Source organism: Geobacillus sp. YF-1 (assembly GCF_052692335.1).
The window spans coordinates 3,140,183-3,483,433 of record NZ_CP199850.1; the positions used below are offsets into that span (position 1 = coordinate 3,140,183).

Below are 343,251 nucleotides of genomic sequence, written 5' to 3' on the forward strand. Positions count from 1 at the left end.
ATCGACGCGGCTTTGTTGGATGTCAAAGCCGATGACATGAAACCCTGCTTTTGCTTTTTCGACTGCCAGCGGCAGCCCGACGTAGCCAAGCCCAACCACGCCGATCACCGCGTCGCGTTTCTCAAACTTTTGCAACAGCCGTTCCGCGTAGTTCATTCTTCTCATTCCTTTCTTACTGAGATAATTGCACTCTTGTCCCGGTTTCCGCCGAACGCAAAATGGCTTCGATCAGCCGAACAGGAGCCAGTCCGTCCCAACCATTGACGATCGGCTCGCGGTTTTCGCGAATCGCTTGCACCATATCTTCAATGATCCATTGGTGTCCCGGCTTGCCAAACGGGTCGGCGTTGATCTCATCGATGAGCTTGGCTCGCTCTTCCTCACTGACGCCTTCCGCTTCCCACGTTTCGATAAAGTTCGCCGTCCGGCCGCCGATTTTCACTGATGCCGTTTCGCCGAAAATGGCGATCGATTCCTCTAAGTTTTGCGGGTAAATCGTCGTCGCTGCTTCGATAACGCCAAGCGCTCCGCTTTCAAACTCCACGACCGCCGCCGCGACGTCTTCCGTCTCAATCTTGCGCAGACGAGTCGCCGCCATCGCTTGCACCGCCTTGACCGGTCCCATCAACCAAAGCAGCAAATCCAAATTGTGAATCGCTTGGTTCATCAAAACGCCGCCATCGAACGCTTTCGTCCCTCGCCACGCCGCCTGATCGTAATAGGCTTGATTTCGATTCCAGCGCACCGTGGCGTTCGCGTGGCTCAGTTTTCCGAACATCCCGCGCTCCATCGCCTCTTTCAGCTTCCGAATGGCCGGACGGAAGCGGTTCGGATGAACGACCGCGAGCTTCACGCCGTATTCTTTCGCCGCCTCGATCATCTCTTCAGCATCGTTCGTGCAGAGCGCCATCGGCTTTTCCACAATGATATGACGGCGATAACGGGCCGCTAACCTCGTCAACGGCGCATGCAATCCGGACGGAACACAAATGTTGACGACATCGATCTGTTCGTTTTCCTTCAACATCGTCTCCATATCAGTGTAAACCGGAACCCCCGATACATCGCTCAGCCGCTCCGGGTTCGTGTCGCACACGGCCGCCAGCTCAGCGCCGTCCGCCTTTTCAATGGCATCGATATGTTTTTTCGCGATATGTCCCATGCCGACAATAGCAAAACGGATCATGAAGAATAGTACCTCCTCGCGTCCAATACATACTTCCAAAGCGTCAGCCAAACAACCGTCAAAAACAGGCCGAGGACAAGGCCGATCGCCGCAAGCTGCCCGGTATACGTGTTCGATTTCCCCACCGTTTCCGACAATACGGACGGTTTTTCGTAAAAGACAAGATTGCCGCGGATGCGATTGACGCGCTCCATCACTTCGGTCAAATTGTTTTCCGACTCAACCAACAAGTCACTGATGTCATCAAGCTGTTCCGGATTCAAGCGGCCCGACTGGACTTGTTTGCTATAATAATCAACTTTTTGCTGCAATGCGCGCTCACGTTCTTCCAGCGCATGCAAGTATTTCGTAGTGACATCAATCCGCTCTTGTGAATGGCGCTCGAGCTCCTGGCTGTATTCCGACACCACATGCTTCAATTCCCGGCTCACGTCTTGTTCATCGTCGCCTTTGACTGTGATTTGCACGTACTGTTCTTCAGGAACGACGACGTCCAAGTTTTTCACCTCAGGAAACTTCGCTTCTATATTTTTCGGATCCGTCAACTCTTTTACGTCAATTGATCCCGTAAACACGACTGCTTTCCCCGTATACTTCTCCCCCAGCAACAAAAGCCTCCCTGCGATGACGGTCAACACGATCGTCGCAAGCGGAATGAGAAGAAACCACCATTTTCGCTGCCAAAAAAAGCGCAAATATTCGTATAGCACAAACGGTCGTTTTTCCGCCGTCAATCCGGCCACCATCCCTTATCATAAAATAACAAAGTGTTGTGAACAAAACAAACGATCCAACGCCAAAGAAAACGCCATCGCTGTATGCAAGTGACGTTTCCTTTGACAGGTTGGACGATCAAACGAAATGACGGTAAAATTCTGCGATTTTCTCCACGACGTATCGTTGCTGCTCCTCTTTCAGCTCTGGGAACATCGGGAGCGACAGCGCTTCTTTCGCTGCTTTTTCCGCCTCCGGCAACTGCCCTTCCTTATACCCGAGCGAAGCAAACACCGGCTGCAGATGCAACGGCAGCGGATAGTACACCATCGTCGCGATCCCCTGTTCTTTCAAAAACGCCTGCAGCTCGTCGCGCTTCGGCACGCGAATCGTGTATTGATGGAACACATGATAGCACCCCTCGACCTCTTTCGGCGTCACGACAAGGTCGCCGACCGCCTCCTGCAGCAGGCGCGTATACGTCGCCGCATGCTGGCGCCGCTGTTCCGTCCAACGATCCAGATGCGGGAATTTAACGCTTAAAATCGCCGCTTGCATCTCATCGAGACGGCTGTTGTAGCCAAGCACATGATGGTAATATTTCGGCTTGCTGCCATGAACGCGGATCACCCTGCATTTTTCCGCCAATTCATCATCGTTCGTAATGATCATGCCGCCATCCCCGTAGGCGCCCAAGTTTTTCGTCGGGAAGAAGCTGTACGTCGCCGCTGTCCCCAGCTCGCCAACGCACTTCCCGTGGTATTTGGCGCCGATGGCCTGGGCGGCGTCCTCAATGACAACCAACCCATGACGTTTGGCAATCGCAGCGATCGCCTCCATATCCGCCATTTGCCCGTATAAATGCACCGGGATGATGGCTTTCGTTTTCTCTGTTACCGCAGCTTCGATTTGTCTAGGGTCGATGTTGAACGTCACCGGATCGATATCGACAAACACCGGTTTGGCGCCAAGCCGCGCGATGGCTCCAGCCGTCGCAAAAAACGTGAACGATGTGGTAATGACTTCATCCCCTGGCCCGACGTCAGCCGCTTGCAAAGCAATATGTATCGCATCGCTTCCGTTGCCGCAGCCGATTCCGTGTTTCGCCCGGCTGTAGGCGGCAATTTCCGCTTCCATTTTCTTTACATAGTCCCCTAAAATAAAGCGGGAAGAACGCATCACCTCGTCCAATACACGCATGATCTCCGGCTTCAATTGTTCATACTGTTCGCTCAAATCCAACATAGGCACGTTCATCGCAAGTTCCTCCAAATCCAAAAAATATATCGAATAAACATGTTTAGTTTATCACATTTGTGACAATATATAATGACAGTTTTGTGGCAATCTTGGCCTTGTCGTAAAAAATCAGCGATAGAATTGTATAAACTGCATAAACAACGAAAAAGAAGGGTATAATTTTCCAAAGACGGGCAATTCCTGAAAAAAGCCGTTTGTCCTTTTATATGACACAAACGGCCCCTTTGCTATTTATTTATCGGTCATTTCCGTATACTTTTCGGCTCCCCCGAAGCAACTTGCGAATAAAAGTCATAAACGGCTTGTACTGATCATTGACCAAGCCGATCAGCTCAGCCAGCAGCTCCCCGAAGACGATCAAGGCAAAAACGATGAGAATGGACTGCCATAACGTCGAGGCGGAGAACAAAATAGCGCTGACTGCGAACATCAAACCGAACGCATAAATCAACAAGACCGTGTTGCGGTGCGAAAACCCGAGAGCGAGCAACCGATGATGGAGATGCGACTTATCGGGCGCCGAGATCGGCCGCTTGTTCACGATGCGGCGGATAATGGCAAACGTCGTATCGAAAATCGGCACACCCAAAATGATCACCGGAACGACGAAGCTGAAGAGCGTCACGCTTTTGTAAAGGCCTAGCACCGACAGAACGGAAATGGCATAACCTAAAAACAACGCACCGGTATCCCCCATAAAAATTTTCGCTGGGTGGAAGTTGTAAAACAAGAAAGCGATGACGCTGCCTAGGATGATCAAACAAAGGGTGAAAATGAGCGTTTTGCCCGCCATGCCCGCCATGACGGCAATGGCCGCAATCCCAATGGCGGAAATGCCCGCGGACAATCCATCCAACCCATCGATCAAGTTGATGGCGTTCGTGATCGCCACAATCCAAAATATCGTAATCGGGTAGCTCCACAGCCCCAATTCAAACGTGCCGACAAACGGGATGGTCAAAAGATCGACCTTGAGTCCCGAAGCGACAACAACGAACGCCGCCAACAACTGTCCGGCCAGCTTCACCTTGGGAGACAGCTCGTACAAATCGTCAAGCACCCCAATGAGGACAATGATGATGGCCCCAATTGTTATCCCCGTTACTTGTTCTTTGTACACCCCACCGACAAAATAGCCGACGGCCACACCAATAAAAATAGCCAATCCGCCAAGCCTTGGCATGACTTTTGTGTGCACTTTCCTCCCGTTTGGCCGATCAACCGCACCCATTTTGATGGCGAGCTTGATCACAAACGGGGTGATGACCAATACTGCGATAAACGAAGCCAAACATGCGAAAAATGCTTCCGTATTCATGTGCAATCACCTTGGCCTTATAAAAAATCGGGGAAACACACATCATCTTTATGTTACCATATACGATGAGTAAATCAATCTTTTTTTACACCGCTTTTTGTCCCCAAGGATGGAAAATTTCTTTTCCCCTTCCTTTTGTGAAACTCCGAACACCAACTCGACGAATCATTCCACATTTTACATTTTGCCTCAAAAAGGAACGCATTGTGTTATAATTAGGTTTTAGAGTACTTGGTGTGAATCATGCCTGTCTAGGAGAGGAATGGACAATATGTTGACAAAAGTAAAGCAACTATTTGACGAAAGCGCTCGAGAAGTACAGCGTCTTGCTAAACTGGTGGCGCAAGTCAATGAATGGGAGCCCACCATTTCTTCGCTCAGCGACGAACAACTGCGTCAAAAAACGGTCGCCTTCAAAGAACGGCTCGAAAGCGGCGAGACGCTCGACGACATAAAAACCGAGGCGTTTGCCGTCGTCCGGGAAGCGGCCCGGCGCGTGCTCGGGCTGCGTCATTACGACGTGCAACTGATGGGCGGATTGGCGATGCATGAAGGAAACATCGCCGAAATGCAGACCGGGGAAGGAAAGACGCTGGCAGCCACTTTGCCAAGCTACTTGCACGCCCTCCTTGGGAAAGGCGTCCACATTATTACAGCCAACGAATATTTAGCGCGCCGCGACTGCGAACAAATGGGCCGTGTGTTCCGCTTCCTCGGCTTAACCGTCGGCCTGAATGTGTCGCAAATGACGGCGAGCGAAAAAAAAGAAGCGTATGCGGCTGATATCACGTACGGCACCGGCACCGAGTTTGGCTTTGATTATTTGCGCGACAACATGGTGTACCGCCTCGAAGATAAAGTGCAGCGCCCGCTGTATTACGCCATTATCGATGAAATTGACAGCATTTTAATCGACGAAGCGCGCACTCCGCTCATCATCGCTAACAAATCGGGCATCGGGGCCGAACTGTTCCCGATTATGGCGCGGATCGTCTGCACCTTTCAAGAAGGAAACGACTATGAGCGCTCACTCGAGACAAAGCAAATTTTTCTCACGGAAGAAGGAGCGCAAAAACTTGAGCGGGCGTTTGGCATCGACAACCTATACGACTGGGAGCATCACGTGCTGCTTCACCATGCGATGCAATCGCTGCGCGCTTGGTTTATCATGCGGCGAGATGTCGATTACATCGTCAAAAACGGCAAAGTCATGATCGTTGACCCGTTCACCGGTCGGGTGATGGAAGGACGCTCATTCAGCGATGGTCTGCATCAAGCGATCGAGGCGAAAGAAGGCGTGGACATCACCGAAGAAAACGACATCCAAGCAACGATTACGATCCAAAACTATTTTCGGATGTATGAAAAGCTAGCCGGGATGACGGGCAGCGCTACGCCGTCGAAAGAAGAATTTTGGCAAACGTACCGGCTGCGCGTAATCGCAATTCCGACAAACCGTCCATCCCGCCGCACCGACCGGGACGACCTCGTCTACCAGACACATGAGGCAAAAGTGCGGAAAATTGTTGACGAAGTAAAGAAAATGAATGCCATCGGCCGCCCCGTTCTCATCGGCACGACGTCAGTCGCTCAGTCGGAACGGTTATCAGCGGAGTTTTCCAAAGCAGGCATCCCTCACCACCTGCTCAATGCCAAAACGGAGGAGGAAGAGGCGCGCATCATCGCGACCGCCGGGCAGAAAGGGCAAGTGATGATCGCCACCAATATGGCCGGGCGCGGAACGGATATTTTGCTTGGGGAAGGCGTCAAGGAACTGGGCGGGCTGCACATCATCGGCACAGAGCGACATGAAAGCCATCGCATTGATATGCAGCTGCGCGGCCGCGCAGGACGCCAAGGGGATCCGGGGTCTTCCCAGTTTATCATTTCGCTGGAGGATGATTTATTTCGGTTGTACGATCAAGAGGAACTGGAAAAATGGCGAAGCAAAGTCAAGACGGATGACACCGGGCTCATTGTGTCGCCTGACCCGATCAAGTTCGTCCAAAAAGTGCAAACAACGATCGAAAACGCCCATTATTCGGCGCGATTGCATTTATTGAAATTGGACACCGTGATCGACCAACAAAGCAAAGTCATCTACCATATGCGTGATCGCGCCTTGGCGCTGAAACAGTCAGAGGTGTTGTCCGAGCTCCTTCAGCACATCCATCGCTATATCACGCAAACGATCGACCGTTACTGTCCGGAAAACGTCTTTTTTGAAGAGTGGAACATCGAAGGATTGCACAACGAGCTGCGCCTTGCCTTTTTCCGGTTTGCTTATCTGATTGATGATCTGCGCCATAAGCAAAAAGAAGAAATCGCCCGGCTCGTTTGGGACGAATACCAATCACTTGAAGCAGCACTCACCGATGTTCCGTGCGACGAAGAACAAACCATGCGGCTTAAGCATTTGATGGTTGAAACCATCGATGCCCACTGGATTCGCCACTTAAATCAACTGAATGTATTAAAAGAGGGCATTCATTTGCGCAGCTATGGCCAAGAGGATCCGTACCGCGCCTTTGAAATGGACGCTTATCGCGAATTCGTCGCGCTGCAGCAAGCGATCGACGCTGGCGTCTCCATCGCCGCCATGAACTATTTGAAAAGCCAGTTTGTCATTGATGACGAAGCGGCCGCCGCCGCGAACCAGCTATAACCGCGGCGCAGCACGCCGCCCCGTAAAGGAGGGGGTTCGATGATTTTTCGAAAAAAACAACGCACGCAACCGCAGGCCGAGCTGCCGGCACAACATGTCGAACAGCCGGAGGTCGGAACGAAAACAACGCTGTCGTTTCATCCGGACTGGCAGCTGTCTCCAGAAGAAACGTACGTCTATCGCTTTTACCACGAACAGCTGCCGCCGCTTCAGCCAAACCAAATTTCCATTTCGGGCGTCAAGCTGGTCGAATACAATGATGGATTTGTCGCTGTCGCCATGTTGCGCAATACGCTGCCGAAACCGGTCCGCTTTGAACGAATTCGCCTGTTGCTGCTTGGCGAGGATGGCACAGCGATCGCCCGCAAAGAGTTTGACATGAGCGCTTTCGGCGAACTGCCGCCGATGACAGCCCGTCCATGGCGGTTCTTGTTCGCCGCCGAGGACAAGCTCGTCGACCAGTTGCCTAAAGGCGGATGGAAGGTCGCCTTTGAACTGCCCCCACAGCACCGGCTCGAGCTGGAGGAAAGCTGGGAGCAGTCGCTGTCGGTCGAACAGCGCCAACAGCTGCAAGCCCTTGTCGACTCGGTTCCGCCTCCTGCTCGCGGGGAAGTGAACTTCATGGGCATTACAGCGAAACAGCTGCCTTCCGGCGAGCTAGCCGTCACGCTGCTCATTCGCAACGGCAGCGACCAACAGATTCACTTTGAACAAATCCCGCTTGAAGTGCGGGATCATGCTGGCGACATCGTCGCCCGTGGATTGTTTGCCTGCCATCTGGAAGTGAAAGCCCACACCAGCAAACCATGGACGTTCCTCTTCCCGCCGGAATTGCTGCGCAAAGCAGAACCGGATTGGACGTCTTGGAAGGTGACGATCCCATCCCCCCCGGCACAGAGCGAAAGGCAAGAAACGCAATCAAGCAAGGAGTAACCGGCAAAAAGCTGGCCCCCATGGTCGCCAAACGACCGATGGAGGCCAGCTTTCTTTGCACCGTTCCATTCAAAACGACTGTGCTCCCGTTGTCCGCTGAGCCTTAGATGCAACAGCCCAACGTTGCATCATCAAGAACGACGGCTATCCAACCCATCTCGACGGGAGGGCCTTATTTCGTAGTTTGAATCTCCATGTAAGCACCTTTTTTCATTACCACGCCGTCTTTGCTTTTCAACACCGGCGGAATGACCAATAAATAGCTCTGCCCTTTGGCCAACCTCGCTGCCGGTTTGATCACCAACTCCGTCCCCCGACGGATTTGCGCCGTCACCGCTGCTTCCTGTCCGCCTAATTGATACAATTTCACTCCGCTTACCGCGGTATTGGCGAGCGGACGAGAGAAGCGGACGACAAACGTCTTATCGACCGGCGCATTGCGCAGCTTGCCGAGCGACTGATACCCTTTCAGCTGACCAATCAGCAAATCGCGGTGAGCGGCGTACAGCTCTTTCCCAACGACCGTCGGCACATCCGGCTTCACCCCAACATGGTGAATCGGCGTCCCTTTTGGCGAGAAAAAGTGGGCGACGGTCAACTTCAACATGCTGCCGTCCGACAGCTCAAACATTTCTTGCATCGATCCTTTGCCAAACGTCCGCTGACCGTACAAAACGGCCGCCTTTTGCTCCTTCACCGCCGCCGCCAACATTTCCGACGCGCTCGCGCTCGACGCATTGACAAGCAACCGGATCGGACCCGTCATTTGCACCGGCTGTTTGACAGCAGCATACACTTCCGGGCGATTCGAACGGTCGCGCAACTGAAACGCTTGCTTCACATTTGGGAAAAAGCCGGCGATTTGCTGCGCTGTTTCGACATATCCCCCCGGATTGTCCCGAAGGTCCAAAATCCACCCTTTCACTCCGCTTAAAGAGCGGATGGCGCGTTCGATTTCACTGGGCGCTGTCTCATCAAAACTATATAGCTGAATATAGCCGATATTCCCTGCCAGCCGTTTGAACTCAACGTTCGGCCAGTCGATTTTTTCCCGCTTGATGGTGACACTGACGGTTTCCTCGGTCGACGGCCGCCAAACGGTTACGGCCACCGTCGTTCCTTCTTCCCCTGCGATCAAGCTCAATACTTTTTCCATAGTCTCATTTGTTACCGGCTGACCATCAACTGTCCGAATGACATCGCCCGGCTGCAGCCCGGCACGGGCGGCTGGTCCATTGTCCAAGACAGACAGGATGTGAACGCCGTCATCATCTTCCTCAATCATCACGCCGATGCCAACAGACTCCATGTCAATCCACTTCAAAAATTCCTCGTATTCTTGTTTTGTCATATAGGAAGAATACGGGTCAAGCTGTTTGACAATCTCTTGCGGGGTGCTGGCTTTCAACACTCGATCGCTTACGGGTTCAACATAATACTGACGAACCAACTCCCGCACTTCTTCGAGCACTTTCGTTGACGCCGGCGCCGTTGCCGCCTCCGCCGGTGGACTCCAAGCCAAAAATGGAGCCGCAAACAACAGAAGAGCCGCCACCCATCGTTGCATCACCGTCATATTCGTCTCTCCTCTCCCGAGATGCGCCCGTTTACTCGATATCGACATCTAAGACAACCGGCGCTTTAAAATCATCGATATACACCGCCAGCTGCTTGCGCGTCGCCGCATCCACCACGTTTGGCAGCCATCGGTCGCAAAGCGACAGCAGCCGCTCCGCCCGCGCGATATCCCCTTCATCATACGCATCAAGCAACTTGTCCATGGCTTTCATAATATTGATGGGATCATACGCACGCTGCTGAACAGCCAAAGCCGGGCGTTGAAACCATCCTTCCATCTTTTCGCGCAACGCCGCTCCCGGAACACGGCCGATGAGAATCGCCGTTTTGCGAATTTGGTATTGCAACAGGGCATAGGAATCATACACGACATCCACATCCCCCGTCCGCAGCGCCCGGTCGACGTTGGCCGTCAAGGCGCGCAATCGCTCCCCGCTTTCGACAGCGCTGATATAGGCAGAAGCCTTTTTGATTGTCTGTTCTCCGGCAGCGATCCGTTTTTCCAACTGCGCCCTTGCCGTTTGCGGACGCACGCGCGCCACTTCTGTTTTTGCCGCCTGATAATCGCTTTTGACTTGATTGAAGAGACGGTACGGCTTGGACCATTGATTGGCTTTCATCGCCCGCTCAAGCTGGGCGGCATGCTGCTCAAGCCGCTCCACATTCGGGAATGGAGCCGCTTCCGTCTGAACGGCCAACAGTGAAAAAGATAGCCAAAACACCGCCAGCCATCCGATGATGAAAAATGCTTTTCTCCGTTTTCTCCTCACGCTTTCACCTGCTATCTACCAAAATATAAAACATGTATTTCAATTTTACTGGAAAAGAGGCAAAATGAAAATAGGCCCTGAAAAAAATTCATCGTAACCCCTTCCAAGCAAAAATAAGGCTGACTCTTCAGTCCCCTTTCCATTGACTGTCAGAGTCAGCCTTGGTCAACGAAAGTGCGGCCAGTTCGTTTGCTGCTGATCCCCGTCGATTTTGCTTAGCGTCCGGTAGCGAAACGGAATGATGGCCTGCTCTGGCTTTCCCAGAAACTCTTTCGCCCATTCGAACGGAATCAAATCGAACTGTTCCTTGTTTTCGGCGATGAAATAGACACCAACAACTCTCCCTTGTTGATGGAGATCAATCGTTAAAAAAGCCGGATAATACGTGCCGTCTTGCGCTTGCAACACGGCTTTGGCTGTCACCCGTCCGCCTTCTTCCTCTTCCACATCCGGATTGGCGATTCTCTCCAACACCTTGATCGCCCATCCTTGTTTTTTATATCCTCCGACCAGCTTTGGCGGGTTTTGCCGCAACTGCTCCAACAACGTTTGTTCGTCCATCGTCAAGCTTTTGCCTCCCTTGCGGTTTGCCTATCCACATATATACAATACTTTTCAGAGAAATGCAAATGCCCCGCAGAACAGCGTGCAAGGGGTCTCGATTCATGATGATGCGATTGGAAGTTTTTTGTTTGCATAATATATATACATGCTCATTGAAAAATGAACATTTGGCTTCTCCTGCAACAAGCTTCCTCTCCCATGGCTCAGCTTGCGGGTTGAGCCACAGGATCTTTGGAGGAAATGTGCAGCGCTTAGGGTGTGCAGGATAACAGAGAGGTGAACTCTTCATGTTGCATGTATAATACATGAGCTAGCGAACGAACCGCGCCGCTCCCAGACTCATAAAGCAGAAGGCGGTTCAGTCTTCCGCCACACCTTGGTGTGGCGAAGCAAACCACAGGCTTGCTTCGCCGCCAAATATCGACAACCTCCATCAAAGATCGGTTCCTCGACTTCATCGCGCCCTAAAAATACACGAATTCGGAAATGCGCAAAATTATACAGGGACCGTTTCTTTCTTCTTATTGGTGACGAATTTTCCTTCATGAAATTCTGTCTATATAGCAATTCTTACGAGCGCCCAACATCCCTTATTCGTTCGCCGTCTTTCCAGACTGCGCATCAACGGAAAATGGCGCGAAGACCGTCGATGTAAATCACCCCGGCGCTTTTCCGCCCTGCGTCTGTTTCCATATAGCGCACCGGCGTCTCCAACATGAGCGGAAGCGCAACATCGCTAGGCACGGCGGCCTGCACGTATTTCCACCCCACCCAATCAACATGACGGGCAAAATCGATCCAAAAACGCCGTCCTCTTCCGTCCCGGAGCTGGGCGCGCAGCCAATGGCCGCTTCCGTCTCCATACACCCACATACCAATCGCTTGCGGCCGTTTCGAAATCCAAATCGCTTCCTCCCGACTAGCATAGACGCCGGATGTTCCCAGCATCCCGCGGAAATCGTATGAAATTTTCAACGCCTTCGTTCCGTCTTTCGCCTTCTCCATCGTCCGCTCAACCGCCGCCCCTACAGCGTTAACGCCTGCTGCCTTCCACTTCGACTCCGTTTCAAAATCGTCAAGCACTTCTTCGCTGTCCCCGTTCTCCTGCGTCTCTTTGTACACCACAAGAAGCGCATTGGCCACCGGCCGCGGGAACCCATCAGATGGTTTGTTTTCGACCTTGAGCTGCCCGTTTGGCTGACGGACGACCAATGTCGACGATCCACCGCCATCCAGCGTCATCGCATCGACTGCGCCAAGCTCACCCATCAGCTTGGCCATCTCGTTCAACGTCATGCCTTGACTATGGGCAGGCTGACGACCATCGACAACAACGAGCATGACATTTCCATCCCGATCAATGCCGACAGCGGTGCGAGGATGAGCACCGGCGATCGCAAACGACTGCACTTGTCCTCCTGCCACCAATCGATATCGACCGCCAAGCGCTTCTTTCACCCCGCTCCATTCGGGTTGGTCATACTGAAGGGAAATTTGCACCGTATCCCCCGCTTTCGCTTGCCGCAAATAGTCGCTTGCCCGTCCGTGGCCCGACAACACCAATTCCCCAGGCTGAAGCGGCTCATCTCCTTGACTCACAGCCACCTTCTTCACCGTTGCAGTGACCGTTCCATTCCCGTTCAACACCCCTTGGACGTTCGTCAACACGACTTCCGTCCCAAGAGCGTTCGTTTTCGTGGAGGCAGCGAAATACGGGGTATACAAAATCAACTGATGAGCACGCCGCGGTTTATTGATGCCGTCAATGGGATAAGGGCTTCCTTGTCCCATTTGAACTCGAATCTGGACATCCGGATTGCCGATCATCGGCTTCCCATCAGCGCCGATGCCAAAAATCGTCCGTTCCGCCGCCGGCGTCGTATTCGTCATCACGATTTCCCCACGGTGCACCATCAAATCGGTCGGTGACCCGTCCTCTTTGAAATAATCCCCATTCACTGCCGCTAACACGATTCCGTCGCGGCCATCATAGCGCTTGGCCTGCTGAAGCACCGGTTCAATGCCAAGCACTTGATCATTGGACAGCGCCGTCTCGATGGCCAACTTCTCATTCGCCGCATCGATGTCAAGCTTGTATACGTGTTGCTTGCCGCGCACGCTGACAATTTCCATTTCTTCTTTTTCTACCCCTGGCGCCACGCGCGCCAACGCTTCCTTCACCACTGTGCCCACAGCCAACTGTTTCGCTCCGTACCGCCCTGGATTGACAAGTTTAAGCTTCTCCCTCGACGGCGTTTTATACAAGACATGCCCTTTGATGTTGGTGACGTAATATCCACCGCCAACCCCGTATTGGCCGCCAAACGCTTCATCGTACGAATACACCCGGTACTGTTCTCCAGGCTCTAGAACGCGAACAAACGTCATTGTCCCATTTTCCCGTTTCCATAGATTAATCGGTTTCACGATCTCTAATTTTCCAATTTGCCCCGGCACAAGGCGCATGCCTTCCCAGTAGACGATGTTCGCCCCAGCATCCGCTTCTGTCGCTTGCAGCGCCGTCCATGCCGCCAACACCGCCCCGACCCCGATGCGGATAATGCTCTTCGCTGTTCCCACTGTTCCTCTTTTCCTCTCTTTCTATCATTTTGTTGCAATCGATTCTATTATACGACAAACTTCTACAAAAAGGAGGATTATTTTCCATTTGTTCAAAAAAACGTCCGGCAGCGCCGGAACGTCCTCTAAGAGATGGCAAACCGCGCCATTACGGGGCGTAAAATTCTTGAGAATAGTAGGGTTGATGGAATGAAGTGAACGCCACCCCGACGCCGAGGCGGGTAAAGTTCGGATATAAAAGATTTTGCCGATGTCCGAGTGAGTGCATCCACGCTTCATGGACAAAAATCGCATCGTACTGGCCGTAGGCAATGTTTTCCCCTGCGACATGATAAACGATACCGTGGCGCTTTAAACGATCATACGGCGACAATCCTTGCAAATTTGTATGAGAAAAGTAGCGGTGAACGGCCATATCTTCACTATGCTCACGAGCAGCCGCCGCCGCTTTCGCATCCCACACGAGCGCCGGAAGCCCGTGCAAGCGGCGCGCGGCATTCGCCAAATCAAAAATTTGATATTCATAGGCCGCACGCAGTTCTTCTGTCGTCGTTCCATAAAACCCGGGCTTTTCATCCTCGAGCGCCCGATTGACGACAAGCACGCCATCCACCCGGTTGTTGTTGTACCGGTCATAAAAGAAGGTAAGGTAGCGACCGTTGACAAGATACGTGTCGTATTCCTCGCTTTGAATGTTGTAGTAAACATTCTCTTTTTGGATAAAAGAGAGCGGGCGACCATAACGAACTTTCACCGCTGTTTTCGCAGTGCCGATCCCCACTCCGTTTTTCGTTTGTACAATCGGCTGATTCGTGTACATCGCCGCCACCCGATCACGTTCATAGCTCACCATCAAAAAGTTTTTGTAACCGCCCTGATCATACGTCTCCCAATATAGGCCGTAGGCGTTTTTCGTCTTCCGCTTCGCCTTACCGTACATCGCTTCGACCTTGGCGCGCGAGTCGCCGATCGTCACCCCGTTCATCGTGACATCGGCCATGCTTGTTTTCGCCTGCTGCACGCATAAAGCAGCGACCAACTTCTCTTTTGCCGGCGTTTCATAGCGGACGCGGGCATCGTTCTTAATCGCATATCCTTGGCCGACATCGAAATAGCCGTTGCCCAACGCGTACACCCGATACACCGCTCCGCTTGGCAGCATCTCTACAGCTTTGTTCGACAACCATAGCTCTGTCGGCGCCGCCACCGTCACCCGGCCGATTTGCCCGGGCTTCAGTTCAGCACCGTCCCACCACACTTTTTCCGTGCCGACACGTTCTCCGCATCCCCCCGCCTTGACCATGGATGAACTCGGCATCCAAAGCCATCCGACCGCCGCCAACAGCATTCCAATTGCCACAGCCTGCACCCATTTCCTCACTTCCGCCCGCTCCTTCCTTTCTCTTTTTCTTTCATCATAGATGTCTGTCCGTCAAAAGAAAAGAGAAAAAAGAATGATTTCGAAGAAAAAGAGGGGGGGGTTGGTGGCGCAAAGGTCAACATTTCGTCAAACAAGCTTCTCATGGGACTTGGCTAAGGGGAAAAAGATAGGTTAAAATAAATCATCATTATTCTTCCATTTTCATGAGAGAGGAGCACATTTTATGAACATTACAAAAAAATTTCTAGCCGTCTCAGCGCTAAGCGCTGGAATCCTTCTGTCACCGTTTCATGCCCACGATGCGCAAGCAAAAGTTTGGTGGAATGGCATGGAATTAGTACAGGGACAAATCGGCAAATTAACCATTGTAAAAGACACAGAGCTTTATAAGTTGCAAGGCGAGAAGAAAGTCTACGTCAAAACGTTAAAAGCCGGCGGAACCTACCGCATTTACACGTTTAAACCGGGCATGTTAGGTTTAGGCGGCGGATATTATGTCGACCGCGATGATCGGGTAAAATACGAAACTCCGTCCAAAGCAAAACTCAATCAAGTCAAAATAGAACAGCTGTTCCGTGGAGTAAAACTGGGCATGTCCACTTCTCAAGTCAAGAAGTTGGAAACAGCAAAATTTATCCTACAAGAAAATATAGACGGCGGCCAAGCTTGGGTCTATTCGACTTCTCTTTTCGGATATCATACGCTGCTCATCTATGGATTTGAGAACGGAAAGCTTGCCTTCTACGGCTACTCGTTTGATGCCGGCCAGGAGTATACAAAAGATCAGCTCACAGCGATTTATAACAATCTGAAACAACAGCTCATCACGCTATTCGGAAACCAGTATGAACAGTCCGATTCTGGCCAAGGCTACCCGCCTGCACTCGCATTTCACAAAAACGGCCTTGTGATTGCCCTTTCCTATGATGCGGACGGGTTGGCGATTACGGTCACGAGTGAACAATAACATGCAAAAAGCGAGGCTGCCCTTTGATTTGGACTGCCTCGCTTTCTGTTTTTACTCCCCATTCACCAACTTCAACTTCTCCTTTGACGGTGTTTCGTAGCGGATGTGCGTATCGATGTCGGTCACGTAATACCCGCCGCCGACTGCGTACTGCCCGCCAAAGCGCGCGTCATACCCGTAGACGCGGTATACTTCCCCAGGCTGTAAGATGCGGACGAACACAAGGCGCCCATCCTTCGTCCGTTTCCATAGATTGATCGGCTTTTGCACCGTCAAGCGGCCGATTTGCCCTTTTTTCAGCTCCACGCCGTCCCAGTAGACTTTTTTCACGTGACCCCGAGGAGGGGTTGGCTTTCTCGGTTTCTCTTTTGGTTTCGATGGAGACTGTTCTTGCGGCGGTGCTGATGGAGGTGCTCCGTTTCCCGGCGGAGCTGTACCACCCGGCGGAACCCCTCCTCCAGGGGATGTGCCATCCGGTGGGCCGCCGCTGCCCGGAGAGGTGTCGTTGCCTGACGAGCCTCCGCCTTGGGAAGGCCCTCCACCGTCTGAAGGCGGGGACGTCGTCAACTGGCCTTCACGCAACTGCTTCGTCTCCAAATTTAGCACGTAATCTTTCGTATTTTTCGCAATGGCTCCACCATCATTTTTGAACACGGCTGCTTTGCTTTCCGCTGACGGTTCGATATGGATCGCCACTTCTTTTTGCTGCGGAGCCGGCGTAAAGGTGTAGACAAATGCCATCTGATCATTGATCGGCACCCGCTCGCCATTGATCGTCAAAACACCGTTTTTAATGGCATTGCCCTTGATCGTCACTTGACTCCCTTGTTTTTGTACCTCTTCGATGACCAACGGCATATCGATCCAGCGCAAAATGCGGTCTTCCACAATCATCGTATTGTTTCCTTCATTGTGAACGGTCACTTTCAAATCCGTGCCGATCGAGCCGTATCCATAATAACTGACATCATCATCCCCAATGTCTGCAGGCGTATGATCAGCCAGTCCTTCCTGATCCCACGACCCGCCTTTCACATACTTATACGTGATCGTTTCCCCTTCTTGCACTTCAGTTGTAAATTGCCAATCAGGCGTCACCGCTCCGTTGCGCGACATTTCCCACGCCCCTGTGTTCCAGCCATTCAAACTGTTCGGAATCGTAATTCGGGCATCTAGCGGCGTATAGTCTGGGGCTTTGACTTTAAAAATGACTTTCACCATCACAATGTCCGGCTTCACTTTGACCGTGTTGGACGCGGTGACATTTCCAGCGCGGTCATACAGCTTGACAACGTACGTATACTCGGTGCCGTTTTCGACCCCGTAATCAACGAACGATGTGCTGATGGATGTCGTCATATGAATGACTGTTCCATTGCGTTCGATGACTAGCAAGTATGCATCCGCATCATCTTTTCCGACAAACTGCCATGACAAATGAACTTGCCCTGACTCAACAGGCGGCGGTGTCAGCTCAATCGCCTCGGCCGGCACTTTTTGGTCGCTGGAGTCGGCCGCAAACGTCACTTGTTTGGCTTCCGTATACACCCAATCCTCGCCAAGGTTGGTCGTCAGCGCGTAGCGATACGTATACGCCCCTGCCACAAGCGGGGTGAAGGCGGCACGGAACACATTAGCGTCGCCATCTTGCCCCTGGTAAGCCGCTCTATATTCTTTCCATGCTTCGTCATGCGGCCCTTTCACTTGCAACACCGCTTGCAATCCATCGGCTGCTCCTTTGCTTGTCACACCGTCGATGTTCACTTTGACATCGATCGGTTGCGGCTGGGACAAATCGAGTGTAGCATCGCTTAACGTAGTCACGAACTGGACATTGTCGCTCGTCAGCGGATAATGAGGAACGACGCGATTCGTTTCCACCTTTGGCGACTCATTCCCGTTCTCATCGACGGCGGTAACGGCAAAGTAATACGCGGTCCCGTTCGCCAACGAATCGATCGTCACGGAAGTCTCGTTCGTTTCCGCCGCTAACGTATAACCAGCCCCTTGAATGGTTGATTGGTACACCCGATACTTCGACGCTTGCCCTTCCCAAGTAAGCGTCACGCGGCCAATCGCGGCACTTGCCTGCAAATTTCTGACCGCCGCAGGCATTTCTGCCGTCACCGTCCCAAACATCATCCGTCCGTCCAAGGCCGGAATTGTGACCGTCAACGTTCCGCTGGCGACCACAGCTTTTCCGCCATCATGCAACTCATCCGTCAGCACGGTGCCATTCGGAAGCAACGAAGCGACGTCAAGCGCCACCGTTTTGTCCTCATTGCCACGGTTGACGGCAATGAGCGCCACGTCACGCCCGTATTGGCGGGCAAAAACGTATACATCCCCTTGCGCATACACGGTCTTGATGTCGCCATGGGCCAGCAATGTCGAATGATGTTGACGAATTTGGCCGACTTTCCGATAGTGCGCCAACAAGTTTTCGTCTTCGCTGCCCCACGGATAGGTGCGGCGGTTGTCCGGATCTTTTGAGCCTGTTACTCCCGCTTCATCGCCGTAATAAATCGTCGGCGCTCCCGGATATCCCATCTGCAAAATCGCCGCTAGCTTGAGCCGCTTTTTCCCAAGTTCTTCATTATAATTCGGATCAAACTCCGCCCGCTCGGATGAATCCGTTCCGTTCCCAAGCAGAAAGACCGCCCGCGCTGTGTCGTGCGAGCCGATCAAATTCATCAGTGCATAAAACGCTTCGCTCGGATAGTCTTCCCTTATGGCCGTCAGTCGCCGATCGGCCTCTTCTGCATTCCCATTTCGCAAAAAGTCAAGCACCGCCCCGCGGAACCGGTAGTTCATCACGGAATCGTACTGGTCGCCTAGAAAATATTTCGATGCGTCATCCCAAATTTCCCCTAAAATGAGCGGCTGTTCCCCTTCTTTTAACGTCGGGCCGCGGTCGTACGATCCGTGAAGCAGCTCTTGACGAAACTCGCGCCAAAACGCCGCATCCACTTCGTTGGCCACATCGAGCCGCCAGCCGGAGGCGCCGCGAGTCACCCAGCTTTTCGCCACCGAATCCGGTTCGCGGAAAATGTAGTTCGCGAGCGCATCGTTGTTTAATTCACTCGGATACGGTACCTTTTCCCCCGTCACCGACTTAAACTCCGGCAGGCTGTCATACCCCCACCACGACTGATACTGATAATGCCCATCGACTTTTTTGTTTTCAATATGGAACCAAAGGTGAAACCCATACGGGCTGAACGTTTGTCCTTGTTGTTTGAACGTCTCCTCCGCCTGTTTCCGCGCTTCCTCCTCGCTCAATCCTTTCTCATTCATCAAATCGTACACCGCTTCCCAATATTCATAGGCGCCGACGGTCGGATAGCGGTGGTAACGGTCGAAGTAAATCGAATCATCAGAGACGTGGTTAAACACCCCGTCTAAGATAAGATGCATCCCTCGTTGCGCCAGTTCCTGAACAAATGCCTGAAACTCTTCCGGCGACCCGAACATCGGATCGAGTTCTTTGTAATTGCTTGCGTCGTATTTATGGTTCGAGGGCGCCGTGGCGATCGGGTTTAAGTAAATCGTGTTCACCCCAAGCGACTGCAAATAGTCCAACTTCTGTCTAATTCCGGCGATGTCGCCGCCGAAAAAGTCGTTCGACCATTCGCCGTCGCCATCGTAGCCGCTCGTTCCTTTCAAGCGCGGATTATCGGGCAACTCCGACCAAGCGCGATGTTCAATCGGCTGTGTCCCGCGCGCCTGCTGCTTGCTGTTGTCATTGGAAGGATTGCCGTTGAAGAACCGATCCGGGAAAATTTGATACACCACCGCTTCTTTCATCCAGTCGGGCGTCCTGTAATCCGGATCATACACCGTCAGTTGGAACAGCTCCGCGCGGCTGTCCACTGCTTTCCCCCATTGCCCTTCTTGCGTATCTTCGCCGTATTCCACTTTCGTTCCAGCGTCTTGCGCTATAAATTTATACCCGTACACCCCTGACGCAGAAGGGGTGAACGCCACCTCCCAATATTCATCGTCCCCGAGTACGCCGACTTTTTCCATCGTGTAGACTTTGGCCGTGCCGGTCGTCGTATTTTTCACATATACATCCGCTTTCGTCAAATCGCCTTTTTTCGCCGCTAAGCGAAGCGTCACCTTCGTTCCCGCTTTCACCGCCCCAAACGGCTGGCGGTACAGCGCATCCCATGTGTTATGCTTGAGCCGCTCTTTTTGAACGATTCCATCAGAACCTTGCGGGCGGTAATCGGTATAGACCTCTTTCGTCTTCGCATTGAAAAAGAACGTGATAGTGGAAGGCTCCAACACGTTTAACCGTGCATTGTCTTGCGGATAGTTTTCATCCCAATTGGTTCCAAGCACGATTTTGTATTCATAAGATCCTTTCGGCACCTGCGCCGTCAACGCATAAACGGAGTCAAAATCGTCATCCTTGAGGAAGGCCGTCGATGTGGCCGGAGTCCAACCATTATTGTCTGTCTCATAACCGATGGCCGGCAATACGGTTCCGACCAGACGCGGCTGTTTTTCCTTTGGAATCGGCGCATACCAAGTCGAGTCAGCGATGGCATGAGTGCGGTCATGGTAGTAAAACGTTACCTTTGTCGGCTCGTTCAATGTCAATGTAAGATTTCCACCGTTGCGCCCACCAGCACCGTAGTTTTCATCCCAGCTGCCGTTGATGGCGATTTTGTACTCATACGTCCCCGCCGGCAACGTTCCCGTTAATGTATAAAGCCCGTCGCCTTCATCATGCATCACGGTCGCTGCAGCCGACGGATCCCATTCTTTTGTATGACCCAATTCATCCTGCAGCGTCCCGACAAGCGTGACTGTTCGCTCAGGAGAACCGGCCGCGCTGACAACTGGCTGCCCCTCCCCATTCCCGTAAGCAACCGCCGAGCAGAACGGGGAAAGAACCAGCCACACACCTGCCAAAATCCATCCTATCCTCCTTCGTCTCCGCGCTTTCAAAACCGGGACACCTCGCTTTTCCCCCATTCTCTTCCCAATTCTCTTCTCCCCTTTCTGTTTTCATGCTAACGTTTGCACAAATAGATTAAGGAAAACGTTTTCCTCAACTTCATATTATAAGAATCGACTAAATATTTCAACATGTTTTTGAAAAAGAAAAATACCGATCTATTTGTTGAAAATTCGCTGTTGAAACCGCTATCAAAATCCACTATAATGTAGACATACTTGGATGCATCGCCACCTTCCTTGTCTTTTCTGTGCAATCGTTTCCCCAATGATTATGCCATAGATGCTCCAAGCCAGCGTAATAAAGAAAGGGAGGAGAATATGTCATGAAAACGTTTCAAAAATTAGGCCGAAAAGCGATGGTATGGCTCATCACCTGCTGGCTCGCCCTTTCGTTCTTCGGCGGCCCAACGCCATCGGCTGATGCCGCTCCTTTGAACGGCACGATGATGCAGTATTTTGAATGGTACTTGCCAGATGATGGAACGTTATGGACAAAAGTAGCCAATGAAGCCAAAAACTTATCCAGCCTTGGCATCACCGCCCTTTGGCTGCCGCCCGCTTACAAAGGAACAAGCCGAAGCGACGTAGGATACGGAGTATACGATTTGTATGATCTCGGTGAATTCAACCAAAAAGGGACCATCCGCACCAAATACGGAACAAAAGCTCAATACCTTCAAGCCATTCAAGCCGCGCACGCCGCAGGAATGCAAGTGTACGCCGATGTCGTGTTCAACCATAAGGCCGGCGCCGACGGCACGGAATGGGTCGATGCCGTCGAAGTCAATCCATCCAACCGCAACCAAGAGATCTCCGGCACCTATCAAATCCAAGCATGGGCGAAATTTGACTTTCCCGGTCGAGGCAATACCTACTCCAGCTTTAAGTGGCGCTGGTATCATTTTGACGGCGTCGATTGGGACGAAAGCCGAAAGCTCAACCGCATTTATAAATTCCGTGGCATAGGAAAAGCCTGGGATTGGGAAGTGGACACAGAAAACGGGAACTATGACTATCTTATGTATGCTGATCTTGACATGGATCATCCTGAGGTCGTAACCGAGTTAAAAAACTGGGGAAAATGGTATGTCACCACCACCAACGTTGACGGCTTCCGGCTTGATGCCGTCAAACATATCAAATTCAGCTTTTTCCCGGATTGGCTGTCATACGTGCGTTCTCAAACCGGAAAACCATTATTTACCGTCGGTGAATATTGGAGTTATGACATTAACAAATTGCACAATTACATTACAAAAACAAACGGAACCATGTCTTTGTTCGATGCCCCATTGCACAACAAATTTTATACCGCTTCCAAATCGGGGGGCGCATTTGACATGCGCACATTACTGACCGATACTCTCATGAAAGACCAGCCGACCTTGGCCGTCACCTTCGTCGACAACCATGACACGGAACCCGGCCAAGCGTTGCAATCATGGGTGGATCCTTGGTTCAAACCGTTAGCTTACGCCTTTATTTTAACGCGCCAAGAAGGGTATCCATGCGTGTTTTATGGCGACTATTATGGCATTCCGCAATATAACATCCCTTCGTTGAAAAGCAAACTAGACCCGCTCCTTCTCGCGCGTCGTGATTACGCTTACGGAACGCAGCATGATTATCTGGATCATGAGGATATCATCGGCTGGACAAGGGAAGGCATCGCCGACAAACCCGGCTCCGGACTCGCCGCGCTGATTACCGATGGACCTGGAGGAAGCAAGTGGATGTACGTGGGCAAACAGCATGCCGGAAAAGTGTTCTATGACCTTACCGGCAACCGGAGTGACACCGTCACCATCAACAGTGATGGATGGGGAGAATTCAAAGTCAATGGCGGTTCGGTTTCCGTTTGGGTTCCGAGAAAAACAACTGTTTCCGCAGCCGTTCGCCCGCTTGCCGTCCAGCCATAACTAGGAGAAGCGATCCGCTCGAGCGAAGGGCGATGACTGAATAAGCGACTCGTCGCAGCCATGGCATGATCATTCCTCTGTCATGGAGACAAAACACACTGCCTTGTCCGCTGCTGAGAAAGCGCAAGGCAGTGTGCTTGATTCTCATCTTTCGACCCTTCCGACGAACATCGGGAGGATTTTTTGTATCCATTTTTTCTCTATATCGAATAATGTCGCAAATCGTTTTTTCGCGATGATAAATGCTTATTTTATGGCCGCCTATTTCCACTTCTTCAATTCCATAATTATTATATGCCGACAATAAGTAAAATTCCTACCGTTATTTGCGAGGCTGCCCCATCATTCGGACAGCCCCACTTTCTTGCTTACTCCCCATTCACCAACTTCAACTTCTCCTTTGACGGCGTTTCGTAGCGGATGTGCGTATCGATGTCGGTCACGTAATACCCGCCGCCGACCGCATACTGTCCGCCGAAGCGCGCGCCTGCTCGATCAATCCCGCCGTTTTTGACAGCCCGAATTCATTCGTCGGGCTGTCTTTGAAATAATCATAAAAAACGCTGGTGTTTGAAAATCGCTGAAATTTCTTCGGAGCTTAATTTCGTATTCTGAATGGATAATTGTAGAATACGGTCATAAGACAGCAGGATGTATTGCTGTTTAAATCCGAAAAAATCATCGATACCTAATATTCCAAATAAACTTTCGTTATTTACAAAAGTATTATACATCGTATATACACCTTTGCCGTCATCACTACATATATAGGCAGGACCGTAGTACTGATGAACAAGCAATAATGAGAAAAAACAAATAAAGCGCTCTCCTGCATTATTTCCGTTATGTAAAATGATTTGTCTCAATTTTGGAAGATCCGAAATGGAGGATAATTCACATCGTTCCAGGTTATGAATAATATCTCTATTTACCCTGAAAGCTTGCAAAGCCAGTTGTTTCATCACATCCAATATGCGTTGCTTTTTCGTCATTCCTTTCTCTAATAAGTGATAAATGGTTTGCATCGATAGAATATGCAGCTGTTTCTTCGCCGATAATTGTTTGAAAAGCTCAAAGTAATACTCATCATACCGTTCCTTTGTGCGTATATTCCTACAAGACTCTTCTAACACTGCATCAGGAATAAGAAAAATCGGAGACTGATGAAACGCTTGAAGCAAAAGTGGCAAATTTGATATTTGTTTTCTGAATTTCGTTAAAATCATATTATCGAACATATAAAACGCTCGGTGTTCGTTTAGTGACTGGTACAATTGCTCCGTATGATCTGAAATAAACGGGCGAACGGATTCTAAAACTGGGGAATCGAGGACCTTCATCCTTTCGTCCCCCTTTGATCATGCACTGACGCCAACACTTGTTCATATAGCCGATCATAAGATTTTTTAATTGATTGAAGATCCTCCTCATACATCAATCCTTTTGCCTTTTCATATAATTCATCAAACCCGCTGATGTTTATCGTATAACTAGGCTCGAACAATGATTTGTCTATATCATGGGGAATACGATTTCTATAATCATAGTCCAATGCATCTTTTGCTTCGTTCATCGTGATCAATTCGTTTTGAGCAAGTTTCACAACTAACGCTTTGTACGGGATCTGGAAAACACTGATTAATCGCATAATTTTTTGGGGGAGAGATTGTTTCATGTGAGCGGTCTCCAAAAATCGAAAACTTCTTTCCAACACAAAATCATTAATTAAAAATTCGGCAGCAAAAAGATTAGGAAGCTGCTCTTTTTCATCATAAATATGATCAATCATGATAAAATTTTGGTCAGGGTTCTTAATTTGATCTCTATCAAAAAAGAAATGATAAAACTCGTGCGCCCACATGAAATTTTCATATATTCTCGGCTGGGCGGTATTAATATGGACATAATAATCACCGTTATAGTAATACACAAGCCCACCATAGTCAGCATGTTGAATCGGAAACTGCAACACATTGGCATGCTCGTAAAGATACGTTTTTATAAAATCAAGCGGCTTTACATGAGCAAGAGGATCTCCGAGGGAGTAAATACGATCCATTGCCCTTTTCATTTTCGGCAAATGTGTTTTGTTCTGCTCTAGAATCATTTCAAGATTATCTTTTGTAATCAATGGACTACCCCCTTGGATGTTCGGAATTTGTCACTGATTTTAACACATCGATCAGTCCAACAAATTCGCTGAAAAGATGCATGCCCTTTTTGAATTCTTCGTCCTCTGCACCGTGAAACGAAAGGGCCACATAATTCATAAATGAATCAGATCGGCTACGTTCAAATGTTTTTTCATTTAATTCCATATCCGCTTTGTAAAAAAAGAACGGATCGGTAATGCGGAACAGCTTATTGATCTTTGCAACATACTCCTCCACATTTCCTTCGCCTTTCAAGAAATTATAATAAGCTGTCTTCTTAATACCCGTGCGTTCCATCACCCATGAATGTTTAATGCCTTTCCCTTCTATATATTTTTTGACATTCTGGCCTACAATTTTGTTTGTATTTACCATACACTTCACCTCCCATATATCTACTATCTACAATGACGAATCCAACCTTGAACATCCCTGTGATGCTCAATGGGATGATCCGCGTGAAGTTTTCATGAAACGTTTAACCTTGCTTCTACAATAAATTATAAATGAAGAACGGTTGATTTTCCATGTATGTTTCCTCAAAAAGCGGAATATATGATTAGTTTATGTCAAAAATCATGCAAAAATTCTTGATTACATTCATTTTTTCCTTAAAAACAGGAATAGGGACGTCCTTCCGTTAATGCAAAAAGGCGCCCCAACGTTTGGGACGCCTTCTCCCTTGATTTCTACAGCAACTGAAGCAACGCCTTTTTGTTCGCTTGCACTTGGTCGTTCAACGCCTTCACTTTTTCTTTGACCTTCTGAATATCGGCGTTGTTGGCGCCGACTTTCTTTTCAAGAGCGCGAATTTCATTCGTCACCGCCCGCAGCTGGTTGGACAGGGCAATGAGCTGGCCGATGAGACCATCGATTTGCGCTTGTTTTTCTTCATCGAGTTCTGCTTGGTCTTCATCAACGGGTGATGGAGAAGTCGGAGACGATGCCTCCGTTACCGTTTGCCCGCTGGAAGCGGGAGCGGCAGCGTCATTAACCGCTACGGCTTGTCCGCTCGAAGAGTCAGTTGCCGCTGTGGCCTCTGTCGGTTGAGAAGTGGACGGCTCGCCCGTTGACGCCGGATCCGCAGGCGTCGTTTGCGTATCCGTTGACGATTCCGCTTCGCTCAATGCTTGAATGCGAGCAGTCACTTTGTTGAGCCGCTCTTCAATTTGGCTTACTTTTTTATTGAACTGCGCCAACTTTTGCGCAAGCAGTTTTTGCTGCTTGGACGATTCTTGTTTTTTCTTCGCCTCTCCTTCCTTTTGTTCCGTCTTCTTCTTGACGACGATTTCTACTTTCTTCACCATCGTTTCGCGCTCATGCGCTTTGCCTGCTGGCTTGGCGGCCGCCCACGCCGGAGAGGCGACGAGCATCGACGCCACCAACATCGGCCATCCTTTCTTTAACATTACCAATTCCTCCTTTATTTTTTGGTAATGGCAGCTGGCTGGCATAGGTTTCCCCTTAGCCCCTATAGCTTTGTGACGCTAAGTTTCCTTAGCTGTACCTTTCATCATGATGGTACCATGATTTTCTTCGCGAGGAAGTGAGACGAAATGGCTATTTTTGGCCTTTGGCTCAGTTCATAGGCATCTCCCGTTAAATTCCTAGCTGAAGTTCGTGTACCGCATATTTGCTTTTTGTTACAACTCTTGGATTTCGCAATGTTTCATGCACTTTCTCATTATACAAGCGAACGTTTTCATTGATGACTTTCCACTCGACCGATCGTTGGTGGCAAAACCCATCGATATCATTGTCGAGATGTTTCACATAGCGATAGGGGCCAACGATCCCGATGCTAAGCCATGCCCCATTGCGCACCAACACGATATCCCCTTGTTCCATTGTATTGACAAACGCCCAGATCGCGCCAAGGGCGTTGCCAAGCTTCGCTCCTGAATAATGATACACACGGCGCAATCGCTCTCTCAGTTCATCCTTATTGATGCCATCTAAATTGCCAATCAACGGCCAGCCAATCCCGATCACTTGGTCACGAATGAATTCCTCGTACCGCTGAAACCCATGGGGTTTGGATTTCAGTTGAAATACGTTCATCGTTCCTCATCCTCCGTTTCCTTTTCTCGCTCCACCTTCACCATCAGTGAGCACCTGAATGCTACCAAAATGGTTCACGCATGTTCTATTTGATTGGCAAATTTCACTCGACAAGCGACTCCATATACGCAGCATGTCCCACCAACGGCAATATCGCCGTTTTATTCACCCAGTCCCTTCAGCATCGAGCCCGGCCAACGCCACGCGACTTCCTTGGGATCATCGCAAGCGGAAAAGCAAAACCATCATGGATCAAATCACTCGTCGCACCGATCGAAAAACGCCCCAAAGCGCGACCGTGTTCACGCGTACCGCTGAAGAACAGCCGCAATCCTCTCTATCGTCTCTTTGGCAGCGTCTGTCAACGCTTCAAACTTAAAAGCAATGGATTGCGCACGCGGATTGACGGGCGGCCCGTCGTTTCGATCCCTGCGAAACGCCGAGATCGCTTCCAATTCTTGTTTGAGCCCATCGGGAAGCAACGCTCGTTCAAACCGCCAACTAACCATACTCGGCTCTTTCGCTGTGTAATCGTTCGATCCTTCATATTGGATCGCTCCAATCCGCCTCTTCTCGTTTTCAACAGCCGGATCTTTCATCCATAACTGTACGGTTTGCTTGGCATAACCATCGCATAAATACAAGCCTGCTTCCATCGATTTCGCGGCAATGAAATGAAAAACGGGGGTAAGGGCAAATTGGTACTCGAGCACGTTCACCTTTTCTCTCTCCCTTTCTTTCGACGCTATTGCCCTACGATTCATTACAACCATTCGCCCCTCGTGATTCTTCTTATGCATTGGTGCATAAAAGCACATTTTTTCACCTAACCGGCGACCATATCATTCATCGCCTCCATCATCCTTATTTCTCCATTCTTCATCATATCCCTTCTTTTTCACACCTATTTCGTGCTCTCACGACGAAAATCGGCAACCTAAATGAGCCAGATCAAACCAAGTTGCGAAGATATTGATCAAATAAGAAAATGAGTCAAACGAGTTTGTCACAACTGAAAGAAAACGATTTGTCCTTTCATCCCGATCAAAACTCCGCGAGCTTCGCAATCATCGGCAGCTTTCATTGATCGTGAAAAATAAAGGTTACGGTGTGAAATATGAACAATAGAAAAAGGTTAAATCCCCGTCCATACAGGGATTTAACCTTCTTTCCAGCAATATTATTTAACAGTAATGGTTGTTCCAACTTGAATAGGATTATGAAGCGTACTTTGGTCGGTTACAGTAGCATTGTTCACAACTTTCACTTTTAAAGCAGATAGCAGATTAATGTCAAGAGTTGCATTACCGACCGCTGTAGTTGTTCCGGTTTGGACAAGAATATCCGTGCCGGAATCAAATTGGTTATTCCCGTTTACATCTAAATACAAACGGTTGTCTGCAGTAGTTGCTGCATTATTATCAGCGCCCGTATCCACTTTTGCCCTAAAGGTGACAACATACTTGCCATTATCAGTTCCTGTTCCATCGGCAAACTGAACAATGCTACCATTGGATGCAACCGGAACTTCCACACCGTTGATTACAAATTGGAAATCCGCCGGCGTGTTTTGTGCAACAGCATTTACAGCTTCGGAGAAGCCAAGCACAAGCAACCCGTTGCTAGAAATAGTTGCTGTTTTCAATTCTGGTGAAACATCGTCATTCAAATTCACATTTGCTACTTTTGGATCTGCGATGTTTCCAGCTTTGTCCTTGATATTGTTGATGTTTAAGGCATAGGTTCCATCTTTGACAATAGATTTGGCTGGAATATTCAAGGTAACTGTAACGTTCGTCGCTGCACTGCTAGTGCTACCGCTATTATGAGTAATCGTGACATAGCTTCCCGATGGCAGCGGTTTACCATTCAACAAATAATTGTTGACGTCTTGAACTGTAGCCAAATCCAAACCGACATTATCCGTCATCGTGAGCGAGATTGTTGTGCCGGACGTTTGATTTGCAGCTGGTGTAGCTGAAACACTTGACGCATCCACTACTGGTTTGGTGCTATCCGACGAAGCTCCAACTGTAAATGTTGTAACAGACGCTACATTTCGATTTTCTTGTGTGGACAAATCTTTTACTACATCATTGCCAACACGCAATGTATACGTCCCCGCACTCAAAGCACTGTTAAACGGAATAATGAGCTCTCTAGCATCATCGGCATTTGGTACAGCACCGCTCAAATTCAGACGTGTTGTGACGTCCTCGCCGCCAGCTGTGATCAATTTGAAGTCCGAAGCCGAAGCAATTTTCGCCACTTCTTCACTGAATTTCAAGACAACAGCACCATTAGCATACGTATTTCCAGCATATTGACCATTAGCAGCAACATAAGAGGCGCCAGCTACTGTTGGACGCACTGTATCTTTCGTCAACGTAATGCTGTGGGTTGTAGGCGATTTTGCATTGCCGTTCACATCTTTAATACCATTGCCAAGTACAAGCGTGCCTGAAAACACACCGCTGTCGTTAAATGGCACCGATGTCCCCAATGCCAAACGAACTGTTTTTCCAGCTGTTCCAGGTTTAATGCTTGGTGTAATTGCGCCGCCTTGTGGGTTTCCATTCAAATCAAGAAGACGCGTATAACCAACAAAAGTCGATGCATCCATAGCTTTGTCAAAGGTCACTTCGATGAGATTATCGCGGACAACTTTGACATCTTGTACAGTTGGAGCCACAGCATCACTAGTTACAGTAAACGACTTCGACGTAGGATTCGGCTGCAAGAAATTATCTGCATAATCTTTAAAGTTGAGCAATGTTAAATCGTATGTTTTTCCAGCTTCAAGCGCTTGGGCGGTCGTCAAAATCACTTCATTCACATTTGCCCCTGGTTGAACAGAAGCCGCTTGACCGCCGACATATGCAATGGCACCACTTGTTTGAACAGGCTCGCTAAATACAAGTGTTACCTTCGTTGTCGTAGATTTGGCAGTAGCTTTAACATCTTTCAAGGTTGGTGCTACTGTATCTTTGACAACTAAGTTCGTTGAATATGATTCTACTGTTTTGCCATACTTGTCTTTTAAGTCTTGAACAATAAACTTAAATGGAGCGTCATTAGCGACACCAAACTGCGAAATAATTCCGTTGGTCGTTGTGATAACCACGGTTTTGCCGTCGTCAGATACAGAAATATCCGCGGAGGCATCCAACGACGCAAGTGTTGCAGCAGTAGAATCAGAGCTTTTTTGGACTTTATAATTGTTTTTGTTGCTAGCCGTTGAACTATCAACTGCTTTATTAAATTTAATCTCAATTTGTTTAGCGTTCACTACAGCAACATTTTCAACTTTGAAAGGCAACGCCGCTTCATACGCCGCATTGGCGTCTTGAGCTGCTTTTTGCAGTTCGGCTTTGAACGCATCGGTTACTTTCGATACGTATTGGTTGACTTGGTCAAGAGCGGCTTTGGCTTTGTCCAAGTTGCCGGCTTTGACGGCGTCTTGCGCTTCACGGGCTTTCATCGAAACCGTGATGTCATAGACTAAGCTGTCGCGCAGTTTTTGTGCTTCGGCTTTGAATTGCGAGCGAAGCAGGTCGCGCGTCGATTGACCGTAGACGCGGTCAAGGATGACCGTGCGCGTTTTGAGCTCATAGGAGATTTTGTGGTAGAGCTCTTCTGCTTTTTGCAGGTCTTTCGCTTTGATCGCACCATCTAAGTCTTGGCGCATTTTGTCGAGCTTGACGGCATAGTTGTAAGCGTCAATGTACGTAGCGACACGCGCTTCGCCCGATTTCGGGTTGGCTTTGAATACATACGTTTCGTATGTAGCTTGCAAGTCAGCCAAATACGCGTCTTTTTTCGCGCCGCCGGCTTTGTTGACGACAGCGACAGCGTCCGCATACGCTTGCTTCGCTTTGTTGTAAGCAGCATAAACGTCGCTGATGTTCGGGAGTTTACCCGTTTCCGTTACCGTGTGGCTGTACGTATAGTACGCTTGCTTCATTTGCGCTTTCGCTTGGCTTACGACCGTCGCAACGTCCGTTGCTGCTTGGGAAGCATGCGGGTTGGCTGCGACGAAAGCGCTCGCTGCGACAGCGCTGGCTGTAGCGAGTTTGACTGCTTTCTTTTTGTCCATAAAGCTGAAAATCCCCCTTCATTGTTTATAAAACTTCAGACAATGACTACTAAACTTAGTAGTAGTTTAGTAGATTCACTGTCTAAAAGGTGCTAACACAATCCACATTTCTCCTCACTGACTAAATCCCAGCGAGCCTAGTGATAGTTTCATCGGTTGCTAACACCTGAGCACAATTCCTCAATGCTCCACGTATCCTATATTAATACATTTTTCTTCTAATTTCTAGCCCTAAATACAAATTTTTTAGAGAATAGGTTATTGAAATTATTGCCATCGACGGCGACATTGATATGAATATGCCGGCAATGGAAATTTAGAACGATATTTTTGCTGTTTTGGTGGTTTTGGTTGGCAAATATGTTGTACAAAAACATCAATCATTTTTCTTCACCGTGACATCCATCGGTTGACCCAGCGTCATTTTGACGACGTCATAGCGATCATTCAAGTACAGATCGAGAAAGCGGAACTGTCCTGAAAACTGTTCCGGGCTGTTGGTGATGGAAAATTGCAGCTGCATGGCGTAATCCCCGCTATTGGCAAGCTGTTCGGCAATTTTCTCGATCTCTTCCTTCGGCACGTTGTATGCTTTTAAGTAGGAGATCGAGTCGGCAATCGCTTCGACGTTGTCGTTGAAGAAAATGGAGAGCGTCACCGTCGCACCGTCGATTCGCCCTTCAACCGGCAAGGACATACGTTGGCCGTATAAGTACCAACCGAACAGACGGCTGCCTTTTTTCTGCTCAATAACGAACGGCGCGGATTCATTCCCGGCCTGAAGAATGTACTGCCCTTTCAATGAGCGGGCGACAAGAGAGAGAAGCTCGTCTTTAGTGAACGGCACGTATTGGATGGCGTCCCCTTGTTTGGCATACAGCCCCCCTCCTAAGCTGTAATAGACGGCGGTGCCTGCCCGTTTTTGGCTGTAGACGCGATACTCGCGCCCTTGTTTCGCCGTCATGGCGGATTGCCATGCCATGCCGTTCAAGCGATATAGGGGCGTGTCGCGCAAAATGACGACTTTGCCGATCATGCCTTGTTTCCATTGAACGTGCCCCCATTGGACAGCGGCGTCAACCGCTTGCCCGTTCCCCCCTAAGGCGACAGCGGCTGCAAGGCAGATGGCGGCTGCCGTTTTGGATGCATGTTTCATCTTCGTTTTCCTCCTCATTTTGGTCATCGTTATCGTTATGCTAAAACAACCGCTTCGCCCCCAAGTACCGCTGCTTCCAATACGATTGGTCGAGGCGGCTGATCGTGACACCGGTCGAAGCGCCGCTATGGATGAACTGGCCGTTACCGATATAGATGCCGGCGTGCGATGGGCCGCTCGCTGTCGTGGCGAAAAAGACGATGTCCCCGACTTCGGGGGCGGAAACCGGTGCGCCTGCCTTCCACATCAAAGCGACGGTGCGCGGCAAGGTAACGCCTTGTTGCTGGAACAGGTAGAAAATGAATCCGCTGCAGTCAAATCCCTCTTCCGGGGTATCGCCGCCCCAAACATAGGGAGCCCCGAGCAGTTCAGCCGCATCGGCGACGAGCTCAATGACGTCCAGTTTCGCCGCAGGGGCTTGTCCGAGCAGGAGTTCGTAGGTTTGGCTGTCAACGATCCCGGTCACGGGGAGTTTGGCCGCTTGCTGGAAACGGCGGACAGCATCGGCGGTGACGGTGCCATAGTAGCCGGTGATGTCCGAATTGGTGAAGTAGCCAAGCTCTTTGAGCTTCTGTTGCACTCGCTTGACTTCTTCACCCCGCGAGCCAATCGAAAGAAGAAGCGACGGCCGCTCACTGGTCGGCGGTGGGGAAATTTTGGCCTTGACAGCATTCGCCAAGCGGGCAGCCGTTCGACTGTCGACCACACCGGTCGTCGGCAGGTCGTTGGCTCGTTGAAAGCGGCGGACCGCCTCCGCCGTTATTTCCCCGTAGTAACCAGTGATGTTCGGATATGTAAAGTAACCAAGTTGTTTGAGGTGCTGCTGCAACTCGCGGACTTGGCTGCCGCGCGAACCGACTGACAATCCAACGGATGACGAAACGCTCCCTTCGGTTTGCTTCAGCCGCTCAAGCGTCGCCTGATCGGCGCGTCCTGTTACCGCAAGCCCGTTGTCTCTCTGGAACTGCTTAACCGCCTCGGCGGTCACAGCGCCATAGTAGCCGGTAATTTGCGGGTAGCGAAAATAACCGAGCCGCTTAAGACGCTGTTGCAGCTCACGCACCTCGTCTCCGCGCGAACCGATCGCCAAGGTACGGCTTGATGCTGACACGGTTAATTTCGCGTAGGTGGCCGGATCAACGATGCCGGTGACCGGCAAGTTCATCGCCCGTTGGAACGCTTTGACCGCTTCTTCGGTCACGGCGCCAAAGTAGCCTGTCGCTTGCGGATACGTGAAAAAGCCTTGCGCTTGCAAACGAAGTTGAAGTTGTTTAATTTCAGGGGAGCTCATGCCTTTTTTCCATTCCGCCGCTTGGCTGTCGTCGGGGGCAAGAAAAAAGGCGGAGGCCATCGCGGCTGTAAAGACGACATGACTTGGTTTCACGGGTTGACCCTCTCCCTTCGCCCTTCCATTTCTGTCTGTTCCGCCCGTTGACCGTGACGGGCAGCTTGGCCAGTCCACGACAAAAAAAACGGCAATATTCTTTCTTTTTAGTATAACCGACAAAAAGGGCCAAAGGAAATGATTTTTTCATTTGGAAAAGGGAGGGCAATGGTGCTTGTCTCATTTCGAGCGTGATGGACAAGTCAGCCAATACGATACCCGGCGATCTTCGACAAGGTGGATCGACTGTAAGATTTCATAAATGAGCTGTTTTTCCATCGCCAACCATTCATCGACGCGAAGAGGGATGTATTTCTGTTGCAGACTATTCCACTCATAGAGGGCGACAGTGAACTTTTTCTGGCGGAGATCGAGCTTGACGATAAACATATACAACTGGCTTATGCATTTTAAGACAAAATAGAGCTGAGCATCAGGCGAGCAGGTGATGGTCCGAAACGTCGTCTCCTCCTCAAAGGGCGCGCACTCCCGGCTGTTTGCGCTTTTTAAGGAGCGAAGCGAATCCGTAAAGCTGGACGGGGCGATCGTTTTCAGCTGCACGGAAAACGGGTTTTTCATTTCTTTAATATAGACGCGATATACGTGTTTCGCCCGCTTCTGATTGTTCCGTTCACATACGACAATATCAGCAAGATAAATATGCACCTTAACCCCCTCTTTTAGTTTTTGATTTCCCATTTTTACCTATTGTACTATGCCCTTCCTAAAAAGAGAAAGATGTCGAGGCGTGAAAGAATATGAAAAGACGTTCTAATTTAGAAACTTTGAAAACATTGATCAAAAAAGGAACAGAAATCGTCCGCGCGCTTTTCTATCTTTAAAGAGTAACGAACGAAAAGCGTGGTGACCAACGATGACAACTCTCGGAGAAACGCTCAAGCAATTGCGAAAGCAACGGCACTGGACGCAAGAACAACTCGCAGAGCAATTGAACGTGTCGCGTTCACAAATCAGCAAATGGGAAAATGGCAGCTTGCTTCCGGATGTGCAATCGCTGGAGAAACTTTGCCGGTTGTTTGGCGTCAGCGCTGATTTTTTGCTCGGCAGCGAAGCGCGCCGGCGGGAACTATTGCGCGAAGTGGCCGACCAATACGGGGCGGCGGGCGTAAGCGACACAGCGCTTACAGCGTTCAGTTATCTGCTGCAAAACGAAGAGATGAGCGCGGCCATTTACGCCCTAGCCAAACTGCCGGATAAAAAACGCAAACATATCGAAACGATGATTGCCACCATCATTAAAGAGTGCTCAGAACTCCTCTAACTGGGAAAAAGGATGTATTCCTTGAACAGAACCTAGGCTGATATTCCCTCTGCCTTCACTCGCCTTCTTATTGTCTGGGTTAAAAAAAGCGCTAACAACTAGTGCTAGCGCCATTCATTGGGGAGTCTGTGAGGATCCGTTGTCTCTCTTGGGGATTCGCTTGGAAAGGCATGATGTGGAAACCATCAGACGTGCTCCGGCCATTCAGGTTGTTTGCCGGAGTGCAGAAATTGAACGGACTGCGCCACCACCTCGGTGACATAGACGCGCTGGCCGTCTTTATTGTCGTAGCGGCGCGTCTGAATTCGCCCGGTCACCGCCACCATTGAGCCTTTTCGGCAGTAATTGGCGGTATGCTCGGCTGTTTTCCGCCATAAAACACAAGGAACGAAGTCGGCATCAATCCCTCCCTCCGCATTGCGGAAATTTCTTGCCACTGCCAGCGTAACCGTTGCTACAGCGGCGCCGTCGGCCGTATAGCGAAGTTCCGGATCCTTCGTCAATCGACCGACCAACACGACTTGATTGATCATGCCTCGACACATCCCCCCTTTCCGCCCATCGCATTTTTATCATAAATGATCCCGTTTTCTGCCGTAAAATCGCGATTTTTGCATTTTTTCGCGCATTCTATGCGTAGAAGGCCGCGAAACATGCCGATTTTTCGTTCAAAAAAGCAGGCAAAAATGCTGTTTTTGTCACTAAACGACAAAAATGCTAATCGATTTGCGGTTTTTCCTCTCCCGATCGCCTATGCTATAATCGATGTAAGACAACGGGTAATGAGGTGGACGACATGAAAACGTTCAAGCTCGTCGGGCTCTCGGTCATCGACGGCGAAAGGCAGCGCCAAGACATCCCGTTTATCGACGGGTTGATTATCAACAAAGAGGATGGGCAAAACCGCTGGCTCGTGGAAGCGTATTTGGATGATGACTATGAACCGGTGTTTGCGAGCCTGCAGCAGCAACCGGAGTTTCAGCTGCAAGTGACGATCACCAATCCAAGCAATGATCCCGCCAACATGCTGGTCGCTGTCCGCTCGATCACGAAAATGAACGGCCATATCAGCGTCTTGATGGAAGGGCTGATGATTCCGAGACGAACCCGCCTAGCAGAAATCGTATTGGAAGGGCTCGTAGAAAAAGGGCTGCAAGGCGAGGCACTGCTGCAAGCGTTTCGTCAGCAGTTTCGTCAGCAAATGGAAAGCCAACAAAACGCCAAAGCGCCACGCGAAGCGAAACGGTGACACCCCACGGCTCCTTGGACGGGAGGCGGTCGCCGTTCTCCATAAATTTTGGCGGGGGTGTCCGAAACGAAGCGGAACACCCTCGTTTTGTTTTCAATTCGGTGAAAGCCCGAAAAAAGCGGAACACCCTCGTTTTTTGTGAAAATGCCGAACTGACGCAGATTTTCATCCTCAGGTGGAGGTGGGGCGCGCTGCCCATGGATCTTTTTCTGAATGAAAATGCCGCCGATTGGTGTGTGACAGCGGTTTTTCACCGCCTTCTAGAAGGCTGGTGAAAAACATTGATTTCCTTTGGTCGATGAAAAAAAGTGTGCACTGTTGTAGGGCTTTTCTATTTGAAAAACGATGCTGGAAAGCGGTTGCGCGAGTAAATCACCGCCCCTCTAGAGACGGGGAGACAAGCTCAAAGTTTCAAACGGTCGACGCGGACCGGGCGGGCGATGACGACATAGCGTTTTGGAGCGCGGCCGATGAAATGAAACGGATAGCACGTTGTCACCGTCAAGGTGGGACGCGCTTTGTCGACAAGAACGGTCCGATCCTCGTCATCGACAATGCGTACGTTGACAACGCGATAATGAACGGCAGCACCTTCCGCTCGGAGGATAATGGCATCGCCAATTCCCAGTTCACCGAGGCGGCGTAGCACCGTATCGCGATGCCCCGATAACACCACATGTCCCTCGCCTCCTGGCCACGCGCTGTTTGGATAATGGCCAACGCCACGGCGCAGCTCCTGTTCACGAACGCCTTCATACACCGGAATGACCACTCCGAGTCTCGGAATCGTCATTTCACCGAGATAAGCGCCAAGCGCCGAGGAAGGAGAAGACTTCGCGCGCTTGCCGGCCCAGTCAGCTGAAACGGGCGTGTTGGCGTTCGAACCGGACTCTTCCTTTAGCGAAGAAAGGACTCGATCCGGCTTAGCGGCCTTCCAGCCCACCATGTACCAATACCCGTTCCAGCCGACCAGCCAAATCCCGATGACGAGCAAAACGAGCGCCGCGCAACGAGATATCGGGCGAAGCGAAGAAAGGAAAGCAGCCGCTAGTTTGCGCTTCATCCGCTCTCACCCCCGCCACCGCGCGGTCCGCCGATAAAGGTAGAGGCCAGCACAGGCAAGCAGCGCCCCAGCCAACGTGCGCGCCAAGTACGGTGAAGCAGTTTCCGGCAGTTTCTCGCCGTACATCGCCCCTTTCATCTCCAACGCCAGCAGACCGGCCTCAATTCCTTTTTCCCCAGCCCGGACGATATAGCCCGATGAGAGCATCTCCCTTGTCAGGGCGACATCAGCGACTTGTTCCCCTTGGCGGTTGTATAGCCGCACGTGGAGCGGTTCGGCCCCCGCTGCCTTGATGCCGGGCCAGTCAGCGGAGCGATGGGCGTTTAGCTCCAGAAGGGCGAGCGCTTCTTGCCAAATCGCCTTCAGTTCGCGACGCTGTTCACTCGTCCACGGCCCTTCGGTTTCCTCAAATGGGCGCAACCGCGCACGGAGCGCCCGCAATTTGCCCGGCAATTGCGGATCGGAAAGCGAAGCGACATGGCGGGAAAATTGCCGTACCTCCTGCTCGTTCATGCCGAGCGCTCCAAGCAAGTCATTGATTTGTTGCATGGCGGCGTTATGTTGCGAGTAAAAGCGAATGGCCCGATCCAAGTCCTCGACGAAAGGGTAATCTTGCACCGTTTCACCAAACTGGCCAAGCAGCGCTTCCAGCTCCTCCACAGTCAGCCGATGGCGGCGCAGCACGTCATGAAAAAGCGGTTCGGTCAGCGGCGTGCCCACCCACTGCTTCAGCTCATCGATCGTGCGAAAGTCAGCGGCCGTCAACCCGTATCGGTCCAAGTAAGCCAACAAGTCGCTCACCGTCCAGCCGACGCTTGCGGCATACTGCTCCAATTCGCTCCGACTGATGGCGTCCGCTTTCAAAGGAAAGGCGGAGAGCGCCACCACCAACGCAATGATGATCAGCCTTTTCGACACCGTTGTTTCCTCCTTTCACCTGCTTTCTTTTCTACTGGTAGTATTTTCCGCGTTTTGTCTTCTTATGTACAGCAGCGCGAGAAAATCGCACCGATCCAAACGACCGCGATTTCCTCACTACCTACGACACCCGTTGGCTAAGCCGGTTTTCCGCGCCGGCGCTTTCCCCGCTCTACCCTCAAACAAAAAAAGAGGTCCGCTGACATCGAGCAGAACCTCTTCGCGATTTTCGCTATGTTTTCCTTGAAAATGCCACGCTGACGCGGGATTTTCATCCCCGGGCGGAGGGCAGAGCACACTGCCCATGGGTCTTTTCCTTCAAAATGCCGAACTGGCGCGGAATTTTCATGCCTAGGCGAACGACAGATCACACTGCCCATGGATCTTTTCCGTCTCGCGCCTCCCGGCTTTTTGGGCGCATCAAGCGCGGGCGAAAGAAGGCGGTGAACACGGCAGCCATAAGCAAACGAGCGGCATGTCGCCATAAAGAAGACTGATTCCGTCAGGCTGTTCGAACTGAGAAACCGATTGTACGAAATCACCGCTCCTAAAGGGCAAGAACCAAAAAAGTCGGTGCACCTATGAAGGTTGAGTGACGGTCAGCTCCTGAAAGTACGCATGATACAAGGCTCGCACCGCCTCGTTGACGACTTCTTCCTTGACGCCGAACATCATGCTGACCTCGGACGATCCTTGGTTGATCATCTCTAAGTTGATGTTCGCCTTCGCAAGCGCCGTCGTCGCTTTCGCCGCCATCCCGATCGTTTTTTCCATCCCTTCGCCAACGACCATAATAAGCGCCAAGCCGTGCTCGACCGTCACTTCGTCGACGGCCAGCTCCTCGCGGATGCGGGCGAGAATACGCTCTTCTTTTCCTTCAGCCAGCTGATCGGCGCGCAAAATGATCGACATGTTGTCAATACCTGACGGCGTATGCTCATAGGAGATGCCTTCGTCTTCCAAAATTTGCAGCACGCGCCGGCCAAAACCGATTTCGCGGTTCATTAAATATTTGCTGATGTTGATGCTGCAAAAACCGGTATCGCTCGCGATCCCGGCGACCGGTTCATCGATATGGTTGCGCTTGGCGACGATCCATGTGCCCGGGGCGGCGGGGTTGTTCGTGTTTTTCACACAAACGGGGATGCCGGCGCGGTAGACCGGTTCAAGCGCCTCATCATGGAAGACGGAAAAGCCGGAATACGACAGCTCGCGCATTTCGCGGTACGTAATTTCTTTCAACTTGCGCGCGTCCGCCACAATCGATGGATTGACACAGTAAATCGAATCAACGTCTGTAAAGTTTTCGTACACGTCTGCTTGGACACCAGCCGCTACGATCGAACCGGTGATGTCTGACCCGCCGCGCGGAAACGTGACAATATGACCGGATAGCGAATAGCCGAAGAACCCAGGGATCACCAATACCCCACGCCGGTCGCGCAATTGGTTGAGTTTGTCGTACGACTCCGGAAGCACTTGGGCATTGCCTGGCTCATCCGTGACGATGATGCCCGCCTCGAGCGGGCTAACATAGCTCGCCTCCAGTCCGCGATCTTGCAAGTAAAGGGCCATGAGGCGGGCATTGTGATCTTCGCCGCTCGCCTTCATGGCATCGAGCAAACGAGGCGGTTCATGGCGATAGGCGCTGATTTTCGATTGCAAATCATCGTTGAGCTCGCCCAAAAAATGGCCGGCCTCAAGCCCAAGCTCGTTGACGATGTCCGCATACCGCTTTACGATGGCCTCGACCGTCTGCCCGTATGGTTCGCCGGCCATCACTTGTTCCGCTAGACGGATGAGCAGATCGGTGACCTTTACATCGTCCTTATACCGTTTCCCGGGCGCCGACACGACGACGATCCGCCGTTCAATATCCGAGCTGACAATATCGGCCACTTTGCGGAATTGGGCGGCGCTCGCCACCGAACTTCCACCGAATTTGGCTACCTTCATCGTGCATGACCCTTTCTGTCGAAAGTCTTTATAATTGTTTATCATATCACATTTTTCCGCCCATGGAACTATTCATTTTTTAGAAATTTCCGCGAACGCCTCCTCGCCACCATGATCCTCCTTCCAACCGCTGGGGCGATGGCGGAAAACCGGCGATGAAACAGGCCGCCTTGATTCAACAGGCGATGGCTCAGCGTCTTTTCATCGGCCTTCCTGTTTTTCGAAAACCTCTAGAAGGCTGGTGAAAAACCGCTGATTCCCTTACTCAATGGGGGAATGGGCGAAAAGCAAGATCGATGCAACAAGGTTTTTCTAATTGAGAAATGACATGGTAAAGCTGTATACGCCATTAAATCACCAGCCCCCTAGAAGGCTGGTGAAAAACATTAGTTTCCTTTGGTCGATGAATAAAAGTACGCAGTGTTGCAAGACTTTTCGATTTGAGAAATGATGGCAACAATCGGTATACACGATTCAATCACCGGCCACCTAGAGCCTCACGTTTGCGCCACATTGCCGCGGCGGACGTTAGCGATCCCTTCTTTACAGACGCCGTATGGCAGCCACGAGCAGCCGCGGCATAATTCATCCAAATCATCCGGCTTGACCCGCTCCGCCGTCCGCTCAATCAGTTCGGACTTCCAGTACACGCTGCCCGGTTGTAAACCTAAGTGGCGAATGACATTGCCATCGAGCGAACGGACATGAGCGTCAGAATCAGGACCTGCTTCGCATGTCGTTTCCCCATGATGCGGGCAGACGAGGCACGCCTCGTCGAGCGCCGCAACGACTTCAATCGGAAAATCGTCGGTTTCATCCCGAATACGGGCGACGATCTCCGACATTTTTTCAACAAACGATGGGCTGTAGCCCATGCCGCGAAACCCGTGCACACAAAGCAAATGGTGACCGCGCAAGCGCAACGGTTTCATCGTCTCTCCCCTCTCCTGTAATAAACGTTGGACCGAACCCGCTCTTTTAATCTCCAGGTTCATCGGTAAGGAACTATCGTTTTCCATTGACCTTCCAGACGCAGCCCTTATCCGTTTGTTCCTAATCTTATCATACGTCAACGTTCCTCACTCGGCAATGGAACATCGTAACGCTCTGCCGCTATGTTTCCCAACTCCATCGCCCGTATGGCCCGTCTCATGCATCTGTCGCCAGCAGTAGACTTTTACAGTCGCAAGTTTGTAAAATGAAAAAGGAGACGAACTTTGTCACGAAAGGACTGGCGGACGATGACAAAAGAGGAAGCGGCCCGCTTACTTTCCATCTTGCTTCATGATCTGACGAAAGAATGGCGGAAGGAAAAAATTCATTCTGATGTGCTCGAAGTGATTATGCAGCTCCGCATTCAGGCTGCCGACAACGAGCGCTACAGCGCGAATTTGCTTGACCAAATCGCGTTTGCCGGCGAGTCCGCCCACGCGTTGAAGCAAATTTGGGGTTACATGCTGCGAGAACGGACATTTTTATCACCAACCACGATGGAAGCCATGCTGACCGACGCCCAGCGTGTGATCCACCGCCGATTGCCAGAACTGGTCCCCCGCTATGGACGGGCGTTTGCCGAAATCGCCGATGAAACAGAGCGAAAACGCCAACTGGAGCGCTCTTACAGCGCGCTCTTGTTGTTCAACCGCATCGCCACCGATTTTTTATTTCAATTCGTCCGCAAAGAAAACGAACGAGAAGCGAGCGCCTTTTTCGCCGCTGATCCGAACGAGCTGCTCGAAGTGTTTCATCACCTTTGCAGCGTCTACGCCAGCCGCTTGCTTGAAGGGCTCGAGGTCGATTAACCGCTGCTGGCGAACAATTGTCTCCCGGTGGCGGGAAGCGCGACATGAGAAGACCTATAGAGCTGGTAATTGAATCGAGAACACGGCTTTACAACGTCATTTTTCAATTCGAAACACCTTGTGGCACGGTTCTGCTTTTTACGCGTTCTCCCATTGATAAAGGGCAGCAGCGGTTTTTCATCAGCTTCCTCGATGGCTTGGTGGAAAACGGCTGTCACGAGCAAATCAGCGGCATTTCACCAAAAAAGAAGGCTGATTTCGCAAGGCTTCTCTAACTGAGAAACAGATGGAATAGCCGTATTTTGTACGAAATCACCGCCCTTCTAGAAGGCCGGTGATTTACTTGCTCAACCGCTTTTCCCAATCGTTTCTCAAGTAGAAAAAACTTGTTCCATCAGCCCTGATGTTTACACGTTCAATCATTGATCAAGAAAAACAGTGGTTTTTCACCAACCTTCTAGAGGGCTGGTGAAAAACGGTTGTTTCTCTTGAGCAATGGGGGGCGTTTGAAAGGCGATCCTAATGCGACAAGGCTTTTCGCTTTGAGAAATAGGCTTGATCAGCGGTTGCCCCTTCAATCACGGCCTCCTAGGAAAACGCGCCAAGCGCCCTATCTCTCCCTTATCGTCCTCGACGACACGTCCGTTTTTCTGTTTGACAATATTGTCCAGCCATGCTAATCTAATCATCGGAAGGAATTTTTAAAATATTCCTACCATTGAAAGCGGGTACAAAAAACAAAGGAGGAGTCGGGGGATGATCTACGCACAACCCGGTCAGCCAGGCGCGCTTGTCACATTTAAAAAGCGCTACGAAAACTTTATTGGCGGCAAATGGGTGCCGCCGGTGGACGGCGAGTATTTTGAAAACATTACGCCGATCACCGGGCAGCCGTATTGCGAAGTGCCGCGCTCAAAAGCGGCGGACATCGAACTGGCGCTTGATGCCGCCCATGCGGCAAAAGAGGCGTGGGGGCGCACTTCACCTGCCGAGCGCGCCCGTTTGCTGAACAAAATCGCCGATCGGATGGAAGAAAACTTGGAAATGCTCGCGGTCGCGGAAACGTGGGAAAACGGCAAGCCGATCCGCGAGACGCTCGCAGCTGACATTCCGCTCGCCATTGACCATTTCCGCTATTTCGCCAGCTGCATTCGCACCCAAGAAGGAACGATTTCGGAAATCGACCACGATACGGTCGCCTATCATTTCAAAGAGCCGCTCGGCGTTGTCGGACAAATCATCCCGTGGAACTTCCCGATTTTAATGGCGGCTTGGAAACTCGCGCCAGCGCTCGCTGCCGGCAACTGCGTCGTGTTGAAACCGGCGGAGCAAACGCCGACGTCGATTCTCGTCCTCATCGAACTCATCGAAGATTTGCTTCCACCTGGCGTCGTCAACGTTGTGAACGGCTTTGGCTTAGAAGCCGGCAAGCCGCTCGCCTCGAATCCGCGCGTGGCGAAAGTGGCGTTCACCGGCGAAACGACGACCGGACGGCTCATCATGCAATACGCCTCGCAAAACATCGTACCGGTCACGCTTGAACTTGGCGGCAAGTCACCAAACATTTTCTTCCCCGATGTGATGGACAAAGATGACGAGTTTCTCGATAAAGCGCTCGAAGGGTTGACGATGTTCGCCTTAAACCAAGGCGAAGTGTGCACATGCCCGTCGCGCGCCCTCATCCACGAATCGATTTACGATGCGTTTATGGAACGGGCGCTTGAACGCGTTAAACAAATTAAACAAGGCAATCCGCTTGATACGGAAACGATGATCGGCGCGCAAGCCTCCTCTGAACAGCTTGAGAAAATTTTGTCGTACATCGACATCGGCAAACAAGAAGGCGCTGAACTTTTGATCGGCGGCGAACGGAACATGCTCGAAGGGGAACTCGCCGGCGGATATTATGTGAAGCCGACGATTTTCAAAGGACATAACAAAATGCGCATTTTCCAAGAAGAAATTTTCGGGCCGGTGTTGGCCGTCACGACATTCAAAGACAACGACGAAGCGCTTGCCATCGCCAATGAGACGCTGTACGGCCTCGGCGCCGGCGTCTGGACGCGCGACATCAACACCGCGTACCGGTTCGGCCGCGGCATCCAAGCCGGTCGCGTGTGGACGAACTGCTACCACCTCTACCCGGCTCACGCGGCGTTCGGCGGCTACAAAATGTCCGGCATCGGGCGCGAAACGCACAAAATGATGCTCGACCATTATCAACAGACGAAAAACTTGCTCGTCAGCTATTCGCCGAAAAAGCTCGGCTTGTTCTAACAGCCAGCGCTCCAGTTTCCCTGTTTCCAGTGGGGCAAGCGCCCAAACCACTCTTCCTCGCCTTTGTCGCAATCGAGGCGAAGCAACCACCCGTTTTGATGAGAGGGTGTCCCAAAAGGATCGGGATCCCCTCTTTCGTTGCTATATACACGCGTGCCGCACGATATGTTGTGCTTATCTTGAAGGCAGATAACCTTTTGGGTCAACAACCCTCTTTTCATAGGAGACTGAAAGGGGAGATGGAGCGGATGAAAAAAAGCTTCGTTTGCTTTCTTTTCGTCATATTTTCCTTTTTGTGTAATGGATGTGAACTTCGGGCGTATCACGCCGATGAGAACGAACATCATGACAACAATCCACTTACGGTGATGAAGTGGAATGTTTCGGCGCCCAATTGGACGCATGCTTCCTTGGTTGGAAACGAACTGTTTATTGCTGTCAATGCCGATCAAACGAACCGGGCATCGGTGAATGAATTGCTGGCTGTCAATGTGAAAACCAAAAAGCAACGAATGTTGTTTCAATCGGCTCATGAGGAAGCGATGGTGCAGTGGGTTCAAGCGAATAATCGTTGGGTTGTTTGGGAGGATTCTACATCGTTTGGGGCCGAATCGACCATCTAGGTCATGGATCGCAAGACAGGTTCTACATTTTTAGCGGCTCGGTCCAACTCCTCCCCACCAACAGTGTTTAACCCTGTGTTAGACGGAGATTATGTAGCATGGGCGGAAAAAGGTTCTCAGTTTGGGCAAGTGAAGCTATTCCATTTACCAACAAAACAAGGAAAAACCATTGGCCGCCTTGTTTCCCAAGGGTTATATAATGAATTTGTTTCGCTCCGGAACGGAAAAGTAATATGGACCGATTCGCACGATGGCAAAGGATATTATTATGTTTACGACATTCGCACCGGTAGGAGCGCTTCATATGAATCGCCTGCTCCGTTCCCCGCTTATGCAGAATACGATAATGGTTTGATTTATGCTATCCATTTAGAAGATTTGGAATACCCGGATCAGCAGACATTTGGATATTTTGATCTTAAAACGAAACGTTTTTCTCGTTTCCCTGTTTCTCATGGAATCATTCAATATTTTGATGTTTCTAACGGGAAGCTTGCCTTTTTGGATGATCGCGGAGCTGTATCGGTGTATGAGCAGCGAAACGGGAAATGGAAGGCGGTAAAGGTTTCTCTTGATCGTTATCCTAGACTGCTTTATTTTGATCAACAGGATCATTTAATCGTGGATCAGGAAGATACAAAGCAGGACCGGCGCTGGTTGAATATTGTGAAATGGCCATGAGAATGGAAAAGACAGTCTCCCGGCCAAGCGCCAGGCGAAGGATCCGGCTCAAGAACGCGACGCCAAGCGAACGTCCGGGACGTCATCCGCTGCGAATGAGGGGCGTGCTTGTTTCCCTTTCTTTTGTTTGTTGAGGGCATCGACCTCAGGCAAACAGCGGGGGCATTCCATTCGGAAAGAACTTACTGGGCAAAGGAGGAGAGCGATGGATGATGGAAGAGCCGAAAGTGATCGCAACGGAAGCGGCGTTGGCATTAATCGACAAGCTAAAAGCGAAATACGGACCGCTCATGTTCCATCAGTCGGGCGGGTGCTGCGACGGCAGTTCGCCGATGTGCTACCCGCTCGGCGAGTTGATCGTCGGTGATTCCGACGTATTGCTTGGCGAAATCGGCGGCTGCCCGTTTTACATCGCCAAAGCGCAATACGAATATTGGAAGCATACTCAACTGATTATCGATGTTGTTCCCGGGCGCGGCGGCATGTTTTCGCTTGAAGGTCCGGAAGGTGTTCGCTTTCTCACCCGCTCGCGCGTCTTCGGACAGGGCGCGGATGCAGGCGCGCCGTAGCCGCCATGCGGGATGCTGCTGTGAGGCCGCCATGTGCACCGCATGAATCGCTTAACCAATAAAAAACACGGAAGCTGCCATTCGTCCCCGTTCCCAGATGCTTTATCCGCTTCGGAGCGGTTTGTTCGTCGCAGCAAAAAAATGGCGGTCCGCCACCTGACCAAATGAGGCGCGGTCCGCCATTTCCTTTTCTTTACTCCGTCTCTCTTGCCTGCTTCATCGCCTCTGCCCGATCAGACAAGACAATCCGTTTCAAGCCGAACACTAACAGCAAGCCGACCGCGATAAACGCGAGCCCGAACCAAAAGACGGCTTGCAGGGAATCGACAAGCGATTGCTTCAGCACCGGCACGAACATGTCGCGCAGCGGCGCTGGAATTTTGGCCATCGTCTCCGGGCTGAAGAGAACGGAATACAGCCCTTGCGGATCGCTGTGAATCATGTCCGCAAAGCGGTCGACAAGCCCTTTCGCCTGTGCTGGCAACGCTTCAAGTTTCGGCATCAACCGCTCATCGAGCAACGCGCTTGACCGCTCGTTCATCACGGCGCCGAGCACGGTCATGCCAAACGTTCCGCCAATGGAACGGAAAAACTGGCTCGAAGAGGTGACAACGCCAAGTTCCGATTTCGAGAAGCTTTCTTGCAAAGCAAGCGTCAAAATCGGCATGACCAAACCGGTGCCAAGGCCGAGAATCATCATATATAGCGTTGCCGTCCATTTCGACGTGTCGATTCCCATCGTGCCAAGCAGCCCAAACGCGGCAACCATCACGGCCATGCCTATGATCAACTGCGGTTTGACGCCAATCCGATAAACGAGCCGGCCGCCGATGACACTGCTGATGATCATCGTGATCATCATCGGCGTCATGATCGTTCCCGACTGGGTGGCGCTCACCCCGATGATGCCTTGCATAAAAAACGGCACGAACATAATGGCGCCAAACATGCCGATGCTCATGAAAAAGCCGATGCCATTGAGAAGCGTAAACGCCCGATTGCGGAACAACCAAAGCGGGATGATCGGCTCCGCGGCCCGCTTTTCCGCCAAGGCAAACAAGACAAAACCAGCCGCCGCCAAAGCAAACAAGGAAATGATTTGCCAAGACCCCCACGGATAGCGGTCGCCGCCAAACGTTAATCCGAGCAATAGACTGACAACTCCGACTGTCAAGGTCGTCATCCCTGCGATGTCAAATTTGACCGGCCCTTCGGCTTTGTGTTTGCTTAATCCCATGGCGATCAGCACGGTGGCGACAATGCCGACGGGCAAATTGATATAAAACACCCAACGCCAGCTCAAGTGATCGACGATAAAGCCGCCGACTTGTGGACCGAGCACGGAAGCGAGGCCGTACAGGCCGCCGAACACCCCTTGCCATTTGGCGCGCTCTTTGCCCGTAAACACGTCGCCGATGACCACCATCGCCATCGGCATCATAATGCCGCCGCCGATGCCTTGAAGGCCGCGATAAAGAATAAGCTGGGTCATATCGTTTGCCATGCCGCAAAGGGCTGAACTGATCATAAAGATGACGAGCCCGCTCACGTACACGAGCCGCCGCCCCAACAAATCAGCGAGTTTCCCAGCGATCGGCACGACTGTCGTTGATGTTAACATATACGCCGTCGTCAGCCACGTCATGATCCCCAACCCGTGAAGCTCGCCGACAATGCGCGGCATCGCGGTTCCGACAATCGTCCCATCCAAAGCCGCAAACAACATCGCGATCACCAGTCCGGTAATCAACAGCGAACGATGCCGGATCGTACCGACCGGCGCCGTCAATGCTTTCTCCATGTTTCCCTCTCCCATCGCTCCGATTGTTGATACGCTTGAATTTCGTCGTTGAGCGCCGCCAAAGCGTCGGCGAGCGGAGGAGCCGCGTGTTGCCGCAAATACAACCGCAACGCCTCCACCAAATACGCTCTTGGCGACCCATCGCGGCCAAGCAGCTCCTCCTCCAACGCCGCGATCGCCTCAAGCACCTCCCGCGCCTGTTTCGAGCGAAGCTCCCGCGCCGCCGCGCGGGCAGCGGAAAACGCTGAAGCGAGCCGCTCGCGCTGCCGTTGTCGCTCCCGTTCTTCGAGCTCCACCCACGGTGCGAGCGATTCTTTCGTGAGCAGCGGCGGCTCATCAGCCGCAAAGCTGGCGACAATCGCATCGAAGCGGCGCGCGAGGAAGCGAGCGATCTCGTCCGCGTTCAACGCCTCCTCGTGAAAAAAACAATAAAACAAATATTGCCGGACAATGCCGTTGATCATCATGGCCACATCATACACGTACGGACGAACCGCCTCGCCGTAGACGTCTTCTAAGCGGGTGCAATACCACCAAAAAAGACGACCGTGCTGGCGGAACATATAACGCTCGACTTCCGGATTCACTTTCGGCAGCTGTTCCGACATGATCATGCGCAAAAAATCTTTATACTCATGAATATGGGAAAAGTGGGCCGACAGCTGGCGAATCCATCGCTCTTTTTCCGTCCCTTCCCCGTCGTCCGCTGTCAGCTCAGCCACCATTTTTTCGCTGTAGTGGCGAAGCACCGCCAAGAGCAAGTCTTCCTTCGAGGCAAAATGGTGGTAAAACGCCCCTTTGGAAATGCCCCAAGCATCCACCAAGTCCTGAATCGATGTCGCATGGTAACCTTTTTCGGCAAACAATTTCATCGCCATTTCAATAAATTGCGTGCGCCGTTCATCCATGGCAGCGGCTCATCCCCTGCTTGCCTGCCGTCAGCCAGGAACGATCCGACCGCAAGGCGATCCTCGGTTTCACCAAGCTAGCGCGCACGCCGCGCCGCCGCAGCCACTCCACCAACTTTCGCACATCCGTCATCGTTCTCGCCTCCACTTTTTGACCGAATAGTCAATGTTATTATAAACGATCGTTATCGATTTATGCAAACATTTTACCAAACTTCTTTGACCGAGTGGTCAAAGATCCACAGATATTGTTTGAATGGGTAGTCATATGATGAATAGCGGCAAAATGACAGCGGTCGAGCGTCTCACGGACGCCGACCGCCCCTCATTGCTTGCTCCGCGGCGAGCGCCAACGCCCCGGCCACACCGGCGTTGTCACCTAACCCCGGAGATACGATATATTCCCCTATGTTCTCCATCACCGCCTCATGCTGCACATAACCGTTCAATAGTTCCTGTACACGCTGGCGCACCAACGGCAAGATGGACGTCTGTTTCATCACCCCGCCGCCAACAATGACCTTCTTAGGAGATAGGATAAGCACATAGTTGGCGATGGCTTGGGCGAGATAAAACGCCTCGAGCTCCCAGACCTCCTTCCGGTCGGCCAGCTCCGCCCCCTTTTTCCCCCAACGCCACTCAAGCGCCGGGCCGGACGCCATGCCTTCCAAACAGTCGCCATGATACGGACAGATGCCGGCAAACGCGTCATCCGGATGGCGGCGAACGAACATATGGCCCATTTCCGGATGAAGCAGGCCGTGAAGCAGGCGACCTTCCACGACGGCGCCGACACCAATACCCGTCCCGACCGTCATATACAGGCAACTGTCAAGCCCTTGCGCCGCCCCCCAGCGCTGCTCGCCAAGCGCCGCGGCGTTGACATCCGTGTCAAAACCGATCGGCACCGGGAACGCTTGTTTTAGCGTGCCGACAACGTCGAAATTCGCCCACGCCTGTTTTGGCGTACTCGTTATGTGCCCGTACGTTGGACTGTCCGGACGCAAATCGACCGGGCCGAACGATCCGATGCCGATCGCCTCAACGTTGTGCGGACGGAAAAAGTCGATGACGCGCCCCATCGTCTCGTCCGGCGTCGTCGTCGGAAACACCGCCCGTTCACGGATGTTCCCTTGTTCATCGCCGAGGGCACAGACAAATTTCGTGCCCCCGGCTTCAATGGCTCCTAGAATCATACCGATTTCCCTTTCCTTCTCGTAGTGTTGATGTTCGATTTTGACGGCAGCCACCCTCTTTTTCTATGTTCGTTCTACCACCTTCGTCGGTTCCACTCGCCCACGGAAGGATCACCGACGGTGCCTTTCTTTATCGTATCAACGGTTCGCCCGAATTGTAAAGCGTGCGGCCGCGAACCTAGAGGAGCGGTGATGTAAGGCAACAGGCTGCTTACCAACCTCGTTTCTCAAATCGAAAAGCCCTGTGCCTTTCAAACTCTCCCCCATTGTTCAAGAGAAGCAACCGTTTTTCATAACCTTCTAGAAGGCCGGTGATTTAAGGGGGCAATCCGCTTATCAAAGGTTTCTTAAATAGATAAGTCTTGTCGCATCAGGAGCGCCTTTCACACGCTCCCCCATTGCTCAAGAGAAACAATCGTTTTTCACCAGCCTCCTAGTAATTTGAAGAAAACAATCGTTTTACAACTTGTCCCGTTAACGTTTTTAGGCGCACCGATGTCACAACGATATCGTTTTACACGGCGCTGGTAGAAAAAATCTACATATCATGATTGACATGGCATTTATCATCATGATACGATGATCAAAACAAAGTATTCCTATATGAATTAACAAATATAGAAGGGGGAGGTGAAGCCGTGTCCACGATCGTTATTGTTAATGGAAATCCATCGCCGACATCGCGACTTAATGGACTCATTGACTATGCGGAACATGCTTTGCATCAAGCGGGATTCACGACTGAACAGATTCGTGTGGCCGATTTGCCGGCTGAGGATTTATTGCGGGCTCGATTTGACGGCCCCGCCATTGTCGCGGCCAATCAAAAAGTGGAGAAGGCTCAAGGCGTGATCATTGCCAGTCCGGTTTACAAAGCGGCCTACACGGGAGTATTGAAAGCGTATTTGGATTTGCTCCCGCAAAAAGGGCTAGAACACAAAGTCGTTCTTCCGTTGTTTATTGGCGGCTCTCTCGCTCACCTGTTAGCCATTGACTACGGATTGAAACCCGTTCTGTCCGCCTTGGGTGCACGCTATATTTTGAGCGGCGTATACGCTGTCGATCAATGGGTAAAACGCCTCCATGAAGGCGAATACTCGTTGCCCGAAGAACTGACGCGTCGGCTCGATGAAAGCATATCAGAGTTGGAGTCTGCCATTCGGCGCCTTGCGATTCCAAGTTTCACAAACTAGCTCCATTCCACCTACTCTTCCTGTCATGATGAAAGCAGATTGACTTCAGCTGAAGGACAATCTGCTTTTTTGTGATCGAAAAAAGATGGGACAAGAAGGGAAAGAAACCCTATGGACTTACGCACCATTAAAACGTTCCAAACGGTTGTCAAACATAAAAGCTTCCAGCGAGCTGCTGAAGAGTTGAACTACGCGCAATCGACTGTGACGACTCATATCAAAAACTTAGAAGCAGAGCTCGGCATCACGCTCATTAAGCGAGGAAAACCGTTCCAATTGACCGAGGCAGGCAAATTGTTAAGTGAGAAAGGGGAATTTTTGCTCAAAAGCTTCGACCATTTACAAAAAACATTGAAAGAATGCATTGATGGCGAAAGAGGACTCGTCCGCATCGGGGTGATGGAGCCGACAGCCAGTCACCGTCTTCCTGCATGGCTCAGCGCCTTTCGGGACAAGCATCCGAACATTCTGTTTACAATCCAAATTCATAGCAACCAAATGCTTGTGGACATGGTAGAGCGGGGAGACATCGATGCAGCCATTTGCGCAACACCCGAAACCATGGCAGGAGCGAGCTTTGAACCGTTGTTTTCCGAAGAAGTGGTGCTGCTTTCTCCGGCCTCTCACCCATTAGCGAAACGATCTGTCGTTTATCTTCGCGATTTGGCCGATGAGCCGCTGCTTGTAACGAGCGCCGCCTGCCCATTTCGACGCAATTTGGAAAAACGCCTAGTGGAGTTAGGCATTCAACCTTTATACAAAACCGAGATTAGCAACATGTTGGCGCTGAAATATTATGTCCATGCTTCGCTTGGCATCGCTGTCGTGCCGAAGATTGCTGTCACTCCTCCTCCAGCAGGAACGGTGGCACAACCGATCGCCGATTTTCGCGATGGACTGACCGTTGGCATCTTACGGATGTTTACGAGTGAAGCGAGCCACCCCGCAACGGAAAAATGGATTCGCTTTTTGCTTGATCAATGTGCTGGCAGATGCTCTACGGATCTTCACATTTTTTGAACGATCACTTCTATTTTTTCAATTTTACAAATGGAAGCAGCTCCTTTATATTTTTTATTAAACCTATAAAGTTACTAGGAAATGATATGGAGGGGAACATTGATGATCATTGCCCTTGTTCTCGATGAGCAGGAAAACGTTGTCCCCATCATTGAAGGAGCGACCATTCGCCTTTATCACACGAGTTCGCAAACGTACGAAGACTATCCGAATATCGCCAAGCAGTTGCAAGGGGGGCGCCGAAGCGCGGTTCTCCGTTTCGCCAAAGAAAAAGGAGCCGACGCCTTCGCTTCCCCGCCGAATATGTTTTGTGAACGCTCTTACGCTCAAGCAGTCGAACAACAAGTCAAATTTTATTTGTTGGAACAGCCGATTCCGTTCCGAGAATTCGAAAAGCGGTGGCAAAAAGGCCTGCTTTCATCAAGTGATCGGTTGCCTTCGGAAATGATTGTCGCCAGCTGACAAGCACCGCTCACGAACAACGATCAAAACGAAAAGCGCTCTGTTCTCTTTGACGGTCCCGCGATGATCCATCCCGATCACAAGGAGGCGGAAACATGATTGAATTTATTACGATGGCCCCGACATCTGGAGACAGCACATTCGTCGGTCTTGGCAGCAATTCGACGAACTTGAACAGTTGGACCGGAACGGACGAAAATCCAGAGCGTCCACCGACAGTCGAGTACATTGAGGCGATTGCGAAAGCAGCGGAAGCCCATGGCTTTTCCACGCTGCTGTTGCCGACAGGCGCAGGTTGCCTCGATTCGTTGGCCGTCGCTGCTTATCTGGCAGCGCGGACGACTAAATTGCACCTCCTGTTCGCCGCCCGTCCTGGCGCCACTTCACCTGCTATTTTTGCCAAACAAGTGGCGACGATCAATTGTTGGACACATGGGCGGGCATTGCCCAATATCGTGACAGGCGGTTCACCAGAAGAATTAGCGGCTGAGGGGGACTTTCTTGACCATGATACGCGATATGAACGAACGAGGGAATACATCCATCTGTTGAAGCAACTGTTTACTCTCCCTTCCGTCACGTATGAAGGACGGTTTTATCGTCTCGAAAACGCCTCGCTGTTTCCGAAACCCGCACAGCGCCCACCCATTTATTTCGGAGGCGCCTCGGACATTGCCAAAGAAGTAGCGGCGAAAGAAGCGGACGTGTACATGATGTGGGGCGAGACGTTCGAACGGATGAAAGAACGAATCGAGGAAATGAAGCAAAAAGCAGCGCATTATGGCCGGACGCTGCGTTACAGCATCTCGTTTCAAGTCGTGTTGGGCGAAACGGAAAAAGAAGCATGGGAGCAGGCCGATGCGTTGGTCAGCCATCTGTCGGAGTCAGCGAAACGAAAAAAGGACGAGCTGATTCAAAAGGGAGATTCGGTTGGTGCGAAACGATTGCACGAATTGATGAAAACGAGCGCCGAGCGGCGTTTCCAAATCGGTCCGAACTTATGGGCCGGGCTCACTCAAGTTCTGTCGGGCAACTCGATTGCGCTCGTCGGTACTCCCGAGCAGGTGGCTGATCGGCTGATTGAATTCATCGGCCTCGGCTTTGATTACGTATTGTTGCGCGGCTTTCCTCACTTAGAGACGATCGAGCAAGTAGGAACTTCCGTGATCCCTCTTGTTCGCGAGCGCCTTCGACAAACGGAAGTATGGATCTAATCGCGATTTGCAACAACAAGCCGGTGATTTGCGCGCTATCGGCTTGATCAACAAAGAGGTTCCTATTGCAAACCACATCTGGACACCGTCATCTACGAAAGGAGAGTCCATGGCATGAGTGTGCGGCAAATGAAATTCGGGCTGTTTCTCATGGGCGTCGGCCATCATATCGCCGCATGGCGACACCCGGATGTGCGGCCGGAATGGTGCGAAGATTTCACATTTTTTCGCCGCATTGCTGAAATAGCGGAACAAGGGAAGTTGGACATGCTGTTTGTCAGCGACGGGCTCGCTATTGAGCCGTTGTCTCACCCTGCCGAGATCGTCCGGCTCGAGCCGTTCACACTGCTCGCGGCTTTAGCAGCTGTGACCCATCGCATCGGGTTGGCTGGCACTGCTTCCACCACATACAATGAACCGTTTCACATCGCGCGAAAATTTTCCTCGCTCGATCATATTAGCCGCGGGCGAGCAGCTTGGAACATCGTAACGTCTTACTATGAGGAAGAAGCGTACAACTTCAGCCAAACGGCCCATTTGGAACATCGGCTGCGCTACGAGCGTGCGCGTGAATTTGTCGATGTCGTCAACGGGCTGTGGGAAAGTTGGGACGAAGAGGCACTGATTCGCGATCAATCATCCGGAATCTACTTTCATGCCGAAAAGTGGCGGCCACTAAATCATCATGGAACACATTTTTCTGTGCGCGGACCGCTGAACTCTTCGCGTCCGCCGCAAGGAAAACCGGTCTTGATTCAAGCCGGCTCATCACAAGACGGCATCCGTTTCGCCGCCCATGTTGCAGAAGTCGTGTTTACCACCCAATCGACGTTGACTGACGCCCAGCGGTTTTACCAAACTGTGAAACAGGAAGCCGCACGCGCCGGACGCAACCCTGACCATATGTTGATCATGCCTGGCGTAGCCCCTTACATTGGCCGAACCGCACAGGAAGCAAGGGAGCAATATGAACAATTGCAGGAGCTGATCGTACCAGAGGTCGGGCTGGCGTTTTTATCCGACTACTTAGGCGGCATCGACTTTTCGGGTTATTCACTGGATGATCCGCTTCCCGACGACATTCCAGAAACAAATGGAAACCAAAGCCGGCGTCAACTCATCATTGATCTAGCGCGCCGCGAACGATTGACGATTCGCCAATTGTACCAACGAATCGCCGGGGCGCGAGGGCACTTTACGATCATTGGCACTCCCGAACAAGTCGCGGACCAACTCGAACACTGGTTTCTCCAAGGGGCAGCGGACGGGTTTAATCTCATGTTCCCATATTATCCAAATGGACTGCAGTCATTCGTTGAGCATGTGATCCCAATTTTGCAAAAACGCGGGTTATTCCGTCGCAACTATGAAGGAACAACATTGAGAGACCACTTAGGATTGCCGGTGCCAAAGTCGATCCGCGTGTGAGGAATCGAAAAAATCAAGACCAATCGTCGAACATCGATCGAAAAGGAGAGATTCCATTGTCGTTTCCCGATGTCATCCCACAATTAGCCAATGATTTATCACAACTGTTTGTGAAAACGGAACGTCACGAACAACTGTTGCACCAGGCGGCCATGCTTGCAGAACAATTTCGCCAGAACATGCGGCAAATCGATGAAGAAGCGATGTTTCCGTTTGAGCATTTCAACCGTTTGAAAGAAACGAACTATTTGTCGTTGACCGTGCCCAACCAATTCGGCGGGCAAGAGTTGTCCTTATATGAATTGATTCTCATTCAAGAACGGCTTAGCCAAGGAGATGCTTCCACCGGGTTGTGCGCCGGTTGGCATTTGGGACTTGTCTACGACATTCGCGAACGCAACACATGGAATCGGCGCACCTTTGAATGGCTTTGCCGCGAAATTGTCGAACGAAAAGCGGTCATCAACCGGCTCGCCACCGAAGAAGCAACCGGAAGCCCGACACGCGGAGGAAAGCCGGTCACGACGGCAGTGAAACGCGATGGAAAATGGATTCTCACCGGAAGAAAATCATTTGCTTCAATGGCAGAAGCCTTGGACTACTCATTGGTGACCGCAACGATCGCCGATACGGGAAAAGTCGGATTTTTCCTCGTCGATCATCGACTCGACGGCATTCGCATTGAACAAACGTGGAACATGATCGCCATGCGCGGGACAAGAAGCGATGACGTCATTTTCGACCATGTCGAACTGCCTCAAGATGCTTTAGTCGAACTCGATCAATTGGAATTCGTCAAAGGAGGAGGAAGCCGAGCGTGGCTTTTGCATATTCCAGCCTGCTATTTAGGGACGGCCATCGCGGCGAGAAATTACGCCATTTCGTTTGCCTTACATTATCAACCGAACAGCGTATCCGAACCGATCATCCATCTATCGCACGTTCGGCAAAAAATCGCGCAAATGGACATGGAATTGTTTCAAGCTCGACATTTTCTTTATTTTGTGGCCGAACGATGGGATACGCTTCCAGAAAAACGCCCATTCATGGATCGGGAATTGGCAGCCGCCAAATATATTGCCTTAAACAGCGCCAACCGAGTCGTCGATTTGGCCATGCGCATCGTCGGCGCCAAAAGCTTGCAGCTTTCCAACCCGTTGCAACAATATTACCGCGACGTTCGGGCGGGATTGCATAATCCGCCGATGGAAGACGCTGTCTTGGAATTGTTTGCGTCCCAAGCCATTTCCAATGGAACGACAACCGCCAAAAAAGCAAACACAAATCCACATCCTTCTCCGACCATTTGAAAGGAGGAACGACATGATTGACATTGAACAGTTGACGAAAATCTACAACGTCCATCGGAAAGAAGTGGTCGGCGTCGACCATGTTTCCCTTTCCATCCAAAGCGGAGAAATCTTTGGCATCATTGGACATAGCGGCGCTGGAAAAAGCACCTTGCTCCGATGCATCAATTTATTGGAGCGACCGACATCCGGCCGCATCATCGTCGATGACACCGACATCACCGCCTTGTCTGGAGCCGCATTGCGCGAAGCGCGATTGAAGATCGGTATGATTTTTCAACAATTTTGCTTAATTCGTTCCAAAACGGTGTTTGAAAACATCGCCTTTGCCTTGCGGGCGGCAGGCAAGACAAAAACCGAAATCGAAACTCGCGTCCACGAGCTGCTAGAAATGGTTGGACTTTTGGATAAACGTGACGCTTATCCGTCTCAATTAAGCGGAGGGCAAAAACAGCGCGTCGGCATCGCCCGCGCCTTAGCCAACAATCCGACCGTCCTGTTGTGCGACGAGGCGACATCCGCCCTCGATCCAGCGACAACGTCTTCTATTTTGCAGTTGCTCAAGCAAATTAATCGCGAACTCGGCATTACCATTGTCGTCATTACGCATGAAATGGAAGTCATTAAAGAAATTTGCGACCGTGTCGCTGTGATGCAAAACGGCCGCATTGTCGAAATCGGCCACGTATACGATCTGTTTACCCAACCGCAGCAGCCGTTGACCCGCTCGTTCGTTGAGCATGTGCTGCGCCTAGATGTTCCAGAACGTCTGCTTCAAGCGCGAACCGGAACGTTAGTGCGAATTTTGTTCCAAGGGCCTGCCGCTGAACAAGCCATCCTATCCGACACGCTGCAAACATTCCGTGTGCGCGGGAACATTTTGCACGGAAAAATTGAGTACATCAACGACACACCGCTTGGGGTGCTACTGTTAGAATTGAGCGGAGATGAAGAGGAAGTCGAGCGCGCCATTCGCTACATGGCCGAACGGACAAAAGGAGTCGAGGTGATCGATCGTGCCGCTTGAAGCGCTGGCTCCAGAGCTATTAAAAGCGTTCTGGGATACGTTGTACATGGTGGGCATTTCTCTGTTAGCCGCCGTCATCGCCGGGCTTCCGCTTGGGGTGCTCTTATTTGTGACAGATCGCGGTTTGTTTTGGGAAAACAAACCACTGCAAACCATTCTCGGTTTTCTCATCAACATCGTCCGTTCGATCCCATTTATCATTTTGCTAGTCGCCTTGCTGCCGTTGACGAAACTGCTCGTTGGCACCACCATTGGTCCAACAGCAGCGGCCGTCTCGCTGTCCGTGGCCGCCACGCCATTTTTCGCCCGCATTGTGGAAACCGCTTTGCGGGAAGTCGATAAAGGCGTGATTGAAGCTGCTACCGCCGTAGGAGCCACTCCGTGGATGATTATCAAAGATGTTCTGCTGTCCGATGCTCTTCCCGGCATCATCCATGGACTCACCATTACGGCGATCAGCTTGATCGGCTACTCAGCGATGGCCGGCATTGTCGGAGGTGGCGGTGTGGGGGATCTAGCCATTCGTTTTGGTTATTATCGATACGACAACACGGTGATGATTACAACGATTATCATTCTTCTCTGCTTAGTGCAGGTCGTCCAGTTTGTCGGCGACTCAATCGCCCGCTGGATCGATAAGCGATAAACGTTTCGCATGAGCGAAGCGCCTGTTCCGTCAAGCAACACTAGCCTCGCTTTCAACCGATAATGGCTGCCTTTTTTGCGGCATTGACCAACCTTTTTATGAGGAGGAATCGTTCATGAAGCGTTTTTCTTTTCTATTCGCCCTTATTGTATTGATCTTCGGAGCAACAGGCTGCTCATCATCCTCTTCCTCGGCACAAGAGGAAAAGAAAACGATCACGATCGGCGCCACCGCCGGTCCATACAGCGATCAAATCCGCGAAGCCATTCAGCCTTATCTAGAAAAGAAAGGATACAAAGTGAAATTAATTGAATTCAATGATTACGTGCAGCCCAATATCGCACTAGATCAGAAAGAAATTGACGCCAACGTGTTTCAAAACCAGATGTATCTTGAAAACTTCGCCAAAACACATCAAATGAAATTGCAGCCCTTGATCTCGATTCCGACCGTTCCAATCGGTTTATATTCAAAAAAACATACGTCCCTCGATGACATTCGGGACGGAACGACCATCGCCTTGCCGAACGAACCGGTCAATCAAGCGCGGGCGCTGACGATGCTGCAGCAGCTCGGCCTCTTAGAACTAAAGAAAGATGTCGAACCAACAAAAGCATCGGAAAAAGATATTGCCAAATTTCACAAAAACATCATTCTCAAACCATTGGATCCCGCTCAACTGCCGCGGGCGTTGGGCGATGTGGACTACGCCTTGATCAACGGCAACTTCGCCTTATCGTCTGGGTTAAAATTAACCGAAGCCGTCGCCTTAGAAAAAACGCCTGATTACTACTTGATTGTCGTCACCATCCGTCCGGAGGACAAAGACAAACCTTTTGTCAAAGATTTGATCGCCGCTTACAAATCGAAAGAATTCGCTAAATTGATCAAAGAAGATCCGAAGTACAAAGGATACGTATGGCCCGATTGGTTCCAAAAACAATGACCCATAGCAGCCGGCGGCTCGTCATCACGAGAGCCGCCAGTCTTGAAAGGAGGACAAATTGATGGATCAACCCCTATTATTCAACGCCTTTGAGATGGCAAGCGCGATGCATAATGCCCACGGTTTATGGAAGCATCCCGACAGCGAGCGCCACCGCCGCTATAAAGAGCTCCACTACTGGATCGAAATGGCTAAGCGCCTCGAAGCCGGGCTGTTTGACGCTGTTTTCTTTGCTGATGTGCTCGGGGTGTACGACACGTATCGACAAAGCAAAGATCCATCGATTCGCGACGGGATGCAATTTCCAATAAACGACGCTTCCTTAATCATTCCAGTCATGGCGAGCGTCACGACCCATCTTTCATTCGTGTTAACGGCAAGCACCACTTATGAGCACCCGTTCCATATCGCAAGGCGATTTTCCACGCTGGACCATCTGACAAACGGCCGCATCGCGTGGAATATTGTCACCTCTTATTTGCCCAATGCGGCCAAAAACTTTGGATTGGAGAGAATGATCGCCCATGATCAGAGATATGAGATCGCGGATGAGTGTTTGGAAGTGACTTATAAGTTGTGGGAGGGAAGCTGGGAAGAAGGTGCCTTCCTCGAAGATCGCGAGACAGGCGTGTTGATTGATCCTGGCAAAATTCATCCGATCAACCATCACGGCGCCTTTTTCTCTGTCGAAGGTCCGCATTTATGCGAGCCTTCCCCGCAACGCACGCCAGTGTTGTACCAAGCTGGTTCATCCGAACGCGGGAGGGCGTTCGCGGCCAAACATGCGGAGTGTGTTTTCGTCGGCGCTCCGTCCCCCGAACGGCTGTCATTCTACATTCAAGACATTCGCCAACGAGCCGAGCGATACGGAAGAGATCCGCAACAACTGAAATTTTTCACCTTTTTGACGGTCATTGTCGCCAAAACGACGGAGCAAGCGGAAGCAAAATATGAACAATTGCGCCGCCTATGGAGCATGGACGCCGCCAAAGCCCAATTCAGCGGGGCGAGCGGCTATGACTTGGCTGAATATGAAGCCAAACCAGCCGATGAACCGTTCTTGTTCCGCGCCACGGATCATGGACACTACAAAGCTGCTTCATTAACAAAAGACGCCACAAAACCGCTAACGATCGGTGAGGCGCTTCAAAAAGCCGGAACGCTCACACGGGAATCCGTCATAATCGGCAACCCGATACAGGTCGCCGACGCCATCGAAGAGCGAGCTCGGCGCTCGGGGGTGGATGGATTCAATTTAACCCATCTGATCACGCCCAAAGATTTGGACGATTTCATTGAATATGTCGTTCCCATCCTGCAACGACGCGGTCTATACAAAACCGCCTACACCCCTGGAACCATGCGGGAGAAGCTATTCGGGAACGGCCCGCGCCTGGCGCATGATCATCCCGCTGCCGCGTTCCGCCCGATCGGCTCACGAACAGACGGCTAGCCCTAGGACAGCCGTCTTCTTTCGCGACCAAGTCCGCCGCTTCAACGAGAAGATCAGAATAACGACAGCACAGACATTCGAAATGATAAGGTGCCCGCTCCTTCGTGGGCACCTTCCCTTGCTAGACGACCACCGCACGTTGGAAAAGCCAAGCCGTCGTGATCTGCAGCAACTGTTCTCGCGCGGAGACGGAAGAAAACGTGTGATCCGCTTCTGGGATGACTTGTTTGGCAAATCGTGAATCGGCTCGTTGCCCGAATGCTTCCCCATAGACATCTGCATACGTGACAGGAATTTCTTGATCGGCTATTCCATGGACAAGGAGGACATCACCCGGAAACTGTTTGGCCGCCTGCAACGGGTCGATATCAACGAGCGAAGTGAAAAAGGAAGGGGGCAATCGATATCCGCGGTACTCAATCGTTTCACCATCCGAGCGGCCATACCCATCTGTGGCAATGCGGACAATATCTACATGTGGATACGCAACAGGCGCCCAAAGCACCAATCGTGCGACTCGCCGATCCAATGCAGCTGTGACCGTCGCCACCGCCCCTCCCAAACTATGGCCGAGAAGCACAAGCGGCCGACGCTGAAACGACGGAAATTGTTCCACTGTACGAATGACATCTCTCGTTTGTCGAATGAAATCATCAAATCTGTTTTTTCCATATTCTCCACTGCTCTCCCCACAACCAGCATAATCAAAACGGACGACTCCGACTCCGGCCGAAGCAAATCGTTCCGCTGCTTGGACAAACAACCGATCCACACCAATCCTCGTACCGATAAACCCATGACAAATGACAACAACAGGCACATCATCACGATCAACCGACACAGCTGGATCATGAATCGAAACCGCCAAGCGTTCTCCTCCGCTCTCAATATACTGGAATCGCATCAACTGCTCTCTCCCCTTTCACCATCTTTTAATTCATAGTAAATAAATATGAATAGTATGTTTTGTGTTATCTTACCACGTTTTTGCATGACCGTCAACGTTCCCTATCGCTGCCCTACTCCACCAATCAGCTGGCAAGCAGGAGGCATGGAAGAGAAAAGATCACACCCCCGACTGCAATACCAAGCATTCCCAATGCAATACGCGCAAGGGCCGGAACAAAGACACCGCGGCCACTCTTTCACTTTCATCATCCCCCATTTTGCTTACCAGAGCGGCCGCGACCGGGTTGTCGCGGCGAATGTACTCACGCCATGGCAACTTGCGCAGTTCAACGGTAAGAAAATGGAAACCAACAACGGTTAGGAACGAAAACTGGATGGTGAACGAGGACGGTTCATTGCGGATGGTGTCATAGCTGAAGATGGCAATGGGCAGAATGCGGCGGCGGTATTTTTGAAACAATCGGCTGACATAAAGGAACATGCGCTCGGGAAACGCCGGCTGCGTGTAGCGCTGCGAAGCGATCGCCTCCCTCACCCTCAAGGCTCAACTATTCTACAAGACAAAAGAGAAAAGCCGCCATGATGGCGGCTTGACGGAGACGTTTTCCGTTTTTCGCCCGTTCACCCCTTCACCGAACCAGCCAACAACCCACGGACAAAATATTTGCCAAGGAAGATGTACACAAGCAAGGTCGGCAGCGCTGCCAACAGGGCTCCCGCCATTTGCACGTTCCATTGCACGATTTGGCTGCCGGATAAGTTTTGCAAGGCGACCATGATCGGCTGTTTGTCCGATGTCGTGATCGTCACGGCGAACAAAAACTCGTTCCAAATGTTTGTAAACTGCCAGATCGCCACGACGACAAATCCAGTGATGGACAAGGGGAGCATAATATAACGAAAAATGCGGACAAACCCAGCGCCGTCGATTTTCGCCGACTCAATCATTTCATCGGGAATCGCGGCGTAGAAATTCCGAAACATCAGCGTGGTGATCGGAATGCCGTAGACGACATGAACGAACACAAGTCCCGGAATCGTGTTGTACAGCCCGATTTCGCGCAAAAATTGGATCAGCGGAATGAGAATGCTTTGATACGGAATGAACATTCCGAACAAAATGAGCGTAAAAAGCGTATCCGCTCCTTTAAACTTCCATTTCGAAAGCACGTAGCCGTTGAGCGCCCCCAGCAGTGCGGATAACAACGTCGCCGGTACGACGAGCAGCAGCGAATTCCAAAAGTTTGGGGCGAGTTTGTCAAACGCTGTGGCGTAGCTGCTCCAATCGATGGTCGACGGGAGCTTCCACATATCGGCCAATGTCACTTCATCAAGCGGCTTCAAGCTCGTGATGACCATGACATACACCGGCATGAGGAAAAACACGCTCATGGCAACGGCCAGCGCATACAAAAACGGCCGGGCCCATACGGATCTCGCCATCACGATCCCCCCTTGCGGCTCGAGATAAGGTACGGAACAATAAAGATGGCCACCGATAGCAGCATCACCATGGCGATCGCCGCTCCGTTCGCATAATAGTTGCCGCGGAACGTCGTTTCAAACATGTACACGCCCGGCACATCGGTGACAAAGTTCGCCCCCGGCCCGGTCATGGCGTAAATCAAATCGAAAATTTTCAGCGAAATATGAGCCATAATGATGATGACGCTGACCGTGATCGGCCGGAGGAGCGGCAAGATGATTTTCCAATACAATTGAAACTCGGTCGCCCCGTCCATCCGCGCCGCTTCCCGCACCTCATCCGGAATGGCGCGCAGGCCGGCGAGATACATCGCGACGGCAAAGCCAGTCATTTGCCAAACAGCCGCCACGACCACCGCAATGATGGCGACCGGGATGCCAAATTCAATCTTGCCCCAATGAAATCCGAACAAGATGTTTGTATCCGTATACCATTTTCCATCCAAGCCAAGTGGTTTTAAAAACAAGTTGACGCCCGTTGACGGATTGAACAGCCATTGCCATACGACCCCGGTGACGACAAAGGACAAGGCCATCGGGAAAAAGAAAATGTTGCGAAACAACGACTCGCCGCGCAGCTTTTGGTCAAGCAAAATGGCAAGGAGTTGGCCGAGCACAATGACGGCGGCGATAAACAGCACCGTAAACACAAGCGTATTGCGCAAGTCGGCTTGAAAGCGGAAATCATGAAACAAATACAAATAGTTTTTCACCCCGGCAAACGACCAATCCGGCACAAGGGAGTTCCAGTTGCTTAACGACACATACCCGGTCCAGCCGATAAACCCGTACACAAATAAGAAAATCAATACGACCGACGGCGCTAAAAACGCCGCTGCCAGCCAATGATCGGCCGTCCATTTCCGCTTTTTCCGCACCGAGGGGACATATGCTGTCTTCTCGGCTGGCGTGATGTTGACCGTTTCCACTACGATCCCTCCTCATGATGACGAAAAGGGGAAGAGAATGGCTCCCGTCCCCTTTTCCCTATTACTTCTTCAGTTCTGCGGCGGCCGATGCCAACGTGTCGATGAACGTCTTCACATCTTTTTGCGTCACGAAAATGTTGACGGCCTGATTCACCTTCGTGACAAACCCTTCCGGCGCTGCCGAACCGTGCGCTAAGCTCGGCGCCAGCTCCGCTGTCTTGAAGTCTTGCATCGTTTGCTTGCCGTATTCATCGTACTTGGACGGATCGGCGTCAATGCGGGCCGGGATGGAGCCTTTCAGCGGATTAAACGCATCTTGCCCTTCGACCGAACCAAGCACCGCTAAAAACTTCTTCACATCGTCCGGATTTTTCACGCCTTTCGGCAGGCCGAACGTATCGGTGATGACCATAAACTTGCCTTCCGTATTCGGCACCGGCACATAACCGAAGTCTTGATTCACTTTCAATTTCAAATCGTTGACAAAGTAGCCCTTCACCCAGTCGCCCATCACGTACATGGCCGCCTTTCCTTCAGCGACGAGCTGGGCGGCGTCTTGCCAGTTGCGCGAACTATGGTCTTCGTTAATATAGCCAAGCATTTTCTTAAACGTCTCAACGGCTTGTTTCACTTGCGGATCGTTAAACGACAATTCTCCCGTCCAAAGTTTCTTGTAGTTTTCCGTTCCGAGCGTGCCAAGCAGCACGTTTTCAAACAGGTGCGTCGCTGCCCACGGCTCTTTGTCGCCCAAGGCGAGCGGCGTAATGCCTTTTGCTTTCAGCTTGTCGGCCACTTGGAAAAACTCGTCGAACGTTTTCGGCGGCTGAAGCCCGTTGTCGGCAAAGATTTTCTTGTTGTACCACAGCACGTTGCCGCGGTGAATGTTGACCGGCACCGAGTAAATGTTGCCGTCTTTGCTCACCATGTCAATCAACGCTTTCGGGAATTTGTCCATCCAGCCTTCTTTTTCATATAAATCGTTGAGCGGCTCCATTTTGCCGGCGGCCACCCAGCCTTCATTGAGTTCTGCCCCGCCGTGCACTTGGAACGTCGATGGCGGATCGTTTCCTTGCATGCGGCTCGCTAGAACCGCTTTGGCGTTCGTTCCCGCCCCGCCGGCCACCGCGGCGTTTTCGACTTGAATATCCGGATATTTTTCTTGGAACAGTTTGATGAGCGCTTTTAGACCGTCTTCCTCACCGGCTCCGGTCCACCAGCTGAAAATCTCGAGTTTCTCTCCCGCTTTTTGGCTGCCTTGCTTGGCGTCATCGGACGAAGAAGAGTTCGAGCTGCAGCCGGACAGCGCCACTCCGACGCCAAGCGCCAACGCCAGCCATGCGGATGCTTTCTTTCTCATGTTCCTCCCCCTTTGCATCTGTTTTTTGAAACCCCTTTCAATACTGAGTGTACTATGCACCGCTCATCAATCGGCGGCTTGATTTCTTCACTTTTTTGCGTTTTTCTTCACTTTTTTGTTTTCCGTTCTGCTGTTGGGCAAACGAAAGGCTCTCGGGTGGCCGTTTCGCCCTAATCGCGCGAAAAAAGCCCGTCTCCCCATCAGGGGGGGCGGGTTTCGGTTCGGACGCCGGAAGAAGGGCGGGGCAGTCATTCGGTTGTGGGCTGCCAGCTGGTTCATAGTTCAGACATCGAAAAAATGGTGGGGCAGCCCGCTTCGTTTGCGGGACTTGCCCGTGTCGCTGCCTTCCTTGTTGTGAAGACCGCACTCCCGTTGTCAGCGCGCCTGTACTTTTTTTCGGTATTCGCTCGGCGATAAGCCGGTTTGCTTTTTAAAGACGCGGCTGAAATAGTTCGGGTCGTTGTAGCCGATCGAAAAACAAATTTCTTTTAGGCTGAGGTCCGTGCGAGCGAGCGCTCCTTTCGCCCGTTCGATGCGCACGTTTGTCACGTAGTCGATAAACGTGATGCCAAACTGCTCTTTGAACAGTTTGCTGAAGTAGTACGGGCTCATCCCGGCTTGTTCCGCCACTTCTTCGAGTGTGAGCGGCTCGGCATAACGGCGGTCAATGTACTCTTTCGCCTTCCCCAGTTTGCCGTGGGCATGCTGCTGGCGCCAAACCTCGAGATCAGCGGCGATGCGATCCAGTTCATCAAGCGCCGCTCGCTTCAATTGTGCCGCCGATCGACAAGAAGCAAACGAAACGATCCGCCCATAGCGAATCCCGAGTTCAGCCAACAGGCGCCCCATCCATATGAACGTCTCCTCCGCCTTGCGCGCGGCGGACGGCAGTGGGCAGGAGGAAGTCAGTTCATCGATATAGGTCCGACACACGAACCGCGCCTGCTCGATGTCGCCAAGACGCAATGCCTCAAACAGCTGCTGATCCCGTTCCGCCGCCCGGCCGACACGCATCGCCTCGGCGGGCGGAAACCCGACTTGCGCTTTTTGCTGTTCCGCGTAATAGCGGGCGGCCGACAGCGCCTCATAGTATGACAAACGAAGTTGATCCAAACGCGAAACCGGGGAGCCGAGCCCGATATAGAGCGCGGCGCCGTACCGGGAGGAAAACCGCCGTGTCAAATCAAGGGCGAAGCCTTGAACGGCCGACTTCCACGCCAACTCCGCATCGTCCGGACTTTGGAAAAACAAGACCGGCAGACGCCCGCTTGCCATCCGTCCGATCAAATAACGCGCTGGCGCCTGTTCCTCCAGCTGTTCGCTCACCCATGATTTCCATTCGTCACTTTTCGCTGGATCGGGAAACTGAAGGACGATAAACATGCCGACAGCCAGCGAAAACGGCAGCAGCTCCTTCCACCGCTCCCATTCTTCCGCTGAGACGTCTTCCGTCATGAGGACGGACAGCCATTCATTTTCCACAAATGTCTGAAGCCGGCGAATTTGCTCGTGCAATTGGCGGTTTCGTTCCTCGTGCTGCCGCTTGACGGCGATTTCTTGGCTGACCCGTTCCAACGCGGAAAGAATCTCTTCCTTCCGGCTCGGTTTCAATACATACTCCTTGACGCCAAAGCGCATCGCTTGTTTGGCATAGTCAAACAAATCAAACGCCGACACAATGATGAACTCAAGATCGAGACCTTCCCGGCGAATGGCCTCGATCGCTTGCAGTCCATCAAGACCGGGCATTTTGATGTCGATGAGCATCACATCTGGACAATATTGCTTGGCAATGTCAATGGCCTCGCGCCCGTTGGCGCCCTCGGCGACCACCTCGACGTCCGGAAGGTGGTCGTTGATCATTTTGCAAAGCGCTCTTCGCTCCAACGCCTCGTCATCGACGATCGCCACTTTCACCGTTCATCCCCCCTTGCCATCTTGGCAGCCATAACCGCACCATCGTTCCTTTTCTTGGCGCAGATTCGATTTCGGCTACATCCATCACTCCGTAAAACAGCTGCAGCCGGCGAATGACATTGCGCAAGCCGATGCCGGTCGAATGGCCGCGCCCTTGCTCACGGCGCGCCGGCGGTTCTTCTCCGCGGATCAACGCATCAAGCTCCGCTTTCACCTGCTCATCCATGCCAACGCCATTGTCGCGCACTTCCACAACGACCCGCCCGTTTTCGGCGAAAACGGACACGGATAGCTCGGCTCCCTGCTCGTACGTCTCAATGCCATGGATGAACGCATTTTCAATCAGCGGCTGCAACGTGAGCGGCGGAATCGGTTGATCGAGGCAAGAGGGTTCCGCCTCTAACGAAAACTTGATCCGATCAAAAAACCGCGTCTGCTGGATGAAGAAATATTCCCGGGCGATGCGCACCTCATCGGCAAGCGTCACCGTCCGCTGCAAATCGCCCAAGTTGTAGCGCAAAATGGCCGCCACCGCCTCAATCAGCCGCGACGTTTGCTGGGCGTCCTCCAAGTACGCCATTTTCGCCACCGTGTTCAGCGTATTGAATAAAAAATGCGGATTGATTTGGCTTTGCAAGCTTTTGAGTTCCAGCTCCTTCACGAGCCGGTCGAGCTCCGCCTTTTGTTTCATCTCCGCTATCAGCCGCTTTAAATTGCGGCGCATGTCATTAAACGTGATCGTCAACAGCCGCAGCTCATCGTTGGTCATCGGCTCAATATCCGGTCCGTCCAGCCGCCCGTCAGCGATGGATCGGGCAGCGCGCGAGAGAAGAATAATCGGCTTCGTTAAGTGGCCGGAAAAGAACACCGCCAGCAAGGCACCAAGCAACAACGTCGTGACAAACAATCCCATTCCCATATAGCGGAAATAGCGGTTGCGCTGCTCCACTTCATCGTACCGCCGTTGGTAGGCCGTCAGCTCATCGTCAATCAAGTTTAACGTTTCCTCTTGCAAAAAGGACGCAATGTTCATCGTTTCATGCAAGTGGGACGAGTACAAGCCAATATTTCCGGCTTGAAAATGATAGACGGTCAGCGCCGCCTCCTCCAGCAAACTTTCAATCATATGTTCATAGTTTTCCGCCGCCAGCCGGTCGGACAGCACCGGCAAGATGGCGCCGAGCTGCCGGCGGCGTTGCTGCAGCCAGCGGAACTCCCGCTCATAAGCGCGTGCATACCGTCCTTCTTTTTCCGAGACGTACACATTGAGCTGTTCCATCATTCGGTTTGCCCGCTGCGATACCTCATTGAGCAACAACAATCGGCGCATCCGTTGATCATAATCGCTCATCATCTCTTCGCTCGTCTCATACAAAAGAAACACCGCTCCGTTCAGCAAAAGCAAAAAAACGGTAAAGCAAAGCAGCATCTTCGTCCGAATGTTCATCTGAATTCCACCCCGCTGTCACCGGCGCTTTGTCGCCTGCATCGTCCTGCCGCTTCCAGCCGAACGTGGCGAATGTCAAGTAGATCATCCAACGTTCTGAGACTGAGACGCTGGAAACTTCCAGCCGAACGTGGTCGAACATCAAGGCCGACCATCTCTCATGCTTTGGCGGCGTTCGCCAACCTTTCTCCGCTTTCCGCCTTCTCCCGATGGAGGCTTGGCAGGCACCTTCATGGCGTGTTGACCTCATAATTGCGCGCCGGGCGCAGCGGCAAGTCTTTTTTCCGAATGACTTTCGTCTCCGTATTCGTCACCGCCGGCACGTCTTTCCCGGCGACGATCTCGGCCATCAGTTGGACAGCCTTGTATCCCATTTCATACGGCTCCTGCACCACGGTCGCCGCAATCGTTCCTTTTTGCAAATAGCGGATCGTCTCAGGAAGCGTATCAAAACCGATAATATACGTCTTTTGCTCCCGATGAAACTGCTCAACCACCTTGGCAACGCCAATCGCATCGAGCGCGCTCGTGCCGTAAAACGCATTCACATCCGGGTGCTTCTTCAAAATCGTATACGCCTTTTCCGCGGCTTGCACACGCGTAATGTGCGACTCTTCGATGGCAACGATGCGGATGCCTTTTTCCTGTCTCACCGCATCCTCAAATCCGCGCACTCGCAGCTGTTGGTGCGCCGCCGTCAAACTGCCGGTAATAATCGCAACCGTCGCCTTGCCCTTCGTATCCTCAGCTAACGCTCGTCCCGCAAGAAAACCGGCATAATAATTATCCGTTCCCACATAGGCGACACGTCGGCTCGTCGGGGCATCCGTATCGATCGTCACCACAGGAATATTTTTGTCCGTGATTTCGTTAATCACTGGGACAAATTCCGCTTCCGTCAACCCTTGGGTGATGATCCCATCGACTTTCGCCGCCGCGGCTTTTTTCAAAATGCGCAAATGCTCATCAATATTCGCCTGCCGCGGGCCGATATACTCAAGGTCAATCCCCAGTTCTTTCGCCGCCGCTTTCGCTCCTTTTTCCACGAGCCGCCAGTAATCATTATCGAGTTCCTCCGGCACAAGCACGAAATGATAGGCCTCTTTCGTTGTTTCCGGAACCCGTTCCTTCTCTGATTTTGGATACGCATACACGTTCCAAGCGCAATAGGCGGTGAAGGAAGCGCTTGCAAACAGCGCGGCGATGCCGCCCCCGTAAAACAGCCGTTTCCACCAATGGCGCATCTTGATCCCTCCTACCGCCATTGTACACGAACGTCGGGGCGCTAGCCTAGAAGGCCCGTGAAAAACCGCTGTCACACACGAATCGGCGGTATTTTCATTCAGAAAAGAAAGTTGATTCTACGAGGTTTCTCTAATTGAGAAATGGGTGGAATCAGCAGTATTTTGCATTAAATCACCGGCCTCCTAGAAGGCCCGTGAAAAACCACTGATTCCCTTCATCAATGGGAGAATGAGTGAAAAAACAGATTGGCTGCATCGGAACAGCGTCCCCTCCGCTTTTTACTCTTTCAACTTTTCCACCGCCTCCACTGGCAGTCCGGTCAACTCACAAATCGTTGGCACGTCATATCCTTTCTCTAGCATCCGTTTCGCAACGTCCATCCTGCCTTTTTCGATTCCTTTTTCCATCCCTTTTTCCATTCCTTTTTCAATCCCCTTTTCCATCCCCCGTTGCTCGTACGACACGATGAGATCCATCACTTTTTTCGCTTCCTTCGTTTCCATTTCGTTCACCTCGTTTCGCAATTCGAGTTCCTCTTGTTCGGACAACCGCAAATACGTCTCAAAAAAGCCAAACAACAGCCGCTGTTTCGCTTCGTCAAGCTCCAAGCGGACGAGCATGCGCAAAAATTCTTTTTTCACAACCACTCTTTCACTTTCATTATACCCCATTTTGCTTAACAGAGCGGCGGCGACCGGGTTGTCGCGGCGAATGTACTCGCGCCATGGCAACTTGCGCAGTTCAACGGTCAGAAAACGGAAATCAACAACGGTTAGGAACGGAAACTGGATGGTGAACGAGGACGGTTCATCGCGGATGGCGTCATAGCTGAAGATGGCAATGGGCAGAATGCGGCGGCGGTATTTTTGAAACAAACGACTGACATAAAGGAACATGCGCTCGGGAAACGCCGGCTGCGTGTAGCTTTGGTGCTCAATATGGACGATGATCAGCCCGTCTTCCCCCTTCAACTTCGTTTCCACCAATAGATCCACACGGTGCTTTTCGCCGGCTGCCACATCCGTAAACACCTCTTCGGACAAAAAGGTGACGTGGCGGAAGTCGACTTGTTCATACACGTGCGGGAAAAACAGAAGCAAAAACTCTTCAAAAAACGTCGACAACAGCTCCTTGAACAGCCGGTCATGGTCGATTCGCGTTTCGGACACGGTCTCCCTCCTTGTGATATTTGAACTTCTTTTATTTTCTTCGCCGCGCCTTGGGCAAAATCCTGCCGAAAAGGCTGGTGAAAAGCATTGATTTTGGTCTAAAATAAGGGGAACGTGAATGGGAAGAAAGCCCTTGTGTTGTGCGGCTTTTCACGATGAAATGACAAAGCCGCCAACGGCGGGCGGCTTTGTCCATCGTTTTCGAAGCGGCCGTTTAGCGCCCGGCCGCTGCTTTGGTCTGTTTGAAAAACTGCGGCAAGTATTCTTTATGCGCTTCCAGCATTTCGTCCAACATTTGTTTGGCGATGGTGTCAGACGGGACAAGCGGGTTGATCGTCATGGCGACGAGCGCGGTTTGGTAGTCGCCAGTGACCGCGGCCTCGGCAGCGACGCGCTCGAACGACTTGATTTGCTGGACGAGGCCGCGCACGGCGACCGGCAAGTCGCCGACAGCGATCGGCTTTGGTCCGTCTTTCGTGATGACGCAGTTGACCTCAACGGCCGATTCCGGCGGAATGCTGGCAATGGCGCCATTGTTTCTCGTGTTGACCGGCTGAATGTCGCGCTTGTCGTTGTAAATGGAGCTGATCAAGCTGCAGGCAGCGTCGCTGTAGTACGCCCCGCCCCGTTTCTCGAGCTGCGGCGGCTTGATGGCCAAGTTTGGATCTTTGTACAGCTCGAACAGCTCTTTTTCGAGCTGCTGCACAACCTCGGCGCGCGTCCCTTTCGTTTTCGCCGCCTCCAGCTCCTCGGCGAACATTCTGTCTGTTTGGTAGTAATACCGGTGGTACGGGCACGGCAATACGTTTAACCCTTTCAAAAAGTCCGGCTCCCAGCCAAGGTCAACGATGTTTTTCATCGTCACACCGGAGCGGTCTGGATGGGCGACGAAATCAATCACCTTGTCGGTCACCTCGACGCCGTCGAGATAAACATGCAAGCCAAACACCATATGGTTCAGTCCGGCGAAATCGATGTGCACGCGGTCGGCATCAACGCCAAGCAGCTTGGCAACGCCCATGCGCATGCCGATCGGCACGTTGCACAAGCCGACGACTTTTTCCTGCTTCGTGTAGCGCAAGACGGCTTCCGTCACCATCCCAGCCGGGTTTGTGAAGTTGATCAGCCACGCATCGGGGCAAAGCTCTTCCATATCGCGAATGATGTCCAAAATGACCGGAATCGTCCGCAATCCCTTAAACAATCCGCCCGGCCCGTTTGTCTCCTGGCCGATCACCCCGTATTTGAGCGGGATACGCTCGTCTTTCGCCCGCGCCTCTAGGCCGCCGACGCGAAACTGCGTCGTAACAAAGTCTGCACCTTCCAAAGCCCGGCGACGGTCGAGCGTCAAATGAATCTCGATCGGCACGCCAGCTTTTTCGACCATCCGTTTGGCCAGTGCGCCGACGATTTCGAGTTTTTCTTTGCCTTCCGGAATATCGACAAGCCACAATTCCCCGACTGGCAATTCATGATAACGCTTGATCAACCCTTCGACCAATTCCGGCGTGTAGCTCGACCCGCCGCCAATCGTCGCAATTTTCAATCGTTTATCCATGCTCGTCTTCCCCCTTCACCGTGTTAGACGTGATATAATGAATAGATGACGCAACCGTTGACCATCGCCCGGTCTCACGCGTCCTGTTCTGAAAAGCGAGGTGTAGTCATGTTTACCCCCGAACAAATCGCCCGGTTTTCCGAGTTGGATTATGCCATTTACGATTACGTGATGAAACATCCGCATGAAGTCGCGTACATGCGCATTCGCGAGCTCGCTGAGGCCGTCCATGTCTCGCCGCCGACCGTGCTCCGCTTTTGCAAAAAGGTCGGATGCGAAGGGTTCAGTGAATTTAAAACGAAATGGAAGCTGTATTTGCGCGAGACAAAGCGAACCGCGATCATCAGCAGTCAAGAGGCGCTTAAGGAATTTTTCGAACGGACGCTGACCGCCGACTACGAGCGGGCGATTTTCGCCGCTGCCGCCGCGATCGCCCGGGCGGATCACGTCATTTTCGTCGGATCGGGCAGCTCCGGCATTTTGGCTGAATACGGCTCGCGCTACTTTTCCGCCTTTCAAAAGTTTTCCGTCTACATCAAGGACCCGTTTTTTCCGATTTACGGCCATTATTTCCACAACTGCGCCGTGATCGCCTTGTCGGTGTCTGGAGAGACGTCATATACGCTCGCCCAAGTGCACCGGTTCAAGGAAAACGGCAGCACGATCATCAGCATCACCAACCGGAAACATTGCACACTCGCGAACATCTCGGACTACAACTTGACATACTACACCACACCGGAGCGGATCGGACAGACGGATGTCACAACCCAGCTCCCGGTCATCTACTTGCTCGAACGGTTAGCGAAAGAAATGTATCGACTGCTAGGACGAGAGACGGAAACGATCGGAAAGGACAGCAACCCAACCGTTTGAGCCCAACTCTGCTGATTGCGGCAACGCCATCGCCTTGTTGTTGGCTCCATCTACTATTACTAAACCGCGCCTGAGGGCAAAAGTAAAGGGCATGGCGACCTGTTGTAACAAAAGGAAAACGAAAAACAACTGTTTCTATGTTGTAACACTATGTTACAAGGACGAAAATGGGCTGTGCATACAAGGTTTAGCGGACAATGCGTTTGTTTTTTCAACTCAGCCTTGACACTGTTGTGTTGTTTGAGGCACGCTTAGCGGATTTCTCCTTTGCACCGCCCGCCGATCAAAAGAAAAATCCCCGCCAACAGGCAGGGATGCAGAGCGTCCACTATGGCAAAAAGATTTTTCCCGGATTAAGAATGCCATTTGGGTCAAACAATTGTTTCAGCCGCTTCATCCATCCTACGGCATCGCCCTTTTCCTCGCGCAAAAACGTCCGTTTGCCGATGCCGATGCCGTGCTCGCCTGTGCACGTGCCGCCGCGCGATAAGGCGTAGCGGACGATATGAGCATGCACTTGCTCGATTCGCGCCATCTCCTCGGCATCGTTCGGGTCAAAAGCAAGCACGGTATGGTAGTTGCCATCGCCGACATGGCCGAAAATGGCGGCGGTCATGTTCTGCTCGTTGACAAGCCGACGCGTATCGGCGATCGCCCCCGGCAGCTCGGACAACGGCACGCACACATCGGTCGAGAGCATCGCCTTGCCCGGATAGGCGGCTTGAATGGCGAACGCCGCATGGTGGCGCGCTTCCCACAGCTTGGCGCGAGCGAGCGAGTCGGTCTCGACCACAAAGGAAACCGCGCCTTCGGACTCGCACAATTCTTTGACGAGTTCCGTCCCATCGTCCACGCTTGCCCGGCTGCCGCTCAATTCGAGAAACAGCGTCGGCTTTACCGGATAATCCGTCTGTTTGTATGCGTTAACCGCGGCGATCGTCGCCTCATCCACGAGCTCAATTTTTCCGGGCTCAACGCCCGCTTTCAACACGGCAAACGCCGCCTGCGCCGCGGCCTCAAGCGTCGGAAAGCACGCTTTGATGGCCGTTGTCGTCTCCGGAATGCCGTGCAGGCGGACGATGAGACGGGTAAAAATCCCTAGCGTCCCTTCCGATCCAACGAACAAGCCGGTAAGATGATAGCCGGCGGACGATTTCACCGCCAAGCTGCCCGTTTGGATGACCGACCCGTCGGCAAGCACCACGTCAAGGCCGAGCACGTGATCGCGCATGAAGCCGTATTTGACGCTGTTCGTGCCACTGGCATTCGTTGCCGCCATGCCGCCGATCGTCGCGTCCGCCCCCGGGTCGACGGGGAAAAACAGCCCGTACGGCTTGAGCGCCTGGTTGAGTTGCAGCCGCGTCACCCCCGGCTCAACGATGGCAAGGAAATCGTCGGGTCGGATGTCAACAATGTGATTCATTCGCGTCATATCGAGGCTGATGCCGCCTTCAACCGGAATGACATGCCCTTCCAAACTCGTGCCGGCGCCAAACGGCGTCACAGGGATGCGGTGCTCGTTGGCAAACGCCAACACTCGGCTCACTTCCTCCGCCGTTTTTGGAAACACGACGACATCCGGTTGGCGCGGCGTATGGTAGGCGATGCCTTTACTATGGTGCTCAAGCACCGTTTCGTTTTGGCTCACCCTCTCTCGGTCGCCGATCAGTTCCAGCAGCGATTCATATACGCCCATCGCTCTCCCCCTTTTGTCTATCGAATGGCCCGGCCGCACCAGCCCCCTTCCATCACCGGGCGCTGGGCAGCCCATCCGTCAGTAGCGCAGCAACGTTTCGATTCCTTCCGTGATACGGGCTGGATTCGGCAGCCAATCATCTTCCACCGACGGCACCGGGTATGGCGTGTCATACCCAGCGACGCGCACGATGGGGGCCGAAAGGGCGAATAGCGCCCGCTCGCTGATCAAGGCAGCCACTTCGGCGCCGAATCCGCTCGTTTTCACCGCTTCATGGACGATCATCACCCGCCCCGTTTTTTCGACCGAGGCGAGGATGGCATCGATATCGAGCGGCTGAAGGCAGCGCAGATCGATCACTTCCGCGTCAATCCCTTTCGTCCGCATCTCATCGGCCAGTTTGGTGACAAGCGGCACGGTTGCCCCCCACGTAATGATCGTCAAATCTTCTCCTTCTTTCACGACCCGCGCTTGGCCGAGCGGAATCGTGTACGGTTCTTCCGGCACCTCCATCCGAAACGCCCGATACAGCTTCATCGGCTCCAAAAACAGCACCGGATCATCGTCGCGAATGGCGGAAATGAGCAATCCTTTTGCATCGTACGGATTGGATGGCATCACGACTTTCAAGCCCGGAGAATGAGTAAACAGCGCCTCCAGCGCATCGGAGTGCAGCTCCGGCGTCCGCACCCCGCCGCCGTATGGGCTGCGCACGACGATCGGGCACGAAAACCGCCCGCCGGAGCGGAAGCGAATGCGCGCCGCCTGCGCGGCAAGCTGGTCCATCGCTTGATACACAAACCCAAGAAATTGGATTTCGGCAATCGGCCGCATGCCATTGATCGCCAACCCGATCGACGTGCCGATGATGCCGGATTCAGCGAGCGGCGTATCAAACACACGGTCAGGACCAAACTGCTCAAGCAACCCGTCCGTCGCCCGGAAGACGCCGCCGTTTTCGCCGACATCCTCGCCAAGCACGATGACGCGCGAGTCGCGCTCCATCTCTTGGCGCATCGCTTCATTGATCGCTTCGATCATCGTCAATTCAGCCATTTATTTCACCCCTTTTGCCTGCTTGCGCCGCATCACTTCCGCTTTTTGCTCGGCAAGCAATTTCGGCGCCTCGCTGTACACATAATCGAATACATCGGCAATGGAACCGGATGGGCTGGCAATGGCGGCCTCATACGCCGCTGTCACTTCCGCGTTCACTTCGGCAACGAATGCTTCTTCCTGCGCCTCCGTCCACAACCCGCGCCGCGCAAGCAGCACACGCACGCGGTGGAGCGGATCTTTCCGCCGCCACGCTTCGACTTCTTCCGACCGCCGATACTTCGTCGGGTCGTCCGCCGTTGTATGCGGCCCAAGCCGATACGTGAGCGCCTCGATCAACATCGGCCCTTCCCCGCGGCGCGCCGCATCGACCGCCTGTTTCATCGTTTCATACACCGCCAACACGTCGTTGCCGTCAACCAGCACTCCTTTCATCCCGTAGGCAAGCGCCTTTTGCGCGATCGTTCGGCTCGCCGTCTGCTTGGCGTACGGGACACTAATCGCATACTGGTTGTTTTGACAGAAAAAGATGACCGGCACGTTGTATACCGCGGCAAAGTTCATCGCTTCATGAAAATCGCCTTCCGATGTCGCTCCGTCGCCGAAATAAGCCACCGATACGTGCGGCTCGCCTTTCAATTTCGATGCCCACGCGCAGCCGACGGCATGCAGCGTCTGAGCGGCAATGATGATTTGCGTCGGAAAAATGTTCACCCCATCCGGCATCCGTTTTCCCGACAGGCGGCCCTGTACGTAATGGAAAAACTGTTCAAGCGGCATGCCCTGCAACAAACAGACCACCACTTCACGGTAGCTCGGGAAAATCCAGTCGTCGTTTCGGAGCGCAAGGGCGCTGCCGACTTGCGCCGCCTCTTGGCCGCTGAACGGCGCATACGTCCCGATCCGTCCTTGCCGCTGCATGCGCAACAACCGCTCATCGATGACGCGCGCCCGCCGCATCGCCCGATAAGCATCAAGCAGCCACCCATCAGAAAACGCCGCCAGCTTCTGTTCATCGCCATTCCCATGTTCATCGAGAATTTGCACCATCTCGATGGACAGCTCATTTGGATCGAACATCGAATCCCCTCCCCCATTGTTTTCCCCATCACCATCGCGGCCTCTTGATGCCGCTCAACAAATGAGACTACCGAACATCCAGCAGCAGCACTTCCGGATGGCTCAAATAGTGCGCCACCGTCCGCATAAACCGTCCGGCCGGCTCACCGTCAATGACACGGTGATCAAACGTGAGCGAGATCCCCATCATGTCGCGAATGACAATCTCATCGTCGATCACGACCGGTTTCCGCTTGATGGCATGCGCCCCGAAAATCGCCACTTCCGGGTAATTGATGATCGGCGTCGCAAACCATCCCCCGCCCGCGCCGGTGCTCGTGATCGTGAACGTGCTTCCTTGCAGCTCCTCAAGGCGAAGCGCCTGGCGGTGCGCTTTCTCGGAAAGTTCGGCGATTTCAACGGCCAACTCGCGAATCGATTTTTGATCGGCGTCGCGGATGACAGGCACCAACAGTCCCGCCTTCGTCGCCGTCGCGATGCCGATGTGATACCGTTTCTTCAACACGATTTCATTCGTCTCTTCATCAAGCGAAGCGTTAAACATCGGATATTCCTTCAGCGCCCTTGTCACCGCCTTAATGATAAACGGCAAATACGTCAGCTTGATCTGCTCCTTCGCCAGCTCGCTGGCAAGGCTTTTTCGAATCTCGACGAGCTTCGTCACGTCGATCTCGTCCATCCCGGTCGCATGCGACGCCGTATACACCGATTTCACCATTTTTTCGGCGATTTTTTTGCGCAACCCGCGGAGTGGAATGCGCTCTTCTTCCTCAAACAAGGCATCCAAGCCCGCGATGGATGTCCATGTGGCTATACTCGCCTGCCGTCCTCCAGCCGCGCCGCCGGTCGGCAGGGCATCTTTCTTCGCTTCGTCCCTTGCCGCCACCGTCGCGGCCGCCTCCCGCTCCCTGACATACCGCTCCAAATCGGCGAGCGTCACCCGGCCGCCTTCGCCCGTTCCTTCCACTTCATCGATCGGAACGCCCATCTCCCGCGCCCTCTTGCGCACCGATGGCGCCGCAATCGCCCGTTTGCGGGCCGGACGCGGCGCTTCTCCACAGGCAGCAGGCACAGGCTCCCGAACCGAATCTTCAGTCGGCGCCGCTTCCCCCGCGACCGCCGCCTCGGTTTCCACGACAATCAACGGCTCTCCAACCTTGACCGTCGCCCCTTCCGGCCCAGCAAGCGCCACCACTTTCCCCGCCACCGGCGTCGTCATTTCGACCATGGCTTTATCGGTCTGTATTTCCGCAATCGGCTGATCGGCGTTGACGACATCCCCTTCACGGACAAGCCAGCGGATGATCTCGGCTTCATGCAGCCCTTCGCCAATATCAGGCAGCTTAAATTCATAGATCATGGCGATATCCCCTTCCCCTTCTTCTCGTGTTGCGATTGGAAACAAACACAATGGTGCAGCATCGATGGTGTTGCAATCATGAGGCAGCTTAGTGGTGAAGCGCTTACAAAACTCGTGGTGAGGATTCTTTTTTCTACGAAAATAGCAAACGAATATTCCAAATTTTCCAACCTACAAGATTTATGATAGTATTAGATTGTCAACCTGTCAATATAAGGAGGACCGACATTTTTCGGGCTCTTCACCACAAAATGTACTTGACAATCAAGTTGTTTTCTGATCAAGGGTACAAAGAAATGCGAATTTTCCTGCATGATAAAGGTAACCAAACCATCAACCATGGAGGAAATTTCGCATGCCATCTCCGTTTATCAAAGATTTGATCACTTTACCAGACTTTCTTATTCAAGGAGAACGAAAAGAGGGAAGACGATGGACTTTTGAACGTTCCCTCCCTCCTCATTGCCCGATCTGCCCGACTTGCTTCGGACGAACCATCAACATGTCATCGAAACGGAAACAATGAAATGAACAGAAGAAGAGAGACAAGAAGTTCGACAATGGTGCCAAGAAAGTGCTTATTTACGTGATGTTGATCAAGCCCTTCAGCATTTCCGTTACGTATCCAAAAGCCAAACAAGAAAGCAAGCCGAAACTCGTTTGACCCAATGGTTTGACCGGTATCTTTTTAGCGACTGTGCCGCCGTACGCCGTATTGCATTGTTGAAGAGGGGAGGTTATGTCGAAAGTATTAGGAAGACTTCGCTGACTATACTGTTCCGAAAGTGTTATTTTAAACATTCGTTAGATTATGAGGTAGTGGATAAAGGAACACTTAATGATATCATCTTAAGATATTGTTTTTTTTTTCAATGAAATTTAAAGAATTCCCTCTCATTCGAGAGGGGGGCTGGGCTGATCCCAAAACGCATTCCCGTTTTGGGTCAGCCCCTTCTATGATATTTTGTTGTATTACACCCTTTCTTCATATTTTGAAATTAGATATTCATCGTTTCCAACCAGTCCCAGCTTAAACGCTTTATTGACAATTTCAGCTACCTCTGTTGAGAAAAAGACATTTGTACCGTACTTCAATTTGTCTTCAAGTATTTGTTTATGGTATTTTGAAGTTTCTCTAGATAAATTTTTGTTAACAACTTTATCCTCTTCAAGCGCTTTTTGAAACTCTATGAAATCCATAGATTTATTTTGGCCTTCTCTTCCTCCAAAGGGCTCACCGTTTCGAATATGATTTCTAAACTTAGCTCCTAAAGTTAATTGTGTATAAGCGGCAAATGCAGCTTTATTGATATTCATAATTCTCCTCCTCTGCTTTTACTCTACATTTATATAAAGATTATCATAAAAAGTATTGTTAGGTGGATAATAGTCCCTTGCAGATACAGTGAATTGCCCACTTTCTACTTTATCTAGTGGTATTTCATAATATTTAATCCATCCAATAACCATTCCGCTTGAATCTGTTACTGGTTCTCTCATATCAATAATTTCTTTTGCAATATTTGTTATGTCTCGTCCCTTATTATATATTCGACTCTTTACCAAAAAATGTACTTGACAAAAAACGTTTTTTACAACAATAATAAAATCAAAAAGATTAATTTCCATTTTTTGTTATTTTTGCAACCAGGAGGGATAGTATCATGTTTGTTCCTAAAAGTCAAGTGCATCTTTCGGTGATGAACCATTTTTCGCTAGCTTCGACAACTCTCGATAAACGTTGTCATTATCGCAACATAACAACTTCTGGCCTGTGCGCCAAAGGCCAAACGCATCATCGAAAAAGCGACGATGATCCCCATCGACCGCTGCCAAAGAAAACAGTCGCATTCGGAAGCCTTTTAGAGGAATAGGAAAAACCAACCATCCCCTCCTCGCTAGTCATCCAACGTGGTAGGGGACACGGCTTCTCGACAGAAGAACCTTATTGTTGGAGGGCATGGCTGTTGACTATTGACCTTCCCGCTCCGTTGACCGAAGGGAAAAGACGTCATACACAAAGGAGGAGTGAACATGCGCCTTGCGACCATCCATCATATCGCTGTCATTTGCTCCGACTATGAGCGGTCCAAACGGTTTTACACCGACATTCTTGGTTTTCGCCCTATCCGCGAGCAATACCGCGCCGCCCGCTGCTCATATAAACTTGATTTAGAAGCGGACGGCGGCATTCAACTTGAGCTGTTCTCATTTAAAAACCCGCCCAAACGCCCAAGCTATCCGGAAGCGTGCGGCTTGCGCCATCTCGCGTTGGCCGTCGATGACATTGATGAAGCCATTGCCTACTTGCGCCGCCATGGCATCAATCCCGAACCAGTTCGCATCGATGAAGCGACCGGCAAACGGTTCACCTTCTTCCAAGATCCGGACGGGCTGCCGATCGAGCTGTATGAAAACTAGAGAGAAAAGCGCACCTGCTCAATAACGATGACAAAACGAAGCCTCTCCATTGGTTTATGGTACAATGAGGATCGATACAAATGAAGGAGGCCAAACAACATGGTTCGATTCGCAACAATCGGCACAAACTGGATCACCGAAGCGTTTATTGGCGCCGCGCGGCTCGTCGATTCCTTTGAACTCGCCGCCGTCTGCTCGCGGACGGACGAGACAGCGAAGCGGTTTGCCGAGAAGGTTGGCGCGCCGCGCACGTTCACCGATTTACACGAACTGGCGAGCAGCCCTGACATTGATGCCGTCTACATCGCGAGCCCCAATGCGTTCCACGCTGAACAAGCGATTTTGTTGATGAACCACGGCAAACACGTCCTATGCGAAAAACCGCTCGCCTCGAATGCGAAAGAAGTCGAGGCGATGATCGCAGCGGCCGAACGAAACGGCGTTGTTCTGATGGAAGCGATGAAGTCAACGCTCATGCCCAACTTCGCAGCCATCCGCGGGCACCTGCCGAAACTCGGCCGCATCCGCCGCTATGTGGCGAACTACTGCCAATATTCATCGCGCTATGACGCCTACAAACAAGGGACGGTGCTGAACGCCTTCAACCCCGCTTTCTCGAACGGAGCGCTCATGGACCTTGGCGTCTACTGCCTGTACCCGATGGTCGTTTTGTTCGGCAAGCCCCGCAGCGTGAAGGCGCAAAGCGTAAAGCTCGCATCCGGCGTTGATGGCGAGGGGTCCATCGTGTTGGATTACGGGGACATGGATGCAGTCGTCTTTTATTCCAAAATCACAAACTCGCACTTGCCTTCAGAAATCCAAGGCGAAGACGGAAACATGATCATCGACGCCATCCATACGCCAGCGAAAATCGACATTCGCTACCGCGACGGGCGCGTCGAGGACATCACCGTCCCGCAAGACAAACCGCCGATGTATTACGAGGCGGAAGAGTTTATCCGTCTCATCGAAAGCGGGGAACGGGAGTCTGCCATCAACTCGCACCGCCATTCGCTTTGGACGATGGAAATCATGGACGAAGCGCGAAGACAAACCGACATCGTCTTTCCCGCTGACGAGCGATAAACGAAAAGTTCCAACCAGGTCTGTATAAGGACCGGTTGGAACTCTTTTTTCAGGCGGTTCTTCTGCCTCATCGGATTCCGTTGATAAGCAAAACGAGTAGCGTGTATGTGCAACTAACCAAGGACTGAGGACCGAGCTCCTTACTGGAAACCACGGTGTCACCTTCGGCTAAAATACGGGCCAAGCCATCGGTTTTTGTGAGCAGCTGCCGCGCACCCTATGCGCGACAGTTTCTGCGCCTTGCCGCCCCGTTCCTATTCACCCGTCTCGGCAAAACGGCGGAGGCGCGCGCCAATTTCATCGCGCACGCGGCGGAACACCGCGAGTTTCTCCTCTTCTGTCCCTTCCGCTTTCGCCGGATCGTCAAAGCCCCAATGGACGCGCTTCACGTGCGGCGGAGTGACCGGACAATGGTCGGCCGCATGGCCGCACAGCGTCACGACCAAATCGGCGCGATTCAGCAAGTCCGGGTCGATGACATCAGACGTTTGCTTCGAAATATCAATGCCGACTTCCTCCATCACCTTGACGGCATTCGGATTGAGCCCGTGCGCTTCAATGCCAGCGCTGTACACGTCCCATTCATCGCCTAACAGTTGCTTGGCCCAGCCTTCCGCCATTTGGCTGCGGCATGAGTTTCCCGTGCATAAGAAATAAATGATTTTTTTCTTCATCGTTTCATTCCACCTTTCGTTTCGGTTCACAACCATCCACCATCATTCACCTCGCTGTCAAAGATCAGCACCCGCAGCGGGCCGCGGGATTCGCTGTCTCGATTTTGCGAATGGGTTCGCCTTGGTCCGGAACGTACGACAACACCGCTTGCCACAGCGAGTAGTATTCGCTTTGCGGGCGGAGCGAATCATATACCCATTGCCCTCTCCGCTTGGAGCAGCCAACTTACGCGAATGCCAGCTGGTCAAAAATACCACCAGCCGCTCGCACACACAGCACTCCCGCTTATGCAAAATCGCCAAAATCGTCAGCCGCGTCGGATCGCCGAGCAGCTTCAATACCCGGGCTGTCACTTCCATCTCCATCGCGAGTTGCGATGTATAAACGATTGACTTATTGAAAAACGAACACACCTCATTGAAACAGTCACGCCAACCAACGATTGCTTCTGTCAATGAACATATAATTACGTGCTTATATAAGTCAATAGCCATATACCGACAAAAGCAAGAAAAACGGGCGTGCCGCTCCCAGCACGCCCGCAAATGTTCCCTGCCCTCTGCCGCCAGCAGGCGTTAGTCCATCCGCTTTTTCGCCGCCGACAGAAGGTCGATCGCCTTCGTTCCGACCCCGACAAACGTCTCCAAAATCGCCTGCGCCCCGGCGATCGAAAAGATAAAAATCAACGGCATGGCGATCTTTGGGATGAATAAATACCCAAGCGCGAGAAAAACCGCGCTCCACACCCCCGCGCACCAGTAACAGTTCAACAAATAGCCGAATTTCGATTTCGGCACCTTCTTGATTTCCGTACTCCCGTCTTCGTGTTGGATTGTCTCTTTTTTCATAAACGGATTGCGAATAAACTCCGTGATCTTATCAAAGACGATCAAGTGGGTGAACCGATAGCTGGCCAAAATGATCATGATGTACGTCATCCAGTCGAGTTCACGAAGCATGGCGAGTCCCTTTCTTTTGCGAGCTTTTCCTTTAGTATGAACCAAGAAGCGCTTCGTTATGAACCTATATATAGATGCAACGAAGAAGTCTAACACATCCTTGACGGAAAAGCGGTTTGTCCATTTTCGACTGTCGAAGGCAAGCCACAGGCTTGCCTCCGTCACACCAAGGCGTGACGGAAGACCGAACAACCGCCTGTTTCACAGACCTATATATGGGTCTGGAAGCGGCGTTGTTCGGTCGCCCGACAGTCGATCAAATACTCGGTAAAAGCTGCAAATGGTAAAGCTTCAAATTGCATCTATATAGCACCATGGGTTCTAAAAATAAAAAATCTTTTTTTTGACCCTGTTAAGGTGCGAAATGTGAAGTATAATATTGACAGGATGCTCATCGAACGATGCATCTAATTTTACAAATGTCCTCTAGCACATCATCAATTGATTGAATATTAAAATCTCTTTCTATAAGTATGTACTTTGGATTCGTGCGTTGCAATATCCATTCTGTTGATGTCAAAATCTCGTTATTGATAGAATTAGAATGTGTATCTCTTAGCACTCCTCCACGATCCCTCTCAAATCCAGAAACATGAATACATTCAATTCTTTCAAAAGGATATTCTGATGTATATTCTTCAAAAGAATAGTTATTATTTAAAGCTGTTACATACGCATTTGTTACATCAAACAAAATTTTTATACGAGGATTCACATCCTTCAGTAACTCTTTAAAGAACCTTCCTTCACTTAAGACATTCTTATTAGACAACTTATTTTGTGTAATATTCTCTATTAAGATCGGATTAGAAAAAAAGCTTGATGTAATTTCCAGATTCCTTCTCATTATCTGTACATTTTCCACAGTATACTCTATCGGAAAAACCTTCGATAAATAAATGCCATGTATATGGGAATAGGCGACATGATCTGAATAATATTTTGCATTTACATAATCACTGTAGAAAGCATACTGTTCAATTGCCGGTCTGTATATTCCTTCTTTTGAACCCAAGGAGGATCGTAAACAATGTATACCTATATCAACATTATTTTCCTCACATAGTTTCAATAACCTTTTAGTCTCCTTATATCCAGTTATATCGGGCATGAGTTCGAGAAAATCTACGTATTTAATTAATTCATCAATAAATTCCTCGTGAATAGAATCTCTGTAACATAATCCTATTTTCATTCATCTTCTCCCCTTATTCGCGCAAAAAATACAAAAATAAACAAACTTAACGTAGCGTTTATTAATAACATCAGATGAACAGTAAGGGAAATGTACATGGCGAAAAAACTAAATAATAAAGTAGAGACGGATGTAACAACATTAATTAATTGCATTAGCTCCCTCTTGTCCCTTGTTTTATTTTTCTGAAGAAAAATCGTATTTATATAAACATTTATGCTCACACCTAGAGTGATAATAGTACTCAGTACTATAACTTGAAAAATAAGGGAGACATCAACATAATATATCACCATGAAAAACACAGTTAATATAAAGTAAAAGAGAGGAACACGAGTGTTGATTATCCAAAATTATACATACGCCTTCCATAAATTTGGGCATACTCAAACAAAGCAGCGGCCATCCCGGATTTCCAATCGAGAGGAAGCTGCCCAGAGAAAAAACGGCGAACGAACGAAATGAAGGAAAGAGAGACGTTCGTCTGTTTTTTGGTTTGATCATACAGCCATCGCAGCAACACATACGCGATGAACGCCGCAAACAGTTGGTTGTATACCGCATTTTCCGTCGTGCCAAACAAGGTCGGGACATTCAGATATTGCTTCACCCAACGGAAAAAGACCTCAACAGTCCAACGTTGTTGGTACATGTCGGCAATGGTTTCCGCAGACGCATGGAAGAGGTTCGTCACGACCCGAATGTCGCGGCCATTCGCATCTCGAAAGATCACCACCCGGTGACGCTTGGTGGAGCGGCATTGTTTCGTCCCCAACTGGCACGTGAAGTCGGCTTGAACCGATGAGGATGTGCTGGAAAGGCGTTTCAAGCTTTTTTTCTGATGGAGTTCGATGTTGTCCTTCATCCGAATGACAAAGAGCTGATGTTGCTCCACAAATCGATCGAGGCGTTCGATTTTGAAATACGCCCGGTCTTCCACCAGCACTTGTTGAGCGTTCGTCAACTGTTCTCCCACCGGGCCATCATGACGCAGTCCGATGGTTTCCACCACGTCTGCCGGCAACGAGGATTCCGGCGAATACGCGACGTGCAGCTTCACCCCGGCGCGTTCGCCGTGATACGGCGCCCATGGCAGGCGGTTTTTCCCGACCGTGACGGTCGTCGAATCCACCACCCGAAGCGGTTTGGGAAACCGAAGCGAACGGCGGGTTTGGCGGTTGCACTTGGAAATGATCAACGCCAACAAGCGTTTCATGATGTCATAGGGAACTTCTTTCGCTTTCTTGGATACAGTTGAATAATGGAATCGCGGCAATCCATACAGAGGCCCCACATCGGCTCCGTGGCGAAAGCTTTTCCATTGATGCATGGCGGCCAGCAGGAAGAAGTGAATCAACTCGCGCAACGTAAAGGTTCGAGACGAATCACGATACCCAACCGCTTCGGCAATCAGTTGAATCTCTTCATCCGAAACAAGTTTTTGCATCAAATTCGGGAGTGTGGTATGCTTGTTCATAGAGAGCACCTCCTGGGTTTGTTTGTGTCGCTACTCACATTCTACAGGAAAGGTGCTCTTTTTTCTATACCCTTTGGATTTTATTGGATAATCAACACGCCTGAGAGAGGAATATACTTACTCCAAATCCTATCCTTCAGATATCTCAGAAATAAAATGTTCATTGCTCCCGGTAATACAAATGGAATAAAAGATAACTTGATCATGCCTGCCTCATTAAATCTTTCTACTAAAGATGGTATCCATAGAATGGGAATGGATGATATAAGCCCAACAAATAGTAACAAAAATAAACTATTTACTTTCTTTTTACCGGCAATAGAAGTCTTGCTATATGAAAAACCGTGTTCAACATTTACACTTGCCATGACTAAAAACAAAATGAATGATAAGAAAATGTATATACTTAAAGGAATACTGAAAATGACAGCCCCTACTCCAAATCCTATAAGTTTCGCTAAATTCCCAACTATACTAATTTTCACCATACCGCCAAATAAGCGTTTCTCCTCTTCGAATATTTTTCTTTCCAAACTTCTTCCGACATACGAAGAAGAGAAAACTGAAATGGCGTATACAGCTAATAAGATCATTCCTTGATCTTTTAGAATAAATGACAAAAAAAATAGTATCAATAAAAGAAAGCTTGTCACTGCACTAATAAGCCGAGAATGTAAAGTTGAAATTTTCTTTATATAAGAAAAGTCAATAAAAATGAACATGCTAATAATTGAGTTTGTAATTATAACCCAAAAAGGGGATATATGGGAAATAGATACAATTCTAGTTATCGTGTAGGAATAAAGAATACCAGATAACAAAATTAAAAATAAGTATAGTAAAGCAATAAATTGAATTTCCTTAACATATCTCATAATACACTCTTTCCACTTCTTGTGTTTTTTTGAATTCTTCGTACTCTAGTATGTGACTGAAAAAAAAGACAGATGCGTCCTCCCCATCTTCCGAAACATATAGCTCATAACCATCCTTGAATTTTACTAATATTCCATAATTAAAATCTCTAAAGTAACTAACCATTGTTTCTAAAGTAGCCATGGAGGTTTAACGTCATAACAAGTTGCTTTAGCTGGTTTTTTCCTAGACTTCTTGATCACTTTTACTCGCATGTTCCCCCCTTTTCTACTAAAAATCGTATACATTACCAATTATATATATATATATATTATATATTGTCAATATAAAATTTTTTAAAAATAATACTATACATACAACACATCCTGCACACCCTAGGCGTTGCGGCACTTCCGGCAAAGATCCTGTGGGCTCAATCTGCAAGCCGAGCTATGGGAAAAAAATTAGCTGCGGAAGGCTTCACGTGAAAAGAATCAACCCTATGCACAGCCCCTGAACACGCTCGAAATGGCTTTTTTCATGGCTAGAGCCAAATCGCCCACAACATAGTACATGCGAATGTTTCTCTATTGTAAATTAGCACATTATTTCAGAATCCCTTTTTCAAATTATTTCAGGCGGATTCGGAAATAATGTGCAAAATTTTTGCGGATTGTTCCGGATTTTGCACATTCTTTCGGAACGTTTGCACGCTCTTTCAGATGAAGATTTCCAGCGCGCCTGGTGGACCGATGGAAAAGAGAAAGCACAAAAGAGGCCGATTCGGCCCCTTTCGTGCTAATACCCCCATAGCCATCAAGTGAAGCCTTGGAGCGAGTAGCTCCAAGGCTTCACTCTATCTATATCTTTGGAGGCTGTGACCGTGGGAATATGGAAAGATAGGCATGCCAAATACACCTTCCCTATAGAAGGTTTTTTTATGGTATAAGATGGGAATTCCTTACGACAACGGCATGATGACCAAACTCTCGATCATGTCTAAAGCGCTCTTTTTTGTATAACGCCTTGATTTTTTTCCGTGTTGAGCGATTATGTTACAGAGTTTAGAAGAATCTTAGCTCGATCTGCAGGAAAATGAAAGTGCTCTTGCACGGGGATTCTCCTTTCGAATGGTAGGTTGCACTTTCATTCTACAGGAGATCCGCCAGGCAAGGGCTATTTTTTGCTTGATCAAGTTCATCTAGCACCACGGGTTGATATATTTAAATCTCAGAAAAGTCTCGAGTTCACTATGTAGTAAACTTTAAAACTAAAGAAACTGGACCTCTAGTATATAATCCTTTTTCTCCATACGAAAAAGACTCGTCCAGCTCAATGTTTTTAAAACTGTCTAAAATAATATTTGCTACAAGTTCTAATTGCATAAGCGCTAAGGAAGCCCCTACACAAGTATGTGTTCCATACCCAAATGCTAGATTTTGTGAGTGACTAGTGAAAGCTTTATTATCTTCAAAGCTTCTATAAATATCAAATTTATCTGGATTTGAAAAGGCTTTAGGATCCCTATTAGCAGCACCAATCATATTTATAATTACTGCATTTTTAGGAATCAAAACTCCTTTGATAGTCACTTCTCTAGAAACTTGTCTAGGAATAAATTGAACTGGAGGTTCAAAACGCAATGTTTCATTAATAGCATTCTTCAAAAGCTTGCGATTATTTTTTACATCCTCGAATTGTTTTGGATTTTGAAGTAGATTGTAAAATAGCAAAGCTAAAGTTTTATCGACAGGTTCAGTTGCAGCCAATAAAATATTCAATGTTAAGGCAAGAAGCTCCTGAGAAGTCATTTTTATGCCATTAAATTCTGAACTTTTTAGTATAGATATTAAATCGTTTCCAGAAGAGTCTTTTTTACTTTCTATGATTGGAAGTAAATATTTTTCTAACTGTTCACTGCACCAAAAGCAATACTCAATTTCTTCATCAGAGAGATTGAAAGAAGTAATAAATTTTGCTATGCCTTTGTGCCATTCGGCAATTTGCTCTTGATCCTTTTTATCTAAGCCCAACATATCCATTGTTGATTGAACAGCAAATATCTTGCCAAAATCATTTACTAAGTCTATTTTTCCACGATTAAGATAAGGGGTTAAGACTTCAATAGCATTTTGTTTGAATAAAGAAAGTAATCGTTTGAGATTTTCACCTGTTAGCCCTTTCATTATCATTTTCTTTTTTTCTTTATGCTCTTTTCCAGTCATTTGGGCTAAAACTCTATCACGCATAACTGGTTGAGCTCGTTTCGCTAACATTTTAGTAGTAAATATTTCTTCATTTTCTAAAACATATTTTACATCTTCATAATTACTAACAAAATAACAGTCAATAGATTCTTCATAAAAAACAGGCTCTTGTGTTCTAAAATAAGGAAAAAACTTGTAAGGATCTTTTGAGTAAGCTTCTGAAAAAATACTTATTTTACTTTGTTGCAGCATATATAAAACTCCTTTCAAATATTAATTAATTTGTTTCAAGATGATATAGCCTTGGTTGTCACTCATTTTAACATAAAATTCTGAATTTTTAATTTCCTCTCCTAATTTCCACGGTCTATGATATGCAAGCACGGACTCTTTATAGCCTAGAATTGAAGCACCTGATAGAAAGAAAGGTAGTTCTGCTAATACGTATTTTACAGCGTGAAATAACATATTGTCTGTAATTTCTATATCTTCCATATTTAAAGACTTCGCTCGACTAGAAAGTGCATCATGAGACATTGCCAAACAAGATTTCCTAAATTTTTCATATTTTTCAAAGTGATAAATTACGTTTTGATAAACTTCATTATAAATTTTGTTGTTTTTAAAATCTGAAAAAGTATATATATCAATCTCTCTACCATTTTTCCTTAATGCTTCTTCGCTAAAACGGAAATGACGTCTGATTTCCTTTCTGACTTTTCTTTCCGCTTTTGTTGTAGGAGTTCCGAGGGCTTCAAGTAAGTTCTTAGCTTCATCTCCAGCTAATAAAACGGTCACATTTTTGAAATTTTTTGATGACCAATCAATAAGTTGATGAATATAGTTTTGTGAAAACTTACTGTTAAAGGGACTGATACCTAAAAGTATGTGAGTCTTATTCTTATAAATTTTCTCGCAATTTCTGGATAGTGGAACAACATAGAACAAATCTTTAATAATTTGTTGCATTTAAAAACCCCTTTCCTCAATTATAATTAACTAGTTAATATTAACAGACTAATATTAACTGGTTAACGATAATATAGCACACCCAAAAAATATTGTCAAACATTATCGAATTGAACAAATTATTATCCGCTCCCCTTGACAACACATAAAAATTCCCTTACCATTATTGTTAACCAGTTAACTATAGTGAGGAGGATGAGAATGGAAATCACTAAAAAGAAAGTTCTAAAAGCATTACAAGAATTCATCACAACTAGGGAATCGCTCAGAAGAACCGAATCGAGCAATAATAAGAACGTATTGTTCGGTGTTTCATGGACATTGACACAATTTCACATTGTTGCGCTTCTGAAAGAAAATGAATTAATGAATAATACGACTTTAGCTAAAGAACTTAACATATCGAAACCAGCGGTAACGAAAGCAACCAAAAAGTTACTGGAGAAAGGGATTATTCGAGAAAAACAAAATGAAGGAAATAAAAAAGAAATTTTCTATGTTTTAACTGAAAAAGGGGAAACAATGGCCGCAATTCATGAGAAGCTGCATAAGGAGGCTGAAGAAAAATATTTATCACTTTTAGATAACTTCAATAAGGAACAACTTGAAACAATCATATTATTTTTAAATACGCTTACTAATCATTTGAAAAATGAAAATATGAAGTAGGAGGGAAAAGCTTTGGATAAAGCCTTTCAACCAAAAAGCAAAGTTCTGGTTCTTCTCTTAAGTATTTCAGCTTTTTTTGCGTCATTAAATCAAAATATTTATTCCCCTTTGATTCCTCTTATTCGAGATACTTTTGACACAACAATTTTTTGGGTGGATTTAACAGTTAGTGGTTTTATCTTTATTATTTCTATCATGCAAGTAATATTAGGAACATTTATTGATTCTGCGAATCAAAAAAAGTTAATGATCACTAGTCTTTTCATTACAAGTATCTCAACTTTATTTTGTGCATTTACAACAAATTTTATGGTATTTTTTGTTGCACGAATGTTTCAAGCCATTGGTACAGGAATGATTCCGTTGATTGCGGTGAATGTCATTGCATATTTATTTGAAGGGGCAGAACGGGGCGATGCTATGGGAACATATCAAATCTTATTGACATTAGCCCCCGCACTTGCGCCGATCTTGGGAGGATTCATTGGACAATACTACAATTATTCAGGTGTATTTTTATTTCTATTTGTCATTTCAATGACATTGTTGATTTTTTTAGGATACAAACTTCCGACATTAAATAGTAAACAATTATCAGATAATAAAAATAAATATCAAACACTTCAAAAATATCAAATTTTATGGGCAAATAAAAAAGGCATGAGTGTTATCGGAATTAGTTTTTTCGTCTTCCTAGTATATTTTTCAATATTGACATACTTACCTGTTTTATTGCACGATCACTATCAAATATCTTTACAGATTATCGGATTATTATATTTGCCTTTGACAATTAGTATGATTATAGGTAGTACTTTATTTAAAAAGTTACAAAGAAGATTTGATTTAGAAAAGTTATATCGTACAATTTTATACTTAATGCCATTTTTCATTATATTATTTGGTTTAATGATGGAAAAGAACATGATCATATTAAGTATTATTTTATTCATTTATGGTGTTTTACTAGGATTTTCTCCACCATTATTTTCAACAATCATTAGTAGTCAATATACAAATGAAAAAGGATTGGCATTAGGAATATTTAATTTTGTACGATATTGTGGAATGGCAATAGGAGCAGGAATTGTCGGAATTAGCTTTCTGAGTTCCTCTTCCTTATTTCTTATTCTAGGAATCGTGTTTTTAGTGGTTTCGTTCATGATTAATCAAATTTTAAAATAAAAAGTGGATTCGTCACCCTTTATTTTCAATAAACATCAAAGGCGGATTAATCCGCCTTTTTCTTGTAGAAAAGAATCAGAGGATGTCTAAGATTCACTCTTCGTTTATATACATTTCGTAAAACCGGCTTGGTAAAAAACAAAATAGCTCCTTCCACATTTTTATCTACGAGCAACGGATGCAATCGGCACGAAAACTCCACACAGTCCCCTTTCACATTCCTCATGCAGACAGCCAGACTAGCTACAGGCCTTCCCTGCTTAATATGCTGAGAAAGTGATGTAGATTGGACAAATTCTGTGATGTGTTTACCGATCACAACGATTTGGGGACGTTCCAGTATTTGCTCTGCGGCAGAATTTGTATGAGCGATATATCCTTGTGCATCGACAACGAAGACCGGGTCCCTGATAAATGACAAAAGTCCCTCAACCTCCCTAAGCAGTTTCAAGCGTTCTTTTCTTGCTTCCTCCCAAACCCTCCCGTCCATGTTGATTCCTTCCCTCCTAATCAAGTTTTACGATACCCTATTACAGGCTTGTTATAGTTGACGGTAAATCATGAATATATTCAAACTGTCATGTTTTTATGGAAGAGAGTGTAACGTTATTTGTTCCTAGCATAAAAAAGCCAACAAGCATTCATCGGTAAAGTCCCTCCATATACACCACCGTGATCGTCCAAGCAATTTCCTCTATTGAACATTTACGATGATGACCACGCACAATGTCCCATAAGTACATTTCATTCGTAAAAAACCAACCACGCGCCACTACCTCAGGATTTAATTCTGTCCTAGCGAGTCCTTTACGTTGGGAATAAGAAATATCTTGAGAAATTCGTTGGATAAATCGCTCGCGGATTTCTGCCCATTTCGAAGACGCGGCTTGGGAAACACCGATCGCTTGCTCGAATACCTGTAACATGTCGCGTTCCGCTTCCGCCATTTTTAAAAAGGAATACGCTTGACTTTGAATCATTCGTTGTGCTTCCTCCTTTGATGTAGGAAAAAAGGGAAGCTCAGCGATTTGATAAAATTGCCCCATCACATCTTCCATCAGCGTGATCAGAATATCATCTTTCCCTTTAAAGTAAACATAGGCTGTACCATACCCTACACCCGCTTTCTTGATAATTTGGGTAACAGTAGTATCATGGAACCCTTCACGGATAAACACTTCCCGTGCTGCTTGCAATATTTTTTGGCGCGTGGCCACAGAACGCATATGGCGGCGATCGATCGTTTTTTTGCGATCCACTGTATCCCTCCTTAACGATACTCCTTTGCTTCTTAGCATAAGGGGTATAAGACCAAAATAAAAGAAGATGACAAAGCTGAAACATAAAAACAAATATTTAGAACATTTAGTAATTGACATCATGTCAAATTCTTTTGTAAAATCTTTTTAGCATGCATCGAATGAAATAGGAGGTAGATTCATGAACGTCACAAACCTGGAACCTACATTAGAATTTGCCCAAAAGCTTGATCAAGAAGACCCATTACGTCATTTCCGCGATGAATTTTACTTACCGCCAAATTCCATTTATATGGATGGCAACTCACTAGGACTTCTTTCCAAAAGAGCGGAAAAAACACTGTTCACCGTATTACAAGATTGGAGAATATTAGGAATAGACGGTTGGACAAAAGGAACTTATCCATGGTTTGACCTATCAGAGAAGGTGGGCGCCATGTTGGCGCCATTAGTCGGCGCTTCACCGGAAGAAGTGATTGCTACAGGCTCTACCACTGTTAATTTGCATCAGTTAGTTTCTACCTTTTATCATCCAGAAGGAAAGAGGACAAAGATCTTAGCTGATGAATTAACCTTTCCATCAGACATTTATGCGTTGCAGAGTCAGCTTCGTATTCACGGTTATGACCCCAGCACCCATCTGATTCGAGTAAAAAGTCGTGATGGGCGTTTTTTGGAAGAAGAAGATATTATTTCAGCCATGTCTGAAGACGTTGCCTTAGTTATTTTGCCTACTGTTTTGTACCGCAGTGGTCAAATTTTGGACATCAAGCTGCTGACTCATGAAGCACATAAACGTGGCATCTTGATCGGATTCGATGCTTGCCACTCCATTGGAGCCATTCCGCACTCATTTAGTGAGTGGGGGGTTGATTTCGCTTTTTGGTGCAACTACAAGTATATAAACGGAGGGCCTGGCTGTGTCGCAGGACTCTATGTCCATCGTAAACATTTCGGTTCCGCACCTGGCCTAGCTGGATGGTTTGGATCGAAAAAAGACAAACAATTTGATATGGAACATACATTCAGTCCTTCTTTGACAGCTGGAGCTTATCAAATTGGAACACCGCATCTTTTGAGTCTAGCTCCTTTGATTGGATCCTTAGAAATCTTCATGGAAGCAGGAATCGAACGGATTCGTCAAAAGTCTTTGCAACTGACGAGTTACTTGATGTACTTAATTGAACATGAACTTTCTTCTTTCGGCTTTATCATCGGCAATCCAAAGGACAATGCACGCCGTGGGGGACATATTAGCTTAGAACATGAGGAAGCGGCCCGCATTTGCAAATCATTAAAAGAAAATGGCGTCATTCCAGACTTCCGAGCACCAAATATTATTCGCTTAGCCCCGATTGCTTTGTACACATCTTATGAAGAGGTATGGAACGTTGTACAAATTCTTAAGAAAATCATGCAAGAGAAACAGTATAAGAAGTTTTCAAACGAGCGTGAAGTAGTCGCCTAAATAGTAAGGAGGGAGACACAATGACCAAGCCAAATCACTATACGCATGAATCGCAAGAAAAAGACACTGGATTACATCGTAAATTAAAAACGAACCAATTAACTATGATCGCTATGGGATGTGCCATTGGCACTGGGTTGTTTCTCGGAAGTGGCCTTGCCATTCAAACAGCCGGGCCTAGTGTTTTGCTTAGTTATGCCATTGGTGCTTTTATCGTATTGTTGTTGATGGGTTGTTTAGCTGAAATGACTGTCGCTCATCCAACATCAGGTTCTTTTGGAACCATTGCTGATCGGTACATCCACCCCTATGCAGGTTTTATCGTCCGCTATTCGTATTGGATCGCTAATGTCCTCGCTGTAGGGGTGGAAGTGAGTGCCATTGCCGTTTATATGAGATACTGGTTCCCTCATACACCAGGGATCCTATGGATCCTACTATTTGGAGGCATTCTTATTTACGTTAATGCCACTAACGTTCATACGTTTGCTACTTTTGAGTACTGGTTCTCGATGATCAAAGTGAGTGCAGTAGTCCTTTTTATTCTCCTTGGAACCTATGTTATATTCGGGGGATCGGAACAATCTGGAATTGGACCCTCCAATTTCGTTAATGATGGCGGATTTCTCCCATTTGGCTGGTGGGGGATGTGGGTGGCTATCTTTATTTCTCTATTTAGCTTCTTAGGAACAGAAATGATAGCGGTTACATCAGGTGAAGCAAAAGAACCCGAAATTGCCGTTCCCAAAGCATTAAAAGCAACCGTTTTTCGTTTATCGACTTTTTATGTACTCACGATCGCCATCATGTTGATGATCGTCCCATGGAAAGCAGCGGGAATTGACAAAAGTCCTTTTGTGAAAGTAATGGAAATCCTAAACATCCCTGGTGCTTCCGGGGTGGTGAACTTCATTGTTCTCACTGCGGCACTATCGGCGATGAATAGCCAATTATATGCGTCAACGAGAATGATGTTTGCATTGGCACAAGAAAGCTATGCTCCCTCTTTCTTTGCTGGGGTGAGCAAAAAAGGGGTTCCGATCAAGGCATTACTCGTTTCTACCGCCGGAATTGCCATTTCAGCCATCGTTTCAGCCCTTCTTCCTGAGACATCGTATACGGTCATGATGGGCATTTCCATGTTTGGAGCCATTTTTACTTGGTGGATGATTTTTGTTTCTCATCTTTTTTTCCGAAACAAGTGGAATCAAACGAATGGTCGCCCATTGCCGATCAAAATGATTGGATTTCCTTACTTAACCATCCTAGGCGGCGTATTATTACTCTGTTTAATGATTACAACTTGGTTTACACCATTTAAACCGATGTTACAGTTTGGGATTCCTTGGCTATTATTGCTAACCATTGCGTATGTTCTTTGGAAAAGGCGCAATGCCACATACCATAACGCAACTTCTTCTACATCATCCGATGAAACGGTCGCGAGCACAAATCAATAATCGTATCCAGCCGATCATTCTACGAAAAGGGTGGGAACATATGCAAAAGAAACAAAATCCATTCGAACTGGAGAAAGGCATTCATACAGATTTCCAAGAAGAAATGTCGTACACAAGCTATCTTCAGCTTGATAAAATTTTATCGAGTCAACGGCGGTTATCTAACCATCATGATGAGATGCTATTTATCATTATTCACCAAACAAGTGAACTTTGGATGAAACTCATTTTACATGAAATGGAAGCTGCTATTCAATGTATTTTAGATGACGATTTAGAACCATCCTTTAAAATGTTTGCCCGCATCTCAAGAATCCAACAACAACTCATTCAATCATGGGGTGTTCTTTCAACACTGACTCCATCAGAGTACATGGAATTTCGTGAATGTTTAGGCCATGCTTCCGGATTCCAGTCTTATCAAAACCGTTTAATTGAATTTGCCCTTGGACAAAAAAATATACACGTTTTGCCTGTCTTCCAACACGATCAGCATATTTACGAACAGTTGATGAGGGCACTACACGCTCCAAGTGTCTATGACGCAGCGATCAAAGCATTGGCCGTTCGCGGGTTATCTATTGATCAGGAGGTCCTTCAGCGCGATTACTCGCAAAACTACCAGCCCAATGCTAGCGTGGAGAAAGCATGGTTGACGGTATATCGAAATGTCGATCGATATTGGGATTTATATGAGCTCGCGGAAAAGCTAGTAGATATAGGTAGCCAACAGCAAATATGGCGTTATATGCACATGACTACGGTTGAACGAATTATTGGCTACAAAAAAGGAACCGGAGGATCATCAGGTGTCTCCTACTTAAAAAAAGCACTCGATCGGCCGTTCTTCCCTGAACTATGGACATTAAGAACCAAATTATAAAAGACAACAGCAGGAGGCGGAATGATGAGTACATGGATCGACATCTCCCAACGACTTGATGAACATACTCCGGTATGGCCGGGCGATACTCCTTTTTCCTATCGCATTCGCTGGCACAAAGAGGACAGTGGGTCAGTAAATGTCGGCCAAATCACCATGAGCACACATACAGGCACACACATTGATGCTCCCTTTCACTTTGATAACAAAGGAAAAAAGGTCATCGATCTTGATGTAAATATCTATATCGGACCGGCCCGAGTTATCCATCTTTCAAATCCAAAAAAAATTGGAATCGACGAATTACAACAGATTGACTTAAACGGAGTGACACGCTTATTAATCTACACGGGGGCATGGACAAATCGGAATACATTTCCGGAAACCATCCCCTATATTGATGCGCCATTGGCGCCATACTTAAGAAAATACGGAATTCGTTTGATCGGGGTGGATTTGCCTTCGGTTGACCCGTTGACAAGCAAACGATTGCCTGCCCATCACGAATTGCACCGCTGTGGAATTCATATTTTGGAGGGGCTCGTATTAGACCATGTTCCTCCTGGGGACTATGAGCTAGCAGCCCTTCCTCTTCCCTTAGTAAATGGCGATGGGAGTCCTGTACGGGCAGTATTACGGAAAATGGAATAAAACCATTCAGAGGCATTGGTTTCGTTTGCTTTGGCGGCAATCAAACATCAATGAGGCTTGTTCACCCAAAAACCATCCGTCTTCAAAAATGGCAGGGCGTACTCAATGTTCAAAACAGAGAGATCGCATCAAAGGATGCTACCCTCTAGGAGGCCGGTGGTTTAAGGGGAAATACCAACATTGTTTATCAAATTGAAAAACCTTGCAACGTCATCATCTTATTTCTTGTAATTTCCGACAAGTCGAGCGAAACTGGTGATTTAATCCTAGATACGGCTTTGCAATGTCATTTCTCAACTAGAAAAACCTTGTTGCATCGGTCCTGCTTTTCACGCGTTCTCCCATTGATGAAGGGAATCAGCGGTTTTTCACCAGCCTTCTAGAAAAGAGATGGATCCAGAATATACAGGTAGGCCGAACAACTAGTCCTAAGCCTCAAAGGAACCCGTTTTTTGGTTAATAAATTATGGGATCTTTCCATCATTTTTTTGCATAAATTAAAATTTTTGGTTCATCACCAAAAGATGTACTTGCATCTATCATTGAAGTGTGGCAGCCGTTTCTAGCCGAACTCGCAATGCAAATCTTTGGATATTTCTGTATCCATACCCTCGGCGTTTGATCAGCTTGATCTTGTTATTCGTCCCTTCCATTTTCCCATTCGAATAAGGCAACAAAATGCACGAAATGATTTCTTCTGTTCGTTTTACGAGTGCTTTTGCGATGGCACGCACAACAGAACAAGTACAAAACAAATACCGATGAATCCAAGCTTCCAAGCGACGTTTCGCCTGTCGTTCGCCTTGGCTTTTGGATACATAGCGAAAATGTTGGAGGGATTGATAAACAACCTGTAGGTAATCGCTTTCTTTACACCACTCCCGTACCGTTTGACGTTCCTCCTCGGTTAATTTCTCTGGGCATTGGCTCAATAAACAACAAACGTACCGAACATTTCTGTGTTTCTTGCCCCCTTTGGCTAAATATTTGCGACACCGATTTAAGGCTTCCGTAAACAGCTGAATGACATGAAAATAATCGACCACATGTACCGCTTCTGGACACGCCCCTTGAATGGCTTTTTTCATGGCCGGAGCCAAATCGCTCACGACACACTGGACAGAAGAAGACACACACGCCAATGCACTTCGAATGGCTGCCTCATTCTTTCCTGCTTCGATGGAATACACTTCTCCCGTCTCTGCATCCATGACCGCCACTCCATAGTCATGCCCTTTTCGAAAAGCAAACTCATCGACACAAACCGCCTTTGGCTGAATGGTATTCGACAAAAAGGAAGGGGCATGGGTATAAAACCAACGTTCAACAGTCGTGTAAGGGAGTTTTAGCATACGAGCCACCGCCTGAATGGATGTTCCAATGCAAGATTGCGCCACCCATTGTTGAAAGGCGTCCGTTGCCACACTTCGAGGGGAGATCCCTAGATAAGAGGTGCTGAATGTCATGCCACAAGTGCAACAACGTCTCCGTTCCACTGGGAGTTCAATCCAAAAAACCCCGATCCGTTGGGCATAGCCATGCATCCATTGCTTCTTTTTTCGGGTCATTTTTGTTGTGCGTTGCAAGCAGACAGGACATAACGGACATTGTTCGGGAAGAGAAAGTTCGAAAATCCAGCGTTCTCCTTCTTTTCGTTCCTTTTCAATCAAAACATCTGGCAAATCGATAAGTTCTTTGATAAACTGAGAGTACATGCGAATTTTCCTCCAATGGTTTGGTTTGGTCACCTTTACCATACAGGAAAATTCGCATTTTTTGTACCCTCTATTTTCTTTATTTTCCTACTGCGTTCCATGTCAATATATCAAGTACAACTTGTGGTGAAGAGCCAAATTTTTGGGCTCTTCACCACAAGTTGTACTTGATTTTTTCATCACGTACCTTACTTATGCAACCAAGAAAGAACAGGAAACCAATCATGTTTTGCATACACTTGTTCAGAGAAGTGAACCGTCTGTCAAGTACATGTTGTGGTGATGAGCCAATTTTCGAGGATAAAGGCTCGACAACTGCTTATATTTCTTTATTTTCTTAATTTGCTTAATAATCATTCTTGAAAAATGAGGCAACAATAAATATACTTGTAATTATATTACACAATTACAAAAGGACAATGGGAAGGCGGAAAACAAGTATACGCAATGCAGAGTGATATCGATTCGTTTCGATGCGGTCTCATTGGGTGCCGTAGATTTGCTTGTGCAAGCGGGATTGGCGCAAAGCCGTTCTGAGGCAGCCGGGAAGTTGATTGCAATGCGGCAAACTGCGATCGATGATGCGGAAGAGAAAGGTAATGATGAAATAGCAAAGCTGATGTTGGAAGAACTAGAAAAAAGGAGAGGAAATCATGGCTGAATCTATAAAACCTGAACTGGTAAAGGAATTTGTTTATCATGCTCATGGCGATTTTGAGAAAGTCAAGGAGTTATTAGAGCAAGAGCCAGGCTTACTCCATGCAAGTTGGGATTGGGGCGGTGGCGATTGGGAAACAGCGCTGGGAGCGGCCGCACATATGGGGAGAAGAGATATTGCAACATACCTGTTGGATAGAGGGGCCAGAATTGACATTTTTGCCGCAGCCATGTTAGGTGAATTGGCGATCGTAAAAGCAATTCTGGAGGCTCATCCAGACATGATAAACGCTAAGGGCCCACATACCATACCGCTCATTGATCATGCAAAGGCTGGCGGCGATTCCGCTTTGGCTGTTGTCAAATATCTCGAGTCGCTTAAATAACTATATACATGCTCATTGAAAAACGATCATTTGGCTTCTCCTGCAACGAGCTTCCTCCCCCATGGTTCAGCTTGCAGGTTGAGCCTACAGGTCTTTGGAGGAAATGATGCAGCGCTTAGAGTGTGCAGGATAACGGAGAGGTTAACTCTTCATGTTGCATGTATAAAATTTTGTTTACATCCAGCCGATTACCTATCATGTTCCATATCAGTTCGTATTGAGATGAAAGAAGAAACGAAATTCTTTATTGCAACTTATAAAGCAGATTAGACACTACGTTTGTCGAACCACTTCTCAACTGTGAGAAAAAAACGATAAAATAATTCTAAAGCTCCATAAAGTAGCTTTTGACTCCCAACTATAAAGCGGCTTTGGCCGCCGTCTTTCTCACTCTTTTTGTTTTTGGATGGGGCGGATGCAATCTTTTAATTCGCGGCAAAGGTGCTGAATGCAATCATTTCCCCGGAACTTGGCGTCTTCGGCAAGGTATACCGTGAAATCTTCCGCCTCTTTATTGGTCATCGTTAGTTCATACCCGTTCAAATTAAGGAAAGTGACGAATACGGCTAAAGCCGTCCGTTTATTGCCATTGTGAAAAATATGCCCCGTCGCGATGGAATGGTAATAGCAGCACGCTTTTTCAATAATCGAAGGAAACTGCTCCTCCCCGAACAATTTCGTTTTCGGCCTTTCCAACATCCAGGCAAATTTATCAGAGAATTTGACCCCCGCTTGTTCGGCATCACCGTGCATTTCCATAATCGTATAATGCAAGAAGATGATTTCTTCGGCTGTTAAATAATAAACCATGTTTTCCTCTGTCTGCTCCTTTATCTGTCTTTCAAGTTCCGCAGCGCTTCATCATATTTGGCAATCGCGCGGTTCATCGCCATCACTACTTCGGGACGGACCCCTTTTGGAATCCGGTTTGCGCGCTTCATCACGATTTCCCCCCGTTCTTTATCGTAATATATTTCCATTTCATCCCCTTTATTTATGTTTAACATCATCGCTAAATCCTTCGGGATATTCACGGACAAACTATTCCCTACTTGGTTAATCCGCCGTGTGTATATTTTTTCATAGTTGTCACCCAACATTTCCACGCCCATTTCTTTTCTGCCGTTACAGAAAACTTATAAGGCTTTATAAGATAGTTAAAAATCTTATAAAGACCTATGTTTCTTTCCTTGTTCATCGCACCCGATTTCGCCAAGGCTACTCTCGTTGGATGTGGTGCTCCGAAGGCTTCAATTCCCCACTAACGAATGGGTACATGTCAATAGCCGCTTTACGTGCTAGGCTATTGACTCACCATATTTTTTTAAGTTTCTACTTGCGTTCACATCCCTGTCTATTTGATTTCCACATTCATCACATACAAACGTTCTTTCTGACAAAGAAAGTTTCTCTTTTACAGCCCCACAATGGCTGCACGTTTTAGACGAAGGGAAGAATCGATCGGCAAGTATAAACTTAATTCCATTCCAGGCACACTTATATTCCATTTGCCTTTTCAACTCGTGGAATGTTTGTTCTTGGATGGCTTTCGATAGCTTTCTGTTCTTTAACATTCCATGAGTATGTAAGCTCTCCATGACTACATACTCTGGCTTGGTTTTCACCAAAGATGCAGTGATTTGATGAATATAATTGTGCCTAATGTGTTTCAGCCTTCGGTACGTCTTTCGAACAAGGAATTCCAACTTCTTTATATTGTTTGTTTTTCTGTAACGGAATTCACCTCCTTCTGTTTTTATTTTGTTTTTCTCATATTTCCTTAATAGCTTACGTTGTAACCTTTTCAGCCTTTTCTCCAGCTTCTTCACTTTGTTTGATTTGTTTATATTGCGAAACTTCTGCCCGTTGCTAACGACAGCTAAATCCTTCACCCCTAAATCAATGCCTATGCCATCGGTATAATTTTGGTTTTTGTTTTCAACTTCTTCAACTCCAATAGTAAGCCACCAATTTATTCCGTCAAACGTGATTCTTGGGTTGAGATAGTTTATATTACTCCCTGTTGGGATTCTGTCTTTTTCAGCTAACTTAACATCATTCAATTTTTGCTTGTTCTTTTTCTTCGAAGTAGTCAGCTTTTCCAATTTCACATGCGTTTTTGTGATTTTTATTTTTGCCGTATCTTGATAAAAACTTGGTTTGCTTCTCTTTTTTGACTTAAATTTTGGAAACTTTGCCCTGCCTTCAAAGAAGTTTTTATACGCTTGACAGGCATCTTTAATCGCTTGTTTTGTTATATTGTTTGAATAATGATTAAGCCAATCATATTGTTTCTGCTTTTTTAATTGCGTCAATATTTTTCTCAATTCACGATCGTTTAAAAACGTTCCACCATTTTTGTCGTTTTCTTGTTGTGTAGCCAAAGCCCAATTGTATGCCCATCGGGATACACCTGCACACTCAAATAACTTTGTTCTTTGCTTATGGTTTGGCAAAAGCATGACTTTATAAGTCTTGATCATCTTTTACCAACTCCTGAATCATTTTCTTGGCTTTCCCTATGTCAGTTATCATTTCAAACCGATTTATCACCTATATACATAGTTTTTATAAATTGTATATAGAGTTTTACGAAATTTTATAAATTTATTTCAACTGTGTGTCACCTCCTTTCCATAATATGGGCCAAAAGCGATGCTTTTATCCATAATAATTATTACTGTATAAACAATTATAACAGCAATTTGCTGAAACGCAATCCGCCATCCGCAAAAAAGGCTTGTTTGCTGGAAAAAGCAAATATCATGAAGTTGCCAACGTTACGTTAAGACATTTCTTCTATATACATGCTCATTAAAAGATTCACCTTCGTATAGCTGGTGCCCACTCCGGTAATACTGCTCCTAAGGAAAAGCATGGGAAAGGAGCGGAATTCGGCATGAAATGTCTCAAAATCACCGACCATCACGGATGGACGCCCCGGAAACTCCGCAAGCAGGAACGGAAGATCAAAAACGCCTAGCTCCGCCAACGCGTGATGGCCGTCCGCCTGGTCATGGAAAGATCGTTGGGCAAAGAGGCTGCCTCCATGGTCCATGTGTGCCTCCAAACCGTTTCCCATTATGTGTCGCTGTTTAATGAAGGCGGTCTTGAACTCCTGCTTCATCGGGATGTTGCCCCTTTGCGGGAGCCGTTTCTCACTGAAAAACAGCAGGAACAGATCAAACACCTCGTGTTGACCACCACATCTGCGGAGCTGGGCTGATTGCATGAAAGACAGCGTCTCGGTAATCGTTTTTGCTTTTTCATTCAATAGCTCCATCAAGAACAAAAACAAGCAGCGGTGCTAGCCGAGCCTTGATGCTCAACCAACACCGCAGATCCAATGGTATGTTATTGCCGGTGAACCAATTCAAGCGGAACCGGGATGAATGATTCCACTTTCTCCCCTTTGTGAACGCGAATGGCGGCTTCCACAGCTTTTTCGCCAATTAATGCCGGTTTTTGCGCGACCGTGGCTGCCATTTTGCCTTCTTTCACCGCTTTGACCGCATCATCCGTGGCGTCGAATCCAACCACCATCACGTTGTTCATTCCATGGGCTTGCAACGCCTCCAATGCCCCTAAGGCCATCTCGTCGTTATGGGCAAAGACCGCTTGAATGTCTTTATGGCTTTGCAAAATGTTTTCCATGACCGACAGTCCTTTCGCCCGGTCAAAATCTGCCGCCTGTTTGGCGACGACCTTCATATTGGCCGCTTTGTCAATGACTTGGTGAAATCCTTCTCCACGTTCACGAGCCGCCGAAGAACCAGGAATTCCTTCTAATTCCACAATGTTTCCACCGTTTTTCAAGTGATCGACAAGAAATTGGGCTGCCATTTTCCCTCCAGCCACATTGTCGGAGGCGATATGGGTGACCACTTTCCCGCCGTCCGCGCTGCGGTCAACGGTAATCACTGGAATGTTGGCGCTGTTCGCCGATTCAATCGCAGAAACCACGGCGCTAGCGTCCGTCGGATTGACCAAAAGCACATCGACCTTCTGCTGGATCAAGTCTTCAATATCGTTGATTTGTTTCGCCGAATCATTTTGGGCATCAACCACAATCAGTTCTGCCCCTTTGTCCTTGGCGGCTTTTTCAGCCCCTTCTTTTAATGTGACAAAGAACGGGTTATTCAAGGTGGAAATGGACAAACCGATTTTGACTTCTCCGTCTTGTTTCGTTTTCCCCTGGCCGCTCGATGCGTTGTTCTGTTCGAGCGAACATCCACCCAACACGCCTCCCGCAAGCAACAATGCTGCCAATAACCCCACTGCTTTTCTCATTTTGATTCCCCCTTGTTTTTTGATCAAATCTATCATGCTTCTTTACGGCGATCGAGCAAGACCGCAAGAAGAATGACCGCTCCTTTAATGACCTGTTGATAAAAGGAAGATACATTGAGCAAGTTTAACCCATTGTTTAACACACCGATCATGAGTGCTCCCACCAATGTACCAAAAATCCATCCTTTTCCTCCCGATAAGCTGGTACCGCCTAAGACAACCGCGGCAATGGCATCCAACTCGTACGCTGTTCCTGCCGTCGGCTGCGCTGAATTCAAACGGGAAGTTAAAATGAGCCCCGCCAAAGCAGATAACGCCCCTGTTAGCGCATACACATACATTTTCAGCCGGTCCACGCGAAGTCCTGATAGACGGCTCGCTTCTTCGTTCCCGCCAATCGCGTACGTATGGCGGCCAAACGTTGTCTTTTTCAATGCGATATACAAAACGAGATAGACGACGAGCATCAAGATGATCGGCACGGGGATGCCAAAGAAATAACCGCGGCCCATCATCTGAAACAGGATGTCACTAGACGCAAACCCTGTAATGGGACGTCCGTCCGTGTAAACGAGAGTCAAGCCGCGAAACGCCGTCATGGTCGCCAACGTAGCGATAAACGGAGCGACCTTACCTTTGGTGATCAGCACTCCATTCAAGACGCCCATGGCCGTGCCAGCTAACAAGCCGACGAATATGGCGACAAATCCATTGATCCCTTGCGCCATCATTCCCGCTGTTATGGCGCTTGATAGCGCTAACACAGAGCCGACCGATAAATCGATGCCTCCCGTTAAAATGACAAACGTCATGCCAAAGGCAATGAGCGCGTTAATCGATACTTGCCGCAACAGATTGAGCCAGTTGTCCATCGTCAAAAAGTCATCACTCAATACGGAAAGCACCATGCATAGCAGAACCAATCCGATCAAAGGCCCTAGTTTTTTCACATCCCATTTCCGCTTTGCTTCCATCATCGATTCCCCCCTGTCGCCGCCCGCATGATCGTTTCTTGATCCAGCCCATCGTTCTCCAAGACCGCCTGAACGTTTCCTTCATGAATCACCATAACACGGTCACTCATGCCTAATACTTCTGGCAATTCGGAAGAGACCATCACGATCGCGACACCTTGAGCAGCCAGTTCATTGATGATTTCGTAAATCTCTTTCTTTGCCCCCACATCCACGCCGCGAGTAGGTTCATCCAAAATGAGGATGCGGGGGTTCATCGCCAGCCACTTTCCGAAGACAACTTTTTGTTGATTTCCACCGCTCAATGCTTTTACCGCTAAATCAGGCGAAGAAGTTTTAATATTCAGCAGATGGATGAATGACAACACCACGTCCCGCTCTTTCGATGACTGGATGAATCCTGCTGTCGCCAATTGTTCCAATTTCGGCAACGTCAAATTCTCATGAACACTCATCTCGAGAACGAGCCCTTTTTGCTTTCGGTCTTCGGTAATCATGGCGATGCCATGTTCTACAGCTTGACGCGGAGAGCGGATGCGCACAGGGCGTCCGTCGATATAAATATCTCCTTCATCGAATGGTCTGGCGCCGAAAATAGCTTCCATGATCTCTGTTCGCCCTGATCCCATCAATCCTGCAACACCAAGCACTTCACCAGCCCGCACGGAAAACGATACGTTTTCAAACACTCCGATTTTCGTGAGTCGTTCCACACGCAATCGCTCTTCTCCGATGGTGACACGCCGCTTTGGAAAGCGCTCCCCAATTTGCCGACCGACCATCATTTGCACAATTTCATCAACGTTCGTTTCCTTGACTCGTTTTGTGCCGATGAACTGGCCATCACGCAAAACGGAAATCCGATCGCAAATCGTAAAAATTTCTTCCATCCGATGAGAAATGTACACAATCGCGATCCCTTGCTCCTTCAAGGTTTGAATGACGGAAAACAAGGCCTGAATTTCCCGTTCCGTAAGCGCCGCTGTCGGTTCGTCCATAATGAGGCACTTGGCGTTCGTCGAAATCGCCCTAGCAATCTCGATCATCTGCTGTTTCCCGACCGATAACCGTCCGGCGAGCTCTCTCGGGTTCAGGTCCATTCCTAATCTCCGTAAATAGGCAGCGGCCTGTTGTTCCATTTCTTTATAACGAATGACACCCGTTCGCCCGATTGTCGGCTCGCGCCCAAGGAAAATATTTTCCGCCACCGTCAACGTTGGAATGATGTTCAACTCTTGATGAATCACGACAATCCCGTCGCGTTCCGCCTCTTTCGGATGGCGGTAATGCACGTCCCGCCCGTTGACAACAATCGTTCCCCCATCCCGATCATAAATGCCGGTCAGCACTTTAATCAGCGTCGATTTCCCCGCGCCATTCTCCCCCATCAACGCATGCACTTCTCCAGGGAGCACTTCAAAATCAACGCCATTCAAAACGATATTGGTGCCAAACGACTTTTGGATCGATCGCATGTCAATTAAGGGCCTCATGGTTTCTGCCCTCCTTTTCTTTCAGACATTTTCCTATGAAAAGTTCACACCAGAACGAAGAATGATATTGGCATAAGGAGTGGCTTCCCCTGTACGAATGACTGCCTTCGCTTCCTTCGTCATGACCTTGAATTCTTCATGAGGGACAAATTGAATCGGCACATCTCTCATTCTGGCTTTAATGCTTTCGTACATGTCTGGATTTTGGGTTTTGATTTCCTCCGCTAATACGATTCTTTCCACGACCAACTCATCGATGACCGCATCCAAGACGGACAAAAAAGGTGGGACCCCTTTGACAACAGCTAAGTCAATGCGCGCCTCTTCGTTTGGAATCGGCAGCCCGCAATCAGCAATCACGATCGTATCGGTGTGTCCTAGCGAGGCAAGCAATGTGCTCAACTCTTTATTTAAAATCCCTTGTTTTTTCATGACTGACTCCCTTCCTGTTTGGCCAACAATGATTCGACATCCTCCCGTGTCGGCATCCCGGCCTGCGCACCGAGCTTGGTGACCGATAGCGCTGCGGCCGCATTGGCAAACCGGCACGCTTCCGCAAGCGGCTTTCCTTCCGCCAGCGCAACGGCGAGCGCGCCGTTAAACGTATCTCCTGCCCCGGTCGTATCGACAACCGGCACGCGGAAACCCGGGATGAGCTGTTCCTGCCTGTCTTGCCAAATGCGCACTCCTTTCGCCCCTTCAGTGACGATCAGTTTATTGACCAACGTGCGCTCATCCATGCCGGCAAACAACAACGTGCGCTCATGTTCGTTTGGCGTTAGGAAATCCGCCTGCTCAAGCACGGACGGCGGCAGCGGCTGCGCCGGAGCGGGGTTGACAATGACCCGCACGCCACGGCGATGGGCGAGCGAAACCGCCCGCTCGACGACCGGAATCGGGATTTCCAGCTGCAACAGGCAAACATCGCTTTGCGCGATGACCGATTCGTACTTGTCGAGATCCTCTGGAGGTAAGGCGTGATTCGCTCCGGGCACAACGATAATGCGGTTGTCTTGTTCGGAAATGGTAATCGACGCAATGCCGGTATGTTGATGTGTAACCGGTTTCACACCGTCGACAGAAATCCCTTCGCTTTGCAGAGAGCGAAGGAGCTCCCTGCCGAATGCGTCCTCGCCGACCGCACCAATCATTCGCACGTCGGCGCCAAGACGGGCGGCCGCCACCGCCTGGTTCGCTCCCTTGCCGCCGGGAGTGGTGAGAAACCGCTCGCCCAAGATGGTCTCCCCTTGGTTTGGAAAGCGTGCCGCCACGGTGACTAAGTCCATGTTGATACTACCAATCACAGTAATGACAGGCTTGTTCACGTTTGTTCCCTCCTTGACGTCGATTGCCGCACCATTAATTGAACCGGAAGCTGATAATGAATTTTTTCCAGTGGCTTTCCTTCGATTTGTTTGATTAAAATTCTGGCCGCGATGGCCCCCATTTCATAAATGGGCTGAGACACCGTCGACAGCTCAGGGGTGGTCATTTCCGTCAACGGGATGCCGTCGTAACCGATAATCGCAATATCATCAGGAACTCTCAATCCGCACTGCTGAACCGCTTTCAACGCACCGACCGCCATCGCGTCATTGCCGGCAAAAATGCCATCGATCTCATGATCGGTCAAAGCCGCCATCACCGCTTCTTTGGCCTGCTTGAGCTGGTAGTTCCCCTGAATCACTAACCGCTGCTCCCAAATCCCCAGTTCCATCATTTCATCCTGGTAACCACGAAAGCGCTCAACCGCGTTGACCACATGCATCGGACCTTGAATATGAGCGATGCGCCGACATCCCATTTCATACAAATGTCTAGTCGCCAACCGCGCACCCCCATAGTTATCAGCGACCACAGACGGATACCGCTCATGGAACGGACGGTCCAGCACAACAATCGGAACATCCCATTCATCCACTTCATCCGGCGTCAATTGGTTCGTTGTCAAAATGACACCGTCCACATATTTTTGTTTTAACACTTCGATGTATTCTCGTTCTTTTTCAGCTTTTTCATCGGAATTGCATAGAATAACCGTATAGTCATAAATGTTCATCACATCTTCCACCGCGCGCACGAGTTCCGGAAAGAATGGGTTGGTAATATCGGGGACAATCAAGCCAACCGTTTTCGATGTTTTTTTAAACAGCGCCCTCGCCACTTCACTCGGCTTGTAATTCAGCTCCTTCATCGCCTGTCTGACGCGCTTCTCCGTTTCTTCATTCACGTACCCGTTTTGATTCAACACCCGCGACACGGTGGCGACGGACACACCTGCACGCTTTGCGACATCACGAATCGTTGCCATTGTCAATTCCTTCTCTTTCGTTGATGTAACCGGTTACAGATAGTATACATGATTTCGGAGAAGCCATCAAGTATTTTCCTATCCCTTCTCACCCCGAGGCTCCTTTTAAACATGGAGGTCAGTCATATTGTGATTTTCCCCGCCTACGGTTATAATAAGAGTGAAAAAACCATACGATAAAAGCAGGACATTGGCAGCCACCAATGTCCTGATCAACACGCACGGCTGCTGCAAGAAGTGCAGTGGCCCGGAAACGAGCAGGAGCAACCCACCCTCACCTAGGCCGAGCAGGGTGGGTTACTTCTCTTTTGACACCGCAATGACTGCCACGACAAGCGACGCAAAAGAAATCATTAAGGACAACGCCTCCGCAACAGTCATCAATCCAGCAGCACCCCCTTTCATCAAGGGAGTCGCCACTGCCCACCCTGCGTAAACCGTGCATTTGTATTATACCATGCTCGATGCAACCCACAAATAGATCTTGGCAAATTGGGGATGTTTTTCCATCACACAAAAAACTCCTTGCCCGCCGCAAGGAGTGTTGTTCGCTATTCTTTTTTCCACCGCTCGCTCGCTTCATCCGCCTGTTTGGCCGCCGCCATTATACTCATGATGACAAGCATCACAGACGAACCGACAAACATTCCGGCGATAAACGCGACCATGGCCATCTCTCCCTTTTCTTTGAAACTAGTTATTTGCCATTCTTCCCCTTTTCGCCCCGGCCTATACGTTGGGAGAGTCTACAGCCATATCATACGCCGCGCTCGAGCGAACGATGCCCCGCTTTCCGCCAACGGCGACAAAAAAACACGATGACTAAAGCGATCAGCGCCCCGCACGAGTCGATCGCCACATCTTTCGGCGTCGCCGTCCGCCCCGGCTCAAACGATTGATGCCATTCATCGGTCGCGGCATAAGCGGTCGCAAACAGCCAAGCGCCGATATACGACGCCCGCCTCGGGAACAGCGCCCGCCAGACCAACACAGCCAAAATGCCGAATTCGGTCAAATGCGCCGCTTTGCGAATGAGGAAGTTCAAGAACGAAGGACCTTCCTCCTCCCCGCCGCCAAACGGCCAATACGCGAGAATCACTTGCAAGACGTGAGCGGTATTCGCTCCGGTGAACCACGAAGACTCGCTAAACGTGTAAATGACGAGACACCAAAGCATGACGGGGAGCCAGCGGGAGAGAAAATCTCTCATTGTTTTCACCTGCCAACCACCTTGTTGCCGACAAAGCGAACCAACGAAAGCAGGCGCCTTGTCCGTGAAATCCTTTACCATCATAACAAGGATGGCGATAGTTTTCCATTTTCTTTTTTCAAAGCCGGGGAAAACGACAGTTGATTTCAAAGCGGATTGGTGATGTGCAGGAAACATAAAGAAAACTTGTAAACCTTCGTTTTTTCCCCTGCAAAACTGTTGGACAAACGAGGATGGTTCACTAGCCTTTTCGATTTGGGGAAAGACTCGCCTCCATTCAGAAAAACTTCTCTGTTCAGTCCAAACTTTAGGAAGCAGTTGCTCTTGCTCATATTCAAACCAAAAGGAAGGCAATGGAATCCGAGGCCTTCCTTCGTCTCTTACGCATATCATCCCTATTCAAGCGATAACGCTTTACATCATTTGTTTTCTTTCGTTCGTACTCACCGTATGAAATGGAATCCAACTAACAACAACGGTAACAACCATATTAATGATCAACGCGACAATGCCAACGTTTAAGGCCAGCACACCGATCCAGATCGCAGCAGTCGGGGAAATCGTGCCGTAAGAAGCTTGGGACACGATAATACCGAGTCCTTTCAATTGCAGCACCAAGTACGGAATGAGCGCCACAACCCCCACAAGCGCCACGAGAACGCCGAGCATCGGGCTATCATACTTACGAGCGAAGAAATCGGATTGGGACATCAATCGATGTTCTTTCGCATACTTCCATACGTTCGGAAGCATCCAATACGATAGTACATAGGCTAGGCAGCCGTAAGCGATGATGTAGAACGTCGGACCGCCCTTGCCGTAGGCCCAACCGCTCCCACCAAGGAAGGTAAACGTTGTGTAAATCTCGCCGGCCATCAAGAGAAACACAAACATCGTACCAAACCCGCGGCCGCCGACGGTCCATTGTTCCAAATTCATATCTTTCCCTTTGCGCGCCTGTAGACCTAAATAAAGGGAAAGCAACAAGAACGCAAAAATAATGACTAATGCTGCATTCATGTTTGCTCATCCTCCTTCACCGCGGGATCAAAGCGATACACAATCGCCATAATGACCGACGTAGCGATCACCCAGGCAACTAACCAAAAGAGAAGTAACGGCATTCCGAACACGTAAGGTTCGACCTTGTTCACAAATGGGATGCCGCCAAGCATGCCAACAAACGGCAGCACCATCAACCAACGGATGGACTTCATCTTCTCTCCCCTTCCTTGATTTGATAAACAGAAGCGGAACCAGTTATTCCGCTTCCGCCAACAATTTCAACGTTGCGCCGACAAACAGCTGCACGCCGATCTCGAGCGCGTCTTCGTCGATCGTAAAGCGCGGGTGGTGATGCGGGTACACGATCCCCTTTTCCTCGTTTCGGGCGCCGACGTAAAAGAAGCTGCCCGGCGCTTTTTGCAAGAAGGCGGAGAAATCTTCGCCGCCCATGTTCGGTTTCAAGCGGGCGACGGCTTCGTCACCCAACAGTTCGCGCGCTGTTTCCTCAATGACGCGGGTCACTTCGTCATGGTTGATCACCGGGCGATAGCCGTAGTCAAATTGGAACTCGTACGAGGCGCCGTGCGCTTCGGTAATGCCTTTGACAATGCGCTCCATCCATTGCGGCACCGTGCGCCGCAACGTGTCGTCAAACGTGCGCACCGTCCCTTGGATTTCGACCTCTCCGGGCAGGACGTTGTGCGCCGTGCCGGCGACAAATTGCGTCACGGACACAACGAGCGGCTCGATTGGGTCGACGTAGCGCGAGACGATGTGCTGCAAGTTCGTCACGACTTGCGCCCCGATGGCGATGGCATCGATCGTTTGATGCGGCATGGCCCCGTGGCCGCCTTTGCCGATAATGCGAATGAAAAAGCGGTCCGGTGCCGCCATCATCGGCCCGTACACAATGCCGACTTTTCCGCGCTCCAGCGGCGACCAAAGATGCGTGCCGATGACGACATCGACCCCGTCCATGACGCCCGCTTGCACCATCTCTTCCGCCCCGCCCGGGAACAGTTCTTCCGCATGTTGGAACAAAAAGCGAATCTCGCCGCGGATGGCATCGCGCAGCTGGGAAAAAATTTTCGCCGTTCCAAGCAGCATCGCCGTATGGCCGTCATGGCCGCACGCATGCATGACGCCGGGATGTTTTGACGCAAATTCAAACGTGTTTTCCTCTTGAATCGGCAGCGCGTCCATATCGGCGCGAATGGCGACGACCCGCCCCGGCTGCTTGCCGACAAGCCGTGCCATCACGCTCGTTTTCGTCGGCCGTGAAAGCTCAAGGTGGCCGAACGATTGCAGCGTCTCGAAAACAAACTGCGCCGTTTTCTCCTCTTGGAATGACAATTCAGGATGGGCGTGCAGATGGCGGCGCCAGGCGATGACGTCCGCTTTCACTTCATCAACGAGTCGTTTGATTTCTTCCCTTGTCATCTGAGTTCTCCTCCTGTTCTTTGTTCTTCCCTTTGGTCAGGCGTCGATCAAAGACGAATTCGGCTCTGGAAATGCCCCATGATCCTCAATCAGACAGGTCGCGTGAATTTTTTTCAACATTTGCCACAACCATTGTTCGTCTTTTTCGTTACTCCGCTTGCGCCAGCTGCCATACGGTATGATAAAGGACCGCCGCTCCCGCTGCACAATCCTCTTTCGTGCTCCATTCCGCCGGGTTATGGCTCACCCCGTCTTGGGAGCGGACAAAGATCATTCCGATCGGACAAAGAGGAGCCAGCTGCACCCCATCGTGGGCCGCACCGCTCGGCAGCCAAAACGGCGGATACCCAAGTTGCTTGCACGCCCTTTCCGCGGCCTGTTTTACCACCTCAGAACATAGCACCGGCGGCATGTCTTGCAGCCGCTCCATCATGAGACGAACGTTCCGACTAGCGGCGATCTTCTCTGCCTGCGTAGCGATCATGTTCCAGACTCGGTCGCGCACCTCTGCGTTCAAATCACGCAAATCTAGCACAAATTCGACTCGTTCGGGAATGATATTAATGCCGCCTGGAAACACATGAAGCTGTCCGACCGTTCCGACCGTTGTCCCGGTCCGACGCGCCTCCTCTTCTATCACGGCCATGATGTGGGCAGCTGCCACCAACGGATCACGGCGCAATGACATCGGCGTCGCTCCGGCGTGTTCCGCCTTTCCTTCGATCGTAAATTTCACCCAAATCAGCCCAGCGATGCCGGTGACGATGCCAACAGGAAGCCCTGCTTCCTCAAGCACCCGCCCTTGTTCGATGTGCAATTCAACATAGGCTTTCACCGTTCCACGTTTTCGCGCCGCCTCGTGCAAGCGGTTCGGGTCACCCCCCGCCCGCCTCATCGCTTCGGCAACAGAAATTCCGTTCGCATCGCGGTAGTCGAGCGCTTCCGGCGGCAGCGTCCCAGCCATGGCACGGCTGCCGATCATACCGAAACGAAAGCGCGCTCCTTCCTCGTCCGTAAACGCTACGACTTCGATCGGGTGATGTGTCTTCACTCCTTGCTCGTTCATCGCTTGAACGACTTCGATGCCCGAAAGCACTCCAAGCGGACCGTCAAAGCGCCCACCGTTGTAAACCGAATCCAAATGCGATCCGATGAGAACAACAGAGGCTTCTCGATTCGTCCCTTCTTTCCGTCCGATTACGTTGCCTGCCGCATCTTCATGCACAGCCAGCCCTGCTTCACGCATGTAAGAAACGACCAAGTCTTTCGCCCGCCGTTCCTCAGCCGTGAACGAGAGCCGCGTCACCCCGCCACTCGGCTGTTTCCCTATCTCCCCCAACTCCATCAGCCGTCGCCAAAGACGTTCCCCTTGGACCAACCCACTTCCCCTCTTTCCGGCGATTTACGGATGAATTTCGGTTATGTCCTTAATGATAACAAATTATGCTAAATTTTTAAATAGTAAATCACCGAATAGTTTGAATATTATTCTACCAAACGTTCTCGTTTTACCTAGCCAAGCAGGGGTTTTCCTGTTTCTCCAAGGCGATGCTCCCCGCCTTTGTTTTTCGTTTACACATGGTTTTTTTTCAACTAAAAATCGGCTTCGACAAACGACCGAAGCCGATTCACTTTATAAAAAAAGGCGATACACTTTCCGCGGCCGACCGCGGGGATAGGGGTTCGTCTCCCCAATGGCTTCCGCGAGACCAGCAGCTTCCAGTTCTTTTAAAATCCGACGAGCACTGCGCGGCAAAATTTGCATATACGCCGCCAGCTCATGGGCTTCAATTTCATTGTTGCCGCGCTTGCGCAAAACCGCTTGCAGTTTGCCGATCGTTGCGACGCTTAACCTTGTGCGTTCTGCCAGCTCCCGCAGCTCCTCGCCGCCGAGCGAATAGCGGATTTGTTCTCTTGCCCCCAACGGACCGGCGATCGTCCCATCATCAAAAGCCGCCATCCAGGCGCCCCTTCCGTGCTGTTTCGCATGCAAAAACGCTTTTCCCGCCTGAATTTCCGCCTCGTACGCTGTTCGCCCGATGCCGATGCCACACGCTGCAATCTCCTCATAAAGATGGGCCATCTCTTCGGCCGGTGGAATCGTTTTATAGCCAGCGGTCATCTCTTTCAATGCGCCTCTCGTTGTAAAAATGACGTAGCGGCCTGGCCCTGCGCTCTTCAGTGATCCTTGCACTTTTCTTGCATACCGCAACAATTTTTCCGTTGTTTTCATCTCTAGACGATACATGTCATCCGTCGAAAAGGTCTCGGGGGAGACGGCCTGCATCGCATCGACTTCAATCATTTGCACAGCGATTTGCGCATCTTGCGCCTGCAGCATCTGTCCCGTGCGAATGATGGTTTGGATGACCGCTTCCACCGCTGAGCGGGCGGGCAATACACGGTACACCGGCATCCCGAGTTTCTCCAGTTCGAGATGAGCGGTCCGCAAACAGGTGACCGCCGCTTCCGTTTTCCCTTGTTTCCAAAGGAGGTAATGATAGTCGGACAGTTCCTGAGCCGAAATTCCTCCCTCGTAATGCTTGACGTATGGAATCGATTCCTCGATGCCCGCTTCTTCCAGCAGCCGTTCGATTTCGCGGCGTTGGTACGTGTCAAAACTAAGCCGGCTGACCGGAATCCGTTTCGTATAGTGCACCTGTAGCAGTGTCCGGTACAAACTGGCACCAATATGCGGCACATAAAACAGCGGCGCCTCGATCTCTCCGGACTGCTTGACGATCGAATACGGCACTTGTCCGGAAAACAACCACATATCCGCTTCTGAAGCAAGCGGTCGAATTAAATCGAGAATTTCGCTTTCATCCCAATAAACAACGGGAAGACAAACGAATTCCTTATACGCCTCTACCACTGCTTGAATGATCGGCAATGAATCGTCTGCCCCGAATATCCCTAATCGAAGGCGAATGGCACACACCTCCCTCCTCTGCTCCCTTCTCGAGGGCGAACAACGCCGCGCCTGATTCGCTTGTTCCTTGATATTTCTTGCCGGTCCCAAGGAGAGTCTGGAGGCTGGTGATTTAACCATTTATACGGCTTTACCATGTCATTTCTCAATTAGAAAAACATTGTTGCATCGGTCCTGATTTTCACGCGTTCCCCCATTGATGAACGGAATCAGTGGTTTTTCATCGGCCTTCTAGGAGACCGATGATTTAAGGGGACAAGTCGCTTATCAAGCCCGTTTCTCAAATAGATAAACCTTGTCGCATCAGGATCGCCTTTCAAGTGTTCCCCCATTGCTCAAGAGAAACAACCGTTTTTCACCAGCCTTCTAGACTACCTTATGCTATGGCTGCAGGCGTTCGCACGGACCTTTCACAGCACCGCCATGCCGCCCGCTCCTTTCTCGATGAACATGGCCTTTGACCATCCTTATTGTGAACAAATCATGGCGAGAGAACGGGCGGGCCAACTTTTCCTTTCTTATCCTTCTGTTTCTCCTTGAGTTGTGACCGGAGCGTGCAACGAAACGCCTAGTGCCCCACCCACCGGCGGCCGTCCGATCGACTCATAGATCAAGCCGGCGGCCGCTGCTTGTTTGACGTCATAGCAATTGCGTCCGTCCACCACCAGCGGCGTGTTCATGAGCGCTTTGTAGCGGCCAAGGTCAAACTGCAGGACGGCCGGCCATTCGGTGAAAATCAAGCAAACGTCCGCGTTGCGGATGGCGTCCTCGATCGTCTGGCAACAGACGACCGCATCGCCGAACCGGCGGGAGACATGCCCTAGGGCAGCCGGATCCCAGACGCGCACGTTTGCCCCTTCGGCAATGAGCCATTCGATGTTTGCCAAGGCGGGAGACTCGCGCACATCATCGGTGCCGGGCTTGAACGCCGCGCCGAGCACCGCCACCGTTTGGTTGCGAAAGTCGCCGATATACGAACGCGCCTTATCGATCAGCTTCCACTTTTGCTTTTCGTTGACATCGATCGCCGCCCAAACCGTTTTGAGCGAATAGCCGTAGGAAGCAGCTAGGGCATACAAGGCGTTCGTATCTTTCGGCAGGCAAGAGCCTCCGTAGCCAACGCCAGCGCGCAAAAAGCGGCGGCCGATGCGCGGATCCATGCCAATTCCTTCCGCCACCGCCTCAATGTTGGCGCCGGTTAGTTCGCACACGTTCGCGATTTCGTTGATATAAGAAATTTTCAACGCTAAAAACACATTGGCGGCGTATTTGATCATCTCCGCGCTTTTCCGGTCAGTGACCACATACGGAAGCGCAAACGGGGCGTACAGCTCCTTCATCACCCGTTCAGCGCGGTCCGAATCCACTCCCAATACGATGCGCGGCGCCTGCAGCGTATCGCGCACCGCCGTTCCTTGTGAGAGAAACTCCGGGTTGGAAACGACGTCAAACCGCACGCGATAGCGTGCATGCTCGGCCAAAAAGCGGGCGGCTTCATCCCCGGTGCCGACCGGCACGGTTGATTTGATGGCGACCAAGCAGTCGCGCTCCGCCGTCAACGCAATGCGGCGCAACACCTCCCAGACGTCGTCGAGCCGCACCGATCCGTCCGGCAATGGGGGCGTGCCGACGGCGATCATGATCACTTCCGCCTCCCGATACGCTTCCTTGTCATCGGTTGTAAAGCGAAGGCGGGCGCGGTTCCGCTCAATGAGCGGCTCCAGTCCCGGCTCGTAAATCGGGATGGCGCCTTCGTTTAACAAGCGGATTTTTTCCGCATTCACGTCCACACATGTGACGCTATGCCCTTTATCCGCCAAACAGGCGGCGGTCACGAGCCCCACATATCCTGTTCCTGCGATCGCGATGTTCATCGTTTTCCACACCTTTATTGATCGTTTGCGGCCGTAGTCGCTTGTACTCATTATAGCGAATCGCCTGTCGATTTTCACGATTTCCGTCCGACCGCCAACATGTTCCAAACAAAAAAACCGAGGTGCAGTGCAGCCCCGGTTATGCGGCGTGTTTTCGGTTCACAACGGTCGGCCAATCGATGAGAAAACCAAGCACAGCACCGATCAGCGCGGGCACCACCCAACCAAGCCCAACGGAAAACAGCGGCGCCCAAGACAGAAACGGCTCAAGCCATGCCGTTTCCACCCCCATTGCCTTGAACCCGTCGTACAGACTGAACACGCCGGTAAACAGCAGCGCCATACCGTACACTTTCGCCGAGCCGCGGAAAAAGTGGTGGAAAAACGACAGGACGACGAGCACAATCGCCAACGGATACAACATCGTCAACACCGGAACGGATACAGCGATCAGCGCGTTTAACCCGAGATTGGACATGACAAAGCTAAAGAGGGTCAGCGCGGTGACATAAGCCCGATACGATACAGCCGGGGTCAGCTCGTGAAAATATTGCGCACAAGCGGCCACCAAGCCAATCGCGGTCGTCAGGCAAGCCAGCGCGACAATCACCCCGAGCAGCACCTTTCCGCCGCTACCAAACAGAAGCGAGGACACATGCGAAAGCAGCTCAGCCCCGTTCGCAAACGAACCGGCCCCAGCCATTCTCGCGCCCACGCCGGCAATGCCGGCATACACAAGCGCAAGCCCCGCCGCCGCGATCACGCCCGATTGAATCGTCGCTTTCGCCTGCAGCGCCGGCCGATCGATTCCACGGTCGCGAAGCGCTTGAATGACGACGATGCCAAAGGCAAGAGCCGCGATCGTATCCATCGTTAAATACCCTTCGAGCATCCCTTTGGCCAACGGAGCCGAAGCATATTTTTCCACCGGCTCGGCCTGCGGGTCATCCAACCGGATCAAGCCGGCGAGGCAAAGCACGGCAATCGACAGCAGCAACATCGGCGTCAGCCATTGACCGATCCGATCGACCAACTTGGACGGGTTTAAACTGAGCCAGTAGACAAGAGCGAAAAAGACGCCGGTAAACAGCCACATCACGAGCGATCCGCTCGCAGGGAAAAACGGCTTCGCCCCGATTTCGTAAGCGACGCTCGCCGCCCGCGGAATACCAAAAAACGGGCCGATCGCCAAATACACGGCCAACGAAAAACAGAAACGAAACAGCGGATGGACACCTTGGCCGAGCGAACGGATGCCATCCTGGGCGAGCGCCACCGCCGCGACCGACAGCAGCGGCAGCCCCACGCCCGTGATGATGAAGCCGGCGATCGCCGGCCACACCGCCGTCCCAGCTTCCATTCCTAAATACGGGGGAAAAATTAAGTTTCCAGCCCCGAAAAAGAGCGAAAAGAGCATCAATCCCGTCAATACCACATCCCGTGCCTTCATAATCTCCCTCATTTCCATTTTCGAGAAAATAAATTGAGTATTCTGATATATATCATTTCAGTGATTTAAACGGTTATCATCTTTAAAAATCCATTATACCATTGATTTTCATCCCTAGGCGGAGGGCAGATCGCACTGCCTAAGAGCTTTTCCATGAAAACATTATACTTTTTTAACTATTTTGTCAACCACTTCACTTTTCGTGGGCATCCCGCGCCAGCTGGGGATGTTTCGCTAGCTGACCATGAACCTTTTCCAACATCACTATCAGCCAATGATGGCGCTCATTTCACCTAGAAGGTTGGTGATTGAAGAAAACAGACTGCTTTTCTCGACTTCTTGTTGTGCAAGGAGACCCCAACGGGAACAAGTGTGCACCATGAGCCAGAGAACTATCTGCGGCCAAAAGAAAACCGGGAGAATCCCCGGTTGCGCAGCGTGTTTCCGTTTGCTTGATGGCGGCCGATTGATCACAAGCAACGAACAGACCGCCAAGCCTCGATGTCTTTCATTTATACCGCACCTCGTACTCTACAAGCCCACGATCTCGATGTCCATCGTTGTTTATTCAAAATACTGCTTTACCGCAGCCGCAATCGCCGTTGTCACCGCTTCCTGATAGCCGTCGGTCGCCGCTGTCGCCGCATCCGAGCGGTTGCTTAAATAGCCGAGCTCAAGCAGCACGGACGGCTGTTCATTTTCCCGCAGCACGTAATAGTCGCCAAACGCAACGCCCCGGAACGGCAGCGCGGAAAGCTGCGAGAACGGGCCTTGGAACGACTGCGCTAAACCGTAGTCGGCAAATCGGTCATAATAGTAGACAGTGATGCCAGAGGCCGCCGGATCCTCTGCACTGTCGTAATGCAAGCTGATAAAGGCATCGGCTTGATACAGGCGGGCCGCGGCGACGCGCGCCGACAGCGGCACGTAATCATCCCCCGTGCGCGTCAACACGACTCGGGCGCCGAGTTTTTCCAGTTTTTGTTTGAGCCGCTCCACCGTTTTGATCGTCAGCGCTTTTTCCATGATGCCATCCGCGCTCTGCGCCCCGCCGTCCTTGCCACCGTGGCCGGCGTCAAGGACGATCGTTTTTCCGGCAAGCACTTGAATCGGTGCGCGCGTCCATGAATACATATACGAGCCCGGCGCCTGTTTGGACAAAGAAGCGAAGCGAGCCTCCACAGCCATGGCGGAGGCGGTGTCTTCGTTGTCAGCGCCCGGCGCTTGCTCGCCATCCGTTTTGATATACTCCGCCGCTGCCCAACCTTCCAGCCCCGAACGCGTTTTGATTTGATACCAGCCTCGCTTCGCCGCGACAATCTCGACGCCATCTCCCTGACCGAGCCGGCCGATCCGCTCCGCCTCCAATGCCGGCGCCGTTCGCACGTTCAATGAATCTACGGTCACAACGCCCGTTTGCGCCGCACCCGCTGCTTCAACAGCGGTCAAATACGACGCCGCCACCCAGCCAACGGCATCGTCACTAACCACTTTTTTCCATTCACCCTCTTCTTGAATGACAGCCACTTGGTCTCCCTGCCACAAATAGCCGATTACGCGCCCGTCAAAACGCGGTTGTTGGCGAAGACGAAGCTTGTCCACTGTCACTTTCTCCATTCGTTCGACGGGAGCGGCGTACGTGGCTGCGAGCCAACCGATTTGTCCTGATTTCCAACGGATTTTCATCCAACCGCCTTCCTCCGCGACCGATGCATACGTCTCACCGCGGTGAACGATCGCCACGGAGCGGTACGGCACGCCCGGCCCTTGGCGAATGTTGACCTCATCCGCGGTCACAACGACAAACCGTTCTGTTTTTTCCTTCTCCCCTTCCGCTCCTGTCGGCCAAGCCAAAGCCGCAATCCAACATAAACAAAACCATGCGGCGAGCCATCCTCCCCGCTTCATCTACCTTCCCTCCCGGCTGTCTCTCATTCTACTATATGGTTCGTGCATCGAAGCGGATTTCCTGTCTGTCAGCGAGAAAAACCGCTCGACAGAACAAGCGGCCGCACAGGCGTTCCAACGACAACGGACGCCCCATTTCCGCACAATGCCCGTCAGTGCGACAGCCGTCAACAAAAAAACGCGAGCGCTGTCATATAGCGGGGAACACTTTCTTGGTGTTCTTCCAGAATCCCCCATGAAGCCGGTGATTGACTCCCACAACCGCCTTAGAAGGCTGGTGAAAAACAGTAATTTCCTTATGGTTGATGAATAAAAGTGTGCATTGTTGCAAGTTTTTTCTATTTGAGAAGCGATTCTAGGAAGCCATATCCACGATTCCATCACCAGCCTCTTAGAAAAACCCGCGCTCAGCAAACATTTCAAAGACGCAGTGCTCGAGTTCTTCACGCAACTCCTCTTCATCAACCCCTTGAAGCAATCCGTCCTTTTTCCACTTGTTGATCGCCTCGTCGATCAGCCGGTTCACTTGATCCGCATCCCAACCGTCGCGGCGAAGCAATTGTTCCATCTTGTCCAGCCATTCGTCGATGGCTACATCGAGCCAATCGGCGTCATCGTCCCACCAGATGTCATCAGACCATTCCTCATCCTCATCGTCATCCTCATCGAGCGTTTCAAGGCCGAACAAAAGAAACTCCATCGCAGTCGATTCGATGTCCTCGACCGACACCCCATACCGTCTCGCGACCTCTTCCTCGCTGATGCGATCTTCTTCGATCATCTGTCCGGCAAAAAAGCGGAGCGCCGCCGCATATACGGCAGGATTCTCGATATCGACCGCTTCGCGCGCGCAATACATGTGCCAAAACATCGTCGCCTGGCTAAGAAGCAACGCAGGTGCATCCGCTTCGTGCCGTTTCAGCTCAAGAATGACCGCCTCTTCATCCGGGTCGTCCCACTCCATCTGATCGAGCAGCTGCCATAAAAACTCGCTGATCGCCGCATCCAACGCGAGCGGGAAAGAGTGGCGCAAAAACTCTTCTCCCGTTTTCCCGCTTCGCTCCTGCTCAACTTGCAGCGCCCGAACGAGCCGCTCCTTGCTTTGTTTCAACAACGGAAACACTGCGGAAAAATATGTAAACGCCTCGTTGTACGGCACAAGACATCCGAGCAGCACATCGCCTTCTTCCATTTCCGGCCATTCCTGCGCCGCCAACAGGTAGACGCGCTTTTCTTTCCCGCTTAACAGATCGCGGACAAGCAACTGTCGCCGTTCCTCATCGAAATGAATGATCTCATCAAATGACGGCACCGTCCCTGCCCATCGTGCCACATGCGCCTGTACAGCCGGCCGCCAGCGGGCATAGCGCCGATCTCGCATATAAGCGGAAAAAATGGTCGTTCCTTTTTCATCGACCGGACGACAGAAAATGACCCAATTGGTCACAAATAAACTCACTGCCGAATCGAGCACTTCCGGTCGATCTTCCAACGGGCGTTCGGCAATCACTTCGACAATCTCATCCTCATACCGTTCTGACGCAAACAACAGCACATCTTGCATGCATTCGACTAACTCCCGCTCAATCAACGAATCGATCGACACCACTTCATCCTTTCCGCAGCAACGCTTGTACTTTTTCCCGCTTCCGCACGGGCAAAGGGCGTTCCTCGACACTGCCGCCATATCGTCACCTACTTTTTTTAAATTCGGCCTCACCGTTGTCTATATTGTACCATAGTTAGCACAAAAAAAGAAAAAAGTCCTTGTTCCTAGGGGGGCGGTGATTGACTCACGCAACCGCTTCTCAGAATCGTTTCTCCAATAGAAAAACTGGTTGCATCATCTTCTTCACGCGTTCCATCATCAATCAAGGCAAACAGCGGTTTTTCACCAACCTTCTAGAAGGCTGGGGATTTAAGGAAGCAGACTGCTTACCAACCTTGTTTCTCAAATAGAAAAGCCTTGTCGCATCGGTATCGCATTTCACACGTTCCCCCATCGATCAAGAGAAACAACCGTTTTTCACCAACCTTCTAGAGTCAGTCAAGAGAGCCGCTTTTTTCTACCGCGCTTCGCTTAGTGGCTCCGACGAGGGTTGCGAACAAAGGCGCGCAACCCTTGTCACTTCCTGAACGTTACCCACAACTCTTTTACTCACACCACGATCGCCTTACTGATTTTGATTTTTGAAAAAATAGTTTAAACTATAAGTATACAAAAACAAGCCGACAAGGAGATCGATATTCATGGAAGAAAAAAAACTCATGGATTTGATTGACGAACTGATGACGAAGCTCCGTTCAACGGAATCTGCCCGCCCGCGCGGTCGTTGGGTGGAAGCGCCAAAAAGCCAAAGCTCACCGCCGAAGAAACCGCGCCGCTCCAAAACCGCCTACCAGCTGAAAATTTCATTAAGCGGCTTCCGTCCGCCCATCTGGCGCCGTGTCCTTGTGCCTGGGCACGCCACGTTTGACCAGCTTCATTTGGTCATCCAAGAAGCGATGGGATGGGAGCAAGCACATTTATATGAATTCCAATTCGGCGAGATCGTCATCGGCATTCCCGACGATTGGGGCTTGCACGGGTTCGCGAAAACGCTCGAGGACGCTCGCCGCACCACGCTTGAGCAATGGTTGACGGAAGAAAAACAAAAATTTGTGTACATTTACGATTTTGGTGATTACTGGCGCCACAACATCACCGTCGAAAAGATTGAAACGCTCTCCAAACCGCTAGAACGCGCCACTTGCCTGAAAGGAAAACGGGCGTGTCCTCCCGAGGATTGCGGTGGCGTCTATGGTTATCTCGAGCTGCTCGAATCAGCAGCAAACAAAGACTCCCTTACCGATCCGGAACTGCTTGAACAGCTCGAGTGGCTGTCTGATATGAAAGGCGACGATTTTGACCCGGACGCCTTTGACGTCGAGGAGGCTAATAAACGGCTCGCCTACATCCAATTTTGATCCTCCACGCGACTGAAACTGTAGGATGAGAGACGACGGCAACACTCGAAAGCGACCCTTGACCGCTTACGAGACAGGGGTCGCTTTCGCATTGACCGGGAATGCCTACAGCCGGCGGCTTAAACGATCCACCGATGCGCGCACACGCTCTTGAGACGCGGGCACTTCTTTTTTCACCCTGTCCAACCACTCTTTCAACTTTTGAAGCCACGGTTCCAAGTACGGAGAGAAAGCCGGCGGGTAAACGAGAACTGGATCTCCCATCTCATCATGGCAACCTGCCGTGGCTATGATATACATCCCGGGCAAAAGATGCGGCTGTGCCCGTTCCGGAACATCCCATGTCACCGTACGATTATGGCCGATCCAATCAACCACCGCTTTCCCTTGTTCTATACCCTTAACATAGTACATAGAAAAATGAGCGGAAGAAGGAGTGGGGAAACCAAACAACCCGACGAGTTGCCAAACCAACCGTTTTTCCTTCTCTTCTTTTCTCTCCGTTCCCCATTCATCCAACAACGCGAAACAATGCTCTAATTCGCTTCTAACCTCTTCCAAAATGGCACAAACAGCCTTTTGGTGTTTCGTTCCATAACGGCTGTCGAGCCAGCCGGCCAACTCAGGAAGCATATCAAGCGCTTGACTCACAGTTTGCTTCGGAAGCGAACTCCATCTTGTTGGAATTTGCTCAACGAGGAATTGTTTCCAATCCCTTTCTCCTACGTCTTCCCACGATGAAATCGACCGGCTCGCTAGAAGGCCGGTGAAAAACCGTTGTTGCCCTTCATCAATGGGAGAACGCGCGAAAAGCAGGACCGATGCAACAAGGTTTCTCTAGTCGAGAAATGAGATGGTAAAGTCGTATCTAGGATTCAATCACCAACCCTCGTAGCCCCCCATCAAAACGCCAGTTGCTTCCACCGTGAATCGCATAGCACTCTTTATCTCGACATGCTATAATTGAGTGATAGGGAAATGAACGGAAAGGACGAACCGACATGCTGCAAACCACCGTTTCCAAACCGCTCTTGCAACAGGCGGCGAGCGAATTGATGAAGGAATTCCCATTTTCCATCTTCCATCATCTGATTCAAAAAGGGCGCGATCTAGCCAGAAGCGGCCTTGTTTATAATGTCATGATCGTCAACAGCCATGAAGTGGAAGGGGTCGTTTCCGATATCACCCCTCATGAAGTTATGCTTGATTTGACCAATGCCGCCCGCCGCCATCGCTGCCCTTGTCCGACGGAAGGGTTATGTCCGCATATTTTAGCGTTATTTTTCTATGTCTACGGCAATGTCTTTGACAACGGAGAACTGTTTCGCCTTTGGAAAAAAGGGCAAATCAGCGCCACGCCGAAAGAACCGGCCGCCCATGAACCAAACACGCCGGCGGTGAAACGAACAGGGAAAACGGCAAGCCTTCCGGTCGTTGCCCATGAAACCGTTGAAGACTGGTGGGACCAATTTGAGCGACAGTACGAAGACTTTTTCGCGCGCCAGCAAAGTGGAGCCAACTGGCCGTATCGCTTGGCTTTCCAGCTCCTCCCAAAGCTAGGCAAAAACAACGGAAGGCAAGCCGGCGCCCGTCCGTTGCGGGAGCTGCACGCCGCTCTGTTTTTGCTGGAAAAACTTCGCGAGTACGGAGAGGAGCAAGGGTGGAGCGACGGCGGATTCGGTTCTTACCGGCAATTTTCGTGGCATCAGGACGTCAACTATGTCGCTGGCCGCGCCTTGGCCGCCTTGGAAGCATTCTCCACCCAGTCGCCGCCGCGATCGCTCAACGCCTTGGTTGAACAGACGATTTTATACGTTCGCGATGGACTGTTTTGGGAAGGGGAGCTGGCGTCGTTCGGTTATGACCTTTACACCACCGCCTGGGAAACGCTGTTTACCAAGCCGGCCTGGCGCCAAGAAGAACGGGCCGAACTCCTTCAGCTCGCCAAAAGCCAAGACAACATCCGCGCCGCCATGGCGGCTGCTCATCTTTCCTTCCTGCTTGGCGAAGACGACGAAGCGATCGCGCTTTACCGCGCGTTCCCCGATCAGGCAGGCGTGTTTTTGGCGGAATGGTTCGGACGATTCATCCAAAACGGCCTCCTAAAGCGGTTTGAAGCCGTCTGGGAAAAAATAAAGCACGACTGGCCGCTTTACCTTTCGCATATCCCGGCTTTCGTCCGAAGCAGTTTTTTAGAGGAAACCGCGCACTGGTTCGAAATGTACGCCCGCCACCGAAACCGCCCGGGCGCATGGGAAGAGTTTTTGCAGCGCAGCCTCCCATACAGCGTCAACGAGTACACTCATTTTTTGTATAAACAAAGACGCGATCAGGAACTGGTGGATCTATTCTTATGGGCGAACATCACCGCCGATGAGCTGCCTCCGCCGATGCTCAAAACATTGCAAGCGCGCGGGACAGAGCTCGTCATGCCGTTATATCATCGCACAGTGGTGAAGCTGCTCAACGAGAAAAACCGCTCGAGCTACCAAAAGGCTGTCCGTTATTTGAAAACGTTGCGCGCTCAGTACCGCTCCACCAAGCGGCTCGATCAATGGGAGGCCTATCTGGAGCAACTGCTCGCCCAGACGGCGCGCCTGCGCGCGTTTCAGGAAGAATTGAAGAAAGGAAAATTGCTTCCATGAAAGCATTGGAGACGATTCAAATTTCCTGCCGGTGGAATGAAGAGCTTCGATGCTTCGAGCTCTCCGGTTCCACCCATCCCTTTTCATGGGTTTCACCGTTATTGGCCTGGCATGAAGAAACGTTTTACGGCACGATGATCGAAATCGAAAACGACATCGTGCGGTTATCGCCTTGGCAAGCGCTCACTTGGTTCGCGTTGCGTCCGCATTCACGCTTTTCAGCCGTTGAATGGGCAGACGAATTCACCGCCCGCTTGGAAGCGTGGGCGAAGCACATCTGGAACGATGTGCGCGAGCGCCGCTTCCTTCCTGATGCTTCCTTATGGAAAAACACAGGCGGCGCATGGAACGAGGCGGGACGCACCCGTTGGCGCGGCGCGGACGATGACCCCGATCCGTTCGTCGCCACATGGCGGTCGCTGGCGATCGCCGACTGGCTCTCCCGCGACCCGGAACTCCGCCGCCTCTGGGGCGAAATCGTTCGGGCGTATCCATTGATCGCCGCTCAGAGCGACCAATGGACCGGAACAGAGGAGGACTGGCTCGAACAAATCGGCTGGCTCGGCGACCGACCGCCGTTTACCGTCGGCCTGCGCCTTACCGAACCTGAGAAGGACGGGGAATTATGGACGCTCGAGCCGGTAGCCCTCGCCCTCGATGACAGCGTCATCGCTCCCCTTGATCGTCTGCCGCGCGCTTGGCGTCCATATGAATCATCGGTCGCCCGGGCCATTCACCGCATTCGGGCGATCGTGCCGTGGCTTGGCGATGAAAACGAGTCTTTGCTTCGTGAATTGTCCGATGACCAAGCGTGGCGCTTTTTATCGGAAGAAAGCGTAAAGCTGACGGAAGCGGGCGTGAGGCTGCTGCTCCCTGACTGGTGGCATGACATCCGCCAGGCGCAGCTGTCGATTAAAGCGAAGCTGTCCCCTTCCGTCCGCACGGAATCGCTCTTTGGACTCGAACGGCTCTCCGAGTTTGACTGGCGAGTGGCCACCAACGGCATCGAATGGACGGAAGAAGAGTTTGCCGCGCTGGCCGAACAACAACGGCGCCTCATCCGTCTGCGCGGCCAATGGCTCATTCTCGATCCCGCCTTAGTCCGTCGCGCCCAAGCGCTCATGGAGAAGGCGAAAAAAGAAGGGGTGCCGATTCATGACGTCGTCGCGCAAACGTTATTGGCGGAAGCCAACGAACGCGAGGAGGCAATGGATGAAGAGATCCCCATCGAGATCGACGTTCATGACCAATTCCGGGCGCTGATCCGCCAGCTGCAAACGATCGATGAGCTCCCTCGCGCGAACGTGCCGCCATCGTTTCGCGGCGTGCTCCGTCCGTACCAGCAGCGCGGCGTCGACTGGCTCGTCTTTTTGCGGCGATTTGGCTTCGGCGCCTGCTTGGCCGATGACATGGGGCTCGGCAAAACGGTGCAGCTGCTCGCCTATTTGGCTTACGTCAACGACACCGAGCGCCCGAACGCGCCAGCGCTTCTCATTTGCCCGACAAGTGTCATCGGCAACTGGCAGAAGGAATGCGCCCGCTTCGTCCCCACTTTGCGCGTCTACGTGCATCATGGGCCGAACCGGGCGAGAAACGATGCCTTTTTGCAGACGGCAAGGGAGGCTGATCTCGTCATTACGTCCTACCCCCTTGCCCATTTGGATCATGACGATATAAAACAGATCCATTGGCATGCCATTTGCCTTGATGAAGCGCAAAACATCAAAAACGCCCAGACGAAGCAGGCGCGCGCCATCCGTCGCTTGAACGGCAACCATAAAATCGCCCTATCCGGCACGCCGGTGGAAAACCGTTTGAGCGAGCTTTGGAGCATTTTCCACTTCTTAAATCCGGGCTACCTCGGCAGCGCCGCCGAATTCGAACGCCGGTTTGCCGGTCCGATTGAAAAAGAGGGGGATGCCCATAAAAAAGCGGCGCTCCAAGCGCTCATCCGTCCGTTTCTGTTGCGGCGGACGAAAACCGATGAAGCGGTCGCCCTCAATTTGCCGGACAAAATCGAGCAAAAAGAATACTGTCCGCTCACTGCGGAGCAGGCGGCTTTGTACGAGCAGCTCGTCAACGACACGCTCGAACGGGCGAAAGCGGCGAGCCCGTTTGCGCGGCGCGGGTTGATTTTGCAGATGGTAAACGGCGTCAAGCAAATTTGTGACCACCCAGCGCTCTATTTAAAAGAACGCCAACCGCGCCAACTGGTCGAACGGTCGCACAAGCTGGAAAAACTCGTTGAACTCGTCGAGCAAATTCGGGCGAACAACGAATCTTGCCTGATTTTCACCCAATATGTCCGGATGGGGGAAATGATTCAAGAGCTGCTGTCCGATCTGTTGGATGAGCGGGTGCTGTTTTTGCACGGCGGCGTCCCGAAACCAACGCGCGACCGAATGGTGGAGGAGTTTCAAGCTCAACACGCGTCGATTTTCCTCCTGTCGCTCAAGGCGGGCGGCACCGGGCTCAACTTGACCGCCGCCAACCACGTCATCCATTTCGACCGCTGGTGGAACCCGGCCGTCGAAAACCAAGCGACCGACCGCGCCTACCGCATCGGGCAGACGAAATTCGTCCACGTTCATAAGCTGATCACGACCGGGACGATTGAAGAAAAAATTGACGAGATGCTCGAACAAAAACAAGCGCTCGCTGATGTGATCACCGAAGGCGAAGCGTGGATCACCGAGCTGTCCGACGATGAACTGCGCGACTTGCTCGCCTTATCCGCCGCAGCGAAAGGAGGCGCCTGATCATGACGGAAGAAAAGCCAAAGCGCAAGAAAAAAACAGTGGAAAACCCGTGGGAGAAATTGCTGAAGCGGATGGAAGAAAAAGTGAAAGAGCGGGAAAAGCGGCAAAAGCAGCCGTAAAGGGACATCACGCGGGCGATGAGCGCCGCCTCGATTCCATTCCATAGGCAATGGGTTGCTCTTCACCCAAGCATGAAAACCATGGCTTGTCAGCTTCGGATTTTCATAGAAAAGTGCCATGGGCAACGTTTTGCCCTCCACCCGGGGATGAAAATCTCGCGCCCGTGCGGCAGTTTCACGGAAACGTTCCATGGGCAGCGCGGTCTGCTGCCCTCTACCCAGAGATGAAAATCACCGCTTGCCGGCGTGGGATTTTTCACGGACAAAATCCATGGTCAATCGTTTACCCTTAGGGATGAAAATGACTGATCAAGGTGCGCGCCTTTTCCAAGAAACAGCGTGGGAGCGATCCCACGCTGCTTGTTTTCAAGCCATCCTCTCGGCATCTTATCAATGAAACAACTCGGCCATATCGATTGCGAGCCCGGGGAAATACATAGAGCGAACCGTTCCTGTTTTCACTTGAACATCCGCCTGCTCATAGAGCCGTTCTTTATTGAGCACATACACCGTCACAGCCTGTTTCATCGGATTGACTATCCAATATTCATGGACACCGCACGCCATGTACAAATTGAACTTTGTGACAAGATCATGCGCCTGGTTCGACGGACTGAGAATCTCGACGATCAACGGCGGAATCCCGATGTACTTCGCTCCATCCAGCCCTTTTTCGCCGCAAATGACCGTCAAGTCGGGAACCACCACATGTCGTTCCCCTGTTTGCTCATCGACCAGTTCCACATCAAGCGGCGCTGCCAACACATCGCACGGCTTTCCTCGAAAAAACAAACTGAACGGAAAATGAAGGCGGCTCGAGATGAGCTGATGCCGAACGCTTGGCGACGGGGGCATATACACGGCCCCATCAATTACTCTAAACGATCATCGCTTTGTTCACGCAGGACCCAATAGCGCTCATACGACACACCAGAAGCAAGCGGCAAAGACAACGAAGGCCCCTCCCCATTCCCCTTTTTTCTCAGTATACCGGATGGCTTCAGACGGGGCAATGGGAGGCCTTTTTACTTAACCGATTGTTTGCAAGAGGTTGTAGGCCTCTTCCTTCGTTTGCACGGTCAGTAGCTGTTCCCGGAACGTTTCATCCATCAGCTTGCGCGCCAGCATTTGTAAAATTTTAAGATGCTCATCGCCCGTGCTTTCTTCGGGAACAGCGATCATAAAGATAAGTTTAGCCGGTGTACCGTCCAAACCGTCCCAATCCACACCATTTTTCTGCAATCCGAAAGCAACAGCCGGCTTGATCACCGCTTTTGATTTTCCATGCGGAATCGCAATCGAAAAACCGATCGCTGTCGAACTTTCTTTTTCCCGCTTGATGATCGCTTTTTTGAATTTCCGAGCGGATTCAATTACTCCTGCGCGATCTAACTTTCCGACTAGTTCATCAATCACTTGCTCTTTTGTGATTCCTTGTAGCTCAATGTCAATCAACTCTAGGCTTGTTAAATCGGATAATGTCATCGTAACCAATCCCCTTTCCTTCTGCACTACTTGTCTACCGCTATTGAACATCTTTTTTCAACATGTTCACCATCAAGGCAGTGACCATCACACCGATAACAATAGAAATGAAAAACATGATCCAGTTGTCCACCGCTCCTAGCACAGCCACGACAGGACCTCCATGCGGCACATGATCACCAACCTTACTTACCATAGCAATGGCCGCTCCAACCATCGAACCAACCATAATGGACGGGATCACCCGCAGCGGATCTTTCGCCGCAAATGGAATTGCACCTTCAGTGATACCGACAAGTCCCATCGCCAAAGCTGCTTTCCCTGCTTCTTGCTCTTCTTTCTCATATTTTTTCTTGTTTAATAGCGTCGCCACTCCCATGCCCAGAGGCGGAATGCAAATGGCAGCTGCAATGGCTCCCATAATATAGACGTTGCCTTCCCCAATCATCGTCGCGCCAAAAAGGAAAGCGACCTTATTCACCGGACCACCCATATCAAAGGCGATCATCGCGCCCAAAATCAGCGCCAAAGCGATGCTGCTGGTCCCTTGCATATTATTTAACAAGTGAGTAAGCCCGCCCATCATGCTTGAGATCGGTTGGCCAATCACATAGATAAACAGCGCTGCGACCACAAATGTTGACAAAATCGGGATCACTAAAATGGGCATAATTGGTTGAATCATTTTGGGTACACTCCACGATTTCAACCATTTCGCTACATATCCAGCAATAAATCCAGCAACAATTCCACCTAAAAATCCAGCCCCTGCCTCACTATGATAAAAACTGCCGTTAGCGGCGATATAACCGCCAATCATTCCAGGCGCCAATCCCGGACGATCCGCGATACTCATCGCGATAAATCCCGCTAAAATCGGAACCATGAAGGTAAATCCAACACTACCGACACTTAACACCGTATTCCAAAATTCACTTTTCACTTGCAAGCCTTCTCCTGTCGGATCACCGCCAATGGCTAACGACAAAGCAATCAGCAACCCGCCGACCACAACAAACGGAATCATGTACGATACTCCATTCATTAAATGACGATAAATAGGGTTTTGCTTCGACTTCATTTCTTTCTTATACTCTTCGACTGATTTCAGATTGGGCTTGTATACCGGTACAGTTCCGTCTATAAACTGCTGGATTAATTTTTCCGGATGGCGGATTCCTTCTTGAACACCGACTTCGATCAATCTTTTTCCGACAAAACGGGACTTGTCCACCGTCTTATCAGCGGCGATAATAATGCCGTCCGCCTCACGAATCTCTTGCTCCGTCAGCTCATTTTCCACACCGATGGAGCCTTGTGTCTCTACTTTCATTTCGACCCCAAGTTTCTGCGCCGCCTTTTGCAAATTTTCGGCGGCCATATACGTATGAGCAATGCCATTTGGGCACGAAGTGATGGCTAACACCTTCATGCGAATTCCCCTTTCTCCGCTTAAGTAACCGTTTTCATCTTTACTATACAAGGAAATTCGCTTGTAAAAAGGTCAAATTTTTACCGAAATATGCGGTAAAACGTTGTTTTTTGTCAAAATAACGACTTCTGTTCACTCAGTCCATGGCTTTCAAACACGAATGAAGCACCTTGAGCCATTGCTCACGGGTTGTCTCTTTCACTAGTTTTTGCACCATGTCCGGATGCTCACTCAACCATGATAATTCCCGAAACAACTGTTTCGTCGACCCACGTTTTTCTTTTACAGCGAGCAAAAAAACGAGCTGAACGCTCTCTCCTCCCCAATCGAGCGGTTGTTTTAGCGTGGCGACAGCGATGGCTGATTGCCGAATAAACCGTGGGTCGCCATGCGGAATGGCCATACCCGAACCGATGGCAGTAGCTGCTGTTTTTTCTCGAATGATCGCGCTATGAATATACTGCTCCTCTACGTAACCGAATTGATTCAGGGCGCTTGCCAATTCCTCAATCACCTCATATCGGTGTTCCTTTTCTAACTGAAGAACGATAACCCCTGACTGTAAAAAAGAAAAAAGCGCTAGTTGATCCATCTTAGGGTCTTGATCGTAGCAGTATTTCAAAAAACGTTCAATCTTCTTAAGGTCGCTTTTCGGCAGGAGAGGAGAAACGACGATAACCGGCACACCACTGGTTGTTAAAGGCGCCGTAGATATAATAAGGTCAATACGCTGCTGCTGCACATAACGATCCACTTCCTCTTTCCTGACACTCCCAACAATATGCAAATCGCGAAAATGGCTCTCCAATTTCGTTTGAATCAGCTGCGACATGCCAATCCCGAGTTGGCAAACGATTAGGACATGTTGATGTTGTGCATTAACTTTTTTCAATCGTTCATAAGAAGCCTGGAAGTGTAAAGCAAGATAAGCAGCCTCTTCTTCAGGAATCTTGTACGGAAACTGGGAGTTCAGCTCAGTCACCGCAGCAATCACTCGATCAAACATATAAGGGTACGCTTTTTTAATCTCACTGACCATCGGATTCGAAATCGGCAACCCGTGAATCAAACGATGGAAAGCTGCCGCTGAATGGAGAAATAGTCCCTCTTTCAGTTCGTTGTCAAGCGCAAACTCAATTCCTGTTAAACGGGACATGCAATCAATCAAAGACTGGACAATAAAATGGATAGACTGCTCGTTCTCGAACAATATCCCCACTTCTTTGGACGGCGAGTATCGCAATTTAGCACTTAACAAGTGGATCGTTAACAAGGTAATTTCCTCTTCTGGAAAACGAAGAGCAAAATAGGGCTCTAATCGTTTTACAAACCCCACCATCCATGCATACTCATCTGTTTTTTGAATCCCGTCCTTGTTCGATACAGGGCCAATCGGCTTGTTCATTTTGATTCGTTTCAAGGCAATCAACGTATGAACTAACAGGCTTTCCCTCGTTTCATCTATCCATGTCATATGGTGCGGCACTTCGATCTCACTGAGCACGTTTTCAATCACCGATACTTCATGGGCAGGAAATTGCTTTTTCACAAAAGAGCGATTGGTGAAGGAACCGGCAAGTTCGCAAAGATTGGCGGCAGCGGCCCGTTTATTCCGTTCACTTCCATCGATGATCAGCCCTAATTTTTTCCTTAAAACGAGCCGCAACCCGTACTTTTCGAGCCATTGCTCCAGTTGATGCAGCTCTTTTTTTAGCACGCTCTTAGGCATGTAGTATCGATTGGCCAACGATTGCAAAGTGACATGACTCGTTCCAAGCAACAGCTCATAAGCCATTTCCATTAAACGATCTTCTTGGCTATCGATCGAGCGAGTTGTACTATATAACCGTTGGTATAATTTTTCCCGCTCCCCCTCATGAATGTGCAAGGTGACCCCAGTCCCAGGTTTTTTTTCTAAATACGCATTCGTATGCTGCAACAGATCAGACTCAATCACCTTCAAGTCATTCCGAATGGTTTTCTCCGAGCAGCCAATCACGTCAGCTAGGTGCTGGGTAGAAACATATTGGTTCGAATCCGATAATAAGATCCGTAAAATTTCTTTCTGGCGTTCGTTCATCCGATGTATTTCACCTCGTTGAGCTGTCGTAATGGTTGCTGAATAGATCACACCCGTTTCGGTCATTCCCATTCTACTATATTCCGAATCATTGGACGAATTACAGATTCAACAAATCGAAGAAGAAATCCGCTGGACAATATAGAAAAGGATCGGCTGGAAACAGCTCTCATGAAAGGTCTGCCCACTAATGCCGATCCTTTTTTCTTCATCTTCCGTTTAGACAGAAGCATACATCCGATCAAGTTCTTGCGCCTCGTACTTGACAAACGGGTCGATCAAGGAAATTTTTTGCGCCTCGGCATCGCCGACGCCGGCGTACAGCTCGGCGGTCCCGTCGCCTTTGCGGATCAAGCCGCCGCTAAAGACGACGTTCGTCAAATCCGGCCGCTTCGCCGGTCCATCCAAAAAGTGAGAGCGAAGCGCCAACAATTCCAGCTCGGAGCGCTCCATCGTCTCCGGATTCAATACGAACACCATCGGATAGTAATGGCGGTTGCCGTGCTCGTCAAAGCAGGCGATATGGCCGAGCGCCCCAACGAGCCCGTTGGCCAACAAATGCGCTTCATTCACACCGCCCCATTCCTCATCGGTGAATTGGGCGTCAAGCAGCGGAGCGGCTTCAATGACGTCCGGCGTCAAGTCATCAAGTGAAACAATGCGAGTAAAGCCGATCTTTCCTCGTCCGCCCTTTTCCCCTTGCGGCCGGGTGAAAACGCCGATCGAGCCGTCTTTCAGCTCGACAAGACGAATATCTTTCATCCCATCCGGTCCCTGCGCGAACGGTTTCAGCCCCCGGATGTTCGGGCCGCGATAAAAGACCGTCCGCCAACAATACTCGCCGCGAAACACCGGATGCAGAAACGTTTCCACCCCACCAAACACAAGCTGGCCGTGAATGCGCGCCACAAACGGATCTTGCAAGGCAAACACCGGCGCTCCTTCGCGCGGAATCCAAACCCCATCGCGCTCCACGAAAAAGTACACTTCCGACTGTTCGCTGTCCCGCGATTCGACGCGGCCAGCGATGACCAACTCGCCGTCATCTGCAAACGGCGCGGAAATATTATAAACGTCTCGATCCCCAACACCCGCAAAGCGCAATTTTTGCGGCTCAAACGGCTGTGGGGCCAGGCGGAATTCATCGACTAACACTTGACATGTCTTCAATGTCGGTGATTGGAACAGCATCATTATCCCTCCAGGCGTTGCCAAAAACGCCGTGCGCCTTGTTTTTGGCTGTTGTCCCTGAACAGGCTTGCACAGGAAACGCTCGTTGACTTCCTTTTCCCCAAGTCCCATTCATCGGACAGGAATGGCAGCGCCACCTCCTAGGCTAGACAAGGAAGTCCATGAAACTCGTTTGTGTGTTATATTATAATATGATATGGAGAATTGTGAAACCCGTTATTGTTTGCCAAAAAAAGAAGGGCCAAGCGTTGTCAAGGCCCTTTTTCTTCCTTATTGATTGGACTGAACGTGACGGATCAACGACTCATCGATGTCCACGACCACAAACTCCACATCCGTTACCGGCGCGAGCACCTCGACAAACAACCGCGCCACTTTTTCTTTGTCAAGACCCCCGACACCTGTCCCGAGCGCCGGAAGCGCCACCTTCTTGATCCCGTGCTCCCGGCAGTGCGCGACCAGCCGCTCGAGGCATTGGTGAACGATCACATACGACGTCTCTCCTGCCGGCTGCTTCATCGTCACAAGATGAATCACGCCGCGAAACGGCAACGCTCCCGCTCCGGTCACATACAGATCGCCCGGCTGTGGATTTTGCGCTTGGCAGATGCGGATCGCCTCTTCCTCAATCAAGCGTCCGCCCGCCCGGCGAATCGCCGCCGCCACCCCGCCGCCCATCGGCCCGATGCCGTTGGCGGCATTGCAAATGTACTCGACCCCTTCCACTTTCGTCAAATCGCCGACCATGGCGCGAATCACCGTTCATCCCTCCCGCCAAGGTTGATCGTTATCGTCATTCCATCTGTTCGCACCGCTTCCCATATGCTCCGTTATGGCCGTACCGATGCAAAAATTCCCGCAGCACAACAGCATGGTTATATCGCTCATCTTTCGCCGCATAAAGCAGCGTCACCGTTCCCGAAAGCGAAAGCAGCTCCTTCACCAACGCCTGCTTCGTCCCGTCTGTCGTAAGCTCCCACTCGTACCGCCTGGCAAACTCGGCAAACCGCTCCGGCCGATGGCCGAACCATTGCCGCAATTCCGAGCTTGGGGCGATCTCCTTCATCCATCGGTCAAGGTGCGCCTCACTTTTCGCCATGCCCCGCGGCCAAAGGCGGTCAACGAGAATGCGGACGCCATCATCCCGTTCGGCCGGGGTATAAATCCGTTTTAGCCGGTAATCATCCATATCGTTTGCCTCTTTCCTGCCTTATACGTTTACCTCGTCCCAATTGGCCTTTACCACTAATGTCCCGCCCGTTCTCCTCAACATTTTTTCCAGCTTAATTAAATAAGTCGATTTCAAAGCGGGTGTCCTCACACGGGTAGTCACGATTCTCCCTTCGAATATATATCCAGGCAACCATTTCCCTAACTGTTCAATTGTTCGGGTGATCTGGTGTACGGCTTTCTCAAGGTCAGACCCTTTTAGTTCGATGAAAAATGCCCGATCTCCTTCTATCACTAAAAATAAAAAATCGCATTTTACCCCCTCTTTAAGCAGACAACCGTCTACACGGTACAGGGCCACCCTCTTTTCCTTCTTATTGACGAAACAAACCCCTCTTCCGTTTTCCTCAACAACTGCTAATTTTCGACGGTCGCAATATTGCAAACAACTTTCCCATTCTACAACCGACATGTTTACTCCCCCGCTTCCTCCGCCTCCATGAGCTCATCAAGTACACAGTTGATCGCAGATGATGCTTCATCGATCGCTTCGGCCTGAATGAACCGTAATTCATCATCGATAATGCTTCGGTAGCGGAATCTCCCTCCCTCGCTCTCCAGCATGTAGGCCTTTAACCGCTCCGGAGAAAGGCGCAGCTTTCGGTCCACAATCGGATCGGCGCGTCGATCCAGCTTTTCTCCAATCTTGGCCGCGTACAAATAAATATTGAAAGCGGATAAAATATATGGGCTATGAGTCGTAATCACTAGCGTATTATCCGTCGCATTTAGCAATAATGCAAACAAGGCGACCATTTCTTTTTGCGCACTCGGGTACAAGTGAGCCTCAGGCTCCTCAATAACCATAAACACTCGTCGCCGTTCCAAAATAACCGTGAATATAAGCAACAAAATCCACACTACTTCTTGTTGCCCTGAGGATGAAAATTTTAGCTTTGTATACTCTCTTTCATTAAAAAAGATTTTTTCTCCATGGTCAGAGAACATGTACTTTCCTTTCATCACCCGCTCAATAATATCAATGGCAAACCGAATCGCCTCAAAGTCAATTTTCTCTGTCGAAAATTTTTTCCGATCCTCGACAATTTCCTCAAACGATTGCGAAAACATCTTCTTCAGCAAGTTAATTCGTTCGATAAACTGTTCTGTCAAGACATCGAGTTGCCGTGGGTTAATATCTTGCAGCTGATCGGACAACGTCGCGACTAAACTTCTACCTGCCGGAATGAAGATCGATGTTTTCGAATCGCCAAATACTTCATCAATAGACGTTTTAATTGTTTCCACAACACTTTGTTGCCGCGCTTTCCAAGATGAGACATTCCAAAAATCAGTCAACAGCCGCTCTTGATATTGCGTCTCTTTTTTTAGCTGAATAACGTGCTTGAACGTCTCTAAAATCCCCTTTTTCAAGGAATCGCTAAAGTGGATTTGCACATAACCATCTTTCAAGTCAAGACGCACAAATTTTCCGTCACTATATTCATAACGAATGTGAAACGGTTTCATATGTTTTGTCGTTCCAAAGTAACCGACAAATTTTCTCCTAAGATATTTATTGAACTCAAAAAACGGGCTGTGCTCATCCGTTTGTCGGGACGAAAGCAAATAATTTACCCATTCATCCGGAATAGAGCGGAAGAAAAAAATCAGTTTGCTAATCGTACTTTTTCCGCTCGCTTGAGGACCAATCAAAATCGTTACATCGGTAATCTCCTCATCAAACAGCCCCACTGGCCCAAAATGCTCAATGCGAATGCGAGCCATACCTACCCTCCTCTTGCGGCCATTTTCGGTCTATATGATCGCCCCGCGTGTTAATGATCTTGAGAAAAAATACACCCGGAACTTGAAATCGTCGTTTTCCGAACATTGTTTTTCCCACTAAACAAATTGATGCTCTTTAGCTCGTCCAATTGAATGCGCCAAATGGTTTTGCAATGTTCACCTCAAACGCTTGAATCATACCGAGTTCACCTATCCTCTCCTTTTATATGGCAACGAATTCGACAAAGAACATTTGTTCTAATTCCATTGTAACCGTCCCATTTTCGCGGAACAACACGAACATTTCGACAAAAATTTCACGAAGCGAACACACACCGGGCAATTGGTTTTTCCGTGCTGCTCCGACTTGTAAGGCCGCCATGCGTCAGAGCACACGGTTCACCGTACAAGCGGATGTTGCAATCCAGCCTAGAAGGGTGGTGATTTCGTGGAAAATACTGCTATTCCATCTATTTATCAGTTAGAAAAGCCTAACGAAATCAGCCTTCTTTTTTGGCGATATGTCGCTGATTTGCTCGTGGCAGCCGTTTTTCATCGCCCTCCTAGGAAGCCGGTGATTTCGTGCAAAATACTACTGATTTCACTCATTTCTCAATTAGAGAAGCATTGCAGAATCAGTTTTCTTTTCTGAATGAAAGTGCGCTGATTGGTGTGTGCCAGCGGTTTTTCGCCCGCCATCTAGAAGGCCGGTGATTGAAGGGGGCAAGCCGCTGATCAAACCCGTTTCTCAAATGGATAAGCCTTGTCGCATCAGGAGCGCCTTTCAAACATCCCCATTGCTCAAGAGAAACAACCGTTTTTCACCAGCCTCCTAGAGGAGAGCGGCCAACGGACAATGAATAACGGTTTTTTTACTGTAGGCACCATATCGTCACTGGCCCCTATTTCCTGCCCGTAATAGTCGTAATTCCATGCACTAGCACCGATATTGAATTAGCTGACTGATCCCTTCGCCTCCGCTACCATCCGCTCCAAAAACGCAAGCAAATCGGCGCGCAACTCTTCATTTTGCAAGGCAAACTCGATCGTCGTTTCAATAAAGCCGAGCTTCTCTCCGACATCGTACCGTTTTCCTTCAAACTCGTAGGCAAAGACACGTTGAATTTCGTTGAGCTGCCCGATCGCATCCGTGAGCTGAATCTCCCCACCTGCGCCAACTTCCTGTTTCTCTAAAAACAAGAAAATTTCCGGTGTCAACACGTATCGTCCGACGATCGCCAAATTCGACGGCGCCGTACCCGGCGCTGGTTTTTCGACGAAGCGACGAACCTGGTAGCGGCGTCCTTGCTGCTCAAGCGGGTCGATGATCCCGTAGCGATGCGTTTCTTCCTCCGGCACGCGCTTGACGCCGATCACCGAACTGAACGTCTGTTCATACTGCTCAATGAGCTGTTTTAAACAAGGCGTTTCCGCTTGGACGATATCGTCACCTAACAGCACCGCAAACGGCTCGTCCCCGATGAAATTGCGCGCGCACCAAACCGCATGCCCCAGCCCTTTCGGCTCCTTTTGGCGAATGTAGTGGATGTCGACCTTCGACGGCTCTTTCACTTTCTCCAGCAGATCTAGCTTCCCTTTTTGCTTGAGAATCTGTTCCAACTCAAACGCGTAGTCAAAATGGTCCTCAATCGCCCGCTTCCCTTTCCCGGTGACGATGATAATGTCCTCAATGCCGGATGCCATCGCCTCTTCCACAATATATTGAATCGTCGGTTTATCGACGATCGGAAGCATCTCCTTTGGCATCGCCTTTGTCGCGGGCAAAAACCGCGTTCCAAGTCCTGCTGCCGGAATGATGGCTTTGCGCACCTTTTTCATTTCTGCTGTTCCTCCTCTATTCCACGATGATCAATCATTGGCACCCTATCTAGGCGGCCGGTGATTGAAGGGAGCAAGCCGCTGATCAAACCCGTTTTTCAAATATAGAAAAGACTTGTCGCATCAGGATCGTCTTTCAAACGCTCCCCCATTGCTCAAAAGAAACAACCGTTTTTCACCAGCCATCTAGAAGCGCGGTGATGGTAAGAGAGTGCAGCTTACCAGCCCCGTTTCTCAAATAGAAAAACCCTGTAGCATCGGTACTCCTTTTCACACCTTCCCATCGATCAAGGGAAACAGCCGTTTTTCACCACCTCTCTAAGAGGCTGATGATTTCATCGTGTATACGGCTGTACAATATCATTTCTCCATGAGAAAAACTTTGTTGCATCAATCCTGTTTTTCACTCATTCTCCCATTGATGAAGGGAATCAGCGCCTTTTCACTGACCTTCTAGAACTATATCCTTCGATGTTCACATCGATGTACCATTGTATGGTCAACAATTGCGTTGTTTTTATTATACCAAATCCTGTGGAATGGAAAAGAAACGAAACTGTTGCGCCAACCCAAAAAGAAACGCCCGGCCGTTCGGGCGTTTCCATTCTGGCATCGCCACCGGCGGGCAACTTTACGATTATACTTTCACAAGCGAATCCAAAATCTCACCGAGCTTCAGCTCGACGCACGCCATCGACGTATCGGCGGCGCCGTAATACATTTTCACGACATCGCCCTCAACGAGCGCTCCGCACGAGAACACGACGCGCCCGAAAAAGCCGTTCACTTCGTAATCGGCCTCCGGCTCGACGAGCGGCCGCTCCGAGCGGGCGAGAACGTTCGATGGATCGTTCAAATCGAGGAGCACCGCGCCCATGCAGTAGCGGTGGTCTTCCGACGCCCCGTGGTACAGCTCAAGCCAGCCGTGCTCCGTCTTGATCGGCACCGCCCCGCCGCCGATGCGGGCGCTGTCCCATTTTCCTTCCCGCAAACCGAACAAAAAGCGGTGGTTCCCCCAGTAGCGCAAATTGTCCGACTCCGCGATCCACACCTCAGGGCGGCCGTTGCTTCTTGGCACCGGCCGATGAAGGGCGTAATACTTGCCGTTGATCTTCTCCGGAAAAATGAGCACATCTTTGTTTTCCGGCGCGAAGATCATGCCGTGATGCACAACCGTCCGGAAATCCGTCGTTGACACCATCGCTTCGCCGACTCCTTTGGGTGAGACGGCACTGAAATAAATGTAATACGTTCCATCCATACATGTGATGCGTGGATCTTCAATGCCAAACGTCTCCAGCTCATTGGACGGATAGACGAACGGCCGCTCGTCAATCGTAAACCGCCGCCCGTCTTGACTGCGGGCGAGGCGCAAATAGGAAAGCGACGTCAAATACAAAAACCGCTCCGCCCCTGCCTCTTTAATGACCCTCGGGTCGGAAAAATCATAGCGCGGGTCGTCCTTGCAGAACTCGTACACATCGACCTTCCCCGTCCGTGGATTCCACACCGGCGCCTTCACCACGTTCGGGTCATCCGCAACCGGCCGCTCGGCCACGCGCAGCAGCAGCAACACTTCCCCTTGAAATTTCGCCACCCCAGCGTTAAACGCCCCGATCACTTCAAATCCGTCATGGTACGGCGGCACATCGTTCGGTGTAATCAGCGGGTTTTCTTCGTAGCGGTAAAGGTGCATCGTCACCCCTGCCTTTCGTATTTCGAAAATGGATCAACAATTTCGAAACTGATCAAACGGGAATCCACAGCAGCGAAACCAAAGCGCTAGGGCGGGGCTGGCCTTTCGCCCCGCCTGTTTGCCAAGCAGCGTGCGGCGATTCCTTTCCATTCACTTGGAGCCGCCTTGTTTCATTTCCTCAATTTCCGCCACAGACAATCCGGTCAGCTCGTGAATCGTTTGCGCATCAAACCCCTTCCGCAGCATCCGTTTCGCAATGTGCCGTTTTTCTTGTTCTGCTCCCTCTTTGCGTCCTTCCTCCCGACCTCGAATTTTTCCCTTTTGCTCATATGAGATGATCAATTCCAGCACGCGTTCTTTTTCTTTCGTCTCCATTTGTTCCACCTCGCTTCGGAGCCGTTGTTCTTCTTCATCGGACAGCTTCACATACGTTTCGAAAAAGCCCATCAACAGACGCTGTTTGGCCTCGTCTAGCTCGAGACGCACCAACATGCGCAAAAATTGCTTTTTCAGTTCCACTCGTTCACTTTCAGTATACCCCATTTTACTAAGCAGCGCAGCCGCCACCGGGTTGTCGGTGCGGATGAATTGGCGCCAGTTTTGCTTAGGCAACTCCACATGGAAAAAGCGAAAGTCAAGCACATCACCAAACGGAAAGGAGAGCGTGAACGAAGAGGGTTCGTCTCGGATGGCATCATAGCTGAAGACGGCAATCGGAATGATCGGAGCGCGGTATTTTTCAAACAAGCGGCTGAAATAAAGAAACATTCGCTCGGGAAACGACGATTGGATGTACGCTTGGTTTTCCACATGAACAATGATCCATCCGTCTTCCCCTTTGAACTTCGTTTTCGCCAGCAAGTCTACCCGGTACTTCTCCCCAGCCGTTACATCCGTAAACAGCTCTTCGGACAAAAACGACAAATGGTTGAAATCAATATGCTCGTGCATATCCGGGAAGAAGAGAAGCACAAATTCCTCAAAAAACGTCTGCAACAGCTCTTTGAACAGCCGGTCGTGATCGATCGCCATACATTCACCTCACAAGAATACGTTTCGTATTCTCTTTTTCGGCATCGTCCGGCAAAATCCTGCCCATGGTAAAAAAATGGCCGTCTTTTTTCGAGAAGAGACAGCCAAACACCAAACCCCTATCTGCCAGCACAAACGTTTCCTCCTTGCGCGCATGGCGTCAACGCGGGGAGCGCGCTACCCCAGCCCCGCCTTTCTTCCCCCAGCCGCAACTTTTGCCCGGCGGAAACGGGCGACGACGTCATCCATCCCCCCGCTGCCGAGAACGACACCCGCCACAATGAACAAAAATCCAAGCCATTGCGTCCACGAAACGGGCTCGCCAAGCAGCCAATGCGCCCCCAGCAGCGAAAAGAGCGGATTGAGGTTGATGAACACGCCGACTCAGCGGGGCCAAGGTGTTGCACAGCCTGGTTATAAAACATATGCCCCAGCGCCGTCGCCACGACCGCTGAAGCGAGGAAAATGAGCCAAAGCGGCAGCGTGCCTGTTTTCAAACTCGACAAGCCATGCGGTTCAAGCGCGAAACTTAGGACAAACAGCCAAAGCGACCCAAAGACAAGCATCCACCCTGTCATCACCCGCGCCTCAACCGTCGCCTTTTTGATCAGAATGAAGCTGATTCCTTGCGCCAAGACAGCCAAAAAGACGTACACATCGCCGATTGACAAATGGCCGAGGCCGCCGTTGCCGTTCGCGACGACAAACACGACCCCAAAAAACCCAAGCGCGATGCCGAGCAACCGAAACGGCGTCGGCCGCTGGCCTAAACACACGATCGCCAACAGCGCCGTCACCAGCGGCACGAGCCCTAAAACAAGGCCCGCATTCACCGCCGTCGTGCTCGTCAGACCCAACGCAAGAAAAAAGTGGTGAGCGACGACACTAAACATGGCGGCTAAACCGATCTGTTTTGCTTCGTTCCAACCGATTTTTTCAAGCCGCCCGATCCCCCATAAAAACAAAAGCACAACCAACCCCGCCGTGAAAATTCTAAACGCCGTCAAGGTCACCGGGGAAAAATGCTCCACAAGAATTTTCAACGCCGTCACGTTCAATCCCCAAGCAACCATGATCCCAACCAGCAGCGCATAAATGAATGATTTCCTCATCACTCTCTACCTCTCCTGCCTGTTCGATGTTCCGCGGAACGCCAAAGGAAAAACGGAGCTCTAACCGCTCCGCCTTTCCGCCTGCTTCCCAATCAGACCAACCGCCGTTTCTCACGCCCGTGCATCATTTCCAACCACTCCTGCCATCCATTTTACTACAGTCTGATGAATGTTTTAACTAAAACATGCGGCCGTATGTCTATCCTGCGGCACAGGTTATGGCGCTTCCCCTTTTCCCCGCCCATATCCGCCGCCCATCGTGCATATTGTATAACAGAGAGGGGAGGAGACTCGATGTTCTCACGCTACCGCCAAAAAACGATCCGAGCCAAGACGGGGGTGGCGGTTCTCGCTGCCGTCGCCGTGTTGGTGGCGATTTTGTCTCTGTTTCTTTCAAGCGAACGGAACGAGGCAAAAGAAATCGTTGACACGTTTTACCGCTACGAACAAGCAGGAGACTTCGGCAGCTCTTGGGAGCTGTTTCACCCGCTCATGAAAACGAAATTCCCAAAAGACGTCTACATCCAGCGCCGCGCCCACGTCTTTATGCAAGACTTCGGCGCCGAAACGTTCGAATACCGCCTTGACGAAGTGGAACACTTGTCTTCTTGGTCGATGTCAGACAAACAAAAACCGTTCCAAGACGTCTACCGCATCCGCGTCATCCAGACGTTTCATAGCGTTTTTGGTGTGTTTGAACTCCATCAAGACGTGTTTGTCGCGAAGAAGAATGGGAAATGGGGGATCGTATTTTCTTACAATTCATAAACCACCGTAGTTCTTCATTAAATGCTATCATGGCACTTCTCCAGCGAGCGAGAAAGGAGTGAAATGGAAATGTATCAACATATCGTCAAACGCGGGGAAACAATCGCATCCATCGCCAGCGACTACCGCACGTCCGTCGCGGCGCTGCTTCGCGCCAACGGCCTTACCGCCTCGTCCGTCATCGTTCCCGGCCAAGCGATCCTCATCCCCCACCTTCCGGCCAAAGGCTCGATTCCGTATACGATCCATGTATCGATCAGCCGCCGCCAACTCACCTTAAAGTATCGGGGAAGAACGATCCGCACCTACCCAATCGGCGTCGGCAAAATGATCACCGCCACCCCCGTCGGCGACTTTGTCATCGTCAACCGCCAGCCAAACCCAGGCGGACCGTTCGGCGCGATGTGGCTCAGCTTATCGAAAATCCATTACGGCATCCACGGCACGAACAACCCGTCCTCAATCGGCAAATACGTATCCAAAGGCTGCATCCGCATGCACAACAAAGACGTGCTCGAACTCGCCTCGATCGTCCCGAACGGAACGGAAGTGTTCATTCGGACGTGAGGATTAAAACCAATCGTCATTCGTTATGACAGCTTGGTTGACCAAGCATCCGCTGAAGAGAAACCATTCGATCTGCGAAAGAAATCCTTTTTGGACCATCTTCGATTTTCAGGACGACGGCCGTTGATCCCGAACGGACAACGCGGTTCCGTTCGGGCGGAAGATCACAACCAATCGAACAGACGGTAAACAAGTGAAGTTGAGACGATGGGGGGCGGGATTTCCCTTCACACCAAGGACATTTTGTTTAAGCGGTGAAGAACCAAGAAAAAGAACTAGCGGTAAAACAAAAGGCCTTTGCAATCGCCAAAAACCTCCTCAATGTCTTGACCATTCACGAAGTGACGAAACGAACCGGGCTGACCGCCGCCGAAGTTGCCGACATCTCTAGGAGGCCGGTGATGTAATGCAAAATACTGCTGATTCCACCCATTTCTCAATTAGAGAAACCTCGTAGAATCAACTTTCTTTTCTGAATGAAAATACCGCCGATTCGTGTGTGACAGCGGTTTTTCACGGGCCTTCTAGGGCAATGGACAACGATCCGTCGCCGATCCAATAGCGCCAAAGAGTCACAACCGTTTGTCCCTTTTCCTCACAGGCAATCCGCACGGTTCTTGCGTGTAGAACAAGCAGCAACCGGACTTGGTCTTCAGTTCGTGTCCGCAAAAACGGGCGCACTTCAAAGTGTGTCAACTTCTCTCTCCACTTGCCTATTACCGATGGGCTTCCTCCCCCAACCACCAATAAGGGCGACGTTTCGTCTCTTCGTGACGCTCCACTTTCTCCGTCCACGGGTGAATCAAAAACAATCTTAATTTCATTACGCCCAAAAGGCCGGTGAAAAACAGTTGTTTCCCTTGATCAATGGGTGAACGTGTGAAAGCAATACCGATGCCACAGGATTTTTCTACTTAAGAAATCACGCTGAAAATCGGCATACTCTCTGAAATCACCGGCCTTCTAAACACAAAGGGTATTCCCAAGGAACTTGATGAAAACTGATGACTCCTATCGGTGAGACAACCTACACCCACTAGCACCTCCCAAACGAGGTGACCTAAAATGGCAAAAAATTTTTACACTTATCTATTGACAAAAACGAACAAAAATAAATAAAATATTGTTACAAAGTAACAAAAACTTGTTAAATTAGAACAAAGCGATCAAAGGATGAATGTACATGTTGCCCAAAGAACGACGTGAATGGATTGAAAAGCAATTAATCACTCAAGGCAAAGTCGACATTGAAGAGCTATCACAGCAATTAAACGTATCAACCATGACCATTCGAAGAGATTTAGCTCTTCTAGAAAGGCAAGGAAAGATCGTCCGGACACACGGTGGAGCCATTCATCCACGGGCACTGATTCAAGAAACACCTTACTCAACAAAAAAGGAAAAGAATATGAAGTGGAAACAAGCCATTGCCCGTAAGGCCGTTGAGTTCATCCCTGAAAATGCCAATATCATCTTGGACTCCGGGACAACCACTTTTGAAGTCGCTAAGCTGATCAAAGACCGAGAAGACTTAACAGTAGTCACCAATGATATTAAAATTGCCGCTGAACTCATGGAAAGTCGATTAAAGGTGATCGTAACGGGTGGAGAGCTTCAAAACCAAGTTGGCACATTGTACGGATGGCCAACCCAAGAACTACTTAAAAATATTCAGGCAGATCTCTTCTTTCTGGGAGCCCACGCGGTTGATATCATCTCCGGCGTCACAGCACCTACATTCGAAAAATCGTTAATCAAAAAACTGATGATACAGGCGGCTGAAACAACTTGGTTGCTTGCTGACTCAAGCAAATTTAATCAAAAAGCGTTTTCTCTTGTTTGTCCACTCTCAGAGTTGGAAGGAATTATTACTGACGATGGATTGAATGAAGAAGACCAACATCAATATAGCGAGCATACCAACATAATCATTGTTCACCCATAAGTAAGTTTCAATAACAAGTATTTGCCTACCGGCATCCCATACCGCTCCAGAGTAACAGGAAGTGCTTAAGGAGGTGATTCAACCAGTTGTAATGTCAACGATTTCCGTAGACGGGAGGGGAGACAGCCATCATGAAAATCGGGGTTATTGCCGATGATCTGACCGGTGCTAATGCAACAGGCGTAAGATTGGCCAAACAAGGATTCAAAACGGCAACCTTTGTCAGAAATGCCTCATTAACCGACATCGAAAAGTACGATGCCGTCTGCATTGACACCGATAGCCGCTACTCTCCGCGGGAAATTGCCGAAGATCGTGTGCGTCAAGCGGTCAACTACTTCAAACAATGGAATGTTGAGATCGTTTGTAAACGGATCGACAGTACTGTCCGCGGCAACATCGGAATCGAAATTGACACCGTTTTGCGCGAACTCGGTGATCATTCTGTAGCCATTGTCGTCCCTTCTTTTCCTGACTCGGGAAGGATGACAACCGGTGGGTATTTGCTCGTTGACGGTGTACCTGTTCAAGAAACAGACGTAGCTAAAGATCCGTTGATGCCTGTTTATCAGTCGTTCATTCCTGCCCTCATTCAGCAACAAAGTATGCACTCCGTCGCACTGATAGGGCTCGACACAGTTCTCTACGGCGCAGAATCCATCGCACAGCAACTCAGAGAGAAAATCGAACACGGAAACCGAATTATCGTGATCGATGCCGTCAATGACGAACATATTGAAACGATTGCCTTTGCGATGACGAAAATCAAAGAAAAAATTATCGTCCCAGTTGATCCTGGCCCTTTAACAGCATATTATGCAAGATTATACTTTCACCAGCAACTTCATGCAGATAAAATACTAATGGTCATTGGAAGCGTGACTCCCTTGACCGGTCGTCAACTTCATTATCTGTTAGCTAAAACAAATGCTAACCCCGTATACGTCAATCCAGAAAAACTGGCAAGCTTCTCAAACAGCTGGAACGAGGAAGTAGAACGCGCAACAGCCGTTAGCCTAGAGCGACTCGAAACGGAAAGTATTTTGATCGTTACAACTCATCACCCCGCCAACAGTCTAATCGATTTGAAAGCGCTGTCTGCTGTTGAGCAAGTATCCGAAGATGCTCTGGCCAAACGAATCACAGACGGCCTTGCTGTCATCGGCCGAAAAATCATTGAAAATTCCAAATACCCAATTTGCGGATGCTTCACAAGCGGTGGGGATGTTACGGCATCTCTTTGCGCCGTAGGAAGGGCTAACGGTATTGAAATTGAAGACGAAGTTCTTCCGCTGACCTCATTCGGATACTTTTCGGGGGGATACTTGGATGGGCTCCCTGTAGTCACAAAAGGAGGAATGGTCGGCGATCAACGTTCCATCTACAAAAGTCTTCGCTTTTTGCAAATGAAGATTAGCAGCCAAAGGAGTGGAAAACATGTCAATGCAAATTAAACCTATTATTGCAATTCCAATGGGAGATCCGGCAGGAATCGGCCCAGAGATTGTCGTAAAAGCCCTGAACAATCAAAAAATCTATGAGGTTTGTCAGCCTCTTGTTATCGGTCACAGTGAAGTATTGAAAAGAGCAATGGGCATTGCTCATATCTCATTGAACATAAATGAGATCAAAGACCCTTCGGAGGGTAAATACGAACACGGCACGATCGATGTCATTTCGTTAAACAATGTAAACATAGACACTCTTGAAATAGGAAAAGTCCAAGCACAATGCGGCAAGGCAGCCTATGAGTATATTGAAACAGCTGTTCATTTGGCATTAGACAGAAAAGTATCGGCCTTGGCAACAACGCCGATCAACAAAGAGTCATTGAAGGCCGCCAATATTCCATTTATCGGACATACGGAAATCTTAGCTGCTTTGACCAATACCAACGATCCGTTGACAATGTTTGAGGTAAAAAATATGCGTATTTTCTTCTTAACAAGACATTTGTCCTTAAAAGATGCCATCGCCGCAATGACGAAAGAAAGAGTTTGTGACTATTTAATTCGTTGCGACCAAGCCCTGCAGCGTCTTGGGGTGGAAAGTCGTAAAATCGCTGTTGCTGCATTAAATCCACATGGTGGAGAAAACGGGTTGTTTGGAAGGGAAGAAATTGACGAGATTCTTCCAGGCATCCAAATGGCACAAGAAAAAGGAATTCACGCATTTGGCCCTGTTCCTGCTGATTCGGTGTTTCATCATGCTTTAAATGGCCGTTACGACGCTGTATTGTCCCTTTACCATGATCAAGGGCATATCGCAGCAAAGATGGCGGATTTTGAAAGAACCATTTCAATTACAAATGGACTACCATTTTTGCGTACATCTGTCGACCATGGCACGGCCTTTGACATCGCTGGAAAAGGAATAGCAAGCAGTGTTAGCATGGAAGAGTGCATCAAAGTGGCCGCAAAGTATGCTGGAAAGTTCCATTCTTTGCAAACCGTATAAATTTCTCAAAGACCTCGAAGCCGTCGAACAGTGATTCTGTTCGATGCTTCCATATATAAATTTGGAAACGATTACTTGAAAACCTATCGCTTTATAGAACGGGGGGAACTGCTATGAAATCAAAATGGTTGCGAATCATTCCTGTCGCTTTTGTTATGTACATGCTTGCTTACATGGACCGCATTAATATAGGAGTTTTAATGCCCTACATCCAAAAGGATTTGAACATTTCGGCTTCAGCTGCTGGAGACATCGCCGGCATCTTCTTTATTGGCTATTTATTGTTGCAAATCCCTGGCGGAATCTTAGCCACCAAGTGGTCAGCCAAAAAGTTTATCTTTATTCTAATGATCCTTTGGGGATTGGCAGCTATGGCCTCTGGTTTTGTCCAGACAGAAGGACAGTTAAAATTAGTGAGATTCTTGCTAGGCGTTGCCGAGGGAGGGGTTTGGCCGGCTGTTCTTGTCTTACTTGCCAACTGGTTCACTCTTCAAGAACGAGCAAGAGCTAACGCATTTTGGATGGCTTGTCTTCCCGTTTCGGCCATCCTCATGGCGCCCATAACAGGTATGTTGTTGCATCATTTCAGCTGGAAAACAGTGCTCATTCTGGAAGGCATCCCGCCTATTGCTTGGGCGTTTGTATGGTATGCCATGATTAAAGATAAGCCGGTCGAAGCTGAATGGATGGTTGAAAAGGAAAAGCATCAGTTGCTGCAATTGCTAGCTGCCGAACAAAGCCAATCTTCAAAATCGGAAGGATATGCAGCAGCATTTAAAAACAAATCCGTTTGGGGTCTCGTCATGATGTATTTCTTATGGATGACTGGATTTTACGGTTATACAATGTGGGTCCCCAGTGTGGTGAGCGAATTTACCAATGATCCTTCTGTCATGGGGGGGTTGACGGCCATTCCGTTTACATGTGCTCTCATCGGAATGATAGTTAACTCCTCTTGGTCAGACCGTCGTATGAACCGTATCCAACACGTCGTCATTCCTCTATTTATAGCAGCTTGTACCATGGTCATTGGGCAGTTTGTAGAAACACCTGTATTAAAAATGATTCTCTTATCAATCACAGCGATCGGTGTGTATGCACCATATGGGCCACTTTGGGCAATCCCAACGGCCATCATCCCTGCTGAAGTAGCTGGTGCAGCCATGGGCTTGCAGAATGCCATAGGCAACCTTGGCGGCTACAACGGACCAAAATTTTTTGGCGTACTTAAAGACTTAACAGGAAACTACCATGCCGGCTTTTATTTCTTAGCCCTGTCACTTGCCTTGGCAGGAGTTTCCACTCTACTTTTAGGAAAAGCAATACCCAAAAAAGAAATATCTACTGTCCCCACTAGCAATCCAAAAACAGTAAATTCAAACTGATAGACACCTGACTACGAGTTTAGAAAGAGGATAAAGGAAAGGTCATACGCAACTCCCATCCGCTTTATAGCCTCCATCCCTTATGCAACAGGGGTAGGAGGCCGCCTGTTTTCTCACTGAAATTCTCTGGAAAGCCGTTGATTTAACGAAAAATGTGCCTCAACAACGTTTTCCTCCATTCGAGAAGCTCCACGGACTCAGCTCTTTACTCCGGTGAAGAACAATGGGGTGAAGAGAGTGCTGTTTTTCACCGTTCTTCTAGGAGGGCGGTGAAAAACGGTCGTTTCTCTTGAGCAATGGGGGAACGTTTGAAAGGCGCTCTTGACAAGGCTTATCTGTTTGAGAAACGGACTTGATAAGCGGCTTGCTTCCTTAAAATCACCGGCCTTCTAGAAGTTCTCGAAGAAGGGCAAAAAGGCAAATCTCACCGACATCCATTCTCTTATTTTCTCTACTTTCTGTCGCTCTATGCTTGTCTGCTTATGCTTTAGTCAACCGAGAACTATCTGACTCAAAGACGGTTTCCCCGAGCAGCAACTCTGAAAAACGAAACAACGGGAACAGTCAACAGCCGCAAGCAAACAAACCGACAGAACCAGACGGCCAACAGACGCAACCAAACGAAAACGGCTCATCCCACCAAACAACCATCACCTTTTTTGAGCCGTCGTCCGATCAAAACGAAAAAATTGATCGTATCATGAAGACAATGAGCCTTCGAGAGAAAATCGGCCAACTGGTCATGATCGGATTTCCATCGACCGAGCCTGATGAAAACGTGAAACGAATGATTCGTCACTATCATGTGGGCGGGGCCATTTTATACGATCGCAATATGAAAACACCGGAACAAGTCGCCACCTTGACGAATGATTTGCAGCGGGTGGCCTTGGAAAACCGATTCAAAATCCCGCTCGTCTTTAGCGTTGACCAGGAAGGCGGAAAGATTGTCCGAATGCGGCAATACATTTCCCCGATTCCTTCCCAACAACAGCTAGGGCAAAGCAAAGACGATGCCAAAGTGTATCAAATCGCCCACCGAACGGGAACCGAACTGGCCGCGATGGGCATTCAAATCAACTTCGCGCCAGTGCTTGATCTCTCTGCGACTGACAGCCGTTCGTTTGGGGAAGACCCTGTGTTGGCAGGACGGTTGGGGAAACAAGCGGTGACGGGGCTGACGGATGCGGGTGTGACAGCTGTCTTGAAACACTTTCCGGGAAACGGGCGCAGCCAAGTTGATCCGCACCATGACAGTTCTTCCGTTGAGGCCGGGATGGAGGATCTTGAAAACAAAGACATTCTTCCATTTCGACAAATCATCAAAAACATCAACCATGACCGTTTCTTGGTAATGGTCACACATATTAAATACCCGGTATACGACAAAGAACATCCAGCCAGCCTTTCCTCTGCGATTATTCAACAATTGCTGCGGGAGAAATTGGGCTATGAAGGCATTGTCGTAACAGACGATTTGGAGATGGGAGCAGTAAGCAAGTATTTTACCTATCGGGAACTCGGTTATCGCGCCATAGCGGCTGGCGCTGACTTATTGCTTGTCTGCCACACGTTTGACCACCAAAAAGAAGTGATCGACGGCATATGGGACGCCGTCCAAAACGGAAAACTGTCAGAAGAACGAATCAACAAATCCGTGAGAAAGATTTTAACCTATAAACTGTCCCAGTTCCCTTCCATCGAAAACGTTTATGTCGATCCCGCGAAAGCGAAGCAAGTGGTAGGAAACTAATTGCTCCCTCTGATCCATCACGCAAACGTGAATCATCCCCCCACCTGCACAACGCGAAGGGGTGGGGGATTCTTTTTCTACAAATTGCCACAAAATGGTCTAATTAAGAAAATGGACAAAGAAACACATAGCGCGATCAAAAGGGCGGTGGAAAGATATCCAAAAAGAAGAGGGGGCAGCGAAAAAGAGGATGAAAACCGCATGCTCGCTTAAGCCAAAAGACCAAACGCAGCGATTCCCCTTCGGACTCGCTCGTGAGACATCGGGCACAAACCAAGGTGTCTCGGCCGAAAAATTAACAATTGCATATAAAAACAAAATATCGTATATTTATAAAAAGGAATCTATGATCATACGATAGTGAGGGAGCCCGATGCACATTAGTCATGCCGTCACGAGCGATGTAAAAGAAATCCATGCGTTAATTCAACACTTTGCGGAAAAAGGATTGGTGTTGCCCCGCTCGTTATTATCGATCTATCAGCACTTGCAATGCATGTATGTGGCAAAGGAGAATGATCAAATCGTCGGCACAGCGGGGCTGCATATCTTGGGGCACGATCTCGGGGAAGTCCGTTCGTTAGTCGTATCCCCTGATCATATGGGAAAAGGAATCGGCCGCATGCTCGTTGACCATATTACGAACGAAGCCATCCGACTCGGAGTGAAGCGATTAATCTCCTTCACATACCAAATCGAGTTTTTTCAAAAATGCGGATTTGAAATTGCGGAAAAAGCAACGCTGCCTGAAAAAGTATGGATCGACTGTGTCAATTGCCCGAAACTCGACTGTTGCGATGAAACGGCCATGATTAAATACCTTTGATCCTTCTCCCGCCTGCGCAAACGCGGAGAAGTGGGAGATTCTTTTTTCGCCCCCCCACCCTGCGGCAGGCGGTGAATGGGGTCATCCCCTTCCAAACAATCCCACCTGCAGGCGGCGCGGGGAGAACATCGATGATGAGGACGCCGATTCCCCGTTTCCCTCCCACTCATGTTGAGAAGCAAAGCCCTTCTCGCTTGAGAGGATGAAACAACCGCCCCTCGATGAAGTCAGCTTGTCTTGCATATCCCCCTTTCAATGAACCCTCTAAATATTTATCCGCTCTCCATGCCCCCCCACTAAACCACTAAACTTTGGGATAACTCCAAACCTACAACTCAGGAATTAGATCGAATCCGCTCACTGTTTCCAGTTGTATTCTTATGACAAACACTCTATAATCGAGTTGATACAATTGAAAACTCTATAAAGGAAGAGTGTCGATGAGGACAAAGCGGCGAAAAAAGAAAACATGGCTTCGATGGTTGCTCGGAATATGCGTCGTGTTACTCATAGGAGGAGGAATATTCGCCTATTCAATTTATCACCATATGAAACAAACGGCAAATCAAATGCACGAAGACGTCAACTGGAAATCGGAAAAACGGCAAGAGGATGTATCATTCGAGCGGAAGACACCGATTTCGATCTTGTTGATTGGTGTTGACGAGCGGAAAGGAGACCGTGGTCGTGCGGATACGCTCATCGTCATGACGGTCAATCCGAACAAACAGTCGATTGAGATGGTCAGCGTCCCGCGCGATACGAGAACAGAGATTATCGGAAAAGGGACGAAAGATAAAATCAACCATTCGTACGCCTTTGGCGGAGTGGAGATGACGATGGCGACGGTCGAGCATTTCTTGGACATCCCGATCGACTATTACATTAAAGTCAATATGGAAAGCTTCCGCGATATCGTTAACGCGGTCGGGGGAGTGACAGTGAACAACCCGTTTGCCTTTACGTACGAAGGAACGTACTTTTCCAAAGGGAAGATTACACTCAATGGGGACGAAGCGCTGAAATATTCGCGCATGCGGTACGACGACCCGCGCGGCGATTTTGGACGCCAAGACCGCCAGAAACAAATCATTCAAGCCATTATTGAGAAAGGGGCAAGCTTCTCGTCGCTCACGAACTATAGCGATGTGCTCACGGCGATCGGGAAGAACATCAAAACGAACTTAACGTTTGAGGAAATGAAAGAAATTCAGGCGAACTACAAAGATGCCCGTAAACAGATCAAGCAGCTGCACATCACCGGTCAAGGGACGAAAATTAACGGAATCTATTATTTAATCGTGCCGGAAAGCGAGCGGTTGGCCGTTTCTAATGAGTTAAAAGAACATCTTGAATTGAAGACGACAGCAGTAAAATAAATACACAAAACAGGGATGCCCAAAAAGAGACCATTCTCTTTGGGCACCCTTATTTTTCTCACTCGTCTTTATTGTCTTTGTCATTCGCATCCCGCCGATCCTCGACCGGGTCTTCGCGGTCCGGCACGGTATCGTGTTCGTCATCGCCCGGTCCGTTGTTCGTGTCGTCTCCCGGCGGGAGTTGATTGTTTTGATTGTCATTCAAATCGGTATCGCGGTTGTCCGGGATGCCGTCGTTGTCTTTGTCGTTGTCCACGTTGTCGTTTTGGTTGATGTCATCGGCCGGGTTCATGTCTCGGTCGTTGACATCGTTTTGGTTGTTTGGCGGCGGCGGGTTGTTGTTATCGCGGTTCATATTGCATCCAGCCGCCAAAAAGAGGGCGACAAGGGCGCTGAACAGCCGGATCAGCAACGCTTTTTTCTTCATCCTCTCTGCTCCTTTCCATCGGTTGTAGTGACCTTATGTAAGACCGGTCCTTGCTTATCTTTCCCCGAACGGATGATTTCATGCATGAAATGCGGAGGGATCCGTTTCTGCGTTGCTTTTCGATGATCTCTCGGAGGCTGGTGATTTCATCCTAGATACGGGTTTCCATGTCATTTCTCAATTAGAAAAACCTTGTTGCATCGGCCCCGAGCGTTCTCCCATTGATGAAGGGAGTCACTGGTTTTTCACCACAGCCTTCTCGGCCAAAAACGAAGAGGATGTCCCGAACGGAACGGGACATCCTCTTTTCCCACTATATACGTAACATATTCTTCCTATTTTGCCTATCTTGAAGACGGGCCATCTTTTCGGCCCGCGCGGGTTCCATTTAACGAGACGGTTTGTCCCCCAAAGCGAACATGAGCTCTGTTTCGCAAACGAGCTCGCCGTCGACAGTGGCGACGCCTTTGCCTTTGCCGATGGCGCCGCGGGCGCGGAGAATTTCCACTTCGAGGCGGAGCTGGTCGCCTGGTTTCACTTGCTTTTTAAACCGGCAGTTGTCGATACCGGCGAAAAAGGCGAGGCGGCCGCGGTTTTCCTCGCTTTGCAAGAGGACGACCGCACCGACTTGGGCGAGCGCTTCGACGATCAACACGCCAGGCATAACCGGGTATTCGGGGAAATGACCGGCGAAAAACGCTTCGTTGGCGCTGACGTTTTTGAGGCCGACGGCTCGTTTGCCTTCTTCCATTTCAACAATGCGGTCCACAAGCAAAAACGGGTAACGGTGTGGGATGATGGCTTGAATTTGTTGGACATCAAGCATCGGAAACGCTCCTTTCTGCTGGAATCAAGAAGGCTGATGATGGAAGGGAGCCGTCCGCTTCCTAGCATCATTTCTCCAATTGAACATGTAGCACCGATCCTGCTTTGCCCAGTTCACTCATCGCTCACGGTTTACCAGCCTTCAAGGAGGGGGTCTTGTCTCTACGCCCCTTTTTGGACAAAGTCAAAAATGTGCTGCCATGTCGACGGACGAAACACGTCAAGCCAGTGCCCGTCGCCGATGACGCTGTAGCCGACAGCCACTCCCACCGCTAGGCAGATGACCATCAGTGCGATGACCATGATCAGCCGCAGCAGCACTGAAACGAACCGGGCGCGCGCAAAATGGCGCGTTTCCGATGTTGTTTCCACCTCAGACGGCGGGGAGGTTTTCGTCACCGGCGGCCGTTCTTGCAAGGCCGCGGCGCTCCCGTCGGTCGAAAACGCGGCCAAGCGCGCTTTCCTTCGCTGTTTTCGCCGTTCGCTGCGAGAAAGCGGCTCGTTTTTCGTTTCGTTGCCCATGTTCATCTCTCCTTAAGAGGAGCGCACGTTGTTAATGAGCCCGAGCATTTGTTCGGAAATGGAAATGGCGCGGGCGTTGAGCTGATAGGCACGGCTCGTTGTCATCAAGCCGACGAGTTCCTCGCCAAGATCGACGTTCGCTTGTTCGAGCGCGCCTTGCTTGATGCGGATTTGGTTGCGCAAACCGCCGTTCAACTCTTCACTGGCGCCTGGAACGGCGGGCAGAGTGAAGACGTTGTCGCCTTGGGCCTCAAGGAGCTGCGGGCGGCGAATCGCCGTGACACCCAAGTTGACGCGGGCGACGACCGCTCCATTGGCGTTGATGGCGGTCAACGTTCCCGTCGGTGACAGTTGCACGTCATGCGTATTCGCTGGCAGCACGATCGGTGCGTTCGTTTCATCAAGCACGAACAGGCCGTCACTTGTCGTTAACGCGAGCTGGCCGTTCATCGGCGTCAGCGAAAAGTTGCCGGCGCGCGTGTAGCCGATCGCAGCGGCGCCGCTGCCGTCGACGGTGCGGACGCGAAACCATTGGTTGGTCGCGGTGAAAGCGAAATCGAGGGCGCGGCCCGTCTCAACAAGCGGCCCTTGCGCAGTGACGAGCATCGTCGAAGCGAGTCCGGCCCCGTTTCCGTAGCGCACCCCCGCCGGCGTTTGCCGGGGCGCTTCGTCGTTTGGCAGGCGGTCGACTTGCTGGGCCAGCAGCTCAGCGAAGCTCGCTTCGCGCCGTTGAAAGCCGACGGTGTTGCTGTTGGCGATGTTATGGCTGATCGTATCAAGCCGCTGCTGCAACGCGTTCATCGTATTGGCAGCGGTGAACATCGAGCGGAGCACAGGCTTGTCCCCCTTTCATCATTTTAGGCGGCCGACTTCGTTGACGGCCTTGTCCAAACTGCGGTCGTACGCTTGCACGATTTTTTGGTTCGCTTCAAAGGCGCGGTAGGCGGCGAGCAAGTCGGTCATCGTCCGCTCGACGTCGACGTTCGACCGCTCAATGAAGCGCTGCTTTATGGTATACGTCACATTGCCCGGCGCCGGCGGCAGCGGACCTCCGGTGCTGCGGAAGAACCCGTTTCCTTCCTTCACTAAGGTGTTCGGATTGGCGGCAAACGCGACACCAAGACGAGCGGTTGCCCCTGTTTCGTCGATGATCGTTCCATCGTCACGGACGGAAAACTGTTCGCTTGACAGAGGGATGCGCTCACCGCTCGCATCAAGCACATACCAGCCGTTTTGAGTCGTCAAATAGCCGTCTGGGCTCAACGTGAAATGCCCGTTTCTTGTGTAACGGATCTCGCCTTGACCGTTTTCAACGGCAAAAAACAGCGCGCCGCGCTCACCGCTCGTTGGATCGACCGGAACTTGTCCATCTATTAAGGCGACATCGGTCGAAAGCCCGGTTTCTTTGATATCCCCTTGGCGAAAGTTCGGAATCAGTTCTTGCATATAAACACCGGTATTGAGCGGGCCGATCACGGTTTGGGTCGGAATGGCGCGCGGAGGGTTGGCTGGAACGGAACGATCGGCAAGCCGGCTCATCAATAGCTCCGGAAACGCTCTCATCGCTCCAACGTCCGCTTTATACCCCGGCGTTTCGGCGTTCGCCAAATTGTTCGTCAGCCAATCGACGCGGCGCTGTTGCGCGAGCATGCCGCTCGCGGCTGTATACAATCCTCTCAACATGGCTATCACCTCGCTTGTCCTCATTTTTGGCCTTCGTTCGTCGCAACGTTCGGACGCCGTAGCCTTATTTTGTCGCTTTTCATCATTCGCTGGCCCTTCGCGCTCGTTGGGCGACCTAAGAGACCGGTGATGCAATCGTGCATACCACTTCCTGTCATCGTTTCTCAAATAGAAAAGCTTTGTCGCATCAGGATCGTCTTTCAAACGATCCCCCATTGCTCAACAGAAACAACCGTTTTTCACCAACCTTCTAGGAGGTTGGTGATTTAGTGAAAAATACCGCTGAGTTCCACCCTTTTCTCAATTAGAGAAACATCGCAGAATCAGCTTTCTTTTCTGAATGAAAGTGCCGTCAATTGATGTGTGACAGCAGTGTTTCACCAGCCTTCTAGGAGGCTGGTGATTTCATCCTAGATACGGGTTTTCCATTTCATTTCTCAATTAGAAAAACATTGTTGCATCGGCCCCACGCGTTCCCCCATTGATGAAGAGACTCAGCCTTTTTTCACCGGTTTTCTAAGCCATCTCGGTTCGCGGCCTCAACCGAAAAGGCCGACAACCTTCCGCAAGGCAAAAGAAGCTGCGCGGTCTTGGCGACACAACCAACGGCCCTTTTTCTTTATTATAGATGGGCAAAAGCGGCCGCCGCATCCCCCGCCTTTCCTTTTTTCGCGCATCTTCTGTCCGCCCGTGGGGCGCTGGCGATGAATCAGCCGTTAAAGAAGCTGCGTTTTCGGCGCGCGGTCGATGTTCTCGAGCATCAATCCGGTGCCAAGAGCGACGCAGTCCATCGGATTCTCGGCGACAAACACCGGGAGCTTCAGTTCTTCCGCCAGCAACAAATCAATGCCATGAAGCAAGGCGCCGCCCCCCGTCAAGATGACGCCGCGGTCAATAATGTCCGCCGACAGCTCCGGCGGCGTGCGCTCAAGCACGCTTTTGGCCGCTTGGACAATCAATGACACCGGTTCGCGGAGCGCGCGTTCGATTTCATCGGAACGGATCGTAATCGTGCGCGGCAGCCCGGTGACGAGATCGCGGCCGCGGACGTCGATTTCCTCGGTCCGTGCGCCTGGGAATACCGTTGCCACTTTGATTTTGATTTCTTCGGCCGTTCGCTCTCCAATGAGCAGTTTATATTCACGCTTGATATAGTTTAAAATTTCCATATCAAACTTGTCCCCGGCCATTTTAATGGAAGAGGCGGTGACAATGTCTCCCATCGAGAGAACTGCGACATCGGTCGTGCCACCGCCAATATCAACGACCATGTTTCCGCACGGCTGAAAAATGTCCATTCCGGCGCCAATGGCAGCGACTTTCGGCTCTTCCTCCAAGTACACTTTTTTGCCGCCGCTTTTTTCCGCCGCTTCTTTGATCGCTTTCCGCTCGACGGATGTCGTGTTCGTCGGGCAACAAATCAAAATGCGCGGTTTGGCGAAAAAGCCTTTGAGGTCGAGCTTGCTTAAAAAGTGCTTCAGCATCGCTTCCGTAATGTCAAAATCGGCAATGACGCCGTCTTTCAGCGGCCGAATGGCAACAATATTCCCAGGAGTACGTCCGACCATTCGTCGTGCTTCTTCGCCGACTGCCAGCACCTTGTTTGTATTTTTGTCGATCGCCACGACGGACGGCTCATTGAGCACGATGCCTTTGCCTTTGACGAAAATGAGGACGTTCGCCGTGCCTAGGTCAATACCGATATCTCGTGAAAACATACCTTGCCCTCCTTGCCTCTGCCCTAAAAAATCATTCCTAATAGGTTATTTTACCATATGGCGACCGCAAACGGCAGATGGCAAGGAAAAAAGTCAGTTATTTTTTACCGCCTGTTTTTTATACTTTTTCTTTGTCGCTTCACCGCCGCGCAAATGGCGGATCGATTTATGGTAATCGAGAATTTGTTTGACTTCTTGGGCCAGCTCCGGGTTGATTTCCGGCAGCCGCTCGGTCAAGTCTTTATGAACGGTGCTTTTGGACACGCCAAATTCCTTCGCGATGACGCGAACGGTTTTCCTCGTCTCCACGATATACTTGCCAATCTTGATCGTACGCTCTTTGATGTAATCGTGCACACCACTCGCCCTCCCTAAGTTGGATGTGAGAAGTGAGAAGTGTGAAATGAGACTCGTCTTGCCTATGATGAGCGCCGCTTTCGTTGGATGTCTCGGAAGCGTCTTCGCCGCGTCGCTTGCCGGTTGTGAACGATCCCCACCTCAACCACTCTCATTGCTGTTCAATTTGTAACATTTTATTAGACAAATCGGGCATATATACCAGAAACATCAAGGCGGACAACGGTTTTTTCACAATTTTTTACGGTTTGTAACGAACGGAAAATGGGAAACGACTATAATAGAAAGAGGCAGAAGGAGGAATCGATGATGGGCAAAGGAAAAGCGTTCGGCATTGCGGCGGCATTGGTCGGGGCGGCGGCGGCCAGCGCGCTGTTTATGTATACAAACGGCGGTGAGCGCTCGCAAGCAAAAGATGACTTGCTTGGCCCCGCCCCAGCCGGTAAAGCGGAACAGGCCGGCAGGAAGGGAATCATCGCCGGGACGCTCGAACCGTCGTTGACGTACGAAAAAGAGAACGGGGCCTACGTATTTACGTTTACCGTCAAAAACCAAACCGAGCGCGTGCAGACGGTGACGTTCACCAGCTCACAAAAGTATGACTACATTTTGTACCGCGAGGGCAAAAAGGTGAAGCAGTTCAGCGAGGGAAAAATGTTTGCGCAAATTTACGAAGAACGGACGTTAAAACAAGGGGAAGAGCTGTCCTTTCAGGAGACGTTCCGCGATTTAGCGCCCGGAACGTACACGCTTGAGTGGTGGCTCGCCGACAAAAACTGGCCGAACGCCCGGGCGAAGGTGACGTTTACGGTCGAATAAAAAGCGAGCGAAAGAGGGGGCCAAGGAGCAGAATCCCCTCTTTCGCCGCTACACATGCGTGCTTTCTGATACGTTGCGCCGATCTTCGAGTCAGACGGCCTTTTAGGTCAGCCCCGCCGTGTGGCGCGTCCGGCTTCACGCTCTATGATAAAAACACCGCCCCATAGACGAGCGCCAAGGCGATAACGTACGCCGGGTGCAAGCGCCATTGGCCCAACAGCAAAAAAGCGCTCGCGGCGGCTAGTTTCACCAAGCGGCGACCGCTCCATCTGTGCGCGGCTCCGTCCCGGCGGCGAGCACGCCAGTGTCAGGATCGCGCCAAATGATTTGCCCGCGCCCGAACGGGCCGCCGTCAAGCGCCATGCGGATGTCATGCCCTTTGCGAGCGAGCGCTTCGGCGATATGACGCGGGAAGTGCGGCTCGACGAGCACGGTTTTCCCTTCTAGCCACTGCCAACGCGGCGCATCGAGCGCCGCTTGCGGATTCAGCGCGAAATCGACCGTGTTCATGATCACTTGCATATGCCCTTGCGGCTGCATGAATCCGCCCATGACGCCAAACGGGCCGATCGGTGTGCCGCCTTTCGTCAAAAAGCCCGGGATGATCGTATGGTACGGCTTTTTCCTTGGCGCGAGCCCGTTCGGATGGCCGTCATCAAAGACGAAGTTATGGCCGCGGTTGTGCAGAGCGATCCCTGTGCCCGGCACAACGAGGCCGGATCCGAAGCCCATATAGTTGCTTTGGATGAACGACACCATATTGCCTTCACCGTCAGCGGCAGCCAAATAGACCGTTCCGCCTTTTGGCGGCGTTCCCGGCTCCGGCGTGAGCGCCTCCTTGCCGATTTGCGCCCGGCGCATGGCGGCAAACGATTCGGATAACAGCTCATCGACGCGATAGTCCATATAGCGGCGGTCGGCGATATACGCTTTTCCGTCGGCAAAGGCCAACTTCATCGCCTCGATTTGCCGGTGATGCGTCTCGACATCCGGCATGCTTGGGACGTCAAAACCGTTCATGATGTTGAGCGCCATCAACGCGACAAGCCCTTGGCCGTTCGGCGGAATTTCCCATACGTCATAGCCGCGGTAGGAAATGGAAATCGGCTCAACCCATTCCGGTTCATACTCGGCGAGATCCTCGAGCGTCAAAAAGCCGTCGTATTGCTTCGAGAAGGCGGCGATTTTTTCCGCCAGCTCGCCGCGGTAAAAGCTTTCCGCCTCCGTTTCGGCGATGGAGCGCAGCGTCGCCGCATGATCAGGCGACGCCCACACTTCCCCGATCTTCGGCGCGCGGCCGCCCGGCGCAAACGTCGCAAACCACGAAGCGAACTCCGGCCCGCGAAGCGCCTCTTTGTATGTACGAAACGCCGCGGCCCAGTACTTTCCGAGCACCGGCGACACCGGGTAGCCGTTTTCCGCATAAGCGATCGCCGGCGCGAGCGTCTCCACAAGCGGCAAGCGGCCGAAACGCTTTGACAGCGCCGCCCACGCCGCCGGCGCCCCCGGCACCGTCACCGGGGCGAAACCGTATGTCGGCATCTCCGTATAGCCGCGCTCTTTTAGCGCGTCAAGCGAAATGGCAGCCGGCGCATAGCCGCTCGCATTCAGTCCGTACAGTTTCCCGTTCGTCCACACAAGGGCGAACGCATCGCCGCCGATGCCGTTCGAGGTCGGCTCGACGACCGTTAAGCAAGCGGCCGCAGCCACCGCTGCATCGATGGCGTTGCCGCCTTTTTTCAGCACCTCAAGCCCCGCTTGCGCTGCGAGCGGCTGTGATGTCGCCACAACACCGTTTTTGGCGAACACCGTCATCCGCTGCGAGGGGTGTGGGTGGTATAAGTAGTCCATGGCCGCGCTCCCCTTTCTTTTGTTCAGGAAATAGAGTCAATAGTATGAATTTTCCTTTTGTTTTATTTTAAAAGAAAGAGGGTGGTGATTTCTAGTCATATTATGTAAAAAAAGGAATATTGAAAAAAATAATTCTTGCAGCTTTAACCCCACCCCGGAAAGCGATGCACGGCTCGAGACGGAAAAGTTCCATGGACAGCGCGGCCTGCCGCCCACCCGAGGATGGTCCCGCCTTTTCACGCAAAAGATCCATGGGCAACGTTTTGCCCTCCACTTGGGGATGAAAATCCGCGCCAGCTCGGCATGTTCACGAAAAAGACCTGTCCGCTTGCTGGGCAAACGGACAGGTCTTTTCGCTCTCGCTGTCAGACGCCGTGGCCGGTTACGCTCTGGCCATGCCAATGGAGGCGTCTGGCGTTTTGTAAGGGGAAGCGTCCTCATTTTGTTGGGAATGATCGTCGCTTGGCGCCGTGGTGTTGTCATCAGCCGGTGTTTGTTCGGTTTCGGTCGGCGCTGTTTCATCGCTTGGCATCAATTGCTTTTCTTTGTTGGTGGCGGCGCGGTCATCACCGGCGCGATCTTTCGCTTGATCAGTCAAAGCGGTCAACGGTTTGTCAATGTAGTCGATCGGATTGACCGGTTTGCCGTCTTTGCGGATTTCAAAATGAACGTGAATGCCGGCTTCCTTGTTGAACTCGCTTTGCCCTGCCTTGCCGATCACTTCGCCTTGTTTCACCGTATCGCCGGCTTCCACTTTCACATCAGCGAGCGATTGATAGACGGTCGTGACCCCTTGTTCATGATTGATTTCGACAACATAGCCTAAAATCGGGTCTTTTTCCGCTTTCGTCACCGTGCCGCTCAGCGCAGCGGTCACGTCAAACGTTTTGCCGTCTTGGCGCGCCAAGTCGATGCCTTGGTTCGGGTGGTACGTATGATCATAAAAGACAAGGGCTGCTTCCTGTTCTTGTTCCGATGCGTCGTCATCATAGAACGGCGTTTTTACTTGCACCGCGTTCGGATCGAGCACAGGCATGGCGATGTTCTCTACCGTCTCATTGACCGGGACCGCCGGGTTTTCTTGCTGAGCGGCGCCGTTTTCGGCGACGTTGTCTTTGCCTGTATTCTCATCTTTGCCCAGTTGGAACCAAAGCGCGCCAGCGATAATCAATGCGGCCGATGATAAATAAATCGCCGGAAATACCCAACGTTTGCGGAACAGACGCTTCAGCGACGATTGTTTTTGTTCCTCTCTCATGTTCATCACCTCAGCAACCATTTTGAACAGAAAGAGGAAAAGATATACACGCCGAAAGCAATTTTTTGCTTATTTTTTGACATTCCTGCTGGTTTTATGCAAAAAAAACAGGGCGTTCGCCCCGTTTTCATTTTTTCGCAGTCAGTTTGTTCAAAAACGCCGTGGCTGATGAAATATGAACGCCGCGGTAATAATGTTTGACGATGTCGGCGTACGTTTTCCCTTCTTTCGCCATAAAATTGGCCCCGTATTGGCTCATGCCGACGCCATGGCCATAGCCTTTGGTCGTAATGACAATGTCATCGCCTTGGCGCACCCAAGTAAAATCGGCTGACGCTAAGCCGAGCCGTTCCCGCACTTCACGGCCGGTGAACGTTTTGCCGCCGATGTTCACCTCACCGACGCGGCGGCCAGGGGTGCGGGAGAGGATGACGCCGACCGATCCGTTCTCGGAAAGCGTGACGCCAAGCCGGCGTTCAAATTCGGCCACCGACATCCATTTGCGCTGGTAAAACTTTGGGGATTGCCGATCCCATGGGCTGGCCACGCTTTTTAAATACGGAAACTCATTTTTCCAGTAGGCTTCGGAGTTTTCCGTATAGCCGTTGCTTGTCGAAAAGAAAAGCGCTTCAATCGGCTCATTGTTGTACGTTATAATTTGTCCGCGCGTTTCCAACACCGCTTTCGTCACTTTTTTGATTTTCCAGTCATAATCGCTTCCCCATAACTTGCGCAGCTCGTCATCGCTGTAATACACTTGGTGGGCCACCGTATCGGTCACATTCGCCCCTTCCGGCAGGCGAAACGGTTGGTTGGCAAGCAATTGCTTGACGATGTATGTTCTTGCTGTCAACGCTTGCGCTTTTAACGCTTCCAATTCAAATTCCGCCGGCATTTCTGCCGCAACGACGCCGATGACATATTGTTCAAGAGGAATTTTTTCGACGCGTTGTTCCTTGCTTCGGTAGACCGCCACTTCGACGGACGGTCCTTCGGCTGCCTGTGATCGCTGCGTTTGATTTTGCTTGTGCAGTTGTTCGGCCAACTTTGCCACCTTCCCATCGTAAAATGGCAAAACGAGCGCCGCTGGAATAACAAGGATGGCGACAAACAGGCATAGTGCGAGTGCGAATACTGGTTTTAATCGTTTGACCATAGCCGAGCCCCCAATATGCATTTTTCAAGCACCAGCGGACATCTTCCATCAATGCCTGCTTTGGCTTCAGTTCGTTACTATAGTTATGGGCTCGGACAAGTATATATGACTGTTTTCTTTATGATAAAGGCCGGTGATTTCGCCGCTCGTTCCGCTTCCCGGCATCATTTCCTAAATCGGGAAATCTTGCAGCACCGATGGTTCTTTTGACACGCTCACCCACCGTTTCGTGAAAATCGCCGTTTTTCCCCCTCGGTCACAAAAAACGGCCGCTCCCTGCCTTGAGGCAGTTCACCGCCGTTTTTCGCTCTTTATCCGTTCCATTCCACCGCTTGGATTTCACTAGGCGATTCGGTTTCTTCATGGACGCGTTCAATGTCAGCCCCGAGCGCGGCCAACTTTTCATGGAAACGAACATAGCCGCGGTCAAGATGACGAAGCTCCGTCACGCGCGTATAGCCGTCCGCCGCCAGACCTGCCAAAATCAGCGCCGCAGCCGCGCGCAAATCGGTCGCCGCCACCTCGGCGCCTTGGAGCTGACACGGGCCATTAATAATGACGGAACGCCCTTCGATTTTAATATCGGCGTTCATGCGGCGGAATTCTTCGACATGCATAAAGCGATTTTCAAACACCGTCTCGGTGATCATGCTTGTGCCTTCCGCTTTCAACAAGAGAGCCATCATTTGCGACTGCATGTCAGTCGGAAATCCAGGATACGGCATCGTTTTCATATCGACGGCTTTCAACTTTTCCGGGCCGATGACGCGCACCCCATTTTCCTCTTCGATGACCGTCACACCCATCTCTTCCAGCTTGGCGATCAGCGAACCTAAATGTTCCGGCACCGCCCCTTGCACGAGAACGTTGCCGCCGGTGATCGCCGCCGCCACCATGAAGGTGCCCGCTTCGATGCGATCGGGAATCACGGTATGCGTCGTGCCGACAAGCTCATCGACCCCTTCGATGCGGATCGTGCCGGTGCCGGCGCCGCGAACTTTGGCGCCCATGGCGTTCAAAAAGTTGGCCAAATCGACGATTTCCGGCTCTTTGGCGCAGTTTTCGATCACCGTTGTCCCTTCCGCCAGCACGGCGGCCATCATAATATTTTCCGTGGCCCCGACGCTTGGGAAGTCCAAATAAATTTTGGCGCCGCGAAGACGGCCGTTCACTTCGGCATCGATAAAGCCGTTGCCCACTTTCACGGATGCACCCATCGCTTCAAACCCTTTCAAATGCTGGTCGATCGGGCGCGACCCGATGGCGCAGCCGCCCGGCAGCGCGACGCGGGCGCGGCCGTTGCGCGCCAGCAGCGGCCCCATCACCAGCACCGAAGCCCGCATTTTTCGGACATATTCAAACGGCGCTTCCACCGTCAATGGGCCGGTGGCATCCACCGTGACGACATCGCCGGCGATGTGAACGTCGGCGCCTAAATAGCGAAGCACTTCACTGATTGTATATACATCGGAAAGAGCAGGCACGTCATGGATCGTACTTGTTCCTTTCGTGGCCAATAAGGTGGCAGCGATGACAGGCAAAACGGCATTTTTTGCGCCTTCGACTTTGACGGTGCCGCTCAACCGGTTTCCGCCACGGACGATGATCTTTTCCAAGGTATTCCCCTCCGCGTCCAATTTCTCTATATTAGTATTCAATGGTAATGATTGGGGTTCCAACAACGACGCGCGTCTTGCCACCCAATCTTTCTCTCATGGCGAGTTGCAGGTTGATGCTTTGATGATTGGCGGCCGGGAGAACGTTCTTCCACTGCCCAGTATATGCAGACAGGGAAACGAGTGACTCTTCCTTCAACCACTCGACCGGCGTCGCTTGCAAATCATGAAGCAGTTGAGAGGCTTGATCAAACAAACCACCTTTCATATTACCACTGAACTCGCCTTCCATACAAGCAAAAAATGTAGGATTGTTCACAAATAGTTCACTCGTCTTTGTTTGAATGCGCTGCGCTGCTTCTTTCCACCTAGCTTCGCTCCACGCGGAGCCGGCCGCTTCATAGAGGAGATACGTTTGCGGTCCTCTGTTTGTGACGGTCATCACGAGCTGAATTTGTTCGCGAAAGAAAGGACGTTCATTGATGCCGATCGCTTTTGGTCCATGGCTTGTCCTCACCAATGACCAGCGAAACGAACGGTTTTGCCGTTTCAGCTCCGCCATTTTTTTGAAAAAGTCCGCATCATTTTCAATATCGTGGGCATACTCTCTTGTGTACACGACCCAGCGATCAAGCGAAGCGCCATGCCGCTTCAGCGTCTGAGCGATTGTTTCGAGCGGCTTCGACCACTCGTCCCCTCGTGCGCCTTCTGTCCGATTTTGCCATCCGGCCCAAACCAAGCCCGTCAGTACAAGCGCGGCCAGCCATGCCGTCCAGCTTTTTCCCATCTTTCTCATCTCCGTTTCCTTCCTCTCCTTAGTTGTTATTGTTGCCACCAGACAAGGGAACATACGTCAAAAAAATCGACAAAAGCAGTTTTTGAAATCGTTTTCATAAACAAACCAACGAGCAGGACGAGCTGCTCGCTGAAGTGGAAACACACCCGCGGTCGAACGCACGGCGAGACGCGGGCGGAAAGCTGAACCAACACGGTACGGGCGTCAATGGTAGCGGCCGCGTTCGAAACGGCGGATCGGCGCCGGGCGGACGGAGGTCGCCTCCCTCCTTTAATCGCGGAACAAATACGGCAAATCCGTTGACCATGTCCAATAATCAAGGAAAAAGTTCGCCACGGTCGAGCCGATGGCGATCGTCAACAAAATGTACAGCAGCCGTCCTTGGACGACGCGGTTCGGCTTCAGCAACACCTCGATGCGCACCGCCTGCAGCGTCCACCATGTCACGGCGATCAACGCCAAATGGACGATAATGGAAATGAGCGCTTGTTGGCCCATGATCGGCATCATCTCATTCACCTCTTTCCTGCACACATCGTTCGTTTCGTCTGTAGGCCGGCACAACTCTCATTCTTTTCAAATTGGCGGCAGTGGGACTACGTTTATTACTTGGGGGTCTCCAACAACATCCTCTTTCACCAGCCGTCTAGTGGTCATACTGGCGGCAGGAAACAGCGAGAACAGGTGGAACCACGCCAAACCTCTTCCGCTTTGCTGTTAAGTTCGGTCCCCTCTCACCCGCCGTCCAACAAAAAAGAGGAGAGGCGTTCCTCTCCCCTTATTGTAACGCTACGGCAAAAAATCGCCAAAGTGGTCAAACTGGGCGAGCACATTGTATGCAAGCCCCGGTGCCCAGCCGAGCGCCAGCGTCCCGAGCGCGCAAAGAACGACGGCCGCCGACAACCCGGCCGACATGCGGCCAAGCGGTGCCGAAGAGAACAGCGGACGGAAAAAAAGCTGGACGATCAAGTTGAAATAATACACATAAGAGATGACGGTCGTAATGGCCATCACCGCAGCGAGCACGTAATGGCCCGGCTCGGTGACGACAAGGCCGATGAACAAATGGAGCTTGGCGATAAATCCTGCCGTGCCCGGAATGCCAGCGAGCGATAGCAAAAACAGGCCGAGCGCCGCAGCCAACAGCGGGCGATGGCGGTACAGCCCCGTGAGCCCGTCCCAGTCGTCCGAACCCGTTTCATCGACGATATGCGACACGATGGCGAATGCCCCCATGTTCATCAACAGATACGCAAGCAAGTAAATCCAAAGCGAGTCGATCATCGCCCACGACATCGCGGCAAACCCAGCGAGCAAATAGCCAGCGTGGGCGATGCTGGAGTAAGCGAGCAGCCGCTTCAAGCTCCGCTGCCGGAGCGCCACAACGCTTCCGATGATCATCGTCAGCCCAGCGAGCACAGCGATCGCCGGCTGCATCGACAGCAGCAGTGATGACGGATCCCGCCCTTCCGCCGGCGCCGCAGCAAACATCGTCACCAGCAGGCGGAGGAGAAGAACAAATCCGGCTGTTTTTGAGACAACGGCAAAAAACGCCGTCGCCGGGACGGGCGCCCCTTCGTATACGTCCGGGGCCCACATATGAAACGGAACGGCCGCCAGCTTAAACGAAACCCCAATCAGCAAAAGAAGAAAGGCCAAGGCCAGCATGTACGGCTCATTCGTCTCTTGCAGCCGGCGGGCGATTTCATCAAGGTTCGTTGTCCCGGTCAAACCGAACACGTAGCTCATGCCAAACAGCATGACGGCGGTGGCGATGCCGCCGTTGATCACATATTTCAGCGCCGCTTCATTGGATGCCGCAACGGTTTTGCGCAAACCGGCCAAAATGTAGGACGACACTGTCAGCAGTTCCACGCTGACAAACAAGGTAAGCAAATCGCCGCTCGATGCCGTCATCATCGCGCCAAGCAACGCAAACAGCAACAGATAGGCAAACTCGCCGCCATAACGGCTACCCTCTTTTGGATTCCATCCCGCCACGATCAGCAAGGCCAGCGCCCCGCCGGCAAGCAGCAAAAGCTTGAACGCTTTCGCAAAGCTATCGAGCCGAAACGTCCCATGCAAAATCGAAGCCGGTTCAGCCGGAATGAGCGCCGCCGTCGCCCCGAGCGCAAGCACCGCCCCGAGCGCCGCTCCCCAAGCAAGCGGACGACGGCTTCGCTCGTCTGGCATGGCCACATCGATGAGCAACAAAACCACAGCAACGGCGAGCACAATCCATTCGGGCGTCATGAGACTCCAATCCGATTGCCATACGTCATTCATATGATCACCCTCCTAACCCGTTCATCATCGTCTCGAGCGCGGCGGCAAGCTGTCCCGCCAACAGCTGCGGATACACGCCAACCGCCACAATCAACGCGACGAGAATGAACGCCGGAACGGCTTCGTTCATCCGCAAATCGGCGATCGCCTCCCGCGGTTCACTTTGCCCCTCCGGAGGCTGCGACCCGCGGGCGCCGCCGAACGTCACGTTCAACACCGCCTTCAGCGAGTAGGCGGCGGCGAAAATCAAACCGAGCGCCCCTACCGCTGCCAAGATCGGCTTCTTTGCAAACAAGCCGAGAAACGCAGTGAATTCGCCGACAAATCCCGCCAAGCCCGGCAAGCCGAGCAAAGCGAGGGCAGCGGTGAGCAAATATCCGGAAAAGACGGGCATGGACGCCGCGAGTCCACCTAGGCGGCGAATGTCGGTCGTTCCCCATCGGTTGGCGAGAACGCCGACGAGTAAAAATGACAAGGCGGCGATGAGCCCGTGGGCGATGGATTGGAAAATCGCCCCTTGAATGCCGGCCTCATTGAGCGCGCCAAGGCCGACGAGCACAACTCCCATGTGCGACACGCTCGAATAGGCGAGCACATGTTTTAACTCGTGCTGTCGAAGCGCCAACAGCGCGCCGTACAGGATGTTGACGACCCCGAGCGCGGCGATGACCCCGGCAAAGGCGCGAAACTCATCGGGAAACAAACCGATCCCAAAGCGGATCATCCCATACGCCGCGATTTTCAACAATACGCCGGCGTGAAGCATGACGACCGGCGGCGGCGCTTCGACATGGACGCGGATGAGCCAGCGATGAAGCGGAACGGCTGGCAGCTTGAAGGCCAACGCCAGCAGCAACCCGCCAAGCAGCCAGTGCCGCGCCTCCGACGTCAACGGGGCGATCAGCTGTCCTTCGGCGACCGGGTGATGCAACATGTCGCCAAGCAAAGCGAAATTCGCCGTTCCGGTGCGGGCGACAAGCACGGCGATCACGACCAGCAGCAGCGCCGACCCGAACCCGTTGTACAGCAAATAACTGTATGCTGCCCTCTCGCGCTCAAAGCCGCCCCATTTGCCGACAAGCAAGAACATGGCGACAAGCGTCACCTCTAAGAAGAAGAAAAACCAAATGAAGTTCGCCGCGGCAAACACGCCCAACATGCCGACCTCTAGCGCGAGCAACCACATAAAATACCCTTTTTTCTCCTCGTTGACAAGCAAGGAGGCCACCGCTGCCAACGTCCCGAGCACGGCGGTCAAGACGATAAAGAGAAGCGACAGCCCGTCGATGCCAAGTTCATAGCGGATGACATACGCCGCATCGGTCAAAAATGGGAAATCGGCAAGACGAACCCAATGATGCGCTTCATCCAACCGCTCAAGAGGAAATCCGCGCACCGACTGGATGAACGCAAACAGCGAGAGCAGCAGCGGCGGCACGGTGGCAGCCGTTCCGATCCATTGGATCATGTTCGTCTCCGTTTTGCGAACCCATGCCAACAGCCCGATGCCTAACAACGGCGAAAAGACGAGCAGCGACAAAAAGGTCATAACCAGTCCCCTCCTGTCAAGGCGAAGATGACGACCAACATCGCTAAGCCGGCCGCCGCCACCAACCCATACGTCTGGGCTTGCCCGTTTTGCCCGCGCGATCCGGCCGCGGCGATCGCGTTCACCGTGCCGGTGACAAACTGAACGAGCCCTTCCACCAAGTAACGGTCGACATACCCCAACAGGCGGCTAATGGATGACACAAGCGCCACAACGGTCGACCGGTAAAGATCGTCCATGTAATAGTGGCGGCGCAACAATTCGTATCCGTACGGCGCGCGCGCGGACAACCAGTCGCGCGGCACGGTCCGCTTTCCGTACATGAGCCAAGCGAGGAGAATCCCGGCCAGCGACACGCTCGCCGCCACAACCGCGATCCATCCTGGCGCCGCTTCATGATGGTACGCCCCATCGGTCAACCACTCGCCGAGAAACGAGCCGAACCAAGGGGTTTGAATGTACCCGGCAGCGACCGATAAAACGCCGAGCACGACCATCGGCGCCGTCATTGACATCGGCGCTTCATGGACGGCGCCGTCATGGCGATGTCGCGCCTCGCCGGCAAAGACGAGGAAAAAGAGCCGGAACATGTAAAACGACGTCAACAGCGCCGCGGCGACTGCCAGCCAAAAGAGCCCGACCGACCCGTTCGTCCAAGCGGCGGCTAAAATTTCATCCTTGCTGAAAAAGCCGGCAAACAGCGGAACCCCGCTGATCGACAGCGCCCCGACAAGAAAGAGCGGCGCGGTCCACGGCAACCGTCGCCAAAGCCCGCCCATTTCCTCGATGTTTTGCGTATGGACGGCATGAATGACGCTGCCGGCAGCCAAAAAGAGCAACGCTTTAAAAAAGGCGTGCGTCGTTAAATGGAAAATGGCGGCGACATAACTCCCCGAGCCAAGCGCGAGCATCATATAGCCGAGCTGGCTGATCGTCGAGTAAGCGAGGACGCGCTTAATGTCCGTCTGCACCAAGCCGATCGTCGCGGCAAACACCGCCGTCCCCCCGCCGATCACCGCCACGGTCATCATAGCGGCCGCGCTTGCCTCGTAGAGCGGAAACAAGGCCGCCACAAGGTACACCCCAGCCGCTACCATCGTCGCGGCATGGATGAGCGCCGACACCGGCGTCGGGCCTTCCATCGCATCCGGAAGCCACGTATGGAGCGGGAACTGCCCGGACTTGCCGATGGCGCCGATGAAAATGAGGATGGCCGTCAGTGTCGTCATGCCGGGCGACAGCGTGCCGTTGCCAACGGCGCGGAAAATGTCGTCGTAATCAAAGCTTTTCGTCTGCCAAAACAAGAGCAGCACGCCGATCAAAAAGCCGACATCGCCGATGCGGGTCATGATAAACGCCTTTTTCGCCGCCGCTTTCGCTTCTTCTTTGTAGAAATAAAACCCGATCAGCAAAAACGACCCAAGCCCGACGAGCTCCCAAAACATGTACGCCTGCAGCAAATTCGGCGACAGCACAAGCCCAAGCATCGCAAACGTAAATAACCCTAAATACGCATAAAACGTCGAAAACCGCTCATCCCCAGCCATATAGCCTTGCGAATAAATATGGACAAGCCAGCTGACCAAGGCGACGACAACGAGCATCCAAGCGTTTAACGCCGTAACGGAAACCCCGACCGTCAACGTAGCGTCACCGATTTTCATCCACGTCCAATTCGCTTCATACGTCGCTCCGCCGAGACGGCTAACCAGCACGCCGAACGCCGCGAGCAGCGACAGAAGCGTGGCAGCGATGCCAACATAGGCGCTCGCTTGTTTCCATTTCCGCCCGAACCACAGCAACAAAACAAACGAACAAAGCGGGAACAGCGGCACGACCCAAGCTAGGTTCATCATCTTTCCCCCATCCCCTTTTCTAATGTTTCAGCGAATTGGCTTCATCGACCCGAACCGTTTTCCGATTCCGATAAAAGGCGATGAGCGCTGCCAAACCGACCGCCGCCTCCGCCGCCGCCACGGCGATCGCAAACAGCGCAAACACGTGCCCATGAACGCTGGGATGGGGGCCGTATTTGGCAAAGGCAACGAAGTTGATGTTCACCGCGTTCAACATCAGTTCAATACAGATGAGAACAATGACCGTATTCCGTTTCGTGAGCGCCCCGTATAGCCCGATGCAAAACAAGATGAGCGAAAGCGCTAAATACGCCGATAATGTCATTCGTCTTCCGCCCCCTTGCCGTCTTTTTTCGCCAGCACGATCGCCCCAATCAAGGCGACGAGCAAAAGGACAGACACAATTTCAAACGGAATCGTATAATACGAGTACAGCCATTGGCCGATGGCCTTGGCGTTATCGGCTGGAAGCGCGCTGCCGTCAGCGCCGAAATCAAGCGTACGGATGCCGGCGTACACGGCAAGGCCAAAAGCGAGAACCGCGAAGGCGGCGGCCGCTTTATGCCCAACGCCGCCAGTCGTCTGCCGCTCCTTGTCATCGGCGTGATGGCGCGTCAACATGATGGCAAACAGCATGATGATCGTAATGGCCCCGGAATAAATGAGCACTTGCACGACAGCGACAAATTCAGCGGAAAGCAAAACGTACAGCCCAGCGATGCCCAAAAACGTCATGACAAGGGAAAGGACCATATGGACGACATTCGTCAACTGGAGCATCATCACCGCACCGGCGATCGCCGCGAGGGCGAGCAAGAAAAAGGCGATGTCCGTTCCGCTCACGGTTTATTCTCCCTTCTTATGTTCGTGTCGTTTTCATCGAGCCAGGCCAAGTCCTTATACAAGGCATCGCGGCTATACTCGGCGAGCTCAAAATTGTTCGTCATAACGATCGCTTCCGTCGGACAGACTTCAGTGCACAAATCGCATAAAATGCAAATTTCAAAGTTGATGTTGTATGTTTCGATCACTTTCCCTTTTTTCGTCGGGTCCGGATGCTTTTTCCCGGTCAGCTGGATGCATTCGGTCGGACAGATGTTCACACACTGGTTGCACACGATGCATTTTTCCGGATAAAACTTTTGAATGCCGCGGAACCGGTCAGGAAGCGGGAGCGGCTCGTGCGGGTAACCGTACGTCACTTTTTCGCGCGTCAGTTCTTTTAATGTATACGCCAATCCTTTCATCAAGCCGATCATCAGTCCAACCCCCTCTCCAATAAAAACGCTTTGGCATCGGTGCCGCTTTTCACACGTCTCCCGGTCGCTCAAAGGAAACCGATGTTTTTCACCAGCCTTCTAGAAAAACCATGCCTTCACCACCGCCGTCAGCACAATGTTGGCGAGCGAAAGCGGAAGCAACACTTTCCAGGCGAACTCCATCAGCTGGTCGGCGCGCACGCGAGGGAACGTGGCGCGAAACCAAATGAAGACGAACACGACCGCACAAAACTTCAAAGCAAACCAAACCGCTCCGGGAATCCAGCCGAGAAAGGCGACCGGATGCCAGCCGCCGAGGAACAAAACTGTGATCAAGGCGGCCATCGCAAACATGTACACATACTCAGCAAGCATAAAAAACGCCCAGCGAAATCCGGAATATTCCACATGAAAGCCGGCGACCAGCTCGGACTCCGCCTCCGGCAAGTCAAACGGCGTCCGGTTCAACTCAGCCACCGCGGCGATGAGGAAAATCAAAAACGCCAACGGCTGGGCGAAAAGGAACCAGACGTCTTGTTGCGCGTTGACGATGTCGACCAAATTCATGCTTCCGGCCAAAAGCACCACGCCAAGCGCCGACATGACGAGCGGAATTTCATAGGAAATCATTTGCGCCGCTGCCCGCATCCCGCCAAGCAGCGCATATTTGTTGTTGGATGCCCAGCCCCCGGTGATGACGCCGACGATCGTTAATCCGGAAACGGCAATGTAATACAAAAGGCCAACGCCGAGATCGGCGAACCGGAACGCATCGGTAAACGGCACGACCGCCAACACCATAAACGACGGCGCAAACGCAATCACCGGGGCCAGCACATACAGCGGGCGGTCGGCCGCTTTCGGGATCGTATCCTCTTTCAAAAGCAGCTTCAACACATCGGCGACAGTTTGTAAAAGCCCGAAACGGCCGCCGACTTGGTTCGGGCCGATACGCCCTTGCATAAACCCCATCACTTTCCGCTCCGCCAAAATGCTGTAGGTGACAAAGGCGAGCACGACCGCCAACAGCAGCGCTCCAAGCCCGAAAAAGAGGGCGATGTTCGACCAGCTTGGGGCGGATTCAAGCCATTGCTCCATCATCCGTCGACCTCCCCGAGCACAATGTCAATCGAGCCGAGAATGGCGATGACATTGGCCAAGTTTTCCCCTTTGAGCAGCTTCGGGAGTATTTGCAAGTTATAAAACGATGGGCGCCGAAATTTCAGGCGGTACGGCTCTTTTTTGCCGTCGCTCGCAATATAGCAGCCGATTTCACCGCGCGGCGCTTCGATGCGGACGAACGTCTCGCCGGGCGGCGCTTTAATGATGCGGGGCACTTTTCCCATGATCGGCCCCTCAGGTGGAAATTGCTCGCACGCCTGCTCGATGATGCGAAGCGACTGTTCGATTTCCGCCATTCGGCATTCATAGCGGGCTAGACAGTCGCCGCCTTCGCGCACCGGAACATCGAAGTCAAACCGGTCATACACGGAATACGGCTCATCTTTGCGCAAATCCCATTTCACGCCCGTCGACCGCAAGTTGACGCCGCTTAACGAATAGCTGATCGCTTCTTCTTTCGTATACCGCCCGACACCGGTGACGCGTTCACGGAAAATCTCGTTGCCGGTAACAAGCTCATGGTAGCCGGCGAGTTTCTCGCGCATGTACGGAACGAACTGTTTCACCTTGTCGATCCAGCCGTCCGGCGCGTCCCACTTGACGCCGCCAATGCGCATATAGTTGAACGTCAGCCGCGCCCCGGACAGCTCATTTAAAAGATTAATAATCATTTCGCGCTCGCGGAATGCGTACAAAAACGGGCTTGTCGCACCGAGGTCAAGCAAATACGTCCCCCACCAGACGAGGTGGCTGGCAACCCGACCGAGCTCCATCGCAAGAACGCGCAAATACTCGGCCCGTTCCGGCACTTCAATCCCCATCATCGTTTCGACCGCATGGCAAAGCACATAGTTGTTCGTCATCGCCGACAAGTAGTCCATCCGGTCGGTATACGGGATGATTTGCGTGTATTGCAGCCCTTCGGCGATCTTCTCCGTCCCGCGGTGCAAGTAACCGATGACCGGCGTCGCCTCTTGAATGATCTCGCCGTCAATTTTTAAAATGAGGCGGAACACGCCATGGGTGCTGGGATGTTGGGGGCCGACGTTTAAAATCATTTCTTCTGTGCGCAGCATCGCTCACACCTCCGCATCGTACGGCTCGTAATCTTTGCGCAGCGGATGACCGACCCATTGCTCGCCTAGGAAGATGCGGATCAAGTTCGGGTGGCCGCGGAATCGGATGCCAAGCAAATCATACGCCTCGCACTCCGGCCAGTTCGCCCCCGGCCAAAGCGGGACGAGCGAATCAATTTCCGGGTTGTCGCGCTCGATTTTCACTTTCAGCGCCACCGGCTGCCGGTTTGGGTACGAGTACAAGTGGACGTACACTTCCATATGCGTCTTGTAATCGGTGCCGTGCAGCTCGGATAAATAGTCAAAGCGGAGCTGTTCATGGCTTTTCAACAACTCAGCGACTTTGTAGTACGCCTCTTTTTTTACGACAAGCGTCGGCACATCTTTCGCCAGCCGGTTGATATACGCGTCTTCAAGCACATCGGGACCAAGATGCTCACGAATGAGACGAACGTAGTGTTCAAGCAGCGGATCGTTCGGCGACGAGGTGGTCGGCTGTTCCGTCCCGCCGTCAGCGCCAGTGGCTTTCGCCTTCGCCCGGGCGGCGGCCGGCGCCTTTTGTTTCGCTGCGTCATCGGCGACGTCACCTTGTTGCTTCGCCATGGCGGCAGCCCGCGCTTTCGCCGCCGCGGCCGCTTTTTTCTTCGCGAGTTCCAAGTCCTCGTCCGCCGCACCATCATTCGCCGCCTCACGTTGTCGCCGCAGCTCGGCCGCCTTCGCCCGCGCTTCTTCGGCTGCCTTCCGCTTCGCCGCCTCAAGGTCGTCACCGGTCACCGCACCAGTCGCCGCCTCACGCTGTCGCCGCAGCTCGGCCGCCTTCGCCCGCGCTTCTTCGGCTGCCTTCCGCTTCGCCGCCTCAAGGTCGTCACCGGTCACCGCACCAGTCGCCGCCTCACGCTGTCGCCGCAGCTCGGCCGCCTTCGCCCGTGCTTCTTCCGCTGCCTTCCGTTTCACCGCCTCAAGGTCGTCACCACTCGGCGCTCCAGTGGCTGCCTCACGCTGTCGCCGCAGCTCGGCCGCCTTCGCCCGCGCTTCTTCGGCTACCTTCCGCTTCGCCGCCTCAAGGTCGTCACCGGTCGCCGCACCATCGTTCGCTGCCTCACGTTGTCGCCGCAGTTCTGCCGCCCTCGCCCGCGCTTCTTCGGCTGCCTTCCGTTTCGCCGCCTCAAGGTCGTCACCACTCGGCGCTCCAGTGGCTGCCTCACGCTGTCGCCGCAGCTCGGCCGCCTTCGCCCGCGCTTCTTCAGCGGCTCGTTTTTTTGCGGAAGCGAGATCTTCTGCGGAAGCCGGCGGTTCCGTTCTCGGCGCTTCTTTTATGGGGCCGGGGGGCGGAACGGCGTCCGCATTCGTCTCATTCGTTGGCCGCCGGCCTTGTTCAGCGGCTGGCTGGGCCTGTTCGGCGGCCCGCTTGGCGGCGAGCCGTTCACGCGCCAATTGTTTCGCCCGCTCGGCCGCTTCCTTTTTTCGCTGGGCCAAATCTTTTTCCTCGTCCATTGGTTACAGCACCTTCTTCCCTGTTTTGGCTTCCAAGCGAATTTTTTCTTTCAATTTATGAATGCCGTAAATGAGCGCCGCGGGGTTGGGTGGACAGCCTGGTATGTACACGTCGACGGGAACGATCTGGTCGACCCCTTTGACAACGCTGTACGACTTGACATACGGTCCGCCGGCTGTCGCGCATGACCCCATGGCGATCACCCATTTCGGCTCGGGCATTTGATCATACAGCCGCCGCAAAAGGGGGGCCATTTTTTTCGTCACCGTGCCCGAGACGATCATGACGTCCGACTGTCGCGGAGAGGCCCGAAAAAACGAGCCGAACCGATCAAGATCGTAGTGAGCTCCACCCACCGCCATCATCTCAATGGCACAACAGGCCAGTCCGAACGTGAGAGGCCAAAGCGAGTTGCTCCGCGCCCACCCTTTTAGCTGCTCGAGCGTCGTCAAAAACACGCTCCGCTTGATCTCCTCCATCTCCGCCAACGAAAAACCATCCCATTTCACATCCATCGTAACACCTTCTTTTTCCAAGCATAAATAAGACCAAGGGCAAGCAACGTGATGAACAGAACCATTTCCACCAAAGCAAATAAGCCGAGTTGATCGTAGACGACCGCCCATGGATAGAAAAACACCGTCTCAACATCGAAAATGACAAACAACAAGGCAAACAAGTAATAGCGGACTTGAAACTGGATGCGGGAATCGTGGAACGGATTGTTACCGCTTTCATAAATGGTCTCCTTTGCCTCACTCGGCACGTGCGGCCGCAGCCAGCGTCCAAGCGTAAGCGCTCCAACCGGAAGCAACACCCCAAGACAAAGGAAGACGAAAACGATGGCATAACTATTGGCATAGATGTTGCTCAACGAGCTCGCCCCCTTCCTGGTTTACTACATACGTATGATAATAATGATGAAATTTTTCAATAATTCCCTCGATTCCATTATAACATTTATATCCAGACGTGTCAGCAAAACTTCAGAGGATCGCCGCAACAACATTACAAGCCGCGGGATGCGCTGCCGCTAGCCAATTTCCGCCGCTGGTGGCGAAGAAAAGCAAAAAAAAAGCAGGGGAATCCTCATTCCCCTGCTCTTACTTCATTTCCGCGACATTCAAACGGTTCAAGGCGCGTTTTAACGCCAGTTCAGCCCGCTTGAAGTCGATGTCATCCTGCTGGCTTTGCAGGCGGCGCTCCGCCCGCTCTTTCGCCGCTTGGGCGCGCAGAACGTCAATGTCTTCGGCCCGTTCAGCCGCTTGGGCCAAAATCGTCACTTTGTCCGGCCGAACTTCCAAAAAGCCGCCGCTCACGGCGATATATTGCGTTTTGCCGCCTTTTTTCAGCCGCGCCGCGCTGATCTCCAGCGGGGCGACAAGCGGAATGTGGCCGGGCAGAATGCCGAGCTCGCCGCTTTTCGCCTTGACGCTGACCATCTCGACATCGTCCTCGTATACCGGGCCATCAGGAGTGACGACGCTCACATGGATCGTTTTCATTGTCCAACCCCCCTATCCCGGGTCACACTTCGACACCCATCGCTTTCGCTTTTTCCACCACTTCTTCAATGCGGCCGACTAAGCGGAACGCCTCTTCCGGAAGGTGGTCATATTTGCCCTCTAAAATTTCTTTAAAGCCGCGCACCGTTTCCTTCACCGGCACGTACGAACCCGGTTGGCCCGTGAATTGTTCCGCCACGTGGAAGTTTTGCGACAAGAAAAACTGAATGCGGCGGGCGCGATGGACGACAAGTTTGTCCTCATCGGACAGCTCATCCATCCCTAGGATCGCAATGATGTCTTGCAGCTCTTTATACCGTTGCAGTGTTTGCTGCACTTGGCGAGCGACTTGGTAGTGCTCCTCGCCGACGATTTCCGGCGCCAATGCCCGCGAGGTCGACGCAAGCGGGTCAACGGCCGGATAAATCCCCATCTCAGTGAGCTTCCGCTCAAGGTTCGTCGTCGCATCCAAGTGCGCGAACGTCGTCGCCGGGGCCGGGTCCGTATAGTCGTCGGCCGGAACGTAAATCGCCTGAATCGAGGTGATCGAGCCTTTCGCCGTCGAGGTGATCCGCTCCTGCAATTGGCCCATCTCCGTCGCCAATGTCGGTTGGTAACCAACGGCTGACGGCATGCGACCCAACAGCGCCGACACTTCGGAACCGGCCTGCGTGAAACGGAAGATGTTGTCGATAAACAGCAATACGTCCTGGCCTTGCTCATCGCGGAAGTATTCGGCCATCGTCAAGCCCGTCAACGCCACGCGCATCCGCGCGCCCGGCGGCTCGTTCATCTGCCCAAACACCATGGCCGTTTTGCTGATGACGCCGGAATCTTTCATTTCATGGTACAAGTCGTTTCCTTCGCGCGTCCGTTCGCCGACGCCAGCGAAAACGGAAATCCCGCCGTGCTCTTGAGCGATGTTGTGGATCAGCTCTTGGATCAAGACTGTTTTTCCGACGCCAGCACCGCCGAACAAACCGATTTTTCCACCTTTAATATACGGGGCCAACAAGTCAACGACTTTAATGCCCGTTTCCAAAATTTCGACTTCGGTCGCCAGCTCTTCGAATTTGGGCGCCGGACGGTGAATCGGGTCGCGGCGGGCGTCAGCCGGAATGTCGCCTTCCAAATCAATCGGTTCACCTAACACGTTGAACACGCGGCCAAGCGTCACTTCGCCGACCGGCACCGAAATCGGCGCGCCGGTGTCGATGACTTCCATGCCGCGGATGAGGCCGTCTGTGGACGCCATCGCGATCGTCCGTACGGTATCATCGCCAAGGTGCAAGGCGACTTCCAATGTCAAGTCGATGTCGACTTCGTTTTCATTGCGCGCTTGATGTTGAATTTTCAGGGCGTTGTAGATCGCCGGCAAGTGGCCGTTTTCGAACTTGACGTCTACAACCGGACCCATGACTTGGATAACGCGTCCTCTTGTCATCGTTTTCCCTCCTAACTTGCTAGTCCGCTATTGCAAGGCGTTTGCTCCGGCGACAATTTCCGTAATTTCTTGCGTGATCGCTGCTTGGCGAGCACGGTTGTAGGAAAGCGTCAGCGTGCGAATGAGCTCGTTCGCGTTGTCAGTCGCGTTCTTCATCGCCGTCATCCGGGCGGCATGCTCGCTCGCTTTCGCATCAAGCAACGCGCCGTAAATCAAGCTCTCCGCATACTGCGGCAGCAACACGTCCAAAATTTCCTCTTGCGACGGCTCGAATTCATACACCGTGCGCTGTTTGTTTTCCGCCAAATCGGTGAGCGGGAGCAGCTTTCGTTCCGTCACCTCTTGCTGGATCGCACTGACGTAATGGTTGTAGTACATATACAGTTCGTCAAAGGTGCCATCGGCGAACAAGCCGACCGTTTTGCTGGCAATCTCTTTGATGTCGGCAAACGAAGGTTGATCCGGCAGGCGGGTGATATCGAGAATGACCGGCATATTCCGTTTGCGGAAAAAGCTCAACCCGACGCGGCCGATGACAATGATCGCATATTCATCGGGAGAAGCGTGGCGCTGTTGAATCGTTTGATAGACGAGACGCAACACGTTGCTGTTGTACGCCCCCGCGAGACCGCGATCGGATGTAATGACGAGATAGCCCGTTTTTTTCACCGGGCGCGAAACGAGCATCGGGTGCGAAGCGCCGCCGGCCCCGAGCGCCACATTGGCTACGACCTCCTGCATTTTCTCCATATAAGGAACGAACGATTTCGCATTTTGCTCCGCGCGGTTCAATTTCGACGTCGAGACCATTTCCATCGCTTTCGTAATTTGGCTCGTTTTTCTCGTCGCATTGATGCGCGTTTTAATATCGCGTAACGACGCCAAAGGTTTCACCACCTTTTTGCTGCACGGGATCTACAGGCGCAAGGGGGCAAAGCAGCCCCCATCGCCTTATTGGGAAACGACAAACGTTTTCTTGAACGCTTCGATCGCTTTGTTGATATCTTCCTCGTTCGGAAGGTCTTTCGTCGTGCGGATGTGTTCAAGCAAGTGCTGGCCGTTTTGATCGAGCCACAAGTAAAACTCTTTTTCAAAACGGCGCACATCTTCAACCGGAATGTCATCCAAAAAGCCGCGCGTCAATGCATAGATGATCAACACTTGTTTCTCAACCGGAATTGGTTGGTGCAAGTCTTGTTTCAGCACTTCCACCGTGCGCGCCCCGCGGGCGAGTTTCGCCTGCGTCGCTTTATCGAGGTCGGAGCCGAATTGGGCGAACGCCTCTAATTCGCGGTACGCCGCCAAGTCGAGACGGAGCGTCCCCGATACTTTTTTCATCGCTTTGATTTGCGCGGCCCCACCGACGCGCGAGACGGACAGCCCTGCGTTGATCGCCGGGCGGACACCGGAGAAGAACAAGTCCGATTGCAAGAAAATTTGCCCGTCCGTAATCGAGATAACGTTCGTCGGAATGTACGCGGAAATATCGCCCGCCTGCGTTTCAACGAACGGAAGCGCAGTCAACGAACCGCCGCCTTTCGCATCGCTCAATTTCGCTGCGCGCTCAAGCAGACGGGAGTGCAAGTAGAAAATATCCCCCGGATACGCTTCACGGCCCGGCGGACGGCGAAGCAGGAGCGACAATTCACGGTACGCCGCCGCTTGTTTCGACAAATCGTCATAGACCACGAGCACGTGTTGGCCTTTGTACATGAAATACTCGCCCATCGATACGCCGGCATACGGCGCCAAGAACAAAAGCGGAGCCGGCTGCGATGCCGAAGCGGTGACGACGATCGTATAGTCGAGCGCGCCGTGTTTGCGGAGCGTTTCGACAACCGTCCGGACCGTCGATTCCTTTTGCCCGATGGCGACATAAATACAAATCATGTTTTGATCTTTTTGGTTGATGATCGTATCAATCGCGACAGACGTTTTCCCCGTTTGCCGGTCGCCGATGATGAGCTCGCGCTGACCGCGGCCGATCGGCACGAGCGCGTCGATCGCTTTGATCCCGGTTTGTAGCGGCTCATGCACCGATCTCCGGTCCATAACGCCCGGCGCCGGGCTTTCGATCGGGCGCGTTTCGGTCGTTTCCACCGGACCCAAACCGTCAACCGGCTGGCCGAGCGGGTTGACCACGCGGCCGATGAGCGCCTCTCCGACCGGCACTTCCATGATCCGTCCGGTACGGCGCACTTCGTCCCCTTCTTTAATGCCCGTGTACGGTCCTAAAATAACGATACCGACGTTGTTTTCTTCCAAGTTGAGCGCCATGCCCATGACGCCGTTGGCAAACTCAACGAGCTCGCCGGACATGACATTATCGAGCCCATGAGCGCGGGCGATCCCGTCACCGATTTGGATGACGGTGCCGACGTCGCTCACCTGAATTTGCGATTCGTAGTTTTCAATCTGCTGCTTAATGAGCGCGCTGATTTCCTCCGCTCGAATGCTCATGCCTTTCACCCCTATCTCCAAATGTTAGCCGATCAACTGCCGCCGGATCCGTTCAAGCTGTCCGCTGACACTGCCGTCGTAAATGCGGTTGCCGATGCGCAGCTTGACGCCGCCGATCAATTCCGGGTCAACGATATTTTCAATGTGAAGCGTCTGTTTTCCGACTTTTTTCGCAAAAACGTCAGAGAGCGCCCGCAGTTCCTCATCCGTCAATGGCCGTGCCGAATAGGCGACCGCCTTGGCGATGCCGCGCGCATCGTCGACGAGGGCGAGAAACTGTTTCGCCAGCTCAGGCACAAGGCCGAAGCGATGGCGCTCTAGAAGAAGGAGAAGCGTGTTTTGCACCGGAGTGGACACGCCGGCGAACGCTTCGCGGACAAACGCTTTTTTCTTCTCTAGCGAAAGCTTCGGATGCGAAAGAAGCGATAAAAACTCGCCGTTTTCCGCCAACGCTTGGCGCACGGCGCTGATATCCTCCTCGATTCGGTCAAGCTGCCCTTGTTCGAGCGCGATTTGAAACAGGGCGGCTGCGTACCGTTTGGCGATCGTTTCGTTGTTCATCGCGCTTCTCCTGCCTCTTGAACGTCTTTGAGATACGCTTCGATCAGCTTGCGTTGATCTTGCTCCGTCAGCTCTTTTTCAATCACTTTCGAGGCGATGAAGACAGACAAGGAAGCCACTTGTTCGCGAAGCGCAGCCATCGCCTGTTCTTTTTCGCGCTCGATCTCTTGCTTCGCCTCTTCTTTTACCCGTTCCGCTTCGGCGCGAGCCGAGGCGACGATTTGTTCCTTCTGCTCTTCAGCGAGCTTGCGTGCGTTTTCAATGAGCGCTTGCGCCTCTTGGCGCGATTGCTTCATCAGTTCACGCTGTTCTTCAAGCAGTTTTTCCGCCTCTTGGCGATGTTTTTCCGCTTGATCGATTTCGTTGGCAATATGCTCCTCGCGCTGTTTCATGATATTCATTAACGGCTGCCAAGCGAATTTGCGCAATAAAGCAAGCAAAATAATAAACATCAGCAATTGGTAAATGATCGTGCCGCCGCTGATGCCATGCGCCGCTTCGCCGAGCACCCATGCATTCGCGTTCCACAACACCGCGTTTCACTCCTTTCGACAGCTGCCGCACTGGCGCGATCGTACAACATCGCACATAAAGGAATGGCGAAGGTGGTCGTTGACACGAACTTCGCCATCACTTTCCATCATCCAATTTCTTATCGACCTAAGTAAATGAACGAGAAGACGACACCGATGATCGGAAGCGCCTCAACCAAGGCCACCCCGATGAACATCGTCGTTTGCAAAACCGGACGCAGTTCCGGTTGACGCGCGATTCCTTCGATGGTACGGCTAACGATCAAACCGTTGCCGATACCGGCACCCAACGCTCCCAAACCTACCGCAATTGCAGCTGCAAGCACACCTAAACTCATGTCTACATATCCTCCTTATAATTTCAGTAGTAAAATGATTCTGGAGATTAATGGTCATGGCTGACTTTATGCGCCATATAAACCATTGTTAACATCGTAAAAATAAACGCTTGAATACAGCCGACAAAGATGCTGAACGCTTGCCATACCATCATCGGAATGGCCGCGCCCACCGCCCCAAGCACCCCATAGTTCGTGCCGAGGCTTGCCAGCAAGCCAAGCAAAATTTCCCCGGCGTAAATGTTCCCGAAAAGACGCAAACCGAGCGTCAGCGTGTTGGCAAACTCTTCGATGATTTTCAGCGGGAACAACCAGCCGACCGGACGGGTAAAATCGCGAACGTACTCGGCCGCTCCCTTCATTTTGACACCGTAATAGTGGGTCAGGGCAACGACCATGACGGCTAGCGTCAACGTAACGGTCGCATCAGCGGTCGGTGATTTCCACCAAAGCTCGCCGTTCACATGGACGGAGAACGGCAATCCGAGCATGTTGGCCACAAAGACGTACATGATGAGCGTCACGCCCAACGTCAAAAAGCGGCCGCCGGTTTGCCAGTCCATCGTGCTGTTGATGATGCCCCTGACAAAGTCAAACACCCACTCAATAAAGTTTTGCATTCCGGTCGGGCGCAATTGGAGCGAGCGAGTAGCCGCCACAGCAATGATGAAGACGATCAAGCTGGTGATCGTGATCATCAACATATCGGATAAATTAAAGGTAAGGCCTAAAAATTTGACAAGCGGCGCTTTATGCTCCATCATCATTCACCTCGCTTTCATGCGGCTTGTCATGTTTCCATTTGTGAAAGAGGAAATCTATTACAATGACAAGATAGGATGTCATTAATCCCACGATCGTCGGCACGGGGGCGAAATAGCGTGGATAGGCCCATGCGATGACGGCGGCCAACGCAGCGAGCGAAAACCGCGTCAACGTGCCCAATGTGCGCACTTTCTTGCGCGCTGTCACCGCTTGCCCAAATTTTTCGATTTTCCAGCTTAAATTCCAGATGATCAGAAGTCCGATTGACGTGCCGAGAATCAAGCTCAGAAAGGCGGTTTTGTACGGCGTCCATCCAAATCCAAGCGTATAGATCGCGAGCAAATACAATATGTACTTGACATGCCGCAAGCGCATTGCTCGAAAATGATCCATTCCTTTACTCCTCAGAGAAATATTGGTTGATAAACCGCAGCATGGCATAAACACCAGCTGCAAGGCCAAGCAAGAGACCGGCGATCAGAAAGATCGGCTCCGTGCCTAACTTGCCATCGAGCCATCGGCCACCAAACACACCGATGACGACGCAACCAACCAATTGGGACACAATCGCCGACATCAACGCCATCGCTTGAAGGGGGTGACGCCGCTTTGGGGACATAAGTCTGCACACCCTTTAACTGCAACATGAAAACCTTCTCAATCTACCCCTTGTAAAGAATACAATACCGCTTGGTCAATGTCAATGTGTTCCCACATAAAACCTTGTTTCCACAGGGCAAATATTAATAATTTGTGACAATTTCTCATCTTTTTCTCACAATTGTCTTGTATAATGGTATATTTTATTTTTGGCCTCTTTGCGATGGTCGGATGGTCGGGGAAAACGCTTACGGTTTCCATCGCGAACAAAACCCCGCTCCGCGGCGGGGCGCTTAAGAGCCTTATTTCGTCCCGAACAACCGGTCGCCGGCATCGCCGAGGCCGGGAACGATATAACCGTGGTCGTTCAGCCGCTCGTCGAGGGCAGCAATGTAAATGTCGACGTCCGGATGCGCCGTTTCCACCGCGTTTACTCCTTCCGGCGCCGCGATTAGGCACATGAATTTAATGCTTTTCGCCCCCCGCTTCTTGAGCGCGTCGATCGCCGCCACTGCCGAACCGCCGGTTGCAAGCATTGGATCGACGATGATAAAATCGCGTTCTTCCACATCGCTTGGCAGCTTGACGTAATATTCCACCGGCTTGAGCGTTTCCGGATCGCGGTACAGACCGATATGGCCGACCTTCGCTGCGGGGATGAGCTTCAAGATGCCGTCCACCATGCCGATGCCGGCGCGCAAAATCGGGATGACGCCGAGTTTTTTGCCAGCGATCACCTTCGCTTTCGCCTTGCTGACGGGAGTTTCAATCTCCACTTCCTCAAGCGGAAGGTCGCGGGTAATTTCAAACGCCATCAACGTCGCCACTTCATCCACCAATTCGCGAAACTCTTTCGTCCCTGTATGTTTGTCGCGAATGTACGTGAGCTTGTGCTGAATGAGCGGATGGTCAAATACGTACACTTTTCCCATGGGTCATCTCCTCTTCCGTATGTATGCGGTACACTTCTATACATTCTACTGAAAAATCGGCGCCTGTTCAACTGGCGAAAGCGCTCGCCATCCGCGGCGCGGCAACGGTCGCGGAGCGCCGGCTTGCCTCGGTCGTTCACCGCTATCCGCACAAGAAAACGCCCGCGTCCCAACAGAGGGACACGGGTTGTGCACCGTCGTGCCCGCGGCCGGTCTTCGGAAACCGAGGGACCCGTCCGCGGCCTTCGCCGCTAGTCTTGGTAAAGCGGGAATTTTTCCGTCAGCGCCGCCACGCGTTGGCGCGCTTCCTCAAGCGCCTGTTCGCTGTCGCTGTTTTTCAGGGCGAGCCCGATAATGGCGGCGATTTCATCCATCTCTTCCAAGCCGAAGCCGCGTGTGGTGACGGCGGCCGTGCCGATGCGGATGCCGCTCGTGACAAACGGGCTTTCCGGATCGTAAGGAATCGTGTTTTTGTTGACGGTAATCCCGACTTCATCGAGCACTTTTTCCGCCGTTTTCCCGGTCAGCTGCTGCGGGCGCAAGTCAACAAGCAACAAATGGTTGTCCGTGCCTCCGGAAATGAGAGTAAACCCTTCCTTCTGCAAAGCGGAAGCGAGCCGCTTGGCGTTTTCTACCACGCGTTTCGCATACACCTTAAAGTCATCCTGCAGCGCTTCACCAAGCGCGACGGCTTTGGCGGCAATCACATGCATGAGCGGGCCGCCTTGGATGCCGGGGAAAATCGCTTTGTCGATCTGTTTGGCGAACTGCTCTTGGCATAAAATCATTCCTCCGCGCGGGCCGCGCAGCGTTTTGTGGGTCGTCGTCGTCACAAAATGGGCGTACGGCACCGGATTCGGGTGAACACCTGCCGCAACAAGACCGGCAATATGAGCCATATCCACCATTAAATACGCACCGACTTCATCGGCAATCTCGCGGAACTTGGCGAAGTCGATGACGCGCGGGTAAGCGCTGGCGCCGGCGACAATCAACTTCGGCCGATGAAGACGCGCTTTCTCGCGCACATCGTCATAGTCGATGACATGCGTTTCCGGATCGACACCGTATTCGACAAAGTTGTACTGGATGCCGCTGAAATTGACCGGACTGCCATGGGTCAGATGGCCGCCGTGCGACAAGTTCATGCCAAGCACGGTGTCGCCGGGCTCGAGGACGGTGAAATAGACGGCCATGTTCGCCTGCGCTCCGGAGTGCGGCTGAACGTTCGCGTGCTCCGCCCCGAACAGCTGCTTCGCCCGCTCGCGCGCTAGCTCTTCAACGATGTCCACGTATTCACAACCGCCATAATAACGGCGGCCCGGATAGCCTTCGGCGTATTTGTTCGTCAGCACCGACCCTTGCGCTTCCATCACCGCGCGGCTGACGAAATTTTCGGACGCGATCAATTCGATTTTGGCGTGCTGCCGCTTCCGCTCCTGTTCGATGGCGGCGAATACTTGCGGATCTTGCTGTGGCAAGTGATTCATCACTAGCTCCCCCTTATGCGCAATGAATATTCGTTTTTATTTTATCAGCTTTCGCTCGGCAAATCCAAAGGAAAAGTGAATAAAAGATCTAAAAAGAACATGAATCGTTCGGATTTTCCAACGAGTAGACAGCCCGCGCGCCGCCGATCAGCTTCGGCCGTGTTTTCGCCAACGTCACGCACGCCGAACCGACATGCTTGATTGGCACCCGAACGGGGACCGCTACCGGCTTCAAATGCATGCCAATCAGCGTATGGCCGATGTCGATGCCGGCATCGGCGCGAATGGTCTCAACGACAACGGGATCGGCGAACTGCCGATAAGCGTAAGCCGCCATCGCGCCGCCCGCCTTAGGGACCGGAACGACCGAGACGATCTCCAAGCCGTGCGTTTGGGCCGTTTCGCGCTCGACGACAAGGGCGCGGTTTAAATGTTCACAACATTGGAAAGCGAGGGCAATGCCGGTGTCGCGCCGCCATGCCTCCAGTTCGGCAAACAGCATAGCGGCGACGTCCATCGATCCCGCCGTTCCGATTCGTTCCCCCAACACCTCGCTTGTGCTGCAGCCAATGACTACGAGATCGCCGCGCCCAAGCGGCACCTGCTCGCGAAACGCCCGCAAAACCGCTTGCCATTGCCGCTGCCATTTGGCAAGCTGTGCCTCCACGCTATTTCCCTCCTTGACGGTCTTCATACTCAGCGATTTTACCGATCCGCCGCGCATGGCGCCCACCTTCAAATTCAGTCTCCAGCCACGCCTTGGCGATTTCGCGCGCCAAGCCGGGGCCGATGACGCGCTCACCCATCGCGAGGATGTTGCTGTCGTTATGCATGCGCGTCAATTTGGCGCTGTATACATCATGACAAAGGGCGCAGCGCACGCCTTTCACTTTGTTCGCGGCGATCGTCATGCCGATACCTGTGCCACAAATTAAAATGCCCCGGTCAAACTCGCCGCGCGCTACCTTTTCAGCGACCGGAAGCGCGTAATCCGGGTAGTCGACAGACGTCTCACAGTCGCAGCCAAAATCTGTATACTCAATTCCCATTTCATCCAACAGCGTTTTAATTTCCTCACGGATGCGGATTCCGCCGTGATCGGAAGCAATGGCAACTTTCATCGTCGTTCTCCTTTCTGTTCATGGGATCGGCCGTCGCCGCGGGAATGGAAATGGCCGCCGTTTCCCGGACAGGCTTTTAGCGAAACCCTCCATTGCCAGCGATTAGGCGGCCAAAGACATCGGTTGTTTTCGTTCACGCACGTTGCTGCCAAGCATGCCTAACGAGCGCGGAACCGGGTGATCGCTTCGTGCAGCTGTTCCGCCTGTTCCACGAGCTCGCCTGCCAGTTGATGCACATCGCTGACCGCTGCGGTCTGCGCCTCAGTGGCCGCCGTCACTTCAAGCGCTCCGGCGGACGTCTCCTCGGCGATCGCCGCCACCTCTTGCGTCTGCGCCGCCACTCGCTCCATGTGGCTCATTTGGTTTTTCGCCAGCTCGGCGATGTCATGAACGGCGCGGATCACTTCGCCGGCCGATGATGCCATAGCGGCGATCGCCTCATTCGTCTGTTTCCCTTTCGCCGCTTCGGCCGACGCCGCGGCGGCTTGCTCGTCCATTTGCACGACGACCCGGGCAACCTCGGTTTGGATCGTATTCACCAATTCGGCAATTTGTTTCACCGCCGCCGCGCTTTCATCAGCCAACTTGCGCACTTCCTCGGCGACAACGGCGAATCCCCGCCCGTGTTCGCCGGCGCGGGCCGCCTCGATGGACGCGTTGAGCGCCAGCAAGTTCGTCTGTTCGGCCATATCGGCGACAAGCAACGTAATGTGGCTGATTTGTTTCGCGTGTTTTTCAAGCTGCTTGACCGCTGCCCGCGACAGCTCTTGATCGTTGGCCAGCTGCTCAATGCCGCTGATGAGGGAATGAGTCAGCTCACGGCTCGCCTTGAGCGTCTCCGCCATCCCTTGCACGGATCGTTCTGCCCGTTCAGCGGTGTCTTTCACTTTCAAGGCAATGGCAAGCACGTCTTCAGCCGCCCCCGCTGCTTCTTGAACCGCCTCAGCCGATGCGGAAGCCCCTTTGGCAATCTCATCCATCGTCGCCGCAATCTCCCGGGCGCGGCCGGCCGCCGCTTCAGACGCCTGCTTCATTTCCGCCGTCTTTTCATTCGTCCGCGCCGCATGGGTTTCAATGTTGACGATGACGGCGCGCAAGTGATCAAGCATGCGGTTGAAGGCGACAGCGAGCGAGCGGATTTCATCGTTGGCCGAAGGCAGTGGCACGTCTTCTTCGATGCGCCCGCTGGCCGCTTTCACCGCGGCTTCCTCAAGCTGCTGCAGCGGTTTGGTGATCCAGCCGGCGGCAAAATAGGCGAGCGCTCCGGACCAAGCAATGCCGAGCGCTAAAATGACGATGGTGAACGCCCCTTTGTTGAAGGCGGAAAACCACCAGTCATACAACACATACAAATACAGAGCACTTGTCGAATAAGTGATAAGCGCCAACAGCGTCACAAATATGACGAGCTTCAAGCGCAAACTAAACCGGCGCTGCGTCTTCCCCATCGTTCTCCCCCTTATCCGTCGTCCTTTCACAGCTCTGTCCGCCATTTTTCCGCCAAGCGGTCAATGAGCGCCTCCAGCTCATCGCGCGCTGCCCGATACGCTTCGAGCGGCCCGCCGAACGGATCGGCGATGTCTCCGTCCGTTCCCGCCGCGAATTGCTTCAATGTAAACGTTTTGTCTTTCGCTTCCGGAAAACGTTGAATGATCATCTCCTTATGGCCGGATGTCATCGTCAGCACATGGGTCGCCCAATCAATGTGCTCTTTTTTCAGCAATGAAGAGCGGTGCTTCGCTTCAATGCCTTTTTCCCTCAACGCCATCTTCGCATGATCGGACGCTTCGCTCCCTTCGGCGGCAAATACACCGGCTGACTTGACCTCGACGCCGGGCAGCCGCTTGTTGGCCAAAAGCGCCGCGGCCATCGGGCTCCGGCACGTGTTCCCTGTACAGACAAATAAAATGCGATACGACATGCCATCACCTCTTCCCCTTCCATCACTTATCATCAATATATCATAGGCAAAAGGGCAAAAAAAAGCAGGCAGTCCGTTTTTTCCCCGCCTGAGGTGAAAAACGCCTGCCCGAAAACCGGTGGGCAACGCTCCGTCGGGACGGCAAAATCGCGGTTGACAAGCGTCCCTCCTAGAAAGCTGGTGATTTAAGGGGGCAAGCCGCTGATCAAACCTGTTTCTCAAATGGATAAGCCTCGTCGCATCAGGAGCGCCTCTCAAACATTCCCCCACTGCTCAAGAGAAACAACCGTTTTTCACCAGCCTCCTAGGCCGGTCACCAGAACAACAGCTTGAACCCAAACGCCAGCAGAATGCTGCCGCCCAGCGCCTCGCTGTATGCGCCAAGCCATTGCTGAACGCGGCGACCGACAATCAGGCCCATCCACGTCAATCCCATGCTAAACAAGCCGAACAGGAAAATTGTTGCCATCGTCCGCGCCCCGAAAATGCCGAGGCTCAACCCGACCGAAAAACTGTCCAAACTGACGGTAAAAGCAAAAAAAAGCAGCCCTGCCCCGCGCGGAAACAGCGGTGAGCCGCCCTCGTGCCGAAACGAGGTGACAATCATTTGTCCGCCGAGCCATAACAGCAGCGCGCCTCCCGTATACGTCGCAAAGCTTCCTAATTCGCGTGACAACAGGCGGCCGACGGCCATGCCGACAAGCGGCATGACAATGTGAAACAAGCCGACCGTCAGGCCGATGTAAAAGATTTGCCGAAGCCGAAGACGCAGCATCCCCATCCCCAAGGCGACCGAAAATGCGTCCATTCCCAGTGCGAACGCCATCATCGACAGCGCCATCATTTCTCCGACTAGCGCGCCCATGTTTCTCCCCTCCCGGACTGGCCTTACTGCTAGCATATGCGCGCGCAAAACGGTTTAGACATAGGGCGGGAGCTAAAAGGGACCTCCCCCAATGCCAGGAAGCTTTCATGCGGGCGTCATTCCGGTGCAGCAATCGCACTAACACTAAAAAACAAGGGCGCCTCACCAATGCGATGAAACCCCCACGACCGTTTTCCTATATAGCGCCTCCCACCAGCAGCCTGTTTCTCATTCCGACTGCGTTGCTGCCGGACGCGCGGCTTCCCCGCATCGTTGTCGCCGGGGCGGAACGCGAAACGGGAACCCCGCGCCTCATGTCATGATTTAAAAAATCGTTTTAGTCGTTCGAGTTTCGCCTTGATCTCCTCAAAAGCCGCGCCTCGCTCGTCCCCCCCAAACTCGGCCGGTTGGAGAGGCGGAGCGCCAAGACGAACCGGCTTCCGCTTCACTCCGGTTGCTCATGGATGACACCTCTGTTCGAACGATCGATGTTCGCATGCACCCGTTGAACTTCACTCCTGTTGTTCATGGATGACCGGAAAATCCCGATGACTTTTTTGAAAAGAAGGAAATGAACTTCACTCGTGTTGTTCATGGATGACACGCCCCCCGGCAGCTTTGCGCAACCGGTTCATCAAGGCGACGCCGATTCCTTCTTCTGGAAACGCCTCGCTGTAAATCAGGTCCACATTCGCGTCATCAAACCGACGCAGCGCATCATATAATTGACGGGCGACCGTCTCAAGCGCCCGGCGCGTCCCGCACGAAATGACGATATCGGCCGCATACTGTCCGCGGTGTTCTTCGGTCGTCAACACCCCGACCGCTTTTCCTTCCGCCCGGCTTTCCTCAACGAGCCGCTGCAAAAACGCTGGCGAACCGGCAACGATCCAAAGCGGCGCTTTCGGTGCATAGTGCGTGTATTTCATCCCCGGCGCTTTCGGTGCCCCCGGCTCATGTTCTTGACCAGCCGCTTCAGCCACATGACCGATCACCTTCATGAGCGCTTCTTTCGTCACTCCGCCGGGGCGCAAAATCGTCGGCACTGTCTGGCTGCAGTCAAGCACCGTCGATTCGACGCCGATGCCGGTAGGTCCGCCGTCCATCACCCCGGCAATGCGCCCGTTTAAATCGGCGAGCACATGGGCCGCCGTCGTCGGGCTCGGCCGGCCGGAACGGTTAGCGCTCGGAGCGGCGAGCGCCAACCCACTTTCCTCGATCAAGGCGAGCGCCAACGGATGCGCGGGCATGCGCACCGCCACAGTCGGAAGCCCGGCAGTCACGCGCTCGGACACGGCTCCTTTCCGTTTCGGCAACACGAGCGTGAGCGGGCCCGGCCAAAACCGCTCCATCAATGTCCTGGCCAGCGGCGGAATCGCCGCCACTACGGACTCCGCCTGCGCCATCGTCGCGACGTGAACGATGAGCGGATTGTCACTCGGCCGGCCTTTGGCGGCAAAAATTTTTTCCACCGCCTCCGTATTCGCTGCATCGGCCCCTAGTCCGTACACCGTTTCAGTCGGAAACGCGACAACCTCTCCTGCTCGCAGCCACTCGGCCGCTTCCCGTATTTGTGGATAAGGCCGTTGTTTATCAACAATATTATCCACAACCCAAACACGCGTTTTCAATCGTTTTCACCTTCTTCATCGCCGTCGTTCGTTTTGAAATCAAGCCGATTTTCGTTCCTTGCCAGATCCCCTTCCCGGCTTTTCTTGAAAGTTATACACAAAATGTGAATAAGTTTGTTGTTTTTGTGGATAACTATGTGGACAACTGCCGTCAGCGTGCCCAACCTAACGCCGGCTAGGGTGGAGGCCACGGCCGCCGCAACGCTTTTCAAACGCTCTTCCCCTCTTCGCTCACCGGCCGTGACCGCTTTTACGGAACGAGGTGGTCGAGCCATTCTTTGAAGAAAAATCTCACTTCGACCGGTTGCTCCGCCTCGGTTACAGCCAAGGAAGACTTTCGCTCCTCGCCATCATCGGTTTGAACGGAACCTGCGTCGCCGTTTAACCCGGCTTGACTCGCTCCTCCGGCCGTCTCCTTGGCCGAACTAACCGTTTCCCGTCCGCGCGGCTCCACCTTTTCTCCCCGAACCGTCCCATCCTCGCCGTTCGGCTGGCCCGGCCCGTGATTCGGCGTCTGGCTCGCCATCATCATAACGGCATCACCGTTGGAAAAATCAAGGAAGCAAAGCGGCGGAAACAGGACGCACCACCAGTTCGCCCCTTTTCCCTCCCCAAGGGTAATCAAGACCGCCTCGTACGTGCCGGCTGGGTATACGTAATCGCCATACACTTTCGTCGGAAAACGAACCGGCCGAAACTCCACTTTGTACGGCTGGTGGCTTCGCTCATCACGAAGGACGCGAGCGACGGTTTGTTCAATGTCCGGCAAATGGGAGCGAATGACGCGCTTCGCTTCGGCCAGCGATGTCAATTCGGCCACCCACCCGTTGATTTGCGCGTTGACCGCATCGCGCACTTTCCGTTTCAGCTCCTGGTCTTGCGCGGCATCGCTGTTCGCCAAAATGCGCAGGCGGATCGCGTCATTGGGAATGACGACCGCCGCGTTCGCCCCGGCGTTCGTCTGCTGGCCATACAGATGAACGAGCACACCTGTCGCTAATAGAATCATATATAAACATACGGCTATCGCATTTCCTTTTATCCGCATGATTGGCACCGTCCTTTCATCATTCATTGTGGACGGTGCCGCTTTGTTTTAAACCTATGAATCTAATTTTTTCTTGTCATATAAACCATTCGATCCTTGCCGTTCAAATCAAAGGCCACTTCGACCCGCGCCTCGGGAAACGCTGCCGCTAAAAGCGCAGCGACCGCTTCTCCTTGTCCGGCGCCGACTTCAAACGCGACAAGCGCCGGGACGCCGAGCACAAGCGGCAAATCGCGGGCAAAGCGGCGGTAAAAATCCAAGCCGTCGCGGCCGCCGAAAAGGGCCGTGTGCGGTTCGTAGTCTCTCACCACCGGGGAAAGCATAGCGGCGTCCGTCTCGGCAATGTACGGCGGATTCGAAACGACCACATCGACGGTTCGCCCTTGTTCGATGAGCGGTTGCAACAAGTCGCCGCGCAAAAACGAAACGTTCGCCCCGAGCCGCCGGGCATTTTCCCCGGCAATGGCGAGCGCCGCTTCGGAAATATCGGTGGCGGTCACCGACAACGCCTTGTTCTCGAGCGCCAACGTCACCGCGATCGCTCCGCTTCCGGTACCAACATCGACGACATCGATCCGCTCGCGGCCGGCAAATAGGCACGGCACGCGCTCAAGGACGCCAAGCACCAACTCTTCCGTTTCCGGGCGCGGGATGAGCACATGGCGGTTCACAAGGAACGGCCGTCCGTAAAACCGTTCGTGGCCGATCAAATATTGAACCGGTACATGGTCTACGGCATGGCGGCGCACATCGGCCGCGAACCGCTCGTACACCGCTTCCGCGACCGGCTCGCGCCAACGGGCGAACAGCCCGGCCCGATCGGTGCGCAAATGGTGGCACAACAGCCACTCCGCCGCCCGCTCCTCTTTTCCGTAGGCGCGCAAAAAAGAAGAAGCCCAAGCGAGGACTTCATGCACGTTACGACGCATCGTTCGCTTGCTCCAATTTTTTCGCCTGGTCATCCAAAATAAGAGCCTCAATGATTTCATCCAAATGCCCATCGAGCACTTGGTCGAGCTTTTGGATCGTCAGCCCGATGCGATGGTCGGTGACGCGGTTTTGCGGAAAGTTGTACGTGCGGATGCGCTCGGAACGGTCGCCGGTGCCGACCGCTTGCTTGCGCGTTTGGTCGTATTCAGCGCGCGCTTCTTGCTGGTATTTGTCATAAATGCGGGCGCGCAACACTTTCATCGCTTTTTCTTTGTTTTTGATTTGCGATTTTTCGTCTTGGCACGTGACGACAATGCCGGTCGGAATATGGGTGAGGCGCACGGCCGACATCGTCGTGTTGACGCTTTGCCCGCCGGGTCCGCTGGAGGCAAACGTGTCGACGCGAATGTCTTTTTCGTTGATTTCGACTTCAATGTCTTCCATCTCCGGCAGGCAGGCGACCGTTGCCGTTGACGTATGGATGCGCCCGCCTGATTCCGTTTCCGGGACGCGCTGGACACGATGGGCGCCGTTTTCAAACTTCAGCTTGGAATACGCCCCTTTGCCGTTGATCATAAAAATGATTTCTTTATAGCCGCCGAGGCCGGTCGGGCTCGCTTCGATCACTTCCGTCTTCCACCCTTGCGATTCCGCATAGCGCGTATACATCCGGTACAAGTCGCCGGCAAACAGCGCCGCCTCTTCGCCACCGGCGGCGGCGCGAATTTCCATGATGACGTTTTTCTCATCGTTCGGGTCTTTCGGCAAAAGCAGCACTTTCAGCTTGTCAACGAGCGCCTCTTCTCGTTCTTCGAGCTCAGCAATTTCCTCTTTCACCATCTCGCGCAGCTCGGGTTCCAGCTTTTCTTCGAGCATCGCTTTCGCTTCCAAGAGCTGCTCGCGAACCGACTTGTATTCCCGGTATGTTTGCACCGTTTCCTCCAAATCGGCTTGTTCTTTCGAATAATCGCGCAACTTTTTCGGATCGTTGATGACGTCGGGGTCCATCAGCAGCTCATTCAATTTTTCGTACCGTTGTTCGACAGCTTCCAACCGGTCAAACACATGATTCACCTCTGTTTTTGCACACAGTCTAATTTTAGATTATACCACGAAACGCGGCCAAACAAAAACCCCCGCCTTCGGCAAGCGGGAGCTGTCAGTTGACGCGGACGATGATTTCGTATGTTGGAATCGCTTTGGTCAACAGCTGGTCAATGCGGCGCGCTTCGTGCTGTCGCTCTTTAGCGGACAGCGTATCCGGCGCATCGACCGTTACATACAGATTGCTGCCATGAAACCAAATGGAATCGACGCGGTCGTCGGTATGACGTTCAATCAGTTGCACCGCCTTGCGCAGATCGGCGCGCTGGTTTTCGCTTCCTTCCGTTAAACTGATGAAATTCGGGTTTTGCCGCGTTTTCTCCGGGTCGTCAAAATGGTTGTACAAGTCGCGATCCGCGTCGATGTTCGGCCGCTCCTCCGTCATGAGGCGCGCGCCGTTTTTGTCCTCGCTTTGCTGACGATACGACGGATGATCCGGACGCAGCGAACAAGCGGAAAGAAGCAAAGCACATCCTAACAGCCCAATGCGTTTCATTGATTTCGCCTCCTTGCTGTTAGGATGTCCATGACCGACGGCAATATTTCTTCCATCATTCGCCTGCTTGTTCACCGGCAGACAGCAAAGGCGCGCCGGCCGCTTTTGCCGCGACCTGCGCCCGCTATGGTCCCGGCATGTGCCGGTTTGACAGCACCGCTTCGTTTCCCGTGAAAATGCCGAACTGACGCGGATTTTCATCCTCTGGTGAAGGGCAGATCACACTGCTCATGAAACTTTTCCACGAAAATGCTGAACTGACGCCGATTTTCATCCCCGAGTGGAGGGCAGACCGCGCTGCCCATGAAACTTTTCCGTCTCACTCACCGGCATGCTCAGCCAAGGAGTGGGGGCGTTTGGGCGGTTTGCCCGGCACTTCATGGTGATGGCGGCAGCGCGGCTCATACGCTTCGCTGGCGCCGACAAGAATGACGGGATCATCATAAGAGGCCGGGACACCGTTAATCAACCGCTGCGTCCGGCTGGCCGGGGAGCCGCAGACGGTGCATACTGCCTGCAATTTCGTCACCGATTCCGCGATCGCCATCAGCGTCGGCACCGGCCCGAACGGCTCGCCGCGGAAATCTTGGTCGAGCCCAGCGGCGATGACGCGATACCCGCGGTCGGCGAGCGTTTGCACGACATCGATGATGTCATCGGAAAAAAACTGCACTTCGTCAATGGCGACCACATCGGTCGCGGCGGTAATGTAGCGGAACATTTCCTCCGGCGTCGCGACCGGAATGGCGATCACCGAATTGCCGTTGTGCGAAACGACCGCATCATCGCTGTAACGGTTGTCCATCGTTGGCTTGAATACTTTCACTTCCTGCCTGGCGAACTGGGCGCGGCGAACGCGGCGAATCAATTCTTCCGACTTGCCGGAGAACATGCTGCCGCAAATGACTTCCAGCCAGCCGGACTGTGTCATCACATACATGGAGGCCTCTCCTTTCACACCACACTATCATCTAGACGGGCGCCGAAGCAAACGCGAGCAACAAGCGCCGGCATCCGTTCTCACGAAAAAGCAGGCAAGTGTCCGCTTGCCTGCTTTCGCTCGTCCTTGTTATTGAAGGCCGTATTTTTTATTGAATTTGTCCACGCGGCCCGCGGCGGTGACGAATTTTTGTTTGCCCGTGAAGAACGGATGGCACTCCGAGCAAATCTCCACGCGCAGTTCGTCTTTGACCGAACCGCTTTCGAATTCGTTGCCGCATGCGCAGCGGACGATGACTTTTTTGTACGCTGGATGGATCCCTTGTTTCATCGTTTTCATCTCCTTCCGCCCTGGATCTCGTCGAAACAGAGTGATTCATTCATGGGGCGCTTCCACCTAGCCGGGGAAGCGCTGCGTTCAGAACGGCCGGAGCGCATCCACAGACGCCCGCGGCCGACAAAGACCGTTTTACGTACAACCTTGTGATGGCCCAGTCGAAACACACATGACAAGATTATAACAGCTTTTCTGAGGTTTTGCAACGGGCAAATCCCGACAAATACAGGAAACCCCGCTGAACCGCGGCGGCAACGGAGCGAGGCGAAACGCGCCGGCGCCAACCAAGAGCCAGACCTCGTCCTGACCGCGCCGCCCGCTTGTGTTGGGCCTCCTTAAATGCGGAGTGGACCTCCGTTTTTCCACTCTTGATCGAGCAAGGCGAAAAACTCTTCGTTGGACTTTGTGCGGCGCAGCTTGTTCAAAAACCGCTCAATAAAGTCCGGCGAATCAGCCATCGTTTTGCGGATCGCCCACAATTTGTCCAAATGCTCTTTCGGAATGAGCAGCTCCTCTTTGCGCGTTCCCGAGCGGCGAATGTCGATCGCCGGGAAAATGCGGCGCTCGGCGAGCGACCGATCGAGGTGCAGCTCCATGTTGCCGGTGCCTTTAAACTCTTCGTAAATGACATCGTCCATGCGCGATCCGGTGTCGATGAGAGCCGTTGCCAAAATCGTGAGGCTGCCGCCTTCCTCAATGTTGCGCGCCGCGCCGAAAAACCGCTTCGGCCGGTGAAACGCCGCCGGATCAATCCCGCCCGACAGCGTGCGGCCGCTCGGCGGAATGACGAGGTTGTACGCCCGGGCGAGGCGCGTGATGCTGTCCATCAAAATCACGACATCGCGCTTATGTTCGACTAGCCGCATCGCCCGCTCCAAAACGAGCTCCGCCACGCGGATATGGTTTTCCGGCACTTCGTCAAACGTCGAGCTAACCACTTCGCCTTGCACCGACCGCTCAATGTCGGTCACCTCTTCCGGCCGTTCATCAATGAGGAGAACGATGAGTTCGACATCCGGATGATTGGTCGTGATGCTGTTGGCAATTTCCTTTAGCAGCATCGTTTTCCCAGCTTTGGGCGGCGCGACGATCAATCCGCGCTGGCCAAAACCGACCGGGGCGATCAAATCAATGATGCGGGTCGACAGCTTGTCCGGGGTCGTCTCCAATTTCATTTGCCGGTTTGGATATAACGGGGTCAGCGCCGGAAAGTGAACGCGTTCCTTGGCGATCTCTGGATCCTCGCCGTTGACCGCCTCGACGTGAAGCAAGCCGAAGTAGCGCTCATTTTCCTTTGGTGGTCGCACTTTTCCAGACACTTTATCCCCGTTGCGCAAATCAAAACGGCGAATCTGGGAAGCGGAAATGTAAATGTCTTCCGAGCTCGGGGAATAACCGACAGGCCGCAAAAAGCCAAACCCTTCGGACGGTATGATTTCGAGAACGCCTTCCATGAAAGAGAGGCCGTCTTGTTCGGCACGCGCTTTCAAAATGGCAAAAATAAGCTCTTTTTTCGTCAACTTGCTATAGTATGATATTTTGTACTGTTTGGCGAGCTCATACAGCTCTTTTAATTTCATGTTTTCTAAGGCCGCTAACGTTAGTTCCATCTCGACACCACGCTTTGCAAAGTTTCCTATTCTCCCATCGTGCGCATTCGGATATATCGATCATCAATTTCCACGGGCGAAGGGATCATTCGTTTCGAAGATAATGAAGGCTGAATAAAAGGAAAGTAGAATGGCAGAGCTTATTTTTGCACAGGCAACACGACTATTTTACCCCTTTTTCTCCCTTTTAATCAATCTTTTTTTGTTTTTTTCGGCGGGGCGCGGCGCGAGGGGCCGGCGCCGCCGTCAAGCCGAGATGGAAGGCAGGTCACTTAATGACCAAATTCGGCTTTTTCTTCAAGCTATGTCGCCCTTCGATGAAGCGAACGGTGCCCGACTTGGCGCGCATGACGACCGAGTGGGTGAGGCCGTATGCTCCCTTCAGCTGCACGCCGCGCAGCAGTTCCCCGTCGGTGACACCGGTGGCGGCAAAAATCGCGTCGTCCCCTTTCACGAGGTCGTCCATGCGCAGCACTTTGTTGACGTCGATCCCCATTTGTTTGCACCGCTCAAGTTCAGCATCATTTTGCGGCAGCAGTTTCCCTTGCAGCTCGCCGCCAAGGCATTTCAGTGCGACGGCCGCAAGCACCCCTTCCGGCGCGCCGCCGGAGCCGAACAAAATATCGACGCCGGTATGGTCAAACGCCGTATTGATGGCAGCAGCGACGTCACCGTCATTGATGAGCTTGATGCGGGCGCCGGCCTCGCGCAGCTCGTGGATGAGACGCTCGTGGCGCGGGCGATTGAGAACAACGGCAACGACGTCTTCAATGTCTTTATTTTTCGCTTTCGCTACCGCTTTTAAATTGTCAATGATCGGCGCTTCGATGTCGATCATCCCGACCGCTTCCGGGCCGACCGCGATTTTTTCCATGTACATGTCCGGGGCGTGAAGCAGATGACCGTGATCAGCGACGGCGACGACCGCCAAGGCGTTCCATCCCCCTGAGGCGACGATGTTTGTCCCTTCCAATGGGTCAACCGCGACATCAACACGCGGACCGTAGCCGTTGCCAAGTTTTTCCCCGATGTACAACATCGGCGCCTCGTCCATTTCTCCTTCCCCGATGACGACCGTCCCTTTCATCGGCACGGTGTCAAATACGTCGCGCATGGCCGATGTCGCCGCCTCGTCGGCTTCATTTTTTTTCCCGCGCCCCATCCAGCGAGCGGCGGCCAGCGCCGCCGCCTCGGTGACGCGCACGAGTTCCATTGACAAGCTTCGCTCCATCGTTGTTCTCCCCTTCCCCTTTGCCCTTGGTGTTACGCGTTTTTCACTTGTTCCACTTCTTCATCGGTCATTTTTTCACGCCAAATGACAGCGCCGATGTCGGACAGTTTTTCCACCAAGCCGCTGTAGCCGCGGTCGATATGCTCAACGCCGGTGATTTCCGTCATCCCCTCCGCCATCATCCCGGCGATGACAAGCGCTGCCCCGGCGCGCAAATCGCTCGCTTTCACCTTTGCCCCTTGCAGCTTGACCGGGCCGGTGACAATGGCCGAGCGGCCTTCGACTTTGACGTTGGCGTTCATGCGCCGCAACTCGTCGATATGCTTGAAGCGGGCGCTGTAAATCGTATCGGTGACGACGCTTGTCCCGTTCGCCTTTGTCAGCAATGCGGTAAACGGCTGCTGCAAATCGGTCGGAAACCCTGGATAGACGAGCGTCTTGACGTCAACCGCTTTCAAAACCTCGGTGCCGGCGACCAAAATCTGATCTTCGCCCGTCTCGACGCGCACGCCCATTTCGCGCAATTTCGCCGTCAGCGACTCAACGTGCTGAGGGATGACGTTATCAACGATGACCTCGCCGCCAGTGGCCGCAGCGGCAATCATATACGTTCCGGCTTCGATCCGGTCCGGAATGATGGCGTGTCGGCAGCCCGATAATTTTTCGACGCCGTCAATGCGAATGACATCGGTGCCGGCTCCTTTGATTTTCGCGCCCATGTTCGACAGCAATGTCGCCACATCGATGATTTCCGGCTCTTTCGCCGCATTTTCAATGATCGTCCGCCCTTTGGCGCGCACCGCCGCCAGCATGATGTTGATCGTTGCCCCGACGCTGACGACGTCCAAAAAAATGCGGGCCCCGCGCAGCTCCTCGGCGCGCAAATAAATCGCGCCCTGCTCGTTCGTCACCGTGGCGCCGAGCGCCTCAAACCCTTTAATATGTTGATCGATCGGGCGCGGTCCAAGGTGGCAGCCGCCCGGCAGGCCGACGACCGCTTTTTTGAAGCGGCCGAGCATCGCTCCCATCAAATAGTACGAGGCGCGCAGTTTTTTTACTTTCCCGTTGGGGAGCGGCATGGACACCATATCCGTCGGGTCGATGACCGCCTCTTTGCCGTCAAATGAAAACGCCCCGCCGATTTCTTCGATTAAGCTTCCTAAAATGCGCACATCGGAAATATCCGGCAATCCCTCGATCGTCACCGGCGACTCGGCCAAAATCGCGGCCGGAATCAAGGCGACGGCGCTGTTTTTTGCGCCGCTCACTTTGATCGTCCCGCGCAGCCGCTCCCCGCCGATGATTTTGATTTTATCCATCGTCGTCTCCCTTCTTTGCACAGAAGTTGGCTTCCTTTGCAGGCCGAGAATGCGGCGCGGCGGGCCGAACGCCCAGCGCAAGGCAAAAAAGGCGGGCCCGCTTCACCGGGAAAACGAATGGCTTTCCTGTTATTGTTTCCGATTCCAGTCGGCAAGAAACTTCTCGATCCCTTGATCGGTCAGCGGATGGTGGAACAGCTGCATCAGCACTTTGTACGGCACGGTGGCGATATGCGCTCCGCGCAGCGCGGCTTCTGTCACATGGTGCGGATGGCGAATCGAAGCGGCGATGATCTCCGTCTCAATGCCGTGAATGTTGAAAATGTCAGCGATGGTGGAAATGAGCTCCAAGCCGTTGTGGCCGATGTCGTCGAGGCGACCGAGAAACGGCGAGACGTAGGTGGCGCCAGCGCGCGCAGCCAGCAGCGCTTGGTTGGCGGTAAACACGAGCGTAACGTTCGTTTTGATGCCTTTTTCGCTGAATGTTTTCACCGCCTTTAGCCCTTCCGGCGTCATCGGCACTTTAATCGTGATGTTCGGGGCGATTTTGGCCAACTCCTCGCCCTCTTCGATCATGCCGGCCGCATCGGTCGAGATGACTTCGGCGCTGACCGAACCGGAAACGATCGATGTAATTTCGCGGAGCCGCTCGTGGAATGACACGTTTTCCTTTGCCACAAGGCTCGGATTGGTCGTCACCCCAGCCAAAATCCCGAGTTCATGAGCATGTTTAATTTCTTCCAAATTGGCCGTATCAATGAAAAATTTCATGGCGGACCCTCCTTCGTTCATGATGAGACGGAAACAAGCAGGCCAGTCCAAGCGGCGGGCGAACCCGCCGGTTGGACAAGGTTATTGCGCCGCTTTGCCAGACGAACCGAACTCGCGCATTTTGCCAATGACCGTCGCTTTGATGGCATCGCGACCCGGACCGATGATTTTGCGCGGGTCGTAAACGTTCGGGTCGCTAGCGAGCAGCTCGCGGACGACTTTCGTGAACGCCATTTGGTTTTCGGTATTGACGTTGATTTTCGATGTGCCAAGGGAAATGGCGCGCTGAATTTGTTCGGTCGGAATGCCGGTGCCGCCGTGGAGCACGAGCGGGACGCCGGTCAGGTCGCGGATTTGTTCCATTTCGGCAAATCCGAGCTTCGGTTCCCCTTTGTACGGGCCATGCACCGAACCAAGAGCCGGAGCGAGACAGTCGATGCCCGTCCGTTTGACAAGCTCTTCACATTCTTTCGGGTCGGCGTAAATAATCCCTTCGCCGACGACATCATCTTCCTGCCCGCCGACGATGCCGAGCTCGGCTTCAACCGACACGCCGCGCGCATGGGCATATTCGACGACTTGCGAGGTGATGCGGACGTTTTCCTCAAACGGATGATGAGAGGCGTCAATCATGACCGAGGTGAATCCAGCGTCGATGGCTGCTTTGCATTTTTCAAAACTCGAGCCATGGTCTAGGTGAATGGCGACCGGAACCGTGATGTTCATGTCTTCCATCAAGCCTTTCACCATGTTGACGACCGTTTTAAACCCGCTCATGTAGCGGGCCGCTCCTTCGGAAACGCCGAGAATGACCGGCGATTTTTCTTCTTCGGCCGCCGCTAGAATGGCTTGCGTCCATTCCAAGTTGTTAATGTTGAACTGGCCGACCGCGTATTTGCCGCGCAGCGCGTCGTTGAGCATCTCCTTCATTGATACTAACGGCATGGTTCTATCCTCCTTCGCTGATCATCGCCCTTGCCACCCAAGCGGAACGTGAACCGGCAGGCGCAAAGGGCATCTACGTTATAAGCATACCAACTTGCCGGCAAAACAGCAACATTTCCATTCGGAAGCCGGCAGCTGGCAGCCTGCGAAGCCTCTCTTTACAGCGCCAAGCATTTTTTGACCGCCGCGCGCAAATCATCGATGTCAAACGGCTTGGCAAAATGCATCAGCGCTCCGAGCTCTTTCGTTTCTTGAATCATATCCAGCTCGCCATAGGCGGTCATGATGATCACTTTCATATCAGGGTCGATGTCTTTGAGCCGCTTTAAAATCTCAATGCCATCCATGCCGGGAATTTTCATGTCCAAAAGCACTAAATCGGGGCGGTGCTTGCGGGCGATTTCGAGCGCCTGCATGCCGTTGGCGGCCTGATAGGTCGCATATCCTTCCCGCTGAAACACTTCGTTTAACAAAATGCGGATGCCGTATTGGTCATCAACAATTAAGATTTTGCTTTCCACCGCTATGCACCTCTATTCTTTTGTTCTTTCTATTAATCTTTCGCATTTCCCGAACGTATTTCCTGCCTGCTTTTCTTGACATTTGCATGTTTTGTATAATAACGGCGAAAGGAGGCCGAACAATGAAAATTTTGACGACCCAAACGATCGGACTGCTGCAAAAAATCGCGGCTGACGAGGAACCGGCCATCGAAGACGGGGCGCGTCTGCTCGCCCAGGCCGCTATCGGCGATGGACACATTTGGCTGTATGGCAGCGGTGAACTCGATGCGGTCGCCGCCGCCGCGCTTCTTGGCCCTGATCCGTTGCCGAAAGCCAAACGGCTGGAACCGACGGCAACCAGTGATTGGCGGGAAACGGATCGCGCGCTTCTCTTCGCTCGCTTTTCCAATGATTGTGAGGCCATTCGCCTCGTCGAACAGCTGCAGGCACACGGCGTCGATGCAGTGGCCGTCGCGGCGCTCGTCAAGGATGACCCCGGACTGGCCGATATAGCTACCGTCTTTATCGACAGCAAACTTTCCCGTCCGCTCGTGCCGACCGAAGACGGCCGCCGCATCGGCATGCCGACGATCATCACCGCTTCCTTCGTCTACTACGGGCTGCGCGTGTTGCTCGATGAAATTTTATCGGAATATGAATAACGCTCGCCATCCAAAATGAGCGCTCTCCCGTCGGCTGAAGGAAAAAGGAAGAAAAGCCGCACCTAAGCGGATGGGGAAAAATGGTTGTTTCTTTTGAGCAATGGGGGATCGTTTGAAAGGTGATCCTGATGCGACGAGGCTTTTCTATTTGAAAAACGGGCTTGATAAGCGGCTGGCTCCCTTAAATCACCGACCTCTAAAAGGTTGGTGATTTAAGGAAAAATACTGCTGAGTTCCACCCATTTCTCAATGAGAGAAACCTCACAGAATCAGCTTTCTTTTTGGAATGAGAATGCCCCCAATTGGTGTGACAGCGGTTTTTCACCGGCCTTCTAAGAGGCTGGGGAAAAACCGCTCATTCCCTTCAGCAACGGGAGAATGAGTGAAAAACAGAACCGGTGCAACAAAGTTTTTCGACTGGAGAAATGAAATGGTAAAGCTGTATCCACGATGCAATCACCAGCTTCCTCAGTCAACGGGCATCGTGCTAAAAAAAGAAAGGGAGCTGAACCCAAAAAGGCTGTTCGGTGGCTTTTTGGGACAGCTCCGTTTTCGTCATTGTTTCAGCGACGCTCTGACAAACTCGCGGAACAGCGGCTGCGGCCGCGTCGGGCGCGAGGTGAACTCCGGGTGAAACTGCGCAGCGACGAACCAAGGATGGTCTTTCAGCTCGATCACCTCGACCAACCGGCCGTCCGGGCTCGTGCCGGAGAAAACAAACCCGTGCTCTTCCATGATCGAACGGTATTGATTATTGAACTCATACCGATGGCGATGGCGCTCGTAAATGACTTCGTCACCGTAAGCCGCATAAGCAAGCGTACCTTCCTGCAGCTTGCATGGATACAAGCCGAGCCGGAGCGTGCCGCCCATGTCCTCGACATCTTTTTGTTCCGGAAGCAAGTCGATGATCGGATGCGGCGTGTTGGCATCAAATTCGGAGGAATGAGCGCCGGAGAGGCCGACGACATTCCGGGCAAATTCGATCGACGCGAGCTGCATTCCTAAGCAAATGCCGAAAAACGGCACGCGCTGCTCGCGGGCGTAGCGAATCGCCTCCATTTTCCCTTCAACCCCGCGATCGCCAAACCCACCCGGAACTAAAATGCCGTCCGCTTCTTTCAACAGATCGGCCACATTGTCCCGCGTCACATGCTCGGCATTGATCCACTGAATATCGATGTCGGTGTCAAACGCATACCCCGCATGACGGAGCGCCTCAACAACCGAAATATAGGCGTCCGGAAGCTCGACGTATTTGCCGACGAGAGCGATTTTCGTCGTTTTTGACAGGTTGCGCACTCTTTCCACGAGCGCTTTCCATTCGGTCATGTCCGCTTCACGGCAGTTGAGGCGCAAATGTTCGCACACGATTTGGTCGAGCTTTTGCTCCTGCAGCATGAGCGGCACCGCATACAGCGTGTCGGCATCGCGCGCTTCAATGACCGCTTTTGGATCGATGTCGCAAAAGAGGGCGATTTTGTCTTTCATTTCTTGCGGCATCGGCATTTCCGTGCGCACGACGATGACGTTCGGCTGGATGCCGAGGCTGCGCAATTCTTTGACGCTATGCTGCGTCGGCTTCGTTTTCATTTCCCCAGCCGCCTTGATGTACGGCACGAGCGTGCAGTGGATGTACATGACGTTTTCGCGGCCGACGTCGCTTTTGATCTGGCGAATCGCCTCTAAAAACGGGAGCGATTCGATGTCGCCGACCGTGCCGCCGATTTCCGTAATGACGACATCCGCGTTCGTTTCTCGTCCGGCACGGAAAACGCGTTCTTTGATCTCGTTGGTAATGTGCGGAATGACTTGCACCGTGCCGCCCAAGTAGTCGCCGCGCCGCTCTTTGCGGATGACGGCGGAATAAATTTTCCCGGTCGTGACGTTGCTATATTTGTTCAAATTAATATCGATAAACCGTTCATAATGCCCTAAATCCAAGTCTGTCTCCGCACCGTCGTCAGTGACGAACACCTCACCGTGCTGGTACGGGCTCATCGTCCCTGGGTCGACGTTGATGTACGGGTCAAACTTTTGGATCGTCACGTTCAGGCCGCGGTTTTTCAACAGCCGCCCGAGCGATGCCGCCGTGATCCCTTTTCCGAGCGAAGAAACGACGCCGCCGGTCACAAAAATGTACTTCGTCATTTTGTCTTCCCCCTTGCCGAAATTACCATGACAGTTTCAGTGTTTGCGAAAGCTGCAAATAAAAAACGCTCCGCTTACATCCGTAAGGGAGCGATCCATCCGTGCGTTTTCAAGAGCCCAACACACATTGTACCGGCTTCGTCCGGCAAAGTCAAGCGGTTATTCGTCTTCTTCTGTCTCTTCGAGATCGAGCTCTTCATCGAGCGGCTCATCGTCGAGCTCAAACTCTTCGTCGCCGAGAATGTCATCGTCAAACCCGACATCTTCATCAAGGTCAAACTCTTCATCCTCGAGCAGCTCATCCTCATCGAGCTCCAGCTCTTCGTCCTCGTATTCATCCAAATCGTCGTAATCGAGAACTTCTTCGTCAAGCAACCCATCGTAGTCATCGTATTCATCATCAAGCGCTTTTTTCTTCTTCTTCGGCTTGACGATCGTCACCGTCTCGTCTTCCGTCTGATCGAACGGATACCATGCGCGCAGCCCCCAAGCGTTCTCCCCGACGCAAATAAACCGTCCGTCGATATTTAAATCCGTATAATATTGGGCAAGCCGCTCCGCCATTTCTTCCTCTGACCGGCCGGCCAACGCCGCCACCTCACGGACGAGCTGATCGAATGGCAGCGCCTCCCGCTTGTCAAGCAAAATGAGGTTCGCCAATTCGACGAACGACATTTCCTGCAATTCCTCTGGCGAGTATTGCTGCTGCAGGCTCAAATTCAGCACTCCCCTTCTATATAATAAAACCAATGAATGCAAGTGTGGAATACATACCATTCATTATAAACAAATTGTCGGGGTTTATGCTACCCATTTGCCGAAAAAAGCGAAAGAGGGCCCCCGTGTGGCGAGGGCGGCCCTCCTTCCGACATATTCGTTGCGTCCGCGTCTGTTTGGTCACACCGCTTCGCTTTTTCCTTACGAATCTCATTCGTCTTGGCCCCATCCGCGTTCTGCCCGTTTCGCTCCCGGCCGGTACGCCAACAGCTGCTGCCGATCGTTCTACCGACCTGCTAACGTGCAACAGGTCGTGATCCATTGTGATCGAGGCCGCCCGCTGAAAGCCGAACACGGTGAAACGCGCCGGAATTACATATTCCGTCGATATTGTCCGCCGACTTCGTACAAGGCGCGGGTGATTTGTCCAAGGCTGGCGACTTTCACCGTTTCCATCAATTCCTCGAAAATGTTGCCGCCGCTCACGGCCACTTGTTTTAAGCGCTCGAGCGCCGGGCCGGCTTTGTCTTTGTTCCGCTCTTGGAATTCGCGCAAGTTGCGGATTTGCGTCTCTTTTTCTTCATACGTCGCCCGGGCGAGCTGGATGTTGTTCAGCTCCTCTTCCGACGGCGGGTTCGGGTTCAAGAACGTGTTGACGCCGATGATCGGCAGTTCGCCGCTATGTTTCTTCGTTTCATAGTAAAGGGATTCGTCTTGGATTTTGCCGCGCTGATACTGCATTTCCATCGCTCCGAGCACGCCGCCGCGGTCGTTGAGCCGTTCAAACTCTTGCAACACCGCCTCTTCGACCAAGTCGGTGAGCTCCTCAATAATGAACGAGCCTTGCAGCGGGTTTTCGTTTTTCGCCAAGCCGAACTCTTTCGTGATAATGAGTTGGATCGCCATCGCCCGACGGACCGACTCTTCGGTCGGTGTGGTGATCGCTTCATCATAGGCGTTCGTATGCAGCGAGTTGCAGTTGTCATAAATCGCCAACAGCGCCTGCAAGGTCGTGCGAATGTCGTTGAAGTCAATCTCCTGCGCGTGCAGCGAACGGCCGGACGTTTGGATATGGTATTTCAATTTTTGGCTCCGTTCATTCGCCCCGTATTTGTCACGCATCACAACCGCCCAAATGCGGCGCGCCACGCGGCCGATGACCGAGTATTCCGGATCAAGGCCGTTGCTGAAGAAAAATGACAAGTTCGGCGCGAAATCGTCAATGTGCATGCCACGGCTCAAGTAATACTCGACGTACGTAAAGCCGTTGGCAAGCGTAAACGCCAGCTGCGTGATCGGGTTCGCCCCCGCCTCGGCGATATGGTAGCCGGAAATCGACACCGAGTAATAGTTGCGGACGCGGTGCTGAATGAAATATTCTTGAATGTCGCCCATCATCTTCAAGGCAAAGTCGGTGGAAAAAATGCACGTGTTTTGCCCTTGGTCTTCCTTCAAAATATCGGCTTGCACCGTGCCGCGCACCGTTTGCAGCGTCCATTCCTTCACTTGTTCGTACTCTTCCGGCGTAAGCGGGCGACCGAGCTCGGCTTCTTTTTTCTCGACTTGCTGGTCGATCGCCGTATTCATAAACATCGCCAGCAAAATCGGAGCCGGACCGTTGATCGTCATCGACACCGAGGTAAGCGGGTCGCACAAATCAAACCCTTTGTACAGCTTTTTCATATCATCAAGCGTACAGACGCTGACACCGCTTTCTCCGATTTTGCCAAAAATGTCCGGCCGGTAGTCCGGGTCTTCGCCGTAGAGCGTCACCGAGTCAAACGCCGTGCTGAGCCGCTTCGCCTTGTCTTCTTTGCACAAGTAATGGAAGCGGCGGTTCGTGCGCTCCGGCGTCCCTTCGCCGGCAAATTGCCGTTTCGGATCTTCACCCTGGCGCTTGAACGGGAAGACGCCGGCCGTGTACGGAAACGAACCCGGGACGTTTTCTTTATACACCCAGCGCAAAATCTCCCCGTAGTCTTTGAATTTCGGCAAGACGACTTTCGGAATGTCCAAGCCGGACAACGTTTTCGTCGTCAGTTCGGTGACAATTTCTTTGTCGCGCACTTTCGTGACAAATTGTTTGGCCGCATATTTCGCTTTCGTTTCTTCCCACGTCGCCAAAATGCGCTTCGATTCCGGCGTCAACTTGGCCTCATAATCGGCTTTCAGCGTCTCGAGCGCGCGGATGACGTCTTCCGCTTCGCCCCGTTCTTTCGCCGCTTCGATGGCCCCTTCCACTTGGAACAGGCGCCGAGCCACTTCGACTTGCTGTTCGGCGCGGCGGTGGTACGAGCGGACCGTCTCCGCGATTTCACGCAAATAGTAGCGGCGTTCGTTCGGAATGATGACATTATGTTTTTCGACGTTGGCGACCGTTTTCAAGCTGGTCTTCCAGTTCATCCCTGTTTTCCGGTTGATCGTGTCAACGAGCGCGACAAAGAGCGTATTCGTGCCGGGATCGTTAAACTGGCTGGCGATCGTGCCGTACACCGGCATTTCCGAAACGTCGCGGTCAAACAGCTGATGACTGCGCTGATATTGTTTTTGTACTTGCCGCTTTGCATCTTCCGACCCTTTGCGCTCAAACTTGTTAACGACGATCAAATCCGCATAATCGATCATGTCGATTTTCTCCAACTGCGTCGGGGCGCCGAACTCGCTCGTCATGACGTACATCGACACGTCGCACACGTCGGTAATGGCGGCGTCGCCTTGGCCGATCCCGCTCGTTTCAATGATGACAAGATCAAATCCGGCCGCTTTGACGACGGAAATCGCATCGCGAATCGCCGGCGACAGTTCCGTGCGGGAACGGCGCGTCGCCAAGCTTCTCATGTACACGCGCGGCGAGTTGATCGCATTCATCCGGATGCGGTCGCCCAACAGCGCCCCACCCGTTTTTTGCTTCGTCGGGTCGACGGATAAGATCGCGATTTTGATAGCGGGAATTTCGTTTAAAAAGCGGCGGACGAGCTCATCGGTGAGCGAGCTTTTCCCCGCCCCGCCCGTGCCGGTAATGCCGAGCACGGGGACGCGCTTTTCCATGGCTTTGACTTGCGCTAAGGCCGCTTCCGCCGCCGCAGCCGCTTCGCTGTGATCCGCCTCAGCGCGATATTCGCACAGCGTAATCAGCCGGGCGACCGCCTGCACATCGCCGGACGGGAGCCGCTCGAGTTCATCGGTCACCGTCGTCACAGTCGGAAAATCGCACTCCTCAAGCATGACGTTGATCATCCCTTGCAAGCCGAGGCGCCGGCCATCTTCCGGCGAAAAAATGCGGGCGATGCCATATTCGTGCAGCTCTTTGATTTCACGCGGGATGATGACACCGCCCCCGCCTCCGTAAATGCGGATGTGAGACGCCCCCCGCTCTTGGAGCAGGTCGTACATGTATTTAAAAAATTCCATATGTCCGCCTTGATACGAGGAGACGGCAATCCCTTGGACATCTTCCTGAATGGCGGCATTGACGATTTCCTCCACCGAGCGGTTATGGCCCAAATGAATGACCTCGGCGCCGCTCGCCTGCAAAATGCGGCGCATAATGTTGATCGCAGCATCATGGCCATCGAACAAGCTCGAGGCCGTCACAAAACGGACGTGATGTTTCGGACGGTAAATGTGCGCCATCGTCTCTCCCCCTTTGTTATACCCGCTGTTTCTCCATAATCCCCTTCAGCAAAAACTCCGTCTGCCATTCAATATATTCATCGAGCGTATACATTTTTCGCAGCGCCCAGCGACGGAACGCCCACATTTGCCCAAGCACGATGATATTGTGGGCAAAAAGGCGAACCTCGCTTTCGGAAAGCGCCAACGCCCCGCTTTCCACACATGTGCGCAAAATCCGCTCGAAAATGGCCGTCATCTCCAGCTCTTTATTAAGCACATACGGGAGCGACTCTTTGCTTAGCGCTTTCACTTCTTGATACATAACCAACACTTCATCGTCAAGCTCATCGACAACCCGAAAATAATGAGCGATGGCCCGCCGGAGCCCTTCAATCGTGCCATGATGGGCGCCGATATCTTGCTCCGTCCGCTCCCGCACCTCATCGTAAATGCGGTCGCACACCAAGTAGAGGACGTCTTCTTTTTTGCGGATGTACTCATAGAGCGTGCCGATGCTGAACCCCGATGCCTTGGCAATCTCTCTCGTTGTCGTTTGGTGAAACCCTTTTTGTTTAATCAAGGAAATGGCACCCTTGATCATTTCGTTGCGCCGCTTTTTGACAAGCTTTTCATCTTTGACCGATGCGATCACTTCCCGTTTTTTCATTCGCGACTCCTCTCCCCCGTTCTCTGTTGACCTACCTACTCAGATCGTCTTGGTTCGGTTACCTGCGCGACTCCTCTTGCCCCGTTCTTGTTGACGAGGGTGTCCCAAATGGACCGGGACGCCCTCTTTCATCGCTATATATACGTACTGACTGCTTCTGCCGCACTATATGTTGTACCCATCTTGAAGGAAGGCGACCTTTTGGGTCAGCCCCTAAAGTCGGCCGCCGCGCGGCGTTTAACCGCGCGTCAACATGCGCGAAATGACAAGGCGCTGGATTTCTTGCGTTCCTTCGTAAATTTGCGTAATTTTCGCGTCGCGCATAAACCGCTCAACCGGATAGTCTTTCGTATAGCCGTTGCCGCCGAAAATTTGCACTGCTTCGACCGTCACTTTCATCGCTGTGTCGCCGGCAAACAGTTTCGCCATCGCCGATGCTTTGCCGTACGGCAAACCGTTTGACTCGAGCCATGCCGCTTGGTATGTCAAAAGCCGTGCGGCTTCAATGGCGGTGGCCATGTCGGCGAGCTTAAAGGCGACACCTTGCTGCTCAGCGATCGGTTTGCCGAACTGGACGCGCTGTTTGGCGTAATCAATCGCCGCATCCAATGCACCTTGAGCGATGCCGACCGCTTGGGCGGCGATGCCGTTGCGGCCGCCGTCTAACGTCATCATGGCGATTTTAAACCCTTCTCCCTCTTGGCCAAGCAAGTTTTCTTTCGGAATGCGGCAGTCTTCAAAAATGAGTTCCGTCGTCGGCGATGAACGGATGCCGAGTTTCTTTTCTTTTTTGCCAAAGGAAAAGCCTGGCGTTCCCTTTTCGACAATAAAGGCGCTGATCCCTTTATGCCGCTTTTCCGGATCGGTGACGGCAAAGACGACGTAAATTTCCGCCTCGCCCCCGTTCGTGATCCACACTTTCGACCCGTTTATCACGTAATGGTCGCCGTCTTTGATGGCGCGCGTTTTCATCGAGGCGACATCCGATCCCGCCCCCGGCTCGGACAGGGCGTATGCCCCGAGTTTTTCTCCGGTCGCCAAAGCGCGCAAATACTTCTGCTTTTGTTCTTCGTTGCCGAACTTGTAAATCGGCCAGCTGGCGAGCGAAATATGAGCGGAAAGCGTCACCCCGGTCGAGGCGCAGACGCGCGACAACTCCTCAACCGCGATGACATACGCCAAATAATCGCTGCCGATACCGCCGTATTCTTCCGGCCACGGAATGCCTGTTAAACCGAGTTCAGCCATTTTGTTGAAAATACCGCGGTCAAACCGCTCCTCTTCGTCACGCTCAGCGGCGGTTGGCGCCACTTCGTTTTCGGCAAATTCGCGCACCATTTTTCGCAGCATTTCATGTTCTTCGCTCAATTGAAAGTTCATCGTTTCATTCCCCCGTTTCTGAATCTATGCCAGATCCTCGTCCCCCGGCGGTCGTTATGGCTTGGTCAGGTGTTTGCTGATGACAATGCGCTGGATTTCGCTCGTTCCTTCGTAAATTTGTGTAATTTTCGCATCGCGGAACAGCCGCTCGACCGGGTAGTCTTTCGTATAGCCGTTGCCGCCGAAAATTTGCACCGCTTCAATGGCGTTGTCCATCGCCGTTTGTGAAGCGAAAAGCTTCGCCATCGCCGCCTCTTTTCCGCACGGCAAGCCTTGGGCGCGCAGCCAAGCGGCGCGGTAGACGAGCCATTTCGCCGCTTCCGCCGCCGTCGCCATATCGGCAAGCTTAAAGGCAATGCCTTGCTGCTCGGCGATCGGTTTGCCGAATTGGATTCGTCCTTTTGCGTACTCCGCCGCATGTTCGACCGCGGCTTCTGCGATGCCGAGCGCTTGGGCGGCGATGCCGATCCGGCCGGCATCAAGGTTGGCCATCGCGATTGTAAATCCTTCCCCTTCTTGGCCGAGCAAGTTTTCCGCCGGCACTTCAGCGTCTTCAAACGTGATGGTTACCGTCCGCGAGCCGTGCAGCCCCATTTTCTTTTCATCTTTGCCGATCGCCATCCCCGGCGTTCCTTTTTCAACGATAAACGCGGAAATGCCGCGGCTGCCGCTTTCCTCCGGATTCGTGCGGGCGAACACGATGTATGTGTCCGCCTCCCCCCCATTGGTGATAAATATTTTTGAACCGTTCAGGATATAATGAGCGCCGCGGCGCACCGCTCTCGTTTTTACGCTTTTCGCATCCGAGCCGGCGCTCGGTTCGGTGAGACAAAACGCCCCTAAATAGTCGCCGCGAGCCAGTTTCGTCACGTATTTTCGTTTCTGGTCTTCCGTGCCGAAATACAAAATCGGGTTTGTGCCGACTGACGTGTGCACCGATAAAATGACACCGACCGTCGGGCTCACTTTGGAAATTTCATGAATGGCGATGATGTACGAAATAAAATCCATGCCCGCGCCGCCGTACTGCTCCGGGACAGTGATCCCCATCAGGCCAAGCTCGGCCATTTTCGTTAAAATCGGGCGCGGAAACTCCCCTTGTTCCATGCGCTCGACAAACGGGGCGATCTCCGCCGCGGCGAACTCGCGCACCATTTGCCGCATCATTTCTTGTTCTTCCGTCAACCGAAATTGCACGGGACATCCCCCTTTGTCATGTTGCTCGTCACCGTTGCCCCGAGCTGCTTACTCGTACGTGTAAAATCCGCGGCCCGTTTTGCGGCCCAGCCAACCCGCCTTGACGTATTTGCGCAACAGCGGGCACGGGCGGTACTTGTCATCGCCGAACCCTTCATGCAGCGTTTCCATAATGTATAAGCACGTATCCAATCCGATAAAGTCAGCGAGCGTGAGCGGCCCCATCGGATGGTTCATGCCCAGTTTCATCACTTCATCGATCGCCTCTTTGGTCGCCACCCCTTCGTACAAGGCGTAAATCGCTTCGTTGATCATCGGCATGAGGACGCGGTTGGAAATAAAGCCGGGGAAGTCGTTCACTTCGACCGGCACTTTGCCGAGCGTCCGGGTGACCGCTTCAATCGTCTCATACACGTCATCGGCCGTCGCCAAGCCGCGGATAATTTCGACGAGCTTCATCACCGGCACCGGGTTCATAAAGTGCATGCCGATCACTTTCTCCGGCCGCTTCGTCGCGGCGGCGATTTCCGTAATCGGCAGCGACGACGTGTTCGACGCCAAAATCGTTTCCGGGCGGGCGATTTCATCGAGTTCGGCAAACAGCTTCGTTTTCACGTCCATGTTTTCAACGACTGCTTCAATGACGAGATCCGCCTTCTCAGCGTCATGCAGATCCGTCGAGCGGACAAGCCGCGAAAGCGCTGCGTCCTTGTCCTCGGCGGCCATTTTCCCTTTTTCCACTTGACGGGCAAGGAGTTTTTGAATATTGGCCATTCCTTTATCCAATTGAGCGCTGCTAATATCATAGAGCAGCACCTCATAACCGGCGACGGCGCACACTTGGGCGATGCCCGAGCCCATCTGTCCGGCGCCGACGACCATGATCGTTTTGACGTCCATGTTCCTATCCCCCTGTCTATGTGTATTTCGTGAAAATGCCGAACTGACGCGAGACTTTCATCCTCGGGTGGAGGAGAAAACGTTGCCCATGGAACGTTTCTTTGAAAACCCCGTCACCAAGCTGTCATTTTCATCCCCGGTTGGAGGGAAGATCATGTGCTGTCCACGGAACGTTTCCGAAAAATGAACGCGCATCACATCCACCAGCTTCGCGTCGCCAATGAGGCGGGGCCGGCAGCGAGAAGCATCGCGCCGGCACACCGATTCCTTCCCGCAGCGGCTCGACGGGGTGCACGGCTCCATCTTGCGCCGTGACGTTGTTCTGGAGACCGCTCCGGTTCATGGACGCGCGGCCGGCACCATGCCGCGTTCTCCGCCGTTTTGGCGCCATCGCCGAAGGGCGGGGCGGCGACACGTTCCGTTTCGCGCCACGTCACCAAGGGACAGGATCGCAACAAGTCACTTCCTGCATCTTGGCGACAGCCGGCGACACGCGTCTTGGCGGCGGGCTGTCGTGCGAGGACAGGCAGCGACAGCCATGCCCCCGCAAGGCTACAGGTAAGACGCGCCCTTGACTCCTCTTATACCTCAACCAAGATGGCATCGCCTTGGCCGCCGCCGCTGCAGATGGCCGCAATGCCGAGGCCGCCGCCGCGGCGTTTCAGCTCATGAATGAGCGTGAGGATGATGCGCGCACCGCTCGCGCCGATCGGATGGCCAAGGGCAACCGCGCCGCCGTTGACGTTCACCTTTTCCGGGTCAAGACCGGCGATTTGAATGGCCGCCAATGCGACAGCGGCAAACGCTTCGTTCACTTCAAACAAGGCGATGTCATCGACCGTTTTTCCTGTTTTGCGGAGCAACTCGTTGATTACAAGCCCCGGCGTCTTCGGGAAATCTTTCGCTTCAACGGCAATGGCGGTGTGGGCGACGACCGTCGCCAGCGGCTCGAGCCCCTCGCGGGCAGCGCGCTCTTCGCTCATCAACACGAGCGCGGCGGCGCCGTCGTTGACGCCCGGGGCGTTGCCGGCGGTGATAGTTCCTTGTGGGTCAAACACCGGCGGCAGTTTCGCCAATGCTTCTAGCGATGTATCCTTGCGCGGCGCCTCGTCGCGTTCGACGACAAGCGGCTCCCCTTTGCGCTGCGGAATCGTCACCGGAACGATTTCTTCCCCAAGCCGACCGGCTTCGATGGCAGCAATGGCGCGCCTATGGCTGCGGTACGCCCACTCGTCTTGCGCCTCTCTGGTGATGCCGAGCTCACGCGCCGTATTCCCGCCGTAGACGCCCATATGGACGCCGGTGAAGCTACATGTGAGGCCATCGTATACCATCAAATCTTTGACCGTGCTGTCGCCCATCCGCAGCCCCCAGCGCGCTTTCGGCAACACGTACGGCGCGTTGCTCATCGACTCCATCCCGCCGGCGACGACAACATCGGCATCGCCTAAGCGGATGAGCTGATCGGCGAGCGTGACGGCGCGCATGCCGGACGCGCACACTTTGTTCACCGTCTCGGTGCGCACGTGCCACGGGATGCCGGCATGGCGCATCGCTTGACGCGACGGGAGCTGGCCTTGTCCGCCTTGCAGGACCGTGCCCAAAATGACGTGATCCACTTGTTCTGCGCTCACGTTGGCGCGGGCGAGCGCCTCTTTCACAGCAATGCCGCCCAACTCCGGGGCTGACAGCGCCTGAAGCGCGCCGCCCAACTTTCCAAACGGGGTGCGCACCCCGCTAACAATCACGGTTCTTCCCATCGTTCCTCTCCCCCTTTGATCAAGTAAGAAAGCGATTACAAAAATGCAGACTGAACGCTCGCTCGATAGCGGTGCAAAAGAGAAGGTGCGCCACCGACACCTCCTCTTTCATTATACTTACTATTTTAAAAAATAGAAATTGTCTTGGCAACTATTTTTATGACGCGACTTCTTCTTTTTCCTCGCCGAACACCGATTTCGCCAACAGTTCCGCGACATCGTACGTAAAGACGCGGTCTTCCACCTCTTTCGCCTTCGTGCCGTCCGACAGCATCGTCAAGCAGTACGGACAGCCGGAGCTGATGACGGTCGGGTTGACAGCGAGCGCTTGCTCCGTGCGGGCGACGTTGATCCGGTTGCCGGTCGTCTCCTCCATCCACATGAGGCCGCCGCCGGCGCCGCAGCACATGCCGCGCTCGCGGTTGCGCTCCATCTCAACAAGCTCGACGCCCGGGATGGCGCGCAAAATTTTCCGCGGTGCGTCATAGACGTCATTGTAGCGCCCTAAGTAGCACGAGTCATGGAACGTAATGCGTTCATTCACCGGATATTTCGGCACAAGGCGGCCTTCTTCGATGAGCTTGGCGAGCAGTTCGGTATGGTGGTACACTTCCGCCTCAAGCCCGAAATCCGGGTATTCGTTTTTGAACGTATTGTAGGCGTGCGGGTCGATCGTCACGATTTTCTTGACGCCCGCTTTTTCAAACTCGGCGATGTTGTTCGTCGCCAGCTCTTGGAACAAAAATTCATTCCCTAACCGGCGCGGCGTATCGCCCGAGTTTTTCTCCTTGTTGCCTAAAATCGCAAACTTGACGCCCGCTTCGTTCAGCAGTTTGGCAAAAGCGAGGGCGATTTTTTGGCTCCGGCTGTCATACGACCCCATCGAGCCGACCCAGAACAAGTATTCGATTTCCTCTCCCGCTTTCGCCGCTTCTTTGACGGTCGGCACATGCACATCATCGCGCAGCTCGCGCCAGTTTTCCCGCTCTTTTCGGTTCAAGCCCCACGGATTGCCTTGACGCTCGATGTTCGTCATCGCCCGCTGCGCATCCGGATTCATCCGCCCTTCCGTCAAGACAAGGTAGCGGCGCAAATCGATGATTTTGTCGACGTGTTCGTTCATGACCGGGCATTGGTCTTCACAGTTGCGGCACGTCGTACAGGCCCAAATTTCTTCTTCGGTGATGACATCGCCGATCAAGCTCGGCATTTCGATCGTAGCGGCCTGCTCCGACGCAGCGGCGAACGCGAGCTGGTTGCCCCTTGTGTTTTTGAAAGCGAACGTCGGCACCCACGGCGCCCGCGACGTGACGACCGCTCCTTTTTCCGTCAAATGGTCGCGCAACTTCAAAATCAAATCCATCGGCGACAACATTTTCCCGGTGCCGGTCGCCGGACACATGCTCGTGCAGCGGCCGCACTCGACACAGGCGTACAAGTCGATCAACTGCTTTTGCGTAAAATCTTCAATTTTGCCGACACCAAACGATTCCTGGCTTTCGTCTTCAAAGTTGATCGGCGAAAGCTTCGGCCGTGTCAGCCGGCTGAAAAAGACGTTGATAGGCGCCGCGATCAAATGGGCGTGCTTTGATTGCGGGACGTACACGAGGAACGTCAGCAAAATCAACAAATGCACCCACCAAGCAACAAAGAACAGCACCGCGGCCCCCGTTTCGCCGACCCAGGAAAACGCGCCGGCAATGAGCGAGGCAACCGGCTCGCTCCATGTCGCCTCTTCGCCGTGCCAAATCATGCTCATCCCGTTGCCAAACAGCACGGACAGCATCAGTCCAGCGATGAAAATCAGGACGAGGCCGGCTTTAAAATCGCGCTTTAAGCGGACGAGCTTTTCAATGTAGCGGCGGTAAAAAGCAGCGAGCACGGCGATTAAAATGAGCAACGTGACGATTTCTTGGAAAAACGTAAACCCCGGATACAGCGGCCCGAGCGGCAAATGCGCTCCGGGCGCGAGCCCTTTGATGATGAAATCGATCGCGCCAAACTGAACGAGAATAAAGCCGTAGAAAAAGACAACGTGAATGAGCCCGCTTTTCTTGTCCTTGAGCAGCTTTTTCTGACCGAACACGTTGATCCAAATGTTGCGCAGCCGCTCGTTCACCTTTTGGTCAAACTCGACTTTTTTGCCAAGCTGAATGTACATCGCCCGCGTTTTGACGACATAGGCGAACAAATAGACGGCGTAAGCGGTTACAAACAAAAACGCGAGCCAGTTCACCAACGATAAAGCGTTCATCTTTTCTCCCCTTCCCCCCGCTTCCATTGTCTTTGCCATAACAAAGGAAATTTTCAGAATTTGCTTTACGTCTATTGTACATAATGAATGAGCATTCAGTCAATAGATTTTTTCGCGTTTTTCAAAGCCGACTTCCCTCGATGATTACCGGGCGGCGGGAGCCGAGGCCGCCTGGACGGGCGCTCGCGCCATTCCATCGTTCCCCTTTGCTATTTTGAGTTTTCCCGGGCACATTAATAAATACTGAAGTGACACAGGAGGAGACAACATGGCCGTCATTGCCGTCATCGCTAGTTTCATCGTTATTTTATTCGCTCTCATCTACCTCGATGACAAGCTCGGACAACTCGTCTTTCGGAACGGACGCAAAAGCGTCGTCTATCCGCAGCGACGAAGCGATCTTTCGCTGTTTGTCAACGGGAACCATTTATTTTCCGATTATTTTGCCGAGCTGGGCCGCGCCCGCGACCATATTCACATCTTGTTTTACATCATCAAAAACGACGAAATGACCGCGCCGTTTTTCCAACTTTTGAAGAAAAAAGCGGCTGAAGGGGTGAAAGTGCGGGTGCTGGTCGACTGGGTCGGTGGCCTTGGGCTTCCAAGGGCGCTCGTTCGTTCGCTTGCCAAAAGCGGAGTGGAGTTTGCCTACGCGCGCCCGCCGTGCTTTCCGTTTCTCATTTATCGCCTCAACCGCCGCAACCACCGCAAAATCACCGTCATCGACGGACGGGTCGGCTATATCGGCGGCTTTAACATCGGGCGCGAATATAGCGGGAAAGACGCCAACTTCGGCGAATGGCGCGACTATCACATCAAAATGAGCGGCGAAGGGGTTTGCGACTTGCAAAAGCAGTTTTTGCACGACTGGGAAGAAGCGACGGGCCGAACGGTCCCTGACAACAGCCGCTATTTCCCGGCGCTTCCTGCCGGCGCCGTTCACCACCAATTGATCGCCACCGATGGCTCGACGCTCGAAGAACAATACATCGAGGCCATCCGCCGCGCTAAAAAGGAAATTATGATCGGCAGCCCGTACTTCATTCCAAGCCGGTCGCTGTTTCACGAGCTGATGAAGGCGCTCGAGCGCGGGGTGCGCGTCACCGTGCTCGTACCGCTGAAAGCCGATCATTTGTTTGTCAGGGAGGCCGCCTATCCGTACTTTGCCCAGCTGCTTGAGGCCGGTGCGCACGTCTACCGTTTTTACCAAGGATTTTACCACGCCAAAACGCTTATCATTGACGATGAATGGTGCGACATCGGCACCGCCAATTTTGACCGCCGCAGCTTGTTTTTCAACAGCGAAATTAACTGCTACGTGTTTGATCGGGCGTTCACTCATCTCGTCAAACAGGCGTTCAAACGCGACTTGACGCGCTCCGAACCGCTGACGCTCGCCTTTTTGGAAAGGCGTTCGCTCCTTGACCGCGGCAAACAATCGATTTCCCAGCTGATCTCCGCCTGGCTGTAATCCGCTCAAAACGAATGCGCCCCATCCGGCCCGGCGTATAACGCCGTTGATGTCACGCCGAACGGGGCGATGGTCCGGTTAGGATCGCCAAAATATCGCCAGCCATTGAAACAGCCGCATGCCGAGATACACCCCGACGATGCCGGCGATGCCGGCCAACGCTGGGGGAGCCGGAATCGGCAGACGGAACAGCGTAAACAAAAACCCGACCACCATGCCAGTGACAAGCGATAATACGATTTCTTTCATAGGTTGCATCCTCCGCTGTCATTTTTCCTTAGAATGCCCAAACGAAAGAGGGGGTAGCCGCTCCCCCTCGATGATTACATCTGCTCGGGCGCTGAAACGCCGATCAGCGTCAACGCGTTTTGCAGCGTGATTTGCACCGCCTTGACAAGCGCGAGGCGGGCTTTCGTTTTTTCGATATGGTCTAGGTCAAGCACTTTCTCCGCATTGTAAAAGCTGTGAAGCGCCGATGCCAACTCAAACGCATAGGCGGTGACGCGGTGCGGCATCCGCTTGAGCGCCGCCTCGGCGACGACATCGGGGAAATCGCCGAGCACTTTGAGCAGCTCGACCTCTTTTTCCGTCCCGACAAGATGATGAAGAGCTACATCGCCATCGTAGGAAAGGTGTTGTTCCTCCGCTTGGCGAAGAATGCTGGAAACGCGGGCGTGCGCGTATTGGACGTAGTAAACCGGGTTTTCATTCGACTGTGACACGGCCAAATCCATGTCAAAATCCAAATGCGTATCGCCCGAGCGCATGGCAAAGAAATAGCGAACGGCATCGACACCGACCTCTTCCATCAGCTCGCGCATCGTCACCGCTTTGCCGGTGCGCTTGCTCATTTTGACGCGCTCGCCGTTTTGATATAGATTCACCATTTGAATGACTTCGACTTCGAGCGCCTCCGGGTCATAGCCGAGCGCGGCGATCGCCGCTTTCATGCGCGGAATGTAGCCGTGATGGTCCGCTCCCCAAATGTTGATGAGCTTTTGGAACCCGCGCCGCAGCTTGTCTTGATGGTAGGCGATGTCCGGGAGCAAGTACGTATACGTACCGTCCTGTTTAATCAACACGCGGTCTTTGTCATCCCCGAACGCCGTCGAACGGAACCATGTCGCTCCGTCCTGCTCGTAAATATAGCCGCGCTCACGCAGCGTAGCGAGCGCCTCGTCGATTTTGCCGCTTTCATAAAGCGATGTTTCCGAATACCAGACGTCAAACGGCACGCGGAAGTCGGCCAAGTCTTTCTTGATTTTCTCAAGCTCATAACGGAGCCCGTAGTCGCGGAAAAAGGCAAGCCGCTCGTCTTCCCCCACTTCGACAAACCGGTCGCCGTATTCAGCCGCAAGCTGTTTGCCGATTTCGACGATATCGTCGCCGTAATAGCCGTCCTCCGGCAGCGGCATATCGACACCGAGCGCCTGAAAATAACGGGCTTCGACCGATTTCGCCAAGTTGTAAATTTGCTTGCCGGCGTCATTGATGTAATATTCGCGCGTCACGTCGAACCCGGCTTTCGCTAAAATGTTGCAAAGCGAATCGCCGACCGCCGCGCCGCGGGCATGGCCTAAATGCAAATCGCCGGTCGGATTGGCGGAGACGAACTCGACTTGCACTTTTTCCCCGTTGCCGACGTTCGACTCGCCATACGCTTGCCCCGCCTGCAAAATCGCCGGCACGACCGCCGTCAAATAGCGGTTGTCCATATAAAAGTTGATAAAGCCCGGCCCTGCTACCTCGATGCGCTCAACCGACACCCGCTCGCGGTCAAGCTGCCCGACGATGGCTTCAGCGATCGCCCGCGGCGGCTTTTTCGCGATGCGGGCGAGCTGCATGGCGATGTTCGTTGAGTAGTCGCCATGCGCCTTGTCGCGCGGCACCTCCAAGAGCACGTCCGGCAGCTCTTCGGCAGCTGTCAGACCGGCTTTGACCGCCGCCTCGCGAATTTCCTCTTTCAGCTTTTCTTTCATCTGTCCGACAATGTTCATCGGCCTATACCCCCTTAAATGTTAGCGTCAACGTATGGCGCCCGCTCCGCTCGTGCTCTAGCATCAGCTCATATGAGAGAAAGAGCTGCCCTTGTTTCCGTCTTTCGTCATATCGGAACTCGATCGCCTCCGTTTTTGTCGCCAGCCCCCACCGTCCAAACACCGTTTGGTAATGGCCCGGCATTTCCTGCTGGCAGCGGAACGTTTGCCGCATCTCAACCGCCCCAGAACGGAGAACGGTCACCTCGTCAGGCGCGATTTTCACAATGTTGTTCACCCGTCCGAGTTCGTTTTCCTCGACAAACTGCAAATACACCGTTGTCCCCTTTATGTAATACATGCCGTCCACTTCAAGCGCGATCGTCTCTTGGTGCGCACCGTCGCGGATGACGGCCACTTGACGAAGCCGCACCGGAATCCCGTTTGTTTCGTTCATATTTGCTGAACACACCTTTGCGAACCCAGTCATAACAATAAGTATAAAGAACTGTTCCGCCCGATTCAAGGGGCGAGAAAAAGAGAAGGCCCAAAGCAAGCGCTTTGAGCCTAGTCATCTCAGCTTGACGATGAGGCGCGAACGCGTTGCAGCACGGCAATGGCAAAGGAAATGACGCCGAGGACAACAAGTACTCCGCCGAAGGCCGTCAACGGTACGAACGCCTCATGACCGTACACGACAAAAATAAGACCGATCATCATGAGCGGCAGGCCAATATTGTGCAGCCAAAAATGGACTTTCGCCCATTTCGTCGCTGCTGCCTGTGGGAATAAATGATAGATGATGCCCGCAAGCGTCAAAGCCGTCCAACCTAACAGGTTGATATGGACGTGAACCGGTGTGAGCACAAACGAATGGGTCATCGACATGCCAAGTCCAATCAAGACACCGATGACGAAGTATACAACGGAAATTTTGATCAGCCTAATGCCCACTTTTTCCTTATCCCCTTCCTAATGGTAAATTTGTTAAGTGCATTGAATATTATTCCATATGGCACGTCCATATTCCTGCAACCTTTCTCCTACAAAAAAAGCGCCCCCGCCTATTTTGAACATATCCCTGTCAAGTAGACAGTGTGAAAAATACCCACCTTCTTCAGCTGCTTGTTAGGATAGTGGAATGAGGAAACGTTGTCAAGGAAAGCACTTGACAACGTCTCCTTCATTCCACTTCATCGTTGGCAAGCTGAAGAAGGAGACATTCTCAGCCGTTCGTCTGCTAGGCTGCTTGGGCAATTCGGTATTCCACTGGGCTGAGGTAGTCTAGTTTTTTCTGGCACCGTTCATAATTATAAAAATACATGTACTGATCGATCGCCTCGATCATTTCCTCTTCCGTTTCAAAGGTGGGAAGGTCCACCATTTCCGATTTCAAATGCCCGAAAAAATTTTCCATGCAGGCATTGTCTAAACAGTTTCCTCTTCTGGACATACTAGGAATGATATGATGAGCCTTCAGCAGTTGATGGTACTGGCGGGATGTGTACTGGGAGCCTTGATCGCTATGGAGAAGGACTCCTCGCGCATCCCGTTTTTTGATGGCATCCTTGACAGTTTCGATCACCAATTTTAAGTCATTCGAACGACTGATGCGATACGCAATGATTTCATTGTTGTACAGATCTTTAATAGCAGACAGATACAAATAGGTTCCTTGAAATGGCACATAGGTAATATCCGTCACCCATTTTTGGTTGGCTGCAGTGGCCACAAAATCACGGTTTAACACGTTCGACGCTACGATATTCTCCTTTCCCGCTTTATACTTCGGCTTTTTTCGACGGATTTTGGCCTGAACCCCCAACTCTTTCATCAGTCGGTACACTCGCTTATGATTCACGGTCTTCCCATAATTTCGTTTTATCCATGCTTTCACGCGGTAGTATCCATAGATCCCATTGACCTTTTGATGGCATTCGAGGATCATTTGTTTGATTTGTTCATTTTCCTTTTGCTTCTCTGTGACGATTCCCTGCTGGTTCATCCATCGATAGTATCCACTTCTTGACACACCGGCCAGTTGGCATAGCCAGGCAATCGGATAGGTGTTGGATAACTCCTGAATGATCGAGAACCGCTCTTTCGGTTTCACCTCCTTGCCAGCTCTCGTAACTTTTTTAAATAATCATTCTCTGCTTTCAGTCTTCGATTCTCTTCCTCTAAACTGCACTCTTTTTTTCGAGGCCTTCCCTTGAATGGAGACTTGGATGTCCCGCGCCGTTCTTCGAGCCCTTTTAGACCATGTTCATGGTAACGTTTTACCCAAAGTCTGATCGTTTTCGTGCAGGGAATCCCTAACTCTTGGCATATCCGCTTATATCCCCATCCTTCTTCGATGTACATCTGGACAGCCCTCCATTTAAACTCCACGGAATAAGTGGTCTTCCCTTTCGGTGTTTGCTTGGTCTCGAACATAAACAAATCCCTCCAGTGTTTTTACTGACAGTATGGGCATTTTCCCAACTGTCTACACTAGAGGGATAATATCATTTGCGATGGAGACGCTTTTTTCTCTATTCACTTGGCCACCCAACCCAGCAGCATTTCCCGCACAAGCTTGCTCGCTGTATTGGCGGTTTGTTCCGAATGGTCGTAAATCGGTGCGACTTCCACCAAATCGGCGCCGACGACGCGGACGTCGGAGCGGGCGATCTCATGGATGGCGGCTAATAGTTCTTTCGATGTAATCCCACCGGCATCGACCGTTCCCGTGCCTGGGGCGTGAGCGGGATCAAGCACATCGATGTCGATCGTCACATACACCGGGCGGCCGGCGAGCTTCGGCAGCACGGAACGGAGCGGTTCAAGCACCTCAAACTTGGCGATGTACATGCCGTTTTCTTTCGCCCATTCAAACTCTTCTTTCATGCCGGAACGGATGCCAAACGAAAAAACGTTCGTCGGTCCGATCAAGTCAGCGACCTTGCGGATCGGCGTCGCGTGCGACAGCGGCTCGCCTTCGTAATGTTCGCGCAAGTCGGTATGCGCGTCCATATGAATGACGGCGACATCCGGATAATAGTCGTACACCGCTTTGATCACCGGCCAAGAGACAAGGTGTTCACCGCCAAGACCGAGCGGAAATTTTCCAGCATCGAGCACTCTTCTGACAAACTGCTCAATCAGCTCCAAACTGCGCGCCGCATTGCCAAACGGCAGCGGGATATCACCGGCGTCAAAGTAGCGAACGTCCTTGAGTTCACGGTCCAAATACGGGCTGTACTCCTCAAGCCCGATCGACACTTCGCGGATGCGAGCCGGGCCGAACCGCGAGCCGGGCCGGTAGCTGACCGTCCAGTCCATCGGCATTCCGTAAATGACGGCTTCGCTTTCTTCAAAATTCGGATGGCTGCCGATAAACACGTTGCCTGAATAGGCTTCATCAAATCGCATCGCCTGCGCCCCCTTACTTCGTTAAATCGGCGACAAATTTCGGCAAGACAAAACACGCTTTGTGCAGCTCTTTCGTGTAATAGTTCGTCTCAATGTCATGGAAACGGTCGTCGCTCACCGCAAGCGGGTCGTATTTTTTCGAACCGAGCGTAAACGTCCAGAGCCCGCTTGGATAGGTCGGAATGTTCGCCGTATATAGACGCGTAACCGGGAAAATCTCCTTTACATCACGGTAAACGGTGCGAATCAAATCCGCCTTAAACCACGGATTGTCCGTTTGGGCAACGAAAATGCCGTCCTCTTTCAATGCCTTGGCAATGCCGGCGTAAAACCCTTTTGTGAACAAGTTGACCGCCGGACCGACCGGTTCTGTCGAGTCAACCATAATGACGTCATACTCATTTTCGCTTTTCGCGATATGCATAAACCCGTCATCGACTTTCACTTCGACGCGCGGATCGTCAAGTTGGCCAGCGATTTCCGGCAAATATTTTTTCGAGCATTCGATCACCTTGCCGTCGATTTCAACCAGCGTCGCCTTTTTGACGCTTGGGTGCTTCAACACTTCACGAATGACGCCGCCGTCGCCGCCGCCGACGACCAGCACGTTTTCCGGATGCGGGTGGGTAAACAGCGGCACATGGGCGACCATCTCATGGTAGACAAATTCATCTTTTTGCGTCGTCATCACCATGCCGTCTAGAATGAGCATGTTGCCAAACTCCGCCGTTTCGACCATATCGAGCTTTTGAAACGGCGTTTGCTCTGTATGTAAAGTGCGGATGATGCGTGCCGTGATGCCGAAATGTTCCGTCTGCTTTTCCGTAAACCATAGTTCCATTCGGTAACATCCTTTCTCCGAGCGTTTGCTTACTATCAAGTTTCCCTTGCCAACAAAAAACTAAACATGAAAAAGTATAGAGCAATCTAGCAAAAATGCAAGGGGAACGAGTTTAAAATAACAAAATTTTTTTCATACTAGTAAGAAAAGCGGAAAGCGCCTCCCTATCAAGCAGGCGCCTGCGTCAAGCACCGCTGAAACCGTTGGGGGGATGGGCAATGGAACCGATCCCGAGCAGCCGTTTTCGGGGCACGTGGAAATATGTGCGCGCCGCCGTCTTTATCACCGTGTTCCTCGCCGTTTTTGCTTTCGCTGCTCTCGGGGGCTTTATTTTGTTTGCCAAAATGGCAGGAGCACCGCCGGTCGCTGTGCCGCAGACGACATTGTTTTATGCCGATGACGGCAGCAAAATCGGGGAAAGCGACCAAGGGCAGAAGCGTTACTGGGTTCGTCTCGATGACATCTCGCCGCACGCCATAGAAGCAACGATCGCGGTGGAAGACCGAAAGTTTTACAGCCACCACGGCTTTGACTTTAAGCGGATCGCCGCCGCTGTCATCGCCAACGTGCGGGCGATGGCGAAAGTCGAGGGCGCGAGCACGATCACGCAGCAATACGCGCGCAACTTGTTTTTGACGCATGAAAAAACGTGGTCGCGGAAAATTCAAGAGGCGCTTTATACGATCCGCCTTGAAACCAACTACAGCAAAGACAAAATCTTGGAAGGCTACTTAAATACGATTTATTACGGACACGGAGCTTACGGCATCGAAGCAGCAGCCCGCTACTATTTCGGCAAGCACGCGAGCGAGCTGACGCTCAGCGAAGCGGCCATGCTAGCCGGCATTCCGAAAGGGCCGTATTACTACTCCCCGTTCGTCAATGAACAGCGAGCGAAAGCGCGGCAAAAAATCGTCCTTCTCTCCATGGCGGAAGCCGGCTACATCAGCCGCCAAGAAGCGGAGCAGGCCTACCGTGCCAAACTCGTCTACGTTCGGCATCATGAACGCGAGCAGCCGATCGCCCCGTATTTTCAAGATGTCGTCAAGCAGCAGCTGCGCACGAAGCTTGGCCTTGATGAGCGGACGATCGAGCTTGGGGGGCTGCGCGTCTATACGACGCTCGATCCGCGTCTGCAACGAATTGCCGAGGAGCAAATCGCGCGCATCATCAACCCAAACTCGGCCATTCAGGCGGCGCTGGTCGCCATGGATCCGCGAACCGGAGAAGTAAAAGCGCTCGTCGGCGGGCGAAACTATCAAGAGAGCCCGTTCAACCGGGCGGTGCAGGCGGAACGCCAGCCGGGGTCGACGTTCAAACCATTTTTGTATTACGCGGCGATCGAGCAAGGATTCACGCCATCGACCCAGCTGCGCAGCGAACTGACGACGTTTACGTTTGATGACGGCCGGGCGAGGTACACGCCTCATAACTACAATGACTATTATGCGAACGGCCCAATTACCCTCGCCCAAGCGCTCGCTGTATCCGACAACGTCTTTGCGGTCAAGACGCTGCAATTTATCGGAGCCGACAAACTCGTTGACACAGCGAAGACGCTCGGCATCACGAGCAAGCTAAAAGCCGTGCCGTCATTGGCGCTCGGCACTTCGCCAGTGAGGGTGATCGACATGGTCGCCGCCTACAGCACCATCGCCAACTACGGCAAACGAAACGACCCAGTGTTCATTAAAAAAGTAGTCGACAGCGCCGGCAACGTGATCTACGAGCACCAGCCGGCAAGCCGGCAAGTGCTCGACCGCGACGCGGCGTTTGTGACGGCCCATTTAATGACCGGGATGTTCGATCCAAAGTTAAACGGCTACACCACCGTCACTGGACAGTCGATCGCCGATGACATCACACGACCCTACGCCGGCAAGTCGGGAACGACAAAAACGGACAGTTGGATGATCGGGTTCGCCCCACAACTAGTCGCCGGCGTCTGGACCGGCTACGACCGCGGCGAGCCACTAGATCGCTTTGACGAAAAACAATACGCCAAACAAATCTGGGTTCACTTTATGGAAGAAGGGCTCGCCGATGAACCAAAACGGTCATTCAAACCTACGAAAGGAGTCATCGGCGTCGACATCGACCCGCAAAACGGCAAGCTGGCCACCGACGCTTGTCCGGTGAAGCGAAAAACGTATTATCTCATCGGCACCGAACCGACTGACTATTGCACCGACCATCTGGAAAAGAAAAAGAAGAAAAAAGAAGACGGAAAAAGCTGGTTTGAGAAATGGTTCCCGTGGTTTTAAATCAGAAGCCCGAGTTCGACAGTGACTAGGCAAACAAAATGCCTCTCATCCCTTGATACCAAAGGGACGAGAGGCATTTTGGCATATTTCGGGCGTGTACCTAGGAGGAGGGGGATGAAATCGTGCACACTGCTTCCTAGCATCGTTTCTCAAATAGAAAAGCCTTGCAACACCGCACACTTTTATTCATCGACCAAGGGAAACCAATGTTTTTTACCAGCCTTCTAGGAGCATTCCTGTTAGAAGCTTTTCCGAGGACTTGAACAAAAAAAGCCCTCTTGGTATGATGCAGGGGTGTCAACCAACAAATGGACCCTGAATTCATGCCAAGGAGGACTTCAGATGAATTGTACACAAAATCACAAGATCAATCAAGTCACGGATGAAACACTCGTGGTAGGGATGGACATCGCCAAACGAAAGCACTACGCCTGCTTCGTCGATGCCCGAGGACGCGTGCTCCAGAAATCGTTTCCCGTCATCCAGTCGAAACAAGGCTTTGAGCAGCTGGATCAGCGCATTCGACAAGCGATGAACGAGTTTGGGAAAACCAAGGTCATCGTGGCGATCGAGCCGACCGGGCACTACTGGTTGAACCTGGCCTATTTCCTTGAGGAAAAAGGGATCCCGTTGGTCATGGTCAATCCTGCGCATGTGCGCCGATCGAAAGAGCTCGATGACAATCTGCCGACGAAACACGATGCCAAAGACGCACTGGTCATTGCCAGACTGGCGAAAGACGGGCGGTTTAGCTTCCCTCGGCTCCTTCGCGACATCGAAGCGGATTTACGCGTGGGGAGCACGCTGCGGGAGAAGTTCATGAAAGAGCATACAGCCGTGCGCAACGCGATGATCCGTTGGACCGACCGGTATTTTCCTGAGTTCTCCGCCGTCTTCTCCAACTTTGGGAAAATGGCGCTGGCCGTGCTGGAACTCACCCCGTTTCCGGAGGAGATCACCGGCCGCACCGTGGAGGAGCTTGTGGAGATCTACCGGCAAAGTGAAGGGCTGAAAGCGCCCCAGAAACCGAAAATCCGGAAGCTGCTTGAGGCCGCGAGCCATTCCATTGGCGTGACGGAAGGACAGCAGATGGCCCGTTTGGAGATCGCCGCGCTCGTCCGCCGATATCGCCAATTGGAGGAGGAAATCGCCGCGCTGGATGCGGAACTGACGGCATTGGCGCAAACGACCGTGGAATATCAGTGGTTGAAAACGGTGGATGGTCTGGGAGATGCCACGATCGTTGACCTGTTGGCCGAGATCGGGAGCTTTGCCCACTACCGGGACCCGCGGCAACTGATCAAATTAGCGGGCCTGACGCTCAAGGAGAACTCCTCCGGCCAGCACAAAGGGCAAAAACGGATCTCGAAACGGGGACGAAAACGGCTGCGTTCGGTTTTGTTTCGGACGATGATCCCCCTGATCCGCCATAATGAGGCGTTTCGCGAGTTGCATAATGATTACACGACCCGGGCGGTGAATCCGCTGTCCAAAAAACAATCGATCGTGGTGTTGTGCGGCAAACTGCTCAAGGTGTTGTTTACCATCTGCACGAAGAAGCAAGCGTTTGATGGAGAACGAATGAGGCAAGATGTCTTTGCCCATGTTCAAGTCCGGGCCGCCTAGTGCCTGTCTTCTCGCGTAAAACGGAATTCTCTTGACAACAGGATGACACCGGAGAAGCTGGCGCGATATCATCCATTCGACCTTGAGTCCCTGTAGGAGCTTAGCCGGCCTCTGCCTGATGAAGAGACCGAACGAGGGAATGTTGGCGCGAAGACGCCCGGAGACATGGGAGGGTTCGTCCTCATCAGCGATGCAGAGATCCAAGGGTGCATCGAATACGCTTCTTCCCACTGCAGTAAAAAATACCCAGCAGTGGCCGCGAAGCGCACCCTAGGTCTGTAAGATATCCACAAAACTGAAAAAGGATGTAAGGGATTTTGTCGAAAAATATTTTTTTGACACCCCTGAGAGGCCGCAAAGCCTTGATACATCAATATTTATAGAGGGAGGGAGGATGGTGATGGAATCCTAAGAGGCTGGTGATTTAAGGGAGCAAGCCGCTTGTCAGGTCCGTTTCTCCAATAGAAAAACCTTGTCACATCAGGATCTCCTTTCAAACGATCTCCCATTGCTCAACAGAAACAACCGTTTTTCACCGGCCTTCTAGAACGGTTTCGTTTGCGTGTATTTCTGGAGTGTACACGGAACACTACAGGTAGTCCTACTTACAACATTTTATACAATTGAACGGCTATGTATACAGCCACTCCCCATATGATCAAAGCTGATAGTTTATTTACCATTTTTAAAAGTGTTCCCGTTGTATCGAAATTACCGACTATTCTTCCGGCAATGGCAAGACATAAAAACCAAATCCAAGAAACCGAAATGGTCGCAATAGTAAACACCACTTTGTCTAATCCATTGTAATTCAGCGAACTAGTTCCAATCACCCCCACTGTATCTAGGATGGCATGTGGGTTGAGAAGGGACACCGATAATGCAAACATAATCTGTTTTTTAGGAGTCAACGCAACTTCATTCTTCCTTAAGCTTGCAGGGTCGCTATTCCAAATAGACCACCCCATATAAATCAGAAGAATAACCCTAAAGAAAAGAGTACAGTTTGTAGTAAAGGAACCGTAAAAACAAGAACAGAGACTCCAAAAACAGCTAACAAAATGAGTAAAGTATCACAAAGCGAAGCTGTAATGATTACTGGAACTGCCCCTCTGAACTTTGGCTGTGAGGCCCCTTGGTTGAAAACAAAGACATTCTGCGCACCGAGGGGTAGAATTAATCCAAAAGCTAATGCAATCCCATGAAGCAATGCTGTCAACATGATGCTCCCACCTTTTCATGAACCCATTAACTAATGTTACCTTTACTTCGATCAAAAGAGATGCCACATATATCCTCAATGACACTATAAAACCCTGGTAAGAATGATTGAAAAAATCCCGTACAATGATGAGCCTCTCTGTATGCAGCGTCCTCCATTAGGATTAAATGTGCCTTCTTTAAGTTATAGTGGGGAATCGCAGGAAACAAATGATGTACAAGGTGATAATTGTCATGATGTGGATGTAAAAAGAATCTTCCTATTGGGGTACAAAAAGTATGTCTAAAACTATGAACCAATCATAACCAATTGCCAAGAAGTTATACCAATTATTCCTAGCGTACAGTTTTTGGATTTTTGAACGCAGTTCCGGAGAAAAATTTGCTTTTATCCTTTTATGTTTCTCTGTCTGCATATTCACCCTCCTCTTTTTTATATATAAACCAACATATAATGAATAATAAAATATTTATAATTTTTTGTAAATATTTAGATGAGCAAATTCCCTAACATAAATTTACAAACAAAAAAGGAGACATGAACCCGATTCCTTGGTTAGAATCAATGTACCACCTCATCTACAGTATAGAGTGAAGTCTCCCCCTTTGATATTTACAGCTTATCGATTTCTTATTGAAATATTATTCGGAAAATGAAGAAAGGTGAGCCGTACAGTGAAATCGACAAAGATGACGTTGCATGTCAACATTTGTAGAAAATAGTCGTATTTTTTAGAATGAATTGTTTTGTAAATTCCCTCCTTTTAATTCATAATGTAGTTGTAAACGGAAATTTTAATAATTTAATAGCTTCTTAAAATTAAAATAATAAAAATATTATCAGCTATCATTGGTGTTTTTAGCTTGGCTTTTGCAATAGTTGCTTTGACTGCAAGTGACAAATACGATGGTTATTTTACTACTTCCGTCATGACAATCGGGTCACTGGATGTATCGGATGAACCATATCTCCTGTTACCCACTCTCAACAAATATACTTTAGAAAGAACTGTTTCTATAGAGGCTTACCGCAAGGGTTTTCTTGGTTATAGTAAGGAGAAACGATTAGTACAGTATCTTCTGATGGAACCAACAAATCGTTACGAACAAGTGGGCTTCCAGATGATAACTACAAGTTAAAACTTGTCGAAATAAGTGGAAAACGGCTCTTCACCAAAATTTGTACTTGATTTTTTCATCATATACCTTACTTAATACAACCAAGAAAGAGCAGGAAACAAATCATTTTTTGCATACACTTGTTCAGAGAAGTATACCGTAATGTTGTGGTAATAAGCCACTTTCTTACCTTATGATCAATTTTAAAAAACATAACAACCTATGGAAGAAGGGAATAGAAAGAGAAAAACTCGAAAAACAACAAGTGGAAGTCACTGAGGTAAAAGTTTGTCACTCCTTTGTTTTGGCTACTGAGTGTGCAGCTGCCTCAATGATGGCCGAAAACAATGTAGGTGGTTAGCTTTTTTCTACCGACCGTTGAAATTCAAGGAAAAATCGTGAGTGTGGAAGACAAACTTTTGACAATATCACATTTTATAGGGAGGTAAATTGCATATTATGGTGAAATTTAGTATAAGTTTAACAACTTGTATTTCAATATTGGTTATTGGATTAAATAATGATGTATTTGCTGCTGGATCTGAGAGACTTCAAAACTTACAACCTAGTGACCCAGGTTACGTAGGTGCTTTAAATGACCGTCCATCCAATGGCCCTAGTGAAACAACTGAACCAACTACTGGGACAATTAAGCCTTTAAATGCCGATTATTGGTATCAATATGAACCTAGTACAATAAAAGTATTGATGAGAGAAAAAAATGATCCAACTGCTACAGGACCAGTAAAATCCTATGATTTTGGCTATTATCTTCAAAATGTACTACCGAATGAATGGTTTGCTTCTTGGCCTAGCGAGGCATTAAAAGCTGGCGCTGTTTCTGTTAGAAGTTATGCTTGGTACTGTACAAACCATTATAAATACCCAAATATAGGCGCGGCATTAGATAACACGATAAATTCTCAAGTTTTTAAACCTGGCACAGCAGTTTCAAAGACTAATAGTGCTATCAGTGCTACATCAGGTGAAGCACTTATTTACGGAGGGACCGAAATCCCAGGTTATTACAAAGCGGGCTCCTATGGACCGGATAGGGATTCCTCAAGTTATAATATAAACAACAATGCATATCAAAATGGAGAGCATTATTGGGCCGATCAAGGAAAAACGTATAGATGGATGTTAACTTATTACTACCCTGGAACATCTATCATTACAGGTAATGGAGATTAAATTTACAGCCGTATATTGGAAGGGGAAGAAACAATGAAAAAACTTATGTTTGTAGTAATCACTTTCGCTTTATTTTTATTAGCTTCATGTGGTGATAGTGCAAAGAAGCCTTTACACCAAAAGGAGCCACAAACGGCTCGTTCTAATATTGTTAAAACACCTGTCCCAGAGGCACAAAAGGTGATTGAAAAATTTTATCAGGATATCAACAAACAAAAATATCAAGATGCGGCATCGCTTCTAGGCCCGCAATTGAAATTTGAAGGGCAACCAGAGTATAGTAAATACCTTAAAAATATGAAGCAGGTTACCATCACTAAGCTTGTTGATATCTCTAATGACTCAGGCCCCATTGACCCGAATTATAAACAATATTTTGCGCTCAAAGTCTATTATGGGGAACTTAACATTAAGGTACAAGATCCTAATTTGGTTCCCACTTTAGGCGGGAAAAATTATCGAAGATTTATTCTCATTAAGGAAAATCGAGATAGTCCTTGGCTAATTGATACTGATGAAAATACACCTAAGAGAGAGTCTTAACAAATAAAACTGCTGAACAAAAACTGTAGATGAACATTCCTCTCACAAATATCCATCCGTCTGGGGCATTCGCTCGTTTGGCGGATGGTGCACACACCTTCACGCAAGCGTTTCATCTGTATGACAAAACAGCGGGAAGAAGCAAGATCGACCTAGCGATCGAGAGGTTTTCCTCGCTCAAAGCAAAGTGGACTCGGCCGATGTGCGTGGTATCCATCCCAAACACTCATCGAAGCCTGCCTGAAACAAGGATTCCAGTCATCGCCATACTCAAGACGAACCGGATTCTCTATCCGAAAGGCATCGCCGTCCAAGCGAAGGAGTTTGCCCGCTATATCGAGTCCAACGCCCCCCCGCCTCGTCACGGTGGGGAACGAACGTTACCGCGTGTATCGCTACGAGGGAGCGATCCATGGCCTCGATGACGCGGTGGTGCGGCTGGCTTGGAAGGCGGATGAACCGATGGCACCGGATCATCTCCATGTCATGTCGTTGTGAGCACCGACCGGGAGCTTAGCGATGAAGAGATCTTGCGTTACGATGCCCAGCGCTGGACGATCGAATGCGTTTTCCAGCAGGCCAAAGACCAGCTGAAGTCAGGTGGTACCGTGTTCGCCACGTTCGGACAGTGAAACGGTATGGGGCAGTGGTGCTGTTCGCCTGCGTATCCAGCATCGCGGAATCTCACCAAGACCTCTCTTCCGGCCTGGAGCTTCTTCGGTCTCGGAAAGGACACAGCATCGTCGAGTTCATCTACGATGCCGCAAAGCAAGAGATTCCCATTGATGTGATCAAAAAACAGCTCCATGTTGCCTAAGGGATACCCTGTTTGTCTCTTAGGGAATGAAAATTACTGTAATGAAAAATGCTCATCTACAGTAATAAATTTAGAGATGCACTTTTAAGATTAGGTTCTTTTAGATTGTCTTCATAACTTCATTTGATTTCCCCAGTTTATGTTTTTTAAGAGTAGAATTCACAATCCAATAAACGGGGATTGAAATCACCAACGAAATGATAGACATGATTAACCAAGCGTTTCCTATCCCATAAAAATCCGAAAAGAATCCATTTAACAGTAAAGCCAGAATCGTTGCTCCAGCTTCTAAAGTGTTGAAAAATGAGAGTAAAGTAGACCTGTTCTCATTTTTGATATTTTGATTCAAAAACGTATATCGAATGACTTCTTCTGAAGCAGTAATGACCACATGTAACAAAAATAATAGTAAAGCAATTCGATCATCGCCTGTTAAAACGCAAAAAATAATGGAAAACGTATTTAATATGGTACTTCCTATGAGGATATAGATTTTGTTTTCAGACAGAGATGATATTTTTCTGGACAAATAAGCCCCGAAAATACTACAGAGATTCAAACCAATCCATAGATATCCTGTATGGATATCTTTTGTTCCATTTTGGAAAAAGAGTTGCCATTGATTTCCCGGTCCGCTAACAATGAATGACAAAGGTAAAAAGGACAGGCAGATTAGAAAAAATGTCTTATCATTTCGTAAAAAATGAATTCCTTCTTTTGTTGTTGCCTTCAACATGTTAAAACTTCGACCAATATTTGTTAAACGGGAGCTTTCTTCCCACTTCCGTTTAGGCTCTTTCATTTTCAATATCGCAACAATCATCGAAATAATTAACAGTATAATCCCTGCCAAAACAGGATAACTCAAATCAACATTACCTAAAACTTGCGCTCCCAAATATCCACTCAATAAATTAACTGTCGTGCCAGCCATGCTATTTATTGAAAAGACTTTATCAAATGTGAATGTTTCATCTATAGCTAAAATACGATCTATCATCCAAGAATCCAACGTACCCGACTTTAACGATTCACCTATTGCAGTAAAGATCGCTCCTAAAATTAAAAATGTAATATTCCCCCAATCTATAAATAAAAAAAGTAAACCGATACTTCTAATTATACAACTACTAATGATGGTGTTCTTCCTGCCGAATGTATCAGCAATAATTCCAGAAGGAGTTTCCGTTAAAAAACTTACGATCCAAAAAAGGGATAAAAAAATGTTCATTTCCGCATAACTGTAATGCAGTGATTCCATATATAAATATAGTGTTGCACCAAACACAGCTATACCCATACCATATAAAATATTAATGATATAGTATGTGTTTATGATGTGTTTAATCTCTTTCATTTTTCATCATCACTCCTGCTAAAAGGTCTACTATGGCATGGGCAACTGTTGAAGCTTCTATCTCATCGCTAAAATGCAAATTTATGTAAAAAATCTTATTCATCTACAATTATTTACTGTACTGTAGATGAGCAAATTCCCCAACATAAATTTACAGCCAAACAAAAAAGGAGACATGAACCTGATTCCTTGAGTAAAATAGATGTGCTCAAACCCATTCACACAAGGAGGTTCATGTCTTAGGAATCGATGAGCACATCATCAAGGAATCCATCCATTTTTCATGACGCTGGGGGTGGCGCTTGATTTCTTGAAGCCGGTCATCAAGCATCTCGTTCATCTTGTCGATGCCCTGTACCAAGGGATGTTCGGGGACATTGATGGATGTCGGGTACTGGAGTTTTCACCCGAATCATCGAACGACATTGAGCCACTTTTTCACGAAAAGCCCTTGGAACGAGGGAAACCTGCTTGAGAAGTTTCAAGAAATGAAAAAATGCTCATGTACAGTTTTCAAGAAAATCCCCTGCGCATGGGCAGGGGATTTTCTTGTCCTAGTTTTCCTGTGTTATACATGTAGATTTAGTTTATCCTTTTTTCCAGACAAGAACAAGCCCTTGCCCAAATATGTTCACAAAACCGTCACAATTCGCCTTCAAGCCCTTTTTTCAGCTCATCGCTCGAACGGTTCCACATGTCGATGTCGTGGCCTTTCAAAAAGTCGGCGAGCACCCGTTTGGATTTCGCATCCATATGATCGACAATGATGTGCCGCTTCAGCGATTTATCGAGACGGTTCACATGTTCCGGCAATAGCTTATAGCCGCGGCGCGCCTCGCGGTCAACGGTCATTTCACACGCCGTCACCCCGGCGTAATACGGGCCGTCCTCGCGGCGTTCAATCGTCACCCAGACGATCCAATACGGCTTGCCGTTCGGCACGGCCGCACGGTCAGGCAAAAACTTAATGCCGCGCTCGACGGCGCTGCGCGCATGCATCGCCCCCATATCGACGAACGCTTCGCCCGCCTCGACGTCAATGATGACCGGCGAGACGTTTTCTAAGCTCAACGCCCCGGCGCCAAAACCGCGGTGCCCGTCGGTCGGATCGTCTTTGATGATGTTAAAGCCGATCGTTTTTTTCTTTTTTTGCTCCATGCGCGGTTTCCTCCTTCCTTACATAAACAAACGAGCAACAACCGATTGCAGACTCTCAAGCACAAACGGCAGCGCCAGCTGAAACACCGGCTCAATCGTATAGCGGTCAAGCGGCGTCAGCACAAGGACTAGAAAAATCAACGCCCCGTAGCTCTCCCATTGCGTCATCTTCGCCCGCAAACCGTCGGGAGCCAAATCTTCGATGATCCGATACCCGTCGAGCGGCGGAAACGGCAACAAATTAAACAAAAACAACACCGCATTCAGGCCGATAAAAATTTGAAAAAACTGGTCAAACCCCGCAGCAAACCAATCCGGCAGCGCCCGCATGATGCCGAAATCAACCATCGCATACCAAATGACAAACCCAAGCCCGGCGAGCACAAGATTGCTGAGCGGCCCGGCAACCGAAACGAGAATGCCGGCCAGACGGGGATTTTTAAAATGGAAGCGGTTGACCGGCACCGGCCGCGCCCAGCCAAATCCAGCGAGAAAAATAAGCAAGGTGCCAAGCAAATCCAAATGGGCCAACGGCGATAACGTCAACCGCCCTTGGTTTTTCGCGGTCGGGTCGCCGAATTTGTAGGCGACGTACGCATGGGCGAACTCGTGCACGGAAAACGCTAACGCCAGCGTCAAGAGCACGTACGGAATTTCACTTAATGAATATGGAAAAAAATGTTCCACTTGATTAACTCCCTTTCCCCTATATTCACCACTTTTAGTATACATGATTTGCCGCGAAAAGTGGACTGAACTTCATCATTCCATGGTATAATAAGCGCGACAGCACTCGACAAGGAAATGGGGGAACCATGATGCCGTATGTCACGATCAAAATGCTCGCCGGCCGCACGGACGAGCAAAAGAAAGCGCTTGTTGAAAAAGTGACGGACGCCGTTGTGGAAACGACGGGAGCGAAAAAAGAGAGCGTTGTCGTTTTCATTGAAGAAATGACGAAAGATCATTACGCCGTCGCCGGAAAACGGCTGAGCGACGCGGAGTGAAGAAGCGATGGGGGCGCCTAAAACGCCCCCGTTGCATTTTTTATAAAAAACGAATATTATTATAATGGTTTCTAACATTGTTCGTTTTTAGGAGGTCGCCCATGATTCGTTTCGCCGAAAAACAGACTGACCGCAAGACGGAAATGCTCGCCGGGTTGACCACGTTTCTCACGATGGTGTACATCATCGTCGTCAACCCGGTCATCTTGTCGGACGCCGGCGTCCCGTTTGAGCAGGCGTTTACAGCCACCGTCATCGCCACGATCATCGGGACGTTGTGGATGGCGGTTTTCGCCAACTATCCGATCGCCATTGCCCCTGGTATGGGACTGAACGCCTATTTCGCCTATTCGGTGGTTGGCTCGCACGACAACATTTCGTACGGAACGGCGTTTTCCGCCGTGTTTGTCGCCGGGGTGCTGTTTTTGTTGTTGTCGCTCACCCCGCTCCGCAGCAAGCTGATTGAAGTGATCCCCGACAGCTTAAAGCACGGTATCACCGCCGGCATCGGGCTGTTTATCGCCTTCATCGGCCTGCGGCTGACCGGGATCATCAAAGCTCACCCGCAAAACTTGGTGGCGCTTGGCGACTTGCATGCCCCGTCGGCCGTGTTGACGCTTGTCGGCCTCGCCGTCACGCTTGTTCTTATGATGCGCGGCGTCAAAGGAGCGCTCTTTTACGGCATGGTCATCACCGGGATCATCGCCTATGCGACCGGGCAACTGCACTTTGACAAAGGCATCGTGTCGCTGCCGGCGCTGCCGGACGGGGTGATCGTTGCCAATCCGTTTGCGGCCGTTGGGGATGTGATCAGCCATCATTTGTACGCCGTCGTCTTCTCCTTTTTGCTTGTGACGCTGTTTGACACGACCGGCACGATGATCGGCGTCGCCCAGCAAGCGGGATTGATGAAAGGGAACACGCTGCCGCGCGCCCGCGAAGCGCTCTTGGCTGACTCGGTCGCGACTACGGTCGGGGCCATGCTTGGCACAAGCCCAACGTCAGCGTACATCGAGTCGTCCACGGGGGTCGCTGCCGGCGGGCGGACCGGATGGACGGCGCTCACCGTCGCTGTCCTGTTTGTCATCGCCGCCTTTTTCAGCCCGCTGGTCAGCGCGGTCGCCGGGTTATCGGCCATCACCGCCCCGGCGCTCATCATCGTCGGCAGCTTGATGATCAGCCATATCGCCCATATTTCGTGGCATCAGCTCGACGAGGCGTTTCCGGCCTTTCTCATTCTCTTAAGCATGCCGCTCACCTCGAGCATCGCGACCGGCATCGCGCTCGGCTTCGTCTCGTACCCGCTCTTAAAAATCGCTCGCGGCCGCTGGCGCGATGTGCATCCGCTCCTGTACGTGCTGGCGGTGCTGTTCTTTTTGCAGCTGGCGTTTTTGCCGCACTGATGGAATCAACCCGATGCTCGGTTTTCAATGACTAAAAAGCCCGCTTATACGCGGGCTTTTGGATTGCATCGGCTGCGCAGCGCTTCAATATACGCATACGCCTCTTCGATTTCTTCCGCCGTATAGCGCTGCTTGCTTTTGACGACGGCGATTTTCTCTTTTACTTCCTCTTTCGACAAATGTTCAAAATAGAGCACTGTGGAAACCAGTTCCAAGAAACGCGCGTTTTGTCCGTTCATCACCTGCATGCATTCGTCAAGACCCGGCATGTCCCAGTCATAATGGCGCAAAAACTGTTCGCCCGCCTCGGTCAGCGTATAGCGATATTGCACATAGCCGCTCTTTTTCTCTTTCTCCTCCTGCAAAAAGCCGAGCGCGCACAGCTCTTCAATGCGGCATGTGAGCTCTTCGGAATACGGGCCGTAAAAATGGAAATCGAACTTCTCGTAAAACGGAAAGTCGAGCTTTTTCGCGATGTAAATCATTTTTTGCAGCTTTTTGCGGCCGACAATTTCCCCGGCGGCCGCCAACGCCTTCATCACTTTCGCATGCTCCGTGAGCACCCTCCGTCATCTCCTAACCCTTTAAAATTTCGAGAATCGCTTTCTTCACCGTTCGCTTCGCCGACAAGTCTTCTAGGAAGTCGGCCGGGAAATACAGCTTATGGTCGGTGCGCCGCTTGCCGGAAATGGCGTCAACGAGCACCGATTCGCGCGACAGCTCGCGCAGTTCCCCGTTCGGCATCAGCAAATAAATCGGCAGGCGTTCGCCTTCTTCTCCCGGTCGATAGAAGTCGTACGGCAAATCTGACGAGGAATCGACAACCAAATAATAGTCCGGGTCAATCCCCGCTTTGCGAAACAAACCGGTCAGTTCGATCAACTTCGCCATTTGATCGTTCGTCGGATGGAATTCAGTATATTTGAACAGGCGACGGCGCACAAAGCGACGGCATAAATCGCGCAAAATCGGATCTTGTTCTTCTTGCCATTGTTGAAAATAAAACAAAATGATCGACTCATCGAGCGCCAAGTAATCGTCAAGCGCTACGTTTCCAGCGAAAAACGACAAAAAGTGAACCGGCTTCGTTTGAAACGAGTAGCCGTCTTCGTACAGTTTTTTCGCCCGATGCAAAATTTTCGTCAAAATGACTTCCGCGCTGCGTGTGACCGGGTGGAAATACACTTGCCAGTACATTTGGTAGCGGCTCATGATGTAATCTTCAACCGCATGCATGCCGCTCCGCTTAATGACGACTTGGTCCTCGCGCGGGCGCATGACGCGCAAAATGCGCTCCATGTCAAAATAGCCGTAGCTGACGCCGGTGTAGTAAGCATCACGCAACAAGTAATCCATCCGGTCAGCATCAATTTGGCTCGAAATGAGGCTGACGACAAGCTTGTTCGGATACGTTTTGGCAATCACTTCAGCGACCCTTCGCGGAAAATCGTCATCCACTTGGCGAAGTGCGGCGTTCACTTCCGTATCGCCTAAAATGATAGCACGTGTAAAATCTTCGTGATCAAGGCGAAACACCTTCTCAAACGAATGGGAAAACGGGCCGTGCCCTAAATCGTGCAAAAGCGCCGCACATAGGCAAAGAAGTCGCTCGCTATGGTCCCAATGGTCGCGGCCGACAAACACGTCATCAATGATGCGGCGAATGATTTCGTACACGCCGAGCGAATGGTTGAATCGGCTGTGCTCGGCGCCGTGAAACGTCAAATACGTGGTGCCGAGCTGCTTGATGCGGCGGAGGCGCTGAAATTCCTTTGTGCCGATCAAATCCCAAATCACTTTGTCGCGAACATGTATGTATCGGTGCACCGGATCTTTAAACACTTTTTCTTCGTCAAGCTGCCCGCCGGAATACATCGCATCCTCCTCTTCCGTCTCGAACATACATTTATTATACGCCGTTTCGAGCCGTAAAGAAATAGTTGACTTTTTTCTCCGTCTTTCTCCAGTATTGACGAAAAACAGGTTTATCACCACAACGTGTACTTGACAGACGGTGCACTTCTCTGAACAAGTATAGGCTGATTGGTTTCCTGTTCTTTCGTGGATGCATAAGTAAGATGTATGGTGAAAAAATCAAGTACAACTTTTGGTGAAGAGCCGAAAAACATAAAAATCACCTTCTTTCGGCAAAGAAGGTGATGCAGTCAACGGTTTTTCAGCCGTTCGGCAATTTTATCGATCAATTCGTCCTCGGTCAGCGCCGCCACCGGGCGGTTGTTGACGAAGGCGAACGTTTTTTTTCGCCCTGGACCGCAATACGACTGGCAACCGATTTTAATGACGGCGTCCGGGTCCAGCTTTTTCAAACGCGGCAGCAGCGTCTTCAAATTCGGCGCCTTGCAGTCGTCGCAAACGCGAAACTCATTCGCCATCATTCGTCATTCCTTTCTGTGGCGTTTGCCTTGTGTATTCTACCCCTTTTGCAGGAAAATTGCAAGTTTACCGCTTTTATTCTCATAACTTGTCAATCCTGTAAACTGGAAATGTATAAACAGTGACGCTGTTGCCTATCCTTTTTACTAGTATCGAAAAAGGAGTGGGGAACAATGAAACAACGGCAAGATGCTTGGACAGAGGAAGACGATTTATTGTTGGCTGAAACGGTGCTTCGCCATGTGCGCGAGGGGAGCACCCAGCTCAACGCGTTTGAAGAAGTCGGCGACAAGCTAAATCGGACAGCGGCAGCGTGCGGCTTCCGCTGGAATGCGGTCGTCCGCCATCGCTATGAGGAAGCGCTGCAGCTGGCAAAACAGCAGCGCAAAGAACTTATGCGGCTGCTCGCCAAACAAGGGGGCGCGAAAAAACGGCGCCTCTATGAACCACCAATGCCATCGCTTGAGGAGCTCGGCGAGGTGATGCAGCTGCCGGCCGTCATCCCGCCTGCCGCTTCGCAACAAGTGACGCTCGACCAAGTGATCGCCTTCCTAAAAACGTTTCAGTCCCATGAGCGGAAGCGGGAGGCGCTCGTTAAAGAAAATGAGCGGCTGCGCCGCGAAATTGAAGAATTGAAGAAAACGAATCAAGAACTGGAAGAAAAAGTGGCACAGTTGCAAGCAAACTCGTCCACCGTTCAGGAAGATTTCGAGACGTTGGTCAACATTATCAATCGGGCGCGCAAAATGGTGTTAAAAGAGGAAGAAGAGCGGGGACTGACGTTCCGCATGGACCCGAACGGAAACTTAGAAAAAATCGCCGAGTAATGAAACAGGATGCCGCACTGTTTGCGGCATCCTATGTTTGTCGGCCAGTCCCGCTCTTCTCCTGCCGCCCCTAAGAGGCTGGTGATTTAATGGCGTATACGGATTTACCATGTCATTTCTCCATTAGAAAAACCTTTGTTGTATCGGACCTGTGTTTCAATCATTCTCCCATTGATGAAGGGAATCAGCGGTTTTTCACCAGCCTTCTAAACATCGGCGGCCACGTCCCCCGTTCCGCTCGGTTTTTCGAAAGACACGACGGCATTCCGTTCCACCATGCGGGCCCAATAATATTCGTACCACTCCCATTCTTCCCCCTCGAGAGCAGAGGAATACAGCTGACCGCCAAACGATTGCAGCGTTCGCCAGAGGGCAACCAACAGCTCAGCGACGGACAACGGGCGGCCGGTAAGTTCGGACAGCGAGGCCATGACTGCCGGGTCGACAAGGGGATAGGCGAAAGTCGTTTGTTTTCCTTGCCGCCCGAGCTCATAAAAGCGGCGAATCAGCTCCGCGCGCGCCGAGCCGCTTCCCGTAACGCAAAGATAGATCTGCACAGCAACACCGCCGCGCACGCGCCGTTGGGAAATGCCAGCGAACTTTTGGCCGCCGATGCTCAAGTCATAGCGGCCCGGGCAATACGAACCGACGACCTCCCCTGCTTCGATGGTGACGCCGTACGGGGCGAGCATGGCAGCCATGAGCGCACACATGGCTTCATACCCTTGCTCAACGGCAATGGAACGGCCTGTTTCCGGGAAAACAAGAGAAATGTTCAGCACCCCGCTATCCAACACGACAGCGAGGCCGCCGGAGTTGCGGACGACGACGCGGTAACCTTGTCGGCGCAAAAACGACACCGCCTCGGCGATGTGGGGAAGCTTCGTATCCGCCGCCCCTAAAACGACGGTATGCTCGTGCACCCAAGTGCGCACGACCGGATCCGACCGCCCGGACCCGACCGCGGTGCATAGCGCGTCGTCCGTCGCAAACGACTGTTTCGCATCAAACAGCGGGCCGAAATGAGACTGGTCGATCACTCTCCACTTCGGCTGCCGCAACAATTCATGGCTCATCACGGTTAGCTCCTTACGTTGATCATTCCGCCCCCATTATAGCACAATCGATGGAGATGTTGCGCAACCGGATCGCCGAACAACAGCCGGCCTTTACACGAGTTGCGCTTCGCCCAATCGTTACTAATGCATCAGCAATGGACGTTTCCCCCACCTGCGGCCGCGCTGAGAAAAGCGTTCTTCCCGGTCAGCATGAAAGAGGGTGTCCCGAACACGCAGGGCACCCTCTTCTGTCACTATATCCAAAAATATCTTCTCTTCGCATCAAGAAAGGGCGAGCTTTTCAACCCTTTCCTGCCGTCATCCGGTCGGTCTCGGTGACCTTTTGAGCGAATCCGTTTTTCCCTTCACCGGCGCACGCGAGCCGCACGACGGCCTTTTCTTTTTCCCCTCACTCTCCAAGCGACTGAGCGGCGGTAATGAGGGCAAGCTTATACGCATCTTCCGCGCTGCAGCCGCGTGAAAGGTCGTTAACCGGTTTGTTCAACCCTTGCAAAATCGGTCCGACCGCTTCAAAGCCGCCAAGGCGCTGGGCGATCTTGTAGCCGATGTTGCCCGCCTCAAGGCTCGGGAAGATGAACACATTCGCATCGCCTTGAATCGGGGAATCGGGGGCTTTCTTTTTCGCCACTTCCGGGACAAAAGCGGCGTCAAACTGGAACTCGCCGTCAATGACGAGCCCCGGCGCCATCTCACGCGCCAGCCGCACCGCCTCTGCGACTTTTTCCGTCTCTGGCGAGGAAGCCGATCCTTTCGTGGAAAAGCTGAGCATCGCCACCCGCGGCTCAAGGCCGAACATTTTCGCCGTCTGAGCGCTCTCAACGGCGATTTCCGCCAAATCCCGGCTGTCGGGGGCAATGTTGATGGCGCAATCGGCGAACACATACTTCTCCTCCCCGCGCACCATAATGAACACGCCCGATGTTTTGCGGATGCCCGGTTTCGTCTTAATGATTTGCAACGCCGGTCGGACGGTGTCGGCCGTTGAGTGGGCCGCCCCGCTCACCAAACCGTCAGCGGCTCCCGTGTAAACGAGCATCGTACCGAAATAGTTTTCATCGAGCAGCAGTTCGCGCGCCGCCTCCTCGGTCACTTTTCCTTGACGCCGTTCGACAAAGGCCGCAACCAGCTCATCAAACCTAGCATAACGGCGCGGATTGACAATCTGTAGACCTTCCAGTGACAAGCCAAGCGCCGCTGCCTTCACCCGCACCGCTTGTTCGTCGCCAAGAACGATCGGCTGAAGCACTTGCTCTGTCACCAACCGGCTGGCCGCCGCCAAGATGCGGTCATCCATGCCTTCTGGAAACACGATTTTCCGTCCCGTTCCGGCCACCTTTGCTTGTAACGCCGCAAACAAATCATTTGCCACCAGTTACGCCTCCTTCATTTTCGCGGTTGGCGTGCGGCCGCCCGACCGCTCCCTTTCTCCGGCCTCCTAGAGCGACGGTCATCACGCCATCCTGTCCTTCTACTTATAAGCATACCTCTTTTCAGCGGAAACGCAATGAAGGAAAGCCCTTCCAACCAATAATTCATCTTTTGGAACAATTCCGTACATTTGCTTTCATGCGCCATGCACCGCGTTTTTGGCCAGACTATGGTATAGTAGTGATGGACATACTCGATGATAAGGAGTGACCGATGATGAGCGAAGCGGCCCAAACGTTGGACGGCTGGTATTGTTTGCATGATTTCCGCACAATCGACTGGAGCGCGTGGAAAACGCTGCCGAGCGAGGAGCGCGAAGCGGCGATCGCTGAGTTTTTGGCGCTTGTCGACCAATGGGAGACGACCGAAAACGAGAAGCAAGGAAGCCATGCCATCTACACGATCGTCGGGCAAAAAGCAGACATTCTGTTCATGATTTTGCGCCCGACGCTTGATGAGCTTCATGAAGTGGAAACGGCGCTCAACAAGACGAAACTGGCCGAATATTGGCTGCCGGCGTATTCCTACGTCTCGGTTGTGGAACTGAGCAATTATTTGGCATCCGGCAGCGAAGATCCGTATCAAATTCCGGAAGTGCGCCGTCGCCTGTACCCGATATTGCCGAAAACGAACTACATTTGTTTCTACCCGATGGACAAGCGGCGCCAAGGCGAGGACAACTGGTATATGTTGTCCATGGAACAGCGGCGCGACCTGATGCGCGCTCACGGCATGACAGGGCGAAAGTACGCTGGCAAAGTAACGCAAATCATCACCGGCTCCGTCGGTTTGGATGATTTTGAGTGGGGCGTCACCTTGTTTTCCGATGATGCGCTCCAGTTCAAAAAGCTCGTTTATGAGATGCGCTTTGACGAAGTCAGCGCCCGTTTTGGCGAGTTTGGCTCTTTCTTTGTCGGCACTCGCTTGCCTGCGGAACAAGTTTCTTCGTTCTTCCATGTATAACGAGAAAGGGGCCTTACCTGCAGGCCCCTTTGCTTATTTTCCCCGGCTTCAAGCCGCACGAACGCCGACCGGCAAGCACTCGCGGTCTCCTTCTAGGAGGCCGGTGATTTAAGGGAGCAGGTCGCTTACCAACCTCGTTTCTCAAATAGAAAAGCCTTGTCGCATCAGGATCGTCTTTCAAATGCTCTCCCATTGCTCAAAAGAAACAACCGTTTTTCACCAGCCCTCTAGGGTGATGGTGATTTCATCGTGTATACATACGTCTTTACCATGTCATTTCCCAATTCGAAAACCGTTGTTGGTTTTAGCCAACAGTGCTCGTTTCGGTCATATACAGGCAAACTACCCCATACATATAAAATCAGAAATTCCGTTTTAACCGTTTGTCCGCCTGTCACCATTTTCTCGTTCCGCCAATAGCCTATTACTGTCGAAATTCACAACGACTGAGGTGACGATATGGCCGTTGTAGCCCACACCGAAGAAGACGTAAAGCTGCTGGCTCGGCTCATGCGGGCAGAAGCGGAAGGAGACGGGCGGCTTGGGATGCTCATGGTCGGCAACGTCGGCGTCAACCGCGTCATCGCCGACTGCCTTGATTTCCGCGGTATCCGCTCCATCCGGCAAATGGTGTTCCAGAGCCCCGGCGGCTTTGAAGCGGTGCAAAAAGGGTACTTTTACCAACGGGCGCGCGATATTGATATTGGGTTGGCACGCCAAGTGATCCGCGGCTGGCGCTACCATCCCGCGACCAATGCGCTTTGGTTTTTTAAGCCGCCTGAAGGCGAGCCTTGCCCGCCGCAATGGTTCAACCAATGGAACGTCGGCCGGTATAAATCACACTGCTTTTTTGCGCCGACCCAATCGGACTGCCCGCGCGTTTATTGACATTTTTTCATATGAGGAGGGGTTCCTATGTCCAACTATACAGACTATCACTTTTATTCGGAGGAGGAAGAGCAGCGGCAACAGCCATCCACGCCGTATCCATACGGCTATGCGTATCCGCAACCGTATTATCCAGCTTGGTCCCCATATTCGTACTATCCGCAAGCGGTCTCCGCTCCGGCGATGACGCCGCCGACATTCGGGCTGCAAACGCCAACCTTCACCGCACCGACACCGACTACCGCCGCTGCGCCTGCGGCGGCAGGAGCGGCAATTCCGGGGATGTTGCCGCTTGAAGAGTCGTATATTGAAAACATTTTGCGGTTAAACAAAGGGAAAGTCGCTACGGTGTATGCGACGTTTGAAAACAACCGTGAGTGGAACGCGAAAGTATTCCGCGGCGTGATTGAGGCAGCGGGGCGCGACCATGTCATTTTGAGCGATCCGCAAACGGGAACGCGCTATTTGATCCCGATGATTTACCTCGATTACGTCACCTTTGAAGGGGAAATCGCCTACGAATACCCGTTCGCCGGTGCGACAGCGGCACCGCTTTCCTCCTATTCTCCGCGCTGAGCGGCGTCCCAAGCTGTCCCTTTATGCCAGAGGGTGTCCCAAAAACTCGGGACACCCTCTCTTATCGCTATATAAGCGCCTGCCGCTTCCCTGCCACACGGGATGTTGCGTCTTTCTTTAGGGGGAGATCGCCTCTCCGGTCAGCCCTCTCTCTCATCGGTATAGACGCACCGACCGCTTTTGTCACACGAGGTGTTGGTCGGATCTGAACGATAGATCGCTTTGGGGATCAACCCCTTGATCATCGCTAGATACGAACGGGTCGCTTCCTCCACACGATATGGCCCGCAACCGATTTCCAGCTTACCGATTAAGCTGGCGATCGTTGTCAGCTTCCGCCAAACCATGCAGCCCGCCACCGGCCTTTTCGTTCGCCTCCGCGTTACAGCCACTTCAACGCCGCATATCCGATCATCACCCAAGCGATTAAAAAAGCAATACCGCCCAATGGGGTGATGGCGCCAAGCGGCTTGAGTTGCGTAACGCTTAATACGTACAAGCTGCCAGAAAACAGAACAATCCCCGCCAGCATCACCCAGCCCGCGGCACCGATCAGCCCGACATTTGGCGCCTTGCCAAGCAACAGGCCGACGACCAACAAGCCTGCCGCATGAAACATTTGGTATTGCACCGCCGTTTTCCAAATCTCCAAATACCGATCCGGAATTTTCCCTTCCAACCCGTGTGCGCCAAACGCTCCTAACGCCACGGCTAAAAACGCATTGAGCGCGCCGAGAAGGACAAATGTTTTCATAACTGTCCCGCCTTTCTAAATGGAAGATTATTTTCTCTCAATTCAATGGGAATGTTCCATGACAACCAATGACTAATCGATCGGAACCTATCGATGAAACCGGGCGATCGGGAGCGCCACTGGCCAGACCTGCATTCAGGCCGGAGAACCGCTTCTTGCCCTCCGGCGCCAAACAGAACAAGCTATATGAACATCTCCTACCTACATTCCATTTCGAGGTGGGAGACTTCTCGGTGAATGTGTTAAAAGGAAAGAGCCGCTTCACAGGTTTTCCTTGTCTTTCCCTCAAAAATCTAACAACGACTCCCCGTTCGCCTCGTCATCAATGTCAGGGGAGCGCCCCCGGCCGGAAACGGATCCTAACGACAGCCCACCAGCAACCGACATCGGCCCGCCGACGACAAGCGGCCCTGTTGAGAGAGAGGGAACGGCCGGCTGCGGTTGAGCTGTTGTTTCCAGCATTAAATCGCATAAGGCACGAACAGCGGCGATATGTTCGCGCATCCGCTGCGGGTCATGAGCCGCCTTCGCTTTGCGGAGCTCATCTTCCATTTTTCCAACAATGGCGGCAAAGGAAATGGACATACTTCTTCCTCCTCGCTCACTCGGCGCGGGCGCCGATGTTTTCGATTTGCCAGTCAATGGGTTCACGTCCGTGCTTGGTTAAAAACGCGTTCGTCCGCGAAAAGGGGCGGTGGCCGAAAAAGCCGCGCGCGGCGGAAAACGGGCTCGGGTGCGGCGCCTCGATGATATGATGGCGCGGATTCGTAATCCGTGCTTTTTTCTCTTGCGCATTCCGGCCCCAAAGCAAAAAGACGACCGGATCGTCTTTTTCATTGACGAGTTCAATGACGCGGTCGGTGAAATGTTCCCACCCTTTGCCGCGGTGGGAATTCGCTTGGCCGCGGCGGACGGTCAACACCGTGTTTAACAACAGCACCCCTTGCTTTGCCCATTTCACAAGGTAGCCGTTATCCGGGATGTAGCAGCCAAGATCGTCATGTAGCTCTTTGAAGATGTTGACTAATGACGGCGGCACCGGCACGCCCGGCTTGACGGAAAAACTCAACCCGTGCGCCTGCCCCGGGCCGTGGTACGGGTCTTGCCCGAGCAGCACGACTTTGACGTTCGCGTACGGCGTATAATGAAGGGCGTTAAAAATATCGTGCATATCCGGATAAATCGTCCGCGTCCGGTACTCCTCTTTTAAAAACTCGCGCAGCTTTACGTAATACGGCTTTTGAAACTCCTCTTCAAGCAGCGGAGCCCAGTCGTTTTTCAGAATCGGCATTTTGAGCCACTCCTTTGCCATCGGCTTTTTCCTTTATCATTGTAACCAAAAACACACCAACGGCAAAGCGAAGTGAACGGCAGCCATCGGGGAAGCTCGCTTTCCAACCAAAAGCACCAATCCTTTGCCCCCGCCATCAAAGGCGCCCTGAAATCAGCCACCGGAGCAGGCCAACAGCAAGCAGCACGTACAAAAGCAGGATCAGCGCCCCGGCGGTCCAATTCGTCGGTTTGCCGCGCCTAGCGAGCTCTTCCGCCCGCGCCCGATGTTCGGCGACAATGTCTTTCGGCAGCCACTTGAGCGCCAAGTAAATGCCAAGCGGCACAAGCAGCAAATCATCCACGTACCCGAGAACCGGAACGAAATCGGGGATCAAATCGATCGGGCTGAACGCGTACGCCGCGACAGCCAGCATAAAGAGACGCAGCCAGACCGAGACGCGGCGGTCGCGGCTGGCCGAATACAAGACGAAAATTTCCCGTTTCAGCCTCTTTGCCCATGACTTCCATTTTTCGAACACGGATCATCCCCCTTTTCTGTTTCAAATAGTATAAAATAGGGGTATAGTCATTGTAAACGCCTGATTGGTGGACAAGAGCATGCGACCGTAAAAACAAACGAGCGATCATTTGAGGTGAATGGAAATGGAAAAGAAACAATTTCATCTCGTTCATGACGAACAGTCAGACCGACACGTGGTATACATAAAAGGGGAGCTTGATTTAGCGGCGGCCGAACAGTTTCGGCGTGCCATTGAACCGCTCGCCCATGACGCGGCCAAAACGCTTGTCATCCGCTTAGACGGGTTGACGTACATTGACAGCACCGGCATCGGCATGTTTGTGGCGCTGCTGAAAACCCGCAAAAAGCAAGGAGCTCCCTTTCTGATTGAAAACGTGCCGCCCAAAGTACAGCGTCTGTTTGATTTAACCGGCGTCTCTCACTTTTTTTCCGAAACAAATGACACGACAGAAAGGATCGAGAGCCAATCATGAAAGAGCACGAAACGATCGTACAGCTGTCGATTCCAGCCGATGCGCAATTCATCGATATCGCGCGTCTGACTTTGTACGGGCTGGCCGCCAAAATGGGATTTTCGTATGAGGAAATAGAGGATATGAAAGTCGCCGTCTCCGAAGCATGTAACAATGCGGTGCTGCATGCCTACAACGGGGCAGGCGGCGTCATTCATCTTCGCTTTGAGATAAGCACCGACGCGCTGTCGATCATCATCAAAGATCAAGGCAAAGGGTTCGATTACAAACGGGCGGCCAAGCAGGCGGCACCCCTGTCCACGAAACCGCTTGAAGACGTCAAAGTCGGCGGCCTCGGCCTCTTTTTAATGGAAGCGCTCATGGACGACGTCACTGTCAGCACAAAAGGCGGAACGGAAGTCCGCCTGACGAAATTCCGCCATCGCGGAGAAGGAGAGCATGCCCATGACTCTATATCCCCCTCCTCTGTCCAAGAGCAAGCTTGACGCCTTGATTGCTGCTTACCAACAAACGAAGGCGGAAGAAGCGGCGACGGCGTTGCTCGTCCGCTTTGAACCGCTGATTGTGGCGGCGGCGAGAAAAATGGCGCGCAGCCGCCCCGACTTTTACGAAGATTTGTTTCAAGTCGGACGGTTGTCGTTTTTGCGTCTCCTTGAGCATTACGATCCAAACCAAGGGACGAGCTTCGAATCGTACGCGATGAAAAGCTTAATTGGCTATATGAAAAACTATTTGCGCGACAAAGCGTGGTACATTCAAGTGCCGCGCAAGGTGAAAGAAAAAGGAAGTAAAGTGCAGCAAGCCATCGACGAGTTGACCATCAAGCTGGAACGTTCGCCGACCATCGATGAAATCGCCGACCATCTAGGCTTATCAGCGGAGGAGACGATTGAAATTTTGGCCGGCCGCGACCATTACCAGCCTGTTTCGATCGACGCCCCCGTGCAAGACAGCGAAAAGGACGGAACGACCATCGGAGAATTTATCGCTGATCAGACAAATGAGGTTGAAGCGCTGATCGAACGTTTGGATTTGCAGCAGGCGATCGACAAGCTGAGCGAGCAGGAACGGCTCGTCATTGACGCCGTTTTCCGCCGCGGAGAAACGCAGCGCTCGCTCGCCGAACGGCTCGGCGTCTCACAAATGACGATCAGCCGCATCCAAAAGCGAGCAATCGACAAACTGAAACGGCAGCTTGCCGCCCATCCGTCCTGATCTTCACACCGTCAAGCCAAACGAAGGAAGAAAGAAAAGACGGCGGCTGCGCGTTGCTCCGCATTCGAACCATCGCTCGCCGAACCAAAAACGGCGCCGCCGAGTGCGGACAGGCACTAACGGCGGCGCAGCAGCAGCAATGTCTGGTCATCCTTTTGTTCGTATCGGTGATATGCTCGAATTTGCTCATATAGCTCGTGAACGATTTGCGCAGCAGGCTGATCGAGATTGACGCGGGCGAGCATCGAAGCGAGAACGGAAAACCCGTCATCGATTTCGGCGTTGCGTTTTTCGGTCACTCCGTCCGTGTACAGCAACACAAAATCCCCCGGCTCTAGCACGACCGACTGAGTTTCAAAGGAAAATTGCGGAAATAAACCGAGCGCGCATCCTTTGGCGCGGAGCGGCACGCACTGTTTTGTTTTCGCCTTATAGAGAAGCGCCGGCTCATGCCCCGCGCACGCGTAGGAAAAAGCGTGCGTTTTCTCATTGTAGTTGCCGACTACCATCGTCACAAACATGGACGGTTCCGTGTAATCGTAGGCAAACCGATTCAACAAGTCGAGATACACATGCGGCTGCGTCCCGTAATGAACGGTCCGGTCTAGAATAAACTTCATTAACGTCATGATCATCGCCGCCGGAATGCCCTTTCCCGACACATCGGCAATCCCAACGGACACCGACCTCTGGTGGACCGCGAAATGATAAAAATCCCCGCTAAGTACGCGAGCAGGCACGCTGAGAACCCCAATGTCCACATAGGAAGGCAGATCGGCTGCAGCCGACGCTTGCAAGAGCGACCGTTGCATATTGGCGGCCAACGACATTTCAAAATCAAGCTGCTCGCGTTCGCGCTCAAGCCGCTCCTTTTCTTTTTTCTCGGTCATGTCGCGCAAGACGGCGACGAGCCCGGTCAACGTTCCGTTTTCCATCACGGGCGCGAGCGTATAACCGACCGGCAAGCAAACGCCGTCCCGCCGCCGAAACGGCTCTTCCTCGACGCGAATCACTTCGCCGCTTTTCAAACGTTTCACAACGCGACGCAGCTGCTTCCAATCCCAGGCAGCCCCATCCGGACGCGCCAGCGAGACAAATGAAAACAATGGCTTTCCTTTTGCCTCACCCGGAGCGGCGCCGATCAAGCGGCCCGCCGCCGGATTCATCCAAACGATGCGCCCGTCCCGATTGACCATCAGCAACCCTTCACCGAGCGCATTGGCCATCATCTCAAGCTGCTGTTCGCGCTGCTTCAGCTCGGTGTACGGCTTTTCCACCGTTTCCGCGTACATCGCGCGCACCACATACAAGAAGCCGGCCATCTCATACAAAGGCCCCCAAAGCCGTGACCCGTCGCCAACCAGCAGCAACGCCTGTCCAAGGGCAAACAACAAACAAGCCGGCGGCCAGTATAAAAGCGAAGAAGAGCCGCCTTGTCGCCAGCGGCGCCACACGAGCACCCCCGCCGCCACGTCAAGCAAGCCGGTCACACCGGTTCCGACCTGCCACCAAAGTCGCCAGCGGCTTGTCCCGTCCTCCGCTCCCACCGTCGCCACCATATGAATGAACAGCCCGACGACAGCTGTGTAAGCAAAAGCGGCCAAAAACGCTTGCCACCGCTGTCCGCTATGCCGCTCCATCACTTCATCCGGGCGCGAAAACAGAAAAAGAAAACCCGCGGCCAACGTCAAGCGGGCAGCAAGCGCAAACAGCGCCGCCGACACGCCAGTCGCTGTAAACGACCACACCGTTGACCATGAAAAAAGCGCTCCCGCTGAAAAAAATAACGCCCCCATAATCAACCGTTCCATTGACAATGTATGCGGGAACACCGCCCACCCTTGCACAGCGACGAGCCAACAAGCAACAACAGCGGCAAGCCCCAAAACAAGGTCAAGCGAATGGTCAAGGCGGGGCGGAAGCGGATTCCAACCGCCCGAAAGCAACAACCACCCGAACCAGACAGCGGCCAATACAGCAGTTGCCGCGTGCAAACGCACCCGCTCATTTGGCTTCTGTTCGTTCACAAAAGAGAAACCTCCACTCCCTCGTTGATACGGTTATTATACCATACTCACATTTCACACCTCCATTTCGCACCTTAGCCGGATCCAAAAAAGATGTTCCGTTCGATCAGTGGACGATCCATCAGCTCATTGAGTGAGGCGGAAAACTTTAATTAAAACGTATGAGCCAAGTCTTTCGCCCGAGCGATGGCGTTCGCCCTAATTTCTTCCGCTTTTTCCGGCACGGCCGCATGTCCCTCAATGAATAAGCCTTCAAACGACGGCACGCCGAAAAATTGCATAATGACGCTTAAATAGCGATGTCCCATTTCCATCGCTGCCGCTGGGCCTTCCGAATAAAAACCGCCGCGCGCCTGAATGTGGAGTGCTTTTTTGTCCGTCAGCAGCCCGACCGGTCCTTGTTCGGTATACTTAAACGTTTTTCCGGCCACCGCCACCGCGTCAATGTACGCTTTCAATACCGGCGGGAAAGAAAAGTTCCACATCGGCGTAACGAACACGTATTTGTCCGCAGAGATGAACTGATCGCATAGCTCGTTCATCCGTCCGACTTTCGCTTTTTCCTCGGCCGAGAGCTGTTCAAACGATTGGCCAGAACGGAGCTTGCCCCATCCACTGAATACGTCGACATCGATTTCCGGAATGTATTCTTTATACAAGTCGAGATGAATCACTTCATGATCCGGATGCACTTGCTTGTACGTGTCGATAAACGCCTTCCCGACCGCCATGCTGTACGATTGTGTATCGTCGTGGGAATGGGCGGTGATGTACAATACTTTCGTCATGATGCATACTCCCTTTCTTGATGATCTCAGCATGTTAGTGTTTGCCGCTTGCCACAACGGCATGCATTTATCTTTGTCCCAAATATCTCGAACGAGAGATAATTATAGAAGGAGGAGACGAATTTCGCAAATCATTTGCCCAAAAAAAAATTGCCCTAGAGGCAATTGACGTGCGGATCGGTTATTCGCTTTGCTCAACAACAAACGGATTGCCGCTGATTTGTTTTCGGATCTCATCCGTGAGCGTAAACGGCTCGCTTTTGACACCGCTTTCATTTTCGCTAGGCAGATGGCCGCTTCCATCGTAGTAGATCGGTTTTTCTTCCATCATGGTTGGCCCCCTTGATTCACGTAGGATACAGGAACTAGTCTATACTTCCATTTTACCATTTATGCGGCGGGAATTCGATCGTTTTTTTCAAATTCGAGTCGGCCAAGACTTGGTGGAGAACGTTTTTTGGCTCCCTATGGAGTTTGGAAATCACGGGTGATTGGGCCATTTTCAGGAGTTTATATCCGTAAGCGCTTTTGTACTCTCATCCCTCATCAAACAGAGGAAGGAGCGAAACAGGGGCCGCCAACACCAGCTGACGAATCGCCTCATGGCTGAGAACCGCATCCCCCACGATCGCCTCCAACGTGCGGGCTGCTTTGCGGTAGGAAGAGCACTCTACAGCCAACTCGACCGCCGTTTCCTCAAGGCAAGGACTGATCGATTGGGCTCCATCAAAGCCCAGTTCGGCATCCAACAAGAAGGTATACACCCCTGCCTGCCGATCATAGTAGTAGTTCCGTCGAAACGTCACGTCTCCAAACAGCGTTTGGAGGGTGGTCGGCCGTTTGTCTTTCAGCTGATCGCGGCGCTTGTCCCTAGCTTCCGCCAGTTGTTGATCGATTTCCTCCAAAGGGCGGCCAATAAGACAGCGAACACCTTTTGAAGAGTTCTTATCCATTGTTCCTCCAACTCTTTTACTAAAAGCTATTCTGTGGTAGGATGTTTCGCGGACTCTCTCCCTCTTGTTTTCGGTTGATGTTGACAACCACCATCTTAGCAGGGAGAGAGTCCTTTTTGCATGAAATTCGCTTTTTACCTATTTCTCATGGTAGCGTCAAAAGTTCTATGAAAACTCCACACAGACCATCCCATTGAGCATCGTGGGGCATGCAGAGAGCCGGATTCGCCCTTGACCAACACCCGCCAAAGGTGCGGAAGAGTCGTCAAGGGCGACGGGGACAAAAAAGAAGGCAATAGGAAAGCCGCCCTTGTTTTTACCGAATTTTACCTTTGGCGGTGTTCGGTTGGTCAAGGGTTCGCTTCGCCGAATCCGGCAGGAGTTCTGTTCAACGGGCTCTGGAGGACAAAAAAGTTAGGCTGCCTCGTTTTGAAGGAAGTCCTGAGCCATGGTGATGAGCTTCGTCCACCGGGCCGGCATATGCGGCAGTTCAGCGAGCTCCGGGATGACGACCGGTACCCGGCCTTCGAGCGCGCTATGCGGGCGCAGAAAGTTGAAATACGCCACAAACAGCGTCACAAAGGACACCGAGCCTTCCTCGGCGCCAAACCCATGGGTCGGGCGGTAGTTGCCTTTAAAGGTCCGGTTGAATCGCTCGATGATCTGCTTGAGAGGGCGAAACTCTTCCGAGACCGGATCTTCGTTGGTTAGGCCGATCACCTGGCGGACGTCAAACGAAATCCCGTGCTGGGCAAAGAAGTGTTGCGCCAACAGGTAAATCGGGTTGCCATCCACGACGAACGACAAGTCGTCTGGAAGGGACGGCAGCTTCCTGAGGACATCATTGATCGCCTTGATGGCCGAGAGCGTGTCCCGGTTGGGCGAGACGCGATAGGACAGCACGATCTTTTTGACGGCGTCAAACAGAAAGAACAGGTAATGCCAGCGCCCTTTGACGCGAATATACGTCTCGTCCCCACAGAACGAACCGGACAGCTCATACGGGAACCGGTCGACAAAGGGCTTGATCCAAAGCGCGACGCTGTTGGCGTAGTTGAGCACCGTCTGATGGGAGATCGAGACGCCATGGATGTCCTTCAGGGCGGCGGCGGTTTCCCTCGAGGACATCCCAAAGTTGACGTAGTACGTCAACACGAGCCCCAACACGTGCGGCGACGCAGCCAGCCGGGACAAATCGACCTTCGGCTTGATGGGCGACGAGGAAGCCAACGGGAGAAAGTCAAACAAGAACTTCCGAAACCAATACCGCACCTTGAAGGCTTGAGGATCCTGTTGAAACGGTTGGCGCTCTTTCTTCGTCATCCGGCGAAGGTTGGCCTGGTAAAACGGGCAATCGTTGTTCTTGCACTTATAGACGTTGTATTCTTTGCGTTCCTTGATTTTTTCCAACGTCTTTTTGCAGTGTGGACAACGAAAGACTACTTGCTTGGTGAACCAATTTCGGTGGTTGAATCGGCATTGGCACACTTTGCATTGGTATTGCCCTTTTCCGCCGTTATTGGCGTACAGGTAAGAAGAGGGAGCCTGGCAGCGAGGGCAGGTCAACGAATCCGGCACACGGTGTTTCGCCTTCGCGCGGCGCTGGATGGGCCGTAAAGGACGTCTGTGCTGGGCTTCATAGTCTGCCAACAGCTTTCGGTAATCAAGGGTTTCCGGCACATCGATGAGCGGAAGGTCATCGACCTGAAGTTTCCGGTACGGCTTTTGGATGGTTCGTCCCAGTCCTCGAGATGCAAGGATTTCCCCAATATCACACCCATTAAATACACAATGATTTGATATTGGGTCTTGATGATTTCGAGCAAATAGGCGAATGTGTCGTTACCTCAATGATGGCCGAAAACAATGGGGGGCAAGCTTTTTTTCGTTCAACCGTTAAAACTCAAGGGAAAACCGTGAGTGTGGAGGATAAACTTTTGACAATACCTCTATGATTCTGGTAGTGGAAAATATTATTACTACAATTACTGTGGAGCCAAGTGTGGAAGTGGAACACCAATTAACGCATTAGACCGATGCTGCCAAGCTCACGATCGTTGTTGGGCTAATTTTGGGAAAGGAGACGATGGTTGCGATTACCAATTATACGTCTGTGCGAACACTACTTCTGATCCGGGTTGGTGGATGGTTGCTGAGTTTGGATTATTGTGCTCTCAAGGAAAAATAGGGAAAATTTGCTAAATATCTTTGTGAAAAGAGAAGGTCTATTCTAACCTTCTCTTTTCGTGCTCTTATCCTCCCATAACACGAGCTAAATAATAATAAAAACTCCAAAGACCTAAAGAACTAAGGCTACTTAACAAGACAGCAAGTGATAAAAATAGGTTGGCATTGGATTCCTTTCTATAACGAACTAGAAACGTAATGGACAGGATAATACCAGCAACGAAAAAGGGTAGCCATACCAGCCATAAAGAACCGAAGGGGAACCCGGTATCTATAAGGTAACCCACTATAAAAACAAGATTGATAAATAAAATTACAGGAAGAATTATTTTCTTCATTTACACTTTCACCTCTTACTGGAAAATGGATTGAACAAAATCGTTTATATAATTTTAACAAAAAATAGAAAGGTTTTAAATAGTTTGGTTCTTCACCGAAAGATGTACTTGACTTTTAGGAAAAAATGATATAATCCCTCTCAGTTGAATGTTAAATAACAAAAGATGGTAATTAATCTTTTTGACATCCCTATAACGAAAAACTTTTTTTGTCAAGTGCATTTTGTGGTGAAGAGCCAATAGTTTTTTCATCTGTAGATGAGTATTTTTCATTATAATAATTTCCATGCTCTAGGAGACAAACAGGGTACCCCCTAGGCGACATGGAGCTGTTTTTTGATCACATCAATGGGAATCTCTTGCTTTGCGGCGTCATCGATGAACTCGACGACGCTGTGCCCCTTCCGAGTCCGAAGAAGGTCCAGTTCGGAAGAGAGGTCTTGTTGCGATTCCGCGATGCTGGTACGCAGGCGAACAGCACCACGGCCCAGTACCGCTTCACCGTCCGAACGTGGCGAACAATGAATATAAAGCACTCAGAGTGATTTGTTGGGTTTTCTACTCGCATCGATTGAACTTCCCCGCAATTGAACATAGCATACCAAACTCCCGAAGTTGATGCAAAACTTTGCGATCAAAGCATTTTGGCTCTTTTCATTGGATTGGCCAAGATGACCTCAAACCGTCAAGCTCAGAGAGGGGAAGGATCAAAAAAACGGAGGCTGTCTGCGAAAGCTCGGTTTCACGATCTTTTGAGACAGCCTCCGTTCTTGTCATCAAAAAGCGATCTTTTCCTCCAAAAAGGCTTTGAGCTCGCCGATCGGCAGCCGCACTTGTTCCATTGTGTCGCGGTCGCGGACGGTGACTTGGCCGTCTTGTTCGGACTCAAAGTCGTACGTAATGCAAAACGGCGTGCCGATTTCGTCTTGGCGGCGGTACCGCTTGCCGATCGAGCCGGTTTCGTCGTAGTCAACCATGAAATGTTTCGCGAGCTCTTCGTAAATGCGGCGCGCGCCGTCACCAAGCTTTTTCGACAGCGGCAAGACGGCCGCTTTGTACGGCGCGAGCGCGGGATGCAAATGCATCACCGTCCGGGTCGTGCCGTCTTCGAGCTCCTCTTCGTCATACGCGTCAATCATAAATGCGAGCGTCACACGATCGGCGCCAAGCGACGGTTCAATGCAGTACGGGATGTAGCGTTCGTTCGTTTCTTGGTCGAGATAATGGAAGTCCTCGCCCGAGTATTCCATATGCCGCTTTAAGTCGTAATCGGTGCGTGACGCAATGCCCCACAGCTCGCCCCAACCGAACGGGAAGCGGTACTCGATGTCAGTGGTGGCGTTGCTGTAGTGGGACAGTTCTTCTTTCGCATGATCGCGCAGACGGATATGGTCTTCGTTCATGCCGAGCGACAACAGCCACTCCTTGCAAAATTGCTTCCAGTAGTCGAACCATTTCAGCTCTTCGCCCGGTTTGCAGAAAAACTCGAGCTCCATTTGTTCGAACTCACGCGTGCGGAACGTAAAATTCCCTGGCGTGATCTCGTTGCGGAAGCTTTTGCCGATTTGCGCGATGCCAAACGGTAATTTTTTGCGCATCGTGCGCTGGACGTTTTTAAAGTTGACGAAAATGCCTTGCGCCGTCTCCGGGCGCAAATAAATTTCGTTGGCGCTCGACTCGGTGACGCCTTGGTACGTTTTGAACATTAAGTTGAACTGGCGCACGTTCGTAAAGTCGCGGCTGCCGCATTCGGGACAGGCGATGCCATGCTCGCGGATCAGCTCATCCATTTTCGCTAGCGGCAAGCCGTCAACGATCATCTCGATCCCTTTTTCCTCAAGCGCCTGCTCAATCAGCTTATCGGCGCGATGACGCGCTTTGCACTGTTTGCAGTCGACCATCGGATCGTTGAAGTTGCCTAAGTGGCCAGACGCTTCCCACGTTCTCGGGTTCATTAAAATGGCGGCGTCCAAACCGACGTTGTACGGCGACTCTTGGACGAATTTTTTCCACCACGCCCGTTTGATGTTGTTTTTCAGCTCAACGCCGAGCGGGCCGTAATCCCACGTATTCGCCAGCCCGCCGTAAATTTCCGAACCCGGAAACACGAAGCCGCGATGTTTCGCGTGGGCAACGATTTCTTCCATGGTTGCAGCCATGTTATCATCCTCCTTCACATGTGTATGGTGCCAACAAATCAAAAACGCCCTCGCCCCTAGGCATGACGCCTAGGGACGAGAGCGTAGCTCCCGCGGTTCCACCCTAGTTGATGCGCAAACAGCGCATCCCCTTTTTCCATTTCCGCTCCGGACTGCCGTTTCATTAACCGTCTTCACCGGGCTTCCACCATCCCCGGCTCGCTTTGGAAGAGAGGGTTAACTACTATTGATCCGTCATCGCGATTCGTTATGCGATTTTGCTCATTATAATAACAAACCCGCAAAACCTCTGTCAATAGTTGCCTCCCTTTTTTTGCGCCCAAAATCGCGACACGATCGGCTTTCCGTCCCAGATGACTTCACTGTCCGCCCGGCGGCGCGCGACTTCCGGCTCGTCAAGCAAAAGCCAAAAGTTTTTCATCGGCAAATCGCCGAGCCCATGCTTCTCGCAAAGCCGCCGCAAATATTGGCGCCGCCTGTCGTCGAGCTGTCGCGACATGTTATCGCCATCCGCGCTGAACGCATACAACACGGTCGCCGCCGCGACACGGGTGACGCGACATACAGAGGCAGCACGCAAAAAGAAGTCCCAATCCCAATAGTTGTGGATAGACGGGTCAAAGCTGCCGATTTCGTCATGGAGCGACTTGCGATACACGCTCCCGGACGGGACGTACGTTGAAAACGTCCGCATGGCTTCCAAATCGTACTCATAGGCAAATAAGAAGCGAGCGAACGGGACGCGCTGATCGTTTTCGACCCGATACTGGACAATTTCCGCATCGGCATAGGCGAAGTCCGCATGCTCGAGCGCCGCGACCATCCGCTCGAGATGACACGGCAACACTAGATCATCGTCGTCGCAAAGCATGATGAGCTCGCCACGCGCCGCTTGGACGCCTGCGTTGCGGGCCGCGACATGTCCTTCGTTGTCGCGGCGGTCAATGACGCCGATGTCCAGCTCCGGATACAAGGCGACGACATCATCGACCGACTCGCCGCCGTCGTTCACAACGATGACCTCAAACGGCTTGTACGTCTGCCGACTTAACGCTTCAAGCAGCTCGGCAAGCGGATATGGGCGATTGTACGTTGGGATGACAACGGATACAGACGGACACAACGGACAATCCACCGCCTCTCTCATTTTTCCCAAACCAAAAGGGGCTTACCCTTAAGGTATAGCCCCTGTTTCTGTTTGTCAACTTAGGCGAGTTCCTGTTGCTTCGTCTCTTTGCCAAGAACAGTGACCGAGAGGACGGCGACAAGGACAGACAGGCAGAACAGGGTGAAAATCGCTGTCACGGACACCCCTTTGGCGACAAGCGAGCCAACGAACAGCGGGCCGAAGATGCCGCCAATGCGGCCAAACGCCGCCGCCATGCCGGCGCCGGTCGCACGAATCGACGTCGGGTATTGCTCCGGCGTGTACGCATACAGCGCTCCCCAAGCGCCTAAGTTGAAAAACGACAAGAAAATGCCAGCCGCCATCAACCCCGCAAGCGACTCGGCCGTGCCGAAAAAGTAGGCGCTTGCCGCCGTGCCAAGCAAGTACGTGACCAAGACAAATTTCCGCCCGGCCCGCTCGATCAGCCATGCGGCGCTGAAATAGCCGGGCAACTGGGCGAGCGTCATCACAAGCACGTATTCAAAGCTTTTAATTAAGCTGAATCCTTTCATGACCATGACGCTTGGCAGCCATAAAAACATGCCGTAATACGAAAAGACGACACAAAACCAAAGAAGCCAAAGCATCGTCGTTTCCTTCCGGTACGGCGCCGACCATACGTTGGCGATATTGTCCCATACCGTTCCCTCTTTTTTCGTTGCCATAAACCGTGGCGAGTCGGGCAGCCGGAGGCGTAAGTAAATGGCGTACAGCGCCGATGCGGCCGCCAACCATAACGCCGTCCGCCAGCCGTAAGCCGGGATGACAAAATAGGAAATGAGCGCCGCCAGCAGCCAGCCGCCGGCCCAAAAGCTTTCAAGCAGCACAACGACCCGGCCGCGATCCTTAGCTGGCACCGCTTCCGAGACGAGCGTTGACGCGACTGGCAGCTCGCCGCCAAGCCCCATGCCGATCAAAAAGCGAAGTGCCAAAAACGCCGCCAACGTCGTCGTCAGCGCCGACAGCCCGCTGCCGATCGAGAATAATAACAATGTGACAAGAAAAACATGTTTCCGGCCGATCCGGTCGGCGAGCAACCCAAACACGAGCGCCCCAACGGCCATGCCGATCGAGTTGACGCTGCCGATCCAGCCGACTTGTTCGGCTGTCAAGTTCCAGTCTTTTTGCAAGGCGGCCATCAAAAACGACAACATGCCGACATCCATCGCGTCAAACAGCCAGCCAAGGCCGGCAATGCCTAACAGCTTGCGCTGGGAAATCGTCGGTTGATTCATGTGTATCCCCCTGTCATTATCGATGTAAAGACATATTTATTATAAAAGAAAACCAGCCGTCTGTGTACTATACGGCTGGTGATCCTAACGAAAAAACTATAAAGGACTGGTGAAAAACGAACGATTTCGCCGAACCTGTCGCTTTCAGCTGAAAGAGAAGTGCTTATTTCACAAAAATACTATATTCTAGTAATCATCGGTCTTAAACCACTTTTCTCATTAAATCACTAGCCTTATAAGTAACCGACCAACATCTTCCGATAGGAGATGTTGTCACCCATTCGAAGACTGAACACCGCCCCAATAGATCTATATTTAGATTGGAAGGGGCGTTATTCTTACTCCCGACAGCCAAGAAAATGCCTAGCGAATTCATAAAATATAAAACCTTCCACTTTAATCAAATTATAGCTCTTCTCCATTTGTTTCAATTACTCTTTTATACCAATAAAACGATTTCTTTCTTCGTCTCTCTAATGTTCCCTTTCCTTCATTATCTTTATCTACATAGATAAATCCATAACAGGCGTGTTGATTATCCAATAAAATCCAAAGGGTATAGAAAAAAGAGCACCTTTCCTGTAGAATGTGAGTAGCGACACAAACAAACCCAGGAGGTGCTCTCTATGAACAAGCATACCACACTCCCGAATTTGATGCAAAAACTTGTTTCGGATGAAGAGATTCAACTGATTGCCGAAGCGGTTGGGTATCGTGATTCGTCTCGAACCTTTACGTTGCGCGAGTTGATTCACTTCTTCCTGCTGGCCGCCATGCATCAATGGAAAAGCTTTCGCCACGGAGCCGATGTGGGGCCTCTGTATGGATTGCCGCGATTCCATTATTCAACTGTATCCAAGAAAGCGAAAGAAGTTCCCTATGACATCATGAAACGCTTGTTGGCGTTGATCATTTCCAAGTGCAACCGCCAAACCCGCCGTTCGCTTCGGTTTCCCAAACCGCTTCGGGTGGTGGATTCGACGACCGTCACGGTCGGGAAAAACCGCCTGCCATGGGCGCCGTATCACGGCGAACGCGCCGGGGTGAAGCTGCACGTCGCGTATTCGCCGGAATCCTCGTTGCCGGCAGACGTGGTGGAAACCATCGGACTGCGTCATGATGGCCCGGTGGGAGAACAGTTGACGAACGCTCAACAAGTGCTGGTGGAAGACCGGGCGTATTTCAAAATCGAACGCCTCGATCGATTTGTGGAGCAACATCAGCTCTTTGTCATTCGGATGAAGGACAACATCGAACTCCATCAGAAAAAAAGCTTGAAACGCCTTTCCAGCACATCCTCATCGGTTCAAGCCGACTTCACGTGCCAGTTGGGGACGAAACAATGCCGCTCCACCAAGCGTCACCGGGTGGTGATCTTTCGAGATGCGAATGGCCGCGACATTCGGGTCGTGACGAACCTCTTCCATGCGTCTGCGGAAACCATTGCCGACATGTACCAACAACGTTGGACTGTTGAGGTCTTTTTCCGTTGGGTGAAGCAATATCTGAATGTCCCGACCTTGTTTGGCACGACGGAAAATGCGGTATACAACCAACTGTTTGCGGCGTTCATCGCGTATGTGTTGCTGCGATGGCTGTATGATCAAACCAAAAAACAGACGAACGTCTCTCTTTCCTTCATTTCGTTCGTTCGCCGTTTTTTCTCTGGGCAGCTTCCTCTCGATTGGAAATCCGGGATGGCCGCTGCTTTGTTTGAGTATGCCCAAATTTATGGAAGGCGTATGTATAATTTTGGATAATCAACACTCGTGAATCCATAACGTTTTTCCATTTCCCCTGTTCCAGCACTTACTAAGTCAATACATCCCCATGGAGTATACCCTATGACATTAACTCCATCTAATTGGATTGCTTTTTTCATTTCCTGAATATGATCACGAAGGTACTGAATACGGTAGTCATCGTTAATCGTTCCATCCTCTTCAACGACATCCTTAGCTCCTAAACCGTTTTCCACAATAAATAACGGAAGTTGATATCGTTCATACAAAACATTTAATGACTGTAGATGAGCATTTTTCATTACAATAATTTCCATGCCCTAAGAGACAAACAGGGGACCCCTTAGGCGACATGGAGCTGTTTTTTGATCACATCAATGGGAATATTTTGCTTCGCGGCATCGTAGATGAACTCGACGACGCTGTGCCCTTTCCGAGACCGAAGAAGCTCCAGGCCGGAAGAGAGGTCTTGCTGAGATTCGGCGATGCTGTATACGCAGGCGAACAGCACCACGGCCCAATACCGTTTCACCGCCCGAATGTGACGAACACGGTACCCATCGAGCTTCAGCTGGTCTTTGGCCTGCCGGAAAAAGCATTCGATCGTCCAGCGCTGGGCATAATAACGCAAGATCTCTTCATCGCCTAGCTCCCGGTCGGTGCTCAAGACGACATGGAGATGATCTGGCGTCATCGGTTCATCCGCCTTCCAAGCCAGCAGCACCACCGCGTCATCGAGGCCATGGATCGCTCCCTCGTAGCGATACACGCGGTAACGCTCCTTCCCCACCGTGACGAGGTGGGTGTCGTTGGGCTCGATATAGCGGGCGAACTTCTTCGCTTGGATGGCGATACCTTTCGGATAGAGAATCCGGTTCGTCTTGAGCATGGCGATGACATGGAATCCTTGTTTCAGGCAGGCTTCGATGAGCGCTTGGGACGGATACCAGGAATCCATGAGCACATACACCGGCTGAGCCCGCTTCCCCTTGAGCGAGGAAAGCATCTCGATCGCCAGGTCGATTTTGCTTCTTCCCGCCGTCTTGTCATACAGACGAAAGGCGAACGGAAACGCTTGCGAGAAAGTATGCACCATCAGCCAAACAAGCGAATGCCCCCAAACGGATTGATGATCTTTGTGCGAGTAGTGCCAATCACACCCTTGAATGGCGCGGGCAGCCCGTGACGAAGGCTTCGTTTTTTGGCAAATCGTATCATCAATCGAAACAAAAAGGGGTTGATTCTCCCGTTTGGCTAGGCGTTCGATCTGGCGAAGAATCCATTCTTGAAGCTTCTCAAGCAGTTTTTCCTCGTTCCAAGGGCTTTTCGTGAAAAAATGGCTGAGCGTGGTTCGATGGTTGGGATGAAAACTCCAGTACCGGACATCCGTCAATGTCCCCGAAAATCCCTTGGTAGTCAAGGCGTCGACAAGGTAAACGAGATGCTTGATGACCGGCTTCGAGAAATAAAGCGCCAATCCCAACGTCATGAAAAACTTGTGGATTCCTTGATGATGTGCTAATCTATTCATGAGACATGAACCTCCTTGTGTGAATGGGTTTGAGCACATCTATTTTACTCAAGGAGTTGGGTTCATGTCTCCTTTTTTGTTTAGTTGTCAATTTATGTTAGCAAATTTGCTCATCTACAGTAATGAATACCTCAGCCCTACAGGGTCAATTTGCCATCCCCAATCACTTGTTTTCACATACGGATTTCGGACAATGCGCCCAAATTCCCCATCAAATTCACTTCCCTCTACTTCACGGGCACTCACGACTTTTGACATGTAATAACTAAACCCGATATAATCGACTGTACCTTCCTTTAAAACTTGCACATCTTCTTCTGTATATTCAATATTGAATCCCTTGCGATCCCAATATTTCTTTATATAACTAGGGATTTCCCCTCGAACATGCACATCTCCAAAAAACCAACGATTACGCATAGCCTCGGTAGCAAGCATGACATCATCTGGATGGCAAGAATATGGGTATACAGGTACAAAAGCTAACATACAACCTATGCGAAAATCAGGATTGATGGCATGCCCCAATTTCACGACTTTTGCGCTTGCAATCAATTCATGAAGGGCTGCTTGATACATCGTTTCTTCCCTGTTTTCTCCATCCTCATATATAATCCCTGAATTCGTGAAAGAAAAGAAGTCGATGCTTGTATCAGCCTGATTGTTGATTTCATTAAAGGTCATCCAATATTTCACTTTATCTTTATAGCGTTTCATCACTGTCTCAGCAAATCGTACAAAGAAGTCAATACACTTTCTATTTCTAAAGCCTCCATATTTTTTAACAAGGTGATAAGGCATTTCAAAATGAGACAATGTAATAACGGGTTGAATGCCATACTTGAGCAGTTCATCAAACACAGCATCATAAAAATTTAAGCCTTCTTCATTTGGCGTTGGGTCATCTCCATTAGGAAAGATTCTTGTCCAAGCGATCGAAGTCCGAAAACATTTAAACCCCATTTCAGCAAACAATTTAATGTCTTCTTTATAACGAGAATAAAAATCAATGGCTTCATGGTTCGGATAATAATGCCCCTCTAATACCCCATCTGTAATTTGACGAGGTATGCCATGTCTCCCGGCTGTCATAACATCAGCAATACTCAGACCTTTTCCTCCTTGATTCCATCCACCTTCAAACTGGTGTGCAGATACTGCCCCTCCCCAAAGAAAGTTTTCCGGAAAAGCATGTGTTGACATCATGAATCAGCTCCCCACTCAATATATATGGAATTGAATACTCCTAGGAGGCTGGTGATTTAATCTTAGATACGGCTTTGCAATGTCACTTCTCAACGAGAAAAACCTTGTTGCATCGGTCCCGATTTGCACGCGTTCCCCCATTGTTGAAGGAAATCGGCGGTTTTTCACCGGCCTCCTAGACCTCTTCTTGCAATTTAAACATGGAGAAGACGGCTAAGACATCCGTCTTCTCCCCATCATGAAACCTCATTCTTGTCCGACTTTGAGGACAAATCACAAAACAGGCTCTTCACCTTTTTCTTGCTTAAACAATTTGTTGTCGTATAATTTAATAAATGGTAAATAGATAAGAAAGGCTACAATTCCGCAAATTAATGCGACAACAACCGCCATCAAATCTCCACCCGTACCAATGAAGGCGCCTATACCAATCGGAGATGGCCACGGCACTTGTGCAATAATCGGATTAACAAAATGGAGCTTAATGGCCCAATAACCAATTGTTGCGGTGGCCATAGGGGCCAAAAAGAATGGGATAGCCAAGTATGGGTTATACACGATCGGCAAACCAAATAAGATTGGTTCATTAATATTAAAAATTCCCGGCGCAATGGAGGCTCTTCCTAAAATTCTCAATTGCTGCGATTTCGCTAAGAAAGCGATAAAAAGTGTCAATCCTAACGTTGAACCCGAACCGCCCATAATAACAAATGAATTTTGAAACTCACCGGCAAACGGAATATTCGCTCCATGCATATTGGCCTCCATATTGGCTAAAACAATCGGCGTGGTAAAAGCAGAGATAATATTCGCTCCGTGAATGCCCACGATCCAAAGTGCATGGATTAAGAAGTAAATGATTATCAGTCCTAGCCAACTATTTGCTATATTGACAACGAAGCTGAATGGAACAGCCACAACCTTGAATATATCAGTACCTAAAGCCACTAAAATCCCATTAATAATCAATACAACAAAAGCCACGAAAAAGGCAGGAATTAACGCTGTGAACGATCTTGATACTCCTTCAGGCACCGCTTCCGGCATCTTAATAACCCAGTTTCGTTTCACACACAATCGGTATAGTTGCACAGCTACGACAGCCATAATAATAGCGGCAAAAATCCCTGTTGTACCTAAACGGCTTACCCCATTATCAACCATTTCCCAGCCGCTAATAATTTTTGTATGATCATCAATCTGTTGCACCAACGAAATTTTCCCGTCTTTTAACATCAATTGTGGAATTGTCATGAAAAAAGCAAACATCGACAATAAAGCGCCATTTAACGGGTTTACATTCAATCCTTCTTCCTCAGCAAATAGTTTCGTATACTCATATCCAATGACAAGGTTAAAATACAACGCCAAGATGCCCATTGTTGCTTTAAAGGCCAACATATACAAATCACTAATTCGGAAGAAAGTACTGTTAAAAAACCCCTCTAAAAATGTCATGGTTTGCGGCAAAACATTAAGAACAAGGAACATAGATCCTACAATGGTGAACGGAATGGATGCCATTCCCGCCGCCATGACAGCCCTTACAAATCGAAACGATGCCACTTTTCCCATAGGGCCCATTAGGTATTTTTCAAGCAAAGCAAACAGCCTATTTTCTGACGACATTAGAAACTCCCCCTTTTCCGTTGGAGCGTTTTCTCATATTGCTGAATACGATAATAATGTTTATCTTCATTGCTGTAGATGAGCATTTTTCATTACAATAATTTCCATGCCCTAAGAGACAAACAGGGGACCCCTTAGGCGACATGGAGCTGTTTTTTGATCACATCAATGGGAATATCTTGCTTCGCGGCATCGTAGATGAACTCGACGACGCTGTGCCCTTTCCGAGACCGAAGAAGCTCCAGGCCGGAAGAGAGGTCTTGCTGAGATTCGGCGATGCTGTATACGCAGGCGAACAGCACCACGGCCCAATACCGTTTCACCGCCCGAATGTGACGAACACGGTACCCATCGAGCTTCAGCTGGTCTTTGGCCTGCCGGAAAAAGCATTCGATCGTCCAGCGCTGGGCATAATAACGCAAGATCTCTTCATCGCCTAGCTCCCGGTCGGTGCTCAAGACGACATGGAGATGATCTGGCGTCATCGGTTCATCCGCCTTCCAAGCCAGCAGCACCACCGCGTCATCGAGGCCATGGATCGCTCCCTCGTAGCGATACACGCGGTAACGCTCCTTCCCCACCGTGACGAGGTGGGTGTCGTTGGGCTCGATATAGCGGGCGAACTTCTTCGCTTGGATGGCGATACCTTTCGGATAGAGAATCCGGTTCGTCTTGAGCATGGCGATGACATGGAATCCTTGTTTCAGGCAGGCTTCGATGAGCGCTTGGGACGGATACCACGAATCCATGAGCACATACACCGGCTGAGCCCGTTTCCCCTTGAGCGAGGAAAGCATCTCGATCGCTAGGTCGATCTTGCTTCTTCCCGCCGTCTTGTCATACAGACGAAAGGCGAACGGGAACGCTTGCGAGAAAGTATGCACCATCAGCCAAACGAGCGAATGCCCCCAAACGGATTGATGATCTTTGTGCGAGTAGTGCCAATCACACCCTTGAATGGCGCGGGCAGCCCGTGACGAAGGCTTCGTTTTTTGGCAAATCGTATCATCAATCGAAACAAAAAGGGGTTGATTCTCCTGTTTGGCGATTCGCTGGATGCGATGAAGGATCCATTGCTGGAGTTTGCGAAGCAACGTCTCTTCATCCCAAGGGCTTTTCGTGAAAAAATGGCTGAGCGTGGTTCGATGATTGGGATGAAAACTCCAGTGATGGACATCGGTCAATGTTCCCGAAAATCCCTTGGTAGTCAAGGCATCCACAATATGAACGAGATGCTTGATGACCGGTTTCGAGAAATAAAGCGCCAATCCCAGCGTCATGAAAAACTTGTGGATTCCTTGATGATGTGCTAATCTATTCATGAGACATGAACCTCCTTGTGGGTAGTTTGAGCACATCTATTTTACTCAAGGAGCTGGGTTCATGTCTCCTTTTTTGTTTAGCTGTCAATTTATGTTAGCAAATTTGCTCATCTACAGTTCATTGTTTTTAATTTGTCGCAAACGATTGAGAGATACAAGTATTAGACATATTTGAAGGAACAAGATTGCTAGAACCAATCCCCTTGATTTGTTCTCATTTAGCAAAAACGGATACAATTGGCCAAACGGGGCAGTGAAGCAAGCCATCACTGCCAGAAGAACATTTGTCCAAAGCAAAACAAGAAAGACGTATTTTGTATATATCGCACCATTAGTAGGAGCACTATAGATTTTAACCTGCTCTGCTATGCTTATCGCTAGAATCATTATCAATAACAAAGGAATAACATACAAAGAGGAATGGGCCATGATCATGCAGATGAACCAGTATAAGTTAGCAAAAAATATTACTGCCATAACGTACCGAATCAGGAGATAACGGTTATAATACATTGATTTCACACTTTGTTCTTGTCGCCTTCTCTCTAATAAGGCTCTTGCACTTTCATTCATACCAATTCCTCTTTCTTCCCATCATTATAATTGATTGGAAAATTCATTTAATATTAGGTTTCCCAGTTTTTCAATTCCCATTGGAACAGGAATATACGCTTGAGGAGGAATATTCACGACTGGTTTCCCTACACGGTCTCCCGTTTCTTTCAGTTTTTGATAATACATTTTCGTTTGTGGACTAACTAAAAACAAGTCGAAATCACCTTTTTCAATCATTTTGTTGCCTTCATTAGCGGAAACAGCGTCAACTGTAATATCGTAACCTTTCGATTTAAAAAATTCCGTTGTTTTTTTAGCCATTAAAGAGGATGACATTCCCGCTGCGCAAATAATCAATACTTTTTTCATGATCTATCCTCCATCTAAAAATATTTTAGAAAATCCAAAACAGAAACCACCTTAGGTGTCTCTAATCACGCATAATTTGGAAACGATTGTTTTTCCGGTAATTTTCCGTTTACCATCACAACATGTACTTGACAAATAAAGATTTTTTTCTCATGTCCTTCTGTATGAAAACCGTTCATTTACTGATTTTAGAAAGAAAAGCCAAGTACAACTTTTAGTGAGGACCCTAATTTTCATTCTTTAAGGAACTTTTTGTAAACATCAATCATTTCTTGCGCTAAGTCAATCACAGTCATGGCATTCATCAAATGATCTTGTGCATGAACTAACAAAATGCGAATTTCTATTTTTTCTCCGCGTGCTTCTCCCTGAATGATCTCCGTTTGAAAGCGATGAGCTGCCCTCATTTCCTCATGGGCTTCCTCAATTTTCTGTTCAGCTAGGATGAATTCACCATTCTTTGCGTGTTGAATAGCTTCCATGGCTAAATTCCTTGCATTTCCACCATGCAAAATAATTTGAAAACTGATTTCCTCTAAATTCACTTGAATCACCTTAATCCTCCTTATGTTTATTTTTCCCCAATTAGAATTCTAACTAATGGAAACAGAACATTGCGATCCTCCTCCATACCCCCCATCATTTCTCATTCTCTTCATTATGCAATTTCCTTTCTGTCTTTATACTAATTTGAAAGCGCTTCAAATTTAAGAATAAGTTTTTCCGTTGCTCAACGGAAATGTTCTATACCTAATTCATTTTTCAAAAACAAAAAAGCACTTCACGAAGAATCTTGAAGCGCCTTTCTAAAATAAATCCAAATTGATTTATCTATCCCTTCATCGAGTTAATAATTTCAATTATTTCTTTAGGGGATTGACTTTTAATTATTTTTCGCACAATGGTCTTATCCTCTAATATATCCAGTAGCTTTTGATACATTTTTTCTAAATTACCCGTAGGGCCTTTTTTAATATTGAGCAGGCAAACAACTTGAACCTTTTGCTCTCCATGCCATTCAATAGGTCGCTTTAGAGTGCACATCGCCCAAAACGTTTCCTCGGTTTCAGGGATTAAAGGATGTGGAATCGCTACAAGATTCCCAAAGTTGGTTGGAGCTAACGATTCTCTTTCAAGTACAGAATTCACATAATGTTTGGAAACAAGACCTTGTTTATATAACTCCTGGCATATAAAGCGTATGACGCTCTCCTTATCTTCAAAATCTTTGTGAATAAACACCCTAGATTCATCTAAATAATTTTCCCTGTCACTTACTTTAATAGACAACAATCTTTGGCGAATCTCTTCAACGTCTTGCTCATTTAAAAGTGGACTCACCACCTGAACGGGAATCCCTATACTTTCTTGAATAGGAATTGTGCTGACAATAAGATCAATGGGAGACAGATCCCAGTCCTTCAATTGGTAGTAATTAGCAGAAGCGACGATTTCTATTTCATCGTTGAATATTCTTTGCAAACGATAAAAAAGCAACTTGGCACTGCCAACGCCCGAAGCGCATACAATCATGACTTTTAACTTTTTCTTTTCATTGTTTTTTCGTTTTTCCAAAGCAACTCCTATATGCAACGCAATATAGGCTATTTCATGTTCCCCAACTTCCATACCTAGATAATCGGAAATGCATTTGCTAGCGATAACGGCTCCTTCAAATGCACTCGTATACTTTGTCTTCACTTCATCTAGAAGCGGATTCCTTATATTCATCTTGTACCGCAATCTATTCATCGCCGGACGAATATGCAGCGTTAAGCCTTGGATCAATTCTGTATCATCTGAAAAATCCCAACCTAGTTTATCTTTTAATTGCTCCAACATACATTGAACAATCGATTTTACCTCATCATATTCACTAAACTCTTCCAGTGTCTCTTGTTGTATGAGCTTGGTTCCCAGTAAATGCACGATGACGTAGTTGATTTCAGACTGTGGAAAAGTTAAGCCCGTTAGGTGTTCTACTTCTTTTATGATTTCATTCGCAACAAGATGTTCCAGCGGATACTTTCGATTCATACTATGTTGGATATCTCCAATGATAAATCCCTCTTGGATTCGTTTGCAGGCAATAGCAATGTGAATGGTTAAGTTTTCAAGAGCAATATCCGATATCTCAATGTTATACTCATTTACTTTTTTGATAATGATCTCCTTAATGCCAGTGAATATGTTCTGATCAAAAACATTCTCGTTCCCTAAAAAAGAAATTTTTTCGTCGCGATTATAATTACGATGCAGAATATAATTAGAGAGGCAAAGCCTCTTCATATATTCTTCTCCTTCGACAACCATGCCATGATGAGGACGAACTTTTAATTTCAGTTTATACTTTTGTAAAATTTCACGTACTATTTTTAGATCGTTTTGGATGGTGGGCTTTGATACAAATAGCTCTTCTTCTAAGCTTTCTATCTTGATGGGCTTTTTTTCTAACAGAAATTTTTTTAATATATAGATAACACGATCATTTTGCTCTAAAAGATAAGTCTGATTTTCAGCATGATCGTTTTTTATCACAAGACAGCCCGTTTTCTGAAATCGTTCAACATCTTGAATCACCAGTTTGTACCCTTTTCCTCTAGCGGATTCAATTGTGATACCGAGCACATGACTTTGCAATCGAAGTTCTTTTAATTCGTCTCGAACTGTGCGATCGCTTACTCCCAATTGCTTCGCCATCCACTCGGCAGGAATGGGGTCCTTGCTGTGAACTAAAAATGATAAGATCTCTTTTTGACGTTTAGTAAACATACCTCCTCCTCACCGCCCTTATTTCGTTTTCACCTGAAATAAGACCATCTCGCCTTTTGTCACCGATGTCTCAGCTTTTTTCTCCAAACTTTCAAGCGCATCGCCGTTCGTGATAATGATCGGCGTGACCGCACTTTTCGCTTTCTGGCGAACGAGCGAAACGTCAACGGAAAGAAGCCGCTCGCCCCGCTGCACCCGATCGCCAGTCTTCACATAGGCGGTAAACCCTTCCCCGTTCATCGAAACGGTGTCAATGCCGACATGGATAAGCAGTTCAACCCCCACTTCCGAGCGCAAGCCGACGGCGTGTTTCGTCGGAAAGAGCTGAATGATTTCGCCGTCCACCAGAGCGACGACGTCCCCGTCCGTTGGGTCAATGGCGATGCCGTCGCCCATCATTTTTTGTGCAAACACCGGATCAGGCACGTCCTCAAGCGGCACGATTGTTCCACTCAGCGGCGCAACGATCGTTTCTTCCTTCGGTGGTTGTTTGCCAAACCATTTTTTGAACAAGGTTTGTCATCCTTTCTTTCCCTACTGTAGATGAGCAAACCTACTAACAAAAATTTACAACTAAACAAAAAGGAGACATGAACCCGATTCCTTGATTAGAATAGATGTGTCACCAACTACCCACAAGGAGGTTCATGTCTCAGGAATAGATTAGCACATCGTCAAGGAATCCACAAGGTTTTCATGACGTTGGAGGTGACGCTTTATTTCTCGAAGTCGGGCATCAAGCATCTGGTTCATCTTGTCGATGCCTTGACTACCAAGGGATTTTCAGGGACATTGACAGATGTCCGGTACTGGAGTTTTCACCTGAATCATCGAACCACGCCCAGCCACTTTTTCATGGTAACTATTCACCCCGACAGTAGTATGTAAAGAAACCCAGCACAAATAGGGCATTTCTGTTGCTGTGTTTTTCGTGCGTGCTTCCAGCTCTTGAGTGCGACCTCTGAGTCGTTCATTTTCTTTGCTCAAGTAATCGCAAGCCATTAAAAAATTGCTCGACTTTGTTGAGGACTACGGCAGTAAAAAGATAGCAGATACTATCAGGGAATATGCCGATCATATTGCCAATACCTTGCGAACCATAGCTTCTTGGAAAGACCTTTCATCTGAGTACAGCGAGACAGGTTGGTTGGATCATTTCAAAATTTGTAGACTGGGTATTACTATAGTACAAGGAGGATACTTATGGACGAGGAAAGAATCAAGGATCTTGAAGCAAAATTAAGTCTAGCCACCGACGCCATTACGTTACTCTTAGATATGGTGAACAAGGAGCACAAAAGCTTTGCGATTCTGGCCTTAGCCACTGGCTTTACTGCCGACGAGTTGGAACGCCTAGAAAAACTGTTTTATCACGCTGGCAAATCACAGTGGGACAAGGACACATTTGTGGCAGAGTTCGAGAAGCAGCTTCCCAAAAGAAGTGCAATGTTGCGAAGCATTTTGGAAGGGCTAAAGTCAGATGGAAAGTTTGTATCGTTATGCGAGAAGTATTTGGATTGACAGAAAAAACCCGCCCATGTCGAGGCGGGTTTATTTTTCTTTAAAACATCCAAATCTTCACCAAATGATTCTCGGAAATTCTTTATTGCAACTTATATAGAAATGCGTTGCATAGTGAAATTAACAACGAAAACACAAAATATTAATACACTTTAAATAAAACAAAATATTCCTTTTACACTTTTCTCATATAATCGTTTATGCTTAGGAAAAATTTCTTAAATCCTTTGAATGGAAAGGAGGGTTGCTTTCCATCAAACAATGAAACCCGCTTCTCATGCAAAAGGAAAAATAGAAAGGAGAGGCTCTCGTGAAACAAATCATTGCCGGAACTGTCATGGCGACAGCTTTGCTGGCGGCTTCCCCCTCATCATGGACGGCTCTCGATGGCCATGCCTATGCCGCAGCGGAAAAGAATACAGCCGCATCTCACTATATTGTCAATGTCAACGGCAAATTGATGACGATCCGTTCGCTCCATCGTTCGGGAACTGTTTTATTGGCGGGGAGCGATATGGCCAAGCTGTTTTCAGCCGATTATCGGTATGATCAAAAACACCAATATTATGAAATTCGACGTACATCTCCCAATGTACGGATCGTGCTTCAGACGGGGAAAAAAGCGGCATTGGTGAATGGCAAATCCGTTTCATTGTCTGTCGTCCCACAGCGTTTTGGTCAAGAACTGTACGTCGATGCCAAGCAAATCGCCGCTCTCTTAGGCGGACAATGGAAAGCAGAAGCTGGCGTTGCCATCGTGTCAACATCCGGCAGCTTTCACCCATTTCGCGAGACATGGCAAGTGAACGGCTCCACTGCCACGATTCACGGTCTCGTGTTAGGACAGACATCTTTTTATTCAGTCAATGATGTTGCCGTTGCTTTTGGCGCTACTGTGCACGTTGACAAAAAAACGAGCATGGTTAAGGTGGAAAAAGGAAACCGGACAATTCTCTTCCACCCGTTTAGTTATGTATTGAACGCCGGCGGCAAAAAAATCTCTTTGCCGACCGCGCCATTCATTCAAAACGGGGTGCCGTACATCAATCTGTCCGCCCTCGTCTATGCACTAGGGGGAGAGATCGAGAAGGAAGATCGATTTATCGCCACGTCTGGTTTCATCAAAGGAACGAGCATCAATCCACAATGGATCGATCAAAATACATTGCTCATCAGCCGACCGGATGAAGCCTCTTCACTGCTTTTGGACATTCGCTCGCGAACGGCCATCCGTTCCATCAACGAAATGGATCTTACGTTATCACCTGATGGAAAAAAAGCGGCTTACGTCGATGAAAACGGCCATTTGTTTATCATCGATTTATCCTCCAACGTCGTCAAACAAATCGGCGACGATGACGAAGTGAAAACGGATTTCGTTTGGTCCAACGACGGCCGCTCACTCTATTGCATTTACGGAAGCAACAATGAAGCAATCGCTGTTGTGTCCTTGGAAACAGGCAGCATCAACAAATTGATTGATGACAAAGTGAAATATAAAACGGACCTTCGTCTATCCCCGGATGGAACGAAGCTGTTGTACACCGTTGCCAATGAAGGAAAAACAAACTACACCGACGATCAAAAAACGGATGTTGATTCCATTGATACAAGCGGGACAGATCCGCAGCTGTTTCTCGTGGATCTCTCCTCCGCGAACAAACAGCCGACGCCATTAACCTCGTCGCCGGACAATAAAGTCAACAGTGCATTTCTTTCGAACAGTGAAATCGTCTATGTAAGTGCAATCGACAGTGAAACCGCTCGACCGTCATTAAAACGGACTAGAAACGGAAATGAGCAAACACTGCTTGCCGACCAGAACATCATTGACGCGGTCGTTGTCAAAAGCCGGATCTATGTCGCTATTGAAACGAACGGCATCTACACCATCCGTATCTTCGACCCGTCCACAAGCTCATGGACAACGATGGGAAGTACGAAAAACGAAATCACGTCGATCGCGCCGTCACCATATGACAATCAAATCGCCGTGACGATCGCGACCGAGAACGGGGAAAAAATATCGATTCTCCGCAACGGACGCTGGATCGATATGACAAAATGATCATGAAAAAGCAAGGGCCGCCTAGGTCCCTAAAAATGAATCCATGGAGGGATTTGCTATGAAACGAACTACGCTATGGAAACGGATGGCTGCCGCTGTTCTTTCGTCAGCTTTGCTAATTGGCGCTGCCTTCACGACTCAATACCGTGCTGACGCGGCCGAAGTATCCGGAAAAATTGTGGTCGCCGGCTCCACCGCTTTATTGCCGTTAACCCAACAGGCAGCAAAGGAATTTAAAAAGCATCATCCGAAAGTGAAAATTGTTGTCTCAGGTTCCTCGTCCATCGCCGGTCCACAATCCGTCGCTAAAGGCGTCGCGACCATCGGCGCCTGCGATTGGGATGCGACCCGCGCAGTCGGTGGATTTCCTGCTTACAAAGAATTAAAAGCATACAAAATCGCCAAAATTCCGTTCGCTGTCATCGTTAACAAAAACAATGCCGTGAACAATCTATCAGTCCAGCAAATTCAAGACATTTATGAAGGCAAAATCACCAACTGGAAACAAGTCGGCGGGAAAGACGAAGAAATCGTGGTCATCAACCGCGCAAAAGGCTCTGGAACGCGCGTTAACTTTGAAGACAAAATGATGGATGGACATGCCATCAAAACATCCGGAGACAACTACAAAGAAGTACAAAAGTCAGGGGATATGGTCAATGCAGTTTCTTCCAATCCAAACGCCATCGGATTTGTCGACTTGGCCTATGTCAAAGGCGGAATTAAAGCGGTGAGCATCAACGGTGTAAAAGCAACAACAGCCAACGCCGCCAGTGGGAAATACGTATTCTACGGCTATGGCTACTTATTGACAAAAGGCGAAGCGAAAGGGGCCGACAAAGCATTTATCAATTATATCCTAAGCCAAAAGTTTCAACACGGCTCTTTGAAAAAACTGAAGTTTATCCCTGTGAAGTAACAGAACACCAATCAGCCTCTCCACCGGGAAGGAGAGGCTGATTTTCCGCCAACAGAGGGAAGGAGGAGGCACATAATGGAGAAACAATCGCCCGATTGGACTGACGCAATGAACTTGTTAACAGCCCATCGTCAAAGCCGATGGACCGTCAAATATACTGCCGACCGCTTTTTCCGTTTTCTATGTCTTGGAAGCGTCATATTCCTTGGCGCCGTATTGGGCGCCATCGTCCTATTCGTGAGTGAAACCGGTTTTCTCGTGTTTCGGGACGTATCACTTTCGGAATTTTTCTTCTCCCCCCATTGGGACCCGGAACACGGCAAATATGGAGCCGCCGTTTTTATCGCCGGTACATTGTATTTAACCTTGGTGACTCTGTTGATCACAACGCCGATTTCGATTTGTGTGGCTGTGTTTATCGCGGAAATCGCCCCCCCATGGCTGCGGCAATGGCTTCGCACGCTGCTTGATTTATTGGTCGGCATCCCTTCGATCGTCTATGGCTATTTGGGAGCCACCTTGCTCATTCCATGGATCCGCGAGCACACGGGAGCCCCGGTCGGCGACGGATTTCTCGCCGCTGCTCTCGTTTTATCGATCATGATTTTGCCGACCATCACCCGTATTACTGATGACGCCCTCTGCGCCGTTCCAAACGAATGGCGGGAAGCAAACTATGCGCTTGGGGGAACAACATTCCAAATGATCGTTCGAGTGGTGCTCCCTGCTGCGAAATCAGGCATCGCCGCCGCTGTCATCCTCGGAATGGCACGCGCTATCGGCGAAACGATGGCTGTAGTGATGGTCATCGGCAACGTAGCGCAATGGGGATTTGATTTGGTCACTCCGTCAAGCGTGTTGACTAGCCATATCGTCATGCAAATTTTAAATGTCGATTTTCAATCGACGACAAACCATGCCCTTTATATGATGGCGCTTTTGCTGCTTATGATCTCGATTTCGCTTATTATGCTCATTCGCCGGTTGCGCCTGAAAGGAGGAGCATCATGAACGACCAAGCTACCCTACTTCATGAAAAAACGAGCCGGCTCCACATCCGGCGTCTCATGAATCGACTCATACTCGGTGTGGTCATCATCATTTCTTTAGCCGTCTTTTTTGTCATTTTAGCCCTTCTTTATACGATTGTGAAAAAAGGACTTCCAAATATTAATATCCATTTCCTCATTGGACCGCCGGAAGAAATTGACGCTGGAGGAGGAGTCGGGCCGTTTTTATGGAACTCCATTTATATTCTCGTGCTATCTTTGCTCTTATCATTGCCCATAGGGATCGGGGCAGGTATTTTTCTAGCTGAATATGCTCCGAACAACCGAATCATGGAATGGGTTCGGGGCGCCATTGAAAGCTTGGCATCCGTCCCATCGATCGTGTTCGGTTTATTCGGCTATGCATTGTTCGTGGAATATTTTCAAATCGGCGTCACTATTTTAGGAGCATCCATTACATTGGCATTGCTCAATCTTCCTGTGTTGGCCCGTGTCTCGGAAGAAGCCATCACGGCTGTTCCTTCAACATGGAGGGAAGCCTCCTTTGCTTTGGGCGCGACGAAAGCACAGACGATCATCAAAACCGTACTCCCCGCCGCCAAGAAAGGCATCCTGACCGGCGTCAGCCTTGTCGCATGCCGGGCATTCGGCGAATCAGCAATCATTTTGCTAGTCGGCGGAACATCGTCATCTGGGGAGATGTGGGATTTCCACCTGTTCTCTGAAGGGGCGACTCTTCCCGTTCACTTGTGGTACATTCAATCCGAAGCGCTGGTGGCAGACGCACAACAAATTGCCGAGAAAACATCCGCTCTTCTCGTGCTGATGGTGCTGTTCCTTAGCTTCATCATCCGTTTTCCGCTATGGCTTAGCCAGCGAAAAAAATGATATGAACTCGCATTCGCATCCTGTTGCTGAAAATTGAAAGGCTTTTTGTTTTCATCTCCCCTTTCGCACCTTAACAAGGTCAAAACAACGGACGCTTTCTTTCATTTTTCCAATATTTTTTGCCAACAAAACGAGCGATGGCAATCTTTTTACCATCGCTCGTTGTTCTGGATGATAGAACACTATGATAGTCAAATAGGAACGTTCATCAATTGCACGGAGGATCGAAAGCCATACGCTTTGGATTGCCAGCCGCTCCGAGAAAAACCGCAGCAACATTTCGCAAAGTTGACAACCCGTCATCCGGCATCATTTGGCCATGTTCAACATAGTAGTCGCAGCTCCACGGAAATTCGGTGAACGAAAACGCTATTCCCCCATGGACATCGGCGACCGCCTGCAGCACGTCAAGCGCTGCTGGCACCACTTCCTTGTCGATAGGAATAACAGCGATCTCCCATTGTTTCACTGTTGTCCCCCTCCTTGTCGAATCCGGTATTGTCAAAAGTTTATCCTCCACACTCACGGTTTTCCCTTGAGTTTCAACGGTTGAACGAAAAAAAGCTTGCCACCCCCATTGTTTTCGGCCATCATTGAGGTAACGACACCCAACAGCCAAAACAAAGGAGTGACAAGCTTTGTTACCTCAATTATTAGCCTATTTGCTCGAAATTATCAAGACCCAATATCAAATCATTGTGTATTTAATGGGTGTGATATTGGGGAAATCCTTGCATCTCGAGGACTGGGACGAACCCATCCAAAAGCCGTACCGGAAACTTCAGGTCGATGACCTTCCGATCATCGATGTGCCGGAAACCCTTGATTACCGGAAGCTGTTGGCAGACTATGAAGCCCAGCACAGACGTCCTTTACGGCCCATCCAGCGCCGCGCGAATGCGAAACACCGTGTGCCGGATTCGTTGACCTGCCCTCGCTGCCAGGCTCCCTCTTCTTACCTGTACGCCAATAACGGCGGAAAAGGGCAATACCAATGCAAAGTGTGCCAATGCCGGTTCAACCACCGAAATCGGTTCACCAAGCAAGCGGTCTTTCGTTGTCCGCACTGCAAAAAGACGTTGGAAAAAATCAAGGAGCGCAAGGAATACAACATCTATAAGTGCAAGAACAACGATTGCCCGTTTTACCAGGCCAACCTTCGCCGGATGACGAAGAAAGAGCGCCAACAGTTTCAACAGAATCCTCAAGCCTTCAAGGTGCGGTATTTGTTTCGGGAGTTCTTGTTTGACTTTCTCCCGTTGGCTTCCTCGTCGCTCATCAAGCCGAAGGTCGATTTGTCCCGGCTGGCTGCGTCGCCGCACGTGTTGGGGCTCGTGTTGACGTACTACGTCAACTTTGGGATGTCCTCGAGGGAAACCGCCGCCGCCCTGAAGGACATCCATGGCGTCTCGATCTCTCATCAGACGGTGCTCAACTACGCCAACAGCGTCGCGCTTTGGATCAAGCCCTTTGTCGACCGATTTCCGTATGAGCTGTCCGGTTCGTTCTGTGGGGACGAGACATATATTCGTGTGAAGGGCCGTTGGCATTACCTATTCTTTATGTTCGACGCGGTGAAAAAGATCGTGCTGTCCTATCGCGTCTCGCCCAACCGGGACACGCTCTCGGCCATCAAGGCGATCAATGATGTCCTCAGGAAGCTGCCGTCCCTTCCAGACGACTTGTCGTTCGTCGTGGATGGCAACCCGATTTACCTGTTGGCGCAACACTTCTTTGCCCAGCACGGGATTTCGTTTGACGTCCGCCAGGTAATCGGCCTGACCAACGAAGATCCGGTCTCGGAAGAATTTCGCCCTCTCAAGCAGATCATCGAGCGATTCAACCGGACCTTTAAAGGCAACTACCGCCCGACCCATGGGTTTGGCGCCGAGGAAGGCTCGGTGTCCTTTGTGACGCTGTTTGTGGCGTATTTTAACTTTCTGCGCCCGCATAGCGCGCTCGAAGGCCGGGTGCCGGTCGTCATCCCGGAGCTCGCCGAGCTGCCGCATATGCCGGCCCGGTGGACGAAGCTGATCGCCATGGCTCAGGACTTCCTTCAAAACGAGGCAGCCTAACTTTTTTGTCCTCCAGAGCCCGTTGAACAGAACTCCTGCCGGATTCGGCGAAGCGAACCCTTGACCAACCGAACACCGCCAAAGGTAAAATTCGGTAAAGGCAAGGGCGGCTTTCCTATTGCCTTCTTTTTTGTCCCCGTCGCCCTTGACGACTCTTCCGCACCTTTGGCGGGTGTTGGTCAAGGGCGAATCCGGCTCTCTGCATGCCCCACGATGCTCAATGGGATGGTCTGTGTGGAGTTTTCATAGAACTTTTGACGCTACCTCGAATCCCGCTTTTTGTTCATTCGACAAGAAATACAACCATCCCACTTCATCAGAATACATTATGATAAAATGAAACTACCATCACATGGACGATGCGGGGGAAACGATATGCGTAACGATTATGATCCGTTCCGCGGCGAGTTTGACAGCCTTGAGGAGTTTGCCGACCGCGTCAGCGACGTGCTGCGCTGCCCGGTGACGATCGAAGACGCCAACCATCGCCTCATCGCCTACAGCGCCCACGATGACTACACCGATCCCGCGCGGACGGCGACGATCATCAGCCGGCGCGTGCCGGAAAAAGTGATCAACAGCTTATGGAAACAGGGCGCCATCCCGGCGTTGCTCAAAAGCCGCGAGCCGGTGCGCGTGCCGCCCATTGAAGATGTCGGCCTCGGCAGCCGCGTCGCCGTCTCGATTTGGAAAAACGATGAGGTGATCGGCTTCATTTGGGTGCTCGAAACGAACCGGACGCTCACGCCTGAGGAAATGGAATGGCTGAAGCTGGCGGCCAAAGCGGCGAAAAACAAAGTGCTGCAGCTGTATATGCGCAAAAACAAAAAAGAAGAGCGGGTTCAAGAGCTGTTTTGGAAGTTGCTCACCGGCCATATCGCGACCGAAGACGAGATCCGCGCCCATCTTGCCGCGATGCAAATGACGGCAGCGCCGCCGTTTGCCGTTGTCGTCTTCCGCTTTGCGGCTGATTTGACGAATGAAATGGAGCGGCAAATCTCCTACCTGCTGCAAACGACCCAGCAGCTTCCGCTCCCTCTTTACACGACCGACGGCCGCGACGTCATTTTGCTGGCGGCACCGAAAACCGAACAGCCGTTGAAAGAGCTTCAACGGTTCATCGAGTCATTCGCCGCCAAAATGAAAGAACGGTTTCACATCCATGATGTGCAATGCGGGTTTGGCGGCGTATATGGCGGCTACCGCCTCATTGAAAAAAGCTACCGCGAAGCGCTCGCCGTGCTGGCGCTGAAAGAAAAACTCGGCGATGAAATGAAGTCCATTTACGGCTATGCCCAGCTTGGCATTTATCAATTTTTTGATTTTTTGCTTGAACAAAAGCGGCAAGGGGAATGGACCAACCCGGCGTTAACAAAGCTGCAATCGTACGACCAGAAACACCAGAGCGACTTGGTGAAAACGTTCGAAACGTTTTTTGACCATAATGAAAACGTGCAAGAAACCGCCGACGTTCTCAATGTTCATCCGAACACGCTCACGTATCGACTGAAGCGGATCGCTGACATCGCGGAACTGGATCTCCATAACATGAACCAAAAAATCAAATTATACATCGATATTAAATTGGCCAAGTATGAAGCGCGCGGTTGAATTTGTGGAAATCCACAAAAACCGGGCGCTTCTTTCTCTTTTTTGAACAATGCCGGGCTCTTGTTTCCTCTTTTATACTATAAGTAAGGCTACTTTTGACGAGGAGGAACGGTACTGATGATTATTGGAGTGCCAAAAGAAATTAAAAATAACGAAAACCGCGTTGCCATTACGCCAGCTGGCGTGTTGTCGTTCGTTCAGGCAGGACATACGGTGCTGATCGAGAAAGAGGCAGGTATTGGAAGCGGTTTCAGCGACAGCGATTACGCCCGGGCCGGGGCGCAAATCATCGAGCGGGCGGAAGATGTTTGGGCGCAAGCCGATATGGTGATGAAAGTGAAAGAGCCGCTGCCAAGCGAATACGGCTATTTCCGCCCAGGTCTCATTTTGTTCACCTATTTGCATTTGGCCGCTGATCCGGAATTGACGCGCGCCTTAAAAGAAAGCGGCGTCATTGCCATTGCCTATGAGACGGTGCAAGTCGGCCGCACGTTGCCGCTGCTCACGCCGATGAGCGAAGTCGCCGGGCGGATGGCCGCGCAAATCGGGGCGCAATTTTTGGAAAAACCATACGGCGGCAAAGGCATTTTGCTTGGCGGCGTCCCTGGCGTCGCCCGCGGCAAAGTGACGATCATCGGCGGCGGGGTTGTCGGCACGAACGCAGCAAAAGTCGCCGTCGGCCTTGGCGCGGACGTGACGATCATCGACTTGAACGCTGATCGTCTCCGCGAGCTTGACGACATTTTTGGCAACCAAATTACGACGCTCATGTCCAACCCGATGAACATCGCTGAAGCGGTCGCCGAGGCTGACCTTGTCATTGGGGCGGTTCTCATCCCGGGCGCACGGGCGCCGAAGCTCGTCACCGAGGACATGGTGAAAGCGATGAAACCGGGTTCGGTCATCGTTGATGTCGCCATCGACCAAGGGGGCATCGTCGAGACGAGCGATCACGTCACGACCCATGACAACCCGACCTACGTGAAACATGGTGTCGTCCATTATGCGGTCGCCAACATGCCCGGCGCTGTCCCGCGCACCTCGACGATCGCCTTGACGAACGTCACGATGCCGTACGCCTTGCAAATCGCCAATAAAGGCGTCGCCCAAGCCATTGCAGACAACCCGGCGCTCGAGCTTGGCGTCAACGTCGCCAACGGCGAAATCACGTACGAAGCGGTCGCCCGCGACCTCGGCTACCACTACGTCCCGGCCCGCGAAGCGCTCGGCAAAACATTGGCCGCCAACTAACCGCTGGTTGACGCGGCCAGTAGCGCCCTCGGTCAGCCGCCTGCTCATCGCCATCACCGACGGGGCTGACCGAAAAGGTTGTCTGCCTTCCAGATCGGCACAACCGATCGTGCGGCCGAAGCAGTCAGCACGTATATAGTGCAACGAAAGAGGGTGTCCCGATCCTTTTAGGACACCCTCCTTTTTTATATCCGTTTGTCATGCCAAATCGTTTTCGTTCGGCAAAGCGGACCGTGTATAATAAAAATAACAAGCCATGAACTTTCCGGAAAAACAAGCGGTGTCGCTTGAAAAATGTTACCGCCCCCGGAAAACAACCGATCGCGTTTGACGAATCCTGTGATGGGGACGGGAAAACGGAAGCCAAATCGCCCTTTGATGGAATGGGAAAACGAGAGCACAAAATCGCCTCTTTGCCAGTGGCGAAATCTTGCCAAACGGCGTTGGTTTTCCTACTACGAACCTTGGGAGGCTGGTGATTTAATCCTAGATACGGCTTGGCAATGTCACTTCGCAATGAGAAAAACCTTGGTGCATCAACTCTGCTTTTCACGTGTTCTCCCATTATTGATGAAGGGACTCAGCCGTTTTTCACCGGCCTTCTAGAAGGTTGGTGAAAAACCACTGTTTGCCTTGATGAATGATTGAAGTGTAAACATCAGGGCTGATGGAACAAGTTTTTTCTACTTGAGAAACGATTCGGAAAAGCGGTTGAGCAAGTAAATCACCAGCCTTCTAGTGATTTCGCAAACAGGAAAGAAACCGCGTCGCACGTTCGCTCAAGTTTGGCGATTCTTGCTTCGATGGAGAGCAACGATTTCGTCCTTGAAGTCGGCTTCCTGATATCATCTTTTGAAACAAAGGAGTGATGACGATGACTATGCCAAAAGCATTAACCATCGCCGGTTCGGACAGCAGCGGCGGCGCCGGGCTGCAGGCGGACTTGAAAACATTCCAAGAGCTTGGCGTATACGGCATGACGGCGATCACGACCATCGTCGCCATGGATCCGCACAACCGTTGGGCGCATCAAGTCTTCCCGGTGGACTTGGCGACGATTGAAGCCCAGCTGGAGACGATCATCGTCGGCGTCGGAATTGATGCCTTAAAAACAGGCATGCTTCCGACAACCGATATCATTGAATTGGCGGCGCGCACCATTGAAAAACATGGATTGAAAAACGCGGTCGTCGACCCAGTGATGGTGTGCAAAGGGGCGGATGAGCCGCTCCATCCGGAAAATACGGTGTGCTACCGGGAAACGCTCGTGCCAAAAGCCGCCGTCGTGACGCCGAACTTGTTTGAAGCCGCGCAACTGTCCGGCCTGCCGCGCCTTGAAACGATCGAGGACATGAAGGAAGCAGCTGGGCGCATTCATGAACTCGGCGCCCGATATGTCATCGTCAAAGGCGGGCGGAAAATTCCGCATGACTATGCCGTGGACGTCCTTTATGACGGCAAAACGTTTGAACTCCTCGAATCGGAACGGATTGACACGACGTATACGCACGGGGCCGGCTGCACGTTCTCGGCCGCCATTGCCGCCGAACTGGCCAAAGGCCGTCCGGTGAAAGACGCCATTGCCACGGCCAAAGCGTTCATCACCGCCGCCATTCGCCATTCGTTCCCGTTAAACGAATACGTCGGGCCGACGCATCACGGCGCTTACCGCCGCTACGGGGAACAATAGGCAAGGCTTCTTCGGCCTTGTCTTCCCCCCACCGCGGAATGAAGCAATGCAGGGACTCGCCGGAAAAACAATGCCATATGTGCTAGAAAGGAGGGGACGACCATGCGCGTATCCGCTGTCCAATATCATCTTCACACCATCCGCTCGTTTGACGAGTTTGCCGCGCAAGTGACGCATTACGTCAAAACGGCGCAAGAGTTTGACGCCGAGTTTGTGTTGTTTCCCGAATTTTTCACGACGCAATTGCTTTCCATTCCAGTTGAGGGCGGACGGCCAGCGACGATTGATGATTTGCCGGACTATACCGAAAAATACACCGAACTGTTTGTGTCGCTCGCCAAAGACACGGGCATGTACTTGATCGGCGGCACGCATGTCATCCGCCAAAACGGGAAGCTGTACAATGTCGCCCATTTGTTTACGCCAGACGGAACGATCCACCGCCAGGCAAAGCTGCACATCACCCCGACCGAGGCCAACGAATGGAACATCGCCCCCGGCGATGGGCTTCGCGTCTTTGCAACGGACAAGGCGACGATCGCCATGTTGACGTGCTATGACATCGAGTTTCCGGAAATCGTCCGCATGGCGCGCGCCAAAGGGGCGGATGTCCTCTTCTGTCCGTCGTGCACCGATGACCGGCATGGGTTTTACCGCGTACGGTATTGCTGCCACGCGCGGGCCATCGAAAACGAAGTGTATGTCGTCACGACCGGTACGGTCGGAGCGTTGCCGACGGTCGATTTTATGCGCGCCAATTTCGGTCAAGCAGCCGTCATCACGCCCAACGACATCCCGTTCCCACCCGGCAGCGTGCTTGCGGCCGGCGAGATCAACGACGACATGGTCATTACCGCTGATCTTGATTTGGCGCTGCTTCGCAAAGTGCGGGAAAAAGGATCGGTCGCGACATGGCGCGACCGGCGCATCGACTTGTACCCGGATTGGAATCCAGTGAAATAGTTCGAAACAACAAAAAGGGTGCCCCTGCGCTGAAGGGACACCCCTTTTTGCCTATTTTTTAGGACAGCAACTGCTTGAATCGATCAAATTGTTCCGCTACTTTCCCTTCTGGCTCCTTCGTCAGCAAGCTCACAACAACAATCGCCAGCAAACTCGCCGCAAACCCCGGGATCATTTCATACAGCAGCCCTTTTAAGTAGGCGGATTGCGTCCAAAGAATCACTGTCAACGCCCCGGCGACCATGCCGGCGAGCGCCCCCCATTTCGTCATCCGCCGCCAGAACAAGCTAAGCAAAATGACCGGTCCAAACGAGGCGCCAAATCCAGCCCACGCATAGCCGACCAAGTTTAAAATCGTGTCGTTTTTCGTGTACGCCAGCGCCGTCGCCACGACCGCGACAAGAAGCACCGACAGACGCCCGACAAAGACAAGCTCCTTATCCGAAGCCGCGCGGCGGAACACGACTTTATACAAGTCTTCGGTCAGCGAGCTCGAGGTGACGAGCAGCTGGGATGAAATGGTGCTCATAATCGCGGCTAAAATCGCCGCCAGCAAAAACCCAGTAATAATCGGATGGAACAAAATGTGCCCAAGCTGAATAAATACCGTTTCCGGGTCATCAAGTTTCATACCGCGCTGCGAAAAGTAAGCGATTCCAAAAAGCCCTGTCAACATCGCCCCGACAACCGAGAAAATCATCCACCCCATGCCGATGCGGCGAGCGCTTTTCATTTCTTTGACCGACTTGATCGCCATAAAGCGGACGATAATGTGCGGCTGGCCAAAATACCCGAGCCCCCAAGCGAATAACGAGATGATGCCGAGGAAGCTCGTTCCTTTCCACAAGTTCAATAAATTCGGGTCAATGTCACGAATGGTGTCAACTGTGTCCACAGGCCCGCCCGTATGGAACAGCGTCACCGCCGGCACCAAAATCAATGCAATGAACATAATCGTTCCTTGTACAAAATCGGTCCAGCTGACCGCTAAAAAGCCACCAAACAGCGTATACGCAACCACAACGCCGCCGACGATCCACAAGCCCGTATGATAGCTGACGCCAAACGAATTTTCAAACAGCACGCCGCCCGAGACAAGGCCGGATGAGACATAAAAGGTGAAAAAGACCATGATCACGATTCCTGATACCATTCGCAACAATTTCGTTCGATCACCGAAACGGTTTTCCAAAAACTCCGGAATCGTAATCGAATCGTTCGCCACTTCTGTATAGACGCGCAGACGCGGCGCAACGAACAGCCAGTTTGCATAAGCGCCCAGCGTCAAGCCAATGACGATCCAGGCAGCGCTCACTCCGCTCATGTACATGGCTCCCGGCAGCCCCATCAACAGCCAGCCGCTCATGTCAGAGGCTCCGGCGCTTAACGCCGTGACCGCCGGCCCGAGCGTGCGGCCGCCAAGCATATAATCGGACAAATTCGACGTCCGTTTATACGCCCAATAGCCGATCCACAGCATGCCGATTAAGTAGACAATGACTGAAAATAAAACCATGCTGATTCCCCTTCCCTTAGCTGTCTTGTCACCACTTTCATCATAACGAAATTAATAGTATTTACACAATAGTATTTATTTTTTTCCATCCAGCAACAAAAATGGTTCATTACCACAACGCGTCCTTGGCAAGTGAGACTTCTTTTCGAGTCGCCATACAATTGTTGATTCGTTAACAGAAGGAAAGATGGCATGGGTTGAACCAATCAAGCACAACTTTTAGTGAAGAGCGGTAAAAATACCGATCAATAAAACCATTGCTTGCTGGGTTTTCTTTTGATATAATATTCAGTAAAGTTTGACATTTATCTTTTGCCGTCTTGTCCAACTAAAAGTTATTTTATAAAAATTCATTTTCGATCCTGTTCCCGCGATCACCTTTTAAAAAACCAAACAAAACACTTGAAAAAAGCACGATTTTCCCCATTTATACGGGAGTACCAAAATGTTCAAACAATTATTTTTATAAAACCTATTGCATAATCAAAAAAATATTGATAGTATGATAATCGTTCATCGACCATGATTCCAAAGGGGGATTTTTATAAGATGTGGAAGAAGAAAAGTTTGTTTGCAGCCATCGTGGTTGCGCTGATGATGGCGCTCGCCGCGTGCGGCAGCAAGTCGAAAGAAACAAGCTCACCGTCGGGAAGCGAAGGGGAAACAAAGAAAAAAATCGTTGTCGGGACGGACGCGGCGTTCGCACCGTTTGAGTACATGGAAAAAGGAAAGATTGTCGGATTTGACGTCGATCTTCTTGACGCAGTCATGAAAGAAGCGGGGTTGGACTATGAACTGAAAAACATCGGCTGGGATCCGCTGTTCGCCGCGCTGCAAAGCAAAGAAGTCGATATGGGCATTTCCGGCATCACGATTACGGATGAACGGAAACAATCGTACGATTTCTCAGCGCCGTACTTTGAAGCGACGCAAGTCATCTTAGCCAAAGAAAACAGCCCGGTGAAAAACGCCCTTGATCTAAAAGGAAAAACGATCGGTGTGCAAAACGCAACTACAGGGCAAGAAGCGGCTGAAAAATTGTTTGGCAAAGGCAACCACATCAAAAAGTTTGAAACGACCGTTGTCGCGATTATGGAAATGTTAAACGGCGGTGTGGAAGCGGTCATTACAGACAACGCCGTCGCTAATGAATACGTTAAAAACAACCCAACGAAAAAGCTGAAAGTCATCGAAGATCCGAACAACTTTGCGTCGGAATATTACGGAATGATCTTCCCGAAAAACAGCGAGTTAAAAGCAAAAGTGGACGACGCGTTAAAGAAAGTGATCGACAGCGGCAAATACGCGGAAATTTACAAAAAATGGTTTGGTAAAGAACCGAATATCCAACGCCTAGGTCAATCATCGTGAACAAACGAACCTGAAACATGCGTAACTGCCAGCAAGTTACGCATTTTTCGTAGAGAAAGGTGAGATCAATGGATTTCCGTTTTGACATTATTGTTGAGTATGCGCCCTACTTTTTCCAAGGGCTGCTGGCGACGATCGGCGTATCATTGGTCGGCATCATCTTCGGCCTCATCCTCGGCCTGTTCATCGGCCTTGGCAAAATGGCCCATCATCCGCTCGTCCGCCTTCCCTTTACTTGGTACATCAACTTTTTCCGCGGCACGCCGCTCGTCGTGCAAATTTTGCTCGTCCATTTCGGCGCCATGCCGCTCTTGCTTGCCGAACCGAATGCCATCGTTTCCTTAGCCGTCTCGCTGTCGCTGAACTCGGCTGCCTACGTCGCAGAAATATTCCGCGCCGGCATCCAATCGATCGACAAAGGACAAATGGAAGCCGCCCGCTCGCTTGGGATGACCCACGCGCAAGCCATGCGTTACATCATCTTGCCGCAGGCGTTAAAGCGAATGATTCCACCGTTTGCGAACGAGTTTATCGTTTTGATTAAAGATTCCTCGCTCGGGATGGTCATCGCCGCTCCGGAAATGATGTACTGGGGAAAAGCGGCCGCCGGCGAATATTATCGCGTCTGGGAGCCGTATTTGACCGTTGCGTTCGTTTATCTTGTTTTGACATTGTCGTTAAGCAAGCTGTCACATTATCTTGAAAGGAAGTATTCGACCCAATGATCGACGTACGCCAGCTGAAAAAATCGTTTGGTTTGCTTCAAGTATTGAAAGGAATCGACGTCCATATCCGCGAAGGAGAAGTCGTCGTGGTCATCGGCCCGTCGGGTTCGGGGAAATCGACGTTTTTGCGCTGCTTAAACCTCCTTGAAGATTTCGATGAAGGTGAAATTATTATTGACGGCATCAATTTGAAGGCGAAAGGCACGAATTTAAATAAAGTGCGGGAAGAAGTCGGCATGGTGTTTCAACGCTTCAACTTGTTCCCGCATATGACGGTGCTCAACAACATTACGCTCGCACCGATGAAAGTGCGCCAATGGCCGCGCGAAAAAGCGGAAGCGAAAGCGATGGAGCTGCTCGCCAAAGTCGGCTTGCAAGATAAAGCGCACGCCTATCCGGATTCCCTTTCCGGCGGACAGGCGCAGCGCGTCGCCATCGCCCGCGCGCTTGCCATGGAGCCGAAAATCATGCTGTTTGACGAGCCGACGTCAGCCCTTGACCCGGAAATGGTCGGGGAAGTGCTCTCCGTGATGAAGCAGCTGGCCAATGAAGGGATGACGATGGTTGTCGTCACCCATGAAATGGGCTTTGCCCGCGAAGTCGGCGACCGCGTCTTGTTTATGGACGGCGGCTACATCGTCGAAGAAGGAAAGCCGGAAGAGTTGTTTGATCGCCCGCAGCACGAGCGGACGAAAGCATTTTTGTCCAAAGTATTGTAAACGCGTCTTGCCCCATTGAAGGCAAGACGCTTTTTTACGGCGGAAACGCCGTGCTTTCGCCTCGTCTTTTAGGTCTTTTAGGATAGAAAAAAAGCTGGCCGTGGACTCGGCCAGCTTCGCTCTACAACACAAACTGCATGACCCAAATCGAACCGGCGACAACGACAACCGCGATAAAGAAACTGTACATCATATTGAACGTCTGCATGCGGCCGCTGTCGCTTTCGTTGACGTGCATGAACATAAACAGCTGCAAGCTGGCTTGGATGACGGCAAACAGCACAATGATGCCAATGACCGCCTTGAGCGGCAGCCCGGACGAGAGCGCCACCCAAAGCGCTGCAAACGTCAAAACAAGCGACAACAAAAACCCGATGATATGTTTCCACGGAAATGATTCTTGATGGCTGTTCGCGCCCATGTTAGATCACCATCCCTAACAAATAGACGAGCGTGAAGATGAAAATCCAAACGACGTCCAAAAAGTGCCAATATAAGCTGACGATAAACACTTTGCGAGCCGTTTTCGCCGTCAACCCTCGCTGGAGGAGCTGAATAATGATGAGAATCATCCAGGCGATCCCTAAACTGACGTGGGCGCCGTGCGTGCCGACAAGCACAAAGAAGCTGGACAGAAAGGCGCTCGTCTGCATCGTCGCCCCTTCATGGACGTAATGGATGAACTCGCGAAGTTCAAATGTGATGAACCCCGCGCCAAGCAGCAGCGTGACCAACAGCCAAGCGATCAGCCCGCTCATGCGGCCGCGCCGCATTTCAAAAATGGCCAGCCCGCACGTAAAACTGCTCGTTAACAGCAACAGCGTTTCAATCAAAACGTCTTTTACCTCAAACAGCTCGCCTGCCGTCGGTCCGGAGCCGGTCCGTTGAAACAAGACGAGATACGTCGCAAACAGCGTCGCAAACAACGCGACTTCCGCCCCGAGAAAAATCCAAAAGCCCAATATGTTCAATCGACTCTCTTGTGTCCGATACTCCAATGGCATTGTTTCATCATAACGATGTGCCGCTTCTCCCATTCGTTACGCCCCCTTTCGCGCCGCCCGTTCCATCCGTTTAATCTCATCAACCGGAATATAGTAGCCGTCATCGTCTTCAAACGAGCGGAGAATCAATCCGAGCACAATGAACAGCGCACCTGCTATCGCTAGCGCAAACCATTTGAACACAAGGCCGAATCCGGCGACGAAAAACGCCACCGACATCCAAAACGGCCGTCCCGAGTTGCTTGGCATATGGATCGGCTTCAAGTCCTCTTCTTTCACGTGGAAGCCGCCATATTTTTTCTTCATCACCCAATATGCATCGATATCTTCCACCACCGGCGTCACCGGGAAGTTGTAATGCACCGGCGGCGATGCCGTCGCCCACTCGAGCGTCCGCCCGTTCCACGGGTCGCCGGTCATGTCGCGCTCGCCGTAGCGCGCGCTGTAATAAATGTTATAGCAAAGCACGATAAACCCGATGCCCATCAGCACCGCCCCAACGGTCGCGACAACGTTCAGCGGCGTCCAGCCGAGACCGTCCGAGTACGTGTACATGCGGCGCGTCATCCCCATCAGCCCGAGGAAATACATCGGGAAGAAGCAGACGTTAAAGCCGATCATAAACAGCCAAAACGTCCATTTGCCGAGCCGCTCGTTCAATATATGGCCAAACATTTTCGGATACCAGTAGTGCAAGCCGGCAAAGCAGGCGAACACCGTCCCCGCGATCAACACGTAATGGAAGTGGGCGATGAGAAAATAGCTGTTATGATATTGGTAATCGGCTGCCGCCATCGCCAGCATCACCCCTGTCACACCGCCGATGACAAAATTCGGAATAAACGCCAGCGACCAAAGCATCGCCGTCGTAAACCGAATTTTTCCTTTACGGATCGTAAACAGCCAGTTAAACACTTTCACCCCGGTCGGAATGGCGATCGCCATCGTAGTGATCGAGAACGCTGAATTCACCGCAGGGCCCGCACCCATTGTAAAGAAATGGTGCACCCAAACGATAAAGCTCAAGAAAGCGATCCCGACGATCGAACCGACCATCGCTTTATAGCCAAACAGCCGTTTTTGCGCAAACGTGCTGACGACTTCCGAAAAAATGCCGAACGACGGCAAAATCACGATATACACTTCCGGGTGGCCCCAAATCCAGAACAAGTTCGCCCACAGCATCGACATACCGCCGTTGGCCATCGTGAAAAACTGCGTGCCAAATACGCGATCGAACGTCATTAGCGCCAAGGCGACCGTCAAAACCGGGAAAGCGAAAATAATGAGCACGCACGTAATAAGAATCGTCCACGTAAACATCGGCATGCGCATCAACGTCATGCCGGGCGCGCGCATTTTTAAAATCGTGACAAGGAAGTTGATCCCGGTCATGAGCGTCCCGATCCCGGAAATTTGCAAGGCAACGGCGTAGTAGTTGTTGCCGACGCCATGGCTGAATTCGTTCCCGGCCAACGGGAAGTACGCCGTCCATCCAGCATCCGGCGATCCGCCGATGACGAACGAAATGTTAAACAGCAACGCCCCGAAGAAAAAGAGCCAAAAACTCAACGCGTTCAAATACGGAAACGCGACGTCGCGCGCCCCGATTTGCAGCGGAACGACGATGTTCATCAAACCGATGATAAACGGCATGGCCATAAACAAAATCATAATCGTCCCGTGCGTCGTGAAAATTTCATTATAGTGCTGGGCATCAAGAAATTTCATGTTCGGAGCGGTCAGCTGCGCCCGCATCAAAAGCGCATCGACGCCGCCGCGGAACAGCATGAGGACGGCGCAAATAATGTACATAACCCCGATTTTTTTATGGTCAACGGTCGTAAGCCATTCGTCCCACAGCCATTTCCACTTTTTAAAGTACGTCAATACAAACACAATGCCGATCATCGTTAAAACGATCGCCACATCGGCCGCATAAATGAGCGGCTCACCGGTGACAAAAAACTCGCTCCACTTCATCGGTTCGCTCCTCCTTTCCTACTCTCCGTGATGGTGGCCTTCAGACATGCCGTCATCCCGTTGATGCTCGCGACCCTTCGAATGACCGTTTTCATGGTGGCTGTTTTGCTTGGCATGGTCAATCCACTCCAAGTGGGTGTTCGAAAACGTCATCCGCCCAACAAGCCCCGGTTTTAAAATTTGCGTATATGTTTTCTCATCGAGCTTCGGTGCAGTTTGTTTCACTTCCTTCACCCATTTGCGGAAGTCAGCTCCCGTTTGCGCGACGACCTCAAACTCCATATGGGCGAACTTTTCCCCGGAAAAGTTGGCGCTCCGCCCCATGTAAGAACCGGGTTTGTCCGCTTGCAAAATCAGCTCGGTCTCCATGCCATCCATCGCGTATTTTTGGCCGCCCAATTCCGGCACCCAAAACGAGTTCATCGGCCCGACGGAAGTCAGCTTAAACTTGACCGGCACACCGGCTGGAATATGAACGTAGTTGACCGTCTCGATGTTTTCTTCCGGATAGCTGAAAATCCACTTCCAGTTTGCCGCCGTTACATGAATCGTGATCGGCTTCACTTTCTCCGTCGGCGGCTTTTCCAAGGCAAACGTCGCCTTCACCGTCGGAACAGCGAGTGCAGCGACAATCAAAATCGGAATGGCCGTCCAGACGATCTCAAGCAGCGTATTCCCTTCCTCATCCGGCGGCTCATAATCAGCGTTTTCCGGCTTTTCGCGATAACGGATCAGAAAAACGGCAAACAACGTAAAAACAACCACAATAATCAACAACATAAAACCGATCGACCACATGATCAAATCATACTGCGTGCGCGCCACCGGCCCTTGCGGATTGAGCACAGCTGTGCGCTCCACACAGCCTCCAAGAAAAAGGAAAAGCGGCACCATCAGCAACGCCCGCCATTTTGCCCGTTTCATCGCTGTCAATCCCCCTTTATCCGCTCCGATCAAACAGAGCGATTCGATGTCACTTCTTCTTTGTTTCTACCATATCAAAATTGAAAATCGTTGAAATGAACAAAAGGAAAAATTCATAAATCAGCAAAACATTTGTCACAAACTGTTCAATCATTGTTCAAGAAATCGCCACTTCTTTTCCTCTATTAGGCAACATGGGAAAGGCGGACAAACTTGAACAGCCGTTTTCCTCCCGTGCCTTATATGGGCAATTTCCCAACGCGAACAGGACAAATGCAGAGGCCGTCCAAAGCAAAACAGCCGGGTATCCTTACTGAAAGGAACCCGGCTGTCCGCCTTTCCCCATCGTATATCCTCGTTGTTCCAGCTGTTTGCGGATGCGCGGCTGCAACGTCTGCCACATCCATTGTTCATAAAGCGCCCGTTTCTCCTCAAACGACAAATAGTAGCGCTCACCGACTTGGCGGCGCGCCCGTTCCGTGACATCATAGAGCGCCAACGCGGCGGCGACGGAAATATTAAAGCTTTGCACAAACCCGTGCATCGGAATGACAAACGTTCCGTCCGCTAGGCGAAGCGCCTCTTCCGACACGCCGCGGTGCTCGTTGCCAAACAGCAGCGCCGTCGGCCGCGACAAATCGATGGCGGAGAGCGGAACCGCTCCATCGCCCAAATAGCTTGCGTACACTTGATAGCCGCGCTGTTTCAAGTCGGCGACCGCCGTTTGCACATCCGGCTTTTGATGCAACGTCAACCATTGATCGGCATAGCGCGTCACAAGCCGGTTCGGAGCAAACGGCGCCCTTCCGGCTACAATGGAAACATCTTGGACGCCAAACGCTTCCGCCGTCCGCAGCACCGCAGCCTGATTGTGCGGATCGTCAACCGCCTCCATCATCACGGTAATGTAGCGGGTGCGCTTGTTCAGCACCTCATGCATCCGCTGAAGCCGACGCGGCAAAATCATTTCCCAAACCGGGCGCGTCGATTCGGTGAGCAGCCCTTCTTTTTGGAGCTGTTCAACGATCACCTTCGCCTCCCGTTCTTCCATCTGCCTAACCTCCGCTTCTCTTTTTGTGTTTTCCATTGTACAAAAGAGGGCGCGAAGGGCGCAATTCCATTATTTTTAAATATTATTCAAACTATTTTTTAAATATCAATTAGAAACCATTGCCCGTTTACAAATAGTTATTATATCAATTAATATTTTATTGTAAGCGTTTTAATAATCATTTTTTAGAAAATGATTTTGCTATTCTTAGTTTTAAGGAGGGAAAAGAAATGGAACAAAAACAGCCGCAATTGCATCGCGGATTGGAAGAACGGCATATCTCACTGATGTCGCTCGGCGCCGCCATCGGCGTCGGCCTGTTCCTTGGCTCGGCCTCGGCGATTGAAATGGCGGGCCCGGCGATTTTACTCGCTTATGCGCTAAGCGGTGTCGTCATGTTTTTCATTATGCGCGCGCTAGGGGAAATGGCCGTTGACCATCCGGTCGCCGGCTCATTCAGCCGCTACGCTTACCAATATTTAGGCCCGCTGGCCGGCTACTTGACCGGCTGGAATTATTGGTTTTTATGGGTCGTTACGTGCATTGCGGAAATCACTGCCGTCGGCATTTACATGCAATTTTGGTTTCCAGACACGCCGCGCTGGGTGTGGGCGCTGGCGGCATTAATGGTCATGACATTGGTCAACTTTCTTGCTGTCAAAGCCTACGGGGAGTTTGAGTTTTGGTTTGCTTTCATCAAAATTGTCACGATCGTTGCCATGATTGTCATTGGTTTTGGCATGATTGCTTTTGGTATCGGCAACGGGGGCGTTGCCACCGGCATCAGCAACCTTTGGAAACATGGCGGCTTTTTCCCGCATGGAATCAGCGGCGTTTTGATGTCACTACAAATGGTGATGTTCGCCTATCTAGGCATCGAAATGATCGGCGTCACCGCCGGCGAAGTCAAAAACCCGCAAAAATCATTGACCAAAGCGATCAACAGCGTTTTTTGGCGCATCTTGATCTTCTATGTCGGCGCCCTGTTTGTCATCATGTCCATTTATCCTTGGAACGAAATCGGCGAAAAAGGGAGCCCGTTTGTGCTGACATTTGAAAAAATCGGCATTCACGCCGCGGCTGGCATCATTAACTTTGTCGTCCTAACGGCCGCCCTGTCGTCGTGCAACAGCGGCATTTTCAGCACGAGCCGAATGCTGTTTAACCTCGCCGAACAACAAGAGGCCCCACAGGCGTTTGGCCGCCTAACGAGCCGCGGCATTCCCGGCGTTGCCTTGATTGTCACCGCCGTGGCGATGCTGGTCGGCGTTTACTTGAACTATGTATCGGAAAAAGTGTTTCAATGGGTGACAAGCGTGGCGACATTTGGCGCGATTTGGACGTGGGCGATGATTTTGCTGTCGCAGCTGAAGTTCCGCAAGCAGCTCAACGCCGAACAAGTGAAGCGGCTCGCGTTCAAGCTGCCGTTTTATCCGTACAGCTCGTACGTCTCGTTGGCCTTTTTGCTCGCGGTGGTCGCCTTGATGGCATACTTCCCGGATACACGCATCGCTTTATTGGTTGGTCCGGCCTGGCTCCTTCTCTTGACAGCAGTATATTTCGCAAAAGGCATGCATCGTCGTCAGCACAGCCGTGAATCGAAAAAACAAGCCGGCTGAAAAACGAAACGCCCCCTCGAACGGCCTCCTTGGACAGACGGAGATCGTAGCGCCGACCGTTTCGCCGGCATCATTCAGAAAAACGAGACTGACCAAAACGGTTGACTGTTCTCAAAATAGTCACCACATGCCGTGCAGCAGCCGCTGTATATTAGCAATGAGAGGAAAGCTTGGTCCAAAAGGTTGACTGTCTTCAAGATAACTTCCTTGATGAACCAATTTCGTCACCATCAGAAGGATGAAAAATCCCTTTGCCGATGTTCGAATGGCAGGTATTTTCACGATAGACACAACATGTCGTGCAACAGAAGCAGTCAGCACGTATATAGCAACGAAAGAGGGTATCCCGATCCTTTTGGGACACCCTCTCCTTTTCGCTTTTCTTACACTTCGTTTGCGCGATCGACGCTTTCGTTTCCAAGACGATGAGTTGTTGCCACCGGCGGCACTTGTCGGCTTTTTCGTTCCTTTCCAATCGTTCACCGACCGATCCGATTTTCAACCTTCTTCCGGCACATCGGTCTGGTTTTCTCACTCATGCCGACCAAGTTGCTTCTTGTCGGCTCCGATGTACGCCTGACGCGGGTGATTGGGCTGATCCGGATATTGGAGACGAATTTTTCCTTCCTCTAATAGTTTCCCTAAGTAGTTGTTGCGCAGCCCGTCCGGCGTTCGCTCCAACAGCGCCGCCAGTTCTTTTAAACGAAGCGGCCGTTCATGGCATAAACGAACGATCAATTCCTCCATCACCGCTGGGGCGAGCCGCTTTTTTCGCCGCGCCAATTCCGCCATCTTCCACAACCGTTCATCAACCGCCTCTTCTTCTTCATCCATACCGCCGATGCCGATTTCGTTACTTACGAAGTCGAGCGCACTGTTTACGGAGTTGGGCGGTTTAGTTACGGGGTTGGGCGAGATATTCATGGAGTCGGCATCGCTATTTACGGAGTTTTCGGCCTTGCTTACGGAGTTAGGTCCGCTATTTACGTAGTTTAGTTCGTTATTAACGAAGTTGAGCGGTTTAGTTACGGAGTTGGGAGTGTTATTTACGAAGTTTTCATCGCGAGCCAACTCGCCTGATTCCATCCATTCTTGTTCGATCTGTTGCACAACTTCGTCTATCCCTGTTTCAATTGTGGCGCTCGTTTCTTCTGGAAACGGCAACAAGCATAGTGTCACGATCGTCCGGTCGGGAGCGGTTTGTTGCGAAATATCGACCGGAGCGGCGAGCGTCCGTCCGCAGCCGTCACTCATCCGTTTCAAACCGGAGCCGGCCCGTTTGCACACGTCGATCAGCAAAAACATTTTAAAAATATTCGGGTTGCGCAAGTTGCTCATTTGCCCAGCCATCGCCGCCTCAATCGGAATGCGAAACCGCCCGGGATTAGCAAAGCGAAACGAAGCGCCGTCCTTCTCTACGATGATGCCGCCTTCCTCCCCATAATCCGCATGGACAAGCGCGTTGACCAACGCCTCCCGCAGCACCATCCGCCCTTCTTCTGACCAAACGTGGCGCTCCGCTTCAGCGAGCACGCGAAAATAAAAATCGTAGACGTTTCCCGACCACGTTCCGTCCTGCGAGGTGAAGCGCTTCGTCCAACCGGCTTCCGCCCGCTCCGCATGCTCCCGATACTCCAAAAAGTACTGCGGGAGCACCTCGGTGATGATCCGCTCTTCACTGAACATCAACAATCCGGCGAGGGTCAACCCTTCTTTGCTGCTGTCGCGCAGTTTGCCCCACGCTCCGATTTTGTATAAAAATTCTTTTGTCTCGAGGCCGTTCCACGGATGGTCGGGCTTCACCCGCGCAAACCGCTCCCGATAGTGATTGACGGTCTCAAAGTTGAGCTCGCTTACGCTGTAATGTTCCAAAATCAGACTGTCGGCCCATGAATGGGCGCGATCATGAAACGGGTTTGTATATTTATTCACTTCTGATCTTCCTTTAACATTATTTTCGCAAAATCTTTTTTCTCTTTTCTTTCTATTGTATCATCTTTTCCCGCCGTTGCGGACGGTTGCGAAAAAAGAAACGGGTGTGGATAGGTGGAATAACGCGCCATAACCGAGAGCAAACTACCAAAAACGAGACTGTGGACAGTCAAGGAGGTTTCATCCATGTCATCTCTTCCTTCAGCTGTGGAACCATACTGGCGCGATTCCGTTCCGCTTCCGTCGTTCTCAACGCTTGACGAAGACATTTCCGTTGATGTTGCGGTGATCGGCGGCGGCATTTCCGGAATTACGACCGCTTATTTGCTCGCCACGCAAGGAGTCCGTGTCGCTCTTGTCGAGGCCGATCGATTGCTCAACGGAACAACGGGCCATACGACGGCAAAAATCACCGCTCAACACGATCTTATTTACGATGAACTGATCAGTCACTTTGGCGCGGAAAAAGCGCGCCTTTATTACGACGCTTGCATGGATGCGCTCCGCTTCATCCGCCTTACCGTCGAAAGCCGGGAAATCGATTGCGATTTTGGCGAACAAGATGCCTACGTCTATACAACGTCTTCCTCCTCTTTACCCAAACTTGTGAAAGAGTGGGAGGCGTACGAACGGCTCGGCATTGAGGGTGCTTTTGTCGATTCGATTCCTCTGCCGCTGCCAGCGACAGCGGCGGTCGTAATGAAAAAACAGGCGCAGTTCCATCCGCTTACGTATTTACTCAAGCTTGTTGAAGTCATCGTCAACGCCGGTGGCGCCATTTATGAACATACGCCCGCTGCAGACATCGAACAAGGGAAGCGGTTGGCTGTCATCACCCGAAACAAGCGGCGGATTGCGTGCGACCATGTCGCTATTTGCTCCCACTTTCCGTTTTACGATGGGGGATTTTACTTTTCGCGCATGTACGCCGAACGTTCATACGTATTGGGAGTCACGGTCGCCGAGCCGTATCCGGGCGGGATGTACTTAAGCGCCGACGATCCGAAGCGCTCCATTCGTTCCGTTGCCGCCAACGGTGAGACGCTGATTTTGATCGGGGGCGAGAACCATAAAACCGGCCAAGGTGTACCGACAATACATCATTACGAGGCGCTGTCCTCATTCGCTTCTCAGCTGTTTACGGTGAAGGACATCCGTTATCGCTGGTCAGCCCAAGACTTGACGACGCTCGATAAAGTGCCGTATATCGGCCCGATGACAGCGGACACACCGACGATTTATGTCGCGACAGGATATCGAAAATGGGGAATGACAAACGGCACCGCCGCCGGACAGCTGCTGTCCGATCTCATTCTCGGCCGCGACAACCGGTATCGCGATTTGTATTCCCCATCGCGTTTTTACGCCGACCCGAGTGTGAAACAATTTTTCACCACCAATTTAGATGTCGCCAAACACTTGTTGGCTGGGAAAATGGAGCCAGTCAGCCGCCGGCCGCAAGATTTGGCGCGCGGCGAAGGGGCCGTTGTCGCGATCAACGGAAAACGAGCTGGCGCCTACAAAGACGAGGCAGGAATGCTCCATGTCGTCGATACGACATGCACCCATATGGGCTGCGAATTGGAGTGGAACGGCGGAGATCGAACTTGGGACTGCCCATGTCACGGTTCACGCTTCTCGGTCGATGGCGCCGTCATCGAAGGTCCGGCAACGCGCCCGCTGCGCCGCATCGAATGGGACGCGACATGACAAATGGAAAGCCGATCCCGATTCACGCATGCCCTGCAGTCCAACGAGCTTACCGTTTTCATTTGCTGCTGGCGCCATTCATGGTAAGATAAAAATGGATAAAGGACGGCATCGGCATGACGTTTTCGGGAGGGATGACGCATGGATTTTGAACCGATTTTTCTCACTCCTGTATTCCAAGAACGGATTTGGGGCGGCACAAAGTTGGCCGAACGATTCGGATATGAGATTCCATCCGCGCAAACGGGGGAATGTTGGGCGGTATCGGCTCATCCGCATGGCCAGACCAAAATCGCCCGGGGATCGTTTGCCGGAATCACACTGGGACAACTTTGGGAGGAACGCCGCGACTTGTTCGGCCATTTTCCATCGGACCGTTTTCCGCTATTGACAAAAATTTTGGATGCGAACGCTGATTTATCAGTGCAAGTTCACCCGGATGACGACTACGCGAAGACACATGAGGGCGGGGAACTCGGCAAAACGGAGTGCTGGTACATCATTGACTGCAAGCCGGGGGCCGAGTTGATTTACGGCCATTATGCGGAAACGAAGGAACAGCTGCGCGCCATGATGGAGGCGGGGGAGTGGGACCGCCTGCTCCGGAAAGTGCCCATTCAGCCCGGTGACTTTTTCTATGTCCCGAGCGGCACGATCCATGCGCTCTGCGAAGGAACGCTCGTTCTCGAGACGCAACAAAGCTCCGACACAACGTACCGCGTCTATGACTACGACCGCGTCGACAGCCAAGGACGGAAACGCGAACTCCATCTGGAAAAAGCGCTGGACGTCACCACGGTTCCGCACCGCGACGCCGATGTTCGCCCCTATGTCGCCGAGTTTCCGGGGGCAACGGTGACGACCTTCGTGGAGGGGGATTACTTTGGCGTCCAAAAATGGAACATCCATGACACGTTCACGTCAGCGCAGACAAAGCCGTTTCTCATCGTCAGCATCCTCCGGGGCGAAGGCGAACTCATCCACAATGGGCGCGCTTATCCGCTTCACCACGGGGACCATTTGATTTTACCGCACCAATTTGGCCGCTTCACGATCCAAGGGACACTCGAGGCGATCGCCTCATGGCCGCGGGCAGGCAAATAAACGGGCCGTGCTCGCCGCGCCTAGCACGATCTCTCTGCTGGATAAGGAACAGGCGCTCCGTCGTTTCGCACGGGCGCCTGCTTTCTTTTTTCCCTAGTCCTCATCCTCTGCTTTGGCCAAGACGATACACCGCAGCGATGTGTCGCGCCGTCTGCACCACATACTGCTCCGCCTGCTCCAGCGCCTTGTCAAGCGGCACGACGCCAGGAACAATCGTAAACAATGCGTCAATGCCGTGATCCAACACGACATGACTGTCTTCCCCCAATGACCCGGCAATGCCGATGACTGGGACACCAAACCGTTTCGCTGTTTTCGCGACACCGATCGGCGTTTTGCCGAAAACCGTCTGTCCATCGATCCGTCCCTCGCCCGTGATCACCAAATCAGCGTCTTTGACGCGTTCTGCTAGTTGGACGGCTTCGATCACAATATCGACGCCGCGCCTCAACCGCGCCTTTAGAAACGCCAGCAATCCCGCTCCTAAGCCACCCGCCGCACCAGCGCCCGGGATGTCGCCGACCCGCCTCCCGAGTTCGCGCTCGACGACATCCGCATAATGCGCCAAATTCCGGTCGAGAACGGCGACCATGTCGGGCGTCGCCCCTTTTTGCGGGCCAAAGATGACGGACGCGCCGTTCGGCCCCGTAAGCGGATTCTCGACGTCACAAGCAACCTCAATGCAAACGTGTTCAAGGCGTGGATCCAGCCCAGAAAGGTCAATCGCATATAGATCGGCCAAAGCGCCTCCTCCCGGACCAATGTCGCGGCCGTCGCGATCCAACAGCCGTCCACCTAGCGCTTGCACCATGCCCGCTCCCCCGTCGTTCGTCGCACTGCCGCCAATGCCGATCACCAAGCGAGTCGCCCCGGCATCGAGCGCCGCACGAAGTAATTCCCCTGTTCCGCGCGTCGTCGTCAGCAGCGGATTGCGGCGATGGCGCGGAACAAGGTGGAGTCCCGAGGCGGCCGCCATTTCAATCACCGCTGTCTTTCCGTCGCCAAGCAAGCCGAAAAACGCCGGCACAGGGTCGCCTAACGGTCCTGTCACTTCGACGTTTATCAAGCGGCCATTCGTTGCGTCAACCAACGATTGTACGGTTCCTTCCCCGCCATCGGCCATCGGCACTTTCACATAGTCCGCTTCCGGAAACACGGCGCGAAACCCGCGCTCCACCGCCTCAGCGACTTCGAGCGCTGAAAGACTTTCCTTAAATGAATCAGGAGCAATGACAATTTTCACATTTTTCCCCTCCTTGGCTTTGGTGTTCATGTCAAATTTCGCGAAAAAAGTCGAAAAACAATGCCATTTTGTCTATTTTCACAATTATGTATATAGTACTATAATAGACTTAACTGCTCGTTTGTTTGTTCCAAATAAGAACATATTCATGCCTTTGGGCGCCGTCTTCACCGCCCGCTGCCGCCTGCCGCCGCTCAAACGGTGACCGGGAACGCGCTGCCATGGTGGTTGGCCATCCTTTTCTTTGGCGTTGTTTCGCCAGCACAAAAGTTGTCAGAGGTCAGATCATAGGAGAGAGTTGAGATGTTATTTCAAGCGCGACCAGTGATTTTCATCCTTTTTTTCGTTTCGATCATCATCGTTGCTGTGTCCGAGCCGCCCGTCCTTGATCGCACTTATGCCGTTGCCTTGTTGTTTTACTGGGTGTTTTCGAGCTTATATTCGCATTTGCGCGTCGTCGACAAAACGAAAAACAACATTCCGGTCGACTACGGCATCAACTATAGCCTGTCGTTCGCCTTGTTTGCCGGCCCGCTCGGACTGTTTCTGTTCGAGGTGTTGCTTCGCTTGACAGAGCATGGGACGAAAAAGTACTTGAAAACCGCGGAGCCTGATGAATGGCTGCACACGCTGTACAACATCGGCTCGTTTGTGACATTCAATTCGCTGGCATTTGCCATATACAGCTTCTTGGCTCCACTGTTTGAGACCGTTCCGTTCATCGGATTTTGGCTGCTGATCTTCCTGCTTGTTGCGACCGTTTCCTTCTTGACTGACTGTTGCTTAATCGTCATTTTCTACATAACGGGCGACATTCAAACAAGGCGCGAAGCTCTCGATTTTATTAAAACGAGAAGCTGGGCTGATATGGCTAAAACCGCGCTGACCAATGGCTTGCTGTTTCTCTTTTTGCAAGAGCAGCGCTGGGACATGCTTTTAAGCTTGTTTCTGCTCAACTATTTCGTCAGCCGCTCCTTTTTTTCCAAGTCACAAAGCATCCAGCATAAGCTCGAGCGCGACCATTTTGAAAAAATGGCTTATACCGACTTTTTGACCGGCGTCCACAACCGCGCCTTCATGGACCAAACGATTGCCAAGCTAAACGGAACAGGGGAATGGATCGGCGTTGTCGTCGCCGACATCGACAATTTTAAGAGAATTAATGACACATACAATCACGCGGTCGGCGATGAAGTCATCCGCCACTTCACCTCAATCTTGAGACGATTTTTGCAAGAAGAAGATTTTCTATTCCGCAGCGGCGGCGAGGAATTTACGATGTTTTTGCGCCATCGCACCTTTGAACAATGCATCCAACTTGTGGAAGAAATGCGAAAAGCGGTGCAACGCAGCACGGTGTTTGTCGATTATGGGACGGGCAAACAGACCGTATCGTATACATCGTCCTTTGGTCTTTACTTTTTTCGAGCCGAGGGGACGATGTCAATCGAAAAGGCGTACATTTATGCCGATCATTTATTGCTTCGCTCAAAAGAAAGCGGCAAAAACAAAGTGTCTGCCCAATGTGGGGGAGCTGCCTAGTCAGGCCGCTCCTTTTCCGTCCCCTCGCCAGCGTACCGGTCAACCGGAACAAGCGAAAAACCCGGCTATCACCCAGGGCGAACGCCGAGCTCAGCCCGCTTTGTTTACGAAGCGATCTGTCTTACTTATGGTACGGCTCCCCCCGGTTGATGCGGAAGGCGCGGTAAATTTGCTCGAGCAAAATGAGCCGCATCAGCTGATGGGGGAACGTCATTTTTGAAAACGACAGCGCCTCATCGGCACGCGCCATCACTCGTCTGCTCAAGCCGAGCGAGCCGCCGATGACGAAAGCGATGTTGCTTTGCCCGTAGGTCGCCAGCTCATCGAGATGGGCAGCAAACTGCTCGGACGATTTCATCTTCCCTGCGATAGCCAGCGCGATCACATAGGCGCTGTCAGGGATGTGAGCCAACAGCCGCTCTCCCTCTCGCTCTTTGATTCGTTCCTCTTCAAGCGGACTCGCCCGCTCGGGAGTTTTTTCGTCCGCCACCTCGATGATCTCGATTTTGGCATACGGGGATAACCGCTTTTTATATTCATTCACTCCGGCAATTAGGTAAGTCTCTTTCAACTTACCCACAGCGGCAATGCAAATATGCACAATCCATCCCCACCTTGTAAACACTTTATCAACAACATTTATCCACATATACACAATATATATCCACATATTGTGTAAAAATATTAGCTTCCTACTACATATATGGCCTTCTTCCCGCAAAACCAACACCTGTTTTCATCGTTATCCACAGGGGCCAAGTCAGGGGCTCGTTCCGTTTCATCCACATATTCATCAATGGCGGCATCGATATGTTCTTCACATGTGAATATCATCGCTTCCCCTCCTTATCGCCCGTTTATGAGCAGGAATCCGTGCCAGCCAACCGGTTCGTTCATGGAAAAGTTCCATGCGCAGCGATCTGCCCTCGACCGTGCCAGCGCGGCATTTTCACAGAAACGTTCCATGGGCGGCGCGCCCCGCCCTCCACCTAGGGATGAAAATCCGCACCAGTTCGGCGTTTTCACGGAAAGAAGGAGCAGTCTCGCTCCTTCTGCCTTGTTTACTTTAATACGATTCACGCGCCAGTTTTAAAGTAACTGTCCGTTTTTTCCCATCGCGGTAAAACGTTACATCCATCCGGTCTCCAATCGACTTTTTCGTGTACAAATACTTGCGCAGATCGAGCACGTTGCGAATCTTCTCGCCGTCAAGCGCCACAATGACGTCGAATTGCTGCAAGCCGGCTTGGGCCGCTGGCGACATCGGCACGACTTGAATGACGGCGGCACCTTCGGTTACGTTTGCCGGCAAATGAAGCGTCGCTTGCCAATGATATGACGGAATGTCGCTTAACGAGCGAAGTTCCACGCCCATATATGGGCGGCGCACTTGACCATATCGCTCCAAATCGGAAATGATCGGGATGGCGGCATTGATCGGGATGGCAAATCCGATGCCCTCGACGGCCTCTTGGGCGATTTTCATGGAATTAATGCCGATGACTTGCCCTTTAATATTCACAAGGGCGCCGCCGCTGTTGCCCGGGTTGATGGCCGCATCGGTCTGCAATACTTCGGCATTCCAGTCGGGATTGCCGTCTTGGTCCAAATCCACTTCCACCGTCCGGTTCGTTCCGGAGATGATGCCTTGCGTCACTGAGCCTGCAAACTGCAAACCGAGCGGATTGCCGATGGCGATGACCGGCTCTCCCGGCTTCACGGCGTCAGAGTTGCCGAACTGGGCGACTTTTTTCACATGTTTCGCCTCAATTTCCAGCACGGCCAAATCCATCAGTACATCGCTCCCGAGCAGCTTCGCCGGCACCCTCGTTCCGTCCTTCAAGCTGACTTCCAGCTGGCTTGCATTTTCAACGACATGATGGTTTGTGACGATAAACGCCCTTCCTCCCGCCTTTTTGTAAATGACCCCCGATCCAACGCCGGTTTCTTCACCTTGTGACCAGAAGCCTGCCGCTTGAATATTGACAACGCCAACAACGGCATCCGACACTTGAGCGATGGCTTTCGTGACCGCTGTGGTCACATCAACAGAAACGCTTTGCTGGATGGGAGGGGTGCCATTGTCCCCTGCCCGCTCTTCTCCGCCAGCTTGCTCGGAAGGGGCAACATCGTATGGGAGAATGTCCCAACGGGAAAGCGCTGGAATCGAAAGGAGCACGAGCCCGCCTCCCAGTATGGCGCCGACGAACGCCGAGGCAAACGAGCCGCCGCGCCTTGTTCGTCTCGTTTGACCGTGCGATTCATAATGATCATCGTAATATCCCATGCCCATCACCACCTTTTTCTATATTTCTCTCCATCCCTCATTATAATCATGAACAGAGAAAAAAATCCAATCGTTGCCCGTTGCGCAGCCAAAGTCGCACCGCCATTAGACGCAAGCGAGCGCGGTCGCCTGATGCGGATCGGTATCGTACAGATGAAAGCGGCCGCCGACCGCGAGGCCTTTTTGTTCCAGTGTTTGCGCTACGGTCATGCGCGCCAGCTCCTTCATATTGTTGTCTTGGCTCAGATGGGCCAAATAAATTTGCTTCGTCCGGTCGCCGATCACATCGGCCAGCGCCAAGCCCGCCTCCTCGTTCGAAATGTGGCCGACATCGCTTAAAATGCGGCGCTTGACGTTCCACGGATACCTTCCCATTCGCAACATGCCGATGTCATGGTTGCTTTCAAACACGAACACATCGGCGTTCTCCACTGTCTTTTTCATCCGCTCGCTCACATAACCGGTGTCGGTGAGCAAGGCGAGTTTTTTTCCACCGCAATGGAAGACGTAAAACATTGGCTCGGCAGCGTCGTGGGAAACACCGAATGATTCTACATCAAGATCGCCGAACGTCTTTACCGCGCCGAGCGGAAAAACGAACTTTTGTTCACTCGGGATTTCCCCAACCGCCGCCTCCATCGCTCGCCATGTTTTTTCATTGGCAAAGATCGGCAAGCGATATTTGCGCGCTAAGACGCCAAGCCCCTTAATGTGATCGCTATGTTCATGGGTGACAAGAAGCGCATGCAGTTCGCTTGGGTGGCGGCCGATTTGCGCAAACAGCGCCTCCAGTTGTTTGCCGCTCAAACCGGCATCGACAAGCAGACGCTGGCGATCCGTTTCCACATAAAAGGCGTTGCCGGTGCTGCCGCTGGCCAGTACGCTAAATCGCATCGTCATGTTCGTTTTCACTCCAAAACATTTCCTTGGTCATTGATGACTTGTCCTTCAAAGGCGTTGACGAAATAATCTTCCTTGCGATTGACAACAATATGCCATGTCGGTGTCAATACTTGAGAGGCGGTGAATTGGACAAGTCCGTAATAGCCGAGTTCGACCTTAGTGACGCGGTCCCCCGGCTGCAAATACCCTTTTCGATACAGCGTTTCAAGCGCCTTGATCGCCGGGACGATGTCTTGTTTTCGTTCATATTTTTCCAAGTCGTCCAACATCGTCTGTTCATAGGACAATGCTTCCTGTTCTTTGTTTACATGGATGACCAGCTTGCTGTTTTCGTTGCCATAAATCATTTTGCCGTCGTACACTTGATAGCAGATAACTGTCCCTTCATTTTCATTGAACGACCAAAAGGCATACTGTCCCCCGTTGACCATGTAATGCTGCAAAAACTCGCGCAGTCGATACGGGTCATCGACCGGCAAAACAAGCGGACGGGAAAATGTTCCTTTGATTTTCGTTTTTCCTTCGATTTTCACTTTTTGGCTCGGCAACTTTTTCACATCGGCCTCGGTGAATTGACGACTTTTGCCGCTGACATACGCCGCCTTCGTCACTTCTTTTGGCAGCTCGACATACGTAATGCCATTGGCCTCAAGCTGCTCTTCAATCGTTGTTTCTAAAATGACGTCCAGCTGGCTGCTACTTCGTTTTTCCATAAATTGATAGCCTAAAAAGCAGTCGAGAACGAGGAAGACGATGATAAAAATGGTCTTCGTTTTACTCCAATCCATGCGCTTCCCCTCCTCGTTCCGTTCCGCTCGGTGCCACCTTTTTCCACGTTTGCCCGTATAAATAAAACCATGCCGGTTCAAGGCGGATCACTTTTTCCCGATCGGGATCTTTCACGAGCTCATAGCCGATGACAATATTTTTGATCAGCGACCGGCGGACGCCTTTCATTTGTTCGAGCTGTTTGACGGCTTCGCGGCCGGACGGCAGCGTTTTCGGCGTGCGGCTACGGTCAACGATTTCTAAGCGAAAGAGCGGGCGTTGATACTTCATTAAGTCGCTCGCCCCCCACGTTTCCACAATTTCAGACATGCCATAATCGTTAAAGACCGGATAGCCGTTGACAACGAGCCGGAACACGACTTTCCGATCTTCTTCGTTCCAGCGGGCGAAATGGTACAGATCCGTCCAACCGCCATGTTCGTTGACAAAATCGATGCTTTTTTGAATGAGATGGGTTTCCGGCTCTGTCTGTCCGCTGTTTAAGACGCGCGCCGCCGGATTGACGTATAAAAGCATGCGTTGCAGAAAATCGACATCCATCAGCCTTGATCCGTCCGTATACTCTTCACCGAACGGAATGAGATCTTTTTTGACGAAGCTGGGGTCGCTAAACAGCGCCTCTTTAAACTTATCAGCGTCCAGCTCATCTGTGTAATATTGCAGGCTGTTTAACGTCACTTCGTTTTCCGGCAAATAAAGTTGCTTCATTTCACTGATCGGGTAGGCGAAATACCGAGGAAAACGGTTCGCCTCCCTCGCCAGCCGGTTGATGACGGATAGCGAAGCGTCGGTGGCGGTCGCCCGGTAAATTTTCCGCTTGTCGGTCGCGATAAAGTATACAGGAAACTCGTCCTTTCCGCCAAGCGGAACAACGAGACGATCAAACGCCAATCCTTCCGTTTTTTTGTCTTCAATCGTAAAAATCAAGCGGTAAATATCCATCGGCACTTCGTCGGGATAAATGACTTCCAGCCGCTCCTTGCCGCTTAAAAACGATAAAAACTTCCCTTGTGGGACAGAAGAAGAAATATCTTCGAAGTCATCAAGCGACCATTTTTTGATCTCTTTTAGCGCCTCATTTTTTTCCTCTTCTTTCACGACCGCATAGTGGATCCCGTTTTTATGAATCAGCACTTGTTCCGGCTGCACAACCATTGCCGTGTCCACTTGCGTATTGCTTACGGAGACGTGTTGAATGTATTCATCGCTGCTTTGCAACACGTCATATTTCGGGTGGTATGTCCATAAAGCAAACGTCAGCATCACGCTGATGAATACGAGCGCCGTCAACACGATGGTTTTGATCGTCTCATACATCGTCCCAGTCATCCTTTTGTTCTCGTTCTACCGGCAGCGTAAAATAAATCGTCGTTCCTTTATGCTCTTTGCTTTCCGCCCAAATCGTCCCGCCATGGGCAAGCACCACTTCCTTGGCAATGGCCAGCCCGAGGCCGGTCCCACCCAGTTTGCGCGACCGCGCCTTATCAACGCGGTAAAAACGTTCAAATATTTTGCCTAAGTCAGCCTTCGGAATGCCGACCCCTTCGTCGCTAACGCTGACGATGATTTCATCAGCTAGCTGGCGCACGCGGAACGTAATCGTCCCGCCTTGGGGAGAGTATTTCAACGCGTTGGAAATGATGTTGTCCAACACTTGCGTAATTTTGTCCTCATCCACTTCAATAAAAATCGCCTCACGGGGAATTTTGCGGACGAACCGGATGTTGTCGCTTTTCGTCAGCTCAAACCGGTCAATAACTTTATGAAAATAGGCTGAAAAATTGATCCACGTTTTCTTGAGCTTGTAGTCTTTGCTGTCGAGCTTGGACAGATGAAGCAAATCGTTGACGAGCCGGATCATCCGCTCGGTTTCATTTTGCACGACTTGAATGAACCTTGGCGCGATGTCTTTATCTTGCCAAGCGCCGTCGGCGAGCGCTTCTAAGTAGCTTTTCATTGTGGTAAGCGGCGTCCGCAATTCATGCGACACGTTGGCGACAAACTGCCGTCGCTCGCGGTCGATTTTTTCCTGTTCGGTAATGTCGTGCAAAACGACGATCAATCCGTTGACAAATCCGCCCTCTTTTTGAATCACTGACAACGACGCGCGCAAAATGTACAGTTCCTCATCCGTGCTGAAATCTAAAATGAGCGAATCGCGCTCCTCTAGCAGCGTTTCAAACGTATACTGGTCGGCAAGGCCGAGCACGTCGACGATCGAACTCGACAGCACTGTTTCACGTGAAACATTCAAAATGTTTAACGCTGCATCGTTAATGAGAATGACGCGCCCCCGACGGTCGGTCGCGATCACGCCATCGGTCATATGCGTCAACACCGACTCGAGCTTGCGCCGCTCCCCTTCGGTGGTCGCCTGCGCCTCTTGCAATTTTTTCGTCAAATTGTTGAACGTCATCGCCAATTGGCCGATCTCATCGTAGCCGTACACTTTGACCTTGCGGGAGAAGTCTCCTCTTGTCATCGCCAATGCTTGCCGGCGCATATCGGAAATCGGGCGAGTGATCGTGCGCGACAAAAAAATGCCGAGCACGGCGGTAATGGCGAGAGCGATCCCCGTTCCGGTCGCCAAAATCATATTGATTTGCCGCATTTGCGAAAAAACGTTTTCCATCGAAGCGATGACGTAAATAACGCCCTTAATTTCCCCGCTCGTTTTGATCGGTGTCGAGGAAATATACATGCGATGGCCCGTCTTTTGATCGAGCATCATTTGATCAACCATTTCTCCCGTGACAAGCGAGCGTTTGATGTAAATTTGCGTTGTCCGCTTTCCGACGATGTTTTGCGTATATGGGTTGGACGTCGCCAGCACTTTTCCTTTGTCATCAATCACTTGTACTTCGGAAATGTCTTGAGAAACGAAGTCATGAAGAAGCGAGCGGATGTCTTCTTCTAATGTCGGGCTCTTCTCATCCCGCTCCCGATTCATCGCCTGCTCGATATTATAAGCGAGCAGCGTCACCCGCTCATTCAACGAGTTTTTAAAGTTTTGCACGAGTTCGGTTTCCAATTTGCGGACGAAGTAGACGCCGATAATTTGCATGGCGACGAGAATCAACAGCACATAAATGATGACAAACTTAAAATGAATGGAACGAAACGGCCCTACTTTTTTCATGTTCGTTCATGACTCCTGTTCCGGGTTGCGCAAATAGTAACCGACCCCGCGGCGGGTGACGATCCAATTCGGATGGGATGGATTGTCTTCAATTTTTTCCCGCAACCGCCTTACCGTCACATCGACCGTGCGCACATCGCCGTAATAGTCGTAACCCCAGACCGTTTGCAGCAGATGTTCGCGCGTCATGACTTGTCCAATGTGTCTGGCTAAATAGTGGAGAAGCTCAAATTCGCGATGGGTCAGTTCGATCGTTTCGCCCCGCTTCTGTACGACATAGGCGTCCGGGCGAATGACGAGCGGGCCGATGGCAATTTCATTCGTTTCGCTTCCCTCTCCTTCTTGCGCGGCTGTTTGCGCATGACGGCGCAAGTTCGCCTTCACCCGCGCGAGGAGCTCGCGTGTGCTGAACGGCTTGGTCACATAATCGTCCGCGCCGAGCTCCAACCCGAGCACTTTATCAATCTCGGAATCTTTCGCCGTCAGTATAATAATCGGCATGTCGTATTTTTTCCGCACTTCGCGACAAACTTCCATGCCGTCTTTTAACGGCAGCATAATATCCAATAAAATCAAGTCCGGCATCGTTTCTTCGACTTTTTGCAGCGCCTCTTCGCCGTCGTAGGCGCAAATGACTTCATATCCTTCTTTTTGCAAGTTAAATTGCAAAATATCGGCAATCGGTTTTTCATCGTCGACGACTAAAATGCGTTTTTCCATCTCGCACACATCCTTCCTTTTGCGATGGAATGCTATCATTACTAATTTACCATGTTATGACCATGAAATCATCCGTTGCCGGCTGCCATTTTGAGGAGTCGAGCGAAATTGCGCTGTCGTTTTGCCGCCCAATGACGAAACAGGCATAGACGCCATGCATCTATGCCTGTTTTTCCTATGGTCTGCTGCCGCTGTTTACGCGTAGACGCTGCGAACGACATTCGTTTGCGAGCGATCCGGACCGACGGAGAAAATCGAAAGCGGAATGCCGGTGAGCTGGGAAATGCGCTCGACGTAATGGCGGGCGTTCGCCGGCAGTTCATCAAGGCTTTTCACGCCGGTAATATCCTCTGTCCAACCAGGCAGCTCCTCATAAATTGGTTCGCATTCGGCCAACACTTTTAAGCTTGCAGGAAACTCTTCAAGCACTTGGCCGCGGTAACGATAGGCAACGCAAATTTTCAACGTTTCGATGCCGGTCAACACGTCGATCGAGTTGAGCGACAAGTCGGTAATGCCGCTCACCCGGCGGGCATGGCGGACGACGACGCTGTCAAACCAGCCGACGCGGCGCGGCCGACCGGTCGTCGTCCCGTACTCGCGGCCGACTTCGCGAATGCGATCGCCGATTTCATCATGCAATTCCGTCGGAAACGGCCCATCGCCGACGCGCGTCGTGTACGCTTTTGCCACTCCAACGACATGTTTGATCTTCGTCGGGCCGACGCCGGCACCGATCGTCACCCCGCCGGCGACCGGGTTCGACGATGTGACAAACGGATAGGTGCCTTGGTCGATATCGAGCATGACACCTTGCGCCCCTTCAAACAAGACGCGGCGCCCTTCATCCAAGGCGTTGTTCAATACGACCGAGGTATCGCAGACGTACGTAGCGATTTGTTGGCCGTACTCGTAGTATTGTTCGAAAATGTCTTCCAGCCGGAAGCCTTCCACTCCGTATACCTTTTCAAACAGCACGTTTTTCTCTTCCAAATTGCGAGCCAACTTTTCGGCAAACACCTCGCGGTCAAGCAAGTCAACGATGCGGATGCCAACCCGGGCCGCTTTGTCCATGTATGCCGGCCCGATTCCTTTTTTCGTCGTGCCGATTTTGTTCGCACCTTTCCGCTCTTCTTCCAGCTCGTCCAGCTTCAAGTGGTACGGCAAAATGACGTGGGCGCGGTTGCTGATGCGCAAGTTGTCGGTCGCAACGCCGCGCTCGTGCAAGTACGAAAGCTCGGCGACGAGCGCCTTCGGGTCGACGACCATCCCGTTGCCGATGACGCAAATTTTATCTTTATAGAAAATGCCCGATGGGATCAAATGCAGCTTATACTTCTCTCCATTGAACACGATCGTGTGCCCGGCGTTGTTTCCCCCTTGGTATCGGGCAATGACCTCTGCGTTTTCCGATAAAAAATCCGTAATTTTTCCTTTCCCTTCATCGCCCCATTGCGTGCCGACAACAACGACTGACGACATGGCGAGCACCTCCAGTTTTCCTCGGTCTGAACATTGTCAGTGTATCAGTTTTCAGCCGCAAAGTCAATGAAACACGAACATTCAAAACATCCTTATCTTGTTTTATTCGTCAATGATTCACTGGAGGCATCGACAAGGCGACGTTGCGCAGGCACGGCAGAATCAGAGGCAACCGCCGGTTGCACACCGTTACGCTCCGGGCGGAATGTGCGCCTCATCGAAGCGGCGTTCTAAGTTGACAAATTTGTTGTACTCTTTAATAAAGGCGAGCTGCACGGTCCCAACCGGACCGTTCCGCTGTTTGGCGATGATGATTTCAATGATGTTTTTATGCTCTGAATCTTTGTTATAGTAGTCGTCGCGATACAAAAAGGCGACAATATCCGCATCCTGCTCAATGCTTCCCGATTCGCGAATATCGGACATCATCGGCCGCTTATCTTGGCGCTGCTCTACGCTCCGCGACAGCTGCGACAAGGCGATGATCGGCACCTCAAGTTCACGGGCGAGCGCCTTTAACGAACGGGAAATTTCCGATACTTCCTGTTGGCGATTTTCCCGATTGCGTCCGCTTCCTTGAATGAGCTGCAAATAGTCAATGACAATCATGCCAAGGCCGCTTTCTTGTTTCAGTCGACGGCATTTGGCGCGAATGTCGCTGACGCGGATGCTCGGCGTATCGTCGATGTAAATGCCGGCATTGGATAAGCTGCCCATCGCCATCGTCAACTTGCCCCAATCTTCCGGCGTCAGCTTGCCCGTGCGCAAGCTTTGTGCGTTGATGTTGCCTTCGGCGCAAAGCATCCGCATCACAAGCTGCTGGGCGCTCATTTCCAAGCTGAAAATCGCCACGTTTTCGTTTGTTTTCGTTGCGACATTTTGCGCGATATTCAAGGCAAACGCGGTTTTTCCAACTGACGGCCGGGCAGCGACGATAATCAAATCGCTGCGCTGAAAACCGGACGTCATCCGGTCCAGTTCGGTAAACCCCGTCGGGATGCCGGTGATATCCCCGTTCCGATTGTGGAGCATTTCAATATTGTCATAGGTCTGAACGAGAATATCGCGAATCGTTTTAAAACCACCGGAATGTTTCCGTTGGGAAACTTCCATAATTTTTCGTTCCGCCTCGTCGAGCAGGATGTCAATCTCATCTTCGCGGGTGTATCCGTCTTGGGCGATCGATGTCGCCGTGCGGATGAGGCGGCGAAGCACCGATTTCTCTTCAACAATGCGGGCGTAATATTCGACGTTGGCCGCCGTCGGCACCGAATCCGCCAGCTCGCTTAAATACGAAACGCCACCCACTTCCTCAAGCTGCTCGGAGGCGGCGAGTTCCGCCGTCACCGTCACTAAATCAACCGGCTCGCCTTTATCGGCCACCCGGAGCATGGCATGAAAAATTTTTTGGTGTGCCACACGGTAAAAATCTTCGGGAATCAGTCGTTCGGAGGCGAGCGTCAGTGCGGTAGGATCCAAAAATACGGCGCCAAGCACAGCCTGCTCGGCTTCGATGCTTTGCGGAGGAATTCGTTCGGAAAACAGTTCGCTCATCGGTTTCACCACCTTTTCCCCCGTGTTTTTCATTCCACGCCAAACCTTTAAAGCTGAGAAGCAAGGAACCCCGCCGCAGCGGGCGGGGGCATCCGACAACAGCTGTTATTTTTGCTCGGTGACGTGCACTTTCAACGTGGCTGTCACTTCCGGATGAAGCCTTACTGGCACATTCGTATAACCGAGAGAACGAATGGCGTCAGCAAGTTCCATTTTCCGCTTATCAAGCTTTACGCCATGTTGATCGTAAAGCGCCTCGACGATCTGTTTGCTTGTGATCGAGCCAAACAAGCGGCCGCCCTCGCCCGCTTTCGCCGCGATTTCCACCGTCAGTTTTTCGAGCGTTTCTTTCAGTTTTTTGGCATTGGCCAGCTCTTCCGCAGCCTGGCGACGCTCTTTTTGCTTTTGTGCTTCGAGCGCTTTAATATTGGCCGGGGTCGCTTCAATAGCGAGTCCTTGTTTGAACAAAAAGTTGTTCGCATAACCGTCAGCCACGTCTTTGATTTCGCCTTTTTTCCCTTTTCCTTTCACATCTTTTAGAAAAATGACTTTCATGATGGCTTCCCCCCCTCAAAATAGTCATGAATCGCCTCACGCAGCTGCCGCTCCGCCTCTTCGACCGTCGCGTCAGACAGCTGGGCGGCAGCGTTCGTTAAATGCCCGCCTCCGCCGAGCCGCTCCATGATCAATTGCACATTGACATCGCCAAGCGAGCGGGCGCTGATGCCGACCGTTCCATCCGCCCGCTTGGAAATGACGAACGAAGCGACGACACCGCTCAATGTCAGGAGCGTGTCAGCCGTTTGCGCGATCAACACTTGATCATGCACCTCATGTTCGTCCCCACTGGCAATGGCAATGCCGTGCTCATCGATGGTGGCCCGTTCAATCAGTTTGGCGCGTTTGACGTAATTGGCGACGCTTTCCCGCAGCAGCTTTTGCACGAGCACCGTGTCCGCTCCCTGAGAGCGCAAGTATGAGGCGGCGTCAAACGTCCGCGAGCCGGTGCGGAGCGTAAAGCTTTTTGTATCGACAACGATGCCGGCAAGCAAAGCGGTAGCTTCCAACATCGACAACTTCATGCGCCGCGGTTGATACTCCAAGAGTTCGGTAACGAGCTCGGACGTTGAGGAAGCGTATGGCTCCATATAGACGAGCAGCGGCGCCTCGATAAACTCTTCCCCGCGGCGATGGTGGTCAATGATGACAATGTGGTCGGTGCGGTATAGCAACCGCTCCTCAATGACAAGCGACGGTCGATGGGTATCCACGACAATGAGCAGCGTATCTTCTGTCACCAACTCGAGCGCCTGCTCCGGCTTCAAGCACCTTGACCATAAATCGGCCTGCTTTTTCATTTCCTCAAGCAGCCGCTGCACCCCGGCATCCGTTTTCGCCGGGTCAATGACGATAAATCCTTCCTTTTGGTTCGATTGAACGACTTTTAAAATGCCGATGGCCGCCCCAAGCGCGTCCATATCCGGATACTTGTGGCCCATGATGAGCACTTTGTCGCTTTCGGCGATCAATTCGCGAAGCGCATGGGAGATGACGCGGGCGCGGACGCGCGTCCGTTTTTCCATCGGATTCGTTTTGCCGCCGTAAAATTTCACTTTCCCGGTTCCTTGCTTAATCGCCACTTGGTCGCCGCCGCGCCCAAGCGCCAAATCGAGGCTTGATTGCGCGAGCGCGCCAAGTTCAGGAAGCGGAGACACACCGGCGCCGATGCCGATGCTCAGCGTCAGCTGAACATGATGCTTCGCCGTCTGTTCTCTCACTTCATCAAGGATGGAAAATTTGCTTTTTTCCAATCGGCTCAAGATCTGCTCATTCAACACCGCAATAAACCGGTCGGACGATGTCCGCTTTAAAAAGATGCCATAATCATTGGCCCACCGATTCAGCACAGAAGTGACGAGGCTGTTCAGTTGGCTTTTCGCTTGATCGTCCATCCCTTGCGTAATTTCATCATAATTGTCGAGAAAAATAATGGCGAGCACTAAGCGTTCCGCCTCGTATTTTTGCTTCAATTCCATATGCTCAGTGACATCAAAAAAGTAAAGAAGCCGTTCAGAGCGGCGAATGAGCACCTTGAGCCGCTTTCCATGAAACTCAAAGATCTCTTCGTCCGTTTTTCCTCTTTTGACGAAAGCGGCCAATGGCTCGGACAGTTCAGCGAGAGAGCGGCCGACTAACGTCTGCTCTTTGAAGCAGGCGGCCAGAAAGCGATTGGACCATTCGATCTCGCCGTCTTCATTCACAAGCATAATGCCGACCGGCATTTGCATGAGCGCTTCTTCTCCGACTTTTTTAACGCGGTGCGATAAATTAGAAATATAATGTTCCAGCTCTTGATACAAAGAGCGCTGCGACCAGATGACGCTGTACAGGACGAATCCAATGCCGAGAAGGGCGACCAGCCCGATCAGCCATTGGAAATAAAACAGGCCAATCGCCATTAGCACCGCCATGGCGGCCAACGCATAAAGCGGATAGCGATACGCTTTCCTTTCATAAAAATGCATTCAAGTCAGCTCCTACTTCGGAAGAAATGACTCACCTTATCCAATTATCATATGCGGCGGCGCAAATCAAATCCTAAATCAATTATACCGAATATCGCCACAAGATAAAGTAGAAAAGGCAGGAATAAGCAAAGGACCGTCCCCGCTACCGCCACGCCTTTGGCGATTCCTTTTTTGTAGGCAACAGCGTACAAAAACGAAAAACCTTGCACGATCATGGCTAGGTGTAACACATACGATACATTTAGCACCGCCATATAGGCAAACGATCCTTCTTCCAGCGGAAACAAGGAGAGAAGGAGGACGACAACATAAATCCATAGCACGCTTTTGGGCCACGTCAACTCACGAAACGGCGGCCATGAACCGACCGGCAGCTTTAGCCTTTTCATCACTGGCAGCGAGACGATGATTGTCACGTACGCCAGCGCCAACGCCGCGATGACAAACAGCGTCGGAATCATATAGCCGATCAGCTTCAGTCCTTGTTCGATCTGCCTTTGCATCTCCAAAGATGGCGCTTGCCCTATCCCTTCCATGAGACGCATCGCGGTGTCAAACGATTCACGCACGAGCGCAAGCGTATCTTGGATCAGATCGACGTGCAAAAACTGAATCGAGATAATGTAATCAAGGACGATATTGACCAAAAATACAAACGTACCGACAAGAAGAACAACGTACCGGTTTCTCTGTTTGGAAAGCAGCGCGCCAACCGCGATGCCAAACGTGCCGAACATCAACGCCATCGGCAGCGCCAAAAGCGAACCGATCAAACCGGAGACGACAAGGGCCGCCGCCAGCAGCAACATAGCAGGAATCCATCCGTGGCGCATCGTGAACACCATAAACGGAAGCGCCAAAAACAGAGTAGCAACGATCCCGACGACCGGCACGTACAGCGCAAACAAAAACAAAACGGCAAACAGCGCAAGCTCGATCGCCGCCTCGGTGAGAACATGCGTGTTTCGCAAGGAATGTTCCCCTTTCTTGATCAGATATAAAAAAAGCAGTAAGGTTCCCCTTACTGCCCTTTTCCGGCTCATTCATCCGCAACGTACGGCAAGAGCGCCATTTGACGCGCGCGCTTGATCGCTACCGTCAGTTTGCGTTGATATTTTGCGCTCGTTCCCGTTACGCGGCGCGGCAAAATTTTTCCGCGTTCAGAGATGAACTTTTTCAGCAAATCGACATCTTTGTAGTCGATATGCGTAATGTTATTCGCCGTGAAGTAGCATACTTTGCGGCGTTTGCCGCGTCCGCCTTTCCGTCCTGCCATTTCCATTTCCTCCTTTCTTTCTTCGCTTTCCGGACCGCCGCCCGCCCATGCGATCAGCGCTCTTCCCATTTTTCGGGCGGAGGACGGTGTTTTCAGACGATGAACTGCCCGCCACCTACGCTTCGCTTAGAGGTGGAGGCTTCCAACGACTTGGGCGTGTTCGCCAAACTAAGCCACACCCAAGTCCCCTTTACGCCTTCCTTCGCTCCGAAGGCGTCCGTTCGAACAATCGATGACCACATCCGTCGGCGATCGCCGACATTCCTCTTCCACCTACTCATTAGGCTTTGCCCTGTGCACATTCCTTGAGGTGGCAGACTTCTGTCAGAAATAACGTTAAAACGGCAAATCGTCATCGGAAATATCGATCGGCTGACCGTCATCGGCGAAAGGATCTTCATCGATGCGGCCCGCCTGTTTGTCGTTCGGATATCGGTGGTTCTGATCTTGTCCGAATGGGAATGGATCCCCGTAGTAGCCGCCTGCTGCTGCCCCTCGCTGCTCGCTCGCACCTTTGGGCTCTAAAAATTGGACGCTGTCAGCCACCACTTCCGTGACATAGACGCGCCGGCCTTCTTGATTTTCATAGCTGCGGGTCTGCAGCCGGCCATCGACTCCAGCCAAACTCCCCTTTTTGAGGAAATTCGCCACATTTTCCGCTTGGCGGCGCCAAACGACGCATTGAATAAAATCCGTTTCCCGTTCGCCTTGCTGGTTTGTAAACGGCCGGTTGACGGCAAGCGTGAACGTGGCAACAGCCACTCCGCTTGGAGTGTAGCGCAACTCCGGATCTTTCGTTAACCTGCCGACTAAAATGACGCGGTTAATCATCAGAACCACCTCTTGCCATAAAGAAAAAATTATTCGTCTTCCTTGACGACGATATGACGGATAATGTCTTCGCTGATGCGCGCTAAACGGTCAAATTCCTGCACCGCTTTCGGCTCCGCTGTGACGTTGATGATCATATAATAGCCATCGCGGTATTTTTGAATTTCATAGGCTAAGCGACGCTTACCCCAATCCGTCACCTTTGTAATCTCCGCGCCGTTTTCTTTCAACACGTTGTTGAACCGTTCGACGAGAGCTTGTCTCGCCTCATCGTCCATGTTCGGGCGGATGATGTACATAATTTCGTATTTTCTCACGCTCGTCACCTCCTTTTGGTCTGAACGGCCCTTCCGCTGAAGGGCAAGGAGCAATGAACATTACTCACATTTGTTGATTATACCATGATGGACAACGATAAGCAAGGCAGTTTGCCGCATTTGCGCGGCACAAACATTTGCCATCCTCATTTCGGTTGAACATAGCGGCCTTGCTTCTTTCGGGGGAATGCGAAACGCTAGAAGGCCGGTGATTTAAGGGGGCAAGCCGCTGATCAAACCCGTTTCTCAAATGGATAAGCCTTGTCGCATCAGGAGCGCCTTTCAAACATTCCCCCATTGCTCAAGAGAAACGACCGTTTTTCATCAGCCTCCTAGACGTTGAATCGGAAATGAATAATGTCGCCGTCTTGCACTTCATAGTCTTTTCCTTCGAGCCGCACCTTGCCCGCCTCGCGCGCTGCCGCCATGGAACCGGCAGCGACTAAGTCATCGTATGAAACCGTCTCGGCGCGGATGAAGCCGCGCTCAAAATCGGAATGGATGATGCCCGCGCATTGCGGCGCTTTCATCCCTTTTCGAAACGTCCACGCCCGCACTTCCTGTTCACCGGCAGTGAAAAACGTCGCCAGCCCAAGCAAACTGTAAGAAGCGTGAATCAGCTGGTCAAGGCCGGACTGCTCAATGCCGAGCTCCCGCAAAAACTGCTGCTTTTCTTCCTCGCTGAACTCGGCAATTTCCTCTTCAATTTTGGCGCAGACGACGATCACTTCCGCGTTGTCGCGCTTCGCAAACTCGCGCACGTCCTTGACAAACGGATTGCCGTCAGGATCGGCGACGTCTTCCTCGCCAACATTGGCGACATACAGCATCGGTTTGATCGTCAACAAGTGCAGCTGCTTGACGACTTTCATCTCTTCCTCAGAGAATTCGAGTGTGCGCGCCGGTTTGCCGGCTTCGAGCGTTTCTTTCAATCGCAGCAAAATCCCGTGCTCAAACGCCGCCTCTTTATCTTTTTGCTTGGCGATTTTGCCGACCCGCTCGATTCGTTTGTCAACCGTCTCTAAATCGGCCAACACAAGCTCCAAATTGATCGTTTCGATATCGGCGAGCGGATCGACTTGGCCGGCCACGTGCGTAATGTTTTCATCGCTGAAACAGCGCACGACTTGGCAAATGGCATCGACTTGGCGGATATGGGACAAAAACTTATTGCCAAGCCCTTCTCCTTTGCTTGCCCCTTTGACAATGCCCGCAATATCCGTGAATTCAAACACGGTCGGCACCGTCCGCTTCGGCTGAAACATGTCAGTTAATACTCGAAGCCGCTCATCGGGCACTTCAACCACCCCAACGTTTGGCTCAATCGTACAAAACGGATAGTTCGCCGACTCGGCTCCGGCTTTCGTAATAGCGTTAAACAACGTCGATTTGCCGACGTTGGGCAAACCGACGATTCCTGCTGTCAATCCCATGGATTCCACTCCTCTTTTCCCGTTCGCATCTTCCCTCATTATATGGGCTGGCGTGAAAAATGACAAGCGCGGCTAAAAGGGACAGCCGGCGTACAGGCGCTTTTCAAAGGCCGCCGACACGCGCCTTCATCGGCCGTCACGGCCGAAACTCGAAAAGGAAAACGGATGGTCGGGAACCCCATCATTGATCCAAACAAACGACACGTCAGAAGTGGATCAAGTTCTTGTCGCAGCGGGAGACCCATCACTGATCCAAACAACCCCTTGGCTAGGTAGCGTTGAAAGTTCTATGAAAACTCCACCCACATCATCCTATTGAGCATCGTGGGACATGTAGAGAGCCGGATTCGCCCTTGGCAAACGCGGGGTTCCGTATGAAAAACAGTCGCAGCCCGGCCGGCGGCGTTCGCGGCCTCCTTCCAGTCAGGTTAGCGTCGTTTGCCAATCCGCCACGGCCCTGCCTTCTTCCCGCGGCGCCCATTTTTCAATGTTGACCAAGCAGTCATACAGCGTGCTGCCGCAACCGTTGTCCGACTCCAAATCGGGGGTGAGCACGTTGACCGGCCCTCCGAATGCCCCCCACTGCCCTTCGTCAATGTTGATCGTTCCCGGATGGGCCCGTTCGAGCACACGGACCGTCCCGACAAGCGACCCGCGACCATTGTAAACACGGGCGCGGTCACCATCGGCAAGCCCTTTTTCCGCCGCAATATCGGCCGACACTTCGATGCGCACGGTTTGGAGCGCCGGAAGCAACGGGTAATGTTGCGAATGATTGGAGCGAAGCGGATGAATCGTCAGCAACCGGTATGGATACTTGGCCGCCAGCAGCGGATTCGTTTCCGCTGATTCGGCTGGATGCATGATCGTTAGCCGGCCGTCCATTCCTTTTTGACGGGCGATGCTGGATGTAAACTCATATTTGCCGCTCGGTGTTTGAAAGCGGCGATGGCGCCATGGCACCGGCTCAACCGGCAAAAGAACGCGGTGTTCGGCGCGCAGCCGCTCCAGCGTAATGCCGTGCCGCTCCAGCGGACGGAGCGCCATGTTTAGAAACTGCTCGCGCGTATAGGCAAACGCCTCGCCAAAGCCGAGACGTTTGGCGAGCTCCGTCCAAATCCACAAATCAGGCTTCGCTTCACCGGGCGGCTCCACAAGCTTCGGGCCATAGTTGACATACGCGTGATACATAGATGAACAGTAGACATCTTCCTCTTCAAACGAAGCGGCCACCGGAAGCACGTAATCCGCCACAGCTGCCGTATCGGTCATGAACTGCTCAAACACAACAACCGTTTCCGCCGAGGCGAACGCCTTTTTCACCAAATTCGTGTTCGGCACTTGGGCAAGCGGGTTGCCACAAGTGACGATCACCATCCCAATCGGCGGATCGTTCGCCCGCAACATTTCCTCCGCCTGCTTCATCATCGTCCATGCGCGCGATGCCGTTTTCCGCTCGGGAAGGGTGAGCGCAGCCCGATCAAACCATTCGCTCACTTGCAAGTTGCCAAAATTCGCCCCTCCGCCTGGAATGCCGACATTGCCGCTGGCGGCGACAAGGGCGTCAATCCAGCGAATCGTGTTCCCGCCATTGGCATAACGCTGCATGCCAAGCCCAAGGTACGTGGCGGTCGGACGGTCGCTGTAAATCCGGGCCAATTCCGTCGCAGTATGGCGGCTCACACCGGTATATTGCTCGATTTCCGCAAGCGAAATCGTCTGCAATACTTGCTCGACGTCGGCAAACCCAACCGTATGGTGCTCAATAAAGGCACGGTCTTCGAGCCCGAGACGGAGCAGCTCTTTCATGACCCCCATCGCCAAAAAAGCGTCCGTTCCCGGCTTAATGCAGATGTAATGGTCGGCGATGCGCGCGGTCGGACCAAACAGCGGATCGATCACAACGATTGTCGCGCCGCGCTTTTTTGCCGCCAAGAGCCGTTCAAACAAATGGATGTTGGTGCGGGCGACATTTCGCCCCCAAATGACGATATGACGGCTGTTGTCGATATCTTCCGGCGCATGGCTGTAGGCGTTGCCAAAATCCCATTTTTGCGCCTCAATGCCCGCTCCCCAGCAAAGGCTGCCGACAAGCTCGGTCACGCCGCCATAGCAGTTGAAAAAGCGCTCGTCCAAATGTTTGAGCAGTCCATTGTTGGCATAATCATGGCTGTGAAGCACCGCCGTCGGACCAAACCGGTCTTTTAATCGCTGCATGTTTTCGGCAATGTCATCGAGCGCCTCTTCCCAAGAAATGCGAACAAACCGGCCGTTTGCCTTTTTTAGCGGATAGCGGAGGCGCCCGTTGGCGTTCACCCGTTCTTTCAACATCCGGCCGCGTCCGCAAATCGTTCCTTTGGTGATCGGATGCTGTTCATCGCCGTCTACACGGACGACTTTTCCCCCGTCGACCGTCACCTTCAACCCACATACGTCCCAACAATTGAGCGGACATGAAGTCACATGCGTCGTCCCCATCGCCTTTCTTCCCCCTCGCCCACCGCTAGAATGGAAATTTCCCCAGTCCCGTTCGGTTATTCTTCATGCTTGACAAGCACTTTTTTCATTTTGCGGACAAATTCCTTCCGCGGCAGCAACACACTGTGAGCGCAGCCCTCACATTTAATGCGAATGTCAGCGCCTAGACGAATCACTTTCCATCGGTTCGTCCCGCACGGATGCGGTTTTTTCATTTCCACGATATCATAAAGACCAAATTCTTTTTCTTCCATCTGTCCACCTCCTCGCGATCACAGCTGTTGTTTTTGCGGCTTGGCGTCCAGCTGTTCCTCCCCGCCGCGGCGATGCAGCACAAGCCGAGGATACGGAATATCAATGCCGCGTTCATCAAGAAGCTTTTTGACTTCTTTGCGAATCGCGCGAGCCACCGCTACATGACGCATCGGCTTCGTTTCGCACGTAATGCGGAGGACCACTTCCGCGCCGGTGACGTTTTGCACGCCGAGCAACTCCGGTGCGGCGGCCATATCTTCGTATTTCTCCGGCAGCTGCGGAAGAAGCTCGCGGATCGCTTGTTCCGCCTCTTCAATATCTTCTTCATAGGCAATGCTGACATCGACAACAGCCAAGCTGTTATGCAACGAAAAGTTCGTCACTTCGATAATGCTGCCGTTGGGCAAAATGTGCACTTCTCCCGTCCAGCTTTTAATTTTTGTCACCCGCAACCCGATTTCTTCCACGTATCCTTCAAAGTTGCCGATGCGCACATAGTCACCGACAGCAAACTGATCCTCAAAAATAATGAAAAATCCGGTAATGACATCTTTGACTAAGCTTTGCGCCCCGAAGCCGACCGCTAATCCAACGACCCCGGCCCCAGCAAGCAATCCTTTCACCGGAACACCAAATGTATCTAAAATCATTAAGAGCGCAATAAAATATAGTACATACGTAATGACATTGTCGAGCAGGCGAACAAGCGTCGCCTCCCTCCGTTCGGAAATGCGGATCGGCGCCTTTTGCCGCACGCGAAACATATTATGGACAGCCACTTTTAACAATTTCACGGCCACGGCGCACACGAGGAAAATCAAAACGATCTTCAGCGCCCCTTTTCCTATCTCCAGCCACAGCGTTTCATCGGTCAAAAACGCCAACAGTTCATCGACCATTTTCTCGATCGTTTTCAACGTTGACAACACCTCGATCTTCTTCGTTCTGCGCTTTTTATTTTAACAAGACAGGCCATCGATTGGTAGCCCGATGTTTTCGCCATCCGCATCACTTGAGAACAAGAGCGGGAAAATAGGGGAAGAAACGTATATCATTCTTTTATTTTCCGTATACTGTTAATACTTTTGGATGGAAAGTAGGAGTGAAAGGAATGAGCATACCATCGATTTTTTTCTCTTCCAAGGAGGAAAGAGACCGCATTTTTTACGATGAGCCAGGGGCGGTATCATTGATCGCTTGGCGGATCGCCGCGCTGCTTCCGGATCCGCTCGTCCAGCCGGTCGCCATCGTTTGCATCGGCACCGATCGATCGACGGGCGATTCGCTCGGACCGTTAGTGGGCACGATGTTGAAAGAAAAGCCGTTATCCCGCTTTCATGTATACGGAACACTCGAGGAGCCGATTCACGCCGTCAATCTTGAGGAAAAAGTGGAGGCGATTCGACTGACTCACGATGAACCGTTCATGATCGCGGTGGACGCCTGCCTTGGTCGGCTGAAAAGCGTCGGCGCCATCACCGTTGCCAAAGGGCCGGTTCGCCCCGGGGCTGGAGTCAATAAACAGCTGCTTCCCGTCGGGGACGCCCATATTGCTGGGGTAGTCAATGTCAGCGGATTTATGGAATTTTTTGTCCTGCAAAATACGCGCCTTCACTTGGTCATGAACATGGCCAAAACCATTGCCAACGGCATTTACGAAGCAGAACGGTTCGTCGTTCGCAAGGAGCGGCTTGGCGCCCCTCCGCTTTCGAAAGATCGGCGGTCGTTGTGGTAAAAAAAGGGTCCGCTATTGGAGCCCGTGCACCGCTTCGCCTAAAAGGTTGGTGAAAAATCGCTGTTTGCCTTGATCGATAGTGGAACGCGCGAACATAGAGGCTGAGGCAACAAGTCGTTTCCACTTGAGAAACGATTCGGAGAAGCGGTTGCGCGCGTCAATCACCAGCCTCCTAAAGAGGGCGGTGAAAAACCGCTGATTCCCTTCATCAATGGGAAAGCGCGTGAAAAGCAAGACCGATGCAACAAGGTTTTTCTCGTTGAGAAATGAGATGGCAAAGCCGTATCCACGACAATCACCGGACTCCTCATGATTGGCGATGGCGGACGGCCAATCCCCCTCTTTCTCAGTCTCAACTGTTGAAAGAGGGGGTTGCACGCGGCTTGCCGTCCCACTACCAGAACGAAAGAAGAAAAACAGCGCCCGCCGTGACAACAATGCTCGGCAGCAAATTCGCCACCCGAATGTTCGTTACCCCGAGCATATTGAGACCGATCGCCATAATCAAAATCCCTCCGGTCGCTGTCGACTCGGCGATAAAGGAATCGAGCACGCTCTTTGGCACAAACCGCTCGATTTGCGTCGCCAATAACGCGATGCTGCCCTCGTAAACCATCACCGGCAGCGCGGAAAATATGACACCGATGCCAAGCGTCGTCGTCAAAATGACGCTGGCGAACCCATCTAAAATCGATTTTGTGTAGAGGACGCTATGGTCGCCGCGCAACCCGCTGTCCAGCGCCCCGACAATGGCCATCGCGCCGATGACAAACAATAACGTCGCGCTCACAAATCCTTGGGCGATGCTTCCCCCGTTCCCGCCCACTTTTTTCTCGAGCCATCGGCCGAGCCGGTTCAGCTTTTCCTCCCAGTCCCACCACTCTCCGAGAATGCCGCCAAACACAAGGCTAATGATGACAACAAGAACCTGCTCGCTTTTCATCCCCATCTGCACGCCAAGAAGCGCCACAGCCAGTCCGATTCCTCCCATCACCGTTTCTTTGACGCGGTCGGGGATGCGGCGAAACGCCTTGCCGATCAATGCTCCAGCTACAATGCTCAGTCCATTGACGATCGTCCCTAGCAATACCATGATGAACCACTCTTTCCAACGAATTGAACATCCTCGATCATCGGCCTACTCATCAAACCGCACATCGAGCAGTTCTAATATTCTCTCTAAATCTTCCGGAGAAAAAAATTCAATTTCGATTTTTCCGCGTTTTTTCGTTTGTTTAATGGTGACGTTCGTTCCGAATTTTTCGCGCAGCAATGATTCGCTTTCGCGAAGAAACACGCTTTTTTCTTGCTTTTTTCGCTTCAATGTTTCACGTGGAACATCGGCATTGGCCTGCTGAATCAGCTTTTCCAGCTGGCGGACGTTCAGTCCTTCGCGAATCACCCGTTCCACAATCGGTTTCATTTTGCTTTTTTGCTTCAGCCCCAAAAGCGCGCGGCCATGCCCCATCGAAAGAGTGCCATCGATGAGCAGTTTTTGCACATCGGAAGGGAGGGACAACAAACGCAAATGATTGGCGATGTGCGGGCGGCTTTTCCCGACGCGGCTGGCGACTTCCTCTTGGGTCAAGTGCAGCTTGTCCATCAACATTTTATACGCCATCGCTTCTTCGATCGGGTTCAAGTCTTCACGCTGCAAGTTTTCGAGAAGGGCAAACTCCATCATTTGCTCGTCGGTCAATTCGCGAACTACCACTGGCACTGACGACAAATTCGCCTCTTTCGCCGCCCGGTAGCGCCGTTCGCCGACAACGATTTCAAACCCTTTCGGTGCGCGCCGGACGATGAGCGGCTGCAAAATACCATGCTGCAAAATCGATTGCTTCAGCTCCTCGATCGCCTCGGGTTGAAACGTTTTCCGCGGCTGGTACGGATTCGGCCGAAGATCGTGAATGCTGACTTCCCGCACAGTTTCTTCGTTTCCGTCCATTCCGTTGAGCGGAAAGTTGTCAAACAGCGCGCCGATGCCTTTGCCAAGCCCTCTAGCCACGTTCAAGCACCTCCTTCGCTAAATCCAAATACACTTCGGCCCCCCTCGACTTGACATCGTACAAAATAATCGGTTTGCCATGGCTTGGCGCCTCACTCAGCCGCACGTTTCGCGGGATGATCGTCTCGTACACTTTTTCGCGGAAATATTTTTTCACTTCTTGAATGACTTGAAGGCCTAAATTCGTTCGTGCATCGAGCATGGTCAGCAACACGCCTTCAAGGCGCAAATCGTAGTTTAAATGCCGCTGCACAAGCCGGATCGTATTGAGCAGCTGGCTGAGCCCTTCCAGCGCGTAATATTCGCATTGGACCGGGATAAGGACAGAATCGGCCGCCGTCAACGCATTCAGCGTCAGCAACCCGAGCGAAGGAGGACAGTCAATAATGATAAAGTCATACTTGTCTTTTAGCGGTGCGAGCGCGTTTCGCAACCGAATTTCGCGAGAGATAACGGAAACGAGCTCAATTTCCGCACCAGCCAGCTGGATCGTTGCTGGAATGACGTATAAATTTTCGATGTCTGTCGGCCGAATGACGTCTTTCGCCTTCATGTCACCGATGATGACGTTATAAATGCATTCGTCGACATCTCCCCGTTCAATACCGATGCCGCTTGTCGCATTTCCTTGCGGATCGGCGTCAACCAACAGCACTTTTTTTCCGAGATGGGCGAGACAAGCTGACAAGTTGACCGCTGTCGTTGTTTTTCCGACGCCACCTTTCTGGTTTGCAATAGCAATGACTTTGCCCACGATGCCACCTACCTCTATCTCTTCCTCATAAACTTTATTTTATCATGAAAAAAGGAAAATGACTTTGTTTTCTGAAAGAAAAAACCCCATCAGCCGCGCGTGATGAGGCAAACGATGACCAGTTGATTATTTTTTGGCGATGCGAATCGTAATTTGATAGTAATCGTCCAATTCTTCCTCTTCCGATTGAACGGACACCCCGCTATTTTCCACCATCGAAAGCGACTGGCGAATCGTATTAATGGCGATGCGCATATCGCGGCTGAACGCCTTGCGCTTTGGCTTCGGCTTTTGTTCCCGCGCTTCAAGCAGCTTGACGACCCGGTCTTCCGTCTGCTTGACGTTCAGTTGCTTGTCGATGATTTCCTGCAGCAACTTCAGCTGTTTTTCTTTGTCTTTCAACGCAATTAGGGCGCGCGCATGACGCTCCGTAATCGCCCGCTGCAACAGCGCTTCTTGAACTTCCTGCGGAAGTTTGAGCAGACGCAGCTTGTTGGCAATCGTCGACTGCCCTTTGCCAAGCCGCTGGGCGAGCGCTTCTTGCGTCAAATCGTGCAGTTCGATGAGCCTAGCGTACGCCATCGCCTCTTCAATCGGTGTCAACTCTTCACGCTGCAAGTTTTCAATGAGGGCGACGGAGGCGGTTTCTTTGTCATTTAAGTTTTTGATGATCGCCGGGATTTCCGTCCAGCCGAGCTTTTGCACCGCCCTCCATCTCCGTTCGCCGGCGATGATTTCAAACTGTCCGTTTCCGCATTCGCGGACGACGATCGGCTGGATGATGCCGTGCGTGCGAATCGTCAACGCCAATTCATTGATTTTTTCTTCATCAAACATCGTGCGCGGCTGAAAGCGGTTCGGGATAATGCTTTCGACCGGAATGTGGCGAACTTCTTCCCTCTCTTGTTTTTCCCCCGCTTCTTCCAGCTCTCTCTCTCCAAAACTGAACAAGCGCGAAAATGGATGCTTCATCCCCCTACACCACCTTTGGACGTACTTAGCAAAACGCTCTCTTTGCCACCCGGCACGCGCGACCTTCTCCCTAGCTGTTTCCCCGTCATGAGACACGGGACGACGGAGCCGCCTTTGCGCCGTGTCCGCGGCCGGCTACTGAATGGGCTGCTTGCTCGGCGTTCCTGGCTTGCGCGGATATTGGGCCGGCGTCTTTTTCGTTTTATGAATGAAAATGATGGTCCGCTCCCCCTCCGCAAACGGCAACGCGAACGTTTCCGCCGCCGCGACTTCCCCGCCGAGCACCGCGATCGCCTTTTTTCCCTCTTTCAATTCTTCAGGCGCCGAAGCAGCCTTCATGGCGATCAATGTGCCTCCAACTTTGACAAGCGGAAGACAAAGTTCGGCAAGCACCGGCATGCGCGCTACCGCCCTAGCCGTGACAACGTCAAACGATTCGCGCATTCCCTTTTGACGAGCGAACGTCTCGGCCCGATCATGATAGAGCGCCACTCCCTCAAGTTGCAGCGCGGCGACGAGATGGTCCAAAAAACGAATGCGCTTTTGCAACGAATCGACGATCGAAACGCGCAGATGCGGAAAGCAAATTTTGAGCGGAATGCTTGGAAACCCCGCTCCAGCGCCGACATCGCACAGCGAAAGCGGCGCGGAAAAATCGTAGTAAAAGGCGGGGGAAACCGAGTCAAAAAAATGTTTCACATAGACACCGGGCTTGTCTGTAATAGCGGTCAAATTCATTTTCTCGTTCCATTCGACGAGCAGTTCGTAATAGCGCTCAAACTGCGCAAGCGCTTGGGAAGAGAGGGAAATCCCCCTCTCTTCAAGCATGGCTTGAAATTGTGTCGCCTCCATAAGCCAATCCTTTCCCTCATGTTTATTCATTCGACACGCGCGCGATTCTTCCTTGTTCCAAATACACTAATAAGATCGAAATATCGGCCGGATTGACGCCGGAAATGCGCGACGCTTGGGCGATTGAGAGCGGGCGCACTTGTTTCAGTTTTTGCCGCGCTTCGGTCGCCAGACCTTGGATGGCGTCGTAGTCGATATCTTCCGGGATTTTTTTGTTTTCCATTTTTTTGAGCCGCTCGACTTCTTGCAGCGATTTTTGAATGTAACCTTCATATTTGATTTGAATTTCGACTTGTTCCGCCACTTCTTTAGCGATCTCTTCATCGGAAGGCGCCAGTTTTTGGATGTGCTCGTACGTCATCTCCGGACGCCTGAGCAAATCAGCGGCGCGAATCCCGTCTTTCAGCTCGCTTCCGCCCGCCTGGCGGATGACTTCCTGCACCTCTGGCGTGGGTTTCATGATGACCGTTTGCAGCCGTTTTTTCTCCCGTTCGATCGCCTCTTTTTTTGCCAAAAATGCTCGGTATCTCTCTTCGGAAATCAGGCCGATCCGATACCCGAGCTCAGTGAGGCGCAAATCGGCGTTGTCGTGGCGGAGCAACAGCCGATATTCGGCGCGCGACGTGAGCAGGCGGTACGGCTCGTTTGTCCCTTTTGTCACCAAGTCGTCGATCAAGACGCCAATATAAGCGTCCGAGCGGCTTAAAATGATTTCCTCGCGGCCGAGCGCGCGGTGGGCGGCGTTAATGCCGGCCATGATGCCTTGCCCCGCCGCTTCTTCGTAGCCGGATGTGCCGTTAATTTGCCCGGCGGTGTACAAATTTTTCACCAGCTTTGTTTCCAACGTCGGCCAAAGCTGTGTCGGCACGATGGCATCGTACTCGATCGCATAGCCGGCCCGCATGAGCTGCGCTTTCTCGAGCCCTGGGATCGTCTCAAGCAGCTTGCGCTGGATATGTTCCGGCAAGCTTGTCGACAGCCCTTGCACGTAGACTTCTTCCGTTTCCCGCCCTTCCGGCTCGAGGAAAATTTGATGGCGCGGCTTGTCGTGGAACCGGACGACTTTATCTTCGATCGACGGGCAATAGCGCGGCCCGGTTCCTTTGATCATGCCGGAGTACATCGGCGACAAATGCAAATTTTCATCAATGATGCGGTGCGTTTCCTCTGTCGTGTACGTCAGCCAGCACGGCAGCTGATCGGTGATGTAAGTTGTCGTCTCGTACGAAAACGCCCGCGGCTCTTCGTCGCCCGGCTGAATTTCTGTTTTGCTGTAGTCGATCGTCCGGCTGTTGACGCGCGGCGGCGTGCCCGTTTTGAAGCGGACGAGCTCGAACCCAAGCTCTTCTAAATGCTCGGACAGCTTGATCGACGGCTGCTGGTTGTTCGGTCCGCTTGAGTATTTAATGTCACCAATAATAATTTCTCCGCGCAAAAACGTCCCGGTTGTGATGACGACGGCCTTCGCGTAATAATGAGCGCCCGTTTGGGTGATGACGCCTTTGCAGACGCCGTCTTCAACGATGAGCCGCTCGACTTTCCCTTGCAGCAACGTCAAATTTTCCTGATTTTCGAGCGTTTTCTTCATTTCCCGCTGGTACAGCACTTTGTCAGCCTGGGCCCGCAGCGCGCGGACAGCCGGACCTTTGCCCGTGTTTAACATCCTCATCTGGATATACGTTTTGTCAATGTTTTTCGCCATTTCCCCGCCGAGAGCGTCGATTTCGCGCACGACGATCCCTTTCGCCGGGCCGCCGATCGACGGGTTGCACGGCATAAACGCAATCATATCGAGGTTGAGCGTAATGACGAGCGTTTTTGCCCCGATGCGCGCCGAAGCAAGCGCCGCTTCGCAGCCAGCATGGCCGGCGCCGATGACGATGACGTCATACGTTCCTCCGTGATACTCCATTTCGTTTCCTCCTTGCTTATTTTCCTAAACAAAATTGGGCAAACAGCTGATCAATCAAACTTTCGTGCACTGTATCGCCAACGATTTCGCCAAGCAGCTCCCACGCCCGGCGCAAATCGATTTGAACAAGATCGACCGGCATGCCGGCGTCAATGCCGGAAAGCGCATCATCGACCGCCTGCTTCGCTTGTTCAAGCAGCGCGATATGGCGGGAGTTTGATACATAGGTCAAGTCGCCCGCCTCAAGTTCGCCGCCGAAAAACAGATCGGCGATGGCTTTTTCCAATTCATCGATTCCCTGTTCATGAAGCAATGAAGCCGTCACGATCGGTCGGCCGGCCGCCAATTTCTCGACCCGTTCCATATCCATTCGTCTCGGCAAATCGGTTTTGTTGACGATGATGATCGCGTCCATCCCTTCAATCATCGCAAACAGCCGCTCATCCTCTTCCGTCAGCGGCTCATGGTTGTTCAGAACGAGCAAAACGAAATCAGCCCGCTTCAGCATTTGCCGCGAACGCTCAACACCGATTCGCTCCACGACATCTTCCGTTTCGCGAATGCCGGCCGTATCAATCAAGCGGAGCGGTACGCCGCGGACGTTGACATATTCTTCAATCACATCGCGCGTTGTCCCTGGAATGTCGGTGACGATCGCCCGGTTTTCATGGGCGAGCGCATTTAACAGCGATGATTTTCCGACGTTCGGCCGCCCGATAATGACCGTTGCCAAGCCTTCGCGCAAAATTTTCCCTTGATTGGCGGTCGACAGCAGTTTTTCAATCTGTCCGCGCACATATTGCGCCTTTTCTTTGAGCAGGCGCGGCGTCATCTCTTCGACATCATCGTATTCTGGATAGTCGATGTTGACTTCAACGTGCGCCAACGTTTCTAAAATGGTCTGCCGCAATTCGCCGATTAATTTCGACAACCGCCCTTCCATTTGCTGCAAAGCAACGTTCATGGCGCGATCCGTTTTGGCGCGGATCAAGTCGATGACTGCCTCCGCTTGGGATAAGTCGATGCGCCCGTTTAAAAACGCCCGCTTCGTAAACTCCCCCGGTTCAGCAAGGCGCGCCCCATTAGCCAGCGCCAACCGCAGCACCCGGTTGACGGAAACAAACCCGCCATGGCAGTTAATCTCCACGACATCTTCACGGGTGAACGTCTTGGGGGCCCGCATCACCGACACCATCACCTCTTCAACGATTTGGCCGCTCTTCGGATCGACGATATGCCCATAATGGATCGTATGCGTCGGGACCTCTTTGAGCCGTTTCCCGCTCGGACTGCGAAAGAGCCGGTCGGCGATCTCCACCGCCTCATCGCCGCTCAATCGGACGATCGCGATCGCTCCTTCTCCCATCGGCGTCGAAATGGCGGCAATCGTATCAAATTCTGTCATGGCTCGTTCACCTCGCTTTTTCCCTGTCTTTTCTATATCCACAGCCCGTTTCCGCTGTCGCTTTGCGTGTGCATCGTTGCTCAGTTCAATTTTAACTTATCCACATGTGAATAACAATATGGCATGCTCATGTTGAAAAAAGACCATATGTGCGGCCGCGGTTTTGTTTCAAACCATCCTTTCCGCTGCCAGCGCCACCACGACAACAAAAAAAGGCCTTCCTCTCCTCATTCAGAGAGGGGCCTCTTTCGTCGGCGCTTTCGTTTCCATCGCCGGGGCCACGACGATTGATCGATGCGGATCGACCCCGACCGAATAAGTGGAGACCCGCTTATGGCGGGCCAGCGCGGCGTGAATAATTTTTCGCTCATGCGCCGGCAGCGGTTCGAGCCGGATTTCCTTCCCCGTTTTCACCACCTGAGCCGCCAGCTTGTTCGCGAGCTCGATGAGCGCTTTTTCTCTCCGCTCTCGGTAATGTTCAACATCGACGACAATGGACACATATTCATCGGCATAGCGGTTGGCGACGAGCTGCGCCAAAAACTGGAGCGCATTCAACGTTTGTCCATGTTTGCCGATCAGCAGTCCGACCGGTCCCCCGTGAACGTGAAGCGTCGCTTGTTTGCCGCGCCGCACAACTTCAATGCTTGCCCCTTCCGCTCCCATCTGCGCCATCACCCGTTCGAGAAAGCGCACCGCTTCCTCGATGGGATCGACCTTCAACACCGCCTTCACCACTGCCGGACGGCCGCCAAACAAGCCGAACCAGCCTCTTTTTCCTTCATCAAGCACGACGATGTCGACGCGCTCCCGAGGTGCACCGAGCTGGGCAAGCGCCAACCGCACCGCCTCTTCGGCCGTTGCCGCAGTCGCGGTGACTTCTTTCACTTTTTCGCTCCTCCTGAATGGGCAGAAACGTTCGGCCCTTTAATGAAATACGTTTGCACAATAGAGAAAAGATTTCCGACGACCCAGTAAAGCGACAAAGCAGCTGGAAAATTGATGGCAAAAATGACGATCATGATCGGCATCACCCAAAGCATCATCGCCATTTGCGGATTTTGCTGAGCGGAGCCAGCCATCATGATTTTTTGCTGAATGAACGTCGTCACCCCGGCGATGACCGGCAAAATATAGTACGGGTCTTTTTCGCCAAGGTCAAACCAGAGAAAATTGTGCTGCGCAATCTCTCTCGTTCGCATGATGGCGTGATAGAAACCGATTAAAATCGGCATTTGAATCAAAATAGGAAGGCAACCAGCCATCGGGTTGACGCCGTGCTTTTGGAACAAAAGCATCATCTCTTGCTGGAGTTTTTGCTGGGTTTGGGCGTCTTTCGAGCTGTATTTTTTGCGCAGCGCCTCCATCTCAGGCTGAAGCGCTTGCATGGCCTTGGCATTGCGCGTCTGCTGGATCATCAGCGGCAAAATCAACAAGCGAATCAACACCGTGACGACGATGATCGACAACCCAAAGCTTCCACCAAGCAACCCGGCGACATGTTTGATCAGCCAAGAAAGCGGATAAACGATATACTCATTCCAAAACCCTTTGCTCTCCGGAGTGATCGGTTTGTTGATTTCCGTGCACCCCGCCAAGACAGCCATCAATGCACAACCTAAGACTATCCATACAATTCGCCTTTTCACCTTCTTTTTCCTCCCATATGTACGAGTTCACGTCTGTATTTTACCATCTTTTTTGGCTAGATGGGGCATCGTGTCAAACCGAGGGCCGCGACTTTGTCCCATTTTTCAGCGCGCCAGCTTTCCTAAGCACATGAATGAAACTTTTTTTCACTTCCGTGTAACTCATCTCTGAAACGGGCTGTCTAGCGATGACGACATAGTCCTTGCCGGGGACGATTTCCTCTTTCAACTCGAGGAAACATTGGCGGATGTAGCGCTTGATCCGGTTTCGGGTGACGGCCTTGCCCAGCTTTTTGCTTACGGAAAGCCCAATGCGGAAATAAGGCTGCCCCGGGCGGTCAAGCGTGTAGACAACAAACTGGCGGTTGGCTGTCGAAACCCCTCGCTGAAACACTTCTTGGAATTCATCGTTTTTTTTGATTCGATGCTTTTTTTTCATTTTCCGTAAACACTCCATTTGCCCTCATTTCCAGGCGACCAATCACCACGTGAGAAAAAAGACCACTGAAACTTCAGTGGCCTATTATGCAGACAATACTTTTCTTCCTTTGCGGCGGCGGCGCGCCAGCACTTTTCTCCCGTTTTTCGTGCTCATGCGGGCGCGAAATCCGTGCACTTTGCTGCGTTTCCGTCTATTTGGTTGGTACGTCCGTTTCATCTATGACACCTCCCTAGGGAATAACTGTTACGGGCAGTCTTTCTCATTATATTGAACAATCTCAGCAAATGTCAACTGCCTCTTTGTTTCGCTCCTTCGACGCAACGATGTGGATAAAATTTCGCCACCAAAGTAACAATTCACAACATTTATCGACATTTTTTTCACATCTTCACCCGTGTGGATAACGAAATTTGCACAGTCTGTCCGTTTTGTGGATAAGCAAAAAAGCCGTTGCAACAACTTGTTTTATTTGCTATTATTATTGTGTTTTCACTATGGACAACTGTGTGGATAAAGAAAGATATCCACATTCTGTGGATAGGTTGTGGATAGTATTTTTCACAGACTGTTGATCGTTTTGTCCACAGGTGGTGGATTTTGTCGAAAAGCCGCCTTTTTTCCTTAATATTGTTTTTTCCACAAACTTATTTTTTTAACCAAATGATCATCCGCTAACCAAGGGAGGGGCAACGG

General features: G+C 51.4%; 307 protein-coding genes, 19 pseudogenes and 1 riboswitch (1 of these 327 running past the window's edge). Of the genes and pseudogenes, 85 read left to right on the top strand and 241 right to left on the bottom strand.

Annotation, left to right across the window (positions count from 1 at the left end; all coding sequences use genetic code 11):
- From ACTVIM_RS15605 to ACTVIM_RS15625, 5 genes are all read right to left on the bottom strand, one after another.
- On the bottom strand, positions 1-156 hold the 5' end (the start) of the coding sequence (locus ACTVIM_RS15605; RefSeq protein ID WP_445613123.1) for a nucleotide sugar dehydrogenase. The gene continues 1,158 nt to the left of window position 1, outside the view; 156 of the gene's 1,314 nt are visible here — the first part of the coding sequence; the start codon lies at positions 154-156; the stop codon falls past the left edge of the window.
- A gap of 16 nt (positions 157-172) precedes the next feature.
- Positions 173-1,186 (bottom strand): Gfo/Idh/MocA family protein, encoded by a 1,014-nt coding sequence (locus ACTVIM_RS15610; protein ID WP_445613124.1) that lies wholly within the window; start codon positions 1,184-1,186, stop codon positions 173-175.
- Positions 1,183-1,920, bottom strand: coding sequence for a lipopolysaccharide biosynthesis protein (locus ACTVIM_RS15615; RefSeq protein ID WP_445614373.1), 738 nt, complete (start codon positions 1,918-1,920; stop codon positions 1,183-1,185). Before ACTVIM_RS15615 ends, ACTVIM_RS15610 begins: the two co-directional genes overlap by 4 nt.
- A gap of 118 nt (positions 1,921-2,038) precedes the next feature.
- Positions 2,039-3,157 (bottom strand): DegT/DnrJ/EryC1/StrS family aminotransferase, encoded by a 1,119-nt coding sequence (locus tag ACTVIM_RS15620; RefSeq protein ID WP_445613125.1) that lies wholly within the window; start codon positions 3,155-3,157, stop codon positions 2,039-2,041.
- Positions 3,158-3,395: 238 nt separating this feature from the next.
- The gene (locus ACTVIM_RS15625; RefSeq protein ID WP_445613126.1) at positions 3,396-4,478 is read right to left on the bottom strand and encodes a glycosyltransferase family 4 protein; all 1,083 of its coding nucleotides are present in this window, start codon (positions 4,476-4,478) and stop codon (positions 3,396-3,398) included.
- 271 nt (positions 4,479-4,749) lie between these two features.
- On the opposite strand from ACTVIM_RS15625, the gene secA2 reads away from it, so the two are divergent.
- Positions 4,750-7,143, top strand: a complete 2,394-nt coding sequence (secA2, locus tag ACTVIM_RS15630; protein ID WP_445613127.1) for an accessory Sec system translocase SecA2 — start codon at positions 4,750-4,752, stop codon at positions 7,141-7,143.
- A 39-nt stretch (positions 7,144-7,182) separates the two neighbouring features.
- Positions 7,183-8,076, top strand: coding sequence for an accessory Sec system S-layer assembly protein (locus tag ACTVIM_RS15635; protein ID WP_445613128.1), 894 nt, complete (start codon positions 7,183-7,185; stop codon positions 8,074-8,076).
- Between the two features lie 172 nt (positions 8,077-8,248).
- Here the strand turns inward: ACTVIM_RS15635 and ACTVIM_RS15640 are convergent, their stop codons facing one another.
- The 5 genes from ACTVIM_RS15640 to ACTVIM_RS15660 all read right to left on the bottom strand — a co-directional run bounded on the left by ACTVIM_RS15640 (position 8,249) and on the right by ACTVIM_RS15660 (position 14,949).
- On the bottom strand, positions 8,249-9,652 hold the full coding sequence (locus ACTVIM_RS15640; RefSeq protein WP_445613129.1) for a S41 family peptidase: 1,404 nt from the start codon (positions 9,650-9,652) through the stop codon (positions 8,249-8,251).
- 31 nt (positions 9,653-9,683) lie between these two features.
- Entirely contained in the window at positions 9,684-10,424 is a 741-nt protein-coding gene (locus tag ACTVIM_RS15645) for a hypothetical protein (protein WP_445613130.1), read from the bottom strand.
- A gap of 165 nt (positions 10,425-10,589) precedes the next feature.
- Positions 10,590-10,991, bottom strand: coding sequence for a hypothetical protein (locus tag ACTVIM_RS15650; RefSeq protein ID WP_445613131.1), 402 nt, complete (start codon positions 10,989-10,991; stop codon positions 10,590-10,592).
- A gap of 618 nt (positions 10,992-11,609) precedes the next feature.
- Entirely contained in the window at positions 11,610-13,568 is a 1,959-nt protein-coding gene (locus ACTVIM_RS15655; RefSeq protein ID WP_445613132.1) for a phosphodiester glycosidase family protein, read from the bottom strand.
- A gap of 148 nt (positions 13,569-13,716) precedes the next feature.
- Positions 13,717-14,949 carry a CAP domain-containing protein gene (locus ACTVIM_RS15660; RefSeq protein ID WP_445613133.1) on the bottom strand — a complete coding sequence of 411 codons (1,233 nt, stop codon included), beginning with the start codon at positions 14,947-14,949 and terminating at the stop codon, positions 13,717-13,719.
- A gap of 223 nt (positions 14,950-15,172) precedes the next feature.
- On the opposite strand from ACTVIM_RS15660, the gene ACTVIM_RS15665 reads away from it, so the two are divergent.
- Positions 15,173-15,916 carry a hypothetical protein gene (locus tag ACTVIM_RS15665; protein ID WP_445613134.1) on the top strand — a complete coding sequence of 248 codons (744 nt, stop codon included), beginning with the start codon at positions 15,173-15,175 and terminating at the stop codon, positions 15,914-15,916.
- A 51-nt stretch (positions 15,917-15,967) separates the two neighbouring features.
- Here ACTVIM_RS15665 and ACTVIM_RS15670 read toward each other — a convergent pair whose 3' ends face one another.
- The gene (locus tag ACTVIM_RS15670; protein WP_445613135.1) at positions 15,968-20,839 is read right to left on the bottom strand and encodes a pullulanase X25 domain-containing protein; all 4,872 of its coding nucleotides are present in this window, start codon (positions 20,837-20,839) and stop codon (positions 15,968-15,970) included.
- 371 nt (positions 20,840-21,210) lie between these two features.
- On the opposite strand from ACTVIM_RS15670, the gene amyS reads away from it, so the two are divergent.
- Positions 21,211-22,806, top strand: coding sequence for an alpha-amylase (gene amyS / locus ACTVIM_RS15675; RefSeq protein ID WP_445613136.1), 1,596 nt, complete (start codon positions 21,211-21,213; stop codon positions 22,804-22,806).
- A gap of 551 nt (positions 22,807-23,357) precedes the next feature.
- Here amyS and ACTVIM_RS15680 read toward each other — a convergent pair.
- The 10 genes from ACTVIM_RS15680 to ACTVIM_RS15725 form a co-directional block, all read right to left on the bottom strand.
- A complete protein-coding gene (locus tag ACTVIM_RS15680; RefSeq protein WP_445613137.1) occupies positions 23,358-24,146 on the bottom strand; it encodes a hypothetical protein in 789 nt (262 codons plus the stop codon).
- A complete protein-coding gene (locus ACTVIM_RS15685) occupies positions 24,143-24,937 on the bottom strand; it encodes an ImmA/IrrE family metallo-endopeptidase (protein WP_445613138.1) in 795 nt (264 codons plus the stop codon). The genes ACTVIM_RS15680 and ACTVIM_RS15685 overlap by 4 nt, the downstream gene beginning before the upstream one ends.
- A 4-nt stretch (positions 24,938-24,941) precedes the next feature.
- Positions 24,942-25,334, bottom strand: a complete 393-nt coding sequence (locus tag ACTVIM_RS15690; RefSeq protein WP_445613139.1) for a hypothetical protein — start codon at positions 25,332-25,334, stop codon at positions 24,942-24,944.
- 314 nt (positions 25,335-25,648) lie between these two features.
- Entirely contained in the window at positions 25,649-26,368 is a 720-nt protein-coding gene (locus ACTVIM_RS15695; protein ID WP_445613140.1) for a hypothetical protein, read from the bottom strand.
- 26 nt (positions 26,369-26,394) lie between these two features.
- A riboswitch (cyclic di-GMP riboswitch) is annotated at positions 26,395-26,477 on the bottom strand.
- A gap of 81 nt (positions 26,478-26,558) precedes the next feature.
- A complete protein-coding gene (locus ACTVIM_RS15700; RefSeq protein WP_445613141.1) occupies positions 26,559-27,020 on the bottom strand; it encodes a hypothetical protein in 462 nt (153 codons plus the stop codon).
- A 302-nt stretch (positions 27,021-27,322) separates the two neighbouring features.
- Positions 27,323-27,739 (bottom strand): hypothetical protein, encoded by a 417-nt coding sequence (locus ACTVIM_RS15705; RefSeq protein WP_445613143.1) that lies wholly within the window; start codon positions 27,737-27,739, stop codon positions 27,323-27,325.
- A gap of 461 nt (positions 27,740-28,200) precedes the next feature.
- Complete coding sequence (locus ACTVIM_RS15710) at positions 28,201-31,116, bottom strand: S-layer homology domain-containing protein (protein WP_445613144.1); 2,916 nt, start codon at positions 31,114-31,116, stop codon at positions 28,201-28,203.
- Between the two features lie 376 nt (positions 31,117-31,492).
- Complete coding sequence (locus ACTVIM_RS15715; RefSeq protein WP_445613145.1) at positions 31,493-32,272, bottom strand: hypothetical protein; 780 nt, start codon at positions 32,270-32,272, stop codon at positions 31,493-31,495.
- Between the two features lie 40 nt (positions 32,273-32,312).
- Complete coding sequence (locus tag ACTVIM_RS15720; RefSeq protein WP_445613146.1) at positions 32,313-33,656, bottom strand: peptidoglycan-binding protein; 1,344 nt, start codon at positions 33,654-33,656, stop codon at positions 32,313-32,315.
- Positions 33,657-33,836: 180 nt separating this feature from the next.
- Positions 33,837-34,322, bottom strand: coding sequence for a hypothetical protein (locus ACTVIM_RS15725; protein ID WP_445613147.1), 486 nt, complete (start codon positions 34,320-34,322; stop codon positions 33,837-33,839).
- A 208-nt stretch (positions 34,323-34,530) separates the two neighbouring features.
- On the opposite strand from ACTVIM_RS15725, the gene ACTVIM_RS15730 reads away from it, so the two are divergent.
- Complete coding sequence (locus ACTVIM_RS15730) at positions 34,531-34,938, top strand: helix-turn-helix domain-containing protein (protein ID WP_445613148.1); 408 nt, start codon at positions 34,531-34,533, stop codon at positions 34,936-34,938.
- Positions 34,939-35,123: 185 nt separating this feature from the next.
- On the opposite strand, the gene ssb (ACTVIM_RS15735) is transcribed toward ACTVIM_RS15730, so the two are convergent.
- Positions 35,124-35,471, bottom strand: a complete 348-nt coding sequence (ssb, locus tag ACTVIM_RS15735) for a single-stranded DNA-binding protein (RefSeq protein ID WP_033018399.1) — start codon at positions 35,469-35,471, stop codon at positions 35,124-35,126.
- Between the two features lie 263 nt (positions 35,472-35,734).
- Here ssb (ACTVIM_RS15735) and ACTVIM_RS15740 point away from each other — a divergent pair, with 263 nt between their 5' ends.
- Complete coding sequence (locus ACTVIM_RS15740) at positions 35,735-36,187, top strand: YwpF-like family protein (protein WP_445613151.1); 453 nt, start codon at positions 35,735-35,737, stop codon at positions 36,185-36,187.
- 403 nt (positions 36,188-36,590) lie between these two features.
- Here ACTVIM_RS15740 and ACTVIM_RS15745 read toward each other — a convergent pair whose 3' ends face one another.
- The 4 genes from ACTVIM_RS15745 to ACTVIM_RS15760 all read right to left on the bottom strand — a co-directional run bounded on the left by ACTVIM_RS15745 (position 36,591) and on the right by ACTVIM_RS15760 (position 41,056).
- Positions 36,591-37,250, bottom strand: a complete 660-nt coding sequence (locus ACTVIM_RS15745; protein WP_445613153.1) for a class D sortase — start codon at positions 37,248-37,250, stop codon at positions 36,591-36,593.
- A 6-nt stretch (positions 37,251-37,256) separates the two neighbouring features.
- Positions 37,257-38,168, bottom strand: a complete 912-nt coding sequence (locus ACTVIM_RS15750; RefSeq protein ID WP_445613154.1) for a processed acidic surface protein — start codon at positions 38,166-38,168, stop codon at positions 37,257-37,259.
- A gap of 579 nt (positions 38,169-38,747) precedes the next feature.
- Complete coding sequence (locus ACTVIM_RS15755; protein ID WP_033018391.1) at positions 38,748-40,124, bottom strand: aspartate kinase; 1,377 nt, start codon at positions 40,122-40,124, stop codon at positions 38,748-38,750.
- A 497-nt stretch (positions 40,125-40,621) separates the two neighbouring features.
- A complete protein-coding gene (locus ACTVIM_RS15760) occupies positions 40,622-41,056 on the bottom strand; it encodes a DUF1284 domain-containing protein (protein WP_033842984.1) in 435 nt (144 codons plus the stop codon).
- A gap of 309 nt (positions 41,057-41,365) precedes the next feature.
- On the opposite strand from ACTVIM_RS15760, the gene ACTVIM_RS15765 reads away from it, so the two are divergent.
- The 6 genes from ACTVIM_RS15765 (at position 41,366) to ACTVIM_RS15790 (ending at position 46,076) form a co-directional block, all read left to right on the top strand.
- Complete coding sequence (locus tag ACTVIM_RS15765) at positions 41,366-41,926, top strand: hypothetical protein (protein ID WP_033842983.1); 561 nt, start codon at positions 41,366-41,368, stop codon at positions 41,924-41,926.
- Positions 41,927-41,970: 44 nt separating this feature from the next.
- Positions 41,971-42,201, top strand: a complete 231-nt coding sequence (locus ACTVIM_RS15770; RefSeq protein WP_445613155.1) for a hypothetical protein — start codon at positions 41,971-41,973, stop codon at positions 42,199-42,201.
- A gap of 481 nt (positions 42,202-42,682) precedes the next feature.
- Entirely contained in the window at positions 42,683-44,203 is a 1,521-nt protein-coding gene (gene adh / locus ACTVIM_RS15775; protein ID WP_033842982.1) for an aldehyde dehydrogenase, read from the top strand.
- A gap of 248 nt (positions 44,204-44,451) precedes the next feature.
- Positions 44,452-44,826, top strand: coding sequence for a hypothetical protein (locus ACTVIM_RS15780; RefSeq protein ID WP_033842980.1), 375 nt, complete (start codon positions 44,452-44,454; stop codon positions 44,824-44,826).
- Positions 44,827-44,829: 3 nt separating this feature from the next.
- Complete coding sequence (locus ACTVIM_RS15785) at positions 44,830-45,507, top strand: hypothetical protein (protein ID WP_156102687.1); 678 nt, start codon at positions 44,830-44,832, stop codon at positions 45,505-45,507.
- Between the two features lie 209 nt (positions 45,508-45,716).
- Positions 45,717-46,076 carry a DUF779 domain-containing protein gene (locus ACTVIM_RS15790; protein WP_033842977.1) on the top strand — a complete coding sequence of 120 codons (360 nt, stop codon included), beginning with the start codon at positions 45,717-45,719 and terminating at the stop codon, positions 46,074-46,076.
- Between the two features lie 193 nt (positions 46,077-46,269).
- Here the strand turns inward: ACTVIM_RS15790 and ACTVIM_RS15795 are convergent, their stop codons facing one another.
- The 4 genes from ACTVIM_RS15795 to ACTVIM_RS15810 all read right to left on the bottom strand — a co-directional run bounded on the left by ACTVIM_RS15795 (position 46,270) and on the right by ACTVIM_RS15810 (position 49,981).
- Positions 46,270-47,877 carry an MDR family MFS transporter gene (locus ACTVIM_RS15795; protein WP_445613156.1) on the bottom strand — a complete coding sequence of 536 codons (1,608 nt, stop codon included), beginning with the start codon at positions 47,875-47,877 and terminating at the stop codon, positions 46,270-46,272.
- Positions 47,862-48,785: a TetR/AcrR family transcriptional regulator gene (locus tag ACTVIM_RS15800; RefSeq protein ID WP_445613157.1), complete on the bottom strand. Its 924-nt coding sequence runs from the start codon at positions 48,783-48,785 to the stop codon at positions 47,862-47,864. Before ACTVIM_RS15800 ends, ACTVIM_RS15795 begins: the two co-directional genes overlap by 16 nt.
- Entirely contained in the window at positions 48,778-48,918 is a 141-nt protein-coding gene (locus ACTVIM_RS15805; protein ID WP_033018377.1) for a hypothetical protein, read from the bottom strand. The genes ACTVIM_RS15800 and ACTVIM_RS15805 overlap by 8 nt, the downstream gene beginning before the upstream one ends.
- A gap of 172 nt (positions 48,919-49,090) precedes the next feature.
- Entirely contained in the window at positions 49,091-49,981 is an 891-nt protein-coding gene (locus ACTVIM_RS15810; protein WP_445614374.1) for an ROK family protein, read from the bottom strand.
- A 638-nt stretch (positions 49,982-50,619) separates the two neighbouring features.
- Here ACTVIM_RS15810 and ssuE point away from each other — a divergent pair.
- From ssuE to ACTVIM_RS15860, 10 genes are all read left to right on the top strand, one after another.
- A complete protein-coding gene (gene ssuE / locus ACTVIM_RS15815; RefSeq protein ID WP_445613158.1) occupies positions 50,620-51,174 on the top strand; it encodes an NADPH-dependent FMN reductase in 555 nt (184 codons plus the stop codon).
- 111 nt (positions 51,175-51,285) lie between these two features.
- Positions 51,286-52,194, top strand: coding sequence for a LysR family transcriptional regulator (locus tag ACTVIM_RS15820; RefSeq protein WP_014196853.1), 909 nt, complete (start codon positions 51,286-51,288; stop codon positions 52,192-52,194).
- A 102-nt stretch (positions 52,195-52,296) separates the two neighbouring features.
- Positions 52,297-52,656, top strand: coding sequence for a hypothetical protein (locus ACTVIM_RS15825; protein ID WP_033018373.1), 360 nt, complete (start codon positions 52,297-52,299; stop codon positions 52,654-52,656).
- Between the two features lie 95 nt (positions 52,657-52,751).
- Positions 52,752-53,870, top strand: a complete 1,119-nt coding sequence (locus tag ACTVIM_RS15830) for an LLM class flavin-dependent oxidoreductase (protein WP_445613159.1) — start codon at positions 52,752-52,754, stop codon at positions 53,868-53,870.
- A gap of 114 nt (positions 53,871-53,984) precedes the next feature.
- Entirely contained in the window at positions 53,985-55,298 is a 1,314-nt protein-coding gene (locus tag ACTVIM_RS15835) for an LLM class flavin-dependent oxidoreductase (RefSeq protein WP_445613160.1), read from the top strand.
- A 56-nt stretch (positions 55,299-55,354) separates the two neighbouring features.
- Positions 55,355-56,608: an acyl-CoA dehydrogenase family protein gene (locus ACTVIM_RS15840; protein WP_339232456.1), complete on the top strand. Its 1,254-nt coding sequence runs from the start codon at positions 55,355-55,357 to the stop codon at positions 56,606-56,608.
- A gap of 13 nt (positions 56,609-56,621) precedes the next feature.
- Entirely contained in the window at positions 56,622-57,635 is a 1,014-nt protein-coding gene (locus ACTVIM_RS15845) for a methionine ABC transporter ATP-binding protein (protein ID WP_014196858.1), read from the top strand.
- Between the two features lie 46 nt (positions 57,636-57,681).
- Entirely contained in the window at positions 57,682-58,281 is a 600-nt protein-coding gene (locus tag ACTVIM_RS15850) for a methionine ABC transporter permease (RefSeq protein ID WP_432419263.1), read from the top strand.
- Positions 58,282-58,396: 115 nt separating this feature from the next.
- Positions 58,397-59,227: a MetQ/NlpA family ABC transporter substrate-binding protein gene (locus tag ACTVIM_RS15855; protein ID WP_033018366.1), complete on the top strand. Its 831-nt coding sequence runs from the start codon at positions 58,397-58,399 to the stop codon at positions 59,225-59,227.
- Positions 59,228-59,288: 61 nt separating this feature from the next.
- Positions 59,289-60,680: an LLM class flavin-dependent oxidoreductase gene (locus tag ACTVIM_RS15860; protein ID WP_445613161.1), complete on the top strand. Its 1,392-nt coding sequence runs from the start codon at positions 59,289-59,291 to the stop codon at positions 60,678-60,680.
- Positions 60,681-60,801: 121 nt separating this feature from the next.
- On the opposite strand, the gene ACTVIM_RS15865 is transcribed toward ACTVIM_RS15860, so the two are convergent.
- The 10 genes and pseudogenes from ACTVIM_RS15865 to ACTVIM_RS15910 all read right to left on the bottom strand — a co-directional run bounded on the left by ACTVIM_RS15865 (position 60,802) and on the right by ACTVIM_RS15910 (position 72,696).
- On the bottom strand, positions 60,802-61,587 hold the full coding sequence (locus ACTVIM_RS15865) for an alpha/beta hydrolase (protein WP_445613162.1): 786 nt from the start codon (positions 61,585-61,587) through the stop codon (positions 60,802-60,804).
- A gap of 195 nt (positions 61,588-61,782) precedes the next feature.
- Positions 61,783-62,112 (bottom strand): annotated as a pseudogene (locus ACTVIM_RS15870) (DUF4351 domain-containing protein); the annotation flags it as partial.
- 98 nt (positions 62,113-62,210) lie between these two features.
- Entirely contained in the window at positions 62,211-63,032 is an 822-nt protein-coding gene (locus ACTVIM_RS15875) for a carbohydrate ABC transporter permease (RefSeq protein WP_033842966.1), read from the bottom strand.
- The gene (locus ACTVIM_RS15880; protein WP_445613163.1) at positions 63,032-64,003 is read right to left on the bottom strand and encodes a carbohydrate ABC transporter permease; all 972 of its coding nucleotides are present in this window, start codon (positions 64,001-64,003) and stop codon (positions 63,032-63,034) included. Before ACTVIM_RS15880 ends, ACTVIM_RS15875 begins: the two co-directional genes overlap by 1 nt.
- Before the next feature lie 61 nt (positions 64,004-64,064).
- The gene (locus ACTVIM_RS15885; protein ID WP_031406836.1) at positions 64,065-65,360 is read right to left on the bottom strand and encodes an ABC transporter substrate-binding protein; all 1,296 of its coding nucleotides are present in this window, start codon (positions 65,358-65,360) and stop codon (positions 64,065-64,067) included.
- 375 nt (positions 65,361-65,735) lie between these two features.
- On the bottom strand, positions 65,736-67,277 hold the full coding sequence (locus ACTVIM_RS15890; protein ID WP_445613164.1) for a helix-turn-helix domain-containing protein: 1,542 nt from the start codon (positions 67,275-67,277) through the stop codon (positions 65,736-65,738).
- Positions 67,255-68,724 (bottom strand): sensor histidine kinase, encoded by a 1,470-nt coding sequence (locus tag ACTVIM_RS15895; RefSeq protein WP_445613165.1) that lies wholly within the window; start codon positions 68,722-68,724, stop codon positions 67,255-67,257. The genes ACTVIM_RS15890 and ACTVIM_RS15895 overlap by 23 nt, the downstream gene beginning before the upstream one ends.
- Before the next feature lie 230 nt (positions 68,725-68,954).
- Positions 68,955-69,968 carry a sugar-binding protein gene (locus ACTVIM_RS15900; RefSeq protein WP_445613166.1) on the bottom strand — a complete coding sequence of 338 codons (1,014 nt, stop codon included), beginning with the start codon at positions 69,966-69,968 and terminating at the stop codon, positions 68,955-68,957.
- A 279-nt stretch (positions 69,969-70,247) separates the two neighbouring features.
- Positions 70,248-71,138 (bottom strand): Rpn family recombination-promoting nuclease/putative transposase, encoded by an 891-nt coding sequence (locus tag ACTVIM_RS15905; RefSeq protein WP_445613167.1) that lies wholly within the window; start codon positions 71,136-71,138, stop codon positions 70,248-70,250.
- A gap of 214 nt (positions 71,139-71,352) precedes the next feature.
- On the bottom strand, positions 71,353-72,696 hold the full coding sequence (locus ACTVIM_RS15910) for a 6-phospho-beta-glucosidase (RefSeq protein WP_445613168.1): 1,344 nt from the start codon (positions 72,694-72,696) through the stop codon (positions 71,353-71,355).
- A 108-nt stretch (positions 72,697-72,804) separates the two neighbouring features.
- Here ACTVIM_RS15910 and ACTVIM_RS15915 point away from each other — a divergent pair, with 108 nt between their 5' ends.
- Entirely contained in the window at positions 72,805-73,572 is a 768-nt protein-coding gene (locus tag ACTVIM_RS15915; protein ID WP_445613169.1) for a MurR/RpiR family transcriptional regulator, read from the top strand.
- A 328-nt stretch (positions 73,573-73,900) separates the two neighbouring features.
- Here ACTVIM_RS15915 and ACTVIM_RS15920 read toward each other — a convergent pair whose 3' ends face one another.
- From ACTVIM_RS15920 to ACTVIM_RS15935, 4 genes are all read right to left on the bottom strand, one after another.
- Complete coding sequence (locus ACTVIM_RS15920; RefSeq protein ID WP_445613170.1) at positions 73,901-75,268, bottom strand: FAD-binding oxidoreductase; 1,368 nt, start codon at positions 75,266-75,268, stop codon at positions 73,901-73,903.
- 78 nt (positions 75,269-75,346) lie between these two features.
- Complete coding sequence (locus tag ACTVIM_RS15925) at positions 75,347-76,324, bottom strand: alpha-ketoacid dehydrogenase subunit beta (RefSeq protein ID WP_445613171.1); 978 nt, start codon at positions 76,322-76,324, stop codon at positions 75,347-75,349.
- The gene (gene pdhA, locus ACTVIM_RS15930) at positions 76,325-77,404 is read right to left on the bottom strand and encodes a pyruvate dehydrogenase (acetyl-transferring) E1 component subunit alpha (protein WP_445613172.1); all 1,080 of its coding nucleotides are present in this window, start codon (positions 77,402-77,404) and stop codon (positions 76,325-76,327) included.
- Positions 77,405-77,471: 67 nt separating this feature from the next.
- The gene (locus tag ACTVIM_RS15935) at positions 77,472-78,764 is read right to left on the bottom strand and encodes a dihydrolipoamide acetyltransferase family protein (protein ID WP_445613173.1); all 1,293 of its coding nucleotides are present in this window, start codon (positions 78,762-78,764) and stop codon (positions 77,472-77,474) included.
- A 531-nt stretch (positions 78,765-79,295) separates the two neighbouring features.
- Here ACTVIM_RS15935 and ACTVIM_RS15940 point away from each other — a divergent pair.
- Positions 79,296-79,496 (top strand): annotated as a pseudogene (locus tag ACTVIM_RS15940) (ISL3 family transposase); the annotation flags it as partial.
- Between the two features lie 240 nt (positions 79,497-79,736).
- Here the strand turns inward: ACTVIM_RS15940 and ACTVIM_RS15945 are convergent.
- Together ACTVIM_RS15945 and ACTVIM_RS15950 are read right to left on the bottom strand one after the other, a co-directional pair.
- Positions 79,737-80,081 (bottom strand): hypothetical protein, encoded by a 345-nt coding sequence (locus ACTVIM_RS15945; protein ID WP_011888040.1) that lies wholly within the window; start codon positions 80,079-80,081, stop codon positions 79,737-79,739.
- A gap of 18 nt (positions 80,082-80,099) precedes the next feature.
- Positions 80,100-80,264: a DUF4879 domain-containing protein gene (locus ACTVIM_RS15950; RefSeq protein WP_128733418.1), complete on the bottom strand. Its 165-nt coding sequence runs from the start codon at positions 80,262-80,264 to the stop codon at positions 80,100-80,102.
- Positions 80,265-80,798: 534 nt separating this feature from the next.
- Here ACTVIM_RS15950 and gloA2 point away from each other — a divergent pair.
- Positions 80,799-81,185: an SMU1112c/YaeR family gloxylase I-like metalloprotein gene (gloA2, locus tag ACTVIM_RS15955; protein WP_445613174.1), complete on the top strand. Its 387-nt coding sequence runs from the start codon at positions 80,799-80,801 to the stop codon at positions 81,183-81,185.
- A gap of 99 nt (positions 81,186-81,284) precedes the next feature.
- On the top strand, positions 81,285-82,271 hold the full coding sequence (locus ACTVIM_RS15960) for a Gfo/Idh/MocA family protein (RefSeq protein WP_445613175.1): 987 nt from the start codon (positions 81,285-81,287) through the stop codon (positions 82,269-82,271).
- A 254-nt stretch (positions 82,272-82,525) separates the two neighbouring features.
- On the opposite strand, the gene arsC is transcribed toward ACTVIM_RS15960, so the two are convergent.
- The 8 genes and pseudogenes from arsC to ACTVIM_RS16000 all read right to left on the bottom strand — a co-directional run bounded on the left by arsC (position 82,526) and on the right by ACTVIM_RS16000 (position 90,608).
- Entirely contained in the window at positions 82,526-82,945 is a 420-nt protein-coding gene (arsC, locus tag ACTVIM_RS15965; RefSeq protein ID WP_445613176.1) for an arsenate reductase (thioredoxin), read from the bottom strand.
- A gap of 64 nt (positions 82,946-83,009) precedes the next feature.
- A pseudogene (locus tag ACTVIM_RS15970) lies at positions 83,010-83,311 on the bottom strand (ArsR/SmtB family transcription factor).
- A gap of 210 nt (positions 83,312-83,521) precedes the next feature.
- Positions 83,522-83,905 (bottom strand): DUF1360 domain-containing protein, encoded by a 384-nt coding sequence (locus tag ACTVIM_RS15975; protein ID WP_445613177.1) that lies wholly within the window; start codon positions 83,903-83,905, stop codon positions 83,522-83,524.
- 391 nt (positions 83,906-84,296) lie between these two features.
- Positions 84,297-85,100: a DUF692 domain-containing protein gene (locus ACTVIM_RS15980; protein WP_445613178.1), complete on the bottom strand. Its 804-nt coding sequence runs from the start codon at positions 85,098-85,100 to the stop codon at positions 84,297-84,299.
- Positions 85,101-85,443: 343 nt separating this feature from the next.
- Positions 85,444-86,577, bottom strand: a complete 1,134-nt coding sequence (locus ACTVIM_RS15985; protein ID WP_015375695.1) for an IS4-like element IS5377 family transposase — start codon at positions 86,575-86,577, stop codon at positions 85,444-85,446.
- Positions 86,578-86,657: 80 nt separating this feature from the next.
- Positions 86,658-87,170, bottom strand: a complete 513-nt coding sequence (locus tag ACTVIM_RS15990; RefSeq protein WP_445613179.1) for a hypothetical protein — start codon at positions 87,168-87,170, stop codon at positions 86,658-86,660.
- Between the two features lie 1,512 nt (positions 87,171-88,682).
- Positions 88,683-89,891 (bottom strand): cytochrome P450, cyclodipeptide synthase-associated, encoded by a 1,209-nt coding sequence (locus ACTVIM_RS15995; RefSeq protein WP_445613180.1) that lies wholly within the window; start codon positions 89,889-89,891, stop codon positions 88,683-88,685.
- Between the two features lie 21 nt (positions 89,892-89,912).
- Positions 89,913-90,608, bottom strand: a complete 696-nt coding sequence (locus ACTVIM_RS16000; RefSeq protein WP_033842938.1) for a tRNA-dependent cyclodipeptide synthase — start codon at positions 90,606-90,608, stop codon at positions 89,913-89,915.
- Between the two features lie 201 nt (positions 90,609-90,809).
- Between ACTVIM_RS16000 and ACTVIM_RS16005 the strand changes: the two genes are divergently transcribed.
- Together ACTVIM_RS16005 and ACTVIM_RS16010 are read left to right on the top strand one after the other, a co-directional pair.
- Positions 90,810-91,277, top strand: coding sequence for a MarR family transcriptional regulator (locus tag ACTVIM_RS16005; RefSeq protein ID WP_033842937.1), 468 nt, complete (start codon positions 90,810-90,812; stop codon positions 91,275-91,277).
- A gap of 12 nt (positions 91,278-91,289) precedes the next feature.
- Positions 91,290-92,462: an MFS transporter gene (locus tag ACTVIM_RS16010; RefSeq protein WP_445613181.1), complete on the top strand. Its 1,173-nt coding sequence runs from the start codon at positions 91,290-91,292 to the stop codon at positions 92,460-92,462.
- 46 nt (positions 92,463-92,508) lie between these two features.
- Here the strand turns inward: ACTVIM_RS16010 and ACTVIM_RS16015 are convergent, their stop codons facing one another.
- Positions 92,509-92,952 (bottom strand): PAS domain-containing protein, encoded by a 444-nt coding sequence (locus tag ACTVIM_RS16015; protein ID WP_445613182.1) that lies wholly within the window; start codon positions 92,950-92,952, stop codon positions 92,509-92,511.
- A 151-nt stretch (positions 92,953-93,103) separates the two neighbouring features.
- Positions 93,104-93,760: a TetR/AcrR family transcriptional regulator gene (locus ACTVIM_RS16020; RefSeq protein WP_445614375.1), complete on the bottom strand. Its 657-nt coding sequence runs from the start codon at positions 93,758-93,760 to the stop codon at positions 93,104-93,106.
- A gap of 142 nt (positions 93,761-93,902) precedes the next feature.
- Here ACTVIM_RS16020 and kynU point away from each other — a divergent pair, with 142 nt between their 5' ends.
- From kynU to kynB, 4 genes are read left to right on the top strand one after another with little or no spacing between them, the layout of a single operon-like run.
- Entirely contained in the window at positions 93,903-95,189 is a 1,287-nt protein-coding gene (gene kynU / locus ACTVIM_RS16025; RefSeq protein ID WP_445613183.1) for a kynureninase, read from the top strand.
- Between the two features lie 20 nt (positions 95,190-95,209).
- The gene (locus ACTVIM_RS16030; protein ID WP_445613184.1) at positions 95,210-96,649 is read left to right on the top strand and encodes an amino acid permease; all 1,440 of its coding nucleotides are present in this window, start codon (positions 95,210-95,212) and stop codon (positions 96,647-96,649) included.
- 40 nt (positions 96,650-96,689) lie between these two features.
- The gene (gene kynA / locus ACTVIM_RS16035; RefSeq protein ID WP_445613185.1) at positions 96,690-97,532 is read left to right on the top strand and encodes a tryptophan 2,3-dioxygenase; all 843 of its coding nucleotides are present in this window, start codon (positions 96,690-96,692) and stop codon (positions 97,530-97,532) included.
- Positions 97,533-97,556: 24 nt separating this feature from the next.
- Positions 97,557-98,183, top strand: a complete 627-nt coding sequence (gene kynB, locus ACTVIM_RS16040) for an arylformamidase (RefSeq protein ID WP_445613186.1) — start codon at positions 97,557-97,559, stop codon at positions 98,181-98,183.
- A gap of 539 nt (positions 98,184-98,722) precedes the next feature.
- Here kynB and ACTVIM_RS16045 read toward each other — a convergent pair.
- Positions 98,723-99,898: an ISL3 family transposase gene (locus ACTVIM_RS16045; RefSeq protein ID WP_445613187.1), complete on the bottom strand. Its 1,176-nt coding sequence runs from the start codon at positions 99,896-99,898 to the stop codon at positions 98,723-98,725.
- Between the two features lie 499 nt (positions 99,899-100,397).
- On the opposite strand from ACTVIM_RS16045, the gene ACTVIM_RS16050 reads away from it, so the two are divergent.
- Both ACTVIM_RS16050 and ACTVIM_RS16055 read left to right on the top strand, forming a co-directional pair.
- On the top strand, positions 100,398-100,559 hold the full coding sequence (locus ACTVIM_RS16050; protein ID WP_445613188.1) for a hypothetical protein: 162 nt from the start codon (positions 100,398-100,400) through the stop codon (positions 100,557-100,559).
- Positions 100,552-100,941 carry an ankyrin repeat domain-containing protein gene (locus tag ACTVIM_RS16055; protein ID WP_445613189.1) on the top strand — a complete coding sequence of 130 codons (390 nt, stop codon included), beginning with the start codon at positions 100,552-100,554 and terminating at the stop codon, positions 100,939-100,941. The genes ACTVIM_RS16050 and ACTVIM_RS16055 overlap by 8 nt, the downstream gene beginning before the upstream one ends.
- Before the next feature lie 387 nt (positions 100,942-101,328).
- On the opposite strand, the gene ACTVIM_RS16060 is transcribed toward ACTVIM_RS16055, so the two are convergent.
- The 22 genes and pseudogenes from ACTVIM_RS16060 to ACTVIM_RS16165 form a co-directional block, all read right to left on the bottom strand.
- Positions 101,329-101,751, bottom strand: coding sequence for a type II toxin-antitoxin system death-on-curing family toxin (locus tag ACTVIM_RS16060; protein ID WP_445613190.1), 423 nt, complete (start codon positions 101,749-101,751; stop codon positions 101,329-101,331).
- A gap of 20 nt (positions 101,752-101,771) precedes the next feature.
- Positions 101,772-102,053 carry an AbrB/MazE/SpoVT family DNA-binding domain-containing protein gene (locus ACTVIM_RS16065; protein ID WP_445613191.1) on the bottom strand — a complete coding sequence of 94 codons (282 nt, stop codon included), beginning with the start codon at positions 102,051-102,053 and terminating at the stop codon, positions 101,772-101,774.
- A gap of 186 nt (positions 102,054-102,239) precedes the next feature.
- Positions 102,240-103,424 (bottom strand): RNA-guided endonuclease InsQ/TnpB family protein, encoded by a 1,185-nt coding sequence (locus tag ACTVIM_RS16070; protein ID WP_445613192.1) that lies wholly within the window; start codon positions 103,422-103,424, stop codon positions 102,240-102,242.
- A 302-nt stretch (positions 103,425-103,726) separates the two neighbouring features.
- Positions 103,727-104,215, bottom strand: a complete 489-nt coding sequence (locus tag ACTVIM_RS16075) for a hypothetical protein (protein ID WP_445613193.1) — start codon at positions 104,213-104,215, stop codon at positions 103,727-103,729.
- Positions 104,216-104,295: 80 nt separating this feature from the next.
- Positions 104,296-105,231 carry a ribose ABC transporter substrate-binding protein RbsB gene (gene rbsB / locus ACTVIM_RS16080; RefSeq protein ID WP_445613194.1) on the bottom strand — a complete coding sequence of 312 codons (936 nt, stop codon included), beginning with the start codon at positions 105,229-105,231 and terminating at the stop codon, positions 104,296-104,298.
- 32 nt (positions 105,232-105,263) lie between these two features.
- Positions 105,264-106,208 carry a ribose ABC transporter permease gene (gene rbsC / locus ACTVIM_RS16085; RefSeq protein WP_445613195.1) on the bottom strand — a complete coding sequence of 315 codons (945 nt, stop codon included), beginning with the start codon at positions 106,206-106,208 and terminating at the stop codon, positions 105,264-105,266.
- Positions 106,205-107,698 (bottom strand): sugar ABC transporter ATP-binding protein, encoded by a 1,494-nt coding sequence (locus ACTVIM_RS16090; RefSeq protein WP_445613196.1) that lies wholly within the window; start codon positions 107,696-107,698, stop codon positions 106,205-106,207. Before ACTVIM_RS16090 ends, rbsC begins: the two co-directional genes overlap by 4 nt.
- Before the next feature lie 33 nt (positions 107,699-107,731).
- Positions 107,732-108,130, bottom strand: coding sequence for a D-ribose pyranase (gene rbsD, locus ACTVIM_RS16095; protein WP_150826044.1), 399 nt, complete (start codon positions 108,128-108,130; stop codon positions 107,732-107,734).
- Positions 108,127-109,023, bottom strand: coding sequence for a ribokinase (gene rbsK / locus ACTVIM_RS16100; protein WP_445613197.1), 897 nt, complete (start codon positions 109,021-109,023; stop codon positions 108,127-108,129). Before rbsK ends, rbsD begins: the two co-directional genes overlap by 4 nt.
- A complete protein-coding gene (locus ACTVIM_RS16105) occupies positions 109,020-110,009 on the bottom strand; it encodes a LacI family DNA-binding transcriptional regulator (protein WP_031406788.1) in 990 nt (329 codons plus the stop codon). Before ACTVIM_RS16105 ends, rbsK begins: the two co-directional genes overlap by 4 nt.
- A gap of 297 nt (positions 110,010-110,306) precedes the next feature.
- Positions 110,307-110,414 (bottom strand): putative holin-like toxin, encoded by a 108-nt coding sequence (locus ACTVIM_RS16110; RefSeq protein WP_346771096.1) that lies wholly within the window; start codon positions 110,412-110,414, stop codon positions 110,307-110,309.
- A gap of 146 nt (positions 110,415-110,560) precedes the next feature.
- A complete protein-coding gene (locus tag ACTVIM_RS16115; protein ID WP_144976550.1) occupies positions 110,561-110,677 on the bottom strand; it encodes a DUF3789 domain-containing protein in 117 nt (38 codons plus the stop codon).
- 89 nt (positions 110,678-110,766) lie between these two features.
- Positions 110,767-111,219, bottom strand: a complete 453-nt coding sequence (locus ACTVIM_RS16120) for a VanZ family protein (protein WP_445614376.1) — start codon at positions 111,217-111,219, stop codon at positions 110,767-110,769.
- Positions 111,220-111,669: 450 nt separating this feature from the next.
- Positions 111,670-112,239: pseudogene (locus ACTVIM_RS16125) on the bottom strand (sodium:solute symporter family protein); the annotation flags it as partial.
- A complete protein-coding gene (locus tag ACTVIM_RS16130) occupies positions 112,236-112,436 on the bottom strand; it encodes a DUF3311 domain-containing protein (RefSeq protein ID WP_033021764.1) in 201 nt (66 codons plus the stop codon). The gene ACTVIM_RS16130 and the pseudogene ACTVIM_RS16125, both read right to left, overlap by 4 nt.
- Positions 112,437-112,479: 43 nt before the next feature.
- Entirely contained in the window at positions 112,480-113,664 is a 1,185-nt protein-coding gene (locus ACTVIM_RS16135; RefSeq protein WP_445613198.1) for a M20 family metallopeptidase, read from the bottom strand.
- Between the two features lie 148 nt (positions 113,665-113,812).
- Positions 113,813-115,042: a hydantoinase/carbamoylase family amidase gene (locus tag ACTVIM_RS16140; RefSeq protein WP_445613199.1), complete on the bottom strand. Its 1,230-nt coding sequence runs from the start codon at positions 115,040-115,042 to the stop codon at positions 113,813-113,815.
- Positions 115,043-115,297: 255 nt separating this feature from the next.
- The gene (locus tag ACTVIM_RS16145) at positions 115,298-116,605 is read right to left on the bottom strand and encodes an ArsR family transcriptional regulator (protein ID WP_445613200.1); all 1,308 of its coding nucleotides are present in this window, start codon (positions 116,603-116,605) and stop codon (positions 115,298-115,300) included.
- A gap of 509 nt (positions 116,606-117,114) precedes the next feature.
- Entirely contained in the window at positions 117,115-118,470 is a 1,356-nt protein-coding gene (locus tag ACTVIM_RS16150) for a UDP-glucose dehydrogenase family protein (RefSeq protein ID WP_445613201.1), read from the bottom strand.
- A 139-nt stretch (positions 118,471-118,609) separates the two neighbouring features.
- Complete coding sequence (brnQ, locus tag ACTVIM_RS16155) at positions 118,610-119,920, bottom strand: branched-chain amino acid transport system II carrier protein (RefSeq protein ID WP_445613202.1); 1,311 nt, start codon at positions 119,918-119,920, stop codon at positions 118,610-118,612.
- 564 nt (positions 119,921-120,484) lie between these two features.
- A complete protein-coding gene (locus tag ACTVIM_RS16160) occupies positions 120,485-121,828 on the bottom strand; it encodes an N-acetylmuramoyl-L-alanine amidase (protein WP_445613203.1) in 1,344 nt (447 codons plus the stop codon).
- Positions 121,829-122,219: 391 nt separating this feature from the next.
- The gene (locus ACTVIM_RS16165; protein ID WP_445613204.1) at positions 122,220-123,515 is read right to left on the bottom strand and encodes a YecA family protein; all 1,296 of its coding nucleotides are present in this window, start codon (positions 123,513-123,515) and stop codon (positions 122,220-122,222) included.
- A gap of 563 nt (positions 123,516-124,078) precedes the next feature.
- Between ACTVIM_RS16165 and ACTVIM_RS16170 the strand changes: the two genes are divergently transcribed.
- Complete coding sequence (locus ACTVIM_RS16170) at positions 124,079-124,795, top strand: plasmid pRiA4b ORF-3 family protein (protein ID WP_445613205.1); 717 nt, start codon at positions 124,079-124,081, stop codon at positions 124,793-124,795.
- A 105-nt stretch (positions 124,796-124,900) separates the two neighbouring features.
- On the opposite strand, the gene ACTVIM_RS16175 is transcribed toward ACTVIM_RS16170, so the two are convergent.
- On the bottom strand, positions 124,901-125,428 hold the full coding sequence (locus ACTVIM_RS16175; RefSeq protein WP_445613206.1) for a hypothetical protein: 528 nt from the start codon (positions 125,426-125,428) through the stop codon (positions 124,901-124,903).
- A gap of 368 nt (positions 125,429-125,796) precedes the next feature.
- Between ACTVIM_RS16175 and ACTVIM_RS16180 the strand changes: the two genes are divergently transcribed.
- Positions 125,797-127,440, top strand: coding sequence for an SWIM zinc finger family protein (locus tag ACTVIM_RS16180; protein WP_445613207.1), 1,644 nt, complete (start codon positions 125,797-125,799; stop codon positions 127,438-127,440).
- Complete coding sequence (locus ACTVIM_RS16185; RefSeq protein ID WP_445613208.1) at positions 127,437-130,199, top strand: DEAD/DEAH box helicase; 2,763 nt, start codon at positions 127,437-127,439, stop codon at positions 130,197-130,199. Before ACTVIM_RS16180 ends, ACTVIM_RS16185 begins: the two co-directional genes overlap by 4 nt.
- Positions 130,200-130,708: 509 nt before the next feature.
- On the opposite strand, the pseudogene ACTVIM_RS16190 reads toward ACTVIM_RS16185, so the two are convergent.
- From ACTVIM_RS16190 to ACTVIM_RS16245, 12 genes and pseudogenes are all read right to left on the bottom strand, one after another.
- Positions 130,709-131,271, bottom strand: a pseudogene (locus tag ACTVIM_RS16190) (Uma2 family endonuclease).
- 76 nt (positions 131,272-131,347) lie between these two features.
- Positions 131,348-133,235, bottom strand: a pseudogene (locus ACTVIM_RS16195) (fructose-specific PTS transporter subunit EIIC).
- A 136-nt stretch (positions 133,236-133,371) separates the two neighbouring features.
- The gene (locus ACTVIM_RS16200) at positions 133,372-135,315 is read right to left on the bottom strand and encodes a BglG family transcription antiterminator (RefSeq protein WP_445613209.1); all 1,944 of its coding nucleotides are present in this window, start codon (positions 135,313-135,315) and stop codon (positions 133,372-133,374) included.
- Between the two features lie 219 nt (positions 135,316-135,534).
- Positions 135,535-136,506 carry an MTP-1 family protein gene (locus ACTVIM_RS16205; RefSeq protein WP_445613210.1) on the bottom strand — a complete coding sequence of 324 codons (972 nt, stop codon included), beginning with the start codon at positions 136,504-136,506 and terminating at the stop codon, positions 135,535-135,537.
- A 270-nt stretch (positions 136,507-136,776) separates the two neighbouring features.
- Complete coding sequence (locus ACTVIM_RS16210; RefSeq protein WP_445613211.1) at positions 136,777-137,265, bottom strand: macro domain-containing protein; 489 nt, start codon at positions 137,263-137,265, stop codon at positions 136,777-136,779.
- A 34-nt stretch (positions 137,266-137,299) separates the two neighbouring features.
- Positions 137,300-137,695: a DUF488 domain-containing protein gene (locus ACTVIM_RS16215; protein ID WP_445613212.1), complete on the bottom strand. Its 396-nt coding sequence runs from the start codon at positions 137,693-137,695 to the stop codon at positions 137,300-137,302.
- Between the two features lie 21 nt (positions 137,696-137,716).
- Positions 137,717-138,148, bottom strand: coding sequence for a hypothetical protein (locus tag ACTVIM_RS16220; RefSeq protein ID WP_445613213.1), 432 nt, complete (start codon positions 138,146-138,148; stop codon positions 137,717-137,719).
- A gap of 2 nt (positions 138,149-138,150) precedes the next feature.
- Positions 138,151-139,464, bottom strand: coding sequence for an AAA family ATPase (locus tag ACTVIM_RS16225; protein WP_445613214.1), 1,314 nt, complete (start codon positions 139,462-139,464; stop codon positions 138,151-138,153).
- Positions 139,465-140,418: 954 nt separating this feature from the next.
- Complete coding sequence (gene galU, locus ACTVIM_RS16230) at positions 140,419-141,303, bottom strand: UTP--glucose-1-phosphate uridylyltransferase GalU (protein ID WP_445613215.1); 885 nt, start codon at positions 141,301-141,303, stop codon at positions 140,419-140,421.
- Positions 141,304-141,940: 637 nt separating this feature from the next.
- Complete coding sequence (locus ACTVIM_RS16235) at positions 141,941-142,999, bottom strand: BtaManbiosPhlase (protein ID WP_445614377.1); 1,059 nt, start codon at positions 142,997-142,999, stop codon at positions 141,941-141,943.
- Positions 143,000-143,149: 150 nt separating this feature from the next.
- A complete protein-coding gene (locus ACTVIM_RS16240) occupies positions 143,150-144,031 on the bottom strand; it encodes an Rpn family recombination-promoting nuclease/putative transposase (protein ID WP_445613216.1) in 882 nt (293 codons plus the stop codon).
- Between the two features lie 177 nt (positions 144,032-144,208).
- Positions 144,209-145,143 (bottom strand): annotated as a pseudogene (locus tag ACTVIM_RS16245) (DMT family transporter).
- Between the two features lie 294 nt (positions 145,144-145,437).
- Here ACTVIM_RS16245 and ACTVIM_RS16250 point away from each other — a divergent pair.
- The 10 genes from ACTVIM_RS16250 to tagU all read left to right on the top strand — a co-directional run bounded on the left by ACTVIM_RS16250 (position 145,438) and on the right by tagU (position 156,223).
- Complete coding sequence (locus ACTVIM_RS16250; RefSeq protein WP_445613217.1) at positions 145,438-145,911, top strand: hypothetical protein; 474 nt, start codon at positions 145,438-145,440, stop codon at positions 145,909-145,911.
- A gap of 69 nt (positions 145,912-145,980) precedes the next feature.
- The gene (locus ACTVIM_RS16255; RefSeq protein WP_445613218.1) at positions 145,981-146,478 is read left to right on the top strand and encodes a L,D-transpeptidase family protein; all 498 of its coding nucleotides are present in this window, start codon (positions 145,981-145,983) and stop codon (positions 146,476-146,478) included.
- A 254-nt stretch (positions 146,479-146,732) separates the two neighbouring features.
- The gene (locus ACTVIM_RS16260) at positions 146,733-146,885 is read left to right on the top strand and encodes a hypothetical protein (protein WP_445613219.1); all 153 of its coding nucleotides are present in this window, start codon (positions 146,733-146,735) and stop codon (positions 146,883-146,885) included.
- Between the two features lie 776 nt (positions 146,886-147,661).
- The gene (locus tag ACTVIM_RS16265; protein WP_445613220.1) at positions 147,662-148,423 is read left to right on the top strand and encodes a DeoR/GlpR family DNA-binding transcription regulator; all 762 of its coding nucleotides are present in this window, start codon (positions 147,662-147,664) and stop codon (positions 148,421-148,423) included.
- A gap of 131 nt (positions 148,424-148,554) precedes the next feature.
- Positions 148,555-149,877, top strand: coding sequence for a four-carbon acid sugar kinase family protein (locus ACTVIM_RS16270; RefSeq protein ID WP_445613221.1), 1,323 nt, complete (start codon positions 148,555-148,557; stop codon positions 149,875-149,877).
- Positions 149,861-150,880 (top strand): 4-hydroxythreonine-4-phosphate dehydrogenase PdxA, encoded by a 1,020-nt coding sequence (pdxA, locus tag ACTVIM_RS16275; protein ID WP_445613222.1) that lies wholly within the window; start codon positions 149,861-149,863, stop codon positions 150,878-150,880. Before ACTVIM_RS16270 ends, pdxA begins: the two co-directional genes overlap by 17 nt.
- Positions 150,881-150,993: 113 nt before the next feature.
- Complete coding sequence (locus ACTVIM_RS16280; protein ID WP_445613223.1) at positions 150,994-152,265, top strand: MFS transporter; 1,272 nt, start codon at positions 150,994-150,996, stop codon at positions 152,263-152,265.
- Between the two features lie 700 nt (positions 152,266-152,965).
- Positions 152,966-154,018 (top strand): beta-N-acetylhexosaminidase, encoded by a 1,053-nt coding sequence (gene nagZ, locus ACTVIM_RS16285; RefSeq protein WP_445613224.1) that lies wholly within the window; start codon positions 152,966-152,968, stop codon positions 154,016-154,018.
- Between the two features lie 373 nt (positions 154,019-154,391).
- Positions 154,392-154,844: an N-acetyltransferase gene (locus tag ACTVIM_RS16290; protein WP_445613225.1), complete on the top strand. Its 453-nt coding sequence runs from the start codon at positions 154,392-154,394 to the stop codon at positions 154,842-154,844.
- A 440-nt stretch (positions 154,845-155,284) separates the two neighbouring features.
- Positions 155,285-156,223, top strand: a complete 939-nt coding sequence (gene tagU, locus ACTVIM_RS16295; protein WP_445613226.1) for a polyisoprenyl-teichoic acid--peptidoglycan teichoic acid transferase TagU — start codon at positions 155,285-155,287, stop codon at positions 156,221-156,223.
- Positions 156,224-156,281: 58 nt separating this feature from the next.
- Here the strand turns inward: tagU and ACTVIM_RS16300 are convergent, their stop codons facing one another.
- The 7 genes from ACTVIM_RS16300 to spoIIID form a co-directional block, all read right to left on the bottom strand.
- Entirely contained in the window at positions 156,282-156,650 is a 369-nt protein-coding gene (locus tag ACTVIM_RS16300; protein WP_445613227.1) for a hypothetical protein, read from the bottom strand.
- Positions 156,651-157,038: 388 nt separating this feature from the next.
- A complete protein-coding gene (gene fabZ, locus ACTVIM_RS16305) occupies positions 157,039-157,476 on the bottom strand; it encodes a 3-hydroxyacyl-ACP dehydratase FabZ (protein ID WP_033842894.1) in 438 nt (145 codons plus the stop codon).
- 161 nt (positions 157,477-157,637) lie between these two features.
- Positions 157,638-157,997 carry a DNA-directed RNA polymerase subunit beta gene (locus ACTVIM_RS16310; protein WP_445613228.1) on the bottom strand — a complete coding sequence of 120 codons (360 nt, stop codon included), beginning with the start codon at positions 157,995-157,997 and terminating at the stop codon, positions 157,638-157,640.
- Positions 157,998-158,009: 12 nt separating this feature from the next.
- A complete protein-coding gene (locus ACTVIM_RS16315) occupies positions 158,010-158,831 on the bottom strand; it encodes a flagellar hook-basal body protein (RefSeq protein WP_445613229.1) in 822 nt (273 codons plus the stop codon).
- 18 nt (positions 158,832-158,849) lie between these two features.
- Positions 158,850-159,680, bottom strand: coding sequence for a flagellar hook-basal body protein (locus ACTVIM_RS16320; protein WP_445613230.1), 831 nt, complete (start codon positions 159,678-159,680; stop codon positions 158,850-158,852).
- A gap of 716 nt (positions 159,681-160,396) precedes the next feature.
- Entirely contained in the window at positions 160,397-161,398 is a 1,002-nt protein-coding gene (locus tag ACTVIM_RS16325) for a rod shape-determining protein (RefSeq protein WP_445613231.1), read from the bottom strand.
- A 93-nt stretch (positions 161,399-161,491) separates the two neighbouring features.
- Positions 161,492-161,755: a sporulation transcriptional regulator SpoIIID gene (gene spoIIID, locus ACTVIM_RS16330; RefSeq protein WP_008880665.1), complete on the bottom strand. Its 264-nt coding sequence runs from the start codon at positions 161,753-161,755 to the stop codon at positions 161,492-161,494.
- Between the two features lie 309 nt (positions 161,756-162,064).
- Here spoIIID and ACTVIM_RS16335 point away from each other — a divergent pair, with 309 nt between their 5' ends.
- Positions 162,065-162,574: a BsuPI-related putative proteinase inhibitor gene (locus tag ACTVIM_RS16335; protein ID WP_445613232.1), complete on the top strand. Its 510-nt coding sequence runs from the start codon at positions 162,065-162,067 to the stop codon at positions 162,572-162,574.
- Between the two features lie 246 nt (positions 162,575-162,820).
- Here ACTVIM_RS16335 and ACTVIM_RS16340 read toward each other — a convergent pair whose 3' ends face one another.
- The 48 genes from ACTVIM_RS16340 to ACTVIM_RS16575 all read right to left on the bottom strand — a co-directional run bounded on the left by ACTVIM_RS16340 (position 162,821) and on the right by ACTVIM_RS16575 (position 207,311).
- Positions 162,821-164,425 carry a gamma-glutamyltransferase family protein gene (locus tag ACTVIM_RS16340; protein WP_445613233.1) on the bottom strand — a complete coding sequence of 535 codons (1,605 nt, stop codon included), beginning with the start codon at positions 164,423-164,425 and terminating at the stop codon, positions 162,821-162,823.
- 382 nt (positions 164,426-164,807) lie between these two features.
- Positions 164,808-165,683: a peptidoglycan DD-metalloendopeptidase family protein gene (locus ACTVIM_RS16345; protein ID WP_445613234.1), complete on the bottom strand. Its 876-nt coding sequence runs from the start codon at positions 165,681-165,683 to the stop codon at positions 164,808-164,810.
- A 127-nt stretch (positions 165,684-165,810) separates the two neighbouring features.
- A complete protein-coding gene (gene spoIID / locus ACTVIM_RS16350; protein WP_445613235.1) occupies positions 165,811-166,839 on the bottom strand; it encodes a stage II sporulation protein D in 1,029 nt (342 codons plus the stop codon).
- A gap of 311 nt (positions 166,840-167,150) precedes the next feature.
- Complete coding sequence (murA, locus tag ACTVIM_RS16355) at positions 167,151-168,455, bottom strand: UDP-N-acetylglucosamine 1-carboxyvinyltransferase (RefSeq protein WP_445613236.1); 1,305 nt, start codon at positions 168,453-168,455, stop codon at positions 167,151-167,153.
- A 31-nt stretch (positions 168,456-168,486) separates the two neighbouring features.
- Entirely contained in the window at positions 168,487-169,251 is a 765-nt protein-coding gene (locus ACTVIM_RS16360; protein ID WP_445613237.1) for a YwmB family TATA-box binding protein, read from the bottom strand.
- 270 nt (positions 169,252-169,521) lie between these two features.
- Positions 169,522-169,761 carry a DUF1146 family protein gene (locus ACTVIM_RS16365; protein WP_033020467.1) on the bottom strand — a complete coding sequence of 80 codons (240 nt, stop codon included), beginning with the start codon at positions 169,759-169,761 and terminating at the stop codon, positions 169,522-169,524.
- 279 nt (positions 169,762-170,040) lie between these two features.
- Positions 170,041-171,537 (bottom strand): NADH-quinone oxidoreductase subunit NuoN, encoded by a 1,497-nt coding sequence (gene nuoN, locus ACTVIM_RS16370; protein ID WP_144976683.1) that lies wholly within the window; start codon positions 171,535-171,537, stop codon positions 170,041-170,043.
- 4 nt (positions 171,538-171,541) lie between these two features.
- Complete coding sequence (locus tag ACTVIM_RS16375) at positions 171,542-173,086, bottom strand: NADH-quinone oxidoreductase subunit M (protein ID WP_445613238.1); 1,545 nt, start codon at positions 173,084-173,086, stop codon at positions 171,542-171,544.
- Positions 173,083-174,942: an NADH-quinone oxidoreductase subunit L gene (nuoL, locus tag ACTVIM_RS16380; protein WP_445613239.1), complete on the bottom strand. Its 1,860-nt coding sequence runs from the start codon at positions 174,940-174,942 to the stop codon at positions 173,083-173,085. Before nuoL ends, ACTVIM_RS16375 begins: the two co-directional genes overlap by 4 nt.
- 19 nt (positions 174,943-174,961) lie before the next feature.
- Positions 174,962-175,267, bottom strand: coding sequence for an NADH-quinone oxidoreductase subunit NuoK (gene nuoK, locus ACTVIM_RS16385; protein ID WP_033020473.1), 306 nt, complete (start codon positions 175,265-175,267; stop codon positions 174,962-174,964).
- On the bottom strand, positions 175,264-175,785 hold the full coding sequence (locus tag ACTVIM_RS16390; RefSeq protein WP_445613240.1) for an NADH-quinone oxidoreductase subunit J: 522 nt from the start codon (positions 175,783-175,785) through the stop codon (positions 175,264-175,266). Before ACTVIM_RS16390 ends, nuoK begins: the two co-directional genes overlap by 4 nt.
- Positions 175,782-176,201, bottom strand: coding sequence for an NADH-quinone oxidoreductase subunit NuoI (gene nuoI / locus ACTVIM_RS16395; RefSeq protein ID WP_033020477.1), 420 nt, complete (start codon positions 176,199-176,201; stop codon positions 175,782-175,784). The genes ACTVIM_RS16390 and nuoI overlap by 4 nt, the downstream gene beginning before the upstream one ends.
- A gap of 99 nt (positions 176,202-176,300) precedes the next feature.
- Positions 176,301-177,302: an NADH-quinone oxidoreductase subunit NuoH gene (nuoH, locus tag ACTVIM_RS16400; protein WP_033020478.1), complete on the bottom strand. Its 1,002-nt coding sequence runs from the start codon at positions 177,300-177,302 to the stop codon at positions 176,301-176,303.
- A complete protein-coding gene (locus tag ACTVIM_RS16405; protein WP_033842879.1) occupies positions 177,299-178,399 on the bottom strand; it encodes an NADH-quinone oxidoreductase subunit D in 1,101 nt (366 codons plus the stop codon). Before ACTVIM_RS16405 ends, nuoH begins: the two co-directional genes overlap by 4 nt.
- Before the next feature lie 3 nt (positions 178,400-178,402).
- Positions 178,403-179,893, bottom strand: coding sequence for an NADH-quinone oxidoreductase subunit C (locus ACTVIM_RS16410; RefSeq protein WP_445613241.1), 1,491 nt, complete (start codon positions 179,891-179,893; stop codon positions 178,403-178,405).
- A gap of 3 nt (positions 179,894-179,896) precedes the next feature.
- Entirely contained in the window at positions 179,897-180,409 is a 513-nt protein-coding gene (locus tag ACTVIM_RS16415; RefSeq protein WP_033020484.1) for a NuoB/complex I 20 kDa subunit family protein, read from the bottom strand.
- Positions 180,400-180,768 carry an NADH-quinone oxidoreductase subunit A gene (locus ACTVIM_RS16420; RefSeq protein WP_445613242.1) on the bottom strand — a complete coding sequence of 123 codons (369 nt, stop codon included), beginning with the start codon at positions 180,766-180,768 and terminating at the stop codon, positions 180,400-180,402. The genes ACTVIM_RS16415 and ACTVIM_RS16420 overlap by 10 nt, the downstream gene beginning before the upstream one ends.
- A 229-nt stretch (positions 180,769-180,997) precedes the next feature.
- Complete coding sequence (locus tag ACTVIM_RS16425) at positions 180,998-181,399, bottom strand: F0F1 ATP synthase subunit epsilon (RefSeq protein WP_033020486.1); 402 nt, start codon at positions 181,397-181,399, stop codon at positions 180,998-181,000.
- 22 nt (positions 181,400-181,421) lie between these two features.
- Positions 181,422-182,843 carry a F0F1 ATP synthase subunit beta gene (atpD, locus tag ACTVIM_RS16430; protein WP_033020488.1) on the bottom strand — a complete coding sequence of 474 codons (1,422 nt, stop codon included), beginning with the start codon at positions 182,841-182,843 and terminating at the stop codon, positions 181,422-181,424.
- A 27-nt stretch (positions 182,844-182,870) separates the two neighbouring features.
- Entirely contained in the window at positions 182,871-183,728 is an 858-nt protein-coding gene (gene atpG / locus ACTVIM_RS16435; RefSeq protein ID WP_033020489.1) for an ATP synthase F1 subunit gamma, read from the bottom strand.
- A gap of 66 nt (positions 183,729-183,794) precedes the next feature.
- A complete protein-coding gene (atpA, locus tag ACTVIM_RS16440; RefSeq protein WP_033020490.1) occupies positions 183,795-185,303 on the bottom strand; it encodes a F0F1 ATP synthase subunit alpha in 1,509 nt (502 codons plus the stop codon).
- Positions 185,304-185,327: 24 nt separating this feature from the next.
- On the bottom strand, positions 185,328-185,864 hold the full coding sequence (locus ACTVIM_RS16445; protein WP_033020492.1) for a F0F1 ATP synthase subunit delta: 537 nt from the start codon (positions 185,862-185,864) through the stop codon (positions 185,328-185,330).
- Positions 185,861-186,394, bottom strand: coding sequence for a F0F1 ATP synthase subunit B (locus ACTVIM_RS16450; RefSeq protein WP_445614378.1), 534 nt, complete (start codon positions 186,392-186,394; stop codon positions 185,861-185,863). The genes ACTVIM_RS16445 and ACTVIM_RS16450 overlap by 4 nt, the downstream gene beginning before the upstream one ends.
- A 122-nt stretch (positions 186,395-186,516) precedes the next feature.
- Positions 186,517-186,735, bottom strand: coding sequence for a F0F1 ATP synthase subunit C (gene atpE / locus ACTVIM_RS16455; RefSeq protein WP_011232830.1), 219 nt, complete (start codon positions 186,733-186,735; stop codon positions 186,517-186,519).
- Positions 186,736-186,782: 47 nt separating this feature from the next.
- The gene (atpB, locus tag ACTVIM_RS16460; protein WP_033020498.1) at positions 186,783-187,496 is read right to left on the bottom strand and encodes a F0F1 ATP synthase subunit A; all 714 of its coding nucleotides are present in this window, start codon (positions 187,494-187,496) and stop codon (positions 186,783-186,785) included.
- A complete protein-coding gene (locus ACTVIM_RS16465) occupies positions 187,486-187,893 on the bottom strand; it encodes an ATP synthase subunit I (protein ID WP_051985083.1) in 408 nt (135 codons plus the stop codon). Before ACTVIM_RS16465 ends, atpB begins: the two co-directional genes overlap by 11 nt.
- 4 nt (positions 187,894-187,897) lie before the next feature.
- Positions 187,898-188,119 (bottom strand): AtpZ/AtpI family protein, encoded by a 222-nt coding sequence (locus ACTVIM_RS16470; protein WP_033020500.1) that lies wholly within the window; start codon positions 188,117-188,119, stop codon positions 187,898-187,900.
- A 283-nt stretch (positions 188,120-188,402) separates the two neighbouring features.
- Positions 188,403-189,032 carry a uracil phosphoribosyltransferase gene (gene upp, locus ACTVIM_RS16475; protein WP_033020503.1) on the bottom strand — a complete coding sequence of 210 codons (630 nt, stop codon included), beginning with the start codon at positions 189,030-189,032 and terminating at the stop codon, positions 188,403-188,405.
- Positions 189,033-189,283: 251 nt separating this feature from the next.
- Positions 189,284-190,522 carry a serine hydroxymethyltransferase gene (glyA, locus tag ACTVIM_RS16480; protein ID WP_144976714.1) on the bottom strand — a complete coding sequence of 413 codons (1,239 nt, stop codon included), beginning with the start codon at positions 190,520-190,522 and terminating at the stop codon, positions 189,284-189,286.
- Between the two features lie 88 nt (positions 190,523-190,610).
- Positions 190,611-191,216 carry a TIGR01440 family protein gene (locus ACTVIM_RS16485; RefSeq protein WP_445614379.1) on the bottom strand — a complete coding sequence of 202 codons (606 nt, stop codon included), beginning with the start codon at positions 191,214-191,216 and terminating at the stop codon, positions 190,611-190,613.
- Positions 191,191-191,643, bottom strand: a complete 453-nt coding sequence (gene rpiB / locus ACTVIM_RS16490) for a ribose 5-phosphate isomerase B (protein ID WP_033842868.1) — start codon at positions 191,641-191,643, stop codon at positions 191,191-191,193. Before rpiB ends, ACTVIM_RS16485 begins: the two co-directional genes overlap by 26 nt.
- A 158-nt stretch (positions 191,644-191,801) precedes the next feature.
- On the bottom strand, positions 191,802-193,091 hold the full coding sequence (locus tag ACTVIM_RS16495) for a methyl-accepting chemotaxis protein (RefSeq protein WP_445613243.1): 1,290 nt from the start codon (positions 193,089-193,091) through the stop codon (positions 191,802-191,804).
- 26 nt (positions 193,092-193,117) lie between these two features.
- Complete coding sequence (locus tag ACTVIM_RS16500; protein ID WP_445613244.1) at positions 193,118-193,564, bottom strand: low molecular weight protein arginine phosphatase; 447 nt, start codon at positions 193,562-193,564, stop codon at positions 193,118-193,120.
- 313 nt (positions 193,565-193,877) lie between these two features.
- Positions 193,878-194,429 carry a manganese efflux pump MntP gene (locus ACTVIM_RS16505; protein WP_033020515.1) on the bottom strand — a complete coding sequence of 184 codons (552 nt, stop codon included), beginning with the start codon at positions 194,427-194,429 and terminating at the stop codon, positions 193,878-193,880.
- A gap of 578 nt (positions 194,430-195,007) precedes the next feature.
- The gene (locus ACTVIM_RS16510; RefSeq protein ID WP_445613245.1) at positions 195,008-196,060 is read right to left on the bottom strand and encodes an L-threonylcarbamoyladenylate synthase; all 1,053 of its coding nucleotides are present in this window, start codon (positions 196,058-196,060) and stop codon (positions 195,008-195,010) included.
- Positions 196,057-196,272: a hypothetical protein gene (locus tag ACTVIM_RS16515; RefSeq protein ID WP_445613246.1), complete on the bottom strand. Its 216-nt coding sequence runs from the start codon at positions 196,270-196,272 to the stop codon at positions 196,057-196,059. Before ACTVIM_RS16515 ends, ACTVIM_RS16510 begins: the two co-directional genes overlap by 4 nt.
- 38 nt (positions 196,273-196,310) lie before the next feature.
- Positions 196,311-197,135 carry a stage II sporulation protein R gene (gene spoIIR, locus ACTVIM_RS16520; protein WP_445613247.1) on the bottom strand — a complete coding sequence of 275 codons (825 nt, stop codon included), beginning with the start codon at positions 197,133-197,135 and terminating at the stop codon, positions 196,311-196,313.
- A 35-nt stretch (positions 197,136-197,170) separates the two neighbouring features.
- Positions 197,171-198,037: a peptide chain release factor N(5)-glutamine methyltransferase gene (gene prmC, locus ACTVIM_RS16525; protein ID WP_445613248.1), complete on the bottom strand. Its 867-nt coding sequence runs from the start codon at positions 198,035-198,037 to the stop codon at positions 197,171-197,173.
- The gene (gene prfA / locus ACTVIM_RS16530; RefSeq protein ID WP_445613249.1) at positions 198,027-199,103 is read right to left on the bottom strand and encodes a peptide chain release factor 1; all 1,077 of its coding nucleotides are present in this window, start codon (positions 199,101-199,103) and stop codon (positions 198,027-198,029) included. Before prfA ends, prmC begins: the two co-directional genes overlap by 11 nt.
- Before the next feature lie 94 nt (positions 199,104-199,197).
- Positions 199,198-199,638 (bottom strand): hypothetical protein, encoded by a 441-nt coding sequence (locus ACTVIM_RS16535; RefSeq protein WP_033020527.1) that lies wholly within the window; start codon positions 199,636-199,638, stop codon positions 199,198-199,200.
- Between the two features lie 319 nt (positions 199,639-199,957).
- Entirely contained in the window at positions 199,958-200,578 is a 621-nt protein-coding gene (locus ACTVIM_RS16540) for a thymidine kinase (RefSeq protein ID WP_033020528.1), read from the bottom strand.
- 129 nt (positions 200,579-200,707) lie between these two features.
- Complete coding sequence (gene rpmE, locus ACTVIM_RS16545) at positions 200,708-200,908, bottom strand: 50S ribosomal protein L31 (protein ID WP_033020529.1); 201 nt, start codon at positions 200,906-200,908, stop codon at positions 200,708-200,710.
- Positions 200,909-201,249: 341 nt separating this feature from the next.
- Positions 201,250-202,524 (bottom strand): transcription termination factor Rho, encoded by a 1,275-nt coding sequence (rho, locus tag ACTVIM_RS16550; RefSeq protein ID WP_033020530.1) that lies wholly within the window; start codon positions 202,522-202,524, stop codon positions 201,250-201,252.
- Between the two features lie 268 nt (positions 202,525-202,792).
- Positions 202,793-203,755, bottom strand: coding sequence for a class II fructose-bisphosphatase (gene glpX / locus ACTVIM_RS16555; RefSeq protein WP_033020531.1), 963 nt, complete (start codon positions 203,753-203,755; stop codon positions 202,793-202,795).
- Between the two features lie 32 nt (positions 203,756-203,787).
- Positions 203,788-205,074 carry a UDP-N-acetylglucosamine 1-carboxyvinyltransferase gene (locus ACTVIM_RS16560; RefSeq protein ID WP_033020533.1) on the bottom strand — a complete coding sequence of 429 codons (1,287 nt, stop codon included), beginning with the start codon at positions 205,072-205,074 and terminating at the stop codon, positions 203,788-203,790.
- 129 nt (positions 205,075-205,203) lie between these two features.
- Positions 205,204-205,845 (bottom strand): fructose-6-phosphate aldolase, encoded by a 642-nt coding sequence (gene fsa, locus ACTVIM_RS16565; protein WP_033020535.1) that lies wholly within the window; start codon positions 205,843-205,845, stop codon positions 205,204-205,206.
- 81 nt (positions 205,846-205,926) lie between these two features.
- Positions 205,927-206,790: a class II fructose-bisphosphate aldolase gene (locus ACTVIM_RS16570; RefSeq protein WP_033021920.1), complete on the bottom strand. Its 864-nt coding sequence runs from the start codon at positions 206,788-206,790 to the stop codon at positions 205,927-205,929.
- Positions 206,791-206,948: 158 nt separating this feature from the next.
- Positions 206,949-207,311, bottom strand: coding sequence for a response regulator (locus ACTVIM_RS16575; RefSeq protein WP_033021918.1), 363 nt, complete (start codon positions 207,309-207,311; stop codon positions 206,949-206,951).
- Positions 207,312-207,433: 122 nt separating this feature from the next.
- Between ACTVIM_RS16575 and ACTVIM_RS16580 the strand changes: the two genes are divergently transcribed.
- Positions 207,434-207,955 carry a DUF2529 domain-containing protein gene (locus tag ACTVIM_RS16580; RefSeq protein ID WP_445613250.1) on the top strand — a complete coding sequence of 174 codons (522 nt, stop codon included), beginning with the start codon at positions 207,434-207,436 and terminating at the stop codon, positions 207,953-207,955.
- Positions 207,956-208,510: 555 nt separating this feature from the next.
- On the opposite strand, the gene ACTVIM_RS16585 is transcribed toward ACTVIM_RS16580, so the two are convergent.
- The 9 genes from ACTVIM_RS16585 to ACTVIM_RS16625 all read right to left on the bottom strand — a co-directional run bounded on the left by ACTVIM_RS16585 (position 208,511) and on the right by ACTVIM_RS16625 (position 222,596).
- Positions 208,511-210,106 (bottom strand): CTP synthase, encoded by a 1,596-nt coding sequence (locus ACTVIM_RS16585; protein WP_445613251.1) that lies wholly within the window; start codon positions 210,104-210,106, stop codon positions 208,511-208,513.
- A 159-nt stretch (positions 210,107-210,265) separates the two neighbouring features.
- Positions 210,266-210,823 (bottom strand): DNA-directed RNA polymerase subunit delta, encoded by a 558-nt coding sequence (gene rpoE, locus ACTVIM_RS16590; RefSeq protein WP_144976734.1) that lies wholly within the window; start codon positions 210,821-210,823, stop codon positions 210,266-210,268.
- A 372-nt stretch (positions 210,824-211,195) separates the two neighbouring features.
- Positions 211,196-214,456 carry a fused isobutyryl-CoA mutase/GTPase IcmF gene (gene icmF / locus ACTVIM_RS16595; protein ID WP_445613252.1) on the bottom strand — a complete coding sequence of 1,087 codons (3,261 nt, stop codon included), beginning with the start codon at positions 214,454-214,456 and terminating at the stop codon, positions 211,196-211,198.
- A 16-nt stretch (positions 214,457-214,472) separates the two neighbouring features.
- Positions 214,473-215,105 (bottom strand): TetR/AcrR family transcriptional regulator, encoded by a 633-nt coding sequence (locus ACTVIM_RS16600; RefSeq protein ID WP_144976738.1) that lies wholly within the window; start codon positions 215,103-215,105, stop codon positions 214,473-214,475.
- A gap of 237 nt (positions 215,106-215,342) precedes the next feature.
- Entirely contained in the window at positions 215,343-216,485 is a 1,143-nt protein-coding gene (locus ACTVIM_RS16605; RefSeq protein WP_445613253.1) for an acyl-CoA dehydrogenase, read from the bottom strand.
- Between the two features lie 54 nt (positions 216,486-216,539).
- The gene (locus ACTVIM_RS16610) at positions 216,540-217,682 is read right to left on the bottom strand and encodes an acyl-CoA dehydrogenase (RefSeq protein WP_445613254.1); all 1,143 of its coding nucleotides are present in this window, start codon (positions 217,680-217,682) and stop codon (positions 216,540-216,542) included.
- Positions 217,683-217,730: 48 nt separating this feature from the next.
- Positions 217,731-218,582 (bottom strand): 3-hydroxybutyryl-CoA dehydrogenase, encoded by an 852-nt coding sequence (locus ACTVIM_RS16615; protein WP_445613255.1) that lies wholly within the window; start codon positions 218,580-218,582, stop codon positions 217,731-217,733.
- Positions 218,583-219,163: 581 nt separating this feature from the next.
- A complete protein-coding gene (locus tag ACTVIM_RS16620) occupies positions 219,164-220,342 on the bottom strand; it encodes an acetyl-CoA C-acetyltransferase (RefSeq protein ID WP_445613256.1) in 1,179 nt (392 codons plus the stop codon).
- Positions 220,343-220,499: 157 nt separating this feature from the next.
- The gene (locus tag ACTVIM_RS16625) at positions 220,500-222,596 is read right to left on the bottom strand and encodes a heterodisulfide reductase-related iron-sulfur binding cluster (RefSeq protein WP_445613257.1); all 2,097 of its coding nucleotides are present in this window, start codon (positions 222,594-222,596) and stop codon (positions 220,500-220,502) included.
- Positions 222,597-222,864: 268 nt separating this feature from the next.
- Here ACTVIM_RS16625 and cls point away from each other — a divergent pair, with 268 nt between their 5' ends.
- Complete coding sequence (cls, locus tag ACTVIM_RS16630) at positions 222,865-224,067, top strand: cardiolipin synthase (protein WP_445613258.1); 1,203 nt, start codon at positions 222,865-222,867, stop codon at positions 224,065-224,067.
- 78 nt (positions 224,068-224,145) lie between these two features.
- On the opposite strand, the gene ACTVIM_RS16635 is transcribed toward cls, so the two are convergent.
- From ACTVIM_RS16635 to speE, 8 genes are all read right to left on the bottom strand, one after another.
- Positions 224,146-224,316, bottom strand: a complete 171-nt coding sequence (locus ACTVIM_RS16635; RefSeq protein WP_033021884.1) for a XapX domain-containing protein — start codon at positions 224,314-224,316, stop codon at positions 224,146-224,148.
- 74 nt (positions 224,317-224,390) lie between these two features.
- Positions 224,391-226,064 carry an arginine--tRNA ligase gene (gene argS / locus ACTVIM_RS16640; protein ID WP_033021882.1) on the bottom strand — a complete coding sequence of 558 codons (1,674 nt, stop codon included), beginning with the start codon at positions 226,062-226,064 and terminating at the stop codon, positions 224,391-224,393.
- A gap of 4 nt (positions 226,065-226,068) precedes the next feature.
- The gene (locus tag ACTVIM_RS16645; RefSeq protein ID WP_033021880.1) at positions 226,069-226,500 is read right to left on the bottom strand and encodes a DUF1934 domain-containing protein; all 432 of its coding nucleotides are present in this window, start codon (positions 226,498-226,500) and stop codon (positions 226,069-226,071) included.
- Between the two features lie 119 nt (positions 226,501-226,619).
- Positions 226,620-226,997: a hypothetical protein gene (locus tag ACTVIM_RS16650; RefSeq protein WP_063167162.1), complete on the bottom strand. Its 378-nt coding sequence runs from the start codon at positions 226,995-226,997 to the stop codon at positions 226,620-226,622.
- A 286-nt stretch (positions 226,998-227,283) separates the two neighbouring features.
- Positions 227,284-228,156, bottom strand: coding sequence for an IS3 family transposase (locus tag ACTVIM_RS16655; RefSeq protein WP_011231374.1), 873 nt, complete (start codon positions 228,154-228,156; stop codon positions 227,284-227,286).
- Positions 228,153-228,479, bottom strand: a complete 327-nt coding sequence (locus ACTVIM_RS16660; RefSeq protein WP_011229672.1) for a transposase — start codon at positions 228,477-228,479, stop codon at positions 228,153-228,155. Before ACTVIM_RS16660 ends, ACTVIM_RS16655 begins: the two co-directional genes overlap by 4 nt.
- A gap of 102 nt (positions 228,480-228,581) precedes the next feature.
- Positions 228,582-229,457 (bottom strand): agmatinase, encoded by an 876-nt coding sequence (gene speB, locus ACTVIM_RS16665; protein WP_031406593.1) that lies wholly within the window; start codon positions 229,455-229,457, stop codon positions 228,582-228,584.
- Positions 229,458-229,470: 13 nt separating this feature from the next.
- The gene (speE, locus tag ACTVIM_RS16670; protein WP_033021876.1) at positions 229,471-230,298 is read right to left on the bottom strand and encodes a polyamine aminopropyltransferase; all 828 of its coding nucleotides are present in this window, start codon (positions 230,296-230,298) and stop codon (positions 229,471-229,473) included.
- Positions 230,299-230,516: 218 nt separating this feature from the next.
- Here speE and ACTVIM_RS16675 point away from each other — a divergent pair, with 218 nt between their 5' ends.
- The gene (locus ACTVIM_RS16675; protein ID WP_445613259.1) at positions 230,517-232,562 is read left to right on the top strand and encodes a transglycosylase domain-containing protein; all 2,046 of its coding nucleotides are present in this window, start codon (positions 230,517-230,519) and stop codon (positions 232,560-232,562) included.
- A gap of 342 nt (positions 232,563-232,904) precedes the next feature.
- Complete coding sequence (locus ACTVIM_RS16680) at positions 232,905-234,188, top strand: IS110 family transposase (protein WP_445613260.1); 1,284 nt, start codon at positions 232,905-232,907, stop codon at positions 234,186-234,188.
- A gap of 605 nt (positions 234,189-234,793) precedes the next feature.
- On the opposite strand, the pseudogene ACTVIM_RS16685 reads toward ACTVIM_RS16680, so the two are convergent.
- Together ACTVIM_RS16685 and ACTVIM_RS16690 are read right to left on the bottom strand one after the other, a co-directional pair.
- Positions 234,794-235,410: pseudogene (locus tag ACTVIM_RS16685) on the bottom strand (LysE/ArgO family amino acid transporter).
- Positions 235,411-235,436: 26 nt separating this feature from the next.
- Positions 235,437-235,694 (bottom strand): annotated as a pseudogene (locus ACTVIM_RS16690) (fatty acid desaturase); the annotation flags it as partial.
- 1,293 nt (positions 235,695-236,987) lie between these two features.
- Here ACTVIM_RS16690 and ACTVIM_RS16695 point away from each other — a divergent pair.
- The 3 genes and pseudogenes from ACTVIM_RS16695 to ACTVIM_RS16705 form a co-directional block, all read left to right on the top strand.
- Positions 236,988-237,722 carry a SpoIID/LytB domain-containing protein gene (locus ACTVIM_RS16695; protein ID WP_445613261.1) on the top strand — a complete coding sequence of 245 codons (735 nt, stop codon included), beginning with the start codon at positions 236,988-236,990 and terminating at the stop codon, positions 237,720-237,722.
- A 33-nt stretch (positions 237,723-237,755) separates the two neighbouring features.
- Positions 237,756-238,265: a DUF4829 domain-containing protein gene (locus tag ACTVIM_RS16700; RefSeq protein ID WP_445613262.1), complete on the top strand. Its 510-nt coding sequence runs from the start codon at positions 237,756-237,758 to the stop codon at positions 238,263-238,265.
- A gap of 63 nt (positions 238,266-238,328) precedes the next feature.
- Positions 238,329-239,082, top strand: a pseudogene (locus ACTVIM_RS16705) (transposase); the annotation flags it as partial.
- 100 nt (positions 239,083-239,182) lie between these two features.
- Here the strand turns inward: ACTVIM_RS16705 and ACTVIM_RS16710 are convergent.
- Positions 239,183-240,439, bottom strand: a complete 1,257-nt coding sequence (locus tag ACTVIM_RS16710; RefSeq protein ID WP_445613263.1) for an MFS transporter — start codon at positions 240,437-240,439, stop codon at positions 239,183-239,185.
- Positions 240,440-240,722: 283 nt separating this feature from the next.
- Between ACTVIM_RS16710 and ACTVIM_RS16715 the strand changes: the two are divergent.
- Positions 240,723-240,927: pseudogene (locus ACTVIM_RS16715) on the top strand (IS701 family transposase); the annotation flags it as partial.
- 154 nt (positions 240,928-241,081) lie between these two features.
- Here ACTVIM_RS16715 and ACTVIM_RS16720 read toward each other — a convergent pair.
- Entirely contained in the window at positions 241,082-241,597 is a 516-nt protein-coding gene (locus tag ACTVIM_RS16720; protein WP_033023326.1) for a YwhD family protein, read from the bottom strand.
- Between the two features lie 18 nt (positions 241,598-241,615).
- A complete protein-coding gene (locus ACTVIM_RS16725) occupies positions 241,616-242,284 on the bottom strand; it encodes a site-2 protease family protein (RefSeq protein ID WP_033023324.1) in 669 nt (222 codons plus the stop codon).
- A gap of 131 nt (positions 242,285-242,415) precedes the next feature.
- Between ACTVIM_RS16725 and ACTVIM_RS16730 the strand changes: the two genes are divergently transcribed.
- Complete coding sequence (locus ACTVIM_RS16730) at positions 242,416-242,604, top strand: 2-hydroxymuconate tautomerase (RefSeq protein ID WP_020961553.1); 189 nt, start codon at positions 242,416-242,418, stop codon at positions 242,602-242,604.
- A gap of 101 nt (positions 242,605-242,705) precedes the next feature.
- Positions 242,706-244,007, top strand: a complete 1,302-nt coding sequence (locus tag ACTVIM_RS16735) for an NCS2 family permease (protein ID WP_061912367.1) — start codon at positions 242,706-242,708, stop codon at positions 244,005-244,007.
- A 44-nt stretch (positions 244,008-244,051) separates the two neighbouring features.
- On the opposite strand, the gene ACTVIM_RS16740 is transcribed toward ACTVIM_RS16735, so the two are convergent.
- From ACTVIM_RS16740 to ACTVIM_RS16750, 3 genes are all read right to left on the bottom strand, one after another.
- Entirely contained in the window at positions 244,052-244,570 is a 519-nt protein-coding gene (locus ACTVIM_RS16740) for a YwgA family protein (RefSeq protein ID WP_445613264.1), read from the bottom strand.
- Positions 244,571-244,583: 13 nt separating this feature from the next.
- On the bottom strand, positions 244,584-245,882 hold the full coding sequence (locus ACTVIM_RS16745; RefSeq protein ID WP_445613265.1) for an HD domain-containing protein: 1,299 nt from the start codon (positions 245,880-245,882) through the stop codon (positions 244,584-244,586).
- Positions 245,883-246,172: 290 nt separating this feature from the next.
- Positions 246,173-246,400, bottom strand: a complete 228-nt coding sequence (locus ACTVIM_RS16750; protein WP_033021653.1) for a DUF1450 domain-containing protein — start codon at positions 246,398-246,400, stop codon at positions 246,173-246,175.
- 174 nt (positions 246,401-246,574) lie between these two features.
- Here ACTVIM_RS16750 and ACTVIM_RS16755 point away from each other — a divergent pair, with 174 nt between their 5' ends.
- Positions 246,575-247,228, top strand: coding sequence for an RsfA family transcriptional regulator (locus tag ACTVIM_RS16755; protein WP_144976770.1), 654 nt, complete (start codon positions 246,575-246,577; stop codon positions 247,226-247,228).
- Positions 247,229-247,434: 206 nt separating this feature from the next.
- On the opposite strand, the gene ACTVIM_RS16760 is transcribed toward ACTVIM_RS16755, so the two are convergent.
- Positions 247,435-248,304: a lipoate--protein ligase family protein gene (locus ACTVIM_RS16760; RefSeq protein WP_061912370.1), complete on the bottom strand. Its 870-nt coding sequence runs from the start codon at positions 248,302-248,304 to the stop codon at positions 247,435-247,437.
- Between the two features lie 391 nt (positions 248,305-248,695).
- Positions 248,696-249,676, bottom strand: a complete 981-nt coding sequence (pta, locus tag ACTVIM_RS16765; RefSeq protein WP_033021628.1) for a phosphate acetyltransferase — start codon at positions 249,674-249,676, stop codon at positions 248,696-248,698.
- Positions 249,677-249,951: 275 nt separating this feature from the next.
- Between pta and hemQ the strand changes: the two genes are divergently transcribed.
- From hemQ to gerQ, 3 genes are all read left to right on the top strand, one after another.
- Positions 249,952-250,698: a hydrogen peroxide-dependent heme synthase gene (gene hemQ / locus ACTVIM_RS16770; RefSeq protein ID WP_445613266.1), complete on the top strand. Its 747-nt coding sequence runs from the start codon at positions 249,952-249,954 to the stop codon at positions 250,696-250,698.
- Positions 250,699-251,157: 459 nt separating this feature from the next.
- Positions 251,158-251,586, top strand: coding sequence for a cell wall hydrolase (locus ACTVIM_RS16775; RefSeq protein WP_445613267.1), 429 nt, complete (start codon positions 251,158-251,160; stop codon positions 251,584-251,586).
- A 27-nt stretch (positions 251,587-251,613) separates the two neighbouring features.
- Positions 251,614-252,162, top strand: a complete 549-nt coding sequence (gene gerQ / locus ACTVIM_RS16780) for a spore coat protein GerQ (protein ID WP_445613268.1) — start codon at positions 251,614-251,616, stop codon at positions 252,160-252,162.
- A gap of 140 nt (positions 252,163-252,302) precedes the next feature.
- On the opposite strand, the gene ACTVIM_RS16785 is transcribed toward gerQ, so the two are convergent.
- The 5 genes from ACTVIM_RS16785 to ACTVIM_RS16805 form a co-directional block, all read right to left on the bottom strand.
- Positions 252,303-252,509, bottom strand: coding sequence for a hypothetical protein (locus ACTVIM_RS16785; RefSeq protein WP_445613269.1), 207 nt, complete (start codon positions 252,507-252,509; stop codon positions 252,303-252,305).
- A gap of 35 nt (positions 252,510-252,544) precedes the next feature.
- A complete protein-coding gene (locus tag ACTVIM_RS16790; RefSeq protein WP_033842829.1) occupies positions 252,545-252,916 on the bottom strand; it encodes a DUF423 domain-containing protein in 372 nt (123 codons plus the stop codon).
- A gap of 285 nt (positions 252,917-253,201) precedes the next feature.
- The gene (locus tag ACTVIM_RS16795; RefSeq protein WP_033021616.1) at positions 253,202-253,501 is read right to left on the bottom strand and encodes a YwdI family protein; all 300 of its coding nucleotides are present in this window, start codon (positions 253,499-253,501) and stop codon (positions 253,202-253,204) included.
- Between the two features lie 16 nt (positions 253,502-253,517).
- Positions 253,518-254,207, bottom strand: coding sequence for a uracil-DNA glycosylase (locus ACTVIM_RS16800; protein WP_033021615.1), 690 nt, complete (start codon positions 254,205-254,207; stop codon positions 253,518-253,520).
- Positions 254,208-254,343: 136 nt separating this feature from the next.
- Positions 254,344-254,727 (bottom strand): YkvA family protein, encoded by a 384-nt coding sequence (locus ACTVIM_RS16805; protein ID WP_033021608.1) that lies wholly within the window; start codon positions 254,725-254,727, stop codon positions 254,344-254,346.
- A 124-nt stretch (positions 254,728-254,851) separates the two neighbouring features.
- Here ACTVIM_RS16805 and ACTVIM_RS16810 point away from each other — a divergent pair, with 124 nt between their 5' ends.
- The 3 genes from ACTVIM_RS16810 to ACTVIM_RS16820 are packed head-to-tail and all read left to right on the top strand — an operon-like array spanning position 254,852 to position 256,417.
- A complete protein-coding gene (locus ACTVIM_RS16810; protein WP_033021606.1) occupies positions 254,852-255,202 on the top strand; it encodes an STAS domain-containing protein in 351 nt (116 codons plus the stop codon).
- Positions 255,199-255,687 (top strand): anti-sigma B factor RsbW, encoded by a 489-nt coding sequence (gene rsbW, locus ACTVIM_RS16815; RefSeq protein WP_445613270.1) that lies wholly within the window; start codon positions 255,199-255,201, stop codon positions 255,685-255,687. Before ACTVIM_RS16810 ends, rsbW begins: the two co-directional genes overlap by 4 nt.
- Entirely contained in the window at positions 255,647-256,417 is a 771-nt protein-coding gene (locus ACTVIM_RS16820) for a sigma-70 family RNA polymerase sigma factor (RefSeq protein ID WP_033021603.1), read from the top strand. Before rsbW ends, ACTVIM_RS16820 begins: the two co-directional genes overlap by 41 nt.
- A gap of 116 nt (positions 256,418-256,533) precedes the next feature.
- Here ACTVIM_RS16820 and ACTVIM_RS16825 read toward each other — a convergent pair whose 3' ends face one another.
- The 11 genes and pseudogenes from ACTVIM_RS16825 to ACTVIM_RS16875 all read right to left on the bottom strand — a co-directional run.
- The gene (locus ACTVIM_RS16825; RefSeq protein ID WP_445613271.1) at positions 256,534-258,444 is read right to left on the bottom strand and encodes a SpoIIE family protein phosphatase; all 1,911 of its coding nucleotides are present in this window, start codon (positions 258,442-258,444) and stop codon (positions 256,534-256,536) included.
- 152 nt (positions 258,445-258,596) lie between these two features.
- Entirely contained in the window at positions 258,597-259,232 is a 636-nt protein-coding gene (locus ACTVIM_RS16830) for an FMN-dependent NADH-azoreductase (RefSeq protein ID WP_445613272.1), read from the bottom strand.
- A 181-nt stretch (positions 259,233-259,413) separates the two neighbouring features.
- Positions 259,414-259,560, bottom strand: coding sequence for a hypothetical protein (locus ACTVIM_RS16835; protein ID WP_445614384.1), 147 nt, complete (start codon positions 259,558-259,560; stop codon positions 259,414-259,416).
- Positions 259,561-259,792: 232 nt separating this feature from the next.
- Positions 259,793-260,196, bottom strand: a pseudogene (locus ACTVIM_RS16840) (UPF0236 family transposase-like protein); the annotation flags it as partial.
- Positions 260,197-260,599: 403 nt separating this feature from the next.
- Positions 260,600-262,011: pseudogene (locus tag ACTVIM_RS16845) on the bottom strand (IS6 family transposase).
- A gap of 426 nt (positions 262,012-262,437) precedes the next feature.
- Complete coding sequence (locus ACTVIM_RS16850; protein WP_445613273.1) at positions 262,438-262,710, bottom strand: hypothetical protein; 273 nt, start codon at positions 262,708-262,710, stop codon at positions 262,438-262,440.
- Between the two features lie 314 nt (positions 262,711-263,024).
- Positions 263,025-263,230 (bottom strand): annotated as a pseudogene (locus tag ACTVIM_RS16855) (IS701 family transposase); the annotation flags it as partial.
- A 256-nt stretch (positions 263,231-263,486) separates the two neighbouring features.
- Positions 263,487-264,869, bottom strand: coding sequence for a glycine--tRNA ligase (locus tag ACTVIM_RS16860; protein WP_445613274.1), 1,383 nt, complete (start codon positions 264,867-264,869; stop codon positions 263,487-263,489).
- A gap of 292 nt (positions 264,870-265,161) precedes the next feature.
- Positions 265,162-265,992 carry a glycosyltransferase family 2 protein gene (locus tag ACTVIM_RS16865; protein WP_445614380.1) on the bottom strand — a complete coding sequence of 277 codons (831 nt, stop codon included), beginning with the start codon at positions 265,990-265,992 and terminating at the stop codon, positions 265,162-265,164.
- A gap of 83 nt (positions 265,993-266,075) precedes the next feature.
- On the bottom strand, positions 266,076-267,272 hold the full coding sequence (locus ACTVIM_RS16870; RefSeq protein WP_445613275.1) for an MFS transporter: 1,197 nt from the start codon (positions 267,270-267,272) through the stop codon (positions 266,076-266,078).
- 405 nt (positions 267,273-267,677) lie between these two features.
- Positions 267,678-267,797, bottom strand: a pseudogene (locus ACTVIM_RS16875) (family 1 glycosylhydrolase); the annotation flags it as partial.
- A gap of 101 nt (positions 267,798-267,898) precedes the next feature.
- Between ACTVIM_RS16875 and ACTVIM_RS16880 the strand changes: the two are divergent.
- Entirely contained in the window at positions 267,899-269,032 is a 1,134-nt protein-coding gene (locus ACTVIM_RS16880) for an IS4-like element IS5377 family transposase (protein WP_015375695.1), read from the top strand.
- On the opposite strand, the pseudogene ACTVIM_RS16885 reads toward ACTVIM_RS16880, so the two are convergent.
- From ACTVIM_RS16885 to ACTVIM_RS16925, 9 genes and pseudogenes are all read right to left on the bottom strand, one after another.
- A pseudogene (locus ACTVIM_RS16885) lies at positions 269,032-269,295 on the bottom strand (family 1 glycosylhydrolase); the annotation flags it as partial. The gene ACTVIM_RS16880 and the pseudogene ACTVIM_RS16885 overlap by 1 nt on opposite strands.
- A gap of 62 nt (positions 269,296-269,357) precedes the next feature.
- Positions 269,358-270,545, bottom strand: a complete 1,188-nt coding sequence (locus ACTVIM_RS16890) for an IS701 family transposase (RefSeq protein ID WP_445612345.1) — start codon at positions 270,543-270,545, stop codon at positions 269,358-269,360.
- Positions 270,546-270,665: 120 nt separating this feature from the next.
- Positions 270,666-271,748 (bottom strand): annotated as a pseudogene (locus ACTVIM_RS16895) (6-phospho-beta-glucosidase); the annotation flags it as partial.
- A gap of 276 nt (positions 271,749-272,024) precedes the next feature.
- Positions 272,025-273,380: a PTS cellobiose transporter subunit IIC gene (gene celB / locus ACTVIM_RS16900; RefSeq protein ID WP_445613276.1), complete on the bottom strand. Its 1,356-nt coding sequence runs from the start codon at positions 273,378-273,380 to the stop codon at positions 272,025-272,027.
- 134 nt (positions 273,381-273,514) lie between these two features.
- Entirely contained in the window at positions 273,515-274,702 is a 1,188-nt protein-coding gene (locus tag ACTVIM_RS16905) for an IS701 family transposase (protein ID WP_445612376.1), read from the bottom strand.
- A gap of 597 nt (positions 274,703-275,299) precedes the next feature.
- A complete protein-coding gene (locus ACTVIM_RS16910) occupies positions 275,300-275,626 on the bottom strand; it encodes a PTS cellobiose transporter subunit IIB (protein ID WP_445613277.1) in 327 nt (108 codons plus the stop codon).
- A gap of 233 nt (positions 275,627-275,859) precedes the next feature.
- Complete coding sequence (locus tag ACTVIM_RS16915; RefSeq protein ID WP_445614381.1) at positions 275,860-276,177, bottom strand: PTS lactose/cellobiose transporter subunit IIA; 318 nt, start codon at positions 276,175-276,177, stop codon at positions 275,860-275,862.
- Positions 276,178-276,457: 280 nt separating this feature from the next.
- Positions 276,458-278,398 carry a BglG family transcription antiterminator gene (locus ACTVIM_RS16920; protein ID WP_445613278.1) on the bottom strand — a complete coding sequence of 647 codons (1,941 nt, stop codon included), beginning with the start codon at positions 278,396-278,398 and terminating at the stop codon, positions 276,458-276,460.
- A gap of 18 nt (positions 278,399-278,416) precedes the next feature.
- The gene (locus ACTVIM_RS16925) at positions 278,417-278,911 is read right to left on the bottom strand and encodes a PTS sugar transporter subunit IIA (RefSeq protein WP_445613279.1); all 495 of its coding nucleotides are present in this window, start codon (positions 278,909-278,911) and stop codon (positions 278,417-278,419) included.
- A gap of 91 nt (positions 278,912-279,002) precedes the next feature.
- Here ACTVIM_RS16925 and ACTVIM_RS16930 point away from each other — a divergent pair.
- From ACTVIM_RS16930 to pstA, 6 genes and pseudogenes are all read left to right on the top strand, one after another.
- A pseudogene (locus ACTVIM_RS16930) lies at positions 279,003-279,253 on the top strand (hypothetical protein); the annotation flags it as partial.
- A gap of 348 nt (positions 279,254-279,601) precedes the next feature.
- The gene (locus ACTVIM_RS16935) at positions 279,602-279,919 is read left to right on the top strand and encodes a hypothetical protein (RefSeq protein WP_445613280.1); all 318 of its coding nucleotides are present in this window, start codon (positions 279,602-279,604) and stop codon (positions 279,917-279,919) included.
- Positions 279,920-280,229: 310 nt separating this feature from the next.
- Positions 280,230-281,987, top strand: a complete 1,758-nt coding sequence (locus ACTVIM_RS16940; protein ID WP_445613281.1) for a stalk domain-containing protein — start codon at positions 280,230-280,232, stop codon at positions 281,985-281,987.
- A gap of 58 nt (positions 281,988-282,045) precedes the next feature.
- A complete protein-coding gene (locus ACTVIM_RS16945) occupies positions 282,046-282,906 on the top strand; it encodes a phosphate ABC transporter substrate-binding protein (RefSeq protein ID WP_445613282.1) in 861 nt (286 codons plus the stop codon).
- Positions 282,907-282,981: 75 nt separating this feature from the next.
- The gene (pstC, locus tag ACTVIM_RS16950) at positions 282,982-283,917 is read left to right on the top strand and encodes a phosphate ABC transporter permease subunit PstC (RefSeq protein WP_033020191.1); all 936 of its coding nucleotides are present in this window, start codon (positions 282,982-282,984) and stop codon (positions 283,915-283,917) included.
- Positions 283,914-284,804 (top strand): phosphate ABC transporter permease PstA, encoded by an 891-nt coding sequence (gene pstA, locus ACTVIM_RS16955; RefSeq protein ID WP_061912676.1) that lies wholly within the window; start codon positions 283,914-283,916, stop codon positions 284,802-284,804. The genes pstC and pstA overlap by 4 nt, the downstream gene beginning before the upstream one ends.
- Positions 284,805-285,042: 238 nt before the next feature.
- Here the strand turns inward: pstA and ACTVIM_RS16960 are convergent.
- A pseudogene (locus ACTVIM_RS16960) lies at positions 285,043-285,273 on the bottom strand (tartrate dehydrogenase); the annotation flags it as partial.
- A 169-nt stretch (positions 285,274-285,442) separates the two neighbouring features.
- Between ACTVIM_RS16960 and ACTVIM_RS16965 the strand changes: the two are divergent.
- From ACTVIM_RS16965 to ACTVIM_RS16985, 5 genes are all read left to right on the top strand, one after another.
- Positions 285,443-286,879 (top strand): DDE-type integrase/transposase/recombinase, encoded by a 1,437-nt coding sequence (locus tag ACTVIM_RS16965; protein WP_445612449.1) that lies wholly within the window; start codon positions 285,443-285,445, stop codon positions 286,877-286,879.
- Between the two features lie 375 nt (positions 286,880-287,254).
- Positions 287,255-288,490 (top strand): PucR family transcriptional regulator, encoded by a 1,236-nt coding sequence (locus ACTVIM_RS16970; protein WP_445613283.1) that lies wholly within the window; start codon positions 287,255-287,257, stop codon positions 288,488-288,490.
- 117 nt (positions 288,491-288,607) lie between these two features.
- Positions 288,608-289,741, top strand: a complete 1,134-nt coding sequence (gene ald, locus ACTVIM_RS16975; protein WP_445613284.1) for an alanine dehydrogenase — start codon at positions 288,608-288,610, stop codon at positions 289,739-289,741.
- A gap of 874 nt (positions 289,742-290,615) precedes the next feature.
- Complete coding sequence (gene pdxK / locus ACTVIM_RS16980) at positions 290,616-291,431, top strand: pyridoxine/pyridoxal/pyridoxamine kinase (protein WP_445613285.1); 816 nt, start codon at positions 290,616-290,618, stop codon at positions 291,429-291,431.
- Between the two features lie 102 nt (positions 291,432-291,533).
- Positions 291,534-292,394, top strand: a complete 861-nt coding sequence (locus ACTVIM_RS16985; RefSeq protein WP_445613286.1) for a carbon-nitrogen hydrolase family protein — start codon at positions 291,534-291,536, stop codon at positions 292,392-292,394.
- 58 nt (positions 292,395-292,452) lie between these two features.
- Here the strand turns inward: ACTVIM_RS16985 and putP are convergent, their stop codons facing one another.
- Positions 292,453-293,910, bottom strand: a complete 1,458-nt coding sequence (gene putP, locus ACTVIM_RS16990; RefSeq protein ID WP_445613287.1) for a sodium/proline symporter PutP — start codon at positions 293,908-293,910, stop codon at positions 292,453-292,455.
- Between the two features lie 549 nt (positions 293,911-294,459).
- On the opposite strand from putP, the gene ACTVIM_RS16995 reads away from it, so the two are divergent.
- From ACTVIM_RS16995 to ACTVIM_RS17005, 3 genes are all read left to right on the top strand, one after another.
- A complete protein-coding gene (locus ACTVIM_RS16995) occupies positions 294,460-295,281 on the top strand; it encodes a transporter substrate-binding domain-containing protein (protein ID WP_445613288.1) in 822 nt (273 codons plus the stop codon).
- Positions 295,282-295,349: 68 nt separating this feature from the next.
- On the top strand, positions 295,350-296,006 hold the full coding sequence (locus ACTVIM_RS17000; protein ID WP_033017983.1) for an amino acid ABC transporter permease: 657 nt from the start codon (positions 295,350-295,352) through the stop codon (positions 296,004-296,006).
- Positions 296,003-296,725: an amino acid ABC transporter ATP-binding protein gene (locus ACTVIM_RS17005; protein WP_445613289.1), complete on the top strand. Its 723-nt coding sequence runs from the start codon at positions 296,003-296,005 to the stop codon at positions 296,723-296,725. Before ACTVIM_RS17000 ends, ACTVIM_RS17005 begins: the two co-directional genes overlap by 4 nt.
- A 121-nt stretch (positions 296,726-296,846) precedes the next feature.
- Here ACTVIM_RS17005 and qoxD read toward each other — a convergent pair whose 3' ends face one another.
- The 5 genes from qoxD to ACTVIM_RS17030 form a co-directional block, all read right to left on the bottom strand.
- Positions 296,847-297,146, bottom strand: a complete 300-nt coding sequence (gene qoxD / locus ACTVIM_RS17010) for a cytochrome aa3 quinol oxidase subunit IV (protein ID WP_033017979.1) — start codon at positions 297,144-297,146, stop codon at positions 296,847-296,849.
- 1 nt (position 297,147) lies between these two features.
- Positions 297,148-297,762: a cytochrome aa3 quinol oxidase subunit III gene (gene qoxC / locus ACTVIM_RS17015; protein WP_033017978.1), complete on the bottom strand. Its 615-nt coding sequence runs from the start codon at positions 297,760-297,762 to the stop codon at positions 297,148-297,150.
- A gap of 3 nt (positions 297,763-297,765) precedes the next feature.
- Positions 297,766-299,712, bottom strand: a complete 1,947-nt coding sequence (gene qoxB, locus ACTVIM_RS17020; protein WP_033017977.1) for a cytochrome aa3 quinol oxidase subunit I — start codon at positions 299,710-299,712, stop codon at positions 297,766-297,768.
- Between the two features lie 18 nt (positions 299,713-299,730).
- The gene (gene qoxA, locus ACTVIM_RS17025) at positions 299,731-300,636 is read right to left on the bottom strand and encodes a cytochrome aa3 quinol oxidase subunit II (protein WP_033017973.1); all 906 of its coding nucleotides are present in this window, start codon (positions 300,634-300,636) and stop codon (positions 299,731-299,733) included.
- A gap of 310 nt (positions 300,637-300,946) precedes the next feature.
- Positions 300,947-301,687 carry a TrmH family RNA methyltransferase gene (locus tag ACTVIM_RS17030; RefSeq protein WP_033017972.1) on the bottom strand — a complete coding sequence of 247 codons (741 nt, stop codon included), beginning with the start codon at positions 301,685-301,687 and terminating at the stop codon, positions 300,947-300,949.
- A 230-nt stretch (positions 301,688-301,917) separates the two neighbouring features.
- On the opposite strand from ACTVIM_RS17030, the gene ACTVIM_RS17035 reads away from it, so the two are divergent.
- A complete protein-coding gene (locus ACTVIM_RS17035) occupies positions 301,918-303,306 on the top strand; it encodes an amino acid permease (protein ID WP_445613290.1) in 1,389 nt (462 codons plus the stop codon).
- Between the two features lie 531 nt (positions 303,307-303,837).
- Here the strand turns inward: ACTVIM_RS17035 and ACTVIM_RS17040 are convergent.
- Together ACTVIM_RS17040 and ACTVIM_RS17045 are read right to left on the bottom strand one after the other, a co-directional pair.
- Positions 303,838-305,238, bottom strand: coding sequence for a transcriptional regulator (locus ACTVIM_RS17040; RefSeq protein WP_445613291.1), 1,401 nt, complete (start codon positions 305,236-305,238; stop codon positions 303,838-303,840).
- Positions 305,235-305,426 carry a hypothetical protein gene (locus ACTVIM_RS17045; RefSeq protein ID WP_445613292.1) on the bottom strand — a complete coding sequence of 64 codons (192 nt, stop codon included), beginning with the start codon at positions 305,424-305,426 and terminating at the stop codon, positions 305,235-305,237. Before ACTVIM_RS17045 ends, ACTVIM_RS17040 begins: the two co-directional genes overlap by 4 nt.
- Between ACTVIM_RS17045 and ACTVIM_RS17050 the strand changes: the two genes are divergently transcribed.
- On the top strand, positions 305,425-306,948 hold the full coding sequence (locus ACTVIM_RS17050; RefSeq protein ID WP_445613293.1) for an FAD-dependent oxidoreductase: 1,524 nt from the start codon (positions 305,425-305,427) through the stop codon (positions 306,946-306,948). The two genes, ACTVIM_RS17045 and ACTVIM_RS17050, sit on opposite strands and share 2 nt — an antisense overlap.
- Positions 306,949-307,089: 141 nt before the next feature.
- Positions 307,090-308,052 carry a mannose-6-phosphate isomerase, class I gene (gene manA, locus ACTVIM_RS17055; protein ID WP_033017892.1) on the top strand — a complete coding sequence of 321 codons (963 nt, stop codon included), beginning with the start codon at positions 307,090-307,092 and terminating at the stop codon, positions 308,050-308,052.
- A gap of 100 nt (positions 308,053-308,152) precedes the next feature.
- Here manA and ACTVIM_RS17060 read toward each other — a convergent pair whose 3' ends face one another.
- On the bottom strand, positions 308,153-309,295 hold the full coding sequence (locus ACTVIM_RS17060) for a glycerate kinase (RefSeq protein ID WP_445613294.1): 1,143 nt from the start codon (positions 309,293-309,295) through the stop codon (positions 308,153-308,155).
- A gap of 303 nt (positions 309,296-309,598) precedes the next feature.
- On the opposite strand from ACTVIM_RS17060, the gene ACTVIM_RS17065 reads away from it, so the two are divergent.
- Positions 309,599-310,837, top strand: a complete 1,239-nt coding sequence (locus ACTVIM_RS17065; protein ID WP_445613295.1) for a GGDEF domain-containing protein — start codon at positions 309,599-309,601, stop codon at positions 310,835-310,837.
- Positions 310,838-310,958: 121 nt separating this feature from the next.
- On the opposite strand, the gene rlmH is transcribed toward ACTVIM_RS17065, so the two are convergent.
- From rlmH to ACTVIM_RS17165, 20 genes are all read right to left on the bottom strand, one after another.
- Entirely contained in the window at positions 310,959-311,438 is a 480-nt protein-coding gene (gene rlmH / locus ACTVIM_RS17070) for a 23S rRNA (pseudouridine(1915)-N(3))-methyltransferase RlmH (RefSeq protein ID WP_445613296.1), read from the bottom strand.
- An 83-nt stretch (positions 311,439-311,521) separates the two neighbouring features.
- On the bottom strand, positions 311,522-311,671 hold the full coding sequence (locus tag ACTVIM_RS17075) for a CxxH/CxxC protein (protein ID WP_081897153.1): 150 nt from the start codon (positions 311,669-311,671) through the stop codon (positions 311,522-311,524).
- Positions 311,672-311,903: 232 nt separating this feature from the next.
- Positions 311,904-313,124: a S1C family serine protease gene (locus tag ACTVIM_RS17080; RefSeq protein ID WP_445613297.1), complete on the bottom strand. Its 1,221-nt coding sequence runs from the start codon at positions 313,122-313,124 to the stop codon at positions 311,904-311,906.
- 105 nt (positions 313,125-313,229) lie between these two features.
- Positions 313,230-314,024, bottom strand: coding sequence for an MBL fold metallo-hydrolase (locus tag ACTVIM_RS17085; RefSeq protein WP_445613298.1), 795 nt, complete (start codon positions 314,022-314,024; stop codon positions 313,230-313,232).
- 8 nt (positions 314,025-314,032) lie between these two features.
- The gene (locus ACTVIM_RS17090; RefSeq protein ID WP_445613299.1) at positions 314,033-314,815 is read right to left on the bottom strand and encodes a two-component system regulatory protein YycI; all 783 of its coding nucleotides are present in this window, start codon (positions 314,813-314,815) and stop codon (positions 314,033-314,035) included.
- The gene (locus ACTVIM_RS17095) at positions 314,802-316,133 is read right to left on the bottom strand and encodes a YycH family regulatory protein (RefSeq protein WP_445614382.1); all 1,332 of its coding nucleotides are present in this window, start codon (positions 316,131-316,133) and stop codon (positions 314,802-314,804) included. The genes ACTVIM_RS17090 and ACTVIM_RS17095 overlap by 14 nt, the downstream gene beginning before the upstream one ends.
- Complete coding sequence (gene walK, locus ACTVIM_RS17100) at positions 316,126-317,955, bottom strand: cell wall metabolism sensor histidine kinase WalK (RefSeq protein WP_445613300.1); 1,830 nt, start codon at positions 317,953-317,955, stop codon at positions 316,126-316,128. Before walK ends, ACTVIM_RS17095 begins: the two co-directional genes overlap by 8 nt.
- 6 nt (positions 317,956-317,961) lie before the next feature.
- Positions 317,962-318,675 carry a response regulator YycF gene (gene yycF, locus ACTVIM_RS17105; protein WP_445613301.1) on the bottom strand — a complete coding sequence of 238 codons (714 nt, stop codon included), beginning with the start codon at positions 318,673-318,675 and terminating at the stop codon, positions 317,962-317,964.
- Between the two features lie 195 nt (positions 318,676-318,870).
- Positions 318,871-320,157 (bottom strand): adenylosuccinate synthase, encoded by a 1,287-nt coding sequence (locus tag ACTVIM_RS17110; protein WP_033017903.1) that lies wholly within the window; start codon positions 320,155-320,157, stop codon positions 318,871-318,873.
- A gap of 189 nt (positions 320,158-320,346) precedes the next feature.
- Positions 320,347-321,711, bottom strand: a complete 1,365-nt coding sequence (gene dnaB / locus ACTVIM_RS17115) for a replicative DNA helicase (protein ID WP_033017901.1) — start codon at positions 321,709-321,711, stop codon at positions 320,347-320,349.
- A 105-nt stretch (positions 321,712-321,816) separates the two neighbouring features.
- Positions 321,817-322,266, bottom strand: coding sequence for a 50S ribosomal protein L9 (gene rplI, locus ACTVIM_RS17120; protein ID WP_033842777.1), 450 nt, complete (start codon positions 322,264-322,266; stop codon positions 321,817-321,819).
- On the bottom strand, positions 322,263-324,236 hold the full coding sequence (locus ACTVIM_RS17125; protein WP_445613302.1) for a DHH family phosphoesterase: 1,974 nt from the start codon (positions 324,234-324,236) through the stop codon (positions 322,263-322,265). The genes rplI and ACTVIM_RS17125 overlap by 4 nt, the downstream gene beginning before the upstream one ends.
- A gap of 47 nt (positions 324,237-324,283) precedes the next feature.
- Complete coding sequence (locus tag ACTVIM_RS17130; protein WP_445613303.1) at positions 324,284-325,210, bottom strand: YybS family protein; 927 nt, start codon at positions 325,208-325,210, stop codon at positions 324,284-324,286.
- Positions 325,211-325,278: 68 nt separating this feature from the next.
- The gene (gene rpsR, locus ACTVIM_RS17135) at positions 325,279-325,515 is read right to left on the bottom strand and encodes a 30S ribosomal protein S18 (protein ID WP_008880812.1); all 237 of its coding nucleotides are present in this window, start codon (positions 325,513-325,515) and stop codon (positions 325,279-325,281) included.
- 336 nt (positions 325,516-325,851) lie between these two features.
- On the bottom strand, positions 325,852-326,346 hold the full coding sequence (gene ssb, locus ACTVIM_RS17140; protein WP_144976894.1) for a single-stranded DNA-binding protein: 495 nt from the start codon (positions 326,344-326,346) through the stop codon (positions 325,852-325,854).
- 29 nt (positions 326,347-326,375) lie between these two features.
- The gene (rpsF, locus tag ACTVIM_RS17145) at positions 326,376-326,663 is read right to left on the bottom strand and encodes a 30S ribosomal protein S6 (RefSeq protein ID WP_033017874.1); all 288 of its coding nucleotides are present in this window, start codon (positions 326,661-326,663) and stop codon (positions 326,376-326,378) included.
- Between the two features lie 332 nt (positions 326,664-326,995).
- Positions 326,996-328,096, bottom strand: a complete 1,101-nt coding sequence (ychF, locus tag ACTVIM_RS17150; RefSeq protein ID WP_445613304.1) for a redox-regulated ATPase YchF — start codon at positions 328,094-328,096, stop codon at positions 326,996-326,998.
- A 423-nt stretch (positions 328,097-328,519) separates the two neighbouring features.
- Positions 328,520-330,574 (bottom strand): molybdopterin-dependent oxidoreductase, encoded by a 2,055-nt coding sequence (locus tag ACTVIM_RS17155; RefSeq protein WP_445613305.1) that lies wholly within the window; start codon positions 330,572-330,574, stop codon positions 328,520-328,522.
- Positions 330,575-330,630: 56 nt separating this feature from the next.
- Positions 330,631-330,828 (bottom strand): DUF951 domain-containing protein, encoded by a 198-nt coding sequence (locus ACTVIM_RS17160; RefSeq protein WP_033017872.1) that lies wholly within the window; start codon positions 330,826-330,828, stop codon positions 330,631-330,633.
- An 18-nt stretch (positions 330,829-330,846) separates the two neighbouring features.
- Entirely contained in the window at positions 330,847-331,728 is an 882-nt protein-coding gene (locus tag ACTVIM_RS17165) for a mechanosensitive ion channel family protein (protein ID WP_445614383.1), read from the bottom strand.
- A gap of 212 nt (positions 331,729-331,940) precedes the next feature.
- Here ACTVIM_RS17165 and yyaC point away from each other — a divergent pair, with 212 nt between their 5' ends.
- On the top strand, positions 331,941-332,564 hold the full coding sequence (gene yyaC / locus ACTVIM_RS17170) for a spore protease YyaC (RefSeq protein ID WP_033842769.1): 624 nt from the start codon (positions 331,941-331,943) through the stop codon (positions 332,562-332,564).
- A 12-nt stretch (positions 332,565-332,576) separates the two neighbouring features.
- On the opposite strand, the gene ACTVIM_RS17175 is transcribed toward yyaC, so the two are convergent.
- The 12 genes from ACTVIM_RS17175 to rpmH form a co-directional block, all read right to left on the bottom strand.
- Positions 332,577-332,999 carry a hypothetical protein gene (locus tag ACTVIM_RS17175; protein ID WP_445614385.1) on the bottom strand — a complete coding sequence of 141 codons (423 nt, stop codon included), beginning with the start codon at positions 332,997-332,999 and terminating at the stop codon, positions 332,577-332,579.
- The gene (locus ACTVIM_RS17180) at positions 332,959-333,657 is read right to left on the bottom strand and encodes a DUF554 domain-containing protein (protein WP_033017869.1); all 699 of its coding nucleotides are present in this window, start codon (positions 333,655-333,657) and stop codon (positions 332,959-332,961) included. The genes ACTVIM_RS17175 and ACTVIM_RS17180 overlap by 41 nt, the downstream gene beginning before the upstream one ends.
- 45 nt (positions 333,658-333,702) lie before the next feature.
- Positions 333,703-334,572, bottom strand: a complete 870-nt coding sequence (locus tag ACTVIM_RS17185) for a ParB/RepB/Spo0J family partition protein (protein ID WP_144976916.1) — start codon at positions 334,570-334,572, stop codon at positions 333,703-333,705.
- Positions 334,565-335,326, bottom strand: a complete 762-nt coding sequence (locus ACTVIM_RS17190; RefSeq protein ID WP_033017866.1) for a ParA family protein — start codon at positions 335,324-335,326, stop codon at positions 334,565-334,567. Before ACTVIM_RS17190 ends, ACTVIM_RS17185 begins: the two co-directional genes overlap by 8 nt.
- A gap of 126 nt (positions 335,327-335,452) precedes the next feature.
- Entirely contained in the window at positions 335,453-336,298 is an 846-nt protein-coding gene (noc, locus tag ACTVIM_RS17195) for a nucleoid occlusion protein (protein WP_033017865.1), read from the bottom strand.
- Positions 336,299-336,433: 135 nt separating this feature from the next.
- Entirely contained in the window at positions 336,434-337,150 is a 717-nt protein-coding gene (rsmG, locus tag ACTVIM_RS17200; protein ID WP_033017899.1) for a 16S rRNA (guanine(527)-N(7))-methyltransferase RsmG, read from the bottom strand.
- Positions 337,151-337,172: 22 nt separating this feature from the next.
- The gene (gene mnmG / locus ACTVIM_RS17205; RefSeq protein ID WP_033017864.1) at positions 337,173-339,062 is read right to left on the bottom strand and encodes a tRNA uridine-5-carboxymethylaminomethyl(34) synthesis enzyme MnmG; all 1,890 of its coding nucleotides are present in this window, start codon (positions 339,060-339,062) and stop codon (positions 337,173-337,175) included.
- Positions 339,063-339,078: 16 nt separating this feature from the next.
- Positions 339,079-340,467: a tRNA uridine-5-carboxymethylaminomethyl(34) synthesis GTPase MnmE gene (gene mnmE / locus ACTVIM_RS17210; RefSeq protein ID WP_445613306.1), complete on the bottom strand. Its 1,389-nt coding sequence runs from the start codon at positions 340,465-340,467 to the stop codon at positions 339,079-339,081.
- Between the two features lie 231 nt (positions 340,468-340,698).
- Positions 340,699-341,355, bottom strand: coding sequence for an RNA-binding cell elongation regulator Jag/EloR (gene jag, locus ACTVIM_RS17215; protein WP_033017861.1), 657 nt, complete (start codon positions 341,353-341,355; stop codon positions 340,699-340,701).
- Complete coding sequence (spoIIIJ, locus tag ACTVIM_RS17220; RefSeq protein WP_445613307.1) at positions 341,352-342,116, bottom strand: YidC family membrane integrase SpoIIIJ; 765 nt, start codon at positions 342,114-342,116, stop codon at positions 341,352-341,354. Before spoIIIJ ends, jag begins: the two co-directional genes overlap by 4 nt.
- A gap of 73 nt (positions 342,117-342,189) precedes the next feature.
- Positions 342,190-342,555 (bottom strand): ribonuclease P protein component, encoded by a 366-nt coding sequence (gene rnpA / locus ACTVIM_RS17225; protein WP_033017858.1) that lies wholly within the window; start codon positions 342,553-342,555, stop codon positions 342,190-342,192.
- 84 nt (positions 342,556-342,639) lie between these two features.
- A complete protein-coding gene (rpmH, locus tag ACTVIM_RS17230; RefSeq protein ID WP_020961658.1) occupies positions 342,640-342,774 on the bottom strand; it encodes a 50S ribosomal protein L34 in 135 nt (44 codons plus the stop codon).
- Between the last annotated feature and the right edge of the window lie 477 nt (positions 342,775-343,251).

What these genes read in the sequence shown, in the direction of transcription:
- ACTVIM_RS15610 (WP_445613124.1), bottom strand. Translation starts at nt 1,186, where the DNA reads ATGATCCGTTTTGCTATTGTCGGCATGGGACATATCGCGAAAAAACAT.
- ACTVIM_RS15620 (WP_445613125.1), bottom strand. Translation starts at nt 3,157, where the DNA reads ATGAACGTGCCTATGTTGGATTTGAGCGAACAGTATGAACAATTGAAG.
- ACTVIM_RS15625 (WP_445613126.1), bottom strand. Translation starts at nt 4,478, where the DNA reads ATGAATACGGAAGCATTTTTCGCATGTTTGGCTTCGTTTATCGCAGTA.
- secA2 (WP_445613127.1), top strand. Translation starts at nt 4,750, where the DNA reads ATGTTGACAAAAGTAAAGCAACTATTTGACGAAAGCGCTCGAGAAGTA.
- ACTVIM_RS15635 (WP_445613128.1), top strand. Translation starts at nt 7,183, where the DNA reads ATGATTTTTCGAAAAAAACAACGCACGCAACCGCAGGCCGAGCTGCCG.
- ACTVIM_RS15640 (WP_445613129.1), bottom strand. Translation starts at nt 9,652, where the DNA reads ATGACGGTGATGCAACGATGGGTGGCGGCTCTTCTGTTGTTTGCGGCT.
- ACTVIM_RS15665 (WP_445613134.1), top strand. Translation starts at nt 15,173, where the DNA reads ATGAACATTACAAAAAAATTTCTAGCCGTCTCAGCGCTAAGCGCTGGA.
- amyS (WP_445613136.1), top strand. Translation starts at nt 21,211, where the DNA reads ATGAAAACGTTTCAAAAATTAGGCCGAAAAGCGATGGTATGGCTCATC.
- ACTVIM_RS15680 (WP_445613137.1), bottom strand. Translation starts at nt 24,146, where the DNA reads ATGAAGGTCCTCGATTCCCCAGTTTTAGAATCCGTTCGCCCGTTTATT.
- ACTVIM_RS15690 (WP_445613139.1), bottom strand. Translation starts at nt 25,334, where the DNA reads ATGGTAAATACAAACAAAATTGTAGGCCAGAATGTCAAAAAATATATA.
- ACTVIM_RS15695 (WP_445613140.1), bottom strand. Translation starts at nt 26,368, where the DNA reads ATGTTAAAGAAAGGATGGCCGATGTTGGTGGCGTCGATGCTCGTCGCC.
- ACTVIM_RS15700 (WP_445613141.1), bottom strand. Translation starts at nt 27,020, where the DNA reads ATGAACGTATTTCAACTGAAATCCAAACCCCATGGGTTTCAGCGGTAC.
- ACTVIM_RS15710 (WP_445613144.1), bottom strand. Translation starts at nt 31,116, where the DNA reads ATGGACAAAAAGAAAGCAGTCAAACTCGCTACAGCCAGCGCTGTCGCA.
- ACTVIM_RS15715 (WP_445613145.1), bottom strand. Translation starts at nt 32,272, where the DNA reads ATGAAACATGCATCCAAAACGGCAGCCGCCATCTGCCTTGCAGCCGCT.
- ACTVIM_RS15730 (WP_445613148.1), top strand. Translation starts at nt 34,531, where the DNA reads ATGACAACTCTCGGAGAAACGCTCAAGCAATTGCGAAAGCAACGGCAC.
- ssb (WP_033018399.1), bottom strand. Translation starts at nt 35,471, where the DNA reads ATGATCAATCAAGTCGTGTTGGTCGGTCGATTGACGAAGGATCCGGAA.
- ACTVIM_RS15740 (WP_445613151.1), top strand. Translation starts at nt 35,735, where the DNA reads ATGAAAACGTTCAAGCTCGTCGGGCTCTCGGTCATCGACGGCGAAAGG.
- ACTVIM_RS15745 (WP_445613153.1), bottom strand. Translation starts at nt 37,250, where the DNA reads ATGAAGCGCAAACTAGCGGCTGCTTTCCTTTCTTCGCTTCGCCCGATA.
- ACTVIM_RS15755 (WP_033018391.1), bottom strand. Translation starts at nt 40,124, where the DNA reads ATGAAGGTAGCCAAATTCGGTGGAAGTTCGGTGGCGAGCGCCGCCCAA.
- ACTVIM_RS15760 (WP_033842984.1), bottom strand. Translation starts at nt 41,056, where the DNA reads ATGAAACCGTTGCGCTTGCGCGGTCACCATTTGCTTTGTGTGCACGGG.
- ACTVIM_RS15765 (WP_033842983.1), top strand. Translation starts at nt 41,366, where the DNA reads ATGACAAAAGAGGAAGCGGCCCGCTTACTTTCCATCTTGCTTCATGAT.
- ACTVIM_RS15770 (WP_445613155.1), top strand. Translation starts at nt 41,971, where the DNA reads ATGAGAAGACCTATAGAGCTGGTAATTGAATCGAGAACACGGCTTTAC.
- adh (WP_033842982.1), top strand. Translation starts at nt 42,683, where the DNA reads ATGATCTACGCACAACCCGGTCAGCCAGGCGCGCTTGTCACATTTAAA.
- ACTVIM_RS15780 (WP_033842980.1), top strand. Translation starts at nt 44,452, where the DNA reads ATGAAAAAAAGCTTCGTTTGCTTTCTTTTCGTCATATTTTCCTTTTTG.
- ACTVIM_RS15785 (WP_156102687.1), top strand. Translation starts at nt 44,830, where the DNA reads ATGGATCGCAAGACAGGTTCTACATTTTTAGCGGCTCGGTCCAACTCC.
- ACTVIM_RS15790 (WP_033842977.1), top strand. Translation starts at nt 45,717, where the DNA reads ATGATGGAAGAGCCGAAAGTGATCGCAACGGAAGCGGCGTTGGCATTA.
- ACTVIM_RS15795 (WP_445613156.1), bottom strand. Translation starts at nt 47,877, where the DNA reads ATGGAGAAAGCATTGACGGCGCCGGTCGGTACGATCCGGCATCGTTCG.
- ACTVIM_RS15800 (WP_445613157.1), bottom strand. Translation starts at nt 48,785, where the DNA reads ATGGATGAACGGCGCACGCAATTTATTGAAATGGCGATGAAATTGTTT.
- ACTVIM_RS15805 (WP_033018377.1), bottom strand. Translation starts at nt 48,918, where the DNA reads ATGACGGATGTGCGAAAGTTGGTGGAGTGGCTGCGGCGGCGCGGCGTG.
- ACTVIM_RS15810 (WP_445614374.1), bottom strand. Translation starts at nt 49,981, where the DNA reads ATGATTCTAGGAGCCATTGAAGCCGGGGGCACGAAATTTGTCTGTGCC.
- ACTVIM_RS15820 (WP_014196853.1), top strand. Translation starts at nt 51,286, where the DNA reads ATGGACTTACGCACCATTAAAACGTTCCAAACGGTTGTCAAACATAAA.
- ACTVIM_RS15825 (WP_033018373.1), top strand. Translation starts at nt 52,297, where the DNA reads ATGATCATTGCCCTTGTTCTCGATGAGCAGGAAAACGTTGTCCCCATC.
- ACTVIM_RS15830 (WP_445613159.1), top strand. Translation starts at nt 52,752, where the DNA reads ATGATTGAATTTATTACGATGGCCCCGACATCTGGAGACAGCACATTC.
- ACTVIM_RS15835 (WP_445613160.1), top strand. Translation starts at nt 53,985, where the DNA reads ATGAGTGTGCGGCAAATGAAATTCGGGCTGTTTCTCATGGGCGTCGGC.
- ACTVIM_RS15845 (WP_014196858.1), top strand. Translation starts at nt 56,622, where the DNA reads ATGATTGACATTGAACAGTTGACGAAAATCTACAACGTCCATCGGAAA.
- ACTVIM_RS15850 (WP_432419263.1), top strand. Translation starts at nt 57,682, where the DNA reads ATGGTGGGCATTTCTCTGTTAGCCGCCGTCATCGCCGGGCTTCCGCTT.
- ACTVIM_RS15855 (WP_033018366.1), top strand. Translation starts at nt 58,397, where the DNA reads ATGAAGCGTTTTTCTTTTCTATTCGCCCTTATTGTATTGATCTTCGGA.
- ACTVIM_RS15860 (WP_445613161.1), top strand. Translation starts at nt 59,289, where the DNA reads ATGGATCAACCCCTATTATTCAACGCCTTTGAGATGGCAAGCGCGATG.
- ACTVIM_RS15875 (WP_033842966.1), bottom strand. Translation starts at nt 63,032, where the DNA reads ATGGCGAGATCCGTATGGGCCCGGCCGTTTTTGTATGCGCTGGCCGTT.
- ACTVIM_RS15885 (WP_031406836.1), bottom strand. Translation starts at nt 65,360, where the DNA reads ATGAGAAAGAAAGCATCCGCATGGCTGGCGTTGGCGCTTGGCGTCGGA.
- ACTVIM_RS15895 (WP_445613165.1), bottom strand. Translation starts at nt 68,724, where the DNA reads ATGAACATTCGGACGAAGATGCTGCTTTGCTTTACCGTTTTTTTGCTT.
- ACTVIM_RS15900 (WP_445613166.1), bottom strand. Translation starts at nt 69,968, where the DNA reads ATGCGCCATTGGTGGAAACGGCTGTTTTACGGGGGCGGCATCGCCGCG.
- ACTVIM_RS15910 (WP_445613168.1), bottom strand. Translation starts at nt 72,696, where the DNA reads ATGGATAAACGATTGAAAATTGCGACGATTGGCGGCGGGTCGAGCTAC.
- ACTVIM_RS15915 (WP_445613169.1), top strand. Translation starts at nt 72,805, where the DNA reads ATGTTTACCCCCGAACAAATCGCCCGGTTTTCCGAGTTGGATTATGCC.
- ACTVIM_RS15920 (WP_445613170.1), bottom strand. Translation starts at nt 75,268, where the DNA reads ATGGGCGTATATGAATCGCTGCTGGAACTGATCGGCGACCGAGAGAGG.
- ACTVIM_RS15925 (WP_445613171.1), bottom strand. Translation starts at nt 76,324, where the DNA reads ATGGCTGAATTGACGATGATCGAAGCGATCAATGAAGCGATGCGCCAA.
- pdhA (WP_445613172.1), bottom strand. Translation starts at nt 77,404, where the DNA reads ATGTTCGATCCAAATGAGCTGTCCATCGAGATGGTGCAAATTCTCGAT.
- ACTVIM_RS15935 (WP_445613173.1), bottom strand. Translation starts at nt 78,764, where the DNA reads ATGATCTATGAATTTAAGCTGCCTGATATTGGCGAAGGGCTGCATGAA.
- ACTVIM_RS15945 (WP_011888040.1), bottom strand. Translation starts at nt 80,081, where the DNA reads ATGAATATCAATAAAGCTGCATTTGCCGCTTATACACAATTAACTTTA.
- ACTVIM_RS15950 (WP_128733418.1), bottom strand. Translation starts at nt 80,264, where the DNA reads ATGAGAGAACCAGTAACAGATTCAAGCGGAATGGTTATTGGATGGATT.
- gloA2 (WP_445613174.1), top strand. Translation starts at nt 80,799, where the DNA reads ATGCGCCTTGCGACCATCCATCATATCGCTGTCATTTGCTCCGACTAT.
- ACTVIM_RS15960 (WP_445613175.1), top strand. Translation starts at nt 81,285, where the DNA reads ATGGTTCGATTCGCAACAATCGGCACAAACTGGATCACCGAAGCGTTT.
- arsC (WP_445613176.1), bottom strand. Translation starts at nt 82,945, where the DNA reads ATGAAGAAAAAAATCATTTATTTCTTATGCACGGGAAACTCATGCCGC.
- ACTVIM_RS15975 (WP_445613177.1), bottom strand. Translation starts at nt 83,905, where the DNA reads ATGCTTCGTGAACTCGACTGGATGACGTACATCATGATCATTTTGGCC.
- ACTVIM_RS15980 (WP_445613178.1), bottom strand. Translation starts at nt 85,100, where the DNA reads ATGAAAATAGGATTATGTTACAGAGATTCTATTCACGAGGAATTTATT.
- ACTVIM_RS15985 (WP_015375695.1), bottom strand. Translation starts at nt 86,577, where the DNA reads ATGAACAAGCATACCACACTCCCGAATTTGATGCAAAAACTTGTTTCG.
- ACTVIM_RS15990 (WP_445613179.1), bottom strand. Translation starts at nt 87,170, where the DNA reads ATGATCTTATTAGCTGTATACGCCATTTCAGTTTTCTCTTCTTCGTAT.
- ACTVIM_RS15995 (WP_445613180.1), bottom strand. Translation starts at nt 89,891, where the DNA reads ATGCTGCAACAAAGTAAAATAAGTATTTTTTCAGAAGCTTACTCAAAA.
- ACTVIM_RS16000 (WP_033842938.1), bottom strand. Translation starts at nt 90,608, where the DNA reads ATGCAACAAATTATTAAAGATTTGTTCTATGTTGTTCCACTATCCAGA.
- ACTVIM_RS16005 (WP_033842937.1), top strand. Translation starts at nt 90,810, where the DNA reads ATGGAAATCACTAAAAAGAAAGTTCTAAAAGCATTACAAGAATTCATC.
- ACTVIM_RS16015 (WP_445613182.1), bottom strand. Translation starts at nt 92,952, where the DNA reads ATGGACGGGAGGGTTTGGGAGGAAGCAAGAAAAGAACGCTTGAAACTG.
- ACTVIM_RS16020 (WP_445614375.1), bottom strand. Translation starts at nt 93,760, where the DNA reads ATGCTAAGAAGCAAAGGAGTATCGTTAAGGAGGGATACAGTGGATCGC.
- kynU (WP_445613183.1), top strand. Translation starts at nt 93,903, where the DNA reads ATGAACGTCACAAACCTGGAACCTACATTAGAATTTGCCCAAAAGCTT.
- ACTVIM_RS16030 (WP_445613184.1), top strand. Translation starts at nt 95,210, where the DNA reads ATGACCAAGCCAAATCACTATACGCATGAATCGCAAGAAAAAGACACT.
- kynA (WP_445613185.1), top strand. Translation starts at nt 96,690, where the DNA reads ATGCAAAAGAAACAAAATCCATTCGAACTGGAGAAAGGCATTCATACA.
- kynB (WP_445613186.1), top strand. Translation starts at nt 97,557, where the DNA reads ATGAGTACATGGATCGACATCTCCCAACGACTTGATGAACATACTCCG.
- ACTVIM_RS16045 (WP_445613187.1), bottom strand. Translation starts at nt 99,898, where the DNA reads ATGTACTCTCAGTTTATCAAAGAACTTATCGATTTGCCAGATGTTTTG.
- ACTVIM_RS16055 (WP_445613189.1), top strand. Translation starts at nt 100,552, where the DNA reads ATGGCTGAATCTATAAAACCTGAACTGGTAAAGGAATTTGTTTATCAT.
- ACTVIM_RS16060 (WP_445613190.1), bottom strand. Translation starts at nt 101,751, where the DNA reads ATGGTTTATTATTTAACAGCCGAAGAAATCATCTTCTTGCATTATACG.
- ACTVIM_RS16065 (WP_445613191.1), bottom strand. Translation starts at nt 102,053, where the DNA reads ATGGGCGTGGAAATGTTGGGTGACAACTATGAAAAAATATACACACGG.
- ACTVIM_RS16070 (WP_445613192.1), bottom strand. Translation starts at nt 103,424, where the DNA reads ATGATCAAGACTTATAAAGTCATGCTTTTGCCAAACCATAAGCAAAGA.
- rbsB (WP_445613194.1), bottom strand. Translation starts at nt 105,231, where the DNA reads ATGAGAAAAGCAGTGGGGTTATTGGCAGCATTGTTGCTTGCGGGAGGC.
- rbsC (WP_445613195.1), bottom strand. Translation starts at nt 106,208, where the DNA reads ATGATGGAAGCAAAGCGGAAATGGGATGTGAAAAAACTAGGGCCTTTG.
- ACTVIM_RS16090 (WP_445613196.1), bottom strand. Translation starts at nt 107,698, where the DNA reads ATGAGGCCCTTAATTGACATGCGATCGATCCAAAAGTCGTTTGGCACC.
- rbsD (WP_150826044.1), bottom strand. Translation starts at nt 108,130, where the DNA reads ATGAAAAAACAAGGGATTTTAAATAAAGAGTTGAGCACATTGCTTGCC.
- ACTVIM_RS16105 (WP_031406788.1), bottom strand. Translation starts at nt 110,009, where the DNA reads ATGGCAACGATTCGTGATGTCGCAAAGCGTGCAGGTGTGTCCGTCGCC.
- ACTVIM_RS16110 (WP_346771096.1), bottom strand. Translation starts at nt 110,414, where the DNA reads ATGAAAGGGGGTGCTGCTGGATTGATGACTGTTGCGGAGGCGTTGTCC.
- ACTVIM_RS16115 (WP_144976550.1), bottom strand. Translation starts at nt 110,677, where the DNA reads ATGGTCGCGTTTATCGCCGGAATGTTTGTCGGTTCGTCTGTGATGCTT.
- ACTVIM_RS16120 (WP_445614376.1), bottom strand. Translation starts at nt 111,219, where the DNA reads ATGAGAGATTTTCTCTCCCGCTGGCTCCCCGTCATGCTTTGGTGTCTC.
- ACTVIM_RS16130 (WP_033021764.1), bottom strand. Translation starts at nt 112,436, where the DNA reads ATGAAGTCCATCCGTTGGTTGATGGTGCTGCCGTTTGTTGGCATGCTT.
- ACTVIM_RS16135 (WP_445613198.1), bottom strand. Translation starts at nt 113,664, where the DNA reads ATGACAAGGGAAGAAATCAAACGACTCGTTGATGAAGTGAAAGCGGAC.
- ACTVIM_RS16150 (WP_445613201.1), bottom strand. Translation starts at nt 118,470, where the DNA reads ATGAACATCGCGATCGCAGGAACAGGATATGTGGGGCTCGTGACCGCC.
- brnQ (WP_445613202.1), bottom strand. Translation starts at nt 119,920, where the DNA reads ATGAAGGCACGGGATGTGGTATTGACGGGATTGATGCTCTTTTCGCTC.
- ACTVIM_RS16160 (WP_445613203.1), bottom strand. Translation starts at nt 121,828, where the DNA reads ATGAAGCGGGGAGGATGGCTCGCCGCATGGTTTTGTTTATGTTGGATT.
- ACTVIM_RS16165 (WP_445613204.1), bottom strand. Translation starts at nt 123,515, where the DNA reads ATGGCGGCAGTGTCGAGGAACGCCCTTTGCCCGTGCGGAAGCGGGAAA.
- ACTVIM_RS16170 (WP_445613205.1), top strand. Translation starts at nt 124,079, where the DNA reads ATGGAAGAAAAAAAACTCATGGATTTGATTGACGAACTGATGACGAAG.
- ACTVIM_RS16175 (WP_445613206.1), bottom strand. Translation starts at nt 125,428, where the DNA reads ATGCTTCCTGAGTTGGCCGGCTGGCTCGACAGCCGTTATGGAACGAAA.
- ACTVIM_RS16180 (WP_445613207.1), top strand. Translation starts at nt 125,797, where the DNA reads ATGCTGCAAACCACCGTTTCCAAACCGCTCTTGCAACAGGCGGCGAGC.
- ACTVIM_RS16185 (WP_445613208.1), top strand. Translation starts at nt 127,437, where the DNA reads ATGAAAGCATTGGAGACGATTCAAATTTCCTGCCGGTGGAATGAAGAG.
- ACTVIM_RS16200 (WP_445613209.1), bottom strand. Translation starts at nt 135,315, where the DNA reads ATGAACGAACGCCAGAAAGAAATTTTACGGATCTTATTATCGGATTCG.
- ACTVIM_RS16205 (WP_445613210.1), bottom strand. Translation starts at nt 136,506, where the DNA reads ATGCTGTTCCAATCACCGACATTGAAGACATGTCAAGTGTTAGTCGAT.
- ACTVIM_RS16215 (WP_445613212.1), bottom strand. Translation starts at nt 137,695, where the DNA reads ATGGATGATTACCGGCTAAAACGGATTTATACCCCGGCCGAACGGGAT.
- ACTVIM_RS16220 (WP_445613213.1), bottom strand. Translation starts at nt 138,148, where the DNA reads ATGTCGGTTGTAGAATGGGAAAGTTGTTTGCAATATTGCGACCGTCGA.
- ACTVIM_RS16225 (WP_445613214.1), bottom strand. Translation starts at nt 139,464, where the DNA reads ATGGCTCGCATTCGCATTGAGCATTTTGGGCCAGTGGGGCTGTTTGAT.
- galU (WP_445613215.1), bottom strand. Translation starts at nt 141,303, where the DNA reads ATGAAAAAGGTGCGCAAAGCCATCATTCCGGCAGCAGGACTTGGAACG.
- ACTVIM_RS16235 (WP_445614377.1), bottom strand. Translation starts at nt 142,999, where the DNA reads ATGCACCTTTACCGCTACGAAGAAAACCCGCTGATTACACCGAACGAT.
- ACTVIM_RS16240 (WP_445613216.1), bottom strand. Translation starts at nt 144,031, where the DNA reads ATGGCGATCGATCACGACCGGCTGTTCAAAGAGCTGTTGCAGACGTTT.
- ACTVIM_RS16250 (WP_445613217.1), top strand. Translation starts at nt 145,438, where the DNA reads ATGTTCTCACGCTACCGCCAAAAAACGATCCGAGCCAAGACGGGGGTG.
- ACTVIM_RS16255 (WP_445613218.1), top strand. Translation starts at nt 145,981, where the DNA reads ATGTATCAACATATCGTCAAACGCGGGGAAACAATCGCATCCATCGCC.
- ACTVIM_RS16265 (WP_445613220.1), top strand. Translation starts at nt 147,662, where the DNA reads ATGTTGCCCAAAGAACGACGTGAATGGATTGAAAAGCAATTAATCACT.
- ACTVIM_RS16270 (WP_445613221.1), top strand. Translation starts at nt 148,555, where the DNA reads ATGAAAATCGGGGTTATTGCCGATGATCTGACCGGTGCTAATGCAACA.
- pdxA (WP_445613222.1), top strand. Translation starts at nt 149,861, where the DNA reads ATGTCAATGCAAATTAAACCTATTATTGCAATTCCAATGGGAGATCCG.
- ACTVIM_RS16280 (WP_445613223.1), top strand. Translation starts at nt 150,994, where the DNA reads ATGAAATCAAAATGGTTGCGAATCATTCCTGTCGCTTTTGTTATGTAC.
- nagZ (WP_445613224.1), top strand. Translation starts at nt 152,966, where the DNA reads ATGAAGACAATGAGCCTTCGAGAGAAAATCGGCCAACTGGTCATGATC.
- ACTVIM_RS16290 (WP_445613225.1), top strand. Translation starts at nt 154,392, where the DNA reads ATGCACATTAGTCATGCCGTCACGAGCGATGTAAAAGAAATCCATGCG.
- tagU (WP_445613226.1), top strand. Translation starts at nt 155,285, where the DNA reads ATGAGGACAAAGCGGCGAAAAAAGAAAACATGGCTTCGATGGTTGCTC.
- ACTVIM_RS16300 (WP_445613227.1), bottom strand. Translation starts at nt 156,650, where the DNA reads ATGAAGAAAAAAGCGTTGCTGATCCGGCTGTTCAGCGCCCTTGTCGCC.
- fabZ (WP_033842894.1), bottom strand. Translation starts at nt 157,476, where the DNA reads ATGCTTGATGTCCAACAAATTCAAGCCATCATCCCACACCGTTACCCG.
- ACTVIM_RS16310 (WP_445613228.1), bottom strand. Translation starts at nt 157,997, where the DNA reads ATGGGCAACGAAACGAAAAACGAGCCGCTTTCTCGCAGCGAACGGCGA.
- ACTVIM_RS16320 (WP_445613230.1), bottom strand. Translation starts at nt 159,680, where the DNA reads ATGTTGAGAGGATTGTATACAGCCGCGAGCGGCATGCTCGCGCAACAG.
- ACTVIM_RS16325 (WP_445613231.1), bottom strand. Translation starts at nt 161,398, where the DNA reads ATGTTTTCACGAGATATCGGTATTGACCTAGGCACGGCGAACGTCCTC.
- ACTVIM_RS16335 (WP_445613232.1), top strand. Translation starts at nt 162,065, where the DNA reads ATGGGCAAAGGAAAAGCGTTCGGCATTGCGGCGGCATTGGTCGGGGCG.
- ACTVIM_RS16340 (WP_445613233.1), bottom strand. Translation starts at nt 164,425, where the DNA reads ATGGACTACTTATACCACCCACACCCCTCGCAGCGGATGACGGTGTTC.
- ACTVIM_RS16345 (WP_445613234.1), bottom strand. Translation starts at nt 165,683, where the DNA reads ATGAGAGAGGAACAAAAACAATCGTCGCTGAAGCGTCTGTTCCGCAAA.
- spoIID (WP_445613235.1), bottom strand. Translation starts at nt 166,839, where the DNA reads ATGGTCAAACGATTAAAACCAGTATTCGCACTCGCACTATGCCTGTTT.
- ACTVIM_RS16360 (WP_445613237.1), bottom strand. Translation starts at nt 169,251, where the DNA reads ATGAGAAAGATGGGAAAAAGCTGGACGGCATGGCTGGCCGCGCTTGTA.
- ACTVIM_RS16365 (WP_033020467.1), bottom strand. Translation starts at nt 169,761, where the DNA reads ATGATGCCGATCATGGGCCAACAAGCGCTCATTTCCATTATCGTCCAT.
- nuoN (WP_144976683.1), bottom strand. Translation starts at nt 171,537, where the DNA reads ATGAATGACGTATGGCAATCGGATTGGAGTCTCATGACGCCCGAATGG.
- ACTVIM_RS16375 (WP_445613238.1), bottom strand. Translation starts at nt 173,086, where the DNA reads ATGACCTTTTTGTCGCTGCTCGTCTTTTCGCCGTTGTTAGGCATCGGG.
- nuoL (WP_445613239.1), bottom strand. Translation starts at nt 174,942, where the DNA reads ATGATGAACCTAGCTTGGGTCGTGCCGCTGTTCCCGCTTTGTTCGTTT.
- nuoK (WP_033020473.1), bottom strand. Translation starts at nt 175,267, where the DNA reads ATGACATTATCGGCGTATTTAGCGCTTTCGCTCATCTTGTTTTGCATC.
- nuoI (WP_033020477.1), bottom strand. Translation starts at nt 176,201, where the DNA reads ATGATCGGCTTGATGAAAGGATTGGCGTATACATTAAAAGAACTGACG.
- nuoH (WP_033020478.1), bottom strand. Translation starts at nt 177,302, where the DNA reads ATGATGGAGCAATGGCTTGAATCCGCCCCAAGCTGGTCGAACATCGCC.
- ACTVIM_RS16405 (WP_033842879.1), bottom strand. Translation starts at nt 178,399, where the DNA reads ATGCTGCGCACAGAAGAAATGATTTTAAACGTCGGCCCCCAACATCCC.
- ACTVIM_RS16410 (WP_445613241.1), bottom strand. Translation starts at nt 179,893, where the DNA reads ATGGACGAGGAAAAAGATTTGGCCCAGCGAAAAAAGGAAGCGGCCGAG.
- ACTVIM_RS16415 (WP_033020484.1), bottom strand. Translation starts at nt 180,409, where the DNA reads ATGGATGTGAAATGGGATGGTTTTTCGTTGGCGGAGATGGAGGAGATC.
- ACTVIM_RS16425 (WP_033020486.1), bottom strand. Translation starts at nt 181,399, where the DNA reads ATGAAAACGATCCATGTGAGCGTCGTCACTCCTGATGGCCCGGTATAC.
- atpD (WP_033020488.1), bottom strand. Translation starts at nt 182,843, where the DNA reads ATGACAAGAGGACGCGTTATCCAAGTCATGGGTCCGGTTGTAGACGTC.
- atpA (WP_033020490.1), bottom strand. Translation starts at nt 185,303, where the DNA reads ATGAGCATTCGAGCGGAGGAAATCAGCGCGCTCATTAAGCAGCAGATT.
- ACTVIM_RS16445 (WP_033020492.1), bottom strand. Translation starts at nt 185,864, where the DNA reads ATGAACAACGAAACGATCGCCAAACGGTACGCAGCCGCCCTGTTTCAA.
- atpE (WP_011232830.1), bottom strand. Translation starts at nt 186,735, where the DNA reads ATGAGTTTAGGTGTGCTTGCAGCTGCAATTGCGGTAGGTTTGGGAGCG.
- atpB (WP_033020498.1), bottom strand. Translation starts at nt 187,496, where the DNA reads ATGGAGCATAAAGCGCCGCTTGTCAAATTTTTAGGCCTTACCTTTAAT.
- ACTVIM_RS16465 (WP_051985083.1), bottom strand. Translation starts at nt 187,893, where the DNA reads ATGGATCATTTTCGAGCAATGCGCTTGCGGCATGTCAAGTACATATTG.
- ACTVIM_RS16470 (WP_033020500.1), bottom strand. Translation starts at nt 188,119, where the DNA reads ATGTCCCCAAAGCGGCGTCACCCCCTTCAAGCGATGGCGTTGATGTCG.
- upp (WP_033020503.1), bottom strand. Translation starts at nt 189,032, where the DNA reads ATGGGAAAAGTGTACGTATTTGACCATCCGCTCATTCAGCACAAGCTC.
- glyA (WP_144976714.1), bottom strand. Translation starts at nt 190,522, where the DNA reads ATGAATCACTTGCCACAGCAAGATCCGCAAGTATTCGCCGCCATCGAA.
- ACTVIM_RS16485 (WP_445614379.1), bottom strand. Translation starts at nt 191,216, where the DNA reads ATGAAGACCGTCAAGGAGGGAAATAGCGTGGAGGCACAGCTTGCCAAA.
- rpiB (WP_033842868.1), bottom strand. Translation starts at nt 191,643, where the DNA reads ATGAAAGTTGCCATTGCTTCCGATCACGGCGGAATCCGCATCCGTGAG.
- ACTVIM_RS16495 (WP_445613243.1), bottom strand. Translation starts at nt 193,091, where the DNA reads ATGGGGAAGACGCAGCGCCGGTTTAGTTTGCGCTTGAAGCTCGTCATA.
- ACTVIM_RS16500 (WP_445613244.1), bottom strand. Translation starts at nt 193,564, where the DNA reads ATGTCGTATCGCATTTTATTTGTCTGTACAGGGAACACGTGCCGGAGC.
- ACTVIM_RS16505 (WP_033020515.1), bottom strand. Translation starts at nt 194,429, where the DNA reads ATGGGCGCGCTAGTCGGAGAAATGATGGCGCTGTCGATGATGGCGTTC.
- spoIIR (WP_445613247.1), bottom strand. Translation starts at nt 197,135, where the DNA reads ATGAATGATGAAAGGACGGTGCCAATCATGCGGATAAAAGGAAATGCG.
- prmC (WP_445613248.1), bottom strand. Translation starts at nt 198,037, where the DNA reads ATGCGTCGTAACGTGCATGAAGTCCTCGCTTGGGCTTCTTCTTTTTTG.
- ACTVIM_RS16535 (WP_033020527.1), bottom strand. Translation starts at nt 199,638, where the DNA reads ATGAAACGCATTGGGCTGTTAGGATGTGCTTTGCTTCTTTCCGCTTGT.
- ACTVIM_RS16540 (WP_033020528.1), bottom strand. Translation starts at nt 200,578, where the DNA reads ATGTATGTGATGACACAGTCCGGCTGGCTGGAAGTCATTTGCGGCAGC.
- rpmE (WP_033020529.1), bottom strand. Translation starts at nt 200,908, where the DNA reads ATGAAACAAGGGATCCATCCAGCGTACAAAAAAGTCATCGTCCGCTGC.
- rho (WP_033020530.1), bottom strand. Translation starts at nt 202,524, where the DNA reads ATGGAACTAACGTTAGCGGCCTTAGAAAACATGAAATTAAAAGAGCTG.
- glpX (WP_033020531.1), bottom strand. Translation starts at nt 203,755, where the DNA reads ATGGAGCGAAGCTTGTCAATGGAACTCGTGCGCGTCACCGAGGCGGCG.
- ACTVIM_RS16560 (WP_033020533.1), bottom strand. Translation starts at nt 205,074, where the DNA reads ATGGATAAAATCAAAATCATCGGCGGGGAGCGGCTGCGCGGGACGATC.
- fsa (WP_033020535.1), bottom strand. Translation starts at nt 205,845, where the DNA reads ATGAAATTTTTCATTGATACGGCCAATTTGGAAGAAATTAAACATGCT.
- ACTVIM_RS16570 (WP_033021920.1), bottom strand. Translation starts at nt 206,790, where the DNA reads ATGCCGTTAGTATCAATGAAGGAGATGCTCAACGACGCGCTGCGCGGC.
- ACTVIM_RS16580 (WP_445613250.1), top strand. Translation starts at nt 207,434, where the DNA reads ATGAAAATTTTGACGACCCAAACGATCGGACTGCTGCAAAAAATCGCG.
- ACTVIM_RS16585 (WP_445613251.1), bottom strand. Translation starts at nt 210,106, where the DNA reads ATGACGAAGTACATTTTTGTGACCGGCGGCGTCGTTTCTTCGCTCGGA.
- icmF (WP_445613252.1), bottom strand. Translation starts at nt 214,456, where the DNA reads ATGGCGCACATTTACCGTCCGAAACATCACGTCCGTTTTGTGACGGCC.
- ACTVIM_RS16600 (WP_144976738.1), bottom strand. Translation starts at nt 215,105, where the DNA reads ATGAAAAAACGGGAAGTGATCGCATCGGTCAAAGATGAAAAGCTTGTC.
- ACTVIM_RS16605 (WP_445613253.1), bottom strand. Translation starts at nt 216,485, where the DNA reads ATGAACTTTCAATTGAGCGAAGAACATGAAATGCTGCGAAAAATGGTG.
- ACTVIM_RS16615 (WP_445613255.1), bottom strand. Translation starts at nt 218,582, where the DNA reads ATGGACGTCAAAACGATCATGGTCGTCGGCGCCGGACAGATGGGCTCG.
- ACTVIM_RS16620 (WP_445613256.1), bottom strand. Translation starts at nt 220,342, where the DNA reads ATGGGAAGAACCGTGATTGTTAGCGGGGTGCGCACCCCGTTTGGAAAG.
- ACTVIM_RS16625 (WP_445613257.1), bottom strand. Translation starts at nt 222,596, where the DNA reads ATGAACGCTTTATCGTTGGTGAACTGGCTCGCGTTTTTGTTTGTAACC.
- cls (WP_445613258.1), top strand. Translation starts at nt 222,865, where the DNA reads ATGGCCGTCATTGCCGTCATCGCTAGTTTCATCGTTATTTTATTCGCT.
- ACTVIM_RS16635 (WP_033021884.1), bottom strand. Translation starts at nt 224,316, where the DNA reads ATGAAAGAAATCGTATTATCGCTTGTCACTGGCATGGTGGTCGGGTTT.
- argS (WP_033021882.1), bottom strand. Translation starts at nt 226,064, where the DNA reads ATGAACATTGTCGGACAGATGAAAGAAAAGCTGAAAGAGGAAATTCGC.
- ACTVIM_RS16645 (WP_033021880.1), bottom strand. Translation starts at nt 226,500, where the DNA reads ATGAACGAAACAAACGGGATTCCGGTGCGGCTTCGTCAAGTGGCCGTC.
- ACTVIM_RS16660 (WP_011229672.1), bottom strand. Translation starts at nt 228,479, where the DNA reads ATGTTCGAGACCAAGCAAACACCGAAAGGGAAGACCACTTATTCCGTG.
- speB (WP_031406593.1), bottom strand. Translation starts at nt 229,457, where the DNA reads ATGCGATTTGATGAAGCCTATTCAGGCAACGTGTTTATCGGCAGCCAT.
- speE (WP_033021876.1), bottom strand. Translation starts at nt 230,298, where the DNA reads ATGGAACTATGGTTTACGGAAAAGCAGACGGAACATTTCGGCATCACG.
- ACTVIM_RS16675 (WP_445613259.1), top strand. Translation starts at nt 230,517, where the DNA reads ATGGAACCGATCCCGAGCAGCCGTTTTCGGGGCACGTGGAAATATGTG.
- ACTVIM_RS16680 (WP_445613260.1), top strand. Translation starts at nt 232,905, where the DNA reads ATGAATTGTACACAAAATCACAAGATCAATCAAGTCACGGATGAAACA.
- ACTVIM_RS16695 (WP_445613261.1), top strand. Translation starts at nt 236,988, where the DNA reads ATGGTGAAATTTAGTATAAGTTTAACAACTTGTATTTCAATATTGGTT.
- ACTVIM_RS16700 (WP_445613262.1), top strand. Translation starts at nt 237,756, where the DNA reads ATGAAAAAACTTATGTTTGTAGTAATCACTTTCGCTTTATTTTTATTA.
- ACTVIM_RS16710 (WP_445613263.1), bottom strand. Translation starts at nt 240,439, where the DNA reads ATGAAAGAGATTAAACACATCATAAACACATACTATATCATTAATATT.
- ACTVIM_RS16720 (WP_033023326.1), bottom strand. Translation starts at nt 241,597, where the DNA reads ATGGAGCAAAAAAAGAAAAAAACGATCGGCTTTAACATCATCAAAGAC.
- ACTVIM_RS16730 (WP_020961553.1), top strand. Translation starts at nt 242,416, where the DNA reads ATGCCGTATGTCACGATCAAAATGCTCGCCGGCCGCACGGACGAGCAA.
- ACTVIM_RS16735 (WP_061912367.1), top strand. Translation starts at nt 242,706, where the DNA reads ATGATTCGTTTCGCCGAAAAACAGACTGACCGCAAGACGGAAATGCTC.
- ACTVIM_RS16745 (WP_445613265.1), bottom strand. Translation starts at nt 245,882, where the DNA reads ATGTATTCCGGCGGGCAGCTTGACGAAGAAAAAGTGTTTAAAGATCCG.
- ACTVIM_RS16750 (WP_033021653.1), bottom strand. Translation starts at nt 246,400, where the DNA reads ATGGCGAATGAGTTTCGCGTTTGCGACGACTGCAAGGCGCCGAATTTG.
- ACTVIM_RS16755 (WP_144976770.1), top strand. Translation starts at nt 246,575, where the DNA reads ATGAAACAACGGCAAGATGCTTGGACAGAGGAAGACGATTTATTGTTG.
- ACTVIM_RS16760 (WP_061912370.1), bottom strand. Translation starts at nt 248,304, where the DNA reads ATGAGCCATGAATTGTTGCGGCAGCCGAAGTGGAGAGTGATCGACCAG.
- hemQ (WP_445613266.1), top strand. Translation starts at nt 249,952, where the DNA reads ATGAGCGAAGCGGCCCAAACGTTGGACGGCTGGTATTGTTTGCATGAT.
- ACTVIM_RS16775 (WP_445613267.1), top strand. Translation starts at nt 251,158, where the DNA reads ATGGCCGTTGTAGCCCACACCGAAGAAGACGTAAAGCTGCTGGCTCGG.
- gerQ (WP_445613268.1), top strand. Translation starts at nt 251,614, where the DNA reads ATGTCCAACTATACAGACTATCACTTTTATTCGGAGGAGGAAGAGCAG.
- ACTVIM_RS16785 (WP_445613269.1), bottom strand. Translation starts at nt 252,509, where the DNA reads ATGGTTTGGCGGAAGCTGACAACGATCGCCAGCTTAATCGGTAAGCTG.
- ACTVIM_RS16790 (WP_033842829.1), bottom strand. Translation starts at nt 252,916, where the DNA reads ATGAAAACATTTGTCCTTCTCGGCGCGCTCAATGCGTTTTTAGCCGTG.
- ACTVIM_RS16795 (WP_033021616.1), bottom strand. Translation starts at nt 253,501, where the DNA reads ATGTCCATTTCCTTTGCCGCCATTGTTGGAAAAATGGAAGATGAGCTC.
- ACTVIM_RS16800 (WP_033021615.1), bottom strand. Translation starts at nt 254,207, where the DNA reads ATGCCGATTCTGAAAAACGACTGGGCTCCGCTGCTTGAAGAGGAGTTT.
- ACTVIM_RS16810 (WP_033021606.1), top strand. Translation starts at nt 254,852, where the DNA reads ATGGAAAAGAAACAATTTCATCTCGTTCATGACGAACAGTCAGACCGA.
- rsbW (WP_445613270.1), top strand. Translation starts at nt 255,199, where the DNA reads ATGAAAGAGCACGAAACGATCGTACAGCTGTCGATTCCAGCCGATGCG.
- ACTVIM_RS16820 (WP_033021603.1), top strand. Translation starts at nt 255,647, where the DNA reads ATGACTCTATATCCCCCTCCTCTGTCCAAGAGCAAGCTTGACGCCTTG.
- ACTVIM_RS16830 (WP_445613272.1), bottom strand. Translation starts at nt 259,232, where the DNA reads ATGACGAAAGTATTGTACATCACCGCCCATTCCCACGACGATACACAA.
- ACTVIM_RS16835 (WP_445614384.1), bottom strand. Translation starts at nt 259,560, where the DNA reads ATGGAAGAAAAACCGATCTACTACGATGGAAGCGGCCATCTGCCTAGC.
- ACTVIM_RS16850 (WP_445613273.1), bottom strand. Translation starts at nt 262,710, where the DNA reads ATGAAGAAAATAATTCTTCCTGTAATTTTATTTATCAATCTTGTTTTT.
- ACTVIM_RS16860 (WP_445613274.1), bottom strand. Translation starts at nt 264,869, where the DNA reads ATGGCTGCAACCATGGAAGAAATCGTTGCCCACGCGAAACATCGCGGC.
- ACTVIM_RS16870 (WP_445613275.1), bottom strand. Translation starts at nt 267,272, where the DNA reads ATGAATCAACCGACGATTTCCCAGCGCAAGCTGTTAGGCATTGCCGGC.
- ACTVIM_RS16880 (WP_015375695.1), top strand. Translation starts at nt 267,899, where the DNA reads ATGAACAAGCATACCACACTCCCGAATTTGATGCAAAAACTTGTTTCG.
- ACTVIM_RS16890 (WP_445612345.1), bottom strand. Translation starts at nt 270,545, where the DNA reads ATGAATAGATTAGCACATCATCAAGGAATCCACAAGTTTTTCATGACG.
- celB (WP_445613276.1), bottom strand. Translation starts at nt 273,380, where the DNA reads ATGTCGTCAGAAAATAGGCTGTTTGCTTTGCTTGAAAAATACCTAATG.
- ACTVIM_RS16905 (WP_445612376.1), bottom strand. Translation starts at nt 274,702, where the DNA reads ATGAATAGATTAGCACATCATCAAGGAATCCACAAGTTTTTCATGACG.
- ACTVIM_RS16910 (WP_445613277.1), bottom strand. Translation starts at nt 275,626, where the DNA reads ATGAAAAAAGTATTGATTATTTGCGCAGCGGGAATGTCATCCTCTTTA.
- ACTVIM_RS16920 (WP_445613278.1), bottom strand. Translation starts at nt 278,398, where the DNA reads ATGTTTACTAAACGTCAAAAAGAGATCTTATCATTTTTAGTTCACAGC.
- ACTVIM_RS16935 (WP_445613280.1), top strand. Translation starts at nt 279,602, where the DNA reads ATGGACGAGGAAAGAATCAAGGATCTTGAAGCAAAATTAAGTCTAGCC.
- ACTVIM_RS16945 (WP_445613282.1), top strand. Translation starts at nt 282,046, where the DNA reads ATGAAACGAACTACGCTATGGAAACGGATGGCTGCCGCTGTTCTTTCG.
- pstC (WP_033020191.1), top strand. Translation starts at nt 282,982, where the DNA reads ATGGAGAAACAATCGCCCGATTGGACTGACGCAATGAACTTGTTAACA.
- pstA (WP_061912676.1), top strand. Translation starts at nt 283,914, where the DNA reads ATGAACGACCAAGCTACCCTACTTCATGAAAAAACGAGCCGGCTCCAC.
- ACTVIM_RS16970 (WP_445613283.1), top strand. Translation starts at nt 287,255, where the DNA reads ATGCGTAACGATTATGATCCGTTCCGCGGCGAGTTTGACAGCCTTGAG.
- ald (WP_445613284.1), top strand. Translation starts at nt 288,608, where the DNA reads ATGATTATTGGAGTGCCAAAAGAAATTAAAAATAACGAAAACCGCGTT.
- pdxK (WP_445613285.1), top strand. Translation starts at nt 290,616, where the DNA reads ATGACTATGCCAAAAGCATTAACCATCGCCGGTTCGGACAGCAGCGGC.
- ACTVIM_RS16985 (WP_445613286.1), top strand. Translation starts at nt 291,534, where the DNA reads ATGCGCGTATCCGCTGTCCAATATCATCTTCACACCATCCGCTCGTTT.
- putP (WP_445613287.1), bottom strand. Translation starts at nt 293,910, where the DNA reads ATGGTTTTATTTTCAGTCATTGTCTACTTAATCGGCATGCTGTGGATC.
- ACTVIM_RS16995 (WP_445613288.1), top strand. Translation starts at nt 294,460, where the DNA reads ATGTGGAAGAAGAAAAGTTTGTTTGCAGCCATCGTGGTTGCGCTGATG.
- ACTVIM_RS17000 (WP_033017983.1), top strand. Translation starts at nt 295,350, where the DNA reads ATGGATTTCCGTTTTGACATTATTGTTGAGTATGCGCCCTACTTTTTC.
- ACTVIM_RS17005 (WP_445613289.1), top strand. Translation starts at nt 296,003, where the DNA reads ATGATCGACGTACGCCAGCTGAAAAAATCGTTTGGTTTGCTTCAAGTA.
- qoxD (WP_033017979.1), bottom strand. Translation starts at nt 297,146, where the DNA reads ATGGGCGCGAACAGCCATCAAGAATCATTTCCGTGGAAACATATCATC.
- qoxC (WP_033017978.1), bottom strand. Translation starts at nt 297,762, where the DNA reads ATGGGAGAAGCGGCACATCGTTATGATGAAACAATGCCATTGGAGTAT.
- qoxB (WP_033017977.1), bottom strand. Translation starts at nt 299,712, where the DNA reads ATGAAGTGGAGCGAGTTTTTTGTCACCGGTGAGCCGCTCATTTATGCG.
- qoxA (WP_033017973.1), bottom strand. Translation starts at nt 300,636, where the DNA reads ATGAAACGGGCAAAATGGCGGGCGTTGCTGATGGTGCCGCTTTTCCTT.
- ACTVIM_RS17030 (WP_033017972.1), bottom strand. Translation starts at nt 301,687, where the DNA reads ATGGAAGAACGGGAGGCGAAGGTGATCGTTGAACAGCTCCAAAAAGAA.
- ACTVIM_RS17035 (WP_445613290.1), top strand. Translation starts at nt 301,918, where the DNA reads ATGGAACAAAAACAGCCGCAATTGCATCGCGGATTGGAAGAACGGCAT.
- ACTVIM_RS17050 (WP_445613293.1), top strand. Translation starts at nt 305,425, where the DNA reads ATGTCATCTCTTCCTTCAGCTGTGGAACCATACTGGCGCGATTCCGTT.
- ACTVIM_RS17045 (WP_445613292.1), bottom strand. Translation starts at nt 305,426, where the DNA reads ATGGATGAAACCTCCTTGACTGTCCACAGTCTCGTTTTTGGTAGTTTG.
- manA (WP_033017892.1), top strand. Translation starts at nt 307,090, where the DNA reads ATGGATTTTGAACCGATTTTTCTCACTCCTGTATTCCAAGAACGGATT.
- ACTVIM_RS17065 (WP_445613295.1), top strand. Translation starts at nt 309,599, where the DNA reads ATGTTATTTCAAGCGCGACCAGTGATTTTCATCCTTTTTTTCGTTTCG.
- ACTVIM_RS17075 (WP_081897153.1), bottom strand. Translation starts at nt 311,671, where the DNA reads ATGATATTCACATGTGAAGAACATATCGATGCCGCCATTGATGAATAT.
- ACTVIM_RS17080 (WP_445613297.1), bottom strand. Translation starts at nt 313,124, where the DNA reads ATGGGATATTACGATGATCATTATGAATCGCACGGTCAAACGAGACGA.
- ACTVIM_RS17085 (WP_445613298.1), bottom strand. Translation starts at nt 314,024, where the DNA reads ATGACGATGCGATTTAGCGTACTGGCCAGCGGCAGCACCGGCAACGCC.
- ACTVIM_RS17090 (WP_445613299.1), bottom strand. Translation starts at nt 314,815, where the DNA reads ATGGATTGGAGTAAAACGAAGACCATTTTTATCATCGTCTTCCTCGTT.
- ACTVIM_RS17095 (WP_445614382.1), bottom strand. Translation starts at nt 316,133, where the DNA reads ATGTATGAGACGATCAAAACCATCGTGTTGACGGCGCTCGTATTCATC.
- walK (WP_445613300.1), bottom strand. Translation starts at nt 317,955, where the DNA reads ATGAAAAAAGTAGGGCCGTTTCGTTCCATTCATTTTAAGTTTGTCATC.
- yycF (WP_445613301.1), bottom strand. Translation starts at nt 318,675, where the DNA reads ATGGAAAAACGCATTTTAGTCGTCGACGATGAAAAACCGATTGCCGAT.
- ACTVIM_RS17110 (WP_033017903.1), bottom strand. Translation starts at nt 320,157, where the DNA reads ATGTCGTCAGTCGTTGTTGTCGGCACGCAATGGGGCGATGAAGGGAAA.
- dnaB (WP_033017901.1), bottom strand. Translation starts at nt 321,711, where the DNA reads ATGAGCGAACTGTTTTCCGAACGAATTCCTCCGCAAAGCATCGAAGCC.
- rplI (WP_033842777.1), bottom strand. Translation starts at nt 322,266, where the DNA reads ATGAAAGTCATTTTTCTAAAAGATGTGAAAGGAAAAGGGAAAAAAGGC.
- ACTVIM_RS17125 (WP_445613302.1), bottom strand. Translation starts at nt 324,236, where the DNA reads ATGCATTTTTATGAAAGGAAAGCGTATCGCTATCCGCTTTATGCGTTG.
- rpsR (WP_008880812.1), bottom strand. Translation starts at nt 325,515, where the DNA reads ATGGCAGGACGGAAAGGCGGACGCGGCAAACGCCGCAAAGTATGCTAC.
- ssb (WP_144976894.1), bottom strand. Translation starts at nt 326,346, where the DNA reads ATGATTAACCGCGTCATTTTAGTCGGCAGGTTAACGAAAGATCCGGAG.
- ychF (WP_445613304.1), bottom strand. Translation starts at nt 328,096, where the DNA reads ATGGGATTGACAGCAGGAATCGTCGGTTTGCCCAACGTCGGCAAATCG.
- ACTVIM_RS17155 (WP_445613305.1), bottom strand. Translation starts at nt 330,574, where the DNA reads ATGGGGACGACGCATGTGACTTCATGTCCGCTCAATTGTTGGGACGTA.
- ACTVIM_RS17160 (WP_033017872.1), bottom strand. Translation starts at nt 330,828, where the DNA reads ATGGAAGAAAAAGAATTTGGTCTTTATGATATCGTGGAAATGAAAAAA.
- ACTVIM_RS17165 (WP_445614383.1), bottom strand. Translation starts at nt 331,728, where the DNA reads ATGGTCGATGAACTGTTGGCGTTTTTGACCGATGAAACGCTGTGGCTG.
- yyaC (WP_033842769.1), top strand. Translation starts at nt 331,941, where the DNA reads ATGAGCATACCATCGATTTTTTTCTCTTCCAAGGAGGAAAGAGACCGC.
- ACTVIM_RS17180 (WP_033017869.1), bottom strand. Translation starts at nt 333,657, where the DNA reads ATGGTATTGCTAGGGACGATCGTCAATGGACTGAGCATTGTAGCTGGA.
- noc (WP_033017865.1), bottom strand. Translation starts at nt 336,298, where the DNA reads ATGAAGCATCCATTTTCGCGCTTGTTCAGTTTTGGAGAGAGAGAGCTG.
- rsmG (WP_033017899.1), bottom strand. Translation starts at nt 337,150, where the DNA reads ATGGAGGCGACACAATTTCAAGCCATGCTTGAAGAGAGGGGGATTTCC.
- mnmG (WP_033017864.1), bottom strand. Translation starts at nt 339,062, where the DNA reads ATGGAGTATCACGGAGGAACGTATGACGTCATCGTCATCGGCGCCGGC.
- mnmE (WP_445613306.1), bottom strand. Translation starts at nt 340,467, where the DNA reads ATGACAGAATTTGATACGATTGCCGCCATTTCGACGCCGATGGGAGAA.
- rnpA (WP_033017858.1), bottom strand. Translation starts at nt 342,555, where the DNA reads ATGAAAAAAAAGCATCGAATCAAAAAAAACGATGAATTCCAAGAAGTG.
- rpmH (WP_020961658.1), bottom strand. Translation starts at nt 342,774, where the DNA reads ATGAAACGGACGTACCAACCAAATAGACGGAAACGCAGCAAAGTGCAC.